Below are 448275 nucleotides of genomic sequence, written 5' to 3'. Positions count from 1 at the left end.
TTATTTTCGGTACAGGTCGCTGGCCACGTAAACCCGGCGCAGCTGCCGCGCGCCGACCAGCAGCACGGCGCACGTCGGCAGCGCCAGCAGCACGCCAAAGAAGCCGAACAGCTGGCCGAAGGCAAGCAGCGCGAAGATCACCACCAGCGGGTGCAGCCCGATGCGCTCGCCCACCAGGCGCGGCGTCAGGTAGAAGCTCTCGATGAACTGGCCGAAGCCGTACACCACCGCCACCGCACCCAGCCCATACCAGTTGCCGAACTGCAGCATCGCCGCCAGGATCGCCATGACCAGCCCGACACCGAAGCCGATATACGGGATAAAGACCGCCAGCCCGGTGAAGACCCCGACCGGCACGCCGATATCGAAGCCGGCAATGGTCAGCCCGATCGAGTAGATCGCCGCCAGGATCACCATCACCAGGATCTGGCCGCGCAGGTATTGCGACAGCAGGGCATCGGTCTCGTTGGTCAGCTCGCGCACCTTGGGCACCCAGCGGCGCGGCACCACGCCCTCGATGCGGCGCATCACCATGTGCCAGTCCATCATCAGGTAGAACATGACGATGGGCACGATAAAGATGATGCCCGCCACCTCGATCAGTGCCGAACCCGACATCTTGACGTAGTTCAGCAACACCACCAGCAGGTCTTCCGGGCTGGCCGAGAAGCGGTCCGACAGCATGCTGCGCAGCCCCGGGAAGTCAAAGCGCACGCGCACGCCGAACTCCGCCAGCCGCGGCGCCACCACGGAATTGAGCTTTTTCAGCAGGATCGGCAACTGCTCGCGCACCTGCGGGATCTCGCGCTGGAGCACCGCGATCAGCAGCAGCACCAGCATCACGCAGATCACCGTCAGCAGCAGGATCATCAGCGTCACGCCGATGGCGCGCGGCACCCGGCGCCGTTGCAGCCAGTCCACACCCGGGTTCAGGATATAGGCGAAGATGAACGCGAACAGGAACGGCGTCAGCACCGGCGCCAGCGCGATGATCGCGGCGAACAGCGCGGCGGCCACTGCGATCCAGAGCAGGATGCGTTTGGTCTCGTGGTTCAGCAGCGGGGCGTTCATCAAATAATCTGGGCAAGAGGCGGCAGGGCGGGTTTTCGGCATAGTTGGCCGGAAACTGGAAGCCGGGGGCCTCTATCCGTTAAAATTGCGATTCTACTGGACTCGCGCCCGCCTTCCGATGCCAAGCGGCGGAAGCTGCAACGGAAGCCCCGACTGCGCGAGCGCCGGATTTGTCACTTTAGTTCCTCCCTTTATTCCTCCAGGACAAGCAGGTTCCCATGAGCGCATCCCCGACCGACGGCCAGGCCGGCCTTTCCTACCGCGACGCCGGTGTTGACATCGATGCCGGCGACGCGCTGGTCGACCGCATCAAGCCGTTTGCCAAGCGCACCATGCGCGAAGGCGTGATGGCCGGCATCGGCGGGTTCGGTGCGCTGTTCGAGCTGTCGAAGAAATTCCAGGAGCCCGTGCTGGTGTCGGGCACCGACGGCGTGGGCACCAAGCTCAAGCTGGCGTTCCAGCTGAACCGCCACGACACCGTCGGCCAGGACCTGGTCGCGATGAGCGTCAACGACATCCTGGTGCAGGGCGCCGAGCCGCTGTTCTTCCTGGACTACTTCGCCTGCGGCAAGCTGGACGTCGACACCGCCGCCACCGTGATCCAGGGCATCGCCCGCGGCTGCGAACTGGCCGGCTGCGCGCTGATCGGCGGCGAGACCGCTGAAATGCCGAGCATGTACCCGGACGGCGAATACGACCTGGCCGGCTTTGCCGTCGGCGCGGTCGAGAAGAAGAAGATCATCGACGGCAGCACCATCACCCCGGGCGACGTGGTGCTGGGCCTGGCGTCGTCGGGCGCGCATTCCAACGGCTATTCGCTGGTGCGCAAGATCATCGAGGTGGCCAAGCCGGACCTGAATGCCGACTTCCACGGCCAGCGCCTGCAGGACGCCATCATGGCGCCGACGCGCATCTACGTGAAGCCGCTGCTGTCTCTGATCGAGACCCTTCCGGTCAAGGGCATGGCCCACATCACCGGCGGCGGCCTGACCGAGAACGTGCCGCGCGTGCTGGCGCAGAACGTGACTGCCGTGCTGCATCGTGATGCCTGGGCCCTGCCGCCGCTGTTCCAGTGGCTGCAGGCGCAGGGCCGCGTGGCCGACGACGAAATGCACCGCGTCTTCAACTGCGGCATCGGCATGGTGGTGATCGTGGCCAAGGAAGACGCCGAACGCGCCATCCGCCACCTGCAGGCCGCCGGCGAAGCCGTGTGGGAGATTGGTGAGATCCGCGAACGTGCCGAGGGCGAGGCCCAGACCATCGTGATCTGACGCGACCCCAGCGTTTCACACATACAGAAAACGGCGCTTGCCTTCGGGCATGCGCCGTTTTTTTTCGTCCGTGCCCTGGCGGATATGGTGGTTAGGTGTTTACCCGAACCCGCTGCCACCATTTGTGGCAGATATCGCTTTAGTGCATTGCACCAAATTCCAGCATGCATATGCACCATATCTGACAAACAATATTTTGCTTGATTGTATGGCGGTTTATGTCCTAATGTACTGAGCAAAGGCGAGGCGCATGCATGCCCCGTCGGAGACAACCCCGCGCGCAACCGGCGACCGATGCGCAGCGGGCAGGCCAGGGACCATTGGAGGAACACCATGCAAGCAGTCAGCATCGACGCCGCGGGAAAAGGCGCGTCGGCCAAGAAACAGTCAGTCGCGCGCGTCGCCGGGGCCAGCCTGGCCGGCACTACGCTGGAGTTCTACGACCACTTCATCTACGGATCGGCCGCGGCGCTGGTCTTCCCCAAGCTGTTCTTCCCGCAGAGCGATCCGCTGACCGCGACGCTGCTGTCCTTCGCCAGCTATGGCGTGGCATTCGTGGCGCGGCCGCTGGGCGCGGCCATCTTCGGCCACTTCGGCGACAAGATGGGCCGCAAGTCGATCCTGATCATCACGCTGCTGATGATGGGCCTGGCCACCTTCGGCATCGGCCTGCTGCCGACCTATGCCGCGGCTGGCGCGCTGGCGCCGCTGCTGCTGGTGCTGCTGCGCGTGGTGCAGGGCCTGGCGCTGGGCGGCGAGTGGGGCGGGGCCGCGATCATGATCAACGAGCTTGATCCCGAAGGTAAGCGGCGCGGCATCCTCGGCAGCCTGGTGCAGCTGGCGGCGCCGATCGGCTTGCTGCTGGCCAACGGCATCTTTGCGCTGGTGACGTGGCAGGTGTCCGAAGAAGCCTTCCTCAGCTGGGGCTGGCGCGTGCCGTTCCTGCTGTCGGCGCTGCTGGTCGGGGTCGGGCTCTATATCCGCTCCAACGTGCGGGAATCCGGCATGTTCGAGAAGCTGGAGGAATCGCATGCCGAAGCGCGCGCGCCCATCATGGAAGTGCTGCGCAACTACAAGAAGCAGCTGTTGATCGCCTTCGGCGCGCGGCTGGGCGGCGACATCGCCTTCTATGTGTTCACGCTGTTCCTGCTGTACTTCGTGCCGACCAAGCTGGGCCTGCCCAAGAGCATCGCGCTTAACGCCGTGCTGCTGGGCGCGGTGGCGCAGATCCTGTTCATCCCGATCGCTGGGCTGCTGGCTGACCGCATCGGGCGCCGCCCGGTGCTGATGATCGGCGGTATCGGCGGCGCGGTGTGGGCCTTTGTCTTCTTTGCCATGGTCAAGACCGGCAGCCCTGCGCTGATTATGCTGGCCTCGTTCGTCGGCATGGTGCTGGTGTCGTTCATGTTCTCGCCGCTGGCCTCGTTCCTGCCCGAGCTGTTCGCCACCCGGGTGCGCGTCACCGGTGCCTCGCTTGGCTTCCAGTTCGCCGGCGTGTTCGGCGGCGCGCTGGCCCCGCTGATCGCGATCGGCCTGCTCGACCGCTTCGGCAGCACCGCGCCGGTGGCGATCTACCTGGCGGTGGTGTGCGCGCTGATCGCGGTCGCCGCGGCCGCCGCACGCGAAACCGCGCGGATGCACCTGTCCGACGCAGACCGTTGAAGACAACCTCGGGGGCGCCCGGCGCGCCCCTTCTTTTCCTTACGTGACGAACATCGTGAAACAGTTTGACCTGATCATCCGCAACGGCACCGTGGTGACTGCCAGCGACACCATGCAATGCGACATCGCCGTCAGGGACGGCCGGATCGTGCAGCTCGGCCTTGACCTGGGCGAAGCCACGGAGGTCATCGACGCCAGCGGCAAGCTGGTGCTGCCGGGCGGCGTCGATGCGCACTGCCACCTGGACCAGCCCATGCCGGACGGCCTCAGGATGGCCGACGACTTCCGCACCGGCTCGGTCTCGGCCGCGTGCGGCGGCACTACCACCGTGATCCCTTTCGCCGCGCAGGAGAAGGGCCATTCGCTGCGCGCGGCGGTGGACGACTACCATCGCCGCGCCGGCGGCAAGTCGGTGGTCGACTATGCCTTCCACCTGATCGTTGCCGACCCGACCCATGCCGTGTTGCAGGACGAACTGCCGGGGCTGATCCGCGAGGGCTATTCGTCGTTCAAGATCTACATGACCTACGACGACCTCAAGCTTAACGACCGCGAGATCCTCGAGGTGCTGTCGGTGGCGCGCCAGGAAGGCGCGCTGGTGATGGTGCATGCCGAGAATTCCGACTGCATCGCGTGGCTGACCGACAAGCTCGAGGCCGCTGGCAACACCGCGCCGCGCTTCCATGCGCTGGCCCGGCCGATGGCGATCGAGCGCGAGGCCACGCACCGCGCCATCACCTTCTCCGAGCTGGTCGATGTGCCGATCCTGATCGTCCACGTCTCCGGCAAGGAAGCGGTGGAGCAGATCCGCTGGGCGCGCAACCGCGGCATGAAGATCTTTGCCGAGACCTGCCCGCAGTACCTGTTCCTGACCGCCGACGACCTGGACCAGCCCGACTACCACGGCGCCAAGTGCGTCTGCAGCCCGCCGCCGCGCGACCGCGGCAACCAGGAGGTGATCTGGGACGGGCTTGCCGACGGCCTGTTCACCATCTTCTCGTCCGACCACGCGCCGTTCCGCTACGACGATCCCGAGGGCAAGAAGCCCGGCGGGAAGGAAGTGCCGTTCCAGTACATCCCCAACGGTATCCCGGGCCTCGAGACGCGCCTGCCGCTGCTGTTCTCGGCGGGCGTCAACGGCGGCCGCATCTCGGTGAACCAGTTCGTGGCGCTGACCTCGACCAATCCCGCCAAGCTGTACGGCCTGCACCCGCGCAAGGGCACCATCGCCATCGGCGCCGACGCCGACCTGGTGCTGTGGGATCCGAAGCGCGAAGTGCAGATCCGCAATGCCGACCTGCACCACGCCGTCGACTACACGCCGTATGAAGGACAGCGCGTGACCGGCTGGCCGGTGACCACGCTGGTGCGCGGCAAGGTCATCGCGCATGAAGGCGAAGTGCGCGCCGAGGCCGGCCATGGCGAGTTCCTGCCGTGCGCGCTGCCGGAGATGGCGCGGCCGCGCTACCGCACCTCGGGCGGCAGCCTGTGAATGCGGTGGTTTTTTCGATGATCTGACCGACACTGCCGATATGGAACTGACCAACAGCCTGGACGCCGCCACCATCGCCGGGCGCGTGGCCGCCGGCCGCCTCGATCCCGCCGAGGTGGTGGCCGCGTTCCAGGCCCGCATCGCGGCGCGCAACGACCAGCTCAACGCCGTCTTCGAACAACGCCAGGAGCTGGTCGACGCCGACCTGGCGCAGCTGCGCGCACGGCTGGCGCAGGGCGAGCGCCCGCTGCTGGCGGGCGTGCCGGTGATCGTCAAGGACGTGATCTGGAGCCAGGGCCGCCGCGTCACGCAGGGCTCGCAGCTGTACCGCGACTTTATCGCGCCGGCCGATGCGATCGCGGTCGAGCGCCTGCGCCGCGCCGGCGCGATCGTGCTCGGCATGGGCAATACCTCGGAGTTCGCCTGCAAGGGCCTGACCACCAACAAGGTCTACGGCCTGACGCGCCATCCGCTCGACGCCACGCTGACCGCCGGCGGGTCGTCCGGCGGCTGCGCGGTGGCGGTGGCTGCCGGCATGGCGCCGCTGGCGCTGGGCACCGACGGCGGCGGCTCCAGCCGGCGCCCGCCCGCACATGCCGGCGTGGTCGGCTTCAAGCCGTCCTATGGCGCGATTCCCGATTCGATCGGCTTTGCCCACGCCTTCAACGGCATCCAGGTGATCGCGCCGATCACGCGCACCGTGTCCGATGCGGCGCTGATGTTCGAGGCGCTGGCCGGCGCCGATGCACGCGATCCGGATACGCTGGGCTTCAGCCTGGCGGCAGAGCGCCCGCTGCATACGCTCAGGATCGCGCTGAGCCCGCGGCTGGGCTTCGATACGCCGGTCGACGATGACGTCGCCGAAGCCTGCGCGCAGGCAGTGGCGCGGCTGCAGGCGGCAGGCCTGAGCATCGAGATGGCCGACCCGGCCTGGCCCCGGGGCGCCGACGAGGCAGCACTGATGCCGCTGCAGCACGTGGGGCTGGCCAATCTCTACGGCGACGCCTGGCGCCGCGATCCCGATGTATTCGATCCGGATGTCGCGCGCCAGATCGAGCGCGGGCTGGCGTGGACCGGCGCCGACGTGGCGCGTGCGCGCGAAGCCAGCCACCAGATCGCGCTGGCCATGGCGGAGTTCTTTACCCGCTACGACTTGCTGCTGTGCCCGACCACGCCGTGCGTGGCGTGGCGTAACGACCGGCTCGGGCCCGAACGGATCGGCGGCGTTGCCGTCGAGCCGCGCGCCCATGCGGTCTTCACCCCTTTCTTCAACCATGCGCTGGCACCGGCGATCTCGGTGCCTTGCGGCAGCGGCCGCGACGGCCTGCCGGTGGGCCTGCAGATCGCCGGCCCGCGCGGCGCCGACCGCACCGTGCTGGCCGCGGCCAGGCTTGCCGAACGCGTGCTCGCGGCGCGGCCCGGCGCTAACGGATAACTACGGATAACAAAGATATGCGAATTCTTGTCCTCAATCCCAATACCAGCGAAGGCATCACCGCGCGGCTGATGGCCGCGGCCACGCCGGTGGCATCGCCCGGCACCGAGCTGGTGCCGCTGACCGCCAGCCGTGGCGTGCCGTATATCGCCACGCGCGCCGAGGCGCAGATCGGCGGCGCCATTGCGCTGGAGATGCTGGCGGAACGCCACACGGAATTCGACGCCGCGATCATCGCCGCCTTTGGCGATCCCGGCCTGATGGGCGCGCGCGAGCTGTTCGACCTGCCGGTGGTAGGCATGGCCGAGGCGGCCATGCTGTCGGCCTGCATGCTGGGCCGGCGCTTTTCGATCGTCACTTTCGCGCGCGCCCTCGGCCCCTGGTACGAGGAATGCGTGGACATGCACGGCCTGCGCGGCCGGCTGGCCGGCATCCGCATGCTCGACGGCAGCTTTGCCTCGGTCTCGGACGTGCAGGAAGAAAAGGAAGCGGTGCTGGTGGAACTGGCCAACCGCGCCGTGGTGGAAGACGAGGCCGACGTGGTGATCCTGGCCGGCGCGCCGCTGGCGGGCCTGGCCGCGCGCGTGCGCGATCGCATCCCGGTGCCGGTGGTCGACCAGATGGCTGCCGCGGTCAAGCAGGCCGAGGCGCTGGTCGCGTTGCAGCCGCGCAAGGCCAGCGCGGGCACGTTCCGGCGTCCGGATGCCAAACCGACGATCGGCCTGGCGCAGGCGCTGGCGGCGCGCATCGAGCACCGCTGAACACTGTCTGTCCAACACCGCGTCATTTCCGCGCGCAGCGGGAATGACGCCGGCCTTACACCGCGGCGAACACCGCTTCCAGGTCCACTTTCTCTTCAGCCGGCAATTCCAGCCGCAGTGTGCTCTCGACATGCTCGAGGTGCTCGTCCATCAGCTGCGCCACGCGCTCGCCATCGCCGGCTTCCAGCGCATCGACGATATCGTCATGCTCGTGATGCGGGCACGACGGCACGCCCGGCGCGTCGTACAGCGCGATGATCAGGCATGTCAGCGAGCACAGCTCGCGCATGTACTTGCCCAGGTACTGGTTGCCGGTCAGCTCGGCCAGCCTGCAGTGGAATTCGCCTGACAGCCGGATGATGGCGCGCCGGTCGTTGCTGTCGCGCGCCTGCGCTTCCTCGCGCGTGGTCGCGCGCAGCGCTTTCAGCCCGGCCGCATCGATCGCGCCGGCAAGGTCGCGCACCAGCGCCGGTTCGAGCAGGCGGCGCGAATGCAGCACCTGCCTGGCTTCGGCCACGCTCGGGCTCGACACGAAGGTGCCGCGGTTCGGGTGCACCGTCAGCACGCCTTCATGGGCCAGCTTGCCGAAGGCGAGCCGCACCTTGGTGCGGCTGACGCCGAATACGCTGCCCAGTTTTTCCTCGACCAGCTTGGTGCCGGGCGGCAGCCGGTGTTCCCAGATCGCGGTCAGGATACGGTCGGCGATTTCCTCCACCGACGCACCGCGCGCGTTGTCCGCATCGTTTTCGTTGGCATTGCCCAGGGCAGGCGCGGGCTGGTCGGTTCTGGTTCGTGGCATGGCGGGTCGGCGCGGGTGGTCCGAAAAAGACATTCGGTGCCGTCATTGTATGGCGGCTTGCCATCAAGTGTATAACACCGGCGGTGGACCGGTTGCCAGCGCCGGCGGATTTACTTCGCCTTGCCCAGCCTGGCCAGCGCGTCGCCGGTGACGCGGCAAATGCGCCAGTCGGGCAGCACTTCGGCGCCCATGGCCTGGTAGAAGTCGATCGACGGCTGGTTCCAGTCCAGCACCGACCACTCGAAGCGGCCGCAGCCACGCTCGACCGCCAGCGCGGCGAGGTGCTGCAGCAACGCCTTGCCCAGGCCGTGGCCACGCCAGGCCGGGTCGACGTAAAGGTCTTCCAGGTACAGGCCGGGTTTGGCGAGGAAGGTGGAGAAGTTGTGGAAGAACAGGGCGAAGCCGACCGCCTTGGGCGCGCCATTGGCGTCAACTTCAACCAGCACCGCTTCGGCGTGCGGCGTGGCGCCGAACAGCGCTTCCTCGATCTTTTGCGGCGTGGCTTCGACGATATGCGTCAGCTTTTCGTATTCGGCCAGCGCCAGGATCAGGTTGAACAGGGTTTCGCTGTCGGCAGCGGTGGCGGGGCGCAGGGTGAAGGCGGATCTGGACATGTCCGTGAGTAGGCAAGAACAGGATCCGCGATTATCGCCTGTGCATCACATTGCCGTCAGTGGCCAAAGTCCGCCAGCTTGCGCACCTCGTCAACATAGCCCGGCGCCAGGCAGTCCACCACCAGCCGCTCCGGCGTGCTGCGCAGCCAGGTCAGCTGGCGCTTGCACAGCTGGCGCGTGGCAGCGATGCCGCGCTCGCGCATGGTGTCGAAATCGCACTCGCCGTCGAGGTATTCCCACACCTGCCGGTAGCCGACGCAGCGGATCGACGGCAGCCCCGGATGCAGGTCCTCGCGTGTGCGCAGGCGGCGGACTTCGTCAATAAAGCCGTTGGCCAGCATGGCGTCGTAGCGCTGCGCGATGCGCGCATGCAGCGCCAGCCGGTCCGAGGGCTCGAGCGCGATCACGCGGTAGCGCTGGTCTGCGGCACCGGCAAAGGTGCGGCCCTCGGCCTGGCGGGCCAGCAGCGCCGACATCGGCTGGCCCGAAAGCCGGTGGATTTCGAGCGCGCGCTGGATGCGCTGCGCATCGTTGGGCGCCAGGCGCGCCGCGGTGACGGGGTCGACCTGCGCCAGCATCGCATGCAGCGCCGGCCAGCCGCGCTCGGCGGCGAGCTGGTCCAGCTCGGCGCGCACCGCGGGGTCGGCCTGCGGCAAGTCGTTCAGCCCCTGCGTCAGCGCCTTGTAGTAGAGCATGGTGCCGCCCACGATCAGCGGTACGTTGCCGCGCGCGCGGATCTCGCCGATCAGCCGCCCGGCATCGGTGACGAACTGCGCCGCGGAATAGCTCTCGACCGGATCGATGATGTCGATCAGGTGGTGCGGCGCCGCGGCCAGTTCTGCGGGCGTGGGTTTGGCCGTGCCGATGTCCATTTCGCGGTACACCAGCGCTGAGTCCAGGCTGATGATCTCCACCGGCGCATCGGCCGCCAGCGCCAGCGCGGCGGCGGTCTTGCCCGAGGCGGTGGGCCCGAGCAGGCAGACCACGGGTGCAGGCGTGGCGGAATCGTCAGGTACGGCGGACATCGTCGGCAGAGTCGTAAAGAGGCGGTGGCGCTTACTGGCCGCGCAGGAACAGGCGGTCCAGCTCGGTCACGGTCAGTTGCACCCAGGTCGGGCGGCCGTGGTTGCACTGGTCGGCGCGCTCGGTCTGCTCCATCTGGCGCAGCAGCGCGTTCATTTCCTCGACGGTGAGCTTGCGGTTGGCGCGCACCGCGCTGTGGCAGGCCAGCGTGGCCAGCAGCTCGTTGCGGCGCTCGGCCAGCACGCGCGAGCCGCCGTAGGCGTGCAGGTCGCGCAGCACGTCGCGCGCCAGCGCTTCGGCGTCGGCCTGTTGCAGCAGCGCGGGCACCGCGCGCACCGCCAGCGTGGTCGGCGATACCGGCGTGATGTCGAAGCCGAGCAGCGCCAGCGTTTCCTGGTGCTCCTCTGCCGAGCCGATTTCCACCGGGCTGGCGGGCAGCGTGACCGGGATCAGCAGCGGCTGCACGGCCAGGTCGCGCGCGTCCAGGCCGGCCTTGATCTGCTCGTAGAGGATGCGTTCGTGCGCGGCGTGCATGTCCACCAGCACCAGCCCGCGCGCATTCTGCGCCAGCACATAGATGCCGTGCAGCTGGGCGATGGCATAGCCGAGGGGGTGGTCGTCGGTGGTGTCTGCCGCGTCGGCGGAGGCCGGCGGCAGGCGGTCGAGCAGGCCCGGCGGCTCGTCGGCGCGCGCGGCCTGCGCATCGGCCAGCCAGGCGGGCGGCTGCGCCGAAGCGCCGGGAAAATTGCCACCTGGAGCGCCATACGGGCGCGGCGTCGGCGCGGTCGCGTCGCGCACCATGCCGAGGTAGGCCTGGCGCGGCTGCGCAATGCCGAGCTCGGTCTGCCGCGCCGCGGAGTAGTTGACCCACTGGCTGCCACCACCGCCGCTGCCGCCGCCAAATGACGGTCGGGCGCCCGCAGGCGCCGCAGCCGGCAGCCGGATCTCGCCGTCCTCATCGGTATGCAGGCTGTCGCCGTTCTCGCCGGCCTGGCGTGCCAGGCTGCGCTGCACCGCGTGATAGATGAACTGGTGCACCGCGCGCGATTCGCGGAAGCGCACTTCGATCTTGGAAGGGTGCACGTTGACGTCGACCATCTCCGGCGGCAGGTCCAGGCACAGCACGTACGACGGGAAACGGTCGCCGTGCAGCACGTCCTGGTAGGCGCTGCGCACCGCGTGGTTGAGCAGCTTGTCGCGCACGAAGCGGCCGTTGACGAAGAAGTACTGCTGGTCGGGCCGCCCCCGCGACGCGGTGGGCAGGCCGGCAAAGCCGTACACGTGCAGCGTGTCGGCCTGTTCGTCCAGCGGCAACCGCGCCCGCGCGAAGTCGGCGCCCAGCACCTGCGCGGTGCGGTTGGCGACGTCGCCGGCGTTCCAGTGCTCCAGCGGCTTGCCGTTGTGGTGGACCGAGATGGCCACGTCCGGCCGTGCCAGCGCCACCCGGCGCACCATCTCCAGGCAATGCCCGAGTTCGGTCTGCTCCGATTTCAGGAACTTTCGGCGCGCCGGCGTGTTGAAGTAGAGATGCTGCACGTCGACCGTGGTGCCGACTCCGCCAGACGCCGGCTGCACGGTGCCGGTATCGGCACTGACCTGCGTGGCATGGGCGTCGGCAGCGGTGCGGCTGGTCAGCGCAAGCTGGGAGACGGAAGCGATCGAGGCCAGCGCCTCGCCGCGGAAGCCCAGCGTCAGCACCGATTCCAGTTCGTCGAGCGACGCAATCTTGCTGGTGGCGTGGCGCATCAGCGCCACCGGCAGCTCGGCGGCGGGGATGCCGCAGCCGTTGTCGGAGATGACGATGCGCCGCACGCCGCCTTCTTCCAGCCGGATGCCCAGCTGCGTGGCACCGGCGTCCAGCGCGTTTTCCAGCAGCTCCTTGACCACCGACGCCGGGCGCTCCACCACTTCGCCGGCGGCGATCTGGCTGATGAGCTGGTCCGGCAGCGGACGGATCGGACGCGGCAGCTGGGAGGTGCGAAGGGTGGCGCGAAGGGTGGTGCGAACGGGGCTCTGGCTGGCGGAATCGGGCATCCGGCGATTATACGTGGCCGTCCACGCAGAGTCGGCGCCACCGGCCCGCGACAAGTGGCGGAAGGGCACGCCGGCTCTTGTATGATTCATGCCAGGGCGGCACGCGCCGCGTGGACTTGTGCAGTCAACCAAACCATATCGGGGAACGACTTGGAATTCGCTTTGCAGCTCATCGACATGCTGGTCCATGTCGACAAATACCTCGGCACCGTCATCGACCAGTATGGCCACTGGGTCTATGCCATCCTGTTCCTGATCGTGTTCGCCGAAACCGGGCTGGTGGTCCTGCCGTTCCTGCCGGGCGACTCGCTACTGTTTATCGCCGGCGCCTTCTGCGCTACCGGCGCCATGAACGAATGGGCGCTGGTGGGCCTGCTGCTGGTGGCGGCCGTCACTGGCAATACCGTCAACTACTGGGTGGGCAGCTGGATCGGGCCCAAGGTGTTCGACCACCAGTGGCGCTTCCTGGACCAGGATGCGCTGCGCCGCACCCATGATTTCTACGAGCGGCATGGCGGCAAGACCCTGGTGATGGCGCGTTTCGTGCCGATCGTGCGCACCTTTGCGCCGTTCGTCGCCGGCGTGTCGCAGATGACCTTCGCGCGCTTCCAGATGTTCAACGTGCTGGGCGCGCTTGCCTGGGTGGTCGGGCTGGTCTTTGCCGGTTACTTCTTCGGCAACCTGCCGTTCATCAAGCAGTACCTGAACCTGATCGTGCTGGCGGGGATCGGCGCGGCGGTGGTGCCGCTGGTGCTGGGCGGACTGTGGAAGCTGGTGCGCGGCAATCGCCGCCGGCCCTCGCGCGTGGAGCGCTGAAGCGCCTGTAATATCTGACGCAGCCCCGTCAGTTGAGGCTGCGGCTCATCATGCGCAGTGCCGGCATGCGCTCGCGGATCTGGCCGATATCGGCGGCATCGGGGCGTGCCTGCACATAGGCTTCCAGGTCGGCCAGCGCCGGTCGGAAGCACTCCAGGTTGGCATACGCCAGCCCGCGGTCGCGCACTTCCTCGATCGAACCCGGCAGCAGGATCACCAGGCGGTTCTGCACCGCCAGCAGCCGCTGCCAGCGTGACTCCTGCAGGTAGATCGCCTTCAGGTTGCGCAGCATGCGCGCGACGATCTCGCGATGGCTGGCCGCGCGCAGGAACAGGCCCAGCGGCACCTGCCCGGAATCGGTGATGCCTTCGCGCTCCAGGTACGGATCCAGCATTTCCTGCAACTGCTCCTTCGAGAGCGTTTCGCCGGTCAGCGGGTCCAGGATCACCTCGCCCGCCGGGATGGTCATGCGCAACAGGAAATGGTTGGGGAACGACACCCCCTTGAGGGGCAGGCCGATCTGTTGGCCCAGTTCCATGAACAGCACCGCCAGCGAGATGGGGATGCCGCGCCGCTGCCGCACCACCACGTTCAGGTACGAGTTGTCCGGATCGTAGTAGTCGTTGGCGTTCGGGCCAAAGCCAAGGTCGCGATAGAAGAAATGATTCAGCAGCCGCAGCCGCTGGATTGCCGGCGTGCCTTCGGCGATCCGGCGCTTCAGGCGCAGCGCCAGCACGTCCAGTGCGGCCAGCTCGGCCTGCAGGTCCAGGTCCGGATAGGCATCCTGCGCGATGGACAGTGCGGTCTCGGTCAGCGGGATGCCGTTTTCGTCAGCCACGAGGCTGGCGAAGTAATCCAGGACTTTGGTGGATGTCATATCGGATTCCCGGTGCCGCCAGGGGCGCCGCGCGCAGCGTGGGTCACCACGCCTAGGCGGCGCGCCGCTTGAAGGCGGAATAGCGCAGTCCCATGAGCCACAGTGTACCGAAGTAGACCACCGCTGCAAGTACCAGGCACGACGCGAGCAGCGCGATGCGCAGCAGCGGCGTGGCGCCCAGGCCGATCCAGTCGAAATTGCGCGCGAACCAGAGCAGCATGCCCGACAACAGCAGCACCGAGGTGCCCAGCCGCGCCAGGAACAGCCACCAGCCCGGCGCCGGCTTGTACAGGCCGCGCCGGCGCAGGCCGAAGAACAGCAGCAGCGCATTGATGGTGGCGCCGGCACTGATCGACAGCGCCAGGCCCGCATGCCCGAGCCACGGCACGAACACGACGTTGCATGCCTGCGTGATCACCAGCACCAGCAGCGCGATCTTGACCGGCGTGCGGATGTCCTGGCGCGCATAGAAGCCGGGGGCCAGGATCTTGATGGCGATCAGCCCCAGCAGGCCGGTGCCGTACGACACCAGCGCCTGGCGCGTCATCTCGACGGCGTGGGCGTCGAACTTGCCGTAGTGGAACAGCACCGCGGTCAGCGGTGCGCCGAACACGAACAGCCCCACCGCGCAGGGCACCGCCAGCAGGAAGGTCAGCCGCAGGCCCCAGTCGAGCAGGCCGGAGTACTCCGCATGGTCTTCCTTGGCGCTCGCCTTCGACAGGCTCGGCAGCAGGATCGTGCCGAGCGCCACGCCCAGCAGCGCGGTCGGAAATTCCATCAGCCGGTCGGCATAGGTCAGGTACGAGACGCTGCCCGCGGCCAGGTGCGAGGCGATGTTGGTATTGATGATCAGGCTGATTTGCGCCACCGACACCGCCAGCAGCGCCGGCCCCATCTGGCGCAGGATGCGGCGCACGCCGGGATCGGACCAGGCAGTGCGCACATTGAAGCCCAGGCGCGGCATCACGCCCAGGCGGCGCAGCGCCGGCACCTGGATCGCCAGCTGCAGCACGCCGCCGACCAGCACGCCCCACGCCTGCGCATAGATCGGCTGGTCCATGTGCGGGCCGACGAACAGGGCGGCCACGATCAGGCACAGGTTCAGCAGTACCGGCGTAAACGCCGGCACGGCAAACTTGCGCCATGTGTTCAGGATGCCCGAGGCCAGCGCCACCAGCGAGATCAGGCCGATGTACGGGAACATCACCCGCGTCATGAAGACAGCGGCGGTATAAGTCTCGCTCTGCCCGCGGAAGCCGGTCGCCACCGCCGTCATCACCAGCGGCGCGCCGATCACGCCCAGCAGCGACACGCCCATCAGCACCCAGGTCATTACCGTGGCGACGGCGTCGATCAGCGCCTTGGTCTGCTCCTCGCCACGCTTGCTGTGGTATTCGCCGAGGATGGGCACAAACGCCTGCGAGAACGCGCCCTCGCCGAAGATGCGGCGCAGCAGGTTGGGGATGCGGAAGGCGACGTTGAACGCATCGGTCATCTCCGACGCGCCGAACGCGCGGGCGATCAGGATCTCGCGCACGAGGCCGGTGATGCGCGACAGCATCGTCAGGCTGCTGATGGTGGCGAGCGCTTTGAGCAGGTTCAAGGTGTGGATCGGAGCGGGACGGTGGATCGGTGCGGGCGCGGGCCGCGGGGCGGCGTGTGCCGGACGTGGCGCCCGGGACGCCTTTCAGACGTGGGCAACGCGGTAAAGTTGCCGGCTCGCCACGCGCACCGGCGCGATGTGGCGCATATTATACGGATCGCCTGTGACAGGCCCCGCACGCGTCGGCAAAGTCCCAGCAGTCTTGCGCCGTGTGTCGGCATCTGTGTATAATTGCCGATTCACAAGGACAGTTGCGTTCCGGATTCGTGTGTCAGTGCATCCCGGGTCGCTCGATATGACTTAATTGTTGTGTCCCCCGCGGCACGCATCTGAATTCAGGATATTTTCGAAATGGCAAATTCCGCACAAGCTCGCAAGCGCGCCCGCCAGGCCGTCGCCCAGAACGCTCACAACTCCAGCCTGCGCTCGCGTCTGCGCACCGCCGTCAAGGCCGTCCGCAAGGCCATCGACGCCGGCGACAAGGCTGCTGCCGCTGAAGTGTTCAAGAACTCGCAAGCTGTGATCGACAGCATTGCCGACAAGAAGATCGTGCACAAGAACAAGGCTGCACGTCACAAGTCGCGCCTGTCGGCCGCCATCAAGGCCATGGCTGCTGCCTGATTGTTGTGTGGGTCGCCCCGGCGGCCCGGCAGCGGCGGAACTTCGGTTCCGCCAGACAAAAAAGCTCGTCATCCGACGAGCTTTTTGCTTTTGCGGCGCCTGTAGTTTGGCGACCTACCGCGATGTCATTCCAGCGAGCAGGCCTCGACCAGTTGCAGGTTGTTGTCGCGCGCAAAGTTCAGCACGAAATCCAGCGCCTTCGGTTCGATATCGCGCAGCCGCACATCCACCACCACGCATTTGACGTTGCCGGCGAAGATGGGGCGCACGTAGGGGGAATAGGTCAGCCGGGGATCGCCGGTGTCGCCTTCGGGGCGGAACTGCGCCATCACGCCGCACAGCCGCTCGGCCCAGTCGCTCGGGCGGAAGGTCTTGCCTTCCTTGGTAATGCCTTGGATAAAGTATTCGCGAACGTTGGGGTTCATGAGGCTGGACACTGCGGGTGAGGCGACGACTCGACGGTTAAGCCCGCGGAAACGTGCGCCCGTTTGACGCGGCTGGTGCGCGTTTGGTTCGCGCTTTTTCCGGCCGGGAAGGCGGGGCGTCGGTGTCTGCGGGGGCACTTTTGATGCCGGCGGCGCGCAGCGGCAAGGGTATGCCGGGGCCCCGCGTGAATCAGCCAGTATTATATCTTATATAAGACTTGCGCATAAGGGCGGAATCCTGTCGGGAACCTGTCAACGCGCTCGGCGCGGCGCCCGTCACGGGTTGTCCCGGGCTGGGCAAAGCAGAAATAATCCCTTATGATTCCTGCAGTTAAATTGCGTATGCGACGCGAAAGGCGGCTCCGCGGCGCGCTCAGGTCATGGCACTTCATGACGGCGCGTCCCCACCGAGCCGCCTTCTTTGTTTTATGAGCCCAACCCCGATCAAGCATTACCTCCAGTTCAGCGACTTCACTCCCGACGAGTACGAGTACCTGCTGGACCGCGCGCGGATCCTGAAGGCCAAGTTCAAGAACTACGAGACCTGGCACCCGCTGCACGACCGCACGCTGGCCATGATCTTCGAGAAGAATTCCACGCGTACGCGCCTGTCGTTCGAAGCCGGCATCCACCAGCTGGGCGGCCATGCGGTGTTCCTGAACACCCGCGATTCGCAGCTGGGCCGCGGCGAGCCGATCGAGGATGCGGCGCAGGTGATCTCGCGCATGGTCGACATCATCATGATCCGCACCTTCGGCCAGGACATCATCGACCGCTTTGCCGCGCACTCGCGCGTGCCGGTGATCAACGGGCTGACCAACGAATACCACCCGTGCCAGGTGCTGGCCGATATCTTCACCTACATCGAGCAGCGCGGCAGCATCCGCGGCAAGACGGTGGCGTGGATCGGCGATGCCAACAACATGGCCTATACCTGGATCCAGGCTGCCGAGCGGCTGGGCTTCAATTTCCATTTCTCGGCGCCGCCGGGATACCAGCTCGATCCCGCCATGGTGCCGGCGACCGCCGCCAGCCTGGTCAAGGTCTTCGAGGATCCCCTCGCCGCCTGCCAGGGCGCCAGTTTGGTCACCACCGACGTTTGGACCAGCATGGGCTTCGAGGCCGAGAACGAAGCCCGCAAGCGCGCCTTCAAGGACTGGATGGTCACCACCGCGATGATGGACCGCGCCGAGCCCGACGCGCTGTTCATGCACTGCCTGCCGGCGCACCGCGGCGAGGAAGTCGAGGCCGCCGTGATCGACGGTCCCAAGAGCGTGGTCTGGGACGAGGCGGAAAACCGCCTGCACGTGCAGAAGGCGCTGATGGAATACCTGCTCTGCGGCCGCTACTGAGCGCGCGCGGAGTGAACAGGGGAGGGGCCGCGATGGCCCCTCTTTTTACGTCTGATTCAAGACAGTGAAGGAGATGGAAGTGAGCCAGTTCGACAACGTATCGGTCGTCAAGAAAGCCAACCTGTATTTCGACGGCAAGTGCGTGAGCCACACCGTGCTGTTCCCGGACGGTACCCGCAAGACGCTGGGCGTGATTTTCCCGGCTTCGCTGACGTTCAACACCGGCGCGCCGGAAATCATGGAAATCAACGGCGGCAGCTGCCGCGTGCGCCTGGCCGGCGCGGAAGACTGGCAGACCTACGGCGCTGGCCAGCAGTTCGACGTGCCGGGCAACAGCAGCTTCGACATCGAGGTGCTGGAGACGCTGGACTACGTCTGCCACTTCGGGTGATCGCCGGGCCAGCAGGCGCTACAGGCGCTACAGCACTACCGGCTCGGGCTCGATCCGCACGCCGAAGCGCGCTTCGACGGTATCCGCGATGCGGTTGGCCAGCGCCAGGAGCATCGCGCCGGTTCCGCCGCCGCGGTGCACCAGCACCAGTGCCTGCTTGCCATAGACACCCACCGGGCCGTCGCTGACGCCCTTGAACCCGCAGCGGTCGATCAGCCAGCCCGCGGCGAGCTTGTAGCTGCCGTCCGGCTGGGGATAGCTCACCAGGTCGGGATTGGCCTGCAGCAGCGTATCGCGCTGCGCGGCGCTGACCAGCGGGTTCTTGAAAAAGCTGCCGGCGTTGCCGATCTGCGCGGGGTCGGGCAGCTTGCGCGTGCGGATCGCCACCACCGCGTCGCGGACCGTGGCGGCGTCCGGCGCGAGATTGCCGGACAGCTCGCGCGCCAGTTCGCCGTAAGACAGGACCGGTTGCCATGCCTTGGGCAAGCGCAGCGTCACCGCGGTAATGATGTAGCGGCCCGCGCCGGCCTGCTTGAACAGGCTGTCGCGGTAGCCGAACCCGCATGCGCGTAAATCAAGCCAGACGAACAAGTCGGCATGGCGGTCATAGGCGCGCACGCCTTCGAAGCGGTCACGCAGTTCCACCCCATAGGCGCCGATATTCTGGATCGGCGCGGCGCCCGCAGTGCCGGGAATCAGCGCCAGGTTCTCGAGGCCCGGCTTGCCGTCGGCAATGGTGCGGTCGACCAGCGCATTCCAGTTCTCGCCCGCGCCCGCGGTGACCAGCCAGGCGTCATCGGCATCCTCGACCTGGTAGCCCGGGATCTCCATCAGCAGCACCAGCGCGTCGAGGTCGCGCGTCAGCACCACGTTGCTGCCGCCGCCCAGCACTACCAGCGGCAGGCCATTGGCGCGCGGGTCCGCGAGTGCCTCGGTCAGGTCGGCTTCGCTGCGCACATGCACGGCGAAGCGCGCGCGCGCATCGAATCCGAATGTATTGTGGCGGCGCAGGGGATAAAATTCGTGGAAATCTGCCATGCAAGGGGATAGGTGACGCGGCCGCCGCTGGTGGTAAGCGTTGCGGCCCCTGGCTGCGAGGTAGGCCTGAATTATACGGAAGGCGTCGCCAACGGCCGCCTTCCGGGCATATGGATCACAAGGAGAATGCAATGCCGTCGTTTGACGTAGTGTGCGAAGCGAACATGGTCGAGGTGAAGAACGCCGTCGAGCAATCCAACAAGGAAATCTCGACCCGCTTCGATTTCAAGGGCTCGGACGCCCGGGTCGAGCAGAAGGAAAACGAACTGACCGCCTTTGCCGACGACGATTTCAAGCTGGACCAGGTGAAGGACGTGCTGATCAACAAGATGGCCAAGCGCAATGTCGACGTGCGCTTCCTGGACTACGGCAAGACCGACAAGATCAGCGGCGACAAGGTCAAGCAGGTCATCACCATCAAGAAGGGGGTGACGGGCGACCTGGCCAAGAAGATCGTGCGCATGATCAAGGACAGCAAGATCAAGGTGCAGGCCAGCATCCAGGGCGATGCGGTGCGCGTCTCGGGAACCAAGCGCGACGACCTGCAGAACGTGATCGCCATGCTGCGCAAGGACGTCTCGGAAGCGCCGCTGGACTTCAACAACTTCCGCGACTAAGCCGGATTCTCCCGGTGCCGGCGACCATGCCGGCACCGCATGCCGCCGCGGCGCGTCAGCGCGCCTGCGGCAGCCCGCCGATCTTCGCGCCGGCGCGAATGCCCTTCTGCGTGAACCAGCCCTGGTTCATTTCCAGCGCATAGCGGATCGCCGTCTTCGGGCAGTGGTTGCTCTCGGTACGCGGTGCCATGTCCTCGATATTGACGATGGTCCCGTCGTCGGCAAGAAAAGCGATCGACAGCGGCAGCTCGGTATTGCGCATCCAGAAGCAATGACCGGCCTTTTGCTCGAACACGAACAGCATGCCGCTGTTGACCGGCATGCTCTTGCGGTACATCAGCCCCTGTTCGCGCGCCGCCGGCGTGGCGGCAACCTCGGCGTGGATCGCGTACATGCCCGCGGTCAACGGCACTACCGGCAGCGCGGCTTGCGCCTGGGCCTGGCCGGCGGCGAGCACGGCGAGCGCCGCGGCAATCTGGAAGCAGCGTGACAACGGCGTCTTGAGCAGGAAGGACATGGTGTTCGGTCTGGAAGGGCGCGGACGGCAGCCGCAAGCATAGCGCAGGTGCCGCGCCGATGGATGGCGGCGGCCAAAACGAAAAAGGCAGGCGCCTGGTGGCAGCCTGCCTCTTTCTTCGCCGGCGCGTGGCCGGCACGGCGGCTTACTGCGCGGCCGGGGCCGAAGCCGTGGCGGCCTTCTTGTGGGTGGTCTTCTTGTGGCTGGTCTTCTTCTTTGCGGGCTTCGGGGCTTCCTTGGTGGCCGCGGGCGCTGCAGCGTCGGCAGGGGCCGAAGCCTGGGCGAAGGCGCCGGTGGCGAACAGGCCGACAACCAGAGCAGCGATCAGTTTTTTCATGGCGATTACCTCGAAGGATAAGAACAGTCGGAAGTTGTGACGCGTGATTGGACGTGTCACCGACAAGAACGAGGCGTCCGGACGGCGCGTTGACGCGCCATTTGTTAGCTTTTGTAACGAGAACGCCGCTTGGCGTCGTTCGCCTGTCTGGTCTTTGAGACATGGGTGGCCGGCGCGCGTGTCGCCGTCAAGCCCAGTACATCGGGCTCGACCTCGCACGATTCCCCAGGGGCGAGACCGAGCGTGCGCAGGTCGAGCGGCCCGATGCCCACGCGGACCAGCCGCAGCGTGGGGAAGCCGACGGCAGCGGTCATGCGCCGCACCTGCCGGTTCTTGCCTTCGCGAATCTTCAGCTCCAGCCATGACGTCGGGATCGCGGCGCGATAACGCACCGGCGGATGGCGCGGCCAGAGCCAGTCGGGCTCACCGATCGCACGCGCCCGCGCCGGCTGCGTGACGAAGTCGCCAAGGTCGACTCCGGCGCGCAGCCGCGCCAGCGCGGCCGCATCGGGAATGCCCTCGACCTGGGCGAGGTAAGTCTTTTCCAGCTTGTGGCGCGGGTCGGCAATGCGCGCCTGGAGCGCGCCGTCGTCGGTCAGCAGCAGCAAACCTTCACTGTCCGCATCGAGCCGGCCGGCCGGGTACACGCCCGGCACGTCCACGCAAGCGGCCAGCGTGGGGCGCGTGGGATGTTCCGAGAACTGGCTCATGGTGCCGTACGGCTTGTTCAGGGCGATCAGGGTCATGGGGCGCAAGTATGCCCCAGCCGCGCGCCGCGGTTGGCGGATGATGAAAGATTGCTGCATAATACGAAATCAGTCTTGTGTCTTATATAAGACTAAGACTTGCCTGAATGTACGCCAAGGTGGTGCAATGCAGTGCTGGGCGGGCCGCGATGCCCGCTACAATGCCAGCGCCACCTCGCGAATCTCGCCGTCGGCCAAGCCCCGGCGGCCGTCTAAACCGTTCCGTACTGGAGACGTCATGTATCAACACATCAAGGTTCCGGCCGGCGAAAAGATCACGGTCAACCAGGATTTTTCGCTGAATGTCCCGGACAACCCCATCATTCCTTATATCGAAGGCGACGGTACGGGCGTCGATATCACGCCGGTGATGATCAAGGTGGTCGACGCGGCCGTGGCCAAGGCCTACGGCGGCAAGCGCAAGATCTCCTGGATGGAGATCTACGCCGGCGAGAAGTCGACCAAGGTCTACGGCCCGGACGTGTGGCTGCCGGACGAAACCCTGGATGTGCTCAAGGAATACGTGGTCTCGATCAAGGGCCCGCTGACCACGCCCGTGGGCGGCGGCATCCGCTCGCTGAACGTGGCGCTGCGCCAGCAGCTGGACCTGTATGTCTGCCTGCGCCCGGTGCGATACTTCAAGGGCGTGCCTTCGCCGGTGCGCGAGCCGGAAAAGACCGACATGGTGATCTTCCGCGAGAACTCGGAGGACATCTACGCCGGCATCGAATGGGCCGCGGAAAGCGAGCAGGCGAAGAAACTCATCAAGTTCCTGCAGGACGAGATGGGCGTGAAGAAGATCCGCTTCCCGGCCACCTCGGGCATCGGCGTCAAGCCGGTTTCGCGCGAAGGCACCGAGCGCCTGGTGCGCAAGGCGATCCAGTACGCCATCGACAACGACAAGCCGTCGGTGACGCTGGTGCACAAGGGCAACATCATGAAGTTCACCGAGGGTGGCTTCCGTGACTGGGGCTACGAGTTGGCGCAGAAGGAATTCGGCGCCGAGCTGGTTGATGGCGGCCCGTGGTGCAAGTTCAAGAACCCGAAGACCGGCAAGGACATCGTTGTCAAGGACGCGATTGCCGACGCCTTCCTGCAGCAGATCCTGCTGCGTCCGGCCGAATACTCGGTGATCGCCACGCTGAACCTGAACGGCGACTACGTTTCGGACGCCCTGGCCGCGCAGGTCGGTGGCATCGGCATTGCCCCGGGCGCCAACATGTCCGACTCCGTCGCCATGTTCGAGGCCACCCATGGCACCGCGCCCAAGTACGCCGGCAAGGACTATGTCAACCCGGGCTCGGAAATCCTGTCGGCGGAAATGATGCTGCGCCACATGGGCTGGACCGAGGCCGCGGACCTGATCATCGCGTCGATGGAAAAGTCGATCCTGTCCAAAAAGGTCACGTACGATTTCGCCCGCCTGCTGGAAGGCGCGACCCAGGTTTCGTGCTCGGGCTTTGGCCAGGTGATGATCGAAAATATGTAAGCACGGACTCCCGCTGTAGCGGGCGACCTGCCTTGGAAGAACCCCGCTGCCGTGCCCCGGCTGCGGGGTTTTTTCTTGCGCCGGCCAGCGCCGTTGCCTAGAACTTCAGGGATTGCAACGGACGGGCGGGCTGGCCCGGGGAGACTGCCATGGACGATCCTTTCCGCCGCACCGCCTTCGGCGCGGCCGTCTTTTACAAGGACCCGCTGGCCGCGCTGGACTGGCTCGAACGCGCCTTCGGCTTCCAGCGGGTGATGGTGATCCGGGACCAGCAGGACCAGCTGGTGCACTCGGAAATGCGCTTCGGCGATAGCTACCTGATGGTCGGCAGCGAGTGGGCTGACTTTACAGCCAGCCCGGCGTCGATCGGCGGCAAGAATACGCAGACGGTGCATGTGCACCTGCGGGATGGGATCGACCAGCACTGCGAGCGGGCCCGTGCCGCGGGCGCGGTGATCGTGCGCGAGCCGCAGGACGAGTTCTATGGCGACCGCTCCTACACTGCCAGGGACCCGGAAGGTCATGTCTGGACCTTCGGCCAGACTGTGCGGCAGGTCACAAAGGAAGAGGCCGAGCAGGCCAGCGGGTTGAAGATCGACGGCTGGGCCTGAGCTGGCCAGCCCCCATGGCCGGCCCGCGCAAAGCAGAAAGCCCGGCACGAGGCCGGGCTTTCCGTCGGATGCGGTGCGTGCAGCTGATATGCGCCACAACCTGCCCGGCTGCCTGAGACAGCGTGGCCGGCACTGGCGCCGATCCCGTCCCGGGGGAGCTCCCCCCGCACCCTCGTAGACCGCTCCACGGCTCTGCCGGCCGGGATACGGTCGCGGCGCAGCTTAGCTGGCGTCCTGGATATTGGTGGCTTGCTTGCCCTTGGGGCCCTGGACCACCTCGAACGAGACGCGTTGACCTTCCTTCAGCGTCTTGAAGCCCGACATCTGGATAGCCGAAAAGTGCGCAAACAGTTCTTCTTCGCCCTCGTCCGGCTTGATAAACCCGAAGCCCTTGGCGTCATTGAACCATTTGACGATACCGCTTGCCATATACTCCCCCAACGAAATAGCAGATTTCAAAGCGGGGAAGCCGATGCCGGCCGGATGGCTCGGACTGCAGCGCACGCACTGCGACGCCATGACCGGCCGCGTCCCGAGGTGCGGCCGGCGATGACGCGCGGCGAGGTGCAATCGCGTGGCGGCCAGTCTGGATGCTGACTCGCCGCCGCCAGGCCGTGGGCCTCCCTGCTCACGGATCACCCGCTCATTGGCCTTTTGCTTTGGCTCGCGGCTTCAGGCGGGTGTGCGAACGATTCTTCTGTCAAACATACATACTGTCAAGCTGGCGGAATCCCCACTGCGGGCAGGGTGTGGCGGGAAACGGACGGCGCGGGATGGTACCTTGGCGGCAAGCATCGGGTATTGTCCGGATCAGTCCTGCGGTCTCCCGTCACGTGCATTGCAATGCCTCTGGCGTGCGGTTCCGCGCTTTTTCATAACCGGAAGCAGGTAGCCCGGCCCTTGAATCCGGCGCCTTTTCCCCAAATTGCAGAGTTGCGAGTAAGGGTTAGAATAAAGCCATGGCTACACGGCTTGCGAATGTCCCACAACGCGAAGCGGGCACCATCCTGGAGCGTAAAGAGCAGGCGCTAAAACCGCCTGCCATGTTCAAGGTGGTGCTGCTTAACGACGACTACACTCCGATGGAGTTTGTCGTGATGATCCTGCAGCAGTATTTCAGCAGGGACCGGGAAACGGCGACGCAGATCATGCTGACCGTGCACCGGGAAGGAAAGGGCGTCTGCGGTATCTACACCAGAGATATCGCGGCGACAAAAGTCGAGCTGGTGTCAACGCACGCGCGGCAGGCGGGGCACCCCTTGCAGTGCGTGATGGAGGAAGCATGATTGCGCAAGAATTGGAAGTGAGCCTGCATATGGCTTTTGTCGAAGCCCGGCAGGCACGCCACGAGTTCATTACCGTGGAGCATCTGCTGCTGGCATTGCTCGACAATCCCACGGCAGCTGAAGTCTTGCGCGCCTGCGCGGCCAATATCGAGGACCTGCGCACCAGCCTTAAGAACTTCATCGCGGATAACACGCCGGTGGTGCCGGGGACCGACGAGGTCGATACCCAGCCCACGCTCGGCTTCCAGCGCGTGATCCAGCGCGCGATCATGCACGTACAGTCCACTTCCAATGGCAAGAAGGAAGTGACCGGTGCCAACGTGCTGGTCGCCATCTTTGGCGAGAAGGATTCGCACGCGGTCTACTACCTGCAGCAGCAGGGCGTGACGCGCCTTGACGTGGTCAATTTCATCAGCCACGGCATCCGCAAGGACCAGTCCGAGCCCGCCAAGCATGGCGACAATGCCGGCGAAGGCGAGGGCGGCGACGGCAAGGAAAGCCCGCTCGAGCAATACACCCAGAACCTGAACGCGCTGGCCAAGGCCGGCAAGATCGATCCGCTGATCGGCCGCGAAAGCGAAGTCGAGCGCGTGGTGCAGGTGCTGTGCCGCCGGCGCAAGAACAACCCGCTGCTGGTGGGCGAGGCCGGCGTCGGCAAGACCGCCATTGCGGAGGGGCTGGCCTGGCGCATCACCAAGAACGAAGTCCCGGACATCCTGGAAAAGGCCACCGTCTACTCGCTCGACATGGGCGCGCTGCTGGCCGGCACCAAGTACCGCGGCGACTTCGAGCAGCGCCTGAAGGGCGTGCTGAAGTCGCTCAAGGACAACCCGAACGCGATCCTGTTCATCGACGAGATCCACACGCTGATCGGCGCGGGCGCCGCATCGGGCGGGACACTGGACGCCAGCAACCTGCTCAAGCCGGCGCTGTCATCGGGCCAGCTCAAGTGCATCGGCGCGACCACCTTCACGGAATACCGCGGCATCTTCGAGAAGGACGCGGCGCTGTCGCGGCGCTTCCAGAAGATCGACGTGGTCGAGCCGTCGGTCGACCAGACCGTGCAGATCCTGCGCGGCCTGAAGTCGCGCTTCGAGGAGCACCATGGCGTCAAGTACGCGGCTTCGGCGCTGACCGCCGCGGCCGAGCTGTCGGCCCGCTTCATCACCGACCGGCACCTGCCGGACAAGGCGATCGACGTGATCGACGAAGCCGGCGCGGCGCAGCGCATCCTGCCGAAGTCCAAGCAGAAGAAGACCATCGGCAAGGGCGAGATCGAGGACATCGTCTCGCGCATCGCGCGCATCCCGCCGCAGAGCGTGAACCAGGACGACCGCAGCAAGCTGCAGACGCTGGAACGCGACCTGAAGTCGGTGGTGTTCGGCCAGGATCCCGCGATCGAGGCGCTGGCCTCGGCGATCAAGATGTCGCGCGCCGGCCTGGGCAAGACCGACAAGCCGATCGGCTCGTTCCTGTTCTCGGGTCCCACCGGCGTGGGCAAGACCGAGGTCGCCAAGCAGCTGGCCTTCATCATGGGCATCGAGCTGCTGCGCTTCGACATGTCCGAATACATGGAGCGCCACGCGGTGAGCCGACTGATCGGCGCGCCGCCGGGATACGTCGGCTTCGACCAGGGCGGCCTGCTGACCGAGGCCGTCACCAAGAAGCCGCACTGCGTGCTGCTGCTGGATGAAATCGAGAAAGCGCATCCGGATATCTTCAATATCCTGCTGCAGGTGATGGACCATGGCTCGCTGACCGACAACAACGGCCGGCGCGCCGACTTCCGCAACGTGATCATCATCATGACCACCAACGCGGGAGCGGAGACCATGAACCGCGCCACCATCGGCTTCACCAGCACGCGCGAGCAGGGCGACGAGATGGCCGACATCAAGCGCATGTTCACGCCGGAGTTCCGCAACAGGCTGGATGCCACCATCAGCTTCCGCTCGCTGGACGAGGAAATCATCCTGCGCGTGGTCGACAAGTTCCTGATGCAGCTGGAAGAGCAGCTGCACGAGAAGAAGGTGGAAGCCAGCTTCAGCGAGAAGCTGCGCAAGTTCCTGGCGCACAAGGGCTTCGACCCGCTGATGGGCGCGCGTCCGATGCAACGCCTGATCCAGGACATGATCCGCAAGGCGCTGGCCGACGAGCTGCTGTTCGGCAGGCTGGTATCCGGCGGCAAGGTCGTGGTCGACCTGGACGACCAGGACCAGATCAAGCTCGATTTCTCCGAGATCGAGCCGGAACCGCCCGAAGCGCCGGAAGAGCAGCGCGCCGAGGCCTGAGCGGCGACCGTCGCTCCGGCCTGAAAGGGCCGGAGACGGCCGAAAATCGCACCGGATCGTGGCGATCCGGGCGCGGTTCGGCGGGGGTCGCCTGCAACGCGGCCGATCATCGGGCAAAATACAGGGGGCGGCAGTGATGCCGCCCCTTCTTTTTTGTCCCGGCGGCCGCCGGCATTGCGGTCGCCAACGCCCGAATACCCGATGTCCTCTGCCGAACGCACGCGGCGCCGCCGCCTGCTGCTCAAGATCCTGCCGCTGGGCGCCATGCCTGTCCCGATGATGCACGCCGCCGCCGAGGCGCCGGCCGGCAACCGTCCGCTCGCGCTGGTGCTGCCGTTCCCGCCCGGCGGCAGTGTCGATATCGTCGCGCGCCAGCTGCAGCCGGGGCTGAAGGCGGCGCTGGGGCAGACCGTGGTGGTCGACAACAAGCCGGGCGCCGGCGGCCTGATCGCGTCCAGCACCGTGGCGCGCGCCAGGCCTGACGGCAGCACGTTGCTGATGGCCTTCGATACGCACGCCATCAACCCGTTTGCCTACAAGCAGCTGCCCTACGACACCTTCCACGATTTCACGCCGATCTCGCAGCTGGTGCGCTTTCCGCTGGTCATCGCCGCCAATCCCTCGCTGCCGGCCGCCAATGTGCGCGAACTGGTGGCATTGGCCAAGGCCAAGCCCGACAGCGTGCGCTATGCCTCGTCCGGCATCGGCAGCCTGAACCAGCTTGCAGCCGAGGCGCTGGCGACCGAAGCCGGCATGCACATGCTCCACGTGCCCTACAAGGGCGGCGGCCCGGCCGTGCAGGCGGTGCTGGCCAATGAGGTCGATATCTTTTTCAGCAGCTATGCCGCGGTACAGGCGCACGTGGCCGCGCGCACCATCAAGGTGCTGGGCGTGACCGGCACCAGCCGCCTGCGCCAGTTGCCGCAGGTGCCGACCGTGGCCGAGCAGGGGCTCAAGGGTTTTGAAGCTTATTCCTGGATCGGCGTGTTCGGGCCCGCCAACCTGGCCGCGGCAACGGTCACGCGGATCCACCAGGCGCTGGTCGAGTCGCTGCGCCAGCCGCGGGTGGTCGATGCGCTGGCCGCGCAGGGCTTCGAGATCGTCGGCGGCAGCCCGGCCGACCTCGGCAAGCTGGTGCGCCAGGAGCACGACAAGTGGCAGGCCGTGGCGCGCAAGGCCAATATCCAGTTCGAATGACGGCGGCCGGCGCAGGCGCGCCCGCCGCACAGACCGAGGTGATGTCAATGGCAAGCCAAGCGGAAATGTTTGACCATGCGGTGGTGGTGTGTCCCGACCTCGATGCGGGGGCGCAGGCCTGGCAACGGCTCGGCTTTACGCTGACGCCGCGCGGCTACCACACGCTGGGTTCGCAGAACCATTGCATCATGTTGGGGCACGACTACGTCGAGCTGCTGCACGTCACAGCGCCCACCCCCAGCCGCCAGTACTACTGGGACGCGCAGGCGCGCGGCGGCGGCTGCGCGGCAATGTCGTGCAAGAGCGACGACGCCTTCGGCGCCGCCGCACGGCTGCGTGCGTCGGGCTGGTACACCTCGGATCCGATCGAGTTCTCGCGCCCGGTGCGGCTGGACGACGGCAGCGAACATTCCGCCACCTTCCGCGTGACCGCGCTCGACGATGCCCCGGGCGCGCGCTATTTCGTCTGCGAGCACCGCACGCCCGAGCTGCTGTGGCGGCCGGAATGGATGTCACACGCCAACGGCGCCGACAGCATCGCGACCATGTTCCTGGTGGTGGCGCCCGCGCTGGTCGATGCCGCGGCGCGGGCCTATGCGGAACTGACCGGCGGCGAGCTGACGCAGCTGAGCGAGCACGTCAGCAGCCTGGCGCTGGATGACGCCGCGCTGGTGGTCAGCACGCCGCAGGCGCTGGCCTCGGCGACCGGCACGGCGCATGTGCACAGGGAGGTGCCGGGATACGCCGCGATGCGCCTGCGTACCGGCGACCTGGCCGCGGCGCGCGCGCTCTGGCGCAACGCCGGTGTGCCGACCCTCGACCTCGGCCCGCGCGAAACGCTGGTGCCGGCCGAGGCGGCCGGCGGCGTGGCGTTGCTGTTCGAACAGCGCAGCTGAAATGCAAACTGGCGCCACAGGGCGCCAGTCTTCCTTTGCCAGCGTGAATGAGCGTCAGGCCTTGGCGTGATGCACCCCGGTCGAGCCGAAGCCACCGGCGCCGCGCTCGCTGTCTTCGCTGAACTCGTCCACCGTCGTGAAGACCGGCCGCAGCACTGGCACGAACATCATCTGCGCGATGCGCTCGCCCGGCTGGATCACGATCGGCTCGGTGCCCGGCGCGTTGCGGTTCCACACGCTGACCATGATCTGGCCCTGGTAGTCGGCATCGATCACGCCGATCGAGTTGCCCAGCACCAGGCCTTTCTTGTGGCCGAGGCCCGAGCGCGGCACGATGGTCGCGGCCATGTAGGGGTTGCCCATGTGCACGGCGATGCCGGCCGGCACTAATTGCGCGGGCGTGCCCGGGGCGATCGACACCGGCGTGTCGACGCAGGCATGCAGGTCGATGGCGGCGGCCATTTCGCTCTGGTAGGCAGGCAGGCCCCATTCGTTCAGGCGGGCATCGAGCACCTTGATTTCGACGGTGGGGTTCAGAGGCTGGGTCATAGACAATCTCGGGGAAATTCGTTTCAACAATCAGGGACGCGGCCGCCCGGGCAGGCGTTGGCCGATGGCGGCAACGAGCTGGCGCGCCAGCGACAGCTTGTCGGCGCGCGGCAGCCGCGTCATGCCGGCGGCATCGAACAGCACGATCTCGTTGTCGTCCAGGCCAAAGGTATGGTGGCCGATATTGCCGACCAGCAGCGGCACGCCCTTGCGCTGGCGCTTCTGTTCGCCGTACTGCTCCAGGTTTTCGCTTTCGGCCGCGAAACCGACGCAGTAGGGCGCATCCGTGCGCGCCGCCACGGTGGCGAGGATGTCCGGGTTCTGCACGAACTGCAGCGTGGGCGTGTCGGTGTCGTTGGCCTTCTTCAGCTTCTGCCGGGCCACTTCGGCGGGGCGCCAGTCGGCCACCGCGGCCACCGCGACGAAGACGTCAGCGCCGGGCAGCTGTGCCAGCACTGCATCATGCATCTGCTGCGCGCTGCGCACATCGGTGCGCACCACGCCGCGCGGCGTCGGCAGGCTGGTCGGCCCGGCCACCAGCAGCACTTCGGCGCCGGCCTCGCGCGCCGCGCGCGCGATCGAGAAGCCCATCTTGCCCGACGACAGGTTGGTGATGCCGCGCACCGGGTCGATTGCCTCGAAGGTCGGCCCGGCGGTGATCAGCACGCGCTTGCCTTGCAGCGGCTTGGGCTGGAAGAAGGCGATGATGTCGTCGAGCAGTTCTTCGGGCTCGAGCATGCGGCCGTCGCCGACCTCGCCGCAGGCCTGGTCGCCGCTGCCCGGCCCCAGGATGGTCACGCCGTCGGCGCGCAGCTGCGCGGCATTGCGCTGGGTTGCCGGCGCTGCCCACATCTGGCGGTTCATCGCCGGCGCCACCAGCAGCGGGCAGTCGCGCGCGATGCACAGCGTGCTCAGCAGGTCGTCGCACAGGCCGTTGGCCAGGCGCGCCATGAAGTCGGTGGAAGCGGGTGCGATGACAATGGCGTCGGCCTCGCGCGAGAGGTCGATATGCGCCATGTTGTTGTCGATGCGGGCGTCCCACTGCGACAGGAACACCGGGCGGCCGGACAGCGCCTGCATAGTCACCGGGGTAATGAAGTGGGTCGCCGCCTCGGTCATGGCCACCTGCACGGTGGCGCCGGCCTTGGTCAGCAGGCGGACCAGCTCGGCCGACTTGTAGCAGGCGATGCCGCCGGTCAGGCCGAGAACGATGTGCTTGCCGCGCAAATCCATGGTGGGGAACCTGGCTGGGGGGAAAGGGAAATGATACCGGGGAAGCCGGCTGGAGGTTTGCTTCCCAAGATGGTTTGCTCCCCTCTCCCGCCCGGCGGGAGAGGGGAACACAATCCGGCAGTTCAGTGCTTCCGCACCCGCCGCAACTCATCCACGATCAGCAGCACCGCGCCGACCGTGATCGCGCAGTCCGCGACATTGAAGGCCGGCCAGTGATACCGGCCCGCGTAGAAATCCAGGAAGTCGACCACGTGCCCGTAGACCACGCGATCGATCACGTTGCCGACCGCGCCGCCCAGGATCAGCGACACGGCGAAGCAGAACAACCGCTGCCCGGTATGCCGATACAGCAGCCACACGATGAACGCCCCGACCACGAGGCCCAGTCCGGTAAAGAACCAGCGCTGCCAGCCGCCGGCGTCGGCCAGGAAGCTGAATGCCGCGCCCTTGTTGTAGACCAGCACCAGGTTGAAGAAGCTCGTGACCGGGCGCGACTCACCGTAAGTGAAGCTGCGCACGATGACGATCTTGAAGAACTGGTCAAGCAGCACCACCAGCAGTGCGAACGCCAGCCACAGCAGCGGCGTGGTGTTGCCCGCGGCCTTGCTGCCGCGGCGCGCCGGCCGGGCGGATCGGGACGTGGTCGATGCCATCAGGCGTGGCTCCTGTGTTCACCGGCGCCGAACAGGTTGCTGTCGCAGCGGCCGCAGAGGGTGGGGTGGTCCGGGTTGTGGCCGACATCGGCGCGGTAGTGCCAGCAGCGCTCGCACTTGGCATGTGCCGACGGCGTTACCGTCACCAGCAGGTCGCCGGCTTCGGGCGCGGCGGTGACCTTGGCCGACGATGTCAGCAGCACGAAGCGCAGGTCGTCGCCCAGGCTCTGCAGCGCCTGCAGCACCGGGCCGCCGGCCTGGATGGTCAGCTCCGCCTGCAGCGACGAGCCGATCTCGCCTTCGACGCGCACCGCTTCCAGTTGCTTGGTGACTTCGGCGCGCACTTCGCGCAGCGTATGCCATTTCTGCAGCAGGTCGTCGGCGTCGTCCATTTCCGGCACCGGGTAGTAGGTGCTGGTGAAGATGGTGTCGGTGTGCTCGGTGCCGTGGACAAAGACCTGCCACGCTTCCTCGGCGGTGAACGACAGGAACGGCGCCATCCAGTGCAGCATCGCCTGGGTGATGTGGTACAGCGCGTTCTGCGCCGCGCGGCGGGCCTTGGAGTCCGCCGCCGTGGTGTAGAGGCGGTCCTTCAGCACGTCAAGGTAGAAGCCGCCCAGGTCTTCCGAGCAGAAGGTCTGCAGCTTGGCCACCACCGGGTGGAATTCGTAGGCCTCGTAGTGCGACAGCACTTCCTTCTGCAGCCGGTCGGTCAGCGCGACGGCGTAGCGGTCGATCTCCAGCCATTCCGACGCCGGCAGCGCGTGCTTGCCGTGGTCGTAGTCGGACAGGTTCGACAGCAGGAAGCGCAGCGTGTTGCGGATGCGGCGATAGCTTTCCACCACGCGCTTGAGGATCTCGTCCGAGATTGACAGCTCGCCCGAGTAGTCGGTCGAGGCCACCCACAGCCGGATGATCTCGGCGCCCATCTTGTTGGAGATGTCCTGCGGCGACACGGTGTTGCCGACCGACTTGGACATCTTGCGGCCCTCGCCGTCGACGGTGAAGCCGTGCGTCAGCAGCGCCTTGTACGGCGGCTTGCCGTACAGCATCGACGCGGTCAGCAGCGACGAATGGAACCAGCCGCGGTGCTGGTCGGAGCCTTCCAGGTAGAGGTCGGCAAGGCGGCCTTCGGCTGTGTCGGCGGCCGGGTCGTACAGGTCGTCGCGGTGCGAGCCGCGGACCACGGTCCAGTGCGTGGTGCCGGAGTCGAACCAGACGTCGAGCGTGTCGCGGTTCTTTTCGTACTGGCTGGCTTCGTCGCCCAGCAGTTCGGCCGGATCCAGCGTCTGCCAGGCTTCGATGCCTTGCTGCTCGACGCGTTTGGCGATGGCTTCCAGCAGTTCAGGCGTGCGCGGATGCAGCGCGCCGGTTTCCTTGTGCACGAAGAAGGCCATCGGCACGCCCCACTGGCGCTGGCGCGACAGCGTCCAGTCCGGCCGGTTGGCGATCATGTTGTGCAGGCGCTGCTTGCCCCACGCCGGGTAGAACTCGGTGGCATCGATGCCGGCCAGCGCGGTCTCGCGCAGGGTCGGCACGGGCTTGCCGTTCTCCTCGGTCGGATCCACGTCCATGCCCGCAAACCACTGCGAGGTGGCGCGGTAGATGATCGGCGTCTTGTGACGCCAGCAGTGCATGTAGCTGTGGGTGTACTTGTGCGAGTTGAACAGGTTGCCCGATTCCTGCAACGCGTCGACGATCTTGGGGTTGGCATCCCAGATCGACAGCCCGCCGAACAGCGGCAGCGTGCCGGCGTAGACGCCGTTGCCCATCACCGGGCTGATGATGTCGCTGTCGGGCATCCCGTGCGCCTTGCACGACTGGAAGTCTTCCACGCCATAGGCGGGCGCCGAGTGGACGATGCCCGAGCCGGTGTCGGTGGTGACGTAGTCGCCCAGGTAGACCGGCGACAGGCGGTCATATCCCGCGTCCATCTTGGCCAGCGGGTGGTGGAAGCGGATTTCCGACAGCGCGGCGCCGGTTGCGGTGGCGATGACCTTGCCTTCCAGCGCGTAGACCTTCAGCTGCTCCTCGACGCGCTCGGTGGCCAGGATCAGGTAGCCGCGCGGCGTGTCGACCAGCGCGTATTCCACTTCGGGGTGCACGTTCAGCGCCTGGTTGCTCGGGATGGTCCACGGCGTGGTGGTCCAGATCACGATCCAGCCGGGCTTGGCGTTGATCTGGTCGAACGGCACCTTGAAGGCGTGCGCCAGCTTGTCGGCCTCGGCAAACGGGAAGCCCACGTCGATCGACAGGTCGACCTTGTCCTTGTACTCGACTTCGGCCTCGGCCAGCGCCGAGCCGCAGTCGAAGCACCAGTTCACCGGCTTCAGGCCGCGGAACACGTAGCCCTTTTCCATGATCTTGCCGAGCGCGCGCAATTCGTCCGCCTCGTTGCTGTAGTTCATGGTCAGGTAGGGGTGGTCCCAGTCGCCCAGCACGCCCAGGCGCTCGAAGTCCACCATCTGGCGCTTGATCTGCTCGGTGGCGTACGCGCGCGCCTTGGCCTGGACTTCCTGCACCGGCAGGCCCTTGCCGAATTTCTTCTCGATCTGGATCTCGATCGGCATGCCATGGCAGTCCCAGCCCGGCACGTAGACGGCGTCGAGCCCGCTCAGGCCGCGCGCCTTGATGATCATGTCCTTGAGCACCTTGTTCACGGCGTGGCCGATGTGGATATCGCCGTTGGCATACGGCGGGCCGTCATGCAGCACGAACTTCTTCGCGCCCTTGCGCGCCGCGCGGATCTTCTTGTAGAGCTGCTTCTCCTGCCACTGCTTGACCCACTGCGGCTCGCGCTTGGGCAGGTCGCCACGCATGGGGAAGGGCGTGTCGAGCAGGTTGACGGGATACTTGTTTTTCTGGTTCTGATCGGACTTGGCGCGTTTGTCGTCGGACATTTCGATTCTCGGAGCAATTCGTTTGGCGCGCGGCCGGCAGCAGGCCGGGGCGCGCGCGGGAAGACTGGGCGGGGCATGCGAACCGGGCCCGCGCACACTGGCGGGCGCCGGCCGCTAGCTAATTCGGTCGGTGGCGGAGGTAGCGAAGTCGCGGCCGCCGGTGCCCTCGGCAGCGCCGGGCGCGGTCAGGCCGAAGAACCCGCGCGCGTCGGCGCTGTCCTTGGCGATCGCGGCGGTCAGGTCTTCCAGGTTGTCGAAGCGCGCCTCGTCGCGCAGCTTCTTCATGAATTCGACCCGTACCAGCTTGCCGTACAGGCTTTCATTGAAGTCAAAGAGGTGGACTTCCAGCAGCACGCGGCCGGCGTCCTCGATGGTCGGGCGCACGCCGATGCTGGCCACGCCGGGCAGCGGGTGGTCGGCAATGCCATGCACCTGCACCACGAAGATGCCGTTGACCGCCGGGCGCTTGTGCGAGATGCGCAGGTTCAGCGTCGGGAAGCCCAGGTCGCGGCCCAGCTTGCGGCCGTGGATCACGTGGCCGCTGATGGCATAGCCGTGGCCCAGCAGGCGCCGCGCGTGCTCGAGGTCGCCATCGGCCAGGGCCTGGCGCACCGCCGAGCTGGAAATGCGGATGCCGCCCTCGGAGACCGAGCCCATCTGCTCGACGTCGAAGCCGAACCGGTGCCCGGCGTCCTGCAGGTAGGCGAAGTCGCCCGCGCGCCTGGCGCCGAAGCGGAAGTCGTCGCCGACCAGCAGCCAGCGCGTGTGCAGGCCGTGCCACAGCACGTTTTCAACGAATTCCTGCGGGGACTGGCTGGCAAAGTGGGCGTTGAAGTGCTCGACCACGACGCGGTCCACGCCGTTGCGGCGCAGGCTTTCCAGCTTGTCGCGCAGCAGCGCGATGCGGGTGGGCGCCTTGTCCGGGGTGAAGAACTCGCGCGGATGCGGCTCGAACGTCATCACGCACAGCGGCAGGCCGCGCGCGTCCGCCGCCGCGCGCGCGCGCGCAAGCAGCGACTGGTGGCCGCGATGCACACCGTCGAAATTGCCGATGGTGAGCGCGCAGGGCGCCCGGCTCTCGGCGTTGGGCAGGCCGCGGAAGACTTTCACGGGGACGGCGGGAAATGTTTCGGGTAAAGCGGGCATTATAAGGCGAATGGGTCGGCTTGCCGCTGCCTGCGCCCCCATGTGCGCTAAGCTGCTGTTTTTGTGCTGCATCCGCCTACCCCGGCATGGCGCGATACGGCAAAAGGCGGCATGATATGCACCACTTGTGTGTCACGCCGACGTCACATGCAGCCAAAACGCGCGCGACACGACATTTCTTGCCGCTTTTTCTCGCCTTGCGCCTGCCATCTCAAGCCAGCCACATTTGAACGCGCTGCCCAACCGGTTCCTGTCCCGGCTTCTCCCCCGGCTTCGGCCCCATATACTGCCGCAATCGAGCGGTGAGCTTGACGTCGAGACCCGCGCCAAGCTGATGGCCATCGTGCACAAGAATGCGCCGACCGCCATCGTCGCTTCCGTGCTGCTGCCGGCGCTGACCACGCTGGGATTCTGGGGCGAAGTCAGCCACGCCGCACTGCTGGGTTGGTGCGCGATCATGCTGCTGCTGACCGCGGGCGGCCTGTGGTTCCATGTCGGCTACCAGCGCGACGGGGCCTCGATGAGCCGTTCCGCGCATACGCGCAGGTGGTGGAACAACATGCGCGTGCTGGCGCTGCTGACCGGGGTAACCTGGGGCAGCTCGGCACTGCTGCATTTGTATACGGACTCGGTGGTCTTCTCCAGCGTGCTGTACCTGCTGACGCTGGGCGTGCTGGCCGGCGGCGCGGTATCGCAGGCCCCGGTGCCGTCCAACCTGGTGTACGCCGGCGTGCCGATCCTGGTGCCCAGCATCCTGATGGCGGAGTTCGCCTTCCCCGGCCATGGCGCTTATGTACAGGGCCTGCTGGTGATCTACGCGCTGATGCTGTCGCGCCATGCCTTCAACCTGCAGCTCACGCTGGTCCGCGCGATCCAGCTCGAGGGTGACAGCCGCCGGCTGGCCAAGCAGTTCCAGGAAGAAAAGGAGCGCGCGCTGCATGCCAGCGAAGAAAAATCGCGCTTCCTCGCCGCCGCCAGCCATGACCTGCGCCAGCCGGTGCATGCGCTGGTGATGCTGGTTGAAGCGCTGCGCGCGCGCAACCAGTCGTCGTCGCTGCATCCGCTGGTGGAGCAGGTGGCGGCGGGCACGCAGACCATCGACCTGCTGTTCCGCTCGCTGCTGGACCTGTCCAAGCTGGAAGGGCGCAAGGTCCTGCCGACGCTGGAGCCGTGCGAGCTGGGCGCGCTGATCCGCGACGTGATGAGCCAGTTTGCCGCCGACGCCCGCGAAAGCGGCCTGATGCTGACGCCGCGCGTGCCCGACGAACTGTACGCGATGGCCGAGCCGGTGCTGCTGCGCCGCGCGCTGTTCAACCTGGTGCAGAACGCGTTGCGCTATACCCAGCGCGGCGGCGTGCTGGTGACCGCGCGCCAGCGCCGCAAGCACGTGCGGCTGGAGGTGTGGGACACCGGCGCCGGCGTCACGCCCGAGCACCTGCCCGATATCTTCTCGCCGTACTACCAGGTCAACAACCCGCAGCGCGACCCGTCTCAGGGCCTCGGCCTCGGCCTGGCGATCTTCAAGGAGTGCGTGCGGCTGATGCGCGGCACCTATGGCGTGCGCTCGGTGCCGGGCAAGGGCTCGGTGTTCTGGTTCGCCCTGGCCCCGGTGCCGGCCGAGACCGTCGCCAGCGTGCGCGAGATGCGTGCCATGGCGCAGGCCCAGGAAGCCAAGCCCGACCGGCTGCAGGGCACGGTGCTGGTGGTCGACGACGACAGCCAGATCCGCAAGGCGTGGATCGCGCTGATGGAGGCGTGGGGCATCCACGTGGCCTGCGCCGCGCACGGCGCCGAGGCCGACAAGCTGTTTGCCAAGGGCCTGCGCCCGGACATCATCTTCTGCGACCTGCGGCTGCCGGGCAGTGAGAACGGCCTGGACCTGCTGGAGCGCTGGCAGAACACGCAACCGCAGGCGCGCAGCGCGCTGCTGACCGGCGACCTGAAATCGGCCGCGCTGGCGGCGGCGGAAGAGGCGGGGTATTTCGTGCTGCCCAAGCCGGTGGACCCGGCGTCGCTGCGGATGCTGCTGCGGCGATGGCTGCGCCCGGCTTAGGCTGGGGAGGGCAAGTGCGGCGCCTTACTGGCGCAGGCGGAACCGTTCCATCCGCGACATCACCTGCATCCGGGTACGCACGCCCAGGCGTTGCAGGATCGCCGACACGTGCTCCTTGACCGTGTTCTCGGTCAGCCCGAGCCGGCGCGCGATCACCTTGTTCGGCAGGCCTTCGAGCACCAGGGCCAGCACGGACCCCTGGCGCGGCGTCAGGCCCAGCTCGGCCGGCGTAACCGGGATGCCGTGCGCGGGGCCAAACGACTGGGCCCGCCCGTTCAGGGCTTCATCGGTAGGGAAGGAGGTGTCACCCGCCAGCACCTTGCGCACCGCGGCGGTGAAGGCATTGGCATCGAGATGCTTGCCGACGAAGCCGCATGCCGACAGCGCACGGGCGCGGCCGACGATTTCGGGCGTGGCTTCTGCGGACATGAAGATAAAGCGCGCCCCGGGGATCACGGTCTTGAACGACTGCATGGCATCGAAGCCGGTGCCGTCGTTCAGCCAGATATCGAGCAGCACAATATCCGGGCGCAGCCCCTGCTGCAGGCTCGCCAGGGCTTCTCGGGCACTGCCGGCGGCGTGTACCGCGACATCCGGCATGACTTCGGCAAGGAAGGCCGTGGTGCCTGACAAGGCCATAGGATGATCATCGACCACCAACAACGTCGGTGCAGCGTTCGACATGCGAGTTCCCGTCTAATTTCCCGTTTTGTCCTTGTTGTCACCCGCTCGCTTGGAGCACTGTGTCGTGAAAAACCTGCACAGGATTGGCGCGTGGACGTAGCGCCCACTCTAGCAGAGGGGGCGAAGCGTCACAATCCATCAATCGGGGGTATGCGGCGCCATCGTCACATGTTAGGGGCATTGCACTTGTCCGGATCTGCTGAATTAAGTACCTAATGGGTTCGCTTTACCGGAGTTTAGTGCCTCGCCTTGGTAGAATTGCGCGATGAAAAAAATTGTCATCTTGATTTCCGGGCGTGGCTCCAACATGGAAGCCATCGTCCGTGCCTGCGCGGGCGGCGGTTGGCCGGCGCGCGTGGCAGCGGTGCTGTCGAACCGGCCCGATGCCGCCGGGCTGCAGTTCGCGCAGCAGCAAGGCATTGCCACCGGCGTGGTCGACCATCGCCAGTTCCCCGACCGCGCCTCGTTTGATGCCGCGATGGCCGAGGCCATCGATGCCCACGCCCCCGACCTGGTGGTGCTGGCCGGCTTCATGCGCATCCTGACGCCGGGTTTTGTCGACCGCTATGCGGGCCGGCTGCTGAATATCCACCCGTCGCTGCTGCCGTGCTTCCCGGGGCTGAACACCCACAAGCAAGCGCTGGACGCCGGCGTCAAGCTGCACGGCGCCACCGTGCACTTCGTTACCCCGGAACTCGACCACGGTCCGATCGTGATCCAGGCCGCACTTGATGTGCTGCCCACCGACACGCCCGAAAGCCTGGCCGAGCGCCTGCTCGACTGCGAGCACCAGATCTATCCCCGCGCCGTCCGCTGGTTCGTCGAGGACCGCCTGCGACTGCAGGACGGCGTGGTCAACGTTATCAACCCGGCCGAGCCGCAACTGCTGATGGCCATCTCCGCCCATACCCGGGCGGCAGGAGTCGAGGCATGAGCCGCAACCAGGCAGGAACCCGTCCCACCCGTAGCGAGGGCCACGCGCCGCCGCGCGGCAAGAGCAAGGGCAAGGGCAAGGGCAGCCCCATCCGCAAGCCCGCCAACGGCAATGCCGTCCGCGACGGCGCGCCGCGCATGCACGGCGGGCTGCACGCCTCGCATATCCAGCATATCGACCGCCTGCTTGGCAAGGTCATGCTGTTCGCCCGCCCGGCCGATGCCGTGGTGAGCTATTACTTCCGCGAGAACAGCAAGCTGGGCCATCGCGAGCGCGGCATCATCGCCGAGGCCATCTATGCGGTGCTGCGCCGGCGCGTGGAGTTCGCGCAGTTTGCGGAAAGCGGCACCGGCGCCAGCTCGCGCCGCCTGGCGCTGCTGGGCCTGGCGGCCACGCTCGGACGCGACGTGCTGACGCCGTTCCTGCACCCCGAAGAGGCCGAATGGCTGGACCGCCTGACCACGATCGAGCGTTCCAGCCTGGCCCCGCGCGTGCGCACCAATCTGCCCGAATGGCTGTACGACGAGCTGGTGCGCCGCCATGGCGAAGAATTTACCGCGGCACTGGGCGATGCCTGGCTGCGCCCGGCGCCGCTTGACCTGCGCGTCAACCTGGGCAAGACCAGCCGCGATGCGGCGCTGGCCGAGCTGCAATCCGCCGGCCTGGGCGCCGAGCCGACGCCGATGGCGCCCGCCGGCATCCGCATGACCGGCAAGCCCGCGCTGAACCAGCTGCCAATCTTTGTCAACGGCCTGGTCGAGGTGCAGGACGAAGGCAGCCAGCTGCTGTGCAACCTGGTGGCGCCAAAGCGTGGCGAGATGGTGGTCGACTTCTGTGCCGGCGCGGGTGGCAAGACCTTGGCGCTGGGCGCCGCGATGCGCTCCACCGGCCGGTTGTACGCCTTCGACGTGTCGGAAAAGCGCCTGGCCAACCTGAAGCCCCGCCTGGCGCGCAGCGGCCTGTCCAACGTCCATCCGGTCCTGATCGACTCCGAACGCGACGCCAAGATCAAGCGCCTGGCCGGCAAGGTCGACCGGGTGCTGGTGGACGCGCCGTGCAGCGGGCTGGGAACGCTGCGGCGCAACCCCGACCTGAAGTGGCGCCAGACGCCGGAATCGGTGCTGGAGCTGACTGCCAAGCAGAGCGCTATCCTTGAGTCGGCGGCGCGCCTGGTCAAGGGCGGCGGCCGCGTGGTCTACGCCACGTGCTCCGTGCTCGAAGCCGAAAACGAGGCCATCGTGCGCGATTTCCTCGCCGCGCACCCCAACTTCCGCCTGGTTCCGGCCAGCGAGGTGCTGGCCGACCAGAAGATCGAAGTGCCCGCGTTGCCTCAGGATAGCGGCATGTTCGCGCTGTATCCGCATCTGCACCAGACCGACGGCTTCTTTGCCGCGGTGCTGGAACGCACCAGCTGACGCCTGTGGCCGCCGCCCGTCTGCAGCGGACGGCGGCCCTCAACCTGAGTCTCCCCGATGAACGGTGAAACCCTGTCCGGCCTCGGCGGCGAGCTGACGGCCTCCCATTCGATGTTCGGCAAGATGCTGGACGACCTGATCCGCGATGCCGGCGGCCCGGGGTTCTTCTGGCAGCTGCTGGTGCTGGCCGGCTGCCTCGCGGTGGCGTGGCCGCTGGGGCGCTATGTGGTGCACCGGCTCGAGGCGCGCTACGCCAGTTCCAGCTTCTCGCTGCGCTTTGCAGCCGCCAGCCTGGAGCGGGCCATGTTCCCGCTGGCAGGTTGGGTGCTGGTGATGGTCGCGCGCTTCGCGCTGGAGCCATTGATCCCGATCAGCGTGCTGCGGCTGGCGCTGGTGCCGCTGTTCGGTATCACCTCGCTCAATGTCGTCTTCTATATCCTGCGGCGGGTCATGTCCGGCAGCGGGCAGTTGCACGGCATGCTGCTGCTGGTGGAGAAGGTGCTGACCACGCTGGTGTGGATCGGCATGGCGCTTTATGTGCTTGGCGTGCTGTCGGAGGTGGTCGCGTGGATGCAGGACGTGCGCTTCTCGATCGGCGGCAAGCAGAAGATCAGCCTCGCCGACACGCTGATGGCGGGGGTCTGGATCCTGCTGACGGTGCTGGTGGCGATGTGGTTCGGGTCCTGGCTGGAGGAGCGGCTGATGCGCTCGGCCAACCTCGACGTCAACCTGAAGGTGGTGCTGACCCGCATCTCCAAGGCCTTGCTGCTGCTGGTGTCGCTGCTGCTGAGCCTGTCGCTGGTCGGGATCGACCTGACCGTGCTGTCGGTGTTCGGCGGTGCGCTGGGCGTGGGCCTGGGCCTGGGCTTGCAGAAGATCGCGAGCAACTACATCTCGGGCTTCATTATCCTGCTGGACCGCTCGGTCAAGCTGGGCGACCAGATCACGGTGGACAAGTACACCGGCATCGTGTCGCAGATCCGCACCCGCTACACCGTGGTGCGCAACGGCGACGGCGAGACGCTGGTGCCGAACGAGCAATTGGTGGCGCAGTCGGTGCAGAACCATTCATTCTCGAACACCAATGTGCGCGTGGCGACGCGTGTCCAGGCCGACTACAGCGCTGACCCGGAGACCGTGATCGCACTGCTGACCGAATGCGTGCGCGAACTGCCGCGCGTGCTGAAAGACCCGGAGCCGGCGGCCTTCCTGGTGCTGTTTGCGGACAGCGGCATCGAGTACGAAGTCGCGGCCTACATTGCCGATCCACAGAACGGAAAGCTAGGGGTGCAATCCGCGATGAACCGCGCCATCTGGCGCACGCTGCGCGAGCACGGCATTTCGATTCCCTATCCCCAGCGTGAGCTGCGTGTGATGCACGAGACGCCGATGCCCGGACCAGGCGCCCCCAAGGCAAGTACCTTGCCGGAAGCCGCCAACGCCACCTAGACTGTCACCTGAGCGTCACAGGACCGTGCAGATGCCAGCCAGGCGGCGAGTTCGGCACCCCACGGAACGAAAACCGTTGCACCCCGTCCAAATCCGGGAAATAGCGTATGCTTGCGCCCTCGCCAATCCGGTAGAATGCCGGGTTGTCGCGGGTTGAGACATCCCGCTCCCACATCAGACAGCCGCCAGATTGCAGCGGCTCGTACCTTGTCCCGCCTGCCACGGCCGGCGCCAGACTCGCGTGCCAGGGAGCCCGGAGCGACTTCGGGTCCCGAGGCAAGCGCCAGACAGCTATCGCAATCAATAGATTCGCAGCTATTTTTTCTGCGCGTTGTGTGCACCGGCCAGCCGGCCTGCACGGGAAAGTCCTGTTTAACCGACGGAGAACAGTTTGTTCGACACTATTCTTGACTGGGCCGCCAACGGCCTTGCCAATTGGGCCTGGTGGGAGATCGTCATCTACACCCTGGTGATGACGCATATCACCATCGCTGGCGTCACCATCTTCCTGCACCGCTGCATGGCGCACCGGTCGCTGGACCTGCACCCGATCGCCCAGCATTTCTTCCGCTTCTGGCTGTGGCTGACCACCGGCATGGTCACCAGGGAGTGGACCGCGATCCATCGCAAGCACCACGCCAAGTGCGAGACCGAGGACGATCCGCACAGCCCGCAGACCCGCGGCATCCGCAAGGTGCTGCTGGAAGGGGCTGAACTCTATCGCGCCGAGGCCAAGAACAAGGAAACCATCGCCAAGTTCAGCCATGGCTGCCCGAATGACTGGATCGAGCGCAACCTGTACTCGCGCTTCACCTGGCAGGGCGTTGGCCTGATGCTGATCATCGACCTGGCGCTGTTCGGCGTGATCGGCATGTCGGTGTGGGCAGTGCAGATGCTGTGGATCCCGATCCATGCCGCCGGCATCATCAATGGCCTGGGCCACTGGTGGGGCTACCGCAATTACGATTGCGAAGACGCGTCAACCAATGTGTCGCCGTGGGGCCTGATCATTGGCGGTGAGGAACTGCACAACAACCACCACACCTACCCGACCTCGGCCAAGTTTTCGATCAAGTGGTATGAGTTCGACGTGGGCTGGGGCTATATCCGCGCGATGCAGGCGGTCGGCCTGGCCAAGGTCAAGAAGACCCCGCCCAAGGCGCGCCTGGTGGAAGCCCGTCCGGTCGATCACAACACGCTGGAAGCCATCATCGCCAACCGCTATGACGTGATGGCGCGCTACGCCAAGGCCGTCAAGGGTGCGTTCCGCCAGGAACTGGACAAGCTCAAGGAAGGCGGCGTGGCCGAGTACCGCAGCTTCAAGCCCGCCAGCAAGTGGTTCCACCGCGAGGAAACCAAGCTGGCCGCACAGCAGCGCGAGCAGCTGGCGAGCATCGTCGAGCAGAACAAGGCGCTGCAGACCTTCGTCGAAATGCGCCGTGAACTGGCCGCCATCTGGGGCCGTTCCAACCTGACGCGCGAGCAGCTGCTGCAGCAGCTGCAGGCCTGGTGCCACCGTGCCGAGGCCAGCGGCATCCAGGCGTTGCACGATTTCTCGCTGCGCCTGCGCCGCTACGCCTGATACAATTCGGCCGCGCCGTATGGTTTGACAAAGCCCCGCCCATGGCGGGGCTTTTGTTTTAGATAAACTCCCCCATGTTCTGGCCGGCCGCACCCTGTTGGCGGAGGTCTAGAGGAGTACCCGGAGATGACCCCACAATCGATCAAGACCGTCGAGTTCGAGAAGCCGAACCTGGCGGATGCCGAAAACGCCACTGGCGGCAGCTGCGTGGCCCATGCCTGGGCCAAGGTGCCGCCGGTGCTGTCGCCCGATGAGCGGCAGTCGCTGAAGGCGCGTATCCGCCGCTTGCTGAAGGAACGTAATGCGGTGCTGGTGGCGCACTACTACGTCGACGCCGACCTGCAGGACCTCGCCGAAGAAACCGGCGGCTGCGTCTCCGACTCCCTCGAAATGGCCCGCTTCGGCCGCGACCACGAAGCCAAGACCCTGGTGGTGGCCGGCGTGCGCTTCATGGGCGAGACCGCCAAGATCCTCAGCCCCGAGAAGACCGTGCTGATGCCGGACCTGGATGCGACCTGCTCGCTCGACCTGGGTTGCCCGGCCGACGAATTCGCCGCCTTCTGCGATGCGCACCCGGACCGCACCGTGGTGGTGTACGCCAATACCAGCGCGGCGGTGAAGGCGCGCGCGGACTGGATGGTCACGTCGAGCATCGGGCTGAAGATCGTCGAGCACCTGCACGCGCAGGGCAAGAAGATCCTGTGGGCACCCGACAAGCACCTGGGCAGCTATATCCAGAAGCAGACCGGCGCCGACATGCTGCTGTGGCAGGGCTCGTGCCTGGTGCACGACGAGTTCAAGGGCATCGAGCTGGACCTGCTGCGCCGCGAATTCCCCAACGCCAAGATCCTGGTGCACCCGGAATCGCCCGAAAACGTGGTGGCGCAGGCCGATGTGGTCGGCTCCACCTCGCAGCTGATCGAAGCGGCGCAGAAGCTGGACGCGACCGAGTTTATCGTTGCCACCGACAACGGCATCCTGCACAAGATGCGCATGGCCGCGCCTGGCAAGCACTTCATCGAGGCGCCGACGGCCGGCAACAGCGCGACCTGCAAAAGCTGCGCGCACTGCCCGTGGATGGCGATGAATGCGCTGACCAACCTGGCCGAGGTGCTGGAGACCGGGCGCAACGAGATCCACGTCGACCCGGCCATCGGCGTCAAGGCGGTGACCTGCATCAACCGCATGCTCGATTTCGCCGCGGCGCAGAAGCGCAATGTGCGTCCGTCGTCCGACCTGGCGAAGGAACAGGCGCTGTTCCAGGGGATCGGCCCGGCATGAGCGTGAATCCGATTTTCGACAGCTACGGCGCAGCGCTGCACGCAGCGCTGCAAGCCAATGTGCAGGCCGCCATCGCCGAGGATGTCGGCAGCGGCGACCTGACCGGCCTGCTGGTGCCCGCTGGCAAGCCCGCGCACGCGCGCGTGATCGTGCGCGAAGCGGCGGTGCTGTGCGGACAGCCGTGGTTCGATGCCTGCATGCGCGCGGTCGACCCGGCGCTGGAAGTGCGCTGGCTGCAGGAAGAGGGCGCGCGGATGGCGGCGGATTCCGTGGTGTGCGAGATCACCGGCCCGGCGCGCTCGCTGCTGACTGCCGAACGCCCGTCGCTGAACTTCCTGCAACTGCTGTCCGGCGTGGCCACCGTGACGCGCCGCTATGCCGACCTGATCGCCGGCACCCGCGCGCGCGTGCTGGATACCCGCAAGACGCTGCCGGGCCTGCGCCTGGCGCAGAAGTACGCGGTCCGCATCGGCGGTGGCGAGAACCAGCGGCTGGCGCTGTACGACGGCATCCTGATCAAGGAAAACCATATCGCCGCGGCAGGCAGCATCACCGCCGCGCTGCAGGCGGCGCAGGCGCTCGATACCGATGCGTCGGTGCAGGTCGAGGTCGAGTCGCTGGCGGAGCTGGAAGAAGCCCTGGCAGCAGGCGCGAAGTCGGTGCTGATCGATAACTTCACCGTGCCGATGATGCAGGACGCGGTGAAGATCAACCAGGGCAGGGCGCTACTTGAGGTGTCGGGCGGCGTCAATGCCGAGACCATCCGCACTTTCGCCGAGACCGGCGTGGACCGGATCTCGGTGGGCGCATTGACCAAGGACGTGCGCGCGACGGATTACTCGCTGCGTATCATCGGCTGACGCATCGCCAGCCCGAAGCCAAAACGGGGTGGAGCCATCAGGCTCGCACCCCGTTTTTTATTGCTGCGCGGCGCTCAGCGCTTGCGCACGGCAGGCGGTTGCATCACCGTAGGCAGGGCCTTCGGCAGCGAATCCGGATAGTCCCGGCTGAAATGCAGTCCGCGGCTTTCATGCCGCGAGTACGCGCTGTCAACGATCAGCGAGGCCACCTCCACCAGGTTGCGCAGCTCCAGCAGGTCGCGCGTGACGCGGAAATTCGCGTAGTACTCGGCGATTTCCTCGCGCAGCAGGCCGATGCGGTGCTGCGCGCGTTCCAGCCGCTTGCTGGTGCGCACGATGCCGACGTAGTTCCACATCATGCGGCGCAGTTCATCCCAGTTGTGGGACACCACGACTTCCTCGTCGGCATCGGACACGCGGCTTTCGTCCCACGCCGGCAGCGTGATATTGGGTGCGCCGGCCTTGTCCTTCGAGGCGATGTCTTCCGCCGCGGCGCGGCCGATCACCATGCATTCGAGCAGCGAGTTGGAGGCCAGCCGGTTGGCGCCGTGCAGGCCGGTGCAGGCAGACTCGCCCACTGCATACAGGTTGCCGATATCGGTGCGGCCCGCGGTATCGGTGACAACGCCGCCGCAGGTGTAGTGCGCGGCCGGCACCACCGGGATCGGCTCGCGCGTGATGTCGATGCCCAGTTCCAGGCAGCGCGCGTAGATCGTCGGGAAGTGTTCCTTCAGGAAGGCTTCGGGCTGGTGGCTGATGTCCAGGTAGACGCAGTCCAGGCCGCGCTTCTTCATCTCGAAGTCAATGGCGCGCGCGACCACGTCGCGCGGCGCCAGCTCGGCACGCTCATCGTGCTCGGGCATGAAGCGGGTGCCGTCGGGCAGCTTGAGCAGCCCGCCTTCGCCGCGCACCGCCTCGGAAATCAGGAACGACTTGGCATAGGGGTGGTACAGGCAGGTCGGGTGGAACTGGATGAATTCCATGTTCGACACCCGGCAGCCCGCGCGCCACGCCATGGCGATGCCATCGCCGGTGGCGGTGTCGGGGTTGGTGGTGTACAGGTAGACCTTGCCCGCGCCGCCCGCGGCCAGCACCGTATGCGTGGCGGTGAGGGTGTGTACCGCGCCGGTATTGTCGTCGAGCACGTAAAGGCCATAGCACCGGTTGCCCGGGAGTCCCAGCTTGCGTGACGTGATCAGGTCGATCGCGAAATGGTCTTCCAGGATGGTGATGTTCGGATGCTGCGTGGCCTGCTGCAGCAGCGTGCTGACCACCGCGTGTCCGGTGGCATCGGCCGCATGGATGATGCGCCGGCGGCTGTGGCCGCCTTCGCGGGTCAGGTGGAAGCCCAGTTCGGCCTGCTCGTCGCGCGTGAATGGCACGCCGCGGTCGATCAGCCACTGGATCGCCTCGCGCCCGTGCTCCACGATAAAGCGGGTTGCCTCTTCGTCGCACAGTCCTGCGCCGGCAACGAGCGTGTCCTGCGTGTGCTCGTCATGGCTGTCGCCGGAATCCAGCACGGCGGCGATGCCGCCTTGTGCCCAGTCGCTGGCGCCCTGTGTCATGGCGCGCTTGCTGAGAATGACAACCCGGTGGGTGTCGGCCAGTTGCAGCGCGACCGTAAGGCCGGCCAGACCGCTGCCGACGATGGCGACATCAAAATTCATGGTGCGGAGAGAGCGCCGCAGGGCGCCAGGCGGATGGGGGAAACGGCAAAGTCTACACCGTGCGCGCCATACCGTGCATCAGTGCACCGGGCGGGATTGGGCGGTGATCGCGCCGGAAGGGCGCGGCACCGGCCGCGGTGTGCCGAACGGCGCGCTTCCTGCCTTCTGCGGGCGCCAACGTCGCGCGTGGAGCGCCGTAAGCAGAACGAGTGGGCAACAAAAAGCCCCGCAACCGGGCGGGGCTTCTTGTCGGGATACCGGATCAATTACTTGATCTTGGTTTCCTTGTAAGCGACGTGCTTGCGAGCGACGGGATCGAACTTCATGATCTCCATCTTCTCCGGCATGGTGCGCTTGTTCTTGGTCGTGGTGTAGAAGTGACCCGTGCCTGCGGTCGATTCCAGCTTGATCTTGTCGCGGCCGCCCTTGCTTGCCATGATGTGCTCCTAATTAGACTTCGCCGCGTGCGCGCAGGTCTGCGAGCACGGAGTCGATGCCTTTCTTGTCGATCAGGCGCAGGCCGGCGTTCGAGACGCGCAGGCTCACCCAGCGGTTTTCGGATTCAACGAAGAAACGACGATTCTGCAGGTTGGGCAGAAAACGGCGCTTGGTCTTGTTGTTTGCGTGGGAAACGTTGTTGCCGACCATCGGCGCTTTCCCGGTCACTTGACAGACGCGTGCCATGAAGCACTCCTAAATCTTATTCGTGGACAATGTTCGCAACAGATCAACAAAAGGCGCGCGGGCCCGGACTGCAGCGGTTGGGACTTCAGTGAAACGTAAATTATAGACCGGAATCCTCCGGCGAATCAATGCCTGCCGTACGATGACGGCAGCATGTGTTGTGTCTCGTCCAGCACTGTGCCGCAGGCGTCACAGTCCCGGCAGGCATTCGCAACCGTCAGCCAGCGAACGGATTTCCTGGCCGGCCACGATGAAATGGTCGAGCAGATGCACGTCGATGAGTTCGAGCGTCCTTGCCAGCTCGCGAGTCAGGTGCACGTCGCTCTGGCTGGGCGCGGTGGTGCCGGAAGGATGGTTGTGCGCCACGATCACGCCCGCCGCATTATGCACCAGCGCCTGGCGCGCGACCTCGCGCGGATACACCGCAGTGCGCGTCAGGGTGCCCCGGAACAGTTCTTCGCAGGCAATCATGCGGTTGCGCGGATCGAGGAACAGGCACAGGAAGACTTCGTGCGGCAGCGATGCCAGCGTCAGGCGCAGGTAGTTGTGCACCGCCGCGCGCGAGTCGAAGCCGGTCGGCAGCCTTAGGGATTCGGCCAGCGCGCGGCGCGCCAGTTCGGGGATGGCCTGCAGCTGTGCGTATTTGGCAACGCCCATGCCCTTGATGCCAGCCAGCGCGCCGGGTTCGGACGCGAACAGGGCGGTCAGCGAGCCGAAGCGGTGCAACAGCTCGCGGGCGAGGTCGACGGCACTTTTGCCAGCCGCGCCGATGCGCAGGAACACCGCCAGCAGTTCGGCGTCTGACAGGGCGGCGGCGCCGCATTCCAGCAGTTTTTCGCGCGGCCGCTCGCAGGCGGGCCAATTGGCTATGGTCATGGGCGTTCAGGGTTTGGACCGCCGGCCGGAGACTGGAAGGGTAGAAGGGGTATACGCTTCGGCACGGCGAGCGATGGGCCAGTCGAATACAATACGGGTTGTTCGTGCGACACGCACACTCGTGTCCGTCCGCGTCGCGTTAGACGCATCGACCCTGGGAGAGTACTCCCACATGCTAGTGAAACGAAGCCCACCATAGCTTACGCCGCTAGCGCCTGCTCACTTTTCAGAGTTATCTGAGAAGCGTTGCTTGCAGTACTGGCTTGCCAGCCAGTGCCCGCCCAAAGGCGCGAACCACGCCCTCGGGTGTGGCGTTGTCCACTCTCCAAGAGGGGACAATGGCTTTACATGCCGAAGTTTGGCATCAAGTTTGAACGTGGCCACGTTGGCCACCAAACGCCAAGTGGGCGAATGTCATCTGCCCACAAGGCGGAGCATTTGCATTTCCGGTCCAGTCGGACCGGCAGGTAGGGTTCAGGCGGAGCGAAAGCTCTGCACGCTATGGTTCGGTCAGACACGTCCGTGAGGGCGCTTTGATAGAGAACCTGCTATGCGACTAGCAGTAGCCTAGGGAGACATGCGTCACTGGTAACGGTGGGGTATGAAGCTCTCCTGACAATGTAGCCCCCGTAAGGGTGCCAGAGGACCGTGAGGTCTTCTGGTAGAGACTCCGAGCAGCCATGGGGTCGAGGAGCTAGGCTGACTGGTATGGGTAACGGAAGTGAACTGCTGATAAACGTCGTGAGTATTGCGGTGCCAAAGCTGCTGACAGGCACTAACCAAAACGGTATTTGGTCGGTTGCTCCGCTGGACATTCGGAGCACGTCGTCACTAGACCATCGGCGAAGAGGCAGACCCTAACCCGGTCTTGTAGCGTGCAGGGAACGTGGTAAGCCCGTATGGCTGCCCGAGCGCAGTGTGGCTCAGGCAGGCGGACCGTAAGGAACGCTGTTGGCTGTGCGGGTATGGGAGGTTGGAGAAAGCGAACGCCGGGTTGTAATGATTCGGATAGGGGTTGAAACATCACCTCACGCGAAAGCGGGCAGACTTCCAACTGGTCTTTCGTCGCAGGACGACTGGCTAACCCGCTTGAAACCGAAATTTCTTCCCCTGAGGGGCAATATGCCCCTCAGGGGGCATGTTGTCTCTGCGTTTTGGGGGAAGACCTCAAGATAGGAGAGCAGCATGGAAGCATTTATCCGTGAGGATAAATCTGCGCTCTCCGGCGCACCGCAACGCTGGGATGCCATCAATTGGCGCCAAGTGGAACGGAACGTCCGGGCAATGCAGATTCGAATTGCGAAGGCAACACAGGAAGGGGACTGGCGCAGGGTGAAAGCCTTGCAACGGTCTCTGACCCGCTCGTTTTCCGCCAAGGCATTGGCGGTAAAGCGAGTGACGGAGAACCAAGGTAAGCGAACGGCAGGCGTCGATCGCGAACTGTGGGACTCGCCTGAAGTCCGGTGGGAAGCCATCGGACGGTTAAAGCGCCGAGGGTACAGGCCATTGCCATTGCGGCGGGTCTTTATTCCTAAGGCCAACGGGAAGGAGCGCCCACTAGGCATTCCGACCATGTTGGATCGAGCCATGCAGGCCTTGCACCTGCTGGCGCTGGAGCCGGTGTCCGAAGGGACGAGCGATCCGAATTCTTATGGGTTCCGGATCAATCGTTCCACGGCGGATGCCATGTCACAGCTGTTCGTCAACCTGTCCAGAGGGCACTCAGCCCAATGGATACTGGAGGCGGATATCAAAGGTTGCTTTGACCATATCAGTCACGACTGGCTGGAGCGCAATGTCCCGATGGACAGAGTCATCCTCCGCAAGTGGCTGAAGGCTGGCGTGGTATTTCAGGGCCAGTTTCAGGCGACCGAAGCCGGAACACCGCAGGGAGGAATCATCTCCCCGACTCTGGCAAACGTGGCGCTGAACGGGTTGGAACGACAACTGGTTGCTTCCTTCGAGAAGAATCTGGGGGTCGCCAAAACGCGGAAGCTGAAGGTGAATGTTGTGCGCTATGCGGACGACTTCGTGATCACAGGCACTACGCCTGAGATCCTACAAAACGAGGTGAAGCCGTGGGTGGAGCAGTTCCTAGCGGTACGAGGGCTGACGCTATCAACGGAGAAAACGCGGATCGTCAACATAGCCGACGGCTTTGACTTTCTTGGGTGGAACTTCCGGAAGTACTCCGGAACACTGCTCATCAAGCCGAGCAGGAAGAACGTGCAGACGTTCTATCGCAAGGTGAAGGATGTCATCAGTGCCAACAAGACGGTGAAGCAGTCAGAGCTGATTCGACTGCTGAACCCGATGCTAAGAGGTTGGGCGCAGTACCACCGCGCCGTAGTGGCGAAGGCGGCTTTCAACCGTTTGGGGCACGACATCTTTCGTGCCCTATGGCGGTGGGCCAAGCGGCGACATCCAGGCAAGAAGGCGGATTGGGTGCGGAAGAAGTACTTCGGCTTAGTCGGTCAGCGCAGCTGGGTGTTTGGCACCACAGTAGTGAAAGATGTCGATAGTGAGGTATGGGTTGAGTTGTACTCGCTCGCGAGCACGCCCATCCAAAGGCACAAGAAGGTCAGAGGGGATTACAACCCTTTTGATCCGGCGCAGGAGGTGTATGGTGAAACATTGCGACAGGAGCGGCTGCTTGACAGCATGGCGCACCGAAAGCAGTGGATCAAGCTGTACATGTCCCAGCGGGGCTTGTGTGCTCTGTGTCAGTGCAAGATGACCAAGGACACTGGGTGGCATGACCACCACATCGAGTACCGCGTACGCGGTGGCTCCGATGGTCTGAGGAACCGCGTGCTGCTGCATCCGAGCTGTCACGTCCAAGTGCATAAACACGGGCTTTCTGTTGTAAAGCCGGTGCCATCGATTTGATGGTATTTTGTGAAGGCTTGAGCCGTATGCGGGGAAACCCGCACGTACGGTTCTTAGGGGGGAGTGGGCCAGCAATGGCTTGCTCCTACCCTCCCTCGGTTGATCACCCATGAATTTGCAAACTTTCGCGTCGGAAGCCGACGGCGGCACGGCTGGCCGCAAGACTGTCCTGGCCGACTCTTTCCTGACCCTGCACTACAGCATCTCGCTAGAGAACGGCACCGAGGTCGTCAGCACCTTCGACGACAAGCCCGCCACGCTGCTGCTCGGCCAGGGCCAGCTCGCGCCCACGCTGGAGCAGGCGCTGCTGGGCATGCCGGAAGGCGAGCGCATGACTTACCGTCTCGCTCCGGAGCACGCGTTCGGGCCGCGCAATCCCGAACTGCTGCAGTGGGTGTCGCTGGCCACGCTGCGCGAGAACAGCTCGTTCGAGGAAGACTACAGCCCGGGCGACCTGGTCGAGTTCAACGCGCCCGGCGGCGGCAAGTACGCGGGCGTGCTGAAGGAAATCGGCGAGACCGCGGCGCTGTTCGACTTCAACCATCCGCTGGCCGGGCAGACCATCCTGTTCGACGTGCAGCTGATCGGCATCCTCTGATTGCGCCAACGTGCCGACTCCTGTCCAGATACGCAGCATGCCTGACCTGACCACCGCACCCGACGCCGAGATCCTGATGGCCCAGCCGCGCGGCTTCTGCGCAGGCGTGGATCGTGCCATCGAGATCGTCGAGCGCGCGCTCGCGCGCTTCGGCGCGCCGATCTACGTGCGCCATGAAATCGTGCACAACGCCTACGTGGTGGCGGACCTGCGCAGCAAGGGCGCGGTGTTCGTGCGCGAGCTGGACGAGGTGCCCGCCGGCGCCACCGTCATCTTCAGTGCGCACGGCGTGTCGCGCGAAGTGCGCGAGGACGCCGCCAAGCGCGGCCTGCACGTGTTCGACGCAACCTGCCCGCTGGTGACCAAGGTGCATGTCGAAGTCAGCAAGATGCGCGCGGAAGGCTGCGAGATCGTAATGATCGGCCATCGCGGCCACCCGGAGGTCGAAGGCACCATGGGCCAGGCCAACAGCGGCATGGTGCTGGTCGAGACGGCCGACGACGTCGCCAGGCTGCAGATCGCGGACCCGGCGCGGCTTGCCTTCGTGACCCAGACCACGCTGTCGGTGGACGAGACCCGCGAGATCGTCGCCGCGCTGAAGGCGCGCTATCCGCAGATCCGAGAGCCGAAGAAGCAGGATATCTGCTATGCCACGCAGAACCGCCAGGACGCGGTCAAGTTCATGGCGCCGCAGGTCGAGGTGGTGATCGTGGTCGGCAGCCCCAACAGCTCCAACTCCAACCGCCTGCGCGAACTGGCGCAGCGCCTGGGCGTGCCGGCCTATATGGTCGATGCGCCGGAGCAGGTGCGCCCGGAATGGATCGCCGGCAAGCGCCGCATCGGCCTGACCGCCGGGGCCTCGGCGCCCGAGGCGCTGGCGCAGTCGATCGTCGATCGCCTGCGCGCGCTCGGTGCGCGCCAGGTGCGGGCACTGGAGGGCATCGAGGAAAACATGGCGTTCCCGCTGCCGCGCGGCTTGATGCCGGCCAGCGTCGCCGCCTGAACGGCAGCGGGCCGGCCCGCATCTCGATACGCCGATGACAAAAGCGCCGCGCAATGCGGCGCTTTTTTTTTTGCGCTTGCCTGCGCGGTCGCGATTCATGGGCTTATGACGCGCAATGCACATTATCGGTGCAATGCGATCGGTGCATGTATAACCCGCGTGTTTGGCGAACAGACAAATAGGGGTAATCCCCGTAACTGGGGTTTTCCCTATTATGGTGCGGCGCTACATTCTGCACATTAGAGATTGGTGCGCCGCATTTGAAATGAAATGCCTAATTAATTAAGGCCTATTATAGTGGCGCAGCCCGCGCCTAATGCCGCCCGCCAGGCGGTGCAGGCACGATTCTTGTAAGTATGTGGGACGGCCCCGCCATGTGAGTGGGAATTGCCCCAATTTGTGCATTGGGGAAATTCCCTAGCTCATTTGCAGGGTAAATCGGTCGACTTGTTGCGTCGCGTATTGCATCTGCAAAGAAAGGGGATACAATGCGCGCGTTTCAAATTGAAACTAAACAAAGGCGGTCCAGGGAAACGTCCGGGAGGCGTTGCAAATCCCTGTTTTTGTGAATCCTAGGAGATCACTCATGCAAATCACGTTTGCCAAGATTCTGCCGATCGCGGCCGCAGTGGCGCTGGTAGCAGCTTGCGGCAAGAAGGAAGAGAAGCCGGCGGATGCGGCCTCTTCGGCGCCGGCCGCAGCAGCCCCTGCCGCGGGCGGTGGCGAGACCGTCGTCAAGATCGGCCACGCGGCCCCGCTGACCGGCGGTATCGCGCACCTTGGCAAGGACAACGAAAACGGCGCCCGCCTGGCCGTGGAAGAAGTCAACAAGGCCGGCCTCGAGGTCGGTGGCAAGAAGATCAAGCTGGAACTGGTCGGCGAAGACGATGCCGCCGATCCGAAGACTGGCACCTCGGTGGCACAGAAGCTGGTCGACGCCAAGGTCGTGGCCGTGGTCGGCCACCTGAACTCGGGCACGTCGATCCCGGCCTCCAAGATCTATAGCGATGCCGGCATCGTGCAGATCTCGCCGTCGTCCACCAACCCGGACTACACCAAGCAGGGCTTCAAGACCACCTATCGCGTGGTGGCCACCGACGCACAGCAGGGCCCGGCACTGGCCAACTATGCCAGCAAGACCCTCCATGCCAAGAGCGTGGCGATCGTCGACGACGCCACCGCCTACGGCAAGGGCCTGGCCGACGAGTTCGAGAAGACCGCCAAGGCGGCCGGCGTGAACGTGGTGGCACGCGAGGCCACCAACGACAAGGCTACCGACTTCAAGGCCATTCTCACCAAGATCAAGGGCAAGAAGCCTGACGTGATCATGTACGGCGGCATGGACGCCACCGGCGGCCCGTTCGCCAAGCAAGCCAAGGAACTGGGCATCGGCGCCAAGATCGTCGGCGGCGACGGCGTCTGTACCGACAAGGTGGCCGAGCTGGCCGGCGATGCCGTGACCAACATCATCTGCTCCGAGGCCGGCCTGGCCCTGTCGAAGATGGAGCAGGGCGCGGACTTCTCCAAGCGCTACCAGGCACGCTTCAACGCGCCGGTGCAGATCTACGCGCCGTTCACCTATGACGCGGTGATGGTCATCGTCGACGCCATGAAGCGCGCCAACTCGACCGAACCGGCTGCCATCCTGGCCGAAATGCCCAAGACCAACTACAAGGGCGTGATCGGCAACATCGCCTTCGACGAGAAGGGCGACATGAAGGAAGGCACCATCACGCTGTACGAGTACAAGGACAAGAAGAAGTCCGTCCTTGATGTCGTGAAGATGTAATCAGGGCTTACCGGCCCATCCGAACGGCACCGTGAGTATTTTGCGGTGCCGTTCTTTTTAGCCTCGCCTAATGTAGAAGCATCCTTACCCTGGATGGAGCATGGCGGGCCGCTTACCAGCAACGCAACCTCGGCAACCTTACCCATCACCACATCAATGTCCCTCCCCCGGCATCCACACCATGCCGTCAGGTAAGGGACTGAAGCAGGAGTTTTCATGGATATCCTTATCCAGCAGATCGTGAACGGTCTGGTGCTCGGCAGCATCTATGCGCTGATCGCACTGGGCTACACCATGGTCTACGGCATTCTGGGGATCATCAACTTCGCCCACGGCGATGTCCTGATGATCGGCGCGCTGACCGCCCTGTCAGCGATTCTTGGCCTGCAGAAGTTCGCCCCCGGCTTGCCCGAATGGCTGACGCTGGTCATTGCGACCCTGGTCGCGATGCCGGTCTGCGCAATACTGTCTTACTCGATCGAGCGAATCGCTTACCGGCCCTTGCGCAATGCGCCACGGCTGGCCCCGCTGATTACCGCGATCGGCGTGTCCATCATCCTGCAGACGATGGGCATGCTGATCTGGTCGCGCAACCCGCTGACCTTCCCGCAACTGCTGCCGTCGGAGCCGATTGATATCGGTGGAACCGGCGCCACCATCACCGGAAAGGAAATGGTCATCATCGGCCTGGCCGTGATGGTGATGTCGGGCCTGCTGGCACTGGTGAACCGCACCAAGCTCGGCCGCGCCATGCGCGCCACCGCCGAGAACCAGAAGGTGGCCGGCCTGATGGGCGTGAACCCCAATTTTGTCATCTCCGCCACCTTCATGATCGGCGCCACGCTGGCGGCGCTGGCCGGCGTGATGATGGCCACCAACTACGGCAACGCCCACTTCTACATGGGCTTCATCCCGGGCCTGAAGGCGTTCACCGCCGCGGTGCTGGGCGGCATCGGCAACCTTGCCGGCGCGATGGTCGGCGGCATGCTGCTGGGCCTGATCGAGGCGCTGGGTGCCGGCTATATCGGCGACCTGACCGGTGGTGTGTTCGGCTCGAACTACCAGGACGTCTTCGCCTTCATCGTACTGATCACTGTGCTCGTCTTCCGTCCGTCCGGCATCATGGGCGAACGCGTGGCGGACCGCGCCTGAGGAGAGCGAATCCATGAATACCCCGATTCCATCCACGGCCGCCGTCGCGGCTCCGACGAAGGTGCCGGCCAAGACCCTGGCCGCGCTGATCGGCTTCCTGGTGGTCGCGCTGTGCGCACCGTTCATCGTCCAGACCCTGGGCGGCAACTACTGGGTCCGCGTGCTGGACTTTGCGCTGCTGTACATCATGCTGGCGCTGGGCCTGAACATCGTGGTGGGCTTTGCCGGCCTGCTTGACCTGGGCTATATCGCGTTCTACGCGGTCGGCGCCTACCTGATGGCTTTGCTCGGCTCGCCGCACCTGGCGAACCAGTTCGAGTGGATCCACCAGCTGTTCCCTACCGGCATCCATTTGTCGATGTGGTTCGTGTTGCCGATCGCGATCCTGGTGGCCGCCACGTTCGGCGTGCTGCTGGGGGCGCCGACGCTGAAACTGCGCGGCGACTACCTCGCCATCGTGACGCTGGGCTTCGGCGAAATCATCCGCATCTTCATGAACAACCTGGACCGTCCGGTGAACATCACCAACGGGCCCAAGGGCATCACCGCGGTGGACCCGGTCCATATCTTCGGCTTCGACTTCTCCAAGTCGCACGAGATCTTCGGGCTGAAGTTCACGCCGGTGTTCATGTACTACTACCTGCTGGTGTTCCTGGTCATCGTGATCGTGTTCGTGTGCCTGCGTTTGCAGACCTCGCGCATCGGCCGGGCCTTCGTCGCTATCCGCGAGGACGAGATCGCCGCCAAGGCAATGGGCATCAACACCCGCAATATCAAGCTGCTGGCCTTTGCCATGGGCGCGTCGTTCGGCGGCGCCTCTGGCGCGGTGTTCGGCGCGTTCCAGGGCTTCGTGTCGCCGGAATCGTTCACGCTGTGGGAATCGATCTACGTGCTGGCCATCGTGGTGCTCGGCGGCATGGGCCATATCCCGGGCGTGATCCTGGGCGGCGTCCTGCTGGTGGGCTTCCAGGAGCTGCTGCGCGTGGTGGCGGAGCCGATGCAGACCGGCTTGTTCGGCCATGTGATTGTGGATGCCGAAGTCCTGCGCCAGCTGCTGTTCGGCCTGGCCCTGGTTGGCGTCATGCTGTACCGCCCGGCAGGCATCTGGCCGTCGCCGCGCAAGGAAGACCGCCCGGTGGTGCGCCGTGCGGGCAGCGTGGGCCGTTTCTGACCAGGAGGACAACATGAGCAACAACGATTTCCTCCTGTCGGTACAGGGGGTCAACAAGCGATTCGGCGGCCTGCAGGCACTGTCCGAGGTGGGCCTGCAGATCAAGCCGGGCGAGATCTATGGCCTGATCGGCCCCAACGGCGCCGGCAAGACCACCTTCTTCAACGTGATTACCGGGCTGTACACGCCGGATTCGGGCGAGTTCGTGCTGGGCGGCAAGCCCTACCAGCCGACCGCCGTGCATGAGGTGGCCAAGGCCGGCATCGCGCGCACGTTCCAGAACATCCGCCTGTTCGGCGAGATGACCGCGCTGGAAAACGTGATGGTGGGGCGGCACGTGCGCTCCAAGGCCGGGCTGTTCGGTGCGATCTTCCGGCCGCCTTCGGTGCGCCGCGAGGAAGAGGGCATCGAGGACATGGCGCATGACCTGCTCGACTACGTTGGCATCGGCAAGTACGCCAACTTCACCGCGCGCAACCTGTCGTACGGCCACCAGCGCCGGCTGGAGATCGCCCGCGCGCTGGCGACCGAGCCCAAGCTGCTGGCGCTGGACGAGCCGGCCGCGGGCATGAACGCGACCGAGAAGGTAGAGCTGCGTGGCCTGCTCGACAAGATCAAGAACGACGGCAAGACCATCCTGCTGATCGAGCACGACGTGAAGCTGGTGATGGGCCTGTGCAACCGCCTGACCGTGCTGGACTATGGCAAGGTGATTGCCCAGGGCCTGCCGCACGAGGTGCAGAACAACCCCGCGGTGATCGAGGCATACCTCGGCACCTCGGCGCACTGATGGCGGGAGGGAAAGCAATGACACAGCCAGCAATGAAACAGACAGTACTGAAGATCTCCGGCCTGAAGGTCGCGTACGGCGGCATCCAGGCCGTCAAGGGCATCGACCTGGAAATCCAGGACGGCGAACTGGTCACGCTGATCGGCGCCAACGGCGCCGGCAAGACCACCACCATGAAGGCCATCACCGGCCTGCAGGGCTGGGCCGGCGGCGACGTGGAGTACATGGGCAAGTCGATCAAGGGCGTGCCCAGCTACACGCTGCTCAAGCAGGGGCTGGCGATGGTGCCGGAAGGCCGCGGCGTGTTCGCGCGCATGACCATCACCGAGAACCTGCAGATGGGCGCCTACACGCGCAACGACGAGGCCGGCATCAAGGCCGACGTCGACCGCATGTTCGGCATCTTCCCGCGCCTGAAGGAACGCGCCAACCAGTTGGCGGGCACCATGTCCGGCGGTGAGCAGCAGATGCTGGCGATGGCGCGCGCGCTGATGAGCCAGCCCAAGGTGCTGCTGCTGGACGAGCCGTCGATGGGCTTGTCGCCGATCATGGTCGACAAGATCTTCGAGGTCGTGCGCGATATCTCGGCGCAGGGCGTGACCGTGCTGCTGGTCGAGCAGAACGCGCGCCTGGCGCTGCAGGCAGCGCACCGCGGCTACGTGATGGAGTCCGGGCTGATCACCATGAGCGGTGACGCCAAGCAGATGCTGGACGATCCCAAGGTGCGGGCCGCCTACCTGGGCGAGTAAAGGCGTCGGCAAGGTCGAGTGGTTTTGGGTGCTCCCAAGCCGCTCGAACTGGCCTAAACAAGGTGTTCCCCCTCATGGGGAGAGGGTTGGGGTGAGGGGCGGGCTAGCAAGGCACCACGCCGAGCGAAGCCAACGGTTCTAAACCCGCGAGCATCAGCTTTTGACGCTCCTGCCCTCACCCCCGGCCCCTCTCCCGCAAGCGGGAGAGGGGAGCAAACCTGCCAGTGTGCAAGGTTTGCAGCAGCCCTCACGCCTCGCTTACGCGAGGCTTTTTTGTCAGGCCAGCTTCTTCAGCAGCGTGCGCAGCATGCCGATCATCTGGTCGATCTCTTCGCGCGTGACGTTCAGCGCCGGCATGAAGCGCAGCAGGTTGGCGCGCGGCGCGTTCAGCAGCAGGCCTTGCGGATCCATGTCGCGGGCTTCTTCCACCAGTTGCGGGCCGATGTCCTTGTCCAGCAGCAGGGCGCGCAGCAGGCCTTCGCCACGCTCGCCGCCCAGGCCGAACTCGGCCGACAGCGCCAGCAGCTGCTCCTTCAGGTATTCGCCCTTGGCCTTGACGTCATCCAGGAAACCCGGCGCGGTCAGCTGCTCGATCACTGCGCTGCCCACCGCGGTCATCAGCGGGTTGCCGTTGTAGGTGCCGCCCTGGTCGCCGGCCTCGAAGCTGGCGACTTCGGCCTTGCACAGCAGCGCAGACAGCGGCACGCCGCCGCCGATGCCCTTGCCCAGCGTCATGATGTCCGGCTCGACGCCCGACAGCTCGTACGCGAACAGCGTGCCGCAGCGGCCGCAGCCGGCCTGCACTTCATCGACGATGAACAGCAGCCTGTGCTTGTCGGCCAGTGCGCGCAGGCCCTGCATGAACTCGCGCGTGGCGGGGATCACGCCGCCTTCGCCCTGCACCGGTTCCAGCATGATGCCGACGGTCTTGTCGGTGATCAGCTTCTCGACCGAGGCCAGGTCGTTCAGCTCGGCCTTGGGGAAGCCCGGCACCTGCGGCGCGAAGATGGTGTCCCAGCCGGCCTTGCCCGACGCGCTCATGGTGGCGAGCGTGCGGCCATGGAAGCTGTGGTCCATGGTGATGATCTCGTAGGCGCCGTTCTTGTGCTTGCGGCCCCATTTGCGCGCCAGCTTGATCGCACCTTCGTTGGCTTCGGCGCCGCTGTTGGCGAAGAAGACTTTGTCGAAGCAGCTGTTATCGGTCAGCTGTTTGGCCAGGCGCAGCATCGGCTCGTTGTAGAAGGCCGGGCTCGGGTTGATGATCTTCTTCGACTGCTCGACCAGCGCGTCGATCATGCCCTGGTTGGAGTGGCCCAGGCAGTTGACCGCCCAGCCCTGCACAAAGTCCAGGTATCGCTTGCCGTTGTGGTCCGTCAGCCAGGAGCCCTTGCCTTCGGTGAAGACGAGCTCGGGCCGGTTGGTGATGTACATCAGGGATTGGACGGGAAACTCAGCAAATGCCATGGCGGACTCCAGGGGTCGGCTTTAAACGATGGACGGACAAGCAGGAAAAAAGCGGAAAAGCGCGGAAAAACAAAAAGCCACGGGGGTTGCCCGTGGCTCGTTGACCTGAACAGACGCAGTCGACGGTCAGCCGCGTGGCACCCCAGCGGGGAGCGACGTACGGAAGCTGCGGCGTCGGTTGAAGGTCGTATGCATGCGGGCAAATATAAGGCGCATGGGCCCGGGTGTCAAAACCAATTTTGGCGGACCCGGGCATTGTTGCGCTGGCGGAACGGCGTGCCGGCCCGGGCGGGTCAGGCAGCGGGTGCTGCCGGCGTGGCCGGGTGCATGTCGGCCTCGGAGGTGAACGAGTCGGCGAAGAACGCGTCTTCGTGCAGCTTGCACTGGCGGGTGAAGTCGCCGCGCGCGGCGTTGATCATCACCGGCGCGCCGCAGGCGTAGACCTCGTGGCCCGACATGTCGGGATGGTCGGCGATCACCGCCTGGTGGACGAAGCCCGTGCGGCCCTGCCAATTGTCTTCGGGCAGCGCGTCGGATACCACCGGCACGTACCTGAAGTTGGGCAGGTCGCGCGCCCATTGCTCGGCCAGCGCGTGCATGTACAGGTCCTTGGGCCGGCGGCCGCCCCAGTACAGCGTCATCGGGCGCGTGATGCCGGTGTAGGCGGCATGCTCGACGATGGCCTTGATCGGGGCGAAGCCGGTGCCGGAAGCCAGCAGGATGATCGGGGCGGTCGATTCCTCGCGCAGGAAGAAGCTGCCCAGCGGGCCTTCGAAGCGCAGGATGTCGCGTTCCTTCATCGCCGGGGCACCTTCCTTGGCGCCGAAGACATAGTCGGTGAAGGCGCCGCCCGGCATATGGCGGATATGCAGTTCGATCGGACCGTCCTCGTGCGGCGGCGTGGCGATCGAATAGCTGCGGCGCTTGCCGTCGCGCAGCAGAAATTCCACGTACTGGCCGGCCAGGTACTGCATGCGCTCGGTCGCGGGCAGCTGCAGCTTGATGGCGATCACGTCATCGGCCAGCCGCTCCAGCGAGGTCACGCGGCACGGCACCTTCTTGATCGGGATGTCGCCGGCGCCGTGGACTTCGCGGCATTCGATGGTAATGTCGGACGACGCGTTGGCGCAGCAGAACAGCGCGCGGCCCTCGGTCTTTTCCTGCGCGGTCAGCGCGGCCGGGGCGTGGTCGCCCTGCACGATGGTGCCTTCCAGCACGCGGCCCTTGCACGAGCCGCAGGCGCCGTTCTTGCAGCCGTAGGGCAGGCCGATGCTGTGGCGCAGGGCCGCGCCGAGGATGGTTTCGTCCGCGGCCACTTCGAACTTGTGGCCACTGGGCATGACGGTTACTTGATAAGCCATAATCGGTCTATGAGCCAAATTCAGTCGATGCTGCAGCCCTCGCGCCTCCCGCTCCTGCCGGCTTTACCAGTTTTGCCGGTCCCCAGCCGCCGGCTGGGTCGTCCGCGCCTGTTGATCGTCGGGTGCGGGGATGTGGGGACGCGCTGCCTGCGAATCCTGTCGTCGCGCATGCGCGTGTTTGCCGTCACGTCGCAGCCGGCGCGCCGCGCCGAACTGCGCGCCGCCGGTGCGGTGCCGCTGGTGGCGGACCTGGACCGGCCGGTGACGCTGGCGCGGCTGCGCGGGCTGGCCACGCAGGTGCTGGACCTGGCGCCGCCGCCCGGTCAGGGCGAGGGCGATCCGCGTACGCGTGCCTTGCTCGCCGCCTTGCGCCGCAAGGCCTGGCGGCAGGGCGGCACGCCTGGCGGCGAGCCCGCCATTCTACCCGACCGGGGCCTTCGCCGCCGTGCCTTTGTCTACGCCAGCACCTCGGGCGTCTACGGCGACCGGCAGGGCGCGCGGGTGTCGGAATTTCATGCCGTGCGGCCGCAGACGGCGCGCGCGCGCCGCCGCGTGGCCGCCGAGGGGGCGGTGCGCGCCTTTGGCCGCGATGCCGGCTGGCGCACCAGCATCGTGCGCATCCCGGGCATCTATGCCGCCGAGCGGCTGCCGGTGGCCCGGCTCAAGCGGGGCACGCCCGCGCTGGTGCCGCAGGACGACGTCTACACCAGCCATATCCATGCCGACGACCTGGCTCGCATCATGGTTGCCGCGCTGGTCCGCGGCCGGCCGCAGCGGGTGGTCCATGCCAGCGACGATACCGAGCTGCGTATGGCCGACTACTTCGACCTCGTTGCCGATCGGCGCGGCCTGCCGCGGCCCCCGCGTATTACGCGCGGCCAGGCGCGTGAAGTGATTGAGCCGACGCTGCTGAGCTTCATGAGCGAGTCGCGCCGGCTCGACAACCGCCGCCTGAAGCGCGAGTTGCGGCTGCGGCTGCGCTTTCCCACGGTCGCTTCCTTCTTCGACGCCTGAGCGCGCCCGCGGTCGCGCCCCGTGCCCCTGGCACGGGGTTTGCTCATCCTGGCGTCACTTCAATCCTGTCTATACAGCAACACTTCTGGCGTGCCAACGTGGTGCTTTCCGCACCTACGGCAAGCCGCAGCACCGTTGTGGTGGTTGATGCCTCCGCGCCGTCCAGCCGATTTCCGCGGTGATGTGACGTCTAACCCCTCGGGGGAAGCCCTACATTGACTTGTATATACAGGCATTGTTTAATGCCCGAAAACGAGCGCGCCACAAGCATGGCCTGCCGTCGACGGACACACCAAAGGAGCGTTTCGATGAGGATGGAAAGCCGCATGCAGGGCAGGATTCAAGGCAGGATTCGTGGCCGCAAGGCAATGCAGGCCGCGCTGTTTGCCGCGGCAGTCACCATGGCAGGCGCCGGCCACGCGCAGACCACCAAGGTCACGCTCGGCATGAGCGGCTGGACCGGCTTCGCGCCGCTGACGCTGGCCGACAAGGCAGGCATCTTCAAGAAGAACGGTGTCGAGGTCGACATCAAGATGATCCCGCAGAAGGACCGCCACCTGGCGCTGGCCGCCGGTGCGATCCAGTGCGCGGCGACCACGGTCGAGACCCATGTGGCCTGGAACGCCAACGGCGTACCGATCACCCAGATCGTGCAGCTCGACAAGTCCTACGGCGCCGACGGCCTGGCCGTGCGCGGCGACGTCAAGACCTTTGCCGACCTGAAGGGCAAGACCATTGGCGTCGATGCGCCGGGCACCGCGCCGTACTTCGGCCTGGCCTGGATGCTGAAGAAGAACGGCATGTCGCTGAAGGACGTCAAGACCACGACGCTGTCGCCGCAGGCGGCGGCGCAGGCGTTCGTGGCCGGCCAGAACGACGGCGCCATGACCTACGAGCCCTACCTGTCCACCGTCCGCCAGAACCCGGACAAGGGCAAGATCCTGGCGACCACGCTGGATTACCCGATGGTGACCGACACGCTGGGCTGCGCGCCCAAGTGGCTCAAGGAGAACCCCAAGGCGGCGCAGGCGCTGGTCGACAGCTACTTCGAGGCGCTCGAGATGATCCAGAAGGAGCCGGCGAAGGCTAACGAAATCATGGGTGCCGCAGTCAAGCAGACCGGCGAGCAGTTCGCCAAGTCGGCCGCCTACCTGCGCTGGCAGGATCGCGAGGCCAACAAGAAGTTCTTCTCCGGCGAACTCGCCAGCTTCAGCAAGGAAGCGGCGGGCGTGCTGATGGAAATCGGCGTGATCCGCCAGGTGCCCGACGTGACGGCGTTGTATGACGCGCGTTTCCTCAAGTAAGCAGAGCAGTCGCAAGGAGGCGTGAACGTCATGACGCAAGCCCGAATCGGTTCCCACGCGCCCGCAGCGGTGTCCGCCCCCCCGGCGGCACCGGCGCGCCGGCGCCATCCCTGGCTGGCACCGCTGGTGCCGGTGCAGCCCAATACCCGCTGGATGCTGGGCCTGTCTTTCTTCGTGCTGTTCTTCGGCGTGTGGGCCGTGGTGACGCTGGGCGGCTTCGTGCCGCGCACGTTCCTGGCCGATCCGCTGACGATGGCCAAAGAGGGTCTGATCCTGTTCACCGAGCACAACTTCATCGGCGACATCGGCATGACGGTGTGGCGCGTTGTAGGCGGCTTCGTGCTGGCGGCGGTGCTGGCGGTGCCGCTGGGCATCTTCATGGGCGCGTACAAGGCGGCCGAGGCGTTCTTCGAGCCCTTTGTTTCGTTCTGCCGCTACCTGCCGGCGTCGGCCTTCATCCCGCTGCTGATCCTGTGGGCCGGCATCGGCGAGACCCAGAAGCTGCTGGTGATCTTTATCGGCTCGTTCTTCCAGATCGTGCTGATGGTGGCGGTGGCGGTCGGCGGCGCGCGCAAGGACCTGGTCGAGGCCGCCTACACGCTCGGCGCCAACAGCGCCGGCATCGTGCGCCGCGTGCTGATCCCGGGCGCCGCGCCGGAAATCGCCGAGATCCTGCGGCTGGTGCTGGGCTGGGCCTGGACCTACGTGATCGTGGCCGAGCTGATCGGCTCGTCGTCGGGCATCGGGCACATGATCACCGACAGCCAGGCGCTGCTCAATACCGGGCAGATCATCTTCGGCATCATCGTGATCGGCTGCATCGGCCTGGTCTCCGACCTTGTCTTCAAGCGCGCCAACCAGCGCCTGTTCCCGTGGAGTTCGATCCAATGAGCGCACTGTCCATCCAGCAGGTCTCGCGTACCTTCTCCAACCCGCGCGGCGGGAAGACGCTGGCGCTGCAGCCGGTCGATTTCGAAGTGCGCGATAACGACTTCGTCACCATCCTGGGCCCGTCGGGCTGCGGCAAGTCCACGCTGCTGCGCATCGTGGCCGGGCTGGACACGCCTTCCACCGGCCGCGTGCTGCTCGACGGCCAGCCGGTCTCCGACCCGGGCGCCGACCGCGGCATGGTGTTCCAGTCGTACACGCTGTTCCCGTGGCTGACGATCGAGCAGAACGTGCGCTTCGGCCTGCGCGAGCGCGGCATGAGCGCGGCGGAGCAGAAGGAGCGCAGCGACTTCTTTATCCAGCGCGTGGGGCTGCGCGGATTCGAGCACCATTACCCGAAGCAGCTGTCGGGGGGCATGCAGCAGCGCACCGCGATCGCGCGGGCGCTGGCCAACGATCCCAAGATCCTGCTGCTCGACGAACCGTTCGGCGCGCTCGACAACCAGACCCGCGTGCTGATGCAGGAGTTATTGCTCGGCATATGGGAAGCGTCGCGCAAGACGGTATTATTCGTGACCCATGATATCGACGAGGCCATTTTCATGGCCAACCGGGTGGCGGTGTTTTCCGCCAGGCCGGGCCGGATCAAGAGCGATATCGCGGTCGATTTTCCGCATCCGCGCCATTACACGATCAAGACCTCTCCGGAGTTTTCCGCGCTCAAGGCGCGGCTGACCGAGGAAATCCGCGCCGAGGCCATTGCCGCGGCCGAGCACTGAAACGCCATGAACCACGCCGTCGGCTCCGCCACCCCAGCTTCCTCTCCCACCGCGCTCTACCAGCAGGTGAAGGAGTACATCGCCCGCCAGATCCAGAGTGGCGCGTGGCAGCCGGGCGACCGGGTGCCGTCGGAGCAGGAACTGGTGAACCGCTTCGGCGTCTCGCGCATGACCGTCAACCGGGCCCTGCGCGAGCTGTCGGAGCAGGGGCGGGTGGTGCGCGTCGCCGGCGTCGGCACCTTCGTCGCCGAGCACAAGCCGCAGTCCACGCTGCTGTCGGTGGTCAACCTGCAGGACGAGATCCGCATGCGCGGGCATGACTATGCCTGCGACGTGATCCTGGTCGAGCGGGTGTCGGCGTCGATCGAGGTGGCGGCCGCGCTGGAGCTGCACACCGGAGAGTCCGTGTTCCATTCGGTCTGCGTGCATCGCGAAGATGGCGTGCCGGTGCAGCTGGAAGACCGCTACGTGAACCCGCGCGTGGCGCCGGACTTCATCGGCCAGGACTTCAGCGCGACCCAGCCCGGCGAATACCTGTTGCGCCACGTGCCCTACGATCAGGTAGAGCACGTGGTCGATGCCATTGCCGCCACGCCGGAGCAGGCCGCGCAACTGGAAATGCCGCCAACGCAACCTTGCCTGATGCTGACCCGCCGCACCTGGACCAATGGCGTGCCAGTGACATTCGTTCGTTGCCTGCACCCGGGCAACCGTTACCGCCTCGGCAGCCGATTCCGCGCCGACGGCAATCCCGCTTTCGGCTGATCCGCGCGAGGGTCAGCCATTGCTTCAATTTTTATCCTAAGCTGTATAGACAGGAACATACAAATGACTGCGAGCCAACACGACCAAGCCTCCCGCCCGCTGCTGACCTTGCAGCCGGGCCAAGTCACCCTGGCCGACCTGCGCCGCATCTACCGCGGCGAAGTGCGCGTGGCCATGGCCGATTCCGCCTGGCCCGGCGTGCGCGCCGCGCAGGCCACCGTGCAGGACATCATCGACGCCGACGCCGTGGTCTACGGCATCAATACCGGCTTCGGCAAGCTGGCGCAGACCCGTATCCCCAACGACAAACTGGCGCAGCTGCAGCGCAACCTGGTGCTGTCGCACAGCGTCGGCACCGGCCCGGACCTGGCCGAGGATACGGTGCGCCTGATCCTGGCCACCAAGGCGGTCAGCCTGGCGCGCGGCCATTCCGGCGTGCGTCCGGAATTGATCGAGGCATTGCTGGCGCTGGTCAACCACGGCGTGACGCCGTGCATCCCGGCCAAGGGTTCGGTCGGTGCCTCGGGCGACCTGGCGCCGCTGGCGCATATGTCGTGCACGCTGATCGGCGTGGGCGACGTGCTGGTCGACGGCAAGCGCGTGCCGGCAGCCGAGGGCCTGGCCCGTGCCGGCCTGAAGGCGTTCGAGCTGGGCCCGAAGGAAGGCCTGGCGCTGCTCAACGGCACGCAGGTGTCGACCGCGCTGGCACTGGCCGGCTTGTTTGCCGCCGAAGACACCTTTGCCGCCGGCCTGGTGGCGGGCGCCCTGTCGCTGGAAGCGATCAAGGGCTCGGTCAAGCCGTTCGACGCCCGCATCCATGAAGCCCGCGGCCAGGCCGGCCAGATCGCCGTGGCCGGCGCCGTGCGCGCGATGCTGGATGGCAGCGAGATCGTCGATTCGCACAAAACCTGCGGCCGCGTGCAGGACCCGTATTCGATCCGTTGCCAGCCGCAGGTGATGGGCGCTTGCCTGGACAACCTGCAGCACGCCGCGCGCATCCTGCAGATCGAGGCCAATGCCGCGTCGGACAACCCGCTGGTGTTTTCCGAGCAGGGCGACGTGGTCTCCGGCGGCAACTTCCACGCCGAGCCGGTGGCCTTTGCCGCCGACATCATTGCGCTGGCGATCGCCGAGATCGGTGCGATTTCCGAGCGCCGGCTGGCGCTGCTGCTCGATACCGGCCTGTCGGGCCTGCCGCCGTTCCTGGTGCGCGACGGCGGCCTGAACTCGGGCTTCATGATCGCGCAGGTGACCGCGGCCGCGCTGGCCTCGGAGAACAAGTCGCTGGCGCATCCGTCCAGCGTGGACAGCCTGCCGACCTCGGCCAACCAGGAGGACCATGTGTCGATGGCCACCTACGGCGCGCGCCGGCTGGGCGACATGGCGGCCAACACCGCGGTAGTGGTCGGCATCGAGGCGATGGCAGCGGCGCAGGGTATCGAGTTCCACCGCCCGTTGAAGTCATCGCCGCTGGTGGAGCAGGAACTGGCACGTATCCGTGCGCGGGTGGATTTTGTGGAAGGCGACCGCTACCTGGCGCCGGATATCGAAGCGATGAAGCAGTGGGTGGTGCAGGGGGATGCGGGGGCGGGGTGGCCGCAGGCGGTTCGGGAAATCTTGCCGACCAACGCTGGTTGATTGGAGCGCGTCACAAGCGCCAACGAAGGAGAACAAGCACATGAACGCCAACGAAAGCCAATTCATCCAGCGCGGCCAGCGCGAAATCCGCGCCCCGCATGGCACCCAGCTGCACTGCAAGAACTGGCTGATCGAAGCTGCCTACCGCATGATCCAGAACAACCTGGACCCCGACGTGGCCGAGCGCCCGCAGGACCTGGTGGTGTACGGCGGCATCGGCAAGGCCGCGCGCAACTGGGAATGCTTTGACGCCATCCTCGACAGCCTGCGCCGCCTGGGCGAGGACGAATCGCTGCTGGTGCAGTCGGGCAAGCCGGTCGGCGTGTTCCGCACGCACCCCGACGCGCCGCGCGTGCTGATCGCCAACTCCAACCTGGTGCCGCACTGGGCCACCTGGGACAAGTTCAATGAACTGGACCGCGCCGGCCTGATGATGTATGGCCAGATGACCGCGGGCTCGTGGATCTACATCGGCACGCAGGGCATCGTGCAGGGCACGTATGAGACCTTTGTCGAAGCCGGCCGCCAGCACTACGACGGCGACCTGTCGGGCAAGTGGATCCTGACCGCGGGCCTGGGCGGCATGGGCGGCGCGCAGCCGCTGGCCGGCGTGCTGGCGGGTGCCTGCGTGCTGGCGATCGAGTGCCAGGAATCGCGCATCGACTTCCGCATCCGCACGCGCTACCTCGACAAGAAGGCCACCACGCTGGACGAGGCGCTGGCGATGATCGCCGAGGCCACGGCAAAGAAAGAAGCCATCTCGGTCGGCCTGCTCGGCAACGCCGCCGACATCGTGCCGGAACTGGCCAAACGGGCGCAGGCCGGCGGCATGCGTCCGCATATCGTTACCGACCAGACCTCGGCGCACGACCTGGTCAACGGCTACCTGCCGCAAGGCTGGACGGTAGAGCAGTGGGAAGACGCACGCAAGCGCGATCCCAAGTCGGTGGAAGCCGCCGCGCGCCCGTCGATTGTCAAGCACGTGCAGGCCATGCTCGACTTCCAGAAGATGGGCGTGCCGACGGTCGACTACGGCAACAACATCCGCCAGGTGGCGTTCGATGAGGGCGTGCACAATGCCTTCGATTTCCCGGGCTTCGTGCCGGCCTATATCCGCCCGCTGTTCTGCCGCGGCAAGGGCCCGTTCCGCTGGGTCGCGCTGTCGGGCGATCCCGAGGATATCTACAAGACCGACGCCAAGATGAAGGAGCTGTTCCCCGAGGACAAGCACCTGCACCGCTGGCTCGACATGGCGCACGACCGCATCGCCTTCCAGGGCCTGCCGGCGCGTATCTGCTGGGTTGGCCTGGACGAGCGCCACCGCGCCGGCCTGGCCTTCAACGAGATGGTGAAGTCCGGCGAGCTGAAGGCGCCGGTGGTGATCGGCCGCGACCATCTGGACTGCGGCTCGGTGGCGTCGCCCAACCGCGAGACCGAAGCGATGCGCGACGGTTCCGACGCCGTGTCCGACTGGCCGCTGCTGAACGCGCTGCTCAATACCGCCGGCGGCGCCACCTGGGTCAGCCTGCACCATGGAGGTGGCGTGGGCATGGGTTTCTCGCAACACTCCGGCGTGGTGATCGTCTGCGATGGCACCGATGCAGCAGCCAAACGCATCGAGCGCGTGCTGTGGAACGACCCGGCCACCGGCGTGATGCGCCATGCCGATGCGGGATACGACATCGCCATCGCATGCGCGCAGGAAAAGGGCCTGAACCTGCCGATGGTGAAGGGCGTATGAGGACGTTCACGCTCGCGGCCATCGACCCGACGCGCTGGAAGAATGGCGGCGGCAACACGCGCGAGATCGCGGTGTGGCCGCCGGGTGCCGGCATGGATGACTTCGTTTGGCGCCTGAGCGTGGCCGATATCGAAGCCGACGGCCCGTTCTCCGCCTTTCCCGGCATCGATCGGCAGATCGTGCTGCTCGACGGCGCCGGCGTGATGCTGCGCGCCGACGATGGCAGCTTTAACCATCGGATGGTCCAGCCGGGCGCGCCCTTTGCATTCTCGGGCGACACCGGCCTGCAGGCTGCGCTGCTCGATGGCGCCACGCGCGACTTCAACGTGATGACGCGGCGTGGCCGCTGCCGCGCGCGCGTCGACGCCTTTCGCCAGGGGTTTGCCATCAGCACCGGCGCCGATACCGTTTGCCTGCTTGCCGTGTCCGGCACCTGGCTGGCGCAGGACGCGCAGCCGGCCGTAGCGCTGGACGCGGGGCAGGGCGTGCTGTATCCCGCCGGCGAACCCGCTGGCCGGCAAGCCTTCGCGCCAGGCGCCGGCGACGCGCTGTGCCTGTGTGTCACGCTGGAAATGGAGTCCGATCAATGACGCTGCCTTCCGTACCTGGCACCGCCAGTGCAGCCAATGCTGCCAGCGCCGACGGTGTCTGGCACAACTGCCACCTGTTGCCCGACGCCGACCCGGCGCGCGCCATCCGCGATGCCGCGCTCGTGGTCGAGCAAGGCCGCATTGCCTGGCTTGGCGCCGCGGCAGAATTGCCGCAGTCCTACCGCGACCTGCCGCGCCACGACGCCAACGGCGCGTGGATCACGCCGGGACTGGTCGATTGCCACACGCACCTGGTCTACGGCGGCCAGCGCGCCGACGAGTTCGCGATGCGGCTCGCCGGTGCCGGCTATGAAGAAATCGCGCGCGCCGGCGGCGGCATCGTCTCGACCGTGCGCGCCACCCGCGACGCCGACGAAGACACGCTGTTCGCGCAGGCCGCCGCGCGCCTGCAACCGCTGCTCGCCGAAGGCGTGACCGCCATCGAGATCAAGTCCGGCTATGGCCTCAGCCTGGAAGCCGAGCGCAAGCAGCTGCGCGTGGCGCGTCGCCTGGGCGAGCAGTTCGGCGTCGCGGTGCGTACCACCTTCCTCGGCGCGCACGCGCTGCCGCCCGAGTACGCGGGGCGCGCCGACGACTACATCGACCTGGTGTGCGGCAGCATGCTGCCGGCGCTGGCCGAAGAAGGGCTGGTCGACGCCGTCGATGCCTTCTGCGAATCGATCGGCTTCTCGATCGCGCAGACCGAACGCGTTTTCGATGCCGCTGCGCGCCACGGCCTGCGCGTCAAGCTGCACGCCGAGCAGCTCAGCAATCTCGGCGGCGCGGCGCTGGCCGCACGCCATCGCGCGCTGTCGGCGGACCACCTCGAGCATCTCGACGAGGCCGGCGTCGCCGCGATGGCAGATGCGGGCACGGTCGCGGTGCTGCTGCCCGGCGCCTACTATTTCCTGCGCGACACCAACCTGCCGCCGATCACGCTGCTGCGCCAGTACGGCGTGCCGATGGCGATCTCTACCGACCACAATCCCGGCACGTCGCCGGTGACGTCGCTGCTGCTGATGATGAATATGGCCTGCACGCTGTTCCGCCTGACGGTGCCCGAAGCGTTGGCCGGCGTGACGCTGCATGCGGCGCGCGCGCTGGGCGCATCGGATCGCCATGGCAAGCTGGAAGCGGGGCGAGAGGCCGACTTCGTGCTATGGCGCGTCGATTCGCCGGCGGAGCTGGCGTACTGGTTCGGCCGCAATCCTGCTGCCGCGGTCGTGCGGCAAGGGCGCGTATATCCGGCGCAAGCGGGGGCACAGCCATGAGCGCATCGCAGCTGTTCGCAGACTGGGCCCTGCTGCCCGAAGGCTGGGCGCGCGATGTGCTGCTCGCCTGGGACGAGCAGGGCCGCCTGACCACCGTGCAGGCCGGTGCCGCCGCAAATGCCGGCGTGCCGCGCGCCGCGGGCCCGGTGCTGCCGGGCATGCCCAACCTGCATTCGCACGCATTCCAGCGTGGCTTTGCCGGCCTGACCGAATACCGCAGCCGCCCGCAGGGCGACAATCCCGCCGGCGCCGATTCGTTCTGGAGCTGGCGCACGCTGATGTACCGCTTCGCGCAGCGGATCTCGCCCGACACGCTGGAAGCCATCGCCACCCAGCTCTACATCGAGATGCTGCGCGCAGGCTATACCAGCGTGTGCGAGTTCCACTACGTCCACCACGACGCCGACGGCAAGCCCTACGCCGATGCCGCCGAGATGTCGCTGCGGCTGCTGCGCGCGGCGCAGCGCACCGGCATCGGCATGACGCTGCTGCCGGTGCTGTACCAGACCGCCGGCTTCGGCGGCAAGCCGCCGCTCGCCGAACAGCGCCGCTTCCTGCACAACACCGACGCCATGCTGCGCCTGCTGGAGCGGCTGTCGCCCGTGTGCGCGCAGGCCGGCGCGCGTCTCGGCCTGGCGCCGCATTCGCTGCGCGCTGTGCCCGAAGACAGCCTGCTGCATGCGCTGGCGGGGCTGAAGGCGATCGACGCGCAGGCGCCGGTCCATATCCATATCGCCGAGCAGCAGCGCGAAGTCGACGACTGCATCGCGTGGTCCGGCACGCGCCCGGTGACATGGCTGTTCGATCATGTCGACGTCGACGCGCGCTGGTGCCTGGTGCACGCCACGCACATGGACTGGGACGAGCGCCGGCGCCTCGCGCATAGCGGCGCCGTGGCCGGCATCTGCGCGACCACCGAAGCGAACCTCGGCGATGGCGTGTTCGAGGCGGCGCCTTACCTCGCGCAGCACGGCGCGTGGGGTATCGGCTCGGACAGCCATGCCAGCGTCAGCGTGGCCGAGGAACTGCGCCTGTTCGAATACGGCCAGCGGCTGGGCCTGCAGCAGCGCAACGTGCTGGCCTCGGATACCCACCTGCAGGTGGCCGACCGCCTCTATCTGGAAGCCGTGGCGGGCGGCGCACGCGCCAGTGGCCGCGGCGTGGCCGGGCTGGCGCCTGGCCAGCAGGCGGACTTCGTGGTGCTGGACGGTGCGCACCCGACGCTGACCGGCCTCGACGGCGCCCAGGCGCTGGCCACCCACGTGTTTGCGAACCACGGTCATGAGACACTAGCGGAGGTTCGCACCGCCGGCCGCAGCCGCGTGCAGCATGGCGCGCATGCGCTGCAGTCCGAAGCGGCCCGGCAGTTCATCGCCGCCCGCGCCAGCCTGCTGGCCGACTGATACGCGACAAGTACGCGACAAATACGGGCACCGCCCAACGCATTGCAAAGAACATGTCCTTCTCCACCGATACCCCCGCCTTCACCCTGCATCGCGGCACGCGCCCGCTGCTGGTATCGATGCCGCACGTCGGCACGCACCTGCCGGCTTCGGTCTCTCAGCGCCTTACCGCCGAGGCGCGCACCGTGCCCGATACCGACTGGCACCTGGAACGGCTCTACGGCTTTGCCCGCGAGCTGGGCGCCTCGGTGCTGGTCGCCACGCATTCGCGCTATGTGGTCGACCTGAACCGCCCGCCCGACAATGCCAACTTGTATCCCGGCCAGGACACCACCGGCCTGTGCCCGGTCGACACCTTCGACAAGACGGCGCTTTATGCCGATGGCAGCAACGGCCCCGACGACGCGGAAATCGCCGCACGCCGCGACGCGATCTGGCGCCCATACCATGAAGCGCTGGCTGCGGAACTGGCGCGCCTGAAGGCCGAGCACGGCACCGTCGCCCTGTGGGACGCGCATTCGATCCGCTCGTTGCTGCCGCGCTTCTTCGAAGGCAAGCTGCCGGATTTCAACCTCGGCACGGCCAATGGCGAGAGCTGCGACGCGGGGCTCGCGAACCAGCTGCTCGAGCTGGCGAGCGCGGTGCCCGGCCATACCGCGGTGCTCAACGGCCGCTTCAAGGGCGGCTATATCACGCGCCAGTACGGCAAGCCGCAGGATGGCGTGCACGCGGTGCAGCTCGAGCTGTCGCAGTGTGCGTATATGAGCGAGACATACCCGTTCGCCTACGATGAGGCGCGGTCGGCGGCGCTGCAGCCGGCGCTGCAAGGCATGCTGGCCACGGTGCTCGCGTTCGTCGAATCGCGGTAAGGCGCCAGGCGGGGCGCGTCAGGCAGCGCGCTCAGCGCCCGCCAGCCAGGCGATCTTCGATATGCTTGGCGCGCTCCAGCGAGCCGGGGTGCGTGCCGAGCATGCTCGACTTCCCGCCGTCAAGCTGCGACATCTTGCGGAACGCCGACGCCAGCGCCTGCCGGTTGGCGCCGTTCTTGGTCAGCAAGTTGAAGGAGTAGTCGTCCGCAGCGGTTTCCTGGCGCTGCGAGAACTGTGCATTGACGAACGTCTCCGCCAGATCCCCGATCTGTGAGGACGACAGCGCGGTCAGCGAAGCAATGCCGGTAGATCCCAGCAGGCCGCGCGCAGCGGCGGTGGAGTAGGCCACCTGCATCGCCGCCTTGGTATGGCCCAGCGCCACATGGCCGATCTCGTGTCCGACCACGCCGCGCACCTCGTCGTCGCTGAGGAAGTCCATCAGCCCGCTGTACACGCGCACGCATCCATTGGCCATGGCCCATGCGTTGATGTCCTTGGTCACGTAGACCTTGGCATTGAGCGGCAGCCCGGTATTGCCAAGCCCGTTCATCACATTCGCGAGCCGCCTGGCGTAGGTGCTGTCGGGCGGGGCAATGGTGTTCTTCTGGTCCATTTCCGCGCACGACTGGTCGGACAGCGTCTTGACGTTGGTGTCCGACAGCGTGGCGGCGGTGAACAGGCTGCCGCCTGCCTGGGTCAGGTTTTCCACATTTGCGCCGGCGCAGCCGGCGAGCAGGGCGGCGCAGGCGAGGGCGGGTAGGGTCGGTCGGTTCATGGTGGCTCCTGTTGACGGGATGGCAATGCCATAGGATAGGAAGCCAGGCGCAGGGGCACCAGTGGGCGCTGTCCGACACCTTTCAAGGCTTTAGCCGAAAGGAGTCGCGGGTATAAGTGACGTGATTGGCTGGTGATGCAGAGCTAATTTCGTACGTACAAAAACACTGTTGTCTGACAAGCTCGTCAAGCGAGGGCGCGGCCGTCCGCGCGGTACCACGAAGACAGCCACCACGGTGCGACTCGATGACGATGTCCTGGAAGCCCTGAAGGCGAGCGGGCCACGTTGGCAAACACGGCTCAACGTATTGGTTCGCGATTGGCTGAAAACGCACAAGCTCGACGAAATCGAGGTTTGAGCATGAGCCCCGGGCCGCCCATCATGTGGACGACTGATTGCTTTGGAGGGAAATGTGGTGCCCGGGGTCGGACTCGAACCGACACGCCTTGCGGCGGGGGATTTTGAGTCCCCTGCGTCTACCTGTTTCACCACCCGGGCAGGTGTGACGGCATCGGAACCGATGCCGGGCTGAGCCGGCGATTATGCCGCAATTCCCCCCGGCCGACAACCGGCCGCCGTGGCGATGGTAATGGCCCCGATAACTTGTGCATCGCGATTGCGGTTAGCATCGCCGTCACCGCGTGCATCACCGACGCCGCGCCAAACCAGTCCCGACCCCGCACCCACCGACCGCCATGACCGACCAAGCCTCGCTGGCGAGCCTCGCCAGCCTGCCCTCGCAGGACCCCGTCTTCTACGACCGCGAATACAACAACCGAGCCAATGTGCCGGACAACCCGGCGCATATGGCGCGCTGGGGTGAATGGTCGGCGCGGGTGCGCGAGCGCGGTGGCTTTATCGCGGACCTGGGCTATGCCGATGCAGGCTCGCGGCATCCGCAGGATCAGACGCTGGACTATTTCCCGGCGACGGCGCCAGCGGATGACGGCGCGGCGCCGCCGCTGCTGGTGTTCGTCCACGGCGGCTACTACCGCGCGCTCGACAAGCGCGACCACAGTTTCGTCGCCAGCGTGCTGCCGGCGCTCGGCGTGTCGGTGGCCGTGGTCAATTATTCGCTGGTGCCGTCGGTGACGGTGCCCGACATCGTGCGGCAGGTGCTGCGCAGCGTGGCGTGGCTGTACCGGCAATCCGGCGTGCTGGGACATGACCCGCAACGGCTGTTCGCCGCCGGGCATTCCGTCGGCGGCCACCTGGTGGCGATGCTGATGGCGGCACGCTGGCCGCAATTGGCGCCAGACCTGCCCGCGGACCTGGTCCGGGGCGGGCTCTCGGTCAGCGGGCTGTACGACATGGAGCCGCTGCGCCGCGCCGCGTTCCTGCAATGCGACCTGCGGCTATCGGAAGACGATGTGACGCGGTTGTCGCCGGCGTACATGGCGCCAGCCACCGCCGCGCCGCTGGCGCTCGCCGTGGGCGAGCTGGAAGCGGCCGAATACCACCGCCAGCATGCGCTGATGCGGGCGGCGTGGCCCGCCAATGTCGGCAGTCCGGCAGCGAGCGATCTCGTGCTGCCGGGCTGCCATCACTTCAATGTGCTCGACGGCTTCAATGATGCCGACAGCGCGCTGGTACGCGCCGTCCTGCGCCTGACAGGCACCTGAGCGGGCACCTGAGCGGCCCTCAGCCCTCCAGCACGCGCAGCAGCGACGAGGTATCGTCCTTGCCCCAGCCGTTGGCCATCAGCGTGCGCAGCTGCGCCGAGGTGGCCTGCATCGCCGGCAGGTCCAGGCCGATTTCCTCGGCGATAGCGCGCGCCAGCCCGAAGTCCTTGTCGTGCAGCCGCGCCTCGATGCCGGCGGCGAAATTGCGCGACACCATCTTGGGCCCCATCAGGTCGAGCATGCGGCTGCCCGCCATGCCCGTCGACATGGCCTGCAGCACGCGGCCGGTATCGACGTTCTGCGCCGAGGCAAAGCGCATGGCTTCGGCGATGCCTTCGATATTGACCACCTGCGCGATCTGGTTGCACAGCTTGGCGACCTGGCCGGCGCCGTTGTCGCCGATATGCGTGATGGTCGTGCCCAGCAGCTCCAGCAGCGGCAGCACGCGTTCCAGAACGTCGAGCTTGCCGCCGACCATGATGGTCAGCTTGCCGGACGCGGCGGCCATGGTGCCGCCGGAGACCGGGCAGTCGAGCGCCTCGAGGCCGCGCTCGGCCAGTGCCGCGGCGATCTCGCGCGTGACCACCGGCGAGATGGTGCTGTGGTCGACGCATACCGTGCCGGGGGCCGCGCCGTGGATCACGCCTTGCTCGCCCAGCAGCACTTCGCGCACGTCTTCGGACGAGGTCACGTTGGTGAAGACGACGCTGGCGCCGCGCGCGGCCTCGGCGGGCGTGAAGAACGGCTCCGCACCCATGGCGCGCGCCGCTTCGGCGGCCTCGGCGCGGCGCACGAAGGCGCGCACGGTGTGGCCGGCGGCCAGCAGGTGGCGGACCATGTGCGAGCCCATGGCGCCCAGGCCGATGAAGGCAACGGTGGCGGAAGGAGTGGAAGTGGTGGTCATGATGCGATGCTTCCTTTCAGAAGGCCGGGTTCGGCGGGCGCTGGGCTACTTGTCGCCCGCATAGGCGAACTTGCCGTTGCGGATCACCCCCATCACGCGCGAACGCTGGTCGAAGCCCTGGTGGTCCTTCGCGTTCAGGTTCAGCACGCCGTTGGGGATGGTGAGATTGGTGGTGGATTCGAGCGCGTCGCGCATGGCGGCGCGGAATTCGCGCGTGCCGGGCTGGGCGCCGGTCCTGAGCGCGCGGCGCGCGGCATCGTCCAGCAGCAGCCACGCGCCCCAGGCGTCGCCGGCAAACTGCGTCACGCTGTCGGCGCCGTACTTGCCCTCGTAGCGGTTGACGAAGTCCAGCGCGACCTTGCGCACGGGGTGGTTCTCGGGCAGCTGGCGCGCGACCACGACCGGGCCGGTCGGGAACAGCGTGCCTTCCACGTCCTTGCCGCCCATGCGCAGGAATTCCCAGGTGGCGATGCCGTGGGTCTGGTAGACCTTGCCCTTGTAGCCGCGCTCGCCCAGCGTCTTCTGCGGCAGTACCGAGGGCGTGCCGGCGCCGGCGATCAGCACGGCGTCGGGGTTTGCCGCCATCAGCTTGAGCACCTGGCCGGTCACCGAAGTATCGTTGCGCGAGAAGCGCTCGTTGGCGACGACCTTGATCTTGCGCACTTCGGCCAGCCTGGAGAACTCGCGCCACCAGCTTTCGCCATAGGCATCGGCAAAGCCGATGAAGCCGACCGTCCTGATGCCGTGGTTGCTCATGTACTCCGTCAGCACGGTCGCCATGTGCGAGTCGTTCTGCGGCATCTTGAAGGCCCAGCGGCGCTTGGCGTCGGTCTGCGGCTCGACGATCGACGCCGACGCGGCCAGCGCCACCATCGGCGTCTCGCCCTCGGACACGGCGTCGAGCGCGGCCAGCGCAGTCGGCGTGATATTGGGGCCGACGATCACGTCGACCTTTTCCTCGGAAATCAGCTTGCGCACATTGCGCACCGCCGCGGCCGGGTCGGAGCCGTCGTCCAGGATCACGTAGTGCGCCTTCAGGCCGCCCAGCGTCTGCGGCCACATCAGCACGGTGTTCTTGGAGGGGATGCCGATCGAGGCCGCCGGTCCGGTGGTGGACACGTCGATGCCGACGCGGATATCGGCCAGCGCGGCGGCGCTGGCGCCAAGCAGGGTGGAAAGTACGATGGCGGGCAGCAGGCGGGGCAACTTCGGCATTTGTCTCCTCCAGTCTTATTTGTGACGGGAAGGATAGCCGAACTCCGCCTGCAAGGGCACGCGCGTCAGCGCACGCCCAGGCGCCACAGCGAAGTCACCTCGGCCGAGCGCGCCGCATGCAGCGGATCGCTGGGGTCCGCGGCGCGCGGATGACGCGGGTGGATATCGGAGCGGCCCAGCACCTTCAGCCCGGCGGCCTCGATCCAGCCTTCGAGCTGCTCGCGCGGGCGCAGGCCCAGGTGCTCCGCCAGGTCGGATAGCAAGAGCCAGCCTTCGCCGCCGGGTTCCAGGTGGGCGGCCAGCCCATCGAGGAAGCCGTGCAGCATGGCGCTGTCCGGATCGTAGACGGCGCGCTCGACCGGCGAGCTGGGCCGGGCCGGCACCCACGGCGGGTTGCACACCACCAGCGGCGCACGGCCTTCCGGGAACAGGTCGGCCTGCACGATCTCGACGGCGCCGGCATAGCCGAGCTGGCCGATGTTCTCGCGTGCGCAGGCCAGCGCACGCGGGTCCTGGTCGGTGGCGACGACGCGCTGCACGCCGCGCCGGGCCAGCACCGCGGCCAGCACGCCGGTGCCGGTGCCGATGTCGAAGGCCAGCGTTTTCGACGGCAGCGGCTCGGCGGCGACCAGGTCGACATACTCGCCTCGCACCGGCGAGAACACGCCGTACCAGGGATGGATGCGGTCTTCCAGCGCCGGGATTTCCACGCCTTTCCTGCGCCATTCATAGGCGCCGATCATGCCCAGCAGCTCTCGCAGCGACGCCACATAGGGCTCGCCCGCCGGACCGTAGACCTGCTCGCAAGCTTCGCGGACATCGGGCGCGCGGCGCAGCGGCACGCTGTGGTCGGCCTCGAACGGCAGCAGCAGCATGCCCAGCGTGCGGGCGCGCTGCGACTGCGCCAGCCGGTGCAGGTGGAACGCCTCGGTGGCGGAGCCGGGCGCGCCCTTGGCCTTCTGGCCTGGCCGGCTGGCCTTCTTGGGCTTGCGCTCGGTGCGCCGCGCCATGGCGTTGAGCAGCTGGCGCGCGTTCTGGAAGTCGCCGCGCCACAGCAGGGCAGTGCCCTCGCAGGCTAGCCGGTAGGCGGTGTCGGCGCTGGTGGTGTCGTCGGCGACCACCACGCGGCGCGGCGGCGGGTTGCCGGCCTCGGAGCGCCAGGCGGCGCTGCGCTCGGTGCCGTCCTCGGTCCAGTGGATGCGGGGCAGTTCGCTGGTGGCTTCGCTCATGGGTTCGCTCATGGGTTTGCTCACAGCGCCTCCGGCCGGCGCGGCGTGACGGATTGGGAATGCATATTGGGTTCTGCTTCTTATATAGAGAGAGGCGGCGGGCTGCCGCGCTCAGAGTTCGTAGGCTTCGTGCTCGCCCGACATGGCCTGTTCGACCAGCTTGCGGTTCAGCGTCGGCGAGAACAGCTCGATAAAGGTGTAGACAAAGCTGCGCAGGTAGGCCCCCTGCTTGACCGCCAGGTGCGTCACATTGCTGCCGAACAGGTGCCCGGCCGAAATCCCGCGCAGGTTTCGGTCGCGCTCGGCATCATAGGCCACGCCGGCGACGATGCCCACGCCCAGGCCGATCTCCACGTAGGTCTTGATCACGTCGGCGTCGATCGCCTCGAGCACGATGTCCGGCTTCAGGTGGCGCAGCTCGAAGGCCTTGTCGATCTTGGGCCGGCCGGCAAAGTTGGGATCGTAGGTGATCAGCGGGTAGCCCATCAGGTCTTCCAGCGCCAGGTGCTTCTTGTCCAGCAGCGGATGATCGGGTGGCGTAATCACCATATGTGTCCACTGGTAACCCGGCAGCGACACCAGGTTCTTGTCGTCGGTGATGCCTTCCGTGGCGATCCCGATATCGGCCTGGTCATGCAGCAGCATGTCGGCGATCTGCGCCGGGTTGCCCTGCTGGATCGACAGCCGCACCTTGGGGTAGCGCTTGGTGAACTCGCCGATCACCCGCGGCAGCGCGTAGCGCGCCTGGGTATGGGTGGTGGCAATGGTGAAGTTGCCCTGGTCCTGCGCAGCATAGTCCATGCCGACCCGCTTCAGGCTCTCGACCTCCTGCAGGATCTTCTCGACCGAGGTCAGGATCCGCCGCCCGGGCTCGGTCAGGCTGCGGATGCGCTTGCCATGGCGCGTGAAGATATCGACACCCAGCTCTTCTTCCAGCTCGATGATGGCCTTGGACACGCCGGGTTGTGACGTATAGAGCGCTTTAGCGGCTTCGGTCAGGTTGTAGTTCTGCCGGACGGCCTCGCGCACGAAGCGAAACTGGTGCAGGTTCATATAACTCGGGTCGTATAAACAAACAACTTCTTATTAGTTTGAGGTATGAGGCCAGTTTATTACGATTCTCGAACTTTGTTAATGAACGTCCTGCCCTCAGTGCGTCCGCTCGCAGCCCCCGGATTGTGATGCGAGCCTCACGGGCCAGGGCCCACCGAGTCCCTCATGTCGCTGGCCTATACCGTTTCCGGTCTGTTTGTAGGCGTCCTCGTCGGTCTGACCGGCGTGGGTGGGGGCTCGTTGATGACGCCGCTGCTGACGCTGCTGTTCGGCTTTTCGCCGGCGACCGCTGTCGGCACCGACCTGGCCTTCGCGGCCATCACCAAGGGTTTCGGCACTATCGCGCACCGTGCCCACGGCCATGTGCAGTGGCAGGTAGTGCGGCGCCTGTGCATCGGCAGCCTGCCGGCGGCGGTCGTGGCGATCCTGGTGCTCAAGAGCGCCGGCGAGCTCAACGCCCAGTGGCTGCACGCGATCCGCGTGACCATCGGCGTGTCGGTGCTGCTGACCGTATTGTCGCTGCTGTTCCGCAAGCAGATGCTGGCCTGGCTCGAGCGCAACCCGCGCTTCCAGCTGCACGGCCGCACCCAGGTCATCGCCACCATCGTGGTCGGCGCGGTCATCGGCGTGCTTGTGACGGTGTCGTCGATCGGCGCCGGCGCGGTTGGCGCCACGCTGATCCTGCTGCTGTATCCCCATATGAAGCCGGCCGAAGTCGCCGGCACTGATATCGCCTACGCCGTCCCGCTGACGGCGCTGGCCGGGCTGGGCCACGTGTGGCTCGGCACCGTCAACTGGAATTTGCTGCTGGCGCTGCTGGTGGGTTCGATCCCCGGCATCTGGCTGGGCGCGCAACTGTCGCGGGCGCTGCCCGAACGGCTGGTGCGTGCCGCCCTGGCGACCACGCTGACGCTGGTCGCCATCAAGCTCGTTTCCTGAATTCAACGAATACTGAACGGACCCCGCCATGTATCAGTACGACCAATACGACCAGCGCATCGTCAACGAGCGCGTCGCCCAGTTCCGTGACCAGGTGCGCCGCCGCCTGTCGGACGAGCTGACCGAGGAAGAATTCCTGCCGCTGCGCCTGCAGAACGGCCTGTACATGCAGCGCCATGCCTACATGCTGCGCGTGGCGATCCCGTACGGCCTGCTGTCGTCGACGCAGCTGCGCAAGCTGGCTCACATCGCGCGCGAATACGACCGCGGCTATGGCCACTTCTCCACCCGCCAGAACATCCAGTACAACTGGATGGAGCTGGAGCGCGTGCCCGACGTGCTGGCCGAGCTGGCCAGCGTCGAGATGCACGGCATCCAGACCTCGGGCAACTGCGTGCGCAACATCACTACCGACCACTTCGCCGGCGTTGCGCCGGACGAGTCGGTGGACCCGCGCGTGCTGGCCGAACTGCTGCGCCAGTGGAGCACGTTCCAGCCGGAATTCGCCTTCCTGCCGCGCAAGTTCAAGATCGCGATCTCGGCCTCGAAGGATGACCGCGCCGTGGTGCAGATGCATGACATCGGCATCTACGCCTACAAGAATGCCGACGGCGAAACGCGCCTGCGCATCCTGGCCGGTGGCGGCCTGGGCCGCACCCCGATCCTGGGCTCGGTGATCAAGGAAGACCTGCCGTGGCAGCACATGCTGACCTACGTCGAGTCGGCCATCCGCGTGTACAACCGCTATGGCCGCCGCGACAACAAGTACAAGGCCCGCATCAAGATCCTGGTGAAGGCCATCGGCGTGGAGAAGTTCGCGCAGGAAGTCGAGGAAGAATGGCAGCACAGCAAGGACGGCCCCGCCACGCTGACGCAGGTCGAGTTCGACCGCGTGGCCCAGTACTTCACGCCGCCCGCGTATGAAAAGCTGGCCGACACCGACGCCTCGTACGAAAACCACCTGCTGGAAGACAAGGCGTTCGCGCGCTGGGTCAGCCGCAGCGTGCACGGCCACAAGGTGCCGGGCTACGCCGCGGTGACGCTGTCGACCAAGCCGGGCCTGGCCTCGCCCCCGGGAGATGCCACCGACGCGCAGATGGAAGCCGTGGCGGACTTCGCCGACCAGTTCGGCTTCGGCGAGCTGCGCGTGGCGCACGAGCAGAACCTGGTGCTGCCGGACGTGAAGAAGCAGGACCTGTACGCACTGTGGCAACTGGCGAAGAAGGCTGGCCTGGCCACGCCGAACATCGGCCTGCTGACCGACATCATTGCCTGCCCGGGCGGCGACTTCTGCTCGCTGGCCAACGCCAAGTCGATCCCCATCGCGCAGGCGATCCAGGACCGTTTCGATGACCTCGACTACGTCTACGACCTGGGCGAGATCTCGCTGAACATCTCGGGCTGCATCAACGCCTGCGGCCACCACCACGTCGGCAATATCGGCGTGCTGGGCGTCGACAAGGATGGTTCGGAGTGGTACCAAGTCACGCTGGGCGGCGCGCAGGGCAACCAGACCGCGCTGGGCAAGGTGATCGGCCCGTCGTTCAGCGCCGAGGAAATGCCCGAGGTCGTGACCCGCATCATCGACACCTTCGTGGCCAACCGCATCGAAGACGAACGCTTTATCGAAACCCTGTCCCGCATCGGCATCGCCCCGTTCAAGGAGCGCGTCTATGCCGACAAGCAGCCGCGCGAGCGCGCCGAAGCCTGAGGACCGGAGAGACTGAACATGGCAAAGATCATTCAACTGCAACGCCAGGATGCAACGGGCAGTGCGAACGTCACCCCGGTGATCGTCGAAGACAACTGGACCGTGCTACGCGCCACTGAAGAGCAACCGCTGACCGAAGAGCGCATCGCCGCCGCAGTGCAAAGCCAGGACGCCGTGCTGTTCCCGCTGTCGGTGTGGAAGGCCAATGAAGCGCTGCTGGCCGGCCGCGACGCGGCCCGCACCGGCGTGTGGCTGGCGCCGGAAGACGAGCCGGGCGATGCCGCCGCGTACTTCGACCGCGTGTCGCTGGTAGCGGTGGACTTCCCGGTGTTCCGCGACGGCCGCGGCTTCTCCACGGCCTACCTGCTGCGCACCCGCTACAAGTGGGAAGGCCAGCTGCGCGCCGTCGGCGACGTGCTGCGCGACCAGCTCAACTTCATGAAGCGCTGCGGCTTCGATGCCTTCGCGGTCCGCGCCGACAAGAACATCGACGACGCCATCAAGGGCTTCACCGAGTTCACCGTGACCTACCAGGCTTCGGTCGACGAGCCGCTGCCGCTGTTCCGCCGTGCCCGCACCGAAGGCGGCGCCGTGCAGCCGAAGGCGACGGCATGAGCACGGTGCTGAGCGATATCGCGGTGGTCGATGCCAGTGCGGTGTCGGGACTGCGGCCGCCCGCGCTGTGGGTGGCGCCGGAATACACCGGCAGCATCGAAGCGCTGGAACAGAAGGAGCGCGAGCTGGGCGAGCGCCTGGCCGGCATCGCCGCGCGTTTCTACCGCGCGCGCTTTGCCTCCAGCCTGGCTGCCGAAGACATGGTGCTGACCGATGCCATCCTGCGCGGCACCCCCGCCGTGCGAGCCGGCATCCGCGTCTTCACGCTGCAGACCGGGCGCCTGCACGCCGAGACGCTGGCGGTGCTCGACAAGGTGCAGTCGCACTACGGCTACAGCATCGAGCAATACACGCCGGACGCCGAGGCGGTCGAGAACTACCTGAAGAAGCACGGCCTGAACGCCTTCTACGACAGCATCGACCTGCGCAAGGAATGCTGCGGCATCCGCAAGGTCGAGCCGCTCAACCGCGCGCTGTCGCACGCCGACGCCTGGCTGACCGGCCAGCGCCGCGAGCAGGCCGTGACGCGCGCCGAGCTGCCGTTCGAGGAAATGGACGACGCCCGCGGCATCCCCAAGTTCAATCCGCTGGCGGACTGGAGCGAGGCCGAGGTGTGGGCCTACCTGAAGCGCCACGACGTGCCGGTCAACGACCTGCACGCCAAGGGCTATCCCAGCATCGGCTGCGAACCCTGTACGCGTGCGGTACGCGCGGGCGAGGATGTGCGCGCGGGACGCTGGTGGTGGGAGAGCAAGGACTCGAAAGAGTGCGGGCTCCACGAACAGAACATCAAGCATTGAGGCCGGTACAAAAATGGGCATCATGAACGACATCGCAGAAGCCACCTCCAGTGTGGCGCACCTGTTGCAGGTACAGAACGACCATCTCGACCGCCTCGAAGCGGAATCGATCTACATCATCCGCGAGGTGGTGGCCGAGTGCCGCAACCCGGCGCTGCTGTTCTCCGGCGGCAAGGACTCGATCGTGATGCTGCACCTGGCGCTGAAGGCCTTCCGCCTGGGCGACCGCAAGATCGAGCTGCCGTTCCCGCTGGTGCATATCGACACCGGCCACAACTACCCGGAAGTGATCGAGTTCCGCGACCAGCGCGTGGCCGAACTGGGTGCGCGCCTGGTGGTGGGCCATGTGGAAGACTCGATCAAGCGTGGCACCGTGCGCCTGCGCAAGGAAACCGATTCGCGCAACGCGGCGCAGGCCGTGACGCTGCTGGAAACCATCGAGGCGCACAAGTTCGACGCGCTGATGGGCGGCGCCCGCCGCGACGAAGAGAAGGCCCGCGCCAAGGAACGCATCTTCTCGTTCCGCGACGAGTTCGGCCAGTGGGACCCGAAGGCCCAGCGCCCCGAGCTGTGGAGCCTGTACAACGCCCGCATGGCGCAGGGCGAGCAGATGCGCGTGTTCCCGATCTCGAACTGGACCGAGCTGGACGTGTGGCAGTACATCGCCCGCGAAAACCTGGCGCTGCCGCCGATCTACTACGCGCACCAGCGCGAAGTGGTGCGCAAGAACGGCCTGCTGGTGCCGGTCACGCCGATCACGCCCAAGCAGGACGGCGACGTCAGCGAAGTGCTGTCGGTGCGCTTCCGCACCGTCGGCGACATCAGCTGCACCTGCCCGGTGGCCAGCGTTGCCGATTCGCCGGAAGCGATCATCGCCGAGACCGCGGTGACCGAGATCACCGAGCGCGGCGCCACCCGCATGGACGACCAGACGAGCGAAGCCTCGATGGAGCGCCGCAAGAAGGAAGGCTACTTCTAAGCCGCAGCAAAGGATTCAGACATGACTCACCAAGCAACTCATCAAGGCCTGCTGCGCTTCATCACCGCCGGCTCCGTCGACGACGGCAAGAGCACGCTGATCGGCCGCCTGCTGTACGACAGCAAGGCTGTGCTGTCCGACCAGCTGACCGCGCTGGCCAACGCCAAGAACAAGCGCACCGCGGGCGAGCAGATCGACTTCTCGCTGCTGACCGACGGCCTGGAAGCCGAGCGCGAGCAGGGCATCACCATCGACGTGGCCTACCGCTACTTCTCGACCGCGCGCCGCAAGTTCATCATCGCGGATACGCCGGGCCACGAGCAGTACACCCGCAACATGGTCACCGGCGCCTCCACCGCGCATGCGGCCATCGTGCTGGTCGATGCCACGCGCGTCACCGTCAATGACGGCCGCGCCGAACTGCTGGCGCAGACCAAGCGCCACTCGGCGATCCTGAAGCTGCTGGAAATCCAGCACGTGATCGTCGCCGTCAACAAGATGGACCTGGTTGATTACAGCGAGCAGCGCTTCAACGAGATCCGCACCGCCTATACCGAACTGGCCGAGCAACTGGGCCTGAAGGACGTGCGCTATGTGCCGGTCTCCGCGCTGCGCGGCGACAACATCGTGCACGAGAGCGACGCCATGCCGTGGTACCAGGGCGAGCCGCTGCTGCCGCTGCTGGAAGAGCTGCCGGTGGAAGAAGCCGCGCCCGAGGATGACGCCGCGCTGCGCTTCCCGGTGCAGCTGGTGATCCGCCAGGACGGTTCGCAATCGGACGATTTCCGCGGCTATGCCGGCCGCGTGGAAGCCGGCACCGTGCGCGTCGGCCAGAGGCTGCGCGTGCTGCCCGCCAACCGCGAAGCGGTGGTGGCCGAAGTGCTGACACCGAATGGCGCCGCTGAATCGGCCAACGTCGGCGACACCGTCACCGTGCGCCTGGCCGAGGACGTCGATGTATCACGCGGTGACATGTTCGTTGCCGCCGACGCGACCGCGGCGTCGGCCAAGAAGCTGCAGGCCGACCTGTGCTGGTTCGACGACGAGTCGCTGAACCCGTCGCGCAAGTACGTGCTCAAGCACACCACGGCCAGCGTGTTCGCGCGCGTGTCGGCGGTGGACCGCGTGCTGGACGTGCACACGCTGTCGCACGAGACCGGCCGCCACGACATCCGCCTGAACGATATCGGTTCGGTGCAGATCTCGCTGCAGAAGCCGATCGTGTGCGATGCCTACGGCGATAATCCGGCAACGGGCGCCTTCGTGCTGATCGACGAGGCGACCAACCACACGGTGGCCGCAGGCATGATCCGTGCGTTCTCCTGATCGGTAATCAACAGGAACACGGCGGACGAGGGGCTGGAGATGGGCAAGCAGGCACGGAAGACTTACGGCAAGGTGTACCTCATCGGGGCAGGCCCCGGTGCGGCAGACCTCATTACGGTGCGTGGTGCACGGCTTTTGGGCGAAGCCCAGGTGGTGCTGCACGATGCACTGGTGTCACCGGAGATGCTGGCCTGGTGTCCGCAGGCGGAACTGGTCGAAGTCGGCAAGCGCTGCGGCCAGCGCTCCACCGCGCAGCTGTTCATCAACCGGCAGATCGTCGACCTGGCCGGCAAGTACGAGCGCGTGGTGCGCCTGAAGGGCGGCGACCCGATGCTGTTCGGCCGCGCCGACGAGGAACTGCAGGCGCTGGAAGCGGCCGGCATCGAATATGAGGTGGTGCCCGGCATCACCGCGGCGCTGGCGGCCGCGTCGGCCATCGGCAAGCCGCTGACCAGGCGCGGCGTGTCGCGCAGCGTGGCGTTTGCCACGCAGGCCAAGGCGGCGGACGGCGAGGGTTCGCCCGATATCGAAGCCGCGGTCAGGGCCGACACGCTGGTCTACTACATGGGCCGCGACCAGGCCGCCTCGATCGCCGCGCAACTGATCGCGCACGGCAAGCCCGCATCGACGCCGGCATGGGTGGTGGAAGCCGCCACCACGCCGCGCCAGCGCAGCCGCGAGTTCACGCTCGGCCAGATGGCGGCCGGGGAAGCGGCGGCATGGATTGACCCGGTGCAACCCAGCTTGCTGATGATCGGCGCCGCGCTGGCCGCGCGCGCGACGGAGGCGCCGCGGGAGGACGTGGGCGTGACTGAAGTGCGCACGCCGCGCGCTGCCTGAGCCACAAGCGCACGCCAGAATGACAAAGCCCCGTGCCGGTATGCCGGCACGGGGCTTTTTTCATTGTTTCGAGGCAAGGTGCCGCTCAGGGCTGTGCGCGATCCGCGCCCGGCAGCGACGCCATGCAGTAAGCCGCGATCGCATCCAGCACCGCATCGGACTCGCCGACCGCGGCCGCGCAGTGAAGCTGCAGGCCAGGATGGGCCTGCCGGCACTGGTCGAGAAGGGCAGGCAGGTCGCGCCGGATATGGCCGCCCTGGCCAAAGAACACCGGCACCACGGTGACCTCGGCCACGCCGCCCGCGGCAAGTTCCGCCAGCGTATCCGGCAGCAGGGGCGACATCAGTTCCAGGAACGACAGCCGCACTTCGCAGCCGGGCAGGGCGGCAACCAGCTTCTGCTGCAGCCGCTCGAACGGCTCGCGCCAGCGCGCATCGCGCGCGCCGTGTGCGAACAGGACCAGGGCACGACCGGAAGCTGCCATGGCCGTCCTCAGTGCCGGTCGACCCAGCGCAGCGCCAGCAGCGCCACCGTCAGGTAAAGCGTGCCTGGCACCAGCGCGGAGATGATCGGCGGCCAGGTATGCAGCAGGCCGACGTGCGAGAACAGCGTATTCGACAGGTGGAACGACAGCCCCAGCATGATGCCGCCGAACACCTTCACGCCCACCGCCCCGGCACGCGCGTGCAGGTAGGCAAAGGGCAGGGCCAGCGCCACCATCACGAACAGCGTCAGCGGGTAGATCACCTTTTTCCAGAACGCGATCTCGTAGCGCTGCGTGTCCTGCTTGTTGTCGCGCAGGTGGCGGATATAGCGGAACAGGTCCAGCGTCGACATCCGCTCCGGCGTCACCAGCAGCACCGACAGGATCTGCGGTGTCAGCTCCGAGTGCATCGCCACGCGCGGGAATTTGAGCTGCTCGGCGCGGAAATCCGGCGCCAGTGCATCACGCGGCGGCGCGGGCTTGGCCGGATCGGCCTGCGGCATCAGCTCGGTAAAGCGCGTCTCGCTGACCCCTTGCAGTTCCCACGCCTGGCCGCCCTGGTAGCGGCCTTCGTTGGCCACGCGGATCACGCGCAGGCGGTATTGCGGGTCGAATTCGTAGATGGTGATGCCGGTGATGGTCTGGTCCGGGCGCAGCCCCGCCACGTTGACGAAGCGGGTGATCTCGCCGCCGCCGGCCGGATCCTGGTCGCGGTCCTTGACCCAGACGCCGGAACGGAAGCCCGCCGATACCGTCGCGCCGATCGCCTCGAGCTTGAGCTTCTGCGCATACTGCTCCGCGCGCGGGCCGATGAACTCGCCGAAGAGAAAGGTCACGATCGCCAGCGGCACCGCCAGCTTGAACAGCGAGAACAGCGCCTGCCGCGTATTCAGGCCGGCGACACGGAAGATGGTGAACTCGGACTGGCTGGCCAGCTGCGAGAACACGTAGATCGCACTGATCAGCACCGCGATCGGCAGCACCTCGTAGACCCGGGTAGGGGCCTGCAGCAGCACGTGGAACAGCGCCACCAGCGAGGTGTACTGGGCGTTGACGTTCTCCAGCTCGTTGAGCATGTCGAAGAACACGAACAGCGACAGCACCGCGAACAGGATGAAGGCGAACACGCTATAGACCAGCCGCCCGAAGTAGCGTTCATAGACGCGCAGGATCCTCATGCCTGGCTCCCGCTGGTGGCGGCATTGCGCCGTTTCAGGCCGAACACGGCGCGCCAGCCGCCCAGGCTGCGGTTCTGCCGGTAGCGGAACAGCATCAGCGCCCCCAGGAACACCGTCAGGTGGATCGGCCACCAGGCCAGCCAGAACGGCACCGAGCCGTTGCGCACCCAGGACTGCGTCAGGTTGACCAGGTTGCTGTAGGTCAGGTAGATCAGCACCGCGAACACCAGCGGGGTATAGCGGCCCAGGCGCGGGTTCACATAGGCCAGGGGGATCGCGATCATCACGAAGTTAAACGCCAGGATCGGCAGCGAGATACGCCAGATCAGCTCGCCCAGGTTCTCGCGCGTGGGGTTGCGGATCAGCTCGATGGTGTCGCGGCTCTTGGGCGGCAACTTGGCCTCGGACTCGGGCGGCTTGCTGTCCACCTTGACCGCGTAGCGTTCGAACTCGACGATGCGGTAGTCGATCTGGCCGGGCGTGCCGGAATAGCGGCGGCCGTTCTCCATCACAACCAGGCGGTCGCCATTGGGCATGGTCTCGAACTTGCCCTGGTGCGCCAGCGCCACGCCGATCTTGTCGGCCTCGGCATTGGCGACGAAGACATTGCGCGCGAACTTCATGCCGGGGTCCATGCCCTCGATGAACAGCACGTAGTTGGCCTTGGCCGGCTCGATGAAGCGGCCGGCGGCGATCATCGACATCACCCCGCGCTGCTCGAAGCGGTCGCGGAACAGCGCGCTCTGCTGGTTGGCCCACGGCCACGCGAACATGCCCAGCAGCAGCGCCAGCACGATGAACGGCGCGGCGAACTGCAGCACCGGCTTGACCAGGTCGCGCAGCGAGATGCCGGCCGAGAACCACACCACCATCTCCGAATCCTTGTACCAGCGCGTGAGCACGATCAGGGTCGAGATAAACAGGGTGGCCGACAGCAGGATGGACAGGTAGCCGATGGTGGCCAGGCCGATCAGCATCAGCACGTCGTTGGGACTGGCCTTGCCGTTGGCGGCCAATCCCAGGATGCGGATCACGAGCGACGTGAGCATGAAGGTCAGCATCACCAGGAACACCGCCCCGGCGGTGTAGGCGAGCTCGCGTCGCAGGGCTTGTTGAAGGATCATGCGGGTTCGGTTCCGGGCTGCCGGCCGGAGCGGGCGATGTGCCGTGCGAGGTGCCTGGCAGAACAGCGGGCTGGCAGCACAACTGGCTGTCAGCGTGGCCGGGGCGTATCAGCGGCGGCAGGTCGCGGGGTAAAAATCGCGGATAATGGAGGCTTTCGTGTCTAACGAGCCCCTGGAAGGAAGCGCGATGGAATTTAGCACAAAAGCCCTTGATTTGAGCAAAGCCGGCCAAAATGGTTTCCTGGCGACCAAGACCGACTGCCTCGTGGTCGGCCTGTTCGAGGGCCAGAACCTGGCCGGCGTGGCCAAGGCGCTGGATACGGCCACCAAGGGCTTGGTGGCGCGGCTGGTCAAGCAGGGCGACTTCGAAGGCAAGCGCGGCACCCACCTGATGCTGCACGAAGTGGCCGGCGTCGGCGCCGCGCGCGTGCTGCTGGTGGGCCTGGGCAAGGAAGCCGAGTTCTCGGACAAGGCCTTTGCCGACGCCGTGCGCACCGCGGTGCGTGCCTTGTCGTCCACGCGCGCCACCACCGCGCTGTGGTGCCTGGCGCAGCAGGCGCCGCAGCAGCGCGACGTTTCGTGGGCCATCATCAGCACCATCACGCTGGTGCGCGACGCCGGCTACCGGTTGCTCGAGCGCCACCCCGGCCTGAAGCGCGCCAATGCCAACGGCAAGCCCAACGGCGCCGACAAGTCGTCGCTGCGCAAGGTCGTGATCGCGGTCGACAGCAGCGACGCCCGCGCCGCCACCCAGGCCGCTGTGCGCGGCACCGCCATCGCCAACGGCATGGAAGTGACGCGTGACCTGGGCAACCTGCCGTCCAATATCTGCACCCCGACCTACCTGGCCAATGCCGCGCGCAGCATCGCCAAGCGCCACAAGCTCAAGGCCGAAGTGCTGGGCCGCAAGCAGATCGAGGCGCTCAACATGGGCGCCTTCCTGGCCGTGACCAAGGGCAGCGAGGAGCCGCCGCAGTTCATCGTGCTGCGCTATGACGGCGCCGGTGCCAAGCAGGCGCCGGTGGTGCTGGTGGGCAAGGGCATCACCTTCGACACCGGCGGCATCTCGCTCAAGCCGGGCGAGGGCATGGACGAGATGAAGTACGACATGTGCGGCGCCGCCTCGGTGCTGGGCACCATCCAGGCCGTGGCCGAGATGGGCCTGAAGCTCAACGTCGTGGCCGTGGTGCCGACCTGCGAGAACATGCCCAGCGGCGTCGCCACCAAGCCGGGCGATGTCGTCACCAGCATGTCGGGCCAGACCATCGAGATCCTGAACACCGACGCCGAGGGCCGCCTGATCCTCTGCGACGCGCTGACCTACGTCGAGCGCTTCAAGCCGGCCGCGGTGATCGACGTGGCCACGCTGACCGGCGCCTGCATCATCGCGCTGGGCCACCAGAACAGCGGCCTGTACTCGCGCTCCGACATGCTGGCCGACCAGCTGCTGCAGGCCGGCCGCCATGCCATGGATACCGCCTGGCGCATGCCGCTCGATGACGAGTACCAGGACCAGCTCAAGTCCAACTTCGCCGACATGGCCAATATCGGCGGGCGCCCGGCGGGCAGCGTGACCGCGGCCTGCTTCCTGTCGCGCTTTACCGAGAAGTACGACTGGGCCCACCTGGACATCGCCGGCACCGCCTGGAAGAGCGGTGCGGCCAAGGGCGCCACTGGCCGCCCGGTGCCGCTGCTGACGCAGTTCCTGATGGACCGCGCGGCCTGACGGCAGCAGTCAGCCACCCCGGCAACGCAAGCAGCAAACGCCCATGACGCGCATCGACTTCCACAGCAACGTGCCGGACCTGCTCGGCTATGTCTGCCGGCTGGTCCGCAAGGCCTACGGCGCCGGCCAGAAGGTAGTGATCCACGGCACGCCGGCGCAGCTGGCGGACCTGGATGCGCGCCTGTGGACCTTTTCGGCGCTGGATTTCCTGCCGCATTGCGGGCTTGAACACCCCAATGCGGCGGTCACGCCGATCCTGCTGGCCGCCACCACCGAAGGCGTGCCGCACCACCAGCTGCTGATCAACGTGTCCGACCAGCCGCCGGCGCAATTCGCCAGTTTCGAACGCCTGATTGAAGTGGTGGGGTCCGGCGACGCCGCCCGCGAAGCCGGCCGCCAGCGCTACCGCTTCTACCGCGAACGCGGCTATCCGCTGACTCATCACGATATCGGCCAGCCCAAGGGAGACGCAGCATGAGCGAACGCACCACATCGCGGGTGATTCCGCGGCCGGGGCCCAACGACAGCATTCCGCTGCTGACGGAGGTGGTCGAACTGCCGGATGCGGAATCGGCGGCGCAGCCGCAGGCCGCTACGCAGGAGGGCGTCATCGATACCTTCGGCATGGCCGAATCCGGCATGGTCATGCATGTGGGCGATACTGGCGATAGCGCGGAGCCGCAGGCCGAAGCAGCGGCGCCGCAAGCCCCGGCAGGGGCGACCGATCCCGGCGAGGACGACCTGCGCGCCATGCGCAGCGAGCTGCTGTCGCGCGTGATGCTGCGCTTTCGCACCGAGTGGCCGCAGGTGGTCGAGGCCCATACCGAAGCCACGCTGCAGGCGCGGCTGGCGCCGCTGACGGCGCAGCTCGCCAGCGAGCTGACGCAGTCGCTGGAGGCCCGGCTGGTGGAGTGGCTGGACGCCACGCTGGAGGAGATCGAGCGGACGCCGGGCGGGGATTGAAGCGAGCCGTCGCCCCCCTTGGCGCGGCCGGCATGCAAGACGCCTCAGCCAACAAAAAAGCCCGCGGGATTGCGGTAATGCCGTTCAGTTAAGTCTGAACGGCATTTTTCTTTGCAGGGGTTGTAAACAAGGTGTCGAGCTGTTAACTTGCCGTTCCGATGCTATCGGAACAAGTCCACGCCACCCTTGAGCTTAGTGAGCCGGCCAGTTTTGCCCGGCTCAGCGAGCACCTGCCGATGGCTTGGATTGAGCAAGCGCTGGCAGCCTCGGGGACAGCGTCCGTTCGCCGGCGCCGACTGCCAGCAGAGCAGGTGGTCTGGCTGGTCATCGCGCTGGCGCTCTATCGGCACCAATCGATTCCCGATGTGCTGGAGACGCTGGACCTGGCACTGCCCAACGATGCCAACGCCTGTGTCAGCAAGAGCGGGATCGCCCAAGCCCGCGAGCGGCTTGGAGACAAGCCTCTGTTGTGGCTGTTCGAGCAGACCGCACGGGCGTGGGTGGCTCAGGATGCTGCGCACTACAAATGGAAGGGCTTGGCGCTTTACGCCATGGATGGGACCACCTTCCGCACTGCCGATAGCCCTGAGAATCGCCTCCACTTTGGCGCGCAGAGCTACGCCAGCGGCAAGGTCGCCAGCTATCCACAAGTCCGCGGGGTCTCGGTCACGGCTGTTCCCACCCATCTTGTTGCCGATATCGCCTTTGGCTGTTACGGGCGCAACGAGATGCTCTATGCCAAGGAGCTCATTGAGCGGATCCCGGATCATTCGTTGACGATCTTTGACAAGGGCTTTCTGGCCGCAGAGATCCTGTGGGGCTTGCGCATGGGCGGCAGCGAGCGCCACTTCCTGATCCCCGCTAAGAAGAATCTGCAGTGGGAGTTGCTCTCAGGCAACGAGGGCGATGGCATCGTCCAGATGAAGGTCTCGCCTCAGGCTCGCCGCAAGAATCCTGCCTTGCCAGAGACTTGGACAGCTCGCGCGATCCGGGACGAGGACTCAGACCGCGTCCTGTTGACCTCGTTGACAGACCGTCGGCGCTTCAAGGCAGCCGACATCATTGGGTGCTACAAGCGCCGTTGGGAAATCGAAACCAGCTATCGAGAACTGAAGCAGACGATGCTCGGGGCCGAACTGACCTTGCGCAGCCGCCAGCCTGAGGGCGTGCATCAGGAAATCTGGGGGGCACTGATTGCGTACAACCTGGTGCGTCTGGAGATGGCCAAGGCTGCGCTCGAGGCCCGCGCCGAGCCCACCGACTTGAGCTTTGTGCTGGCCTTGCGCCTGATACAGGGCGAGTTGATCTGGGCAGCCGGCATGGCCCCAGGCAAGCTGCCGGCCCACCTGCAGCGCATGCGCGCCAAACTTCAGTTGGCGATCGTCCAAAAGCGACGGGGGCGTAAGTGCCCCCGTGAAGTCAAAGCCCTGCCTAAGCGCTACACCGTCCGGTTCCTCAGAAAGGACCTTAACTGAACGGCATTACCGCCTCGGCGGGGTTTTCTCATCCGGCAAGTGCGCCTCAATCCGTCACTGCACCCTTGCTGGCCGTCGACGCCAGCTTCGAAAACTTCGCCAGCACCCCACGCGTATAGCGCGGCCCCGGCGCCTTCCAGTCGGCACGCCGCTTCGCCAGCTCTTCCTCCGGCACGTTCAGCTGCAGCAGCAGCTTGTGCGCGTCGATGGTGATCGAGTCCCCTTCCTGCACCAGCGCGATCGTGCCGCCCACCGCCGCCTCAGGCGCGACGTGGCCGACCACCATGCCCCAGGTACCACCCGAAAAGCGGCCATCGGTGATAAACCCGACCGACTCGCCCAGTCCCTTGCCGATGATGGCCGAGGTCGGCGCCAGCATTTCCGGCATGCCCGGGCCGCCCTTGGGGCCGAGGTAGCGCAGCACCAGCACGTCGCCGGCGTTGATCTTGTCGGCCAGGATGGCTTCCATCGCGCTCTGCTCGTCCTCGAACACGCGCGCCGGGCCGGTGATGACCGGGTTCTTGAGCCCGGTGATCTTGGCGACGGCGCCTTCCTCGGCCAGGTTGCCCTTCAGGATGGCAAGGTGGCCTTCCTTGTAGAGCGCTTTTTCGATCGGCAGGATCACATCCTGGTCGGCACGCGGGGTGTCTGGCACGTGTTCGAGTTCTTCGGCCAGCGTGCGGCCGGTAATGGTCAGGCAGTCGCCATGCAGCAGGCCGGCCTTGAGCAGGATCTTCATGACCTGCGGGATGCCGCCCGCCTTGTGCAGGTCGGTGGCCACGTATTGCCCCGAAGGCTTCAGGTTGCAGATCACCGGCACCTTGCGGCGGATGCGCTCGAAGTCCTCGATGGTCCATTCGACTTCCGCCGAATGCGCGATGGCGAGGTAGTGCAGCACCGCGTTGGTCGAGCCGCCGGTGGCCATGATCAGCGCCACGGCATTCTCGATCGACTGGCGCGTGATGATGTCACGCGGCTTGATGTCCTTCTTGATCGCCTCTACCAGCACGCGCGCAGATTCCGCCGCGCTGTCGACCTTCTCCTGGTCCGGGTTGGCCATGGTCGACGAGTACAGCAGCGACATGCCCAGCGCCTCGAACGACGAACTCATCGTGTTTGCGGTGTACATGCCGCCGCACGAGCCGGTAGACGGGCAGGCGTGCTGTTCGACGCCCTCGAAGTCTTCCTGGCTCATGCGGCCGGCGGTGAATTCGCCTACGGCTTCGAACGACGACACGATGGTCAGGTCCTTGCCCTTCCAGTTGCCCGGCTTGATGGTGCCGCCATAGACATAGATGCCCGGCACGTTGGTGCGTGCCAGCGCGATCATGCCGCCGGGCATGTTCTTGTCGCAGCCGCCGATCACGACCACGCCGTCCATCCACTGGCCCTGCGCCGCGGTCTCGATGCAGTCGGCGATGACCTCGCGCGAGATCAGGGAGTACTTCATCCCCTCGGTGCCCATCGACATGCCGTCCGAGATGGTCGGCGTGCCGAACACCTGCGGGTTGGCGCCGGACGCCTTGACCGCGTCGATCGCCGCGTCGGCCAGGCGCTGCAGGCCGGCATTGCACGGCGTGATCGTCGAGTGACCGTTGGCGATGCCCACCATCGGCTTGTCGAAGTCTTCCTTCTTGTAGCCGAGGGCGTAGTACATCGAGCGGTTGGGGGAACGCGCCACGCCTTGGGTGATGTTCTGCGAGCGTTTGTTGAATGCCATGGTGGGTCTCCGGGGGATGTCCGGCGCCGCGGAGTTGTGCGCTGTCACGCGGGCAGCCGATGTTGTGCCGGAAAGCATGCCCCTTGCATTTTGGAGTGTCAAATATATTATTTTCCCTCTATTGAGTCGAAAAAAATATCAGGAGGCGTCTTGGACCTGCGTCAGCTGCGTTACTTCGTCACCGTGGCGGAAGAGCTGCATTTCGGCCGGGCCGCGCAACGGCTATCGATGACACAGCCGCCGCTGTCGCAGCAGATCCAGGCGCTGGAGGAGGAACTTGGCGTGCCGCTGTTCGTGCGCACGCGGCGCTCCGTGGCGCTGACACCGGCCGGCGCGCAGTGGCTGCCCGAGGTGCGGCGGGTGTTGGCCGATGCCGCGGCCCTGCCCGGGCTGGCGCAGCGGCTGGCGCGGGGCGAGCTGGGTTCGCTGTCGCTGGCCTTCGTCAGCACCGCCGACTATGGCATCCTGCCTGACCTGCTGCGGCGGTTCCGGGCGCGTCATCCGGAGGTGCAACTGCAGTTGCGCGAGGCCACCAGCGACGTCCAGCTCGAAGCGCTGCTGGAAGGCGCGATCGACGCGGGCCTGGTGATCCGGCCACAGCTGCCTGCGATGCCGCCCGGACTGGCCTACCTGCCGCTGGTCAGCGAACCGCTGGTGCTGGCAGTCGCCGACGGCTGGCGGCCGGCAGGCGGGCTCGCGCAGGACGGCAAGGTATCGCTGCGCGAGGCAGCATCCGAACCGCTGATCATCTTCCCGCGCCGAAGCGCGCCGGCGTTTTATGACATCATTACGGGCTACTATGCGCGCGAGGGCCTGGTGCCGGCGATCGCGCAGGAAGCCATCCAGATGCAGACCATTGTCAGCCTGGTGTCGGCTGGCATGGGCGTGGCGCTGGTGCCGGCATCGCTGTGCAACCTCCGGCGCACCGGCGTCGCGCCGGTGCTGCGGTCGTTCATCGAGATTGCCGGCGCACTGGCCACCGAGGCCACCTTAGCCGCCGCGGCGCCGCGCTGAGCGCGCGGCCGGCCCATACCGATAACTTCATTCACGCCAACATGCTGATCCATCCCCAGTTCGACCCGGTTGCCATCCACCTGGGCCCGCTTGCCATCCGCTGGTACGGGCTGATGTACCTGGCCGGGTTCATCATGTTCCTGTGGTTCGGCCGCCTGCGCATCCGCCAGCCGCACATGGCGGCCAAGGGCTGGACCACGCGCGACCTCGACGACATGCTGTTCTTCGGCGTGCTGGGCGTGATCCTGGGCGGGCGGCTGGGCTATGTGCTGTTCTACAAGCCGACGTACTACCTGTCGCACCCGATGGAAATCTTCAAGGTGTGGGAGGGCGGCATGGCCTTCCACGGCGGCTTTCTCGGCGTGATCGTGGCCATGTGGCTGTTCGGCAGGCTGCGCCGCCGCCACTGGATGGAGGTGACCGACTTCATCGCACCGATGATCCCGTGCGGGCTGGCCGCCGGCCGCATCGGCAATTTCATCAACGGCGAGCTGTGGGGCCGCGCGACCGACCTGCCCTGGGGCATGATCTTCCCGCAGGCGGGCGACAACATCCCGCGCCATCCGTCGCAGCTGTACCAGTTCGCCGGCGAAGGCGTGGCGCTGTTCATCATCCTGTGGCTGTTCGCGCGCAAGCCGCGGCCGATGGGCGCGGTCTCGGGCGTGTTCCTGATCGGCTATGGCGCGTTCCGCTTTGCCGCCGAATTCGCGCGCGAGCCGGACAGCTTCCTGGGCCTGCTGGCGCTGAAGATGTCGATGGGGCAGTGGCTGAGCCTGCCGATGATCCTGGCCGGCATCGCGATGGTGATCTGGGCCTACCGGCGCCAGCCGGGCGCGGGCGCGCCGCAGCCGGCGGCCTGAGCCAAGGCGCCGCGGGCGGTTACTTTCCGGCGCGGCGCAGTGCGTCGATGCGCGCCTGCGTATGCGGGTGCGTCGACAGGAAGTCCTGGCCGCGCTCCGGTGCGGTCTCCGGTGCCGACGATGCCGACGATGGCGCGCCGGCGCCCGCACGATGTTCCAGCTTGACCAGCACATCGGCTAGCGCCGCGGGCGGCAGGCCATTGCGCTGCATGACCTCGATGGCAAAGTCGTCGGCCTCGCGCTCGTGGTCGCGCGAGTAGCGCAGCGTCAGCATGGCGGCCGGCACGCCCGCCAGTACGGTCGAGATATCGCCGAACAGGTAGGCCGACAGCGCACCCAGCGCCGAGGCCTGGATGACCTGCTGCAGGCCGTGGCGGCGCGCCACGTGGCCGGCTTCGTGCGCCAGCACCCCCATCATTCCGGCGCCGGTGCCGGCCAGGCCGACCAGTTCGTCGGTGACTACGATGGTGCCGCCGGGCAGCGCCAGGGCATTGGCGCCGATTTCACCGCCCTGGCGGAACAGGATCTGGTAGTCGTGCCCCGCGTCGGGCGGCCGCCTGAGCGCGGCAAAGCCCTGGCGGATGCGTTCCTGCTCGGCCTGCGGCAGCTGCGTCGGCTTGACCACGCCGTTGTCCAGGCTCGCCAGCGTCAGCCTGCCCAGATGGGCCTCCACTTCCGCCGGCACCGTGCGCGCCATCACGCCCGCGCCCCACGGCAGCAGCACGTAGTAGCCCAGCACCAGCACCGCCACCAGCGCCGCCACCGCCATCCCCGCCAGGCGCCAGCTGTTCTGCGCGCGAGACACCAGCCCTTCGCGATGGCCGGTGGCGGCCAGCATGTGGTCGAAGGCGGCGTGGTCGTTGATTTCGCAGAAGGCGCCGTCGGCGAACGTGACCAGCCGCGGCGCGCGCCGTACGCGTTCGGATACGCGCACATCGGACAGCGCCGCGCGGCGCAGTTCGGCGCCGCTGTCGTCGCGCAGCACCGCCTGCTGCGCTTCCACGGCCAGGGTTGCCGGATGCGCACGCGAGGTGCGGCCATCGAAGAAGGTGACTGGGATCATGGTGCTGACGCTACCGGGCGCTGCAGTCAGAGCGCGATGTCGATGTCGTACCAGTCTACTGCTGCATCGCCGAGCGCACCGACCTGCTGCACCTCGCCGGCGACAAAGCTGTCGAGCGGGCCGGCGGCCAGCATGGTCACGCTTTCGACCCGGTAACGCGTAGCGCGCACCCGCGCGAAAGGCAGGTACAGGCCCAGCGTGAGCGCGATGGCGATCAGGTTGGTGACGAAGATAAAGATCATGCGGCCCGCGCCGACCTGGCAGCGGAACGCGTGCTGGGCGAGCGTGGTGTGGCTCCATACGACGTTCTGCAGGCGCGCCATCAGGTAGGGGCTGACCGCCAGCAGGCCCAGGTAGAAACCGGCAATCGCGAAGCCGAGGATCGCCGCGGCGGCGAGGCCCTTGGTCCCCGGTGCCACCACCGCGCCCAGGACAAAGCTGAGCACGATGCCGGCGACAGCCGTTGCCAGCACCACGCCGAACGCCCGCAGGTAGACGCCGTAGAACTCGCCGGCGCCGGCGGCAAAGCCGAATGGCGCCGTGCCGAAGCGCGTGTTGCGGTGCTGGTACTGCTTGAAACGCTGGTGCGCCAGCGGCCCGAGCAGCCCCAGCGTGAACACCGCCGCCAGCGGCCACAGCACGAATACCTTGTAGGCCTCGGCATCCCCGCCGGTAAAGGCAAAGCGCAGGCCGCGGTAGCTGGAATTGGCCATGCGGAAGCGCAGCGAGCGCACCAGCAGCAGCGGGAACACCGCCAGCAGCGCCACCAGCATCGCCAGCGCGAGGAAGGGCGATACGTTCGAGGCCAGCTGGAACGCAAGGGCGAGGCCGAACACGATGGCGCGGCCCTTCAGGATCGCCGAGGGCTTGCCGTGGTAATCGAAGCTGGCCCCGTCGAGCCGGGTATTGCGATAGAAGTACTGCAGCGTGCGCACCTTGGCCCATGCGGAATAGATGCCGAAGGTGACGATGGTCAGCAGTACATTAACAATCCAGATACGGAAATATTCCGATCCGGACCCGGTGAAAGACAGGCGCAGAGGTTGCGGTGACGCCGGCTCCGTGTCAAAGGCCGCGGACGAAGAGAACGTGAAATCGCTGCTGCCGGCGTGCATGAGGGAAGCTCCCGGGAAAATGGAAATGCGGATTGGCCAATGGAACGCGGCAAAAGACCCTGCGCGCTTGTATCAGATATGCAACCATTTGAAATCAGGCCATTGCGATGCGCGCGGCACATTCTCGCATCGATAAATTAAGACCGCGGCACATTTTGCATATGCAATTGCCGACAGTCGGGTTTGCCTGGTTGGCGCCATGGGAAAACCCTCGTAACAATCGAGAAACATCCTGTTACACTGATTGTAATCTGTAACAAGTTTCGGATGCGTGCCATCAATAAATTCAAGGACTTAGATCCACTGGCACGGTAATCGCTAACGATGCTGTTACAAGATGAGCGGCAAGCCACAGTCGCCACGGAAGCGTTCAGGGAGGGTCCACACGGACCACTGGGGGCGGATGCTTCACGCCACAGAACAGGGCAACGGGAAAATCCGCGCGCAAGCGCGTTTCGAGGGGGGCGCCGGGCCAGCGCCAGGTTTGAATGATGACCCACGCAGCGGATACGAACCTATTCGCAGGCGATGCAAGCAGTTCAGTAGTCCTTTCAGGCGCGGGCGTTTCTTTGCAGGGAGGCATGGAAACGCCCGCCGCACCTCCTTCTCGCCACGCCGGCGCCATTCACGCGCTTTCTCGCGCGCTTCCTCGCACGCTTTCTCCGACGCCTGATTCCGTATTGATCCCGTATTCTGCAGTGCAACATCGAAACCGCTTGTATCGTTGCCGCCCTAATCCATAATTATGAATTATGGCAACCGGGACGCATGGTTCCGGCCACGGATTCCTCAACCGGGGGTGGCAATGCGCATCGTCCAGCAGGCGCTGTACCTCGAAGTCGCAGACCGGCTGCGCGCAATGATCGATGCCCATACGCTGACCCCCGGCGCCTGGATCGATGAAAGCGCGATGGCCGAGTCGCTCGGCATCTCGCGCACGCCGCTGCGCGAAGCGCTGAAGGTGCTGGCTGCCGAAGGGCTGGTCCGGCTCGAGCCGCGCCGCGGCTGCTTTGTCAATAAATTGTCCGAGCAGGACCTGGACGAGATCTTCCCGCTGATGGCGCTGCTCGAAGGCCGCTGCGCCTACGAGGCCGCGCGCAACGCCACGCGGGCCGACCTGGACGCGCTGGACGGCCTGCACGCCGACCTGGCCCGCTATGCGCAGGCTGGCGATATCGATGCCTATTACGAAACCAACGCGCAGATCCATGAGGCGATCCAGCGCCTGGCCGGCAACCGCTGGCTGTCGGGGCTGATCAGCGACCTGCGCAAGGTGCTGCGGTTGTCGCGCCACAAGAGCCTGAAGTTGCCCGGCCGCATCCACGAGTCCTGCGCCGAGCATCTGTCGGTGTTCGCCGCGCTCAAGGCGCGCGACCCTGAAGGCGCCGAGGCGATGATGAAGACCCATCTGCTGCGCCAGCGCGCGGCCCTGCAGGCGCTCGACCATGCCGCCGGCGCGGCCCAGCCGACCCGGGCGCCGCCGCCACTGCGCGTGGCCGGCGGCGACGACTAGCGGCCCGCGCCCCACGCTTTACGCCGCAGCATGGCAAGTCCTTTACGTTCCGATCGATGCACAAGGCAGGTACCGCATGAACTCCTTCGACACGGGTGACCGGAAAATCAGCGCGCCGCTGGGCGAGAGCGAGCCGGCCGGCAGTAATTTCCTGTCGCGGCTGGGCCGCTGGTGGGGCCGCAAGGGCGAGGCCGAGGCCGCGACCAAGGCAGCCAACGGCGTGGCGCACGCCGACGGCGAGGTGCCGTTGCCAACGCGCGTGGCGCGGCGACAGCGTGAGCAGTTGCGGCTGTGCTTCGATGCCCGCCTGACCGACGGTGCCGCCAATGCCGCTGCGCAGGCGTGGCAGGCCGAGTACGAGGCCGCGGGCGAGGCCACCCGGCGCGCCATGCTGGAGTTGCTTGCGGAGGTCGCCGGCAGCAGCGGCGAAAAGGCCGCCGACGCCAAGGGCGAGGGCAAGGGTGACACAAAGGGTGAAGCCAGGGGTGACACAAAGCCCGACGGCAAGGCAGGCCATTCCGGACTGACCCACGCCCTGTCCAGCGCCCGCATCCGCTTCTTCAAGCGTTTGGCCGCGCTCCACGGCCAGCGCGGCAGCAGCGCCTGCGGGCTGCACTTCCTGATCCAGCTGCGCGCCGACATGCTGCGCTGGCAGCGCCGGGTGCCGGGGCTGCGCGTGCTCGACGACGACCTCGAGGCGCTGTTCTCCAACTGGTTCGACGTGGGCCTGCTGGAACTGCAGCCGATCACCTGGGACTCGCCCGCCTCGCTGCTGGAAAAGCTGATCCGTTATGAGGCCGTACACGAGATCGCCTCGTGGACCGACCTGCGCAACCGGCTCGACTCCGATCGCCGCTGCTACGCCTTCTTCCATCCGCGCATCCCGCGCGAGCCGCTGATCTTCGTCGAGGTCGCGTTCGTCCCCGAGATGGCCGCCAATGTCCAGACATTGCTCGACGAGGCCGCCCCGCTGGAAGACCTGCGCCGCGTAAAGTGGGCCATCTTCTACTCGATCAGCAACACGCAGGCCGGCCTGCGCGGCGTCAGCTTCGGCAATTTCCTGCTCAAGCGCGTGATCGAGGAACTGCAGCGCGAATTTCCCAAGGTCAAGCAGTTCGCCACGCTGTCGCCGATTCCCGGGTTTGCCGACTGGCTGCGCAAGCAGGACGCCGAGGCGGTCTCTCGCGCGCTCGGCGACAAGCGCCTGGCGCGCTGGCGCGAGCGCCACGGCGAGGCGCCGGCCGACGGGGCAGGGTGGCTGGCGGCGCTGTCGCCCGAAGCGCCCGCCGATGCCGACCCGTTGACGCGCGATACCGCGATGGCGCTGGCCGCGCATTACCTGGTGCGCGAGCGCCACCAGGCGCTGCCGGCGGACCCGGTGGCACGCTTCCATCTCGGCAACGGCGCCTGTGTCGAGCGGCTCAACTGGGCCGCCGACCTGTCGCGCAAAGGCCGAAGCCAGAGCTGCGGCATGATGGTGAATTACCTTTACGTGCCCGAGGCGCTGGATGACAATCTGGCACGCCTGGGTGCAGGCAACCCGCGCATCGGCCGTAGCGTCGGGAAGCTGCTGTGACCCTGGTCCGGTCACGGGGATGGCCCAGCACAGCGCGGCGCCGTGCGCCGCGTTTCCTTGTCGGGACCTTGCAGTAGAGCCGTGCCACAGCGCCTGCGCGTGGCAATTCAGATCGACTTTCCGCAGAAAAGAGAGAGAGGAGACAGCAACATGAATCGTCGTCAGTTCAGCCTGGCCGCCTGCGCGCGCGCAGCGGGCATGGCACTTGGCGTGGCCGGCATCGGCGCCGCCACGCTGTTCGCGGCACCCGCCGCCCATGCCGATGCCTGGCCGTCCAAGCCCGTCACCGTGATCGTGCCGTTCCCGGCCGGCGGCGGCACCGATGCCTTTGCGCGCCCGCTGACCGCGCAGCTGTCCAAGCAGCTGGGCAAGCAGTTCGTGATCGACAACCGCGGCGGCGCGGGCGGCACGGTCGGGGCCAGCATCGCGGCCAAGGCCGCGCCGGACGGCTACACCGTGTTCATCGGCGGTGCGCACCATGCGATCGCGCCGTCGTTCTACAAGAAGCTGGACTACGACATCGAGAAGGATTTCATCCCGGTGACGGTGATCGCCCAGCCGCCGCAGGTGATAGTGGTCAATCCCAACCGCGTCAAGGCCAATACGCTGCAGGAGCTGATTGCCTACGCCAAGGCCAATCCCGGCAAGCTCAACTACGGCTCGGCCGGCAACGGTTCGGCCCACCACCTGGCGGGCGAGCTGTTCAAGATCCAGACCAAGACCTTCATCACCCATATCCCGTACAAGGGCGCCGGCCCCGCATTGTCCGACCTGATCGCGGGCCAGGTCGACCTGATGTTCGACGGCCTGGGCTCGTCGGCGCAGCATATCCGTGCCGGCCGCATCAAGGCGCTGGCGGTGGCATCGAGCAAGCGCTCGGCGGCCTTCCCCAATGTGCCGACCGCGGCCGAGGCCGGGGTGCCTAACTACGAGGTCTCGACCTGGTATGCGATGTGGGTGCCCAAGGGTACGCCCAAGGACATCGTCGACCGCCTGTACGCCGAGACCGAGAAGGCGCTGAACACGCCGGAAATGAAGCAGGTCTGGCTCAACAACGGCTCCGAGACACCGGTCTTCACGCAGGAGCAGTTCGCGCAGTTCCAGCGTGCCGAGATCCGCCGCTGGGCGCAGGTGGTGCAGCAGTCCGGCGCCAAGATGGATTGACGCGTCATCATGTCGAAGTCCGATCCATGCAACGGAGCGGGGCGATGAGCGGTACCGTCGTCTTTGCCTCCCAGGGCACCACTGCCACCGTCACGCTGTCGCACGCCGGCAAGCTCAACGCCATCTCCGCGCAGATGTGGCGCGAGCTGGCGGCAGGCTTCACCCGCCTGGCGGCCGACTCCGCGCTGCGCTGCGTGGTGGTGCGCGGCGCCGACGGCAACTTTGCCGCCGGCGCCGACATCGCCGAGTTTCCCGCCGAACGCGGCGACGAGGCTGCGGTGCGGCACTACCACATGGCCACCATCGCGCCGGCGCTGGCCGCCGTGGCGCAATGCCCGCACCCGACCGTGGCGAAGATCGAGGGCGTATGCGTAGGCGGCGGCCTGGAGATCGCATGCCATTGCGACCTGCGCATCGCCGCCTCGGACAGCCGCTTCGGGGTGCCGATCAACCGGCTCGGCTTCCCGATGGCGCCGGGCGAGCTGCAAGGCCTGCTGGCGCTGGCGGGGCGCGCCGCAACGCTCGAGATCCTGCTGGAAGGCCGTGTCTTCGACGCCGCCGAGGCGCATGCCAAGGGCCTGTTGACGCGCGTGGTGGAGCCAGGCGCGCTGGCCGCCGAAGTCGATGCCGCGGTGCGCCGCATTGCCGCCGGCGCACCCGCCGCGGCGCGCATCAACAAGGCCACCATCCACCGCCTGGCGCCGATGCCGGCGCCGCTGTCGCCGGCCGAGCTCGACGCGCACTTCGCCTATGCGGAAGGCGCCGACCATGCCGAGGGCGTGGCCGCCTTCCTGGCGCGCCGGCCGCCGCAGTTCCGGGGAGAGTAGTCCGGCAAATCTGCCAGAATGCGGGATTGCCATGCCCGCACCATCTGGCATCGGGGGCCATGCCCCTGCGTGACCCATACCGTTCCAAGCCTTTCGTTCGATCCACACCATGAACGCCAACCTGTTCGCCCTGTTCGAAACCCGCTTTCCCGCGGACCGCACCGCCTGCTGCATCGAGACCCACGACGGCCTGTACTACAGCTGGGACGACCTCGACCGCGCCACCGCCAAGCTGGCCAACCTGCTGGGCTCGCTGAACCTGCCCGAAGGCGCGCGCGTGGCCGTGCAGGTCGAGAAGTCGCCCGAGGCGCTGTTCCTGTATCTGGCCACGCTGCGCGCGGGCTACGTCTACCTGCCGCTGAATACCGCTTACCAGGAGGCGGAGATCGACTATTTCGTCGGCAACGCCGAGCCGTCGGTGGTGGTGTGCAGCAGCAAGAATTTCGCCTGGGTGTCCAAGGTGGCTTTCCGCCACGGCGTCAACCACGTCTTTACGCTGGACGATGACCGCAGCGGCTCGCTGCTGGCACGTGCGGCCGGCAAGGACGACACCTTTGCCACCGTCGCGCGCGCGGACGACGACCTCGCCGCCATCCTCTACACCTCGGGCACCACCGGCCGCAGCAAGGGCGCGATGCTGACGCACCGCAACCTCGCCTCCAACGCGCAGACGCTGCACGAATACTGGGGCTGGCGCAGCGACGACGTGCTGCTGCACATGCTGCCGATCTTCCACGTGCACGGCCTGTTCGTGGCCTCGCACGGCGCGCTGCTGGCCGGCGCCAAGATGATCTGGGCGCCCCGGCTCGACATGGCGCAGGTGCTGAAATTCCTGCCGCGCTCGACCGTGATGATGGGCGTGCCGACCTACTACGTGCGCATGCTGCAGGAGCCGCGCTTCGACGACGACACCTGCCGCCGCATGCGGCTGTTCGTGTCGGGCTCGGCGCCGCTGCTGCTGGAAACCTTCGACGCCTTCCGCGAGCGCACCGGCCATACCATCCTGGAGCGCTACGGCATGAGCGAGACGGTGATGCTGGTGTCCAACCCGTATGACTCCGCGCTGGGCGAACGCATCGGCGGCACCGTCGGGATGCCGCTGCCGGGCGTGTCGGTGCGCGTGGTCGATGGCGATGGCAACCCTTGCGCGCCGGGCGAGATCGGCAATGTCGAGGTCAAGGGCCCGAACGTATTCCATGGCTACTGGCGCATGCCGGAGAAGACCAGGGAAGAGTTCACCGGGGACGGCTGGTTCAAGACCGGCGACGTCGGCCGCTTTGGCGGCGCCATTGTCAGCCAGGCTGGCGAGCGCCAGGTGCCGGACAGCTACCTGACCATTGTCGGCCGCAGCAAGGACCTGATCATCTCGGGCGGCTACAACGTCTACCCGAAGGAAATCGAAAGCTTTATCGACGAGATGCCGGGCGTGGCCGAGAGCGCGGTGATCGGCGTGCCGCACTCGGACTTCGGCGAGGCAGTGGTGGCGGTGGTGGTGACGAAGCCGGGCGCGGAGATCGATGAGTCGGCGATGATCGGCACGCTGAAGGGACGCATCGCCAATTTCAAGGTGCCCAAGCGCGTGCACGTGGTGGACGAACTGCCGCGCAATACGATGGGGAAGGTGCAGAAGAACGTGTTGCGGCAGCAGTTTGCAACGCTCTGACGTTCCAGGGCATGCTGCCTCTCCCGCTTGCGGGAGAGGCAGCATGCAAGCGGTGGCTCACCGGCTTACTTCAGCATCTGCACCGACCCGTTCACCGATACCGTCACCTGCGTCTTGCCGCCTTCCACCGGCACCGGCACCGCGGCATCGGCCATCATCGCCTTGGCTGCGCCATACATGCGCGGCATCGGCGGCACCACGCCGCTTTCGCTCACGTTGACCTCCCGGATGGTGTAGCTGTTGTAGCCGAACAGCTTGGTGCTCGACTGCGCCTTGTTGCGGAACGTTGCCGCCGCCTGTTCGGCCAGCCTGGCCTCGGCCGCTTCGCGCGCTTCGCGCGACAGCGAGAAGGCGATGTTCTGCACCTGCATCTGGCTGGCCAGCTCGCCTGCCAGCTTCGATACCGCCGGGAAATCGCGCGACTTCAGGATGACCTCGGAGCGCCCGCGCCACGTGCTGATGCGGCCGTTGCGGTCGGTGCTCGGGTGGATGGTGAAGCCGCCCGATTCCGCGGTCACGCCCTGCGTGCGCTTTGCCTGTGCCAGCACGGCCTGGGTGCGCGTGGACAGCGCCGTCGAGATCGCCGTGGGCTCCGCGCCTTCCTGTTCGGCGGCCAGCGTCAGTTGCACGATGTCGGTCGGCACTTCGCTCATTGCCTGTGCTGACAGCGACAGCACGCCGGACGGCGTCTCGGCCGGCCCGCCATGCGCCGAAGCGACGATGGCGGTGGTGCCCAGCAGGGTGGCGGCAAGCCATTGTTTCATCTTGTTCTCCCGAAAAAACGTAGTGGCTGTCAGACGGAACCGGCGCCTGAAACGTTCCGCGAGATTGCAAACGAATGTTGCGGACCCGGTGCCCTCAGAACGCCTGCCAGGCCTTCCACAGCATGTAGGACGCCAGGCACAGCAGCAGCACCGCAAAGGCCTTGCGCAGCTGCCCGACATCCATCTGGTGCGCGGTGCGCGCCCCCAGCGGCGCGGTCAGCATGCTGGCCGCGACAATGACGAGCATCGCCGGCAGGTAGATGTAGCCGATCGATCCCGGCGGCAGTCCCGGCATCTGCCAGCCGCTCCAGACATAGCCCGCCACGCTGGCGGCAGCGATCGGGAAGCCCAGTGCGGCCGACGTCGCCACCGCGTTGTGGATCGGCACGTTGCACCAGGTCATGAACGGTACCGAGACAAAGGCGCCGCCCGCGCCGACCAGGCTCGACAGGAACCCGATCACGCCGCCCGTGCCCAGCATGCCCGCCGCGCCCGGCAGTTGCCGGCTCGGGGCGGGTCGGCGGCTGCGCAGCATCTGCAGCGCGGAAAACCCGACAAACACGGCAAAGGCAAGCGACAGCCAGCTGGTCTTGAGCGCGGCAAAGACCTTGCCGCCCCCGATCATGCCGCCGAGCACGATGCCCGGTGCCAGCGCCAGCACCACCGGCCAGCGCACCGCGCCGCGCTTGTGGTGCGCGCGCACCGACGACAGCGACGTGAACAGGATGGTGCCCATCGAGGTGGCGATCGCCATATGGACAATGGCTTCCGTGGGAAAGCCCAGCGCGCTGAACAGCAGCGTCAGGAACGGCACCATCATCATGCCGCCGCCGACGCCGAGCAGCCCGGCGCAGAAGCCGGTAAAGGCGCCAAGGGCCAGCAGCGCAGGGACCAGCACCGGCAGGGTAGCAAGCTGCATGGGTCAGCGCGCCGGTGTCAGCGCATCAGCTTGCCGGTAATGAAGCGCCATTCCGCCGGCGTGACCGGCGTGATCGAGAGCCGGTTGCCACGGCGCAGCACCACCATGTCGGCCAGTTCTTCATGCTCGCGCAGCGCGGCCAGCGAAATCAGCTCGCTCTTGCGCTCGAAGCGCACGTCGACCAGCAGCCAGCGCGGCGTATCGGGCGTCGACGCGGCGTCGTAGTACGGGCTCTTGGCATCGAACTGGGTCGGGTCGGGGTAGGGCGTGGAGCAGACCTCGGCCAGGCCGGCAATGCCGGGCTCGGGACACGACGAGTGGTAGAACAGCACGCCGTCGCCGATCTGCATGGTGTCGCGCATGAAGTTGCGCGCCTGGTAGTTGCGCACGCCGGTCCACGGCAGCGTCCCCTCGCGGGCGAGGTCGTCGATGCTGGCCTCGTCCGGTTCCGATTTCATCAGCCAATACTGGCGGGCGCGTTTGTTCGGGGTCGGGCTCACGGCGCGGTTCGAGGATGAAGGAGTCGGAGTGCGCGGGCGAGGCCCGCGCGCGTGCGCAAAGAAAAAAGGCGATGGTTCAGAAAACCACCGCCTTTTTAGGGGGTCCCCGCCTCGGCCGCTGGGTCGGCATCCTGAACCCAAGTGAGGTTCAGAGTGGCTGCGGAAGTCGCATTTCGGGTACATCATCCACTCAGGGAGTCCAAGCCAGGCCCGGACTATGAATGCGACGACGCGCTCGCCCACGCGACATGATCCCGCACCATGCAATGCATATCGGTTCAAGGAGTTTATGACCCTCACGAACCAGGCAGGGAAACTGTCAAACGTCTGACGCTACAACCGCTTCGACCGGCCGGGTAGGTGACCTGCCTGCGGGATGTCAGACGTTTGCCGTTTCTAACTAGGATGGGATGAAAACGGCGGCCGGGCGCGATAACCTGGCCAGTCAGCTGCACTTTTGTGGTGCCTCGTGCAGTCTGGCTACACTATACACCGCGTCGCAGGCCTTACCAAGTCCACACGCGCGTATCGTTACATTTTGCGCGACAGCGCGGCATCCGCTGCACATCCCTCCATTTTCACGGTATATAAGGCTGCCCGGCTGGGTTTCAACCGGCCCGTTCAGCCCCGCGTGCCGGTACCCACGTGCGCGTATTGCCGCAACGCTTCGTCGGCGCGTTCGTTCAGTTCGCGGATGCGCGCGTGGATGGCCTCGACCGGGATCGTGCCTTCGGCCTGCTGCTTGCGCTGCAGGGCCAGCAGATCGGACGCGATCGAAATCGCGGCCATCACCGCCACGCGCTCGACGCCCTTGGCGGCAATGCCGTTGCGCAGCTTGTTCATCTGCGTGTCGACCAGTGCCACGGCCTCGAGCAGCGCGGCCTCGTTCTCGGGCGCGATGGCAAAGCGGTACGGCTGGCCGGCGATATTGACTTCGACTTGCTTGTTGCTCATGCGTGTTCTCCGGAGGCCTTGTGCGGCTCTGCCGCGGCGCCCTCGCCCAGCAGGTCGAGCTGGCGCGTGTCGCTGGCGGTCGGCAGCTTGTCAAGGATGGACTGGATGCGCAGCTGCGCTTCCTCGATCTTGATGTTGAGCAACTCGCGGTCGGCTGCCATGGCCTCGCGCTCGCTGCGCAACTGCGCGGCTTCACCCTCCAGCCGGGCGATCTCGTCGCGCAGCCGCTGGTTTTCCGCCGCCAGGGTGTCCGCATGGTGCAGCACGCGCCCGATCTTCGCGGCCAGTTGTTCGAGTTCGTTGAGCATAGGGCCTGTCATGATGGGATAAAGGTCAGGTAACGCGATTCTAGCCGATGCGCCGCCGCGCACAATGCGAAGGAAAGCGTTTGTGACCGGGTACCTGCATGGAAGTTGCAGCCTTCTGCACCCAAAACCACGGCAGAGTTGTGACAAAACACTACGGGCGCCGCGTTGACTCGGGTAGCGAAACTCCCTACACTCGCGCACGTTCCAGGTGCTCGCCCTTTTCGTCCCTGGCGAAAGGGCAGTTCAACGGGAAACAGGGAGCCTTGCCGGCCGCGCGCCGGACGGGCCAACCTGTGCTGCCCCCGCAACGGTAAGCGACCGCGTGCGCATCCGCCAGCGCCAGCCACTTCCGCAGCCAGCTGCCGGAAGGGCCGCCGGCAACGACCGGGATCCGATCCCGGCCACATGTCCACGCAGGACCGGCCGCACGCCACTGAACCTCGGGTTCGGGAAGGCGCCGGTTCCGAGTCGCCAGCCCGGATACCGGCCTGAACGCGGGCTGCCGCCCGTGCGCGGCACGCCTCATCGCCATATGGTCCGCGGGGGAACGGGCCCGGCCGTTCCTACCTAGTCCTGCATCATGCGTTCATCGCTCCACAGGTCGACCCGCCCGGCAGCAGCCCCGGCGGTGCGTCCGCTCGTGCCCGCAACCTCGTCTGCGATTGCGGCAGCCATTGCCTCGTTCACCCTGGTCCCGGCCACCTCGTTCGCGCAAGCCGCCGACAGCGGCACCGCCCAGCAACTGGCCCCGGTGGTGGTGACCTCCACCCGCACCGCGCAATCCATTACCGAGGCACTGCCGCACACGACGGTGGTGACGCAGCAAGATATCGTCAACTCGCAGGCGCCCGACCTGCGCACGCTGCTGCGCAACCAGGCCGGCGTGGAGCTCACCGCCAATGGCGGCATGGGCACCAACACCTCGCTGTTCATGCGCGGCGCCAACTCCAACCAGACGCTGATCCTGATCGATGGCGTGCGCGTGTCGTCGGCCAGCAGCGGCACCGCGCAGCTGGCCAATATCCTGCCCGACCAGATCGACCGGATCGAGGTGGTACGCGGCAACGTGTCGGCGCTGTACGGCTCGGACGCGATCGGCGGCGTGGTGCAGATCTTTACCAAGAGCGGTGCGGGCCAGGCCCCGGCGGCCAATGCGTCGGTGGAGTACGGCAGCAACAACACGCGCCAGGGCACGGTCGGCTACGGCGGGCAGGTGGGCGATACCTCGTTCAACCTGACCGGATCGGCGTTCAAGACCGATGGCTTCTCGTCGATCAATACGCAACAGGCGCCGCGCGCCAACCCCAACGACAACCCCTACGAGAACCAGAGCGTGTCGGGCCAGGTGAAGCACCGCTTCACGCCCGACTGGGATGCGGGCTTCAGCGGCTACTACTCGAAGAGCAAGCTGTCGTTCGACAGCGCCTTCGGCCGCCCGACCGACGACAACCGCACCAACAGCGAGCTGTACACGCTGTCGGCCTTCGTCAACGGCAAGGTCGGCGCCGACTGGACCACGCACTTCAAGCTGTCGCAGAGCGCGGACAACAGCGACACCTTCCTGAACGGGCGTCCCAACGGCACCTTCAACACCCGCAACCGCCAGTTCAACTGGCAGAACGAGTACGCGGTCGCCGCCAACCACACGCTGCTGTTCGGCACCGACTACCTGCAGCAGGAACTGGTCTCGAGCGCCTACGGCGCGCCCACGCGCAACGTGTTCTCGGTGTTCGGCGGCTACGACGGGCGCATCGGCAAGCACCAGCTGCAGCTCAACGCGCGCAACGACCATTATTCCGACTTCGGCAACCAGGGCAGCTTCTTCGCCGGCTACGGCTATAACGTGACCGATGCGTTCAAGCTGATCGCCAGCGTCAGCAACGCCTTCCGCGCGCCGACCTTCAACGAGCTGTACTTCCCCAACTTCGGCCAGCCCAACCTGCAGCCGGAGCGCGCCAAGTCGGTCGAGGCGGGCGTGCAATACACCACCGCCACGGCGGGCCTGCTGCGCGTGACCGCGTTCGAGACCCGTTACGACGACCTGATCGTGTCGGCGCTGCAGCCCAACGGCATGTTCCTGGCAGAGAACGTCAACAAGGCCAAGGTGCAGGGCATCGAGGCGTCGTGGCGCGCCACCGTGTACGGCACCGACGTTGGCGCCAGCGTGACCTTCCAGAACCCGGTCGACGAGCAGAACGACACCCAGCTGCTGCGCCGCGCGCGCCGCCACGCCGCGCTGGACGTGGGCCGCAACTTCGGCAACTGGCGCTTCGGCGGCGAATGGCTGGTATCGTCGTCGCGCATGGACGCCGGTTCGCGCCGCCTGGGCGGATACGGTATCGTCAACCTCAACGCCCGCTACAACATCGACAAGCAATGGTTCGTTGCCGCCCGCGTCGAAAACCTGTTCGACAAGGACTACCAGCTCGCTTACCCCTACAACACGCAGGGGCGCGCGGGCTTCATCACGCTGGGCTGGCGCCAGCGATGAGCGCTCGGGCGCGCCATGTCTGAGTTCCGGCGCGCCCTGGCGGTGTGGCTGGCGCTTGCCGTTGCGTCAGCCGCAGTCTTCGCGGCCTCGCTCGCGCTGGGCAGCGTATCGCTCGATGCGCGCGAGCTGTGGCAGGCGCTCAGCGGTGCCGACACTGGTACCGCGGGCGCCATCGTGCGCGAGCTGCGCCTGCCGCGCGCGGCCGCGGCCTTTGCCTGCGGCGGCCTGCTGGCGCTGTCCGGCGCGCTGATGCAGGTGCTGCTGCGCAACCCGCTGGCCGAGCCCTATGTGCTGGGCGTCTCCGGCGGCGCGTCGGTCGGCGCCTTGCTGGCGATGCTGGTGCTGTCGCCGTGGTGGGGCGTGCAGACGGCCGCCGCCGTCGGCGCGCTGGGCTCGATGCTGCTGGTGGCAACGCTGGCACGGCGCGACCTGCTGCACCCGCAGGTGCAGGGCGGCCATCGCGAGGCCGGCGCGCGCCTGCTGCTGACTGGCGTGATCATGGCCGCGGGGTGGGGCGCGGTGATCACGCTGATCCTTGCCGTCGCGCCGGAATCGCGGCTGCGCGGCATGCTGTTCTGGCTGACCGGCGACCTGGGCGGCACCGCCAGCTACGGCGGCGCGCTGGCGACGATGATCGTCGCGCTGCTGCTGGCCATGCCGATGGCGCGCGCGCTCAACGTGATGCTGCTGGGCGAGACCGTGGCGCAGTCGCTGGGCGTGCGCGTGGGCCGGGTGCGGCTGCTGACCTTCCTGCTGGCTTCCGTGTGCATTGCCGTGGCCATTACCACGGCCGGATCGATCGGCTTTATCGGCCTGGTCGTGCCGCACCTGGTGCGGCTGGCATGGGGCAACGACCAGCGCCTGCTGCTGCCGGCGGCGGTGTTGCTGGGCGGTGCGCTGCTGATGGCGGCCGACCTGGTCGCCCGCACCGTGATCGCACCGGCGCAGCTGCCGGTGGGCGTGATCACGGCACTGCTGGGTGTGCCGACCTTTCTCTACCTGCTGCTGCGGAGGCCGCGATGAACGCGAGCGCCGACTGGTCGCTGCCGCTAGCCGCCTGCCCGGTGCTGGCGCTGCGCGACGTGCGGCTGCGCACCGGCCAGCGCGTGCTGGTCGATGACCTGACGCTGGACATCGGCCCCGGCCAGCTGTGGTGCATCGCCGGGCCCAACGGCGCCGGCAAGTCCACGCTGATGACCGCGTTGGCGGGCCTGCGCCACGTGGACGGCGGCACTGTCGAGATCGACGGCAAGCCTGCCGTGCAGGTGGCGCCGTCGGCGCTGGCACGCCAGCGTGCCTACCTGCCGCAGGCGGTGCACGATACGTTCTCCATGTCGGTGCTCGATGCGGTGCGCGTAGGCCGCCACCCGCACCTGTCCGGCTGGGGCTGGACCGGGCGCGAGGACGACCGTGTGGTGCACGACACCATCCGCGCCATGGATATCGAGGCACTGGCGGCCCGCGACGTGCTGACGCTGTCCGGCGGCGAGCGGCAGCGCGCCTCGCTCGCCGCGGCGCTGGCGCAGCAGGCGCCGCTGCTGCTGCTCGACGAGCCGGTCTCGCACCTCGACCTGCGCCACCAGATCCTGGTGCTGGAGCAGCTTGCCGCGCTGGCCCGCGCCGGTCGCCACGCCATCGTGGTGATCCTGCACGACCTGACGCTGGCGCTGCGCTACGCCACCCACGCGTTGCTGATGGCCGAAGACGGCACCGCGCTGCATGGCCCGGCGGCACAGGTACTGACTCCCGAACATTGCTCACGCGCGCTGCGCACCCGCATCGTCAGCGTCAGCGACGGCGTGCATACTGCACTGATTCCCGATGGCGCCACGGCGCCGCGATTCTTTACGCAAGGCCCGAGTAAATGACCGATTCTCACAATCCCGCCACCGACGACCCGGAGCGCGACGCACGCCACAAGGCGCGCATGGTGCGCAAGAAAGAAGTGATCGACGCCAAGATCGCCGCCGCGCAGGACGAGCGCGGCGTGATCGTGATCACGACCGGCAACGGCAAGGGCAAATCCAGCTCCGGCTTCGGCATGGTGGTGCGCGCGCTCGGACACGGCATGCGCACCGGCGTGGTCCAGTTCATCAAGGGCGCGCAGCCGACCGGCGAAGAGATGTTCCTGCGCCGCTTCCCCGAGGAATGTGCTTTTCACGTGATGGGCGAGGGCTATACCTGGGACACCCAGGACCGCGCGCGCGACGTGGCCAAGGCCGAAGCCGCGTGGGAAGTGGCCCGCGGCATGCTGCGCGACCCGGCCGTCGGGCTGGTGCTGCTCGATGAACTCAACATCGCGCTCAAGCTGCACTATCTTGATGTGGATCGGGTCATTGCCGACCTGCGCGCACGCCCGCCGATGCAGCACGTGGTCATCACCGGCCGCGGCGCGCCGCCGGCGCTGGTGGAGGCGGCCGATACCGTCACCGACATGACGCCGGTCAAGCACGCCTTCCAGCAGGGCATCAAGGCGCAGCGCGGCGTGGAAATGTAGCCCCGAGTGTTTCCCACGATCCAGACCTCAAGAACCACAGCATCATGCAGTTTCCCGAAATCGCTCCCCTCGACAACACACTGCGTCCCGTGCTGCAGGCCGCCATCGACGACAAGACCAAGCCGCTCGGCGCGCTCGGCCGGCTCGAGTCGCTGGCGCTGCAGCTGGGGCTGATCCTCGGCACGCAGCGCCCCGTGCTGCAGCGGCCGACGGTGATCGTCTTTGCCGCGGATCACGGCGTGGCCGACGCGGGCGTCAGCGCCTATCCGGCCGAGGTCACCGCGCAGATGGTCAGGAATTTCCTGGCCGGCGGCGCGGCGATCAATGTGTTCTCGCGCCAGCACGGTATTGCGCTGGAAATCGTCGACGCCGGCGTGCGCGTGCCGCTGCCGGCGGCACCCGGGCTGGTCAACTGCCGCATCGCCGACGGCACCCGCAACTTCGCGCAGGAACCGGCGATGACGCCGGAACAGGCCGCGGCGGCGATGACCGCCGGCATGGCGCGCGTGCTGCGACATGCCCAGCAGGGCTGCAATGTGATCGGCTTCGGCGAGATGGGCATTGCCAATACCTCGGCCGCCGCGTGCCTGATGCAGCGGCTGACCGGGCTGCCGCTGGCGGACTGCATCGGCCGCGGCACCGGGCTGGACGATGCCGGGCTGGCGCGCAAGCGCGAGGTGCTGGAAGGCGCCCTCGCGCTGCACCCTGATGCGCAGGCGCCGCTCGATGTGCTGGCGACGTTCGGCGGCTTCGAGATCGCGATGATGGCTGGCGCCTTTCTCGCCGCCGCGGCCAGCCGCATGGTGATCCTGGTCGATGGCTTTATCGCCACGGCCGCGCTGCTGGTGGCGCAGCGCATCGACCCCAACGTGCTGCAGTACTGCGTGTTCACGCATTGCTCGCACGAGCGCGGCCACCGCGCGCTGCTGGACCACTTTGGCGCCGAACCGCTGCTGGCGCTGGACCTGCGCCTGGGCGAGGGCACCGGCGCGGCGCTGGCGTGGCCGCTGCTCGCGTCCGCGGTCGCGTTCCTCAACGAGATGGCGACCTTCAGCGGCGCCGGCGTCAGCACGGCCTCGGCATGAGTGTGCCGTCCGACCCCGCGCCCGCGCCGGCCGGCTTCGGCGGCGAGCTGCGCTATTTCTTTACCGCGCTGGGCTATTTCACGCGTGTGCCGCTGCCTGGCTGGCTGGCGCGATGGGTCGGATTCGAGCCGCATTACCTGCATGCCGCGGCGCGTTATTTCCCGCTGGTGGGCCTGCTGGTCGGCGGCGCCGGTGCGCTGGTTACATGGGGCGCGCTGCAGTGGTGGCCGGTCGGCGTGGCGGTGCTGCTGGGAATGGCGGCCACGCTGCTGCTGACCGGCGCCTTCCATGAGGACGGCCTGGCGGACTGCGTCGATGCCTTCGGCGGCGCATGGCAGCGCGAAGACGTACTGCGCATCATGCATGACTCGCGCATCGGTGCGTTCGGCGCCATCGCGCTGGTGGTGGCGCTGCTGCTCAAGTGGCAACTGCTGGTGGCGATCGGCACGCAGCACGGTGCGGCGGTATTGCTGGCGGTGCTGGTGGCAGCGCACGCCGCCAGCCGCGCGATGGCGGTCAGCTATCTCGCCACGCTGCAGTACGTGCGCCCGGAAGGCAAGGCCAAGCCTGTGGCGCAGCGGCTCGCCGGCGCGGGGCTGGGGTTCGCGCTGTTGTGCGGGGTGGTACCGCTGTGGCTGGTATCGCCATCGTTCTTTGCGGGCGCCGTGGCTGCGCTGCTAGTGTTGCGCGTGCTGCTCGGCCGCTACTTCGTGCGCCGCATCGGCGGCTATACCGGCGATTGCCTCGGCATGGCCCAGCAGTGCGCGGAGACCCTGATCTACCTGGTGGCATCGGCATGGACCTGGTCCTGATCCGCCATGCGCAGCCCGCGGTGGCTGCGGGCACCTGCTACGGCTGCCTCGACCTGCCGCTGGTGTCGCCACTGATGCCGGTTGCCGCGCAGATCGTGGCGGGCCTGCCGGCGCCCGCGCGCATCGTCAGCAGCCCGCTGGCGCGTGCGCTCGGGACCGCGCAGGCGCTGGTGCAGACCTTGCCGGCCGGCGTGCCGGCTATTCCGGCTATTGCCACCGAACCGCTGTTGCGCGAGCTGGACTTCGGCAGCTGGGAAGGCGTACCGTGGGACGAGATCGACCGCGCCGCGCTCGACCAGTGGGCCGCGGACCTGCTGCATGCGCGCCCGCATGGCGGCGAGTCGCCGGCGCAGGCGATGGCGCGCGTGGCCGGCTGGGCCGACGCGCTCGATGTGCGGGACGATTGCTGCGTATGGGTGGTCGGCCATGCCGGGCCGATGCGCATGCTGGCCGCGCACTGGCTCGGCGTGCCGCTGGCGGTGACGGTCAACTGGGCGCTGGGCTTCGGCGCGAGCTGCCGCTTCCGGCTGGGTGCGGATGGGGCGCGGCTCGAATGGTGGAACCGGACTTAAAACCGCGGTGGCTGATCAGCGCGCCGGGCGCCGGCTGCGCGCCACGTCGAGGTCCTTGCAGATCTGCTCGATGCCTTGCACCACGCGCGGACCGGCGCGGTTGACCAGGTCGCCGTCGATCACGAACAGGTTGTTGCGCGCCACCGCGGTGATTTGCTTCCAGCGCTGCCACATCGCGTAGTCGGGCAGCGGCTGGTCCGAGCGCGTGGCGCCCATGCCCGCGGTCAGCATTGCTTCCGGATTGCCCGCCACCACCGCCTCGACCGATACCGTCGGCACCAGTGGCGTCTCGGCCCCGAACAGGTTGCGACCGCCGCACAGCGCCAGCATGTCGCTGACCAGGTGCTGGCCGTTGAGCGTCATCAGCGGCTGCTGCCAGACCTGGTAGAACACGGTCACCGGCGGCCGTGCCGCGTAGGTCTTGCGCAGCGTCTCCACCTGCTGGCGGAAGCTGTCGGCGGCGCGCCGCGCGGTGGCTTCCGTGCCCAGCAGGGTGCCCAGCTTCTCCACGTTTTCCGGGATCGATGCCAGCTTGCGCGGCTCGCTGTAGAACAGCGGCAGGCCCAGGGCGCGCAGGCGGTCGGTCTGCTTCTGAGCATTGCCATGGCGCCAGACCACGATCAGGTCCGGCTTGAGCGCGGCGATGCGCTCCAGGTCCAGCGCCTTGTTGTCGCCCACGCGCGGGATGTCGCGCGCCTGTGGCGGGTAGTCGCTGTAGTGGACCGTGCCGACGATGCGGTCGCCGCCGCCGGCGGCAAAGATCATCTCGGTCACGTGCGGCGCCAGCGAGATCACGCGGCGTGCCGGCTGCGCCAGCGTGATGGTCTGGCCGGCATCGTCGACCACCGATACGGCGGCCTGCGCCGCGGGTGCGGCAAGCAGGGCGGTGGCGGCCAGCATCGGGGCAATGGCGAATTTCAATGCGTACATGGCGAGGTTTCAGGCGGTCACCGCGGCCAGCGCGGCATCGAGCCGCTGCCAGCAGGCCGGCCGGTCGGGCGGCAGGCCCAGGCGCAGGCTCGGCAGGCAGCCGCCTGCGGCGTCGAAATATCGGGTCCAGACGCCATGGCGCGCCAGCGCTTCGTGCAGCGCCAGCGCCTCGGCATGCGGTACCCAGCAAAACAACGGGTGCACGACAGCGGTCAGTCCGTGGCGCGCCAGCAGCGTGCCGAGCCGCGCGCCGGACAGGCCCAGTTGCGCACGGTTGGCTTCCTGCCACTGGCGGTCCGCCAGCGCATGCCGGGCGACGGCGCGCGCCGGCCCCGAGACGGTCCAGTGGCCCAGCCGCTCATGAAGCGCATCGAGCAACGGCCGGCGCGCCAGCACGAAGCCGCAGCGGATACCGGCGAGACCGTAGAACTTGCCGACCGAGCGCAGCACTACCAATCCTTCAGTGCCGCTGTGGGCGGCGACCGATGCCGCGGGCAGGCAATCGATGAAGGCTTCATCGACCAGCAGCGTGCCGCCGCGACGTGCCAGCGCGGCATGCCAATGGAGCAGCATTGCCGCCGGCAGCAGCCGGGCGGTGGGGTTGTTGGGATTGACGACGACCAGATGGTCGAGCGTATCGGCAAGGTCCGCGCGAGTGAAGTCCGCTTCGTCCAGCAGCACCACTGTATGTCCGGCTGCGGCGAACGCGGGCGCGTACTCGCTGTAGCCGAGCGCGGCAATGCCGACGCGCCCCGGCCGCAGCAGGCCTGGCAGCGTGCGGATCGCGGCCTGCGAGCCGGCCACCGGCAACGCCTGCGGCGCGCCGAAGGCGTGTGCGGCCAGCTCGGCAAGCCCATCCCCGTCCTGCGGCAGCCGCTGCCACGCGGAAGCGGGCAGCGCCGGCACGGGGTAGCCGTCGGGATGGATGCCGGTGGACAAGTCGAGCCAGTCGGCTTCGGCACGGCCGTAGCGGCGTACCGCGGCCAGCAGGTTGCCGCCATGGCGGATCGGGGGAAGGGCAGGGCTCACGTCGGTGCGGACACGGCAAGAACGGCCAGCGCGCTGGCGCCCGCAAGCGCCAGCCACAGCCACAAGGTACGTTGCACCAGCCGCAGGCACGCCATCACGTGCTCGGCCTGCGGTGCGCTGCCGGCACCCAGCGGCGGACGTTGTTCCAGCTCGCCGTGATAGCGCGCCGGTCCGCCAAGCTGCACGCCGACCGCGCCGGCGCCCGCCGCCATCACCGGTCCGGCATTGGGGCTGGACCATGCCGGCGCCTGCGTGCGCCAGCAGCGCAGCGCCTGTGTGGTGGCGCCCAGCAGCGCGTACGACAGCGCGGTCAGCCGCGCGGGAAGCAGGTTGAGCGCATCGTCGAGGCGCGCCGCCGCCCAGCCGAAATATTGCAGCCGCGGCGTGCGGTAGCCCCACATCGCATCGAGGGTATTGGCCAGCCGGAACACGATCACCGCGGGCGCGCCGCCAAGCAGGAACCAGAACAGCGCGCCGAAGACCGCGTCGTTGCCGTTCTCCAGCGCCGATTCGCAGGCGGCGCGCGCCAGCGCTTCGGCATCGGCATCGGCGGTATCGCGCGAGACGATGCGTGCGGTGAGCGTCCGTGCGGCTGGCAGGTCGGACGCAGCGAGGGCGCCGGCAATCGGGGCGATATGCTGGTGCAGGCTGCGCGCGCCGAGCGCGGCGTACAGCGCGATGGCATGCAGCACCAGTGCCGCGAGCGAATGCCAGCGTGCCGCCGCATCGACCAGCCACCATGCGAGCGCAGCCGGCGCCAGCACCAGCACGCACCAGCCGGCAAGGCCCGCCAGGCGCTGCCGCCATGGCGCGCCGCGGCGTTGGGGATCGTTGCAGCGTCGTTCGAGGGCTGAAGCGAGGCGGCCAAAGCCGACCAGCGGATGGAAGCGGCGCGGCTCGCCCAGCCACCGGTCAAGCAGAACGCCGGCCAGCGCCGCGGCCACGCAAGCCGGCCAGGCCTGCATCAGCATGCGGGATCGGCGCCCTTGACCGGGACCGGGATGCCCGCCACCAGCAGCCGCACGCGGTCCGCGGCGGCGGCCAGCTTCTGGTTCAGGCGTCCCAGTTCATCGACGTAGAAGCGGGTGATCGCGCCCATCGGCACCACGCCGAAGCCGATCTCGTTGGAGACCAGTATCACGTGGCCGGGCAGCGTGGGCAGCGCGGTCAGCAGCGACTCGATCTCTTCGGTGAAGGCATCGGGCGGCGTGATCACGCCATGATCGGGATAGCTGCGGCCGTCGGGGAAGAGCAGGTTGTTCATCCACAGCGTCATGCAGTCCACCAGGATGCAGCCGTCGTGGCGCGCATTGGCATAGAGCGCATCGGCCAGCCGCACCGGCTCTTCCACCAGGCGCCAGTCGACGGGACGGCGGGCGCGGTGCAGCGCGATGCGGACTTCGAGTTCCTGGTCGGCCCGTGCGGGATCCTGGCGCGCGGTGGCGATATACGTGACCGGCCCGCCGGTGATGCCGGCGTGGTCGCTCGCCAGCTGTTCGGCGTAGTGGCTCTTGCCGGAGCGCGCGCCGCCCAGCACCAGCGTCAGCTGCCGCGCGCCGGATGTGCCGGCCGCAAGCGGCTTCTCCGCACTGGCGGTAGCGGGTTCAGGGGCGATGGCCGGGGTTTCCATCCGCGTATTGTAGCCGCCGCATCCGACCCTCGCATCCCGCCATCGCATGAAGGCCGATGCGATAATCCGCCGATGTATACCGATTCCCCGCTTTCCTTGCCGCCGGGTGCCCTGCGCGGCACGCTGATGGTCCAGGGCACCACCTCCGATGCCGGCAAGAGCACCGTGGTCGCGGGGCTGTGCCGCGTGCTGGCGCGCGCCGGCACGCGCGTGGCGCCGTTCAAGCCGCAGAACATGGCGCTGAACAGCGCGGTGACCGCGGACGGCGGCGAAATCGGCCGCGCGCAGGCGCTGCAGGCGCAGGCCGCGCGGCTGGCGCCCCATACCGACATGAACCCGGTGCTGCTCAAGCCCAGCAGCGACACCGGCGCGCAGGTGATCATCCATGGCCGCGCGCGGCTCGACCTCGATGCCCGCGCCTACCACGCCTACAAGCCCGAGGCGATGAAGGCGGTGCTCGCCTCGCACGCGCGGCTGGAACAGGCCTATGACGTGGTGCTGGTGGAAGGCGCCGGCAGCCCCGCCGAGATCAACCTGCGCGAGCGCGATATCGCCAACATGGGCTTCGCCGAGCGGGTCGATTGCCCGGTGGTGCTGGTCGCCGATATCGATCGCGGCGGCGTGTTCGCGCACCTGGTCGGCACGCTCGATTGCCTGTCTGACAGCGAACGCGCGCGCGTGACCGGCTTCCTCATCAACCGCTTCCGCGGCGATATCAGCCTGCTCGAGCCGGGTCTCGACTGGCTCACCGCACGCACCGGCAAGCCAGTGTTCGGCGTGCTGCCGTACCTGCACGGCCTGCACCTGGATGCGGAGGACGCCATCATCGGCACCCAGGCCACCAGGTCCGGGGCGCAGCGGCTGCGCGTGATCGTGCCGGTGCTGCCGCGCATCGCCAACCATACCGACTTCGACGCGCTGCGCGCCCATCCGCAGGTAGACCTGCAGTTCATCGGGCCCGGCATGCCGGTCCCGCCTGCCGACCTGGTGGTGCTACCCGGCAGCAAGAGCGTGCGTGCCGACCTGGCGTTCCTGCGCGCCAACGGCTGGGAGGCGGCGCTGCAGCGGCACCTGCGCTACGGCGGCAAGCTGGTCGGCATCTGCGGCGGCATGCAGATGCTGGGCCGGCAAGTGCATGACCCCGACGGCCGCGAAGGCCCTGCCGGCAGCAGCGCGGGCCTGGGCTGGCTCGACTACGAGACCACGCTCGCCGCCGAGAAGCAGCTGCGCCAGGTCAGCGGGCGGCTGGCGGATGCGGACGCGCCAGTGCGGGGCTACGAGATCCATCTGGGCGTTACCACCGGCGCCGGGCTGGAGCGGCCCGCGCTGTGGCTCGACCGCGGCGACGGCACCATGCGCCCCGACGGCGCCTGCTCGGCCGATGGCCAGGTCATGGCGACTTATGTCCACGGCCTGTTCGACGATCCGGCCGGCTGCCAGGCGCTGCTGCACTGGGCAGGACTGGATGGCGCGCAGGCAGTGGACCTCGATGCGCTGCGCGAAGGGTCGATCGAGCGGCTTGCCGACACCCTGGCGGCGCACCTCGACCTGGGGGCAATGTTCGCGCCGCTGCAACGCTGAGCAGTCGTTGCGGATCCGCCATTGCGCGGATCGTGCCGTCTCCGCGCAACTTCTCCCTGTTAGAATCGCGAATCTTTCGCATTTGCATTCCGTCGCGATATGGCTTTCGGGTCATATCGAGCACGCTGCAGCGTCTCAAATACACAACACAAGCCATGGTCACCGGCCGCCTGCGCGTCGTCCTCGTCAAGCTGCATCTCTATATCGGGCTGAGCCTCGGCCTGCTTTTTGTCGTGTTGGGCCTGACCGGCATGGCCATCGCGTGGCGCGATGAGCTCGATGCCTGGCTCAACCCGGACCTGCTGGTTGCGTCGGCGCCCGCCAGTGGAATCGTTACGCCGGCTACCGTCCAGGCCGTGACCGAGCGCCTGGCCGCGCCGCCGTATGGCCGGCCCAACCTGCTGATGCTGCCGACCCACGACGAAGGCGTCTTCATCGCCTGGTATCCGGTCAAGGGGCCGGAGGGCGTGGTACCGGGCCGCTCGCGGCAGGTGATGGTCGATCCGGTGACGCTGGCGGTGAAGGGCGAGCGCGTGTGGGGCGAGCCCGGCGTCTCGCGCCGGCTGCTGCTGCCCACGCTGTTCCACCTGCACCGTTACCTGCTCAGCGGCGAGACCGGCAAGACCATCACCGGCGTGGCGGGCATGCTGTTGCTGCTGACCACGCTGGTGGGCGTGGCGGTGTGGTGGCCCAAGACGAAACTGCGCGCATGGGCGCAGGCGTTCCGGATCAGCCATGGCGGCTCGTGGCCGCGCTTCAACTATTCGCTGCACCGGGCCGGCGGCATCCTGGCGGCGCCGGTGCTGGCCATCCTTGCCTTTTCGGGCTGGTACCTGAACCTGCCGAAATGGGTGACGCCGATCGTGGCGGGGGTGATGACGGTGACACCGCCGGCCAAGCATGTCTCGGCCCCGCATGCGCCCGATGCCCGCCCGCTCGACGCAGGCCAGATCATGGCGGCGGCGCAGTCCCAGTATCCCGACGCGCGCATCACCCGCATCAGCTTCCCGCGCAAGCCGGGCGACGCCTTCGAAGTGCGGCTGCGCCAGCCGGACGAGGTGCGCAAGGACAGCGGCGCGACCCGGCTCTGGCTCGACGCCTGGACCGGGACGCGGCTGGGCGCGAAGGACCCGCACGACGCGCCCGCCGGCGACACGCTGCTGAACTGGCTGTTCCCGCTGCATACCGGCGAGGCGTTCGGCCTGCCGGGGCGGATCTTCATCACGCTGTTCGGGCTGGCGCCACTGGCCTTTGCCCTGACCGGCGTGCTGATCTGGTGGAAGCGGCGGCGCGGGCACCGCCGCCATGTCGTGAAGACGGCGCAGCGCTCAGCCATGCGCCGGGCATGAAAAAAGCAGGCCGGCGGCCTAGGCCGGCGGCCTGCTTTTTTTGCGAAACCCGCTAACCCGCGCCCGCGCTCAGATTTCCAGGTTGTCGATCAGGCGGGTCGCGCCCAGCTTGGCTGCGGTCAGTACCACGAGCGGCTCGCCGGCAACAAATTCCTCGTGCGTCGGCGCCTGCAGGTTGCTGCGCTTGCGGATCGACACGTAGTCCGGCTTCCAGCCGCGCTTGGCCAGCGCTGCCACGGCATTGGCCTCCACCGCCAGCAGGTCGGCGCCGGCGCGGTCGCTGCCCAGCACCGTGTCGCGCACCTCATGCAGCGTGCGGTACAGCACCGGCGCCTCGGCGCGCTCGTCCGGGCTCAGGTAGCGGTTGCGCGACGACAGCGCCAGGCCGTCTTCGTCGCGAATGGTCTCGGCCGGGATGATGTCGATCGGCAGCGCGAATTGCTGCACCATGCGGCGCACGATCATCAGCTGCTGGTAATCCTTCTTGCCGAACACCGCCACGCGCGGCTGCGCGCACGAGAACAGCTTCATCACCACCGTGCATACGCCCTTGAAGAAGCCGGGGCGGAACTCGCCTTCCAGGATGTCGCCCAGGTCGTGCGGCGGCTCGACGCGGTATTCCTGCGGCACCGGGTACATATCGCGCTCGGAGGGCGCAAACAGCACATAGACGCCTTCCTTCTGCAGCTTCTCGATATCGTCCTGCAGCGTGCGCGGATACTTGTCGAAATCCTCGTTGGGGCCGAACTGCAGGCGGTTCACGAAAATCGACGCCACCACCGGGTCGCCGTGCTGCCGCGCCAGGCGCATCAGCGACAGGTGGCCTTCGTGCAGGTTGCCCATGGTGGGGACGAAGGCAGCGCGGTTCTGGCCGCGCAGCTGGTCCCGCAGCTCTTGGATGGAGGAAATGACTTTCATCTGGCTAGGTGTGCTGTCGTGAGGGTGTGACCCGTGGCGCCGGTCTCCGGGGGGCGGCGCCGTGACATGCCGGGCCTTCGGGGCGTTTTGCCTTCCTGGCGCTTTTTGGGCCTATTGTGCCGGCTGTCGGCGGATTGTAGATCAAGTGGGACGGGGGCGGACCCTGCCGCAAGGGTGGGTCAGGAAGGGCTGTACGCCAATCGCACATAAATTGGCGCGAACGGCTCGGCCTGGGTGATCTCGACCAGCGACTCGCGCGACAGCTCCAGCATGGCGATAAAGTTGACCACCACCACCGGCACGCCCTTGCCCGAGCGGATCGCGTCCTCGAACAGTTCCGAGAACTCCATGAAGCGCGCATGCTGCAGCCGGCGCAGGATCTGGCTCATGTGCTCGCGCACCGATAGCTCCTCGCGCGAGATCTTGTGGTGCTGGTTCAGCTTGGCGCGCTTGAGCACGTCGGCCCAGGCGGCCTGCAGGTCGATGGTCTCGACTTCGGGGAAGCGCGGCGCCAGGCTCTGCTCGATATAGACCTGCGAGCGCAGGAAGTCGCGGCCAAGCTGCGGCACCGTGTCCAGGCGCTGCGCGGCCAGCTTCATCTGCTCGTACTCCAGCAGGCGGCGCACCAGTTCGGCGCGCGGGTCCTCGGCGTCTTCGTCGCTGTCGGCCTTCTTGACCGGCAGCAGCATGCGCGACTTGATCTCGATCAGCATGGCCGCCATCAGCAGGTATTCCGCCGCCAGCTCCAGGTTGGTCTTGCGGATCTGCTCGATATACGACAGGTACTGTCGCGTGACCTGCGACATCGGGATGTCGAGGACGTTGAAGTTCTGCTTGCGGATCAGGTACAGCAGCAGGTCCAGCGGGCCTTCGAACGCTTCCAGGAAGATTTCGAGCGCATCGGGCGGGATGTATAGGTCCTGCGGCAGCTTGAACAGCGGCTCGCCGTACAGGCGCGCGAACGCCATCCCGTCGACCATGTCGGCGGGACCCGCGGGCCCGGCAAGGTTGTCGGCAGCGCCGGCGACCGCGGCGGGCAGCGGCAGCTTGTCCTGGTCGGCTGTGCTCATCGCCGGTGGCAGGGCGCGCTGGCGGGGATCAGTTGTCCTGGGAGTAGACGTATGGCTTCTGGGCCACGCGCGACGCCTGGGCGCGGGCGCGCTCTTCCAGGTCGATCGGCGCCTTGTCCCACAGCAGGGCGCGGCCGTCGCGCTGCTCGGCTTCGAGCGTCGGGCGCTCTTGCTTGAGCTGCTTCAGGAACTGGGTGATCTCGGATTCGTACATGGCCATGGTGAAACCGTATGCGCCGCTTGGGGCGTGTAATGGATGCAGTGGGGCAGGATTTTACAGTATCGGCCCGGCGCGGGGTCGCATTTGGCCCCCGGCCTGCTTTCCGGGGGTAGGAAGATTCCGGACGCAGCGCGGTGTGTGGTCAAATACCGACTTCGTATGTGTGGACAAACGGCGATGCCGCGAGACACCGCTATCACCGCTAAACCTGCTGACACCGCGTCCGGGGCGCCCGGCGACTTCAACGGATGACGATCGACCGCACCGGGGGGACGGATACGGCACATCCCGCGCCGCTGCCCTGGCGGGCGCGCGCGGCCGCGTTCGCGCTCGCCGCGCTGCTGATGATGCTGCTGCCGGCCGGTGCCGCGCTCGGCGCCTACAAGGTCGAGGTCGAAGCCCCCAAGCCGATCAAGGAGATGCTCGAAGAGCACCTGGACCTGTCGCGCTACAAGGACCGCACCGACCTGTCGCAGGACCAGTTCGACTACATGGTCGAGACCGTGGGCGAGCAGGTGCGCCAGTTCACCTCGACCGAAGGCTATTTCGATCCGACCACCACCACCCGCGTGGAGGGCGAGGGCGACAAGCGCGTGGTCCACGTCACGGTCGACCCTGGCGCGCGCACGCTGATCCGCAATGTCGATGTCCAGGTGACCGGCCCGGCGGCGACGCGCTCGCCCGAGCAGGTGGCCGAGATGCAGGCCAAGTGGGGCCTGCCGGCGGGCGACCCGTTCCGCCAGGCCGACTGGGACAAGGCCAAGGAAGACGCGCTGATGACGCTGCAGAGCCACAACTACTACGGTGCGCGGCTGGCAGCGTCGCAGGCGCGGGTGGAGCCCGACGAGCTGCGCGCCGACCTGTCCGCGCACTACGCCAGCGGGCCGGCCTACCTGCTGGGGCCGCTCAAGGTCCGCGGCAACCGCCGTTACCCGGAAGAGATCGTCTACAACGTCAACCCGCTCAGCGAGGGCGAGCCGTACCGCGTCGAGCGGCTGCTCGAGCTGCAGCGCGCGATCCAGAACCAGCCGTATTTCTCCAACGTCCAGGTCGACCTGGAGCCGCCGCCGGATGCCGACAAGGCGCCCGACGGCGTGGTCACCGCGCCGGTGTCGGTGCGCGTGCGCGAATACCCGGTGCACCGGCTCAACAGCGGCGTCGGCTTTACCACCGATACCGGCGCACAGGTGGAAGGGCGCTATTCCTACTACAACCTGTTCAACCGCGCCTGGACCTTCGACTCGCAAGCGCGGATCGAACAGAAGCGGTCCTACCTGTTCGCCGAGGCGGCGATGCCGCCGTCCCGCGGCGCCTACCGCAACAGCGTGTACAGCAGCTACGAGCGCACCATCGATCTCGAGAACACCGATACCACCAGCCTGCGCGCGGGCCTGAAGCGCTCGCGCTCGCGCGAGAAGTACGACGTCACCACGTCGCTCGACTTCTACTATGACAAGCTGCTGCCCGAGGGCCAGGCGGCCCAGATCAGCAAGGCGCTGGTGCCGGCCTTCGCCTGGACCCGGCGCGATGTCGACAACCCGGTGTTCCCGCGCCGCGGCAACGTGATCAGCACCCAGGTCGGCGTGGCCGCGCGGGGTTTCCTCAGCGATGCCACCTTCCTGCGCCTGTATGGCCGTATCCGCCAGTACATCCCGGTGGGCAAGCGCGACCTGGTGGTGGCGCGGCTGGAACTGGGCGCCGACCTGACCGGCGACAGTTCGAGCCAGATCCCGGCAACGCTGCGCTTCCGCGCCGGCGGCACCGATTCGATCCGCGGCTACACCTACCAGTCGATCGGCACCCCCAGCGGCTCCAGCATCCTGCCGGCCAAGTATCTCGGCACCGGTAGCCTGGAGTACCAGTACTGGTTCAAGCCGGACTGGGGCGTGGCGGTGTTCTGGGACCTGGGCACGGCCGCCGACAACCTGCGCGGCGTGACGATCTACAACGGCGTGGGCGTCGGCGTGCGCTGGCGCACGCCGGTGGGCCCGCTGCAGCTGGACGTCGGCTACGGCATCCAGGAACAGCAGTTCCGGCCGCATATCTCGCTGGGGGTGGCGTTCTGATGGCCGCCCGCGCGCCTGGGATGCCGGCATGAGCGCCCACGACCTGCCCGACGTGCCCGGCGAGGGCACGCCCACTGAGCCGAACCCGCCCGCACCGCGCAAGCGCCGGCGCGTATGGCGCGCGCTCGCCTGGCTGGTCGGCGTGCTGGTGTTGCTGGTGGTGGCGCTGGTCGGCGCGGGCGTGGCGGCACTGGGCACCGAGGCCGGCACGCGCCACCTGTGGACGCTGGCGACTCGGCTGTCGGCCGGCATGCTCAGCGGCCGGCTCGAAGGCGGCACGGTGGCGCATGGCCTGCGGCTGCGCGACGTGGTCTTTGCCAGCGGCCAGACCCGCGTGACGGTGGACCGCGTCGATGGCAGCTGGGCCATGACCTGGCAGCCGCGCCGCCTGCACTTGGACTACCTGCGCATCGGCAAGGCCGAGGTCCGGCTGGGCCCGTCAGAGCCGAGCACCGAGCCGGCGCAGATGCCGAAGTCGCTGGAACTGCCGCTGGCGATCGACGTCGACGCGCTGACCCTGGAGCGGCTGGCGCTGCTGCAGGGCACGTCACCCGCCGCCGAGCCGATGGTGTTCGCCAACCTGTCCGGCGCGCTGCACAGCGACGGCCAGCACCACCGCGTCAGCGTGGACAAGCTGGAGACGCCGTACGGCAAGCTTGCAACCAACGCCCAGATCGGCGCACGCGCGCCATTCCCGCTCAGCGCCGAGGCGCTGCTGGAGGCGAGCTGGCAGAAGGAGTCCTTTGCCGTCAACGCCACCGCCAGGGGCACGCTCGAAGCCTTGCGCGCCGAGCTGCAGGCCAACGGCGACCGCATCCATGCGCGCGCCGGCGCCGACCTGACGCCGTTCGGCAAGGTGCCGTTTACAAACCTGCTGGTCGATGGCGAGCGCATCAACCCGCGGCTGTTCAGCCCCACCGCGCCGCAGGCCGACCTGACGGTGCATGCCGAGCTGCGGCCGGTGGATGGCGCGGCGGCGACCCCGGCGCCGCCTGCCGCATCCGCACCCTCCGCATCCGCACCCGCCGCGGTGCCGCCGCCCGCGCCGCTTGCCGTCGCAGGCGACATCGAGATCCGCAACCTTGAAGCCGGCCTGCTCGACAAGGAGCGCCTGCCCGTGCATTCGGTGCGCGCCCACGTCGAACTGAGCGAAATGGCGCAGGCCATCAGCAACCTGCGCGTGGCGCTGACCGGCAAGGCCGAAATCACCGGCGGCGGCTCGCTGCGCGATGGGCGCGGCGGCTTCGACCTTGACGTGCACCGGCTCGACCCCGCGGCGCTGCATGGCTCGCTCACCAGCGCCAGCCTGTCCGGCCCGGTGGTGCTGCGCATGGAGCCCGGCCGGCAGAGCGTGGCGCTGGACCTGTCCGGCGCTGCGCTCAAGCTGTTCGCCGACGCCAGCATGGACGCCGACACCGTCACGCTGGGCGCGCTGCGCGCGACCGTCGGCCCCGGCGTGCTGAGCGCGGAAGGCAAGCTCGGCCTGAAGGACAGGCAGCCGTTCAGCTTCAAGGGCAAGCTGGCGTCGTTCGATCCGTCGCGGCTGGCCAAGGTGGCCGCGGGCCGCATCAACGCTGACTTCAGCGCCAGCGGCGAGATTGCCCCGGTGCTTGGCGTGGCGCTGGATTTTGCCGTGCACGAGAGCGAATACGCCGGCCTGCCGATGACCGGCGGCGGCAAGGTGCGGCTCGCCGGCGAGCGGCTGCTGCCAAGCGAAGCGGCGCTCAATATGGCCGGCAACCAGGCCAACCTGCGCGGCAGCTTCGGCGCGCGCGGCGACCAGCTCAGGCTGGCGGTCGACGCGCCGCAGCTGGCGCGGCTCAAGTTCGGCGTGGCCGGCAAGCTCAAGCTCGATGCCACCATCACCGGCACGCTGAAGAAGCCCGAGGTGGTGGCCGACTACAACGCGCAGGCACTGGAAGTGGGACCGCACAAGGTGGCCAGCGCCAGCGGCCGCGCCGAGGTGCGTGGCGGGCTGGACGGACCGCTGTCGGTGCAGCTGGCCGCGCGCGACTACCGCGGGCCGCAGGCCAGCCTCAGCACGCTCGACGCGACCCTCAACGGCACCCAGGCAAACCACGCCTTCGACGTCAAGGCCGCCGGCACCCTGAACCGCCGGCCGCTGCAGCTGGCGCTGGCGGGGCAGGGCGCATGGAAAGGCAAGGAGGGCTGGAACGGCACCATCCGCACGCTGGAAGAGCGCAGCACCGTCAACCTGCGGCTGGCCGCGCCGACACAGCTGCTGGTCGCCGACCAGCGCGTGCGCCTGGGCGCCACGCGGCTGCTGATGGACAACGCCACGCTCGCCATCGACAGCTTCGACTGGGACCATGGCCGCATCCGCAGCCAGGGCACGCTGAACGGCCTGCAGGTCGGCCACGTGCTCGAACTGATGGAAACCATCACCGGCGAGAAACCGCCGGTGCGCTCCGACCTGGTCATCGACGGCCGCTGGAACCTGGCGCTGGCCGAGACCGCGAGCGGGTTTGCCGAAGTACGCCGGCGCAGCGGCGACCTGTCGGTCAATGCCGGCCGCGGCTTTACCACCATGGGCCTGGGCGAAACCAGCCTGCGCGCCGAGGCGGGCGGCAACCGCATCGCGCTGCGCGGCGGCATGGTGTCGGGGCGCATCGGCAAGGTGGTGGTCGATGCCTCGGCCGGGCTGGTGCAGGAACAGGGCCTGCAGACGGTGGGGCCGGCATCGACGCTGGCGGGCACCGTCACGGTCGATGTGCCGCGCCTGAAGTCGCTCGAGGCGCTGACCGGGCCGCAGTATGCCTTCGACGGGCGCCTGGCCGCGGCGCTGCGGCTGGGCGGCACGGTCGGCGCGCCGCTGCTGGCCGGCACCATCGATGGCGACAATCTCGCCGTCACGCTGTATGACATCGGCCTGCGCCTGACCGACGGCACCGTGCGCGTGGCGCTGGACCAGAACACGGTGGAACTGAAGCACGTCGAGTTCCACGGCGGCGACGGCAAGATCACCGCCACCGGCAACGTCAAGCTGGGGGAGGCCGATCCCAACCTGACCGGCAAGATCGTCGCCGACAAGCTGCAGCTGTTCGCCAGCCCGGAACGCACGCTGGTGGTGTCGGGCGATGCCAGCATCGCCAACGAAAACAAGCAGGTCGTGATCCGCGGCAAGTTCCGCGTCGACCGCGGCCTGTTCGACCTGCCCAAGGCCGGCGCGCCGGTGCTGGGCGACGACGTGGTGGTGATCCGCCGCAAGGACCAGCGCGCGGTCAAGACCGCCGCGACGCCGGTGGTGCCCGAGACCAAGCCGGCGAGCAAGTTCAGCCCGGTGATCGACCTGACCGTCGACCTGGGCAACGACTTCCGCTTCCGCGGCGCGGGCGCCGACCTGCTGCTGGCCGGCCAGCTCGGGGTCAAGAGCGAACCGCTGGTGCCGCTGAAGGCCATCGGCACGGTGCGCGTGACGGATGGCACCTACGAGGCCTTCGGCCGCAAGCTGGACATCGAGCGCGGTATCATCAACTTCAACGGCCCGATCGACAACCCGAACATGAACATCCGCGCCATGCGCCGCAACCAGGAAGTGGAGGCGGGCGTCGAGGTGACCGGCACGGTGCGGCTGCCGCGCGTGCGGCTGGTGTCGGAGCCCAACGTGCCCGACGAAGACAAGCTGTCGTGGCTGATGTTCGGCTACGGCGCCGAAAGCGCCGGCGCGGGCCAGCAGCGGGCGCTTGGCGGCGCCGCGCTGGGTGGGGCGGCGCTTGGCATGATAGGCGGCAAGGCGGGCAAGGGCATCGTCTCGCATTTCGGCATCGACGAATTCTCGATCGGGCCCAGCACCGCGGGCCTGAACGACCAGCAGGTGGTCAGCATGGGCAAGGCCATTACCGACCAGATCGCGGTGGGCTACGAACAGAGCCTGACCTCGGCCTCGAACGTGGTGAAGCTGACCTGGCAGTTCTCGCGGCGCTGGTCGCTGATTGCCAAGGGCGGCTCCATCAACGGATTGTCGGTCTTGTTCAACCGCCGCTTCGACAGCTGGGCGATCCTGTTCTCGGGCGCCTCGAACCGCCGCGGCACCAGCAGGAGCCAGGATGACGGCCAGATACTCGATCCGGAAAGCGCGGCCGCGGCCGCTTCGGCAGTCATTGCCGAGCCCGTGCGCCGCTGAAGCAAGCGCCACCCACCTACGCCCCGCCAACTACGCGTCGCCGCGACGCCTTGCCGCCATGGGACTGATTGCCTCTGTGCTTGCGCTGTTCGGCTGCGACCAGCGCAAGGTCGATGAAGCGATGAACAAGGCGGGCGAAACCGCGCGCAACACCTGGAACGCGATCAAGCCCGACAGCCAGCTGTTCAAGGGCATCGTGCCCGGCCAGTCCACCGAGGAAGAGCTGCGGCGCCAGGCCGGCAAGCCCGAGATCGTCTGGGAAGAGGCAGACGGCGGCCGCCGGCTGGAATACCCGCGCGGCCCCGAGGGCACCACCACGTGGATGGTCACCATCGGCGCGGACGGCAAGGTCGCGCGCATCGAGCAGGTGCTGACGCCGGAGAATTTCGCGCGCGTGCGCGCCGGCATGAGCAAGGACGATATCCGCCGCCTGCTGGGCAAGCCGACCAAGGTCGAGGCCTTCGCGCTGAAGAAGGAAGAAGTGTGGGGCTACCGCTGGATGGAGACCTCGACCGACAAGGCCTTCTTCAATGTGCATTTCAACAGCGATGGCACCGTGACGACGACTTCGCGCAGCGACGATCCGTCGAAGATGCAGGGCGGCTGACACCACCTCGGTGCAAAAAAAAAAGCGGCCGCCCGAAGGCCGCCGCCGCTTCCTGCGCGCGATCCGCTTCAGCGAATCCGCATGCCCGGCACCGCTCCGCTGTGCGGCTCCAGGATGTACAGGCCCGGCGCGGCCTTCTCATCAGCCGCCGATGCCGCCAGCACCATGCCCTCGGACATCCCGAACTTCATCTTGCGCGGTGCCAGGTTGGCCACCACCACGGTCAGCTTGCCGACCAGCTGCTCGGGCGCGTAGGCCGACTGGATGCCCGAGAACACGTTGCGGGTCTTGCCTTCGCCCAGGTCCAGCGTCAGCTGCAGCAGCTTGTTCGAGCCTTCGACCTTCTGGCATTCCACAATCCTGGCCACGCGCAGGTCCACCTTGGCGAAATCGTCGATGGTGATGGTCTCGGCCACCGGCTCGATCGACGCTGCCGCGGCAGCGGGCGCCGCCGTGGCCTGCAGCGATTCGCGGTTGGCCGCCAGCAGTGCGTCGACCTGCTTGGCATCGACGCGCGTCATCAGGTGCTGGTAGGCCTGCACCGGGTTGGCCGCGGACAGCTGCTTGTCGATGGCGCGCCAGTCAAGCGGCTCGACGTTCAGGAAGCGTTCGACGCCGGCGGCCACGTTCGGCACCACCGGCTTCAGGTACACCGTCAGCAGGCGGAAGGCTTCCAGCGACACCGAGCAGGCGGCGTGCAGCGCGGCGCGCTTGCTTTCGTCCTTGGCCAGTTCCCACGGCTTCTCGGTGTCGACGAAGGCGTTGACCGTGTCGGTCAGTTCCATCACCTGGCGCAGCGCCTTGCTGTACTCGCGTGCTTCATACAGCTGCGCGATCTGCGGCGCGGCCTGGCGCAGCTGCTCCAGCAGCGGGTGCGCCAGCGCGGCCTCGTCGACCTTGCCTTCGAAGCGCTTGACCAGGAAGCCAGCCGCGCGGCTGGCGATATTCACGTACTTGCCGATCAGGTCGCTGTTGACCCGGGCGATGAAGTCGTCCAGGTTCAGGTCCAGGTCTTCCATGCTCGCATTGAGCTTGGCGGCGAAGTAGTAGCGCAGCCATTCCGGGTTCATGCCGGTGTCGATGTAGCTCTGCGCGGTGATGAAGGTGCCGCGCGACTTGCTCATCTTGGCGCCGTCCACCGTCAGGAAGCCGTGTGCGAACACATTGGTCGGCGTGCGGTAGCCCGAGAAGCGCAGCATTGCCGGCCAGAACAGCGTGTGAAAGTACAGGATGTCCTTGCCGATGAAGTGGTACTGCTCGGCGGTGGAGTGCGGGCCGACCCAGGCGTCGAAGTCGATGCCGCGCTGCTGCGCCAGGTTCCTGAAGCTGGCGTAGTAACCGATCGGCGCGTCCAGCCACACATAGAAATACTTGCCGGGAGCGCCGGGGATCTCGAAGCCGAAGTAGGGCGCATCGCGCGAGATGTCCCAGTCCGACAGGGTCGAGGCCTCGCCTTCGCCGCCCAGCCATTCCTGCATCTTGTTGGCGGCCTCGGGCTGCGCCAGGTCGGCCACCCATTCGCGCAGGAAGGTCTCGCAGCGCGGATCGGACAGCTTGAAGAAGAAGTGCGTCGACGACTTGCGCACCGGCGTGGCGCCCGAGACCACCGAGTAAGGGTTCTTCAGGTCGGTCGGCACATAGGTAGTGCCGCAAACCTCACACGAGTCGCCGTACTGGTCCTTGGCCCCGCACTTGGGGCATTCGCCCTTGATGAAGCGGTCCGGCAGGAACATGTTCTTGACGGGGTCGAAGAACTGCTCGACATCGCGCTCGGCGATCAGGTCCTCGGCCTTCAGGGCCAGGTAAATCTTCTCGCACAGCTCGCGGTTTTCATCCGCGTCGGTGCTGTAGTAGTTGTCGAATGACACCAGGAAGCTGTCGAAATCGCGCTTGTGCTCGGTCCAGACGCGGTCGATCAGCTGCTTGGGGGTGATGCCTTCCTTCTCGGCGCGCAGCATCACCGGGGTGCCGTGCGTGTCGTCGGCGCCGACGTAGTAGACCTCGTTGCCCATCATGCGCTGGAAACGCACCCAGATATCGGTCTGGATGTATTCCACCAGGTGGCCGATATGGATCTGGCCGTTGGCATAAGGCAGGGCGGATGTGACGAGGATGCGACGTGCGGTCATAGACGAAGAGCCGGTCAGGGGCGGGGAATATCAGTGGCGACGGCGCTGCGCGCGAGGCGGACGCGTGCCGGGGAGGGGCTATTTTAGCAACGTAGTGCCGCGGATGCGCCGGTTCCGCATGGCGGAATCCGCTGAAATGGCACAGGCCATTCCCTGCAAACGGCCAAAAAAAAGCGCCGGTCAGTGCCGGCGCAGCTTTCCACAACGGAAAAGGAGGAGAAATCAGGTACCGCCCGGGAGGTCAGCCACCCATCGCGAGCCAGCAACGGTGGCAAGCGGTACCTGTTTCTATGACTGGGTCACCCTTGAATTGGTTTCAAAAAAATTTCGACACGGCGATTTTGTTGCCGGCCAGCCTCGGTGGCATTGTCCGCAACGGGCTGGGCCTGGCCCCGGCCCTCGGCCGTCAGGCGGTTCCGTGCGACGCCGCGGTCACCCAGGTAGCTCGCCACGCTCTGGGCCCGGCGCTGCGACAGCTGCATGTTGTAGCTGGGATTGCCGGTGCTGTCGGTATGGCCCACGACATTGGCACTGACATCCTGGTGCTGGCCCAGCGTCTGGGCGACCTGGTCGAGCACGGAGCGGAACGACGGCTTGATGCTGGCGCTGTCGGTATCGAAGGTCACCTGGCTGGGGATGTTCACCTTCAGCGAGCCGTCCGGCTGCTCGGTGATCTGGGTGCCGGTGCCGGCGGTGTCCTTGTTCAGCTTGCCGCGGATGGCATTCCAGTTGTAGCCGGTCGCACCGCCGACGGCTCCGCCCACGGCCGCGCCGACCAGCGTGCCGGTGGTATTGCCGCCGATCAGGTTGCCAAGCCCCGCGCCCACCGCGGCGCCTACGCCGGTACCGACGGCCGTATGGGTCTGCTGTTCGGTGGCGCAACCCGCGGCCAGCAGGGTGGCAGCGGCGAGCGAGACAGTGACGAGCTTGATCTTCATGCTTTCTCCTTCTGATATTCCCGTAATGTTCCTGGTACCGCATGCGGATGGTAACCGCAAGGCGATACCGCAGATAACCCTTTGTGCGCGTTGGCGGCGGCGCGGCCGGCGCGATGGCCAATGCCCGGGTGCCTGTCCGCCCAACCGCACTACAATATGGATATGGCGGCGCGCGCACAAGTGCAAGGTTGTGAGATTTGTAAATGTCTGTAATCCCACACCTGGCACAGGGGAGTTGGCCGCTCTTCTCGGACTCCCATTGACCATTGCCTCAGATTCGCTACTTTCACTCCCAGCCTTTCATGGCGGGAAGTGAAAGGAGCGGCGTCGCCAGGTGGCATTCCAACGTTAGAATGAGCGGCATGATTCTCGTCTACCGCTACCGGGTCAAGTCGCTCAACGGCCTGCTCAACAGGCAGAGCCGAGCGGTGAACTTCGTCTGGAACTTCTGCAATGACACGCAGAAGCACGCGCTCAAATGGGGTAAGAAGTGGCCGAGCGGGTTCGATCTGAATGTGCTGACCACTGGCAGCAGCAAGGAACTCTGTATCCATTCCGGCACCGTCAATGCGACGTGCGAGCAGTACGCTAAATCGCGCAGCCAGCATCGCCGTACTTATCTGCGATACCGCGGCAGGAAGTGCCTGGGCTGGGTGCCCCTGAAGGGCCGCGATCTGAAACGAGAAGGCGAGGCGTTTCGCTTTGCCGGCAATACCTTTCGCGTGTTCAACAGCCGCCCGTTGCCCGAAGGCAAGATCAAGGACGGCACAAACTTTGCGCGGGATTCGCGCGGGAACTGGTTTCTCAACATTGTGATCGAGATTCCGGATGTGCCGGCACGCCCGATTCAAGCTGGCGTCGGCATCGACCTTGGCTTGAAGGACTTCGCGACGCTCTCGACCGGCGAGAAGTTTTTCAATGACCGGTTTGGCCGGCATGCTGCCGAACGACTGGCCAAGGCGCAGCGTGCGCGAAAGCACAAGCGGCATATCGCCAAGCTGCATGTCAAGGTGGCGAATTCCCGCGCCGACTTCCAGCACAAGCTTGCGCTCGACCTCGTCCGCCGCTTCGATTACATCGCAGTTGGCAACGTGTCGGCTGTGAAACTCGCCAGGACCAAGATGGCGAAAAGCGTCTACGACGCATCCTGGTCGTCCTTCCGGGACAAGCTCCGCTACAAAGCGATTGCGCACGGGGCCACCTTTGAGGAAGTGAACGAAAGCGGTTCTACCCAGTCCTGTTCGGCGTGCGGTTCGAATGACAGCACGACGCGGCCGAAAGGTATCGCAGGACTGCGAATAAGAGAGTGGACCTGTAGTCGCTGTGGTGTCGTGCATGACCGTGATACCAATGCTGCGCTGAACATTCTCCGATGCGGACGTGCATCGCCAGGTGTGGGAATCCCCTTCCTTAGGCAGGGGAAGACGTCAAACTTTGATACATTAGGTGCCAGTCCAGCAGATGGCGCCGGCCGTACGGGCCATCCCCCACAGTCAGAAAAACCAAGCGGAGTTTGTCTTGAGCGTCAGCACTGAGCAGGTCACCGAAGCCCTGCGCACCGTCATCGACCCCAACACGGGCAAGGACCTGGTGTCCACGCGCTCGGCCCGGAACATCCGGGTCGACGGCGGCGAGGTTTCGCTGGAAGTCGAACTCGGCTATCCCGCCAAGAGCCAGCTGGACCCGATCCGCAAGCTGGTGGTTGCCGCGGTGCGGCAAGTGCCGGGCGTCACCAACGTCAGCGTGGCCGTGACCATGAAGATCGTCGCTCACGCGGTGCAACGCGGCGTCAAGCTGCTGCCGGGCGTGAAGAACGTGATTGCCGTCGCCTCGGGCAAGGGCGGGGTGGGCAAGTCCACCACCGCGGTCAACCTGGCGCTGGCGCTGGCCGCCGAGGGCGCGCGCGTGGGCATGCTCGATGCCGATATCTACGGCCCCAGCCTGCCGATGATGCTCGGCATCGACGGCCGCCCCGAATCCGCCGACGGCCAGACCATGGAGCCACTGGAGGGCCATGGCGTGCAGGCCAACTCGATCGGCTTCCTGATCGAGCAGGACAACCCGATGGTGTGGCGCGGGCCGATGGTCACCTCGGCGCTGGAGCAGTTGCTGCGCCAGACCAACTGGCACGACCTCGACTACCTGATCGTCGACATGCCGCCGGGCACCGGCGATATCCAGCTGACGCTGTCGCAGAAGGTGCCGGTCACCGGCGCGGTGATCGTCACCACGCCGCAGGACATCGCGCTGCTCGACGCCAAGAAGGGCCTGAAGATGTTCGAGAAGGTGGGCATCCCCATCCTCGGCATCGTCGAGAACATGGCGGTGTACTGCTGCCCGAACTGCGGCCACGTCGAGCATATCTTCGGCCAGGGCGGCGGCGAGAAGATGTGCGCCGACTATGGCGTGGAGCTGCTGGGCAGCCTGCCGCTGAACCTGCAGATCCGCGAGCAGGCCGATTCGGGCCGTCCCACCGTGGTGGCCGAACCGGACAGCCCCGTGGCCGAGCTGTACCGCGGCATCGCGCGCAAGGTGGCGATCAAGGTCGCCGACAAGGCGCGCGACATGACCAGCAAGTTCCCGAGCATCGTCGTGCAGAACACCTGAGCGCGCGGCTTGCCGCGCCAGCAGCCATGGAAGCCGAAACCACGCCCTTGCCACAGTCGCCGCCACCCGGCGCCCGTCCCGCCGTCACCATGGCGGTGGTGATGCGCAAGGTGGCGCTGGCCAACCGCTGGCAGCCATGGAAATGGCAGCTCGACGCGGTGCTGCCGGACCTGGGCGAGTTCGGCACGCACGCGGTCTGCCTGGAACACGACGAACACGGCGCGCGCTGGCTGTATCCCGGCTTCGAGGTCGAGCTGTTCCGCGACCAGGGCGAGGGCTATTACCTGAACCTGACCTCGACCACGCCATGCTGGTTCGTGCTGTGGCGCATGCCCGAGGACGAGGACGGCGGCGGCACCGGTGAAGACGCCCACCCCGTGCCGATGACGGTCACGCTGTCGTACAACGAAGCCGGCCGCTGGCTCGACGCCGGCGAGATCGTCGAGAACGTGCCGCTGGCACCGGAGCAGCGCGACTGGCTGCAGGCCTACGTCAACGAGCATTACCGGCCCGAGCCGAAGCAGCGGCGCCGGCCCGAATCCTTCAAGGCGCCGCAGGACCGCGCGCGCTACTGACCTTGCTGTTTCGCATACGCCGATGAGCGATTCGTCCTTCCTGTCACGCTGGTCGCGCCGCAAGGCCGCGGTGCGGGAGGGCGTGGCCGTGCCGGCGGAGCCGCTGCCGCCTGCCGAGGCATCACCGTTGCCCGTGCCACCGCAGGCTGCGACCGGGGTGCCGGAGGCCGGCCCGGAAGTCCCCCTGCCGACCCTGGCCGACGTGGCGGCGCTGCGTCCCGGCGACAATATCGCCCGCTTCGTCGCGCGCGGCGTCGATGAATCGGTCAAGCGCGCCGCGCTCAAGACGCTGTTTGCCGATCCGCATTTCAATGTGATGGACGGCCTCGACACCTACATCGACGACTACGGCAAGCCCGACCCGGTCCCGCCGGGGATCCTGCGCCAGCTGCGCCAGGCCGAGTCGCTGGGGCTGTTCGAGCCGACCGACGAGGAGCGCGCTGCGGCCCAGGCGGCCGCAGCCGCCGCACAGCCGGACGCACAAGTCGCCGCACAACCGGACGCACAAGTCGCCGCACAACCGGACGATGTACCGCCGGCGGCGCCCGCAGTGGCCAGCGACCCGGCTGGCGCTACGGACATACCCGCATCCTCCGAAACGCCGCCGCCGGTGGCCAGTCAAAGCGCAAAACAGGGCCCGCAAGGCCCGCAAGGTCCGCAAGATCCGGATAAGTGCGCGTAGCCCCACCGGGCAGCGCAGCCTACAATAGGCTTCCCCACAATCCGCCGGGCCGCAGACCCTCGCAAGAAGGACGTCCGGTCCGGTCAGCACGCATTCGCCATGCCGACGCTGATCTGCAATTGCAACGACACCATGCCGCTTGACGGGGCGGCGCTGTCGGAAGCCAGCCAGGGCCCGCAGCAAGGCCAGCAACAAGACAAGCAACAAGGTCCGCTCAAGGTCCACCACCTGCTGTGCCGGCGCGAAATCGGCGCCTTCACCGCCGCACTGGACGGCACCGACGATGTCATCGTGGCCTGCACGCAGGAGCGCGCGCTGTTTACCGAAGTTGCCGCGCAGACCGCCCAGGGCCAGGATGGCCGCCCGATGGTGACCGCCCCGGTCCGCTTCGTCAATATCCGCGAGACCGGCGGCTGGTCGCAGGGCGCGCGGCGCGATCCCCGGACCGCCAATGCCAAGATCGGCGCGCTGCTGGCGGTGGCCGCGTTGCCCGAGCCGGAGCCGGTGCCCGTGGTCGACTACCGCTCCGACGGCTCGGTGCTGGTGCTGGGCCCAGGGCAGCGCGCGCTGCCCTGGGCGGAACGGCTCGCGGCCATGCAGCTCGAGGTCACGGTGCTGCTGACGGGCAGCGCGCCGGGCGAGGGCGCTGCCGCACAGCCTTTCGGACGTACCTATCCGGTACATAGTGGACGGCTGTCCGCGCTTGCCGGCTGGCTCGGCGCCTTCGAGGCCAGCTGGGAAACCGGCGCGGGACGCAGCAACCCGATCGACCTGGACCTGTGCACCCGCTGCAATGCCTGCATCGATGCCTGCCCGGAAGACGCGATCGATTTCAGCTATCAGATCGACCTGTCGCGCTGCCGCTCGCACCGCGACTGCGTGCGCGCCTGCGGCGCTGCCGCGGCCATCGACTTCGACCGGCCGCAAGGCACCATGGAAGGCCGCTTCGACCTGGTCTTCGACCTGTGCGACCAACCCGCCTTCACCATGCACCAGCCCCCGCAAGGCTACCTGCATGCCGGCGCCGACCCGGCGCGGCAGCAGGCGCTGGCGCTGACGCTGGCGGGCCTGGTAGGCGAGTTCGAGAAGCCGAAATTCTTCCGCTACAAGGACAGCCTGTGCGCGCATGGCCGCAACCAGACCACCGGCTGCACGGCTTGTATCGACATTTGCTCGACCCGGGCGATCCAGTCGCGCTGGCATGACGGCAAGGGCCGCATCGAGGTCACGCCCAACCTGTGCATGGGCTGCGGGGCGTGCACCACGGTGTGCCCCAGCGGTGCCATCAGCTACGGCTATCCCGGCCCGGAGGCGACCGGCACTCGCCTGCGTACGCTGCTGGCCGCCTACCGGCAGGCCGGCGCGCGCGACCCGGTCGTGCTGCTGCACGGCGAGGAATATGGCACGCCCGCCTTGCTGGCGCTGGGCCGCGCCGCGCGCGCGGGCCGTGCCGCCGGCGTGCCCGCCAATGTGATGCCGCTGTCGCTGTTCCACCCGGCCGCGGCCGGGCTGGAGCTGTGGCTGGCTGCGCTGTGCTGGGGTGCCAGCCGCGTGGCGGTGCTGCTCACCGGCGATGAGGCGCCGCAGTACCGCACCGCGCTGCGCGAGCAGATGGAAGTCGCCCGCGCATTGCTGGCGGGACTGGGTTATGACGCCGACGTGCTGTCCCTGGTCGAGGCGGCAAATACGCCCACGCTGGATGCCGGCCTGTCCGCGTTGCGTCCGGGCCGCAATGCGCTGCCGCCGGCGCCGTTCGGCGCCGTTGCGGCCAAGCGTGAGATGCTGGACTTCGTGTTCGACCACCTGGTGCGCCACGCGCCGGTGCCCGCCGACATCGTGCCGCTGCCGGCGGCCGCGCCGATTGGCGCGATTGCTGTCGATACCGGCAAGTGCACCTTGTGCATGGCGTGCGTCGGCGCCTGCCCGTCGCAGGCACTGCGCGACAACCCCGAGCGCCCCGTGCTGAGCCTGATCGAACGCAATTGCGTGCAGTGCGGCCTGTGCGAAAAGACCTGCCCGGAAGATGCGATTACGCTGGTGCCGCGCCTGCTGGCCGGCGAAGCCGCGCGCCGCCCGGTCACGCTCAACGAGTCCCAGCCGTTCCATTGCGTGCGCTGCGCCAAGCCGTTCGGCACGGCGCAGATGGTGGAATCGATGCTGGTCCGGCTGGCCGGCCACCCGGCATTTTCCGGCGCCGCCGCCGAGCGGCTGAAGATGTGCCCGGATTGCCGCGTGATCGACATGATGGAGCACGAGAGCGGGACCATGAGCGGGACCATGAGCGGCACTGTGAGCGGCACTGTGAGCGGCACCACGCTGCGCTGAGCCTCCATCGACACAATTCATCACGACATGACAGATTTCCAGCCGATCCAGCTCACCGCGGCACCGCACGCCGACGATGCCGAGGACACCGCCCGCGCCGACCTGTACGGCCTGCTGGCCACGCTGTTCTATCGTGCGCCCGATGCCGCGCTGCTGCACCACATCGCGGCCAACCGCGCCGTCGGCGAAGATGCCGATACGGTACTGGGCAAGGCGTGGAATGCGTTGTGCGCTGCAGCAGCCGAGACCACGGCGGCGGAGGTTGAAGAGGAATACCGGCAGCTATTCGTCGGCGTGGGCCGGCAGGATGTGTTCCTGTATGGCTCGTTCTACCTGACCGGCTTTCTCAACGAGCGTCCGCTGGTGGCGCTGCGCGAAGACCTGGCCCGCTATGGCCTGGAGCGCCACGACGGCGTCAGCGAGACCGAGGACCACATCGCCACGTTGTGCGAGGTGATGCGCTTCCTGGTGGCTGGCGAGGACCTGTCGGTGTCCAACCTCGGCGAGCAGCAGCGCTTCTACGCGCAGCACCTGCAGCCCTGGGTCGAGAAATTGTGCGATGCGGTGATCGCGCACCCGCAGGCGCGTTTCTATCGCGGCGCCGCCGGGTTGCTGGCCGCGTTCGCCAGTGTCGAGGCGCTGGCGCTGGAGATGAACTAAGGACCGCAGGTCAGGAAAAACCCTTGCATATCATGGTCTTTCCTGCAAGATGCTTCTAGAATATGCATAACAACGCATAACGGCGAAAACCATCGGGCTTTGACAGCCGAGGAGCCCCCCCACATGAGAGAGAAGCCAACCCGGGTCGCGCGCCGCTCATTTCTCGCGGGCGCTGGAGTTGTGGCTGCCGCAACGGGTGCGGCAGCGCTGACAGCGCGTGGGCCGGCACTACCGGACCAGGCCGCCGCTCTGCCGGAACCCGCCGACACCCCGTCGGACAGCAAGGGCTACCGGGTCTCAGAACACATTCGCAAGTACTACCGGACCACACTGGTGTAAGTGCCAGGGCGGCGTGGTTCGCCGCGCCGCCAGCAAACGGACGGCTCTCGTCCGCATCTGAGGTGAGACATGATCTTGACCCGCAAACGCGCGGCGCAGGGCGCATCCGCCCGCCTCGCTGACGGCCTCGCCAACCGGCACGATCCTGCCGGCGCGCAAGCCGGAACCGGACGCCTCTCACAGCGGCTCGCCGCAAGCCTGGCCGGCGCCATGCCGACCATGGACCGCCGCAGCTTCCTCAAGCGCTCGGGCATCGGCGTCGGTGCCGGCCTGGCGGCGTCGCAACTGACGCTGCTGCGCAAGGCCGATGCCGCCGACGACAAGAAGGGCGCCGCCGATGGCAAGAGCGGCATCGTCGTGCGCCGCACCGTATGCGGCCACTGCTCGGTCGGCTGCGCGGTCGACGCGGTGGTGCAGAACGGCGTGTGGATTCGCCAGGAACCGGTGTTCGATTCGCCCATCAACCTGGGCGCGCACTGCGCCAAGGGCGCTGCGCTGCGCGAGCACGGCCACGGGGAATACCGGCTGAAGTACCCGATGAAGCTGGTCAACGGCAAGTACCAGCGTATCAGTTGGGACCAGGCGCTCGACGAGATCACCGCGAAGATGAAGGAGATCCGCCAGCAGACTGGCCCGGACTCGCTGTTCTTCGTCGGCTCGTCCAAGCACAGCAACGAGCAGGCGTACCTGCTGCGCAAGTGGGTTTCGTTCTTCGGCACCAACAACACCGACCACCAGGCGCGCATCTGCCACTCCACCACGGTGGCGGGCGTCGCCAATACCTGGGGCTACGGTGCGATGACGAACTCGTACAACGATATGCAGAACTCGAAGGCAGCGCTGTATATCGGTTCGAACGCGGCCGAGGCGCATCCCGTGTCGATGCTGCACCTGCTGCACGCCAAGGAAAACGGCTGCAAGGTGATCGTGGTCGACCCGCGCTACACGCGCACCGCGGCCAAGGCGCATCACTATGTGCGCATTCGCTCGGGTACCGACATCGCCTTCCTGTTCGGCATGCTGTACCACATCTTCAAGAACGGCTGGGAAGACCAGAAGTACCTGCACGACCGCGTCTACGGCATGGACAAGGTCAAGGAAGAGGTGCTGGCCAAGTGGACGCCCGACAAGGTCGAGGAAGTGACCGGCGTGCCCGAGGCGCAGGTCTACCTGGTTGCCGAGACCATGGCCAAGAACCGCCCCAGCACGCTGGTGTGGTGCATGGGCCAGACCCAGCACACCATCGGCAACGCGATCGTGCGCGCGTCGTGCCTGGTGCAGCTGGCGCTGGGCAATATCGGCGTGGCGGGCGGCGGCGCCAACATCTTCCGCGGCCATGACAATGTGCAGGGCGCCACCGACGTCGGGCCCAACCCCGACTCGCTGCCTGGCTACTACGGCCTGGCCACCGGGGCATGGAAGCACTACGCGGCGGTGTGGGGCGTGGACTATGAATGGATCAAGAAGCAGTTCGCCTCGCAGACGATGATGGAGAAGTCCGGCACCACGGTGTCGCGCTGGATCGATATCGTCACCGAGAAGAACGAGCTGATCGACCAGGACAACAACGTGCGCGGCGTGTTCTTCTGGGGCCATGCCCCGAACTCGCAGACGCGCGGCCTGGAGATGAAGAAGGCGCTGGACAAGCTCGACCTGCTGGTGGTGATCGACCCGTATCCGTCAGCGACCGCGGCCATGGCAAACATGCCGCCGGCCGAGGGCGACAAGGTCAACCCGAACCGCGCCGTGTACCTGCTGCCGGCGGCCACGCAGTTCGAGACCTCGGGCACGTGCACGGCCTCCAACCGCTCGCTGCAATGGCGCGAGAAGGTGATCGAGCCGCTGTTCGAATCGATGCCCGACCAAACCATCATGCAGGCGTTCGCCGACAAGCTTGGCTTTGGCAAGGAGCTGTCGAAGAACATGAAGCTGATCGAGGTCAAGCGCGCCGGCCGCACCTGGATGGAGCCGGAGCCGGAATCGATCCTGCGCGAAATCAACGCCAGCAACTGGACCATCGGCTACACCGGCCAGTCGCCCGAACGGCTGAAAGCGCATATGCGCAATATGCAGATGTTCGACGTCAAGACGCTGCGCTGCAAGCAAGGGAAGGACCCCGTCACGGGCTACGACCTGACCGGCGACTACTTTGGCCTGCCGTGGCCGTGCTACGGCACGCCGGAGCTGAAGCACCCGGGTTCGCCCAACCTGTATGACACCAGCAAGCACGTGATGGACGGCGGCGGCAACTTCCGCGCCAACTTCGGCGTGGAGCGCGACGGCGTCAACCTGCTGGCCGAGGACGGTTCGTACTCGCTGGGCGCGGAGATCACCACCGGCTATCCCGAGTTCGACCACGTGCTGCTGAAGAAGCTGGGCTGGTGGGACGAGCTGACCGATGCCGAGAAGGCCAAGGCCGAGGGCAAGAACTGGAAGACCGACCTGTCTGGCGGCATCCAGCGCGTGGTGCTGAAGAACCATGGCTGCCACCCATTCGGCAATGCCAAGGCGCGGGCAGTGGTGTGGAACTTCCCGGACCCGATCCCGCAGCACCGCGAGCCGCTGTACTCCACGCGGCCCGACATGGTCGCCAAGTACCCGACCCACGACGACAAGATGGCGTTCTGGCGGCTGCCGACGCTGTACAAGTCGGTGCAGCAGCGCAATATCGAGAACAAGGTCTACGAGAAGTTCCCGATCATCCTGACCTCCGGGCGGCTGGTCGAGTACGAGGGCGGCGGCGAGGAAACCCGCTCCAACCCGTGGCTGGCCGAGCTGCAGCAGGAGAACTTTGTCGAGATCAACCCGCGCGCGGCTTCCGATCGCGGCATCCGCAATGGCGACTTCTGCTGGGTCAGGACGCCGACCGGCGCCGCGCTGAAGGTGCGTGCGCTGGTGACCGAGCGGGTCGGGCCGGATACCGCCTTCATCCCGTTCCACTTCTCGGGCTGGTGGCAGGGCAAGGACCTGAAGGACTACTACCCGGAAGGCGCGATGCCGGTGGTGCGGGGCGAAGCCGTCAACACCGCCACCACGTATGGCTATGACTCGGTGACGATGATGCAGGAGACCAAGACCACCGTTTGCCAGATCGAGCGGTTTGCATAAGCCACAGGACAGAGCAGAGGAACATCATGGCACGCATGAAATTCATCTGTGACGCCGAGCGCTGCATCGAGTGCAACAGCTGCGTCACGGCCTGCAAGAACGAGCACGAGGTGCCCTGGGGTGTGAACCGGCGCCGCGTGGTGACCGTCAACGACGGCGTGGTCGGCGCCGAGAAGTCGATCTCGGTGGCCTGCATGCATTGCTCCGACGCACCGTGCATGGCGGTGTGCCCGGTCGACTGCTTCTACCGCACCGACGACGGCGTGGTGCTGCACGACAAGGACGTCTGCATCGGCTGCGGCTACTGCTCGTATGCCTGCCCGTTCGGTGCGCCGCAGTTCCCGTCGACCGGCACCTTCGGCGTGCGCGGCAAGATGGACAAGTGCACGTTCTGCGCCGGCGGCCCGGAGAAGAATGGCAGCGAGGCCGAATTCGAGAAGTACGGACGCAACCGGCTGGCCGAAGGCAAGCTGCCCTTGTGCGCGGAGATGTGCTCGACCAAGGCGCTGCTGGGCGGCGATGGCGATGTGATTGCCGACATCCTGCGCAACCGCGTGATCAAGCGCGGTACCGGCGGCGACGTGTTCGGCTGGGGCACCGCCTATGGCGTGCCCAAGGCCGCGCCAGGGGCGCCGGCAGCGCCGGCTGGTCCCGCCGCGCCGGATGCGCCCGGGGCCCGCTCCACGCCAGCCGCACCGGCTGCACCGGCTACCCCCGCCGCAACCGGCGTTCAGGGAGGGCAGACATCATGAGCCGCGCCTGCGCCATCGTCCTGCTGACACTGTGCGGCGCGCTGCTGGCCGCGTGCGGCGAAAAGCCGCAGACCATCAACCAGTCGCACCGCAAGGCCGACGCCCAGGCGTACCAGGGCGCGCCCGACGACCCCTTCGTGGCCAAGGGCTGGACCGCGGGCGACAAGACCAGCTGGCATAACCAGATCCGCCAGCGCAACCAGTACCAGAACGAGTACAACCGCGTGCAATGAATGCGCCGCAGTGGGCAGGCGCCGCGATCCGCGCGCATGCTCCCGATGACCTGAAGGAGGGCGTATGACGCCGTCGCACAATGCATGCCGCAGCGGGCAGGGCGCCGGGTGGCGCCGCTGGCTGGCGGCCGGCGCGCTGGCACTGATGGCCGTGGCCGGAAGCGCCGCGGCCCAGGCTCCCGCACCGGGGCCGTCGACCGGCCCGGCCACCGCCTCGGGCAGCGCCGATGCCAACAACCCGGCCACGCATCCGGCCCAGCCACTGGCCGGCATCGCATCGGAAAACATCTTCAACGTGCCGCGCCACGACATCGCCGCCGAGGCCCAGTCGCAGCAGCAACGCACCGTCACGCAGCCCGGCAACAACGCGCCGGTCTGGCGCGAGGTCAACTCCGACCAGCGTCACTACAGCAGCCTGCCCGACAAGGAAGCCGGCGTGCTGATCCAGCGCACCGGCCAGCAATGGCGCCTGTTCCGCAACGGCGTGATCACCGTCTGGGGCGGCTGGCTGCTGCTGGTGGTGCCGCTGGCCATCCTGGGCTTCTACCTGTGGCGCGGCACCATCCCGCTGCGCGAGCCGCGCACCGGCCGCATGATCGAACGCTTCACGCCGCTGGAGCGCATCGTCCACTGGACCATGGCGATCTCGTTCGTGGTGCTGGCGGTGTCGGGCATCATCATGCTGCTGGGCAAGCATTTCCTGCTGCCGCTGATGGGGCACATGCTGTTCGGCTGGCTCAGCTACATCCTGAAGAACCTGCACAACGTGGTCGGGCCCATCTTCACGCTGTCGGTGATCGTCGCCTTCGTGGTGTTCGTGCGCGATAACCTGCCGGGCCGCGACGACGTGCGCTGGGTCACCAGCCTGGGCGGACTGGCATCCGGCAAGCACGTGCCGAGCGGGCGCTTCAACGCCGGCGAGAAGATGTGGTTCTGGGTCGGCGTGTTTATCTTCGGCATCGTGCTGTCGGCCTCGGGCTGGGTGCTCGACATGATCGTGCCGGGCATGGACTACTACCGCGCGACCATGCAGATCGCCAACGTGATCCACGGCATTTCCGCCGTGCTGATGATCGCGATGGCGTGCGGCCATATCTACATGGGCACGGTCGGCATGGAAGGCGCGTACCGCGCCATGCGCGACGGCTGGGTCGACGAAGCCTGGGCCAAGGAGCATCACGAGCTTTGGTACGACGACATCCAGTCCGGCAAGATTCCCGCGCAGCGTTCGACCGGTCCCGCCAGTCCGGATGCGGCGGCCGGGCGGGCCGCGCGGCATACCCCCGGCGAAGCTTGATCACGCAGGACACCAATACTTCGGGAAGCATCGACCATGACACGCACCCTGACGCTGATCGCCCTGGCCGCCGGGGCCACTTTGAGTGCCGGCGCGCTGGCCAAGCTGCCGCCACCCAGCGAAGCCCAGCAGGCCAAGGCCGCGGAGACCAAGGCCCGCGCCGCGTGGTCGGACAAGGTCGCTGCCTTCCAGCTGTGCCGTGCGCAGGACAAGATCGCGACACGCTACTACGCCGAACGCCAGGCACAGGGCAAGGACGCGCGCGCGGCGGTGCAGACCCCGCCGTGTACCGATCCGGGACCGTTCGTTGCGCCCGTGGCGGCGTCGCCCCCAGCGGTGCCGGCGCCCGCGGTCGCAAGCACCGGTGCCGACGCCAAACCGGTTGCGCCCGGCGCAGTACAATCTCCCGCAAAGGCACCATAACCGCAGCCCCGATGCTCGCCTGGACGGCACGGGGCACCTTCCAGCAGCCCTGAGCCTTCCTGTCATGACCCTGCGTCCCGAGCTTACCCAGGCAGCCGTTCCGCTGATCGAAGAGGTCGAAGTCGTCGACGAGCAGGGCCGCGTGCGCGCGGCCTACCTGCCGGGCGAGCGCCCGCTGACGGTCTACCTGGACAAGCGCGAACTGGTCACGCTGATGACGCTGGGCGGCGCGCCCGAGCACCTCGTGCTGGGCTACCTGCGCAACCAGCGGCTGGTCGAATCGATCGAGGACATCGCCGCGGTACAGGTCGACTGGGAAACCGAATCCGCCGCCGTCACCACCCGCACCGGCGTCGACCGCATCGAGGAGCGCACCGCGCGCCGCGTGGTGACCACCGGCTGCGGGCAGGGGACGGTGTTCGGCTCGCTGCTGGACGAGGTCGACAGCATCCGCCTGCCGGTCGATACGATCCTCGACCAGGACACCCTGTACGGCATCATCGACACTATCCGGCTGCAGCAGTCGGTGTACAAGCAGGCCGGCTCGGTCCATGGCTGCGCGCTGTTCAAGGGGACCGAGCTGTTGATGTTTGTCGAGGACGTCGGCCGCCACAACGCGGTCGATGCCATTGCCGGCCGCATGTGGCTGGAAGACATGAGCGGCGCCGACAAGATCTTCTACACCACCGGCCGCCTGACCTCGGAAATGGTCATCAAGGGCGCGCAGATGGGCATCCCGTTCCTGCTGTCGCGCTCGGGCGTGACGCAGATGGGATACCAGATGGCCACACGGGTCAACCTGACCCTGTTCGCGCGCTGCACCGGCAAGCATTTTCTGCTCTACACCGGGCGCGAACGGTTCCGTCATCGGATTCCCGAGGACGCCGTAGCTTGATTGTGGCTCAAGGGCCACTTCATCGCCTGTCGACGGATGCGGCGTTGTCTCAACGGAACGCGGGCGGAATGGTTGTACAATGCGGCGCACTCCGAGCCAGTGTGTCTACCTCCCAACCTCTATGAGCATCAAATCCGACAAATGGATCCGCCGCATGGCGGAGCAGCACGGCATGATCGAGCCGTTCGAGCCAGGCCAGGTCCGGGAGGCCGACGGGCGCAAGATCGTGTCGTACGGTACCTCGAGCTACGGCTACGACATCCGCTGCGCCGATGAATTCAAGATATTCACCAATATCAACAGCACCATCGTCGACCCGAAGAACTTCGACGAGAAGTCCTTCGTGGACTTCAAGGGTGATGTCTGCATCATTCCGCCGAATTCCTTCGCGCTGGCGCGGACGATGGAATATTTCCGCATCCCGCGCAGCGTGCTGACCATCTGCCTGGGCAAGAGCACCTACGCGCGCTGCGGCATTATCGTCAATGTGACCCCGTTCGAGCCGGAATGGGAAGGCTATGTGACGCTGGAGTTCTCCAACACCACGCCGCTGCCCGCCAAGATCTACGCCGGCGAAGGCTGCGCCCAGGTGCTGTTCTTCGAGAGCGACGAAGTCTGCGAAACCTCGTACGCCGACCGGGGCGGCAAGTACCAGGGCCAGCATGGTGTCACACTGCCGAAGACCTGATCGCATTACAATGCCGGCGTTTGCCGGAACGGCCGCTCCGCGATAGCCGCGCGGGGTGCCAAGACCTGACGTGAGAGCCACATGTCGCCGTCGCAGGGGAACCCCTGCCGGCCATGTGGCTCAAGTCCTTTATGTCCTGCTTTCCATCAAGGATGCCCGATGAAATTCCGCTTCCCCGTCATCATCATTGACGAAGACTTCCGCTCCGAGAACATCTCCGGCTCGGGCATCCGCGCGCTGGCCGAGGCGATCGAGAAAGAGGGCATGGAGGTCATGGGGCTGACCAGCTACGGCGACCTGACGTCGTTCGCGCAGCAGTCCAGCCGCGCCTCGACCTTTATCGTGTCGATCGACGACGATGAGTTCGTGAGCAGCGACGATCAGCCGGAAGCTGCCGCGATCGAAAAGCTGCGCGCCTTCGTTGCCGAAGTGCGCCGCCGCAACTCGGACCTGCCGATCTTCCTGTACGGCGAAACCCGCACCTCGCGCCATATCCCCAACGATATCCTGCGCGAGCTGCACGGCTTCATCCACATGTTCGAGGACACCCCCGAGTTCGTGGCGCGCCACATCATCCGCGAAGCCAAGGTGTACCTCGATACGCTGGCGCCGCCGTTCTTCAAGGCGCTGATCGACTACGCGCAGGACAGCTCGTATTCGTGGCACTGCCCCGGCCACTCGGGCGGCGTGGCGTTCCTGAAAAGCCCGGTGGGCCAGGTGTTCCACCAGTTCTTCGGCGAGAACATGCTGCGCGCCGACGTCTGCAATGCGGTGGACGAACTCGGCCAGCTGCTCGACCACACCGGTCCGGTGGCCGCGTCCGAGCGCAATGCCGCGCGTATCTTCAACTCGGACCACATGTTCTTCGTCACCAACGGCACCTCGACGTCGAACAAGATGGTGTGGCACGCCAACGTGGCGCCGGGCGACATCGTGGTGGTGGACCGCAACTGCCACAAGTCGATCCTGCACGCGATCATGATGACGGGCGCGATCCCCGTGTTCCTGATGCCGACGCGCAACCACTACGGCATCATCGGCCCGATCCCGAAAAGCGAGTTCGATCCGGAAACGATCCGGCGCAAGATCGCCGCGCACCCCTTCGCCAGCAAGGCCAAGAACCAGAAGCCGCGCATCCTGACGATCACGCAGGGCACCTACGACGGCGTGCTGTACAACGCCGAGCAGATCAAGGATATGCTGGCGGCCGAGATCGACACGCTGCATTTCGACGAAGCCTGGCTGCCGCACGCGGCGTTCCACGACTTCTATCACAACATGCACGCGATCGGTCGCGATCGCCCGCGCAGCAAGGACGCCCTGGTGTTCGCCACGCAGTCCACGCACAAGCTGCTGGCGGGCCTGTCGCAGGCTTCGCAGATCCTCGTGCAAGACTCCGAGACGCGCAAGCTGGACCGCTACCGCTTCAACGAGGCGTACCTGATGCACACCTCGACCAGCCCGCAGTACTCGATCATCGCCTCGTGCGACGTGGCGGCGGCGATGATGGAAGCACCGGGCGGCACCGCGCTGGTGGAAGAGAGCATCCAGGAGGCGATGGACTTCCGCCGCGCCATGCGCAAGGTCGAGGGCGACTACGATGCCGGCAACAACGGCGACTGGTGGTTCAAGGTGTGGGGCCCGGAGGCCCTGATCGAAGACGGCATCGGCGACCGCGAAGAGTGGATGCTCAAGGCCAACGAGCGCTGGCACGGCTTCGGCGACCTGGCCGATGGCTTCAACCTGCTCGACCCGATCAAGGCCACCATCATCACCCCGGGCCTGGACGTTGATGGCGAGTTCAGCGAGCGCGGCATCCCGGCGGCCATCGTCACCAAGTACCTGGCCGAGCACGGCATCATCATCGAGAAGACGGGCCTGTACTCGTTCTTCATCATGTTCACCATCGGCATCACCAAGGGCCGCTGGAACTCGCTGGTGACCGAGCTGCAGCAGTTCAAGGACGACTACGACCAGAACCAGCCGCTGTGGCGCGTGCTGCCGGAGTTCGTCGGCAAGTATCCGCAGTACGAGCGCATGGGCCTGCGTGACCTGTGCGATGCGATCCACAGCGTGTACAAGGCCAACGACGTGGCGCGCGTGACCACCGAGATGTACCTGTCGGACATGGAACCGGCGATGAAGCCGTCGGATGCGTGGGCCATGATGGCGCACCGCGAGATCGAGCGCGTGCCGGTCGATGACCTCGAAGGCCGCGTCACCGCGATCCTGCTGACGCCGTACCCGCCGGGCATCCCGCTGCTGATCCCGGGCGAGCGCTTCAACCGCACCATCGTGCAGTACCTGAAGTTCGCACGCGAGTTCAACAAGCTGTTCCCGGGGTTCGAAACCGATATCCACGGTCTGGTGGAGGACGAGGTGGACGGCAAGAAGGCTTACTTCGTCGACTGCGTGAAGCAGGTGGCCTGAAGCAAGCGAGTCCGGCACAGGAATGAGCCCCGCGCATGCGGGGCGTTTTCTTTCTAGCTGAACGGATTCAGCAACTCCACCCCCGTCCCGCTGAAATCCCCCACATTCCGCGTGACGATCGTCAGGTCATGGATCAGCGCCGTCGCGGCAATGAACTTGTCCAGCGCATGCTCCGGGCGCGGCACGCGTAGCCGCCCCCATATCTGGGCGACATCGGCATCGACCGGCAACACATGCCGGCCGAAATCCTGCAGCACGGCCGTCAGCCATTGCTCCAGCGCCTCGGCCTGCGCCGTGTCGCCGCGATGGCGGATCAGCGCAATGCCGCGCCGCAACTCCCCCACGGTCAGCGCGGACAGGTAGAGCGTCGAACCATCGCGCGCCGCCTGCCGGAAGAACGCGCGCACGCCGGGATTGGCGCGTTCGCGCTTGCGTGCCTCGCTGACGACATTGGTATCAATCAAATACACGCGGCGCCTCGCCAGAATCCTGAGCGCGTTGGAAATCGGCATCCTCGCCGACGTCCGGTATGCTGGCCAGCACATCGGCAAAGCTGCGCCGGCGCGTGCCGCCCAGTGCCAGCGCCAGGATGGCCCGGTGCTCGGCCTCGGCGCTGCGGCCATTGGCGGCGGCCTGCTCGCGCAGGCGCTGGACCAGGGATTCATCGATGCCACGAACGATCAGGGTTGCCATCTTGCGCTCCTTATCACGGGATGCGCTGATGCTAGCATTGATAGCGTCGTGCCGCTCGATAAGGAACGATTGAAGGCGTCGCCGGCTGGCGGCGGGGTGCGGCAAGGCAATGGTGTCCATGGGCACGGCTCCCTTGCAGGTGGGTGGAGGTGAGAGCAGTCTGCGCCGTGCCGGCATGCTGGTCGATAAGCCGATTCGCAATGCGCGAAAGAAAAAAGCCCCGCAGCGCTTGCGGGGCTTTTGGGCCTTGCGGATCCGAACGATGCCGGCTCTAGTTCTTCTTTTTCTCGAACTCGAACTGGGGCGCCGACGGCTCGCTCTCCGTAGCTGGCTGGGCCGGCAACTCCAGACCTTCGCCGCCGCCCGCTTGCCCGGCCGGGGCCGGCACCGACAGGCTCGGCGCCGATGGCCTGGGGCTGGCGCTGTCCAGGTCGATGGAAAGGTCACGCGTCACGCTGCGGTCCTGGGCCTTGTGGCCGCCGGTGGTGACCAGGCCCGGGAAGACGATGATCAACGCCACCATGATCAACTGGATGACCACGAACGGCACCGCGCCCCAGTAGATATCGGCGGTCTTTACCTCGCGCGGCGCCACCGACCGCAGGTAGAACAGCGAAAAGCCGAACGGCGGGTGCATGAACGAAGTCTGCATGTTCACCGCCAGCAGCACGCCGAACCAGATCAGGTCGATGCCAAGCTTGTCCGCCACAGGGCCAACCAGGGGCACGAGGATAAAAGCCAGTTCGAAGAAGTCGAGGAAGAACGCCAGCAGGAAGAACAGTACGTTCACCGCAACCAGGAAGCCGGCCTGGCCGCCGGGCAAGGCGGTCAGCAGGTGCTCCACCCAGACATGGCCGTCCACGCCGTAGAAGGTCAGCGAGAACACCCGCGCACCGATCAGGATAAAGATCACGAAGGCCGACAGTTTCAGCGTCGCCTCCATTGCCTGTCGTGTCAGCCCGAGGTCCAGGCGGCGCTTGAGCAGGGCGAGGATCAGCGCACCCAGTGCGCCCATGCCGCCGCCTTCGGTCGGCGTAGCGACGCCGATGAAGATCGTGCCGAGCACCAGGAAGATCAGCGCCAGCGGCGGAATCAGCACGAAGGTGACCTTTTCCGCCATCTGTGACAGCAGGTTCAGCTTGAGCGCCTTGTTGATGACCGCGAGCACGAAGGCGAACAGGATCGCAGCGCCCACCGAGATCACCAGGCGCTCGTCCAGCGGTGCCTCGGGCTTGTACAGCATGTCAACGGCCACGCCCACCGCGACGGACAGTGCGGTCAGCACCAGTACCGAAGCCGCGCCGCTCTTGCCGCTGGGCTCGCGGAAGGTGCGGGCCTCGATCGGCAGCGCGGGCACTGCGGCCGGCTTGATCAGCGAGATCAGCAGCACATAGCCCATGTACAGGCCGGTCAGCACCAGTCCCGGTACGAAGGCGCCCTTGTACATGTCGCCGACCGAGCGGCCCAGCTGGTCGGCCAGCACGATCAGCACCAGCGACGGCGGGATGATCTGCGCCAGCGTGCCCGACGCGGCGATCACGCCCGAGGCCAGCCGCTTGTCGTATTTGTACTTGAGCATCAGCGGCAGCGAGATCAGGCCCATCGAGATCACCGAAGCAGCCACCACGCCGGTGGTTGCCGCCAGCAGCGCACCGACGAAGATCACCGCATAGGCGAGACCGCCGCGGATCGGGCCGAACAGCTGGCCGATGGTGTCGAGCAGGTCCTCGGCCATGCCTGAGCGTTCCAGGATCAGGCCCATGAAGGTGAAGAACGGGATCGCCAGCAGCGTATCGTTCTCGATGATGCCGAACAGTCGACTGGGCAGCGCCTGCAGCAGTTCGGGAGGCAGCATGCCCAGCTCGATGCCGATGAAGGCGAAGAGCAGGCCATTGGCGGCAAGCGCGAACGCGATCGGGAAGCCCGACAGCAGGAATACGACCAGGGAGGCGAACATGATCGGGGCCATGTTCGCGATCAGGAATTGCGTCATCGTGCGCGCCTCTTATTGTTTTTCAGACGGGCCGGTCTGGTTGGCTTGCGCGATTGCGGCGATCTCCAGCGCCGGATCGACCGCGTGCTTGCGGAAGGCGGAGAACGGCAGTTCGCCCTTCAGGTAGGCAAAGCGCTTGATCAGCTCGGACAGACCCTGCAGGATCAGCAGGAAAAAGCCCGCTACGATGAGGAACTTGGCGGGCCAGCGGATCAGCCCGCCGGCGTTGCCGGACATCTCATGCCCGGCATACGACAGCCAGAAGTAAGGGATCGACAGCCACAGGATGATCAGTGAGATCGGCAGCAGGAACAGCAGGAAGCCGAAAATGTCGATCCAGACCTGAGTGCGTTCGGAGAAGCGACCGGCGATGACGTCGATGCGCACATGCTCGTCGCGCATCAGCGTGTAAGGGGCACCCAGCAGGAACACCCCCGCGAACATGTACCACTGCAGTTCAAGCCATGCATTGGAGCTGACGCTGAAGGTGTAGCGAATGATGGCGTTGCCTGCACAGACCAGTACGGCAAGCAGGATCAGCCATTTCGCCCAATGCCCGAAGAATTCGTTCACGGCGTCGATAAGCCGCGAGATCCTCATAAGGAAAGACATGTGATCGTCCTAGGGATTTTTGGGATACAGGGGTGGCGCGATAGTCTACGGCGCTACCCGCCCTACATCTTTAGGGTGAATCCCCAGTGGATCACATTTTTCGATGTTTTTGCACCAATAATGTGCAAAAATGGGCCGAATTCGCTCTTTGCGGCACTTATCGAACGTCGCCTGTTTTCCGCGGCTTTGCGCAATAAACAACAGAAGTCGGTGCGTTGGTGCACGCAAACGAAAAACGGGAGCCTGTGCTCCCGTCTCGGCTTGCCGGTGTCCCCGCCGAAGTGGGGTCTGTGGGGTCAGCCGTTCAGCGCCGTACGTGCGTCGGCAATGGCAGCGCGCACTTGGTCCGGCGCGGTGCCGCCGACATGGTTGCGCGCGGCGACCGAGCCCTCGAGCGTCAGCACGGCATGCACATCGTCGCCGATCAGCGCGGCCTTGTCGCCCAGGCCCGACACGTCGCGCAGCTCGGCCACGGTCAGGTCGGCCAGGTCGCACTGGCGGCTGTCGCAGGCACGCACGGCGTGGGCCACGGCTTCGTGGGCGTCGCGGAAGGGCAGGCCCTTCTTGACCAGGTAGTCGGCCAGGTCGGTGGCGGTGGCGTAGCCCTGCAGCGCGGCGGCGCGCATCGCTTCCGGCTTGACGGTGATGCCCGGCACCATGTCGGCGAAGATGCGCAGCGTGTCCACCACGGTGTCGACCGTGTCGAACAGCGGCTCCTTGTCTTCCTGGTTGTCCTTGTTGTAAGCCAGCGGCTGGCCCTTCATCAGCGTCAGCAGGCCGATCAGGTGGCCATTGACGCGGCCGGTCTTGCCGCGCGCCAGCTCGGGCACGTCGGGGTTCTTCTTCTGCGGCATGATCGAGCTGCCGGTGCAGAAGCGGTCGGCGATGTCGATAAAGCCCACGCGCGGGCTCATCCACAGCACCAGTTCTTCCGAGAAGCGCGACACGTGCGTCATCACCAGCGCGGCGGCGGCGCAGAATTCGATGGCGAAGTCGCGGTCCGACACGGCGTCCAGCGAATTGCGGCAGACGCCGTCAAAGCCCAGCTGCTGCGCCACGAACTCGCGGTCGATCGGGTAGCTGGTGCCGGCCAGCGCGGCGGCGCCCAGCGGCAGGCGGTTGACGCGCTTGCGGCAGTCGGCCATGCGCTCGGCATCGCGGGTGAACATTTCCACGTAGGCCAGCAGGTGGTGGCCGAAGGTGACCGGCTGCGCCACCTGCAGGTGGGTGAAGCCCGGCAGGATGGTGTCGGCGTTCTTGTCTGCCAGGTCCAGCAGCGACACGCGCAGCGCGCCGAGCAGCGCGATGATGTTGTCGATCTCGCTGCGCAGCCACAGGCGGATGTCGGTCGCGACCTGGTCATTGCGCGAGCGGCCGGTGTGCAGGCGCTTGCCGGCATCGCCGACCAGCGCGGTCAGGCGCGCCTCGATATTCAGGTGGACGTCTTCCAGGTCCAGCTTCCATTCGAAGCTGCCGGCCTCGATCTCGCCCTTGATCTGGGCCATGCCGCGCTCGATCTCGGCGCGGTCGGCCTCGGCGATGATGCCCTGCTTGGCCAGCATGGCCGCGTGGGCCAGCGAACCCTGGATGTCGAACAGGGCCAGGCGCTTGTCGAAGAACACCGAGGCGGTGTAGCGCTTCACCAGGTCGGACATCGGTTCGGAGAAGCGGGCGGACCAGGCTTCGCCTTTCTTGGCAAGTTGGGAGGTGGACATGGACGTCGGCTGCATTTGGCTCGCGGCTGGCGGGCGCCGGGGCGCGAGGCAGTTGGAGAATTTGGGAAAAACGGGATTATATCGTCCGCCAGGGGCATGGCGGCGCCGGCCGGCCGCCGGTTACAGCGGGCTGTGGAGCACAGGCCCCTTGAACACCACCGGGCCGCTCGGCCCGTCGGCATTGGGCGAGCCGCCAGTCGGCTCGATGCTGACCGCCAGGGCCGGCACTGCGGCGGGGGGGGCTGCCATCGCCAGGCGGACCTGCGGCGCCCGGCCGATCACGCCGAGCGAGCGCGGCTTGCCGCCGGCGGGCAGGGCCCACAATTGCAGCACCTGTTGCTCGCTCAGCTTTACGTGATCCAGGCGCCTCACGATCAGGCTGCGCGCGCCCGCATCCCAGGACACCAGCATGGCGGGCTGGGCCTGGTCGTCGTTGAGCACGGCGATGACCGCGGCCGGCGGGGCCTCGCGCTGTTGCGCCACCTGCATGCCGATCCCGATCGACAGCACTGTCACCACGGCCATTGCCGCCGCGGCGCCGCGCCAGAACACCGGAGCCGACCACAGCCGCTGCCACCAGCCGGCCGCCGCGACTTCAGCGGGCCTGGCAGGCTTGAGGGCCTCAACGGGCGGCTTCCAGCCCAGCCGGGCTTCGATGCCGCACCAGACCTTGTCGACCGGTTCCGCTGTGGCCTGCAACTCGGACACGCCGGCCAGCCGGTCCTGCCAGCGCAGGATGGCGGCGTGCACCGCCGGCTCTTCACGCGCGAGGTGTTCCATGCGCCGGCGCGCGCCACCGCGCAGCACGCCAAGCGCGTACTGGGCGGCAAGGCGATCGAGCAGCTCGGGATGGGCGGCCAGTTTCATGTCGCCGCCTCCAGGCAGTGGCGCAGCCGCTCCAGGCCGCGGCGCACCCAGGACTTGACTGTGCCCAGCGGCACGCGCAGCCGTGCCGCCAGCTCGGCATGGCTCAGATCGTGCAGGTACGCGAGCACGATCGCCTGCCGCTGCGCCTGCTCCAGCCGTTGCAGGCAGCGGTTCAGCGCGCGCGCCTGCTGGCTGGCATCGGCCAGCTCGGCGGGGCCGGCGGCGTCATCGGCCAGCCACTCGCCCAGGTCTTCTTCCAGCTCGACGGTCTGCGCAACGCGCGCGGCGGCGGCGCGGCGCAGGCTGTCGAGCGCCCGGTTGCGCACGATCGCTGTCATCCAGGTCATCGGCGCGGCCAGATGCGGCCGATAGTCGCCGGCGTGGTGCCAGATGCTGACAAAGCTTTCCTGCACGACATCCTCCGCCCAATCGCGCCTGCCAGTGATACGCAGCGCGAGGCCAAACAGTTTCGTTGCGGTGAGGTCATAGAGGCCGCGCAGTGCCTGGCGGTCGCCCACGGCCACGGCCTGCAGCAGCGCCTCCAGCCGGTCGGGACCGGCGGGCGCGGCATAAGACGGCTGGGGGGAGGACGGCACCGGGACGGGTCCTTGCAAGGGAGCTTTGCCGGATTATAGGTAGCGCCGCATCCAAACGCGCGGCGCGTGCGTAGAAGTGACAGGCGCAAGCCAGGCACCCCGGCCAACGGGGCGCCACGTTGTCATCCGTCACAGGAGAACACCATGGACCGCATGTCACAGAAACCCGCGCGCGAGGCCGGGACCATCGTCACGCTGCCGGATGCGCGCCGGCGGGGCTTGCTCAAGGCGCCCGGCCTGTTCGCGCTCGGCTCGCTGGCCGTCATCACGCTCGGCGAGTCGATGCCGGCGTGGGCGCAGACGCAGTCGGGCAGCACCAAGGACGACATCAATATCCTGAATACCGCTCTGGGGCTGGAGTACCAGGCGATTGCCGCCTACCAGGTCGGCGCCGAGAGCGGGCTGCTGCAGAAGCCGGTGCTCGCCACCGCGGTCAAGTTCCAGGACCACCACAAGGCCCATGCGCAGGTGCTGACCGGGACGGTGTCGAAGCTGGGTGGCACGCCGGTGATGGCGAAGAAGGCGTCGGAATACAAGTTCCCGACCGAGAGCCTGAAGAACCAGGCCGATGTGCTGCGCTTTGCAGCGGGGCTGGAGAAGGGCGCGACCGCCGCCTACCTGGGCGTGCTGCCGAACTTCCACAACCGCGAGCTGACCAGGGCCGCTGGCAGCATCCTCGGGGACGAGGCAATGCACTGGGCGGTGCTGCTGCATGCGCTGGGTGAGGATCCGGTGCCGGGGGCGTTTGTCGGCTGAAGCGACAAGGACTTGCCGATTGTTTGCTCCCCTCTCCCAAATGGGAGAGGGGAGCAAACCGGCGGTCCCACGATTGGCGTCAGCCCGTATTGCGCAACCCCGCCGCTACCCCGTTGATAGTCAGGTGAATCCCCCGTCGTACGCGGATATCATCCCCGTCCTTGCCGGCCCGGTAGCGCTTGAGCAGTTCCACCTGCAAGTGGTTCAGCGGATCCAGGTAGGCAAAGCGGTTCTTGATCGACCGTGCCAGCAGCGGGTTGTCCGCCAGCCTCTCCTGGTGCCCGGTGATCAGCGCCAGCATCTCGCTGGTCAGGTGCCATTCCTTGCTGATGCGGTTGAACACATTGCGGCGCAGCGCCGCGTCGTCGCACAGCTGCGCGTAGCGCGAAGCCACCGCCAGGTCGGTCTTGGCCAGCACCATGTCCATGTTGGACAGCAGCGTGGAGAAGAACGGCCAGGTCTTGACCATGCGGCGCAGCGTGGTGACGGCGGACTTGCGGGCCTTGTCGTCCGGCGCGCGGTCCAGCAGCGACTTCACCGCGCTGCCAAAGCCGTACCAGCCCGGCAGCAGCAGCCGGCACTGGCCCCACGAGAAGCCCCACGGGATCGCGCGCAGGTCTTCGATGCGGCGGTGCTTCTTGTCCATCAGCTTGCGCGACGCCGGGCGCGAACCCAGGTTCAGGTCGGCGATCTCGGTGATCGGCGTGGTGGCGAAGAAGTAGTCCTTGAAGCCCGGGGTCTCGTAGACCAGGTCGCGGTAGGCCGTGAAGGCGCGGTCGGACAGCTGCTGCATCACCGCCTCGAACATGTCGAGGTCCCTGGGCGCGTTCTGCTGCGGCAGCAGCGATGCTTCCAGCGTGGCCGCGACCACCGTCTCCAGGTTGCGCCGGCCGATCTCGGCGTTGGCGAACTTGCTGTTGATGATCTCGCCCTGCTCGGTCAGGCGGATCTGGCCGTTGACCGTGCCCGGCGGCTGCGACAGGATGGCGTCGTAGGTCGGGCCGCCGCCGCGGCCGACGGTGCCGCCGCGGCCGTGGAACAGGCGCAGCTTGACCTGGCGCTCTTCAAAGAGCTGCACCAGCGCCAGCTCGGCCTTGTACAGCTCCCAGTTGGAGGTCAGGAAGCCGCCGTCCTTGTTGGAGTCCGAGTAGCCGAGCATCACTTCCTGCTCGACGCCATGGTGCGCAATCACCGAATCGAAGCCGGGCAGGTCCAGCAGCGACTGCATGATGCCGGCGGCGTTGCGCAAGTCCTCGATGGTCTCGAACAGCGGGATCACCATCAGTTCCATGCGCGCCGGATCGGTCTTGCTGCCCAGCGTGCCTTGCAGCATGCCGGATTCCTTCTGCAGCAGCATGACCTCGACCAGGTCGGACAGCGTCTCGGTGTGCGAGATGATGTAGTTGCGCGCGATGCGCTTGCCGTAGCGCTTGCGCAGCTCGCGCGCGGCGGCAAAGATCGCCAGTTCCTTGCGGGTCTGCTCGGAGTACTCGTGCCAAGGCAGCGTCAGCAGGCGCGGCTGGCGCAGCTCGGCCAGCAGCAGCTCCAGCTTGCGCTGCTCGGGCAGCGCGGCGTAGTCGGGGGCGATGCCGGCGGCGGCGAACAGCTCGGCGATGACGGCTTCGTGCACGTCCGACACCTGGCGCATGTCGACTGACGCCAGGTGGAAGCCGAACACGCCGATGGCACGCGCCAGCGCGTCGATGCGCGCACCTGCGAGCGCCTGGCCGTGGTTCTCGCGCAGCGAGTCGATCACCACCTGCACGTCGGCGGCGAAGGCTTCGGCGCTGTCATAGGGCTCGGCCGGCGCCACCGGGCGGCGCGGCGCGGCGTGGCCGGTCAGCGTCTTGCAGGTGGCGGCCAGGCGCGCGTAGATGCCGATCAGCGCGCGGCGATACGGTTCATCGGCGCGATGCTCGGAAATATCGGGCGAGCGCTCGGCCAGCGCCAGCAGTTCGGGGCTGGCATCGACCATCAGCGTCGACATCGACAGCTCGGCGCCCAGCGCATGGACTTCATCCAGGTACCAGTCCAGGATCATCTGGGCCTGCTGGCTGGAGGCGTGTTCCAGGGTCTCGGCGGTCACGTTGGGATTGCCGTCGCGGTCGCCACCGATCCACGAGCCCATCTGCAGGAACGGCGCCAGCGGCGTGGGCTGCGTGCCCGGGGTGCCCTTGCGCTTGCGCGTGGTCGGGAACACTGCGGCGATGTCTTCTTCCAGCTCCGTCATCAGCTGCGGGATGCCGCGCAGGAAGCAGGTGCGGTAGTAAGACAGCGCGTTGTCGATCTCGTCGCCCACCGTCAGGCGCGCGTCGCGCAGCATGCGGGTCTGCCACAGCGTGGTGACCTTGGCGCGCAGCTGGGCGGTGTTGTGCTCGCGCTCGCGCGCGGTCGTCGGCAGGTCGCGCTCGGCCAGCAGGCGGGCGATCTCGCGCTCGGCGTCCAGGATGCTCTTGCGCTGGACTTCGGTCGGGTGCGCGGTCAGCACCGGCACGATCAGCGCCTCGTCCAGGAACTTGCGCAGCTGCTTGCCGGTGACGCCGGCGGCGTCGATCTTTTCCAGCGCGTGCTGCAGGCTGCCGGCCTGCGGCGGCGAGCCGGCCAGCGCATGCACGCGGCGGCGACGGTTGTGGTGCTGGTCCTCGGCGATGTTGGCCAGGTGCGAGAAATAGCTGAACGCGCGCACCACCTGGTTGGTCTGGTCGCGCGACAGGCGCTTGAGCAGGCGGTCCAGCTCGGCGCCGGCGGCACGGTCGTTCTCGCGGCGGAAGCGCACCGCGGTCTGGCGGATGGTTTCGACCACCTCGAAGGCGGCGTCGCCCTCCTGTTCGCGCAGGCAATCGCCCAGCAGGCGGCCCAGGAAGCGGATGTCCTCGCGCAGCGGCAGGTCTTTGTCAGCGGTGCGGCGGCCGGGGGCGGCGGCGATGGTGGTTCCGTTGCTCGACACGATGGAAAGCTGGGGTTTGGAGACGCGCTTCGCGGTGCGCGAGGTGGCGCCGCTGCTGCCTTCGGTGCCGCTGCGGCGGGCCGCGCGGGTCGGTTTGGTGGCGGATGCGCCGTTTGCTTCACCCAAGCCGGCGGCCGGATCCTTCGCGGCCGAAGCGCCGGCGGATGTGCCCGAAGCGCCCGAAGCGGCGGTCTTGCGGCCAGTGGGGCGCGCAGCGTGCTGCGTCATGCAATCTCCTCGTCTGCTTATCTATATTGGTGCGGAGCGGCTATTGGGTCGCGTGCTAACATTCACGGATGCAAGCATCCGCCATCCCGTCTTCCTCTACCGCTGTCGTGTCTAGCAACCTTCCGCAAAAGCTCGTCATTGCCTCCCGCGAGAGCCGTCTGGCCATGTGGCAGGCTGAACATGTGCGTGCTGCATTGCAACAATACTATCCCGCGTGTGACGTGTCCATTCTTGGCATGACCACGCGCGGAGACCAGATTCTAGACCGTACGCTGTCGAAAGTCGGCGGCAAGGGTCTGTTTGTCAAAGAACTGGAGTTCGCGATGGACGAAGGCCGCGCGGACCTGGCGGTGCATTCGCTCAAGGATGTGCCGATGGAACTGCCTCCCGGCTTCGCGCTGACCGCGGTGATGGAGCGCGAGGACCCGCGCGACGCACTGGTTTCGAACAGCTTTGCCTCGCTCGACGAGATGCCGCCCGGCACCGTGGTCGGCACCTCCAGCCTGCGCCGCGAGGCCTTGCTGCGCACCCGCTATCCGCACCTGGTGGTCAAGCCGCTGCGCGGCAACCTCGACACGCGGCTCGGCAAGCTTGACCGGGGCGAATATGGCGCCATCATTCTGGCCGCCGCGGGGCTCAAGCGCCTGGGCCTGAATGACCGCATCCGCGCGGTGATCCCCGTTGAGTCGTCGCTGCCCGCGGCCGGGCAGGGCGCGCTTGGCATCGAGATCCCGTCCAACCGCCCCGAGCTGGCCGCCTGGCTGGCTCCGCTCAACCACCAGCCGACGCTGCTGGCCGTGGCCGCTGAGCGCGCCGTGGCGCGCATGCTGAACGGTTCGTGCCAGGTACCGCTGGCGGCCCACGCATACTGGGACGGCGACCAGCTCAGGCTCGACGCCTTTGTCGGCATGCCCGACGGCACGCGCGGCCTGCGCGCCGCCGTTGCCGGCCCGGCCACCGACCTGGGCGCCGCGGAAGCCCTTGGCCAGGCCTGCGCGCGCGACCTGCTGGCGCAGGGCGCCGAAGCGATCCTCGCCGCGCTCGCCGATCCCGCCGCCGCCTCGCCCGGCACGCCCGGCACGCAACCTCCCGCCTGAGGCTGACCGATGCCCCGCCCGACCGTCGTTGTCACACGACCCGCCGGGCAGTCCCGGCAACTGACCGAGGCGCTGCAGGCCGCGGGTCTGGACGTGCTCAGCTTTCCGCTGCTGGCGATCGGCCCGGCCGCCGACGACGCGCCGCTGCGCGCGGCCCTGGCGCGGCTCGATCAGTTTGCGCTGGTGGTCTTTGTCAGTCCCAACGCCATTGCCCATGCGCTGGATGCGCTGGCCGGCGTGCAGGGTGCCGCCACGGCGCAATGGCCGGCGCAGGTGCCGGCCGCCGTGGTTGGTCCGGCCAGCGTGGCCGCATTGGCCGAGCGTGGCATCGCGCCGCCCACCTGCCGGGTGATCGCGCCGGCCGGCGCCGCAGGGAACGGGCAGGGCGCCGATGACGCCAGCGAAAGCAGCCATCACAACCACGACCCGAACCACGACGCCGAAGGCCCGCGCTTCGATTCCGAGGCGCTGTGGGCCCAGCTCGATCCCGCCACGCTCGCCGGCAAGCCCGTCCTGATCGTCCGCGGCAACGGCGGCCGCGACTGGCTCGGCGACCGCCTGCGCGAAGCCGGTGCCCAGGTCGAGGCCGTCGAGGCCTACCGGCGCACGCTGCCGGAGCCCGGCGCGATGCAATGGCAGGCCGTGCGCGACAGCGTGCAGGCCGGCGCGCCGCCCCATGTATGGCTGCTGACCAGCTCAGAGGCCGTGCGTAACCTCGACACGCTCGCGCGTCAACACCTTTCGCCGCAGGAAAATGCCGGCCTGCGGCAGGTGCAGTGCATCGCGCCGCATGCGAGAATCGCCGAACAAGCGCTGGCACTGGGCTTCAGCCATATCCTGCGTGCCGCGCCGGGCGATGCTGGCCTGCTCGCGGCGTGCCTGCAATGGGCCGATGCCCACGCCGGTCCGGTGCCGGTGGCGGCTGCGCCGGAAGCTGCCGGTGTATCGGGTGCATCCGGCCGCGCTGGCGCGATAACAGACACCAGCCCGGTGCGCGCCGGGGCACCGGCGCCAGCGCCGGCTGTCGCAGTCCCCGCAACGTCAACGAAGGTCGAACGCGTGACGCAAGAAACCACGTCCTCCTCCGCTACACCGCCGCCCGCTGCGGCCTCGGCGGCCTCCGCGCCCGCTCCGGGCCCCGGCGCCCCCGCTTCCTCCGCCGGCCAGCACGCTGCCGCGCGCAAGCCCGCGGCGCTGTGGGCCCTGGTGGCCGTGCTGGTGGTTGCCACCGCCGGCGGCTTCTGGTGGCTGCAGCAGCGCGTGGACCACCTGACCGGCGAACTGGCCCGGCGCCAGCAAAGCAACGACGCGCTGGTGCAGGAGTCGCGCGTGCTGACGCGCAATGCGCAGGACACTGTCAAGGAGCTGCAGGCCAAGGTCGGCGCGCTCGAAAACCAGGTCGGCGAGACCCGCGACAAGCAGGTGGCGCTGGAGCAGGTCTACCAGGATCTGATGCGCAACCGCGACGACTGGGAAATCGCCGAGATCCAGCAACTGCTGACCAACGCCGGCCAGCAGTTGCAGCTGACCGGTAACGTGCAGGTTGCGCTGGCCGCGCTGCAAAGCGCCGACGCGCGCCTGGCGCGCACCGACAAGCCGCAGTACAACCTGCTGCGCCGAGCCATTGCCCGCGACATCGCGCGCATGAAGGCCGTGCCCGACACCGACCTGACCGGCGCCGCGATCAAGCTGGACGAAGCCATCAACCAGGTCGACGCGCTGCCGCTGCTGTCCAGCGAACGCATGCTCGAACGCACCGAGGCCGATGCCCGCAAGGAGGGCGCGGCCGGCAAGGGCGGCGCCAGCGCCCCGGCGGCGGCTGCCACCAACGGCTGGTTCTCCCGCCTGTGGACCTACCTGCGCGACGAAATGGCGCAGGTAGTCCGCATCCGCAAGGTCGACGATGCGGAAGCGCTGCTGCTGTCCGGCGACCAGGGCTGGTTCCTGCGCGAGAACGTCAAGCTGCGCCTGCTCAATGCGCGGCTGGCACTGCTGTCGCGCAACGAGCCGGTGTTCCGCAACGACCTGGCTGCGGCGCAGGCGATGATCGGGCGCTATTTCGACACCAAGTCGCGCCGCGTGCAGGGCGTGCTGACCCTGCTCAGGCAGGCCCAGGCAGGCGCGGTGACGGTGCAGTTGCCGACCATGTCCGAGAGCCTGGGCGCGTTGAACGCCCTGAAGAAGGAGTAAGCCCAATGCGCCTTCTGTTCTGGGTTGCGGTCCTGTTCGGCGGCGCCGTCGGGCTGGCGCTCTTCACGCAGTTCAACCACAGCAATGTGGTGCTGTTCTATCCGCCGTACCGCGTCGAGCTGTCGCTGAACCTGGCGCTGGCCTTGCTGCTGCTGCTGTTCTTCGTGGTCTGGACGGTGATGTCCACCATCCGACATCTGTCCGAAATGCCGCGCCGCGCCGCCGCCTACCGCGAGCGCAGCCGCATGAACAAGGCGCAGGCGGCGCTGCGCGAGTCGATCGAGAACCTGTTCGCCGGCCGCTTCGCCCGCGCCGAGCGCTGCGCGCGCGAGGCCCAGTCCTGGGAAGACCAGGCCCAGACCGCCGCGCTGATCGGCGCGCGCGCCGCGCACCGCATGCAGGAGACCGAGCGGCGCGATGCCTGGATGTCGCAGGTTACCGATCCCGAGCGCGAGCAGGCACGCCTGGTGTCGATGGCCGAACTGCTGGTCGATGCCCGCGACGCCGACGGCGCGCTGGAAACCATCGCCCAGCTGCAGGCCCAGGGCGCGCGCCAGATCCATGTGCAGCGCATCGCGCTGCGCGCGCACCAGCACCTGAAGAACTGGTCCGAAGTACTGCGCCTGGCGCGCTCGCTGGAGAAGCGCAACGCGCTGCACCCGGTGCTGGCGCTGCGGCTCAAGCAGATGGCGGTCGAGGCCATGCTCGACGAGCGCCGCCACGATGCCGACGCCCTCGGCGAATTCTGGCGATCGCTGTCCGCCGACGAGCGCCGCGCCACGCGCATCGCCGAACCCGCCGCGCGCTACTTTGCCGCGCTGGGCCGTCAGAACGAAGCCCGCCGCATCATCGAGGACGCGCTCAAGTTCAACTGGGACAGCCGCCTGGTGCTGCGCTACGCCGACTGCGCGGTGCCCGGCCATGCGCTGCCGCAGATCCAGCAGGCCGAGAAATGGCTGGCCGGGCATCCCGCCGATGCCGACCTCTACTACACGCTGGGCGTGCTGTGCCTGGGCGAGAAGCTGTGGGGCAAGGCCCAGTCCAGCTTCGAGCGAGCGCTGAAGTATGCCGATATCGACCAGCAGCGCCGGCTGCGCGTGCGCACGCACCTGGCGCTGGCGCGGCTGTTCGAGGAAACCGAGCGTTTCGAGGACGCGCAGCGGCACTATCGCGAAAGCGCGATGCTGGCGGCCTGAGCGGTCGCCTCCGGCGTTCACTCGTCCGGGTCGTCCTGTTCCATGCCGGCGGCGCTGCGCTTGCCGCCTTCCTTCACCACCCCATACCGCGCCAGCGTTTCCTTGCGCGCCACGTCATGCTGCACCAGCGGGCGCGGGTAGTCCTCGCCCAGTCGCACGCCGGCATTCGCCAGCACATGGTCGGGGGCGGTCCACGGCGCATGCAGGTACTTGTCGGGCAACGCCGCCAGCTGTGGCAGGTACTTGCGGATAAAGCGCCCCTGCGGGTCAAACTTCTCCGACTGAGTCACCGGGTTGAAGATGCGGAACCACGGCTGCGCGTCGCAGCCGGTCGACGCCGCCCATTGCCAGCCGCCGTTGTTGGCGGACAAGTCGAAATCATTGAGCAGGTCGGCAAAGTACTGCTCCCCGCGGTGCCAGTCCACGCCCAGGTCCTTGACCAGGAAGCTGGCCGTGACCATGCGCAGCCGGTTGTGCATATAGCCGCTCTGCCGGATTTGCAGCATGGCGGCATCGACCAGCGGATAGCCGGTGGCGGCATCGCACCAGGCGTGGAAATAGCGCTCGCCGGTTTCGCCGTCCTGCCAGCGGATTTGGTCGTAGGCCGGGTGGAAGGCCGCGCCGCCGGCCACGCGCGGATGATGGTGCAGGATCATGAAGTAAAAATCGCGCCAGATCAGCTCGGACAGCCACGCCGTCGCGCCCGCGCTGTCCGCGCCGCCGCGCAGCACCGCTTCATGCGCGGTACGCGCCAGCGTGCGGATCGAGATGGTGCCGAAGCGCAGGTGCACCGACAGGTAGCTGGGACCGCGCAGGGCAGGGTAGTCGCGGCGGCGGCCGTAGTCGCCGATGCGCCCGGTGAATTCCTCGAACAGCGCTTGCGCACCGGCGGCGCCGGTCGGCATGGCGATCCCGGCGAGGTTGCTGGTGCGGAAGCCAAGCTGTTCGAGCGTCGGCAACGGCTGGCGATATGCTGCCGGCGCGGGCGCCAGCGCATGCAGGTACGGGTCGATCGGATACGGGCGCAGGTCAAACGGCTGCACGGTCCGCAGCCAGGCATTCTTGTAGGGCGTGAACACCGAGAAGGGCTTGCGCTGCCCGTTCAGGATCTCGTCGCGCTCGAAGATGGCCTGGTCCTTGAACGTGAACAGCGCGCGCGCCTGCGCCGCCAGCGCCTGGCGCACGCTGTCATCGCGTGCCATGGCGGCAGGCTCGTAGTCGTGGTTGGCAAAGACCGCCTGGACGTCCAATGCTTGCGCCAGCGCGGGAACGGCGTCGACGGCGCGATCGTCCAGCACGATCAGCCCGCCGCCAGCCGCTGTCAGCGTCTCGGCCAGTTCCCGCAATGACTCGAGGATGAATTCGATGCGCCGGTCGGCCTGCAGGCCGCGCGCCAGAAGCGGGTCGAGGATGTCGCGGTCGAATACGAAGACGCACCACACCCGGGCACAATGCCTGAGGGCATAATGCAGCGCCGCGTGGTCGCTGGCGCGCAGGTCGCGCCGGAACCAGACCAGCCCGCGCTCGAAATCCTGGCCGATACGGTAATGTCTGCGGCCCGATGCCGGAGGGTCTGCTGGCTGCATGCGCGCTGCCTGACGGAGTCGAAGGAATGCGCGCAATGATGCCGGCAAATGGCTTGTCGCGGAGATGCGTCGCGCCAATACCCTAACATAGCGGTTCGGCACCGATCTGCCACCCAAACAACGATTACAGCAACAAAGCACATGACACTCGACCGTATTCTCCAATCCCAGGGCTTCGGCACCCGCCGCTACTGCGGCGACCTGGTCGCCGCCGGGCTGGTCGAAGTCAACGGCGCGCTGTGCGAGGATCCGCGCGCCCAGTTCGAGGTGGACGGCCTGCGCCTGACCGTCGATGGCGAGGAGTGGATCGCCTGCACCAAGGCCTACCTGATGCTGAACAAGCCCGCCGGCTATGAGTGCTCGCAGCGACCGCGCCACCATCCCAGCGTGTACAACCTGCTGCCGGTGCCGCTGCGCCAGCGCGAGGTCCAGGCCGTGGGGCGGCTCGACCACGACACCACCGGCCTGCTGCTGCTGACCGATGACGGCCAGTTCATCCACGCCCAGACCTCGCCCAAGCGCAAGGTGCCCAAGGTCTATGAAGTGACGACTGCTGAGCCGGTCACGCCGGAACAGGCCCAGGCACTGGTCACAGGCGTGCAGCTGCTGGACGAACCCGCGCCGATCGCCGCAGAAGCCTGCGAGATCACCGGCGAACGCAGCCTGCGCCTGACCCTCCTGCAGGGCAAGTACCATCAGGTCAAACGCATGGTGGCCGCCGCGGGCAACCACGTCAGCGCCCTGCATCGCAGCGCGCTCGGCAGCCTGCAACTGGATCCGGAACTGGCGCAAGGGGAATGGCGCTGGCTGACGGCGGACGAACTCGCGGCGCTGACCCGCAAGGCATGACCAAAGGGCCGTATCATCGGTCCGCAATTCCCGGCAAGCGGCCCTGCGCGGGCGCCCATTGCTGCACTGCAACGCCCGCCAATCTTTTCCGGAAGACCCCCGGCGATTTGATAAAATGCAAGGCATGGCGAAGCCCGAAGCACCCATCAATCTGACCAATCAGTTCCTGATTGCCATGCCTGGCATGGCCGATCCGACCTTTTCGGGTTCCGTCGTCTATATCTGCGAACACAACGAGCGTGGCGCGCTCGGGCTGGTGATCAACCGGCCCATCGACATCGACATGGCCACGCTGTTCGACAAGATCGACCTCAAGCTTGAAATCCAGCCAGTGGCGCACCAGCCGGTCTATTTCGGCGGCCCGGTGCAGACCGAGCGCGGCTTCGTGCTGCACGACCCGGTCGGCGTCTATGTCTCGTCGCTGGCGGTGCCGGGCGGGCTGGAAATGACCACCTCCAAGGATGTGCTGGAAGCCGTGGCGAACGGCAGCGGCCCGCACCGCTTCCTGCTGACGCTGGGCTATTCCGGCTGGGGTGCCGGCCAGCTGGAAGAAGAACTCAGCCGCAACGGCTGGCTGACCGTCCAGGCCGATCCCGAGATCATCTTCAGCGTGCCGCCCGAAGGGCGCTTTGCCGCGGCCATCGGCCTGCTGGGCGTCGACGTCAACATGCTGTCGGGCGAGGCCGGGCATGCCTGACGCCGTGGGGCGCGAACTGCCCCGCGACGGCACGGTCCTGGCATTCGACTACGGCGAGAAAAAGATCGGCGTCGCGCTGGGCAACTTCATCACGCGCGAGGCGCGTGCGCTGACCATCCTGCCCAATATCACCGTTGAAGGCCGCTTCGAGGCCGTGGGCGCGCTGATCCAGGAATGGAGCCCGGTGCAGCTGATCGTCGGCATGCCGGTCAACCCGGACGGCGAAGAGCAGCCGATGATGCGGTTGGCGCGGCGCTTCGGCAACCAGCTCAACGGGCGCTTCAACCTGCCGGTGGAATGGGTGGACGAGCGCTATTCCTCGCGCGCCGCCTCGATGGCCGGCGCGCGCCGCGGCGAACTCGACGCCGAAGCCGCGCGCATCATCCTGCAACAGTATTTCGACCAATTCCCGCTATGACGCAGATTTCCGCACCCGACGCCGAGGCGCTGTACCGCAAGCTGCTGGACCAGGCCCGCGCCCTGATCCCCGACGCCGAGCGTGAACGCTGGTCGGTGGCAGGCATCCATTCCGGCGGCGCATGGATCGCCGCGCGCCTGGCCAGCGACCTGAACCTGCCCGAGCATGGCGTGATCAACGTCGCCTTCCATCGCGACGACTACGCCAAGAAGGGCCTGCACAGCCAGGCCCAGCCGACCACGCTGCCGTTTGCCGTGGAAGACCGCAACATCCTGCTGATCGACGACGTGCTGGCCACCGGCCGCACCATCCGCGCCGCCGTCAACGAACTGTTCGACTACGGCCGTCCGGCGCGCGTTGCGCTGGGCGTGCTGGCCGACCGCGGCGGGCGCCAGCTGCCGATCGCCGCCGACCTGGTGGCCGCCGAGATCGAACTGCCGCGCGGCAAGACGCTGGTGCTGTCGCGCCAGGGCGAGGGCGCCGACGCGCGCTTTGCCTTCGCCACCGAACCTACCGACACTGCCGCCGGCTGAGCCGGCGTTTGCCTGCCAGGCGCTGCATTGCACTGTAGCGCGCCTGGCGCCTGCCACGAGACCAGACCACCCCGTTTTTTGCCCGCGCCCGACCTGCCATGACCAAGACGTTCCGCAACCCGCAGCTCACCAAGAACGGCGAACTGAAGCATTTGCTGTCGATCGAGGGGTTGTCGCGTGACATGATCACGCACATCCTCGATACCGCCAGCCAGTTCGTATCGCTGTCCGACTCAGACCGCGATGTCAAGAAGGTGCCGCTGCTGCGCGGCAAGAGCGTGTTCAACCTGTTCTTCGAGAACTCCACCCGCACCCGCACCACCTTCGAAATCGCGGCCAAGCGGCTGTCGGCGGACGTACTCAACCTGAACATCAATGCGTCGTCGACCAGCAAGGGCGAGTCGCTGCTCGACACCATCAACAACCTGTCGGCCATGTCCGCAGACATGTTCGTGGTGCGCCATGCCAGTTCCGGCGCGCCCTACCTGATCGCCGAGCACGTCGCGCCGCATGTGCACGTGATCAACGCCGGCGACGGCCGCCATGCGCACCCGACGCAGGGTCTGCTGGATATGTTCACGATCCGGCACTTCAAGAAGGACTTCACCAACCTGACCGTTGCCATCGTCGGCGACATCCTGCACTCGCGCGTGGCGCGTTCGGATATCCACGCGCTGACCACGCTGGGCGTGCCCGAAGTGCGCGCCATCGGCCCGCGCACGCTGCTGCCGTCTGCCCTGGAGCAGATGGGCGTGCGCGTCTTCCACAACATGGAAGAGGGGCTCAAGGGCGTCGACGTGGTCATCATGCTGCGGCTGCAGAACGAACGCATGAGCGGCGCGCTGCTGCCGTCCGCGCAGGAATACTTCAAGGCGTACGGCCTGACACCGGAACGCCTGGCGCTGGCCAAGCCCGATGCCATCGTGATGCACCCGGGCCCGATGAACCGCGGCGTGGAGATCGACTCCGCCGTGGCCGACGGCCCGCAATCGGTGATCCTGAACCAGGTGACCTTCGGCATCGCCGTGCGCATGGCCGTAATGGGCATCGTGGCAGGGAACAACGACTGATGACGATGCGGTATAGCCAAGACCTACCGAACACGCCAAGCGACACGACCGATACGACAAGCCAAGCTATGAAGATTCACATCCAGGGCGGCCGCCTGATCGACCCGGCCAGCAACACCGATGCCGTGCAGGACCTCTACCTCGCCGCCGGCAAGATCGTCGGCGTCGGCAACGCCCCGGCGGACTTCACCGCCAACAAGGTGATCGACGCCAAGGGCCTGATCGTGTGCCCCGGCCTGGTCGACCTGTCCGCGCGCCTGCGCGAGCCCGGCTACGAATACAAGGCCACCCTCGAATCCGAAGTCGCCGCGGCCGCCGCCGGCGGCGTCACCAGCCTGATCTGTCCGCCCGATACCGACCCCGTGCTGGACGAGCCGGGCCTGGTCGAGATGCTCAAGTTCCGCGCCCGCACGCTCAACCAGACCCACGTCTACCCGCTGGGCGCGCTGACACTGGGGCTGAAAGGCGAAGTCCTGACCGAAATGAACCAGCTGACCGAGGCCGGCTGCGTCGGCTTCAGCCAGGCCGAGCAGCCGGTGCGCAACACCCAGGTGCTGCTGCGCGCGCTGCAATATGCGCAGACCTTCGGCTTCACCGTCTGGCTGCGCCCGGAAGACCCGTTCCTGGGCGGCGGCGTCGCCGCCAGCGGCCCGGTGGCGTCGCGCCTCGGCCTGTCCGGCGTATCCGTGATCGCCGAGACCGTGCGGCTGCACACTATCTTCGAACTGATGCGCTCCACCGGCGCCCGCGTGCACCTGTGCCGCCTGTCCTCCGCCGCCGGGCTGGAGCTGGTGCGCCAGGCCAAGCGCGAAGGCCTGCCGGTCAGCTGCGACGTCAATATCCACCACGTCTCGCTGACCGACATGGATATCGGCTACTTCAATTCGCAAATGCGCTTCTCGCCGCCGCTGCGCAGCACCCGCGACCGCGACGCCATCGTCGCCGCGCTGGCCGACGGCACCATCGACGCCCTGTGCTCCGACCACACCCCGGTGGACGACGACGAGAAACTGCTGCCCTTCGCCGAAGCCACTCCCGGCGCCACCGGCCTGGAACTGCTGCTGCCGCTGACCCTGCGCTGGGCCGCCGAACACAAGGTGCCGCTGGCACAGGCGCTGGCCCGCATCACCTCCGAGCCCGCGCGCCTGAGCGGCCTGAAGGCCGGCACGCTGGCCGCCGGCGCCCCCGCCGATGTCTGCGTGTTCGATCCGAAGCAGGTCTGGAAGGTCGATCGCCGCTCGCTCAAGAGCCAGGGCAAGAACACGCCGTGGCTCGGCTACGAGATGGAAGGCAAGGTGCGGATGACGCTGGTCGGCGGCCAGATCGTCTACGGCAACGGCGGCGGCAACGGTAACGGCAACCACGCCAACGCATGATCTGGCTGCGCAAGACCGCGCTGGTGCTGCACCTGCTGCGCGGGCTGCTGACCTGCGCGGTGCTGTTCCCGTGGCTGGGCGCGCGTTCGCGCGCCTGGCACATCCGGCGCTGGTCGCGGCGCTTGCTGCGCATCTGCGGGGTAGAGGTCGAAGTCGTCGATGTCCGCGGCGCGGCCCCGCATGGCGCCGCGCGCCAGGGTGCGCTGGTGGTGTCCAACCATATCTCGTGGCTGGACATCTATGTGATCCATAGCTGGCAACCGGTACGGTTCGTTGCCAAGTCCGAGATCCGGAGCTGGCCACTGATCGGCTGGCTGTGTGACAAGACCGGCACCATCTTCATCGAACGCGCGCGCAAGCGCGACGCCCACCGGGTCCTGCACGACATCACCGACGTCATGCTGCAGGGCGACCTCGTCGGCGTGTTCCCCGAAGGGACCACCACCGACGGTACCGGGGTGCTGCCGTTTCACGCCAACCTGATGCAAGCCCCGATCTCCGGGGGCCTGCCGGTGCAGCCGGTCGGACTGAACTACCTGGACGCGGCCACCGGCCAGCCGACGCTGGCGGCTGCCTACATCGACGACACCACGCTGCTGCAGTCGCTGAACGCCGTCCTGCGCGCCCCGCGCATCAAGGCGCGGGTGGTCATTGGCCCGCCGCTGGCACCGGCGTCCGCCGACCGCCGCGAGCTGGCAGGCGCCGCCCGCGAGGTCGTGCAGCATCTCGCGCAAGGGGCCGGTGACGAGGCAGTGGCAACGGCCGAGCGCCTGAACCAGCCGACCCAGCCTGCCGCCGAGCCCGTCGCAGCCTCCGCTGCCATCAGCTAGCGCGATTGCCCTCCCCGCCAAGGCGGGATTGCGCCTCAGGCCAGCGGATCACAATATTGCGGGCAATCGACCTGGACCACGGTCCGCTCGGCCGGATCCGCCGCCATGCGCGCCGCCGTCAGCTTGCCGCCCCAGACGCAGCCGGTATCCAGCGCCATCAGGTCCGGCCGCATCACCAGGCCCAGCGTCGACCAGTGCCCGCAAACCACGGTCACATCCCCGGTGCGCCGTCCCGGCACATCGAACCACGGCATAAAGCCGTCCGGCGCCTTGCCGAGCCCTTCCTTGGTCTTGAAGTCCATCACGCCATCGACGGTGCAATAGCGCAGTCGGGTAAGTGCATTGACCACCACGCGATGTCGTTCGATGCCGCGCAGGCCGTCGTGCCAGCGGTCTGGGGTATTGCCGAAGATGTCGGCTAGGAAGTCTTGCCAATTGGGGCCCTGGAGTTGGGCTTCGACTTCGTGGGCGAGGTCGATGACCTGGGGGGCGGTCCATTGGGGGAGGACGCCGGCGTGGACTAGGAGGAAGTTGTTTTCCAGCAGGGCCAAGGGGCGGTGGCGGAGCCAGGTGAGCAAGTCATCACAATCGGAGGCGGCAAGGATATCGTCGAGGGTGTCGGATTTGCCTTTCTTGCGGACGCCGGCGGCTACGGCAAGGAGGTGGATGTCGTGGTTGCCGAGGACGATCTCGGCGCGGGGAGCCATGGCATGGATGGTGCGAAGGGTCTGGAGGGAGGCGGGGCCGCGGTTGACGATGTCGCCGACGAAGCGGAGGGTGGGCTGCTCTCCGAGCCTTGGAAGCAGGGCGGACAAGGATGGCGCGCAGCCTTGGAGGTCGCCCACGGCGAAATGTGGTGTAAAGGATACGTTGGGTTTGGTCATCAAGGATCTGAGCAACTATTTCGCTTCTATTTGTAGTTTTGTGACCGATATACCGTGGCTTGGTTACATGAGGCTACAAAAAGAGGGGGTAGGGGCGTAAGTTAGGGCATTCAGTCAGATAGAATACCGCCACTTCTGCAGGCACTTAACGCCCCGCCGTCCTGGAAGAGGACAAGGTGGGCGCTCGGCTTTTGTCGGGTCATCGAAACATATCGACGCAAGGAGCAAGTTTTGTCCCATATTTTGGTCACAGGCGGCGCCGGGTTCATTGGCGCCAATTTCGTTCTGGCATGGCTGGGCGACAAGTCGGCGGACGGGGTCATCAACGTCGACAAGCTCACCTATGCAGGCAATCGGAAGACGCTGGCGTCGGTTGAGGATGATCCCCGCCACGTGTTCTCGCAAACGGATATCTGCGACCGCTCCGCCCTGGACGAGCTTTTCGCTACCTACAAGCCGCGCGCGGTAGTGCACTTTGCGGCGGAGAGCCATGTCGACCGCTCCATTCACGGCCCGGGCGAATTTATCCAGACGAATATCGTCGGTACCTTTACGCTGCTGGAAGCTGCGCGCGCCTATTGGGGTAGCCTGGAAGAACCGGCCAAGTCCGGATTCCGCTTCCTCCACGTCTCCACTGACGAGGTGTTCGGCTCGCTGAGCGAAACCGATCCCCAGTTCTCCGAGACGACGCCATACGCGCCCAACAGCCCATATTCCGCGTCCAAGGCAGCCTCGGACCACCTCGTCCGCGCCTACCACCACACCTACGGCCTGCCGGTCCTGACGACAAACTGTTCAAACAACTACGGCCCGTACCACTTCCCGGAAAAGCTGATCCCGTTGATCATCGCCAATGCGCTCGGCGGCAAGCCGCTGCCGATCTATGGCGACGGGCAGAACGTGCGCGACTGGTTGTACGTGCGGGACCATTGCTCCGCCATCCGTGAAGTGCTGGCACGCGGCCGCCTGGGTGAAACCTACAACGTCGGCGGCTGGAACGAGAAGACCAACCTCGACGTGGTGCACACCCTGTGCGACTTGCTAGACGAACTGTCTCCCAAGGCAACCGGCTCGTACCGCGACCAGATCACCTTCGTGAAGGACCGTCCTGGCCACGATCGCCGTTACGCGATCGATGCCCGCAAGCTGGAGCGCGAGCTTGGCTGGAAGCCGGCGGAGACGTTTGAGTCCGGCCTGCGCAAGACTGTGCAGTGGTACCTGGAAAACCAGGCATGGGTGCAGGACGTGATGTCCGGAGAGTATCGGAACTGGGTGGCGAAGCAGTATGCCGCTTGAGTACGGCATGTTTCCCACCATCCTCCTCACGGGTTGCAATGGCCAGCTTGGATTTGAGCTGACACGCAGCCTGTCCCTGCATGGAAACGTTGTTGCGATGGACCGTCGCCAATGCGACTTGTCCGATGCAGAGAGCGTGAAGCGCGTGGTCCGGACCACGCGGCCGGACATCATCGTCAACGCGGGCGCCTACACCGCGGTCGATCTTGCCGAAAAGGAGATCGACCTTGCAAACGCCGTCAATGTGGTCGCCCCCGGGATATTGGCGGAAGAGGCGGCTGCTCTTGGGGCGCTGATCGTCCACTATTCGACTGACTACGTATTCGATGGCGAAAAAGCCGGGGCCTACGTCGAAAGCGACATCCCCAATCCGCTGTCCGCATATGGAAAGTCGAAGCTTGGCGGCGAGCGCCTGGTGGAGGCTGCGACCGCAAACCACCTGATATTCCGTACGAGCTGGGTCTACGGTCTGCACGGTGGCAACTTCCTGAAAAGCATCGTTCGCGCCGCTAAGGTGCGGCAATCGCTGAACGTCGTTTCGGACCAGTGGGGCGCGCCGACTCCCGCATCGCTGGTTGCAGACATCACGGCTTTCGCCATCGCCCGGTACCTGAACCGCGCGGAACAGCAGTTCGTGCCAGGTATTTATCACCTCACCGCACTGGGGGGCACCAACTGGTGCGAGTACGCAAGGCTGATCGTCCGCTATCTAGCCGACAATGGCGTGCCGCTGGCGCTTGGCCCAGCCAATATACACGCCATCACGGCGAAGGAATATGGCAGCCCGGCGCCAAGGCCGGCAAACTCGCGCCTCGACACGTCTAAGCTGAGGAATGCCTTCGGTATTGCTATTTCCCAATGGCATCGGGATGTGGAAAGGACGCTGCGCGAATTCATTGATATCGCCGAGTTCGCGCTAGTGACAGACGCCAACAGGACTTCTGAAGATAGAAAATGAAACGCAAAGGCATCATTCTGGCCGGTGGCTCTGGCACCCGCCTGTACCCCATCACGCGCTCGGTCTCGAAGCAGCTTCTTCCTGTTTACGACAAGCCGATGATCTATTACCCGCTTAGTACGCTGATGCTGGCGGGTATTCGTGACATCCTTGTAATTTCAACGCCACAGGACACCCCGCGCTTCACCGAGATGCTCGGCGATGGCAGCCAGTGGGGCCTGAATCTCCAATATGCCGTACAGCCGTCCCCGGATGGGCTCGCACAGGCCTTTATCATCGGCAAGTCCTTCGTCGGCAACGACCCCTCCGCACTGATTCTCGGCGACAACATTTTTCATGGCCACGACCTGGCCAAGCAATTGCAGCGCGCCGCTTCGCGGGAGAATGGGGCCACCGTGTTCGCGTACCATGTACACGATCCGGAGCGCTATGGTGTGGTCGAGTTCGACGAAAATTTCCGCGCCTTGTCGCTGGAAGAAAAGCCAAAGGTGCCTCGTTCCAACTATGCGGTGACCGGCCTGTATTTCTATGACAACCAGGTCTGCGATATCGCCGCGGATATCCGGCCTTCGGCCCGGGGCGAACTCGAAATTACCGATGTGAACAAGCGCTACCTCGAAGCCACCCAGCTTGAGGTCGAGATCATGGGGCGGGGCTACGCCTGGCTGGATACCGGCACCCATGATTCGCTGCAGGAGGCCGCCACATTCATCGCGACGTTGCAGAAGCGTCAGGGCTTGATGGTGGCGTGCCCGGAAGAGATTGCGTTCCGCAATCACTGGATTTCAGCTGAAACGATGCAGAGAGTGGCCTCGGAGCTGTCCAAGAACGGTTATGGCCAATACCTGCAACAGGTTTTGAAGGAGTCGATTGCATGAGCATGAATATTGTCAAAACGGCCTTGCCCGAGGTGCTGATCATGGAGCCCAAGGTCTTTGGCGATGACCGCGGCTTCTTCTTTGAAAGCTTCAATGCGCGCCAGTTCGAGGATGCCACGGGCCTGAAACGAAATTTCGTGCAGGACAATCACTCGCGCTCGGCCAGGAATGTCCTGCGTGGTCTGCACTACCAGATTCAGCAACCGCAAGGAAAGCTGGTACGGGTGGTGTCCGGTACGGTATTCGATGTTGCAGTGGATATTCGCCGCAGCTCGCCGAACTTCGGTAAGTGGGTTGGTGTGGAGCTGTCGGCGGAAAACAAGCGCCAGCTCTGGGTGCCGGAAGGTTTTGCGCATGGCTTCGTGGTCTTGTCCGATAGCGCTGAGTTTCTCTACAAAACCACGGACTACTATGCCCCCCAGTTCGAGCGATCGCTGCGATGGGACGATCCGGTACTGGGCATCAACTGGCCGATCGAAGTAGCGCCCGTTCTCTCGAAGAAGGACGAAGACGCACCAGCTTTGGCGGTTGCAGAATTGTTTGAGTGATTAATTAGATATCCGAATTCCCTGGGAGAGAAAAATGGCAATCCAATTGTTCGTACCGAATTTCCGTGTTCAAGAATGCCTGAAAGAAATCCAGGAGTGCCTGGAGAAGGGCTGGACCGGTCTCGGCTTCAAGACCAACGCTATGGAAGAGGCCTGGAAGTCTTACACCGGGCTGCCCCACGCGCACTTCCTGGGCTCCAATACCGTTGGCCTGCATCTCGCCTTTGAACTGTTCAAGACCAAGTACGGCTGGGCCGATGGCGATGAGGTCATCACCACGCCCCTGACTTTCGTTTCCACGAACCACGCCATTCTGTATTCTGGCCTGACGCCCGTCTTCGCTGATGTCGACGATTCCCTGTGCCTGGACCCGGACAGCATCGCCGATCGCATCACCGACCGCACCCGCGCCGTGATCTTCGTGGGCCTGGGTGGCAACGTCGGCCAGTACGACAAGGTGGTTGCGCTGTGCAAGGAGAAGGGCATCAAGCTGGTGCTCGACGCCGCCCATATGTCCGGCACGCGCTACAAGGGCCGCCACGTGGGCCACGATGCCGACGTGACCGTGTTCAGCTTCCAGGCCGTGAAGAACCTGCCGACCGCCGACTCGGGCATGATCTGCTTCCAGGAAGCCGAAGACGACGAGCGTGTTCGCAAGATGACGTGGCTGGGCATCAACAAGGACACGTTTGCCCGCACCACCACGCAGGGCGCCTACAAGTGGATGTACGACGTGGAAGAGGTCGGCTACAAGTACCATGGAAACTCGATCATGGCGGCCATCGGTCTGGTTCAGCTCAAGTACCTGGACAATGACAATGCGTACCGTCGCCAGCTGGCAAACTGGTATGAGGAACTGTTGTCGGACCACGACAATATCCGGCTGACGACCATCACCGAAGGCTGCGATTCGTCGCGCCACCTGTTCCAGATTCGCGTGAAGAATCGCGACGAACTGATGCTCGCCCTGCACGAGCACGAGGTTTATCCGGGCGTTCATTATCGCGACAATACCGAATACCGCATGTACGCCAGCGGCAAGGGCAAGTGCCCGCGCGCGCATGCAGCCAGCAATGAAGTGCTGTCGCTACCCATGCACATGGGTATCAGCCGCAAGGACGTTGAATTCGTCTGCGAACTGGTTCGCAAGTACGCTGCATGAAGCCGATCTTCGAGCCATTCGAAGCCAAGGGAGTGCGTCTACGCCCCCTTGCGACGGAACACCTTCCGTTGACGCTGGCCTGGCGCAACCGCGAGGGCGTCAGGCAACAGTTCATTTTCTCCGACATTCTGACTCTGGAAAGCCACGAGGGCTGGTTTCAAAAGTATTCCGAGAAGTCCGACGATTTCGTGTTCGTAGTGCAGGACCCGGAGACCGGCGTGCTGGTTGGGCAGGTTGCGATCTACGACGTAAACAACTCGACCGGCCGCGCCGAGATTGGCCGCTTTGTCGTGTCGCCGGAGGCCGCCGGGCAAGGGAAGATGCGCCGTGCGATCGAGGCGTTGCTGGTGTTCGCGCGCGACAGGCTTGGTTTGTCTAAGGCTTACCTTGAAGTACTGGAAACGAACCTCCATGCTGCTCGCATTTACGAGAACCTGGGCTTCGTGGAAACAGGCCGCCAGGAAGGGCGGGTCGCAATGGAGCGTGTACTAGATGACAGTCTATAACAGCAGCCGCAAGCATCCGCTGACGGAGTATGCTGCTGCGGCCAAACTGTGGCGTGTGTGGCTCCATATGGGAGTGCAGGACGTCAAGGGGCGGTTTCGCAATTCAATTTTGGGGCCGCTTTGGATTCTTATTAATCTTTCGGCCACTATGGCGGCGGTCGGGATTATCTTCGGCAAGCTGTTTCATCAGCCGATGGATGAGTTCCTGCCCTTTCTGACGTTGGGGCTCGCTATTTGGGGTTTCATGACATCAGCATTGACAGAGGGTGGCTCCGCTTTTGTCAATGCCGAGGGTTATATCAAGCAATTTTCCTTCCCAAAGGTCACCTACCTGTATAGGGCCATGGTGCCCTACATCGTGGTGTTCGGTGTCGGCATGCTGGTGTTCCTGGCGGTAGCCCTTGCCTATGGCCGGAAGTTCGAAGTCGGTGCGCTGTGGTTTTTCCCCGGCTTCCTGCTGTTTATCGTCATCAATTTCTTTCACTTGGTTATCGTTTCGCATCTTGGTGCCAGGTACCGCGATTTACCGCACCTGTTGAGTGGATTGATCCAGATCGGTTTCTACGTGACGCCTGTGATGTACACCGTCACCATGCTGAAGGATCGCGGGCTCGGTTTTATCTATCAATACAATCCGCTTTATTACCTGATCGAAATCGTCAGGTATCCGCTGCTCAATAACGCTTCGCCCCCCGATGAGGTATGGATGGTCGCCATCGGCTACGCCATTCTGATCGGCGTTGTCGCGTTTGCAGTAATGAAGCGCATGTCTCATCGCATCGTCTACGTTCTATGATCCCCGAGTTGAAGATCAGTTTGCGCGATGTACGCGTTCGCTTTGATGTATCCATGCGCCAGGACAGCCTGAAGGGTGCATTGCTCAATGCTTTCCGTCCCAAGGCCAAGGAACGTGTCGAATACGTGGATGCATTGAAGGGGATTAACCTTGAGATTGCTCACGGGGAGAGAGTGGGGCTGGTTGGTCTGAATGGTGCCGGCAAAAGTACCATCCTCAAGGTGATGGCTGGCATTTACCCGCCGACTTCGGGTGAGACAGAGATCGTCGGGCATGTTTCGCCGATGTTCGAATTGGCGACGGGTTTTGAGATGACTCAAACCGGCTGGGATAACATCCGAATCCGGGCAATGCTGTTGGGGCTTGCTCCGGATGAAGTCGAGGCACGCATTCACAGCATCGCAGAATTTTCTGAGTTGGGTCATTTTCTGGATTATCCGGTAAAGACATACTCAGCGGGCATGTTCATCCGGCTTGCATTCTCTGTATCGACTGCCATTAATCCGGAAATCTTATTGCTGGATGAAGTCATGGGGGCGGGAGATTTGGTGTTCGCTGACAAGGCAAAGCGCCGGATGTACGAGTTCATGGACCAAGGCAAGATTCTGGTTTTTTCAAGCCATAGCCTGCCTCTGGTTGAGGACTTCTGTGAACGGGTGATCTGGTTGCGCAAGGGAGAGGTAGCAATGGATGGACCTACCGCTGAAGTTCTTGCTGAATATACACGGCGTGGCGGGCAGTAGTCTTCAACTGAGATTTGATATAAGCGGAAATTAAGATGCGTGTTTTGGCAATCAGCCCGACAGCCGGCTTGGCGGGTATCGATCAGACGTTTCGGGCGCTTTGCCTTGGTCTCGCGGAAAAGGGACATCACCTGGTAGCGGTGCTGCCGCCCGAGGCAAAAATTGCCCCGCAGCTTAATTTTGGTGGCGTACAGGTTACCCGCTCAAGTTATTTGAGATGGTGGTTTAATCCAGGGTTTTCGGACGACAATATTAGTTACTGTCTGGATCGCTCGCGCGAGAGTATCGATTTTCTGGTGCGGTTGATCAGGCGTACCAACCCTGACGTGATTGTGAGTAACACCAGCGTGTTTCTGGATGGTTACTTTGCGGCGCGAATTACGGGTCGTCCCCACGTTGCTCATATTCATGCCTTGTTCGTCGACAACATCTATACCGCGATGTCCGGCGAGTTCAAGGAATCGATCTATCGCTTGCTTGCGAGCGGTGGTGGTCACATTGTCGTTCCCGCGCAGTCATTACGTGAATCACTGAGTGAGCTGGGTTTGGGTGGCAGCATATCGGTGGTCCATAATGGCGTTGATATCAAGCGGTTCTCGCCGTCGGTTGCCCGTCGTGGTGCGGACGGAATGTTCCGCATCTTACAATTGGGGCATTTCAACGACAACAAGAATCAAATGATGCTGCCAGATGTGGCTATGGACATGCTACGTCGGGGTTGTGCAGGCTTTCAGTTCGCTTTGGTCGGACCCAGCGAACCTCAGTATTATGATGCTCTGCATGAGAAAATCATGCGGAACGATCTTGCGAAGTATTTTGATTTGCGCAAGCAGGTGGATGATCCGCTGGATTGTCTTGGCTCGTCAGACATTTATGTGAACACCTCGACAACGGAGACCTTTCCGGTCTCGCTGCTTGAGGCACAGGCTTGTGGCCTCCCGGTGGTGGCAACGCCGACCATCGGTGCGCGAGAGATCATCCGCGATGGGGAAGATGGATGTCTCGTATCGAGTGCCAGCGAAATGGCGGCGAAGCTCTGCGAGTTGATGTCGGACGCCCCCAAACTTGCAGAAATGGGTAAGCGCGCTAGAGCCAACATTGAAGCGCGCTTTTCCAGTCGAGTATATGTGGATGAATTCGAGAAGGTTTTGGAGCGGGCGGCCACGCAAAGCCAACAACCGGACGATCGGTGGATGAGGGAGGTCTTCTTCCGTGTGCCGTCCCGTCGCGAGCGGGTAAGGGTTGCGGTTATTGTCCCTGACCGTTCGCAGACGTCTTTTGCGTTGCTGGTGGAAAAGCCGTTCGACCAGTTGAGGCGCGAGGACAAAGGCTTTGAATACACTGTATATGACCTTTCCGAGCTTCATAAGATCAAGCTCGAAGAGGTTGAGTTGGTGTACGTGTTGCGCATCTACACCGCTCCGGTCATCGAGATTGTTCGCGGTGCCAAAGCTCTCGGTATCCCCGTGGCTTTCGAGACCGATGACAATTATTTCGCGCTTCAGTTTCACAACGGCGAACCAAGTCATGGCCAGTTTGAGAACCAGGATCTCGCTGACCTGATCTCTCTGGCCGATCGGACGGCAGTGTACTCGGCGGCGATGCGAGATGCCGCCGTGGAGCACAGCGATCGTGTGGAGGTCTTCCGGCCCTATCAGCTGCTACCGGCGGAAAAGCCCAGGTACAAGGCGACCTCGGTAATCGGCTTCATGGGCAGTCTGAAGAAGGACGTGGATTTCGAGTTTGTGATCCCTGCACTGCAGAGGATCTTGGCAGAAGATACCAATGTCTCGCTCGAGTTCTTTGGCTTCGTGCCGGCGGAATTCGAGCGAAATGAGCGCGTGGTGTCGCATCCATTTAATCCGGACTATGATCAGTTCATCTCGTTTTTCCGCTCTAGGCAGTGGGCCGTGGCACTGGCACCGCTCGCGGATACCGAGTTCAATCGTAGTAAGACGAATAATAAATATCGGGAATACGCGGCGGCGGGATTTCCGGGCGTTTACTCGGATGTTGAGACCTATCGCAACTATGTCAAGCATGAGGTGACTGGTTGCCTGGCTCCCAACGATGAGGAAGGCTGGTATCGCGCTATCCGGACGCTTCTCTACAAGGAAGATCTTGCGACGCGGATCGTGTCTGCTGCCTATGAGGACATTGCGCGCAGCTTCTCGTTCGAGGACCATTGCATAAACAAGAAGGGATTGATCTACCAGCTTGTGGATGACCGGCGGGCGCGTGCAGATATCCGCTCCATGAGCCAGAAGACGGTGTGGAGTGTTCCAACGCCGCTCAACCTTCGCTCGAGCCTGGACCTGAATGGGAAGGATTTTGTGGCTGCTGCGTTCAGTGGCTTGGCGGGTATGGTGGCAGGTGTGTCGACCATTCCCATGATGGATTTCGCAGATGGCGATGGCGTGATCGGTGCGGAGATCGTTGTTAATAATGAGATTGCGGCACAATCCGTTATTCCGCTCAATCACGTTAAAAATAGATCGTTCCTCCGACTCAGCTTTGGGAAGCGCATCGAGGTCGAGGGCACCGACAATGTCGAAATACGCATCTTTACGCGTGGTGCGACTAGCCATATTTCGCTGGCTGGAGCCGCTCGCCTTAGCGGCATCCGCCGCCGTATAGTGCCAGCTATCGGCCTTGAGTTGTCTGATGAATGCTGAATCGGCGTATGCGGGCGCGACTCTTTATGCCAATGTCGGGCAAGGTCTGTATGAGCGATAACGGTAGCCTTGACCCGGCCCATGGTGCTGCCGGAGCGGCGCCAATGCTACAGGCCCGTCTTGTTATTGAGGGCGAGATTCCGACTACTCATATTATCGGCCGACTTATTAGCGAGGCGGCCGGTAATGCGGCGGGGGTCTGCAAGTTACTCGTATCCAACTTCCTGCCTGGTCGGATGCAGAGTAACGCTATTCCATTGCTTATCCGCGTTGGCGATCCCTCCGCCGCGCCGATGGTGAAATGGATGCTGCGTCGCAAGATCTCATATCTGTACTACATCGATGATAACTTTTGGGAGCTGCAGGGCGAAGGGCCGCTGATTGACTATTATCAGGCTAAGGAAGTGCGCGAGACCCTAGAACTTGTGGTTCGCAACGCCCATACGGTTATCGTCAACTCGCCCCATCTTGAGAAATACTTGCGGGATCGTTTTGGGGCGTCGGTCATCGTCTTGCCTGCGCCATTCGACTTCAGCCTCTTGTCAGGGCTGGAGCCGCCGCCTGCGCACGAGCATGAGGTCCGGATCGGATTTGCGGGTAGCGCGACGCGTGAAAAGGACTTCATCGCTATTCTTCCTGCGCTGGAGCGAGTGTTGGCTGAAAGGCCGCAGGTGACGATGCATTTCTTTGGTTATTGTCCCCCGTCGCTACACGGCAAGGACCGTGTCGTCTATCACGCCCACATAGGAAGTTACGAGGACTTCATCAGGTTCAAGCATGCCAGCGCCCTGGATATTGGGCTAGCTCCAATGGCGGATACGGAGTCAAACCGATACAAGACCAACAACAAGTACCGTGAGTACGGCGCCCTGCGCATCGCCGGCGTATATGCTGACAGTCCGCCTTACCGTGACTCCGTGGCGAACGGTGTGACTGGCCTGCTCGTGCGGCAAGATGCCGAGGCGTGGTATCGGGCAATCGTCGAGTTGGTGGACAACCCGCAGCAGCGTGCAGCAATGGCAGCGGCCGCGTACGAGGATGTTCGACGGCACTATGCACAGGATGTGGTGGCCATGCACTGGCGGAGCTTGCTGGAGGAATTCCAGCGCTCCGTACGGATGCCACGCTTGAGTCGTGCGGCAATAGGCGCCGATACATGCTGGATACGCGGGGCTGGCTGGCTGGCGCGGCAGAAACTGAGGGTACATTTGCGCTATGTTCGCGCTAGGTCCATGCTTGCCCACATGGTCCGCACTGTTCACAGTCGGATGAAGAGGGTGGCATGAGCGAAGCTCAACTTGCCATGCCAAACGGCGCTGCGTCCGTTGAAGCCTGTAGCACCGCTGCCGTCGTCGTTACATTCAATCCCGACGAGCCTGTTTTCCGGCGGCTGTTGCAGGCCACCCTGCAGCAGGTCGGGACTGTTGTGGTCGTCGACAACGGATCGGCGCGAATCGACGTCGCCGCTATCTGCTTCTCTGAAGATGCGGGGGCTGGACGTATTCGTTACGTTCCCCTAGGGATCAACCTCGGCATCGCGGCGGCTCAAAACCGCGGTATCGAAGCCGCAAAAGCCGCCGGTGCCGAATACGTTCTCTTGCTGGACCACGACAGTGTGCCGGCCGACAACATGGTCGCCGCGCTGCGGCAAGCGGACCGGCAGCTGCGCGACGCCGGTGTCGAGGTTGGCGCGGTGGGCGCGGTGGCACACGACCGCCGCACCGGCACGACATCCAAGGTGGTGCGCATGGTGCGCGGCCGGGTGCAGCGGCTCGCCAGCCTGACCTCAGAGCCTTATATCGAGGCCGATTTCCTGATCGCCTCCGGCACCTTGATTGCCATCTCGGTGCTGGAGCGACACGGCATGATGAACGAGGGCTACTTTATTGATCACGTCGACACGGAATGGTGCCTGCGCGTGAAGGCGCGGGGCATGCGGCTCTTTGCGGTGCCGGGCGCGCGGCTCGAGCATGCGCTGGGCGACCATGTCGTGCGCGTCTGGCTGGGCCGCTGGCGCGAGGTGCCGGTGCACTCGCCGGTGCGCGACTACTACATGTTCCGGAATACGGTGCGCATGCTGCTGACGACGCCGATGAGCATTGCTTGGAGGATCACGCATCTGTACCGCCTGTCGCAGTTTGCGGTGTTTTTCGGTCTCGGCATGTCGCCGCGCTTCAGGCGGATCCGATTGATGACCAAAGGCATCATCGACGGCGTAAAAGGCCGTGGCGGCGCACTGGTGGAAGCGAGGCAAGGCCGTGGAACCGACCGCTAAATTGCTGACGATTTCCCTGGTCAGCCATGGGCAGTGGGAACTGATGCGCCCGCTGATCGGGCAATTGTCCGCTATTGCCGGGGAACTGCCGCTTCAGGTGATAGTCACCGAGAATCTGCGCGAGCAACGCGGCGCCGATGACGGGCTCGCTGGCCTGGATGTCAGGTATATCCAGAACACCGAACCAAAGGGCTTTGGCGCCAATCACAATGCCGCGTTCGCTTACTGCAACACGCCATATTTCTGTGTCGTCAATCCCGACGTCCGGCTGATCAAAAATCCCTTTCCTGCACTCCTGGCGCAAGTGCGGGCAAGGCCTGGCGTTGTAGCGCCGCGCGTCGTGGCGGAGGATGGAACCCTCGAAGACAGCGCGCGGAAAGTGCCGCGGCCTTCCATCCTCCTTCAGCGTGCGCTTGCCAGACTGATGAAAAGGCGCTTGCCTCCGGACTACACAAGTGAAGGGACGATTCCGGTGGACTGGGCTGCAGGCATGTTTCTTCTGTTCGATGCGCAGGTATTCAAGCGACTGGGTGGCTTCGACGACCGATATCATCTCTATTGTGAGGATGTGGACGTGTGCCTTCGAACTTGGCTGAATGGCGGAACCGTCTCTTGGGCGAACGAGGCAATAGTGATGCATGATGCGCGCCGCGACAGTCATCGCAGGTTCCGCTACCTGCGATGGCATTTGGCCAGCATGCTGAGGCTGTTCACATCCAGCGCATACTGGCGATTCCGCTTCGGCAATGTCGCCGCCCGGCAAATGAACAATTATTAGAACGAATCCATGTTCGACTTTTTCTGGGTCCCGTCCTTTGCCTTTCTGGTCTCGGCGCTGGGTGTCCTGCTCCTGCGCCCGGTGGCAATGGTTGGCGGGCTGCTGGACCGCCCCGACAACCGCAAGCGTCACCATGGCGCAGTGCCGCTGGTCGGCGGCATTGCCGTAACGCTGGCTATATGGGCGGGTTGCCTGCTGTTCATGCGCAACCAGGGCTATTACGTGGCATTGCTGGGTGGTCTGACGTTGCTCGCCTTCGTCGGGCTGATCGATGACATGCAAGGCATGTCGCCGGTGGCCAAGCTTGCCGCACAGCTGTTTGCAGGCATCTTGATGACGTCATGGGGCGGCGTCTACCTGACGTCGCTGGGCGATATTTTTGGCAGGCGTGAAGTCGAACTGGCAAACTGGGCCATCCCGCTCACGCTATTTGCCGTGGTCGCCGTGATCAACGCCATGAACATGAGCGACGGGCTCGATGGCCTGGCTGGCGGCCTGTCCCTCATTGTCTTTGGCTGGTTCAGTTACCTTGCCGGTGAGCTCGAGAACCTGGCCGCCCAGCGTGTGTGCGTGATTTTCTGCGGCGCAATTCTCGGCTTTCTGATCTTCAATATGCGCAATCCTTTCAGGGGGAGCCTACGCGTGTTTCTTGGTGACGCCGGCAGCCTGATGCTCGGATATGGCATCGTCTGGTTCGCGGTGGAACTGTCCCAGAAGCCATATAACAATGGTCTGCGTGTACCCCCTGTCGTGATGCTCTGGGTGCTCGGATTCGTACTGATCGACCTGCTGGTAGTGGTCATCCGCCGGGCAATGAAGCGTCGCAATCCCTTGTCCGCAGACCGGACACACTTGCACCATGTGCTGCTTCGCCTCGGCCTGAGTCCCGACGCGATCGTGTGGGTCATTCTTGTCAGCAATGGGTTGCTGGGCTTTATCGGCGTATACGGCTGGAAGCAGGGGATCTCGGAGCAGGTGCTGTTCCTTGCGTTCCTGGGCGTCACCGCACTTCACTTGCTGCTGATGCGCAACGCATGGCGTTGCCTCCGGGTCGGTCGTCGCATTGTCCTGCGCGGCAAGCGTGGGCCCAGCGTTCCGGACAACACTGAGTAAGACCCATGCCGCGGATTCCGGCCGGGTTCAAGCCGAGACCGTCGCGGCGGCGGTGGTGCGGCTGGTACGCAGCAACAGGACCAGGCCAAAGATGACGGCGACGGCGTTGGCAACGGCGTAGCCGAGGACCGCGCCACGGGCGCCAAGACGCGGGACCGCGACCATGTCGACGACGACCGTGGTCGCCAGGACAAGCCCCCACTTGATTGCCACCCAGCGTGGTTTGCGCAGGTAGACGGGCAGCAAACTCAGGCCAACGTCGGCAAAGATCAGTGTGGACGCCAGCGCCGCCAGTCGCAACAGCACCACGGTTTCCCCGAAAGCCTGGCCGTAGAGCAGCCGCACCACGGGCCCGGCGCAGAGCGCAAGAATGACGGCACCGGTTACGCCGATGATCGACATGCCCGTTGCCACGCGCAGTACGTTGCGACGCGCAGCGGCGGCGGATTGCTGCGCGAACACATACATCGGCGCCACGCCCGCGGCCAGGATGGTGGCGATGGTGGTGAAGTTGTCGAGCACCTGCATGGTGGCCGCATAAGTTCCAAGTTCGGCCAGTGGCACGGCCGGCTTCAGGATCAACTGGTCGGCGCGGCGCGCGGCGACCATCAGCATAAAGCTGATCCAGAACAGCGAGCCGTCGCGCACCAGCTCGCGGGTGAGCGTCGGTTCGTGCGAGGGGACGACCCGGGGGGCGCGGGACAAGTAGTACCAGGCGAGCAGCACAGCCGCGATCAGTGGCTCGATGGCGAATGCGGTGGCATAGGCAGGTACCAGTTCCACACCGGCAAAGAACAGCGTTGCGATCAATCCAGCCTTTGCCGCGAGGGCGACCAGGTTGAACACGACGTTGGGCCGGTTGTGGGTGCGCGCCTGCATCCACGCGATGACGACGCCGAAAGGTTCGCGCATCATGACGGCAGTACCGAGGATGGCGGCAGGAATCCAGGTGTCGGCGGGCTGCTGCGTGATCGCCAGCCACAGGCACATCAGCGTGTAGCCGGCTATACCGGCGGTCACCCGGATCGCGAAGGCGTGTGCGACCAGAACATGCCTGGCCTCCGTCGTGGCCATTGCCACCAGCCGGGGCACCACCACCTCCGCCGAGCATAGCAGCGGTACCGACGCCGCGATGAACACCAGCGACTGCGCGTATTGAAAGTGCCCGAAGCCCTCGGCGCCAAGGGCGCGTGCCAGCATGGCGACGACGCCGATCCCCACGGCCACCTGTAGGCCCCGGTCGGCCAGCATCCAGAGCAGATTGCCTGCGACTCTGCGGCGCATCAGTGTTTTTCCTTCAGTTCCTGGTACCGCGCCAGCCATTGCCGGGCCACGGCTGCCACATCGAAGCGGCTGACGATCTGCTGCCGGCGGCGGTCTCGTTCAGCCTGCGTGCCTGGCAGCCGGGCGATCGCTTCGCGCAGGGCGCGCCCCAGCGCATGCGCGTCCCCGACCGGCGTCAGCGTGGCGGTGCCGCCCGCAAGTTCCGATACGCCCGCTGCAGCCGTGGAGACCACAGGCAGGCCACTGGCCAGCGCTTCGCCCACCGCAAGTGGCATGCCTTCGATTCGCGACGACAGCACGAAGACGTCGGCCGCCCGCAACAGCTCGGGGATGTCGCTTCTTGCGCCAGCCAGCAGGACGGAGTCGTTCAGCCCGTGCTGCGCGATCCTGGCAGCCAGGTCTGACCGCAGCGGTCCATCACCGGCAATCATCAGCCTTGTGCAAGGAATCAGCGCGGCCACTTCGCGGAATGCCTCGATCAACATGGCCTGGTCTTTATCGGGGACCAGCCTGCCGACGTTCAGCAGGAGCACATGCCCAGGGCTCAGGCCGAGTTCGCGGCGTGCGCGCTCGCGCGAGGCGTCGTCTGGCCGGAAGCGGCCCGTATCAATGCCGTTGGGGATCACCGTGACGCGTCGGGCAGACACCGCACCGCTGGCGATCATGGCGTCCCTGCCCGCAGCGCTGACATGCGTGGTCAGCGTGCACCACTGGTCAGTCACGCGATAGGCCATTGCTCGCAGCCTGCCGCCTTCCCTTGCGCTGTGCGCTGAGCATATCAATGGCGGAGTGCGGCCCAGCCGAGTCAGCGCCCGGGCAAACAGGTTGCTGTGGACCATGTGCGCATGGATGACGTCGGGCTGCCATCCAAGCACAATCTGTCTGGCCCTGCGCAGTGCCGCAAGCATCGACAGCGGCGTCTTGCGCATTCCAAGTTCGGTGACGGCGATATCGGGCGGCAGTTCGATTTCCCGGCCCGCGGTCAGGCTCAGAATGGCAACCTCGTTGCCAAGCTCGATGAAGGCGCGGGCAAGCGCCGCGACTTGCTGCTCGGCGCCGCCGAGTTTGAGCCCCGTGGTAATGAGCAGGATACGCAAGGGCTGCTGTTCGGAGCGTCTGCCAACGGCAGACATCACCGCGCCCCGTATCCGGTTACCAACGTCCGCAACGTCTTCACCCCAATCAGCAAATCCAGCGCCAGCGAGCAATGCTTAACGTAATACAGGTCATAGCTGAGCTTGGTCACGGTCTCTGCATGGCTGCCGGCATAGCCCTGTTGGACCTGCGCCCACCCGGACAGGCCGGGCCGCACTAGGTGCCGGTAAGGGTAGTACGGGATCGATGCCGAGAATTGGTCGACCATTGGCGCCTGTTCTGGCCGCGGGCCAATCAGGCTCATGTGGCCGACCAACACATTCCAGAGTTGCGGAATTTCATCAAGGCGGTATTTGCGGATAACGCGCCCGACACGCGTAACGCGCGGATCTCGTCGCACGGCGAACTGGGCCGGCGCGCTGGAGTCGACGCCCATGCTGCGGAATTTGAGCATGATGAACGGCTTGCCGAAGAGGCCGACGCGTTCCTGCCGGAAGATGGCGCCGCCGGGCGTTTCCAAGCGGATGGCTAGCGCCAGGGCAAGACCCACGGGCACGGCAATCGGTGCCAGGCACAGTACTGCCACGATATCGACCACACGTTTCAGATAGCCATACAGATAGTGGGCGGCATAGTCGTCCAAAAAATTCTCATCAATATGCGCTAACCCCACCCGCCCGGTCAGCATCTCCCCAACCCGCTCGACCGAATACATCCGCACATGACTCATCTTGTAATGGGCAAGCATCCGGGTGCGCTCAGGATCGCCAGTCACGCTTCGATCCACCATCAGCCCATCAAAATGCCTGGCATCTTCCAGCGATCCAACCGGTTCCAACCGCATGCGCGCCGCCGGCGCGGCGCCTGGCATGGCGAGAATGCCTTCGAGCTGGGCCAGGGTATGCGGGTCGGTGTATCCGAACAACGGCACGTAGTTATGCACATAGCGGCGATACCCCGCCCAGATCCACCCGAGCGTAATGAGATACGACAGCAGCAGGGCGCCCCGCGAATACTCAATATGGAAGGCCGCAAAGCCAAACAGCAAACCAGCAAAAGGCAGCGTCACGGCCAGCCCGACCAGGCTGTTGCCCTCCATCGCCGGGAGGTGCAGCGAGCGGTGGAGCAGCATGAACGCCGCCAGGTACGGCGCCACGGACCACAACAGCGTGCGGGTGAAGACATAGGTAACCAGGCCGGCGCGGTGCGCGGCTTCGGCAAAGACCGCGCTGAGCGCGAACAGCGATAGCCCGAGCACAGCCCAGGCCAGCATCCGGCTGACCCGGCGCATGGTCTCGGAGCCGCCGATGCGGCCACGCAAGGCGTGGCGGCGCAGGTTGTCGGTCTTGGCGTTCATCATGTCGGCACCCGCGCGGTGGCGGGGAGTCTGGCCAAGGCATCGCGATAGACTTGCCACGTTGCCTCGGTCATGCGTTCCAACCCATAGCATTGTTCCCACCGGCGGCGCGCGGCGACGCCGAGTTCGGCCCGCAGTGCGCCGTCGCCCGCAATACGCGCCAGCGCAGCGGAAAACGCGTCGGCGTCGTTGCCGGCGACCAGCAGGCCATGTCGTGGGCCCTGGATCTGCTCCCGGATGCCAGGCAGGTCCGACGCGATCACCGGCAGCCCGGCCCGCATCGCCTCTAGCACCGACAACGGAAAGCCTTCGTGGTCCGAAACCAGCACGAACACCTGTGCCGATGCCAGCAAGCCCGCGATGTCCGCGACATTGCCTGGAAATGCCACGCGTCCGGGCGCGAGTTGCGCGGCGAGTGCCTCCATGGTGGCGCGTTGCGGTCCGTCCCCGGCAAGCACTAGCTCGCAGCCGGGGAGGTTCGCGTGTGCGAAGGCGCGGATCAGGATGTCTGGCCGCTTGGGCGCCGCGAAGCGGGCGACCATGACGATGCGGCGCATCGGGTCGGCAGGCGAGGCGCGAGCTGCGGTGTCGGCAATCCCGTTGGGAATGACGGCGATACGGCGGGCAGGAATCGGGAGTGCCTGCGCCAGCCGCCTCTCGGCTTCGGCCACGCAGATCAGCCGGCTGGTCAGCGGTGCGAGCACCCATTCCGCAACGCGCGCCGCCAGTCGCTGACGTGTAGGAGCCTGTGGCTTGAAGGCAAATCCATGCACGGTGTACACCACCGGAATGCCAAGGAGCGCCCCCGCAATCCGCCCCAGCGCACCCGCCTTGGCGCTATGCGCATGGATGAGGTCCGGGCGCGCCTCCTTCAGGGCCTGCAGCAGTTCCCGCAATGCACCCACCGCGCGTAAGGGCGAGAGCGCGTTGTCCAGCCGCGCCAGCCGGATGACTTGCGCGCCGGCGCGCCTGGCGATGTCAAACAGCGGTCCATCGCCGCCAGCCAGCAGGATGAGGTCGGCATCGGCCGGCGCCGCCTGCACCAGGTCGGCAACATGCGACTGCGCTCCGCCGATCTCCGAGTTGGTGATCAGATAGGCAATGCGCAGGCGCGGCGAGGACTGTGCGGCGGTCGTCAAGTTTGCTTACGAAATTTGTCATGCCGCAACCGCCACAGGACCCAAATATGCCGATGACTTATGGCAAATTCAGAGTGGTCGGGCGATCGCTTCCGTGGCCGATGGGCCCGGAGGGCGCAAGGCGCGGCCGGGCGGGCGGCAATGTGTAGCCTCAGGTGTAGGACAGATGCTGAAAATTGCGCTTGTCCGGTATATTGCCGCGATTATACCGCCCGCCAGCCGCGCAATCCGGCAAAATACCCCCCTTTGGTTCTTTCCAAGAGCCCTATCCGGTATCGCCGGCACACCGTTGTGGTGTGCGGCGTGCCCGACAAGACTGACAGGAAGCCACATGCAAATCGATCCCTCTATCTTCAAAGCCTATGACATCCGCGGCATCGTGGGCAAAACGCTCACTCGCGAGGTTGCGCGCCAGATCGGACTGTCGTTCGGCTCGGCGGCCGTAGAGCTGGGTGAGAAGTCGATCGTGGTCGGCCGCGACGGGCGGCTTTCGGGACCTGACCTGATCGGTGGACTGGTAGAAGGCCTGCGCGCCGCCGGCCTGGACGTGATCGACCTCGGCATGGTCGCCACCCCCATGGTCTACTTCGGTACCAACATCGAGCTCAATGGCGTCCGTGCCACCTCCGGCATCATGGTCACCGGCAGCCACAACCCCCCTGACTACAACGGCTTCAAGATGGTCCTCGCCGGCCAGGCCATCTATGGCGAGCAGATCCAGGGCCTGCGCCTGCGCATCGAGGCGGGCGACTTCACCAGCGGTGCAGGCATCTACCAGAAGGTCGATGTGCGCCAGAAGTACCTCGACCGCATCATCAGCGACGTCAAGCTCGCCCGCCCGATGAAGATCGCGCTCGATGCCGGCAATGGCGTGGCCGGCGCGTTCGTCGGCGACCTGTTCCGCGGCCTGGGCTGCGAAGTGACCGAGCTGTTCTGCGACGTCGACGGCAATTTCCCCAACCACCACCCCGATCCGGCGCATATCGAGAACCTGCAGGACCTGATGAAGACCCTGCGCGAGACCGATTGCGAGCTGGGCCTGGCCTTCGACGGCGACGGCGACCGGCTGGGCGTGGTGACCAAGGATGGCCAGGTCATCTTCCCGGACCGCCAGCTGATGCTGTTTGCCGAGGAAATCCTGTCGCGCAATCCGGGTGCGCAGGTGATCTACGACGTGAAGTGCACCGGCAAGCTGGCCCCGTGGATCCGCGAGCACGGTGGCGAGCCGCTGATGTGGAAGACCGGCCATTCGCTGGTCAAGGCCAAGCTGAAGGAGACCGGCGCGCCGATCGCCGGCGAGATGAGTGGCCACGTGTTTTTCAAGGACCGCTGGTATGGCTTTGACGACGGCCTGTACACCGGCGCGCGCCTGCTGGAGATCCTGTCGCGCCACGCCGACCCGAGCGCGGTGCTGAACGCGCTGCCGAACGCCAACAATACGCCGGAGCTGCAGCTCAAGTGCGCGGAAGGCGAGCCCTTCACGCTGCTCGACAAGATCAAGGCGAACGCCACGTTCGAGGGCGCGCGCGAGGTGAACAAGATCGATGGCGTGCGCGTGGAATACGCCGATGGCTTCGGCCTGGCGCGTCCGTCGAACACCACGCCGGTGGTGGTGATGCGTTTCGAAGCGGATAACGACGCCGCGCTGGCGCGCATCCAGGCCGAGTTCAAGCGTGTGATCCTGGCCGAGAAACCGGATGCTCAACTCCCGTTCTGAGCGCACGGCGGTGCCGCCGGCATCGCCACCTTCGCCCGATGCAGTCGGCGCGGCCGGCGTGGTGCAGCCCATGCCGGCCGCAGTGCCGTTCACGCTGCCAGAGCGGCCGCGCATCCTGCTGGTCAAGGTGTCGTCGCTCGGCGACGTGGTGCACAACATGCCGCTGGTGCACGACCTGCGCGCGCGCTGGCCCGGTGCCGAGATCGACTGGGTGGTGGAAGAGGGCTATGTGGAGCTGGTGCGCCTGTTGCCTGAGGTGCGGCGGGTGATTCCGTTCGCGCTGCGGCGCTGGCGCAAGCGCATCCTGCAGGGCGCGACCTGGCAGGAGATCGGTGCCGTGCGCAATGCCTTGCGCCGGGAGCGCTACGACGCCGTGATCGAAAGCCAGGGTCTGCTCAAGACCGCGGTGGTGGCGCGTGTGGCGACGCGTGCGCAGGGTGCGCCGATCATCGGGCTGGGCAATGCGACGCAGGGTTCGGGCTATGAGCCTGCGGCGCGCCTGTTGTACACGGACTCGGTGCGCGTGCCGCGCCAGACCCATTCGGTGCAGCGCTCGCGCCTTCTGGGCGCGGCGCTGACGGGGATCGCGCCAGTGGAGCCGCCACGGTTTTTCGGGCTGGCGGCGCAGTCATTGCATGTCGACGACCCGCTATGGGCGGACTTGCCGGCGCGCTATGCCGTCTGCTTCCACGCGACGGCGGGAGCGCGCAAGAAATGGGCGGTGCAGAACTGGCACGCGCTGGGCAACCGCCTGGCCGCCGAAGGCCTGACCATGCTGCTGCCGTGGGGCAACGACAAGGAGCGCCAGGCCGCCGAAGAGATTGCCGCGGGCGTGCCGCAGGCACGCGTGCTGCCGAAGTTCTCGGTTATGCAGGGCTTTGGCCTGATCAACCGTGCCGAAGTGGTGATCGGAGTCGATACGGGCCTGGTCCATATCGCGGCGGCGCTGTGCCGGCCGACGGTGGAAATCTATACCGCGACATGGCGCTGGAAGACGGAAGGGTATTGGTCCGACCGCATCGCCAACGTCGGCGACGACGGCGTGGTGCCATCGGTCGATGAAGTCTACGAGGCCGCCTGCCGCGTGCGCGGGGTCGCTGCCTGATGCTGCGCCTGATCTATAGCTTGTTGTGGGTGGCGGTGCTGCCGCTGGCGCTGTTGCGGCTGGCATGGCGCGCGCGCAAGGAGCCCGGCTACCTGCACCATGTCGGCGAGCGGCTGGGTATCTATGGCAGCCTGCCGAACCAGGGGCCGTGGCTGTGGGTCCACGCCGTGTCCGTGGGCGAGACCCGTGCCGCGCAGCCGCTGATCGAGTCCTTGCTCGGCGCCTATCCGCGCCATCGGCTGCTGCTGACGCATATGACGCCGACCGGCCGCCAGACCGGCGCGCAGCTGTTCGGCAACGAGCCGCGCATCCTGCAGTGCTACCTGCCATACGACTTGCCATGGCTGGTGCGGCGGTTCTTGCGGCATTTCCGGCCCGAGGCGGGGATGCTGATGGAAACCGAGGTGTGGCCGAATGTGGTGCACGGCGCGCGCAAGGCGGGCGTGCCGTTGTACCTGGTCAATGCGCGCCTGTCGCCCCGCAGCTTCCGGCGCACGGCGCGCTTCGGGCGCGCGGCTTCGGCGATGTACCGCGACTTCGCGGGCGTGCTGGCGCAGACCGCCGGCGATGCTGAGCGCTTTCGCCAGCTGGGCGTGCCGGCCGTGCAAATCACGGGCAACCTCAAGTTCGACATGCAGCCGGCGCCGGCGGGCATGGCGCTGGGCGAGCGGCTGCGCAAAACCTTCAGCGGCCGCCAGGTGCTGGCCGCCGCCAGCACCCGCGAAGGCGAGGAGCCGCTGTTGCTCGATGCTTTCTCGCGCTGGCAGGCGCTGGCCGGCGACGTGCCGCGCCCGTTGCTGCTGCTGATCCCGCGGCATCCGCAGCGCTTCGATGAAGTGGCGGCGCTGGCGGCGCGCACGGGATTCTCGGTGGCGCGCCGCAGTGCGCTGGATCTCGATGCCGAGACGGCGCCCGTGGACGCGGATATCCTGCTGGGCGATTCGATGGGCGAGATGGCGATGTACTTCGCCGCATCGGACCTCGCCTTTATCGGCGGCAGCCTGTTGCCGCTGGGCGGGCAGAACCTGATCGAGGCGTGCGCGGTCGGCACGCCGGTGCTGATCGGCCCGCACACCTTCAACTTTGCGCAGGCGACCGAAGACGCCATTGCCGCGGGCGCGTGCCTGCGCGTGGACAATGCGGATGAGCTGGTGCGCACCGCCGGCAGCGTGCTGGCGGACCGCGCGCGGCTGGCGGATATGCGGGCGCATGCACAGACTTTTGCCGGGCTGCATCGCGGCGCTACCGTACGTACGCTGGCGGCGCTGGCGCCAGCCCTGGAACACTAAGCGGCAGGTCAGGGCTCCGCAGGAGCCTTGACCAGTGCATCCCACTGCAGCGCGATCCGTTCGAGCGCAAAGCCGGCTGCCTTGCGACGCCCGGCGTCTGCGAGCCGGGTGGCGGTCGCCGGTTCGCCGATCACGGTCAGCAGCGCTTGCGCCAGCGCATCCGCATTGCCTGTCGCGACCACCAGCGCGTCTTGCCCGGGCGTCAGCAGTTCGCGTGGGCCGGTCTCGCAATCGGTCGAGACGATGGGCAGGCCAAACGCCATGGCTTCGATCAGCACCAGCCCGAAGCCTTCGTATCGCGAACTCAGGCAGAACACCGACGCGCGCCCGTACGCTTGCTCCGGATCGTGGCAGATGCCCGGCAGGCTGACGCTGTCCTGCAAGCCCAGTTCAACGGTCAGCGCGGTCAGCGCCGGGCGCTCCTCGCCCTCGCCGTGAATCAGCAAATGCCATCCCGGCGCCTGCGCGGCGACTTGCTGCCAGGCATGCAGCAGCACATCGAAGCCCTTGGCCGCAACCAGACGGCCCATGGCGAGCACCGTCTTCTGCGCGCGCGGCGCAGGTTCGGGTGGCATCGGGAACGGCAGGGGGTTTGGCAGGCAGACGATATCGCTGCGTGGCCGCAGCGCTTCGCGCCAGCGCTGGCGGTCGCGCTCCGTCAGGACCACGACCTGCCGGCAGAAGCGTGCATCCAGGCGCCGCGCCAGCTTGCGCGCCGGCTTGCCGAGGTCCTCGTCGAAGTGGCAATGCTCCCAGGCGATATGGTGCAGGCCCAGACCGGCGGTGGCGGGCAGCACGAACAGCGCGAGCATGGTGTCGACCTGCACCAGCACGTCGGTCCGGTGCGCACGGCAATGGCGGTGGATGCCGGCCACGGTGGCCAGGTAAGCCCGCTTGAACGAAGGCCGCTGCGCAAACAGCGCTTCATGCCGGATACGCGGATCCAGCGCGAACTGGCTGGCCGGGTCCCACAGGCTCAGAATGGTCACGTTATGGCCGAGCGCGGCCAGCGCATTGGCGACTGTCGCCGTCATGCGCTCGGCGCCGGCCATGGCGTTCAGCGTGCCGGTCAGGAAGCAGATGTTGCGGCCGGAAGGCGAGGGATGCGTGGTGGTGGGCAAGGCGTTCTGGGCGATCCGAGGTGTTCTAAGGCACCCGGAGACACGAAAGGCCGCGACCGGCATCCGGCCGCGGCGAGACATGGGGCGCACGTTACACTAGACGGCAGCATTGTGCAGCCGGCAATGCTGAAACTTGCATGAATCCGCCACGCTCTAAGCCAGCATGAAGCGCGGACGCTGCCATGCGATCGTCAATCGCTTGCACAGCGGCGTTCCCGCCCAAGTTACAGGAGCTTACTGAGATGCAGACACCCCTTCGCGGCACCTGCCGGAGCATCGGCCTGCGCAGCGCGGCCATTGCGCTTGCCACCGCAGCCGCCACACTCGCCGCCTGCACCACCGCGCCGGCACCAGGGCTGCCCAGCGCCGGCGCCAATCTCAACCAGGCGCAGCCGTCCGGTCCCAGCCGTTGGGAACTGGTGCGCTGGCAGCTGGCCGACGGCACGCTGCGCGACATCCCGCATGGCGACAACGGCGAGCCCATCATCTTCGAGTTCAGCGATGGCATCGATGCCGCGCAGGGCACGGTCAGCGGCACCAGCGGCTGCAACCGCTTTACTGGCAGCTATGGCAAGACCGACACCGGGGTGCGCTTTGACCGCGTGGCTGGCACGCGCATGGCTTGCCCGCCACCGCGCATGGAACTGGAGTCGGCGTTGCTCAAGGCGATGCAGGCATCGTTCACCACCGTCGGCACGCAGCCGTCGGCGGCCAGCACCGGGCGGCAGATTGTCTGGAAAACCGCCAGCGGCGACCTGCTGCAGTTTGCCGAGCGCGAAGGCGTGGGCAGGCGCGGCGCGAGTGCCGCGGCGGGTGGCGTGGAGAAGATCGTTTATATCGATTCGCAGCGCGTGGAATGTTCGGGCGTCGGCAAGATGATGTGCTATCGCTGGCGCGAGTCGCCGGACGCGCCGTGGCAGCTCTGGTACGGGCCGATCGAAGGGCTGGATTTCGAGCAGGGGGTGGCGTACAAGCTGCGCGTGCGCGAATACCAGGTGCCGAACCCGCCGGCCGATGCGTCGTCGATACGGTGGGAGTTGCTGAAGGTGGAGTCGCGGACGCGGGCGCAATAGCTGCTGGTTTGCTCCCCTCTACCGCGTGCGGGAGAGGGGAGCAAACCAGCGCATCTCCGGCATCACCAAGGAAAAAAGGGCCGCAGTTGCGGCCCGTTTGCATCGTGTCAGTGGGATCAGGAGCGCGGCGTCCCGCCATCGCGCCGCACACCGCGGCGATCCGCGGTGGCAGCCTTTGCCGCCGCCTTGCCGCCAGCCTGCCCCGGCACCGGCAGCTTGTACATCGACCCCGGCACCGAAGTCAGCAGCGTATTGATCTGCACCACATCCTCTTCCTGCAGCACGCCGGTCGACGCCTTCAGCCGCAAGCCGTTCATGATGGTGTCATAGCGCGCCTTGGCCAGGTCGCGCCGCGTGGAGAACAGCTGCGCCTCGGCGTTCAGCACATCGATATTGATGCGCACGCCGACCTCATAGCCGAGCTGGTTCGATTCCACCGCGCTCTGCGCCGAACGCTCCGCAGCCTCCAGCGCCTTGACCTGCGCCAGCCCGTTGGAGACGCCGGAGTAGGTCTGCCGCGCCGTCTGCGCCGCCGTGCGGCGCGCGAATTCGAGGTCGCTCGCGGCCTTGTCCGCCAGCGCGATGGTCTCGCGCACGCGCGACTGGATCTGGCCGCCGGAGAAGATCGGCATGGTCAGCTGCACGCCGATCTGCGACGCGTTGTAGTGGGTCGAGATGACCTGCGTGGCGCTGCCGGTCTGGTTGTTGAAGCCGTACGACGCCACCAGGTCGACCGAGGGCAGGTGCCCGGCCTTGGCCTTGTTGGTCTCGCGCTGCGCGGTTTCCAGGTTGTAGCCGGCCAGGTTGACCTGCGGGTTGCTGGTTTCGGCCTGCGCTGCCCAGGCGTTCACGTCCGGCGGTTGCGGTCCGGGAATCAACGCCTCGGAGCGCAGGCCCATCAGTTCGTCGACCGGCTTGCCGGTGATCTGCTGCAAGGTGGCGCGCCGGATTTCCAGGTCGTTTTGCGAGGCGATCTCGGTCGAGGTGGCCAGGTCGAAGCGCGCCTGCGCGTCGTTGGCGTCGACGATGGTGGCGGTGCCGACCTCGAAGTTGCGCTTGGCCTGTTCCAGCTGCTCGCCGATGGCCTTTTTCTGCGCGCGCGCCAGGTACAGGTTGTCCTGCGCGGCGAGCACGTCGAAGTAGGCCTGCGCGCTGCGCGTGATCAGGTCGAGCTCGGCCTGGTGGAAGGTGACTTCACCGGCCAGCGCGGCCAGTTCGCCCTGCTTGTAGGTTTCCCAGCGGTCCCAGCGGAACAGCGGCTGGCTCAGCTGCAACTGCCAGTTGTTGTTGTTGAAGAAACGCGTGCCCGAGGCGCTGGGCGAGCCGCCGATCGGCAGCGAGGCAGTCTGGTCGAGCTTGGTGCGGTTGGCGCCGGCGGTGCCGACGACCTGCGGCAGCAGTCCGGCGCGGCCTTGCGGCAGCCGCTCGCGCGTGGCGAGCAGTTGCGAGCGGGCGCTGGCGAACTGGGCGTCATTGGATTGCGCATCGCGATAGACCTGCAGCAGGTCGGCCGCGCCTGCCGGTGCCGCGGGCAGCATGGCAAGCAGCGGGGCGAGCAGGGTAGCCGCGATCGCCAGGCGTGTCCGGATCGCTCCGGGCAGGGCGTTGGGCGCAAACTTCATGACAGCTCCAGTTTGCCGGGCGCGGGGCCGCGGCCTGTGGTTGTTTCTTCTTCGGAATGCTGCTTGCGGCGCGAACGAAAGCGGCCGGCCCGCGCGGCCAGGCCGTGCCTCGCTTCAGTACTTCGGCATGGCCGGGTCCACTTCGCTGGCCCAGGCGTCGACGCCGCCGGTCAGGTTGTAGACCCTGGCGTAGCCCTGGCGCTCCAGGAACGCCGCCACCTGCATGCTGCGCATGCCGTGGTGGCAGATGCAGACGATGTCTGCGTCCTCATCCAGTTCGGCGGCGCGCGCCGGGATGTCGCGCATCGGGATATGGGTGATGCCGGGCATGGCGCAGGTCTGCACCTCCCAGCCTTCGCGCACATCCAGCAGGACCGGCCTGGCGCGGCTGGCATCGGCCAGCCACTGGGCCAGTTCGGTCGGCTTGATCACCTGCATGATTGGACTGTCCTCAGAACTGGAACTGCGACGGACGGGCCGCGCCCTGCAGGGGCTTGACCGCGGTCTCGAACAGGTTGACGACCTGGTACTCGGTTTCGGACACGCGCGTGATCAGGCGCGCTTCCATCACCGGCAGTTCGCCCACGATGGCGGCGATGCGGCCGCCCACCTTGACCTGCGACAGGATCGACTGCGGCAGCGCCGGCAGCGAGCCGGAGATGCAGATCACATCGTACGGCGCCGCGGCGGCCCAGCCGTCGGCGGCATTGCCTTCGGCGACGTCGACATTGGTGATGCCGGCGTTGGCCAGGTTGGTGCGGGCCAGCTCGACCAGCTCGGGCACGATGTCCACGGTCAGCACGTGGCGTGCGCGGTTGGCCAGCAGGGCGGCCATGTAGCCGGAGCCGGCGCCGATTTCCAGCACGTTTTCATGCTTGCGCACGGCCAGGTCCTGCAGGATGCGGGCTTCGACCCGCGGCGGCAGCATATTCTGCCCGGCGGGCAGCGGGATCTCCATGTCGACGAACGCCAGCGAGGCGTACGCGGCCGGGACGAACTGCTCCCGCTTGACCACCGCCAGCAGGTCCAGGATTTCCTGGTCCAGCACGTCCCACGGGCGGATTTGCTGTTCGATCATGTTGAATCGGGCTTTTTCGAGATCCATCTTGCCATTCCTTACCAAGGCCAACCGCTGTCGTTCTGTGCGCCGGCCGCGCGGTGCCCACGGCCGGACAGTCTTGTCTAACCCGCTATTTTAACCTTGCGGGCGCCGTCGGGTTCATTCCGCGCTGGCCTCCGTGGGCCCCGGCAATTCCTGCGTGGCCGGACGGGCGGGCGCGGCCGCGGCGTGGCTTGGTGACGGCGCGGCCGCCTTGCGTTGCCACAGCCGGCGCAACCACGCCCCGAAATCATCAAGATACGTATAGATCACAGGCACCACCACCAGCGTCAGGATCGACGAGGTAATGATCCCGCCGATCACCGTCTGGCCCATCGGCGCGCGCTGCTCGGCGCCTTCGCCCAGGCTGAAGGCCAGCGGCACCATGCCGAAGATCATCGCCAGCGTGGTCATCAGGATCGGGCGCAGGCGCACGCGCGCCGCTTCCACCAGCGCGGCCTCGCGCGACAACGGCTGGCGGCCCTCGCTGCCGTCAGGTCCATCGACGTGACCCTGCCGCGCCTGGTTGGCAAAGTCCACCAGCAAGATCGCATTCTTGGTCACCAGCCCCATCAGCATGATGAAGCCGATGATCGAGAACATATTCAGCGTCGAGCGGAACAGCAGCAGTGCCGCGAACACGCCGACCAGCGTGAGCGGCAGCGAGGTCATGATCGCGATCGGCTGGAAGAAGCTGGCGAACTGCGACGCCAGGATCATGTAGATGAAGATCACCGCCAGCGCCAGCGCCGACACGGCGTAGCCGAAGGACTCGTTCATCGACTTGGTCGAGCCGCCGAAACGGTACTTGTAGCCCGCCGGCCAGTTCATGCCGTCCAGCGTGGCCTTGACGTCGCGCGCCACCTCGCCGGCCGAGCGGCCGGCGACGTTGGCGGTCAGCTCGACCTCGCGGTTCAGGTCGCGCCGGCTGATCTGGTTGGCGCCGGTGGTCGGCACCAGCTCGGCGATCTGGCGCAGCGGCACCATCCTCGGCGAGCCGTCGGCGTTGGCCTGGCTGCTGGCGATCATCAGCGCGCTCAGGTCGGCCATGCCGGTGCGGGCGTCCCGGGGCAGGCGCACGCGCACGTCGTAGTTCTCGTCATCGGGGGCGCGCCACGAGCTGATGGCATCGCCCGCCAGCAGCGGGCGCAGGGCGTTGCCGATCTGCGCCACGCCTACGCCGAGGTCCGAGGCCAGTTCGCGGCGGATGCGGACCTCGATGGTGGGGCGGTCGTCCTTCATGCTCGAATCCAGGTCGGCCAGGCCGGGGATCGCCCGCATGCGCTTGCCGGCTTCCTGCGACAGCCGGCGCAGTTCGTTGAGGTCGTCGCCCTGGATCGAAACCTGGATCGCCTTCTGGCCGCCCGCGCCGTCGGGCATGCCGACCATGGTCAGCGTGATGCCCGCGATGCCGGCCAGCCGCTCGCGGATCAGCGGGTTGAGCTGCGCGGTCGAGAGCTTGCGTGCGCGCCGCTCGGTCAGGCGCACCGAGACCAGCGCGTTGTTGCGGCCCGAGGCGTTGCCCGAGTTGATGGTGGCGTAGGTGTAGGCGACTTCCGGGAAGGATTTCAGCGCGGTTTCCACCTGCCGCACCTTGGCCTCGGTGATTTCGATTGACGTGCCCACCGGCGTGGTGAACCCGACCTGCGTCTCGCCCAGGTCCGCGTTGGGCACGAATTCCGTGCCGATCAGCGGCACCAGCGCAAAGCTGCCGAAGAACGTCACCGCCGCGATGATCGCGGTCGCCATCCGGTGCTTCAGCGCCCAGCCCAGCATCGCGGCATAGCCGTCGCCAAGCCGGTCCATGCGCGCCGAGAACCAGTCCAGCATCCGGCCGATGGTGCGTCCGTACCAGCTCTTCTTGTTGCCGGTGCCGTGCAGGTCGGGATCGTGCCAGACCGACGACAGCATCGGGTCCAGCGTGAACGAGACGAACATCGAGATCAGCACGGCAGCCACCACCGTAATGCCGAACTGGTGGAAGAAGCGCCCGATGATCCCGCCCATGAAGCCCACCGGCAGGAACACCGCCACGATCGAGAAGGTGGTGGCCAGCACCGCCAGCCCGATCTCGTTGGTGCCGTCCAGCGCCGCGCTGCGGTGGTCCTTGCCCATCAGGTTGTGGCGCACGATGTTCTCGCGCACCACGATGGCATCGTCGATCAGCAGGCCCACGCACAGCGACAGCGCCATCAGCGTGATCACATTGAGCGTGAAGCCGCACATGTACATCACGCCGAAAGTGCCGATCAGCGCGATCGGCAGCGTCAGGCCGGTGATGACCGTGCTGCGCCAAGAGCCGAGGAACAGGAACACGATCGCCACCGTCAGGAACGCGCCTTCCAGCAGCGTGGAGCGCACCTCCTTCACGCTGCTGCGGATGCCGCGCGCGGTGTCGTTGACCACGTTGAGCTGCACGTCGGCAGGCACCAGCTTGCGCACCTCATCGGTCATGCGCACCAGGCCGTCGACGGTATCGACGGTGTTCTGGCCCTGCGCCTTCACCACCGACAGGAAGAGGGCGCGCTTGCCATCGAGCAGCGCCAGGCTTTCCTGTTCTTCCTGCCCGTCGCGCACGTCGGCGATCTCGCCCAGCGTGACCGGCTGGCCGGCGCGGCGCGCCACGATGATCTTGCGGAAGGCGTCGGGCGTGGGCACGCGGCCCTTGATCTGCACCACGGTCTCGGTGGACGAGGACCGCAACTCGCCCGCGGGCAGCTCCTGGTTCTCGTTGCGGATCGCGTTCATTACCTGGTCGACGCCGATACCCAGCGCTTCCAGCTGCGCGGGACGGATGCGGATCTCGACCTCGCGCTTGGTGCCGCCGACGAGATTGATCGCACCCACGCCGCGCACCGTTTCCAGCCGCTTGCGCACGATCTGGTCTGCGATGGTGGTCAGCTCGCGCTGGCTGCGGTTGGCGCCCGGGGCATTGGACACCGACAGGTAGAAGATCGGCGCGTCGGACGGGTCGTAGCGCAGCACGCGCGGGTCCTTGACCTCGTCGCGGAACTGCGGCCGGATCAGCGCGATCTTGTCGCGCACGTCCTGCGCGGCCTGGCCGACATCGACGCTGAGGTCGAACTTGATGACGACGACCGAGGTGCCCTGGTACGAGTGCGAGAAGATCTCGTCGATGCCGGAGATGGTGTTGACGATCTCCTCGACCTTGCGGGTGACGTCGGATTCCACCGATTCCGGCGCGGCGCCCGGGTATTCGGTCTGTACCACCACCACCGGGAAGGTGATATCGGGGAACTGGTCGACCGGCAGGCGCTGGTAGGAGAACAGCCCGACCACGATGAAGGCCATCATCATCATGGTGGCCAGCACCGGGTTGCGGATGGACAGGCGAGTGAACCACATGGGGCGCGTTCCGGTTCGTGGCTAAGCGTCAGGCCTTCACGCTTTCACGTCATTCACGCGCCGCACCTGGCTGCCGCTGCGCAGCGTGCCGAGGTTGGTGCGCACGATCTCGGTGCCGGCGTCGAGACCGGAGACGATCTCCACCATCCCGCTGCCTTCGTCGCGCACGCCCAGCTGCACCGGGCGCTCGGCCAGCACGTCCTTGTCGATGGCATAGACGAAGGCACGCTCGCCTTCCATGCGCAGGGCCGAGGCCGGCACCGCCACCACGCCGGACCGCTGCCCCAGCACCAGCGCGCCGCGCGCGAACATGCCGGCGCGCAGCTTCGCGTTGGCATTCTCCACGCGCACGTAGACCATGATGCTGCGGGTGCCCTGCATGACGGCCGGGTTGATCCGCACTAGCTTGCCGGTAAAGCGCCCGGCGCCTTCCACGTCGAGTTCGACCGCCTGGCCGGCGCTGGCGCGCGCCACGTCGGCCATCGGCACCGGCGCCTCCAGTTCCAGCACGCGCAGGTCGACCACATCGACCAGGCGCGTATCCGGCGACACCTTCTCGCCCGGCTGCACCGCGCGCGCGGCGACCATGCCGTCGAGCGGGGCCTTGACCACGGTGTCGGCCAGCGCCTTCTGCGCCACCGCCAGGCCGCCCTGGGCGGCATCGAGATTAGCGCGGGCCACGTCGAGGTCGGACTGGAACTTGTCGAACGCGGTCTTCGAGATAAAGCCCTTGCCGACCAGTTCGCGGTTGCGCTCCCAGGTCTGGCGCGAGTTCTGGAACTGCCCTTGCATGGCCAGCATCTGCCCGCGCGCCTGCGCCACCCTGGCCTCGTACTCGGTCGGGTCGATGCGCGCGATCACCTGTCCGGCGCGCACCGGCTCGCCTTCGCGCACCAGCACCTGCTGCACCTCGCCCGAGACCTTGGCCTTGACCGATGCCTGGTTCAGCGCGCGCAGGCTGCCCGACAGCGGCAGCGACACCTGCAGGTTCTGGCGGCCCACGTTGAAGAGGTCGGCCTGCAGGAACTCCACCACGTTCGCGGCGGCTTGTACTGGCGCTTGCGGCTGGCGCGCGCTGCCGGCCTTGCGCACGGCGGCCACGGCGCTCAGCACCACGATGACGCAGGCTACAGCGATGAGCAGGGTCTTTCGTTTCATGTCGGCTTTCGCGGGCGCGTGCCCGGGTCGTTGGCGGCATCGCCGTCCGCACTGCCGTCAGCACCGTCAGCACCGCCGTCCGTATCCCCGCCGCTTTGCGCCAGCATCTCGTCGCGGATGCGCTCCCACACGTAGGGGCCTTGCTGCGGCGGCAGCGGGCGCTCGCGCGCCTCGCCGGTGGTCAAGCCGAACAGCAGCGTGTCGAGCAGATGGTCGAGGAAGACCTCGGGGTCGATGTCCTTTTCAGAGGTGGCGCGCAGCGCGCGCTGCCACAGCATCAGGAACACCAGCGGGGCGCAGATCAGCGTGGTGGTGGGGTTGGCCGGCACCGGGCGGAACTCGCCGCGCGCCACGCCGCGCGCCAGCACCCTGGCGAACAGCTCGTCGCCCGGCATCATCACCTCTTTGTTATAGAAGCGGGCGATGTCGGGGAAGTTGGCCGACTCGGCCATGATCAGCTTCGTGATCCCGGCCACCCGCGTGGCGCCGATCAGGCCCCACCAGCCGCGCAGCAGCTCGCGCAGCAGTTCCGGGGTGCTGCCCTCGTAGCGGTCGACCAGCTCGGTACCGCGCGACAGGGCCGGGACCAGGTTCTCACGCACCACGGACTTGAACAGTTCTTCCTTGTTGGCGAAGTACAGGTAGACCGTGCCCTTGGACACCCCGGCGGCCGCCGCCACGTCTTCCAGGCGCGTGGCCGCGTAGCCGCGCTCCACGAACAGGTCGAGCGCCGCCGCGACCAGCTCCTGCGGGCGCGCGGCCTTGCGCCGGCTCCAGCGCGGCGCATCGGCATCCTTGTGCGGTTCGACGGGTGTTTTCACGGGTGTCTTGCGAGGACTGCGGGGCACGGTGGGGCGGGGTGGGATGTTAATAACTTGTGGGTCAGTAATGTAGAGTAGCGCCATGTGAGGGTCAAGCGCGGCCGGGGCGGGCCTAGGGTACGCACCGAGGCGAATCCGAGACATGTGATGCCGGGGGCGCGCATGGCGGCCCTTACGGGGCCAGCCGGTTCGATCGCGCACATGGCGTTTTCCTTTTCTTACAGGAGGATGGCGGCGCTTCGGGCACAATGGCGCCTTGATGTCAGCCGCCTGGCTTGCCATGCCCTGCCGCGGCCTCCCTGAACCATTGCGATGAGTTGCCGGTCACACCTTTCCTGCCGCGCTGGCTGCGGCGCCTGTTGCATTGCCCCGTCGATTGCCTCGGCCCTGCCGGGCATGCCCGAGGGCAAGCCAGCGGGCGTGCCGTGCGCGCAGTTGCTGCCCGACATGCGCTGCGCGGTGTTCGGCCGCCCTGACCGGCCGGCGTTCTGCGCCGGCCTGAAGCCCGCGGCGGAAATGTGCGGCGACTCGCGCGAAGCCGCGCTGCGCTGGCTGACCCGACTCGAAATCCTGACCGCGCCACAGGCCACGCCTGCACGGCCCGGCTCGCGCGGGTGACGCCTGCCATAGTGCCGGCACGCCCGCCCAACTCCTGAACTCGGAGGCAACATGATCCGGACTTCCCGACGGCGCTGGCTGGCCGTCGCTGGCGCCACCGCGCTGGCCGCCGGCCTCGCCGCCTGCGGCGCGTTCCGCAACGAGTACACGTTCTCGCAAAGCCAGCTGCAGGCCGCGCTGGAGCGCAAGTTCCCGTTTAACAAGCGCTATATGGAGCTGTTCGACATCCAGCTCACCAATCCGCAACTGACGCTGGACCCGGTGCGCAACCGCGTCAACGTGCAATTCGACGCCGTCATCGACAACAAGCTGTTCTTCCGCCAGGCGCTGACGGGGCGCTTCGCGCTGGACAGCGGGCTGCGCTATGACGCGCCGACGCGCTCGGTGGTACTGCAGGACCCTGAAGTGCGGCGTTTCGACGTGCAGGGCATGCCGGCGCAGTTCTCGCGCCAGCTCAATGCGCTGGGTGGCATCCTGGCCGAGCAGCTGCTGCAGGACTATCCGCTCTATACGTTCCGGGAAGACCAGCTGCGCGTTGCCGGCACGCAGGTCGAGCCCGGTACAATCACCGTTTTGCCTGACGGCATCAACGTCAAGGTCAACCGCCCCTGATCGCCCTCGGGTAGCCGGGCGCTCGAACAACAAACCAGGCGGTCCGGCGCATGCCGGGCAACGCCGATGACAACGTTTCTCCGTTCCGCATGGAAATCGCACTTGCCCTGAAAGCCGTGATCCTCGGCATTGTCGAAGGACTGACCGAGTTCCTTCCCATCTCGAGTACCGGCCACCTGATCCTGGCGGGCCAATTGCTCGACTTCAACGACGAAAAGGGCAAGATCTTCGAGATCGTGATCCAGTTCGGCGCCATCCTGGCAGTCTGCTGGGAATTCCGTGCCCGCATCGGCAGCGTGGTGCGCGGGCTGGGCTCGGAGCCGAAGGCGCAGCGCTTTGCCATCAACGTGGTGATCGCGACCGCGCCGGCGATCATCCTGGCCTTTATCTTCGGCAAATGGATCAAGGCCCACCTGTTCAACCCGATCTCGGTGGCGCTGGCCTTTATCGTCGGCGGCGTGGTGATCCTGCTGGCCGAATGGCGCGACGCGCGCCGCGGCACGGTCTCGCATCCGCAGGGCAATGCGCTGCTGGAGGCGGCCAAGGCGGGCGCGCCGCGCATCGAATCGGTCGACGACCTGAACTGGGGCGATGCCCTCAAGGTGGGCCTGGCGCAGTGCTTCGCGCTGGTGCCGGGCACCTCGCGCTCGGGTGCCACCATCATCGGTGGCATGCTGTTCGGGCTGTCGCGGCAGGTGGCGACGGAGTTTTCGTTCTTCCTCGCGATCCCGGTGATCTTTGGCGCGACGGTCTATGAGCTGTACAAGGCGCGTGCGCTGCTGGACGCGGACGACCTCGGCGTCTTCGCGGTCGGCTTTGTCTTCGCCTTCCTGTCTGCGTTCCTGTGCGTGCGCTGGCTGCTGCGTTTTGTCGCCACGCACGATTTCAAGCCGTTTGCGTGGTATCGCATTGCGTTCGGCATCGTGGTGCTGTTCACCGCCTACTCCGGCCTGGTGTCCTGGCACGCGTAAGCGGGGCGAACATCCGGACAACAAAAAAGCGTGGCACTTGCCACGCTTTTTGTTTGTGCCTTGCGGCTGCGCTCAGGCCCGCTCAGGCCCGCTTAGGCCCGCTTAGGCCCGCTTGCGGAACACCACGTCCCACACCCCGTGCCCGAGCCGCACGCCGCGGCGCTCGAACTTGGTCACCGGACGGTAGTCCGGCCGCTCGGAAAAGCCATCCGCCGCGCTGGAGGTGTTCTCCAGCAGCGGTTCACCCGCCAGCACCTCGACCATCTGGTGCGCGTACTCTTCCCAGTCGGTCGCGCAGTGGATATAGCCACCGGGCTTCAGCCGCGCCGCCAGCAGCTTCACCAGCGGCGGCTGCACCAGCCGGCGCTTGTTGTGGCGCTTCTTGTGCCACGGGTCCGGGAAATAGATATGCACGCCGTCCAGGCTGTCGTCGGTCAGCATATGGGCGATGACCTCGACCGCGTCGTGCTGCAGGATGCGGATGTTCTCCAGCTCGCGCTCGTCGATCAGCTTGAGCAGGGCGCCCACGCCGGGCTCATGCACCTCGCAGCCCAGGAAATTGTCCTGCGGGCGCAACCCGGCGATATGCGCGGTGGTCTCGCCCATGCCGAAGCCGATCTCCAGGATCGACGGCGCCTTGCGGCCGAACGTGGCTTCCCAGTCCAGCGGCTGCGGCGCGTACGGCACCAGCATGCGCGGCCCGACCTCGTCGATGGCGCGCTGCTGACCGGTCGACGTCCGCCCGGCACGGCGCACGAACGAGCGGATGCGGCGCGGATGCGCAACGCCTTCGGGGTCGGCAGGGGAAGGGGCGGACGGCTGCTGGGCGTTGTCCACCGGCGTGGCGTCATCGGCCGGCGTCGGTCCGGTGCTGGGATCTTGGGGAAGCATGGCAACAAAAAAGCCGCCGGGCAGATCACCGTAACAGTGTTAACGGTGGCAATGGCGGCTTGTCTCGACTTGAGGTGGAGCGGGCGATGGGAATCGAACCCACGTCTTTAGCTTGGGAAGCTAAGGTAATGGCCATTATACGACGCCCGCGGAGCCGTGATTCTATGCGGGATCAGCAAGGGAGCGCAAGTCGGCGGCATGCCGGGCTGGAATCAAGGTGTCTTTTGTGCCACTCCCGCTTTGGGCGGTGCGTGGCGCCCGCGGCGGCGTATAGTGGCTGGCACGCTGGCCTGCCGCCATACGGCCTTCGATGACTACCACTCGCAACGTCAGGACGCCCCCACCTTGACCACGGACTTTTACGGCCGCTTTGAAGCGGAATGCCTGCCCCGCATCGTCGATGCCATCGGCAAGCAGCACCGGCGCGTGCAGCTGCATGCCTTGCCCGCCGAGGCCCCGAACCGCCCGCCGCGTCTGCGCATGACGGGCGACGGGCCGGCTGAATTGCGGCGCCATGCGCATCCGCTCGACGTCACGCTGGCGTGGGATGGGCTGGAGGTGCAGCGGCTGTTTGGCGCCGGAGGCGAGGCGCGCTTTGCCGGCTACCTGGCGGCGCTGCCGGGCAAGCTGCGCGCATGGCAGGAGCCGCGCGGCATCGATTTTGGCTCGCTGTCGCAGACGGATCCGGCCATCCTGATCGGCGGGCTGGATTTCGAGCGCTGAGCTGCCGCCCGGGCGTTACGGCGTTACGGCTCAGCCAGTCACGCGCAGGCGGCACACGGCGCTTTCAGACTGGCCCGGTGCCAGCCAGCGCAGCCCCTGGCCGTGGTGGATCGCATCGGGCAATCCCGCCCACGGTTCCACGCAATAAAAGTCAGACTGTTCGCTTTCGGACCACGTCGTAACGGCGTGCCAGCGCACGCTGCCAGCAACCTCGAGTTCGAAGGCGATGGTGCGCGCCGGCATCGACAGCATGGCGCCGGCAGCGCCGCGGAAGACGTGGTAGGTGTCCTGCAGGCGCGGGTCGTCGAGCCGGTAGGCCGGCTCGCCCGCGTCGGCCGGGCCCGGCGCGCCGTCGGGCAACTGGCGCACGCGATCGGCGGGCGGCAAGGCCAGCTTCGACGCGGCACGCTGCGCATGCGGCAGCGCAAAGTAGAAGTGGTGGCCGGGATAGCAGGGCAGCGGCTGGTCCCCGGTGTTGGTGGTGCGCAGCGTCACCTCCAGCCCGTCGGGCAGCAGCGCGTACACCGCGTCGAACACGAAGGCATAGGGGTAGCCTTGCCGCGTCTGCGCGCTGTCGCGCAGCGTCATGGTGATCGACCCGGCTGCATCGGTGGCGCCGGCTTCGAATGGCAGGTCGCGCGCAAAGCCATGCTGCGCCAGCGCGTGCACGGTGCCTTGCCGGTCGCGCCACTGCCCGGCGACGCCGTCCACGAAGTGCCGGCCGATAAACGGGAACAGCAGCGGATTGCCCCCGCGCACCTTGGCCGGGCGGCTCCAGTCGGCGTTGTCGGGCCAGTAGAGAATGTCCTCGCCGCGGTGCACCCAGCGCACCAGGCGCCCGCCGTATTGCGGGGCGAGCAGCAGGAAGTTGTCGGCATCGCCGACCCGGACCAGCGTCTGGCCCTGGAAGTCTTGTGTCTGGAGCAATGGCATGGTGTTCCTGGGCGCCGTGGCGGCGCGAGCAGCCGCCATGATAAGCCAGCGCGATGCCAGGCCGTGAGCAGGGGCAAGGCTCAGCCACTCGTGTAGATGGTATTGCGCACCAGCGGGTACACCTGCGTTTCCCAGCGCTTGCCGTTGAACACGCCATAGTGGCCGACCCCGGTTTGCACGTGATGCATCCGCATGTAAGGCCGCAGGCTCGGGCAGAGGTCCTGCGCCGCCATGGTCTGGCCGATGGCGCAGATGTCGTCGCGCTCGCCCTCGACCGTGAGCAGCGCGGTGCGGCGGATGGCGCGCGTGCACACGCGGCGTCCGGCGACGTCGAGCAGCCCCTGCGCCAGCAGGAAGCGCTGGAATACCAGGCTGACGGTCTCCAGGTAGAACTCCGCCGTCAGGTCCATGGTGGCGAAGTATTCGACATAGAAGTCGCGGATGGCGTCGGCCTTGTCGTGCTCGCCGCGCTCGCGATAGGCGTAGAGGTCGCGCAACGCCTGCTCATGACGCTCCAGGTTCATGCTCATGAACGCCAGCAGCTGCACATGGCCAGGGTAGACGCGCCGCATGCCGCCGGCGAAGCGTAGCGGCACCATGCCGATCAGCGTGCGCTCGAACCAGTCGAGCGGCTGGCTGATGGCCAGTTCGTTGACCTTGGTCGGGTTGACGCGCGCGTCGATCGGGCCGGCCATCAGCGTCAGGCTGGGCGGCTGGGCGGGATCGCCGTCCTCGGCCATGATGGCCGCCGCCGCCAGTGCGGCCACGGTAGGCTGGCACACCGCCACGACGTGCGTGCCGCCGCCGAGCGCCTGCAGGAAGTGGATCAGGTGCTGCACGAATTCATCGAAGCCGAAGCGCCCGGCCACCAGCGGGATATCGCGCGGATTGTGCCAGTCGGTGATATAGACGTCGTGGTCGGCCAGCATGGTCTGCGCGGTGCCGCGCAACAAGGTGGCAAAGTGGCCGGACATCGGCGCCACCAGCAGCACGCGCGGCTGGCCGCCGATGCCCTGGCGGCGGAAGTGCAGCAGGGAGCAGAACGGCGTGCGCAGCACCACTTCCTCGGTGACCGGCACCGGCCGGCCGGCGACCATCGCGCTGTCGATGCCGAAGGCCGGGCGATGGTGGGTCAGGCGCCCGAGCGCGATGATCTCGCAGGCGGCGCGCAGCGTGCGTACGGTATCGAAGCCGCTCGTCCTGGGTTGGGCGGCCAGCGTTGCCGCGGCCAGTTCCGCCAGCGTGCATGCCGGCAGTATGATGTCCGCGTAGGTCTGGTACGCGTAATACAGCATGACTGGGCCCCCGTGGTTCTGGTGTCCCCAACCCGCAATATATATGCCATTTGCGCGCGCTTGGCATGCGCTTTGCGCGGTGCCACGCGCAAGGCAGCGATGCCTGCGCAAAGTTGTGCAAGCTGCGCCCGCCGCAGCGGCCAAGCATCGTTTCATGATGGTTGCCGGGGGCGCAGGCATCAGACTGGTGCCCAATGGTACGAACGGTACGAACGGTGCCGCACCAGTGCACCGTCCAAGTGCGCCGCTAAGGAGGCGTGATGAGCAAGACCACACTCACTATCAGCAGCAAGACCTATTCGTCGTGGTCGCTGCGCGGCTGGCTGCTGGCCCGCTTTGCCGGCCTGGAGTTCGAGGAAGTGCTGGTCCCGCCGGACGATGCCGCCGCCCGCGCCGAAATCCTGCTGCTGTCGCCGTCGATCCTGGTGCCCTGCCTGCGCCACCAGGGTGTGACGGTCTGGGACACGCTCGCCATCGCCGAATACCTGAACGAGATCCGTCCCAAGGCCGGCCTGCTGCCCGAGGACCGCGCCGCGCGCGCGCACTGCCGCGCCATCTGCGGCGAGATGCACTCCGGGTTTGCGGCGATGCGCTCGGCGCTGCCGATGAACCTGAAGGGGAATTTCCCGGGGATGAAGGTGTGGTCGCGCGCGCAGGCGGACATCGACCGCATCACGGCCATCTGGACCGAGTGCCTGACGCGCTATGGCGGGCCTTACCTGTTTGGCTCGCGCACCATGGCCGATGCCATGTACGCGCCGGTGGTGACGCGCTTTGTGACCTACGGCGTGATGCTCGACCCGGAGCCGGTTTCCTACTGCAAGCAGATCCTGGCGATGCCGGAGCTGCAGGAGTGGATTGCGGCGGCGCGCGCGGAACCCGACGAGATCAGCGAGCTGGACGTCGAGTTCTAGCCGCCGCCGCTGCCTACGCCGTGGCGGACTCGGCTTGCCGCGCCTGCAGGAAACGCGCGGCGTAGTCGAAGTACCAGTCGAGCGTATCCGGGTTGGCCATGGCATCGCGGTTGGCGATGCTGGCCGGCGCGTGGCCGAGCAGCAGCTTCTTGATCGGCACTTCCATCTTCTTGCCCGACAGCGTGCGCGGCACGCCCGGCACCTGCACGATCTCGTTGGGCACGTGGCGCGACGAAAGTGCCTCGCGGATGCGCGCGCGCAGGGTGTCGCGCAGTGCGTCGTCGAGCATCAGCCCTTCGCGCAGTACCACGAACAGCGGCATGTAGGACTCGCGGCCCAGGTATTCCAGGTCGACCACCATGCTGTCGAGCACTTCCGGCAGGTCTTCCACCACGCGGTACAGCTCGCTGGTGCCCATGCGGATGCCGTGGCGGTTGATGGTGGCGTCCGAACGCCCGTAGATCACCGCGCCGCCGCGCGGCGTGATCCTGATCCAGTCGCCATGCCGCCAGGCGCCGGGATAGGTGTCGAAATAGCTGTCGCGGTAGCGCTTGCCGTCGGCATCGCCCCACAGGAACAGCGGCATCGACGGCATCGGCTCGGTGCAGACCAGCTCGCCGACCTGGTCAGTCAGCGCCTGCCCGTTGTCGTCGAACGCCTGCACCTTGGCGCCCAGGCAGCGGCACTGCATCTCGCCCGAATAGACCGGCAGCAGCGGGCAGCCCGCCACGAACGAGCCGGCAAAGTCGGTGCCGCCCGACATCGGCACCAGCCAGATGTCTTCGCGCACGTGGCGGTAGATCCAGTCGTAGGCCTCGACCGGCAGCGGCGAGCCGGTCGAGCCCAGGCCGTGCAGCCGCGACAGGTCGGCGATGCGCGCCGGCTCGATGCCCGCCTTCATGCAGCTGGTGAAGAACGCCGCGCCGGCCCCGAACATGGTCACGCCGGCATCGTCGACAAAGCGCCACAGCACGCCGGCGTCGGGCCAGGCCGGGTTGCCGTCATAGAGTGCGATGGTGGTGCCGAGCAGCAGGCCGGCGACCTGCGCGTTCCACATGATCCAGCCGCTGCTGCTGTACCAGTGAAAGACGTCGTCCGGGCCGAGGTTGTTGTGGAACGCCATCAGCTTGAGCTGCTCGATGACGATGCCGCCGTGGCCATGCACGATCGGCTTGGGCATGCCGGTGGTGCCGGAGGAGTAGACGATCCACAGCGGATGGTCGAAGGGCACCGGCTCGATAGTCAGCGGCACGTCGTGCGCGAGCACGTCCGGCCACGCATGGGTGCGTATGCCGGACGGCGCGGGTACGCTCGCGCCGACTTGCGGCACCAGCACCAGGTCGGTCAGCGAGGGCAGGGCGGCTACCAGTTCCGCCAGCACCGGCCCGCGCTCGTAGAGCTTGCCGCCATAGCGGTAGCCGTCGACGGCGATCAGCACCTTCGGCCCTATCTGGCGGAAGCGGTCGATCACCGCCACCTGGCCCATGTCGGGCGCGCAGCCGGACCAGACCGCGCCCAGGCTGGCGGTGGCCAGGAAGGCGACGATGGTGGCGGGGATATTGGGCAGGTAGCCGGCAATGCGGTCGCCGCGCTGCACGCCCATCTGGCGCAGCGAATGCGCCAGCGAGGCGACCTGGGCTTCGAGGGTAGCCCAGCTGATATCCGTCAGTGGCTGCGCTTCGCCGGCATAGCGGATGGCGGTGCGCTCGCGGGCAGCGCCTGTGCCTGCGTGGCGGAACACCTGCTGCACATAGTTCAGCGTGGCGCCCTCGAACCAGCGCGCGCCCGGCATGGTGCGCCGGTCCAGCACCTGCGCCGCGGGCGTGTCGAAATGGACGTCGAAGTAGGCGCGCACCGCGTCCCAGAAGGCTTCCAGCTCGGTGACGGACCACTGCCACAGGCTGTCGTAGTCGTCAAAGGCGAGACCGCGCTCGGCGCGCAGCCAGCGCATGAAGGCGGCGATCTGGCTGCTGTCGCGGAACGCCCCGGACGGCGTCCACATCAGGTTCCCTTCGGTCAAAGGGGCAGTGCTGCTCATGTCTCCTCCTTGGGCCCGTCTGTCGCGGGTATCGGATGGTGGGTGATGGGGATCCCGGGCGCCTGTGGCGGCACCCGGGCATCAGCGTGACATGATAGCCGGGGATGGAGACGGTTGCCGGTCAGGTGCCCGCCGGCCGGTCGAACAGGCTTTCCCACATGGTGTCGACCCTGGCCTTGACCGCCGCCTCCATGGAGATCGGCGTACCCCATTCGCGCGTGGTCTCGCCGGGCCACTTGTCGGTGGCGTCGATGCCCATCTTGGAACCCAGGCCCGACACCGGGGAGGCGAAGTCCAGGTAGTCGATCGGCGTGTTGTCGACCAGCACCGTGTCGCGGCTGGGGTCGACGCGCGTGGTGATGGCCCAGATCACTTCCTTCCAGTCGCGCACGTCGACATCGTCGTCGACCACGACGATGAATTTCGTATACATGAACTGGCGCAGGAAGCTCCATACCCCGAACATCACGCGCTTGGCATGGCCGGCGTACTGCTTCTTCATGCGCACCAGCGCCATGCGGTAGCTGCAGCCTTCCGGCGGCAGGTAGAAGTCGGTGATTTCCGGGAACTGCTTTTGCAGCAGCGGCACGAACACCTCGTTCAGCGCCACGCCCAGCACGGCGGGCTCGTCGGGCGGCTTGCCGGTGTAGGTGGAGTGGTAGATCGGGTCGCGCCGCATGGTGATGCGGTCGATGGTGAACACCGGGAACCAGTCCTGCTCGTTGTAGTAGCCGGTGTGGTCGCCGAACGGGCCTTCCAGCGCATGCTGGTAGCCGGACGGGTGGTTCGGGTCCGGCTGGATATGGCCTTCCAGCACGATCTCGGCCGACGCCGGCACGCTTAGTTCGGACAGGGTCGGCGTCACGCAGCCGGCCAGCGCGGTGCGGCTGCCGCGCAGCAGGCCGGCGAACTGGTACTCGGACAGCGTATCGGGCACCGGCGTCACCGCGCCCAGGATGGTGGCGGGGTCGGCGCCCAGCGCCACCGCGATCGGGAACGGCTTGCCGGGGTTGGCCAACGCATGCTCGCGGAAGTCGAGCGCGCCGCCGCGGTGTGCCAGCCAGCGCATGATGACCTGGTTGCGGCCGATCACCTGCTGGCGGTAGATGCCCAGGTTCTGGCGCTTCTTGTGCGGTCCCTTGGTGACGACCAGGCCCCAGGTGATCAGCGGCGCGGCGTCGCCGGGCCAGCAGGTCTGGATCGGCAGGCGCGCCAGGTCGACGTCATTGCCTTCCCAGACCACCTCCTGGCAGGCCGGGCTGCTGACGCGCTTTGGTGCCATATCCCACACAGATTTGGCGAGTGTAAACAGCTTGCCCGCTTCGCGCAGTCCGCGCGGCGGCTCGGGTTCCTTCAGGGCTGACAGCACGCGGCCGATGTCGCGCAGGTCTTCCATCGATTCGGCACCCATGCCGAGTGCGACCCTGTGTGTCGTACCGAACAGATTGGCCAGTACCGGGACGCTATAGATACCGTCACCGGCCGCCGCGCCGGCGGGCCGTTCGAACAGCACGGCGGGGCCGCCGGCACGCAGCAGCCGGTCGCAGACCTCGGTCATTTCCAGGTTGGGCGAGACCGGGCGGGAGATGCGGCGAAGTTCGCCCATCTGCTCGAGTTGGCCGATAAAGTCGCGCAAGTCTTTGTATTGCATAGTGAATTCGGTTTGGCGCGGGCCGTGTGCGGCCGGCGCAAGGCGGCATCCAAGTCGGTGACGATACACATACACCGGCGCCCCGGCAAAAAAATCAGCAAATCGGGGTGGGGGAAATTGTAAGTTTTTTGTCGTCGCAGCCGTGGCGTCAAGGTCTGCGAGGCTAGGCCAGGACTATGTTTGCGGGTCCAAGAGTGATGCGGGCGCGACAAGATAAGGCTTGTTACAAATAACCAAAAGTAGTGTGAATCGTTATTCTTATGCTTGACGAGGTATAACACCGTTCCTACAATCCGGTCTTGCTGATGGAGTGTTGCGTTGCAACATAAATTTCACCCTTGTGTCAAGGGGTGCACATAGAAAAAGTGCGGGGGGATCGCACGATTCGCTCCAGTCAGATCGAACAGACCGAGGTTACCGGCCCGATGCAATAGCGGGCCGAGGCGGTTGCCTCCGGCAGGGAGCCGGAGCGTTTTACGGTTGTCGAGATAAGTCGTGGCAGGGTGGGCTCCCCCAGAGTCGACCCTGTTTCCAGTTGGGCGCATGGGGAGCGCCTGCCAACAGATGCTTGGCTGTCACTGCTAGACGGCGCGGCATCCTTACTTGAGTACGTTGAGATCGGGCGTATGCCGCAGTCTGGCATGCGAAGCGGGCAACGGATGGAGGTAAGCATGAGCGGTTGGAAAACCCTTCATCTTCCCGGCATCGGACGCGCCTTGCAGGTTCGCCTCCGACAGCCGGTACCCGGAGTGAGTCGGGCATTGCAGGTCCGTCTCGCGCATCCGGTCGCGGGCCGCGCCTTGCGCGGTGGCCGCACAACGCTGAAGTACGCGCTGAACAGCCTTGGCGTGGTTGCGGTCGTCTCGGCCGTGTCGCTGTGGCTGAGCCAGGAATGGCGCACCACGCTGGCGGCGCTGCTGGCTGGCGATGAGGCACCGGCGGTGCTGGTCGCCGCCGCCATGCCGACGGCGGAAGTGGCGCCGGCCGTGGCCAGCGCAGCCGTGCCGGCCCTGTCGGCCGACGCCGCTGCCGCCCGTCTGGCACGCGGCAAGGGCGGCCTGCCGACGGTTTCGGGCGTGGACGAATGGGGCCTGGCGGCGAACGCCAAGGTGCCGTCGGTCGCGCACCTGGCCGAGCGGATCCCGGTCACGCGCGTGGCGGCGGACGCCCGCAATACCGCCACGCTCGGCACCGCGCGCGAGCAGGCGGCCGTGGCCGACTACATCGCCCGCAAGTACCGCGTGGCGGCGCAGGCCACCGCGCAACTGGTCAAGGCAGCCTACCTGACCGGCCGCGAGGTCGGCATCGACCCGCTGCTGATCCTGGGCGTGATCGCGATCGAGTCCAGCTTCAACCCGTACGCCGAGAGCGGCGTGGGCGCGCAGGGCCTGATGCAGGTCATGACCAAGGTCCACCAGGACAAGTACGAGGCCGTGGGCGGCGTCGCCGCGGCGCTGAACCCGTACGCCAATATCAAGATCGGTGCGCTGGTGCTGAAGGACTGCATCGCCCGCGCCGGCTCGATCGAAGGCGGCCTGAAGTACTACGTCGGCGCCACCACGGCGACCGATGGCGGCTACGGCGCCAAGGTGCTGGCCGAGCGTGCCCGCCTGCGCCAGCTGATTGGCGTGCGCGCGGCGCCGGCTGACAACGGCAAGGCGGGTGGAAGCGGCAAGGCACCAGCCGAGCATGCCGCGCCGACCGAGAAGCTGGAAGCCAGCAACGGCTCGAACAACGCCTGAGGCTTTTGCGCCGGCTCTCCTAACAGAAAAAGCACCCCGCGGGGTGCTTTTTCTGTTTCCGGGGCCGCTGCGCTGTGCTGTCGGCTCAGCCGCGGAACAGCTTCGCCAGCCGTGCCATTGCCTCTTCGATGTTCTCGCGCGAGGTCGCATACGAGATGCGGATGTAGTCGCTTGCGGTATGCGGCCCGAAATCCTGCCCCGGCACCATCACCACGCCCGCATCGTGCAGCATCGCCTGCGTCAGCCGGTCGGCATCGCCGGCCGCCGGGTGGTTGACGCCGCGGCAGTCGGCATAGACGTAGAAGGCGCCGTCCGGGCGCACCGGCACGCGCAGGCCCAGCGCCTCCAGCGCCGGCACGACCAGGTCGCGGCGGCGGCGGAACTCGGCCTTGCGTTCGTCGTAGATTGCCAGCGCCTCGGGGGTGAAGCAGGCGAGCGCCGCATATTGCGCCACTGCGGAGGCGCAGATAAAGAGGTTCTGGGCGACCTTTTCGAAGGCCTCGACCAGCGCATCCGGCACCACCAGCCAGCCCAGCCGCCAGCCGGTCATGTTGAAGTACTTGGAGAAGCTGTTCACAGTGACCACGTTGTCGTCCAGGCTCAGCGCCGAGACCGGCGCGGCGTCGTACGACAGGCCCTGGTAGATCTCGTCGACGATGGCGAAGCCGTTGCGGGCACGCACCGCCTGCAGGATGCGGCCGAGCTCGTCGGGCAGGATCGAGGTGCCGGTCGGGTTGGATGGCGTGGCCAGCAGCACGCCGCAGGTCTGCTCGCGCCAGTTGGCCTCGACCTGTGCTGCGGTGAGCTGGAAGCGCTCCGCCGGGCCGCTCGGGATCATGCGCGCCGCGCCGTCGAAGGCGGCGACGAAGTGGCGGTTGCACGGGTAGCTGGGATCGGGCATCAGCACTTCGGCGCCAATCTCGACCAGCACCGCGCACGCCAGCAGCAGCGCGCCGGAAGCGCCCGCCGTGACGATCACGCGGCGTGCCGGGATGTCCAGGCCGTAGGCCGTCTTGTAGTAGCCGGCGATGGCCTCGCGCAGCGGATGGATGCCAAGCGCACCGGTGTATTGCGTGACGCCGCGGCGCATCGCCGCCTCGGCCGCGCGCACCACCGGCTCGGCGGCGGTGAAGTCCGGCTCGCCGATGCCCATGTGCACGATATGGCGGCCGGCGCGCTCGAGTTCGGCGGCCTGCTTGGCCAGTTCCATGACGTGGAAGGCATTGATGTTGGCGACGCGGGCGGCGGTGGCAAGACGTTGCATGTCCATGGCGATGGGGAGAGAGGCGGGCGGAGCCCGTTCAGCAAAAAGAATACGTATAAACGAAAACACCCGCCGCGGCGGGTGTTTCGTCAGGTCCTGGTGCCGGCGCAAGCGCCAGCCGGATGACCGCTCAACGGCGCGCCGCGACCTCGGCCGCGCGCACCTGGGCGGCGAGCTTGTCCAGCACGCCGTTGACGTACTTGTAGCCTTCGACGCCGCCAAAGGTCTTGGTCAGCTCAACCGCTTCGTTGATCACGACCTTGTATGGGATGTCGAGGCAGTGCACCAGCTCGTAGCTGCCGACCAGCAGCGCGGCGCGCTCCACCGGCGACAGCTCGTCCACGGTGCGGTCCAGGAACGGCTCGAACGCGGCGGTCAGGCGGGCCTCTTCACGCACGGTGCCGTTGAGCAGCGCGTCGAAGTGCTCGCGGTCGGCCTTGTTGAAGCCCTGGGCGTCATGCAGGTGGGCCTGGATCGCGCCGATGTCGTTGCGGTTCAGCAGCCATTGGTACAGGCCCTGCAGCGCCAGCTCGCGCGAGCGGCGGCGCGCGCTCTTGGGCGGTGCCTTGGCTTCGGTGCGGGCCGCGGGCTTGTTGCCGGCGGGCTTGCCGGCGTCATTGCCGCCCGCGTTCTCGGGGGCGTTGGACGTATTACTCATCATCGTCCTCATCGTCTTCCTGGCCGCGCAGCGAGTCCAGCGCATCGACCAGGTTGGCCATCTCCACCGCGGCGCGGGCGCAGTCGCGGCCCTTTTCGCGGGTGCGGGCATGGGCCTGCTCGTCAGTGTCGACGGTCAGGATGCCGTTGGCGACCGGCACGTTGAAATCCAGGCCGACGCGGGTGATGCCGGCGCCGGATTCGTTCGAGACCAGCTCGAAGTGGTAGGTCTCGCCGCGCACCACGGCGCCGAGCGCGACCAGCGCGTCGAACTGGCCGCTCTCGGCCATCTTCTGCAGTGCCAGCGGCACTTCCAGCGCGCCGGGGACGGTCACCACCAGGGTGTCCTCGCCTTCGACGCCGAGCTTTTCCAGCTCGGCCACGCAGGCTTCGAGCAGCTCGGCGCAGACCGGCTCGTTGAAGCGCGCCTGCACGATGCCGATACGCAGGCCTTCACCGTCGAGGTTGCTGGGGTAGAAGCCGTGATCCATTGTTCAAGTTCTCCAGTTTTTCGGGGCGGCCGCGGCGGCTTGGCGCCGCGGCCGGGGTGTATTGGGGGAGGCTCAGGGGAAGCTTAGTCCGGGAAGGCTCAGTCGGCCTGGCCGTTCATGGGCTGGTAGCCGGTCACTTCCAGGTCGAAGCCGGTCATGCTGGGCATGCGCTGCCGGGCAGCCAGCACGCGCATCTTGCCGACGCCGACATCCTTCAGGATCTGCGCGCCCATGCCGTAGGTGCGCAGGTCCGGCTTGCGGCGGGGGCGGGTCTGCGGTGCGTCGAGTGCGGTGAACTGCGTGAACAGCTGCTCGACGGTGTCGCCGCAGTTCAGCAGCACGATCACGCCGCTGTCGGCCTGGTCGATGGCCTGCATCGCCGCCGGGATGCTCCACGAATGCGTGGTCGACTTCACTTCCAGCAAGTCCAGCACGGAGAAGGGCTCGTGCACGCGCACCAGCGTTTCCTTGTCCGGCGTCGGCGCGCCGCGCACCAGTGCCAGGTGTGCCTGGCCGGTCGGCTTGTCGCGGTAGGCGATGCTGCGGAAGGTGCCGTACGGCGTCTGCATGTCGCGTTCGCCGACGCGCTCGATGATGCTCTCGGTGCGGCTGCGGTAGTGGATCAGGTCGGCAATGGTGCCGATCTTCAGGTCGTGTTCCCGGGCGAATTCGATCAGGTCGGGCAGGCGCGCCATGGTGCCGTCGTCCTTCATGATCTCGCAGATCACGGCGGCGGGCGTCAGGCCGGCCAGGGCGCCCAGGTCGCAACCGGCCTCGGTATGGCCGGCGCGGATCAGCACGCCGCCGGGCTGGGCCGTCAGCGGGAAGATATGGCCGGGCTGGACCAGGTCGGCCGGCCTGGCGTCGCGGGCCACCGCGGCCTGCACGGTGCGGGCACGGTCGGCGGCCGAGATGCCGGTGGTCACGCCTTCGGCGGCCTCGATCGACACCGTGAAGTTGGTGCCGTGCTGGGTGCCGTTGCGGGTGACCATCGGGTGCAGGTCCAGCTGGCGGCAGCGCTCGGCGGTCAGCGTCAGGCAGATCAGGCCGCGGCCGTGCTTGGCCATGAAGTTGATCGCCTCGGGAGTGACGAAGTCGGCAGCCAGCACCAGGTCGCCTTCATTCTCGCGGTCTTCCTCGTCAACAAGGATGACCATGCGGCCGGCACGGATGTCGGCAATGATGTCTTCGGTACGGGCGATTGTCATGGCGTGCAGGACGGCAAATTGAGGCGAAACGAGCGAAATGCCGCGAATAAGGCGGACGGGAACGGTGGCCGCGTCGGGAGGCGGCCGGACTGAGGCGGGGCGTCGGGCCTGGCCCGCCAGGGCATATACGCCCGGCAGGATGCCCAGTCAAGCCGGGTATTGTACGCCAAGGCAGGCGGCGCGGGCGGCCGCGCCGCGGGAAAGTGCGGCGGCGGCACGGGCCTACTTGCCGGTGTCAGTGGCCGACAGCATCCGCTCCACGTAGCGCGCGATCAGGTCGATTTCCAGGTTCACGCGGGCGCCGGGCTTGAGCTCCTGCAGCGTGGTCACCTCGACCGTGTGCGGGATCAGGTTGATCGAGAACACGCAGCCGTCGGCTTCGTCGCTGACGCGGTTGACCGTCAGCGAGACGCCATTGACCACCACCGAGCCCTTGTAGGCCAGGTAGCGGGCCAGCTCGCGCGGCGCGCGGATGCGCAGTTCATGCGATTCGCCGACGGGCGCGAAATGCACCACTTCGCCCAGTCCGTCGACGTGCCCGGAGACCAGGTGGCCGCCGAGGCGATCGGCCAGCCGCAGCGCCTTCTCCAGGTTGACGCGGCCGGCGCTCTCCAGGCCGACGGTCTTGTCGAGCGACTCGCGCGAGACCTCGACGTCGAAGCTGTCCTCGCCCATGGCGATCACCGTCATGCAGGCGCCCTGGATCGCGATGCTGTCGCCGACGATCACATCGGACAGGTCCAGGCCGCCGGCGGCGACATGCAGGCGCACGCCGGCATCGGCGGCACCCAGCGGGGTTACGGTTTCGATGCGGCCGACGGCCGCGACAATGCCTGTGAACATGGTGGTGTCTTCTGTCTTGGTCAATCTGGGATTGGGCGATTAGGCGATTAGGCGATTAGGCGATCATGCGATCAGGCGTCGTTGCGGCGCGCGATCAGCCGCAGGTCGTCGCCGATCTGCCGGATTTCATGCCAGCGGAACTGCGCGGCATCCTGCAGCCGCGCCAGCGGCGGCAGGTTGAACATGCCCTGCGCGTCGCCAAGCAGCTTGGGCGCCAGGTAGATCAGCAGCTCGTCGGCGCAGTGTTCGCGCACCAGCGAGCCATTGAGCTTGAAGCCCGCTTCGACGTGCAATTCGTTGATGCCGCGCCGGCCCAGCTCCTGCAGCATCCGGGGCAGCTCGACCTTTCCGTGCGGGTTGGGCAGGACCACCACTTCGGCGCCGCGCGCTTCCAGCGCCCGCTGGCGTTCGCGGTCTTCCACCGCGCAGAACACCAGCACCGGCTTGGCGAACTCGCCGGCGTCCGGCGCCAGGATCTTTGCGTCGAGCGGCACTTCCAGCCGCGAGTCGACCAAAACCCGCTGCGGCTGGCGTGGGGTGGCGAGCGCGCGCACGGTCAGCGCCGGGTCGTCGTCGCGGACCGTGCCGATGCCGGTCAGGATCGCGCAGGCGCGCGCGCGCCAGGCATGGCCGTCGTCGCGCGCCGCCTGGCCGGTGATCCACTGGCTGGTGCCGTCATGCAGCGCGGTGCCGCCGTCCATCGACGCCGCCACCTTGACCCGCACCCACGGCAGCCCGCGCGTCATGCGCGACACGAAACCGATGTTGAGATCGCGCGCTTCCTTTTCCAGCAGGCCGCAGCGGACGTCGATGCCGGCATCGCGCAGGCGCTGCAGGCCGCGTCCGGAGACCGAGGGGTTGGGGTCTTCCATTGCCGCTACCACCCGCGCCACGCCGGCGCGCACCAGCGCATCGGCGCATGGCGGCGTGCGGCCGAAGTGGCTGCACGGCTCGAGCGTGACGTAGGCGGTGGCGCCGTCCGGATCCAGCCCGCGCGACAGCGCGTCTTTTATCGCCTGGATTTCGGCATGGTCCTGTCCGGCCGGCTGGGTGTAACCCTGGCCGATGACCTGGCCGTCCTTGACCAGCACGCAGCCGACGCGCGGATTGGGCGTGGTGGTGAACATGCCCCGCGCGGCGAGCGCGAGGGCCTGTTGCATGGCGGCGTGGTCGGTATCGGAAAACATGGCGCCTGTAGCTCGTGGCCGGTTTGCTGTGGATGGGAGGAGAGTCTGTCCGGGGTTCCAGGGTTACAGCGGCTCGGGCCCGTCCGCTGCATCGCAATCGCTGTCGCGGCCCGGCGTGCAGAGCCGGATGCGGCCCTGGGCGCCAAGGCGCACCTGGCGCTGCGCGCCGCGGCAGCTGAGCGCGAAGGTGGCGGCCTGGAAGCCGCCTTGTTCAGACCGAGAGTATCCCACAGCTGTGAATCGCACCGTATGGCTGTCGCGGCCGGTCTGCCGCAGCGCCACGCGCAGGCAGGACGCGGCGGGCTCGACCACCGCCAGCGGCGTCGTAGCCGGGCCGGGTCCGGCCAGCAGTTGCCAGCCGCGGTCGAGGCCGGGCTGTCCGTCCAGAGGCTGTAGCGTCACTTCGATGCGGCGCGCCATCGCAGTGGAGCGCGCCAGCGCCAGCGACGCGGCAAGCCGGTCGGCGGCCTGGTCCACCGCCTGGCGCGCCAGCAGTGCGCTGAAGGATGGCCAGGCCGTGGCGGCCAGCACCGCCAGGATGGCGAGGCAGGCCAGCAGCTCGGCCAGGCTCACGCCGGCGCAGCGAGGAACGCGTGGCATCTCAGCACTCTGCCGGCAACGGGCCCGGCCGGTCCGCGTTCTCCGGCCAGGACAGCCACTGGCCGGTGCTGCGCAGGATCAGGACGCCGCACTGCTGGTCGGGCTGGCGCGGCGTGGCGCGCAGTTCGACGCAGGTGTCCAGGCTCGCCGCCGGGCAGGGCGCTGCCGAAATGACATGCCGTGCCAGGCCGGTTGCCGGCACCGGGCGCGGCCAGTCGCCGGCCACGGTGTCGCCTCCGGGCTGCGTGGCGAAGCTCATGGCTCCCGCGGCGTGCCGTTCCAGCTCCAGCAAGGCAGAGGCCAGTTCGGCGCGTGCCTGGGCGCGCCAGCCGCGCCGGAGATGCTCGTGCCAGGCGGGCACGGCAAGCGAAGCCAGCAGCGCGGCGATCACCACCACGGCCATGAGCTCGATCAGGGAAAAGCCGCGCGGACTCATGGTGCCGTCTCCTTGGCCGGACCCGCCAGTTCGCGCCATGCCAGCCGGCCGGTGCGACGGCTTGCCACCACGTGTGCAAGGCGCGTTGCCACGCCGTTCTCCACTGCCCATAGCGCCAGCGCGTGGACCTCGCGGCCGGCACTGCCGGCCTGGGGTGTCATCCCCGGCAGGGTTTCACGGGTGAAGATCGGCGGGCCTTCGCTGACTTGCCCGGTGACAAAGGGAAGCACCGGCGCGCCGTCCGTCTTGCGGCCGACTGACTCGCCAGTGGCACCCAGCACGAGGTAGCTCCGCTGCCTGCCGTCCGGCAGCCGTGTCACGACGACGAGGTAGCCCGGCGAGGCCAAGCTGACGCGCTCGATCTGTTCGTCGGCATCGGGCAGGACAAGGTGCCAGCCAACCGTTTGCGCCGACGGCCTCTGGCCCGGTGCGGCCTGGAGGACAAAGCCGGCGCCTTGTGCTCGCACTTCGATGCTGGCGGGCTGGCTGGCGGCATGGGTGCCATCGGCTACGGCGGCCAGTTCGTTGCCGGCCGCATAGACCACCAGCGGTTGCGCCGGCGTGCCCAGCACCACCGGCGGGGCCGGCTCGGCAAGGCCGACCCCGCCGCGCAGGCGATACAGGCAGGTGGCCGGCGGCGCAGGCTGCTGCCGCAGGACATCGCCCAGCGCAAAACGCCACAGCTGGCCGTCAGCATCGGTGGCGTACGCAGCCAGCGCAGTGCCGTCGAACGCCTTTGCCACGGTCACGGCGCGCAGCGCGGCCGCCGATGGCGTGCCGTCGCAGCCTTGCCCGGCCACGCGCAGCATGCGCCATGGCGCCGCTGGCGTGTCGAGCGGCAGCAGCGCAAGCCCGGGCTCCGCCGGTGGTGCCAGCAGTGCGATGGCATGCCAGCGCGGCGCCTGGCTGTCGCTTAGCGCGGCCACGCGAACCGGCCCGATGCCGGCAAGCGGCAAGGCCGGCGTGGCCGCCTGTTCCCACAGCAACCGCAATGGCAGCGCGGCGTCTGGTTCGGTGATGTCTAGTGCAAACACCCCGGCAATGTCCTCCGGCCCGCCGCGGAACGCGCACAGCAGCAGCGTGCGCCAGGCACCGCCGACGACGGCGTCGGTGCTTTCGGGGCGGGGGCAGGGATTGGGCGCGACCGGGGCCCTGGACTCGGCCATGGCGGCGGCCAGCGGCAGCAACGTGCGGGGCAGGTAGACGGCACGCTCCTCGCCGTTGACGGCATCGAAGCCGTGCAGCTGGCCATCGACGGTGCCGAGCCATGCCATGTGTGGCCGCTGTGCATGGCGCACGCGGAAGGGAGCATGGCCAGGCTGTCCCGGCTGCCACGCCGGCGGCGCGACCACCAGCACGCGCGCGCCGCGCGCGCTGGCCAGCCGCGTCTCGCGCGGGCGCAGCGCGGGATTGGCATTGTCGCCGCGCAGCCAGGCCAGTTGCTGGACGTCGAGTCGCTCGCGCGTGGCATCGTCCAGGTCGGGCCATTGGAGCGCCACCAGCCGCTCCGGCTGGAGCATGGACGCCGGCAGCGAGGTGTAGATCCTGCGCGATGGGAGTTGCCTGGCATCCAGCAAGGCACCCGCTTCCCACAGGCCCGACAGTGGCTGGCGATCGTCGGTGCCGACGAGCGACGCTTGCCAGCCGACTGCGCGCAACCGGCCAGTCCAGGATTTTGCGCCGGGTTCGATCTGGTAAGCGAGCGGGAGCTGGCCGGCAGTGCTGTCATTGCCGGCCGCAACCGCCAGGACAGGCAGCAGCGGGAGCACGCAGGCAAGCATAAGGGCGGCGCGTAGGTTCATGGCTGCACGATGCTCTGCACGACGGCCCGTACCGCGGGCGAGCGGCCGAAGCCGACGGCGGTGATGCGCAGCCGCGGCAAGGCCGGCCGGCCTTCGTCAGGCATGGGGCCGTAGTCGAGCAGCTCGGCAACGTAACGCGGCGCCGTAAAAGAACCTGCAAAGGCTTCCGGCACGATGGCAACGCCGCTTGCCGGCACGCCAATCGCCAGGTCCGTAGCCAGGCCATGCAGCCACGGCTGCCATACCGGCGTGCGCGCGTGCGCAGTGTTGCACAGCGCCGCCTGCGCGCCGCGACCGCATTCGCCCGCGGCGGGCCACTGGCCGAAGCGGTCGTCACTGCCACCGGCGGCGGCGAGCAGTTCCGCCTCCGCCTCGAGCAGGGCGGCTTCTGCTGCCCGGAACGCGATCTCGCGATCGCGGCCGGCGGCCGCCAGTTGCCGGCCTGCCAAAAGCATTTGCAGCATGGCCGCCGCGGTGGCGGCGACCAGCAGCAGCATCGTCGCCGCGAACAGCAGCGTGATGCCGCCGGCCTGCGTCATCGCGTGCGGCCTCAGCATAGTGTCTCCTCGCAGCGCAGGGCGTTGCGCAGGCGGACCGTCGTGGCGAACACGCGCCGGTTGGCGCGGTGCGTGTCGACCGGCGCTGCCTGCAGGTCGGCCAGGGCATCGTCAGCGCGCGCGCTCACGGCAGCGTCACGGGCAGCGCCGCGCTGCTCGCCCTGCAGCGCAAGCGCGATCTGCACCGCCAGTACGCGCTGCCATGCGTGCGCCCCCATGGCCTGGACCCGTGCCGCTGGCAGGAACGCATCTGGCTGACGGTCGCCATCCATGTCCACCCCGAAGCGCAGTTGCAGCGAGGCGACGCCACGGACCAGTGCCCCCGAAGTCCAGCCCTGTCCGTCGACCTGGCCATTGCGGCGGGACGGATAGCGGCACAGCAGTTGCGGCTCGCCGTCCGTGGCGGCGGCTATATAGAGCATGTTCGCCGCGACAAAACCCGTGGCGCCTTCGGCCCCCGCCATCCGTGCCGCCAGCGGATACCCGCTGCAATCGATCATCGTCTCGTCAGGCTGGCTCGGATCGCCGGGCTGGCCCTGGCCGCTGAACCGCACCAGCAGCACATCGCTGTTCGCGACGCCGTGGCGGGTGCACGTCGGCACTTCGGCGATGCCCGGCTGCCCGCAGTCGTCGGCGCCGCTGACGGCGGGCGGCGCCGACGCGTCGAGTGTGCCGGCATGCCAGCCGGCCTGGCGCAGCAGCGCGCTCAGGATGGCGAGCGCGCGCTGGCCGCGTTCTTCCAGCAGTACGCGCTCCGCCGCGCTGCGGTAGGCGGACAGTGCCACCTGCCACGCCGCCGTGGCGACGGCGGCGACAATGAGCCCGAGCGCCAGGCCGACCATGGCTTCGGTCAGCGAAAAGCCCTGGCCATGGCGGCGCATCGGAAGCGTTCGTATCGGAAGCGCTCTCATGGCAGCCCCGCGCCGGCACGGTTCAGAGGCAGTCCGGCCGGCCATGGCGCCAGTTCGGCCGACTCTGCCGTCCTGCGCGTGTCATGGCTAGCCTGATCCAGCGCTCGCTGCCAGCCGAGTCCCGTCGGCCCCAGGATTGCGAGCGATGCCAGGCCGGCGGTGAAGATCGCCAGCCCGCAGAGCGATTCGAACAGGATGTATCCGCGGATGGCGCCACGTGGAGGCAGGCAACGAGGAAGACAACGAAGCAGGCAACGAAGCAGGCGGCAGGGCAGGGCGAAGAGATGGTGCATGGCGCGCGGCGTCAGGGCATTTCGGGACCTCCACCGTATCCCGCCGCTGCCGTGCGCTTTGTAGACGCCTGATATGAATGCGCAAAATTTGGTAAGACCGCGATGAACCGGTCGCCAGCGCGACCACGGGCGATGTCATCAGCGTGATGGAAAAGGGCAATATCTGGGTTCCGTAGCCGCCGCGTCCGGACCATGGGCGGCATGACGCTGATCGGGCTGATGGTCGCGGTATCGATCCTCGGCATCCTCGCCGCGATCGCCATCCCCAACTGCACCGAGCATGTGCGGCGTCGCTACCGCACCGATGCGCGCGGCATGATGACCGAGGCGGCGCAGCAGCTGGAGCGCTTCCGCTCGGTCAACGGGCGCGATGACCAGGATACGGCCGGGGCGGCGTTTGCCTTGCCGGCAGCGTTGCGCACCTCGCCGCGCGACAGCAACCGGGTGCGCTACAACATCTCGCTGGTGGCCAGTTCGCTGACGGCGAACGGCTATGTGTGCAGGCCGTGCCAGTCAATGCGGCGGATGCCTGCGGCACCTCCTTGCCGGACCAGGCGGGCACGCGGCTGAACGCGGTCGGCGCGAATCCCGCCGCGTATCTGCAAGACTGCTGGGAACGTTGACGGTGGAGCAGGGCGCTCAGCGCTTGCTGTTGCCCGCGGTCACTTCGGCGAGCACATCGGAGAATTCGGAAACATCCTCGAAACTCCGGTACACCGACGCAAACCGGATATACGCGATCTTGTCGAGCTTGCGCAGCTCGCGCATCACCAGCTCGCCGACCTGGCTGCTGGGGATTTCCTTCTCGCCCAGCGACAGCAGTCTTTCCTCGATGCGGGTGATGGCTTCATCGATGGCCTCGGCCGAGACCGGGCGCTTGCGCAGCGCCAGGCGCATCGAATCCTTCAGCTTGGCGCGCGCGTAGTCGACGCGCGAACCGTTTTTCTTGACGATGGCGGGAAAGAACAGCTCGATCCGCTCATAGGTGGTGAAGCGGCGGTCGCAGGACTCGCAGCGCCGGCGCCGGCGCACGGCATCGCCGTCTTCCGACATGCGCGTGTCGAGCACCTGGGTATTGGAATGACCGCAAAAGGGGCATTTCATGCCGGACCACCTTCAGTTGAATTCCGTCGCCTGTTCCGCATGGATGTCCTGCGCAGGCGGGCGGGTTGGCGAGGCCCGCAAGCCGGACCGCCTGCGTGTGGCAGGGCGCGGCTTGCGGGGCTGCCGGCCACCCTCGCGGGTGGCCTGGAAGCATCAGCCGTAGACCGGGAAACGCTTGGTCAGGGCAGCCACCTGCTCGCGCACGCTGGCGATGTTGGCGGCGTCGTGCGGGTTCTCCAGCACGTCGGCGATCAGGTTGCCGACGATGCGGGCTTCTTCTTCCTTGAAGCCGCGCGTGGTCATGGCCGGCGAGCCCAGGCGCACGCCCGAGGTCACGAACGGCTTTTCCGGATCGTTCGGGATGGCGTTCTTGTTGACGGTGATGTGCGCCTCGCCCAGGATGCGTTCGGCGTCCTTGCCGGTGATGTGCTTGGCGCGCAGGTCGACCAGCATCACGTGGCTTTCGGTACGGCCAGAGACGATGCGCAGGCCGCGCGCGATCAGGGTCTCGGCCAGCACGGCGGCGTTCTTCACCACTTGCTGCTGGTATTCCTTGAACTCGGGGGTCAGTGCTTCCTTGAACGCCACCGCCTTGCCGGCGATCACGTGCATCAGCGGGCCGCCCTGGATGCCGGGGAAGATCGCCGAGTTGATGGCCTTCTCATGCTCGGCCTTCATCAGGATCACGCCGCCGCGCGGGCCGCGCAGGCTCTTGTGCGTGGTGGTGGTGACGAAGTCGGCGTGCGGCACCGGGTTCGGGTAGACGCCCGCGGCGATCAGGCCAGCGTAGTGGGCCATGTCGACCATGAAGTAGGCACCGATCGACTTGGCGACCTTGCTGATGCGCTCGAAGTCGATGCGCAGCGCGAAGGCCGAGGCGCCGGCGATGATCAGCTTGGGCTTCTTCTCTTGCGCGAGCTTTTCCAGCGCGTCGTAGTCGATGTCTTCCTGGGCGTTCAGGCCGTAGCTGACCACGTTGAACCACTTGCCGCTCATGTTGAGCGCCATGCCGTGGGTGAGGTGGCCGCCTTCGGCCAGGCTCATGCCCATGATGGTGTCGCCCGGCTTGAGCATGGCGAAGTACACGCCCTGGTTGGCCTGCGAGCCCGAGTTGGGCTGCACGTTGGCGGCCTCGGCGCCGAACAGCTGCTTGACGCGGTCGATGGCCAGCTGCTCGACCATGTCGACAAACTCGCAGCCACCGTAGTAGCGCTTGCCGGGATAGCCCTCGGCATACTTGTTGGTCAGTTGCGAACCCTGCGCGGCCATCACGGCCGGCGAGGTGTAGTTTTCGGAGGCGATCAGCTCGATGTGGTCTTCCTGGCGCTGGTTTTCCTTCTGGATGGCGGCAAAGACCTCAGGGTCGATCTGGTCGATCGTGAAACGGCTGCGTTCGAACATGGCGAGACTCGTCTGAAAAAAGGGAATCCGATTCAAGCATCGGGGGCATCGGTTAGGGCGCGCGGGGAAGGCTAGCGGCGACCGGCGCCGGCGGCACTTTGCAGCCGTCGGCGCAGGGCGCACCCTGCTTCCCATTCGCTGCCCAGGCGAGCGGCAGGCGTGTGAAACAACACGCCAGAGAACTTGCGCTTCCTCGTGGTAGTGCCCACTGACTTCGCCAGTCGCGCAAGATGGAATGGTTGCGCGCAGTGTAGCGCGTAGAGTGCGCCCGCCGCAAGCCGTCAACCCGCCAGCCAAGGCTGGTCAAGGGCTGGCCAGCAACTTGCTGTTGCAAACTCGTACTGCGGGTTTACACGAAACCGCGTTCGCTCTCCGTTACAATCGCGGCCATGACAAACTTTGTCTGGACCCTGCGGGTGTACTGGGAAGACACCGACGCGGGCGGCGTAGTGTTCTACGCCAACTACCTCAAGTTCTTCGAACGGGCCCGCACCGAGTGGCTGCGTTCGCTCGGTATCGAGCAGCAGGCGCTGGCCGACGAGGCCGGCGTGGTCTTCATCGTCCGTAGCACGGCGGTGGACTACAATGCGCCCGCCCGCCTCGATGACCAGCTCGAGATCCGCACGCGCATCGACCGGGTCGGCCCGGCCTCGGTCCAGTTCACGCAGGAAGCCTGGCGTGACGAGCTGATGCTTGCATCCGGCGCCATCCGCGTCGGATGTGTTGATCGAAGCACTTTTCGTCCCGCCCCGATTCCGGCCCCCGTCCTAGCTACCATCAAGTCCGCCCGATGAATCCCGTGACCGTCACGCAAGACATGTCGATCGTAACGCTGGTGCTCCACGCCAGCCTGCTGGCACAGGCCGTCATGGCGCTGTTGCTCGTCATGTCGCTGTTTTCGTGGACCTATATCTTCCGCAAGCACCTGGCATTGCGCTCGGCGCGCACCCAGACCGAAGGGTTCGAGCGCGACTTCTGGGCCGGCGGCGACCTGCAGGCGCTCTATAACAGTGCCGTCAACAACCGCCACAACACCGGCGCGCTCGAGCGGATCTTTGAATCCGGCATGGGCGAGTTCCTGAAGGCGCGCGAGCGCGGCAACGATTCCGGCGCGCTGCTCGACGCGGCCCGCCGCGCCATGCGTGCCGCCTACCAGCGCGAGATGGACGTGCTCGAGTCGCACCTGCCGTTCCTGGCCTCGGTGGGCTCGGTCAGCCCGTATATCGGCCTGTTCGGCACCGTGTGGGGGATCATGAACGCATTCCGCGGCCTGTCGAATGTGCAGCAGGCCACGCTGGCATCGGTGGCCCCCGGCATTGCCGAAGCGCTGGTGGCCACCGCGATCGGCCTGTTCGCGGCGATCCCGGCGGTGATCGCGTATAACCGCTATGCCACCGAAATCGACCGCCTGGCGATCCGTTTCGAAAGCTTCATGGAAGAGTTCCTGAACATCCTGCAACGGCAGGCGCGCTAACCGAATCCAAGACGGGGAGTCCGGGTGAGCGGCCCGGGCTCCCGTCGTTTCCAGGAGTCCTGCAATGGCAGCCATTCAGCGCCGCGGCGGTTCGCGCCGCCGGGCAAGCGCCGACATCAACGTCGTGCCCTATATCGACGTCATGCTCGTGCTGCTGGTCATCTTCATGGTGGCAGCGCCGATCGTGAGCCCCGCCACCGTGGACCTGCCCACCGTGGCCAACGCCACGCCGCAGCAGAAGGCGCCGCCGATCGTCGTCACCGTGCACGAGAACGGCGACCTGACCGCGCGCGGCAAGGACAACGCCGGCAATGCCTTCGAGCGCAAGCTCGACAAGCAGGGCCTGCTCGATTTCGTGCACCAGCGCCAGAACGAGAACCCGGACCAGCCGGTGGTGATCGCCGCCGACCGTTCGGTGAAGTACGAAGCCGTGCTCGATGTCATGTCGGTCCTGAAGGCCGACGGCATCAAGCGCGTGGGCCTGATGGTCAAGTCCAAGACTTCCTGACGCGTTGAACCCGCGTTGAACCCGCGTTGAACCCGTATTGAAGCCGCATTGATGCGCCCGACTGACAGCCATTGCGATTGCCGTTGCGCCCGATGAATACCGTCGCCGCCTATCCCTACCAGCCGGTGAAAGAGCGGGGAACCATGCGTTCCTTCGTGCTCGCGCTCGTCATGCACCTGCTGCTGGGCATCGTGCTGTATTACGGCGTGCACTGGCAGAGCAGCACGCCGGTCGGCGCCGAGGCCGAGCTGTGGGAAGAGGTTCCCGCCGCCACCGCGCCGCCACCGCCGCCGCGCGAACCTGAGCCCGAGCCGGTGGTGCAGCAGCGCCCGGTGCCGGCACCGCCGGCGCCGCAGGTGAAGAGCAAGGTCGAGGAAGACGCCGACATCGCGCTCGAGAAGAAGAAGCGGCAGGCCGAGGCCGCAGCGCGCGAGGAAGCCGAGCGCAAGGAAACGGCCCGCAAGGAGGCCGAACGCAAGGAAGCGGCGCGCAAGGAAGAAGCCCGGAAGGAAGAAGCGCGGAAGGAAGAAGCGCGGAAGGACGCGGCGCGCAAGGAAGCCGAGCGCAAGGAGGCTGAGCGCAAGGAAGCGCAGCGCAAGGAAGACGCGAAGAAAAAGGCCGCGCAGCAGGAGCAGGATCGCAAGGAACAGGCCGAGCGCGAGCGCAAGGAAGCCGCCGACGCCAAGGCCAGGGCCCAGGCGGACGCCAAGGCGAAAGCCCAGGCCGAGGCGAAGGCCAAGGCACAGGCCGATGCCAAGGCCAAGGCACAGTCCGAGGCGGCCGCCAATGCACAGCGCAAGAGCGAACTGGCGCGCCTGCAGGCGCTGGCCGGCGGCGGCGCCGGCGGTGGTGGCGTTGGCAGCACGACCGGCGCGGGCGCCGGCGGCGGCGGCAAGGCCTCGCCGGGCTATGCCGACCGCGTGCGCCGCCGGGTGAAGCCCAACATCGTGTTCACCGAAGACGTACCGGGCAACCCCAGCGCGGTGGTATCGGTGCGGCTGGCGCCGGATGGCTCGCTGATGTCGGCGCGGCTGTCCAAGTCCAGCGGCAATTCGTCGTGGGACAATGCCGTGCTGCGCGCGGTCGAACGTTCCGATCCGCTGCCGCGCGACGAGGACGGCAAGGCGCCGTCCAGCTTCACCATCACCTTCCGGCCGAAGGACTGAGTGACCGGCGCGCCATGATTTGCAACATAATGCAACCTTCATCGCCGGCTTTCAGTCCCATCGCTACGATGGCAGGTTGCCTGACGCAGCCGGCAGTGTGCAGACCGCACGCACAACGGGGATGCGCCATGCGCGGTCCTGCCCGTGTTGCCGTCTGCCTGATTCCTGCCGTGCCCGACGAATCTTGAAATCGACTGAGGAGCAGCATGCGAAAGCTTTGGGCCCCCAACTGGCTGTCCGAGAGGCGGCACCATGCAAACCAACGAGCCGCCCGCCGGGCGGGACGCCGCGCGCTGATGGCGTGGCTGGCCGCGGCACTGACCGTGGCCGCCGGCGCCGCGCACGCGCAGCTTAACGTTGAGATCTCCGGGGTTGGCTCGAGCCAGATCCCGGTTGCCACCGCCAATTTCCAGGGCGAGGCCCAGGCCCCGCAGAACCTGACCGCGATCATCCGCGCCGACCTGGCGCGCAGCGGCCGCCTGCGCAATGTCGACCCCGGCGGCGCCACGGTCGCGGAATCCGCCAATGTCGACCTGGGCAGCTGGAAGTCGCGCGGCGCCGACGCCTTCGTGGCCGGCAGCGTGACCCCCGCCGCGGGTGGCCAGTACGAGGTGCGTTTCCGCCTGTACGACACGGTCAAGGGCCAGAGCCTGGGCGGGCTGGCCTTCACGGTCAACCAGGGCCAGCTGCGCGTGACCGCTCACAAGATCGCCGACTACATCTACGAGAAGCTGCTGGGCGAGCGCGGCGTGTTTGCCACGCGCCTGTCGTACGTGTCCAAGGTGGGCGGCAAGTACCAGCTGCTGATCTCGGACTCGGACGGCCAGAACTCGCAGGTGGCGCTGACCAGCAACGAGCCGATCATCTCGCCGTCGTGGTCGCCGGACGGCCGCCGCGTGGCCTATGTCTCGTTCGAAGCCAAGAAGCCGGTGGTGTACGTGCACGACCTGGCCAGCGGCAAGCGCACGCTGGTATCGAACCAGAAGGGCAACAACAGCGCGCCGTCGTGGTCGCCTGACGGCCAGCGCCTGGCACTGGCGCTGTCGCGCGACGGCAATACCCAGATCTACCAGGTGAACGCCGACGGTTCAGGCATCCGCCGCCTGTCGCGCAGCAGCGCCATCGACACCGAGCCGCAGTACTCGCCCGACGGCCGCAGCATCTACTTCACCAGCGACCGCGGCGGTGCGCCGCAGGTCTATCGCATGCCCGCCGGCGGCGAAGAGGCCGGCGCGGCGCAGCGTGTCACCTTCAAGGGCAGCTACAACGTAAGCCCGCGCATCTCGCCGGACGGCAAGTACCTGGCGTACATCTCGCGCGCGGGCGGCTTCAAGCTGCAACTGCAGGACCTGAGCAACGGCGACGTGACGTCGCTGACGGATACGGCCAACGATGAGGCCCCGAGCTTCGCCGCCAACGGCAAGTACATTCTCTATGCCACCCGTGTGGGCGGTCGCGCGGTGCTGGCGGCCGTGTCCACTGACGGGCGTACCCGGCAGGTTCTGTCCCTCCAGTCCGGCGATGTTCGCGAGCCGTCCTGGGGTCCTTTCATGCAATAACAGGAGTCATTCACCATGCCTCAACTGATGACCAAAACCCTTGCCGTCGCTGCACTGCTGGCCCTGGGCGCCTGCAGCTCCGGCGTCAAGCTGGACGACACCGCCAACGGCGCCGGCAAGGCCGGCACGGGGGCGGACCCGCGCGCCGTCACGCCGGTGACCGCCGCCGATCCGCTGAACGACCCGAACAGCCCGCTGGCCAAGCGCAGCGTGTACTTCGACTTCGACAGCTACACGGTCAAGTCCGACTACCAGGGCATGCTGACCGAGCACGCCAAGTACCTGGGCAGCAACAAGGGCCGCAAGATCCTGATCCAGGGCAACACCGACGAGCGTGGCACCAGCGAGTACAACCTGGCGCTGGGCCAGAAGCGCGCGGAAGCCGTGCGCCGTTCGCTGGCCTCGATGGGCGTACCCGACGGCCAGATGGAAGCCGTGAGCCTGGGCAAGGAAAAGCCCAAGGCCACCGGCCACGATGAAGCCTCGTGGGCGGAAAACCGCCGCGCGGACATCAACTACTGATCTGCGGACTGACCCTCCATGAAAGCACGCGTTTCCACCCTGTTGTGGCTTGCCGCCGTCGCCGGCGGCGGCATGCTGCCGCTCACGCAGGCGCATGCCGGTGTGTTCGACGATGACGAGGCACGCAAGGCGGTCATCGGCCTGCGCGACCAGTTCAACGGTTTCCAGGCGACCGCCACGCAGCGCATCGAGCAGAACAGCCGCACCACGCTCGAGATGCAGAACCAGCTCGAGGGCATGCGCCAGGAAGTGGCGCGGCTGCGCGGCCAGAATGAAGTGCTGCAGAACACGGTGGACACGCTGCAGAAGCAGCAGAAGGACTACTACGCCGACCTCGATGCGCGCCTGAAGAAATTCGAGCCGCAACAGGTCACGGTCGAGGGCCGCGAAGGCGTGTCGCAGCCGGGCGAAAAGCCCGAATACGATGCCGCGCTCAAGCAGTTCCAGGCGGGCGACTTCAAGAGCGCCGGGAATTCGTTCTCGGCGTTCGTGAAGAAGTACCCGCAGAGCCCGTACCTGCCGCTGGCGCAGTACTGGCTCGGTAACTCGCTGTATGCGCAGCGCGACTACAAGGGGTCCACCTTCGTGCTGCAGAACATGGTCAACGCCAACCCGACGCACCCCAAGGTGCCGGACGCGATGATCGCCATTGCCAACAACCAGCTCGAGTCCGGCCAGAAGGCGGCCGCGCGCAAGACGCTGGAGCAGGTGGTGGCAAAGTACCCGGGCACCGAAGGCGCGCAGGCGGCGAACAACCGGCTGAAGACGCTCAAGTAAGCGTCGTCGGCGGCGCGCCGACCGCTGCTGCAAGGCTCGCCAAGGTTCGCTCTGGCGGGCCTTTTTCGTTTGTCGCGCTAGAATATGCGATTCGCCTGAATGTTCTTGCGCGCCGCCCCCGGTGCGCCCCCGCACCATGACCAAACGCGCCATCGTCCTGCTTTCCGGCGGACTCGACTCCGCCACCGTACTTGCCATGGCCCGCGCCCAGGGTTTCGAGACCTATGCGCTGTCGATGCGCTATGGCCAGCGCCATTCTTCCGAGCTGGAGGCCGCGAAGCGCGTGGCCGCGGCGCTGGGCGCTACCCGCCACGAAATCGTCGACCTCGACCTGCGCCGCTTCGGCGGTTCGGCGCTGACCGACGACGCGCTGGAAGTGCCGACCGACGGCGCCACCGGCGGCATCCCCGTCACCTATGTGCCGGCGCGCAATACCATCATGCTGTCGCTGGCGCTCGGCTGGGCCGAGGCCGTGGGCGGGCGCGACCTGTTCTTCGGCGCCAATGCGGTGGACTACTCCGGCTATCCCGATTGCCGGCCCGAGTACGTCGCCGCCTACGAAACCCTGGCCAACCTTGCCACCAAGGCGGGCGTCGAGGGCGACCGCTTCCGCGTGCACGCACCCATCATCGACATGACCAAGGCCGAGATCATCCGCGCCGGCATCGGCCTGGGCGTCGACTACAGCCTGACGGTGTCGTGCTACCAGGCCGACGACGACGGCCGGGCCTGCGGCGTGTGCGACTCGTGCCGCATTCGCCGCGCCGGCTTCGAGGCCGCCGGCGTGCCCGACCCGACCCGCTACCAGGGCGCCACCTGAACATTCCGACCCGAACGCCGCCAGAAGCCGTCCCCTCCCAACGACATGCCTGAAATCGACCTTGCCGCGCTCTCGCGCACCGTGCTGCTGAGCACGTTCGTCCTGACCTTCCTGTTCGGCGCGGTGCTGCAGCGCACGCACTTCTGCACCATGGGCGCGGTCTCCGACGTGGTCAACATGGGCGACTGGACCCGCGCGCGCATGTGGGGCCTGGCGATCGGCGTGGCCATGATCGGCACGGGCGTGCTGGCCTGGACCGGCGCGGTCGATCCGACCAAGACCATCTATGCCGCCAGCAAGCTGGGCTGGCTGTCGGCGCTGGCGGGCGGGCTGATGTTCGGCTTCGGCATGGTGCTGGCATCGGGCTGCGGCAGCAAGACGCTGGTGCGCATCGGCGCGGGCAACCTCAAGTCGCTGGTGGTGTTCGTGTTCCTTGGGCTGTCGGCGTACATGACGCTGCGCGGCCTGTTCGGCGTGGTGCGCGTCAATACCGTCGACGCGGTGGCGCTCACGCTGCCGACCACGCAGGACCTGCCGTCGGTGCTGGCGCAGGGCACAGGCGTGGCGCGCGGCGCGCTGCAGCTTGGGCTCGGGCTGCTGCTGGGCGGCGTGCTGGTGGTGTGGGCGCTGGCGGGCCGCGGCTTCCGCTCGTTTGACAACCTGCTCGGCGGCATCGGCGTCGGCCTGATCATCGTGGCAATGTGGTACGTGTCCGGCCAACTGGGCTACGTCGCCGAGGATGCGAATACGCTCGAAGAACTGTTTGTGTCGACCAACTCTGGCCGCATGGAAAGCCTGAGCTTCGTCGCGCCTTACGCCTATACGCTCGACTGGCTGATGATGTTCAGCGACAAGAGCAAGGTGCTGACCATCGGCATCGTCAGCGTGTTCGGCGTGATCGCCGGCGCGGCGGTCTATGCACTGGCCACGCGCACGTTCCGCTGGGAAGGCTTCGGCGATGCCGAAGACGTGGCCAACCATATGGTCGGCGGCATTCTGATGGGCGCGGGCGGCGTGACTGCGCTGGGCTGCACGGTGGGGCAGGGGCTGTCGGGGGTGTCGACGCTGGCAATCGGGTCTTTTATCGCGCTGGCCGGGATCCTTCTGGGTGCGGTGCTGGCGTTCCGCTACCAGATGTGGCGGCTGGAACGCATGGTTTGAATCGCGAACGCTTGACAGTTTGTAATCTGCCTCACTATAATCGCGGTTCTGTTTTTTCGGGTCGTTAGCTCAGTCGGTAGAGCAGCGGACTTTTAATCCGTTGGTCGCGTGTTCGAGTCACGCACGACCCACCAGCATTCGATGACCACAAAGGCCTGCGCATTGCGTAGGCCTTTGTCGTTTTCGGGGCGCAAAACGCATCCTCCAGCTCGCCATGCCGCCGCAGCCGTCGGTGCGCAGAGCCCAGCGCAAAAACCCGGCGACACCATTGGTTTAACCAGATCGAGTTAGAGACTTGTTGTCTTATCCACACGACAATGAGCGGCGGGGACACAGGATGAACCAAGCCGGGCCAGCACCCGGCAGGATTCGATATGCGGCAAGCGGGTGAGTCGTTACCGGCCAGCGCACACGTGCTGCGCATCATCTGGCCGTTCGCATCTGCTGCGCTATGGCGAGGACCGCAACCCCGAAGATTTCGCTTTCTATCTCGCTGCCATTGCCATCCCGCTGGGGGACCAGCGCGCCCGGCTGGAACTCGACCGCGGCAAGCCGGATCTCGAGCGCGTGCGCGAAGGACTGCTCGCCGGCGGCAACCACCCGGACGATATCCCGCGGAGGGTCCGGCTGTACCGCAATTTCCGCCATATCCACGAGGTTGATGCCGCGATTCGCGTGTGGGCCGCCGGCGACGAGGAGATCGCCGCGTTGCACGAGCAGGCGCTGGCACTGCGCCGGCTGGTCGAACGGCCGGGCTGCGACGACGATTGCGTGGCGCCCGTGCTGCGCCGGATCGCCCAGATCGATTCGCGGCTGACCCCGCTGGAACGGGCCTTTTCGGAACACCTTGGGCAGGCGTCGCGCCGGGTGACGCGGCTGCTGACCACCGGCAGCGCGGTGGTGGCGACCTTGCTGCTGATGTCGGCGATCCTGCGGTCGCACGGGCCGCTGCGGCGCGAGCGGCGGCTGCGCGAGGCGCTGTCCCAGCGCGAGGAGCAGCTGCAACTGGCGGTGGAGGGCAGCAACGACGGCCTGTGGGACTGGCATCTCGGCAGCGGCGAGCTGTATTTTTCCGCGCGATGCGCGCAGATGCTGGGCTACGGCGCCAGCGAGCTGCCGCATGCGCGCGAGACCGTGCTCGGCCTGCTGCATCCGTCGGACCTGGAAGCCTTCGAAGCCAAGCTTGCGCGGCACCTGCGCAGCGGCGAGCCGTATGACGCCGAGTTCCGGCTGCGCAAGCGCGACGGCGACTACCTGTGGGTGCTCGCACGCGGCCGGCTGGTGCGCCCCGCCGCGCGGCGGCGCGCGCGCATGGCAGGCTCGCTGACGGATATCTCGGACAACAAGCGCTACGAGGCGCAGTTGTTTGCGGAAAAGGAGCGGGCCCAGGTCACGCTGCAGGCAATCGGCGACGCGGTGGTGACCACCGACGTATGGGGCCGCGTGCAGTCGCGCATGCGCAAGGCGTCTCCCATACGCTGATGTACCTGGACCTCGACCAGTTCAAGGTGGTCAACGACACCTGCGGCCACGCGGCCGGCGACGAGCTGATCCGCCAGATGGCCGAGGTCATGGGCAGCCAGCTGCGCCGCAGCGATACGCTGGCCATCTGCTTCGAGATCACGGAAACGGCGGCGATCGCCAACCTCGCGCAGGCGGGATCATTCATCCAGCAGTTGCAGCAGCTCGGCTGCAGTTTCGCATTGGACGATTTCGGCGCAGGCATGTCGTCGTTCGCGTACCTCAAACACTTGCCGGCGGCGTACCTGAAGATCGACGGCAGCTTCGTGCGCGAGATGCTGGCCGACCCGGTCAACCTGGTGATGGTGGAGGTGATCCAGCGCATCGGCCATGCCATGGGCAAGAAGACCATCGCCGAATTCGTCGAGAGCGAGGCCATGCTGGGGCGGTTGCGCGAGCTCGGCGTTGACCTGGTGCAGGGATTCCATATCGGCCCGCCGCAGCCGTTCGCCCCATCCGGCCTGGCCGCGATGGAGCCGTCCGCGGCGGCGCGGACGGCCTGAGCGCAAACGCGAGGTTCAGGGAACGAGCGGGTCGCGGAAGCCGGTGTCGGTGGGAGGCGCGCCCGGCGTGGCGGCCGCGCCGGTGTCCGGCACGGAGGCAGGTGCGGGGGTAGGTGCGGTGGCAGGAGGGATGGCCTGCTGCTTGGCCTCACGCCAGGTGTTGTAGGCCCAGTACGCCGCGCCGGCCGCCAGGCCGACCTTGGACAGCTTCCAGGTCCAGCGCAGCACCGGCGTGCGCCGCAGCAGCGGCAGCGCCAGCGTGACGGCGGTGCTCAGCAGCGGATATTCCTTGGTGATGCCCGCAACCTTCATCCACGAGCCGGGCCGCGCGATACGCGGCAGCCAGCTGGCAATGCTGCCCAGCCGGCGCGCGCCGCCGCGTACCTGGTGCAGTGCCTGCAAGCAGTCGTGGCGTTCCAGCGCCGCGCGCGTGAGCAGCAACTCCTTGCGCACGTCGAGCGGCAAACGGACTTCCTGCGTGAAGCGGACGGGCCGCGCGTGCTCGCGGCGGTTGCGCTCGGTCGCGCCTTCGTCGGGTTCCAGGGTGGTCATCGGCGCAGGATCTCCCGGTCTTTGTCGATTTCGGCGAGCGTGGCCTCGAACATCGGCGGGGCGTTGCGCACCAGGTTGCGCGCGTACGCCAGGCAGCCGGCGCACAGCAGCAGGTAGACGACCACCAGCACGCCCAGCGCCTGCCAGCCGTAGCTGTTCCAGAACAGGATGGCGACGAGCGCGGTAAAGGTGACCAGCGCGATGCCGAAGAACACCAGCCCGAAGCAGGCCAGCAGTGCGACCTTCATCAGGCGCGTGCGTTCCTCGGCGAATTCGACGCTGGCAAGCTCCAGGCGGGTCTGGACCATCGCAACCACCGAGTTGAGGAGATTGCGCACGGATTCCAGCAGTTTGGGAGAGGGGGTGGGTTCGCTCATGGATTCGCTCGGCGGCTCCGGCGTGAAAGCGGCACGCCGGCCTGGCCGGGCGTGCCTTTCTGCGGACGGGGCCGGGCGCCGCTGTGCGGGCCCCCGGGCCACTGGCAACCCGTGCCTCGCGCGGGTTGCCGCTCTGGTGCGGCGCCTGGGGCCGCACCGGGACTTCAGCCGCTTACTTGCGGTTCAGCAGCAGACCGATCAGCAGGCCCACGCCGGCCGCCACGCCCACGGCGCGCCACGGGTGGTCGTGCACGTAGTCGTCGGTGGCGCGAGCGGCTGCCTTGCTCTTGGTCACGACGGCATCCTGCAGGTCCTGGGCCTTTTCTTTGGCTTGCTTGAGCAGACCCATGCCGCGCTCGCGCAGTTCGGCGGCTTTTTCGCCGGTGGTCGAAGCGGCTTGCTTCAGCAGCTCCTCGGCGTCGGACAGTACGGTCTTGACATCGCTCATCAGTTTCTCCTGTTTGCGGGCGGTTGGTTCGGTTTGTGCGGATTCTGACATTTTCTACGCTCCGAGGCTAACGGCATTGTCTGTCTGATACTTAGCATATGTGGCGGGCGGCGGTGGTTTCAAGGCCACGTGCCTCGACGCCGGTATCGGCGGGGCCATTGCCAGCATGCCCGAAAGCGCGCGAAAAGACTGTCAGAAAATGTCTATATGACTACGAGTGATTTTGTAGTGACTTTATATTCGTTTGGGTTGGATATCAATCGGGATACTCTGGTTCCACTTCGAAATCAGGAGATCTGAACATGGCATTGCGTCTCGGCGATATCGCCCCGGACTTCGAGCAGGATTCGAGCGAAGGCCGCATCCGCTTCCATGAGTGGCTCGGCGACGGCTGGGGCGTGCTGTTCTCGCACCCGGCCGACTACACGCCGGTGTGCACCACCGAACTGGGCCTGACGGCAAAGCTGAAGGACGAATTTGCGCGCCGCGGCGTCAAGGCGATCGCGCTGTCGGTCGATGGCGTGGAATCGCACCACGGCTGGATCCGCGACATCAACGAGACCCAGTCGACCACGGTCAATTTCCCGATCCTGGCCGACGGCGACCGCAAGGTTTCGCAGCTGTACGACATGATCCATCCGAACGCCAATGAGACCCTGACGGTGCGTTCGCTGTTCATCATCGATCCGAAGAAGAAGGTGCGCCTGATCATCACCTACCCGGCCAGCACGGGGCGCAACTTCAACGAGATCCTGCGCGTCATCGATTCGCTGCAGCTGACCGACAACCATAGCGTGGCCACGCCCGGCAACTGGCAGGACGGCGACGATGTGGTGATCGTGCCCTCGCTGAAGGACGAGGCCGTGATCCGCGAGAAATTCCCGAAGGGCTATACGGCCGTGCGGCCATACCTGCGGCTGACGCCGCAACCCGGCAAGGCATGACGATCCAATGAACGCGGCCCCGCATGTTGCGGGGCCGGCGTCCAGGACAGGTGTTTTATCGACGGGGGCAGCCTCGTCGTCTCCTTGGTAGTGTGCTTGGCCCGGCTTTGCAGCCGGGCCTTTTTCATTCCGGGAGATCCTGTCCGTAAGGGCCTGGTTCCGGCTTCAGAAGAACGCCTGGAGGCCGGTCTGGGCGCGGCCCAGGATCAGCGCGTGGATGTCGTGCGTGCCTTCATAGGTGTTGACCACTTCCAGGTTCACCACGTGGCGGATCACGCCGAACTCGTCCGAGATGCCGTTGCCGCCCAGCATGTCGCGCGCCACGCGGGCGATGTCCAGCGACTTGCCGCACGAGTTGCGCTTCATGATCGAGGTGATTTCCACCGCGGCGGTGCCTTCGTCCTTCATGCGGCCCAGGCGCAGGCAGCCTTGCAGGCCCAGCGTGATCTCGGTCTGCATGTCGGCCAGCTTCTTCTGGACCAGTTGCGTCTGGGCCAGCGGACGGCCGAACTGCTTGCGGTCCAGCGTGTACTGGCGGGCGGTATGCCAGCAGAATTCGGCGGCGCCCAGCGCGCCCCAGGCGATGCCGTAGCGGGCCGAGTTCAGGCAGGTGAACGGACCCTTCAGGCCCTTTACGCCCGGCATGATGTTCTCTTCCGGCACGAACACCTGGTCCAGCACGATTTCGCCGGTGATCGAGGTGCGCAGGCCGACCTTGCCATGGATGGCCGGTGCCGACAGGCCCTTCCAGCCCTTCTCCAGGATAAAGCCGCGGATGTCTTCCTTGCCGTCTTCGCCTTGCAGCTTGGCCCAGACCACAAATACGTCGGCGATCGGCGAGTTGGTGATCCACATCTTGGCGCCGGTCAGCTCATAGCCGCCGTCGACCTTCTTGGCGCGGGTGACCATCGAGCCCGGGTCGGAGCCGTGGTTCGGCTCGGTCAGGCCAAAGCAGCCGATCCACTCGCCGGTGGCCAGCTTGGGCAGGTACTTCTGCTTCTGCGCTTCGGTGCCGAATTCATAGATCGGCACCATCACCAGCGACGACTGCACGCTCATCATCGAGCGGTAGCCCGAATCGACGCGCTCGACTTCACGGGCGATCAGGCCGTAGCTGACGTAGTTCAGGCCGGGGCCACCGTATTGCTCGGGGATGGTCGGGCCGAGCAGGCCCAGTTCGCCCATCTCGCGGAAGATCTCGACGTCGGTCTTCTCGTTGCGGAACGACTGCAGCACGCGCGGCATCAGCTTGTCCTGGCAGTACGCCGCGGAGGCGTCACGCACGGCGCGTTCGTCGGCGGTCAGTTGCTGGTCGAGCAGCAGGGGATCGGCCCAGTGGAATTCGGCGTTGGCAGCCATGCAGGTCTCCTTCGGTGGCGCGGTGGAAGCGGGGCGACTGGCGCGGTGCTTCCGGAGTATCGGGTTCGGTGGGGTTCGTGCGGAGGATTTTTGGTTCCGCATTGCGGAACTGTGTTCCGTTGAATTAGTATATCGCAATGGGTTTGCCGTGCAACCGGCAAAACCCCAAGCCACCGATCCCTTGTGCGATGAGCGGACAACCGCCGAACAGAGAGGAGCACATCTTGAACAGTCCGTCACTTTCGAACGACGCACCGACGCCGGACACGCCGGTGCGTGAGAGCGATCCCAATTTCGTCACCGCGTTGGCGCGCGGGCTGGAGCTGCTGCGCTGCTTCCGTACTGGCGAAGCGATGCTTGGCAACCAGGATTTCGTACGCCGCACCGGGTTTCCCAAGGCCACGGTCAGCCGCCTGGCCGGCACCCTGGTGCAGTTGGGTTACCTGCGCTATGACGACAGCCTGGGCAAGTACGCGCTCGATGCCGGGGTGCTGGCGCTGGGGTACGCGTACTTGTCGGCATCAGACGTGGTGGCGCTGGCGCGGCCGCATATGCTGGCGTTCGCGCAGTCGTACGGCGTGTCGGTGTCGCTCGGAAAGCGTGAGCGGATGGAGGTGATCTACCTCGAGTCGATCCGTAACGACGCCGGCGTGATGCTGGGGCTTGGGGTGGGGTCGCGGCTGTCGCTGGTGTCCAGTTCGATGGGACGGGCATATCTGGCGGCGCTGCCTGCGGCGCGGCGGGATCGGGTGCTGGCTGAGTTCAGCCAGGCGTTTCCAGAGCAGTGGAAGCAGCAGGAGGCGGCGACGCGGGTGGCGTTGGCTGATGCGCAGCAGCGCGGGTATGCGTCGTCATTCCGGGATTGGCATCCGGCGATTCATGCCTGCGCGGTGGCGTTTCGGCCCGTTGGGGAGAAGGATCTGCACATGCTGAGTTGCAGCGCTTCTTATGGGGCCGTGGAGGAAGAGGTTTTCCACCGGACGCTGGCGCCGGCGCTGGTGGCGCTGGCTGGGAGGTTGTCAGATGGGGTTTGAGGGCGGTCGAACGACTGGCTCTACTTCATGGTGGCGCCGGCCCTCACCCTCGGCCCCCCTCCCGAAAGCGGGAGAGGGGAGCAAACGGGCGAGCAGGGAGGGGCTTCAAAGATCCGTCCTCAACCTCCACAGTTCCGGAAACAACACCACATCCAGCATCTTCCGCAAATAGCTGACGCCCTCGGTGCCGCCCGTGCCACGCTTGAACCCGATTACGCGTTCAACCGTCGTCACATGCCGGAACCGCCATTGCCGGAACGAATCCTCCAGGTCGACGAACTTTTCGCCAAGTTCATACAGCTCCCAGTGCGCGGAAGGATTGCGATAAACCTCAAGCCAGGCCGCCTCGACCGAAGCGTTGTAGCCAGCGGGCTGCGTCCAGTCGCGCTCGACGCATTCCGCATCGATCGCAAACCCGCGCCGCGCCATCAGGCGGATGGCTTCGTCATAAAGAGAGGGCGTCTTCAACGCGGTCTCAACCAGCGCCAGATGCTCGGCCCGATGCGCATGCGGCTTCAGCATGGCCGCATTCTTGTTGCCGAGGATGAATTCGATTTCCCGATACTGGTACGACTGGAATCCGGAGGACATCCCCAGGTAAGGCCGCATCGCCGAATACTCCGGCGGCGTCATCGTCGCCAGCACGTTCCAAGCCTGCACCAGCTGGTCCATGATGCGCGACACGCGCGTCAGCATCTTGAATGCCGGCGGCAGGCTGTCGGCCTTGACCGATTCCCGCGCCGCGCGCAGCTCATGCAGCATCAGCTTCATCCACAGCTCGGTGGTCTGGTGCTGCACGATAAACAGCATTTCGTTGTGGTCCGGCGACAGCGGGTGCTGCGCGCTCAGGATCTGGTCCAGGCCCAGATAATCGCCATAGCTCATGTCCTTGGCGAAATCCATCTGCGCGCCATGCCAGCCGTCGCGCTGCGATGCCGTTTGCGATGCGCTCGCCGCGCCCGAGAACGGGCATCCCTTGATTTCACTCATGATGTAACTCCCGATCAGGTCACCTGGCCGCGCACCTGAAAGCGCGCATCGCGATACGTGCCGCTATCCAGCACATCGCGCAGGATTTCCACTGCATCCCAGACTTCGGTGAAGCTGGTGTACAGCGGCGTAAAGCCGAAGCGGGCGATGCGCGGCTCTCGGTAGTCGCCGATGACGCCGCGCTCGATGAGCGCCTGGACCACGGCATAGCCTTCCGGATGTTCCCAGCTCACCTGGCTGCCGCGGCGCGCATGCTCGCGCGGCGTGACCAGCGTCAGCGGATGCTGGCCGCAGCGTGCTTCCACGAGCTCGATAAAGAGATCGGTCAGGAGCAGCGACTTGGCGCGCAGCACTTGCATGCTGGTCTGGGCATAGATGTCCAGCCCGCACTCGACCATCGCCAGGGACGTGACCGGCTGCGTGCCGCACAGGAAACGGCGCACGCCGTCCACCGGGCGATATTGCGGTTCCATCGCGAACGGCGCGGCATGGCCCCACCAGCCCGACAGCGGTTGCCAGAACGCATCGCGCAGCGCCGGCGCGACCCACACGAACGCGGGCGAGCCCGGGCCGCCGTTCAGGTACTTGTAGGTGCAGCCGATGGCGTAGTCGGCGCCGGACGCCTTCAGGTTGACCGGCACGGCGCCGGCGGAGTGGCACAGGTCCCAGACGGTCAGCGCGCCGCGGGCATGGGCCAGTTCGGTCAGCGCGGCCATGTCGAGCATCTCGCCGCTCTTGTAGTTGACGTGCGTCAGCATCAGTACCGCGGTGTCGGCGCCGACGGCGGCGTCGATCTCGGCCGGCGAGTCGACCAGGCGCAGCGAGTAACCCTGCTGGAGCAGGTCGGCCAGGCCCTGGGCGATATAGAGGTCGGTCGGGAAGTTGCTGGATTCCGAGACGATCACCTTGCGCGCCGGATCGCGCGTCTGCTGCACGCGCAGCGCGGCGGCCAGCACCTTGAACAGGTTGATCGAGGTAGTGTCGGTCACCACCACTTCGTCCTCGCCGGCGCCGACCAGCGGGGCGAGCTTGTTGCCCAGCCGCTGCGGCAGTTCGAACCAGCCGGCGGTGTTCCAGCTGCGGATCAGGCCATCGCCCCATTCCTCGGCCACCACCTGGGCGGCGCGCGCGGCGGCGGCGCGCGGGCGGGCACCGAGCGAGTTGCCGTCGAGGTAGATCACGCCCTCGGGCAGGGCGAACTGGTCGCGCAAGGGGCGCAGCGGGTCTTGCTGGTCGAGCCGTAGACAGTGCTCGCGGTCAATGGTCGTCATGTCTTGATGGTGGGTATGCGTGAAGTTTTGATGTGTTCAATCCAGGCTGCGCAGCACGGCGCGCACCGGGCTGGCATCGAGCCCGGCAAAGCGCAGCGGCAGCGCGATCAGCTCGTAGTCGCCTTCGTCGACGTCATCCAGCACGATGCCTTCCAGGATTGCCAGTCCATGCCGGCGCACGGCGTTGTGCGCGTCCATGGTCTTGGATTCCTGCGGGTCGAGCGAAGGCGTGTCGATGCCGACCAGCTGCACGCCATGCGATGCGAGCAGCGCGATGGTCTCGGCGGCGACAGCGCAGAAAGCGGGGTCCCATTGCGCCAGTGGCGCCTGCCGGTAGGTGCGCAGCAGCACGCGCGGCGGCAGGTCCCGCAGCGCGTGCTCGACATGGCGCGGTTCCACCACCGGCGATGCGCCGATGCAGTGGATCACCCGGCAGGTGCCGAGGTACGGCGTCAGCGGCACGTCGCCGATCGGCGCGCCGTCGGCCGCATAGTGCAGCGGCGCGTCGGCGTGGGCCCCGGTGTGTGGCGACAGCGTGATGCGGCCGACATTCACCGGGCAGTGTTCGTCCATCTGCCACGCGGGCGCTTGCTGGAACGGTGTGTCGCCGGGCCACACCGGGGTGGCCGGGGACAGCGGCGGGCTGATGTCCCACAGCCGGCGTGGGTCTTGTCTGGGGGCGGTCATGGAATGGGGCGGCGATGCCGTCTTTGTCTGCCTCGATGTCGGCATATTAGACAAATTCCCCGGGAAGAGGCTTGCGAAATGAGCGGTCCGGCACGTCATCTTTCGCATAAAATTCGAATATCTACATATTCATCGCAGGAAATTCGAATGACCCTCGATCCCATCGATCTGCGCATTCTCGCGTGCCTGCAGGAGAACGGCCGCATCAGCAACCAGGACCTGGCCGACCGGGTGGCGCTGTCGCCTTCGGCATGCCTGCGTCGCGTACGGTTGCTGGAAGAGTCAGGAGTGATCGGCGGCTACCGCGCCTGGTTCGATGCCGAGCAGCTCGGGCTGGAGCTGGAGGCCATCGTGCAGGTGTCGATGCGCCATGACGTGGAGGGCTGGCACGACACCTTTATCGCCGCGGTCCAGTCCTGGCCCGAAGTGCTGTCGGCGTACATCATCACCGGCGACAGCAACTACATCCTGCGCGTGCAGGCGCGCAACCTGAAGCACTACTCGGATTTCATCGTGAACCGGCTGTACCGCACCAAGGGCGTGATGGATATCCGCTCGAACATCGTGCTGCAGCGGATCAAGACCGACAGCTCGCCGCTGGCGATCCTGAAGGCGGCAGGGGAAGACGCCTAGCGCTGCGTGTGCAGCGCGATCAGCTGGCGCAGCGTTTCCTTGAGCTGCGCCCCTTGCTCGGGGCCGAAATCGTTCAGCACCGCGTGCTCATGCTGGGCGGCGCGTTCCAGCAGCGGCCTGGCCAGCGCCAGCCCGCGCGGCGTGATCGAGATCAGCGCATGGCGGCGGTCGGTGGTGCCGGCGGTGCGCTTGACCAGCCCCTCGGCGGCCATGCGGTCGACCAGCTTGGTCAGCGTGGGCTGCTTGGTCAGCGTGATTTCGGCCAGCGCGCCGATGGTGCAGTCGGCGCGGTCGGCCAGCGTCGCCAGCACGCGCCATTCCGGCACAGACAGGCCGCGGGCTTCGACCTCGCGGTGGAATTCGCCGGAAATCAGATGGCTGGCGCGGGCCAGCAGGTAGGCCAGGTAGCCGTCGACGAAAGGCTGGTCCGCCATGATGGAGCCGCAGGCGCTCAGGGTTCGAGCGGACTGGTGGTGGAGAACTGGCCGCCCTGGAACACCAGCGGGCCATCGGGGCCTTCGAGCACGCCGCAGCGCTCGACCTCGCCGACGAAGATCACATGGTCGCCCTCGTCGTAGCGGCTGCGGTTATGGCATTCGAACCACGCCAGCGCATTGGCCAGGATCGGCAGGCCGGTGGCCGACAGCCGGTAGTCGACGCCCGCGAAACGGTCGCCCTTCAGCGTGGCGAAGCGCTGGCACAAGTCCAGTTGCGACGCTGACAGCACATTGATGATGTAGTGGGTGCCGTCGCGGAACATCGGCAGGCTGTTGGCGCGCGTGGCCATGCTCCACAGCACCAGCGGCGGATCCAGCGACACCGAGTTGAACGAACTGGCGGTGATGCCGATGAACGGCGGCGCGCCGGCCGCGACCGATTCGGCGCTGGCGCGGGTGGTGATCACCGTCACGCCGGTCGCGAACTGCGACAGCGTGCGGCGGAAATGCTGCGCATCGAAGTCCGGTGCGGCGGCGACGTTGGCGATCCGTGGCTGGGCCTCAGGCACGCCCATTGGGGCTCCACTGGAGTTCATGAAATTTCATATATATTATTCGCGCCAGGGACTTCAACCAAGTCCGCCGACACGCCGCCCTGCAGCGGGTGCCGGCCAGGATACAAAAAACAGCGCGGCGCATGCCGCCAAGAAAACACGCAGGAGACAAGACATGCTCATCGAGCAGATCGAACACCGATGGCTGGCGGCATTCCGGCGCACCCTGGAACTCTGTGCCCTGCAGGGCGCGGAAGTTGTTGGAATTGTAACGGAGTCGCAATCCCGCCCTGTCAACGTGGCCTTGGCCGAGCTGGCGGTGCAGTCGCTGGGCGCCACGCCCGTCCGGATCCAGGTGCCGACACCGGCGCTCAGTGCGCCGGCGCCGGTACGCTCGACCGGCGCCAGCGATGCCCTGCAACACCTCGCCCCGGTCGTGGCCGCACTGTCCCGCTGCCACCTGGTGCTCGACTGCACCGTCGAAGGCCTGTTGCATGCCCCCGAGTTGCCGCTGATCCTGCGCGGCGCCGACGGCGTGGTGCCGCGCATGCTGATGGTCAGCAACGAACATCCCGAGATCCTGGAGCGCTGCCAGCCTGACCCGGCGCTGGAAGGCACGGTGCGCGCCGCGATGAAGCGCCTGCGCGGCGCGAAAGAAATGCGCGTGCATTCGGCCGCCGGCACCGAGCTGCGCATCGGCCTGGCCGACGCTCGCGTGGGCGGCGTCTGGGGCTTTTGCAACAAGCCGGGGCAGGTCTCGCACTGGCCGGGCGGCCTGTGCCTGGCGTTTCCGGCCAGCCGCCAGGTCAACGGCACGCTGGTGCTGGCGCCGGGCGATGTCAACCTGACCTTCAAGACCTACCTGCGCGACACCGTGGTCTGCCATATCGAGGACGACTACATCGTCGCCGTCGAAGGGCAGGGCGTCGACGCCGACATGATGCGCGGCTATTACCAGGCATGGGCCGACCGCGAAGGCACGCGCGACGCGTACGCGGTCTCGCACGTCGGCTGGGGCCTGAACCGGACGGCGCGCTGGGATGCGCTGGCCTTCTACGACAAGCGCGACTGTAACGGCACCGAACTGCGCGCGTTCGGCGGCAACTTCCTGTTCTCCACGGGCGCCAACGAGGTGGCGGGCCGCCATACGCTGGGCCATTTCGACCTGCCGCTGCGCAACTGCACGGTCTCGCTCGACGGCCGCAATGAGGTGGAGGCAGGCCAGCTCGTGGAGATGCAGGCATGAGCGCTCCCAACCTCCGCAGGCACGCCAACGGCATCGCCACGCTGGAATGGGGTGACGGCGAGGGCCCGGTCGCTGTCGTGATGCTGCACGGGATCGGCGGCGGCAAGGCCGCGTGGCCGGCGCAGGGCGAGGCGCTGGCGCAGGCGGGCTACCGCGCGCTGGCGTGGGACATGCCCGGCTATGGCGACAGCGCCATGATCGACCCCTACGATTTCGACGGCCTGGCCGGCGCGCTGGCGCCGCTGCTGCAGGCCGAGCGCGATGCCGGCCGGCGCGTGGTGCTGCTCGGCCACAGCATGGGCGGCATGGTGGCGCAGCAGGCGTATGCCGCCACGCCGGCGCTGGTCGACGGCATGGTGCTGTCCGGCACGTCGCCCGCATTCGGCAAGGGCGACGGGCCGTGGCAGCGCGAGTTCATCGCCGCGCGCACCGCGCCGCTGGACGCCGGCAAGAGCATGGCCGAGATGGCGGCGGGGCTGGTGCGCACGATGGTGGCGCCGGACGCCGACGCGCCCGCGGTGGCCTTCGCCACGAGCGTGATGGCCGCCGTGCCCGCACCCGCCTACCGCGCCGCGCTGGGGGCGCTGGTGCGCTTCAACCAGCGCGACGCGCTGCCGCACATCGCCGTGCCGGTGCTGGCGCTGGCCGGCCAGCACGACACCAATGCCTCGCCCGAGGTGATGCAGCGCATGGCGCAGCGCATCCCCGGTGCCGAGTACCTCTGCCTGCCCGATGTCGGCCACCTGGCCTGCATGGAGCGGCCGGCGGCCTTCAACGCGCCCGTACTCGCTTTCCTCCAGCGGCATTTCCCGGTGCGCTGAAACGCGCGCCGGTCCCGAAGTCCCTGAAAACCAGATCAACGGCGCAGGTCCATATCGGCCCGCGCCAAGGAGACCGCGACATGCCTTCCGGCCAGCTCGACTTCATTCCTGCCGTTGGTACGGCGGATTTCACCCCGCGCCAGGCGCGCCTGCTGGCGCTGGCCAACCGCCTGGGCCGCGAACGCTTTGCCGCGCGCGCTGGCACCTGGGACCGCGAGGCCAGCTTTCCGTTCGCCAACTACGACGACCTGCGCGAAGCCGGGCTGCTGGCCCTGTGCGTGCCGGAAGCCTTCGGCGGCGAGGGCGCGGACTTTGCCACCTATTGCATGGTGGGCGCCGAGATCGGCCGCTTCTGCGGCGCCACGGCGCTGACGTACAACATGCATATCTGCTCGACCATGTGGACCGGCACGCTGTCCGATGGCATCGAGATGACGCCCGGACAGCGCGCCGAGCACGAGGCCCGCCGCGCGCTGCATTTCGCACGCGTGGTGCGCGACGGCGCGGTCTACGCGCAGCCGTTCTCCGAAGGCTCGGCGGCGGCCGCCGGCAAGGCGCCGTTCGGCACCACCGCGCGCAAGGTCGAAGGCGGCTGGGTGCTGAATGGCCGCAAGATCTTCGCCTCGCTGTCGGGCGCGGCCGACTACTACGGCATTCTCTGCACCGAGGACCGCGGCGACCAGCATCCCGACATGCGCGATACCCTCTATATCGCCGTGCCGGGCAAGGCCGACGGCCTCACCGTCACCGGCGAATGGGATCCGATGGGCATGCGCGGCACGGTCTCGCGCACGCTGCTGCTCAAGGACGTGTTCGTGCCAGACCAGGAGCAGCTGATGCCGCGCGGGGTCTACTACCGCGCCGCGCAGACCTGGCCGGCCATGTTCTTCACGCTGTCGCCGACCTACCTCGGCGTGGCGCAGGCCGCCTACGACTTCACCGTGCAGTACCTGCGTGGCGAGGTGCCGGGCCAGCCGCCGGTCAAGCGCCGCATGTACCCGACCAAGCAGATCGCGGTGGCGCAGATGCGCATCCAGCTGGAGAGCATGCGCTCGATCTTCTGGCGCGTGATCCATGAAGCGAAGCCGAACCCTTCCAAGGACGAGCGCCTGCGCCTCTACGCCGCGCACTACACCGTGATGGAAGGCGCCAACGATATCGCACGGCTGGCGATCCGAACCTGCGGCGGGCAGTCGATGCTCAAGGACCTGCCGCTGGAGCGCCTGTACCGCGATTCGCGCTGCGGCGCGCTGATGCTGCCCTGGACCGCCGAACTGATCCTGGACCGCATGGGCCGCGAAACGCTGTACGAATCCGGCGAGCGCGACGAATGAGCGGCGCCCGCCCTGGCCCTGGCCCCTCCCGTCCCGGTGCCGCCGGACTCGGCGCGCTGCCGGCCATGCTGTGGGCGCATGCCGAGGCGGCGCCGCAGCGGCCCGCACTGCATTACCTCGGCCGCACCTTCAGCTACGGCGAGCTGTGGCGCCGCGTGGAGCGCGCCAGCGCCCACCTGGCGGCGACATGGGCCATCCGCCCCGGCGACCGGGTCGGCACGCTGTGCCTGAACCATGAATTGCAGCTGGTGCTGCTGTTCGCCTGCGCGCGGGTCGGAGCGATGTTCGTGCCGCTGAACTACCGGCTCGCCGCGGCCGAGCTGCATGCCATCGCCGGCCATGCGCAGCTGGCGCTGCTGTTCCACGATGACGCGCATGCCGCGCTGGCGCCGGAGGCCGGCGCCAGCCAGTGCCGGCTGGCGCATCTGGAACGCATCATCGATCACCCGGCGCCGGCCGTCGCCAGCTTCCCGCACGTTGCCGGCGACGCGCCGCTGCTGCTGGCCTACACCTCGGGCACTACCGGCAAGCCCAAGGGCGCGGTGCATACGCAGGCCGGGCTGCTGGCCAATGCGCGCGCCAGCTGGTGGGCGCACGGCATGACGCCGGACGATCACGTGCTGTCGGTACTGCCGGCCTTCCATGTCGGCGGCCTGTGCATCCAGACGCTGCCGGCGCTGCTGGCCGGTGCGCAGGTGACGCTGCATGACCGTTTCGCGCCCGGCGCGTGGCTGGCGTCGGTCGCGCAAGCGCGCCCGAGCCTGGCGCTGATGGTGCCGGCCACGCTGCGCGCGGTGCTGGAGCATCCCGGCTGGGACGGCGCCGACCTGTCGCCGCTGCGCGGGGTGATGGCCGGCTCCTCGACCATCCCACGGTCGTATATCGACGCGTTCCACGCGCGCGGCGTGCCGCTCGGCCAGGTCTATGGCGCGACCGAGACCGGACCGGTGTCGGTGGTGCTGAAGCTGGAAGACGCGATGGCGCGGCCCGGCTATGCCGGCTGGCCGGTGCCGGAGGTGACGGTGCGGCTGGCTGGCGCGGATGGTCCCTGCGGCGCCGAGGTAGCGCAGGGCGAAGTCGGCGAATTGTGGGTGCGCGGCGCCAACGTCATGGCCGGATACTGGAACCAGCCCGCCGATGGCCTGCCCGGCGGCTGGTTCCGCTCCGGCGACCTGGCCCACCGCGATGCCGACGGCTGCATCGAGGTGGTCGGCCGCAGCAAGGACATGATCATTTCCGGCGGCGAGAACATCTATCCGGCCGAGATCGAGAATGTGCTGCTCGGCCTGCCCGGCGTGCAGGAGTGCGCAGTGGTGGGGGTGGCCGACGCGCGCTGGGGCGAGGTGCCGGTGGCGGTGATCGTGCCGGCGCCGGGCGCCGACCGCGCGCCGCTGGCCCCGGCGCCGGTGCGCGAGGCGCTGGCCGCCCGTATCGCCCGCTTCAAGCTGCCGCGCGAGGTGGTGCTGCTAGACGACCTGCCGCGCAGCGCGCTGGGCAAGGTGATGAAGCCCCAGTTGCGGGCGCTGCTGGAATCGCAACGCCAAGGCGACCACGCCGGCTGACACGGCAGTCCAGCCGCATGGCCGATGCGCGCACGCCCGTCTGCGCTTATGCTTGAGGTCCGTGACACCGGACAACCATAGACATAGACCAGCCAAGGGAGCGGCGCACATGGAACAACGATTTGATACGGCCACGCTGGGGGGCGGGTGCTTCTGGTGCCTGGAGGCGGTCTACCAGCAGGTCAAGGGGGTAGTCGCGGTGGAGTCGGGCTATACCGGCGGCCATGTGGATCATCCGACCTACCAGCAGGTGTGCGAGGGCGATACCGGCCACGCCGAAGTGGTGCGCGTCACTTTCGACCCGTCCGTGATCACTTTCCGCGAGATCGTCGAGATCTTCTTTGCCATCCACGACCCGACCACGCCGGACCGGCAGGGCAACGACGTCGGGCCGCAATACCGCTCGGTCATTTTCACGCACTCGGAAGCGCAGCGCGCCGTCGCCGAGTACGTAATGCGTGAACTGGCCACGGCCAAGGTCTTCGATGCCCCGATCGTCACCCAGGTCGAGCCCGAGCAGCCGTACTGGCGCGCGGAAGAGGGCCACCAGAACTACTTCCAGGACCACCCGAGCCAGGGCTACTGCGCCTTCGTGATCTCGCCCAAGCTGGCCAAGTTCCGCAAGCAGTTCGCCGCCAAGCTGCGGGTGTAGCGGACGCTTACAGCCGTGCGGCGATGGCCTCGGCCAGCCGCACGATGCTCAGCGGCGCGCAGCCTTCGGCATTGTTGCTGACGATGACGATGGCGAGCTGGCCGGCGCGCAGGGTGCCCGCCACGACGTCGGCGATGGCATCGCGCGTGCCGGGATCGTCGTCGACGATGCGGTCGAAGGGCGCGTACAGCTTCTCGGCATACGCGTAGGGCCTGCCCGCATGCAGCATCCAGCGCAGCAGCAGCGGCCCGGGGCCGGCTTCATCCATCAAGGCCTGCGCTGCGGCCTGGCGCGGCACCGCCGGCAGGCGGTCGCGCGCCGACAGGCAGAAGCGCGCGCCGTGGCGGCGCAGCAGCTTGATATAGCGCGGCGTCAGCAGCGCCGGGTCGCGCAGCTCGACGGCATAGCAGGCATGCGGCGTGATGGACGGGTCCAGCGGCGGCAGCGCGCCCAGGAACGCGTCGAGCCGCTCCAGGAATACGCCGCTGTCCGCCAGGCTGCCCATCGGCGACAGCTGGAACAGCAGCGGCCCGCATTTGCCGCCGAGGCCGGCGCTCGCCGGGGCGATGAAGTCGCGCACCGCGATCTCCGCGTCCAGGAACGCCGCGTTGGCGAGCCGGCCGGCGCCGTCCGAGCCGCGCAGCCAGGCGTCGCAGACGCTGGCTGGCGCCTTGACCACGAAGCGGAAGCCGTCCGGCACTTGCGCCGCGTAGGAAAGGTAGTCGGCCAGCGGGATCGGCCCGTAGAAGCCGCGATCGATCCCCGCCGCGCGCAGCAGCGGATGGCGCGAGTATGCGGCCAGTCCCTTGCGCGACAGCATGCTGTCGCCGTACTCGCCGTCGTAGACCAGCTGGTTCCAGCCGGGGTATGCCCACGACGAGGTGCCGAAGTAAAGGCTGGCGGGCAGGCGCGCCGACAGCGCGCGCAGTGCCTCGTCCATCGGCGCGGGTTGCACGCCCTGGGCACGGACGGACTTTGCGGGAGGGGCGGGAGCTTGTTGCGGGGCGGGCACGGGCAGCCCGCCAAAGAGGTCTTCAGTCAATCGCTTCGGTTTCGGGTTCGGTATCGTTCAGTCGTTGCGCCCGATGGGCTGCTCATAAATATAGCGGCGCGACCAAGGCACCGTGCCCGACGACATCCCGGCCTTGTGGCAGACCACCTGGTAGATCGACATCTTGTCGGTCTCGAAGGCATGCGAGCAGCCGGCCAGGTACACGCGCCAGATGCGGTACTTCTTCTCGCCGACCATATCGCGGATGGTTTCGCCCTTTGCCTCGAAATTATCGGCCCAGTGGCGCAAAGTCTGCGCGTAGTGGCGGCGCAGCAGTTCCACGTCGATCGCCTCCAGGCCGCCTTGCTCCAGCGTCTTCAGCACCAGCCCGATGTGCGGCAGTTCTCCTTGCGGGAACACGTAGCGGTCCATGAACTCGGCGCCGTCCATCGGCGTCTGGCCGTTGTCGGGATCGGGCGAGGTGATGCCGTGGTTCATCGCGTAGCCGTCATCGGCCAGCAGTTCGCGCATGCGGCGGAAATATCCAGGCAGGTTGTCCTTGCCCACGTGCTCGAACATGCCGACGCTGGTGATACGGTCGAAGGTGCCGGTGGTGTCGCGGTAATCCTGCAGCCGGATCTCGATGCGGTCGGACAGTCCTGCCGCCCTGACGCGCTCGGCGGCCAGGTCAAACTGGTTCTGCGACAGCGTGATGCCCACGCAGCGCGCCCCGTACTTCTGCGCGGCGCGCAGCACCAGCGCACCCCAGCCGCAGCCGATGTCCAGCAGCGTCTGCCCGGGCTGCAGCCGGATCTTGGTCAGGATATGGTCGATCTTCTTCAGCTGCGCGGTGGCAAGGTCCTCGTCGCCGTTCTCGAAATAGGCGCACGAATACACCATGTTGGGATCGAGCCAGAGCTTGTAGAAGTCGTTGGAAACGTCGTAGTGGTACTGGATCGATTCCCGGTCTTCCTGCCTGGTGTGCGAGAAATGCTGCGCCACCCGGGCCAGCGCGCCGCCGGCGCGCCGCGTGGCAGCCGCCGACATGCCATAGCCGACCTTGATGATGTCGGCCAGCCGGCCGTCAAAGTCGATCTTGCCCTGCACGTAGGCCTCGCCCAGGTTGTCCAGGCTTGGCGTCAGCAGCAGCGGCAGTGCCGCGGCCTCGCGCACGGTCAGCGTGACCTGCGGCTTGTCGAAATGGCCCAGGGCATATTCGGTGCCATTCCACAGGCGCAAGCAGACCGGCAGGTTGGCATTGTCACGCAGGTCGGCGATCCAGTTGTCGAGTTGCTTTTCCAGGGCTTGCTTGAAAAACATGCGCTTTACCTCCCGATGGTTGCGGCACGCGCTCGACCGGTCCTCCGGACAAGGCAGGTACTGCCCCGAGCCTTGACCCGAGTCCGTCGCGAGCGCTTGCGTAAAAATCACCAAGCGACGCCAGTCCCACTTTAGTCGAATTCCGCGGGCAGTGCAGCGCACCCTCGGGAAGCCCCCGGGACAGACCCGTCCGGACCTCCGTGGCCAGCGCGTCAGGGCGAAAGGCGCACGATCTGCCAGGCACCGCCCGGCTGGACGCGATAGGCGATGCGGTCATGCAGGCGCGAAGGGCGCCCCTGCCAGAATTCCATCGCGGTCGGCACCAGCCTGTAGCCGCCCCAGTGCGGCGGGCGCGGCGGGTTGTCGCCGAACTTGCTGCGGTATTCCAGCTCGCGCTGCTCAAGCACGTCGCGGCCGGGCACTTCGCGGCTTTGTTCGGAAGCCCACGCGCCCACGCGCGAGCCGAGGGGGCGCGAGGCGAAATAGGCGTCGCTCTCGTCGTCGGCAACTTTTTCGACGATGCCTTCCACGCGCACCTGGCGCTCCAGCTGTACCCAGTGGAACAGCAGCGCGGCGCGCGGGTTTGCCGCCAGGTCCAGCCCCTTGCGGCTCTCGTAGTTGGTGAAGAAGGTGAAGCCACGGTCGTCGATGCCCTTGAGCAGCACGATGCGCGCGGAAGGCTGGCCATCGGCGCCGACAGTGGCCAGCGTCATGGCATTGGGTTCGGGCAGCTTGGCCGTGACCGCCTCGTCGAACCAGCGCTTGAACTGGCTCATCGGGTCGGGGGCCACGTCGGTTTCGGACAGCGAGCCCAGGACATAGGTACGGCGGAGGTCGGCGAGTTGAGTCATGTCGCAATCATCGGAGAATCGGTCGGGATGCGCGGCGGGCCCCGGGGGCGAGGGCGCAGGTCCGGCTGATTCGAGTATAGCGAATGCTTCGCGGGCCGCATTTGCGCGCCGGCAAGGCGTGCGGGCGGCGTCACAGCGGACAGGGCGCGCGCCGGGGCTCAAGCCGGCGGCAGCGCCCGGCGTCCCTGGCGCCGCGAGTAGTAACCGGCCACGCCCATGGCTCCGGCCATCGACAGGAAGATTGGCAGCATGCCAAGCGCCGTGCCGACCACGCCGAAGGTCAGCGGCCACACTACCTGGCTGGTATTGAGCACCGCGGAGCGCAGGCCCAGCGCCTCGCCCGCGCGCCCGTGCGGCGACACCGTGTGCAGGATGTTCATGACATTGGGCTGCGCGCTGCCCAGCGCCAGCCCGAGCACGAAGGCCAGCCCGCACATCAGCCAGAAATGCGTGACGAACGGGTAGGCCAGGTAGGCCAGAGCGCCCACCAGCAGCGCGGTGCGGATGATCTTCCACTCCGACAGGCGGCGCGACACCACCGGCATCGCCACGCGGATAATCAGCGTGGCAATGGCGAAGGCGCCCAGCACCCAGCCGATCGACGACGGCGACAGCCCGATGCGCGAGCCCTGGATCGGGATCAGGAAGGCATGCAGGTCCCAGGCCGCCGACAGCACCGCGCTGGCGACAAAGACGGCGCGCAGCTCGGGATACTGCAGCAGGTCCAGCGTGGAGCGGCGGCTGCCGTCCTCGATGGCGATGCGGCCGGCATTGCCGCCCTGCGCCGGCAGCCGCGGGCGCACCCACTGCAGGCCGGCCTGGCCGACCAGCGCCACCCCGACCAGCACGGCAAAAGCGGGGCGGAATCCGGCATGCTCGATGACGTAGCCCATCACCACCGGCCCCAGCGTGCCCGACACCGACAGCCCGAGCGCGTGCCAGGTGTAATTGCGCAGCCGCGTCTCGTTGGTCGAGACCTGGCCGATCAGCAACTGCATTGCCACCTGGACCAGCATGAAGCCCACGCCGATCAGCGCGCACGACAGGTACAGCGCATCCAGTTCATGCCACAGCGCCGGCAGCAGCGTGCCGGCCACTAGCATCAGCGAGCCGGCGGTCATCGGCTTGCGTGGACCGATCTCGTCGATGCGCTTGCCGGCGCGGATCGCGAGCAGCATCGGCAGCAGCGCATACAGCGACATCAGCACGCCGAGCGTGACTGTGGAAGCCTTGAGGGAAATCGCGAAGAGCGACACCACCACGCGGCTGGCGTTGAATGCCACGTGGTTGCACACCGTCAGCGCGATCAGCCAGGTGATCGGCGGGACGGCGGTGTGCGGCAGCGACATGGGGGCGGGCGAGTGGCGTCGTGGGGCCGCGCTCGTGGGCGGCCGGCGGCCGTGCCGAGGCGGACAACAAAAAACGAAAACAAGCGGAAACAAAGGGCGGCCGCAGCCGCGCCTTCCGAAGAATGCGAACGGGCGAACCCGCCTCGCATCCGATGCTTGCCATGCTTAAACTTCTTGTAAATGGCCGTTTAATTATGCGCCGCATGTGGGCGAGTTACAACGGCAATCTGCGACGGGATGTCGCAGCCGGCGGAAGTGTTGCTGTTTCGCTTCAGACAACTGCAGACATGTCGCCACGCGGCGACATTCCCGGCAAGGCGCCGGGGTGTCCATTGGCTCAGCCGCCCTTGTATAGCGCCGCGTCGTTGTCCGGGCGCAATGGCTTGCGCGCTTCGCGCTCTGGCGGGGGCGACCGGTGTGCAGGGCGGCCGGCCTGCGCCTCGGCCTGTGCGGCGGTGCCGGGCGTTTCCGGCGGGATCGGCTTGCCTGCGGTCATGCCCGCGGTACCGCCGGCCTTTGGATCCTTATAGGTCTTGCCGGGAGGCGGCGCGAGCGGGCGCTTGCGCAGGTCGGCCAGCAGTGTGGCGCACTTGCTGCTGTCGCCGCCGGGCGACAGGTCCACCAGCGGCAGTACCGCGGTGGCGACCGGCGCCACCAGGGCGAGCGACAGCGCCCCGCCGGCGCGCAGCGCCAGCACGCCGATGTCGGGGCTGACGGTCGGCTTCTTCATGGTTCCGCCCACGTACAGCGGCGAGCGCAGGGAAAAGATGCGCAGGCCCTTGGAGTCCGGATGGATCGTCAGCGCCAGCCGCTCGCTGCGCAGGTCGATGCCGCCGGTGGTCACGATGACGGCATCGTCGGTATCGAGCACGAAGGTGCGCGCGCGTGCGATGCCATTGGTAAAGGCAAAGTCACTGACGCCGCAGTTGATCTGCACCGGCCGGTCGCCGAACAGCTTGTTGATCACCAGGCTGCCCACGTTCAGGCCGATCGCTTCCAGGATGAACTTGCTGACGGTGCCGTTCTCTACCAGCAGCTTGGCCTCGCCGTTGGATGTTCCCAGCAGTGTCCCGACCGAATTGCCGGTGGCGGACAGCCTGGCGCTGCCATTGAGTTCGCCGATGCTGGCGCGCATCAGGTCGATGGTGGGAAACAGCTGCTTGAGCTTCATGTGGCGCGCGGTCATGTCGACCATCGCGCCCATTGGCTCGCGCTTGCCGTCCAGGCGCACGTTCGACACGAGGTTGCCGCCGGCCACGCCGAAGTTGAGCGGATCGAGCAGCAGCACGCCATCCTGCAGCTTCAGGTGAGTGACCAGGTTGGTGATGGGCAGGTCCGCGTCGCGGATGATGCGCTTGCCAGTGAAGTGCACGTCGGCATCGATCTTGTCCCAGCGCTCGGTACGGAACGGCGCCACCGGCAGGGCCTTGTCGGGCGGCTGCCGCACCGGGCTGTCCTTGGCCGGTTGCCCGGGCTTGGCGTCGGCGCCGATCAGCGGCGCCAGGTCGACGAAGCGCAGCTGGTTCGACTGCAGGGTGCCGGCCAGCAGCGGGCGCGGCTCGCGCTTGGTGAAGGTCAGCGTGCCGGACAGGTCGCTGCCGCCGACACGGCCGGTGAACTTCTGGTACTCGTAGATCGAGCCTTCCTTGCGCAGCGTGGCCATCAGCCGGCCGCGGGTTTCATAGGGTGGGGTCGACGGCAGCACCACGCCGGTGAGCGCATATAGCTTGGCCATGCTGTCGCCGGCCAGCGTCAGGTGGACGTCGACCGCGGCCAGGTGGGCGGGATTGGTCACGGTGCCTTCGATGAGCGCGCGCGTGGTGCCCACGCGCACATCGGCCAGGAACGGGAACGGCACATCGGTATTGCGCAGGCTCAGCACGGTGCCTGCCTTGCCGCTGGCATTGATGGTGGCATCGTTGTAGCGGCCGGTGGCTTTCCAGCGCAAGCCGTAGCGGTCGTTGCCGGCGGTGGCCGAGGCGGGCGGACCCGATGCAGACGGCGCCGAGGCGGACGGCGGGGACGTTGCCGACGGCGCGGATGCCGCCGCACCGCTGGCGGGCGGCCCGGGCGGCACGGCGGAAGCCTGCGGCCCGACCAGCGCGCCGTCGCGCGCCTTGTCATAGAGCGGGTTGTCGCCGATGGTGTCGAGCTGGGCCTGCAACTCGATCTTCTTGAACTGGTCGGCCAGCGCCAGGTTGCCGCGCGCCAGCACTACTTCGCCAATATCCAGCTCCCATTTTGACGGGCCTTTCTTGGGGCCGAACTCGAGCGTCCAGTTGTTGCGCGAATCGGCCAGCCGCTCCAGCCAGACCGCGGGGCTGTCGACGACGATGGTGGGCACGGCGATCTGGTGCGCCAGCAGCGGGATCGGGCGCAGTACGAAGATCAGTTCGCGCACGGTGGCGAGGTGGGGCTGGCTGGCCCAGTCGGTATTGGCGATGGTGATGTCTCGAGCCGACAACCGCGGCCACGGCACCAGCGTATGCCAGCCGGTCTCGCCCTCGCCGCGGCGCCAGGTCACGGTAAGGTCGCCGTTGATGGCAAAGGGACGGCCGATGGCCTCGGAAACCTTGTCGTTGAGCCAGGGTTTGACGCGGTTCCAGTCGAAGGTCAGGAACAGGATGACCAGCAGCGCGATCAGCGCGATCGGTGTCAGCACACTCCACAGGACGACCTTGCGGCGCATGGGCATGAGGGGGGCTCCTCTATGGCGGGGCAGGTCCGCTGGTACCGGCCGGCCCGAAAGGCCTGGTGGGGGCTTGCCGGGCCTTGCGTAGGGCGGCGAACGGACCACTGCAGGTCTATTGTATAGTTGCGCGCTTTCCGTCTTTGTCGGGGATTGGCTGACATCGCCGCCGGATAATGCCGGTTTTTTCTGCCGGCGCGGCCCCGGCCGCGGCCGCCTCGTCCCCACTCCGAGCCCTCAGCATGAACGATGCCGCACACCCCTTGCCTGGCGAGCTTTCCGGAGACCTCCCCGGTCATCTGCCTGGCCTGCCCGAGCCGCTGACCCACGAAAGCCCGGCCGACGACGACTACCACCGCCGCTTCGGCGGCGTCGCGCGGCTGTATGGCGCTGCCGGGCTGGCACGGCTTGAGGCGGCCCATGTGTGCGTGGTCGGCATCGGCGGCGTGGGCAGCTGGGCCGCCGAGGCGCTGGCGCGCAACGCGGTCGGCCGCATCACGCTGATCGACCTCGACCATATCGCGCTGTCCAACACCAACCGGCAGGTCCACGCGCTGGGCGATGCCTACGGGCGCGCCAAGGTCGAGGCCATGGCCGAGCGCATCGTCGCCATCAACCCGCGCTGCCGGGTGACGCAGGTCGACGACTTCGTCACCACCGACAACGTGCCCGTGCTGCTCGGCGCCGGCTATGACTACGTGATCGACGCCATCGACGCCGTGCGCGTCAAGACTGAAATGCTCGGCTGGGCGCGGCGCCAGGGCGTGCCGGTGATCACCTGCGGCGGCGCCGGCGGCCAGCTCGATCCCACGCGCGTGCGCATCGACGACCTGGCGCGCACGATCCAGGACCCGCTGCTGTCCAAGGTGCGCGCGGGGCTGCGCAAGCAGTGGGGTTTCACGCGCGACCCCAAGAAGAAGTTCGGCATTGCCGCGGTCTATTCCGACGAGCCGCTGCAGTATCCGGAGCCTGAGCAGCAGGCCTGCGAGATCGACGAGGCGCCGCCGCACGATGGGCACGCCGGCCATCCGGTTGCGAGCGGGCCGCAGGGGCTGGCCTGCGCGGGCTTCGGCTCGTCGGTGGCGGTGACGGCCGTGTTCGGCTTCGTGGCGGCGTCGGCGGCGATCGGCGCGATCGTGCGCGGCTAAGGCCGCACAGCGTCAGCCGCCGCACAACGTTCAGGCGCTCAACGCGCGCAGCAGGCCGTCGACCTCGGCCTCGCCCGGCGCCAGGTTGTCGAAGAAGATCAGTTCGGGATATTCGTCCGCGGCCGGCATGAAGCGCCGCGTGCGGTACGCGTCCCAGTGCTGCAGCTTGTAGGCGTCGTTAGGGTTGCCGCGCCGGATGATGCGCGCGTGCGCTTCGTCTTCCGGCAGGTGCACCCAGACGATGCGGACGGTGGTTCCTTGCGGCACCTGCAGCCATTCCGGATCGTTCAGCAGGTGGGCGCGAATCTCGCGCGACAGCGGGCCGATCACCAGTACGCTGATGCCCAGCGCCAGGTTTTCCCGCGCGGTATCGAGCAGGCCCTGGTATTCGGGGTCGCGCAGGTTGTCGAGGTAGGCCGGGCTGTCGCGGTCGTTGGGGTCGCCGGTGATCGCGGCCATGGCAGCGGCGCTGTAGCGGCCGTACAGCGTGTCCTTGTCGAGCAGGCAGAAGGGCTCGCCGGTGGCCTGCATCAGCGGGCCGATCAGGCGGTGGGCAAGGCTGGTCTTGCCGGTGCCGGCATGGCCGCAGAAGAAGATCAGTCGTGGCATGTGCGATAAAGGTGGCGGGCGGGGCGCATACCCCACAGCATACCCGCCCGGCTTGCGCAAGATCAGATGCGGGCCGCGGCGATTCGGTATCCTTGCCGTTTCCCACACGATTTCCCCACGATTGCCGCCGCTCCCCATGGACGCCAAAGACCAGCTTTCCTCCGCCGGCCTGCCCGAAGACCTCCATCTCGGCGAACCGGTCACCGATGCCACCCACGCCGAGTTCGTGCAATTGCTGGCCGCGGTGGCCAGTGCCGACGATGCCGGCTTCCTGGCCGCGATGGACGAGTGGATCGACCATACGCGCCACCATTTCGCGCAGGAAGAACAGTGGATGGAGGCGATGGGTTTCGGCCCGCGCCATTGCCACGCGGGCGAGCACAAGCAGGTGCTGGCCGTGGCCGTCGCCGTGCGCGACAAGGTCCGGACCGACGGCGAATTCGGGCTGGGCCGCCGGCTGGTGTCCGAGCTGTCAGGCTGGTTCGACCATCACGTCAAGTCGATGGACACGATGATGGTCGAGCATATGCGCGAGAACGGCTTCACGCTGGTGGAAGGGCCGGCTGAGGCGGCCTGAATCCCCCGAAGCCGGCCGAAGCCAGGTCAGGCAGGCCGCGCCGCGTCGCGGTCGATCACCACGAAATACTTGCGCACCGGCTCCAGCACCTGGAACAGGCCGGTGAAGCCCGCCGGGATCACACAGGCGTCGCCCGGGCCGAACTCGCTGGCCTGGCCGGACTCGTCGCTGATGCGGATGCGGCCGCTGATCACATGGAAGAACTCTTCCTTGCCCGCCGGGAAGGCGATGCGCCACGCGCCGGGCTCGCAGGCCCAGATACCGCAATCGAAATCGCCGTGTTCGGCGCTGTAGTGCGTCCAGGTGGTGCGGTCGGGGTTGCCCGACACCAGGCGGTCGGGCCGCGGGCGGTCGTGGGTCGGGGCGGGTTCGGTCCTGAAATCGATCAGGCGGGGCGTGGACATGGCGCCTGGCTCCCGCTCAGTTCAGCGACGTGCTCAGCTGGCGGCGCCAGCGCGACACCACTTCGGGCCGGTCGGCCAGCATCTCGAATACCGACAGCATGGTCTTGCGGCCGATATCGTCCTCGAAGCCGCGGTCGGTGCGCACGATCGCCAGCAGCTGCTCCAGCGCCGGCTCGTATTGCTGGCGCGCGATCATCAGCCGCGCCAGGTCCAGCCGGGCCGCCAGGTCGCGCGGATCGGCGGCGATGCGGCCGGTGAGGGTGGCCTCATCGGGCAGGCCGGCGGCGTTTTCCATGGCTTCGATGCGCGTGCGCAGGGCGCCGTAGCCATCTTCATGCTCGGCGCGCGGCGAGAGCGCCGCGAATTCCGCCCTGGCCCGGTCGACGGCGTTGCCGTCCAGCAGGAAGCCGATATAGGCCAGCCGCGGGGCGTCGGATTCCGGGTCCGCGGCAATCGCGTCGGCGAACAGGGTCTCGGCGCCGTCGCGGTTGCCGGCGGCGGCCAGTTCCTGCGCCTCGGCCAGCGGCGACCTGGCCTGGCCCGGCGCCAGCCGGCCCAGGAACTCGCGCAGCCCCGATTCCGGCAGCACGCCGGTGAACTGGTCCACGGCCTGGCCGTCGGCGATCGCCACCACATGGGGGATGCTGCGCACGCCGAAATGCGCGGCCAGCTCCTGGTTCTCGTCGACATTGACCTTGACCAGTTTCCAGCTGCCTTCGGCTTCTGCCTCCAGCCGTTCCAGCATCGGGCCCAGCGTGCGGCAGGGGCCGCACCAGGGCGCCCAGAAATCGACCAGCACCGGCGCCTGGTGCGAGGCGTCGATCACTTCGGTCTCGAAATTCTGCAGGTTGACGTCGCTCATGAACAATCCTGGAAAGAGGCGGAGATCCCTCTATTGTGAGGGCGAAGGCGCCAAATACAACGGCTGCCCGTTGTGTTCGGCCGTAGCCGCTCGCCGGCGTCCGGGAAAGTCACCGGTTGAAAATAGAACGATCGTTCAGTTATAGTCCTTGACCATACCGACAGACCCGGTCCGAAGACCGACGCACAGGAGACGTTTCATGCAGAACCCAGCTCGCCCGCATTTCCAGTTCTGGCCAAGGCGCCTGCCGACCGCCATCGTGCTGCCCGAGACGTCGCTCTGGTACAACCTGGAAGTGTCCGCGCTGCGCTATGCCGACAAGGCGGCGATCCGCTATTTCGGCAACGCCATCACCTTCCGCGAACTGGAAGCGCAGGCCACCGCGCTGGCCGGATGGCTGCAGCAGAAGGCGGGTGTGAAGAAGGGCGAGCGGGTGCTGCTGTACATGCAGAACTGCCCGCAGTTCATCATCAGCTACTACGCGATCCTGCGCGCTGACGCCGTGGTGGTGCCGGTCAACCCGATGAACCGCGCCGAGGAGTTCAAGCACTACGTCACCGATGCGCAGGCGCGCGTGGCGATCTGCACCGCCGACCTGGCCGCCGGCGTGGACCAGGCCGTGGCGGAACTGGCGCCGGCCGAGCGCCTGCAGCACCTGCTGGTGACGCAGTACGCCGACGCGCTGCCGCCCACGCACGAGCACCCCGAAGACGCGCCGCCCGCGTGGCTGACCACGCCGCACGCGCTGCCCGCCGGCGCGACCGCATGGGCCGAGGCGCTGGCCGCAGGCCTGCAGCCGGGGCCGCATACTGCCGGGCCCGACGACATGGCGGTGATGCCGTACACCTCCGGCACCACCGGCTTTCCCAAGGGCTGCATCCATACGCACCGCTCGGTCATGCACAACATTGTCGGCGGCGCGACCTGGTCGGGTTCGGGCGCCGAGTCGGTGATCCTGTCGGTGCTGCCGCTGTTCCACGTCACCGGCATGCAGTACGGCATGAACGGCCCGATCTACAGCGGCGCCACCGTGGTGATGCTGCCGCGCTGGGACCGCGAGGTGGCCGGCCGCCTGATCTCGCGCTACCAGGTCACGCACTGGACCAATATCCCGACCATGGTGATCGACTTCCTGGCCAGCCCCAACCTGGCGCAGTTCGACCTGTCGAGCCTGCGCTATATCGGCGGCGGCGGCGCGGCCATGCCGCAGGCCGTGGCCGAGCGCCTGCGCGAGCAGTTCGGGCTGCACTACCTGGAAGGCTACGGCCTGTCCGAGACCATGGCGCCGACGCACAGCAACCCGTCGGACCGGCCCAAGCTGCAGTGCCTGGGCGTGCCGACCTTCAACACCGACGCCCGCGTGATCGACCCGGTCACGCTCAGGGAACTGCCGCCCAACGAGATCGGCGAGATCATCGTCAGCGGCCCGCAGGTGTTCAAGGGCTACTGGGGCAAGGAAGACGCCACGCGCGAGTCCTTCATCGAGTTCGAGGGCAAGACCTTCTTCCGCACCGGCGACCTCGGGCGCATGGACGAGGAGGGCTACTACTTCATCACCGACCGCCTCAAGCGCATGATCAACGCGTCGGGCTTCAAGGTATGGCCGGCCGAGGTGGAGAACCTGCTGTACAAGCATCCCGACGTGCAGGAGGCCTGCATCATCGGCACCCGCGACCCGTACCGCGGCGAGACCGTCAAGGCGGTGGTGGTGCTGCGCGCCCATGCCAAGGGCAAGACCACGCCGGACGAGATCATCGATTGGGCCAAGGAGAACATGGCCGCGTACAAGTATCCGCGGGTGGTGGAGTTCGTGGACGCGCTGCCCAAGTCGGGGACCGGCAAGGTGATGTGGCGGCAACTGCAGGAGAGCGAGAACGCGCGAGCCGTGGCAGAGCAGAAGCCCGCGGCGGCCTGATCTGCGCCGCCAGCCTATGCCCGGGGCGGGTTCCCATTGCTGGCGAACCGCCACGGGGCGAGGCTCAATGCCCCCGCACTCGCATCAGCATCTTCACCATCGTCTTGTATCCCCGCTCGCGGGCATGGCGGGTCGGCGTCACGCCTTCGCGGTCGGCCAGGTTGGCGTCGGCGCCGGCATCCAGCAGCAACTGCACTGTTTCCTCGTAGCGCGTGCTGCCATCGCCCAGCACCACCGCTTCAAGCAGAGCCGTCCAGCCCAGGTTGTTGACGTGGTCGACGGCAATGCCCGCTTTCAGCAGCAGCTTCACCACTTCCACATGGCCCTGCTGGCTCGCGCCGATCAGTGCGGTGCCGTCGTAGCGGTCGGTGCTGGCCAGGTCCGCGCCATGCGCCAGCGCCAGCCGGACGATCTCGGCCTGGCCACTGGTGGCGGCCAGCAGGAACGGGCTGTTGGCGTCGGCGTCCTTGTGGTTCACGTCCGCGCCGGCCAGCATCAGCATCCGCGCGACTTCGACGTGGCGGCTCTGCACGGCGGCCAGCAGCGCGCTGCGCCCGCGTTCGTCGGCAGCGCGCGCGGTGGCGCCCGCGGCCAGCAGGCGCGCCACCATGTCCTGGTCGCCGATGCTGGCGGCGGTGATCAAATTGCGGTCGAGTGCGCTCAGGCCGTCGCTGCGCAGCGGTGCGCGCGCCGTGCCGCGCGGCTGCGCGGCGCCGGGCTGGCTGGCGCCGCCGGCCCCGGGCCGTGCCGCCAGGGTCTGGCCGCCCTGCGCCGCCAGCAGGCTGCCCCCCACCAGCAAGCCCATCAGGCCCAGCATCTCGTTGAGTACCTGTCTGCGGCTGCGGGCGGCGGGGCGCGTCATGGCGGGAACTCCTCGGCTCAGACGGTTTCGCGAGGCCGGTCCGGCAAGGGCGGGACGTCGTCCGTGCGGGTGCCGGCCGCGCCAGCCTGGGCGGCGGCGCTTTCGGCATCGGCCGCATCGTCCGCCTGGAGCTGGCGCCACAGCCGCCCCAGATAGGGGTCATCGACGCCGTTGGTGGCCAGCCCCAGCAGGGTTTGCTGCAGGTATTCGCGCGCCGGGCCGTACAGTCCGGCGGCGTGGCGAAGCCGCTCGACCACGCTGGTGTCCGGCAGCCGGCCGGCGTAGGACTCGTGCGTGCGGTTCATGACGAAGGCCAGGGCGCGTTGCCCGGGGCCCTGATCGCCATCGGCGCCGGTGCGGATGCGCAGCCAGCGCGGGTGGTACGCGCCGGTCAGCATCTCGCGGCGCCACAGCACGCGGAATTCCTGCTCGACCACGTGGCTGGGGATGCGGAACACCATGCCGTGGCAGCAGCCACCGCGATCCAGGCCCAGTACCAGCCCCGGATTGTCCCAGGTGCCGCGGTTGATGCGGGAGTAGAGGTAGAAGCCGCGGTGGTAGCCATGCACGGTCGCGCGCCGGCGCTCGGTGTGCACCACCATCGGGTTCCAGATCAGGGAGCCATAGCCGAACACCCAGACATCGCCGCCGAGCGCGGGGTCTTCGGGCTTGCATGCCAGCGCGTCGCAGAGGGACTGCTCCAGCACGTGCTCGGGCAACAGCGAGGACGCGACCGGGGTACTGCACAGCGAGGTGCGCAGCCGGTCGGATTCGAGGTCCTGTCGCGTAATGGCCATGCTGCAAGCATAAATCAAAGCTGCGTCCCGGGCAGGTGGGGAAAATGACATAACTGCCAGTTTTTCCCGGAAATGCCTGAGCCGGCGGCAGCGTTGTGGGCGCTGGACAACGGTCGCGGCCGCGTGGCGGCCTTGCTACCCGGCGTGATGCCGGATCGATGCATGCACGCGCACGCTTGTCCGCCGTCAGCCCGGAGCGTTTTGCTGGCCCGCGGTGGCGGGCAGTCTTTACAATGGGAGCCTCAATCCGACCAGGAGGAACCTGCGATGGCGCGTACGCTTACGGTGGTGTTCGGCAGCGGCAAGGAGTATGACTTCACGATCGGCGCGGACGAGCTGGCCGCGGTCGGCGAGGATGCGGCGTGGCGCTGGTTCGACCGGGAGTACACCGAACTCGATTGCCAGGCGTCGAGCCCGGTCGGCAAGGTGCTGGTGATCGACAAGATCCTGAACGTCGCCAAGTTTTCCGGAGAAGCGCGCTTCTCCGGCGATCCTGCCTGGGCGCAGGACTATGCGCGCCATGCGGCGCGTCTGCTGGACCGCGACAAGGTCCGCGTCGATGTCGGCAATGCCGCCATCGGTTTCTGAGTCCGCTGAGTCCGCTAACGAGGCGCGCGGCGCGCGCCCGTTTTGTCGCTCCCGCCCGCGCGGGAGCGACGTGGCGGCGATCAGACCGCCAGCAGTTCCACTTCAAACAGCAGCGTCGCGTTCGGCGGAATCACGCCGCCAGCGCCGCGCGCACCGTAGCCGAGGTCGGCCGGGATCACCAGGCGGCGCACGCCGCCGACCTTCATGCCCTGCACGCCTTCGTCCCAGCCGCGGATCACGTGGCCGGCGCCCAGCGGGAACACGAACGGGTCATTGCGGTCCTTGCTCGAATCGAACTTGCGGCCGGCCTGGCCGTTCTCGTACAGCCAGCCGGTGTAGTGCACGGTGACGTGCTTGCCGGCGGTGGCTTCGGCGCCAGAGCCGACGGTGGTGTCTTCGTATTGCAGGCCAGAGGGCGTGGTTTGCATGGTGATTTCCTTCCGATGAAAACTGGCAGGGACCAGTCGAGGTGAATCGGGAGCGCGGCGGTGGCCGCCTCGTTCAATCCTGGGCGCGCTGCAGCACGTCCAGTCGCAGTTGCACGTTGCGGTCGTCGTCGGCGACCCAGATATCGCCGTCCTGGATCGTCACCGACAGGCGCATCGCGCGCTGCGCCAGCGCGGCGAGCGCGTCGACCGCTTCTGTCGGGACATTGTAGACGGTGACGTTGCGCAGCTTGCCGGCCTTGCCCGCCATGCCCTTCCACCACTCGCGCGCGCTGGCGCCGCTGTAGGTGTACACGGTCACGCGCTCGGCGCGGGCGGCGGCGCGCTTCAGGCGCGCTTCGTCGGGCTGGCCCAGCTCGACCCAGTGGGCGATATCGCCGGTCAGGCGCTTGTCCCACAGGTCGGGCTCGTCGGGCTCATCCAGGCCGCGGGTGAAGGCCAGCGACTCGGTGGCTTCGCAGGCGAAGGCGAGCACGCGCACCATCATGCGCGCGTCATTCTCGGACGGATGCTGGGCGATGGTGAGGCTGTGGCTGCCGTAGTAGGGCCGGTCCATGTCGGAGACGGCCAGCTCGGCTTTGAAGATGGTGGACTTGAGCGCCATGAAGTGAGGTGTGCGGCTGCGTCCGGGCGCGGTGGCGCGGTACGCGAAAGGCCGCATCATACGCGATTCGGCGGCGCCGCCGTATGCGCGTGGGCAGGGCAAGGTGGGCCAGCCGGCACAAATGGCCGGCCAGGGACGCGGCTGGGGAACGACCTCAGCGCTTGCGGTATTCCTTCAGGTAGAAGCGCAGCAGCGCCGACAGCAGCAGCGTGGCCAGGAAGCCGGCTGCCACCACCAGCGCCTGGCCGGCATCGGTATCGAGCTGGCCGGCCACACCGAGGCGGAACAGCCAGGTGCCGACCATCATCGCCAGGAACGGCATCAGCAGGGCGCCGCGGCCGTAGGTGCGCACCGCCCACAGCGGGAAGCGGCGCAGGAATTCGCCCGGAATGCTGCACAGCAGGCAGGCGCCAGCGGCGGCCAGGGCGGCTGCGACGATGTCGCCGGAATGGATCTCGAACATGGTCTCTGTCTCGCGTTGCCGCACACGCGGCGGCGTGGCAGGGATTGAGCAAAGCGCTGATTCTACAAGAGAAAACTGCGCCGGAGGTGACGCGTTGGGCTAGCGCGCGGGGCTGGCCGCCGGCGATGCCTCTATCGCCACCTGAAGCGTCACGATGTCGCCCGCATCGGGCAGGAAGCGGGTCATGCCGAAGGCACTGCGCGGGACTTCGGCGCGGAAGTCGCCGCCGCACACCTGCCGCGCCACGCCGAACATCGTGACCTCGCCGCAGCGGAAGCGCTCGGCCTGCAGCCGCACCGGGTGGGTGACGCCGTGCAGGCTCAACTCGCCCTCGACCGCCACAAGCCGGCCGCCGTCGCTGATAAAGCGATCGGCACGCAGCCGCGCCACGGGAAACTGCGCGATATCGAAGAACTGTGCCGAGCGCAGCACGCCGTCGAGCGTGCGGTTGCCGGTGTCGACCGAGGCCAGGTCGACGGTCACGTCGACCGCGCCTGCACCGCTGTCGGCATCATAGACGATGCGGCCGTCGATCTTGCCGAAGCGCCCGCGCACCGAGCTGCGCTCGAAATGGCTGGCGCCGAAATAGACGGTGGTGTGGACCGGGTCGAGCGTGTATTCCACCGGTGCAGCGCCGGCGCCGGCGCTGCACAGCATGGCGATCGCAACGGCTGCCAGCAGGCGAACGGCTGCCGACATGGCTAGTGCACGAACACCGGCAGCAGGAAAATCCCCACCACCGACAGGTACCCGATGGTCCAGCATAGCGTGCGCAGCGTGGCCCGGTCGGTCAGGTAGCACACGGTGTAGAGGATGCGGGTGAGGATGAAGACCATCGACAGTTCGTCGATGCGCGCCTGCGGCGCTTGCAGGAAGCTGGCGGTGAGCACCGCCGCGGCAAAGAAGGGGAAGGCCTCGAAATGGTTGCGGTGCGCCAGGTCGGCGCGCCGCGCGCGCCCGGTCTGCTTGTCGAGCCAGCCGCGCGGGTCATGGTTGTCGAAGCCGGGCGCGCTGGCCTTGGCGATGGCTACCGTGGCGAGCGGCAGCACGCCGGCCAGCAAAACGCACCAGAACGCGATCGGCATGGTTTCGGTCCTTTCCGTTGCAGGGCCGCAGCCGCAGCAGCCGGGGCGGCCGCTGCGGCCGGTAGCGCGGTCAGGCGGCGACCACGCGGATCTCGATGCCCGCCAGGCCCACCACCTGCCCGGCGCGAATCTTCGCAGTCTTGCGCGATTCGGGCGCGCCGTCCACCGAGACTTCGCCGGAGGCGACCAGCGCCTTGCCGGCGCCGCCGCTGTCGCACACGCCAGCCAGCTTGAGCAGGTCGTTAAGGGCGATGAACTCGCCCTCGAGCGGGAAGGTGATGGTCTGCACCGGAGTTGCCTTGCCCATCACTTGCCCCAGCTGTCCTTCAACCCGACGATGCGGTTGAAGACCGGCTTGCCCGGCTGAGAATCATTGCGGTCGGCAACGAAGTAGCCGTGGCGCTCGAACTGGAACCGGTCTTCCGGCTGCGCCTCGCGCAGGCCCGGCTCCAGGTAGGCTGTGACCACCTTCTTGGAATCGGGATTGAGCGCGTCCAGGAAGTTCTTGCCGCCGGCGTCCGGGTTGGGGTCGTTGAACAGGCGGTCATACAGGCGCACCTCGGCCTCGTAGCCGTGCGCGGCGCTGACCCAGTGGATCACGCCCTTGACCTTGACGCTGTCGGCGCCCGGCGTGCCGCTCTTGGTATCGGGCAGGTAGTTGGCATGCACGGCGACGACGTTGCCGTCGGCGTCCTTGTCCACGCCGGTGCACTCGACCACGTAACCGTATTTCAGGCGCACCTTGTTGCCCGGGAACAGGCGGAAATAGCCCTTGGGCGGGGTCTCGTTGAAGTCCTCGCGCTCGATCCACAGTTCGCGCGACAGCGGGAACACGCGCTTGCCCAGTTCCGGCTTCTTCGGATGGACCGGGGCCGAGCATTCCTCGCTCTGGCCTTCGGGGTAGTTGTCGATGACCAGCTTGAGCGGGTCCAGCACGGCCACGCCGCGCGCGGCCCGGCCGTCCAGGTCGTCGCGCACCGCGCCTTCGAGCGTGCTCATGTCGATCCAGCTGTCGGCCTTGGCCACGCCGACGCGGTCGCAGAACAGCTGGATCGATTCCGGCGTATAGCCGCGGCGGCGCACGCCGACCAGCGTGGGCATGCGCGGGTCGTCCCAGCCGTCGACACGGTTCTCGTCGACCAGCTGCTTGAGCCTGCGCTTGCTGGTGATGGCGTAGGTCAGGTTCAGGCGCGCGAACTCATACTGGTGCGGCAGCGGGTCGCGGAACACGCCGGCGTCACGCAGGTGCTCCAGCACCCAGTCATACAGCGGGCGGTTGTTCTCGAACTCCAGCGTGCACAGCGAGTGCGAGATATTCTCCAGCGCGTCCGAGATGCAGTGGGTGAAGTCGTACATCGGATAGATGCACCACTTGTCGCCCGTGCGGTGGTGATGCGCGTGGCGGATGCGGTAGAGCACCGGGTCGCGCATCACGATGTTGGGCGCGGTCATGTCGATCTTGGCGCGCAGCACGTGCTCGCCGTCGCCGTACTTGTCGGCGCGCATGTCGCGGAACAGCTGCAGGTTTTCCTCGACGGTGCGGTCGCGGTAGGGCGAGGGCTTGCCCGGCTCGGAGAAGTTGCCGCGGCTGGCGGCGATCTGTTCGGCCGACTGGCTGTCCACGTAGGCGGCGCCGCGCTCGATCAGCGTCTCGGCAAAGGCGTAGAGCTGGTCGAAGTAGTCGCTGGCGTAGTACAGGTGCGGCTGCTTCTGGCCGTCCTTGCCTTCGCTGTCCCAGGAGAAGCCGAGCCAGTGCACGGCGTCGATGATCGAATCGACGTATTCGGTGTCTTCCTTGACCGGGTTGGTGTCGTCGAAGCGCAGGTGGCAGCGGCCGCCATAGTCGCGCGCCAGCCCGAAGTTCAGGCAGATGCTCTTGGCATGGCCGATATGCAGATAGCCGTTGGGCTCCGGCGGAAAGCGGGTGATGACGGTCGGCAGCGGCTCGCCTTGCTTGTCCTGGCGGCCGGCATAGGTGCCGGCGGCGAGGTCCTGGTCGATGATGCTCCGCAGGAAGTTGGAGGCGGCTGGGGTGCTGTCGGTAGGCTTGTTGTCGTGGCTCATGGTGGCGCCGGTTGGCCGGCCGGATGGATCGACGGGTTGGATCGATACGGTGGCCGGTCGGGTCGTCAGATTGCGTGGCGGAATGCCAATACCGGGATTTTACCGTGCCGGCGGCGCCGCACGCGGTGAGCATCGGCTCATTTATGGTTTGTCGGTTGCCGGCGCCGGTTGGCCGCACCGAAAGTGACGCGTCGGAGTAGCATGGAGACCCGTGCCGGCCGGCCACGGCCGCCAGTCCTTCACCGCAGCAGGAACGCCCATGAACGCCCACACCGATGCGGCACAAGTGCCGCCCATGCCCCACGATGTCGTTGCCGCGCTGTGGCGCGATGCCGGCCTGCCCGCGGAGGCGCTGGCCCATCTGCGCCTGGACGGCGCCGAGCCGGTGCTGCCTTCAAGCTTTGCCGTGGGGACCGCGGCGCAGGCCAGCCTGGCCGCGTCGGCGCTGGCCGCCGCCACGCTGTGGCAGGGCCGCAGCGGCCGCTGGCAGGACGTCAGCGTCGACATGCGCCACGCGATCACCGAGTTCCGCAGCGAGCGCTACCTGCGCGTCGACGGCGGTCCCGCGCCGGAGCTGTGGGACAAGATTGCCGGCACCTACCGCTGCGGCGACGGCCGCTGGGTCCGGCTGCACACCAATTTCCCGCATCACCGCGATGGCGTGCTGCGCCTGCTGGGCTGCGCCTATGACAAGGCGGCGGTGCAGGCGGCGCTGGAAAAGTGGGAAGCCGAAACGTTCGAAACCGCCGCGTCCGACGCCGGCCTGGTGGTCGCTGCGCTGCGCAGCTTCGACGAATGGGACCGCCATCCGCAGGCCGCGGCGCTGCGCGGCCTGCCGCCGGTGACGCTCGAGCGCATCGGCGATGCGCCGCCACAGCCATGGCCGGCGCCAACGTCTGCCGATGCGCGGCCGCTGTCGGGGGTGCGCGTGCTCGACTTCACCCGCATCATCGCCGGCCCGGTCGCCGGGCGCACGCTGGCCGCGCATGGCGCGGACGTGCTGCTGGTAACCTCCGCGCACCTGCCGTCGATCGCGCCGCTGGTGATCGACACCGGCCGCGGCAAGCGCAGCTGCCAGCTCGACCTGCGCGACCCTGATGACAAGCGCACGCTGCACAAGCTGCTCCACGGTGCCGACGTGATGGTGCAGGGCTACCGGCCCGGCGGCCTGGCCGAGCTGGGCGTGGGCGCGGAAGCCGCGGCGCGGGCGCGGCCGGGCATCGTCTACGTGTCGCTGAGCGCGTATGGCCACGTGGGGCCGTGGGCGCACAAGCGCGGCTTCGATTCGCTGGTGCAGACCGCCACCGGCTTCAACCACGCCGAGGCCGAAGCGGCCGGCAGCGACACGCCGCGGCCATTGCCGGCGCAGGTGCTGGATCATGCCGCGGGCTACCTGCTGGCATTCGGCGCGATGGCCGCGCTGCACCGGCGCGCGCTGGAAGGCGGCAGCTGGCACGTGCGCGTGTCGCTGGCCCAGGTGGGGCAGTGGCTGCGCGGGCTGGGGCGGGTGCCGCAGGGGCTGAAGGCGCCCGAGCAGAAGATCGACGATGTCGCCGACCTGCTCGAAGCGGTGCCGTCCGGCTTCGGCATGCTGACCGTGGTGCGCCACGCGGCGCTGCTGTCCGGGACGCCGGCGCGCTGGACGCTGCCGTCCGAGCCGCTCGGCACGCACGCGCCGGAGTGGCTGCCGCGCTAGTACAGAGTATTACGCTGCCGTTCGGGCAGCTCGCGGTCATAGGCGGCGCCGTCGATGGCGTTCTCGCTCAGCGTGGCCAGGATCTTGCCGTTGCTCGGCAGCGTCTGCCGTGCGACCTGCGCGTCCGCGGACCACAGGCGCGAGCGGATCAGCGCGCGGGCGCACTGGAAGAACACCGACTGCACCGTGATCACGAGCACCGTGGTCGGTGCCTTGCCGTCGACCACGCAGCGCGCGATCAACGCCGGGTCGACGCTGATCTGCGCGGTGCCGTTGACACGGATGGTCTCGTTGACGCCGGGGATTACGAACAGCAGGCCGACGCGCGGATCGGCCACGATATTGCGCAGGCTGTCGATGCGGTTGTTGCCGCGCCGGTCGGGCAGCAGCAGCGTGCGCTCGTCCAGCACCTGCACGAAACCGGGCATGTCGCCGCGCGGCGAGCATTCGGCCCAGTCGTCGGCGACGGTCGACAGCAGGCAGAACGGTGCGGCCTCGATAAAGGCGCGGTATGCGGGTGCAGGTAGTCAACTTCCTTGGACAGCGAAGGTGCCGCGGGCTGGGCGTAGAGCGCTTCCAGTTCGGCCAGGGAGGTGATGGCGTGCGAGGTCATGGCGGGGCGGTTGGCGGGGCAAGCGACAATGTAGCGCAGCCGGCGGCGCTGCGCAGGGCGGTCAGAGTGTCACGGTGCCGCGGCCAATCTCCAGCACGCGGCCGCCCACGCGGATCGCGCCGTCCGTGCCGACCGACAAGCGCAGCCGGCACGGGCGGCCGACGGCCTCGCCCTGGTCGATGATGTATTCCGCCGGCAGCGCGCGGCTGGTGGCGAGCAGCCAGCCACCGAGGTTGGCGCAGGCCGAGCCCGTGCCCGGATCCTCGGCCACGCCGCCGCCCTGCTTGGCGAAGAAATAGCGCGACAGCACGCGGCCAGGCTGTTCGGGATCGAAGGCGAACACGTACGCGGTCTTGCGGCCCAGGCTGCTCTGCGGCCAGATGTCGAGCCGCGCGCTGTCGGGATTGGCGCGTCCCACGGCATCGGTGCTGTTCACGGCCACCAGCAACTGGTCGGCGCCGGTGTCGACCCACATCGGCGACACCAGCAGGTCGCTCTCCTGCAGGCCGAGCAGGCTTGCCATCCCGGCATCGGGCAGGCCGGCCGGGGCGGTCTTCGGCATGCCGCTGTGCGGTGCGGTGAAAGTCCACACATCGCCCTGCGCCGTCACCGGGACCACGCCGGCGAGGAACTCGAGCGTCAGCGTGTCGCCGGTGCCGGCCAATTCGCGCACCACGTGCGCGGTGCCCAGCGTGGGGTGACCGGCGAAACGCATCTCATGGCCGGGCGTGAAGATGCGCACACGCGCGCTGGCATTGTCCGACGGCAGAATAAAGGTGGTTTCCGACAGGTTGAACTGCAGCGCAAGCGCCTGCATGGTGGCCTCGTCCAGGCCGCGCGCGTCTTCGAACACGCACAGGGGATTGCCGCCGAAGGTAGATTCGGCGAAGACGTTGAGCAGGCGGAAGGCGTAGGTGGGCATGGTGCGGGCTCCGGAAGCATCCGAGCAGTGTACGGAGGCGGAGTCGGTGCGCCATGCACAGTTGGCGGGGTTGTGGGCGGGCCAGTTGCGGGGTTTGCTCCCCTCTCCCGCGTGCGGGAGAGGGAGAACACCTTGCTTAGGCTAGCTCGGGCGGCTTGGGTGCACCCAAAACCGTTGGCTTCGTTGGTGGCTCAGAACCCCACCGCCTGCCCGTCGCGCCGGCTGTCGCTGGCGGCCACGTACCCTTGCTCCGGATCGTCCGACAGGCGCCAGATAAACTGGCCCGAGCCAAAGTCCATGTACGGGTCTTCCACCGACTTCAACTGGTGCCCGCGCGCCTTCAGCCCTGCGACCGTGGCCGGGTCCATGGTGCCTTCCACGTCCAGCGTGAAATCGCGGTTGACCTTCCAGCGGGGCGCGCAGCATGCGGCCTGCGGCTGCTGGTTGTAGTCCAGCATGCGCACCACCGTCTGCAGGTGGCCCTGCGGCTGCATGTCGCCGCCCATCACGCCGAAGCTCATCACCGGATGGCCGTTTTTCGTCAGGAAGGCCGGGATGATGGTGTGGAACGGGCGCTTGCCGCCGGCCACGGCGTTGGCGGACCTGGGATCCATCGAGAAGCCCACGCCGCGGTTCTGCAGGCTGATGCCGGTGCCCGGCACCACCACGCCAGAGCCGAAGCCCATGTAGTTCGACTGGATGAACGAGACCATCATGCCGCTCTCGTCGGCGGCGGTCAGGTAGATGGTGCCGCCCACCTTGGGCATGCCGAAGTTGAAATGCGTGGCGCGCTGCATGTCGATCAGCCTGGCGCGCGATTTCAGGTACGCGTCATCCAGCATCTGTTCCGGCGTGACTTCCATGCTGCGCGGGTCGGCCACGTAGCGGTACAGGTCGGCGAAGGCCAGCTTCATCGCTTCGATCTGCAGGTGCTGCGAATCGACGGAGTCGACCGGGATCGAGGCCATGTCGAACTGGCTGAGGATGCCCAGCGCCACCAGCGCGGCAATGCCCTGGCCGTTGGGCGGGATCTCGTGCAGTTCGTAGCCGCGGTAGGCCTTGCTGATCGGCTTGACCCAGTCGGGGCGATAGTTGCGCAGGTCGTCAAGCGTCATCGCGCCGCCGCACTGCTTGCTGAAGGCGGCGATCTTCTCGGCGATCTCGCCTTCGTAGTAGGCGCGGCCGCGGGTCTCGCCAATCTTGCGCAGCGTCTCGGCGGCAGCCTTCATGGTGAACTTCTCGCCGACCAGCGGCGCGCGGCCATTGGGCATGAAGGTCTCGGCGTAGCCCGGCTGGTCCTTCAGCTCGGGCACAGCGGCGGCCCACTTGTGCGCCACCACGGGCGGCACGGCGTAGCCACGCTCGGCGATCTCGATCGCCGGCTCCATCAGGTCGGCGAACGGCAGCTTGCCGAAGCGCTCGTGCATCGCCGCCCAGCCGGCGATCACGCCGGGCACGGTGACCGAGTCCCAGCCGCGGATCGGGCGGTTGGCCAGGCCGTTGGCGTCGGTGCCGTACTTGTTCCTGAAGTACTCCGGGTTCCAGGCGGCCGGGGCCACGCCGGAGGAGTTCAGGCCATGCAGCTCCTTGCCGTCCCACAGGATGGCGAAGGCATCGCTGCCCAGGCCGCACGATACCGGCTCGACGATGGTGATCGCGGCCGCCGCGGCGATGGCCGCATCGACGGCATTGCCGCCCTTGAGCAGCATGCGCAGGCCGGCCTGCGCAGCCAGCGGGTGCGAGGTGGACACCACGTTGCGCGCAAACAGCGGGATGCGCACGGAGGGGTAGGGGTTGGTCCAGTTGAAGTTCTGCATGGCTTTGTCTGTCGTTTCAGGAAGCGGCCGGGCCGTGGTGGGCGCCGGCAGCGTTGGCACTCGCGGTGCCGTTATTCTGCCGTGATCTTGCGATCCCTGATCAGCTTGCCCCAGCGGGCGCTGTCCTTCTTCACCATGGCGGCAAACTGCGCCGGCGTGCCGCCGACCGGCTCGGCGCCCAGCTTGCCCAGTCGTTCCCTGACCTCGGGCGACTGGATGGCGTTGTTGAACTCGGCATTCAGGCGATTGACGATGTCCGCCGGCATCCCCTTGGGCCCGTAGATGCCGAACCACGTATCCGACTCAAAGCCGGGCAGCCCCGACTCGCTGGCCGTGGGGATCTCCGGTGCCAGCGGCGAGCGCCTGGCGCTGGTCACCGCCAGCGCCTTGAGCTTGCCGTCCTTCACATGCGGCAGCCCCGAGACGATGCTGTCGAACAGCACCTGCACTTTGCCCGAGATCAGGTCGGGCACGGCCAGCGCGGTGCCGCGGTAGGGGATATGGGTGATGAACACGCCGGCCTGCGCCTTGAACGCCTCGGCGGTCAGGTGCACCACGGTGCCATTGCCGCTGGAGGCGTAGTTGAGTTCGCCGGGATGCTTCTTGGCGTAGTCGACCAGTTCGCGCACGTTCTTCACCGGCAGGCTGTTCGGCACCACCAGCACGTTGGTGGCGATCGCCACCTGGCCGATGGGGGTGAAGTCGGTCTCGGTGTTGTACGGCAGGCGGGTGTTGATGTACGGGCCGATCGAGTGCGTGCTGGTGGTCGCGATCAGCAGCGTGTAGCCGTCCGGCGCGGCCTTGGCCGCCATGTCGGAACCGATCGCGCCGCCGGCGCCCGGGCGGTTGTCCACCACGATCTGCTGGCCGATGTCGGTGCCTACCTTCTGGGCGATGGCGCGCGCCAGCAGGTCGGTCGCGCCGCTTGCCGGGAAGGGCACGATCAGGCGGATCGGCTTGCCGGGATAGTTGTCGGCCAGTGCGGGCGTCGTGGCCAGGCACATGCCACAGGCAGCGGCGATGCCGGCGAGGCGCAGCCAGGATTTCATGCTTGTCTCCGGAGTCAGGCTTGGGGCGGGCATACAGCGGGCAAGGATTGATGAGCCCGCTTAATTATTCCGTGCCGCCGGTCACAAAGAAAGCTAATATTTCTTTCCAATGTCACAAGGAAAATTTAAGTATCGACGCAGCTTTGCAGCATCGCGCACGGGCACCGATGAGCACTATCCGATTCCTTCGTACCTTCGTTTCCGTAGCCGACCAGGGCTCCTTTGCCGCAGCCGCCGGCCAGGTGGCCCTGACCCAGGCCGCTGTCAGCCTGCAGATGCGCGCGCTCGAAAGCGAACTGCGGCGTGAATTGTTCGACCGCAACGGCCGCGTCGCGGTGCTCAATGCCGATGGCCGCGCGCTGTTGCCGCAGGCGCGGCGCCTGCTCGCCCTGTACGAAGAGATGCGGCTGCCGCTGGCATCGGACCAGGCCATGGCCGGTGCCGTGGCCGTGGGCGCGGTGGTGTCGGTGATGGGCGGCCTGTCGCACGCGGTGGCCCGCATGAAGCGCACCTACCCGGCGCTCGACGTGCGCCTGGTCGGCGCCAAGTCGATCGAGCTGGCGGCACAGGTCGAGGCCGGCGAGCTCGACGCGGCGATCCTGGTGGAAGGCGCCACGCGGATTCCCGGCACGCTGCGCTGGACGCCGCTGTACCAGGAGCCGCTGGTGGCGATCGCCGCACGCGGCAGCCCCGGCCGCGATGCGCGCGAGGCGCTTGCCGGGAATCCTTACCTGCGCTTCGACCGCAGCCAGCGCACCGGCGTGCTGGTCGAGCGCGCGCTGCGCCGCGCGCACCTGAAGGTCAACGAGTTCCTCGAGCTGAACGCCATCGAGGCGCTGGTCGAGCTGGTGCGCCAGGAGGTGGGCGTGACCGTAGTGCCGCTGCTGCGGCGCGCGCGCTGGCACGACGACGAGGCGCTGCGCATCCTGCCTCTGCTGGTCAACGGCGAGCCGGTCATGCGCCACATCGGCATGCTCGAGCGGCGCGACCACGGGCGCGGGCAGGTAACGGCGGCGGTGCGGGCGGCATGCAGCGAACTGTTTGGCGCCTGAGTGGCACCAGAAGCCGGTCGCCATGGCGCCATAAGCGCGGTCTATCGGCCAGATAGACAGAATCGCATTCTCCTCGGGCCGAGCTGTGCATATATTTTGGTTGCGGACAGCCGCTGCGGAAGTCAGACAGCGCGGCTTCGCCCTGCGCGCGCCCCGATCGTCACGCCGGTGCGCGCCCGCGCGCGTCCGCGCACCGGCGGCAACCAGCCGGCTTGCGTTGCAAGAACGTCCGGCGAGTCGTGCCGGAGCGGGAATCTTCGAAGTCAGACAGCTATTCGGGCAATAACAGCAATCGAGCGACCGCTGACGCCATCGCGGCAGGCGTATGCAGTACGTCCCCCTAAGGAGAGAACGTATGTCTAACGAAGCAAAGTGTCCCTTCACGCATACCGCCGGCGGCGGTACGACCAATCGCGAGTGGTGGCCAAAGCAATTGCGGCTGGACCTGCTCAGCCAGCATTCCGGCAAGTCCAACCCGCTGGGCCCGGACTTCAACTACCGTAAAGCGTTCAAGGACCTGGACCTGGCCGCGGTGAAGAAGGACCTGGCGGCGCTGATGACCGACTCGCAGGACTGGTGGCCGGCGGACTTCGGCCACTATGGCCCGCTGTTCATCCGCATGGCCTGGCACGCCGCCGGCACCTATCGCATCGGCGACGGCCGGGGCGGCGCAGGGCGCGGCCAGCAGCGTTTCGCGCCGCTCAACAGCTGGCCGGACAACGTCAGCCTGGACAAGGCGCGCCGGCTGCTATGGCCGATCAAGCAGAAGTACGGCCAGAACATCTCGTGGGCCGACCTGCTGGTGCTGACCGGCAACGTCGCGCTGGAGACCATGGGCTTCAAGACCTTCGGTTTCGGCGGTGGCCGCGAAGATACCTGGGAGCCTGACGGCGACGTGTACTGGGGCGACGAAAAGACCTGGCTCGGCGGCGACCTCCGCTACGGCAAGGGTGCCGCGGGTAAGTACGACGACGCCGGCGTGCTGGTTGCCGACGAGGACATGCATGGCGCCGAGGCCAGCCGCACCGACCACGGCCGCCACCTGGAAAACCCGCTGGCAGCCGTGCAGATGGGCCTGATCTACGTGAACCCGGAAGGGCCGGAAGGCAACCCGGACCCGCTTGCCGCGGCGCACGATATCCGCGAGACTTTCGCGCGCATGGCCATGAACGACGAGGAAACCGTTGCGCTGATCGCCGGCGGGCATGCCTTCGGCAAGACGCACGGTGCCGGACCGGCGGACAACGTCGGCGCTGAACCGGAAGGCGCGGATCTCGAGCTCCAGGGCCTGGGCTGGTCGAGCAGCTTCCGCACCGGCAGGGGCGCCGATACCATCACCAGCGGGCTGGAGGTGACCTGGAGCAAGACGCCGACGCAATGGGGCAACAGCTACCTGGAAAACCTGTTCGGCCATGACTGGGAACTGACCAAGAGCCCTGCCGGCGCCAACCAGTGGGTGGCCAAGAATGGCGGCGAGACCATCCCGCATGCGTACGATCCGTCCAAGAAGCTGCGGCCGACGATGCTGACCACCGACCTGTCGCTGCGCTTCGACCCCGAGTACGAGAAGATCTCGCGGCGCTTCCTGGAGCATCCCGACCAGCTTGCCGACGCCTTCGCCCGCGCGTGGTTCAAGCTGACCCATCGCGACATGGGTCCGCGCGCGCGTTACCTGGGCCCGGAAGTCCCGCAGGAAGATCTGCTCTGGCAGGACCCGGTGCCGAAGGTTGACCATCCGCTGGTCAACGACCAGGATGTCGCCGCGCTCAAGCAGAAGGTGCTGGCTTCGGGCCTGCCGCTGTCGCAACTGGTGCAGACCGCGTGGGCGTCGGCATCGAGCTTCCGCGGTTCGGACAAGCGGGGCGGCGCCAATGGTGCGCGCATCCGGCTGGCGCCGCAGAAGGACTGGGCCGTGAATGAGCCCGGACAACTGGGCAAGGTGCTCAAGGTCCTCGAAGGGATCCAGGCCGAATTCAATGGCGCGCAATCCGGCGGCAAGAAGATCTCGCTGGCCGACCTGATCGTGCTGGCCGGCGGCGCGGCCATCGAGCAGGCGGCGCAGAAGGCGGGGCACAAGGTCACCGTGCCGTTCTCGCCGGGCCGCACCGATGCGTCGCAGGAACAGACCGACGTGGATGTAATGGCCGCGCTCGAGCCGAAGGCGGACGGGTTCCGCAACTTCGTCAAGGCGAAATACAGCATCCCGCCGGAGCACCTGCTGGTCGACAAGGCGCAGCTGCTGACGCTGACCGTGCCCGAGATGACGGTGCTGATCGGCGGCCTGCGCGTGCTGAACGTGCATACCGGATCCGATGCGCATGGCGTCCTGACTGACCGCCCGGAAACGCTGACCAACGACTTCTTCCGCAACCTGCTCGACATGCGTCTGGAATGGAAGCCGCTGTCGGACGAGCGCGAGTTGTTCGAAGGGCGCGACCGCAAGACCGGCGACAAGAAGTGGACCGGCACGCGTGTCGACCTGGTGTTCGGCTCGAACTCGCAGTTGCGCGCGCTCAGCGAGGTCTATGCCAGCGAGGATGCGCAGGAAAAATTCGTCAGGGATTTCGTCGCGGCCTGGGCCAAGGTGATGAACCTCGACCGCTTCGACCTGCTGGATTGACGCCTGCCGTTTGAGCGGCAGCTCGGCCCCCGTCACGGTGTCATGCCGTGCCGGGGGCCGGGCATGCGCGTCGTCACCAACAGCGGCGCGCAAAAAAACGGCCGGCACGCGCCGGCCGCCAGATTGCTGACGTATGGCTTTGCCCTACATCATCCTGTGCGCGAAGTGCCCGCGCTTTGCATCGGCCATCAGTTCCATGAACTGGTCGGTGCTCATGTGCACCAGTTCCTGGTGGTCGCCCGCTTCGAAATAGACGTCGGCGTGCGTCAGCAGGCTGTCGTCCAGCCAGGTCTGCGTGCCATACGCCATGCCGACCGGCGGGATCGCGCCGTGGTCGCAGTCCCTGAAGACTTCGCGCACGCCATCCTCGTGCGCCAGCGACAGGTTGCGTCCGGTCTGCTCGCGGATCTCGGCAAGTTTCAAATGGTGCGTGGAAGGAATCACCGCGGCGACATAGCCGCTGTCGTCTTCCAGCAGGACGGTCTTGGCCAGGCGGTCTCCGGGAATGTGTGCAGCGTGTGCAGTGGCCATGCTGCTCAGGCTGTAGGGGTGCCGAACGGTGTCGAACTGGCTGTGCTTGGTGCTCAGGCATTTCGCCAGCGTATTAGCCATGGTCATGATCTCAAACCTCCGACGCGCTCATCGCGACAGTTGTCCGGGTGCTAATACTATAGGTCGCTGCGGGCCTGGTGGAGGCGTGTCACCGCGTCAATTCCCGGCAACAAAAAAAGGCACCTCGCGGTGCCCCCAGTGTTGCATTGCGAGCCGGCCCGCAGGCCGGCGGCAAGTCCTGCTTATTCTTCCTGGAACGCTTCTTCGCGCTTGGCCTTGATCGACGGCAGCGCCACGATCACCACCAGCACCGCCGCGGCGATCAGCAGGCCCATCGACAGCGGACGCGTCACGAACACGCTGAAGTCACCACGCGACAGCAGCAGCGAGCGGCGGAAGTTTTCTTCCATCATCGGCCCCAGCACGAAGCCGAGCAGCAGCGGAGCGGGTTCGCAGCGCAGCTTGATGAACAGGTAGCCGATCACGCCGAAAGCCGCGGTCTGGAACACATCGAACGTGGTGTTCTGGACCGAGTACACGCCGATGCAGCAGAACGTCAGGATGGCCGGGTACAGGTAGCGGTAAGGCACCTTCAGCAGCTTCACCCAGATGCCGATCAGCGGCAGGTTCAGCACGATCAGCATCAGGTTGCCGATCCACATCGAGGCGATCAGGCCCCAGAACAGCGCCGGGTTGCTGGTCATCACCTGCGGGCCGGGCTGGATGTTGTGGATGGTCATCGCACCCACCATCAGTGCCATCACTGCGTTGGGCGGAATGCCCAGCGTCAGCAGCGGGATGAAGGAGGTCTGCGAAGCCGCGTTGTTGGCCGATTCCGGACCGGCCACGCCTTCGATCGCGCCCTTGCCGAATTCCTGCGGGTACTTGGAGGTCTTCTTCTCCAGCGAGTACGCCGCGAACGAAGCCAGCGAGGCACCGCCGCCCGGCAGGATGCCCAGCGCTGAGCCCAGCGCCGTGCCGCGCAGCACGGCCGGAATCATGCGCTTGAAGTCTTCCTTGGTCGGGAACAGGTTGGTGATGTGGTCGGTGAAGGTCTCGCGCTGCTCCTTCTGCTCCAGGTTGGCGATGATTTCAGCAAAGCCGAAGATACCCATTGCCACCGAGACGAAGTTCAGGCCGTCGGTCAGTTCCGGCACGTCGAACGAGAAGCGCGCTGCGCCCGAGTTCACGTCGGTACCCACCAGGCCCAGCAGCAGGCCCAGAACGATCATGGCGATCGCCTTGACCAGCGAGCCCGAGGCCAGCACCACGGCGCCGATCAGGCCCAGCACCATCAGCGAGAAGTACTCGGCGGGGCCGAACTTGAAGGCCAGTTCCGACAGCGGCGCGGCGAACGCGGCCAGGATCATGGTGGCCACGCAGCCGGCGAAGAACGAGCCCAGGCCGGCGGTGGCAAGCGCCACCCCCGCTCGCCCTCGTCTTGCCATCTGGTAGCCGTCGATGGTTGTCACCACCGAGGACGATTCACCCGGCAGGTTCACCAGGATGGCCGTGGTCGAGCCGCCGTACTGGGCGCCGTAGTAGATGCCGGCCAGCATGATCAGCGCGGCCACCGGCGGCAGCGTGTAGGTCACCGGCAGCAGCATGGCGATGGTGGCCAGCGGCCCCAGGCCCGGCAGCACGCCGATCAGGGTGCCCAGCACGCAGCCCAGGAAGGCGTACGCCAGGTTCTGGAAGGTCAGGGCGGTGGAGAAGCCCAGGCCCAGGTTAGTGAGTAGTTCCATGTTGGCGGCCTCCTTAGCTTGCCAGGAAAGCCGGCCACACCGGCATCTGCAGGTTGATGCCGTACACGAACGCGCCCAGGCTGATCAGCACCAGGATGATGGCGTTCAGGATGGCACCCTTCCAGCTGAATTCGTGGCTGGCCATCGACGACACCAGCACCAGCACCAGCACCGACAGCACCATGCCCAGCGGCTTGAGCAGCAGGCCGAACAGCACCACCGAGCCCAGAATCCACAGCAGCGTCTTGATATCCCAGCGGGCCAGCTGGTCTTCCTCAGCCTTGGAAGACAGCGAGCCCCACAGCACCAGCACGCCCAGCAGGGCAAGCACGATGCCGAGCCAGAACGGGAAGTATCCGGGTCCCATTTTTGCGGCGGTTCCCATGGAATAGCCGCGTGCGACCCAGGAAAAGCCGAATCCGACCAGGATGAACATCAGGCCGGAGGCGAAGTCCTTTTGGCTACGTATGCGCAAAGTGAATCTCCTCGAAAAGACGCTTGAAATCTGCGGTTGACCCTTTGTTGCCCTGCATCAATGCGGTCTGCAACGAAGGGCCCTCCTGCGGGCAGGGTGGAAGTTAAGGGGGCGACCTTTCAGCTACCTTTCAGATGTCTGCAAACAGGGTCATGGTTCGGGTATCCCCTAGTGAGATGGCGCTTAAAAGGCGCCTGGCCGGTCCGCAAAGCCAGTCTGGACGCGGGCTGGCGGGTGGGGCGGCGAGAGGCGCTGCGCTATCATCCCGGGCATCTGTACTGCAGTCTCCGGGGGCGCCGGCCTGAAAGCCCTGTAAGGTTTGAAAGGTTCCGGCAAGGACCCATACGTGACGCAAGGAGCAGCTTGGAGAGCATCGACCACGTCATCCTGATCGGTGGCATCGTGATGTCGCTGGGCATCGTGCTGGGAGCGTTCTCGGCACGCTTCGGCGTGCCGTTCCTGCTGGTGTTCCTGGCAGTCGGCATGCTGGCCGGCGTGGACGGACCCGGCGGCATCCGCTTCAACGACACCTGGCTCAGCTTCCTGGTCGGCAACCTGGCGCTGGCGGTGATCCTGCTCGACGGCGGCCTGCGCACGCGCTTCGCCACCTTCCGGGTTGCGCTCAAGCCGTCGCTGTCGCTGGCGACCGTGGGCGTGCTGGTGACAGCCGGGCTGGTGGGCGTGTTCGCGGCGTGGCTGCTCGGTATCGACTGGCGGCTCGGGCTGCTGCTCGGCGCCATCGTCGGCTCGACCGATGCGGCGGCGGTTTTCTCGATGCTTCACAGCAGCGGCATCCGCCTCAAGGACCGGGTCGCGAGCGTGCTGGAGATCGAGTCGGGCATCAACGACCCGATGGCGATTTTCCTGACCCTGACGCTGATCGAATGGGTCACCGCACCCGGCGGGCTGACGCCGCTGGGGTTGGTGATGAGCCTGCTGGTGCAGTTCGGCGTGGGCGGTGTGCTTGGGCTGGCGCTGGGATACTGCCTGGCCCGTGTGCTGGAGCGCATCCACGTGGCCGAAGGCCTGCAGGCGATCCTGCTGTGCGCAGGCGGGGCCATGGTGTTCGCGCTGGTGCAGACCGCCGGCGGCAGCGGCTTCCTGGCGGTGTACCTGACCGGCATGCTGATCGGCAACCGCGAGCGCGCGGTCACCGCCGACGTCATGCGCGCGATGGACGGCATGGCCTGGCTGGCGCAGTCGGCAATGTTCCTGCTGCTGGGCCTGCTGGTGGCGCCGCATCGGATCCTGGAAGTGGCCGGGCCCGCGGTGGCGGTCGCCGCGTTCCTGATGCTGGTGGCGCGCCCGGTGGCGGTGTGGGTGGCGCTGCTGCCGTTCCGCTTCAATGCGCGCGAGAAGGGCTTTATCGCGTGGATGGGCCTGCGCGGCGCGGTGCCGATCGTGCTGGCGCTGTTCCCGCTGCTGCGCCAGGCGCCCGAGGCCGGCTTGCTGTTCCGCATCGCCTTTGCCGTGGTGCTGGCCAGCCTGCTGTTCCAGGGCACCACCGTATCGGTCGCGGCGCGGCTGGCGCGCGTGCGCCGGCCCGGCTATCCGGAGCCGGTGGCGCGTTCGCGGCTGCGCGGCACGCGCGCGCCGATCCTGGAGGTGATGCAGTTCTGCGTGGGGCCCAACGCGCCGGTGGAAAACGTGCGCGCCGACCAGCTCGAACTGCCGCCGCGCAGCCGCCTGCTGACGGTGGCGCGCGACGACGCGCTGGCCGAACCGAATCAGACCGTACTGCGCGCTGGCGATGCGGTTAGCGTGCTGGCACCGGCGACAACGCTGCCGAGGCTCTCGCTGTTGTTCCAGAGCCCTGGGCGCGCGCCCACCTGGGAGGAGGTCTCGCACGATTTCCTGCTGTCCGGCGATGCGCCGTTGGGCGACGTGGCGGCCATTTACGGCACGCGCGCGCTGACGCCGGAGGAAGAAGCGTTATCGCTGGAAGCGGCGATGCTGCGGGTGTTCACCTCGCCGCCGGTGGAGGGCGACAGCGTCGAGATCGCGGGGGTGCCACTGACGGTGACGCGGATGGAGGGGGCGAAGATCCTGCAGGTGGGATTGCTGCTGCCGCGGCTGGAGGGGGATTCCGGCGGGAAGCTGTGGGTGAGGCGGCGCAGGGAGGAAGCGGGCCGCGAGCGCGCTTGATTTGCGTTGGTTTGCTCCCCCCTCCCGCCTGCGGGAGAGGGAGAACACCTTGCTTGGGCTAGCTCGCGCGGCTTGGGAGCACCCAAAGCCGTTGGTCCTGCGATGGTTTGGACTTCAGTCCACCTTCGCCCCCGACACCTTGACGATCTGCGCATACTTCTTCAGTTCCTTCTGCACCAACGCCCCAAACTGCTCGGGCGTGGTCGGCGCCGGCTGTGCGCCGATCCGGGCCAGGCGCGCCTTCATGTCGTCCGTCTTCAGGATCGCTACGATCTCGTGGTTCAGCTTGTCCACGATTTCTCGCGGCGTATTGGCCGGAGCGAACACGCCGAACCACGTCGAGATATCGAAGCCTTCCAGCCCCAGCCCCTTGCCGGCCTCGGCAATGGTCGGCAGTTCGGGGAACGCCGCCGCGCGGCTGGCGGTGGTCACGGCGAAGGCCTTGAGCTTGCCCGCCTTGATATTGGCCGATGCCGAAGCCAGGTTGTCGAAGATCAGGTCGGTCTGGCCCGACAGCACCGACAGCTGCGCGGGCGACGCGCCGTTGTAGGGGATATGGACCATGCTGATCTTCGCCATGCTCTTGAACAGCTCGCCCGACAGGTGCCCGGCGCTGCCGTTGCCACCCGAGGCGTAGTCCAGCTTGCCCGGGTTCTTGCGCGCGTAGGCGACCAGGTCGCGCACGTTGTTGATGTGCAGGTCGGCGGCCTTGCCGGGGTGCATCACCAGCACGTTGGGCACGTCGGCGACCAGCGTGATCGGCGCGAAGTCCTTGACCGGGTCGTACGGCATCTTGCTGAACAGCGTCGGGTTGATGGCATGCGTGGCCACCGCGCCCATGACGATGGTGTAGCCGTCGGCCGGCTGCTTGGCGACGTAGTCCGCGCCCAGGTTGCCGCCGGCGCCCGGCTTGTTCTCCACCACCACGGGCTGGCCCAGGCTGTCGCGCAGCTTGTCGCCGATGGCGCGCGCCACGGTGTCGAGCGGGCCGCCGGCGGGATAGGGCACCACGAAGCGGACGGGCTTGGCGGGGTAGGCGGTGGTGGCCGCGGCGGCGGCGGCGGGCATCAGCGCCGCGGTCAGCGCGGCGGCAAACAGTTTCTTCAGCATGTTGCGGATGACAGAGGGATTGGGATTCTTAGCGGGCCCCGATGCCGCGCGCCATCATCACGGCGCACAGCGGCAGCAGGATCACCAGGTGCGATTCGATCATGACCCAGCGCCGCGCCGCCTTGATCTCGGACGGCGGCGGCACGTAATCGGGCAGCCTGCGCGCCTGCTTGCGCCAGCGCGCGATGGCAAAGGTCGGCGGCAGCGAGCACAGCGCGATCAGCACGAACACGCCCATCTTGGCGTGGAACCACGGATTGTGCAGGTAGAAGTCGACGCCCTTGGCGCCGTAGAACAGGCGCAGCAGGCCGGTCCCCAGCGCCAGCATCGCCGACAGGAAATAGAACAGGTCATACAGCGACAGGCGCCGCACGGTGGCCGGGGTCAGGTCCGGGCGCAGTGCCACGGCCTCGGCGGCCATCAGCGTGATCAGGACAAAGATCGCAAGGAAATGCAGGAAGGCCAGGATGGCGTCGGTCAGCATGGGTTCTCCTTTGCTTTGCGCAGGCCCGCGCGGGGGGCGCGGGCCCGTGGAAAGTACTTCAGTGGGAACTGAACTTCCGGAAAGCACCTGCGGCAGGGCAGGCCTGGCCTGCCGCGGTCAGGAGGAGAATCTTACAGCACACCTTTTGCGCGAAGTGCGGCGATCTGCCCGGCGCTGTAGCCCAGGGTCTCGCCCAGCACCGTGTCGGTGTGCTCGCCCAGCAGCGGCGGGTGGCGCAGCGCCTGCGGTGGCGTCACGCTCATCTTGATCGGGCTGCCGACCAGCTTGACCTCGCCCGCGCTGGGGTGGGGCAGGTCCACGCGCAGGCCGCGCGCCTTGACCTGGTCGTCCTCGAACACGTCGTCGAGCGTGTTGATCGGGCCGCACGGCACGCCCGCGGCTTCCAGGTCGCGGATCCACTGCGCGCGGGTGCGCGGGCGCACCATCTCGGCCAGGATCGGCACCAGCACGTCGCGGTTGGCCACGCGCTGCGGGTTTTTGGCAAAGCGCGGGTCGTCGGCCAGCTCTGGCCGGCCGCCGTCGGTGACGAACTTGCGGAACTGCCCGTCGTTGCCCACCGCGACGATGATCCAGCCGTCGGCGGCCTGGAAGGTCTGGTAGGGGACGATGTTGGGGTGCGCATTGCCCCAGCGGCGCGGCGCCTCGCCGCTGGCCAGGTAGTTGGTGTTCATGTTGGCGAGCATGGCCACCTGCACGTCGAGCAGCGCCATGTCGATGTACTGGCCCTCGCCGGTGCGGTCGCGGTGGGCGAGTGCCGCCAGCACCGCGATGGTGGCGTACTGGCCCGTCATCAGGTCGGAAATCGCCACGCCGGCCTTCTGCGGGCCGCCGCCGGGCAGGTCGTCGCGCTCGCCGGTCAGGCTCATGAAGCCGCCCATGCCCTGGATGATGAAGTCATAGCCGGGGCGCGCGGCGTACGGGCCGGTCTGGCCGAAGCCGGTGACAGAGCAGTAGATCAGGTCGGGCTTGACCTGCTTCAGGGAGTCGTAGTCCAGGCCATATTTCTTCAACTGGCCGACCTTGTAGTTCTCCAGCACCACGTCGCTCTGCGCGGCGAGGTCGCGCACGATCTGCTGGCCCTCGGGCGTGCTGATGTCGCAGGTGACCGAGCGCTTGTTGCGGTTGGCGGCCAGGTAGTAGGCGGCCTCGGCGGTGTCGCGGCCGTCTTCGTCCTTGAGCCAGGGCGGGCCCCAGGTGCGGGTGTCGTCGCCGGCGCCGGGGCGCTCGATCTTGATCACATCGGCGCCGAAGTCGGCAAGGTTCTGGGCGCACCAGGGACCGGCGAGGACGCGGGTCAGGTCGAGGACGCGGAGATGGCTTAAGGCTCCCATGGCGGTAGAAGAAATTCTGAGGTGATGCGGGGAAGGATCGGAAAACCGGCTGCCGGCGCCGCGGCGCGCAATGGCCGGCGCGGGGTGCCTGCACTGTATCACCCGGGCCCGGCGAGGCAAGCCATAAAGTGATGCAATCGGCTCTCCGTGGTATTTGATTTGGGCGATAGCCGGCCGGTCCCGGGGCGCGGTGCCTGGTCTGCCTGCCATGCCCCCGCCATGCCCCCGCCATGCCCTTTTGGGGCTGGCTTGCCCGTATAATCAACGGTTTGCAAATCCAAAACTGACTCGTCGCGCCCGGCCCAGCCGCAGCAGCGTCCGCCATCCCATGAAAGTCTCAGACATTCGCAGCAAGTTCCTGCAGTTCTTCGAATCGAAGGGCCATACCGTGGTCCGCTCGTCCAGCCTGGTGCCGGCGAACGACCCGACGCTGCTGTTCACCAACTCCGGCATGGTGCAGTTCAAGGACGTGTTCCTGGGCACCGACAAGCGGCCGTACACCCGCGCGACCTCGTCGCAGCGTTCGGTGCGCGCCGGCGGCAAGCACAACGACCTGGAGAACGTGGGCTACACCGCCCGCCACCATACGTTCTTCGAGATGCTGGGCAACTTCTCGTTTGGCGACTACTTCAAGCGCGATGCCATCCTGTACGCGTGGGAACTGCTGACCAGGACCTACCAGCTGCCGGCCGAAAAGCTGTGGGTGACAGTCTACGCGGAAGACGACGAGGCATACGACATCTGGGCCAAGGAAGTGGGCGTGCCGACCGAGCGCATCGTGCGCATCGGCGACAACAAGGGCGCGCGCTACGCCTCGGACAACTTCTGGCAGATGGCCGACACCGGCCCGTGCGGCCCGTGCTCGGAAATCTTCTACGACCACGGCCCGGAGGTGTGGGGCGGCCCGCCGGGATCGCCGGAGGAAGACGGCGACCGCTACATCGAGATCTGGAACCTGGTGTTCATGCAGTTCAACCGCGACGAGCAGGGCAACATGACGCCGCTGCCCAAGCCGTGCGTGGATACCGGCATGGGCCTGGAGCGCATCGCCGCGGTGCTGCAGCACGTGCACAGCAACTATGAGATCGACCTGTTCCAGGCACTGATCAAGGCCGCCGCGCGCGAGACCCATATCGACAACCTGAACCAGAACTCGCTGAAGGTCATCGCCGACCATATCCGCGCGTGCTCGTTCCTGATCGTCGACGGCGTGATCCCGGGCAACGAAGGCCGCGGCTACGTGCTGCGCCGCATCGTGCGCCGCGCCATCCGCCACGGCTACAAGCTGGGCCAGAAGACCCCGTTCTTCCACAAGCTGGTGCCGGACCTGGTCGCGCAGATGGGCGAGGCCTATCCGGAACTGGCCGAAGCCCAGTCGCGCGTGACCGAAGTGCTGAAGGCCGAGGAAGAGCGCTTCTTCGAGACCATCGAGAACGGCATGTCGATCCTGGACGCCGCGCTGGCCGAGCTGAAGCTCAAGGGCGGCAAGACGCTGGACGGCGAACTGGCCTTCAAGCTGCACGACACCTTCGGCTTTCCGCTGGACCTGACGCAGGACGTGTGCCGCGAGCAGGAAATCGCCGTGGACGAGGCCGCGTTCGATGCCGCGATGAGCCGCCAGCGCGAGCAGGCGCGCGCCGCCGGCAAGTTCAAGATGGCTGCCGGCCTGGAGTACACGGGCGACAAGACCGTGTTCCATGGCTACGAAAAGCTGGAACTGCCGCGGGCGTTGGTCACCGCGCTGTATGTGGATGGCGCCTCGGTCGACACCATGCAGCCGGGCCAGACCGGCGTGGTGGTGCTCGATAACACCCCGTTCTACGCCGAGTCCGGCGGCCAGGCCGGCGACCAGGGCGTGCTGAAGGCTGGCAACGCTGTATTTGCTGTCGCCGACACCACCAAGGTCCAGGCCGACGTGTTCGGCCACCAGGGCACGCTGGCAGGCGGCGCGCTGAAGGTGGGCGACGCCGTCTCGGCGCAGGTCGACGCGCTGCGCCGCGCGCGCACCGTGCGCAACCACTCGGCCACCCACCTGATGCACAAGGCCCTGCGCGAAGTGCTGGGCACGCACGTGCAGCAGAAGGGCTCGCTGGTGGATGCGGACAAGACCCGCTTCGACTTCTCGCACAACGCCGCGCTGACCGAAGAGCAGATCCGCAAGGTGGAAGAGATCGTCAACGCCGAGATCCTGCGCAACGACGATACGCACGCCGAGATCATGCCGTTCGACGATGCCGTCAAGAGCGGCGCGATGGCGCTGTTCGGCGAGAAGTACGCCGACGACGTGCGCGTGCTGTCGATCGGCACCTCGAAGGAACTGTGCGGCGGCACCCACGTGCATCGCACCGGCGATATCGGCCTGTTCAAGATCGTGGTGGAAGGCGGCGTCGCTGCCGGCATCCGCCGCGTGGAAGCGATCACCGGCGACAACGCGCTGCACTACCTGCAGAACCTGGATGCCAGGCTCAACGAAGCCGCTGCCGTGCTGAAGGCGCAGCCGTCGGAACTCGTGCCGCGCATTGGCCAGGTGCAGGACCAGGTGCGCGCGCTGGAGAAGGAGCTGGAGCGCCTGAAGAGCAAGCTGGCGGCTTCGCAGGGCGACGAGCTGGCGGCGCAGGCCATCGACGTGAAGGGCCTGAAGGTGCTGGCTGCCCAGCTCGACGGCGCCGACGTGAAGACGCTGCGCGAGACCATGGACAAGCTCAAGGACAAGCTGCAGAGCGCGGCGATCGTGCTGGCGGCCGTGGCCGACGGCAAGGTCAGCCTGATCGCCGGCGTCACCGCCGATGCCACCGGCAAGGTCAAGGCCGGCGAGCTGGTCAACTTTGTCGCCCAGCAGGTGGGTGGCAAGGGCGGCGGCCGTCCGGACATGGCGCAGGCTGGTGGCACCGAGCCGGCCAAGCTGCCGCAGGCGCTGGCGGGTGTCAGCGAGTGGGTGGCGGCCAAGGTCTGATGGCCTGACCATTCCGCAAGCCGATTCGCAAGCAGATGAAGAAGGGGCGCCAGTGGCGCCCCTTCTGCTTTCCTACTTCTCGGTGTTGCCCATGGCACTCCGCAGCGTCGTCAATAAATCCATCGGCAACGGAAACACGATCGTCGAACTCTTGTCCCCGGCGATCTGCGTCAGCGTCTGCATATAGCGCAGCTGCATCGCCTGCGGCTGCCGCGCCAGCATCTGCGCCGCTTCCAGCAGCTTCTCGGATGCCTGCAGCTCGCCCTCGGCGTGGATCACCTTGGCGCGCCGCTCGCGCTCGGCCTCGGCCTGCCGCGCAATCGCGCGCACCATCGACTCGTTCAGGTCGACGTGCTTGATCTCGACGTTCGAGACCTTGATCCCCCACGCATCGGTCTGCGCGTCCAGCACCTTCTGGATATCGAGGTTGAGCTTTTCCCGTTCGGCCAGCATCTCGTCCAGTTCATGCTTGCCGAGCACCGCTCGCAGCGTGGTCTGCGCGAGCTGGCTGGTGGCCTCGAGGAAGTTCGCTACCTGGATAATCGCCAGCTCAGGATCGACCACGCGGAAATACACAACCGCGTTCACCTTGACCGACACGTTGTCGTGCGAGATCACGTCCTGCGGCGGCACGTCCATCACCACCGTGCGCAGGTCCACCCGCACCATCTGCTGCACGGCGGGAATGATCAGCACCAGGCCCGGACCCTTCACCTTCCAGAAGCGCCCAAGCATGAAGACCACGCCGCGCTCGTACTCGCGCAGCACGCGGAACGACGTGATGATGAGCAGCGCCACCAGGAAGATCAATCCGCCGAAGCTGAATCCGAATGCCATGTTCACGCTCCCTTTTTTGGAGTCGGTTGAGCAGCAGAGGGCGCGGCGACCACTTCGAGCACCAGCCCGTGCCGCGCGGTCACCACCACCGGCGTGCCGCGCGCCAGCGGACTCGCGCTGCGCACGCGCCAGCGTTCGCCGCGCACCGAGGCCCAGCCTTCCTGGCCGGGTGCGTCAGGCACGTCGTCGAGCAGTTCGCCGCGGCTGCCGACCAGCGTGTCGGCGCCGCTGACCACCGGCCGCCTGCGCGAGCGCAGCAGCAGCGCCGACATGCCGAATACAAAGAACGCCGACATCGCCGACAGCGCCGCCACCATCGGCAGCGGCACGCCGAAACCCGGCACGTCGGTGTCGATCAGCATCACCGCGCCGAAGGCAAAGGCAATGATGCCGCCCACGCCCAGCGCGCCGAAGGTCGGCAGGAACAGCTCGGCGACCATGCAGCCGATGCCGAGCACCACCAGCGCCAGCCCGGCATAGTTGACCGGCAGCATATGCAGCGCGAACAGCGCCAGCAGCAGGCAGATCGCGCCAACGATGCCGGGCACCACCATGCCTGGCGTGGAGAACTCGAAAATCAGCGCGTAGATGCCGATCATCATCAGCATCAGCGCCACGCTGGGCTCGGTGATGACGGCCAGGAAGCGGTTGCGCCAGTCAGGTTCCAGCGTCACCACCGGGGCATCGCGCGTGCGCAGTTCGCTGGTTTTGCCGCCCGCGGTGACCAGCTTGCGGCCTTCGACCTGGCGCAGCAGTGCGGGCAGGTCGGGCGCGACCACGTCGATCACCTTCTGCGCCAGGGCTTCGTCGGCCGACAGGCTGACGGCTTCGCGCACGGCGCGCTCGGCCCATTCGACATTGCGCCCGCGCAGCTGGGCCAGGCCGCGGATATAGGCCGAGGCATCGTGCATCTGCTTGCGCGCCATGGTGTCTGCCGCGGCAGGTTCGCTTGACGGCGCCGAGGCCGGCGTTGAGCCCGGCAGGGCGTCCGGCTTCTGCGGCCCGCCGATGCCGATCTGCACCGGGCTGGCCGCGCCCAGGTTGGTGCCCGGCGCCATGGCCGCGACATGGCTGGCGTAGAGGATGTAGGTGCCCGCGCTGGCCGCGCGTGCGCCGCCCGGATAGACATAGCTGGCCACCGGCACCGGTGACGCCAGGATTGCCTGGATGATCTCGCGCATCGAGGCATCGAGCCCGCCCGGCGTGTCCATTTCCAGCACCACCAGCTGCGCACCGCCTTCGCGGGCGCGCGCAATGCCGCGCAGGATAAAGCTGGCGCTCGCCGGGCTGACCGCGCCTTTGAGCGGGATCACGTAGACCGGCGGGGTGGCCGTGGCGGCAGGCGCGGAGGCGGGTGCGGCGCGCGCATGCAGGTTGGCGAAGCTGACGGCCAGTGCAGCGCTGCATGCCAGCACCAGGCCGGCCAGCAGCCGAATCGCCCGCATAAACGCGGTGGCAGGTTTCATCGCAAGGGCGGGGCACGCAGGGTGCCGGGGTGGCGCCACTTTCAGTGTAGGCCACCGGGCACATCTTGCATGGCGGCAATGTGCCGACAGCCGGTCGCCGCGAGGGCGCTCAGGCTGCGACGAGCTCGGCCTCGCCTTGCGGTCCGGGTGCGTGCTTGCGCAGCATATCGACCAGCGCATGCAGCGCGGCGCCCGCCATGGCCGGATGCCAGGCCAGCATGGTGCGCACGCGGCCCGCAGGCCCCAGGCCGTGCTGGCTGATGGCGGGCAGGTCCCGGTACAGGGCCAGCACCGATCGCGGCACGATCGCGGCGCCGATGCCGGCCGCCGCGCAGGCGACGATGGCATGGTAGGAGCCCAGCTCCAGTACGCGTGGCGGCGGGGCCGAGTCGCCGCCGGCATACCAGGCCTCGACGCGCGCGCGGTAGTTGCACCCGGACTCGAACGCCAGCAGCGTCGGCACTTCCAGGTCGGCGGAGGAGCGGATCGGGCGATGCCCGGCACGCGCGATTACCACCAGCTCCTCCTCGAAGGCGGGAACGGCCGCCAGCCCCGGCTCGGAAAGCGGCTCGGCGACAAAGGCGCAATCGACCTCGAAGCGCGCCAGCGCATCAAGCGCCTGCCGCGTCGCCAGCGTCACCAGTTCCAGCTGGACCTCGGGCCACGCCTGGTGGTACGCCGCCAGCACATTGGGCAAGCGGCTGGCCGCGGTGCTTTCCATCGAGGCGATGCGCAGGCGGCCGCTGGGACGTGCCGGCAGCACCGCCTGGCGCGCTTCCTCGGTCAGCTGCAGGATGCGGCAGGCGTAGTCGAACAGGGTCTGTCCCGCCGGCGTCAGCACCATGCGCCGGCCATCGCGCACGAACAGCTCGACCCCGAGCGACTGCTCCAGCTGGCGGATGCGAGTGGTCACGTTGGATTGCACCCGGTGCAGCCGCTCGGCCGCACGGGTGATGCCGCCGGCTTCGACGACGGCACGGAAGATTTCAAGCTCGGCAAGGTCCATGGCCATGGTCTCCGGAACGGGAATCCGAAATCCATCTCGACTAATGATGCATTACATCTGGATAATTCATTTTTCGGGATGGCATTCACAGCGTAGCATACAGGGACTGCAATGCAACCGCTGCGCCCACAGCCAGAGCCATGTCCAAGCTCCACAGCCTCGATCCCGACCAGGTCGCCGCCGCCAGCCCCACCACTTCGATACCGGCCGCGCCGTTGCGTCACGCCGGTCCGGTGGCGGTGGCGATGGCCGGCCTGGTGTCGCTGGCGGTGGTGATGGGAATCGGCCGTTTCGCCTTTACGCCCTTGCTGCCGATGATGCTGCACGACCGCATCGTCGACCTGCATCAGGGCGGCTGGCTGGCGACGGTCAACTACATCGGTTATTTCCTCGGTGCCGCGCTGTGCATGTTTATCCGCCCCGACGCCCTGCGCATGGTGCGCTGGGGCCTGGTGGCGACGGTGCTGCTGACGCTGGGCATGGCGCTGCCGGGGGGCATGCCGGCGTGGTCGCTGTGGCGCTTCGCCGCCGGCGTGGCCAGCGCGGTGGTGCTGGTCTATACCGCCGGCTGGTGCCTGCAGCGGCTGGCCGAACTGGGCAAGCCGCAACTGGGCGGGCTGATCTTCTGTGGGCCGGGGCTTGGCATCGTCGCCACGGGCCTGGGCGCCTCCGGCATGGTCGGCGCGGGCTGGCATGCCGACCATGGCTGGCTGGCCTTCACCGTCTTGGCCGCGGTGCTTGTGGCTCTGGTGTGGCGCATTTTCGTGGCGCCGCCGATCGCCGCGGACGCCGGCCAGGCGCGCGCCACTGGCGCCGCGCAGCCGGCCGGCGCCGCCGCGCGGCTCGACGCCCAGACCTGGACCCTGACGCTGGCCTACGGCCTGGCCGGCTTCGGCTACATCATCACCGCCACCTTCCTGCCTGTGATCGCGCGCGAGGCGCTGCCGGGCACGGTCTGGGCCGACCTGTTCTGGCCGATCTTCGGCGCCGGCGTAGCGGTCGGCGCCGTGCTGGCGACGCGGGTGAGCATGGCGCACGACAGCCGCAAGCTGCTGACGATTTCCTACGGCATGCAGGCGCTGGGCGTCGCGATTGCGGTGCTGTGGCCGACGGTGGCGGGGTTTGCGCTGAGCAGCCTGCTGGCCGGCCTGCCGTTCACCGCGCTGGTCGCCTTCGCCATGCGCGAGGCCCGGCGCCTGTGGGGCCCGCACGCGCCGCGGCTGATGGGGTTGATGACCGCGTCGTACGGCCTCGGCCAGATCGCCGGACCGCCACTGGCAACCGCGCTGGTGGCGCGCACTGGCGGCTTCGCCAGCTCGCTGGCCTGCGCGGCGGCGTCGCTGCTGGTGGGTGCGCTGGTGTTCGCCTGGATGCGCCGCGCCTGGCCGCTGGCGCCCGCACGGAGCGGATCGTGAAGGTGCGCTACAGTATCGCCTTTGCCGCCTGACGCGCCACGCATCGCGGCTGCCGCGCCTGCGCCGCAGCACAAGGCCGGGGCCGACCCCGGCACGCGAGACCGGGCGGCGCAGGAGCGAGCCCCATGTCTTTTGCCTTGCAGCCCGCGCGTGCCGCGGGCGCCTCCCCGCAGCCTGTCTCCGCCGAAGAGCAGCGCGTGCGCCTCGACCTTGCCGCCGCCTACCGGCTGGCCGCGCGCGAGGGCTGGGATGACCTGATCTACACCCATATCTCGGCCACCGTGCCCGGCGAGCCGGACCATTTCCTGATCAACCCGTTCGGCTTTGCCTTCGACGAGATCCGCGCCAGCGACCTGGTCAAGATCAATGGCCGCGGCGAGGTCGTCGGCGAGACTGTCCACCCGGTCAACGTCACCGGCTTCGCGCTGCACGCCGCCGTGCACGCGGCCCGGCCCGACGCGATGTGCGTGATGCACCTGCATAACACCGCCGGCATCGCGGTGTCGGCGCAGGCAGCCGGCCTGCTGCCGCTGTCGCAGCACGCGATGCGCTTTTACGGCCGCATCGCTTATCACGACTACGAAGGGCTGGCCTTCAGCCCGGCCGAAGGCGGGCGGCTGACCGCTTCGTTGGGCGAGCACCCCGCCATGCTGCTGCGCAACCACGGCACGCTGACCGTGGGCCGCACCGTGGCCGAGGCCTATGTGCTGATGGCGACGCTGATCAAGGCCTGCGAGATCCAGATCGCTGCGCAGGCGGGCGGCGCGCTGGTGCAGCCGGATCACGGCGTCGCCCACAAGACCTCCGGGCAACTGTTCGACAACGGCGCCATCGAGGGCGTGATGGAGTGGCCCGCGCTGCTGCGCAAACTCGATAGAATCGATCCTTCCTACCGGGACTGATTGCCACGTCCCGTGGCGACTACCTAGAACACCAATCATCACAAGGAGCATTGCATGCCGACTTTCCACGTCGAAATGTTTGAAGGCCGTACCATCGATCAGAAGCGCAAGTTCGTCGAGGAAGTGACGCGCGTCACCTGCGAGACGCTGGGCTGCTCGGCCTCGGCCGTCGACATCATCATCACCGACGTCAAGCGCGAGAACTGGGCCACCGGCGGCGAGCTGTGGGCCGACAAGAAGTAAGGCACTGAACGGCCTGGACACCATGCAGCACTTCGCCTCCGACAACTACGCCGGCTTCTGCCCGGAATCGCTCAAGTATTTCCTGGAAGCCAATGCCAGCGGCCACGAGCAGGCCTATGGCGACGACACCTGGACGCAGAAGGTCTGCGACCGCATCCGCGACCTGTTCCAGACCGATTGCGAAGTGTTCTTCGTGTTCAACGGCACGGCGGCCAACTCGCTGGCGCTGTCGGCGCTGTGCCAGTCGTACCACTCGGTGATCTGCCACGAACTGGCGCATATCGAGACCGATGAGTGCGGCGGCCCGGAGTTTTTCTCCAACGGCTCCAAGCTGCTGACCGCGCCGGGCGAGGACGGCAAGCTCACGCCCGATGCGATCGAGGCGCTGGTCACGCGCCGCTCGGACATCCACTACCCCAAGCCCAAGGTGGTGTCGCTGACGCAGTCGACCGAGGTCGGCACGGTGTACAGCGTGGAAGAGGTGCGCGCGATCGCGGCCATCGCCAAGCGCCGGCAGCTGCGCGTGCATATGGACGGCGCGCGCTTTGCCAATGCGGTGGCGTCGCTGGGCGTGCATCCGTCCGAGATCACCTGGCGCGCCGGCGTCGACGTGCTGTGCTTCGGCGGCACCAAGAACGGCTTGCCGGTGGGCGAGGCGGTGGTATTCTTCGACCGCCGCCTGGCCGAGGATTTTGCCTATCGCGTCAAGCAGGCCGGGCAGCTGGCGTCGAAGATGCGGTTTATCTCGGCGCCATGGCTGGGGCTGCTCGAGAACGATGTGTGGCTGGCCAACGCGCGCCATGCCAACGCCATGGCGCAACTGCTGCAGCAGCGCATTGCCGACATCCCCGGCGTGCGCATCATGTTCCCGACGCAGTCCAACGCCGTCTTCGCCGAGCTGCCGCTGCCGGCGATCGAGGCGCTGCGCGCCAGGGGCTGGCGCTTCTATACCTTCATCGGCGCCGGCGGCTGCCGCTTCATGTGTTCGTGGGACCTGCAGCCGCAGACGGTGGAGGCGCTCGCCGCCGACATGCGCGCGGCATGTGGCGCCTCAAGGGGTGCCTGAGCAGGTGCTTGAACGAGGCGGCGCGATCATTCTGATAACGAGACACCTACAGGAGCCCCCCAATGCAATACCGATTCTGCCCGCAGTGCGGCGCGCCGCTCGAGGTGCTGCCGCTGTCCGGGCGCGAACGCCATGCCTGCGTGCAGCATGAATGCGGCTTCGTGCACTGGAACAACCCGCTGCCGGTGCTGGCGGCGGTGGTGGAGTACCAGGACAAGCTGCTGCTGGCGCGCAACGCCGCCTGGCCGGAGAAGATGTTTGCGCTGGTGACGGGGTTCCTGGAGCGCGACGAGCCGCCCGAGCTGGGCGTGGCGCGCGAGCTGAAGGAAGAGACCAACCTCGATACCGAGTCGGTCTCGCTGATCGGCGTCTACGAGTTCATGCGCAAGAACGAGCTGATCATCGCCTACCACGTCAAGGCGACCGGCACCGTCCAGCTGTCCGAGGAACTGGCCGAATACAAGCTGGTGGCGCCCGAGGACGTGCGCGTGTGGTCGGCAGGTACCGGCTTCGCCGTGGCCGACTGGCTGGCCGCGCGCGGTTACCCGGTGCGCTTCTTCGACCGGCAGACCGGCGCGGATATTCCGGACCCGCGCCGCCCGCATGACTTCAGCCAGGTCGGGGCTTCGCTACAATATCGCTGGTGAGAGTCCCCCGAATAGCCTCAGAACCCGAAGGAAGAGACGAATGGAGTTCCAGAAAGAAGTGGATGCGCGCGGCCTGAACTGCCCGCTGCCGATCCTGCGCACCAAGAAGGCGCTGGCCGACATGGCCAGCGGCGAAGTGCTGAAAGTGCTGGCGACCGATCCCGGCGCGACGCGCGATTTCCAGGCCTTCGCCAAGCAGACCGGCAACGAGCTGCTGTCGCATTCGGAAGTCGACAAGGTGTTCGTGTTCTACATGCGCCGCCGCTGATCGATCTCGAAGAGAGACAAAGAAAAAGCCGCTTCAAGCGGCTTTTTCATTTGGTGAACGAGGCGAACGTTCAGCTGTTCGGCCGCGTCAGGTGCTCGCGCGATTCCAGATAGGCGCTGAATTCGGCGCCGACTTCCGGGTGCTTCAGCGCAAACTCGACCGTCGCCTTCAGGTAGCCCAGCTTGCTGCCGCAGTCATAGCGGCGCCCCTGGTATCGGTAGGCCAGCACCTGCTCCTGGCCCAGCAGCGACTGGATCGCGTCGGTCAGCTGGAACTCGCCGCCGGCGCCAGGCTTCAGCTCGCGCAGGTGGTCGAAGATGCGCGGCGTCAGGATGTAGCGGCCGACCACGCCCAGGTTCGACGGGGCGTCTTCCGGGGCAGGCTTTTCCACGATGCCCGATACCTTGATCACGCCTTCATCCCACTCGCGGCCATCGATCACGCCGTAGGAGCGGCTCTGCTCCGGCGAGATTTCCTCGACGCCCAGCACCGAGCAGTTGTAGTGGTTGAAGGTATCCACCATCTGCTTCATCACCGGCGGGTTGCCGTCGATCAGGTCGTCGGCCAGCATGATCGCGAACGGGGTGTCGCCGACCAGCTTGGCGGCGCACAGCACCGCGTGGCCCAGGCCCAGCGCCTCGGGCTGGCGCACGTAGTAGCACTCCACGTTGGCGGGCTTGATCGAGCGCACCACGTCCAGCAGCGCCTGCTTGTTCTTGGCTTCCAGCTCGACTTCCAGCTCGAAGGCCTTGTCGAAATGGTCCTCGATGGCGCGCTTGGAGCGGCCGGTGACGAAAATCATCTCGGTAATGCCGGCGGCCATGGCTTCTTCCACGGCGTACTGGATCAGCGGCTTGTCCACTACCGGAAGCATTTCCTTCGGGCTGGCCTTGGTGGCTGGCAGGAAGCGGGTGCCCAGGCCTGCGACCGGGAAGACGGCCTTGGTGACGCGATTTTCCATATCAGGTGTACCTCTCAGATGCTGGTTCATAACCCTGCCAGCCATTACCGGCGCCGTCTGTCCGGTTCCGTCCGACGCCGCTGGACGGAAACCAGACTGGCAGGGGCGTCATCGGCTGCCGGTCAGGCCGGCAGCCGTTGCAGCTGACCCTGCAGCTTGGCCAGCGTTTGCTCGAAATCAGCGAGTCGTTGCGTCTCTTGCGCCACCACGGCGGGCGGCGCCTTGGCGACAAAGCTTTCATTGGAGAGCTTGCCGCGGCACTTGCCGATCTCTGCAGCGATGCGTTCGACCTCTTTCGACAGGCGCGCGCGCTCGGCGGCGACGTCGATTTCGATCTTCAGCAGCAGGTGGTTGCCGCCGGCAATGGCTACCGGCGCACCTGCGCCTTCGGCCTGCAGGGTGCTCTCGTCTTCGAAGACGCGCACCTCGGAAAGTTTCGCCAGCGCCTGAATATGTGCGCTGGCCGCCTTCAGGAATTCGCTGTCGCCTTCGGCATAGAGCGGGATGCGCTGCGCCGGCGAGATGCTCATTTCGCCACGCAGGTTGCGGCAGGCATCGACCACTTCCTTCAGGCGCGCCACCCATTGCTCGGCGTCCTCGTCGATCTTGGCGACAGCCGGCAGCGGGTAGGACTGCAGCGAGATGGTCTCGCTGCCGTCGCCCTTGGCGCGGCCGGCAAGCGGGGCCACCTTCTGCCACAGCTCTTCGGTGATGAAGGGAATGATGGGGTGCGCCAGGCGCAGCACGGTCTCGAGCACGCGCAGCAGCGTGCGGCGGGTGGCGCGCTGCTGGGCTTCGGTGCCGGTCTGGATCTGCACCTTGGCCAATTCCAGGTACCAGTCGCAGTACTCGTCCCAGACGAACTTGTAGATCGCGTTGGCGATATTGTCGAAGCGGTACTCGGCAAAGCCCTTCTCGACCTCGGCTTCCACGCGCTGCAGCAGCGACACGATCCAGCGGTCGGCCTGCGAGAAGTGCAGGTAGCCGTCCGGGCCGCAGTCATTGTTGCACGGGCCCATGCCGCAGTCATGGCCTTCGGTGTTCATCAGCACGAAGCGGGTCGCGTTCCACAGCTTGTTGCAGAAGTTGCGGTAGCCCTCGCAGCGGCCGGTGTCGAAATTGATGTTGCGGCCCAGCGTCGCCAGCGAGGCGAAGGTAAAGCGCAGCGCATCGGCGCCGAAGGCGGGAATGCCCTCGGGGAATTCCTTCTTCGTCTTCTTCTCGATCTTGGGCGCGTCCTTGGGGCGGCGCAGGCCGGTGGTGCGCTTCTTCAGCAGCGTGTCGAGGTCGATGCCGTCGATCAGGTCCACCGGGTCGAGCGTGTTGCCCTCGGACTTGCTCATCTTCTTGCCTTCCGAATCGCGCACCAGGCCGTGCACGTAGACGGTATGGAAGGGCACCTTGCCGACGAAGTGCTTGGTCATCATGACCATGCGCGCCACCCAGAAGAAGATGATGTCGTAGCCGGTGACCAGCACCGACGACGGCAGGAAGTGCTTCATCTCCGGGGTTTCCGCCGGCCAGCCCAGCGAGGAGAAGGGCACCAGCGCCGACGAGAACCAGGTGTCGAGCACGTCTTCCTCGCGGCGCAGCGCGCCGGTGCTGCCGGCGGCGCGGGCCTTGGCGAGCGCTTCCTCTTCGGTGCGGCCGACGAAGCAGTTGCCGGCATCGTCGTACCACGCCGGGATCTGGTGGCCCCACCACAGCTGGCGCGAAATGCACCAGTCCTGGATGTTGCCCAGCCACTGGTTGTAGGTGCTGATCCAGTTTTCCGGCACCAGCTTGATCTCGCCGCTCTGTACGGCTTCGAGCGCCACCTCGGCGATCGAGCGGCCCGGGTTGAAGGTGCCTTCCGGCGCCGGCTTGCTCATGGCGACGAACCACTGGTCGGTCAGCATCGGCTCGATCGCGCTGCCGGTGCGCTCGCTGCGCGGGGTCATCAGCTTGTGCTTCTTGACCTCTTCCAGCAGGCCTCGCTTGTCGAGGTCCTCGACGATAGCCTTGCGCGCGTCGAAGCGGTCCAGGCCGGCGTAGGCGGCCGGCGCGTCGGCAACGACCTTTGCTTCCAGCGTCAGGATCGACAGCTGCGGCAGGTTGTGGCGCTGGCCGACGGCATAGTCATTGAAGTCGTGGCCCGGGGTCACCTTGACCACGCCGGTGCCGAACTCGCGGTCGACGTATTCGTCGGCGATCACCGGAATCTGGCGGCCGGTCAGCGGCAGGTGCACCGATTTGCCGATCAGGTGCGCGTAGCGCTCGTCTTCCGGGTGGACCATCACGGCCACGTCGCCCAGCATGGTTTCCGGACGCGTGGTGGCCACGGTCAGGTGGGTCAGGCCGCGCTTGGCGTCAGCCTCGACCAGCGGATAGCGGATATGCCACAGCGAGCCTTCTTCCTCGACGCTGTCGACTTCCAGGTCCGACACGGCGGTGCCCAGCACCGGATCCCAGTTGACCAGGCGCTTGCCGCGGTAGATCAGGCCCTGCTCGTACAGGCGCACGAACGCTTCGGTCACCGCCTTCGACATCTCCGGCGACATGGTGAAGTACTCGCGGCTCCAGTCGATCGACGCACCCATGCGGCGCACCTGGCGGGTGATGGTCGAGCCCGACTCTTCCTTCCAGGCCCACACCTTCTCGGTGAACTTCTCGCGGCCGAGGTCATGGCGCGACACGCCCTCGCCCTCGAGCTGGCGTTCCACCACGATCTGGGTGGCAATGCCGGCGTGGTCGGTGCCCGGCACCCACAGCGTGTTGGCGCCCAGCATGCGCGCGTGGCGCGCCAGGCCGTCCATGATGGTCTGGTTGAAGGCATGGCCCATGTGCAGCGTGCCGGTCACATTCGGCGGCGGCAGTTGGATCGCGAAGTCCGGGCGGGCAGGGTCGAAGGTCGGCTTGGCGATGCCGCGGCTCTCCCACTCGGGGGCCCATTTCGCCTCGATGGCGGCGGGTTCGAAGCTCTTGGCAAGCGATTGGTCTTGGGCGGTCATGCTGGGATGTCGAGGTTGGCGTCTGGATGCGTCGCAGGGCTGTAGCGGGGTGCGGCGGCCTGCGCCTGGCGGCCTTGCGCCAGTGAAACCCCAAATTATACGGGGGCGGGCCGGTCGCTGCCTATTTTGCGGACAGCGGCCCCGGGCGGGAAAGGCTGGCTAAGGCAGGTGCGCGCCTGCATGCAGGGCAGTTTTCGCCGCTCGGATGTGACGGATCGGACAGGGCCGACCGGTATAATTGGCGCCATTCCACAAGGCCCCTCCGATGTCCGACCTGCTCGCCAACCTCAATGCCGAACAACTTGCCGCCGTCACACTGCCTGACGAGCCGGCGCTGATCCTGGCGGGCGCGGGCAGCGGCAAGACCCGCGTGCTGACCACGCGCATCGCCTGGCTGCTGCAGAACGGCCGGGTCTCGCCGGCGGGCATCCTGGCGGTGACCTTCACCAACAAGGCCTCGAAGGAAATGCAGACGCGGCTGCAGTCGATGCTGCCGATCAACACCCGCGGCATGTGGATCGGCACCTTCCACGGCCTGTGCAACCGCATGCTGCGCGCGCATTTCCGCGACGCCGGCTTGCCGCAGACCTTTGCCATCCTGGACAGCCAGGACCAGCTTTCGGCGCTCAAGCGGCTGCTTAAGTCGCTCAACGTCGACGACGAGAAGTACCCGGCCAAGAACCTGCAGTACTTCATCAACAACGCCAAGGAGCAGGGCCTGCGCCCGGCCGACGTCGAGGCCAACGACGACTTCAACAAGCGCTTCGTCGACCTCTACGCCGCCTACGACATGCAGTGCCAGCGCGAGGGCGTGGTCGACTTTGCCGAGCTGCTGCTGCGCTGCTACGAACTGCTGCGCTATAACGACGCGATCCGCCAGCACTACCAGCACCGCTTCCGCCATGTGCTGATCGACGAGTTCCAGGACACCAACGTGCTGCAGTACCAGTGGCTCAAGCTGCTGGCCGGCCACGGCACGCAGAACCCGGCCGCGGTCTTTGCCGTGGGCGACGACGACCAGAGCATCTACGCCTTCCGCGGTGCCAACGTCGGCAATATGCGCGACTTCGAGCATGAGTTCCGCGTGCGCCGGCTGATCAAGCTGGAGCAGAACTACCGCTCGCACGGGCATATCCTGGATTCTGCCAACCACCTGATCTCGCACAACGCGCGCCGCCTGGGCAAGAACCTGCGCACCGACGCCGGCCATGGCGAGCCGGTGCGCGTGTACCAGGCCGGCACCGACGGCCAGGAAGCGGGCTGGATCATCGAGGAAATCCGCGACCAGATCGCGCAGGGCGCCAGCCGCGCCGAGATTGCCATCCTGTACCGCAGCAACGCCCAGTCGCGCGTGATCGAACACGCGCTGTTCTCCGCCGGCATCCCGTACCGCGTCTATGGCGGCCTGCGCTTCTTCGAGCGCGCCGAAATCAAGCACGCGCTGGCGTATATGCAGCTGCTGGAAAATCCGCGCAACGATGCCGCCTTCGGCCGCGTGGTCAACTTCCCGGCGCGCGGCATCGGCGCGCGTTCGCTCGAGGTGCTGCAGGACATGGCGCGGCAGTACGATTGCGCGCTGTCCGAGGCCGTGGCCTACGTGCCCGGCGCGGCCGGCAGCAAGCTTGCCGCGTTCACGCGCCTGATCGACAAAATGCGCGACGACACCCGCCGCATGACGCTGGCCGAGACCGTCGAGTACATGATCAACACCAGCGGCCTGATTACCCACTACCAGGGCGAGAAGGAAGGCCAGGACCGCATCGAGAACTTGCAGGAACTGGTGACTGCCGCGCAGGCCTTCGTGGTGGAAGAGGGCTACGGGCTGGATGCGCTCGCTGCGGTGATTCCCGCGGATCGTGCGCCCGCCATGCCGGTGCTGGCCGACGGCGACCAGTCCCAGCAGGTGCTCGACCCCGAGGCGCTGCCGGTGGTGATGACACCGCTGGTCGCGTTCCTGACGCATGCCTCGCTGGAGGCCGGCGACAACCAGGCCCAGGCCGGCCAGGACGCGGTGCAGATGATGACGGTGCACGCGGCCAAGGGGCTGGAGTTCGATGTGGTCTTCATCACCGGGCTGGAAGAAGGGCTGTTCCCGCACGAGAACAGCATGATGGACCCCGACGGGCTGGAAGAAGAACGCCGCCTGATGTACGTGGCGATCACGCGCGCGCGCGAGCGCCTGTTCCTGTCGTTCGCGCAGAGCCGCGTGCTGCATGGCCAGACCAAGTACCACGTGCGCTCGCGCTTCTTCGAGGAACTGCCCGAGGAAGCGCTCAAGTGGCTGACGCCCGCGGTGCAGGGCTACGGCGGCGTACGCCGCCAGGAACGCGACAATGCCTGGGGCCGCGACTGGTTCCGCAAGCCGGAGGATGTTCCCTACACCGGCACGCGCCCGACCGGCGGCATGGACAAGGGCAACGGCTATGCCGACGCCAAGCGCGAGGCGGGCACCGGCTTGCGCGTGGGCCAGTCGGTGTTCCACAACAAGTTTGGCGAAGGCGTGATCACCGCGCTGGAGGGCGAAGGCAACGACGCCCGCGCCAATATCAAGTTCAAGCGCCACGGCGCCAAGTGGCTGGCGCTGTCGGTGGCGAAGCTGGACGCGATCGACTGAGCGGCGCCGGCCTTCCCGCCGCCGCTCACCGGGCTCAGGACAGGGCGTGCCGCACTTCGCCGGCCTTCGGGTCGGGAGTGTCCACGGTCAGCAACGGATTGATGAACAGCGACGCCACCGCGCCAACGCCCAGCAACGCCCCCGAGATCATGAACGGCAGGTCATAGCTGCCGGTCCGCTCGATCAGGTAGCCGAACACCACCGGCGACACCATGCCGGCCAGCCCGAAGCCGGTGTTCATCATGCCGCCGGCGGTGCCGGCGTACTTGCCGGCAATGTCCAGCGGCAGGCTCCACAGCACGGCATTGGTCAGCTCCAGGAAGAAGAACGACAGCGACAGCAGGATCACCGCGTTGACGGCATCGGCCGTGAAGGTCATCGGCGCGATGAACATCAGCGAGCCGGCCAGCCCGACGAACAGGATCGCGCCGCGCGCCAGGCGCAGGTTGCCGGTGCGCCGGTAGATGCGGTCCGACAGCACGCCGCCGAGGGTGTCGCCGACCACCCCCGCCATCAGCGGCAGCGCGGTGAACAGCGCCAGCTGCTTCAGGTCGAAGCCGCGCGCTTCCTTCAGGTACGACGGCAGCCAGGTCAGGTAGACCCACAGCGACCAGCCGTAGCAGAAGTCGACGAAGGTCACCAGCCACATGCGGCGGAACAGCCGGCGCCACGGCGTGGGTGCCTTGGCCGCCTGCTGCGAATCGCCGCGCCGGTAGCCGATCTCCTGCAGTTCTTCCGGCGTGACCCGCTTGTGCTTGTCGGGCGAGTCCTTGAACGTCAGCGCGTACAGCACGGTCCAGCCCAGGCTCACCGCACCCAGCACGACGAAGGCCTCGCGCCATCCCGCCGCGGCGACGATGGCCAGCACGATCGGCGGCGTGATCGCACCGCCCAGCCGCGCGAAGCTGTGCGTAATGCCTTGCGCGAAGCCGCGTTCGGCCACCGGCATCCAGTAGGTGAAAGCGCGCGTGGCGGTCGGAAACGCGCCGCCTTCGCCGATGCCCAGCACGAAGCGCAGCGCCACCAGCATCATCACGCTGCCGGCAAAGCCGGTCAGCACCGTGGCCACGCCCCAGATCAGCGACAGCACGATCAGCACCTTTTTGGGCCCGAACTTGTCGGACATCCAGCCGCCCAGGATCTGCATGGCGGCATAGGGATAGGCAAAGGCCGAGAACACCAGCCCCAGCTGCGAGGACGTCAGCCCCATCTCCTCGCGGATCAGCGGGGCGGCAACCGAGATGTTGACGCGGTCGATATAGGCGATGAAGTACATCAAACACATGACGCCGAGGATCATGTGCCGGGTCTTGATGCGTTGCTGCATAACCACCTCCTATGCGCGGCGGGCGCGCGTGGCGTTGACGGGGCGGCGGCCGGCGCGTGGTCCATTGCCATGCGCTTGCGGCTCGCCGGAGCGCGCCAGCGATAAGTCCTGGCTGCGCTGCCCCGTCCTTGAGCAAACAGCTGTGTGTCTCTGTGCGTGTCTCCGGATGTCGTGGTAGCGGGGTGAGCGGGCTCCTTGGCGAAAGTTGGGGGAAGGGATGGGGTGTCAGCTCATGCAGGGTCCAGCAGCTTCAGCCGCTGCACCTTGCCGGAGGGCCCGCGCGGCAATTCCGCGATGAAGCGGAATTCCCGGGGCGTCTTGTAGCGGCCCAGCTCGCGCAGGCAGTGCGCGCGCAGCGCCGCGTCGTCGCAGGCCACGGCTTCGCGCCTGACGATGAAGGCGACGATCTCCTGCCCGTAGGCCGGGTCGGGCACGCCCACCGCCGCCGCTTCCAGCACGCCCGGATGGCGCAGCAGCGCTTCGTCGATCTCGCGCGGGGCGATGTTCTCGCCGCCCTTGATGATCAGTTCCTTGGCGCGGCCGGTGATGTAGAAGTAGCCCTCCGCATCGCGGTAGCCGAGGTCGCCGGTGCGCAGCCAACCGTCGGGCGTGAAGGCTTCGCGCGTGACCTCGGGCGCCTTGTAGTAGCCCGCCATCACGCTCTCGCCTTGCAGCACGATCTCGCCGATCTCGCCGTCGGGCAGCGGTCGCCCGTCGTGCCCCAGCACGCGAGCCTGCGTGCCGGAGGGCCGGCCGATGCTGCCGATGCGCCGCTGCTGCGGATCGAGCGGATTGCTGAACGCCGGCGCCGCGGTCTCGGTCATGCCCATGGTCTCGATCACGCCGATGCCGAAGCGCTGCTCGAACGCGCGGTGGTGCTCCGGCGGCAACGCGGCGGAAGCGGAGCGGCAGAAGCGCACGCCGGCCGGCGCACGGCCATCGGGATCGTTGAGCAGGTAGGCGATGATGGTCGGAACCACGTTGAGCCAGGTGCAGCCGTGGCGGGCAATGTCGTGCCAGAACGCACTGGCCGAGAAGCGCATCGGCATCACCACTGAGCCGCCATGTGCCAGCGGCGCGATCGCGGTCACCACCAGCCCATTGATGTGATACAGCGGCAGCGTGGCCAGCACGCGATCGCCCGCGCCGAGCGCATGCTCGCGGCTGACGCTGGCGCCGTTGGCGGCGAGGTTGCGGTGGGTCAGCAACACGCCCTTGGGTGTGCCCGTGGTGCCGGACGTGTACATCAGCAGCGCCGGGTGATGCGGCTGCGGTGGCGGAAGCGGAGCGGCACCGGGCTGCACTACCGGCAGCGCGGGCAGGGCGGTGTCGTCGGGCGCGGTGACCACCACTGGCACTTCCACGCCGGCTTCGGCCAGCGCCGTGCGGATCGCGGCTTCGCCTTCGGAGGAAGTGAAGACCAGCCGCGTGTCCGCGTGCCCGAGGATGTAGCGCAGCTGCGCGGGCTGGCACAGCAGGTTGATCGGATTGGCCACCAGCCCGCAGGCCATGGTGCCGAGCAGCAGCCGCGCGGTCTGCTCGCCGTTGGGCAGGTACACCGACACCGTCTGGCCGCTGCCGAGGCCGGCCTCGGCGTAGCGGCGGCCGAGCGCATCCGCGTCGGCGGCCAGGTCGCCGAAGCTGAGCGCGCGGCCGCTGTCGGGAGACAGCAGGTAGGCCTTGTCGGAAGCTTGCGCGGCACGGGCGGCCAGCAGCGTGGCCACGGTGTCGAGCACTTCGGGGCGGATGCGCGCGTTCATTGGCCGACCCTCGCGAAGTAGTCGCCCAGCAGCTCGCGCTCGTCGGGCACGCATTCGGCGATCGGTTCGGCGATGCGGGTGATGTTGAGGTATTGCCGCCAGCCGAGGTTGTCCGAAAAGTTGTTGCCGCCCCAGGTGCCGCAGCCCATCGACAGCGAGAACGGCAGGCCGTTGTCGAAATTGCCGCCGGTGGCGAAACAGTGCGCCTGGTTCACGATCACGCGCGCCACCGGCAGTTCCTGCCCGAGTTGCAGCGCCTGCCGCGGATCGGCCGTATGCAGCCCGACCGAGTGGCCCGCGCCCATGTAGTCGTAGAGGCTCGCCACGCGCGCCACGGCGGCGTTGTAATCGGCGGCGCGATAGAGCGTGAGCACCGGCGAGAGCTTTTCGCCGGAGAAGGGATAGTCGCTGCCGACGCCGGTCTCAGGCACCAGCAGCATGGTCGGCTGCAGCGCACGCACGCGCGCCAGGCCCGCCAGCTCGGCAATGCGCGGCGCGCTCTGGCCGGTCATGTCGCCGGCGAGCTTGCCGTGCCGCCACATCAGCGCCTGCAGCCGCGCCTTTTCCTCGGCGCTGAGCAGCACGCCGCCGACGGCGGCAAGCGCTTCGAGCATGGGCTGGTAGACCGCGTCGAGGATCACCAGGCTGTTCTCCGACGAGCAGCTGGTGGCGTTGTCGAAGGTCTTGGAGCGGACGATCTTTGCGGCCGCATCGCCCAACGCCGCGCTGGCATCGACGATGGCGGCCACGTTGCCCGCGCCGACGCCGAACGCCGGCGTGCCGCAGGTGTAGGCCATGCGCACGTTCGCCTGCGAGCCGGTGGCCACCACCAGGTCGGCCTGGCGCATCAGTTCGGCGGTCGAGGCCTTCGACACCGGCGCGGGCAGCATCTGCACCAGGTCGGCGGGCAGGCCGGCGCGCGCGAACTCGGCGTGGATGAACGACAGCAGCAGCTCGCATGTGCCCTGTCCCTTGGGAGAGGGCGCGACCACCACGCTGTTGCCGCACTTGAGCGCGTTGATAATCTTGTTGGCCGGCGTTGCCCCGGGGTTGGTCGACGGCGTGATCGCGGCGACCACGCCGACCGGCCGCGCGATCTCGGTGATGCCGGTGGCGGCGTCACGCGCGATCACGCCGACGGTCTTGCGTCCGTGCAGGTCGCGCAGCAGGCCCAGCGTCTTGCGATGGTTCTTGCGGATCTTGTCGTCGACGTTGCCAAGGCCGGTGTCGGCCACGGCCCGCTCGGCCAGTTGGCGGTTGCGCGCGGGCTCCATGATGGCCCACGCGGCGGCGGCCGCGGCGGTGTCGACGATGGCCTGGCCGGCACGCGCGAACGCGCGCTGCGCCTGCCGGGCGCGCGCCACGATCGCATCGACCTGGTCTTCCGGCACGGGCACATCGGTGGAATGGGACTGCTGGCGCTGCAGTATCTGCACACTCATGGATCGGCTCCGGGGTTGGGTCAGGTAGGTCCGCCGCGGCGGCCCCGAGTCGAATCTAGTGAACCCAAACCGGCATGCCGTCCCAATTTGTGCGCTTTCGCGAGCACGGCTGCGGGTTGCATCCGGTAGTGCAGATTTCGGGACGCCAACGCGTCCCGGAATCCGCTAAATTGCATCCATGAGTAATCACTCGAACGCCGCCGCGGTGCGCGCCTTCCGCATCCTGGAGATCCTGTCCGCCGCCGACGGGCCCATGCCGCTGTGCGCCATCGTTGAGGAAATCGGACTGCCCAAGCAGACCGTGCACCGCATCCTCAAGCAGCTGGAAAGCACCTGGCTGGTGTCGCGCACGGCGGGCAGCCCCGGCTATGAATGTTCGTCACGCGTGCGCCAGCTCGCGGTCAATGTGCTGATGCAGGCGGGGCCGGCCGCGGCGCGGCACGCGATCCTGCAGCAACTGGTCGACAAGGTCGGCGAGACCTGCAACCTGACCATGCTGTCGGGCGACGACGTGGTTTATCTGGACCGGGTCGAAACGCAATGGCCGCTGCGCATGCACCTGCAGCCGGGCTCGCGTGTGCCGCTGCATTGCACCGCCAGCGGGAAGCTGCTGCTGGCCTTTCTGCCGAGCGCGCAGCGCGAACGCCTGGTGGCCAACCTGCCGCTGCGCGCGCATTCGGCGCGTACCATCACCGACGCCGCGGCACTGCACGCGGAGCTGGCCGAGACGCGGCGGCGGCGCCTGGGCATCAACAACCAGGAAAACCTAGAGGGGATGATTGCGGTGGCGGTGCCGGTGATGCGCAACCGCAGCCGCGCCTGCGCGGCGATCGCGGTGCAGGCGCCGCTGGCGCGGATGACGATGGACCGGCTGATGGGATTCGTGCCCGACCTGCGCATGGCGGCGGACGCGATGGTGAAGACGTTTGGGGAGTAGACCGCGCTGCGGTGGTTTGCTCCCCTCTCACGCTTGCGGGAGAGGGAGAACACCTTGCTCAGGCTTGCTCGGGCTGCTTGGGAGCACCCAAAACCGCTCGCTCTTGCTTGGGTTTCAAACCGCCGGCGCCGTCGGCTCGACGCCCGGCGGCGTCACGTTGAAGCAACCGCGGTACGTCGCATAGAACGAGCAATACAAGATCGCCAGCATCAGCAGCGAATACGGCGTCACCAGGAACGACAGCACCGTCTCCGCCCCGAACGCGCTGAATACCGCCTCCAGGATAAACGGGATCGCCACCAGCAGCATCGCGAACAGCACGATATAGGTGAAGAACGCCCCGCGATTGCGCCAGCACGCGGTCCAGCTGAAGAACAGCGCCTTGACCGGTGGTACCCCGTGCCAGGCCGCCAGCAGCGGCGCGAACCAGAACATCATCGCGATCGGCGTGTACAGCAGCGCGCCGATCATCATTGCGTAGTAGAGCTGCCGCACCGCTTCGGCCGAGGGCGCTTCTTCCTTCAGCACGATCGGCACCAGCGCGCTCATGTCGACCACCGCGCCGGCGATCAGCCCCAGCATGAACACCAGCCCGGCGTAGATGCCGCCCAGAACCAGCAGGTTGCGCGTGGCTTCCTTGCCGTTGGCGCGAAAGCCCGCCAGCAGCACGGTGGGCAGCACGCGCTTGTTCTGGATCACGTCGCGGCACGCGGTCATTACGCCGACCGACAGGCCCGGCGTGACCACCAGCAGCGCGATGATGCCGATCAGCGGCACCACGATGGCCAGCTGCGCGGCGATCAGGTAGACGAACAGCAGCATCAGGAAAGTCAGCGGATTCTTGCGGAACAGCCAGATACCCTGGCGGAACCAGACGTAGCCTTCCTTGGCAGGAACTTCCAGTAGTTGCATGACGGATCAGATCCAGGGGAGCGGGCGCGCGGGACTGGTGTCCAGGCGCCGGCGCAGGATGCGTTCGAAATGAGTGGGATCGTGCGGCTGCAGCATGTCGGCCTCGCGCGGCAGGTAGAAGTCCCACAGCCGCGACACCCAGAAGCGCAGCGCGCCCGCGCGCAGCATGTCCTGCCAGTGCGCGGCCTCGGTGTCGCTCAGCGGCCTGACCGCATGATAAGCGCGCAGCATTGCCTGCGCCCGCGCGTGGTCGAGTTCGCCGCTGGCCAGGTCGATGCACCAGTCGTTGACGGTGACCGCCAGGTCGAACAGCCACTTGTCGTTGCCGGCGAAATAGAAGTCGAAGAAGCCGCCCAGACGGTGGCGTCCGCTGCCGTCTTCCTCGAACAGCACGTTGTCGCGGAACAGGTCGCAATGGCACGGGCCTTCGCCCAGGCTGGCGTAGTCGGCGCTGGCGAAGAACGCCGCCTGGTGCGCGATTTCCTGTTGCAGCAGGGTACGCTGGCCGGCGTCGAGGAAAGGCAGGATCTCGGGCTCGGTCTGCTGCCACCAGGCCAGGCTGCGCAGGTTGGGCTGGCGGCGCGGGTAGTCCTGGCCGGCCAGGTGCATGCGCGCCAGCATGTCGCCGACTTCGGCGCAGTGCTGCGCGTCCGGCGCCAGCTGCGAGGCGCCGGGCAGGCGCGTGACGATGGTGGCGGGCTTGCCCTTGAGCGGGCGCAGGATCTCGCCGTCGCGCGCCGGGATCGGCGCCGGCACGCGGATGCCGCGCTCGGCCAGGTGCGCCATCAGGTGCAGGTAATAGGGCAGCTGCGCGAACGACAGGCGCTCGAAGATGGTCAGCACGTACTGGCGTGCCTGGCCATCCTGCTCCATGGTAAGGAAGAAATTGCTGTTCTCGATGCCCGAGGCGATGCCGCGCAGTTCGCGCACTTCGCCAAGGTCGAAATCAAGCAGCCAGCTGGCGATCTCGTCCTGCGAGACCGTGGTGAATACGGCCATACTCGTTGTGTGAAGCGAATCGGAAAGCGGCGGCAAAACCAGGGCCGCCGCCGCGGCATGACTGCCGGAGGGCCGGCGCGGCCCGCTTACGCCGGGCCGTGGGTCAGCGTCCCGCCGCCGCTGCGGCAGGGCGCTTGCGTGGTCAGAATTTCAGGTTGACCGATGGTACGCGGTTGACATCGTGCTCGCGGATGCGCGGCGAGCTGTCTTCCGGCTTGCTCATCTCGTACTTGGTGCCGAAGCCGGACTTGACCTGGATATCGGTGGCGCGGCCCTTGTCGCGGTACTCGCGCACCTGCGTGCCGTCGCGCTCGTTGAGCTGGAAGCTCGGCTGGCGCGGCTGGTTCAGCTGCGTCTTGGCTGCCGGCGCGATCGGCTGGTTGTTGATCTGGTTCAGTTCCTGCTGCGACAGTGCGCTGCTTTCCTGGTTGCCCTGGGCCAGCACGGGCGCCGCCAGCGCAAATGTGGCGGCAGCCGCGGCCAGCAGGCGCAGGCCCGCGGGCAGGGGGTCGTCGGACCGGGCAGAACGGCACGACCGGGTGGAACGGGAGGTCATCAGGGGCTCCTGTGCGGCGTCGCGGCGCCCCAAGGGCAATAAGGGGCGGCGGGCGACGCCGCGGCATGCGGCGGTTGGCTGCAACCCGGCGGCGCCGGGCTTGGCAGAACGGACAGGTTCCATTCTAGCAATTCTGCCGTGCCCGGAGGCCGGGCCGTGCCCCGCGGCGCACCCGCGCAACGGCAGGAGTGCCTGACGCGTGGCTTGCGGCGCAAGCCGGCCGGGCCCAGGCCCGGCGGCGCGCTTACAGGTAGAACATCTCTTCCTTGGGCGGGATCGGCTTGTCGCCGCCACGGCGCTCGTAGTAGTCGTAGACCGCTTCGAGTACTTCATGCGGCTCGTCGACGATCTTCATCAGGTCGAGGTCGTGCTCGGCGATCAGGCCCATCGGCAGCAGCGTGAAGCGGAACCAGTCGAGCAGGCCCTTCCAGAAGCGGCTGCCGAACATGACCACCGGCACCGAGCGCGACTTGCCGGTCTGCACCAGCGTCAGCACCTCGGCCAGCTCGTCCAGCGTGCCGAAGCCGCCCGGCATCACGATAAAGGCGTCGGAGTTCTTGACGAAGGTGACCTTGCGCGTGAAGAAGTGGCGGAAGCGCATGGCAATGTCCTGGTACGGATTGCCCTGCTGCTCGTGCGGCAGTTCGATGTTCAGGCCCACGCTGGCAGACTTGCCGGCGTGCGCGCCCTTGTTGGCCGCTTCCATGATGCCGGGGCCGCCGCCCGAGATGACGGCGAAGCCGGCATCGGAGAACAGCCGCGCGATCTCGATGGTGCGCTGGTAGTAGGGCGAATCCTCGCGCAGGCGCGCGCTGCCGTAGATCGACACGGCCGGGCGGATCTCCGAGAGGTACTCGGTCGCCTCGATGAACTCTGCCATAATCGTGAACATTTGCCACGATGCGCGCGCCTTCTTCGCGGTCGCGCGGTCTTCGTCGGCCAGCGCACGCAGGCTGGGGATCATCTTGCGCGGATTGGCACGCGCCGCGGCGGCGGCGGCTTTTTCTGCGGCCACTTCAGGCGGATGGCCAGCGGCGGCGGCATCGGCCGCGGCGGCTACGGCTGCGGCGTGTTCGGACGCTGCCTCCGGCGGGGGTTGTACGGTATCGCCGGAGATATCGGATACATCCGGATCAGCAAGGGGGGCGGTCGAAGCACCGCCCGCAGCGGCACCAGTCAATTTTGAGTCCATGGGAATGTCGGATAGTCCAAAAACACTCTTGCTCGTCGACGGATCGAGCTATCTGTATCGCGCTTATCACGCTCTGCCGGACCTGAGGAATGGAGAGGGCCTGCCCACAGGGGCAATCTACGGCATGATCAACATGCTGCGCAAGCTGCGCAACGATTACCCGGCAGAGTATAGCGCCTGCGTGTTCGACGCAAAGGGCAAGACCTTCCGCGACGACATGTATCCGGCCTACAAGGAACACCGCCCGTCCATGCCGGAAGACCTGGCCCGCCAGATCGAGCCGATCCACGAGGCCGTGCGCGCGCTGGGCTGGCCGATCGTGGTGGTCGACGGCGTCGAGGCCGACGACGTGATCGGCACGCTGTCGCGCCAGGCCACCGAGCAGGGCGTGCGTACGGTTGTATCCACCGGCGACAAGGACCTGGCGCAGCTGGTCAACGACCAGGTCACGCTGGTCAACACCATGAGCGGCGAAGTGCTCGATCCCCCGGGCGTGGCGGCCAAGTTCGGCGTGCCGCCGGAGCGCATCATCGACTACCTGTCGCTGATCGGCGATGCGGTCGACAACGTCCCCGGCGTGCCCAAGGTCGGCCCCAAGACCGCGGTCAAATGGCTGTCCGAGCATGGCTCGCTCGACGGCGTGATGGCCGCCGCGCCGGGCATGAAGGGCGTGGTCGGCGAAAACCTGCGCAATACGCTCGACTGGCTGCCAATGGCGCGCAAGCTGGTCACGGTCAAGACCGACTGCGACCTGAGCAAGGCGGTGGCGGATTTCCACGCGCTGCGCGAGACCGGCGAGGACAAGGACAAGCTGGTCGAATTCTTCCAGCGCTACGGTTTCAAGACCTGGCTGCGCGAAGCCACGGGAGAACGCTTACCTGACGCGCGCGCGCAGGCCCGCGCCCGCGCGGCCGCGGCGCCGGCGCCGGCGCAGGGCGGCCTGTTCGATGCGCCGGCGGCGGCCACCGGCAATGTGGTCCAGGCAACGGAAGAGAGCGCGCCCACCGAGATCCGCCACGAGACGGTCACCACGCAGGGCATGCTGGAAGACTGGATGCGGCGCATCGAGGCCGCGCCGCTGGTGGCGATCGATACCGAGACCGATTCGCTCGATCCCATGCAGGCGCAGCTGGTGGGCATCTCGTTGTCGGCGACGCCGGGCGAAGCCTGCTACATCCCCGTGGCGCACCGCGGCCCGGACGTGGCCGGCCTGCCCGAGCACGGGCAGCTCTCGCGTGAATTCGTGCTGGAGCGCATGCGCGCCTGGCTCGAGGACGCCAGCCGCCCCAAGCTCGGCCAGAACCTGAAATACGACATCCACGTCTTCGCCAACCACGGCGTGACGCTGCGCGGCGTGGCGCACGACACCATGCTGCAGAGCTACGTGCTGGCCTCGCACCGCAACCACGGCATGGACAGCCTGGCCGAGCGGCTGCTCAACCTGAAGACCATCACCTACGAAGAGGTGTGTGGCAAGGGCGCCGGCCAGATCGGCTTCGACCAGATCGACCTGGCGCGCGCCACCGAGTACGCCGCCGAAGACGCCGACGTGACGCTGCGCCTGCATCGCAAGATGTTTCCGCAGGTGGAAGCGGCCGCAGGGTTGCGCCGCGTGTATGAAGAGATCGAGATGCCGGTCTCGGTGGTGCTGCAGAAGATCGAGCGCAACGGCGTGCTGATCGACGCCGAACGCCTGGCCGCGCAGAGCGCCGAGCTGGGCCAGCGCATGCTGGCGCTGGAGCAGTCCGCGTACGAGGCCGCGGGCCAGCCGTTCAACCTGGGCTCGCCCAAGCAGATCGGCGAGATCCTGTTCAACCAGATGAAGCTGCCGGTGGTGAAGAAGACCGCCAGCGGCGCGCCGTCGACCGACGAAGAGGTGCTGCAGAAGCTGGCCGAGGACTACCCCCTGCCCAAGCTGCTGCTCGACTACCGCGGCCTGGCCAAGCTCAAGTCCACCTACACCGACAAGCTGCCCAGGATGGTCAATGCGCGCACCGGCCGCGTGCACACCAGCTACGGGCAGGCCACCGCGGTGACGGGCCGGCTGGCATCGACCGAGCCCAACCTGCAGAACATCCCGGTGCGCACCGAGGAAGGCCGCCGCATCCGCGAAGCCTTTATCGCCGAGCCGGGCAGCGTGATCGTGTCGGCCGACTATTCGCAGATCGAGCTGCGCATCATGGCCCATATCTCCGGCGACGAGAACCTGCTGCGCGCCTTCGCTAACGGCGAGGACATCCATCGTGCCACCGCCGCCGAGATCTTCGGCGTGGAGCGCGACGCGGTCGGCAGCGAGCAGCGCCGCTATGCCAAGGTCATCAACTTTGGCCTGATCTATGGCATGAGCGCGTTCGGGCTGGCCAGCAACCTGGGCATCGAACGCGACGCGGCCAAGCACTATATCGACCGCTACTTCATGCGCTACCCCGGCGTGGCGCACTACATGGAAGAAACCCGGCAGACCGCGCGCGAGCAGGGCTATGTCGAGACCGTGTTCGGCCGCCGGCTGTGGCTGCCCGATATCAACGGCGGCAGTGGCCCGCGCCGCCAGGCCGCCGAGCGCGCCGCCATCAATGCGCCGATGCAGGGCACGGCCGCCGACCTGATCAAGCTGTCGATGATCGCGGTACAGGGCTGGCTGGAGCGCGACGGGCTGCAGACGCGCCAGATCATGCAGGTGCACGATGAACTGGTGCTGGAAGTGCCCGAGCATGAGCTGGAACTGGTGAAGGCGCGCCTGCCAGAGCTGATGTGCACGGTGGCGCAGTTGCGCGTGCCGCTGGTGGCCGAGGTGGGCAGCGGCGCCAACTGGGAAGAAGCGCACTGAAAGCGCAATGAAGTTGAGCTGACAACCCTCCCCCGCGTTTGCATGGCGGTATCGATTGAAGCGACTGCTGAGTCGTGTTATGCGGCTTGCCATGCATGCTGCAATGCAGCAGACTGTGGCCATGCCTCAGGCACGGATTTCACAATACGCACGGGTAGACCATGACAGAAGCAAAGGCGCACCGCATCGTTGTCGTCGGCGGCGGGGCAGGAGGGCTGGAACTGGTAACCAGGCTCGGCGACAAGCTTGGCAGGAAGGGAACGGCGCAGGTGGTCCTGGTGGACCGCTTGCCTACCCACATCTGGAAACCGCTGCTGCATGAAGTTGCCGCCGGCAGCATGGATCCCAACACGCACCAGCTCGAATACGCGGCGCAGGCGCGCTGGCACCATTTCGAGTTCCAGCAGGGCGAGCTGACCGGCATCGACCGCGCGCGCAAGACCATCGCCGTATCTGCCTGCAATGACCAGGACGGCGCCGAGCTGCTGCCCGCGCGCGAGTTGCCGTATGACACGCTGGTGCTGGCGATCGGCTGCGTCACGCATTTCTTCGGCGTGCCGGGCGCCGCCGAGAACGCCATCGCGCTCGATACCGTGGCGCAGGCCGAACGCTTCCGCAAGCGCCTGATCGCCGCCTGCGTGCGTGCGCAGAACGGGCGCGGGCGCATCGGCGAGGACGGCCGTCCGCGCGTTGACGTGGCCATCATCGGGGCCGGCGCCACCGGCGTCGAACTGTCGGCGGAGCTGCGCAACACCGCGCACGTGCTCAGCGCCTATGGCCTGCACCGCCTCGACCCGCGCCGCGACGTGCGCATCCACGTGGTCGAGGCCGGCCCGCGCATCCTGCCGGCGCTGTCGGAGCGCGTCTCGGCCGAGACCGCCAAGCTGCTGAAGAAGCTCGATGTCGATGTCTTTACCAGCGAGCGCGTGACCGAGGTCACGCCGCAGGCCGTGCTGACCGCCAGCGGCAAGACCATCGATGCCGACCTGACGGTGTGGGCCGCGGGCATTACCGCGCCGCAGGTGCTGGCCACGCTGGGCCTGCCGACCAGCCGCCAGGGGCAGATCGTGGTCGGCCCGACGCTGCAGAGCGAGGGCGATCCCGACATCTTTGCCTTCGGCGACTGCGCCAGCTGCCCGTGGCCGGAGAAGCAGACCTCGGTGCCGCCGCGCGCGCAGGCGGCGCACCAGCAGGCGACCTTCCTCTACCAGGCGCTGTGCGCGCGGCTCGAAGGCAAGCCGCTGCCGTCGTTCGCTTTCAAGGATTTTGGCTCGCTGGTGTCGCTGGGGCACTTCAGCGCGGTGGGCAGCCTGATGGGCGGGCTGATCGGCGGCTCGATGTTTATCGAAGGACTGATGGCGCGCGTCATGTACACCTCGCTGTACCGGATGCACGTGATGGCGCTGCACGGCGCGGTCGGCATGGCGCTGGACACCGTGTCGCACTGGCTGCGCAGCAAGACCAGCCCGCGGGTGAAGCTGCACTGAGGCAGCACTGGGAACATCGTGCAGGCATGAGCACGAAGCGTCATGTCTGTTTAGAATCGGTGGCTGGCGATTTTTGGCGCGCCAGCCACCCATGTTCCTGGAGACACGCATGCTCAAACCCGAAGTGGAAAGCCTCGTCCCCGGCCAGACCTTCGACCGCCGCGGCTTCGTCAAGACCGCGCTCGGTTCCGCCTTTGCCGCGGCTGCCTTGCCGGTGATGGCCCAGCAAGCCATCAAGACCGATTTCGCCGGCCTGACCGCGGGCGAGGTCACGATCCCGTCCGGCGGCTTCAGCATGCCCGCCTACCGGGCCCAGCCGGAAGGCAAGAAAAACCTGCCGGTGGTGCTGGTCGTCAGCGAGATCTTCGGCGTGCACGAATACGTCGCCGATATCTGCCGGCGCTTCGCCAAGCTCGGCTACCTGGCGATCGCGCCCGAACTGTTCGCGCGCCAGGGCGACCCGCAGAGCTTCGGTTCCATCCAGGAACTGCAGCGCGAGGTGATCGCCAAGGTCTCGGACGCCCAGGTCATGGGCGACCTCGACGCCGCGGTGGCCTGGGCGGGCGCCAATGGCGGCGACCGGTCGCGGCTCGGCATCACCGGCTTCTGCTGGGGCGGCCGCATCACCTGGCTGTTCGCGGCGCACAGCCGGCAGCTCAAGGCCGCCGTGGCCTGGTACGGCCAGCTGTCGCCAGAGCCCGCGCCGCTGAAGCCCAAGAACCCGATCGACCTTGTCGGCCAGCTGCATGCGCCGGTGCTCGGCCTGTACGGCGGCAAGGACACCGGCATCCCGCTGGAGCATGTGGAGAAGATGAAGGCGGCGCTGGCGGCTTCATCCGACCGGGACGCCAAAGGCTCGCGCTTCGTGGTCTATCCCGAGTCCGGCCATGCTTTCCATGCCGACTACCGGCCCAGTTACCGCGAAGCGGACGCCAGGGACGGCTGGCAGAAGGCGCTGGCCTGGTTCAAGCAGCACGGCGTAGCGTGATCCGTTCGGGGTGACTCGGTCGAGAGCAGGATTGCAAAGTCCCGGCGGATACGTACAATGCGGCCTTTGAGTTATTGCAACATTGTTGCGTTAGCCGCCCGGCGCAATGCGGGCGGAACGGCGGAGCTGCTTGCTGGATGGCTGAAAGGCCGCCAGCGTCGCCACCTGGGAGCCCATCATCCATTCGACGCTTTTGTATATCCTGCTCGCCGCCACGATCTCGGGCGTGGGCAGCATCTTCGGGGCGGCGCTGCTGTCGCTGACGGTGGCGTCCCGCGTGGTCGAGCGCATGGTGAGCTTCTCGGTGGGCGTACTGCTCGCCACGGCGCTGCTGCATTCGCTGCCGGAGGCGTTCGAGTCCGGCGCCGACCCGCGCGCGCTGTTCGGCACGCTGCTGGCGGGGCTGCTGGGCTTCTTCCTGCTGGAGAAGATCTCGCTGCTGCGCCACTCGCACCACCACGAGGGCGACGGGCACCACCACCATCACGGCCATGACCGCGAAGAGGCGGGGCGCAGCGGCCTGACCATCCTGGTGGGCGATACCTTCCACAACTTTGCCGACGGCATCGTGATCGCGGCGGCCTTCCTGGCTGACCCGCATATCGGCGTGGTCACCGCGCTGGCCATTGCCGCGCACGAAATCCCGCAGGAAGTGGGCGACTTCATCGTGCTGCTCAACGCGGGGTTCTCCAAGGCGCGCGCCTTCGCCTTCAACCTGCTGTCGAGCGTGGCGGCCATCGCCGGCGGCCTGGTCGGGTACTTCCTGCTCGACGAGATGAGCGGCTGGATCCCCTACGTGCTGGTGATCGCCGCCAGCAGCTTCCTCTATATCGCCGTCAGCGACCTGATGCCGCAGATGCAGCGCAAGCCGCGCTGGCGCGAGTCGGCGATCCAGGTAGTGCTGGTGGCGGCGGGGATTTCGGCGATCGTCTTTATCACCAACGGCGTGCACGAGCGGCACGGCCACGCGCACGGCAGCGCCGCGCCGGTGGCCACTTCGCACTGAGCTGCCGCTCGCGTCAGGCGGCGCCGGTCGCCACCGGGCGCGCCGGATCAGCGCACCATTCGCTCCACGAGCCCGGGTAGAGCGCCGCGCCGCCCAGGCCGGCTGCTTCCAGCGCCAGCAGGTTGTGGCAGGCCGTCACGCCGGAGCCGCACTGCATCACCGCCTGAGCGGGCGCGCGCTGGCCCAGCACCGCGCCAAACTCGGCGCGCAGCGTTTCCGGGGACTTGAAGCGACCTTGGGCGTCGAGGTTGTCCTTGAAGAAGCGGTTGACCGCCCCGGGGATACGGCCGCCGACCGGATCCAGCGTTTCGTTCTCGCCGCGGAAGCGGTCGGGCGCGCGTGCGTCGACCACCAGCAGCGCGGCGCGGCCGAGGTTGTCGAGCAGGTCGGCGGCGTCCACCGTCGGCACCAGCGACTCGCGGCGCGAAATCTTGCCGGGAAACTCCGGCTCCGGGGTGGCCTCATGCTCCAGCGGCATGCCTGCCTTGATCCAGGCATCCTTGCCGCCATCCAGCACCGCGACCTCGTCATGGCCGATCCAGCGCAGCAGCCACCACAGCCGCGCGGCGAACATGCCGCCCTGCGCGTCGTAAGCCACTACCGGGGTGTCGTCTTCCACGCCCAGCGCCTGCAGCCGCGCGACGAAGTCGTCGGCATCGGGCAGGGGGTGCCGGCCGTTGCTGCCGGTCTTGCGGCCCGACAGTTCGTTGTCCAGGTGCAGGTAGAACGCGCCCGGCAGGTGGCCGACGTGGTACGCCTCGCGCCCGGCGGCGGGGTTGGCCAGGTCGAAGCTGCAGTCGATCACGACGCAGCGGCCGTTGCCGGCCAGCAGCGCCTGCAGTGCGGTGACGGAAATCAGCGGTTTCTGCATGGGAATCCTGTAGCGAGCGAAGGGAACGAAAGCTTAACGGATGCTACACCTCGGGATGCACTTCCGCCTCGGGCGACTTGACCGGCGTGGCCGGTGTCGGCTTGGCGTCGGTGCCCTGGCGCGCGCGCATCAGCGTGGTGGCAATGCCGCTGGCAATGATCAGCCCCATGCCCAGCCACGACAGCCAGTTGAGCTTGTCGGACCAGATCAGCATGCCCCACACACTGGAAAAGACGATGCCGGCATATTGCAGGTTGGCGGTCAGAAGGGTGTTGCCGCGCTTGTAGGCGCGCGTCATCGCGGTCTGGCCCAGCGTCGCCAGGATGCCGATGGCCAGCAGCAGGCCAACGCCATACCAGGTATGCGGGCTGACGCCGGAAATCAGCATCCAGGCCAGGCCGGCGATCATGCCGACCAGCGAGAAATAGAACACGATGCGGCCCTCGGGCTCGCCCAGCTGGCCGAGTTGGCGTACCTCGACGTAGGCCAGCGCGGTGAAGACCCCGGAGATCAGGCCGACCAGGCCGCCGGTGAGCTGGTCCTTGCCGACCGAGGGCTGCAGCAGGCAGATCACGCCGGCGAAGGACAGCAGGATCGCCAGCACCAGGCGCCGGTCGGCATTGCCGGCGGTGCCGGCCAGGGCGGCGCTGGCGCCGAGGATCAGCGCGATCCACACCGGCGACATGTAGTTCAGCGTCATCGCCGTCGCCAGCGGCAGCAGCGTGATCGAGGTGAACCACAGCATCAGCGCGGTCACGCCGAACACGCTGCGCTTGATATGCGACAGCATGTAGGGCGTGCGCACCGGCACGCCGCGCGACGACAGCAGCACCCACATGATGACCACGCTGATCAGCCCGCGGTAGAACACGATCTCGCCGGTGGTGTAAAGGTCGGATGCCAGCTTGACGCCCACCCCCATCAACGAGAACGAGAAGGCGGCGAACAGCATCCAGAGCGATTGCATGGCGGGGGCGGAGCGTGGAGTGGCGTGGTGTTGCGGGGGACTTGCGAAAGGCGCGGGCGGCGACGCCGCCGGCATTGCGGAGCAATGATTCTATCAGCGCACATCGCGCCCTAAAGCAAAACGGACCGCCGTGGCGGTCCGTGATGGCGCAAGCCGTGCGGTTATCGCACTAGCCCTGGTATGACATGGCGCGGCGATACCACTCGTGGAAGTGCTGCATGCCGTCTTCCATCGGCGACTGGTACGGCCCGACCTCGCTGGTGCCGCGCTTCAGCAGCGCCAGCCGGCCGGCATCCATGCGCTCGGCGATCTCGTCGTCCTCGACGCAGGTTTCCATATAGGCGGCGCGCTCGGCCTCGACAAACTCGCGCTCGAACAGCGCGATTTCCTCGGGATAGTAGAACTCCACCACATTGCGGGTCTTGCGCGGGCCCAGCGGGTGCAGCGTCGAGATCACCAGCACGTTCGGGTACCACTCCACCATGATGTTGGGGTAGTAGGTCAGCCAGATCGCGCCGTGCTTGGGCAGCACGCCGTTGTTGAAGCGCAGCACCGCGTCGTGCCATTTCTGGTACGTCGGGCTGCCGGGGCGCTTCAGGCCCGCGTGCAGGCCCACGGTCTGCACGCTGTGCCATTCGCCGAACTCCCACTTCAGGTCGTCGCACGAGACAAAGCTGCCGAGCCCCGGGTGGAACGGCACGACGTGGTAATCCTCCAGGTAGACCTCGATAAAGGTCTTCCAGTTGTAGTCACAGTCATGCACTTCGACGTGGTCGAGCATGTAGCCGTCGAATTTCAGGTCCTGCGCCACGCCCAGCCTGGCCAGGTCGGCGCGCACGTCGCGCTTGCCGTCGAACAGCAGACCGTTCCAGTTCTTCAGCGGCGAGCGCTTCAGGTGCAGGCATGGCTGCTGGTCGAAATGCGGCGCGCCGAGCAGTTCGCCCTTGAGGTCGTAGGTCCAGCGGTGCAGGGGGCAGACGATGTTCTGCTTGTTGCCGCGGCCATTGAGCATGATGGCCTGGCGGTGGCGGCACACGTTGGACATCAGTTCCACGCCGGCGGCATTGCGCACCAGCATGCGGCCCTCGTCCTCGGCCTTGAGCGTGTGGTAGTCGCCGACCTCGGGAACCATCAGTTCGTGGCCGACGTAGCCGGGACCTTGCCTGAACAGCAGTTCCAGTTCTTGTTGGTGCAGCGTTTCGTCGAAGTAGACGCCGACGGGCAGTTGCGTATCAGCCGGCGCCAGCTTAAGCGCGGTGCTGAGATTGGACATTATCCCCACTCCCAGATGAACAGGTGAAAGCAGTGAACAACCCAACCATCGAAAATTGAATCGATTTGGGAAAGACAGCCGCGGGTTGGCGAGGATGCGTCAGACCCTCGCGGCGAACGGGGGATTGTACCCGAGCCAAAAAGTTAAGGGACTGATTTTTTTGCCTTTTTAGCGAAAAAGTCGACCCGGGTCGTCATCGGGGTGCCGTACCGGCCGCATTCGGAAAGACGACCCAAGCGCACAAGTCACATACGCCCCGGCTGCACTCCGTCGGCACGCGGTTGGCGTCCACTCCCGCATGCTCAAGGATGGGGCAAGCGCCGGCTTTGGCGTAAAATCCGGGCTTCATCATCCGGGTTTTGCCCCCGGCGCCATATTCTCAGGGCCCTACATGCCAAAGACGACGACCGCTGCGGTCCAGACCGAAGACACCACCACGGCCTCCGTGCCGCCCGCTTCCTATGAAGCGGCGATGGCCGAACTCGAGACCCTGGTGGCCAGCATGGAGAGCGGCGAACTGCCGCTCGAGGCCTCGCTGGCGGCCTACCGCCGCGGCGCCGAGCTGGTGCGCTACTGCCAGCAGAAGCTGGAGCGCGTCGAGCAGCAGGTCAGGGTGCTGGAGGGCGAGGTACTGAAGCCGCTCGCCGGCGAAGGCAACGGCGGCAACGGGATCAATGGCGCGCAGGGGGCGGACGAGGCATGACCGATTTCGCCCAGTGGATGCAGGGGCAAAGCGCCCGTACCGAAGCCGCACTGCAAGCAGCGTTGCCAGATGCCAACACCGTGCCGCATACGCTGCACGAAGCGATGCGCTATGCTGCACTGAGCGGCGGCAAGCGCGTGCGGCCGCTGTTAGTGCACGCTGCCGGCGAGGTCAGCGGGGCCGACCCCGCCGCCTGCGATGCCGCGGCCTGCGCGCTGGAGATGATCCACGCCTACTCGCTGGTCCACGACGACATGCCGTGCATGGACGACGATGACCTGCGCCGTGGCCGGCCTACCGTGCACAAGGCCTACGACGAGGCCACTGCGCTGCTGGTGGGCGACGCGCTGCAGACCCAGGCCTTCATCGTGCTGGCCGGCGCCGAGGTTCTGACACCCGCGGCACGGCTGAAGCTGGTGGCGGAGCTGGCGCAGGCGTCGGGCTCGACCGGCATGGCCGGCGGCCAGGCGATCGACCTGCAGAACGTGGGCCGCGCGATGACGCGCGACGCGCTCGAGGCCATGCACCGGATGAAGACCGGTGCGCTGCTGCGCGCCAGCGTGCGCATGGGCGCGTTGTGTGGCGAAATCGACGCCGGCGGGCTGGCCGAGCTGGACAAGTATGCGGCGGCGGTGGGATTGGCGTTCCAGGTGGTTGACGATATTCTGGACGTCACCGCGGATACCGCCACGCTGGGCAAGACCGCCGGCAAGGACGCCGCGCACGACAAGCCGACCTACGTGTCGCTGATGGGGCTGGCAGCGGCGCGCGACCTGGCCGGGGCGTTGCGCACCGAGGCGCATGCAGCGCTGGCCGGCTTCGGCAGCCGCGCAGCCCGCCTGGCCGACCTGGCGGACCTGATCGTGCTGCGCACACACTGAAATGACGAGCCGGACGAAAGAAACCGGTGGCCGAACGGAAATCATGACCTACGCACTCCTCAAGAAGATTGACGCCCCCGCAGACCTGCGCAAGCTCGACCGCCGCGAACTCCAGACGCTTGCGGATGAACTGCGCGCCTACGTGCTGGAGTCGGTCTCGCAGACCGGCGGCCACCTGTCTTCGAACCTCGGCACGGTCGAGCTGACCATCGCGCTGCACTACGTCTTCAACACCCCCGATGACCGGCTGGTGTGGGACGTGGGCCACCAGAGCTACCCGCACAAGATCCTGACCGGGCGCCGCGAGCGCATGGGCACGCTGCGCCAGTGGGGCGGCATCTCGGGCTTCCCGCGCCGCAGCGAGAGCGAGTACGACACCTTCGGCACCGCGCATTCGTCGACGTCGATCTCGGCAGCGCTGGGCATGGCGCTGGGCGCGCGCACGCTGGGCGAAAAGCGCGTCTCGGTGGCGGTGATAGGCGACGGCGCCATGACCGCGGGCATGGCCTTCGAGGCGCTGAACAACGCCGGCGTGTACAAGGACCTGCCGCTGGTGGTGGTGCTCAACGACAACGACATGTCGATCTCGCCGCCGGTGGGCGCACTCAACCGGCACCTGGCCCGGCTGCTGAGCGGCCAGTTCTATGCCGCCACCAAGAAGGGCATCGAGAAGGTGCTGTCGGTGGCGCCGCCGGTGCTGGAATTCGCCAAGCGCTTCGAGGAACACGCCAAGGGCATGATGGTGCCGGCGACGCTGTTCGAGGAATTCGGCTTCAACTACATCGGCCCGATCGACGGCCACGACCTGAACTCGCTGGTGCCGACGCTGCAGAACATCCGCGAGCGCGCGCTGGAAGGCGCGGGCCCGCAGTTCCTGCACGTCGTGACCAAGAAGGGCCAGGGCTACAAGCTGGCCGAGGCCGACCCGATCCTGTACCACGGCCCGGGCAAGTTCAACCCCGCGGAGGGCATCCGCCCGGCCGCCAAGCCGGCGCGCAAGACGTATACGCAGGTGTTCGGCGACTGGCTGTGCGACATGGCCGCCGCCGACAAGCGGCTGGTCGGCATCACCCCGGCGATGCGCGAAGGCTCGGGCATGGTCGAGTTCGAGAGGCGCTTCCCGGACCGCTACTACGACGTCGGCATCGCCGAGCAGCACGCGGTGACCTTCGCCGGCGGCCTGGCCTGCGAGGGCCTGAAGCCAGTGGTGGCGATCTACTCCACCTTCCTGCAGCGCGGCTATGACCAACTGATCCACGACGTGGCGCTGCAAGGCCTGCCGGTGGTGTTCGCGCTGGACCGCGCCGGTCTGGTCGGCGCAGACGGCGCCACCCATGCGGGTGCCTACGATATCGCCTACCTGCGCTGCATCCCCAACATGATGGTGATGACGCCGTCGGACGAAAACGAGTGCCGCCAGCTGCTGACCACGGCGTTCCACCAGGATTGCCCGACCGCGGTGCGCTATCCGCGCGGCACCGGCCCGGGCGCGGCAATTGCCGCCGAACTCGCCGGCGTACCGGTCGGCAAGGGCGTGGTGCGCCGCGAAGGCGCTGCGCGCGCCGGCCAGCGCGTCGGCTTCCTGGCCTTCGGCTCGATGCTGCATCCGGCCCTGGGCGCCGCCGAGGCGCTGGATGCGACCGTTGCCGACATGCGCTTCGTCAAGCCGCTCGACGTGGAACTGGTCAAGCGCCTGGCCGCCGGGAACGACTTCCTGGTCACGGTGGAAGAGGGCAGCGTGATGGGCGGTGCGGGCAGCGCCGTGCTTGAGGCGCTGGCCGAAGCCGGCATCGATATCCCGGTGCTGGTGCTGGGCCTGCCCGACCGCTTCGTCGACCATGGCGACCCGGCCTACCTGCTGCAGCAGTGCGGGCTCGACGCGGCCGGCATCGAGCGCTCGGTGCGGCAGCGCTTCGGCCTGGACCAGCCCAAGGTCTCGGTCGCTTCGCGCGTGGCCTGACCGCTGCCGGAGTGATCCCCGGCGGCTGGCCGGGATTACCTGTGCCGGCCAGGGGGATTTGGCCCTCGGCAACGAGTGCGTCCAAATTCCCTTAAACTCCCCCTTTTTGTGTTCGCAGCTGCGGGTCGGCGCGCCCTGTGCCGGGTCCCGTGGTTTCACACTCGTTGCGCGGCATGGATGGACTGCGAAAATGCCGCGACCGTAAGGACCTGTGCCAAGCGCTCAAATGCTCAAACGCTCAAACGCTGGTGCAGCCCTGGAGGAAACCGTAGATGAATGACATCAATCCCGCCTTCGTGATGCCCGACGTCCAGTCGAGCCTCGACACCCGCCAGATCCCCATCCAGCGCGTCGGTGTCAAGGGCGTGCGATATCCAGTGACCCTGAAGACCCCGGCCGGCATCATGCCGAGCGTGGGTACCTTCAACCTCGACGTGCACCTGCCGGCGGACCAGAAGGGCACGCATATGTCGCGCTTCGTCGCGCTGCTGGAAGAAGAGCGCGCGCCGCTGGAGCTGGCCAGCTTCCGCCTGCTGCTCGGCAAGATGCTGGAAAAGCTGGAAGCCGAGGCGGGCCGCATCGAGGTCACATTCCCGTACTTCATCAGCAAGATCGCGCCGGTGTCGGGCGTGGAGTCGCTGCTGGACTATGAGGTCACGCTGACCGGCGAAGTGCGCAACGGCCAGACGCGCGTGTTCCTGAAGGCGATGGTGCCGGTGACCAGCCTGTGCCCGTGCTCGAAGAAGATCTCGCAGTACGGCGCGCATAACCAGCGCTCGCATATCACGATGGACGTGGAACTGGCTGCGGAACTGCCGGTGGAAGCGCTGGTGCGGATGGCCGAGGAAGAGGCGTCGTGCGAACTGTGGGGGCTGCTCAAACGCCCGGACGAGAAGTTCGTCACCGAGCGCGCGTACGAGAACCCCAAGTTCGTCGAAGACCTGGTGCGCGATATCGCGATGCGGCTGAATGCGGATGAGCGCATCGTGGCCTATGTGCTGGAAGCGGAGAACTTCGAGTCGATCCACAACCACAGCGCGTATGCGGTGATCGAGCGGGACAAGCGGGTGAACTGATCCCCCAAGTTGCTGAAACGAAGAAGCCACCGCACGCGGTGGCTTCTTCCTTTGGCGAGGGAACCGTCAGGCCGCGGACGGCAGCCGGATATCCGCCAGGTCCCACCTCGGCGTCACGCCATAGCCGTACTCGCGCCGCGCCAGTTCCGGCGCCGCCTGCAGGCGCATCGCGCCGGCAAATGCAATCATCGCGCCGTTATCGGTGCAGAACGCCAGGTCCGGGTAATACACGTCGACCTTGCGCTGCCTGCCGAGCAGGTCCAGCCGCTCGCGCAGCTGCCGGTTGGCGCCGACGCCGCCGGCCACCACCAGCCGCTTGTGGCCGGTCTGCTTCAGCGCCGCGAACGACTTCGCCGCCAGCACATCGACGATCGCATCGACAAAGGCGCGCGCCAGGTTGGCGCGGTCCTGCTCGCAGGTATTGGACAGCTTGCGGGTTTGCGTCAGCACCGCGGTCTTCAGCCCCGCGAAGGAAAAATCGAGATTGCCCGAATGCAGCATCGGCCGGGGCAGCGCGAACGCGCCGGGCGTGCCGAACTCGGCCATTCGTGATACTTCCGGCCCGCCGGGGTAGCCCAGGCCGAGCAGCTTGGCGGTCTTGTCGAAGGCCTCGCCGGCGGCATCGTCCAGCGTCTCGCCCAGCAGCGTGTAATCGCCGACGCCGCGCACGTCCATCAGCTGGGTATGCCCGCCGGACACCAGCAGCGCCACGAACGGGAACGGCGGCGGCTCGCGCGTCAGCAGCGGCGACAGCAGGTGGCCTTCGAGATGGTGCACGCCGACCATCGGCACGTTCAGCGCAAAGCCCAGCGCATTGGCGACCGAGGCGCCGACCAGCAGCGCGCCGGCAAGACCCGGCCCCTGGGTAAAGGCGATGGCGTCGATGTCCCGGCGGGTGCGGCCGGCATGGGCCAGCACCTGTTCGAGCAGCGGCAGCACACGGCGGATATGGTCGCGCGAGGCAAGTTCGGGGACCACGCCACCATAGTCGCGGTGCATGGCGATCTGCGAATGCAGTGCATGCGCCAGCAGGCCGGCCTCGGTGTCGTAGAGGGCCAGCCCGGTTTCGTCGCAGGAAGATTCGATGCCGAGGACAAGCATGAGGAAGAAGCCAAAGGCCGCAGCGAAAGGCGAAACGGCCGTCGAAACAACAGGTTGCAGGAAGCGCGCAGGGTAGCACAGCGGCGGGCAGCGTGCTTTTCGCTACAATCTGCCCTTTCTTGAGCGGTGGCAACAGATGGATTGGCGAGGCGAGCAATGAGCGGGGCGACGGGAACCCGGACGGGCCGGTATGACGTGGCCGTGCTGGGCGCGGGCGCGGCCGGCATGATGTGCGCCGCCGTCGCCGGCCAGAACGGCGCCAGCGTGGTGCTGGTCGATCACGCGACCAAACTGGCCGAGAAGATCCGCATCTCCGGCGGCGGCCGCTGCAATTTCACCAACCTGCAGGCGGGGCCGGCCAACTACCTGTCGTCCAATCCGCACTTCTGCCGCTCCGCGCTGGCGCGCTATACCCCGCAGGACTTCCTCGACCTGATGCGCCGCCACGGCATCGCCTGGCATGAGAAACATCGCGGCCAGCTGTTCTGCAATGACAGCGCCGAGGACGTGATCGCCATGCTGCGCGCGGAATGCGACACCGGCCGCGTACGCTGGCAGACCGGCTGTGCGGTAGCGGAAGTCCGCCGCGAGGGCGATGACTTCGTGTTGCTGACCTCCGCCGGCACGATCCGCGCCGGCGCCCTGGTGGTGGCAACCGGCGGGCTGTCGATCCCCAAGATCGGCGCCACCGACTTCGGCTACCGCATCGCGCGCCAGTTCGGGCTGGGCATCGTCGAAACCCGGCCGGCGCTGGTGCCGCTGACTTTCGACGGCAAGGACTGGACCCCGTTCGCGCCGCTGGCCGGCGTGTCTCTGGAGGTGGATGTCGCCACCGGCAACGGCAAGACGGCGGGCGCGTTCCGCGAAGACCTGCTGTGGACGCACCGCGGGTTGTCCGGGCCGGCGGTGCTGCAGATCTCGAGCTACTGGAAGCCGGGCACGCCGATTGCCATCGACCTGTTCGACGGAGAAGACGCCGCGGCCTGGCTGCTGGAGCAGAAGGGCGGCAGCCGCAAGCACCTCGGCAACCTGCTGGCGCAGCGGCTGCCGGCGCGGCTGGCCGACGCATGGTGCGCCGCCGCTGGCGTAGATGCCGCCATGCCGCTGCACGATGTCACGGACAAGGGACTGCGCAAGCTTGGCGCATCGCTCAACGGCTGGCGCATTGTGCCGTCGGGCACCGAAGGCTATCGCAAGGCTGAGGTGACGATCGGCGGCGTCGATACGCGCGCGCTGTCCTCGGCCACGATGATGGCGCGCGAGGTGCCGGGGCTCTACTTCATTGGCGAGGTGGTCGATGTGACGGGCTGGCTGGGCGGCTACAACTTCCAATGGGCCTGGGCGTCCGCCGTCGCGGCAGGCAAGGCGGTGGCGGAGGCCAGCCGCAGCGCTGCCGCGGGACAGTCAGTGGCCTGACCGCCGATCCTGTTTGTGCTCAGGGCCCGCTTTTTCCGTGCCCGTTGCGCGCCACTTCCGTGCTCGGGGCTTGGTGCTACAATCCAGAACTTCGTAAAGCCGCTATCCCGAAAATCGAAGCTGTTCTGAACCGGGCCTCGCGCTTGCACCAACCCGCTGTGGCGCCACGCTTCGGCGGGTTTTTGCGTTATGGGCCTTGCAGTGGGCGGCTCTCGCCGCCACCTGTGAGTGTCCGCACACTTTCTGGAAGATCACGATGTCCCTCAAAGCCCGTATCAGCGAAGATATGAAGACCGCCATGCGCGCCCGCGAAACCGAGCGCCTCGGCACCATCCGCCTGCTTCTGGCCGCGATCAAGCAGCGCGAGGTCGACGAGCGCACGGAACTTGACGATACCGCCGTGCTGGCCGTGGTCGAGAAGCTGATCAAGCAGCGCAAGGATTCAATCTCCCAGTTCCAGCAGGCCGGCCGCAACGACCTGGCCGACAAGGAACTTGCCGAAGTCGAGGTGCTGAAGGTCTACATGCCCGCCGCGCTGTCCGAGGCCGAAGTCGCCGCCGAAGTCCAGCAAGCGGTCGCCGCCACCGGGGCTGCCGGCCCGCAGGACATGGGCAAGGTCATGGGCGTACTCAAGGGCAAGCTCGCCGGCCGTGCCGACATGACGGCCGTGTCGGCGCTGGTCAAGGCAGCGCTGGCTCCGAAGTAAGTGCTGATTTAATCAGATATAGGCGTGATGCACGCCGGATCGTCGGGATTCGGCGTAAATGCACGGAGTTGATAAACATTGCGGGCGGCCTGAGCGCGCTGCACTACAATATTCCGATAGCAACCGGGCGCCGCACCGGTCACGCATTCCTAGAAATTGCCTCCCGTCGCGGGACGGCCAAGCCTCAGGACGGTCAGTCGGGTGATTCCGCAAGCCTTTATTCAGGACCTGCTCAACCGTGTCGACATTGTCGATGTGGTGGGCAAGTATGTGCAGCTGAAGAAGGGCGGCGCGAATTTCATGGGGCTGTGCCCCTTCCATAACGAGAAATCGCCGTCGTTCACGGTTTCGCCGACCAAGCAGTTCTACCACTGCTTCGGCTGCGGCGCCCATGGCTCGGCCATCGGTTTCCTGATGGAGTACTCCGGCCAGTCCTACCCGGAGGCGGTGCGCGAGCTGGCGCAGTCGGTCGGCATGACCGTGCCGGAAGAGCGCGACCGGCTGCCGCCGGGGCAACGCGCCGAACAGCAGGCCCGCTCGGTGGCGCTGTCCGACGCCATGACCCGCGCGACCGACTTCTACCGCCGCCAGCTGCGCACCGCGCCGCAGGCGATCCAGTACCTGAAGGGGCGCGGGCTGACCGGCGAGATCGCCGCGCAGTTCGGCCTGGGCTATGCGCCGGACGACTGGCAGGGGCTGGAAGCGGTGTTCGGCAGCTATCGCGACGACAATATCGCCGCGCCGCTGGCCGAATCGGGCCTGCTGATCGAAAGCGACAAGCGCGACCCCGACGGCAAGCCGCGGCGCTATGACCGCTTTCGCGACCGGATCATGTTCCCCATCCGCAACACCAAGGGAGCCGTGATCGGCTTCGGCGGCCGCGTAATGGGCCAGGGCGAGCCCAAGTACCTGAACTCGCCGGAAACCCCGCTGTTCAGCAAGGGGACCGAACTATACGGCCTGTTCGAGGCGCGCCATGCCATCCGGGAAACCGGATACGTATTGGTGGTCGAAGGGTATATGGACGTCGTGGCACTGGCCCAGCTCGGTTTTGCCAATGCCGTCGCTACCCTCGGCACGGCGTGCACCCCCGTGCACGTGCAGAAGTTGCTGCGCCAGACCGACGCGGTGGTGTTCTCGTTCGACGGCGATGCCGCCGGCCGCCGTGCGGCGCGAAGGGCACTCGAAGCCTGCCTGCCGCATGTGGCCGACAACAAGACCATCCGCTTCCTGTTCCTGCCGGCCGAGCACGATCCCGACAGCTATGTGCGCGAAGAGGGCACCGAAGCCTTTGCCACGCAGGTGCGCAATGCCATGCCGCTGTCGCGCTTCCTGCTGCAGTCGGTGACCGAGGAGCTTGACCTGCGCCAGCCCGAGGGCCGGGCCCGCGCCCAGTACGAGGCCAAGCCGCTGCTACAGGCGATGCCCGCCGGCGGCCTGCGGCTACAGATTGTGCGCGAACTTGCCGATGCCACTGGTACGACACCTGCCGAGATCGAGGCCATCTGCGGCTTGCGCAGCGATCCGGCCCGCGTGGGCCGTTTCGAGAAGCCGCGCCCGCGGGCAAGGCGGCAGGCGCCGACCGGCCTGGAGCAGCGCGTGATCCAGTTGCTGATGTGCTATCCGGCACTGTCCGCCCGGCTCGACGAAGACGCGCGCGCCTTGCTGCTGGATGGCGAGGGCGGCACAGGCGGAGAGAGCGAAGTGCTGACGCACCTGGTGTCGACATGCGATGGCCTGCAGGGCGAGGTGAATTTTGCGGCATTCAGCGAGCGGCTGGCCCAGTCGCCATATGCCGAACTGTACGCGGCTGCGCGCACCGCCGTGCTGAAGGAAGAGATCGAAGAGGCGCCTGCGACGCAGGAGTTCGATGCCGCCATCACCAAGCTGCTGGCAGAGCCGTTGCGGCGCGAACTCGACATGCTGCAGGCCGAAGTCGTGGCAGGGACCGCCGATGAGGCGGCCAAGCAACGCATGCGCTGGCTGGTGGGCGAGATCCACCGGCGGCGTCAACTTGGCTGAAGCGCGGCGGCGCGACGGCTATCAACCGGGAGGCAGGTTCAGGCGTTGGATGAGGGACTAGGCCGGCACCGCCGAGCTTAAGCCTTGATTTTTCAGGTGAAAACCTCACCTGACAGGAAGCTGGCTATCCGTGGCGTGCTACAATAGCCGGTTTGGATTGCGAAATCTTTCTTCCCAGTTCTGGTGAAAGTGAGCGTGCCAATGGCAAAGGCCAAAGCAACCGAAAAGGTTACAACGAAGGCTCCCCAATCAGGGAGCGGCAAGGCGTCTGCGAAAACGACGGCGGCGAAGACATCGACCGCGCCAGTCAGGACACCAGCCCGGTCTGCGCCATCCAAGTCCGTGCGTAGCGCGCAAGCGCCCGCCGTGACCACTCCTGCCAGGACTCGCACATCCAAGGAAACACAGGCCTCGACTTCGGCACGCGAGGGCGCCAGTACGAGCGGCAAGGTTGCCGTGTCTGCACCAGTGAAAGGCAAGAGTATCACCGTGGCGAAACAGCAGAATACCGAAGTCGAGAGCAAGCGAGCGGCAGCAGCCGGCGCCAAGAGCGGGGCCGCCAAGGCGGACAGCACCGCGACGGCATCCAAGGCGCGCACCGCGACCCCTGCATCCGTTGCATCCGAGCGTCCCGCTGCCCCGGCAATCAAGCCGGAGCCGAAAAAGCGCGGCCGCAAGCCCAAGGCCGAGATGCAGCACGACGACAGCACAACAGACGACGTGACTGAAGAGTTTTACGAGAACGACGTGCGCGCCGCGACGCCCGCAGCCGCGCCGAAGACCGAAAAGCAGAAGGCCAAGGACCGCAAGGCCAAGGAAAAGGCGCTGCTCAAGGAGTTCGCCTCGACCCAGCAGGGGACGGAAGAGGAGCTCGAGCTGCGTCGCCAGAAGCTCAAGGCGCTGATCAAGCTGGGCAAGTCGCGCGGCTACCTGACCTACGCGGAGATCAACGATCACCTGCCGGACGACATGGTCGATTCGGAAACGATCGACACGCTGGTCGCAACGCTGAACGACATCGGCATCGCCGTCTACGAACAGGCGCCGGATGCCGAGACGCTGCTGCTCAATGACAACGCGCCGTCCGCCACCAGCGAGGAAGAAGCCGAGGAAGAGGCCGAGGCGGCCCTGTCCACGGTTGACTCCGAGTTCGGCCGCACCACCGACCCGGTGCGCATGTACATGCGTGAAATGGGCACGGTCGAGCTGCTGACCCGCGAGGGCGAAATCGAAATCGCCAAGCGCATCGAAGCCGGCCTGAAGGACATGGTGATGGCGATCTCGGCATGCCCGGTCACCATCTCCGAGATCCTGGCCCACGCCGAGCGCGTGGCCAACGACGAGATCAAGATCGACGAGTTCGTCGACGGCCTGATCGACCCGAACGCCGATGAAGCCCCGGAAGCCCCCTCGGCCCCGGCGGCGGCGTCCGAAGACGAGGAGGAAGGCGACGAGAACGACGACGAGGAAGGCGACGAGGAAGACGACGACGAAGGCGGCGCCGGCGCCGGTGCCTCCGCGCGCCAGCTGGAAGAGCTGAAGCAGAACGCGCTGGAAAAATTCCGCGTGATCGCCGAGCAGTTCGACAAGATGCGCCGTGCCTTCGAGAAGGAGGGCTACAAGTCCAAGCCTTACGTCAAGGCCCAGGAAGCCATCCAGGCCGAACTGATGGGCATCCGCTTCACCGCCCGCAATGTCGAGCGCCTGTGCGACACGCTGCGCGGCCAGGTGGACGAAGTGCGCAAGCTCGAGCGCTCGATCCTGAATATCGTGGTCGACAAGTGCGGCATGCCGCGCTCGGAATTCGTCGCCCGTTTCCCGGGCAACGAGACCAACCTCGAGTGGATCAACACCGTGGTGGCCGACGGCAAGGGCTACAGCGCCATCGTCGAGCGCAACGTGCCGGCAGTGCATGAGCTGCAGCAGAAGCTGATCGACCTGCAGTCGCGCGTGGTGCTGCCGCTGAAGGAACTGAAGGGCGTCAACCGCAAGATGGCCGAGGGCGAGCGTCGTGCCCGCGAAGCCAAGCGCGAGATGACCGAGGCCAACCTGCGCCTGGTGATCTCGATCGCCAAGAAGTACACCAATCGCGGCCTGCAGTTCCTCGACCTGATCCAGGAAGGCAACATCGGCCTGATGAAGGCGGTGGACAAGTTCGAATACCGCCGCGGCTACAAGTTCTCGACGTATGCCACGTGGTGGATCCGCCAGGCCATCACGCGCTCGATCGCCGACCAGGCGCGCACCATTCGTATTCCGGTGCACATGATCGAGACGATCAACAAGATGAACCGCATCTCGCGCCAGATCCTGCAGGAAACCGGCAATGAACCGGATCCGGCAACGCTGGCCGAGAAGATGGAGATGCCGGAAGACAAGATCCGCAAGATCATGAAGATCGCCAAGGAACCGATCTCCATGGAAACGCCGATCGGTGACGACGACGACTCCCATCTGGGGGACTTCATCGAGGACACCAACACGCTGGCCCCGGCCGAAGCGGCGCTGCACGGCTCCATGCGCGACGTCGTCAAGGACGTGCTGGACTCGCTGACGCCGCGCGAAGCCAAGGTGCTGCGCATGCGCTTCGGCATCGAAATGAGCAGCGACCACACGCTGGAAGAGGTCGGCAAGCAGTTCGACGTCACGCGCGAACGGATCCGCCAGATCGAGGCCAAGGCCCTGCGCAAGCTGCGCCACCCGAGCCGCTCCGACAAGCTGAAGAGTTTCCTGGAAGGCAACTAAACGCTTCCAAGGGCCTCTAGCTCATGCCTGGTTAGAGCAGCGGACTCATAATCCGTTGGTGCCGTGTTCGACTCACGGGAGGCCCACCAATGCTGTGAAAGAAGGGGTTACGGTGAATGCCGTAACCCCTTCTTTGCTTTGTCGCCAGTGACTTCCAGAAGCCCGCATGTGGCAACGCCGCTTCCAATGGCCAGCACACCACACGTTGAGGTGCAGGGCGCGATCCCTGGAGGAACCTCTGCCCGTGTAGCGATGGACTAAGGTAGTCGGATGCAACCCGTTCGCACCCGTTCAACCCGAAGAGGAGTCAAATCCATGTCCTATATCGACGGATTCTTGCTGGCCGTGCCGCAGGCCAATCGCGAAACCTACCGCCAGGTGGCGCAGAAGGCCGCAGCGGTGTTCAAGGAGCACGGCGCGCTGAAGGTGGTGGAATGCTGGGGCGATGACGTGCCGGAGGGAAAGGTGACGTCCTTCACCATGGCGGTCAAGCGCAAGGACGATGAAGCGGTGGTGTTCTCCTGGATCGTGTGGCCGTCAAAGGAGAAGCGCGACACCGGCATGAAGGCGGCGATGGAAGACCCGCGCCTGAAGGAAGGGATGGACCCGATGCCGTTCGACGGTCAGCGGATGATCTACGGCGGCTTCGAGGTGATTGTCGACGAGTAAGGTCGCAGGGCGCCGTCGTAACGAGCACCGCGCCGGCGTGGCAGCGCCGGCGCCAGGCATGCCGGTTCAGATCAGGTGGAAGACCATGCCCAGGGCGATCGCGCCGCCCAGGGTTTCCACTGCTGCGAGGGCGAGAAGGTTCTTCAGTACGAATGCGTCTTCTTTTTTCGTCACCATGGTCTGTCTCCCGGTCATTGGAATCGTCTTGGTGCTCCATTGACTGCGGCGATGTGCCGCCTTGGCTGTGCCATATCAATGTGATACCAGTAGACCCCATGCGCGGCGCGACCGGAAGCTGGCGGAAACCCGCTCGGAGAAAACCCCGATTCCTGGCTGGGCGAGTGCGAGTGATGATTGACAGGCTTTACAGGTGACGCCAGGCGCGCGCCGCCCGGCGCTCTGTTGTCGGCCGTACGACCCGCATTTGGGTGATGTGGGCCTTGGCGCGATCGGACAAGATCACCGCGTGGGTAATCGGAAGGTTGCCCCGCTACCACTTGAGCCCCGCTGCCCTCCCCGGCACCGGGGCTTTTTCCTTGCCAGGCGGCCAGCTGGGCCCGTGGCAGGCCTCATGTGCGGCGGCTACACGAAGTGGGGCAAGATGATCCAGGACAACGGCATCCGCGGCGACCGAGTCACCTGGACGCCGCGCCGGTGGTGGACGGATCTCCCTGTCAGGCCGCCTGCTGTGCAGGCTGGGCCGGCTGACTCGCCGGCCGCGCCGGCAAGGGCAGGACGGTGGCCAGGCCTAGGAACTGGCTCGAAGTGCGCAGGAACTGCTGGCAGGTCTGGCGGAATTGCTCGAAGTCCATATTGGTCTCGGTGGTCGGAAGGTGGCGTCCGCGCGGCCGGTTCTGGCTCGCCTTGTCAACGGTGCCGCCGGCATCATCCATTGCCGATGTGACAGTTTCTTGAAATCGCCCCGGCGGGGGCCGCGCAGTGTCGCGGCGCGCCTGCACACCCGCCCCATGCTGGTCACTCTAGCGGCAGAAATGCTAAAATTTAAGTCTTTGATTCTCTTGGCCAAAAGCTGCAAGCCCTGTGCAAGCGGCATGGCCGCGCCGGCGCCTCCCCGGTGTCAGCCGAGAGCCAGGGCGAGATGAGTTCCAGACGCGTATCCGTTTGTGCCGGGTTCGCCTCCCGCCAGACACCGATACCCATGACCACTACGACCGCACCAGAACCCACCACCGCCGGGCAGACCGCGGTGCAGACCTTCGAAAGCTTTGGCCTGGACGCGCGCATCCTGCGTGCCTTGTCCGACCAGGGCTACACCACGCCCACGCCGATCCAGGCACAGGCCATTCCCGTCGTGCTGCTCGGCAAGGACGTGATGGGCGCCGCGCAGACCGGCACCGGCAAGACCGCCGGCTTCGCGCTGCCGATCATCCAGCGCCTGTTGCCGCTGGCCAATGCCAGCGCCTCGCCGGCGCGCCATCCGGTGCGCGCGCTGATGCTGACGCCCACGCGCGAACTGGCCGACCAGGTCTACGACAACGTCGCCCGCTACGCCAAGCACACCGACCTGCGTAGCACGGTGGTGTTCGGCGGCGTTGACATGAATCCGCAGACCGACGCCCTGCGCCGCGGCGTCGAGATCCTGGTGGCCACGCCGGGCCGCCTGCTCGACCACGTGCAGCAGAAGTCGGTCAACCTGTCGCAGGTGCAGATGCTGGTGCTGGACGAAGCCGACCGCATGCTCGACATGGGCTTCCTGCCGGACCTGCAGCGCATCATCAACCTGCTGCCGGCACAGCGCCAGACGCTGCTGTTCTCGGCCACGTTCTCGCCGGAAATCAAGCGGCTGGCCGCCAGCTACCTGAAGCAGCCGGTCACCATCGAAGTGGCGCGCAGCAACTCGACCAACGAGAACGTGCGCCAGGCGGTGTACCAGGTCGAGGACGGCCACAAGCAGGCCGCGGTGGTGCACCTGCTCAAGCAGCGCGCCGAGCAGTCGCAGTCGCGCCAGTGCATCGTCTTCGTCAACAGCAAGATCGGCTGCTCGCGGCTGGCGCGGCACCTGGAGCGCGAGGGCATCAACGCCGCCGCGATCCATGGTGACAAGACCCAGACCGAGCGCATGCAGACGCTGGACGGCTTCAAGAGCGGCACCATCGATGCGCTGGTCGCCACCGACGTGGCGGCGCGCGGGCTCGATATCCCCGACATGCCATGCGTGATCAACTTCGACCTGCCGTTCAGCGCCGAGGACTACGTGCACCGTATCGGCCGCACCGGCCGTGCCGGCGCCAGCGGCGATGCGCTGTCGATCTACGTGCCGGGCAACGATGAGCGCCTGTTGTCCGATATCGAGAAGCTGATCAAGCGCAGCATTCCGCGCGGCAAGCTGGAGGGCTTTGACCCGACCGGCGAGAAGTCGCGCCAGGACGAGGCAGAGCGCCGCCGCCAGCGCAGCGACCTGCGCCGTGCGCGCGGCAGCGGCGACGAGGAGCGGCCGCGCCGCCACGAGCACAGCGGCAGCCGCCAGGTGTTCCGCCCTTCCGACGATCCGTTCTTCTCGCGCCCGTACGAGCCCAGCGCAAGCAGCTCGCAGGTCAAGCCGTCGGAGGAAATCGCCGCCGCGCTGAGCCGTGGCCGCCAGGCGCCCAAGCGCCCGGTCGCGGCGCTGCTGGGCGGCGTGCCGCGCAAGTCCTGAATCCTAAGTTTTAGGTCCTAAGTCCTGATTGGGCGACCCGCCCGAGGCGGCCTGCGGGTCAGGCCGCCGCCATTCGCTGGCGCCAGTCCTCCGTGGCGCGCGCCAGCCAGTCCCGCACATTGCCTTCGTGGTTCGCCAGTCCCAGGTTCATGCCGGCCTGGCGCAGCGCCTCCAGAGGAGCGCCGGTGTCGATCGCCTGCGCGCCGCTCTGCTTGCTCAGCTTTTCCCCGATCTCGTTGACCACCACCGGCACGTGCAGGTAGCTCGGCGTGGGCAGGTCCAGCAGGTGCTGCAGGTGGATCTGCCGCGGCGTCGAGTCAAGCAGGTCGGCGCCACGCACGATATGCGTGATGCCCTGCAGGCCATCATCCACCACCACCGCCAGCTGGTAGGCCCACAGCCCGTCGGCACGGCGCAGCACGAAGTCCCCCAGCTCGGTCTCGAGGTCCTGGCACTGGCGCCCCTGCCAGCGGTCGTCAAAGCAGATCGTGGCGGCCGGGCCGTCCGGCACGCGCACGCGCCACGCGCGCGGCAGCTTGCCGTTCAGGCCATGACGGCAAGTGCCGGGGTAGCCCAGCGTCTGGTGCCGCTCGCGCACGTGCACCAGCGAATCGGCGATTTCCTTGCGTGAGCAGCCGCAGGGGTAGAGCTGCCCGGCGGCATCGAGCCGGCGCAGCGCCTCGGCGTAGTGCGCCTCGCGCCGGCTCTGCCACACGGGCGGCTCGTCCGGCGTCATGCCCAGGCGCGCCAGCGTCTGCAGGATGTCCTGGTCGGCGCCGCGCACGCAGCGCGGCATGTCGATGTCCTCGATACGCACCAGCCACTGGCCGCCGTGCGCGCGCGCATCCAGCCAGCTGGCCAGCGCGGTGACCAGCGAGCCCATATGCAGCGGGCCGGTCGGCGAGGGGGCAAAGCGGCCGCGGTAGCCGGCCGCCGAGGCAAACATTGCAGCCGTCACTGCCATGCGGACACCCTCAGCCGGCGAGTTCGGGTTGCAACAGCAGTGCCTGCGCCAAGCGCGGGTCTTCCAGCTTGCCGGCCCACCACTGCAGTGCCTTGCCGCGGTTGCTGGTGCGCCACGCCACCTTGAAGTTGCCCGGGGCGCGCACCTCGACGGTCTCGCGCGCCTGCAGCACGCCGCTCTCGATATGCGGCTGCGCCATCGGCGCCGGCAGCCAGCCGCAGCCCAGGCCCCGGATCTGCGCTTCCAGCTTGTCGCGCATGGTCGGCACCACCAGCACGTCCTGGCCGGCCAGCACGCCATGGGTGCGCGCGGGCAGGTTGCGCGAGGTATCGCCCACCGCGACGATGCGGTGCCTGGCGATCTGGATGGTGGTGAGCGGGCCTTCCTCGGTGGCCAGCGGATGGTGCGCCGCCACCGCGAACACGAACGGCATCGTACCCAGCGGGCGGATCTGGAAGCCCTGCGTGCTGGGCGCGTCGTAGGCGCCGCCGATCACCAGGTCGGCACGGTTGCTGACCAGCGCGTCCCAGGCGCCGCCCAGCACTTCCTTGGCAAAGCGCAGCCGCGTGGCAGTGTTCTCTGCATAGAAGTCGTGGACCACCGGCAGCAGCGCGCGGAAATTGATCAGGTCGTCCACCACGATGGTCAGCGTGGCTTCCCAGCCGGTGGCCAGCCGCTTGACGCGGCGCGCCAGGTCGTCGGCGGCGTGCAGCAGGTGGCGGCCTTCGTCGAGCAGTGCGCGTCCGGCCGGGGTCAGCTCGGCGCGGTGCCGGCGCCGGTCGAACAGCAGCACGTCCAGGTCTTCTTCCAGCTTGCGCACCACATAGGTCAGCGCGGAGGGCACCTTGCCCATCTCGTGGGCGGCGGCGGCGAAGCTGCCCTTGCGCTCGATGGCGTCCAGGACTTCGAGGGATTCGAGTGAGAGTGGCATATTCAGAAAAACTGAATGAGTGCTTCTAAGGCGGTCCCCGTAAATATACGCGTCGGGGCCTAAACTTCCTAGCATCAACAACGCAATACATGCCATCCAGCGGTCCCAGGCAGTTCGGATGCCGGTGGCGACACGGATACAGGCCAAGGAGGGCCATCAAAATGATTGAAATCAGAAAGTCTGCAGAGCGCGGTTATGCGGATCACGGCTGGCTGAAGTCCTATCATTCGTTCTCGTTTGCCGACTACTACGATCCGCAGCATGTGCAGTTCGGGCCGCTGCGCGTGATCAACGAGGACCGCGTCGCGCCGGGCATGGGCTTCGGCACGCACGGCCACCGCGACATGGAGATCATCAGCTACGTGCTCGAAGGCGAACTGGCGCACAAGGACAGCATGGGCAACGGCAGCGTGATCCGTCCGGGCGACGTGCAGCGCATGAGCGCCGGCACCGGTGTGCGGCACTCGGAGTACAACCACGCCGCGCACGATACGACCCACTTCCTGCAGATCTGGATCATGCCTGCGCAGAATGGCATCGAGCCGGGCTACGAGGAAAAGCACTTCGAGGCGGCCGACAAGCGCGGCAAGCTGCGCCTGGTGGCCAGCCAGGACGGCGCCGACGGCTCGGTGGTGGTGCACCAGGACGTGCGCCTGTACGCCGGGCTGCTCGATGGCGAGGAGGCCGCCACGCTGGCCCTCGCGCCGGGTCGCCGCGCCTATGTCCATGTCGCGCGTGGCCGCGTGCTGGTCAACGGCAAGGCGCTGGAAGCGGGCGATGCGGCCAAGCTGGAGTCGGTCGGCGAGGTCGCGCTGTCTGGTGGCGATGACGCCGAGGTGCTGGTGTTCGACCTGCCCTGACCATCACGCGTAGATTCGCTTGAAAATCCTGCCCGCCAACCGGCGGGCTTTTGCTTTTTGTGTCGCAACGGGTAGGGTCAGGTACCGCTGTGCTATCTTCTCGCTATGCATTGCGCTTGCGCCGGCACATCGGGCGGGGCGCCCCCCTTGGAACACCCGTACCAAGATGACCTTTGTTTCTATTCTCCTGGCGCTGATCGCCGAGCAGTTCCGCGCCCTGGGCCGCAACAACCCGATCCACGAGATCGTGCGCGCGCTGGGCGACCGCGCCGAGCATGCCTTCGATACCGGCCGCCCCCGCGATGCGGCGCTGGCGTGGTTCACCGTGGTGCTGCCGCTGACGCTGGCAGTGGTCGTGGTGCACTACCTGCTCGCATCGATCAGCGTGGCGCTGACGCTCGCCTGGAACGTGCTGGTGCTCTACATGACGCTGGGCTTCCGCCAGTTCAGCCACTACTTCACCGATATCCATGAGGCGCTGAACCGCGACGACGTCCATACCGCGCGCACGCTGCTGCATGAGTGGACCGGCATCGACACAGTCGATATGCCTGTCACCGAGATCGTGCGGCACACGCTGGAAGCGGCGATCATCGCCGTGCACCGGCATGTGTTCGGCGTGTTCTTCTGGTTCCTGGTGCCGATCGGACCCGGCGGCGTGGTGCTGTACCGCGTCGCGGAATACCTCGGCCGCCACTGGAACGAGCCGTCGACCGAACGCAGCCCCGCGCTGGGCCGCTTTGCCGCGCGCGCGTTCTACTTGCTCGACTGGATCCCCTCGCGCCTGACCGCAATCGGCTTTGCCATCGTGGGCAATTTCGAGGATGCGGTGTATGCGTGGCGCAACCATGCGCGCAAGTGGAACGATGCGGTCAACGGCATCCTGCTCGCCAGCGGCGGCGGGGCGCTGGGCGTGCGCCTGGGCACGCCGCTGGCCGAGGACGATTCCACCGTGGTGCTGCGTACCAGCGCGGTCGGCCCGGCGGTGGACTATGCGCCGGGCATGGAAGAGGACAACGGTCCTGAGCCGTCGGCGCCGGAGTTCGGCGCCGAGCCAGGCGTGCGCACGCTGCAGTCGGCTGTCGGGCTGGTATGGCGTGCGGTGGTGCTGTGGATGCTGCTGCTCGCCATGGTGTCGCTGGCGCTGTGGGTGGGCTGATACCGGCGTCGTATATGAAAGGGCCGCCCGGCGCTAGTCGCGCGCCGCGCCGCAGCGCCAGCAGGCGCCAAATTGCGCCTCATGCCATTCGTGGCAGTGGCGGCATTGCCAGCTTGGCCCTGGCACCGGGTTCGCGGCGGCATTGAGGGCTGCCCACGCCTGCGCTTCCATGTCGTCATCGAGCAGCCAGACCTGCGGCGCACTTTCCCGGAATGGGATCTCGCCGGTGGCGCCACCCAGCCAGGTGTTGCGTAGTTCCGCCCGGATGCCGGCGGCCCGCAGCACATTCTGGCAATGGGCGGCGTGAACCAGCGAGGTGGCGTACAGCAGCAGTTTCATGGCGACTCACCGGTTACCCAGGCGCATTCACCTTACCACGGCTTCTGCTGGCTGGACTCGTGCAGCAGCTGCGCGTAGAGCTGGTGGCGGCGCTCGGCGATCGCTCCCGACGCCACTGCCGCCAGCACGCCGCAGCCGGGTTCGTTGGTGTGGTGGCAGTTGTAGAAGCGGCACTCCGTCAGCAGCGGACGGAACTCGGGGAAGGCGCGTTCCAGCATGCCTTCGCTCAGGTGGTACAGGCCGAATTCCTGGAAACCGGGCGAGTCGATCAGCGCACCATGGCGCCCGTCGATCATGCCCCAGTCCGCCGGCAGGTGATACAGCCGCGTGAAGGTGGTGGTGTGCTTGCCGGAATCAAGCTTGGCCGAGATCTCGCGCGTCTGCGCATCCACCCCGGGAATCAGCAGGTTCAGCAGCGACGACTTGCCCATGCCCGACTGGCCGATCAGGATGCTGGACAGCCCCGCCAGCCGCGGTTGCAGCGCCGCCAGCGCCTGTTCCGGGTTGGCGCGCACCGACAGTTCCAGCGTCTCATAGCCCAGCTCGCGGTACAGCGCCAGGCGCCGGCGCGCCTCGTCCAGCCGCTCGGGCAGGTCGGTCTTGTTGAGCACGATCAGGGGCCGGATCTCCAGCGCCTCGGCCGATACCAGCGCACGTCCCAGCAAGTCTTCGGAAAAGCCCGGCTCGGTCGCCAGCACGATGATGACCTGGTCGATATTGGCCGCCAGCAGCTTGGACTTGAACTGGTCGGAACGGTGCAGCAGGTTCTTGCGCGCCTGGACCCTGGTGATCACGCACTGGTCCGCCGCGGCGCGCTCGACGCTGACATGGTCGCCCACGGCGCTGTCGCTCTTCTTGCCGCGCGGGAAGGCATGCATGCGCGTGCCGTCGGCCAGCTCGACGACGTAGTGCCGGCCGTGCGCGGCGATGATCAGTGCGGGCTCGGCGCTTGTGCCTGCATTTGTGCCTGCATTTGCGCGTGCATTCGCGCCGGCATTATTGGCGCCGCCGGCGCCGCGGTGTCGGGAGGTACGGCTCATGCGTGCGCCAGCAACCGGTCGATCCGCTGCGCGGCGGGCGGATGCGAGTAGTAGAAGGCGCTGTAGAGCGGATCGGGCGTGAGGGTCGAAGCGTTGTCCTTGTACAGCTTCACCAGTGCCGACACCAGGTGGCCGGCGTTGGTCTGGTCGGCGGCGAAGGCGTCGGCCTCGAATTCATGGCGGCGCGACGACTGGCTCGACAGCGGCCCCAGCAGGAAGGTGAACACCGGCAGCGTCAGGAAGAACAGCACCAGTGCCAGCGCATGGTTGGATACGCCCAGGTTGGGCGCCACGCCGAGGCCCGTGTAGAACCACGTGCGCGTTGCCAGCCAGCCCAACAGCGCCAGGAATACCAGGCTCAGCGCAAAGGTGACGGCGATGCGCTTGGCCACGTGGCGGCGCTTGAAGTGGCCGAGTTCGTGCGCCAGCACCGCCTCGATCTCGTCGCCCGACAGGCGCGCCAGCAGCGTGTCGAAGAAGACGATGCGCTTGGCCGCGCCGAAGCCGGTGAAGTAGGCGTTGCCGTGCGCGCTGCGCTTGCTGCCGTCCATCACGAACAGGCCCTTGCTGGCAAAGCCGCAGCGCTGCATCAGGCCCTCGATGCGCTGGCGCAGCGATTCGTCGGCCAGCGGCTCGAACTTGTTGAACAGCGGCGCGATAAAGGTCGGGAACACCACCAGCAGGAACAGGTTGAAGCCCATCCATACCAGCCACGTCCACAGCCACCACAGCGAGCCGGCGCGTTCCATCAGCCACAGCACCGCCAGCAGCAGCGGCAGGCCCAGCACGCTGGCGACCGCCAGCATCTTGACCATGTCGGCCAGCCACAGGCCGAAGGTCATCTTGTTGAAGCCAAAGCGCTCCTCGATGCCGAACTGGCCATAGAGCGCGAAGGGCAGGTCGACCAGCCCCCCGATCACCGCCACGCTGGCGACCAGCGCCACGCCATACGCATAGCCCGGGCCGAAGGTCTCCAGCCAGAACTGGTTGAGCCACTGCAGCCCGCCCAGCATGGTGAAGCCGATCAGCACCGCGGCGCCTGCCAGCACTTCAAGCATCGACAGCCGGGTGCGGGCGACGGTGTAGTCGGCCGCCTTCTGGTGCGAGGCGAGCGAGATGGTGTCGGCAAACCGCGCCGGCACCGCGTTGCGGTGCTGTGCCACATGGCGCACCTGGCGCGCGGCCAGCCAGAGCTTGGTCAGCACCATCAGCACCAGCGCGGCGAGGAAGACAAAGGTGAACATCGGCAAGAGCCTTGGAACGGATATGCGAGAATTATAAGTTGTTCGCGTCCGCCTCCGCCGCCGACGCTTCCCCAAATCCCTTTCTCAGCAGTCCCGATGACCACCCACGCCACCGCCAAATCCGTCAAGAGCGAACACAACCTGATCTGGCTCGATATGGAAATGACCGGCTTGCAGCCGGATACCGACCGCATTATCGAAGTGGCGATCGTCATTACCGACTCCGAGCTCAATATCCTGGCCGAAGGCCCGGTGCTGGTGATCCACCAGAGCGACGCCGTGCTCGACGGCATGGACAACTGGAACAAGGGCACCCACGGCCGCTCCGGCCTGATTGACAAGGTCAAGGCGTCCACGCTGACCGAGGAGCAGGCCGAGGCCGAGCTGCTGGCCTTCCTCAAGCGCTGGGTGCCGGCCGGCAAGTCGCCGATGTGCGGCAACTCGATCTGCCAGGACCGCCGCTTCATGGCGCGCTACATGCCCAAGCTGGAGGCGTTCTTCCACTACCGCAACCTGGACGTGTCCACGCTCAAGGAGCTGTGCAAGCGCTGGGAGCCGGTCATCCACAAGGGCTTCGTCAAGCGCCAGCTGCACACGGCGCTGGCCGACATCCTGGAATCGGTGGAAGAGCTGCGCTACTACCGCACGCACTTTATCCGTCACACGCCGCCGGGCGCACCGGCCGCCGCTACTCCGGCTGCTGATACTCCGGCTGCCGACACCCCGGCGCAATAAGCCGACGCTAATAAGCCGGCGCTAATAAGCCGGCTTCGCGGCCTCCGACAACAACAACCAACCACCACCGACGGGGCGCGCGCTGCCCTCCCGGGCACCTCCCGTCGAGCCTGCCATGTTCGAGCGCATCGTATCCATCATCACGCCGGTCATCCTGATCATCCTGGTCGGGTGGCTGTACGGGCGCAAGGCCCACCCGGACATGGCCGGGATCAATCGCGCCACCCTCGATGTGATCGCGCCGCTGCTGGTGGTGTCGGCTTTTGTCAGCAAGGACTTCGTGCTGGCAGACCAGCTGGCGCTGCTGGTCTGTGCGGTGGCGGTGGTGCTCGGTTCGGGCGTGCTGGCGTGGGCGGTGGCGCGGCTGCTCAAGGTCGATCCGCGTACCTTCGTGCCGCCGATGATGTTCAACAACTGCGGCAACATGGGCTTGCCGCTGTCGGTCTTTGCCTTCGGCCACGCCGGGCTGGCTCCGGCGGTGGCGCTGTTCGCGGCGTCGAACCTGATGCACTTCACCCTCGGCCTGAAGATCGTCAACCGGCATGCGTCGATGGCACAGATCGCGCGCAACCCGATGGTGCTGGCCACGGTGGCCGGTGTCGGGCTGTCGCTGGCGCGGCCCTGGTTCACCATGCCGGACCCGGTCTACCAGTCGGTCAAGCTGCTGGGCGATGCCACTGTGCCGCTGATGCTGTTCGCGCTGGGCGTGCGCATGAAGGACGTGAGCCTGCGCAACTGGGGCATGGGCGTGGTGGGCGCGGTGGCGTGCCCGCTGACCGGCGTCGCGGTGGCGCTGCTGCTGGCGCAGTGGGTGCCGCTGACGGAACTGCAGCGCGGGCTGCTGTTCGTTTTCGCGGCGCTGCCGCCGGCGGTGCTGAACTTCCTGATCGCCGACCATTTCCGGCAGGAGCCCGACCAGGTCGCGTCGATCGTGCTGCTCGGCAATATTGCCGCGGTGGTGTTCGTGCCGCTGGGGTTGTACCTGGGATTGCGCTGAGGCGCGGGATGGCTGCCGCCGGCAGGCGCCGGCGGCGCGGTTGGGGTGTGACTTACGCAGCAGGCTTGGCGCGCACCGCGTTCTTCGGCCGCCAGGCCTTGACCACGGCCTCGTCGGTTTCCATGTAAGGCCCGCCGATCAGGTCGATGCAATACGGCACCGCGGCAAAGATGCCTTGCACCACCGGCTTGCCGTCGGCATCGCGCAGGCCTTCCAGCGTCTCGCGGATGGCGCGCGGCTGGCCGGGCAGGTTGATGATCAGCGCGGCGCGGCTGGCGGTCTCGCGGATCACCGCCACCTGGCGCGACAGGATCGCGGTCGGCACGAAGTGCAGGCTTACTTGCCGCATCTGCTCGCCGAAGCCCGGCATTTCCTTGGTCGCCACGGCCAGCGTGGCCTCCGGCGTGACATCGCGCCGCGCCGGGCCGGTGCCGCCGGTGGTCAGCACCAGGTCGCAGCCGGCCACATCCACCAGCTCGATCAGCGTGCGCGAGATCTGCGCCTGCTCGTCCGGAATCAGCCGCTCCACCGCCTGCCACGGCGAGGTCATCGTGCGGCCGAACCACTCGCGCAGCGCCGGGATGCCTTCATCCTGGTAGGTGCCGGCCGAGGCGCGGTCCGAGACCGAGACAAAGCCGACGACGAGTTCGTCGGGATGGTTGCGGGATACCGGCTGCGTCGACTGCGTGGTCTGGGTCATGCCTCGGGCTCCGGTGAAGGGGCTGCGTCGGTGGAGGCAGCGCCGTCCTTGGCGTCGAGCGCTGCCTTGATGGCCTGGAACAGTTCGCGGAAGTAGCGCGGCGGCTTGGCCTGCTCCTTCTCCTTGCGTGCGTTGCGGATGATGTTGCGCAGCGACTGCACGTCGGCGACCGGGTGCTCGCCGAGGAAGCGCGTCAGCGCCGCGTCGTCGGCCAGCAGCAGCTCGCGCCAGCGCTCGATCAGGTGCATGCGGGCGGTCTCGGCCTTGCTGGTGCCCTTGAAGCCTTCCAGCGCGGCGCGGATCGCATCGACCTCGTCGTCGTCCAGGCCGCGCATGACCTTGCCCACGAACTGCATCTGGCGGCGCTTGCCTTCATGGCTGGTGATGCGGCGGGCCTCGTGGATGGCGTCGGCCAGCGACTCGGGCATGGGCACGCGCGCCAGCCGGTCCTTGGGCAGCGCTTCCAGCTCGGCGCCAAGGTCCTGCAGGGCGGTCATGTCGCGCTTGCGCTGCGACTTGCTTTTCGGTTCGTCGTCTTCGGGCTCCGGCGAAAACGCGCCGGGGAAGCGCGAGCCTTGGGAATTACGGGAATTTCGCGTCATGACCGGCATTTTATCTTGCTATGATTCCCGCTTGGACTTTTGATGACCCCCAGGCACGGATCCCCCATGGACCAGATCGCAGAACAGACCGCGCATTTCACCTACACCCAGGCCCAGCTTAGCGAGATGGCCGCCGATGTGCTGCGTGTGGCACGCGAGCTGGGCGCAACGGACGCCGCCACGGAGATCTCCGAAGGCAGCGGCCTGTCCGTATCGGTGCGCAAGGGGCAGGTGGAAACGATCGAGCAGAACCGCGACAAGGTGGTCGGCGTCACGGTCATGATCGGCAAGCGCCGCGGCAATGCCAGCACCTCGGACTTCTCGCCGGCCGCGCTGCGCGCCACTGCCGAGGCAGCCTACAACATCGCCCGCTTCACCGCGGAAGACGAGTGTGCGGGCCTGGCCGAGGAAGAGCTGCTGGAGCGCTCGCCGCAGGACCTGGACCTGTTCCATCCGTGGACCATCGATGCCGAGGCCGCCATCGACATCGCCACCCGCGCCGAGGCCGCCGCCTTCGCGGTGTCGCCGCGTATCCGCAACAGCGACGGCGCCAGCGTGTCGGCGCAGCATTCGCAGTTCGTGCTGGCGACCACGCGCGGTTTCTCGGGCGGCTATCCGTATTCGCGCCATTTCATCTCGTGCGCGCCGATCGCCGGCAGCGGCAGCGGCATGCAGCGCGATGACTGGTACTCGTCCAAGCGCGCGCCGCTGGCACTGGCCAACCCCGAGGACATCGGCCGCTACGCCGCCGAGCGCGCGCTGGCGCGGCTGCAGGCGCGCAAGCTGTCCACGCGCCGCTGCCCGGTGCTGTTCGAGGCGCCGCTGGCCGCCGGCCTGCTGGGCGCCTTCGTGCAGGCGGTGTCGGGCGGGGCGCTGTACCGCAAGTCCACCTTCCTGTGCGATACGCTGGGCAAGGCCGTGTTCGCGCCGCACGTGCAGATCCACGAGCAGCCGCACACCCCGGGCGCGATGGGCAGCGCCCCGTTCGATGAGGAAGGCGTGCGCACGCGCGAGCGCGACGTGGTGCGCGACGGCGTGGTGCAGGGCTACTTCCTGTCGACCTATTCTGCGCGCAAGCTCGGCATGAAGACCACCGGCAACGCCGGCGGCTCGCACAACCTGACGCTGCACAGCAACCTGACCGAGCCTGGCGACGACTTCCCGGCGATGCTGCGCAAGCTCGGCACCGGCCTGCTGGTGACCGAACTGATGGGGCAGGGCGTCAACTACGTCACCGGCGATTATTCGCGCGGCGCGTCGGGCTACTGGGTCGAGAACGGCGTGATCCAGTACCCGGTGGAAGAAATCACCATTGCCGGCAATATGGCCGAGATGTTCCAGCAGATCGTTGCGATCGGCGCCGATTCGCTGATCCGCGGCACCAAGGAAACCGGCTCGATCCTGATCGAGCAGATGACCATCGCCGGCAACTGATCGGCACTGACCGACTGGCGAGCCGCCTGCGGGCGGCTCGCTTGCGTTTACGCGAGGAACATGCGGTACGCCGGGTTGTCGCTGACTTCCTGCCACGGATAGCCCAGCGTGGCCAGCCGCTCGCGGAAAGCCTGCACCTGGCCGTCGGTCACCTCGTCGGTCACCTGAATGCCGGCCAGCACCGATCCCGTATCGCCGCCCTGGTTGCGGTAGTGGAACAGGCTGATGTTCCAGTCCGGCGCCAGCGCCGACAGGAAGGCCATCAATGCCCCCGGCTTCTCGGGGAATTCAAAGCGGAACAGGCGCTCGCCGCGCGCCAGCGGCGAGCGGCCGCCGATCATATGCCGCACGTGCTCCTTGGCCACCTCGTCGGCGGTCAGGTCGATCGCCGGGAAGCCGTCGGCGTGCAGCGTGTCGAGGATCTCCGTCGCCTCGCCGGCCGTGCGCAGTTGCATGCCGACAAAGACGTGCGCGGTCTGCGCATCGGCAATCCGGTAGGTGAACTCGCTGATCTGCCTGTGGCCCACGCGGGCGCACAGGCGCCGGAACGCGCCGCAGGTTTCGGGCAGCGTCACGCCGAACATGGCTTCGCGCGCATTGCCCAGTTCGGCGCGATCCGCGACGAAACGCATGCGCTCGAAGTTGATATTGGCCCCGGAGGTCACCGCCACCAGCGTCTGGTTGCGCAGGCCCTCGCGCATCGCATACTGCTTGGCCGCTGCCACCGCCAGCGCGCCGGCGGGTTCCAGCACGCTGCGGGTGTCCTCGAACACATCCTTGATCGCCGCGCACAGCGCGTCGGTGTCGACGGTGACGATCTCGTCCAGATAGCGCCGGCACAGCCTGAAGGTCTCTTCGCCGACCAGCTTGACCGCGGTGCCGTCCGAGAACAGTCCCACTTCCTCCAGCTCGACGCGCCGCCCTGCGCGCACCGATTGCGCCATCGCGCACGAGTCGTCCGTCTGCACGCCGATGACCCTGATCTCCGGCCGCACCGCCTTGACGTAGGTGGCCACGCCCGCGGCGAGGCTGCCGCCGCCGATCGGCACGAAGATCGCGTGGATCGGGCCGCGGTGCGCGTTGAGGATTTCCGCCGCGACGGTTCCCTGGCCGGCGATGACATCGGGGTCATCGAATGCCGGGATGAAAGTCAGTCCGTGCTCGGCCTGCAGCTGCATCGCATGACGGTAGGCGTCGGTATAGGAGTCGCCGGCCTGCACCACCTCGACGGTGGGCCCGCCGTGCGCGCGCGCTGCGTCGACCTTGACCTGCGGCGCCGTGGTCGGCACTACGATCAGCGCGCGCACGCCGAGCCGCGCCGCGGACAGCGCCACGCCTTGCGCATGGTTGCCGGCCGAGGCGGTGATGACGCCGCGCCGCAGCGCTTCCGGGCTGAGGTGCGCCATCTTGTTGTAGGCGCCGCGCAGCTTGAACGAGAACACCGGCTGGGTGTCTTCGCGCTTGAGGTAGACCTGGTTGTGCAGCCGCGCGGACAGGTGCCTGGCAAAGTCCAGCTCCGTCTCGCGCGCCACATCGTAGACGCGCGCGGTCAGGATGCGCTTCAGGTAGGCGTGATGGTCGGATGCGGCGGAGGTGGCGACTTCGGTGGCGACTTCGGTGGTCGCTTCGGCAGTGGCTTGCATGGAGTGGCTCCGGGATTCGTTGTCGATTGCCCTGGAGCCGGAAAACAAAACACCCGCCTGCAGGGCGGGTGTTTGCGGAAATCTGGTTCTGGACGCGCGCTAACCCACCATTCGGAGAATGGTGCGAATAATTCGCGCGATGGGGAGGTGACGGCGGTCCATGGGGCAGACTTTGGGCGATGCGGCGGGATTTGTCAATGCCGCCGGCATCGGCTCAGGACTCTTCCGAAGGCGGCCGATCGTAGGTGACGAACGCATAGTCGAAGCCGTTGGCCTCGGAATGATGCGTCTCGCGCGCGGTTTCCAGCCATTGCGTGCGGTCGATCGGCGGGAAGAAGGCGTCGCCTTCCACGTCGGCATCGATCTCGGTCACGACCAGCCGGTCGGCGCAAGGCATCGCTTCGGCATACAGCTGCGCGCCGCCGATCAGGAAAATCTGGTCGACGCCCACGCACAGGCGCTGCGCGTCTTCCAGCGACGTTGCCACCTCGGCGCCTTCGATGCGCAGGTCCGGGTTGCGGCTGACCACGATATTGCGCCGGCCCGGCAGCGGGCGGCCGATCGAGTCCCAGGTCTTGCGGCCCATGATCACGGGCGCGCCCATGGTGGTGCGCTTGAAATGCGCCAGGTCTTCGGGCAGGCGCCACGGCAGCGTGTTGTCGCGGCCGATGGTGCCGTTGCGGGCCTTGGCGACTACCAGCGTCAGGATCGTCATACGGCCACCGGTGCCTTGATGGCGGCATGCGACTGGTAGCCGTCCAGTTCGAAGTCTTCGTAGCGGTAGTCGAAGATGCTGTCGGGCTTGCGCACGATCTTCAGTCGCGGCAGCGGCAGTGGCTCACGCGCCAGCTGGGTCTGCACCTGCTCGAAGTGGTTGTTGTAGATGTGGCAGTCGCCGCCGGTCCAGATAAAGTCGCCCACTTCCAGCCCGGCCTGCTGCGCGATCATGTGCGTCAGCAGCGCATAGCTTGCGATATTGAAGGGCACGCCCAGGAAAATATCGGCGCTGCGCTGGTACAGCTGGCACGACAGCTTGCCGTCGGCCACGTAGAACTGGAAGAACGCGTGGCAGGGCGGCAGCTTCATGCGCGGGATATCGGCCACGTTCCAGGCCGACACGATCAGCCGGCGCGAGTCCGGGTTGGCGCGGATCTGCGCCATCAGGTCGGTGATCTGGTCGATATGGCGGCCATCCGGCGCCGGCCACGAGCGCCACTGCGAGCCGTACACCGGGCCCAGTTCGCCGTTCTCGTCGGCCCATTCGTCCCAGATGCTGACGCCGTTTTCCTGCAGCCAGCGCACGTTGGTCGAGCCCTGCAGGAACCACAGCAGTTCCAGGATGATGGACTTCAGGTGCAGCTTCTTGGTGGTCACCACCGGGAAGCCTTCGCGCAGGTCGAAGCGCATCTGGTAGCCGAACACCGAGCGCGTGCCGGTGCCGGTGCGGTCGGCCTTGTCGGTGCCATGCTCGTACACATGGCGCATGAAGTCGAGATACTGTTTCATCGGCGCGGGGCAGGGGATGTGACGCGGGCGCTGGACCCGCAAAGCAGGCATTTTAAAGCAAGAAGGGCCACCCTTCCGGGCGGCCCTTCCGTCAGCGGGCCGGGGCGGCTGCCCCGGCACGGCGGCAAGCCTTAGTGGCTGCCAGCCGGTTCCTGCTGGTCGCGGCGCTTCTGCACCAGGTAGCCGGCACCCAGCACGCCGCCGATGATCAGCACGTACAGGCCCCAGTTGACTACCGGGTTGGCCTCGAAGAAGGCCTTGACCAGCGGCTCGTGCACGATCATCTTGACCGCCGTGAACGCCAGCACGCCCGCGCCCACGTAGATGATGGCCGGGAAGCGCGACATCAGCTTGAGCACCAGGCTCGAGCCCCACACCACGATGGGGATGCTGATCAGCAGGCCCAGCACCACCAGCAGGAAGCTGCCGTGCGCGGCGCCGGCCACGGCCAGCACGTTGTCCACGCCCATCACCGCATCGGCGATGATGATGGTCTTCATCGCGCCCCACAGGGTCGCGGCGCCCGAGCCGTGCCCTTCTTCACCGCCTTCGTCGGAGAGCAGCTTGTAGGCGATCCACACCAGCGCCAGGCCACCGACCAGCAGCAGCCCGGGGATCTTCAGCAGCCAGACCACGCCGATCGTCATGGCCGAACGCACCACCACGGCACCGATGGTGCCCCAGATGATGGCCTTCTTTTGCAGGTGCGGGGGCAGGTTGCGTGCCGCCAGTGCGATCACGATGGCATTGTCGCCGGCCAGCACCAGGTCAATGACGACAATCGACAGCAGCGCCGTCAGGAACTGCATCGTGAACAGATCGGTAAACCACTCCATGAACTCTCCTCAGGGTACAAAACAGCGCAAACGCGCACGCTTAACGTTGGTTCGCCTGGATTCGCGGAGCACGGGGCATGGGGGCGCCTTTGCAAACCATGAAGTCCAGGTTGCAAAGGTCTTGCTCGACCACAAGCGCGGTATGCGCACCGGTGGTCAGCACAACCGGAGACGAAGTCCCGGAATGACGATTGTGCTAAGGGCATCAGCCCCGGAGCTACTCCCCTTTGAGGGTCGCGGGCCACGGAGGCCGCGCTGGGCGGCATTATAAACGAACTGTTGCCGGTGTGGCGCATTAGGGGAGATACCGACTCAAGTTGCGGTGGGTGCTGCATCGTGCCCCTCCCGGCATGCAACGGTGCGCAATCCGCCGGATGCACCTATCCTTGAAGCTCGGTTCCGCCCGATGCGCGCCGGACAGCACAGGAGCGGGTTGCGGAGACCGGCGCGCACGACATGCACAGCGCGACCTTGGGGAATACGCAGTGAAGCAGTGACCATTCGCGACCACACAAGGAAACGTCATGCCGGCTGTCCCGAACCCGCCGAACGCCCCTTCCCAGCACACCCAGCAGACCACTCCCCGCAACCACCACAACGGCCATGCCGTCTCGCCGGCGCCCGGCGCCCAGCCCGCGCTGGTCGCCCTGGCCGACGGCCACGCCCACCGCCCGCCGCCACAGCCCGAGTTCGTGCAGCAGTATTGCGAGGACAGCGGCGCCCTGCGCCGGCAAGTGCTGGCCGGGCTGTGCGCCGAGCCGGCCGCGATCAGTCCCAAGTTCTTCTACGACGTGCTGGGCTCGCGCCTGTTCGAGGCGATCACCGACCTGCCCGAGTACTATCCGACACGCACCGAGGCAGCGATCTTTGCCAGCGCCGCCCCCGCCATCGCGGCACGCGCCGGCAGCGGCTGCGTGCTGGTGGACCTGGGCGCCGGCAATTGCGAGAAGGCCGCGCGCCTGTTCGGCAGCCTGCGGCCGGCACAGTACGTGGCCCTCGATATCTCGGTCGATTTCCTGCGCACGACGCTGTCGGCGCTGCAGCAGCAACATCCCGCCATCCCGATGCTGGGGCTGGGCGCCGACCTGTGCTCGCCGTTCGACCTGCCGCGCAATGTCAGGCGCGGCAGGCGGCTGTTTTTCTACCCGGGCTCGAGCATCGGCAATTTCTCCCCGATGGAAGCGCTGGCGCTATTGCAGCGGCTGCGCGGCGCGGCAGGGCGCGGCGATGGCGTGCTCATCGGCGTCGACCTGCACAAGGATGAGGCGGCGCTGGTGTCCGCCTACGACGATGCGCTGGGCGTCACCGCTGCCTTCAACCGCAATATGCTGCGCAACGTGAACCGGATCGTCGGCACCGACTTCGTGCTGGCAGACTGGCGCCACGTGGCCAGCTTCGACCGCGAGGCGTCGCGCATCCAGATGCACCTGGCGGCATGCCGCGACGTGCGCGTGCAGTGGGAGGGCGGCGCGCGCGAGTTCGGCGCGGGCGAGCGCATCCACACCGAGGATTCGTACAAGTACAAGCCTGACGATTTCGCGCTGCTGCTCGAAGCGGCCGGGTTTGAGGACCCGGTCTGCTGGACCGATCCGCGCGGCTGGTTCGCGGTGTTCCACGCGCGCGGCTGAGCCTGCCGGCCCTGCCCCGGGTTGCCGCCGGGCTGCTCCGGGCAGGGCCGGCAGGTGGTGTCATAATGGCCGCACCGGCGTGCGCTGCAGGCTGCACGCCGGTGCGGCCATTGCCTCCCCACTCCATCTAACTGCGAACTGCGCGGAATTGTCGATGAGCGGCTTTCCCATGCTTCCCGATCTCTATTTCACCGGCGGCAAGGCGGCCTGGTCCGACCCGCGCCGGCTGCCGCGCGAAGGCCTGGCGCAGGCGCTGGTCGAGACGCGCAACCGCACGCTGGCATGGCTGGCACCGTTCGGCCAGACCCGCCGCGCCTGGGACGTGCCGCGCCAGTATGACGCCGACCCGCCGCTATGGACACTGGGCCATGTTGCCTGGCATGCGGAGTGGTGGTGCCTGCGCGGCGTGCGCCAGGTAGACCGCGGCGGCGTGCCGGTGCCGGTGGCGTCCGAGCCCTCGCTGCTCGACGGCGCCGACGAATGGTTCGATCCCGACCGTATCGGCCCGGACGAGCGCTGGGAAGTCACGCTGCCCGACGTGGCCGTGGTCAAGCGCTATGCCGCCGATGTGCTCGACGGCTTGCTGCGCCGGGTGGCATTGCTGCCCGGCGACAGCGACCTGACCCTGTACCCGTACCGCCGCGCGCTGTTCCATGAAGATGGGCAGGGCGAGGGGCTGGCCGCGCTGCTGCAGGCGCTGGGCATGGCGCCCGCGGAATCGGCGCCCGCCACGGGCCTTGCCCGGCCAGCCGGGCAGGGCGGCACGCTGCAGTTCCCGGGCGGGCGCTTCACGCTGGGCTGGAGCGAGGCGGACGGCTTTGCGTGGCCCGACGAACTGCCGCCGCAACCGACCTATGTGCCGGCCTTCGAGATGGATGTCGCGCCGGTCAGCAACGCGCAGTTCCTGGAATTCATCGAAGACGGCGGCTACGAGCGGCCCGCGTGGTGGTCGGCGTCGGGCCGCCAGTGGCTGATGACGCAGGAGCGCTCGTCCCCGCGCTACTGGTCACGCCATCCGGACTCGCGCCAATGGATGGTGGAGCGCTTCGGCACGCTGCGCACGCTCAATCCCGACGAAGCGGTGCGCCACGTGACGCTGTTCGAAGCACAGGCGTGGTGTGTGTGGGCCGGCCGGCGCCTGCCGGCGGAATCGGAATGGGAGCTGGCAGCCACGCAGAACCGCGGGCTGCAATGGGGCGCGTTGCGCGAGTGGACGGCGACGCCGTACGAGCCTTACGCGGGCTTCAACGCGGCGCCGTCGGACGGCGAGTTTGTCGGCCGCTTCAGCACGCACCAGGCGGTGCGCGGCGTATCGTTCGCCAGCCCGTCGCGGCTGCGCCATGCGCGGGCGCGCTGGGCGCTGCTGCCGGAGGATGACCTGGCGTTCGTCGGCTTCCGGACCTGCGCGCTGTAGCGTCTTTCGCGCGCATGCAAAAAGGGCACCCTCGGGTGCCCTTTTTGCTGCCGGTGGCAAGGTGCGCTCAGCGCACCGGCCCATCAACGCTCGTAGCGCGAGCGGCTGTTGCGGTTGCCGCCATTGCCACCGTTGCCACCATAACCGCCGCCAAAGCCGCGGTTGCCGTCACGGTTGCCGAAGCTGCGGCCTTCGCCGTTGCCGCGGTAGCCGCCGCCGTTGCGGTTGTCGTCGCCGAAGCTGCGGGCGCCATCGCGGTTGCCGAAGCCGCCGCGGTTGTCATCGCCGAAGCTGCGGCCGCCTTCGCGGTTGCCGAAGCCACGGGCGCCGTCGTTGCCGCCGCGGTAGCCACCATTGCCGCCCTGGCCACGGTAGCCGCCTTCACGGTTGCCGAAGCCGCCGCGGTTGTCGTCGCCGAACGGGCGCGCGCCTTCCGTGCGGTTGCCGAAGCCGCGGCTTTCGCCGCCGAACTTGCGGTCGCCAAAGCTGCGCTCGCCGCCGTTGCCGCCGAACTTGCGGTCACCGAAGCTGCGTTCGCCGCCACGGTAGCCGCCGCCATTGCCACGGAAATCACCACGGCCGCCCGGCTTGCCGCCGAAGTTCGAGCGCGGCTTGGGCTGGCGGCGCGGCTCCAGGCCTTCGATCACCGAAGCGTCGACGCGCTGGTTGGTAAAGCGCTCGATGCGGCGCCACTGGAACACGTCGCCGTGGTTGACCAGGTTGATGGCGATGCCCGAGCGGCCCGCGCGGCCGGTGCGGCCGATGCGGTGCACGTAGTCCTCGGCCTGCTTGGGCAGGTCGAAGTTCACCACGTGGGTGATGTCGGGCACGTCGATGCCGCGTGCGGCCACGTCGGTGGCCACCAGGATGCGCAGGTTGCCGCGGCGCAGGGCCGTCAGCGTGCGGTTGCGCGCGCCCTGGGTCATGTCGCCGTGCAGCGCGCCGGCGGCAAAGCCGGTGTCGGACAGGCGCTCGGCCAGCGAGTCGGCATCGCGCTTGGTCGCGGTGAAGACGATGGCCTGCTTCAGGCCGACATCGCGCAGCAGGTGGTCAAGCAGGCGCTCCTTGTGCGACATGTCGTCGGTGTAGTGCAGGCGCTGCTCGATATGGCTCTGGTCGGCGCGGGCCGCGGCGATCTCGATGCGTTGCGGATCCTTCAGCTGGCGCGAGGCGAGCTGGGCGATGCGCGCATCCAGCGTGGCCGAGAACATCAGCGTCTGGCGAGAAGCCGGCGTGGCGTTGACGATGGCGTCGATGTCGTCGGCAAAGCCCATGTCGAGCATGCGGTCGGCCTCGTCGAACACCAGCATCTGCAGTGCCGACAGGTCGATGCGGCCGGCGTCGATATGGTCGAGCAGGCGGCCCGGCGTCGCCACCAGGATGTCAGGCATCTTGGACAGCGCGGCCAGCTGCTTGGGGTAGGGCATGCCGCCCAGGATGCTGGCGCAGACGATGCGGCGCAGGTTGCGGCCGTACTTGGCGGCGGCTTCGGTCACCTGCAGCGCCAGTTCGCGCGTCGGGGTCAGCACCAGCAGCGCGGGCTGGGCCGGCGACGGACGGGGGCGCTTGCCCTTCATGCGCTTGGCGGGTTCAGTCGAGCGCTGCGGCGCCGGCATTTCACTGATGCGCTGGATCGCCGGCAGCATGAATGCGGCGGTCTTGCCCGAGCCGGTCTGGCTCGACACCAGCAGGTCGCGGCCGGCCAGGAAGGCGGGAATGGCCTGGGCCTGCACCGGAGTCGGCGTGTTGTAGTTCAGTTCGGAAAGCGCGCGCAGGATGGCCGCGTCGAGGCCAAGCTTGGCAAAGCCGCTTTCGGTCGCAGCGGTTTCAGTGGCGGCCTGGGCTTCGGCTGCCGGGCTGCCGTTGAGCATGGCGTCGAGCTTGTCGAGCGGGCTCTCGATAATCTGGGCAGCGTCGGAAGTGATCGAAGCGTCGGTCGCGGAGGCAATAGCTTGCTCCGCACGAATGTCGTGCTGGGTCATGTCGTAATGATCAAATAAATGCATGGCACCCCGAACGCAGAATGGGGTGGGCGCAGTGCAAAGTCTTAAAAAGGCTTCGGCGCCAATCGGTGAGGCCGTTACGACAGACACAGCTGGCAGTACGGCGGCAGGCAGGGCGTTGGCTGGTTCCGCTGGGCGGTCCGGCCATGTCCCTGGCAGGCAAACAGCTCAGGTTTCAGGCTGTTCAACAGGATCGGAGACGAGGCGACGTCAGGTGAGCGGTGCGTTCTGCTGGGCGGCTGGCGCAAACAACAACTAGGCGTCCGGCAGCGAGGAAACAGAGCTTGGGAGGGCAGCGGATTCGCCGCGGCATTGAGGTGAAGCCGGTGCCGGGCGGTTGGCGGATCTCACAGTTGCGAAACTCACGGCGCGGATTATAGCAGAGTGAGAAAATTTTGTTGCACTGCGAAAACGTAACCAGATATGTCAGCCTGGCGTCACCTGCATGCGCCGCTGGCGACACCCTGGCGCGCCGCAGGCGCCGGCCGGGTTGAAAGGCCGCGGCCCCTGCCTATACTGGAGGCGCGAGCACACAGGATGCCCGCACGGGGCGGACGAAAAACGTTCCCGCTTTGACCTCCTCCAGCGGCATTGCGCCACTGCTAGCGGCAAGCATTGCGGTCATTGCCCCAAGCGCCAGTCTTCCTGCGACTCTCCGGGTGGTCCGGATGGGCGTCCGCTTCATGGGCGGAATCATGGGAAGCCTGCCTGGCAAAGAATGACCGAACTGTTGACCGCGTGACCGAGAAGGTCCGGGCCCGTCCGCAACCAAGCCCGCCAGTGACTGGCGGGCTTTTCATTTGATCGACCGCTTCTCTCTACCCGTTGCCGCCCGCGCTTAGCCGCCCGTCCCCTTGTCTGCAGGTTTTCGGGGCAACCGGCCCAGCGGGACTTCCCGCGGCATCACGTGGCGATTGCCGGGCAGGCCGCCCGGGTAATCGACGATGCGCGCCGGTCCGCTGCGCCGCAGCCCATGCCATCCCTGGCCGCCGGCGGTGCGCCCGCCGCCCAGGATGGCGGTCATGGCCTGCCGGTCGAGATCCACGCTGTCGGACAAATCCTTGATGACGATTACTGCCATGGCTGTCTCCGGTAATGCGGCGCCACGGCCATGCGGCCGCGGGACCGCTTCAGTATAGGCGGCGGCCCGCGGTGCACTCGCGGGCCGGCCGCCGCTCCCCGTATTACCCAGGCGCTCAGACCGCGGCGAAGTTGCCGGCCCATTGCGACGGGTTGACATCGACGCTCACAGGGCCTGCGCCGTGGCCGACGAAGCTGTTGTTGAGCGTGTTGACATTGATGCTCTGCAGCTGGGCGATGTTCTGGTTGACGTTGACGGTCACGTTGGCCAGCGGGCCGACGTTGCCGACACCGCGGGTGAGCCAGGAATTGCCGCCGCGCACGGCGCGCAGCGAGGCACGGTCGAGGTCTTTGCTGACGGCGAGGTCGCGAACGATGATGGATGACATGATGGCGCTCCTTCAGGTGATTCGATGAGGGTTCCGGAGCGGCTGGCGCGGGGCTTGCATATGGCCACCGCGCGCCGCGGCCGTGGCTGGATCAGCCGTAGATGTTGTTGGTGGCGTTCTGGTTGGTGTGCACGTTCGACTTGACGTGATCCAGGAAGGCCGAGCCGTTGCCGTTCAGGTTGGTAACGGTCTGCATCTGTGCGATCGACTGCTTGGCGTCGATGCTGCCGTCGAACGCCAGCTTGATCGGCGCGTAGACGGCGGCGAAGGGCAGGTAGGCGAGGCCGCCGCGCACGGCGTGCATGCGCTTGCTGTCGAGGGTTTCGGCGGCGGACAGGTCTTTGATGGTCAGCGTGGTCATGATGGTCTCCGGGTCTCGGTATGTGTGAGTGGGCAGCTATGGCGCGGGGCTCAGCCGTAGATGTTGTTGGTGGCGTTCTGGTTGGTGTGCACGTTCGACTTGACGTGGTCCAGGAACGCGGAGCCGTTGCCGTTCAGGTTGGTGACAGACTGCATTTGCGCGATTTCCTGCGTGGCGGTGATGCTCTTGTCGATCGACAGCTTCAGCGGCATGTACACCGCGGCGAACGGCATGTAGGTCATGCCGCCGCGCACGGCTTGCATGCCCTTGCGGTCCAGGGTTTCGGCGGAGGACAGGTCCTTGATGGTCAGCGTGGTCATGATGGTCTCCAGTGGCGGAAGGTATTGCGTTTGGGTTTGGATTCGAGCATCGGGTTGGTGTCGCGCTCGGTTGGGATATCGCAGGGAGCGTGCCAGCGCCGCAGCCGGCTGCGCGCGCCGCGCGCAAATGCCTGAAAACAAGGGGTTTTTGACGGGCATGTCGGCTTTCCGGCACCGGTCGTGTGCGCCATTGCGGGCCACTGGATGGCGGTGCCCGGCCAACATGTGTGGCGCCGGTGTTGGCCCCGCAGTGACAGTCGGCGCCGATCGCGGCCGACGAATGCCGGCGCCGCACGCGCACGGCGTTGCGTGCCGGCAGCGCAGCGCAAGCGCACGGATTGCGCATGCCATGGGTGCGCACTAGTATCCATCGAAGACAGGGCAATTTCGCACTGCACACAGCGCGGGCAACCCTGCCCGAAAACCATGTCAGGGCGAGCCGTGGCCAGTCTTAAAGACCTGATCCGAAAGTTCCAGAGCGGCGGACTGTCCGACGACGAATTCGTTGCGTCGTTCGAGACTGCGCTGGCCCAGGACCCCACTTCGCCCAGCCAGGCGGCGCGCGTGGTCATCGAGGAAAACACCCGATTCCCGTTCCCGCCCGCGGTCTATGCCGAAGTGATGCGGCGCATCGAGCGCCGCAGTGCGACCCAGTACGAGGGCGTTACCGAAGCCACGCGCATGGCCACCGGGCCGCAGACAGGTTCGCTCTACGCGACCTCACCCGAGGCCGGCACCTTGCCGCCGGCGGCACATGCCAAGGGCGTGGGCGATACGCTGAACGGCCGCTTCGTGCTGGAAGAGTGCCTGGGCGTGGGCGGCATGGGCACGGTGTACAAGGCGCTCGACCTGCGCAAGCTGGAGGCGTCCGACCGCAAGCCCTATATCGCCATCAAGGTGCTGAACCTGCAGTTCAGCGGCCATCCCAAGTCGCTGATCGCGCTGCAGCGCGAGGCGCGCAAGGCGCAGACGCTGGCGCACCGGAATATCGTTACCGTTTACGACTTCGACCGCGACGGGCCGGTGGTCTTCCTGACCATGGAATACCTGTCGGGCAATTCGCTCAACCACGTGCTGAAGGCGCCCGGCTTCAGCGGCATGCCGATGGCGCGCGCCATGCCCATCATCAACGGCATGGGCAATGCACTGGCCTATGCGCACGAGCGCGGCTTCGTGCACTGCGACTTCAAGCCTGCCAACGTGTTTCTGACCGACAGCGGCGAGGTCAAGGTGATCGACTTCGGCATCGCGCGCGGCTTCCTGCCGCCGGCTGACGAGTCCGACCGCACCGTGTTCGATCCCGGCTCGCTGGGCGGCATGACGCCGGCGTATGCGAGCCCGGAGATGTTCGAGCACCGCGAGCCAGACCCGCGCGACGATATCTACGCGCTGGCCTGCGTGACCTACGAACTGATCACAGGCAAGCACCCGTACCAGCGCATGTCGGCCAACCAGGCGCGCGAGGCGGGCGTCAAGCCGCCGCAGCCCCCGCAGCTCAGCCGCACGCAGTGGAAAACGATGCGCGAGGCACTGTCGCTGAATCGCGCCACGCGCACGCCAACCGTCGCGCGTTTCCTGCATGGCATGAGCGCGGTGCCGATGACCACGCCGTCGCAGCGTTCGCCGATGATGATCGGCGGTGTCGCCGCCGTGCTCGCCGGGGTGTCGGCGATCGGCTACTACGCCTGGCATGCGCAGCGGCAGCCCGCCACGGCGCCGGCCGAGACGCGTGCGGAGGCGCCCCCCACGCAGCCTGTCACACCTCCCGCGCCGCCAGAAGCGCCAGCGCCGGCGCGCCCAGCGGTGTTTTCCATGGCCGAGGTTACCAAGGCGCTCGCCGCCGTGCCGTGTTCGCTGCTCAACGCCAGCGAAAAGGCCCATACGCTGCGCGTGCGCGGCTTCCTGGCCGAAAGCGTGGGGCCGGCGCGCCTGCGCGAGCAGTTGGCGAAGTTGCCCGGCGTGAAGGGCGTGACCGTCGAGACGCAGCCGCTTGCGGATGATAAGTGCGAGGTGGCGAAACTGGTCGCGCCGTACTGGTCAGGCAATCGCGAAGGCGGCACCGCCTCGTCGTTGCGGTTGCGTGGCAAGAGCTCGCAGCTGACCGATGGCTCGCCGCTGGTGCTGGAGCTGCGTACGCCGGCGCAGGAGTCCTATGTCTACGTCGATTACTTCGCGGCCGACGGCAAGGTCGCGCACATGGTGCCCAGCTCGCGGGTGTCCGCCCACCAGGCTCCGGCAGGGCACCAGGCGACGATCGGCGAAGGTGGCGCCTGGGTTGTGTCGGCCCCCTTCGGCACCGAGCTGGTGGTGCTGCTGACGACGCCGGTGCCGCTGTTCGAAGGGCGCCGCACGGAGGTGGAAGGGCAGCAGGATTACCTGCGCGCGCTGGAAAAGCCGCTGGCGCAGATGGCGCGCACTTATGGCAACGACCGCATCAGCGCGGACGTAGTGCAGATCTCGACGCGTGCGCGCTGACGGGCGCACGCGTTGGCTTGCGCTTCACCGACGGGCTTCGTGCGCGCACGCTATTTCATGTCGCGCGCCACGCGGAAGCCGTTCTGCGACTGCCGCACGCTCGGGCTGTACTTGAAGCGCGTGGAAGACACCATGTAGCCGGCCCCTTCGCGCCACGAGCCGCCGCGGATCACGCGCGAGCCGCACGCGTTCTCGTTCCAGGCGCGCCCGTCCGCGGGAGCGCCCTTGTACGAGCTGTGCCAGCAGTCGGCCACCCATTCCCACACGCTGCCGTTGACGTCATGCAGGCCCCACGGGTTGGCGGCGAACGAGCCCACCGGCGCCGGCGCATCGTTGCTCCACGGATCGCCGCAGTCCTTGCAGTTGGCGTTGCCCTTGCGCATCTGGTCGCCCCACCAGAACGCGCTGGCGGTGCCGCCGCGCGCCGCGTATTCCCATTCCGCTTCCGTCGGCAGGCGGTAGGCCTTGCCGGTGGTCTTGCTCAGCCACTCCACGTACTGTTGCGCATCGTCCCAGCTGACATCGCGGACCGGTGAGTTCTTCGCGCTTTCAGCAATGGTCGGCACGCGCTGGCAGCCGCCGGCGTCGACGCAGGCATTCCACTGCTCGACCGTGACTTCGAAGCGGCCGATCGCGAACGGCTGGCCGATGGTGACGTGATGCGGCGGCTTCTCCGCCGGGTCGCTGGCACTGCTGCCCATGGTGAAGCTGCCCGCGGGCAGCGGGATCAGCACCGGGCATGTCGGGCAATCGCGAATTTCGCCGGCGCGGGCTGGCGGTGGCGCAACGCTGATCGAGCCACCGGCCGCGGCGCCGGCCTTGGGTGCTGCCGCTGAGGGCGGAGCAGGGGCCGGCTCGGAACGGGCAGCGGCAGGTGCCGACGCGGCCGGCGCTCGCGAAACCTGCCCGCCCGAGGAAGTGCCGGACCGGGGCGGCGGCGCGGCCTGCTTCTGTGCCTTAGGCGCGGGCGCAGGTGCCGGCGCCGATGCCGAAGCACGCAGCCGCTCGAGCCGTGACTTGGCCAGCACCGCGAAGCGCCCGTTGGGATATTGCTTCAGGTACGCCTCGTAGTCGGCGGCATAGTTGCTGTTCTTGATCGATTCCCAGAAGCTGAGCTCATACTGCTCGTCGGTGTTCTTGGGCAGGATGCCGGCCAGCAGCAGCGTGTCCGTGGACGCAGCGGACGCCGCACCCATGGAAAGTGCGGTGGAGGCGAGAATCCCGGCCATCGCGGCCAGATGCACGACTGGTAGATTGCGCCACATCTTCACACCTCGTCGGACGGCAGCGAACCCGATTGCATGCCGGCACATGCGTTGCGGACGCTTTGTGGTGTTGCCGAGACCTAGACCGGCTTGCTTCAAGATAGCACAGCGCCTGTGTCCCGGGCCAAGCATTGCAAAGCCGCCCCGCTTCGCCGGGGTCGCATTTTCCGGGCTTGCGTCCTAACCTGAATGACGAATCGCCGAGCGCTGGCCAACAAGCAACAAGAATGGGCTGACGGGACAACGTGATCGGGTTTCGGGCAGATCTCCGGGGAGGGCGTATGTCCAGACGATTCCTGTTCCGCCTGGCGGCGGCCGCCGTGTTCGCGGCCGCGCCATCGCTGTCGCTGTCGACAGCCGCGCCACCCAACGCCGAGGCCTACATCATCTGGCCGCACGACGGCACGGTGATCACCGGCGGCAAGTTCTGGGTGCGCATGGGGCTGCGCAACATGGGTGTGTGCCCCAAAGGCATCGAGCTGCCACGCTGCGGCCACCACCACCTGTTGATCGACGTCGAGCTGCCGCCGCTGGATAAGGAGATCCCGAACGACCGGAACCACCTGCACTTCGGCGCGGGCGAGACCGATGCGCGCATCGAACTGCCGCCGGGCAAGCACACTTTGCAACTGCTGATGGGCGACGCCAAGCACATACCGTTCGAGCCGCCGATCTATTCGAAGAAGATCACGATCACCGTGCGCTAGCGTTGCGTGCGGCGTGGCATCGCACGGCCACCACGGGAGAGGGTTATGTCCAGATCCAGACTACTTGCTGCCGCTGCGCTCGCTGCCAGCGTGCTGGTGTCGTTCGCAGCCCAGGGCGGATCCACGCCGGCGCCGCCGAATGCCTATCTCTATATCGGCTGGCCCAATGACGGGCAGGTGATGCCTGCCGGCAAGCCGTTCAAGGTATGGTTTGGATTGCGCAACATGGGGGTGGCGCCAAAGGATGTGAAGTATGCCAACACCGGGCACCACCACTTGCTGATCGACGTCGAGCTGCCGCCAATGGACAAGGAAATCCCGAACGACCGGAACCACCTGCATTTCGGCGCGGGAGAGACTGAAACCATGCTGGAACTGCCGCCCGGCAAGCATACGCTGCAGCTGATCATGGGGGATGACAAGCACATCCCCACAAATCCGCCCGTGTATTCAAAGCGAATCACAATCTACGTAAAGTAAAACGCCCCCCATGTGACCGGCGCGCAGCGCAGCCGAAGGCGTTCCTGCGTTGCCGTCAGCAGCAGGGTACCGGCCCTGCTGTCACAGCACACCCAACACACACCCTCAACGTGTTGGGTCGAACCCACCAGCCAGTGCCCTTCAAAAGCAGCGGCAACCTGAGCCTGAAGGGCAAGGTCGAATAAAAAATCCCTTATTTTCAGGCGTTTACAAAACGCCAACCCCCAGCCGCACCCTCCTGGCACGCTCCCTGCGATATCCCAACCGAGCGCGACACCAACCCGATGCTCGAACCCCAACCCAGGCAACACCATCCTCACCAGGAGCCCATCATGACCACGCTGACCATCAACGACCTGACCACCATCGACACCCTGGACCAGAAGCGCATGCACGCCGTCCGCGGCGGCTTCGCCTATGTCCCGTTCGTCGCCGCCTACATGCCGCTGAAGCTGTCGATCGACAAGAGCATCACCGCCACGCAGGAAATCGCGCAACTGCAGAACGTCACCAACATGAACGGCAACGGTTCGGCGTTCCTGGACCACGTCAAGTCGAACGTGCACACCAACCAGAACGCCACCAACAACATCTACGGCTGAGCCCCGCGCCATAGCTGCCCACGCACCCACGCACACATCGATACCCGGAGAACGATCATGCTGACCATCAAAGACCTGGCCGCCACCGAAACCCTCGACAGCAAGCGCATGCAAGCCGTGCGCGGCGGTCTCGCCTACATGCCCTTCGCGGCGGTCTACGCCCCGATCAAGTTCAAGCTAGACAGCAGCATCACCGCCACGCAGGAAATCGCGCAGATGCAGACCGTCACCAACCTGAATGGCAACGGCTCGGCCTTCCTTGACCATGTCCGTTCGCATGTGGATACCAACCAGAACGCCAGCAACAATATCTATCGTTGAGAAGCTTGTTGAGATGGAGCCGCGCCGCGAGGGTGTCCTCGCGGCGCGCTTCATGTGCCCATCCATGGCCGACTGCATCGGATTTCGCCTGATGCAGATCGGGGTTGGAGCGCGCGCCCGCGCGCACCACAATACAGACAGACCTCCGCGGCCACGGCACGCCAGTGCGTTCCCCGCCGCGCACGCACGCAGGATCGCACCGTGCCCGTATCCCTTACTGCCGCTCCCCGGGTCATGCCGACCCAAGCCTCGCGCCGCCTGGCCTGGCTCGCTTCCGCCGCATGCGCCGCGCTGCTGGCCGGCTGCGCCGATTTCCGGCCGCCGGTGTACCAGCGTCCGGAAACGCCGGCCAAGGCCGAATGGTCGCGCCAGGATTCGATCACGGTGTCGCCAAAGGACGCGGTGCAGCCCAACTGGTGGCACAACTTTAACGACCCGTACCTCGACGGCCTGATCGACCAGGCGCTGGCCGGCAACTACGACATCAAGGTGCTGGCCGCGCGCATCCGCGTGGCGAATGCGCAGATCGGCGAAGCACGTGCCGGCGGGCTGCCGGTGATCGATATCGGCGCCGGTGCGAGCTTCGAGAAAAGCACCGGGCAGAAATCCACCTGGACCTACAACGCGGGCGCGCAGCTGAACTGGGATATCGATATCTGGGGCAAGGTCGAGAAGGGCGTGCAGGCGCAGACCGCCGAGTTCCGCGCCACCGAGGCCGACTGGCGCGCCGGCTACCTGACGCTGGTGTCCAATGTATCGACCACTTACTTCACGATCCTGCAGTTCGACGAGCAGATCGAGCAGCAGACGCGCACCGTCGCCAAGAACGGGCAGATCCTCACCACTTACCAGGCCATGTACCAGAATGGCCTGGCGCCCAAGATCCGCGTCATGCAGCAGCAGGCTGAAATCAACCGGCTCAACAAGGATTTGCTGGAGCTGCGCCGTTCGCGCGATGTGGCGGAAAACGCGCTGGCCACGCTGGTGGGCGTGCCCGCGGGCAACCTCAAGGTACCGGCGGGACGCCTGCAGGACCGCGTGCAGCCGCCCAGCGTGCCGGCCGGCCTGCCGTCGCAGTTGCTGGCGCGCCGGCCCGACATCGTCGCGGCCGAATATCGCGTGCTGGCGGCCTACAACATCGTCGGCCAGGCGCGGCTGGCGCAGCTGCCCAGCATCAGCCTGACCGCGCGCGGCGGCACCGCCAGCTTTGCGCTGAGCGACCTGCTCAAGTCCTTCACCTTCGGCTTTATGCCGAGCATCAACCTGCCCATGCTCGATCCCAGCGTGCGTGCGCGCGTGAAGACCACCGAAGCGCAGGTGGGCGTGGCGGAAAACGAATATGGCCGCGCCGTGATGACGGCGTTCGAAGAGGTGGAGAGTGCACTGGTCAACGTCGATGCGCACAAGAAGCAGCGCGTAGAGCTGCAGCAGCAGGTGGAGCAGCTGCGCGTGGTGTCGGCGCAGATCGAGGCGCAGCTCAGGGAAGGCGTGGTTTCGCAGCTCGAAGTGTTCGAGACCGAGCGCTCGCTGCTGAACGCACAGCTGCAATTGTTGGCGGTCCACCAACAGATTCTGGCCGACACTGTCACGCTGTACAAGGCGCTTGGCGGCGGCTGGCCCGACACCGAAGTGCGCAACACGGCGGCCAGCCAGCCGCAATAGTGCGCTCGCTGCCGCGCGGCGCGGGCCGGTGCCTGCGGTACCTGCCACGACCTTCACGCGCGGCGTGACGCATGCGTACGCAACGCGTTGCGCAATGCCTTGCGCCACGCGTGCAGCCCTTGCCTCTTTCCCTGCCCGACTCAGTGAAAACACGCGCCTGCACGCGTGCCGCAGCCGATTGACTAGCCTAAGCCGTCGCCTACTATGTTCTTAGTCGCTTCACCCCCCTTGGCCGGCCGCCGCGGCAGCCGCGCTGTTGGCTCCCTGGAAACATGGCTCCTGACGAAGCACTGATCATGGAAATGCCGGTGAAAATGGCCCAGGGGATCGCTCGGGAGTCGAGCCAGGAACTGGCAAGGGAATTCGATGTGTTCCTGACGCCGGTCTCGCGGCCGGACCTGGGCGAGATCCGCATCGACGAAGACCTGTTCCCGGTCGGCCGCACCGAGCTGCCATTCGCCGCCTATCCCGAAGACCTCGCGGCGCCGCTGTCGCGGCGCCATGCGCGCATCTTTGCCGAGCAAGGCGCGGTCTATGTTGCCGACCTGGGCAGCAAGAACGGCACGCGCGTGAACGGCGCGGCGGTGGCGCGGCAGCCGGCGCAACTGCGCGATGGCGACGAGCTGGCATTCGGCCCGGCGCTGTCGTTCCGCGTGCGGCTGTCGCCGCGGGCACCGCAGCCGGAGCCGCCGCGGGTCGCGCTGACGCTGCTGCCGGAACGCGACGATGTCGGGCTGCAGCCGATTCATGTCGACGGCTTCCCGTACCTGATCAGCAAGGCCGACGATGCCTTTGCGCGCTATCGCGACAACTATCCGCAGCAGGTCAACTACCTGTCGCGCCGGCACGCGCACGTGTACCTGAAGGGCGGCGTGCCGTTCCTGGAAGACCTGGGCAGCACCAACGGCACCTTCGTCAACGGCAGGCGCCTGGCGGACCACGGCGTGCCGCTGGACAACGGCGACCGCATTGCGTTCGGCGGCAGCCATTTCGTCTACAAGGCCGAGGTCCGCCGCGCCGGCGACGACGATGCCACCGCGACGCGGACCACGCTGGAGCCCGCCGTACCGGCGCAGGTGCCGGCTGAACCGGCCGCACACGACGCCGCACACGACGAAGATGACCGCACCACCTTTGTCGGCGCCGCCGATTCCTTCCTGGACATCTTCTGCGTCGACTACGCCTCGCACCAGGAAGACGAAGTCAACGCCGACGCCGAAGCCCAGGCCGCTGCCGCGACCGCCGCGCCAGACCGCGCGCATCCGCCGCGCAAGCGCGGACGCATTGCGCTGCTGCTGGCGGAGGCGGCGCGCAGCTTCGGCCTCGACGACGGCGCACGCCTGCGGCGCGCCGCGCGCTGGGGCGGCGCGCTGTTGCTGCTGGCCGTGCTGGCCGGCGCGGCGCTTTACTGGCGCGGCGCCGACGAGCGCGCGGTGCAGACCCTGCATGCGGCGGGCGACTACGCCGGCGCGGCGAAGGCGGCCGACCGCTATCTCGCACGCCATCCCGGCGATGCAGAGGTGCAGGCGCTCGGCACCGAAGCGCTGCTGCGCGCCTACGTGCCCGGCTGGGTCGCGAAGCTCAAGGCCGGCGACTTCGGCGGTGCCGATGCCGCGCTCGCGCAGATGCGGCAGCTCGGCGCGAATAACGCCGACGCCCGGCCGCTGGTGGCCGAACTCGAATGGATCGGCCGGCTCGAACGCTATGCCGCGCAGCGGGGTGCCGATGCGCCGATCCGCCTCTACGCCGATGAGGCGCCGATCCGCGAGCTGCTGGCGCACTGGAACCAGGACACCATCGCGCACCAGCGCGCGCTGGGCCGCATTGCCGCCGACGTGCCGGCATTCCGCGACCTCTATGCCGATGCGCTCAGCGACGTGCGCCGGCTGCAGAACGATGCGTCTGTCTACCTGGCGGCGATCGGGCGGCTCGACACCAGCATCGCCACCGAACTCGGCCGCGATCGGCCGGAAGCGCTGCAGCCGGTGATCGCCGACTATCGCGAGAAATACCCGCGGCTGGCGGGCCTGGACCAGGTGCAGGCGGACCTGGACCGCTACACCGCGCTGCTGCAGGCCTTGCGCGCGCGCCGCCCCGGCACGCTGGTGGCGCGGCTGGCGGACAGCCGCTTCGCCACGCCGCCGTTCCAGGCGCAGTTCGCGCAACTGTCGCCGCGGCTGCCGCCGCCGGAGATGGCAACGCAGTACGCCAGTGCGGCCAGCGCGTGGCAGCAGGGCGACAGCAACACCGCGCTAGCGGGATTCAGGCGCATCCAGGGCGGCGCATGGAGCGACGATCTCGCGCGCGACCTCGCGCACAAGCAGAAGGTGGCGGCGCAGTTTGCCGAGCTGCAGGCCGCGCGCGGCAGCAAGGGCTATGAAGACCGCCTGCTCGGCTTCTACGCCATGCTCGACGCCGACGAAGACAAGTTCTTCGCCAGCGCGGTGGAAGCCGATGTCAACGGCGTGCGCGACAGCGCGCTGCGGCGCGCGCGCGAACTGATGGGCAGCGCCGTGGCCGCGTGGAAGCAATACCGCAGCAACGGCGTGATCGGCAGCGAGCAGCGGCTCGAACCCGGCATCTCGCCCAGGTTCCGCGCGCAGGCCCGGCTGCTGTCGCAGGCGCAGGACGATGCGCGCCAGGGCATGCGCATCTTTACGCAGCTGCGCGCCGGCGAAAGTGCGGACCTGGCGCAGCTGGCCAAGGTCGAGGAAGAGATCCGCGCCGAGGCCGACCAGCAGCGCCATGCGCTGCGTGAATTGCGCACCGTGCTCGATCCCGCCGTCCTCAAGACCAAGCTCGAGCTGATCGGCGGCGAAGACAGCGGCAAGGTGCCCGCGGATGCCGCCCCGAGTGACGCGGCCAACGCGGCCAACGCGGCGAACCCCGCGCCGCAGCAGCCAGCGAGGCAGCCATGAAAGACGATTCCCGCCAGGCCGGCCTGAAGCCGCTGTCCGAAGCGCTCGAAGACCACAGCGCCGAGGGTATCGGCCTGCTTACCGCCGAACCGTCGCGGCTGGGCATGCTGACCATCGTCACCACGTTTGCGCTGGTGGTATGCGGGCTGGTGTGGTCCTTCGTCGGCCATGCCGATGTCATCGTCACCGCGCAAGGCACGCTGGCACCCGAATCGGAAGTGCGGCGCTTCTATGCCCCTGTCGACGGCGAGCTGGCCGACCTGTACGTCGCCGAAGGCCAGCCGGTGTCCAAGGATGACGTGCTGGCGCGGCTGAACGCGCGCGGCGCGATCGAGGCCGCCGCCAATGCGCTGGAAGCGCAGCTCAAGCTGGAGGATTCCGAGCGCGAATGGAAGCAGTTCCCGGAGAAAAAGGCGCTGATGGAACGCCGCGCCAACGCGCTCAAGCAGCAGATCGACGTGGCCACGCGCCAGCACGAGAACCGCCTTGCCCAGGGCACCACGCGGCTGGCCGAGGAACAGCGCGCGCAGCTGCAGGAGGCGCGCAGCAACCTGGAAAACGCCCGGCGCGCGCGCGAGTTTGCGCGCCAGGAGCAGGACCGCTATGCGCGCCTGCTGGCGCTGCCCGGCGGCGGCGGCGTGTCGCAGTCGCAGCTCGATGCCAAGCGCGCCGCGGCGCAGGACGCCGAGAACAACCTGCGCGTGGCGCAGTCGCGGCTGAGCGAGCTTGATGCCCGGCTGTCCCGCGAGATGACCCAGGCCAGCGCGCTGCTCGAAAGCAGCGGGCAGGACCTGGCCGGGCTGCGCGTGCAGTACGACGCGGCGCTGCGCGAGATCGCCAGCACCGAAGACAAGCTGCGGCTGCAGGTACAGACCGCGCGGCTGGTGGCGGACGCCGCCGCGCGCATCCGCTTCGAGAATATCGACAAGGACAATTTCCTGCTGATCCTGGCGCCGGTGTCGGGCGTGATCACCGATGTCACCTCCACCCAGCGCGGCGACAAGGTGCAGGCCAACACGCCGCTGGGCGGGATCGCGCCCAAGGATGCGCGCCCGGTGGTCAAGATCGTCATTGCCGAGCGCGACCGCGCCTTCCTGCGCGAGGGGCTGCTGGTCAAGCTCAAGTTCAGCGCCTTCCCGTACCAGCGCTACGGGATCATCGAAGGCACGCTGGAATTCATTTCGCCCGCGACCAAGCCGGGCCCCGACAAGCAGCCGGTCTACGAGGGCAGGGTGCGCCTGGCGCGCGACTACTACACCGTGGCCGACAACAAGTATCCGTTGCGCTATGGCATGACCGCCACGGCGGAGATCGTGGTGCGCGAGCGCCGCCTGATCGACCTGGGGCTCGACCCCTTCCGCGAGGTGGCGGGGTAACCGCCGGCAGCACCGGCAGCAGCCGGGGGAATACAGGAACAGCCAATCCGGATGCCCGTGCTAACGCATAGGGCCGTCAAAAGGAGCCTAGACATGACTGGCATTGTCCGTATCGACGACGAGGTGCTCGGCGTCGAGGAATTCGTTCGGCTGCTCAAGCTGACCGGGCAGTTCGAAGGTCTGGTCGAGCAGATGGTGCGCGACAAGCTGACGGTGCACGCCGCGAAGCGTCAGGGCATGGTGGTCACGCCCGAAGAAATCCAGGAGCGCGCCGACCAGTTCCGCCGCGTGCAGGGGCTGCACCGCGCCGCCGACATGAACCACTACCTCGATGCGCTCAATGTCAGCCTCGACGAGTTCGAGGCGTTCATCACCGACAACCTGTACCAGGAGCGGATGATGGAGCAGGTCTGCAGCGACGCCGCGGTGCAGGAGTACTTTGCGCTGAACTCGCCGCGCTTCGACAGCATCGAGGTCAGCCATATCGTGGTCGACAGCGAAGGCAAGGCCAAGGAGCTGATCTCTTACCTGCAGGACGATCCGGACGCGTTCGCCGACATGGCGCGCGAGCATTCGATCGCCGACACGCGCGAGCACGGCGGCGCGATCGGCAAGGTGCTGCGCGGCTCGCTCAAGACCGATATCGAGGCCAAGGTATTCAACGCGGAGCCGGGCGACCTGCTGGGGCCGTTCCCAGCGCCGGACCGCTCTTTCTTCGAAGTCTTCCTGGTGCGCGCCAAGCATCCCGCCACGCTCGACACCGAGGTTGCGGTGGAAGTGCGGCGCCTGCTGCGCGAAGACTGGCTGATGGGCAGGGCGCAGGAACATGTCATCGAAGCCCGCTAGCGAGTCTGGCGAAGGCGCCGCCGCTGCCGCTGCGCCGGCCGCACCGACAGCGCCGACAGCACCGGAACGGCCCGAGGGCGGATCCGCGCTGGCCACGTTCCTGGCCGGCGTCGAAATCCTGTCGGTGCTGACGCCGGAGGAAGTGTCGCGCCTGGCCGAGGCCGCGCAGGTGCTGACCTTCGGCTTTGGCGATACCGTCTGCAATGCCGGCGATGCGGCGCCCGGCCTGTTTATCGTCAAGTCGGGATCCGTGCGCGTGTTCAACGAGGAACACGGCAAGGAAATCAGCATGGGCGTGCGCAAGGTTGGCGAGGTCTTTGCCGATATCGCGCTGCTGCGCGAGTACCGGCACGAGTCGTCGGTGCGCGCCTCGGGAAAGACCGAGCTGCTGATGATCCCGCGCAGCGTGGCCGAGCCGGTGGTCGCGGGCAACCCGGCCGCGCTGGCCTTTGTCACCAGCTATGTCGCGATCAGTTCCGCCGGCGGCTTTGTCGCGCGGCTGTTCGACCTGCGCGGCAAGCTCGACAAGCAGGAACTGGCCGACGCCGTGCGCAGCGTGGGCGTCAAGCGCGTCAGCGCCGGCAAGGAAATCCTGAAGCAGGACGGGCGCGAGGACCGGCGCCTGTACGTGGTGCGCCAGGGCACCGTGCGCGTGGTGCGCAGCGAAGAAGGCAGCGAGTTCCCCCTGGCGACACTTGGGCAGGGCGACATCTTCGGCGAGCGCGCCTGCGTGATGCGGCAGGAGCAGCTGGCAGCGGCCGTCGCCGAGACCGACGTGCGCCTGCTGGTCATTCCCGAGAAGACCGTGCAGCTGATCCTGGAGCGCAACCCGCGCCTGCGCGAGGTGCTGGAGGAGCGCATCCGCGCGCTCGACCGCGAGCTGCATCGGCAGAAGAAGCTGGCCGAGCGGCGCAAGCGTCCCGTGCTGCTGGACCTGCATTCCAGGCCCGAACTGGGCGAGAAGCTGATCCGCCGCTTCGGCCTGGTCGAGCAGGCCGAGGAAATGGACTGCGGCGCGGCCTGCCTGGCAATGATCTGCCGGCACTACGGCATCCCGATGACGCTGGGCAAGCTGCGCGAACTGGCCAACGTGACCACGCAGGGCGCCACGCTCGACAGCCTGGCGCGCGCCGGTGAATCGCTCGGCTTCACCACGCGCGGCGTGCAATGCACGCGCGACTCGCTGATGGGCTTCGAGCTGCCGTTCATCGTGCACTGGGAGGGCTACCACTACGTGGTGGTGTACGGCATCTCGTCGCGCTGGGTGTGGGTGGCCGATCCCGCCATCGGCTTCCGCAAGATGAGCGCGGAGGAGTTCGAGCGCGGCTGGAGCGGCACCTGCCTGCTGTTCTCGCCGGGCGAGAGCATGACGCAGCTGTCGGTGCAGCGCTCGCCGTGGCTGCGCTTCATCGGCTACCTGGCGCCGTACAAGAAGATCCTGGCGCACCTGTTCCTGGCGACCTTCGTGATCCAGATGCTGGGCGTGGTGCCGCCGCTGATCATCCAGAACATCCTCGACGGCGTGGTGGTGCACCAGAACGTGGGGCTGCTGCACCTGCTGATCGTGGGGCTGATCATCTCCAACGTGTTCTCGCAGCTGATGTCGACGATCCGCGCGTACCTGGCCAACTTCATGGTGCGCAACATGGACTTCGCCATGATGTCGCACTTCTTCAAGCACACGCTGTCGCTGCCGCTGTCGTTCTTCGCCAAGCGCAAGACCGGCGACATCTTCGCGCGCTTCCAGGAGAACCAGACCATCCGCGCCTTCCTGACCGAGTCGACGGTGACCACGGCGCTGAACCTGCTGATGGTGTTTATCTACTTCACCATCATGTTCCTCTACAACGTCAAGCTGACGCTGCTGCTGATCGCCTTCGTGATCCCGATCGCGGCGCTGACGGTGGTGGTGACGCCCAGGGTCAAGACCTATGCGCGCGAGGTCTTTGCCGCGTCGACCGATGCCAAGGCCTACCTGATGGAAACGCTGGGCGGCGCGGAGACCGTCAAGGGCATGGGCATCGAACGGCCGGTGCGGCTGCGCTGGGAACGCAAGTACACCAAGGCGCTGGAAGCGCAATACAAGGCGCAGGCTTTCCATATCCTGGTGGGGCTGGCGAGCCAGCTGCTCAATGCCGCGACCACCATCGCGGTGCTGTGGGTGGGGGCGACGCTGGTGCTCGAGCGCGAGCTGACCATCGGCCAGCTGATCGCCTTCAACGCCTTCATGGGCAGCGTGCTGGCGCCGCTGATGGGACTGGTGGCGCTGTGGGGCCAGCTCAACGATGCCGGCGTGGCGATGGAGCGGCTCGGCGACGTGCTCGACCTGGAGCCGGAGCAGAAGCCGCAGGACGTGCTGTCGCGCGTGATGCTGCCCGACCTGCAGGGCGAGATCGTGATGAAGGATCTGTACTTCCGCTATGGCGGCGAGGACACGCCCTACGTGCTGGAGAACATCAGCTTTACCATCCGGCCGGGCGAGATGGTCGCCATCGTCGGGCGCAGCGGCTCGGGCAAGACCACGCTGGCCAAGCTGCTGGTGGGCTTCTACAAGCCGACCGAGGGCTCGATGTCGGTGGACGGCTACGACCTCAACGTGATCGACGCGGCGTTCTACCGCGCGCAGGTCGGCTATGTGATGCAGTCCAACCTGCTGTTCTCGGGCACCATCGCCGAGAACATCGCCTGCGGCGACGACAGCCCGGACCGGCGCCGCATCGAGGAAGTGGCGCGCATGGCCGATGCCCACGCCTTTATCAGCAAGCTGCCGCTCGGCTACGAGCAGGTGGTGGGCGAGCGCGGCATGGGGTTGTCGGGCGGGCAGATCCAGCGGCTGTGCATCGCGCGCGCGCTGTACCACGACCCGCGGCTGCTGGTGTTCGATGAAGCGACCTCGGCGCTCGACACGCAGTCCGAGAGCAACATCCTGGCGAACATGCAGGAGATCCTGCGCGGGCGCACCGCGGTCATCATCGCGCACCGCCTCAGCACCATCATGCAGGCCGACAAGATCCTGGTGCTGTATGAAGGCGCGATCGTCGAGCAGGGCCGGCATGAAGAGCTGCTGGAACGCAAGGGCATGTATTACCAACTGGTGCAGAAGCAACTGAGCGCAGCATGAAGCTATACAACCAGGGTGCCACCCCCGCCTCGGTCACCTCGCCGGTTTCGTTCGCCGGCCTGATCGAGAAGATCGAGATCCTGCGCTCGACGCTGCGCTGGGCGTCGCGCCTCGACCGGCCCGAGATCGAGAAGCTGCTCAAGCAGGCCACCACGCTGCGCGACGAGGTCATGGGGCTGTCGCACAAGGAACGCTTCGTGCAGGCAGCGTCTTCTGCCGAAACCGGGGCCGACAGCGCGGCCAAGAACGCGCCGCCGCAGCAGGAGGTCGAACGCATGCCGCGCGAGCGGCGCCAAGCGCTGATGGAGCGAAGCTTTATCTTCGAGGGGACCTTCGGCGACAACCCCAAGCTGCTCGAAGCGCTGGAAATCGCCGAGAAAGCCGCGCCGACCGACCTGCCGGTGCTGATCGACGGCGAGAGCGGCACCGGCAAGGAACTGATGGCCAAGGTGATCCACGCCAACGGTTCGCGCACCGACAAGCCGTTCATCTCGGTCAACTGCGGCGCGATCCCCGACAGCCTGCTCGAGTCCGAGCTGTTCGGCCACAAGAAGGGCGCGTTCACCGGCGCCAGCAACGACCGGCGCGGCAAGTTCGAAAGCGCGCATACGGGCACCATCTTCCTCGACGAGATTGGCGAGCTGCCGCTGACGGGGCAGGTCAAGCTGCTGCGCGTGCTGGAAGCGCACGAGATCCAGCGCGTGGGCTCGGACGAGATCATCTCGGTCGATGCGCGCATCGTCGCCGCCACCAACAAGGACCTGCGCAAGATGAGCGAGGCCGGCACCTTCCGCGAAGACCTGTTCTACCGCCTGAGCGTGATCCATGTCAGCCTGCCCGCGCTGCGCGAGCGGCACGACGAGATCCCGCTGCTGGTGTCCTACTTCAGCGACGAGGCCGCCAGCATGCTCAAGCGCGCGCCGGTCAGGCTGACGCCGCGGCTACGCGACTTCCTGCTGCACTATGACTACCCGGGCAATATCCGCGAGCTGCGCAACCTGATGTACCGGCTTTCCTGCCTGGCTGGCGACACCGCCGACCTGGCGCAGCTGCCGCAGGACATCCGGCCCAGGCCGGCGGCGCTGGCGGTGGTGGGGACGGCAACAGCAGGGGGAGCGGGGGCCGACATCGCCATGCCCACCTCGCTCAGCGAGGCCAAGCGCGCGGCCAGCGACGAAGCCGAGCGCGCCTTCCTGGAGCGCGGGCTGCAGGAAGTCGGCGGCACCGTCGCCGAGCTGGCGCGGCGCTTCGACATGAACCGCTCGCACGTGCAGATGCTGCTGAAGAAGCACGGCATCCATTCCAAGGATTTCCGCGCCAGCCGGCAGGCTGACGGCAGCAAGGGGTAGCAAGGGGTAGTAAGGAGTAGGGGCGCTGCTCAGGTGTCCAGCTCGGGATTGACCAGCGTCTTGTCCGAGCCGTACGGATCGGCAGCGCGGATCACCACCACCGAGATGTTGTCGCGCCCGCCGGCATCGAGCGCCATCTGCAGCAGCGTCTGCGCGGCTTGCGGCGGATCCTGTTGCGCCAGCACCGCGGCGATGTCGGGGTCGTCGACCTCATTGCTCAGGCCGTCGCTGCACAGCAGGAAGACGTCGCCATCGGCAACTTCGGTCAGCAGCTGCTCCGGCGCCAGCGTCGCCGCGGCGCCGACGGCGCGCGTGATGGTGTTCTGCGCGGGATGGTGGCGCGCCTGCTCGGGCGTGATCAGTCCGCGCGCCAGCAGGCGCTCGACCTGGTTGTGGTCGCGCGTCAGCCGCACCAGCTCGCCGCCGCGCAGCCGGTACAGCCGGCTGTCGCCCGCCCACAGGCAGCCGCAGCGCCGGTCGCCGGCCAGCAGCACCACCACCGTGCTGCCGATGCAGCGCACCCCCAGCCGCGCGGCTTCGTCGACCAGCGCCAGGTTGACCCCCTGCATCGCCGCGCGCGTGGCTTCCATCCGGTCTTCCAGCAGCGGCTGCGGCGGCAGCGCGGCCAGCGCCTTGACCACGGCCTGGCTGGCGAAGTCGCCGACGGCGTGACCTCCCATGCCGTCGGCGACCGCCCACAGCTGCTGCGCGGGCAGGTCCAGGCACGCATCCTCGTTGCGTTCGCGTACGCGGCCGACGTCGGTACAGGCCGCCGAGGTCCACTGGAAGTGCGAATCGAAACCCAAATCTAGCCTCCGCTCCGCATCGCGCGCCCCTTTATTGCCCCATTCTTGCCCCGTCGCGCCGGGGCGTGCCACGACGCTCGCTCAGACCAGGCGGCCGTCGTTCCTTGCGCCCTGGTCGCCCTGGACGCTGATATTGGAGTTGGGCGCGTTGTTGCGGATATCGATGTTCTGGAACTGGTTGTTCATCTGATCAGCATAGAAGCTGTAATTGATCTCGTAAAAGTTGAACACCGCGCCGGCCGGCAATGGCGATGAAGGCACGAACGGGCGGATCCACCCGAACACCCACTGCCCGCCGGCACCGCGCACGCGGGCCATGGTGTCGGAAGCAAGTTCGCGGCAGCTGGCAAGATCGTGGATAGCGAGGGTGGCCATATTTCTGTCTCCAGTTAGTGGCGGCTTGGTGCCGGGGCGGTACCGGAATACAGCAAGGCGCGTGCCAGCGCTCGCGGCCGTTGCCCGGGTCGGCGCCAGGGCGCCGTGCGGCGCGGGTTGGCGGCTGGCGGCACGGCGACGCGCCATCAGCGGATCGTCGCTATGCGTTGGGCTGGCACCGACACCGGCGCGACCAGCTGTCGGAAATTCCCCGTCACTGTTCTGCACCCCGGCATAACCCCGCTGCAGCCGTAATTTTCCTCCTCTGTCCTCTGATATGTGCCGCGGACCACCGATGCAGCATCTGCGCCGCAGCGGTGTCGGCTGACTCCCGGCAAGAGGATTTTGATATACTCCCCTCCTGCTTCAGGGTCCCCTCGCCGTAGTTCAATGGATAGAACGAGCGCCTCCTAAGCGCTAGATACAGGTTCGATTCCTGTCGGCGGGACCACAGAATAGTTCACGGCAGTTCGCCAACGTCCTCCCCTCCCAAGTAATTCAAGGCTTCCAGCCGAAACGGCGTTCGCCACAGTTCGCCTTTGACCGTTGGCATCCGTCACTTTTTGGGGCATTCTTAGGGGCATCTCCGAATGCCCTTATTTTCAGTGCCCCTAACGCGATGCCCCGCACGGTCGAGCCCTTAACCGATACCAAAATTCGAAACGCCAAGCCGCGCGAGAAGGCCTACAAGGTTTTCGACGGGGGAGGTCTCTACATCGAGATAATGCCCGATGGCCGGAAGCTGTGGCGCTTCAAGTACGTGCGCCCGTCCGGCAGCGAGAGCAGGCTCGGCTTCGGTGTGTACCCGGGCGTGACCCTGGCGCAGGCCCGGTCGCAGCGCGAGACCGCGCGCGCCATCGTCGCCGACGGGCGAGACCCTGGCTCAGTGAAGCAGGAAGAGCGCCGCGCCGCGCGCATCGCTGCCGGGAACTCGTTCGAGGCCGTGGCCAGGGACTGGCATGCCACCCAAAAGAGCAGCTGGAACGACGTCTACGCCGGCAAGGTGCTGGCCTCACTCGAGAACGACGTCTTCCCGGTGCTGGGCGGCACGCCTATCGCCGACATCAAGGCGCCGGCCGTCCTGGACGTTCTCAGGAAGGTCGAGGCCCGCGGCGTGCGCGACACGACGAAGCGCATCCTGCAGCGCATGCGCGCGGTGTTCCAGTACGGGATCATCTACGGCATGTGCGACCGCAACCCGGCTGCCGACATCGACAGCGCCGCGGCGCTGAAGTCAGAGCCGGTCCAGCACCAGGCACGCGTGTCGCCGTACGAACTGCCGCAGCTGCTGCGCGACATCGATGGCTACGAGGGCGACGCAGTGACGCGCCTGGCGCTGCAGTTCATGACGCTCACCTTCGTGCGCACCACGGAGATGATCCAGGCGCGCTGGGGCGAGATCGACGAGGCCAAGGCCGAATGGCGCATTCCAGCCGAACGGATGAAGATGCGCGACCCGCACATCGTGCCGTTGTCTACCCAAGCCTTGGCCGTCCTTGGAGAGCTCCGCGAGATCACCGGGCACCGCGACTTCCTCTTCTACAGCCCACGCGGCAAGACCGGCCACATCAGCAACAACACGATGCTCTACGCGCTGTACCGGATGGGGTACCACTCGCGAATGACCGGCCACGGCTTTCGCGGCGTGGCCTCAACCGCTCTGAACGAGCTGGGGTTTCGTCCTGACGTCATTGAGCGGCAGCTCGCGCACGTGGAGCGGAATAAAGTACGCGCGGCCTACAACCATGCCCAGTACCTGCCCGAACGCAGGCAGATGATGCAGGCGTGGGCCGAGCATCTCATTTCGCTTCGTCAAAGCCCAATTTTCAGTTCCTGAAGCCCGGAATTTTCGATGCCTCCATATACACAAGAAATCTCGGCATTCATCGGCAGTGTCGTGGCCTATGGCGGCGGCGGCGCCGCGATCGCTTATCTACTATTCCAATTCCTCGGGAAAAGATGGATCGAAAATAAGTTTCAAGAGCGACTCGACGCGTTGAAGCACGAACAGGCGAAAGAAGTGCAGCGGCTTCGGATCGAAATCGACTCAATGCTCGGCGGCGTACTGAAGCTGCAGGAGCGCGAGTTTGACATTCTTCCTGAGGCATGGCGTCTGCTCGATACCGCAAAAGGTCTCGTCACCTGGCTCGTTTCCCCATCGCAAGAGTTTCCCGACTTAGATGGCATGGACGAGGAACGCTTCGAAGCGTTTATTGAGCAGTGCGATCTGAACGCGATGGAGAGAGCGGAGGTGAGGGAAGCTGAGGGCCGGACTGACGAGTACATCAAACGCATTTTTTGGTATCGCCTTGCTCGTGTGCGACAGGCGAGCAGCGCCCTCGAAAACTACATCGCCTGCAATGCGATTTTTCTTCCTGCCGAGATGCAAATCCGCTATGAGCAGATTTGTGCATCAATGAATTCGGCCATCGTTGCAAAAAAAATCGGGCACTCCTACGAAGACTACAAGCTTCAGGCGCAAGGTTGGGAAAAGGTACGAGTAGAGATCGAACCGCTATACAAAGAGATTGAGAGGGAAAGTCGCGCGCGACTCAGGGCCCACGCTGTTAGCGCGGGCCACTCTATTCTTGGCTAGGTACTGGCCCGCAGACCGAGGATGCTATCTTCGCCGAACGAACTGCTTACAGCCTATCCCCTGTATCAACTAAATACAGGCTTTTTCCTGTGGGTTTAGGCGACCCGTCGAAATTCGACTACCCACACCCACGGATTCTCTTCCCACGCACCGGCGCCGTTGATTTCTGTCCAGAGCGATGCGTAGGACGCGATCGGGTTATCGACGTAGCTGCTGCATCCCCCGTCGTGATAGCGCTTCCAGTGGCCTGAAGACTGAAAATCGGTGAATGGCTCAATGCCCTCGGCGATCGCGTCTGCCTCGCTGCAGTCGTTCAACCGCTCTACGCGCTCGCCAGTGATCTCCAGCAGGATGCGGCTATCCGCGCGCCGCATGTGGATGGACGGATACCAGCGCCCCTGAATAGGAGCGTCAGGATTCGTTGCGCGGTAGAAGACGTTAGGTGCGTAGGCATCGCCGCCAAAGCCGTGAGTCTCGCGCACCCACAGGCGGTCGCCGGGCTTTCCGTAGGGGCAGGCCACATGCTTGATGGTTTCCTCGACGTCGTAGCCGGGGCCAGGGCCATGGAGCCACGACAATTCGGCAACCCCGTCCTCGTAACCCACGCTTAGGCTCTGGCCGGTCGCCTGTTTCAGCACGCGGCGAGTCTGCGTCTTCCTGCCGTCCAGGATGGCGCGCACCATGGCGCCGGAGAAAAGGATAGGGCGTTCACGCACGGCGACTCTCCAAAACGCGGTACTCGATGTGATAGCCACCACCGTCATGCGGCACGTGTTTGACGTGGATGCCGTGCTCTTCACCTTCCCTCTGGCAAAGGGATGCATGGAAGAAGTGCCCAAGCGCGTCCTTCCAGTCTTGCGGGATCGCGGCGCGCACCATGCTCTCCGTTGACATGGCTGGGCCTGACAGGATCACCGCGGCGATAGCGGCCTTGTACTCCGGGCTCTGCGCTAGCGCTGATTGAGCCGTCTCGCACGCGGTGAGGCCAGGGAATGGCCAGTCCTGGAACCGGGCCACGTCGAGACGTGGTGCCGGCTGAACAAGCATCAAGTCGGCTTGTCGCATTACGCGGCCTCCGCATGTTGAGCCACCGAAAGCGCCACGGCCACCGGCCGCACCCACACTGGTGTGGCCGACAGCATGAACGTCTCGCCGGACTCGGCCAGCAGTAGGGTGGTGCCCATCACCTCGGCAATCGCCTGGGCCGCGTCTGGCGGTACCGCGTTGCCGATGCGCTCGCGCCAGGCCTGATCGCTCAGGCCGTCCAGCTCGAGGTATTCCTCGGGCTCGATCAGCGATTGGATGGCCGCCAGCTCCAGCGTGGTGAAGGGTCGGTGCCAGGTGCCATCGAGCGCGCGGATGATGGCCACGAGCTTGTCGTTCGCCGCCGGCAGGCGTGGATCGGCAACCGACCAGCGGCCGTTGTCATGGCCGGCAGCTGCCGACACCGCGCCGCTGGGCTGATCCCAGCCCACCACGCCGTAGTGCCCGCCGGTCAGGTAGTGGTCGCCGCGCTCGCGCCGCATGCCCGGACGAGGATCGGCCACGGCGTAGGCGCCCTGGCCGGTGTCGCTGCGCGCGATGACAGTGCCGGCCGGCTCGTCGTAGCCGGTGATGCGGTACTTGCCGGCACCCTCGAATCCCGTCGACGCGCGCGGATCTTGCACGCACTGGCCGGTGCCGTGCGCACTGGTGACCGCGCCGGCGGCCTGCTGCCACGGCACGATCCTGAACTCGTTGTTGTGCTTGGCCGGGCCGGCGTGGCGCGGGTCGGCCACGCTGAAGGTGCCCTGGCCAGGGTTCGTGCCCGCAGTGATGGTCCCCGACGCCTCGCCCCAGCGCAGTACGCCGTACTGTTGGTACTGCGCGGCGTTGGCCGGCGCGCGCACGTCCGCCACGGAGAACGCACCATTCGTCGGCCCGCTTCGCCCTGCGATGGTTCCGGCCGGCTCATCCCAGCGGTTCACGCCCATGTAGCCGTCCCGATATTCCGGCATGATCAGGTAGTCGCGCAGGTGGCCGTCGACCACCTCGAGCCGGTTCAGGCTGCGCCAGTCACTGCCAGCCTCAACGAAGGCCAGCCGCACCCAGGTCTTCCACTGCAGCGACGGCACGCGGTGCATCGGCCCGCCGGCGGCGTCGCCAGGCTGCGGCATGCGGCCCAGCACGGTACCGACGCCCTGCAGGCGCTTCAGCTGCGGCTCGTAGAGGAACGCGGGCACCTTTTCCATGTGGCGCGCCACCAGGAGGAAGCGCTTACGGCTCTGCGCCAGGCCGCCGAGCTCGCCGCAGTCGTGCGTGGTCTCGTTCACGGCGTAGCCGTAGTGGCGCAGGATCTGGTTGATCTGGTCCAGCAGGTGCCGGCCGCGCGTGGCCAGCCGCGGCACGTTCTCGAACACGATCAGCTCGACGGGGTCATCCTTCCAGGCCTCGCACATCAGCCAGACGCATCGCAACGTGAGCTCGTTCAGCGCCTGGTACTTCGGCGTGCGGCTCAGCGCCTCCGATAACAGGCCGCTGGCGCCCTTGCACGGCGACGAGATGAACACGCAGTTCGGCCGTTCATTGCCAGCAGCGCGTCGGATGTCGACGGGTAGGGCCTCGCGCCAGCCCGCCGGCGGTTCCTTGCCGTGGAAGGCCGTGTACTGCTGGCGCGTGAACAGGTCCATGACCGTGCACGGCACGCCCACCAGCGTCTCGAAGTCGCGCGCGGCGGCCGGGTCGACGTCGATGCCGCCGATGCAGCGCCATTTCGCCACCAGCTTGCCGACGCGGGACGCTGCCTTCTTGAAACCCTTGGCGCCGCCGCCCAGGCCGCAGCAGAAGCCGAACGTCTTGTACTCGCGAACGATCATGCTTGCTCCTTGGCGCCATTTGGCTTCGCTACCCCAGCGCAAGGGGCGGACTCGAAGACGACGACGTGCCCCGGCAGCGGCGAGTGCTTCGGCTTCGCGGCCTGCTTGGCGCGAATCTGTTCAACCTTTGTCCAGATGCGAGCCAGTTCCGTCTCACCGGCTGCGTGCATGTCGAGCCCTTGCGCCAGGCACAGCGCCGCGAGCGTGACCATCACACCACCGGCTTCCTGGTGCTTGTCGCCGACGGGCCGACCGTAGACGTAGTCCACGAGCTGGTGTGCCTCGCTGGCCGTTGCGCCGCACGCCTGCACCAGCTCCAGCGCCTCTTCCAGAAAGCGGTGGTTGCGGTCCTGCTGGTCGGCTGCGATCTCGGCGCCGAAGCATTCCATCATCCACGGCTGAACGCGCGCCTGGAACGCCACCGGCTCGGCGCTCCGGCCCACCATTTCGGTGGTAGCGCCAGAATGCTCGGCAGCGCGCTTTGCCACGCGCATGCATAGCTCGAAGTCGTCTCGGGACAAGGTGCGGCCAGCTTCCTGGTGAATGATTGCCAGCATCGCAGCGTGCGTATTCTTGAGGTTCATGCCTGATCCTTGATCGTTGCGAGAAAGGCCGCCATCGGCCCGAACTTCACCCAGCGCGACAGCGGCTGGTGAGGGTGCTTCGCCGCGGCGTTCTTGATCTCGCGAGCCAGGCGTTCGAGCTGAGCGACACGCGAGGCCAGGGCGACGTTGGTCTCGCGAGCGACGGCCAGCAGCGATTCAGCTTCGGCGATGGTTCGCATCAGTGGCCCCCGCGCGTGGCGATGATTTGCTCGTCCACCCACTTCTGGACTTCTTCCTCGATCCAGCCGCTGGCGCGCCCCAGCTTGATGGGTGCGGGGAACGTGTGTTCCTTGATCCGTTCGTAAATGGCGGTCTTGCCCAGGCCGACGCGCTGGCTGACCTCGGGCAGCCGGATGATCCGGCGCTGCGATTCGGTGTTCATGCAGCCTCCCTGATGGTTCCGACCTGGTGGCCCTCGATCCAGTAGGCGGTGATGGAATCCGGCAGGGCCCCCGGCGGCGCCTTCAGGCTCATGAAGACCAGCGCGGTGTCGATCTCGCCCGCGGCAGCCAGGTCATCCAGCCACCAGAAGAGCCGGTCGCGCTCGGCACCGATCAGTACGTCGGCCCGGTCCAGCACCAGCAGGCGCATGCCGGTCAGGCGCGAGATTGCCTCGGCCAGCAGCGCGTCGGCGCGCCACTTCTCCGATTCGGAGAACAGGGCATATGGCCGGCCGCCGTCGCCGGTGATCGCCATGTCGGCGCCGATGCCGATGCGCATCCATTCCGACTCGACCGCCGCGGCGGCCAGGCGCTCGTTGATGGGGTCCAGCGCCTCGGACAGCAGCTCGGCTGGGATGCCGCTGGGGCCGAAGGCATCGGCCAGCGCTTCCCACGCAACCACGTCGGCATGGTGCTGGGCTGCCTTGGTGGTGAGCTCGGCGGCCTGGGCGATGGCGCGCCGCGCCGCGCGCGCGGCCTTGAGCTCTTCGCTGACCTTGCCGATGGCGTCCTGCAGGATCTTCAACTCGCTCTCGATCTTGGGGCGCAGCTCGCCATCCTCGCCGGCCGCATCAGCCGCGGCATCCTTGAGCAGCAACTGGACCTGCTTGGCCGCGGCGTCGGCCGCGTCGCGCTCGGCCGTGCGGCTCTTGAGGGCGTTCTCCAGCACCTTCAGGCTGCGCTCATACTCGGGCAGGCGGGCGGCAGCTTCCGGATCGGCCTGGGTCGGCTCGTATTTCGCCAGCTGGCCAGCCAGGAACAGCAGCATGGCGCCGCACTCAGGGCACGTGCAGGGCATGCCGGCAACCTTTCCGCCGGCGGCCGCGCGCAGCGCTTCCACCTTCGGAAGGAAGTCGTCGATCTCGGCCTGCGCGCGCGCGACGGATTCCTGCGCCTTGGGCAACTGGTCAGCCTTGGCCGCAAGGTCGGCAATCTGGCGATCGCGGTGCGCGCGCTGACGCGCGGCGGCATCAATCTCGCCCAGCTGGCGCTGCAGGTCGCCGGCGGCGCCGCTGGCCTCGGCAATGTCGGCCTCGCATTCGGCGATGGTCGCGGCCAGGTCTTCGGCGGCCGGGCCGCCGGCTGGCACCGGCGCGACCCAGTCGGCAGCCTTGACGCTGCCGTAGGTCTCGTTGGTGATGGCCCGCCACGCGCCCTTGGCGGCGGTGGCCTTCATCTGCGCTTCCTTCGCGGCCGCCTCGAAGCCGGCACGCACCATCGGCAGCACCGCTTCGGCCTTCTTCGTGTCGCAGCCGCGCGCCGCCAGGCGCTCGCGCACCTGGTCGGTACCGATCTTGATGCCCATCAGGTCGAACAGGAACGAACGGCGTTCCTTGACGTCCAGGTGCGCGAAGCGCTGGGCGTCCAGCACATACGGCAGCCGCGGGTCGGCCTGGAAGCCTTGGGTCACCTTGCCCGAGGGCAGGGCGACGCTGTTCGATTGCGGCCCCACAGAGACCACAATCGAGCCTGATTCGGTTCCGTCGTGCAGCAGCTGGCCGTATTCCTTCTTGAGGCTGACGCGCACGCTTTCGCCGGCTAGCGCCATGCGCACGGCTTCCTGGATGCTGGACTTGCCGGCTCCGTTCGGGCCGCAAATCAGGGTTACAGGCGTGGCCGGGCTGATGTCGGCCGCCCGGATGCCGAGGAAGTTGCGGGCGTGGATATGGGTGAGCTTCATGCCGCTTCTCCCTCGGCGTGCTTCTCGTGCCAGGTCTTCCAGCCCTTCACCCACTGGATGCACAGCGGGCCGGCCATCACCGGGCAGTCGCTTTCCGGCTTGCCCTCGGCCGCGGCGTCATAGCCCGCCTGGAACGCCGCGTCGAGCTCTTCCTGCAGCGGCTGGTGCTCAATGCCAATGACATTGGCCTCGGCGTCGATCACGCCATCGTCATCGCCCGATGCGTCGGGCATGCCGTCGCCGTCCTCGTCGGTGTATTCCTTGCCGAGGTCCAGGCCGCGCTGGTCGGATTCGCCGCGCACTTCGTCCATGCCGCCGGTGTACGCATCGGCGTTGACGCTCAGCACCAGCAGCACGGCCTGGCCTTGGGCTTCGGCCAGCTCATGCAGCGCGGAGACCGACTTGCCGATCTTGATGAGCGCCTGGGCGCCGTCCTTGATGGTGATCTTGTCGAGGTCGCCCTGGACGACGGTGCGGCCGTTCGCGGCGATCAGATGCGTGGCCATCTTCACCGACGCATCGACGCGGCTGCGCAGGCGGTCGATGATGTCGTCCTGTTTCTTCTGCGACAGCTTCACCCACGTGTCGGGCAGCATCTTCAACTCGAGCACCAGCGCGGACAGCAGATCCTTGCCGACGGTGGTGGCGGTCATGTTCAGGGTTTCGCGCATTTCGGGGGAGTGGCTCATTTCGGTGTCCTTGGATGGTTTGCTTGCGGGCCGCGCCTCAGCATTCGGCGGTGCGGCGCTGTTCTTCCTCCCGCGCTACGGCCGTCCGCGCTGGCAGTTCTCTCTCACAGGTGTTCAGTCAGCGTTGATCGGCGCGCGCGCGCGGCGCTGCGGTTGAGCAGCGGGCTCGTCCGCCGGAGCCAGCTCGCGCATGCGGCGCGCGGCAACCTGGTTGAGCGTCGCCTTCTGCTTCTCGTCCGGGACCTGCTTGATGAGGCTGCGGGCATAGTCCAGATCCTCGAGAGAGGTGGCCTGCAGCAGCTCGCGGTTCACGTCCTGGAAGGTGGGACCCTCGGAGGTGCCGGCGTCGGCGCCCGGTTGCTGCTCGCCGTCCTGCGGGTCTGCAGCTCCGACTTCCGCTTTTTCGACTTCGGATGAGGCGGTCTGCGCCGGCGCGGCCTGGCGCTCAACGACCTCGGCCGGCTGTGTGGGCTGGGCGGCAGCTGCGCGCGCGCCGCTGCGCAGTTCGTCGACCGACGTGCTGGCCACGGTGTACGAGCCATCCGGGTGCAGATCGATGATGTCCTGCGCCTCTTCGACGGACTGCAGGCCCATCAGCAGCTCGGGCGCGTAGAGCTTCCCGAAGAAGCTGGCGGTGCGGTAGCGCAGCATGACCTCGTCCATGGTTTGCCACTTGCTGCCGTTCTTCGTGTACCAGCCTTCCTTTACTGCCATCTCGATCGATACGGACGGCGACTCCAGGCGCTCACCGGTTTCCTTCTCGATGGCCCAGGCGGTGCAGACCTTGTCAACGATGGTCACCTTTTTCGTGACGACGCTGCGGTTGCCGTTCTCCCACACGGTGTCCACGCGCTCGACCGTCTTCTCGCCCAGTACCTTGATGTCGAAGCGCAGCGGCGAGAAGCGGCCGCAGCCGTTCACCGCGGCGATGATCCACTGCGACGACCAGGACGGGCGGCCTTCGACGATGTACAGGTTCTGCATCACCATCAGCGGGTCGGCACCCATGCGCTGCGCCATGTTCAGCGCCACGACGGCGTTGGCCAGCGCGTTCGGGTTCTCGCGCGATTCCTTGACGTTGCCGTACTTGTCCAGCTTCTCGATCACCTTGCGGTAGGCGGCCGGCACGAGCGTCGACGACGCCAGCAGATTGGCGGCGCGCTGCATCAATTCGAAGGATTGCAGGCTGCCGAAGCCCATGGTCACGACGGGCGCCTGGGAGGCTTCGCGCACGGCGGGCGCGCGCATTTGTTCGAGGGTTGCGGTTGCGGTCATGGTGGTGGTCTCGCTCAGGACTTGTAGGGGCAGGTGGCGTGCCGCGGGCAGTACTTCGCCGAGCACAGGACGGATTTGCCGTTGCCATAGAAGGCGCCGGAATGGATGAGGCGGGAGGCGTGCTGCAGCAGGCCTGGCTGTTCCTCGGTGCCCAGCAGCGCCGCACGCGGCGATTCGATTTCGCCGGTACCGACGCGCTGCGCAGCTGGCGTCTTGCTGGTGTTCAGCCCAACGATTTGCGCCGGCGCGGTGATGGGGATACCCAGGGCATGCTCGGCCAGCAGCTCGTACACACCGAGCTGCGGCCCGTGGCCGGCGGTCACCGCGGTGCCGTCGGTGCCCACGGCGCGCCCGCCGGTCTTCAGGTCGGAGATCCCCGCGCCGGCTGCGGTGGTGCGCACTCGGTCGGTGGTGCCAGTCAGGGCGAGCCCGAGCTCGGGAATCTCCAGGCGCTCGCAGGCGACCTCGACCCCCACGTAGTGCTGGCGCGGCGCGATTTCGGCGCAGTAGCGGGCGTGCAGGGCCAGGCCAATGCGCTCGGCGTCGGCAGGGTTGGTCTCATCCCAGTCCACCTCGGCGTTCTTGTCGCGGATCGTGTCGACGAGCGCGCCGGCGGCGTCGTCGGCGGTGATCGGCGCGCCGTCGAGCGTGGCCTGGTCAAACATGCCGGTGCTGGCGTGCACTGCGGTTCCCAGGTGCGCGGCGGCGCCCGACGGCATGCGCATGCCGAGAAGGTTCTTCGCTTCCCAGCGCGCCGGGCAGTCGAAGAGTTCGGCCAGCGAGCTGGCGCGGATGGTGATGATGTTCATGGTGCGGCCTCAGTGGATGCGGATCAGCTCGGGTTCACCGCTGGCGAGCCAGCGGCCGGTGGGGCGGAAGCCCGCGGCGCGCTGCAGCCGCAACCAGGCCTCCCAGGTGATTTCGGGGTTCATGTGGTCTTCCGGAACGAGGTGGGATGGACCAGCACCGGCTCGTCTGTCGCTGCGGCGTAGACGCAGAACAGCGCGGCCAGGGCGGCGGTGGAAACCAGCCAGAGGCAGATCAGCTGGCCAATGGCGCGCGCGAGGGTGGGGCGGCGCTTCATTGCGACACCGCCATGCTGATGAACGTCGCAGCAAGCACCACCAGCGGCGGCGCCACGCAGATGACCAAGGCGGTCAGGAAAAAGTCGCGCTTCACGATTGCGCCCCCATGGCTCTCGCGATCGCGGCCTCGCGTTCGTTGGCGCCGGTAATCCCCTCGCCGTCGACGCAGTCGCGGGCGTTGCGCTCGCCCCAGACCATCTGCTGGCAGGGCGACATGAGGTTCAGGGCATTGCGGATGATGAGGTGGGCGGCTTTGAGCTCGCGCAGCAGCTCGGCACGAGCGCTGTCAGCGACGGCCTGGCGGATTGCAGCTTGAGTCGGGGTCATGGCGCGCCTCAGTCCAGGTTGAAAGCGCGAACCACCACGACGTAGTCGATGCCGTCCCGGTAGCGGGCGACCACAGCTGGCGAGCGGTACGGGTCGATCAGGTTCTTTCGATCGAGCGCGGCGGCGTAGACCGCGTCCTCGTCGGTGCCGCGGAATTCGAAGTGCGGATTGCCGTACATCGTGCGGCTTGTCTCGCGCACGGCCGGCGCAGGCACGGGCATGGCGTGGCCGCCGACGCGTTGCTGCGCTTCGTATGCGCACTGATAGGCGGCTGCAGGGGGAAGGGCGTTGGGCATCTCTGTCTCCAGCGAACCGCTGCGAACGTCAGCGGCGTGGAGAAATACTAGCAACGCTAGTTCTTCGAATCAATAGCGGAGCTAGTCAAATGCCATCATTAATTTTAATAGCTTAGCTAGTGTTGATAGTGGGGGCGAAAAAAAGCCGCCTCAAGGGCGGCGCAGGTGTGTGGCGCGGGCAACAAAAAGCCCGCTCGCAGCGGGCGATTTTTTTGAGGCCTATTGCTTCGGATTTTGTGGCGATGCCGGGGGTGTAGCCTTTTCTGGTGCTGGCGCAGATGGGACGTTGATGGTGATGTACTGGCTAAACTTACCAATCACAAATCCCACAACAGAGAACAGCATCCCCAGTACTACTACCCCGCCGATAATCTTATGCTTCCAGCCAACAAGATCGTCAACTTTCGTCTTGACGGATGAGATAGACGTGTTGAGGTTTTCGAAGCCGACTTTCAGTTCTCCCATAGAGCCTTTGAGCTCCATGATGGCTTGCAGAGTGAAGCTGTGATCGTGTGAGCCGTACCCCATCTGTGAGGATGGCGGCGGAGTCTGTGGAATCGACGGAGCCACGCTGTCCGTCAGCTGCGATACGGACGATTTCGACGAACGTGGCTGGCGCGTGCCGTTCATGACTCGATCCGAGTTTTGAGCCATTCCCACATGTCACTGGGGCCGCGGCCATAGTATCCGGTGATCGGAATGACTAGCACCGATCCGACAGGCGAAGGTATTCCCTTTTCTTGACCGGTGATTTCGAGACGGTTGGATAGTTCAACAGTCGTCCCATCAAACTTGATCAGCCAGCCTCGATCATCTTGAAGTTGGTATCGATCCGTTTCTGGAATATGGCGAACCACCGCATTGTTCAACGCGGTAGTGTCACGTCGTAGCGGGTTGGCAAGGTACAGAGGCATGATGGCACGAAGTCTAGCATTAATCCGGCCGCCAGGCCGATGACTTCACGATTCCGGCGACATACTGCAGTCGCTCGATCTGGTCCTGCGGGATGCGCACCATGCCGTGTCGCTCATTGACTGAGGAGAGGTGCACCACGCCGTCGCGCACGTAGGCCAGCTCCTTGACCATCACCCGACCGTCCTGCGACTTCACCAGAACTTCGTCGCCGTTGGTAACCGCGTGGTTCGGCTCGACCACCACGAACTCGTTGTGCTTCACTCGGGGCCGCATGGAGTCACCGTTGCATCGCAGGCCGTAGGCGTCCGGGTCCATGGTAGGGAACACCAGGAAGCCATCGCCGTGGCCGACCGGATATTCGATATCGGAGAAGTGCCCGTTGTCGCCGAGCTGTGCCATGCCAACCACTGGAATGCGCCTGTAGCTGTTCGTTGGGATAGGGACGACGTCGAAAGGCAGGCTGGGCTCGTCCAGCTCGGCCTCTTGAAGGTTCGATAGGCGAGGATTTCCCTTGCCGTTGATCAACCAGGCAGGGTTGTACCCAAAGGCCTCCTGCAGCTTTACCGCGTGGTGCAGCTGCAGCTTGTCGCCGTCGGGCTCAAGCCACGCGCGAACCACCGCTGTCTCCACACCCAAGAGCTCCGCCACGCCGGTGATTTCCAGGTGCTGCTCTGCCATGACGATGCGGAGGCGGTCGGCCGGCTTCGCACCAGTTTCCCTCCCTGGCTGCACCGTTGGAACCGTGTCCGTGACAGTGCTGGACGCTCGGCGTATCTCTTCAGCCAGGCGAGGGCTGAACGCATCAACCTCGACGCCGAGGCCACGCGCAAAGCCCGTCGCGGCCTTGATGTTCAGTGGCCGATGGGCGTTCAGATACTGCCAGACCATGCCCTGGCTGCCGATTTCGAACCGGCTGCCGAACTCTTCCTGGCTCATCTTGCCTTTGCGCTCGCCATAGAGCGCTTTCAGACGCGCAGCGTCTTCAGCTTGCCAGGCTTCGAGGGTTTTGCTTGGTCGCGACATGCGCGCGAGTGTAGCAATGCTATTTGAGTCTGCAATGAGCATAGCTATTGATCTATTTACTAGCTGTGCTAGTATTTGTGGCATGAAACTCGCCGACTACCTCGAATCGACGAAGACCAGCCAAGCGGCTTTCGCAGAGCAGCTGGGGGTCTCCCAAGGGCTCATCCATCAATGGATCTCGGGCAAGCGACCTGTTTCGGCCGAACAGTGCCCGGTCATCGAGCGCATCACTGGCGGCAAGGTGACCTGCGAAGAGCTAAACGACAAGGTCGATTGGGGTTTCGTGCGCTCCTCTCGCGACGCGCCGCCTGAGCGCGGCGCGCGGAAGGGCGGAAAGCCGAAGGCTGACGCCGACGAATCTCATCCTGAGGCGGCCTGAAGGCGGCACAGGCAACAAGACCATTGGCGCGCCGCTTGGCACGCCGGGCACGAATAACGGGCGACAGCCCAACCGGGGGAACAGCCATGCTGCGCAGTCCGCAGAGGACGACATCTGGCCGAAGCCGGCGCGGCAGCGCGCGGCGTGCTGCTTGCCGTCGCGGCAAGCGGTGGAGGCATCCATTTCCCATTTTCTTTTTCTCGCCGGCCTGGCCGCCGGCTGTCCTGTTTCGTTGGGTGAATCGTATGAACCTCTTTGAGCACTTGGGAGCATCGCATGCCTAGCCTGGAATCCATGGTGCTGAACCGCGTTGCTCCGCTTACCCAGAAGAAGGTGGCCGAGCGCATCGGCGTCGAGCCGACCAACTTCTCCCGGTTCCTGAACAACAGCGGCCACCGGCTCACGTTCGCCGAGATGTGCTTGCTGTTCGAGGTGCTCGAGCTGGACGTCGTCGCGCCCGGCGACGACAGCATGGTTTGCCTGCCGCGCGAGGAATACCAGGCGCTGCGCACGCTGGCCCGGAAAGGCCTGGAGGTGGCGTGATGGACGAGCTGATTACCGTGGGGGCCGCGGTGCTGATGTTCGCGTCGGTGATCGGCTCGATCGCGTGGGGGTTCATGACATGAAGGTCGACCACTGCTACCAAGGCGACTGCCGAGCCGTCATGCGCGACCTGATCGCCGCTGGCGTGCGCGTGCAGTGCATCGTGACCAGCCCGCCCTACTGGGGGCTGCGCGACTACGGGCACCCTGGTCAGCTTGGCCAGGAGCCGACCTTGCGCGACTTCCTTGAAAACATGGTCGAGGTGTTCTACTTGTGCCGGGAACTACTGGCTGACGACGGCACGCTGTGGCTGAACATGGGCGACAGCTATGCCGGCAGCCGGGCAGCCGCAGGCGACAGCAGCTCGAGCAACAAGGGAAACACCGCCTCGAAGGGCATCCCCGCAGGGATGGTGGCCAGCCGCCGGCGCGACGATGCGCCGATCCCGCGCAGCGACGTGCGTGTCGAGGGTCTGAAGCCTAAAGACCTGGTCGGTCAGCCTTGGCGGCTCGCGTTTGCACTGCAGGATGCCGGCTGGTGGCTGCGCCAGGACATCGTCTGGCACAAGCCAAATCCGATGCCGGAAAGCGTGCGCGACCGCTGCACCAAGGCGCACGAATACCTGTTCCTGATGACGCGAAGCGAGCGCTACTACTTCGACGCGGACGCCATTAAGGAGCCTGCAACGTACGGGCCAACACCGACAGGCGTCGGGTTCGGCCACGGCTTCGACGCCGAGTTTCGTGACCGCGGCCGCATTCGTGTGCCGGGCAACGTGAGCCCCGCCAAGGGCCAGGCCGCCTATGAGGCTGGTGACGAATACCACCGAACGAAGTCAGGCCTCCACGCGCACGCACAGAAGGTGCGCGAGAGCGTCAAGCGCGGCGATTTCAATGGCAAGACAAACGACTTGGCCGGCCGGGAGGCCTTCAGAGCGATCACGGAGATGCGCAACAAGCGCAGCGTCTGGACCATCGCCACCCAGCCGTACGCCGGCGCGCACTTCGCCACCTTCCCGGAAACGCTGGTCGAGCCGTGCATCTTGGCTGGCAGCCGCCCGGGCGACATCGTCTTCGACCCGTTCATGGGCTCCGGTACGGTGGCGAGCGTCGCGCAGCGTCTCGGCCGCCGCTGGCTGGGCGCGGAACTGAACCCGGCCTACATCGCCCTCCAGGCCGAGCGCACGCGCCAGCCCGGCCTGACGCTCGAGGTAGCAGCATGAGCAAGAAGAACGACACCTGGATGCCGCTCTACATCGGCGACTACCTCGCCGACACGTCGCGGCTGACAACCGAGCAGCACGGCGCCTATCTGCTGATCCTGATGGACTACTGGCGCAACGGGCCGCCGCTGGACGACGACGAAGAGCTGGCCACGATCGCGAAGCTGTCCCTGGCGCAATGGCGCAAGCACGCGCCCAAGATACGCACGCTGTTCCATTCGGAGGACGGGCGCCTTGTGCAGAAGCGCGCCGAGGAAGAGCGCTCGAAGGCAGGCCTGATCAGTAACAAGCGGCGCGAGGCCGGCAAGCAAGGCGCTGCCAAGCGCTGGGGCAAAGAGGGTGGCAAATCTGATGACAAACCGATAGCAAATGCCATGGCAAATGGCATAGCAAATGGTATGGCAGACCCACCGTCCGAGCCATGGCAAAACGATAGACCGTCACAATCACAGTCACATAAAGACAAAAGCTATAGCGGCGGCGTAGGTGATTCACAGGGTGTAGGCCCTGTGGATAACTCCGATTCGCCGCCGCTTTCCGCTGACGCGATCGGGGAACAGCTGGTGCTGCTCGAGTCCGAGCGGGGCAGGGCGTTGCGGCTGTCCTCGCGCGCGCACGAGGCGTTGCTCCGGCTTGAGGCCCGGCACGTCGCGATGCCGGTGTTGCTCCGGGCTCATGCCCTCGCGTGCGCGCGAAGGGTTGCTGACGGCGACCCATCGCCGGTGAACCCGGGCTTCCTCGAGTCGTTCGTTGACGAGGCCATGACCGAGGGCCAGCCCGGCGGGCCGCCGGCGGCGGATTGGGACCAAACCACCGAAGGCGTCCAGGCCAAGGCCGCCGAGCTGGGCATCCCGCCCCAGCAGGACGACGAGGTCTGGCTCTGGTTCCGGCTGCGGGTCATCCGCGAATCCGGCGAGCAGCAGCGCATCGAGCGCGAGGTCAGCAAGGCCGAGCGCATGAACCCCAACGAGTTCCAGCGGGTGTACCGCTTCATGTACGGCGTGACGCCGGGCCAGGTGACAGCATGAATTTCCAGAATTCCAGTACCCGTCGCATGCAGGCTCTCGGGCGCCTGAAGACGGGCGAGATGAACAATACCGAGAAAGCGTATGAGGCATTTCTCGAAGCTCGGCGTCAGGCCGGGACCGTTGCCTGGTTCAAGTTCGAGGGCGTCAAGCTGCGGTTGGCCGACAACACGTTCTATTCCCCTGACTTCGCCGTGATGCTGGCGAGCGGCGCGATGGAGATGCATGAAGTGAAGGGCCACTGGCAAGACGACGCGCGGGTCAAGATCAAAGTCGCGGCCGAGCTCTACCCGTTCCGGTTCATCGCCGTCAGGCCTCGGTTGAAGCGGGAAGGCGGTGGATGGCAGCAGGAAGTTTTCGAATGAATTTGACGGGGGAAAACACGATGGAAGAACGCCTCTTCGACAGTTCGCACGCGGCGCTGGTGTTCGCTTTCAACTACTCGGGCCAGCAGTACCAGGCCTCGGCGATGAACAAGGCGATGACGCCGGCTATCGGCTCAGGAAAAGGTCTCATTGGTGTCGACGGCGCCGCGCAGGCCGGCATGATTCGCAACGAGCTGAGCATGCTGCCAGAGCTGCACCAGGCAGTGCTCACCGCGCGCTGCGCGCCGCGGGACATCATCTGCGACTGCGGCCGGCCATGCTGCGCCGCTCGGCGTCCGAACCCGGAATGGGAAGCGGCCATCGTCTGGCTGACCGACCGCGCCATGCAGCAGCTGTCCGGCTCGTTCTCGCACTATCGCGTGCGGCGGTCCATCCTGGAGAAGATCTTCGGCGTCCGGATCGACCTGCAGCAGATCGCGGAAGACTGCGGCTCGCACCGCAACACCGTCAGCGCCCACAACACCAAGCTGAAGGTCTGGATCGAGGGCGAGAAGAAGCGCGGACTGATGGCCGCGCCCGGAGTTGAGTCGGTCGCCTGGACCGCCATCGACATCCGCCTGAAGGCCGCCGCGATGGTGAAAATCGAAGAGGTGGCTTGACATTGTGCATTTCATGCACAAAAATCCGCTCAATTCGATACACCTCCGAACTACGTCCAGAGCCCGCGCAAGCGGGCTTTTGCGTTTCTGGCGCACCACTGCTTGTCTCCTCCACCCACTCCCTGTGGTGGTTTGCCCGGTATCCGTTCCGGGCGTTTTTCATTCCCGTCCCCGCATTTCTACCGCGTATGAAAAAGGCCGACCAGCTCGCCATCCGCTACCGCGCGGCGAGCGACCTGGTGCGGTACGAGCGGAATGCGAGGACGCACAGCGCTGCTCAGATCGAGCAGATCAAGGCGTCGCTGCGTCAGTTCGGCTGGACCAACCCGGCGCTGACCGCGGGCGACGAGCTGCTGGCCGGCCACGGCCGGCTGGAAGCGGCGACGCAGCTGTGGGCCGCAGGCGAAACCATCGCAAACTGCCCGACGCCGGGCGAGGTGCCTACGGTCGACCTGTCGCACCTGTCGGCGGACGAGCGGCGCGCCTACATCCTGGCGGACAACAAGCTGGCCGAGAACGCCGGCTGGGACGTTGACCTGCTGGCCGGCGAGCTGTTGGACCTGCGCGACGCAGGCTTCGACTTGTCGCTGACCGGCTTCGACGCCGGCGAGCTTGCCGAGCTGCTGGACCCGCCGCAACCCGGGCCCGGCGGTGGTGGTGGCCAGTCGCTGGCCGAGCGCTTCATGGTGCCGCCGTTCAGCACGCTCAACGCGCGCGACGCCGCGTGGCAGGACCGCAAGAAGGCCTGGCTGGCGCTGGGCATCCAGTCCGAGCTGGGCCGCGACGCGCCGGCGTACGCCTCGGCGTCCGACCACCAGAAGGCCGGCGGGCCAGCCACGCAGCACCGCACTAGCGTCTTTGACCCGGTGCTGTGCGAGCTGGCCTACCGCTGGTTCTGCCCGGCGGGCGGGCTGGTGCTGGACCCGTTCGCCGGCGGCAGCGTGCGCGGCATCGTCGCGGCGCGGCTGGGGCGGCAGTACGTGGGCATGGAGCTGCGGCCTGAGCAGGTTGAGGCCAACCGCGGCCAGCTCGGGCTGCTGCAGCCGGAAGACCCGGCACCCGTCTGGCACGTGGGCGACAGTCGGCAGATAGGGCGGCGCCTCGCTGATGTCGAGGCCGATTTCGTGTTCTCCTGCCCGCCGTACGTGGACCTGGAACGCTACTCGGATGACCCGGCCGACCTGTCCACGATGGACTATCCGGCCTTCCTGACGGCCTACCGGGAGGTGATCTCGGGGGCTGTGGGGCAGCTCAAGCCCGACCGCTTTGCGTGCTTCGTGGTCGGCGACGTGCGCGAGAAGCGCGGCACCGGCGTGTACCGCAACTTCGTGGCCGACACCATCGAGGCATTCCTCGACGCCGGCGCGCAGCTGTACAACGAGGCCATCCTGCTGACCGCCTTCGGCAGCCTGCCCATCCGGGCCGGCAAGCAGTTCGCGGCCAGCCGGAAGCTTGGCAAGACGCACCAGAACGTGCTGGTGTTCGTGAAGGGTGACTGGAAGCGGGCGGTGGCCGCCTGCGGCGATGTGGACGTTTCCGACGACCTGTTCCCGGAAGCCGAGGACTGAGAATTTCACCATGGCCGGACGCAAACCATTCCAGCCGACCGACGAAGACCGCCGCGTGGTCACGTCACTCGCAGGCTTCGGCGCGCCGCATGAGTACATCGCCAGCCAGGTGATCAACCCGCAGACCGGCAAGCCGCTGACGGCCAAGACGCTGCGCGCGCATTTCCGCACCGAGCTGGACAGCGCGGTCGGCAAAACGAACGCCCTGGTGGCGCAGGCCCTGTTCAAGCAAGCCACCGGCACCGGCAAGGGTGCTGTGCCAGCGGCCATCTTCTGGATGAAGGTGCGGGCGGGATGGAAAGAGCCGGCCCAAGGGATTGAGCTGACAGGCAAGGACGGCGGGCCGGTCGAGCAACGAACCACCGTCGTCGATGAAAAACAGGTCGCAGCCGCCGTCGCCAAGCTCGAGGACGAGTATTGACCCTGCCATCGAGCGGGCCGTCCTGAAGGCGAAGTGCGAGCGCGACCACCTGTTCTTCAGCCGGTACTTCTTCAAGCACCGCCAGGGCATCAAGTTCCTGGTGAACTGGCACCACGTCCTGATCTCGGACACCGTCGAGCGCGTTATCGCCGGCGAGCTGAAGAACGTCGTCATCAACGTGCCGCCGGGCTCGTCGAAAACCGAGCTGGTGGCGATCAACCTGATCGCCCGTGGGCTGGCGCGCAACCCGCGCGCGCGGTTCCTGCACATCTCCTACTCGGATGACCTGGCGCTGCTGAACAGCGAGACGGCGCGCGAGATCGTCGCGTCGGACGAATACCAGGCACTGTGGCCGCTGACGATCGCGGACGACGCCAAGTCGAAGAAGCGCTGGAACGTCGTCTCGGAAGGGAAGAAGGCCGGCGGCGTGTACGCCGTGTCGCTGGGCGGCCAGATCACCGGTTTCCGGGCCGGCCACATGGCGCCGGGCTGGCAGGGGGCCATCATCATCGATGACCCGCTGAAGGTCGAGGACGCCTACAGCAAGACGAACCGCGACAAGGCGAACCGCAAGCTGCTGTCCACGGTGAAGAGCCGGAAGGCCAACCCGGACACGCCGATCATCGTGATCATGCAGCGGCTGGCCGAGGAAGACCCGACGGGCTTCATCAAGGCCGGGAAGGTGCCTGGCGACTGGGAGTTCATCGAGATCCCGGCGCTGATCACCGACGCATACGTTGCGGCGCTGCCCGAGCGCGTGCGCGAGCTGGTCGAGCGCGGCGAGCAGGACCAGGACGGCCGGTACAGCTACTGGCCGTACAAGGAGCCGCTGCACGACATGCTGGAGATGGAGCGGGCTGACCGATACGTCTTCAGCGGCCAGTACATGCAGCGCCCCAGCCCGCTGGGCGGCGGCATCATCAAGAGCGCCAACTTCGGCCGCTACTCGGTGGTGCCCGAGCTGTACAAGCGCGTCATCTACGCCGACACCGCGCAGAAGACCGCCGAGCGGAACGACTACAGCGTGCTGCAGTGCTGGGGGCATGGCAAGAACGGCCGCATCTACCTGCTGGACCAGATTCGGGGGAAGTGGCCGGCGCCGGAGCTGCGGCAGAAGGCCATCGACTTCTGGAACAAGCACCTGCCGTACGACTTCCACTTCGGCGCGCCGCTGGTGCGCATGATGATCGAGGACAAGGCCAGCGGCACCGGCCTGATCCAGGACATCCACGCGTCGGGCAGCATCCCGGTCGAGGGCATCGAACGCAACCGCGACAAGCTCACACGCGTCATGGACGTGGTGAGCTACATCGACGCTGGCCTGGTGATGATCCCCGAGGCGGCCGAATGGGTAAGCGACTTCACGCAGGAATGCGACGCCTTCACCCCTGACGACACGCACGCACACGATGACCAGATCGACCCGATGGTCGACGCGATCAACGACATGCTGGCCGGCGGCCGCTCGATGGACATCTGGACCAAACTCGGACAGCAATGAACCGCAACCAACGAAAGGCGCTACAACGGGCGCACAAGGCCAACGTGGCCGCGTCCGCGAACGCCAAGCGCTGGGTCAGCGGCGACAGCTTCCAGAACTTCGAAGCGCGCGTCGGCCTGGGCACGAATAACCAGGCCAGCCAGTACAGCTACGGCTTCGACTTCATCAGCCGCAACCGCGTGCAGTTGGAGGCGATGTATCGGTCCAGCTGGGTAGTCGGCCAGGCGGTAGACGTCGTGGCCGAGGACATGACGCGCGCGGGCGTGGATCTCGACGCCGACATGGACCCGGCAGAACGCGACAAGCTGACGGCGGGGTTCGAGCGCATGGCGCTGTGGGACCGCATCAACGACACGATCAAGTGGGCCCGGCTCTACGGTGGCGCGATTGCGGTGATGCTGATCGACGGACAGGATTCGTCGACGCCGCTGCGGCCTGATGCGGTCAGCCGCGACCAATTCAAGGGGCTGTTCGTTCTGGACCGTTGGCTGGTGCAGCCGTCGCTGACCGACCTGGTCACGGAACTGGGCCCAGACATGGGCATGCCGCGGTTCTACGACGTGGTCGACGACAGCATTGCCCTGCGGCGCCAGCGCATCCACTACAGCCGCGTGCTGCGGATCGACGGCGTCGAGCTGCCGTACTGGCAGAAGATCAGCGAGAACCTGTGGGGGCAATCGGTCATCGAGCGGCTGATCGACCGTCTGGTCGCCTTCGACAGCACCACCGTCGGCGCGGCGCAGCTGGTCTACAAGGCACACCTGCGCACGCTCAAGGTGGAGAAGCTGCGCGAGATCATCGCCATGGGCGGACCCGCGCTCGAGGCGCTGATCAAGAACGTGGACATGATTCGCCGGTTCCAGTCGAACGAAGGCTTGACGCTCGTTGACGCCGCCGACGACATGCAGACGGACACCTACCAGTTCTCAGGGTTGGACAACGTGCTGATGCAGTTCGGCCAGCAGCTGTCGGGCGCGCTGCAGATCCCGCTGGTGCGCCTCTTTGGACAGTCGCCAGCAGGCCTTAGCGCCACTGGCGAGTCTGACCTGCGGACATACTACGACAACATCAAGCAGCAGCAGGAGCGCCGGCTACGCGCGCCGCTGACGCGGCTGTTCGAAGTGCTGGTCCGGTCGGAACTGGGCAAGGCGCCGCCGGAAGGCTTCGCCTACCAGTTCACGTCGCTGTGGCAGCTGTCCGACACCGAGAAGGCCAACAACGCCAAGACGGTGACCGAGGCGGTGACGACGGCGCTGGACGCCGGCCTGGTCGACACCGCCACCGGCATGAAGGAACTGCGGGCGTCCAGCCACGCGACCGGCATCTTCACCAGCATCACCGACGAGCAGATCACGGAAGCGGAGAACGCACCGCCGCCCGAACCGGAGTTGAGCCTTGACCCTGACAACCGACCGCAAGAAGGGCCGGAAGAACCCGGTCAAGCTCAGCGGGCCGGAAAGGCAGTACAGGACGCAGCTCCGCCAGGTCGCGCACCAGGTGGGCGCGTTGGTCAATGGCTTTCCGCCTGGAGATCCCGCCGCGGCGCCGACGATTGAGCAGCTGCTGCGCCGCTACGCCGAGGCCCTGACACCCTGGGCCGAGGCCACCGCGGCGCGCATGCTGTCCGAGGTCAACCGCCGCGACGAGGCGGCCTGGATGGAACAGGCCAAGGAACTGTCGCGCGCGCTGCGGCTGGAGATCCGGACGGCGCCCACCGGCGCCACGATGCGCGCGCTGATGGCCGAACAGGTCGGGCTGATCAAGTCCATCCCGCTGGAGGCCGCTGAGCGAGTGCACCGCCTGACGATCGAGGGGCTGGAAGACAGCACCAGGGCGTCGGAGATCTCGAAAGCCATCCAGGCGTCGGGCGAAGTGGCGAAGAGCCGCGCCGACCTGATCGCCCGAACGGAGGTGGCTCGCACTGCGTCGACGCTGACCGAGGCCCGCGCATTGCACGTCGGCTCGCCGGGTTACTTCTGGCGGACGTCCGGCGACTCGGATGTGCGCGACTCGCACCGCAAGATGAACGGCCAGTTCGTGGCCTGGAACGACCCGCCGACGCTGGACGGCATGACCGGGCACGCCGGGCAGTTCCCGAACTGCCGCTGCTATCCCGAACCTGTGATTCCCGAGGACTGACATGCGCTTCTACACCGTGCAGAAGCTGGGCCCGAAGCGCTCACTGACGCCCGAGGGCTTCCTCCTGTGCGAGGAAGTGCCCGTGGCGCGCACCGGGGAGATGCTGTACGGCCCGGGCGAGGTGCCCGTCGAGCCCGGACCCGACGGGCTAATCCGCATTAGCCGGACGCCTGACGAGGTCTTCCGCCCCGAGACGCTGGCCAGCTGCATCGGCAAGCCGGTGACGCTGGACCACCCCGACGACTTCGTCACGCCGGCCAACTTCGCCGCGCTGGGGAAGGGCGCCATGCTCAACCTGCGCCGCGGCAGCGGCATCGAGGATGACCTGCTGATCGCGGACCTGCTGGTCACTGACCAGGTCGCGATCGAGGCGATCCAGAAGGACGGCATCGAAGAGGTCAGCCTTGGCTATGAGGCTGACTACGAACAGGTATCACCCGGCCGCGGGGTACAGCGGAACATCGTTGTCAACCACGTAGCCCTCGTCGAGCGCGGCCGGTGCGGCCCGCGCTGCGCGATTGGCGATAAGGAACCCCAAATGGCAAAGAAGAAGCCCACTTTCCTCGACAAGCTGCGCGCCCTGATGAAGGACGCCGAGTCCGAGATGGAAGAAGAGAAGAAGACCGGCGACGAAGCGCCGGACGACGAGGACGAGGATGACGATCCGCCGGCAAAGACCGGCGACGCTCAATCCGTGCTGCTCAAGAAGATCCTGAAGCGCATGGACGCCCAGGATGCCGCCATCGCGGCGCTGGGCAAGCGTCGCGCCACGGACTCGGAGAAGGAAAAAACCGACGACGAGGACGAGGACGGCCCGGAAAAGAAGAAGACCGGCGACGACGGCGACCTGACCGAGGCCGAGACCGCCGGCACGCTCAGCCAGTCCGAGGTCGACCTGTACACCGGCGACGCCGCGGCCAGCATCCCCTCGCGCGCCGAGATCCTGGCGCCCGGCATCAAGCTGCCGACCCTGGACTCGAAGATGGCGACCAAGGACCGCGCCGCAGCACTGTGCAAGTGCCAGCGCAAGGCGCTCGACTTGGCCTACCAGACCGACGCAGGCAAGAAGGCCATTGGCCCGTTCCTGGGCGGCCTGACGGCGGACTTCGAGAAGCTGCCCGCCGCGCTGGTGCACGCCGCGTTCATGGGCGCCAGCGAGCTGGTGAAGGCGCAGAACAACGCCGGCAACAGCCGCAGCGTCGCGCCGACGCGCGACTTCGGTAAGGCCCGCACCGTGGCCGACATCAACGCCGCCAACCGCAAGTACTGGGCCGACCGGTCCGCCAACTAAGGAGTCCCGAACATGGGCAACGCAATTCTGTATCGCATGGCCTCGGGCATCCCGGGGGACATCTCCCGCCAGTCGCAGGCGACCGTCGAAGCGCAGATCCTGAACTCGGCCCTGCCGTTCCCCGGCTATGGCCTGTTCGGCAAGATCGCTGCCGGCAAGTTTGTGCCGATCGCCGCCGGCGACACCGCGGCGGCGGTCTACGGCCTGCTGGTCCGGCCGTATCCGACCACCGGCGGCGCCGGCTCGGAACCGCTGGGCACGGCCACGCCGCCCACCACCGGCGTTGCTGACGTCCTGCGCCGCGGCTACATGACCGTCAAGAACAACGCCGGCACGCCCGCCATCGGCGGCCCGGTGTACGTCCGGGTGGCCACGCCCGCCGCAGGCAAGCCGATCGGTGGCATCGAGGCAGCGGCTGATGGCGCCAACACCATTGCCGTCACCGGCGCCACGTTCATGAACGCGGGCGACGCCAATGGCAACGTCGAAATCGCCTACAACATCTAAGGGGTCACCCAGAATGAGCAAAATCATCCTCCCGCGCATGGCCGCGGCGGCTGCCATCGCCATGGTCAACGCCCCGGCGATCATCCGCGCCCGCACGCGCGACAACATGCTGACGTTCGACAGCCGCACGATCGACAGCACCGGCTCCTTCCTGATCGGCGAACTCGAGCGCCTGGACCAGACGCTGCACGGCCCGCTGGCCTCGGTGACCTGGTCGCGCGACATCGACCTGCGCGAGGACGTCTCGATCGCGGACGAGACCTCGTCGTTCACCAATTCCAGCTTCGCGGCCGCCGGCGGCGCTTCGCCCAACGGCAAGTCGTGGATCGGCAAGGACGCTTCGGCCATCGCTGGCATCGCGCTGGACATCGGCAAGACCGCGAACCCGCTGACCCTGTGGGGCATGCAGATCGGCTGGACCATCCCCGAGCTGGAATCGGCTCAGAAACTGGGCCGCCCGGTCGACCAGCAGAAGTTCGCCGGTATGCAGCTGAAGCACAACATGGACGTCGACGAGCAGGTCTACATCGGCGACACCGTGCTGGGCGTCACCGGCCTGGTGAACAACGTCGCCGTGACCAACCTGTCGAACGCCGTCACGGGCAACTGGAATACGGCCACGCCTGACCAGATCCTGGCCGACGTGAACGAGCTGCTCACCAGCGTTTGGGCCGCGTCCGCCTATGCCTACTGCCCGGCGGAGCTGCGCCTGCCGCCCGCCAAGTTCGGCATCCTCGTCAGCCGCAAGGTCAGCGACGCCGGCAACATCAGCGTGCTCGAGTACCTGAAGCAGAACACGATCTCGAACTCGATCAACGGCCGGCCGCTGAACATCCAGCCGCTGAAGTGGCTGTTCCAGCGCGGCACGGCGAATGCCGACCGCATGATGGCGTACACCAAGGAGCAGGACAAAGTCCGCTTCCCGATGGTGCCGCTGCAGCGCACGCCGCTCGAGTATCGCGACATCCGCCAGCTCACCACCTACTTTGGCCGCCTGGGCGTGGTCGAGGTGGTGTATCCCGAGCTGATCGGCTACCGCGACGGCATCTGAGGGGAGAGCGACATGCCGAAGATCTACGTCAAGAAGTCCTTCACGCTGCAGCACGAGGGCGAGAAGCACGAGTTCGCCGTGGGCAACCACGACGTGCCGGCGGCGATCGCCGCGCACTGGTTCGTGAAGGCGCACACCGGCGAGGAACCGGCGGCCGGCAACGAGGCCGAGCAGGGTGAGCTGGCTGAACAGCGCGCCGCGCTGGAATCTGCCGCCCAGTTGCTGGAGGGGCGGGCCGAGCAGCTTCAGCAGCTCCAGGACCAGCTGGCCGAGCGGCAGAAGGCCATCGCCGACCGCGAGCAGGCCGCCGACCAGCGCGACGCAGACCTAGCCAAGCGCGAGGCGGCCGTGGCGGAACGCGAGCAGGCCGCCGACAAGGCAGCTGCCGACGCGGCCAAGGCGGCGAAGCAGTCGAAATGAGGGGTATGATGCCTCGCAAGGGGCATCGCCCATCCGCCTATGACACCCAGCCAGTTCCGACAGGACTTTCCCGAGTTCGACGACGAGACCAAGTACCCCGACGCATCAGTCCAGATCTGGCTGACGGTGTCGGCGTCGCTCGTCAACGAGTGTCGATGGGGCGTACTGACCGACCAGGGCATCGAGCTCTGTACGGCCCACCACCTGGTGCTGGCCGCCCGGGACGAGCAGGCAGCTGCCGTAGGCGGCATCCCGGGCCAGATGACCGGCCCGCTCTCTTCGAAGGCCGTCGACAAGGTCAGCGCCAGCTACGACACCGGCGCCGCGACCATCGACGACGGCGGATTCTGGAACCTGACCACCTACGGCGTGCGGTACCTGACCCTCGCCAGGATGATGGGCGCCGGCGGCATCCAGCTGTAGCGCAGCCGCCCATCGGGAGATCCCCATGGGCGTGATCAAAGTCGACCGGCTGAAGGAAGTCCTGCAGTCGATCAACGGCCTGGTGCAGAAGGAAGTGCTGGTCGGCATCCCCGACAGTGCACCGGAGCGCAAGGACGACGAGCCGCTCGGCAATGCCACCATCGGTTACATCCAGGAGACCGGTTCCCCGGTCAACAACCTTCCCCCGCGACCGTTTCTGGTGCCCGGCGTTGCCGCGGCAGAGGGAAAGGTTTCGCCGCAACTGCAGAAAGCGGTGGAGGCGGCGCTCGACGGGGACCTGACAGGCGCCGAGCGCCGCATGGGCGCCGCGGGCCTGACCGCTCAGAACTCAGTGCGCGCGCGGATCAACAGCGGCATCGATCCGGCGCTGAAGGAATCCACACTGGCCGACCGCCGGCGGCGCGGCCGCACCGGCACCGTGCCGCTGATCGACACTGGTCAGCTGCGCAACTCGATCACCTACGTGATCCGCAAGAGGAAGTAACCCATGGCGCTGCTCGATGTCACCGACGTCCTGCTGGACCCGGATTTCATGGACACCGGTCTGGTATGCCACCGGATGACGCAAGCGGTGGACAGCCACGGCCGCGCGAGCAACACGGTTACTGCCACGCCGTTCGCGGCGGTGGTGACCAGCGACAAGGGCGACATGCTGCACCGGAACGCCGACGGCAGCCGGATCATCGGCTCGATCACTGTTCACACCCCATTCCGCCTCTCGGACGGCAGCGCCGGCCAGGACGCCGACGAGATCGTCTGGCAGGGCCGCACCTACACCGTGGTCAACGTCAACGATTACAGCCACTTCGGGCGCGGCTTCGTCTGCGCCACCTGTGACATCAAGCCTCTCTCGGGGTAACCCATGAACGACAGCTCGACCGGCGGATACCTGGCGCCAGCCGTCGCGGCGCCGCCGGCCGAGGATGACGCGCTCGACAACCTGCTGCAGGAGCTGGTGACGGGCGTGACTGGCTTGCCCGGTAGCCTTGTGCGGCCGCGATGGCAGCCGACCGTGCCGAAGCAGCCGGAACCGTCCGTGAACTGGTGCGCGCTCGGCATCAGCGTCCAGACCAACGACGCCGGCCCGGCCATCTTGCACGACCCGGCGGGTGACGGCCATGACGAATACCAGCGGCACGAGGACATCGAGGCGCTGTGCACCTTCTACGGGCCGGCCGCGAAGGGGTATGCCCAGCGGCTGGCCGATGGCCTGGCCATCCCGCAGAACCGAGAGCAGCTCCGCCTGAACGACATGGCTTTCGTCTCGGCCGGCGAGATCCGCGGGGCGCCGGACTTCGTCAACCAGCAATGGGTGCGGCGCTACGACCTGACGTTGCTTCTGCGCCGCAAGATCACCCGGACCTACCCGGTCCTCAACCTTCTGTCCGCTCAGGCGAGCACGGAAACCGACTCGGTACCGCCGATGGCGAGCACCAACAACATCGACCAGTAGAGGATGACCATGTCCAACGGATTGCCGGTTTCGCGGCTGATCGACGTCACCATCAACATGTCGCCGCTGGCGGCGCAGGGGGCGAATCTCAATACGGCGCTGATCCTCGGCGCGTCGGCGGTGATCGACACCGCGGAGCGGATGCGCTCGTACGGCACGATCGACGCTGTCGCGGCCGACTACGGTACCGCCGCGCCGGAATACCAGGCCGCGGTGCTGTACTTCCAGCAAACGCCCCAGCCGTCGCAGCTGTATCTGGGTCGCTGGGCAAAGACCGCTACGTCTGGCTCGCTGCGCGGCGCTGCTCTGACGGCCGCACAGAAGGACATCGCCGTGTGGCAGGCAGTCACCGCCGGCTCGTTCAAGGTCACGATCGACGCCACGGTCAAGACGCTGTCGGCGCTCAACTTCGCCACGGCCACGAACCTGAACAACGTCGCGAGCATCATCACTACGGCGCTGGCCGGCGCGACTTGCGTGTGGAACGGCACCCAGTTCGTGATCACGTCGCCTACCACCGGGCCTGCGTCGAAGGTCAGCTACGCCACCCCCACCGGCGCGGGCACCGATATCTCGGCCATGCTGGGGCTGACCAGTGGCCTGGCCTCGGCGCCGGTGGACGGCATCGTTGCCGAGACCCCTGATGCGGCGGTGGCCATCTTCCTGAACCGCTTCGCGAACAGATTCCTCGGCCTCATGTTCGCCGACACGACGCTGACGAACGCGCAGCACACAGCGGTGGCTAACCTGATCGAGGCGGACCAGCGTCACATCTACGGCGCGACCTCGCAGGAGCCGCAGGCGCTGGATTCGACCAGCACCGCAGACCTGGCGTCGACGCTGAAGGCACTGGGCCTGAAGTACTCGTTCGTGCAGTACTCCGGCAGCAGCCCGTATGCTGCGGCGTCGATGTTCGGCCGGCTGCTGACGACCGACTTCAACGCCAACAACAGCACCATCACGCTGATGTACAAGCAGGAGCCCGGCATCGTGCCGGAGAGCCTGACCAGCAGCCAGGCCGACACCCTGCAGGCCAAGCGCTGCAACGTGTTTGTGGGCTACAACAACGACACGGCGATCATCCAGTACGGCGTGACGCCCAGCGGCATCTTCATCGACTCGGTCTACAACTCGATCTGGTTCCAGAACCGGATCCAGACCGATGTGTACAACCTGCTTTACCAGAGCCCGACGAAGATCCCGCAGACCGACGCTGGCAATGCCCTGATCGCGGCGACGATCGAAGCGGCGTGCGACGCCGCGGTAAACAACGGCTACCTGGCACCGGGCGTCTGGAACTCAGGTGGCTTTGGCGCGCTGAAGCAGGGCGACACGCTGGCGAAGGGCTACTACGTCTACGCGCCGCCGATCGCGCTGCAGTCGCAGGCAGACCGCGAGACCCGCAAGTCGGTGTCCTTCCAGGTGGCAGCGAAGGAAGCCGGCGCCATCCATTCCGTTGACATCCTGGTCAACGTCAACCGCTGATAGGGGAAACCATGTCCGGAACGTATTCGTTCATCGATGTGCAGGCCTCGCTGGTTGGCCCCGGCGGCGCATTCTCGCTGGGCTACGGCGAGGCCACGGCCGAGGAAGGCATCACCATTGCCGCGGCCAACGACAAGAACACCATGACCGTCGGCTCGGACGGCAAGGTGATGCACAGCCTGCGCGCCGACGGCTCGGGCCAGATCACGCTGCGCTACCTGAAGACCGCGCCGGTCAATTCCCGGCTGATGGCGCTGTACAACGCGCAGAAGCTCGACAGCCGGTTGTGGGGCAAGAACGTCATCACGGTCAGCCAGTCGGTGGCCGGCGACATTGCCACCGGCATCCAGTGCGCCTTTAAGAAGGTGCCGGACCTGACCTATGCCACCGAGGGCGGAACGGTTGAATGGGTGTTCGACGCCGGCCGCATCGAGGAAATGCTGGGGACCTACTGACCATGGCTCACGAAATCGATCTGGCGGGCAACCGCTACTCGCTGGGGCGCCTGAACGCGATGCAGCAGTTCCATGTGTCGCGGCGCATCGCGCCCATCGTGCCGACGCTGATCCCGGTCTTCCTGCGCGTGCGCGCCAGCGGGAAGCCGTTGACCGACGATCTGGAGGGCCTGGCTGCCGCGCTGCAGCCGCTGGCCGACGGCCTGGCCGCGCTGAAGGACGAGGACGCGGAGTACGTGTTTGGCACCTGCCTGTCCGTGGTGCAGCGCCAGCAGCCGACAGGCTGGGCGCGCGTCTGGAGCGGCTCGCAGACCATGTTCGAGGACATGGACCTCGCCGTGACGCTGCCGCTGGTGGTGCAGGTCATCACGGCGAACCTCGGCCCTTTTATCAACGGGCTGCTTACCAGCCAAGCGAGCAGCCCGGCGGCCGCGGCATCGCCGGCTGGCTAAGGCACCTTCCCGGCGGCGAGGACTGGCTACTGGCGCCGGTGGCCGAGGGCTGGTGCAAGTACGAGTCGCTGCTGGATGGCTCGTTGGGGCTGGAAGACATCGCCCTGATGAACGACGCCATCACGGTGCGCGGTGACAACCTCGCGGCGGCCCGCCGCATGCTGGAAGAGAAGAATGGCCGATAGCACCGTCATCCGCGAGTTCCTGGTCGCGCTCGGCTTCAAGGTCGACGAGAAGGGGCTGAAGAACTTCACGACCGGGGTGGATCAGGCCACGAAAGGCGTGGTGCGGCTGGTGAGCACCATCCAGGGCGCGGCGCTGTCGATCGGCGCCGGCGTTTCCGCCTTTGCCTCGAAGCTGGAAGGTCTGTACTTCGTCTCCCAGCGCACCGGCGCCGCGGCAACCAGCCTGAAGGCGCTGGAGTACGCCGCGCGCAACCTGGGCGTCTCGTCCGAGGCGGCGTTCGGCACTGTCGAGAACCTGGCTCGCTTCCTGCGCAATAACCCGGCGGGCGAGGGCTACCTCGCTACCATCGGCGTGCAGACGCGCAACGCCAACGGCGAGCTGCGCGACACCGTTGACATCCTGGCCGACCTCGGCAAGGAGCTGGCACAGAAGCCAACCTGGCTGGCGAGCCAGTATGGCAACGTCCTGGGCATCGACGAGAACCTGCTGCTGGCCATGCGCAATGGCGACTTCGCCAGGTTCATGGCGCAGTATCGGGTCATGGCTCGCAATAACGGGCTGGACAAGGCGGCGGAAGACTCGCACGCGCTCATGATCGCCCTGCGCGACCTGGGCACCACGTTCGAGAACTTCGCCATCCGGGTGCAAGGTGCGCTGCTGCGCAAGATCGGCCCGCAGTTGGAGCGGTTCAAACGGTGGTTCGACGAGAGCTCGCCGGCCATCGCGGACCGGGTGGCGAGCATCGCCAGCGCGGTCCTCGCCGCAGCGGCTGCCATGGGCCCACCGCTGCAGTGGGTGGTCGACAAATTCATCGAGCTCGACAAGGCAACCGACGGCTGGTCCACCCAGCTTCTGCTGCTGGTCGGGGTATTCAAGGTGCTGGGCGGCTTCCAGATCATTGCAGGCATCTGGAAGATGGTCGCCGCAGTGCGCGCGCTGGGCGCGGCCAACGCGGCTGCAGCAGCTGCCGGTGGCGCGGCTGGTGCTGGCGGGGCGGCAGGAGCTGCTGGCGCCGGCGCGGCCGCGGGCTGGCTGTCGCGCTTCCTGCCATGGCTGGCTAAGGCCGGCGGCGCGGCAGCGCTGCTGCTGCACAGCGGCGGCCTGAACGAAGGCGAGGAAGCCGAGCTGGAACGCCGGCGTGCCGCGGCCGGACAGCCGTCCGGTTCTGAGCAGGCGGCTGGTCGGGCCGGCGCCGGGCAGCAGCCGGCTGGGGGACCGCGGGCCGCCATCGATGCCGTGGGCTTCTTCCAGCGCATGGGCTGGACGCACGATCAGGCCGCCGGCATCGTGGCCAACCTGCGCCACGAGAGCGATCTCAACCCGCGCGCCGTGGGCGACAGCGGCCAGGCGTATGGCGTGGCCCAGTGGCATCCGGACCGCCAGGCCAACTTCGCGCGTTGGGCTGGCAAGGACATCCGGGATTCATCCCTGATGGAGCAGCTGCAGTTCGTGAACTACGAGCTGACGCAGGGCGCCGAGCGGCGCGCCGGCCAGCTGCTGAGGGCGGCACAGAACGCCCAGCAGGCGGGCGAGATCGTGTCGCGCTACTACGAGCGGCCGGCCCGGGCCGACATGGAGGCGGCGCGCCGCGGCTCTACCGCCGTCGACCTGAAGCAGGAAACCAACATCCATATTCATGGGGTGTCGGATCCTGTCGCGGCCGGGCGGGCGACCGCCGGCGAGCAGGGGCGCCTGAACGGTGACCTGATTCGCAACCTGCAAGGAGCGGTGTCGTGATTTTCGACATGATCACCCTGGTGCCAAAGAGCATCGGCAGCATCACGATCCCGGTGTTGATCGAGGAAGCCCACCAGGACGAGCTGCAGATCACCGAGCACCCGGTGGAGAAGGGCGCGGAAATCAACGACCACGCCTTCAAGCGGCAACCCGAGGTGGTGATCAAGTGCGGATGGAGCAATTCCGACATCGCCGCGCTGGCGGGTCTGGCGCAGGCCATCTTCTCGGGCGGGGGCTTGCCATCTGCCGACTACATCAGCACGGTGTATTCGCAGTTGCTGGCCCTGCAGGAGCTGCGCGAGCCGTTTGAGGTGGTCACGTCGCTGCGGATGTACGACAGCATGCTCTTTAAAGGGCTGGCCGTACTGAAGGACCAGAAGACGGGTGCCGCGCTGTCGGTAACCGCCACGCTGAAGCAGCTGCGCATTGTTGAGACGCAGGTGACCACGCTGCCGCCGCGCGAGAATCAGGCGGACCCGGCTGCCACTGCTGAGACGCAGAACACCGGCGTCAAGGCTGCGACGCCAGCCACGCCGGCGCCAGGCGGTTCCGTACCACCCACGAGCATGTGATGCCCAACTTCTTCGAGATCCCGCTGTCGCCGCTGCCGCAGCGCTTCACGATCACGCTGGGCGGTGTGGACTATCGCCTGACGGTCCAGTACCGGAAAGCTGGTGGTGCCGGCTGGGTGCTGGACATCGCCGACGCCAACAACGCGCCGCTGGTGTCCGGCATCCCCCTGGTGACCGGCGCGGACCTGCTGGCGCAGTACCAGCACCTCGGCTTCGCCGGTCGCCTCTGGGTTCAGGGCGCGGCGGATGCCGACGACGTGCCGACTTACGAGGATCTGGGCATCGGCTCGCATCTCTACTGGGTGACGGACGCATGAGCACGCCGCAATTCGGCCGCAAGGTCTCGCTGATCATCGGCCAGGACAGTGGCGACGCCCTGGACCTCTCGGAGCTCCGTTTCCGGTTCGACGTGCGGCGAGGCGACTTGCAGACGCCGAACTCGGCGCGCGTGCGGGTGTACAACGTGTCGGCGGACACGGCCCGCCGGGCCCAGCGCGAGTTCACGCGCCTGGTGCTGCAGGCCGGCTACCCCGGCAACTTCGGGATCATCTTCGACGGCACCATCAAACAGGTGCGACGCGGGCGCGAGAGCCAGACGGACACCTACGTGGACATCACCGCGGCGGACGGTGATTCCGCCTACAACTTTGCCGTGGTGAATACCACCCTTGCGGCGGGGTCCACGCCGGCGGACCATGTTGCGGCCGCCTGTACCGCCATGAACCCGTACGGGGTAACGCAAGGCTACCTACCGGAACTGCCGTCCAATCCGCTGCCGCGCGGCAAGGTGATGTTCGGCATGGCCCGGGACTTCATGCGCTGGACGGCCAGGACCTGCCAGACGGTCTGGAGCATCCAGGATGGCAAGGCCATCATGGTGCCGGAGACGTCCTACATGCCGGGAGACATTCCGGTCGTTACGGCGGAAACCGGCATGGTCGGGCTGCCTGAGCAGACCCAGAATGGCATTACGGTCAAGATGCTGCTGAACCCGAGTGTCAAGATTGGGCGGCTGATCAAGATCGACAACGCCAGCGTGCAGCGCTACGAGTACAGCCTGAACACAGGACAGCAGGCCCAGAACGAGCGGATCGAGCAGCAGGCGAAGCTGCAGGACGATGGCTTTTACTACGTGATGATTGCCGAGCACTACGGCGACACGCGGGGGAACGACTTCTACACGGATGTGATCTGTCTGGCGGCGGACGTGACAGTGCTGCCGGACACCTTCCAGACCAAGGCCGCAGTGCCGCCGGATTTCGTGATCAAGAAGTACGGCTAGCGCAGGGAGTCGTGATAGGACCGCACGTTCTTTATGAACTCTTCCTGGGACATGGCCGGCTTGACGTACTGCGCCGATCCGTCGCGCTGGATCTTGGCTTCGACGTAGGCGGTGAGAGAGTCCTGACGCGCGTCACCGTACGTGGAAACGATGACGACTCGGTCCTTTGTCGGGCTGACCAGGTTGCCCCAGCATCCCGGCACCAGGGCGCGGCCGTGGAGAGTCTCGGCCGCGCGCATGTCCTTGGCGTTGACGATCGAGAGCCGGCACGGTGTGTCGCGATAGAGAACCGTGACCATTGATCCCCTAGCGATGGTTTCGTCGACGGCTTTGCTGAAGATGAACGCGACCCGACCGGCAGTGGCCGGATCGAAGGATTTCATCCTGATCCGGGCGTCTTCCGCTTCCTGCGCCACCTTCCATTGAGGCTTCACCGCTTGTTCGGCAGCAAGAGCCCGGTTCTTCTCGGTGAGGGCGTCGGCGGCCATGGCAAAGCTGGATGCGCCGATCAGGATTGCTGCAAGAACCTTCTTCATAGCGAACACCATGGATAGACGAGAGCGGGTTGACGATCCCGAGGTAGCGCTTCGGGAGGCGTTCGACGGGCTGCGCGCGGGCATCTGGACGGCGATGCCGGGGATCATCCAGGCATTCCAGAGCGCGGCGGACCGGCCGCCGACCTGTACCGTGCAGCCGGCCATCAAGATCCCGGTGCGCCGGCTCGACGGCACCATCGAGAGCGTCGCGCTGCCGCTGCTGGTGGACTGCCCGGTGCAGTTCCCATCTGGCGGGAATTGTAGTCTGACGTTCCCGGTTGCTCCAGGCGACGAGTGCCTGGTGGTCTTCGCCAGCCGGTGCATCGACAGCTGGTGGCAGTCCGGCGGCGTCCAGGAACAGGCCGAGCTGCGCATGCACGACCTGTCGGACGGGTTCGTGCTGCTGGGTTTCCGGTCCAAGCCGCGAGCGCTGGCCGGCGTCAGCGCCAGCGCGGCACAGCTGCGGACAGATGACGGGCAGGCCTTTGTCGAGGTGAATGCGGCAACCCACGCAATCAGTATCCAGACGACAGCGCCGGTCAACGTGACTTCGACAGCCTCTGCAAGCGTGACTGCACCAAGCATCACCCTGGGCGCCGCCGGCCAGTCGCTGCTGGCCTTCGTGACATCGGCGTTCCAGGCGCTGTTCAACAGCCATACCCACACGTCCGCCGGTTCCGGTTCGCCAACGAGCGCACCGAACCAGGCAATGGGCAGCAGTCATATGACGAGCACCGTCAAGGGCGGATGACATGCGGTATCGAAAACTCGCCGCCGACGGCGACTACGTCTTCGGCGGGCAGCAGGCCGACTTCTACAAGGACAGCCCGGATGCCGTCGGCCAGGCCGTGCTGACGCGGCTGCGGCTCGCGCGCGGCGAATGGTTCCTCGACATCACCGAAGGCATGCCGTGGGACCAGGTGCTGGGCAAGTACACGGCCGGCACTTATGACGCAGCGATCCGGCAGCGAATTCTCGGCACGCAGGGCGTACGCGAGCTGGCCGCCTATTCGAGCACCCTGAACAGCGAAACGCGCACGCTGAGCGTGATGGCGACGATCAACACCATATACGGCACCACCACCGTGCAGGCGACATTCTGATGGCCATCACCACGACCGCACCGACGATCGATGCCAACGGCATCACGGCACCGTCCTACGCCGAAGTGCTCGAATATCTCAAAGACCAATACCGTGCAATCTACGGGCCCGACGTGTACCTCGAGGCGGACAGCCAAGATGGCCAGTTGCTGGCGGTGTTCGCCTCGTCGATCAACGACGCCAACGCGGTGGCCATTGCCATCTACAACTCGTTCAGCCCCGCGACGGCCCAAGGCGCCGCCCTTTCGAGCAACGTCAAGATCAACGGCATCGCGCGGCACGCCTCGTCCTACTCGACGGTGGACCTGCTTCTGGTCGGCCAGGCCGGCACGACGATCACCAACGGGATTGCCAAGGACGCCAACGGTGTGAAGTGGGCGCTGCCAGCGTCGGTGACCATTCCGCCTGCTGGTCAGATCACCGTGACCGCAACTTGCCAGACCATCGGTGCAGTGTCGGCGCCGGCGGGGAGCATTACGCAGATCGGAACGCCGACGCTGGGCTGGCAGACGGTGACGAACCCCTCAGTTGCCGCCGAGGGCGCGCCGGTCGAGACCGACGCAGCGCTGCGGCAGCGACAGACCGTTTCGACCGCATTGCCGTCGCTGACTGTGCTCGACGGCATCATCGGCGCGGTGGCCAGCCTGCCTGGTGTGACGCGATGGGCTGCTTACGAAAACGACACGGCGGCCACCGATGCCAATGGCATCCCCGAGCACTCGATTTCGCTGGTGGTGGAGGGGGGCGATGCAACGGCCATTGCCAACGCCATCGCCGCCAAGAAGACGCCAGGGTCAGGCACGTACGGCACGACGTCGGTGGTGGTGCTGGACGTCTACGGCCGGCCGATCACGATCCGGTTCTTCCGCCCCTCCAACGCCCCAATCACCGGTACCGTGAACGTGAAGGCGTTGACCAGCTACAGCACGCAGACGGGCGATGCCATCAAGCAGGCCGTCGCCGACTACATCAACGCGGTGGCCATTGGGGGCGGGCTGTCTGGCAGCGTGGAGTGGGCCGACGCCATTACCGCGGCGAACGGCGTGGGTGGCGGCGTGACGTTCAAGCTGACGGGGTTGACGCTGAGCGGGCCGGGCGGTGCTGGATCGCCCGACGTGGCGCTCGCATTCAACCAGGCGGCCTCGTGCACGCCGGCAAGCATCACCCTCAATGTGACCTGACATGGCAGACCTTATCGACTACACCGGCCTGATCACGTCCGAGCACAACCAGCGTCCGAAGTTCATGGCGGTGGTCGAGGCGCTGACCAAGCCGATGGTGGCGCTGCAGAACCTGCTCGAGGGCATGCCGGGCGCCTTCGACCTTGACGAGGCCGTCGGCGTGCAACTCGACGCCGTCGGGCTGTGGGTCGGCATTGGCCGCCGCGTGGCCACGCCGCTGACTGGCGTCTACTTCTCGTTCGACACCGCGGGCGTCGGATTCGATCAAGGCAACTGGAAGGGGCCGTTCGACCCGGATACCGGTCTGACGCTGCTGGACGACGACACCTACCGACTGGTGCTGCGCGCGAAGATCGGTGCGAACCACTGGGACGGCACGCTGGAATCATCGGCGGCTATCCTGAACAGCATCTTCTCGCCTGGCGACGGGCCGGTGGCGGTCCATGCGGATGCCGAGCCGTTAGGGGCTGGCGACGGGGCCACGACGCAGTTCCAACTGCTGTACCACGGCCAGCCGGTCTACCAGGTCGACAGTGCTGCGCTGTACCGGAACGACTGGCAGGGCAACCAGTTGATGTACCAGACGCCGCGCACCAATTTGGTTCAGTATTCTGAGGCCGTAGGGGAGGCCCCGGGGTGGTCATTGTCACGGATTACCGTCACCGCCAACGCAAGGGTGGGGCCTGACGGCGCTACCGGTATGTCCCTGTTCACCCAGAACGCCGCGGGAACCGCGTTCGGCTACATCGCTGCCGGATATCGCCCTGTGGTAACCCCCGGGGCGGATCACTGTGTTTCCGCATACTTCGCCAAAGGTACGTCAGACCGAATAGCTGTTCGCATTTATGAACACACCATCGTGACCATGATCGCGGCGGTGCTGATTCAGTTTGATGCTAATGGTGTGCCCAGTGTCACTTTGACGCAGGGGTCGGCCTCCAATGCAGTCATTACTGCAGCCCCCAACGGCACCTATAGGTTGGACTACAAGTTCAACACGGGCATTCACACCCAGATAGCCCTGCTGTTCTACCCCGATACTACCAACCAAGGAACCCTAACGGCATATTTCGACAAGGCCCAGATCACAGCCGGGGGCACCCCATCGTCGTACATACCTACTGCTGCCGGCCAAGTAACCCAAACTGATTACACCCTCACCACCACTGGCGGCGTTTCTTTCGCGCAGGCCCCTTTCGGCGGCGCCGCCCTCACGTGGACCGGCTACGGCGAGATATACCCCTCCGGCACCTACGTCTTCATCCAAGACAACCAGGACATGTCGATGACGATCGGCGTGGCCGGCAAGGTGCCATCGGCGGTGTTCCTCGCGCTGTTGGAAGGCGGCTACATCCCGCTGAAGCCCGAGGGGGTGCGGGTCAACTACGTGATCGTCACGTCGGTCGACGGCGTGCCGATGTTCGGCTTCGACGTCGCCAACCAATTCGTCATGGGCTTCGATGCTGGAGCCTGGGGCACACCACTGTAAGGACCATCAATGGCAACGAACGATTTTCTGGTGTTCGGCGGCGGCGCTGGCGCCAACGTCATTACGCAGGTTACCTATTCGGGCCTCGCCGCGCGCTCGAGCGGATTCCAGTCCGGCGTCGCGCAGTCTGCGCAGCTCAACAAGGTGTGGCGACAGTCGAGCATCATGGCAGCCGTGCTCGCCCAATTCATTGCGGACATTAGCGGCCAGGACGTGCTGGATGATGGCTCGACCGCGGCGATCTTGGCGAACCTGAAGACCGCGTCGCGTGCGCAGTCCATCGGTGTCGTGGGGGCTATCCGCAATGCGAGGATGAGCGTAGCGGCCGCTTCTGCGACTTCGACGTTCTCCGCTGACGAAGTGGTAGTGGAAACTGCCCTGGGGGGCCTGGTGTATCGCCTGCCAAGTTTCAGCAAGACCGTCAACTTGACGACCGTCGGCGCGGGCGGGATGGATACCGGCTCGGCCCCGGCGAACGGTTACGTTGCGTTGTATGCCATCTATAACCCGACCTCTGGTGCCAGCGCATTGCTTGCGAAGGATGCAACAAGCGCAATTCAGCCAGAGGTTTATAGCGGTGCCAACATGCCAGCCGGTTATACGGCCTCGGCGCTCGTGTCCGTGTGGCGCACCGCGGGCAGCCAGTTTGTAATTGGCCATCAGCAAGATCGCTCGATTTATTTCGGCGCCAGTACGATTCTAAGCACGTCCACGACGTCAGCTGGTTTTACGGCCATCTCCGTGAGCGGTGTTTTGCCTCTCAATGCTCGGGCTGCGATGGGCGGTGCAATGCAGGCCGGCTCAAGCGCCACCTCCACGGTGGCTTTGTCTGTTAGCGGTTCATCTATCGGGCTGGGTGCGGTGTCGGCCTCATTTGCAACTAATAGCGCACAGGCTTATACCGTCCCAATGGGTCGCCTGCCTATAACACTTGCTCAAACTCTCTACTACTCGGCTACAAATACAGCAGGAACGCCGACATACGTCGTGAATATTGCGGGATACGAGATCTGATATGGAAACGTTGAACGTTCAATTTGAAGACGAGACGGCCCAGGTAATAGTTTCTTTTTTTTCTTGCCCTCAGGATCCTGAGGTTTGGCCTAATCAAGGCGTTGTAACCGCAAGCGATCCGGCGTGGGGCTGCTATTACAATAGCCTTCCAGAGATTCTGAAGCAGTACCTGCCTATCCCGACTGACTCTCAGTAAGAAAATAAAAAAGGGCGGCATATCAGCCGCCCTCTCTTCATTTATCGTAGGCGAGTTGCATGAATGGCGTTGGTTGCATGAATTTCATGCCGAGCCATTTACGGTTGATGAATTCGTAAACGTACACCGGCGTAGTTGATTTTACGAAGAGTCGTATCGCCCAGGACTCACCGTGTTTGATGTGTACATTGGAAAGCTCGAACCGGACTGGCTCGTCCAATTTCAGTGATTTCAGGTCAAGGATGCGGTGGTCTTTAATCTCGTTACCCGGGGTCACAATCTCGACCCCAATTTGCCCACGCTGCACAGCGTCTACCGACAGTGCAAACAGGACGGCCTCCAGTTTTCCAGGGGCGGGGTTGATGACGTATTCGCGATATGGGGTCTCGTGCAGCGAATCGCTGAGTTCCAAAGATGAGCCCGACCGGCGCCACCCGTTCTTCTCGCTTGATTTTTTCAGCAAGTAGAAATTTGGTGACACCGATTCCCACAAATCAGTGCTCTTGCGCAATAACCTGTGGCGCCATGAATAGCGCATCATCCTTCGATATTCAGCTAGTTGTGTCGCCTGGCTGTCGATTGGTGCCGCGCTCTCTTCGATAGAAGGCAATCCCGTAGTTTGCCTGAACCAGGCGGCTAGACCATGCAGGCGCCGAGCCTGATCAGCCCAACTCATCTCACCGCCATGCTGCTTCAGCATATTGCGAATTGACGTGACGTTCTCCGCCCCCGAGAAATTTGCTGCGCAAAACTCCTGGTTTCGGCGCTTTATCTCGTCGAGATTGTACTTTCCGCCGAGCAGCCCGTTGAAAGTCCTATACCAAGAAATCGGTTTCAGCGACTCCGTAACGACGACAGCGTTACCGAATTCTGCGATCTGGTCATAAGGCTGGCCGTCAGGCATAACCGCGACAGTGTCAAGAAGTCGCGCCGCGACCATGGGGTGTAGCGTCTTGTATGCGTTGTTCTTCGTATCGCTTGGCGCATGAACCATGAAGTCGGGCCGGAAGCGCGCAAACCGGCGCATTGCGAAGAGATAGCCGGTCTCGAAGGGAAGGGCGGTTATTCGCAAATTGTCCGGGAGAACTTTCAGGCTCTCATCATAGAGCAGAGCTTCGGATTCCGGCGCGACCAAATGAATCATTGCGCCCTCTTCGGCAAGCCGCTTTAGAGCCGGAACAACGATTTCCCATAGCCCTCGCGCGCGGTGAGATCCGCCCGCGAATACAATAGTCACCTCGCCCTTGGTCTTGGGCTCAAAGTGGTCGACACTGACTGGATTTTGGTCAGCGAACGAGACTGGGAAGTAAGAAGGATTTCGGTGGAGGAGGTTATCCTCGAAGTAGGCGACCAGCGCCTGGCTCGTCAGCAAGACCCCATCAAACAGCCTGACGTCTTCGCGGAACTTGACCAGCCGATAGTCTTCGTATGGAACCGTCATTTCACCCTGCTCGACGAGCAGGGGAAGGTTGTCGTCCATGTACAGATACATCGGGACGCCAAGCGCCTTTCCGGCATCGATCCACGGCCTAAAGGCATTGATGTGTCGAATGAATATCACGCACGTTGCACGCGCCATCTCTTCGACGCCGAACCAACTGTTGTACGTGATGACCCGGACTCGTCGCGCCACCTCCGGCGGGAGCATGTCGAAGCAGAGATAGGTCGAAGCGTCGTAATGGAGAGTTACGACGAGAATGCAGCCTTCCTCATTGGCGTTGCCATGACGATCTGGCAATGCCCATCCGCGCATAGTCGCGTGCTTTCTTGCTGTTGACTCGATGACCGCCTGGGTGTTTAGGCTGCACGACGCATCACCAGCCAGGACATCGTATTCGCCAAAATTGGCCGGCTTCAGTTGCTCGTTTCGGGGGATGCGCATCCATTCAGCGACGGCCCAGCTGTCGAGCGCGTAGGTGTTTCCGAGGCTGTCGTTCGTCAAAGGGCCATCTTCACGGCCTACGGCAACATCGACAAAACGAATTTCATAGCGCTCCGCCACGCGGCACCACAAATCCCAGTCGCAGACGCGGGCGATGATGGCATGTGGGTCATAGAAACCTACGTCCTCAATGATTTTTCGAGGCAGCAGCACGCCGTTGTTAGGTATTGCGTTCCCCGTGCGGAGCAGCCCCTGTGATCGGTTGGAGCCGAGGCGCATGGTGACAATCTCGCCTGTCTTCGGCTCCTTATACGACCACTCGATGTGGCCGTAGATCATCGCGTGGGGTGTCTTCTCTGATTCCTCGGCGAGTTTTTCTAGCGCGTCCTCATTGAAGAACGTGTCATCGAACGCGAACGCAATCCTATCGGCGCGGGCCCGCAAGAATCCCTCGTATTCCGAGATCGCAGGCAGACCGATATTCTTTGGATGACGCAAGCAGCTGACCCGTCCGTCCCTTTCTTGGAACTCGGCGATTTGGTCGGCTGTTCCATCTGTGCTCGCATCATCGATGATGATCAGTTCAAGGTCTTCGAGCGTTTGCGAAAGTATCGAATCCACACAGCGTCTGAACAAACCGCTCTTGCCGCGGCGAAACGTCGGCAGCAGCACCGAGATTCGAGGTCTTACGCTCGCATCGTAAGTTGAGCCTGGTAGCCATACTGTCTCCCGAACCAAGTCCTTTACGCGCATTCAGGTGCCTTTTCGTAGAATTTTTAAGGTCGCGCCGAGTATAACAAAACGCCATGTTCGGCTTTGATTCGCGGGCGCGGGGTTGAATTCGACAGCTCACCAGCCGCTACGGCGCCGAGCGTCCATTGCGTTGCCCGCCCACGAGCGGGCTTTTTCACATCTGGGGTCTTACATGTCTGAACCAATTAGCGGCAGCGCCGCGGCCGGCGCGGCGGGCGCAGCTGCATTCAAAGCCTTTGGTGGGCCGGCGGCAGTTGCTGCTGGCGCATCGGGCCTTGCCGCACTCGTTGTGATGATGATGATGACACCACGAAGCCCAAGGGAATGGGCGGTAGGGCTGATCTCTACCGTCGTATCGAGCGTCGCCGGCGGCGCGTTTGTTGTGCAGAAGTTCGACCTGCAGGCTTGGACGCACGACTACATCGGACTGGTTGCCTTGTTCGGCGTTGTCTTCGCCTGCGGGCTTCCGGGCTGGGCGATCGTCCGGTGGCTGTTCAATTTCATCGAGAAGCGGAAGGACGCGAGCCTCGACGACGTTGTCGCGGACGTCCGCAAGGGGCTGGGCCAATGATCACCGTGAAGATACTGCGCGAGATCATGCCCGGCGCGGGCCGTCGGGCCGACACCTTCCTGGTGCCGCTGACGGACGCGATGGCGCGCTCCGACATCGACACGCCGGCGCGCGCGGCCGCTTTTCTCGCGCAGGTCGCGCACGAATCCGGTCAACTGGTCTACGTGCGTGAGGTCTGGGGCCCAACAGCGGCCCAGCAGCGATATGAGGGCCGGATGGATCTCGGCAACATGCAACCGGGCGACGGCAAGCGGTTCATGGGCCGGGGACTGATCCAGATTACCGGCCGCCGAAACTATCTTCTTTGCGGGCGCGGTCTTGACCTTGACCTGGTGACGATGCCAGAGCTGCTCGAGCAGCCGATGGCCGCGGCGGCGTCAGCCGGCTGGTACTGGCAGTTCAACAATTTGAGCCGGTTCGCCGACTCCGGCGACTTCAAGGCGCTGAGCATCGCTATCAACGGCCGGAACAAGGCCACCGGCCTGCCGAACGGGTGGGATGACCGGCTGAAGTATTGGACGCGCGCGAAGGTCGCGCTGGGGGTTACTGCATGATCTCGATCCCGGCAAACATCCCGTGGCGCATGATTGGCGCGGCTGCGCTGGCCACCGCCCTGTTCGCCGCCGGGTGGGCGGTCAACGGCTGGCGCTTAGTCGGGCAGATCCAGCAGCTAAGGGCCGCTCAGGCTGAGCAGCGGGAAGGGCAGGCCAGCGCCCTGGCTGCGGCGTCCGAAGCGGCGCGCGCCGAAGAACAACGCAGGACCGCAGAACAGAGGGGGATTGCCAATGCTGCAGCGATGGAACGTGACCAAGCCTTGGCTGATGCTAGCGCCGCTGGCGCTCTTGCTGAGCAGCTGCGCGTGCGAGTTGCCCAGCTTGCCGCGGCTGCCCGCGCCACCAACCATCCCGCCGCTGGCGGCGGAGGCACGGCAGCCGGAGATCCCCTCGATGTGCTTACCGACGTGCTCGGCCGGGCTGACAAGAGAGCGGGTGAACTGGCTGAATACGCCGATCGCACCAGGGTCGCAGGGCTTGCCTGTGAACGAAGCTATGACGCGCTGACTCCGGCGCGCTAGCGCCTGAAGCGCTCCGGCGACACGGCCCAGGGGCGCTTTACAGGCCGGCCATGGCCGCTACCCAACGAAGTCCGCCGGATTGGCTTCCTCTGCGCGCAGCCGCACGCCGCCGGCCAGCGGCTGGATGTGCAGCTCGATGTGGTCGCGCCGAGCGCGAGCCCAGCCTGCGCTTATCGCGTCTTCAAGCGTAGGGAACATCTGACGCGGCTCGGACGTGCCGTCTATGTCAAGCGCCCAGCCCTGTTCGGCAGGCACAACGCTGATACTCTTTCCTGGCATCGATAGCTCCAAAGAGGTCGCGGGCGATCCTGCGACGACAGATGCCACCCCGTGCTGAAATCGTATCAGCCCTTGATGTTCGGCGAGTCGTCCTCGAAGCTTCGTCGTTCCTTAATCTCGCCGTCGAGGCCGTGAATCAGCAAATCGACGTGTTCGCGCTTTGCCAGCGCGGTGCCGACGCAAACGGCTTCTTCCTGGCCCGGGAACGTAGTTCCGTCCCCTCCGCCGGCGTGCTGTACAGTCCAGCCGAACTCCGACGCTACCACATGGATGTTGTGCACGGCGGGCTCCTGAGGTTAATGCAACCAGTGTGCTCGCTCGGTACGCGGAGTGCTGTCAGGCGCCGTCCGACAGCCCAAATCCTCTACCGCAATTACCAGCCGGTCTATTTCTCGGTCAATGGGCTATCGATTCCTCTACTGGATGCCGGTCGTCGCGTGCTGGCGCCGGGCAAACACTATCGTGCTTGGCCCGACCTCCGCCCAGCGACTCACTGCGTGCCGCCGCACCTGACCAGCGGCCTGGAAAGAGACGTAGTCCGGCGTCCAGCGCAGCGCGCGGATGTGGCGCACATCGAGGCCATGGACGACGATCCTGTCTCGCTTCTCAATAACGCCTTCGCATTCCAGCTGATGCTCGACCTGGTCGTCAGCAAAGAACTGAGCCTCGAGGAATACAGCAGACGTCGCGCGCAGTTTAGTGGACATGCTTCCATGCCTCCACGATGATGCTGAAGGTCACCGCCACCGCGCCGGCTCCGCCAAAATCAGCGAGCTCGTCGTTCTTCGGATACCCCATGATCGGCGACGCGCGCATCATGCGCAGGATGCCGGGGTTCACCTTTCTGGTCGCCTCAACGGCGGCTACAACCTCGTCTTCGAGCTGATGCAACAGGCACCAGGTCAGGTGCCCGGCGGCTCGGTGACGGGCTACGATGGCCGGGGCGGCCTCGCGGATAGCGGTTTCGGCTGCGTGGATAAGGTCCATGGTCGTCAGTGGTGAGTACTGTATGGATATACAGTGTACCCAAGGGCCAAAACTACCAGCAAACTATTTTCGGGGCATTGGAAGGGGCACCGAAAAACTCAAATAGCTGCCATCCCGCGCTGGTAAAGGATTTATGGAATTTTTATGAATCCTGTCGGCGGGACCATCCACGCTTCAGCTTTCTTCCCATCCCCAAACAAGCAGGCGGGCGGCCGGAGTCCCAGGGCCCTGGCAGGGCAGGGTCAGCGCCGTCTCGGGCCCGAACAGCCTGGTACGGCGATTGCGCCGTTAGCGGTGGTGCGAGGTGGAGCAGTTCTATTTGGCTTGGCGGTTTTGGCCGCAATGTCATTTATGACATTGCCACGTTTCTGCCCCGCGGCACGCGGGTTGCGCGGAAGCGCACTGACATCGTCGGGGTTGACCAGGTCTGGAACCGTCCAGCCGGTCAGGTCGTAGTCATCCATTGCCGAACGGGCGAAAGCCTTCATCTGGTCCAGGTTGCCCGTGTTCTGCGCCGCCGACAGGTTGGTCAACCGCGTGGCGTCGTTGCCGCCGATGTAATTGATCTCGTAAAGTTCATGACGTGCGCCGAACTCGGTGCCGATGGCATCCCACAGCAGCTTCATGACCTTGACGCGTTCCTCGGCCGGCGCGCCGCCGGAACCGCGCAGGTACTTGTCGAGATAGGCTCGTATCTCGGGCACGCTGAAGTCGATCGCATGTGAGTTCAGGTAAATCAGGCCGCTGGCTACGACCTGCTCGATGATATTGCGCACGCGCGGCAATGCCTCCTGGTTCAGTACGCGGTAGGCGCCGGCAAAGTGCGGATCGGGATGGACGTGGCCATGCCAGGGCACTTCGCTCTTGGCCATCGCATCAGACAAGGCCCAGAAAGCGTTGCGCCATGCGATCACCTCGCCGAGGTGCACCTGAACGCCATACAGGCCGCGGGTGCCGGTGATCTCCAGCGCGCGGGCCAATAGTCCGATGATAAAGTCGAGCTTGACCGCGACACGCGTACAGCCGTGGAGCGATGCGCGCTCCAGGTATCCGGAGCCGGATTGTATGGCGTCCGCCTGCGGGACCTCTCCGTGCATGAAGACGTTCTCCCACGGCACGAAAACATTGTCCATCACGAGAATGGCGTCGTTCTCGTCCAGGCGCGATGACAGGGGATAGTCGAACGGGCTGCCGAGTACCGCGGCCCGATATTCGTTCGAGACCCGGCACAGAAGCTTCAATCCCGGGGCGTTGGTGGGTACGATGAACTTGGGCCCTCGCGCTGGCGTGGCGTCGACATTGGCAACATAGGTGTAGTGAGTCAGCGCCGCGCCGGTGGCAACGACCTTGGCCCCGCTCACGTAGATGCCGCCATCGTCTTCATGGACCACACGCACAAATACGTCCGATGTGGCCGACGGCGGCAGATCGCGATCCACCGGGGGATTGACTATGGCGTGGCCCAGGTACCAGGTCCGCTCCTGAGCCTTGCGATACCAATGTCGGGCGTTTTCCTCGTAGCCCTTGTAGAACGCCGGGTTGGCCCCCAGCGTGGCCAGGAACGAGCCCTTGTAGTCCGGAGACCGTCCCATCCAGCCCCATGCGCACTTCTGCCAGCCAGCAATCGCATCGCGCTGCGCCACCTGCTCGGCCGCATCGCGCGGGGCGCGAAAAAAGCGCTGGGTAAAGCCGCCCCATTCGGTCGGAACGCAGAGTTCGGTGTGGCGTTCCGGATCGTGCAGCGCCTGGTACATCCGGGCAATCATGCGCGCCATGTTGCGAAAGGCCGGATGCTCGGCGACATTGCGTACACGCTCTCCGTAGATCCACACTTCGCGCCCATCGTCCAGGCTTTGCAGGAATTCCTTGCCGGTGAACGGCACATAGACGCGGTCGTAGGTATTGCGCAGGTCGTCGAACATATCGCTTGGCTTCTCGCGGAAAGAGTATGTGCCGTACCGCAAGGCGGGCACGCCAGAGCTTCGGTGCGCAAACGCGCAGGCCGAAGCTGCATTGACGATACATTGTTATGCCATGGCAATGACGCGGCGTTTGTGTCCGGGGCCGCTTTCGCTATGTCTGAATGTGAATCCGGCCAGATGCAGATTCGATTCTTGGCGACAGCCTCAGGCAAATTCCCCCATCCCGATTCGATCACCAGGGGGCCAATTGCGCCTTGCTTGCCTATACTTCCGCAAAGGCAAAGGTTGCGTTCCCGACACCTGCCGGCAGCGGCCTTGCCCTACAGGGAGATCGCCATGGTACGCGTCGGACTTCTCGTACGTTCACTAGTGTTGTTGCCGCTTCTCGGGCTCGCCAGTTGCATCTCGGTGCAACGCACCGTTTCCGATCCGCCGCCGAGCGGCCGTACCATCATCGTGCCGCCGGGTTCCACCGTGACATGTACGCCCGGGCCGTGCGAGGTGCGGTAAATCGTTCGGCTGCCAGCAGGCCAAGCGGCGTTGCATCCTGCAGTCTGGGCATGGCGTTGTTCAGTGCGCGCTGGACTTGGAAAAAAGCTGAATCACCGCGACGCCGGCAATGATCAGGCCGATCCCCAGGCAAGCGGCCAGATCCGGGATCTGCCGGTACAGCACCACCGCGATCAGCGTCACCAGCACGATCCCGGCCCCGCTCCAGATTGCATACGCAATCCCTACCGGCACGGTCCGCATCACCATCATCAGCAGCCAGAACGCCGCCACGTAGCCGCCCACCACCAGCACGCTGGGCACCAGCCGCGTGAATCCTTGCGAGGCCTTCAGGCTGCTGGTGGCGATGACTTCGGCGACGATGGCGAGGGCGAGGAGCAGGTATCCGTTCATGGTTGGGGCTGGAAAGAGGGGCGGCAACGCAGCCAGACCGGCATCTTAGCGCCGCCGCCATGTTGCGCCAAAGCCGCGTCCCTCCGTCGTGGTGGTTGTGCGAAGCGGCATTGCGGTTTTCAATGAAACAAAATACAGAACTAGGCACGCCCCGCGGGCGTGCATTACCAGGCAGTCGCGGTATTGCGGCCTGACCAAGCCGGCACGAACCTTACGATGCCGGCGGCTGGCTTTTGGGTAAGGGGAGCGGTATGAATCACACCGGCATCGAAGACGCGGCCGTCTGGCCAACGACGCAGTCCGGGGAGAAGGCGCTGGAGGCGGACACGACGCCATGGCAGGACACCATCGCCGCGGCGGACCATGCGTTGGAAGAAGCCACGCGCATCCAGCGGGGCGTGCAGCACAACCTCAAGCTGATGCAGGAGGTCCGGTCGCTGCGCGAAGAACTGCGCAAGGCCCATGCGGAAATCGACCGCTACCGGGGCATGCACGCGCGGGTGGTGGTCGGTATGCGCCAGCTGGAAGACGACCACACGGGGACGATGAGCCGGTTCAAGGCAGAAAACGAAATGCTGCTGGTGCGCCACCGGGTCTACAAGCTGATGGCCGAGCACTACGCCCGCATGGCGTTGCGGCTGGACCCGCAGACCTTCGCCACGCACCGCGACCGCGTGCTGCAGCACATCCTGTTCCAGCGCCGCAAGGGCGTGCCGCCGGATGCGGTCAGCGCCGCCGACGTTGCCTTCATGATGCTGTAGCGGCGCCTGGGGGGGGGACGCTCAGGGTCGTTCAGGGCGCGCGCGGGCGCCTCAGCTTGTCGAACCTCCGGTCATGCCGGTGGCCGCCATCACCAGCGCGGCCATCAGGAAGGTCCATGCGGCGCGCCTTCCCCTGGCCTGGCTACGTCAGTCCGACACCTTGTCGCTCGGGAACTTGAACGAGTCGCGCAGCAGGTAGCTCATCGGGATATCGAGCCGGATGCCGTGCGGCGGAATCGGCGCCTGGAACCACTTGCGGTACAGCCGCTGCGTGTCCTGGTCATAGATCGACGCCACCAGCGTCTTGTCGACCAGCTGCTTGAAGGCCGCGTCGTGGCGCGACAGCATGATGGCGTAGGGCTCGATGGTGAGCAGGTCGCCGGTGACGCGGTAGTCGTCCGGGCGCGCCGCGTTGGCGCGCAGGCCATAGAGCAGCACGTCATCCATCACGAAGGCATCGGCCTTGCCGGCCTCGACCATGGCAAAGGCCTGGGCGTGGTCCCTGGCCTCGACCAGCCGCAGCTGCAGCGCGCCGGACTCATCCATCTTGCGCAGCGTGGCCAGCGGCGTCGTGCCGGTGGTCGAGACTACGGTCTTGCCGCGCAGGTCCGGCCACCGGTTGATGCCCGACGCCGCCTTGACCAGCATGCGGCTGCCGGCGATGTAATGCGGGATGGTGAAGGCGACCTGCTCGCGCCGCTCGCGGTTGTTGGTGGTGGAGCCGCATTCCAGGTCGGCCTTGCCCTCGACGATGGCCGGGATGCGGCTGGCCGGCGTGACCGGCACCCAGTCCACGCGCAGCGACGGCAGCTTCAGCGCGCCGCGCACGGCGTCGGCAACCTTCAGGCACAGGTCGACGGCATAGCCGACCGGCTTGCCGTCGGCGACGAAGGAGAACGGCACCGAGCTTTCGCGGTGGGCGATGCGGATGGCGCCGGTCTGCCTGATCCGGCGCAGCACCGGCGCGACGTCGGACGGCGCCGCGGCGGCAGGGTCGGTGGCAGTGGTGGATGCGCTGGCGGCGGCGGATGGTGCCGGCATGGCCGCAGCCAGCAGCGCCACTGCCAGCGCGGCCAGGGCAGGGCATGACAAGACGGGCGCGCGCTTCCCGCAGGAAGGCAGGCGCCCCGGACCCGGATCGAACATGTAACCCCCGTACAAAAATGACTGGAACCGGCGCGGGCAGCGGCCGGAGGCCAACCACCCGTTCCGTCTTCTGGCCGGCTGTGGCGCCGGCTCTGCGTTGTCTTGCCTGTCGTCTTGCGTGTCGTCTTGCCTGTCGTGCCGGCACCCCGGGTGTGCAGGACAAGCCATTGTTCCACGCGGCACCGGGTCCGGACAACTGGCGGCGCGGCAAGCGTGCCCGGCGAGCAACGCCGGGTTGACGGGACTTTCCCTTACGGATTTGTCCGACTGGAGCGGGACCGGGCCCATTGATACTCTGTTTGCGTGCCTTGCGAGCAGGGCACCGAGGAGAGACTCTTGGGCCCGCAGTGCGCGGGCCCTTCTTTTTTGGGCCGCCTGCCCGGGGGCCGCGTGTCTGGGGCCGCCTGCGGCCGGGGTCGTCTACAATGCGGGCTGCCGCGCCATGCCCGGCAACCATCCCCGTCCGATCCGGCTCCGTCTTTCCATTCGTCGTCTTTTCCCATGGCCCTGTTTTCCATTACCGACGCCCAGCTCGCCTTCGGGCACGTGGCTTTGCTCGACCACGCCGATTTTTCGCTGGAGTCCGGCGAACGCGTGGGCCTGATCGGGCGCAACGGCTCGGGCAAGTCCTCGCTGCTGAAGATCGTGGCCGGGCTGTCGGCGCCTGACGATGGCCTGATCGCACGCCAGAGCGGTGTGACCAGTGCCTACGTGCCGCAGGAGCCGCAGTTCGAGCCGGGCATCACCGTGTTCGACGCGGTGTCGCAGGGCATGGGCGATGCGCATGACCTGCTGGTGCGCTACGAGGCCGCGGCCGATCGCGTTGCCGAGCACCACGACGACGAAGCCGCGCTGGCCGAACTGCACCGGCTGCAGTCCGAGCTGGACGCCGCCGGCGCCTGGCAGCTGCGCACCCGCGTGGAAACCACGCTGGCCCGGCTGGGGCTCGATTCGCACACCCGCGTCGACGCGCTCTCCGGCGGCCTGCAAAAGCGCGTGGCGCTGGCGCAGGCGCTGGTCGCCGAACCCGACATCCTGCTGCTGGACGAGCCGACCAACCACCTCGACGTGGAGGCGATCCGCTGGCTGGAAGACCTGCTGCTCGCCTTCCGCGGCAGCGTGCTGCTGATTACCCATGACCGCGCCTTCCTGGACCGCGTGGCCACTCGCATCGTCGAGCTGGACCGCGGCCGGCTGGTGTCCTTCCCCGGCAACTTTGCCGCCTACCAGGCGCGCAAGGAAGAAATGCTGGCCGCCGAGCAGGTCGAGCAGGCCAAGTTCGACAAGCTGCTGGCGCAGGAAGAAGTGTGGATCCGCAAGGGCGTGGAGGCGCGCCGCACGCGCAGCGTATCTCGCATCCAGCGCCTGGTGGCGATGCGCACCGAGCGCGCCGCGCGCCGCGAGGTGCAGGGCAACGTCAAGCTGGAGGTATCGCAGGCGGACCGCTCCGGCAAGATCGTGTCCGAGCTGACCGACGTGAACAAGGCCTATGGCGACAAGGTGGTGGTGCGCGATTTCACCGCCACCATCACGCGCGGCGACAAGGTTGGCCTGATCGGCCCCAATGGCGCCGGCAAGACCACGCTGCTGCGGCTGATCCTGGGCGAGCTGGCGCCGGACAGCGGCACGGTGCGCAACGGCAGCAACCTGCAGGTGGCGTACTTCGACCAGATGCGCACCGCGCTTGACCTGGAAAAATCGCTGGCCGACACCATCAGCCCGGGCAGCGACTGGGTCGAGGTCAACGGGCAGCGCAAGCACGTGATGAGCTACCTGGGCGATTTCCTGTTCGCGCCGGAGCGCGCGCGTTCGCCGGTCAAGTCGCTGTCGGGCGGCGAGCGCAACCGCTTGCTGCTGGCGCGGCTGTTCGCGCGGCCGGCCAACGTGCTGGTGCTGGACGAGCCGACCAACGACCTCGATATCGATACGCTGGAGCTGCTGGAAGAACTGCTGCAGGACTACAGCGGCACGGTGTTCCTGGTCTCTCACGACCGCGCGTTCCTGGACAACGTGGTGACCTCCACCATCGCCGCCGAGGGTGAAGGCGTGTGGCGCGAGTCGGTGGGCGGCTATTCCGACTGGGTCGAGCAATCGGCCCGCGCCGCGGCGATCCAGGCGGCGCGCAAGCCGGAGCAGAAGGCGGCCGAGCCGGCCAGGGGCAAGGATTCGCGCGAGGCGCGCGGCGCCAATCGTTCGGTCAAGCTGTCATACAAGGAGCAGCGCGAGCTGGATGGCCTGCCGGAGCGCATCGCCGCGCTGGAGACCGAGCAGAAGACGATTTCGGCGCAGTTGGAGGATGGCTCGCTCTATGTCAGCGACGCGGCCAAGGCGGCGCAGCTCGCAACGCGGCATGATGAGATCGAGATGGAATTGCTGGAGGCGTTGGAGCGGTGGGAGGTGTTGGAGGGGAAGGTGAAGGGGGAGGGGATATAAGGAGCGACAGGCTCTCGGCTTGTTCAAGCGCCGGTGTCGCTGTTGGTGACATGCTGTCGGCTGTTTATGCGTCCGCTGTCGCTGCTTATGACATGCTGTCGGCCGTTGAGCCGCCTGGTTCCGCCCTCCTGGGCGGGTCACTTTTTGTCCGAGCGACAAAAAGTAACCAAAAAGCGCGTTTACTGCCCTGCGGGCGGTCACTCTTATCGTAGTGGGCTTGGGCTTTCGTACGGGGCTTTGCTTCGTTGCAGAGCAGGACTGCCTGACGCCTTGGTGCGCCAAGGTGGCCTGCGATTAAAGCGATGTTTGAACGAGCCCAGAGCTGTGGCGGGCCCCTGCTGCCGACCGCAACGTAGGAACGCCTACGGCTGCTGCGCTGCGCGCCGGCCCTAAGGTGGCAGGGCTGCGCCCACGTCCTGATCCGGGCCTCGGGCCCGGCGTCCTTCACGACCGCGCTGTGCGAGCGCAGCGATGCACTCCGTGCCCAAGCCCCCGACCTACGATACTGAGCGCGCGCAGCGCAGCCGTAGGCGTCCCCGCGTTGACGCCGGCAGCAGGCGGCCTGCGCCCGGCATGGGGATCGTCCAATAGTGGGTCGACGCAGCCACTATCCCAAACTCACCTGGCGTAGCAGGTTTGAGCCACCAGCCACATCGAACGGAAATCACCACCGCCCGACCCACCCACGCCGCCAAATTGATAGCCAGCCGCTCAGGCGACGCGTTTTTTGGTTACTTTTTGTCGCTCGGACAAAAAGTGACCCGCCCAGCAGGGCGGAACCAGGCGGTTCAACGGCCGACAGCATGTCATAAGCAGCGACAGCAACGCTTCAACGGCCGACAGCTTGTCACAAACAGCGAAAGCGGCGATTCCACGGGCCTGCCCAACCTCACCCGCACCAAGCCAGCACCATATTCGTCAGATCAACCACAAACGAAGGCCGCAGATACCCCACGAAGCCAAGCGCCAGCACCCCGCCCAGCACCGCCAGCCCGGCTGCCTTCGCCATGCGCGCGCGGCCCGCAACCATCACGCCGCCACCGGCTGACCACGCACCAGCGCCTGCTCGCGAATCGGCAGGTTAACCAGCGCCGCCAGCACTCCCAGCCCGATCGAAATCAGCCACACCGTGTTGTACCCACCGGTACGGTCATAGAGATAGCCCCCCAGCCACGCCCCAAGGAAGCTGCCGATCTGGTGCGAGAAAAACACCACCCCCGACAGCATCGACAGGTACTTCACCCCGAACACCTGCGCGATGATGCCGTTGGTCAGCGGCACCGTCGACAGCCACAGGAACCCCATCAGCGCCGCGAATACCCAGGTGCTCGCCACCGTCAGCGGCAACAGCAGGTAGCCGGCGATCACCACGGCGCGCGCCAGGTAGATAAACGCGAGCAGGTAGCGCTTGGGCAGCCGCTGGCCCATGGCGCCGGCGGTATAGGTGCCGAACACATTGAACAGACCGATCAGCGCCAGCGCCACGACGGCCACCTTCGGGTCGGTCAGGCCCTGGTCCTTCAGGTACGGCGCAAGGTGCACGCCGATAAACACCACCTGGAAGCCACACACGAAGTAGCCCAGCGTCAGCAGCTGGTAGTTGCGGTTGCCGAAGGCCTCGCGGATCGCCTGGCCGATGGTCTGGTGCTGGCCGGCGCCGTGCGCCATCTCGCTCGGTTCGCGCAGGGTCAGCGCCAGCGGGAGCATCACGCAGGCCATCAGCGCCATCACATAGAGCGCGTTCTGCCAGCCCAGGCCGGAAATCAGCCCCTGCTCCACCGGGATCATCAGGAACTGCCCGAACGATCCCGCCGCGGCGGCGATGCCCATCGCCCACACGCGCTTCTCGGGGCTGGCCACGCGGCCGATCACGCCGTAGACGATGCTGTAGGTGGTGCCGGACTGGGCGATACCGATCATCACCCCGGCGCCGGTGGCAAAGGCCGTGCCGCTGGTCGCCAGCGCCATCACCACCAGGCCCGCCACATACAGCGCCACGCCGACCAGCATGATGCGCAGCGCGCCGAACTTGTCGGCCAGCGCGCCGGCGAAGGGCTGGCTGGCGCCCCACATCAGGTTCTGCAGTGCCAGCGCGAAGGCGAAGGTCTCGCGGTTCCAGCCGTGCGCCTGCGTGATCGGCAGGTTGAACAGGCCGAAGCCGTGGCGGATGCCCATCGATAGCGTGACGAGCAGGCCCCCGCACACCAGCACGGTGGTCAGGGAAAGTTGTCGGTTTTGCATGTCTTGGCTCGGTGTGCGGCTGGCCGCGCGGTGGCGCGGCGCCGGCATGGATTGTCTGTGCTTGTTGTGAACCGTGCCGGGACGGCAATCTGGCTTGCCGTGGGCGGGGTGGTGGCGAGTTTACCCCGGACGCGGAAAACGCGTACGCCACCCGCTTGATGCCGGCGGCGCGGCAGAAAGTGGCGGCGCCGCGGCAAATGCGGCGCGGGCCCCGGCGGCAGCCGCAAGCGTTTTTCAGCGGGAATACCGCCCCGCGCATCCATTACAATGCAGTGCCCGGTGCCCCGGCGCGTGCACAGTTGTACGCCCGCGGCAGCCGGGACATCCACTTTCGTAGCGACTCCATGGCGAGCAAAACCAGTCAGTACAGCGAATCTTCCATCCGGGTCCTGAAGGGCCTGGAGCCGGTCAAGCAGCGCCCCGGCATGTACACCCGGACCGACAACCCCCTGCATATCGTGCAGGAGGTGATCGACAACGCCTCGGACGAGGCCCTGGGCGGCCACGGCTCCGAGATCCTGGTGACCCTGCACCGCGACGGCAGCGTCAGCGTGGAGGACGACGGCCGCGGCATCCCGGTGGGCATCCACCCGGAAGAAGGCGTGCCGGTGGTCGAGATCGTCTTTACCCGGCTGCACGCCGGCGGCAAGTTCGACAAGGGCAAGGGCGGCGCCTATGCCTTCTCGGGCGGCCTGCACGGCGTGGGCGTGTCGGTGACCAACGCGCTGTCGACGCAGCTGGACGTGACCGTCTGGCGCGACGGCATGAACTCGACGCTGACGTTCTCCGGCGGCGACGTGACCTCGCCGCTGGCCTCGCGCAAGCTCGAGCGCGGCGAGAAGAAGAACGGCACGCGCGTGCAGGTGTGGCCGGACGCCAGGTATTTCGATTCGGCCGCGATCCCGCAGGCCGAGTTGCAGCGGCTGCTGCGCAGCAAGGCCGTGCTGCTGCCGGGCGTCAAGGTGACGCTGGTGCTCGAGAAGAGCGGCGAAACCCAGACCTGGCAGTACGACCAGGGCCTGAAGGGCTACCTGGTCGAAGCGCTGGCGCAAGGCAGCGGCTCGGAGCTGGTGATACCGATGTTCGAGGGCGAGCATTTCGCCGATCCCGACGCCAACCCCGGCGAGGAAGGCTTTGCCGACGGCGAAGGCGCCTCATGGGTGGTGGCCTGGACCGAGGACGGCGCGCCGGTGCGCGAGTCCTACGTCAACCTGATCCCCACGCCGGCCGGCGGCACGCACGAGTCCGGCCTGCGCGAAGGCCTGTTCCAGGCGGTCAAGAGCTTTATCGAGATGCACGCGCTGCAGCCCAAGGGCGTCAAGCTGATGAGCGAAGACGTGTTCGCGCGCGCCTCGTTCGTGCTCTCGGCCAAGGTGCTCGACCCGCAGTTCCAGGGCCAGATCAAGGAACGCCTGAACAGCCGCGACGCGGTGCGGCTGGTCTCCACCTTCAGCCGCCCGGCGCTGGAGCTGTGGCTGAACCACCATGTCGAGTACGGCAAGAAGCTGGCCGAGCTGGTGATCCGCCAGGCGCAGGCGCGCACGCGCGCGGCGCAGAAGGTCGAGAAGAAGAAGGGCTCCGGCGTGGCCGTGCTGCCCGGCAAGCTGACCGACTGCGAATCCACCGACGTGACCCGCAACGAGCTGTTCCTGGTCGAGGGCGATTCCGCCGGCGGCTCGGCCAAGATGGGCCGCGACAAGGAATTCCAGGCCATCCTGCCGCTGCGCGGCAAGGTGCTCAACACCTGGGAGACCGAGCGCGACCGGCTGTTCGCCAACAACGAGGTGCACGACATCGCGGTGGCGATCGGCGTGGATCCGCACGGCGCCAACGACGAGCCCGACCTGTCCAACCTGCGCTACGGCAAGATCAGCATCCTGTCGGACGCGGACGTGGACGGCGCGCATATCCAGGTGCTGCTGCTGACGCTGTTCTTCCGCCACTTCCCCAAGCTCATCGAGGCCGGCAACGTCTATGTGGCGCGCCCGCCGCTGTTCCGCGTCGATGCTCCCGCGCGCGGCAAGAAGCCGGCGCAGAAGCTGTACGCGCTGGATGAAGGCGAGCTGGTGGCCATCCAGGACAAGCTGGTCAAGGACGGCGTCAAGGATGGCAGCTGGCAGATCTCGCGCTTCAAGGGCCTGGGCGAAATGAGCGCCGAGCAGCTGTGGGAAACCACCATGAACCCCGACACGCGCCGCTTGCTGCCCGTGACGCTGGGCGAATACGACCTGCCGCAGACCGTGGAGATGATGAACATGCTCATGGGCAAGGGCGAGGCCGCGCAGCGCCGCAGCTGGCTGGAAGAGAAGGGCAACGAGGTCGAGGCCGATATCTGACCACTGGAGCGCCGGCCCGCGATTGGGGGGATAATCCCCCAGTCCGCAGACCAGCAGGAACGCACGATGACGACGAGACCCCCCGGCAATCCATGGCGCAGGACGGCAGCCGCCGTGCTGGCGCTGGCCGGGCTCGCCTGCGCGCCGGCGGCCCATGCCGAGCTGTGGGGCTATATCGATGCCGACGGCATCGCGCACTTTGCCGACCAGAAGCTCGACTCGCGCTACAAGCTGTTCATGAAGGACGGCGGCAAGCTCGACAGCGCGCGGCTGGCAGCGATCCAGCGCGGCAGGGCGCCAGCCGGCGCGGACGGCGCTGACGATATCGACCTCGAACAGCACAA

At 66.7% G+C, this 448275-nt stretch carries 416 protein-coding genes, 5 tRNA genes, 1 other RNA gene, 5 pseudogenes and 1 riboswitch (1 of these 428 only partly in view); of the genes and pseudogenes, 237 read left to right on the top strand and 190 right to left on the bottom strand.

All coding sequences use genetic code 11. From position 1 onward, the window contains the following. Positions 1–1071: an AI-2E family transporter gene (locus AC5WJ1_RS13850; protein WP_133092252.1), complete on the bottom strand. Its 1071-nt coding sequence runs from the start codon at positions 1069–1071 to the stop codon at positions 1–3. 218 nt (positions 1072–1289) lie between these two features. Here AC5WJ1_RS13850 and purM point away from each other — a divergent pair, with 218 nt between their 5' ends. The 5 genes from purM to AC5WJ1_RS13825 all read left to right on the top strand — a co-directional run bounded on the left by purM (position 1290) and on the right by AC5WJ1_RS13825 (position 7692). Continuing rightward, positions 1290–2342, top strand: a complete 1053-nt coding sequence (gene purM, locus AC5WJ1_RS13845) for a phosphoribosylformylglycinamidine cyclo-ligase (protein WP_133092251.1) — start codon at positions 1290–1292, stop codon at positions 2340–2342. Between the two features lie 333 nt (positions 2343–2675). Further along, positions 2676–4004, top strand: a complete 1329-nt coding sequence (locus AC5WJ1_RS13840) for an MFS transporter (protein WP_494476165.1) — start codon at positions 2676–2678, stop codon at positions 4002–4004. Between the two features lie 55 nt (positions 4005–4059). Further along, the gene (gene hydA / locus AC5WJ1_RS13835; RefSeq protein ID WP_195431931.1) at positions 4060–5496 is read left to right on the top strand and encodes a dihydropyrimidinase; all 1437 of its coding nucleotides are present in this window, start codon (positions 4060–4062) and stop codon (positions 5494–5496) included. A 40-nt stretch (positions 5497–5536) separates the two neighbouring features. Further along, complete coding sequence (locus AC5WJ1_RS13830) at positions 5537–6931, top strand: amidase (protein WP_195431930.1); 1395 nt, start codon at positions 5537–5539, stop codon at positions 6929–6931. Between the two features lie 17 nt (positions 6932–6948). After that, positions 6949–7692, top strand: coding sequence for an aspartate/glutamate racemase family protein (locus AC5WJ1_RS13825; protein ID WP_133092247.1), 744 nt, complete (start codon positions 6949–6951; stop codon positions 7690–7692). 55 nt (positions 7693–7747) lie between these two features. Here the strand turns inward: AC5WJ1_RS13825 and AC5WJ1_RS13820 are convergent, their stop codons facing one another. The 4 genes from AC5WJ1_RS13820 to mutL form a co-directional block, all read right to left on the bottom strand. Further along, positions 7748–8491 carry a GntR family transcriptional regulator gene (locus AC5WJ1_RS13820; RefSeq protein ID WP_135705883.1) on the bottom strand — a complete coding sequence of 248 codons (744 nt, stop codon included), beginning with the start codon at positions 8489–8491 and terminating at the stop codon, positions 7748–7750. 110 nt (positions 8492–8601) lie between these two features. Further along, positions 8602–9105 (bottom strand): GNAT family N-acetyltransferase, encoded by a 504-nt coding sequence (locus AC5WJ1_RS13815; RefSeq protein WP_135705882.1) that lies wholly within the window; start codon positions 9103–9105, stop codon positions 8602–8604. Between the two features lie 56 nt (positions 9106–9161). After that, a complete protein-coding gene (gene miaA / locus AC5WJ1_RS13810) occupies positions 9162–10130 on the bottom strand; it encodes a tRNA (adenosine(37)-N6)-dimethylallyltransferase MiaA (protein WP_135705881.1) in 969 nt (322 codons plus the stop codon). 31 nt (positions 10131–10161) lie between these two features. Beyond that, positions 10162–12162 carry a DNA mismatch repair endonuclease MutL gene (gene mutL / locus AC5WJ1_RS13805; RefSeq protein ID WP_195431929.1) on the bottom strand — a complete coding sequence of 667 codons (2001 nt, stop codon included), beginning with the start codon at positions 12160–12162 and terminating at the stop codon, positions 10162–10164. A 162-nt stretch (positions 12163–12324) separates the two neighbouring features. Between mutL and AC5WJ1_RS13800 the strand changes: the two genes are divergently transcribed. Further along, a complete protein-coding gene (locus tag AC5WJ1_RS13800) occupies positions 12325–12978 on the top strand; it encodes a VTT domain-containing protein (protein WP_133092380.1) in 654 nt (217 codons plus the stop codon). A gap of 28 nt (positions 12979–13006) precedes the next feature. Here the strand turns inward: AC5WJ1_RS13800 and AC5WJ1_RS13795 are convergent, their stop codons facing one another. Beyond that, complete coding sequence (locus AC5WJ1_RS13795) at positions 13007–13855, bottom strand: SirB1 family protein (protein WP_133092242.1); 849 nt, start codon at positions 13853–13855, stop codon at positions 13007–13009. A 52-nt stretch (positions 13856–13907) separates the two neighbouring features. Continuing rightward, a complete protein-coding gene (gene murJ, locus AC5WJ1_RS13790) occupies positions 13908–15458 on the bottom strand; it encodes a murein biosynthesis integral membrane protein MurJ (protein WP_133092241.1) in 1551 nt (516 codons plus the stop codon). A gap of 351 nt (positions 15459–15809) precedes the next feature. Between murJ and rpsT the strand changes: the two genes are divergently transcribed. Next, positions 15810–16079, top strand: a complete 270-nt coding sequence (gene rpsT / locus AC5WJ1_RS13785) for a 30S ribosomal protein S20 (protein WP_063240209.1) — start codon at positions 15810–15812, stop codon at positions 16077–16079. Between the two features lie 125 nt (positions 16080–16204). On the opposite strand, the gene AC5WJ1_RS13780 is transcribed toward rpsT, so the two are convergent. After that, positions 16205–16504 carry a DUF3579 domain-containing protein gene (locus AC5WJ1_RS13780; protein ID WP_063240208.1) on the bottom strand — a complete coding sequence of 100 codons (300 nt, stop codon included), beginning with the start codon at positions 16502–16504 and terminating at the stop codon, positions 16205–16207. A gap of 428 nt (positions 16505–16932) precedes the next feature. Between AC5WJ1_RS13780 and argF the strand changes: the two genes are divergently transcribed. Both argF and ppnP read left to right on the top strand, forming a co-directional pair. Beyond that, positions 16933–17856 (top strand): ornithine carbamoyltransferase, encoded by a 924-nt coding sequence (gene argF / locus AC5WJ1_RS13775; RefSeq protein WP_133092240.1) that lies wholly within the window; start codon positions 16933–16935, stop codon positions 17854–17856. A 79-nt stretch (positions 17857–17935) separates the two neighbouring features. Beyond that, positions 17936–18247, top strand: a complete 312-nt coding sequence (gene ppnP, locus AC5WJ1_RS13770) for a pyrimidine/purine nucleoside phosphorylase (protein WP_133092239.1) — start codon at positions 17936–17938, stop codon at positions 18245–18247. A 27-nt stretch (positions 18248–18274) separates the two neighbouring features. Here the strand turns inward: ppnP and murB are convergent, their stop codons facing one another. After that, entirely contained in the window at positions 18275–19285 is a 1011-nt protein-coding gene (murB, locus tag AC5WJ1_RS13765; protein ID WP_135705878.1) for a UDP-N-acetylmuramate dehydrogenase, read from the bottom strand. A gap of 131 nt (positions 19286–19416) precedes the next feature. On the opposite strand from murB, the gene AC5WJ1_RS13760 reads away from it, so the two are divergent. Further along, complete coding sequence (locus tag AC5WJ1_RS13760; RefSeq protein ID WP_063240205.1) at positions 19417–19902, top strand: YajQ family cyclic di-GMP-binding protein; 486 nt, start codon at positions 19417–19419, stop codon at positions 19900–19902. Between the two features lie 55 nt (positions 19903–19957). Here AC5WJ1_RS13760 and AC5WJ1_RS13755 read toward each other — a convergent pair whose 3' ends face one another. The 3 genes from AC5WJ1_RS13755 to AC5WJ1_RS13745 all read right to left on the bottom strand — a co-directional run bounded on the left by AC5WJ1_RS13755 (position 19958) and on the right by AC5WJ1_RS13745 (position 21502). After that, positions 19958–20419, bottom strand: a complete 462-nt coding sequence (locus tag AC5WJ1_RS13755; RefSeq protein WP_135705877.1) for a DUF192 domain-containing protein — start codon at positions 20417–20419, stop codon at positions 19958–19960. A 145-nt stretch (positions 20420–20564) separates the two neighbouring features. Then, complete coding sequence (locus AC5WJ1_RS13750) at positions 20565–20756, bottom strand: hypothetical protein (protein ID WP_133092236.1); 192 nt, start codon at positions 20754–20756, stop codon at positions 20565–20567. A gap of 104 nt (positions 20757–20860) precedes the next feature. After that, positions 20861–21502, bottom strand: coding sequence for a pseudouridine synthase (locus AC5WJ1_RS13745; protein ID WP_133092235.1), 642 nt, complete (start codon positions 21500–21502; stop codon positions 20861–20863). A 238-nt stretch (positions 21503–21740) separates the two neighbouring features. Here AC5WJ1_RS13745 and icd point away from each other — a divergent pair, with 238 nt between their 5' ends. Beyond that, positions 21741–22991, top strand: a complete 1251-nt coding sequence (icd, locus tag AC5WJ1_RS13740) for an NADP-dependent isocitrate dehydrogenase (protein WP_133092234.1) — start codon at positions 21741–21743, stop codon at positions 22989–22991. Positions 22992–23140: 149 nt separating this feature from the next. Further along, a complete protein-coding gene (locus AC5WJ1_RS13735) occupies positions 23141–23602 on the top strand; it encodes a VOC family protein (RefSeq protein WP_135705876.1) in 462 nt (153 codons plus the stop codon). Positions 23603–23824: 222 nt separating this feature from the next. On the opposite strand, the gene AC5WJ1_RS13730 is transcribed toward AC5WJ1_RS13735, so the two are convergent. Then, positions 23825–24031, bottom strand: a complete 207-nt coding sequence (locus AC5WJ1_RS13730) for a cold-shock protein (RefSeq protein ID WP_010814999.1) — start codon at positions 24029–24031, stop codon at positions 23825–23827. Between the two features lie 530 nt (positions 24032–24561). Between AC5WJ1_RS13730 and clpS the strand changes: the two genes are divergently transcribed. From clpS to AC5WJ1_RS13710, 4 genes are all read left to right on the top strand, one after another. Continuing rightward, positions 24562–24888, top strand: a complete 327-nt coding sequence (gene clpS / locus AC5WJ1_RS13725) for an ATP-dependent Clp protease adapter ClpS (protein ID WP_010814998.1) — start codon at positions 24562–24564, stop codon at positions 24886–24888. Next, positions 24885–27179: an ATP-dependent Clp protease ATP-binding subunit ClpA gene (clpA, locus tag AC5WJ1_RS13720; RefSeq protein WP_195431928.1), complete on the top strand. Its 2295-nt coding sequence runs from the start codon at positions 24885–24887 to the stop codon at positions 27177–27179. Before clpS ends, clpA begins: the two co-directional genes overlap by 4 nt. Before the next feature lie 201 nt (positions 27180–27380). Continuing rightward, positions 27381–28376 carry a tripartite tricarboxylate transporter substrate binding protein gene (locus AC5WJ1_RS13715; protein ID WP_135705875.1) on the top strand — a complete coding sequence of 332 codons (996 nt, stop codon included), beginning with the start codon at positions 27381–27383 and terminating at the stop codon, positions 28374–28376. Positions 28377–28423: 47 nt separating this feature from the next. Further along, a complete protein-coding gene (locus AC5WJ1_RS13710; RefSeq protein ID WP_135705874.1) occupies positions 28424–29272 on the top strand; it encodes a VOC family protein in 849 nt (282 codons plus the stop codon). A gap of 54 nt (positions 29273–29326) precedes the next feature. On the opposite strand, the gene dut is transcribed toward AC5WJ1_RS13710, so the two are convergent. The 5 genes from dut to AC5WJ1_RS13685 form a co-directional block, all read right to left on the bottom strand. Next, positions 29327–29821 (bottom strand): dUTP diphosphatase, encoded by a 495-nt coding sequence (gene dut, locus AC5WJ1_RS13705; protein WP_133092229.1) that lies wholly within the window; start codon positions 29819–29821, stop codon positions 29327–29329. A gap of 30 nt (positions 29822–29851) precedes the next feature. After that, entirely contained in the window at positions 29852–31054 is a 1203-nt protein-coding gene (coaBC, locus tag AC5WJ1_RS13700; RefSeq protein ID WP_133092228.1) for a bifunctional phosphopantothenoylcysteine decarboxylase/phosphopantothenate--cysteine ligase CoaBC, read from the bottom strand. Positions 31055–31176: 122 nt separating this feature from the next. After that, positions 31177–31707 carry a signal peptidase II gene (lspA, locus tag AC5WJ1_RS13695; RefSeq protein ID WP_135705873.1) on the bottom strand — a complete coding sequence of 177 codons (531 nt, stop codon included), beginning with the start codon at positions 31705–31707 and terminating at the stop codon, positions 31177–31179. Next, the gene (gene ileS / locus AC5WJ1_RS13690; RefSeq protein WP_133092226.1) at positions 31707–34607 is read right to left on the bottom strand and encodes an isoleucine--tRNA ligase; all 2901 of its coding nucleotides are present in this window, start codon (positions 34605–34607) and stop codon (positions 31707–31709) included. The genes lspA and ileS overlap by 1 nt, the downstream gene beginning before the upstream one ends. Before the next feature lie 114 nt (positions 34608–34721). Next, positions 34722–35717, bottom strand: a complete 996-nt coding sequence (locus AC5WJ1_RS13685; RefSeq protein ID WP_133092225.1) for a bifunctional riboflavin kinase/FAD synthetase — start codon at positions 35715–35717, stop codon at positions 34722–34724. A 286-nt stretch (positions 35718–36003) separates the two neighbouring features. On the opposite strand from AC5WJ1_RS13685, the gene AC5WJ1_RS13680 reads away from it, so the two are divergent. Beyond that, positions 36004–37806 carry a sensor histidine kinase gene (locus tag AC5WJ1_RS13680; protein WP_494476541.1) on the top strand — a complete coding sequence of 601 codons (1803 nt, stop codon included), beginning with the start codon at positions 36004–36006 and terminating at the stop codon, positions 37804–37806. A 24-nt stretch (positions 37807–37830) separates the two neighbouring features. Here the strand turns inward: AC5WJ1_RS13680 and AC5WJ1_RS13675 are convergent, their stop codons facing one another. Further along, positions 37831–38490: a response regulator gene (locus AC5WJ1_RS13675; protein ID WP_133092223.1), complete on the bottom strand. Its 660-nt coding sequence runs from the start codon at positions 38488–38490 to the stop codon at positions 37831–37833. A 265-nt stretch (positions 38491–38755) separates the two neighbouring features. On the opposite strand from AC5WJ1_RS13675, the gene purN reads away from it, so the two are divergent. The 6 genes from purN to nadC all read left to right on the top strand — a co-directional run bounded on the left by purN (position 38756) and on the right by nadC (position 46011). After that, entirely contained in the window at positions 38756–39424 is a 669-nt protein-coding gene (gene purN / locus AC5WJ1_RS13670) for a phosphoribosylglycinamide formyltransferase (RefSeq protein WP_195431920.1), read from the top strand. Beyond that, positions 39421–40839 (top strand): RsmB/NOP family class I SAM-dependent RNA methyltransferase, encoded by a 1419-nt coding sequence (locus tag AC5WJ1_RS13665; protein ID WP_494476164.1) that lies wholly within the window; start codon positions 39421–39423, stop codon positions 40837–40839. Before purN ends, AC5WJ1_RS13665 begins: the two co-directional genes overlap by 4 nt. Before the next feature lie 57 nt (positions 40840–40896). Continuing rightward, positions 40897–42288, top strand: a complete 1392-nt coding sequence (locus tag AC5WJ1_RS13660) for a mechanosensitive ion channel family protein (protein WP_133092220.1) — start codon at positions 40897–40899, stop codon at positions 42286–42288. A gap of 391 nt (positions 42289–42679) precedes the next feature. Beyond that, positions 42680–43870, top strand: a complete 1191-nt coding sequence (locus AC5WJ1_RS13655) for a DesA family fatty acid desaturase (protein ID WP_133092219.1) — start codon at positions 42680–42682, stop codon at positions 43868–43870. A gap of 126 nt (positions 43871–43996) precedes the next feature. Continuing rightward, entirely contained in the window at positions 43997–45151 is a 1155-nt protein-coding gene (gene nadA, locus AC5WJ1_RS13650) for a quinolinate synthase NadA (RefSeq protein ID WP_195431918.1), read from the top strand. After that, entirely contained in the window at positions 45148–46011 is an 864-nt protein-coding gene (gene nadC, locus AC5WJ1_RS13645; protein ID WP_195431916.1) for a carboxylating nicotinate-nucleotide diphosphorylase, read from the top strand. The genes nadA and nadC overlap by 4 nt, the downstream gene beginning before the upstream one ends. Before the next feature lie 74 nt (positions 46012–46085). Here nadC and nadB read toward each other — a convergent pair whose 3' ends face one another. From nadB to radC, 4 genes are all read right to left on the bottom strand, one after another. Further along, positions 46086–47678: an L-aspartate oxidase gene (nadB, locus tag AC5WJ1_RS13640; RefSeq protein WP_135705867.1), complete on the bottom strand. Its 1593-nt coding sequence runs from the start codon at positions 47676–47678 to the stop codon at positions 46086–46088. 266 nt (positions 47679–47944) lie between these two features. Continuing rightward, positions 47945–48115 (bottom strand): 50S ribosomal protein L33, encoded by a 171-nt coding sequence (gene rpmG / locus AC5WJ1_RS13635; RefSeq protein ID WP_010814980.1) that lies wholly within the window; start codon positions 48113–48115, stop codon positions 47945–47947. A 13-nt stretch (positions 48116–48128) separates the two neighbouring features. Continuing rightward, positions 48129–48362 (bottom strand): 50S ribosomal protein L28, encoded by a 234-nt coding sequence (rpmB, locus tag AC5WJ1_RS13630; RefSeq protein WP_006575661.1) that lies wholly within the window; start codon positions 48360–48362, stop codon positions 48129–48131. Between the two features lie 189 nt (positions 48363–48551). Next, positions 48552–49238 carry a RadC family protein gene (gene radC, locus AC5WJ1_RS13625; RefSeq protein ID WP_133092215.1) on the bottom strand — a complete coding sequence of 229 codons (687 nt, stop codon included), beginning with the start codon at positions 49236–49238 and terminating at the stop codon, positions 48552–48554. Between the two features lie 1185 nt (positions 49239–50423). Between radC and ltrA the strand changes: the two genes are divergently transcribed. The 8 genes from ltrA (at position 50424) to AC5WJ1_RS13585 (ending at position 59379) form a co-directional block, all read left to right on the top strand. Beyond that, positions 50424–52127, top strand: coding sequence for a group II intron reverse transcriptase/maturase (gene ltrA / locus AC5WJ1_RS13620; RefSeq protein ID WP_494476163.1), 1704 nt, complete (start codon positions 50424–50426; stop codon positions 52125–52127). Between the two features lie 109 nt (positions 52128–52236). Next, positions 52237–52725 carry an FKBP-type peptidyl-prolyl cis-trans isomerase gene (locus tag AC5WJ1_RS13615; RefSeq protein ID WP_133092214.1) on the top strand — a complete coding sequence of 163 codons (489 nt, stop codon included), beginning with the start codon at positions 52237–52239 and terminating at the stop codon, positions 52723–52725. A gap of 37 nt (positions 52726–52762) precedes the next feature. After that, positions 52763–53728, top strand: coding sequence for a 4-hydroxy-3-methylbut-2-enyl diphosphate reductase (gene ispH, locus AC5WJ1_RS13610; RefSeq protein WP_133092213.1), 966 nt, complete (start codon positions 52763–52765; stop codon positions 53726–53728). A 586-nt stretch (positions 53729–54314) separates the two neighbouring features. After that, positions 54315–55517, top strand: a complete 1203-nt coding sequence (locus AC5WJ1_RS13605; protein WP_133092212.1) for a branched-chain amino acid ABC transporter substrate-binding protein — start codon at positions 54315–54317, stop codon at positions 55515–55517. Positions 55518–55733: 216 nt separating this feature from the next. Then, positions 55734–56669 carry a branched-chain amino acid ABC transporter permease gene (locus AC5WJ1_RS13600; RefSeq protein ID WP_135705865.1) on the top strand — a complete coding sequence of 312 codons (936 nt, stop codon included), beginning with the start codon at positions 55734–55736 and terminating at the stop codon, positions 56667–56669. Between the two features lie 13 nt (positions 56670–56682). Then, positions 56683–57840 carry an ABC transporter permease subunit gene (locus AC5WJ1_RS13595; RefSeq protein ID WP_133092210.1) on the top strand — a complete coding sequence of 386 codons (1158 nt, stop codon included), beginning with the start codon at positions 56683–56685 and terminating at the stop codon, positions 57838–57840. A 13-nt stretch (positions 57841–57853) separates the two neighbouring features. After that, positions 57854–58630: an ABC transporter ATP-binding protein gene (locus AC5WJ1_RS13590; protein ID WP_133092209.1), complete on the top strand. Its 777-nt coding sequence runs from the start codon at positions 57854–57856 to the stop codon at positions 58628–58630. 32 nt (positions 58631–58662) lie between these two features. Continuing rightward, positions 58663–59379, top strand: coding sequence for an ABC transporter ATP-binding protein (locus AC5WJ1_RS13585; RefSeq protein ID WP_195431914.1), 717 nt, complete (start codon positions 58663–58665; stop codon positions 59377–59379). A gap of 276 nt (positions 59380–59655) precedes the next feature. On the opposite strand, the gene AC5WJ1_RS13580 is transcribed toward AC5WJ1_RS13585, so the two are convergent. Beyond that, positions 59656–60843 carry an acetylornithine transaminase gene (locus tag AC5WJ1_RS13580; RefSeq protein WP_133092207.1) on the bottom strand — a complete coding sequence of 396 codons (1188 nt, stop codon included), beginning with the start codon at positions 60841–60843 and terminating at the stop codon, positions 59656–59658. Between the two features lie 293 nt (positions 60844–61136). Then, positions 61137–62204 (bottom strand): CDP-6-deoxy-delta-3,4-glucoseen reductase, encoded by a 1068-nt coding sequence (locus tag AC5WJ1_RS13575; RefSeq protein ID WP_135705864.1) that lies wholly within the window; start codon positions 62202–62204, stop codon positions 61137–61139. Between the two features lie 9 nt (positions 62205–62213). Here AC5WJ1_RS13575 and AC5WJ1_RS13570 point away from each other — a divergent pair, with 9 nt between their 5' ends. The 11 genes from AC5WJ1_RS13570 to hutG all read left to right on the top strand — a co-directional run bounded on the left by AC5WJ1_RS13570 (position 62214) and on the right by hutG (position 74466). Further along, positions 62214–63218, top strand: a complete 1005-nt coding sequence (locus AC5WJ1_RS13570) for an NAD-dependent epimerase/dehydratase family protein (protein WP_195431912.1) — start codon at positions 62214–62216, stop codon at positions 63216–63218. 368 nt (positions 63219–63586) lie between these two features. Further along, on the top strand, positions 63587–64522 hold the full coding sequence (locus tag AC5WJ1_RS13565; RefSeq protein WP_371702380.1) for an ABC transporter substrate-binding protein: 936 nt from the start codon (positions 63587–63589) through the stop codon (positions 64520–64522). A gap of 30 nt (positions 64523–64552) precedes the next feature. Further along, positions 64553–65413 (top strand): ABC transporter permease, encoded by an 861-nt coding sequence (locus AC5WJ1_RS13560; RefSeq protein WP_133092204.1) that lies wholly within the window; start codon positions 64553–64555, stop codon positions 65411–65413. Further along, positions 65410–66189, top strand: coding sequence for an ABC transporter ATP-binding protein (locus AC5WJ1_RS13555; RefSeq protein WP_133092203.1), 780 nt, complete (start codon positions 65410–65412; stop codon positions 66187–66189). Before AC5WJ1_RS13560 ends, AC5WJ1_RS13555 begins: the two co-directional genes overlap by 4 nt. 6 nt (positions 66190–66195) lie before the next feature. Then, on the top strand, positions 66196–66954 hold the full coding sequence (gene hutC, locus AC5WJ1_RS13550; protein ID WP_029046008.1) for a histidine utilization transcriptional repressor HutC: 759 nt from the start codon (positions 66196–66198) through the stop codon (positions 66952–66954). A 63-nt stretch (positions 66955–67017) separates the two neighbouring features. Beyond that, a complete protein-coding gene (hutH, locus tag AC5WJ1_RS13545) occupies positions 67018–68592 on the top strand; it encodes a histidine ammonia-lyase (RefSeq protein ID WP_133092202.1) in 1575 nt (524 codons plus the stop codon). A 40-nt stretch (positions 68593–68632) separates the two neighbouring features. Further along, positions 68633–70333, top strand: a complete 1701-nt coding sequence (gene hutU, locus AC5WJ1_RS13540; RefSeq protein WP_133092201.1) for a urocanate hydratase — start codon at positions 68633–68635, stop codon at positions 70331–70333. Then, positions 70330–70923, top strand: a complete 594-nt coding sequence (locus AC5WJ1_RS13535) for a HutD/Ves family protein (RefSeq protein WP_195431910.1) — start codon at positions 70330–70332, stop codon at positions 70921–70923. The genes hutU and AC5WJ1_RS13535 overlap by 4 nt, the downstream gene beginning before the upstream one ends. Continuing rightward, entirely contained in the window at positions 70920–72194 is a 1275-nt protein-coding gene (gene hutI, locus AC5WJ1_RS13530; protein ID WP_195431908.1) for an imidazolonepropionase, read from the top strand. Before AC5WJ1_RS13535 ends, hutI begins: the two co-directional genes overlap by 4 nt. Then, positions 72191–73597, top strand: coding sequence for a formimidoylglutamate deiminase (locus AC5WJ1_RS13525; protein WP_135705859.1), 1407 nt, complete (start codon positions 72191–72193; stop codon positions 73595–73597). The genes hutI and AC5WJ1_RS13525 overlap by 4 nt, the downstream gene beginning before the upstream one ends. Before the next feature lie 53 nt (positions 73598–73650). Then, complete coding sequence (gene hutG / locus AC5WJ1_RS13520) at positions 73651–74466, top strand: N-formylglutamate deformylase (protein WP_133092197.1); 816 nt, start codon at positions 73651–73653, stop codon at positions 74464–74466. 31 nt (positions 74467–74497) lie between these two features. On the opposite strand, the gene loiP is transcribed toward hutG, so the two are convergent. Next, positions 74498–75241 (bottom strand): metalloprotease LoiP, encoded by a 744-nt coding sequence (gene loiP / locus AC5WJ1_RS13515; RefSeq protein WP_195431907.1) that lies wholly within the window; start codon positions 75239–75241, stop codon positions 74498–74500. A 169-nt stretch (positions 75242–75410) separates the two neighbouring features. Here loiP and AC5WJ1_RS13510 point away from each other — a divergent pair, with 169 nt between their 5' ends. Then, complete coding sequence (locus tag AC5WJ1_RS13510; protein WP_240745897.1) at positions 75411–75599, top strand: BrnA antitoxin family protein; 189 nt, start codon at positions 75411–75413, stop codon at positions 75597–75599. A 55-nt stretch (positions 75600–75654) separates the two neighbouring features. On the opposite strand, the gene AC5WJ1_RS13505 is transcribed toward AC5WJ1_RS13510, so the two are convergent. Continuing rightward, positions 75655–75739: transfer RNA gene (locus AC5WJ1_RS13505), tRNA-Leu, on the bottom strand. Between the two features lie 197 nt (positions 75740–75936). Between AC5WJ1_RS13505 and AC5WJ1_RS13500 the strand changes: the two genes are divergently transcribed. Next, positions 75937–76863 carry an alpha/beta hydrolase gene (locus AC5WJ1_RS13500; protein ID WP_135705858.1) on the top strand — a complete coding sequence of 309 codons (927 nt, stop codon included), beginning with the start codon at positions 75937–75939 and terminating at the stop codon, positions 76861–76863. A gap of 19 nt (positions 76864–76882) precedes the next feature. On the opposite strand, the gene AC5WJ1_RS13495 is transcribed toward AC5WJ1_RS13500, so the two are convergent. The 4 genes from AC5WJ1_RS13495 to AC5WJ1_RS13480 all read right to left on the bottom strand — a co-directional run bounded on the left by AC5WJ1_RS13495 (position 76883) and on the right by AC5WJ1_RS13480 (position 81264). Further along, complete coding sequence (locus AC5WJ1_RS13495) at positions 76883–77767, bottom strand: NAD(P)-dependent oxidoreductase (RefSeq protein ID WP_195431904.1); 885 nt, start codon at positions 77765–77767, stop codon at positions 76883–76885. Between the two features lie 45 nt (positions 77768–77812). Then, positions 77813–78982, bottom strand: a complete 1170-nt coding sequence (locus AC5WJ1_RS13490; protein WP_195431903.1) for an ABC transporter substrate-binding protein — start codon at positions 78980–78982, stop codon at positions 77813–77815. 65 nt (positions 78983–79047) lie between these two features. Then, positions 79048–80211, bottom strand: a complete 1164-nt coding sequence (locus AC5WJ1_RS13485) for a methyltransferase (RefSeq protein WP_195431902.1) — start codon at positions 80209–80211, stop codon at positions 79048–79050. 111 nt (positions 80212–80322) lie between these two features. Then, positions 80323–81264 (bottom strand): CysB family HTH-type transcriptional regulator, encoded by a 942-nt coding sequence (locus AC5WJ1_RS13480; protein WP_135705854.1) that lies wholly within the window; start codon positions 81262–81264, stop codon positions 80323–80325. A gap of 165 nt (positions 81265–81429) precedes the next feature. Here AC5WJ1_RS13480 and AC5WJ1_RS13475 point away from each other — a divergent pair, with 165 nt between their 5' ends. The 7 genes from AC5WJ1_RS13475 to cobA are packed head-to-tail and all read left to right on the top strand — an operon-like array spanning position 81430 to position 88474. Then, positions 81430–82203: a sulfite exporter TauE/SafE family protein gene (locus AC5WJ1_RS13475; protein ID WP_133092189.1), complete on the top strand. Its 774-nt coding sequence runs from the start codon at positions 81430–81432 to the stop codon at positions 82201–82203. 28 nt (positions 82204–82231) lie between these two features. Continuing rightward, positions 82232–83914 carry a nitrite/sulfite reductase gene (locus tag AC5WJ1_RS13470; protein ID WP_133092188.1) on the top strand — a complete coding sequence of 561 codons (1683 nt, stop codon included), beginning with the start codon at positions 82232–82234 and terminating at the stop codon, positions 83912–83914. An 18-nt stretch (positions 83915–83932) separates the two neighbouring features. Beyond that, entirely contained in the window at positions 83933–84529 is a 597-nt protein-coding gene (locus tag AC5WJ1_RS13465; protein WP_133092187.1) for a DUF934 domain-containing protein, read from the top strand. Further along, positions 84526–85329 carry a phosphoadenylyl-sulfate reductase gene (locus AC5WJ1_RS13460; RefSeq protein ID WP_133092186.1) on the top strand — a complete coding sequence of 268 codons (804 nt, stop codon included), beginning with the start codon at positions 84526–84528 and terminating at the stop codon, positions 85327–85329. The genes AC5WJ1_RS13465 and AC5WJ1_RS13460 overlap by 4 nt, the downstream gene beginning before the upstream one ends. Positions 85330–85342: 13 nt before the next feature. After that, positions 85343–86308 carry a sulfate adenylyltransferase subunit CysD gene (cysD, locus tag AC5WJ1_RS13455; protein ID WP_133092185.1) on the top strand — a complete coding sequence of 322 codons (966 nt, stop codon included), beginning with the start codon at positions 85343–85345 and terminating at the stop codon, positions 86306–86308. Between the two features lie 21 nt (positions 86309–86329). Further along, entirely contained in the window at positions 86330–87634 is a 1305-nt protein-coding gene (locus AC5WJ1_RS13450; protein ID WP_195431901.1) for a sulfate adenylyltransferase subunit 1, read from the top strand. A gap of 39 nt (positions 87635–87673) precedes the next feature. Continuing rightward, complete coding sequence (cobA, locus tag AC5WJ1_RS13445) at positions 87674–88474, top strand: uroporphyrinogen-III C-methyltransferase (RefSeq protein WP_133092183.1); 801 nt, start codon at positions 87674–87676, stop codon at positions 88472–88474. A gap of 85 nt (positions 88475–88559) precedes the next feature. On the opposite strand, the gene AC5WJ1_RS13440 is transcribed toward cobA, so the two are convergent. From AC5WJ1_RS13440 to lptF, 3 genes are read right to left on the bottom strand one after another with little or no spacing between them, the layout of a single operon-like run. After that, positions 88560–88958, bottom strand: coding sequence for a sirohydrochlorin chelatase (locus tag AC5WJ1_RS13440; RefSeq protein WP_133092182.1), 399 nt, complete (start codon positions 88956–88958; stop codon positions 88560–88562). Between the two features lie 8 nt (positions 88959–88966). Further along, positions 88967–90136, bottom strand: coding sequence for an LPS export ABC transporter permease LptG (gene lptG / locus AC5WJ1_RS13435; protein ID WP_133092181.1), 1170 nt, complete (start codon positions 90134–90136; stop codon positions 88967–88969). Beyond that, on the bottom strand, positions 90133–91260 hold the full coding sequence (gene lptF, locus AC5WJ1_RS13430) for an LPS export ABC transporter permease LptF (protein ID WP_133092180.1): 1128 nt from the start codon (positions 91258–91260) through the stop codon (positions 90133–90135). The genes lptG and lptF overlap by 4 nt, the downstream gene beginning before the upstream one ends. A 187-nt stretch (positions 91261–91447) precedes the next feature. On the opposite strand from lptF, the gene AC5WJ1_RS13425 reads away from it, so the two are divergent. The 4 genes from AC5WJ1_RS13425 to AC5WJ1_RS13410 all read left to right on the top strand — a co-directional run bounded on the left by AC5WJ1_RS13425 (position 91448) and on the right by AC5WJ1_RS13410 (position 95424). Continuing rightward, entirely contained in the window at positions 91448–92986 is a 1539-nt protein-coding gene (locus AC5WJ1_RS13425; RefSeq protein WP_133092179.1) for a leucyl aminopeptidase, read from the top strand. Positions 92987–93029: 43 nt separating this feature from the next. After that, positions 93030–93464, top strand: coding sequence for a DNA polymerase III subunit chi (locus AC5WJ1_RS13420; protein ID WP_135705848.1), 435 nt, complete (start codon positions 93030–93032; stop codon positions 93462–93464). After that, positions 93461–93949 (top strand): hypothetical protein, encoded by a 489-nt coding sequence (locus tag AC5WJ1_RS13415; protein WP_135705846.1) that lies wholly within the window; start codon positions 93461–93463, stop codon positions 93947–93949. The genes AC5WJ1_RS13420 and AC5WJ1_RS13415 overlap by 4 nt, the downstream gene beginning before the upstream one ends. 158 nt (positions 93950–94107) lie before the next feature. Beyond that, the gene (locus AC5WJ1_RS13410) at positions 94108–95424 is read left to right on the top strand and encodes an IS4 family transposase (protein ID WP_494476162.1); all 1317 of its coding nucleotides are present in this window, start codon (positions 94108–94110) and stop codon (positions 95422–95424) included. A 46-nt stretch (positions 95425–95470) separates the two neighbouring features. On the opposite strand, the gene ilvD is transcribed toward AC5WJ1_RS13410, so the two are convergent. Then, positions 95471–97144, bottom strand: coding sequence for a dihydroxy-acid dehydratase (ilvD, locus tag AC5WJ1_RS13405; RefSeq protein ID WP_195427233.1), 1674 nt, complete (start codon positions 97142–97144; stop codon positions 95471–95473). A gap of 150 nt (positions 97145–97294) precedes the next feature. Between ilvD and AC5WJ1_RS13400 the strand changes: the two genes are divergently transcribed. Both AC5WJ1_RS13400 and lgt read left to right on the top strand, forming a co-directional pair. After that, complete coding sequence (locus AC5WJ1_RS13400) at positions 97295–98158, top strand: LysR family transcriptional regulator (RefSeq protein WP_494476161.1); 864 nt, start codon at positions 97295–97297, stop codon at positions 98156–98158. Between the two features lie 41 nt (positions 98159–98199). After that, on the top strand, positions 98200–99018 hold the full coding sequence (gene lgt, locus AC5WJ1_RS13395; protein WP_135705842.1) for a prolipoprotein diacylglyceryl transferase: 819 nt from the start codon (positions 98200–98202) through the stop codon (positions 99016–99018). A gap of 19 nt (positions 99019–99037) precedes the next feature. Here lgt and AC5WJ1_RS13390 read toward each other — a convergent pair whose 3' ends face one another. Next, positions 99038–100081 (bottom strand): M48 family metallopeptidase, encoded by a 1044-nt coding sequence (locus AC5WJ1_RS13390; RefSeq protein WP_195427235.1) that lies wholly within the window; start codon positions 100079–100081, stop codon positions 99038–99040. Between the two features lie 26 nt (positions 100082–100107). Next, on the bottom strand, positions 100108–101196 hold the full coding sequence (locus AC5WJ1_RS13385; RefSeq protein ID WP_135705839.1) for a YjgN family protein: 1089 nt from the start codon (positions 101194–101196) through the stop codon (positions 100108–100110). Positions 101197–102001: 805 nt separating this feature from the next. On the opposite strand from AC5WJ1_RS13385, the gene AC5WJ1_RS13380 reads away from it, so the two are divergent. The 5 genes from AC5WJ1_RS13380 to AC5WJ1_RS13360 all read left to right on the top strand — a co-directional run bounded on the left by AC5WJ1_RS13380 (position 102002) and on the right by AC5WJ1_RS13360 (position 107939). After that, entirely contained in the window at positions 102002–102709 is a 708-nt protein-coding gene (locus AC5WJ1_RS13380; protein ID WP_133092171.1) for a GntR family transcriptional regulator, read from the top strand. 76 nt (positions 102710–102785) lie between these two features. Beyond that, entirely contained in the window at positions 102786–104285 is a 1500-nt protein-coding gene (locus AC5WJ1_RS13375) for a malonyl-CoA decarboxylase domain-containing protein (RefSeq protein ID WP_133092170.1), read from the top strand. A 150-nt stretch (positions 104286–104435) separates the two neighbouring features. Continuing rightward, entirely contained in the window at positions 104436–105449 is a 1014-nt protein-coding gene (locus AC5WJ1_RS13370) for a Bug family tripartite tricarboxylate transporter substrate binding protein (protein WP_135705835.1), read from the top strand. Positions 105450–105493: 44 nt separating this feature from the next. Beyond that, entirely contained in the window at positions 105494–106276 is a 783-nt protein-coding gene (locus AC5WJ1_RS13365; protein WP_133092168.1) for an enoyl-CoA hydratase/isomerase family protein, read from the top strand. A 109-nt stretch (positions 106277–106385) separates the two neighbouring features. Further along, positions 106386–107939 (top strand): malonate--CoA ligase, encoded by a 1554-nt coding sequence (locus AC5WJ1_RS13360; RefSeq protein ID WP_135705834.1) that lies wholly within the window; start codon positions 106386–106388, stop codon positions 107937–107939. Positions 107940–108004: 65 nt separating this feature from the next. Here AC5WJ1_RS13360 and AC5WJ1_RS13355 read toward each other — a convergent pair whose 3' ends face one another. The 6 genes from AC5WJ1_RS13355 to AC5WJ1_RS13330 all read right to left on the bottom strand — a co-directional run bounded on the left by AC5WJ1_RS13355 (position 108005) and on the right by AC5WJ1_RS13330 (position 111384). Continuing rightward, positions 108005–108703: an SIMPL domain-containing protein gene (locus AC5WJ1_RS13355; RefSeq protein WP_195427236.1), complete on the bottom strand. Its 699-nt coding sequence runs from the start codon at positions 108701–108703 to the stop codon at positions 108005–108007. Between the two features lie 94 nt (positions 108704–108797). Next, positions 108798–109622 (bottom strand): sulfite exporter TauE/SafE family protein, encoded by an 825-nt coding sequence (locus tag AC5WJ1_RS13350; protein WP_135705830.1) that lies wholly within the window; start codon positions 109620–109622, stop codon positions 108798–108800. Positions 109623–109639: 17 nt separating this feature from the next. Beyond that, on the bottom strand, positions 109640–110080 hold the full coding sequence (locus tag AC5WJ1_RS13345; RefSeq protein WP_133092377.1) for an EVE domain-containing protein: 441 nt from the start codon (positions 110078–110080) through the stop codon (positions 109640–109642). 141 nt (positions 110081–110221) lie between these two features. Continuing rightward, a non-coding RNA gene (gene ssrS / locus AC5WJ1_RS13340) (6S RNA) lies at positions 110222–110439 on the bottom strand. Between the two features lie 304 nt (positions 110440–110743). Next, positions 110744–111076, bottom strand: a complete 333-nt coding sequence (locus AC5WJ1_RS13335) for a cell division protein ZapA (RefSeq protein ID WP_029046048.1) — start codon at positions 111074–111076, stop codon at positions 110744–110746. Continuing rightward, entirely contained in the window at positions 111073–111384 is a 312-nt protein-coding gene (locus tag AC5WJ1_RS13330; RefSeq protein WP_133092164.1) for a hypothetical protein, read from the bottom strand. The genes AC5WJ1_RS13335 and AC5WJ1_RS13330 overlap by 4 nt, the downstream gene beginning before the upstream one ends. A gap of 580 nt (positions 111385–111964) precedes the next feature. On the opposite strand from AC5WJ1_RS13330, the gene AC5WJ1_RS13325 reads away from it, so the two are divergent. From AC5WJ1_RS13325 to AC5WJ1_RS13295, 7 genes are read left to right on the top strand one after another with little or no spacing between them, the layout of a single operon-like run. Further along, positions 111965–113875 carry a TonB-dependent receptor domain-containing protein gene (locus tag AC5WJ1_RS13325; RefSeq protein ID WP_135705828.1) on the top strand — a complete coding sequence of 637 codons (1911 nt, stop codon included), beginning with the start codon at positions 111965–111967 and terminating at the stop codon, positions 113873–113875. Positions 113876–113890: 15 nt separating this feature from the next. Next, positions 113891–114898 (top strand): FecCD family ABC transporter permease, encoded by a 1008-nt coding sequence (locus AC5WJ1_RS13320; protein ID WP_135705826.1) that lies wholly within the window; start codon positions 113891–113893, stop codon positions 114896–114898. Continuing rightward, positions 114895–115743 carry an ABC transporter ATP-binding protein gene (locus AC5WJ1_RS13315; protein ID WP_135705824.1) on the top strand — a complete coding sequence of 283 codons (849 nt, stop codon included), beginning with the start codon at positions 114895–114897 and terminating at the stop codon, positions 115741–115743. Before AC5WJ1_RS13320 ends, AC5WJ1_RS13315 begins: the two co-directional genes overlap by 4 nt. Next, on the top strand, positions 115740–116372 hold the full coding sequence (gene cobO / locus AC5WJ1_RS13310; RefSeq protein ID WP_135705823.1) for a cob(I)yrinic acid a,c-diamide adenosyltransferase: 633 nt from the start codon (positions 115740–115742) through the stop codon (positions 116370–116372). The genes AC5WJ1_RS13315 and cobO overlap by 4 nt, the downstream gene beginning before the upstream one ends. A 44-nt stretch (positions 116373–116416) precedes the next feature. Next, the gene (cobT, locus tag AC5WJ1_RS13305; protein ID WP_135705820.1) at positions 116417–117457 is read left to right on the top strand and encodes a nicotinate-nucleotide--dimethylbenzimidazole phosphoribosyltransferase; all 1041 of its coding nucleotides are present in this window, start codon (positions 116417–116419) and stop codon (positions 117455–117457) included. Continuing rightward, positions 117454–118269, top strand: coding sequence for an adenosylcobinamide-GDP ribazoletransferase (locus AC5WJ1_RS13300; protein ID WP_133092158.1), 816 nt, complete (start codon positions 117454–117456; stop codon positions 118267–118269). The genes cobT and AC5WJ1_RS13300 overlap by 4 nt, the downstream gene beginning before the upstream one ends. Next, a complete protein-coding gene (locus AC5WJ1_RS13295) occupies positions 118254–118841 on the top strand; it encodes a histidine phosphatase family protein (RefSeq protein WP_195427238.1) in 588 nt (195 codons plus the stop codon). Before AC5WJ1_RS13300 ends, AC5WJ1_RS13295 begins: the two co-directional genes overlap by 16 nt. A gap of 15 nt (positions 118842–118856) precedes the next feature. Here the strand turns inward: AC5WJ1_RS13295 and AC5WJ1_RS13290 are convergent, their stop codons facing one another. The 4 genes from AC5WJ1_RS13290 to cobU are packed head-to-tail and all read right to left on the bottom strand — an operon-like array spanning position 118857 to position 122430. Continuing rightward, entirely contained in the window at positions 118857–119771 is a 915-nt protein-coding gene (locus AC5WJ1_RS13290; RefSeq protein ID WP_133092156.1) for a cobalamin-binding protein, read from the bottom strand. A gap of 9 nt (positions 119772–119780) precedes the next feature. Further along, on the bottom strand, positions 119781–120800 hold the full coding sequence (gene cobD / locus AC5WJ1_RS13285) for a threonine-phosphate decarboxylase CobD (protein WP_195427239.1): 1020 nt from the start codon (positions 120798–120800) through the stop codon (positions 119781–119783). Further along, the gene (cbiB, locus tag AC5WJ1_RS13280) at positions 120797–121771 is read right to left on the bottom strand and encodes an adenosylcobinamide-phosphate synthase CbiB (RefSeq protein ID WP_195427240.1); all 975 of its coding nucleotides are present in this window, start codon (positions 121769–121771) and stop codon (positions 120797–120799) included. Before cbiB ends, cobD begins: the two co-directional genes overlap by 4 nt. Further along, entirely contained in the window at positions 121765–122430 is a 666-nt protein-coding gene (gene cobU / locus AC5WJ1_RS13275) for a bifunctional adenosylcobinamide kinase/adenosylcobinamide-phosphate guanylyltransferase (RefSeq protein WP_195427241.1), read from the bottom strand. Before cobU ends, cbiB begins: the two co-directional genes overlap by 7 nt. Positions 122431–122502: 72 nt before the next feature. Here cobU and AC5WJ1_RS13270 point away from each other — a divergent pair, with 72 nt between their 5' ends. Together AC5WJ1_RS13270 and AC5WJ1_RS13265 are read left to right on the top strand one after the other, a co-directional pair. Next, positions 122503–124011: a cobyric acid synthase gene (locus AC5WJ1_RS13270; RefSeq protein WP_195427242.1), complete on the top strand. Its 1509-nt coding sequence runs from the start codon at positions 122503–122505 to the stop codon at positions 124009–124011. A gap of 155 nt (positions 124012–124166) precedes the next feature. Then, the gene (locus AC5WJ1_RS13265; RefSeq protein ID WP_195427243.1) at positions 124167–125360 is read left to right on the top strand and encodes a PepSY-associated TM helix domain-containing protein; all 1194 of its coding nucleotides are present in this window, start codon (positions 124167–124169) and stop codon (positions 125358–125360) included. A 69-nt stretch (positions 125361–125429) separates the two neighbouring features. Here the strand turns inward: AC5WJ1_RS13265 and panC are convergent, their stop codons facing one another. The 3 genes from panC to AC5WJ1_RS13250 all read right to left on the bottom strand — a co-directional run bounded on the left by panC (position 125430) and on the right by AC5WJ1_RS13250 (position 127568). After that, positions 125430–126278 carry a pantoate--beta-alanine ligase gene (gene panC, locus AC5WJ1_RS13260; protein ID WP_135705806.1) on the bottom strand — a complete coding sequence of 283 codons (849 nt, stop codon included), beginning with the start codon at positions 126276–126278 and terminating at the stop codon, positions 125430–125432. A 179-nt stretch (positions 126279–126457) separates the two neighbouring features. Further along, on the bottom strand, positions 126458–127348 hold the full coding sequence (locus AC5WJ1_RS13255) for a segregation and condensation protein A (protein WP_133092504.1): 891 nt from the start codon (positions 127346–127348) through the stop codon (positions 126458–126460). 28 nt (positions 127349–127376) lie between these two features. Continuing rightward, entirely contained in the window at positions 127377–127568 is a 192-nt protein-coding gene (locus AC5WJ1_RS13250; RefSeq protein WP_029046065.1) for a DUF3460 family protein, read from the bottom strand. Positions 127569–127816: 248 nt separating this feature from the next. Here AC5WJ1_RS13250 and AC5WJ1_RS13245 point away from each other — a divergent pair, with 248 nt between their 5' ends. From AC5WJ1_RS13245 to bamE, 3 genes are read left to right on the top strand one after another with little or no spacing between them, the layout of a single operon-like run. Continuing rightward, positions 127817–129634 carry an autotransporter assembly complex protein TamA gene (locus AC5WJ1_RS13245; protein ID WP_135705805.1) on the top strand — a complete coding sequence of 606 codons (1818 nt, stop codon included), beginning with the start codon at positions 127817–127819 and terminating at the stop codon, positions 129632–129634. Positions 129635–129662: 28 nt separating this feature from the next. Next, entirely contained in the window at positions 129663–133778 is a 4116-nt protein-coding gene (locus AC5WJ1_RS13240; protein ID WP_195427245.1) for a translocation/assembly module TamB domain-containing protein, read from the top strand. 58 nt (positions 133779–133836) lie between these two features. After that, positions 133837–134385 (top strand): outer membrane protein assembly factor BamE domain-containing protein, encoded by a 549-nt coding sequence (gene bamE / locus AC5WJ1_RS13235; RefSeq protein WP_133092501.1) that lies wholly within the window; start codon positions 133837–133839, stop codon positions 134383–134385. A 68-nt stretch (positions 134386–134453) separates the two neighbouring features. Here bamE and metG read toward each other — a convergent pair whose 3' ends face one another. After that, a complete protein-coding gene (gene metG / locus AC5WJ1_RS13230; protein WP_135705801.1) occupies positions 134454–136514 on the bottom strand; it encodes a methionine--tRNA ligase in 2061 nt (686 codons plus the stop codon). A gap of 299 nt (positions 136515–136813) precedes the next feature. Next, positions 136814–137452 (bottom strand): YiaD family glycine zipper/OmpA-like lipoprotein, encoded by a 639-nt coding sequence (locus AC5WJ1_RS13225; protein WP_133092499.1) that lies wholly within the window; start codon positions 137450–137452, stop codon positions 136814–136816. A gap of 362 nt (positions 137453–137814) precedes the next feature. On the opposite strand from AC5WJ1_RS13225, the gene AC5WJ1_RS13220 reads away from it, so the two are divergent. From AC5WJ1_RS13220 to AC5WJ1_RS13150, 15 genes are all read left to right on the top strand, one after another. After that, a complete protein-coding gene (locus AC5WJ1_RS13220) occupies positions 137815–138987 on the top strand; it encodes an RNA-guided endonuclease InsQ/TnpB family protein (protein WP_255519660.1) in 1173 nt (390 codons plus the stop codon). Then, positions 138971–140059 (top strand): iron-sulfur cluster carrier protein ApbC, encoded by a 1089-nt coding sequence (gene apbC, locus AC5WJ1_RS13215; RefSeq protein ID WP_195427246.1) that lies wholly within the window; start codon positions 138971–138973, stop codon positions 140057–140059. Before AC5WJ1_RS13220 ends, apbC begins: the two co-directional genes overlap by 17 nt. A 26-nt stretch (positions 140060–140085) precedes the next feature. After that, positions 140086–140634 (top strand): DUF3305 domain-containing protein, encoded by a 549-nt coding sequence (locus AC5WJ1_RS13210; protein ID WP_195427247.1) that lies wholly within the window; start codon positions 140086–140088, stop codon positions 140632–140634. A gap of 22 nt (positions 140635–140656) precedes the next feature. Continuing rightward, positions 140657–141316 (top strand): DUF3306 domain-containing protein, encoded by a 660-nt coding sequence (locus AC5WJ1_RS13205; protein WP_195427248.1) that lies wholly within the window; start codon positions 140657–140659, stop codon positions 141314–141316. Positions 141317–141415: 99 nt separating this feature from the next. Next, on the top strand, positions 141416–143641 hold the full coding sequence (locus AC5WJ1_RS13200; RefSeq protein ID WP_195427249.1) for a 4Fe-4S binding protein: 2226 nt from the start codon (positions 141416–141418) through the stop codon (positions 143639–143641). Positions 143642–143668: 27 nt separating this feature from the next. Further along, positions 143669–144301 (top strand): TorD/DmsD family molecular chaperone, encoded by a 633-nt coding sequence (locus AC5WJ1_RS13195; RefSeq protein WP_135705793.1) that lies wholly within the window; start codon positions 143669–143671, stop codon positions 144299–144301. A gap of 123 nt (positions 144302–144424) precedes the next feature. Further along, positions 144425–144640 (top strand): formate dehydrogenase, encoded by a 216-nt coding sequence (locus tag AC5WJ1_RS13190; RefSeq protein ID WP_063240102.1) that lies wholly within the window; start codon positions 144425–144427, stop codon positions 144638–144640. A 69-nt stretch (positions 144641–144709) separates the two neighbouring features. Beyond that, complete coding sequence (locus tag AC5WJ1_RS13185; RefSeq protein ID WP_195427250.1) at positions 144710–147748, top strand: molybdopterin-dependent oxidoreductase; 3039 nt, start codon at positions 144710–144712, stop codon at positions 147746–147748. Between the two features lie 26 nt (positions 147749–147774). Further along, a complete protein-coding gene (fdh3B, locus tag AC5WJ1_RS13180) occupies positions 147775–148500 on the top strand; it encodes a formate dehydrogenase FDH3 subunit beta (protein WP_133092492.1) in 726 nt (241 codons plus the stop codon). Next, positions 148497–148733 carry a hypothetical protein gene (locus tag AC5WJ1_RS13175; RefSeq protein WP_133092491.1) on the top strand — a complete coding sequence of 79 codons (237 nt, stop codon included), beginning with the start codon at positions 148497–148499 and terminating at the stop codon, positions 148731–148733. Before fdh3B ends, AC5WJ1_RS13175 begins: the two co-directional genes overlap by 4 nt. Before the next feature lie 64 nt (positions 148734–148797). Further along, positions 148798–150030 carry a formate dehydrogenase subunit gamma gene (locus AC5WJ1_RS13170; protein WP_494476160.1) on the top strand — a complete coding sequence of 411 codons (1233 nt, stop codon included), beginning with the start codon at positions 148798–148800 and terminating at the stop codon, positions 150028–150030. A 36-nt stretch (positions 150031–150066) separates the two neighbouring features. Continuing rightward, positions 150067–150453 carry a hypothetical protein gene (locus AC5WJ1_RS13165; protein WP_195427251.1) on the top strand — a complete coding sequence of 129 codons (387 nt, stop codon included), beginning with the start codon at positions 150067–150069 and terminating at the stop codon, positions 150451–150453. Between the two features lie 64 nt (positions 150454–150517). Then, a complete protein-coding gene (locus tag AC5WJ1_RS13160) occupies positions 150518–151348 on the top strand; it encodes a formate dehydrogenase accessory sulfurtransferase FdhD (protein WP_195427252.1) in 831 nt (276 codons plus the stop codon). 121 nt (positions 151349–151469) lie between these two features. Then, positions 151470–152036: a dCTP deaminase gene (dcd, locus tag AC5WJ1_RS13155; protein ID WP_029046089.1), complete on the top strand. Its 567-nt coding sequence runs from the start codon at positions 151470–151472 to the stop codon at positions 152034–152036. 159 nt (positions 152037–152195) lie between these two features. Further along, the gene (locus tag AC5WJ1_RS13150; protein ID WP_195427253.1) at positions 152196–154466 is read left to right on the top strand and encodes an arginine/lysine/ornithine decarboxylase; all 2271 of its coding nucleotides are present in this window, start codon (positions 152196–152198) and stop codon (positions 154464–154466) included. A 53-nt stretch (positions 154467–154519) separates the two neighbouring features. Here the strand turns inward: AC5WJ1_RS13150 and AC5WJ1_RS13145 are convergent, their stop codons facing one another. The 7 genes from AC5WJ1_RS13145 to AC5WJ1_RS13115 all read right to left on the bottom strand — a co-directional run bounded on the left by AC5WJ1_RS13145 (position 154520) and on the right by AC5WJ1_RS13115 (position 160942). Beyond that, a complete protein-coding gene (locus AC5WJ1_RS13145; protein WP_195427254.1) occupies positions 154520–154936 on the bottom strand; it encodes a type II toxin-antitoxin system VapC family toxin in 417 nt (138 codons plus the stop codon). Beyond that, complete coding sequence (locus AC5WJ1_RS13140; RefSeq protein WP_195427353.1) at positions 154923–155159, bottom strand: FitA-like ribbon-helix-helix domain-containing protein; 237 nt, start codon at positions 155157–155159, stop codon at positions 154923–154925. Before AC5WJ1_RS13140 ends, AC5WJ1_RS13145 begins: the two co-directional genes overlap by 14 nt. Positions 155160–155430: 271 nt before the next feature. Beyond that, entirely contained in the window at positions 155431–157152 is a 1722-nt protein-coding gene (locus tag AC5WJ1_RS13135) for a TRAP transporter large permease (RefSeq protein WP_195427255.1), read from the bottom strand. A gap of 12 nt (positions 157153–157164) precedes the next feature. Next, positions 157165–157764, bottom strand: a complete 600-nt coding sequence (locus AC5WJ1_RS13130; RefSeq protein ID WP_133092484.1) for a TRAP transporter small permease subunit — start codon at positions 157762–157764, stop codon at positions 157165–157167. A 296-nt stretch (positions 157765–158060) separates the two neighbouring features. Further along, complete coding sequence (gene argH / locus AC5WJ1_RS13125; protein ID WP_195427256.1) at positions 158061–159479, bottom strand: argininosuccinate lyase; 1419 nt, start codon at positions 159477–159479, stop codon at positions 158061–158063. A 120-nt stretch (positions 159480–159599) separates the two neighbouring features. Beyond that, positions 159600–160346 (bottom strand): anti-sigma factor, encoded by a 747-nt coding sequence (locus AC5WJ1_RS13120; RefSeq protein WP_135705777.1) that lies wholly within the window; start codon positions 160344–160346, stop codon positions 159600–159602. Beyond that, entirely contained in the window at positions 160343–160942 is a 600-nt protein-coding gene (locus tag AC5WJ1_RS13115) for an RNA polymerase sigma factor (protein ID WP_133092481.1), read from the bottom strand. Before AC5WJ1_RS13115 ends, AC5WJ1_RS13120 begins: the two co-directional genes overlap by 4 nt. Before the next feature lie 144 nt (positions 160943–161086). Between AC5WJ1_RS13115 and AC5WJ1_RS13110 the strand changes: the two genes are divergently transcribed. Further along, positions 161087–161698: a ferritin-like domain-containing protein gene (locus tag AC5WJ1_RS13110; protein ID WP_195427257.1), complete on the top strand. Its 612-nt coding sequence runs from the start codon at positions 161087–161089 to the stop codon at positions 161696–161698. Positions 161699–161777: 79 nt separating this feature from the next. Here AC5WJ1_RS13110 and ppc read toward each other — a convergent pair whose 3' ends face one another. Further along, on the bottom strand, positions 161778–164873 hold the full coding sequence (ppc, locus tag AC5WJ1_RS13105; RefSeq protein WP_195427258.1) for a phosphoenolpyruvate carboxylase: 3096 nt from the start codon (positions 164871–164873) through the stop codon (positions 161778–161780). Positions 164874–164941: 68 nt separating this feature from the next. Between ppc and hemC the strand changes: the two genes are divergently transcribed. Genes hemC through AC5WJ1_RS13090 form a run of 3 tightly spaced genes read left to right on the top strand, consistent with a single transcriptional unit; the run spans position 164942 to position 169356 of the window. Continuing rightward, positions 164942–165970: a hydroxymethylbilane synthase gene (gene hemC, locus AC5WJ1_RS13100; RefSeq protein ID WP_195427259.1), complete on the top strand. Its 1029-nt coding sequence runs from the start codon at positions 164942–164944 to the stop codon at positions 165968–165970. A 9-nt stretch (positions 165971–165979) separates the two neighbouring features. Beyond that, complete coding sequence (gene hemDX / locus AC5WJ1_RS13095; RefSeq protein ID WP_195427260.1) at positions 165980–168160, top strand: fused uroporphyrinogen-III synthase HemD/membrane protein HemX; 2181 nt, start codon at positions 165980–165982, stop codon at positions 168158–168160. A 5-nt stretch (positions 168161–168165) separates the two neighbouring features. After that, the gene (locus AC5WJ1_RS13090) at positions 168166–169356 is read left to right on the top strand and encodes a heme biosynthesis protein HemY (RefSeq protein ID WP_195427261.1); all 1191 of its coding nucleotides are present in this window, start codon (positions 168166–168168) and stop codon (positions 169354–169356) included. A 17-nt stretch (positions 169357–169373) separates the two neighbouring features. Here the strand turns inward: AC5WJ1_RS13090 and AC5WJ1_RS13085 are convergent, their stop codons facing one another. Beyond that, the gene (locus AC5WJ1_RS13085) at positions 169374–170942 is read right to left on the bottom strand and encodes a cryptochrome/photolyase family protein (protein ID WP_195427262.1); all 1569 of its coding nucleotides are present in this window, start codon (positions 170940–170942) and stop codon (positions 169374–169376) included. 141 nt (positions 170943–171083) lie between these two features. On the opposite strand from AC5WJ1_RS13085, the gene AC5WJ1_RS13080 reads away from it, so the two are divergent. From AC5WJ1_RS13080 to AC5WJ1_RS13050, 7 genes are all read left to right on the top strand, one after another. Then, complete coding sequence (locus tag AC5WJ1_RS13080; protein WP_195427263.1) at positions 171084–171791, top strand: 16S rRNA pseudouridine(516) synthase; 708 nt, start codon at positions 171084–171086, stop codon at positions 171789–171791. Between the two features lie 124 nt (positions 171792–171915). Then, positions 171916–172488 (top strand): YqgE/AlgH family protein, encoded by a 573-nt coding sequence (locus tag AC5WJ1_RS13075; protein ID WP_041681585.1) that lies wholly within the window; start codon positions 171916–171918, stop codon positions 172486–172488. Further along, on the top strand, positions 172481–172906 hold the full coding sequence (ruvX, locus tag AC5WJ1_RS13070; RefSeq protein WP_133092474.1) for a Holliday junction resolvase RuvX: 426 nt from the start codon (positions 172481–172483) through the stop codon (positions 172904–172906). Before AC5WJ1_RS13075 ends, ruvX begins: the two co-directional genes overlap by 8 nt. Beyond that, positions 172903–173439 carry a bifunctional pyr operon transcriptional regulator/uracil phosphoribosyltransferase PyrR gene (gene pyrR / locus AC5WJ1_RS13065; RefSeq protein ID WP_195427264.1) on the top strand — a complete coding sequence of 179 codons (537 nt, stop codon included), beginning with the start codon at positions 172903–172905 and terminating at the stop codon, positions 173437–173439. The genes ruvX and pyrR overlap by 4 nt, the downstream gene beginning before the upstream one ends. 98 nt (positions 173440–173537) lie before the next feature. Continuing rightward, the gene (locus tag AC5WJ1_RS13060; protein WP_195427265.1) at positions 173538–174509 is read left to right on the top strand and encodes an aspartate carbamoyltransferase catalytic subunit; all 972 of its coding nucleotides are present in this window, start codon (positions 173538–173540) and stop codon (positions 174507–174509) included. Between the two features lie 68 nt (positions 174510–174577). Next, entirely contained in the window at positions 174578–175885 is a 1308-nt protein-coding gene (locus tag AC5WJ1_RS13055; protein WP_195427266.1) for a dihydroorotase, read from the top strand. After that, the gene (locus tag AC5WJ1_RS13050) at positions 175882–176715 is read left to right on the top strand and encodes a lysophospholipid acyltransferase family protein (RefSeq protein WP_195427267.1); all 834 of its coding nucleotides are present in this window, start codon (positions 175882–175884) and stop codon (positions 176713–176715) included. The genes AC5WJ1_RS13055 and AC5WJ1_RS13050 overlap by 4 nt, the downstream gene beginning before the upstream one ends. Positions 176716–176750: 35 nt before the next feature. On the opposite strand, the gene AC5WJ1_RS13045 is transcribed toward AC5WJ1_RS13050, so the two are convergent. Then, positions 176751–177599, bottom strand: a complete 849-nt coding sequence (locus AC5WJ1_RS13045; protein WP_195427268.1) for a symmetrical bis(5'-nucleosyl)-tetraphosphatase — start codon at positions 177597–177599, stop codon at positions 176751–176753. 231 nt (positions 177600–177830) lie between these two features. Here AC5WJ1_RS13045 and rfbB point away from each other — a divergent pair, with 231 nt between their 5' ends. The 13 genes from rfbB to AC5WJ1_RS12980 all read left to right on the top strand — a co-directional run bounded on the left by rfbB (position 177831) and on the right by AC5WJ1_RS12980 (position 191327). Further along, the gene (gene rfbB, locus AC5WJ1_RS13040) at positions 177831–178895 is read left to right on the top strand and encodes a dTDP-glucose 4,6-dehydratase (RefSeq protein WP_195427269.1); all 1065 of its coding nucleotides are present in this window, start codon (positions 177831–177833) and stop codon (positions 178893–178895) included. Between the two features lie 7 nt (positions 178896–178902). Then, positions 178903–179853 carry a dTDP-4-dehydrorhamnose reductase gene (rfbD, locus tag AC5WJ1_RS13035; protein ID WP_255519662.1) on the top strand — a complete coding sequence of 317 codons (951 nt, stop codon included), beginning with the start codon at positions 178903–178905 and terminating at the stop codon, positions 179851–179853. After that, positions 179850–180731, top strand: coding sequence for a glucose-1-phosphate thymidylyltransferase RfbA (rfbA, locus tag AC5WJ1_RS13030; RefSeq protein ID WP_195427271.1), 882 nt, complete (start codon positions 179850–179852; stop codon positions 180729–180731). The genes rfbD and rfbA overlap by 4 nt, the downstream gene beginning before the upstream one ends. Next, positions 180728–181279 carry a dTDP-4-dehydrorhamnose 3,5-epimerase gene (gene rfbC, locus AC5WJ1_RS13025; RefSeq protein WP_195427272.1) on the top strand — a complete coding sequence of 184 codons (552 nt, stop codon included), beginning with the start codon at positions 180728–180730 and terminating at the stop codon, positions 181277–181279. Before rfbA ends, rfbC begins: the two co-directional genes overlap by 4 nt. A gap of 34 nt (positions 181280–181313) precedes the next feature. Then, positions 181314–182441 carry a DegT/DnrJ/EryC1/StrS family aminotransferase gene (locus AC5WJ1_RS13020; RefSeq protein ID WP_195427273.1) on the top strand — a complete coding sequence of 376 codons (1128 nt, stop codon included), beginning with the start codon at positions 181314–181316 and terminating at the stop codon, positions 182439–182441. Beyond that, positions 182438–182947: a GNAT family N-acetyltransferase gene (locus AC5WJ1_RS13015; protein WP_195427274.1), complete on the top strand. Its 510-nt coding sequence runs from the start codon at positions 182438–182440 to the stop codon at positions 182945–182947. The genes AC5WJ1_RS13020 and AC5WJ1_RS13015 overlap by 4 nt, the downstream gene beginning before the upstream one ends. Beyond that, the gene (locus tag AC5WJ1_RS13010; protein ID WP_195427275.1) at positions 182934–183743 is read left to right on the top strand and encodes an ABC transporter permease; all 810 of its coding nucleotides are present in this window, start codon (positions 182934–182936) and stop codon (positions 183741–183743) included. Before AC5WJ1_RS13015 ends, AC5WJ1_RS13010 begins: the two co-directional genes overlap by 14 nt. Before the next feature lie 8 nt (positions 183744–183751). Further along, positions 183752–184486, top strand: a complete 735-nt coding sequence (locus AC5WJ1_RS13005) for an ABC transporter ATP-binding protein (RefSeq protein WP_218959474.1) — start codon at positions 183752–183754, stop codon at positions 184484–184486. A gap of 35 nt (positions 184487–184521) precedes the next feature. Continuing rightward, positions 184522–187161 carry a glycosyltransferase family 4 protein gene (locus AC5WJ1_RS13000; protein WP_195427276.1) on the top strand — a complete coding sequence of 880 codons (2640 nt, stop codon included), beginning with the start codon at positions 184522–184524 and terminating at the stop codon, positions 187159–187161. Between the two features lie 104 nt (positions 187162–187265). Continuing rightward, entirely contained in the window at positions 187266–188447 is a 1182-nt protein-coding gene (locus tag AC5WJ1_RS12995) for a glycosyltransferase (protein WP_195427277.1), read from the top strand. Then, on the top strand, positions 188444–189436 hold the full coding sequence (locus AC5WJ1_RS12990; protein ID WP_195427278.1) for a glycosyltransferase family 2 protein: 993 nt from the start codon (positions 188444–188446) through the stop codon (positions 189434–189436). Before AC5WJ1_RS12995 ends, AC5WJ1_RS12990 begins: the two co-directional genes overlap by 4 nt. Further along, a complete protein-coding gene (locus tag AC5WJ1_RS12985) occupies positions 189420–190214 on the top strand; it encodes a glycosyltransferase (protein ID WP_368671103.1) in 795 nt (264 codons plus the stop codon). Before AC5WJ1_RS12990 ends, AC5WJ1_RS12985 begins: the two co-directional genes overlap by 17 nt. A gap of 9 nt (positions 190215–190223) precedes the next feature. Next, positions 190224–191327, top strand: a complete 1104-nt coding sequence (locus AC5WJ1_RS12980) for an MraY family glycosyltransferase (RefSeq protein ID WP_195427279.1) — start codon at positions 190224–190226, stop codon at positions 191325–191327. A gap of 27 nt (positions 191328–191354) precedes the next feature. On the opposite strand, the gene AC5WJ1_RS12975 is transcribed toward AC5WJ1_RS12980, so the two are convergent. From AC5WJ1_RS12975 to AC5WJ1_RS12960, 4 genes are read right to left on the bottom strand one after another with little or no spacing between them, the layout of a single operon-like run. Continuing rightward, complete coding sequence (locus AC5WJ1_RS12975) at positions 191355–192611, bottom strand: lipopolysaccharide biosynthesis protein (protein ID WP_195427280.1); 1257 nt, start codon at positions 192609–192611, stop codon at positions 191355–191357. Continuing rightward, positions 192611–193744, bottom strand: a complete 1134-nt coding sequence (locus AC5WJ1_RS12970) for a glycosyltransferase (RefSeq protein ID WP_195427281.1) — start codon at positions 193742–193744, stop codon at positions 192611–192613. The genes AC5WJ1_RS12975 and AC5WJ1_RS12970 overlap by 1 nt, the downstream gene beginning before the upstream one ends. Beyond that, complete coding sequence (locus AC5WJ1_RS12965) at positions 193744–195063, bottom strand: sugar transferase (protein WP_195427356.1); 1320 nt, start codon at positions 195061–195063, stop codon at positions 193744–193746. The genes AC5WJ1_RS12970 and AC5WJ1_RS12965 overlap by 1 nt, the downstream gene beginning before the upstream one ends. After that, on the bottom strand, positions 195063–196202 hold the full coding sequence (locus tag AC5WJ1_RS12960; protein ID WP_195427282.1) for a glycosyltransferase family 4 protein: 1140 nt from the start codon (positions 196200–196202) through the stop codon (positions 195063–195065). The genes AC5WJ1_RS12965 and AC5WJ1_RS12960 overlap by 1 nt, the downstream gene beginning before the upstream one ends. A gap of 331 nt (positions 196203–196533) precedes the next feature. Here AC5WJ1_RS12960 and AC5WJ1_RS12955 point away from each other — a divergent pair, with 331 nt between their 5' ends. From AC5WJ1_RS12955 to waaA, 3 genes are read left to right on the top strand one after another with little or no spacing between them, the layout of a single operon-like run. Continuing rightward, entirely contained in the window at positions 196534–197919 is a 1386-nt protein-coding gene (locus AC5WJ1_RS12955; protein ID WP_494476159.1) for a phosphomannomutase/phosphoglucomutase, read from the top strand. Continuing rightward, complete coding sequence (waaC, locus tag AC5WJ1_RS12950) at positions 197900–199024, top strand: lipopolysaccharide heptosyltransferase I (RefSeq protein ID WP_494476158.1); 1125 nt, start codon at positions 197900–197902, stop codon at positions 199022–199024. Before AC5WJ1_RS12955 ends, waaC begins: the two co-directional genes overlap by 20 nt. Beyond that, positions 199024–200313, top strand: a complete 1290-nt coding sequence (waaA, locus tag AC5WJ1_RS12945; protein WP_195427285.1) for a lipid IV(A) 3-deoxy-D-manno-octulosonic acid transferase — start codon at positions 199024–199026, stop codon at positions 200311–200313. Before waaC ends, waaA begins: the two co-directional genes overlap by 1 nt. Before the next feature lie 8 nt (positions 200314–200321). On the opposite strand, the gene AC5WJ1_RS12940 is transcribed toward waaA, so the two are convergent. Continuing rightward, the gene (locus AC5WJ1_RS12940) at positions 200322–201365 is read right to left on the bottom strand and encodes a glycosyltransferase family 4 protein (protein WP_135706302.1); all 1044 of its coding nucleotides are present in this window, start codon (positions 201363–201365) and stop codon (positions 200322–200324) included. Positions 201366–201676: 311 nt separating this feature from the next. On the opposite strand from AC5WJ1_RS12940, the gene AC5WJ1_RS12935 reads away from it, so the two are divergent. Then, positions 201677–202507, top strand: coding sequence for an META and DUF4377 domain-containing protein (locus tag AC5WJ1_RS12935; protein ID WP_135705724.1), 831 nt, complete (start codon positions 201677–201679; stop codon positions 202505–202507). Positions 202508–202623: 116 nt separating this feature from the next. On the opposite strand, the gene AC5WJ1_RS12930 is transcribed toward AC5WJ1_RS12935, so the two are convergent. The 6 genes from AC5WJ1_RS12930 to AC5WJ1_RS12905 all read right to left on the bottom strand — a co-directional run bounded on the left by AC5WJ1_RS12930 (position 202624) and on the right by AC5WJ1_RS12905 (position 210600). Then, complete coding sequence (locus AC5WJ1_RS12930) at positions 202624–204129, bottom strand: TolC family outer membrane protein (RefSeq protein ID WP_133092448.1); 1506 nt, start codon at positions 204127–204129, stop codon at positions 202624–202626. A gap of 114 nt (positions 204130–204243) precedes the next feature. Beyond that, complete coding sequence (locus tag AC5WJ1_RS12925; RefSeq protein ID WP_063240539.1) at positions 204244–204567, bottom strand: rhodanese-like domain-containing protein; 324 nt, start codon at positions 204565–204567, stop codon at positions 204244–204246. A gap of 13 nt (positions 204568–204580) precedes the next feature. Then, the gene (locus tag AC5WJ1_RS12920) at positions 204581–205234 is read right to left on the bottom strand and encodes a protein-L-isoaspartate O-methyltransferase family protein (RefSeq protein WP_135705722.1); all 654 of its coding nucleotides are present in this window, start codon (positions 205232–205234) and stop codon (positions 204581–204583) included. Between the two features lie 114 nt (positions 205235–205348). Beyond that, on the bottom strand, positions 205349–208594 hold the full coding sequence (locus tag AC5WJ1_RS12915; protein ID WP_195427286.1) for an efflux RND transporter permease subunit: 3246 nt from the start codon (positions 208592–208594) through the stop codon (positions 205349–205351). A gap of 36 nt (positions 208595–208630) precedes the next feature. After that, positions 208631–209752 (bottom strand): efflux RND transporter periplasmic adaptor subunit, encoded by a 1122-nt coding sequence (locus tag AC5WJ1_RS12910; protein ID WP_195427287.1) that lies wholly within the window; start codon positions 209750–209752, stop codon positions 208631–208633. Next, a complete protein-coding gene (locus AC5WJ1_RS12905; RefSeq protein WP_240745895.1) occupies positions 209749–210600 on the bottom strand; it encodes a TetR/AcrR family transcriptional regulator in 852 nt (283 codons plus the stop codon). Before AC5WJ1_RS12905 ends, AC5WJ1_RS12910 begins: the two co-directional genes overlap by 4 nt. 285 nt (positions 210601–210885) lie before the next feature. On the opposite strand from AC5WJ1_RS12905, the gene AC5WJ1_RS12900 reads away from it, so the two are divergent. The 3 genes from AC5WJ1_RS12900 (at position 210886) to AC5WJ1_RS12890 (ending at position 212774) form a co-directional block, all read left to right on the top strand. Further along, positions 210886–211191, top strand: a complete 306-nt coding sequence (locus AC5WJ1_RS12900; protein ID WP_135705716.1) for a YkgJ family cysteine cluster protein — start codon at positions 210886–210888, stop codon at positions 211189–211191. A gap of 51 nt (positions 211192–211242) precedes the next feature. After that, positions 211243–211803, top strand: coding sequence for a DUF1439 domain-containing protein (locus AC5WJ1_RS12895; RefSeq protein WP_133092442.1), 561 nt, complete (start codon positions 211243–211245; stop codon positions 211801–211803). Positions 211804–211892: 89 nt separating this feature from the next. After that, on the top strand, positions 211893–212774 hold the full coding sequence (locus AC5WJ1_RS12890; protein WP_135706301.1) for an undecaprenyl-diphosphate phosphatase: 882 nt from the start codon (positions 211893–211895) through the stop codon (positions 212772–212774). Positions 212775–212876: 102 nt separating this feature from the next. Here the strand turns inward: AC5WJ1_RS12890 and trmB are convergent, their stop codons facing one another. Together trmB and AC5WJ1_RS12880 are read right to left on the bottom strand one after the other, a co-directional pair. After that, positions 212877–213665 carry a tRNA (guanosine(46)-N7)-methyltransferase TrmB gene (trmB, locus tag AC5WJ1_RS12885; protein WP_135705715.1) on the bottom strand — a complete coding sequence of 263 codons (789 nt, stop codon included), beginning with the start codon at positions 213663–213665 and terminating at the stop codon, positions 212877–212879. Between the two features lie 75 nt (positions 213666–213740). Continuing rightward, a tRNA-Gly gene (locus AC5WJ1_RS12880) sits at positions 213741–213815 on the bottom strand. 195 nt (positions 213816–214010) lie between these two features. Between AC5WJ1_RS12880 and AC5WJ1_RS12875 the strand changes: the two genes are divergently transcribed. Further along, positions 214011–214388, top strand: a complete 378-nt coding sequence (locus AC5WJ1_RS12875) for a DUF5594 family protein (protein ID WP_133092440.1) — start codon at positions 214011–214013, stop codon at positions 214386–214388. Between the two features lie 30 nt (positions 214389–214418). Here AC5WJ1_RS12875 and AC5WJ1_RS12870 read toward each other — a convergent pair whose 3' ends face one another. Continuing rightward, a complete protein-coding gene (locus AC5WJ1_RS12870; RefSeq protein ID WP_195427288.1) occupies positions 214419–215321 on the bottom strand; it encodes an aldose epimerase family protein in 903 nt (300 codons plus the stop codon). 80 nt (positions 215322–215401) lie between these two features. Beyond that, positions 215402–216616, bottom strand: a complete 1215-nt coding sequence (locus AC5WJ1_RS12865) for a polyhydroxyalkanoate depolymerase (RefSeq protein WP_135705711.1) — start codon at positions 216614–216616, stop codon at positions 215402–215404. Between the two features lie 260 nt (positions 216617–216876). On the opposite strand from AC5WJ1_RS12865, the gene AC5WJ1_RS12860 reads away from it, so the two are divergent. Continuing rightward, the gene (locus AC5WJ1_RS12860) at positions 216877–217530 is read left to right on the top strand and encodes a glutathione S-transferase family protein (protein WP_133092437.1); all 654 of its coding nucleotides are present in this window, start codon (positions 216877–216879) and stop codon (positions 217528–217530) included. A gap of 13 nt (positions 217531–217543) precedes the next feature. Here the strand turns inward: AC5WJ1_RS12860 and AC5WJ1_RS12855 are convergent, their stop codons facing one another. After that, positions 217544–219568 carry an acetoacetate--CoA ligase gene (locus AC5WJ1_RS12855; protein WP_195427289.1) on the bottom strand — a complete coding sequence of 675 codons (2025 nt, stop codon included), beginning with the start codon at positions 219566–219568 and terminating at the stop codon, positions 217544–217546. Positions 219569–219689: 121 nt separating this feature from the next. Beyond that, positions 219690–221219 (bottom strand): 4-hydroxy-3-polyprenylbenzoate decarboxylase, encoded by a 1530-nt coding sequence (gene ubiD, locus AC5WJ1_RS12850; RefSeq protein ID WP_135705708.1) that lies wholly within the window; start codon positions 221217–221219, stop codon positions 219690–219692. Between the two features lie 671 nt (positions 221220–221890). Here ubiD and AC5WJ1_RS12845 point away from each other — a divergent pair. Then, positions 221891–222961, top strand: coding sequence for a lytic transglycosylase domain-containing protein (locus tag AC5WJ1_RS12845; RefSeq protein ID WP_195427290.1), 1071 nt, complete (start codon positions 221891–221893; stop codon positions 222959–222961). Between the two features lie 85 nt (positions 222962–223046). Here the strand turns inward: AC5WJ1_RS12845 and AC5WJ1_RS12840 are convergent, their stop codons facing one another. The 11 genes from AC5WJ1_RS12840 to AC5WJ1_RS12790 form a co-directional block, all read right to left on the bottom strand. After that, positions 223047–224231, bottom strand: a complete 1185-nt coding sequence (locus tag AC5WJ1_RS12840) for a pyridoxal phosphate-dependent aminotransferase (protein ID WP_195427291.1) — start codon at positions 224229–224231, stop codon at positions 223047–223049. A gap of 124 nt (positions 224232–224355) precedes the next feature. Further along, positions 224356–224883, bottom strand: a complete 528-nt coding sequence (gene nusB, locus AC5WJ1_RS12835; protein WP_133092509.1) for a transcription antitermination factor NusB — start codon at positions 224881–224883, stop codon at positions 224356–224358. Next, positions 224876–225373: a 6,7-dimethyl-8-ribityllumazine synthase gene (gene ribH / locus AC5WJ1_RS12830; RefSeq protein WP_029045447.1), complete on the bottom strand. Its 498-nt coding sequence runs from the start codon at positions 225371–225373 to the stop codon at positions 224876–224878. Before ribH ends, nusB begins: the two co-directional genes overlap by 8 nt. A gap of 98 nt (positions 225374–225471) precedes the next feature. Continuing rightward, positions 225472–226581, bottom strand: a complete 1110-nt coding sequence (gene ribBA, locus AC5WJ1_RS12825) for a bifunctional 3,4-dihydroxy-2-butanone-4-phosphate synthase/GTP cyclohydrolase II (protein ID WP_133092432.1) — start codon at positions 226579–226581, stop codon at positions 225472–225474. A gap of 222 nt (positions 226582–226803) precedes the next feature. After that, positions 226804–227424, bottom strand: a complete 621-nt coding sequence (locus tag AC5WJ1_RS12820) for a riboflavin synthase (protein ID WP_135705704.1) — start codon at positions 227422–227424, stop codon at positions 226804–226806. A 71-nt stretch (positions 227425–227495) separates the two neighbouring features. Then, entirely contained in the window at positions 227496–228611 is a 1116-nt protein-coding gene (gene ribD / locus AC5WJ1_RS12815) for a bifunctional diaminohydroxyphosphoribosylaminopyrimidine deaminase/5-amino-6-(5-phosphoribosylamino)uracil reductase RibD (protein ID WP_133092430.1), read from the bottom strand. Positions 228612–228674: 63 nt separating this feature from the next. Then, complete coding sequence (locus tag AC5WJ1_RS12810; protein ID WP_135705702.1) at positions 228675–229211, bottom strand: GspH/FimT family pseudopilin; 537 nt, start codon at positions 229209–229211, stop codon at positions 228675–228677. Between the two features lies 1 nt (position 229212). After that, positions 229213–229647, bottom strand: a complete 435-nt coding sequence (locus AC5WJ1_RS12805) for a type IV pilin protein (RefSeq protein WP_195427292.1) — start codon at positions 229645–229647, stop codon at positions 229213–229215. Next, positions 229644–231449 (bottom strand): pilus assembly protein, encoded by a 1806-nt coding sequence (locus tag AC5WJ1_RS12800; protein WP_195427293.1) that lies wholly within the window; start codon positions 231447–231449, stop codon positions 229644–229646. Before AC5WJ1_RS12800 ends, AC5WJ1_RS12805 begins: the two co-directional genes overlap by 4 nt. Then, entirely contained in the window at positions 231446–231988 is a 543-nt protein-coding gene (locus tag AC5WJ1_RS12795; protein WP_240745894.1) for a pilus assembly protein, read from the bottom strand. The genes AC5WJ1_RS12800 and AC5WJ1_RS12795 overlap by 4 nt, the downstream gene beginning before the upstream one ends. 11 nt (positions 231989–231999) lie before the next feature. Then, positions 232000–232887 (bottom strand): PilW family protein, encoded by an 888-nt coding sequence (locus AC5WJ1_RS12790; protein ID WP_133092425.1) that lies wholly within the window; start codon positions 232885–232887, stop codon positions 232000–232002. A 524-nt stretch (positions 232888–233411) separates the two neighbouring features. On the opposite strand from AC5WJ1_RS12790, the gene AC5WJ1_RS12785 reads away from it, so the two are divergent. Then, a complete protein-coding gene (locus AC5WJ1_RS12785) occupies positions 233412–233780 on the top strand; it encodes a type IV pilin protein (RefSeq protein ID WP_195427294.1) in 369 nt (122 codons plus the stop codon). 69 nt (positions 233781–233849) lie between these two features. Here the strand turns inward: AC5WJ1_RS12785 and nrdR are convergent, their stop codons facing one another. Then, positions 233850–234314: a transcriptional regulator NrdR gene (gene nrdR / locus AC5WJ1_RS12780; protein WP_133092423.1), complete on the bottom strand. Its 465-nt coding sequence runs from the start codon at positions 234312–234314 to the stop codon at positions 233850–233852. A gap of 153 nt (positions 234315–234467) precedes the next feature. Then, positions 234468–235715, bottom strand: a complete 1248-nt coding sequence (gene glyA / locus AC5WJ1_RS12775) for a serine hydroxymethyltransferase (RefSeq protein WP_133092422.1) — start codon at positions 235713–235715, stop codon at positions 234468–234470. 133 nt (positions 235716–235848) lie between these two features. Continuing rightward, a riboswitch (ZMP/ZTP riboswitch) is annotated at positions 235849–235950 on the bottom strand. Between the two features lie 154 nt (positions 235951–236104). Here glyA and ybgC point away from each other — a divergent pair. The 11 genes and pseudogenes from ybgC (at position 236105) to AC5WJ1_RS12720 (ending at position 245726) form a co-directional block, all read left to right on the top strand. Further along, on the top strand, positions 236105–236509 hold the full coding sequence (gene ybgC / locus AC5WJ1_RS12770; RefSeq protein WP_029045460.1) for a tol-pal system-associated acyl-CoA thioesterase: 405 nt from the start codon (positions 236105–236107) through the stop codon (positions 236507–236509). Next, the gene (tolQ, locus tag AC5WJ1_RS12765; protein ID WP_195427295.1) at positions 236506–237189 is read left to right on the top strand and encodes a protein TolQ; all 684 of its coding nucleotides are present in this window, start codon (positions 236506–236508) and stop codon (positions 237187–237189) included. Before ybgC ends, tolQ begins: the two co-directional genes overlap by 4 nt. 64 nt (positions 237190–237253) lie before the next feature. Continuing rightward, positions 237254–237697, top strand: a complete 444-nt coding sequence (tolR, locus tag AC5WJ1_RS12760; RefSeq protein ID WP_029045462.1) for a protein TolR — start codon at positions 237254–237256, stop codon at positions 237695–237697. A 92-nt stretch (positions 237698–237789) separates the two neighbouring features. Continuing rightward, positions 237790–238863 (top strand): cell envelope integrity protein TolA, encoded by a 1074-nt coding sequence (gene tolA, locus AC5WJ1_RS12755; RefSeq protein WP_195427296.1) that lies wholly within the window; start codon positions 237790–237792, stop codon positions 238861–238863. Positions 238864–239069: 206 nt separating this feature from the next. Continuing rightward, positions 239070–240422, top strand: coding sequence for a Tol-Pal system beta propeller repeat protein TolB (tolB, locus tag AC5WJ1_RS12750; RefSeq protein ID WP_133092420.1), 1353 nt, complete (start codon positions 239070–239072; stop codon positions 240420–240422). Between the two features lie 15 nt (positions 240423–240437). Further along, positions 240438–240944 (top strand): peptidoglycan-associated lipoprotein Pal, encoded by a 507-nt coding sequence (gene pal / locus AC5WJ1_RS12745; protein WP_135705691.1) that lies wholly within the window; start codon positions 240438–240440, stop codon positions 240942–240944. Between the two features lie 18 nt (positions 240945–240962). After that, entirely contained in the window at positions 240963–241721 is a 759-nt protein-coding gene (gene ybgF / locus AC5WJ1_RS12740; protein ID WP_195427297.1) for a tol-pal system protein YbgF, read from the top strand. A 136-nt stretch (positions 241722–241857) separates the two neighbouring features. After that, positions 241858–242541, top strand: coding sequence for a 7-cyano-7-deazaguanine synthase QueC (queC, locus tag AC5WJ1_RS12735; RefSeq protein WP_133092417.1), 684 nt, complete (start codon positions 241858–241860; stop codon positions 242539–242541). Between the two features lie 45 nt (positions 242542–242586). Beyond that, the gene (locus AC5WJ1_RS12730; RefSeq protein ID WP_195427299.1) at positions 242587–243702 is read left to right on the top strand and encodes a YeeE/YedE family protein; all 1116 of its coding nucleotides are present in this window, start codon (positions 242587–242589) and stop codon (positions 243700–243702) included. Between the two features lie 58 nt (positions 243703–243760). Next, positions 243761–243836: transfer RNA gene (locus AC5WJ1_RS12725), tRNA-Lys, on the top strand. Positions 243837–244076: 240 nt separating this feature from the next. Further along, positions 244077–245726: pseudogene (locus tag AC5WJ1_RS12720) on the top strand (EAL domain-containing protein). 15 nt (positions 245727–245741) lie between these two features. Here the strand turns inward: AC5WJ1_RS12720 and AC5WJ1_RS12715 are convergent. The 3 genes from AC5WJ1_RS12715 to AC5WJ1_RS12705 form a co-directional block, all read right to left on the bottom strand. Then, positions 245742–246278 (bottom strand): DUF3318 domain-containing protein, encoded by a 537-nt coding sequence (locus AC5WJ1_RS12715; RefSeq protein ID WP_133092415.1) that lies wholly within the window; start codon positions 246276–246278, stop codon positions 245742–245744. Next, positions 246275–246655 (bottom strand): phage holin family protein, encoded by a 381-nt coding sequence (locus tag AC5WJ1_RS12710; protein WP_133092414.1) that lies wholly within the window; start codon positions 246653–246655, stop codon positions 246275–246277. Before AC5WJ1_RS12710 ends, AC5WJ1_RS12715 begins: the two co-directional genes overlap by 4 nt. 172 nt (positions 246656–246827) lie before the next feature. Then, positions 246828–247154 (bottom strand): ElaB/YgaM/YqjD family protein, encoded by a 327-nt coding sequence (locus AC5WJ1_RS12705; RefSeq protein ID WP_010813729.1) that lies wholly within the window; start codon positions 247152–247154, stop codon positions 246828–246830. 251 nt (positions 247155–247405) lie between these two features. On the opposite strand from AC5WJ1_RS12705, the gene AC5WJ1_RS12700 reads away from it, so the two are divergent. Continuing rightward, positions 247406–248047, top strand: coding sequence for a peroxiredoxin (locus AC5WJ1_RS12700; protein ID WP_195427320.1), 642 nt, complete (start codon positions 247406–247408; stop codon positions 248045–248047). A gap of 165 nt (positions 248048–248212) precedes the next feature. Here the strand turns inward: AC5WJ1_RS12700 and AC5WJ1_RS12695 are convergent, their stop codons facing one another. Beyond that, on the bottom strand, positions 248213–249406 hold the full coding sequence (locus AC5WJ1_RS12695; RefSeq protein ID WP_063240480.1) for an acyl-CoA dehydrogenase: 1194 nt from the start codon (positions 249404–249406) through the stop codon (positions 248213–248215). 224 nt (positions 249407–249630) lie between these two features. Here AC5WJ1_RS12695 and AC5WJ1_RS12690 point away from each other — a divergent pair, with 224 nt between their 5' ends. Next, positions 249631–250440: an IclR family transcriptional regulator gene (locus AC5WJ1_RS12690; RefSeq protein WP_195427321.1), complete on the top strand. Its 810-nt coding sequence runs from the start codon at positions 249631–249633 to the stop codon at positions 250438–250440. 105 nt (positions 250441–250545) lie between these two features. On the opposite strand, the gene kynA is transcribed toward AC5WJ1_RS12690, so the two are convergent. The 3 genes from kynA to kynB are packed head-to-tail and all read right to left on the bottom strand — an operon-like array spanning position 250546 to position 253388. Then, the gene (gene kynA / locus AC5WJ1_RS12685) at positions 250546–251430 is read right to left on the bottom strand and encodes a tryptophan 2,3-dioxygenase (protein ID WP_195427322.1); all 885 of its coding nucleotides are present in this window, start codon (positions 251428–251430) and stop codon (positions 250546–250548) included. Positions 251431–251444: 14 nt separating this feature from the next. Next, entirely contained in the window at positions 251445–252701 is a 1257-nt protein-coding gene (kynU, locus tag AC5WJ1_RS12680; RefSeq protein WP_195427323.1) for a kynureninase, read from the bottom strand. 36 nt (positions 252702–252737) lie between these two features. After that, positions 252738–253388 (bottom strand): arylformamidase, encoded by a 651-nt coding sequence (kynB, locus tag AC5WJ1_RS12675; RefSeq protein WP_195427324.1) that lies wholly within the window; start codon positions 253386–253388, stop codon positions 252738–252740. A gap of 147 nt (positions 253389–253535) precedes the next feature. Here kynB and AC5WJ1_RS12670 point away from each other — a divergent pair, with 147 nt between their 5' ends. Further along, entirely contained in the window at positions 253536–254021 is a 486-nt protein-coding gene (locus tag AC5WJ1_RS12670; RefSeq protein WP_133092408.1) for an Lrp/AsnC family transcriptional regulator, read from the top strand. Here the strand turns inward: AC5WJ1_RS12670 and AC5WJ1_RS12665 are convergent. Both AC5WJ1_RS12665 and AC5WJ1_RS12660 read right to left on the bottom strand, forming a co-directional pair. Beyond that, positions 254018–254455, bottom strand: a complete 438-nt coding sequence (locus tag AC5WJ1_RS12665) for a MarR family winged helix-turn-helix transcriptional regulator (protein ID WP_133092407.1) — start codon at positions 254453–254455, stop codon at positions 254018–254020. The two genes, AC5WJ1_RS12670 and AC5WJ1_RS12665, sit on opposite strands and share 4 nt — an antisense overlap. 17 nt (positions 254456–254472) lie before the next feature. After that, positions 254473–255033: a flavin reductase family protein gene (locus AC5WJ1_RS12660; protein ID WP_195427358.1), complete on the bottom strand. Its 561-nt coding sequence runs from the start codon at positions 255031–255033 to the stop codon at positions 254473–254475. Positions 255034–255187: 154 nt separating this feature from the next. Between AC5WJ1_RS12660 and AC5WJ1_RS12655 the strand changes: the two genes are divergently transcribed. From AC5WJ1_RS12655 to msrA, 5 genes are all read left to right on the top strand, one after another. Continuing rightward, positions 255188–256258 (top strand): 2,5-dihydroxypyridine 5,6-dioxygenase NicX family protein, encoded by a 1071-nt coding sequence (locus AC5WJ1_RS12655; protein ID WP_195427325.1) that lies wholly within the window; start codon positions 255188–255190, stop codon positions 256256–256258. After that, on the top strand, positions 256255–257079 hold the full coding sequence (locus AC5WJ1_RS12650; protein ID WP_195427326.1) for an alpha/beta fold hydrolase: 825 nt from the start codon (positions 256255–256257) through the stop codon (positions 257077–257079). Before AC5WJ1_RS12655 ends, AC5WJ1_RS12650 begins: the two co-directional genes overlap by 4 nt. Positions 257080–257159: 80 nt before the next feature. Further along, positions 257160–258413: an acyl-CoA dehydrogenase family protein gene (locus AC5WJ1_RS12645; protein ID WP_195427327.1), complete on the top strand. Its 1254-nt coding sequence runs from the start codon at positions 257160–257162 to the stop codon at positions 258411–258413. Beyond that, on the top strand, positions 258410–259975 hold the full coding sequence (locus tag AC5WJ1_RS12640; RefSeq protein WP_195427328.1) for a class I adenylate-forming enzyme family protein: 1566 nt from the start codon (positions 258410–258412) through the stop codon (positions 259973–259975). Before AC5WJ1_RS12645 ends, AC5WJ1_RS12640 begins: the two co-directional genes overlap by 4 nt. 109 nt (positions 259976–260084) lie before the next feature. Beyond that, positions 260085–260627: a peptide-methionine (S)-S-oxide reductase MsrA gene (msrA, locus tag AC5WJ1_RS12635; protein WP_133092401.1), complete on the top strand. Its 543-nt coding sequence runs from the start codon at positions 260085–260087 to the stop codon at positions 260625–260627. 7 nt (positions 260628–260634) lie between these two features. On the opposite strand, the gene AC5WJ1_RS12630 is transcribed toward msrA, so the two are convergent. The 5 genes from AC5WJ1_RS12630 to AC5WJ1_RS12610 form a co-directional block, all read right to left on the bottom strand. Continuing rightward, a complete protein-coding gene (locus AC5WJ1_RS12630) occupies positions 260635–261669 on the bottom strand; it encodes a DUF72 domain-containing protein (RefSeq protein WP_135705680.1) in 1035 nt (344 codons plus the stop codon). A gap of 27 nt (positions 261670–261696) precedes the next feature. Next, a complete protein-coding gene (locus AC5WJ1_RS12625; RefSeq protein ID WP_135705679.1) occupies positions 261697–262938 on the bottom strand; it encodes a class I SAM-dependent methyltransferase in 1242 nt (413 codons plus the stop codon). A gap of 212 nt (positions 262939–263150) precedes the next feature. Then, positions 263151–263789, bottom strand: coding sequence for a pyridoxamine 5'-phosphate oxidase (gene pdxH, locus AC5WJ1_RS12620; protein WP_133092398.1), 639 nt, complete (start codon positions 263787–263789; stop codon positions 263151–263153). Between the two features lie 158 nt (positions 263790–263947). Then, positions 263948–265138 (bottom strand): MFS transporter, encoded by a 1191-nt coding sequence (locus tag AC5WJ1_RS12615; protein ID WP_195427329.1) that lies wholly within the window; start codon positions 265136–265138, stop codon positions 263948–263950. A 337-nt stretch (positions 265139–265475) separates the two neighbouring features. Beyond that, complete coding sequence (locus tag AC5WJ1_RS12610; protein WP_135705676.1) at positions 265476–267833, bottom strand: AsmA family protein; 2358 nt, start codon at positions 267831–267833, stop codon at positions 265476–265478. A gap of 236 nt (positions 267834–268069) precedes the next feature. Here AC5WJ1_RS12610 and tcdA point away from each other — a divergent pair, with 236 nt between their 5' ends. Continuing rightward, complete coding sequence (tcdA, locus tag AC5WJ1_RS12605; protein ID WP_240745892.1) at positions 268070–268975, top strand: tRNA cyclic N6-threonylcarbamoyladenosine(37) synthase TcdA; 906 nt, start codon at positions 268070–268072, stop codon at positions 268973–268975. Between the two features lie 30 nt (positions 268976–269005). Here the strand turns inward: tcdA and AC5WJ1_RS12600 are convergent, their stop codons facing one another. Continuing rightward, complete coding sequence (locus AC5WJ1_RS12600) at positions 269006–269584, bottom strand: P-loop nucleotide/nucleoside kinase family protein (protein WP_135705675.1); 579 nt, start codon at positions 269582–269584, stop codon at positions 269006–269008. Between the two features lie 136 nt (positions 269585–269720). On the opposite strand from AC5WJ1_RS12600, the gene AC5WJ1_RS12595 reads away from it, so the two are divergent. Next, the gene (locus AC5WJ1_RS12595) at positions 269721–270161 is read left to right on the top strand and encodes a bacteriohemerythrin (RefSeq protein WP_133092394.1); all 441 of its coding nucleotides are present in this window, start codon (positions 269721–269723) and stop codon (positions 270159–270161) included. A 26-nt stretch (positions 270162–270187) separates the two neighbouring features. Here the strand turns inward: AC5WJ1_RS12595 and AC5WJ1_RS12590 are convergent, their stop codons facing one another. Continuing rightward, positions 270188–270565 carry a cupin domain-containing protein gene (locus AC5WJ1_RS12590; protein ID WP_133092393.1) on the bottom strand — a complete coding sequence of 126 codons (378 nt, stop codon included), beginning with the start codon at positions 270563–270565 and terminating at the stop codon, positions 270188–270190. Between the two features lie 16 nt (positions 270566–270581). After that, positions 270582–271427, bottom strand: a complete 846-nt coding sequence (gene trxA, locus AC5WJ1_RS12585) for a thioredoxin (RefSeq protein WP_133092392.1) — start codon at positions 271425–271427, stop codon at positions 270582–270584. Positions 271428–271626: 199 nt separating this feature from the next. On the opposite strand from trxA, the gene AC5WJ1_RS12580 reads away from it, so the two are divergent. Further along, a complete protein-coding gene (locus tag AC5WJ1_RS12580; protein WP_135705674.1) occupies positions 271627–273342 on the top strand; it encodes a long-chain fatty acid--CoA ligase in 1716 nt (571 codons plus the stop codon). Between the two features lie 64 nt (positions 273343–273406). Here the strand turns inward: AC5WJ1_RS12580 and AC5WJ1_RS12575 are convergent, their stop codons facing one another. After that, positions 273407–274204: an ankyrin repeat domain-containing protein gene (locus tag AC5WJ1_RS12575; RefSeq protein ID WP_135705673.1), complete on the bottom strand. Its 798-nt coding sequence runs from the start codon at positions 274202–274204 to the stop codon at positions 273407–273409. Positions 274205–274221: 17 nt separating this feature from the next. Then, complete coding sequence (locus tag AC5WJ1_RS12570) at positions 274222–275001, bottom strand: gamma-glutamylcyclotransferase (protein WP_135705672.1); 780 nt, start codon at positions 274999–275001, stop codon at positions 274222–274224. Between the two features lie 267 nt (positions 275002–275268). On the opposite strand from AC5WJ1_RS12570, the gene AC5WJ1_RS12565 reads away from it, so the two are divergent. Beyond that, positions 275269–275589 carry a hypothetical protein gene (locus AC5WJ1_RS12565; RefSeq protein ID WP_133097387.1) on the top strand — a complete coding sequence of 107 codons (321 nt, stop codon included), beginning with the start codon at positions 275269–275271 and terminating at the stop codon, positions 275587–275589. An 80-nt stretch (positions 275590–275669) separates the two neighbouring features. Here the strand turns inward: AC5WJ1_RS12565 and AC5WJ1_RS12560 are convergent, their stop codons facing one another. The 7 genes from AC5WJ1_RS12560 to AC5WJ1_RS12530 all read right to left on the bottom strand — a co-directional run bounded on the left by AC5WJ1_RS12560 (position 275670) and on the right by AC5WJ1_RS12530 (position 280251). Then, positions 275670–276017, bottom strand: coding sequence for an FKBP-type peptidyl-prolyl cis-trans isomerase (locus tag AC5WJ1_RS12560; RefSeq protein ID WP_018008195.1), 348 nt, complete (start codon positions 276015–276017; stop codon positions 275670–275672). A gap of 73 nt (positions 276018–276090) precedes the next feature. Next, the gene (locus tag AC5WJ1_RS12555) at positions 276091–276639 is read right to left on the bottom strand and encodes a YaeQ family protein (protein ID WP_195427359.1); all 549 of its coding nucleotides are present in this window, start codon (positions 276637–276639) and stop codon (positions 276091–276093) included. A 154-nt stretch (positions 276640–276793) separates the two neighbouring features. Next, positions 276794–277102 (bottom strand): hypothetical protein, encoded by a 309-nt coding sequence (locus AC5WJ1_RS12550; protein WP_133097388.1) that lies wholly within the window; start codon positions 277100–277102, stop codon positions 276794–276796. A gap of 99 nt (positions 277103–277201) precedes the next feature. After that, positions 277202–277801, bottom strand: coding sequence for a YceI family protein (locus AC5WJ1_RS12545; protein WP_195427330.1), 600 nt, complete (start codon positions 277799–277801; stop codon positions 277202–277204). 2 nt (positions 277802–277803) lie between these two features. Next, positions 277804–278187 carry an MAPEG family protein gene (locus AC5WJ1_RS12540; RefSeq protein ID WP_133097389.1) on the bottom strand — a complete coding sequence of 128 codons (384 nt, stop codon included), beginning with the start codon at positions 278185–278187 and terminating at the stop codon, positions 277804–277806. Positions 278188–278257: 70 nt separating this feature from the next. Beyond that, positions 278258–278494 carry an RNA-binding S4 domain-containing protein gene (locus AC5WJ1_RS12535; protein ID WP_195427331.1) on the bottom strand — a complete coding sequence of 79 codons (237 nt, stop codon included), beginning with the start codon at positions 278492–278494 and terminating at the stop codon, positions 278258–278260. Beyond that, on the bottom strand, positions 278494–280251 hold the full coding sequence (locus AC5WJ1_RS12530; protein WP_135705670.1) for a glutamine--tRNA ligase/YqeY domain fusion protein: 1758 nt from the start codon (positions 280249–280251) through the stop codon (positions 278494–278496). Before AC5WJ1_RS12530 ends, AC5WJ1_RS12535 begins: the two co-directional genes overlap by 1 nt. 259 nt (positions 280252–280510) lie before the next feature. Between AC5WJ1_RS12530 and AC5WJ1_RS12525 the strand changes: the two genes are divergently transcribed. After that, a complete protein-coding gene (locus tag AC5WJ1_RS12525) occupies positions 280511–281947 on the top strand; it encodes a CoA transferase (protein ID WP_135705668.1) in 1437 nt (478 codons plus the stop codon). Here the strand turns inward: AC5WJ1_RS12525 and AC5WJ1_RS12520 are convergent. The 4 genes and pseudogenes from AC5WJ1_RS12520 to AC5WJ1_RS12505 form a co-directional block, all read right to left on the bottom strand. Further along, positions 281944–282560 (bottom strand): annotated as a pseudogene (locus AC5WJ1_RS12520) (pyridoxamine 5'-phosphate oxidase family protein). The gene AC5WJ1_RS12525 and the pseudogene AC5WJ1_RS12520 sit on opposite strands and share 4 nt — an antisense overlap. 61 nt (positions 282561–282621) lie before the next feature. Then, complete coding sequence (locus AC5WJ1_RS12515) at positions 282622–283482, bottom strand: PhzF family phenazine biosynthesis protein (protein WP_195427332.1); 861 nt, start codon at positions 283480–283482, stop codon at positions 282622–282624. A 191-nt stretch (positions 283483–283673) separates the two neighbouring features. Further along, positions 283674–285299, bottom strand: coding sequence for a gamma-glutamyltransferase (gene ggt / locus AC5WJ1_RS12510; RefSeq protein ID WP_133097394.1), 1626 nt, complete (start codon positions 285297–285299; stop codon positions 283674–283676). A gap of 71 nt (positions 285300–285370) precedes the next feature. Further along, positions 285371–286348 carry a Bug family tripartite tricarboxylate transporter substrate binding protein gene (locus AC5WJ1_RS12505; protein ID WP_195427333.1) on the bottom strand — a complete coding sequence of 326 codons (978 nt, stop codon included), beginning with the start codon at positions 286346–286348 and terminating at the stop codon, positions 285371–285373. A gap of 167 nt (positions 286349–286515) precedes the next feature. Between AC5WJ1_RS12505 and AC5WJ1_RS12500 the strand changes: the two genes are divergently transcribed. Then, positions 286516–287400 carry a LysR substrate-binding domain-containing protein gene (locus AC5WJ1_RS12500; protein ID WP_135705664.1) on the top strand — a complete coding sequence of 295 codons (885 nt, stop codon included), beginning with the start codon at positions 286516–286518 and terminating at the stop codon, positions 287398–287400. 355 nt (positions 287401–287755) lie between these two features. After that, positions 287756–290020: a catalase/peroxidase HPI gene (gene katG / locus AC5WJ1_RS12495; protein ID WP_135705663.1), complete on the top strand. Its 2265-nt coding sequence runs from the start codon at positions 287756–287758 to the stop codon at positions 290018–290020. 144 nt (positions 290021–290164) lie between these two features. On the opposite strand, the gene AC5WJ1_RS12490 is transcribed toward katG, so the two are convergent. The 3 genes from AC5WJ1_RS12490 to AC5WJ1_RS12480 all read right to left on the bottom strand — a co-directional run bounded on the left by AC5WJ1_RS12490 (position 290165) and on the right by AC5WJ1_RS12480 (position 292792). Further along, positions 290165–290638 carry an aminoacyl-tRNA deacylase gene (locus AC5WJ1_RS12490; protein WP_135705662.1) on the bottom strand — a complete coding sequence of 158 codons (474 nt, stop codon included), beginning with the start codon at positions 290636–290638 and terminating at the stop codon, positions 290165–290167. Between the two features lie 176 nt (positions 290639–290814). After that, a complete protein-coding gene (locus AC5WJ1_RS12485) occupies positions 290815–292317 on the bottom strand; it encodes a tripartite tricarboxylate transporter permease (protein ID WP_116320835.1) in 1503 nt (500 codons plus the stop codon). A 13-nt stretch (positions 292318–292330) separates the two neighbouring features. Further along, complete coding sequence (locus tag AC5WJ1_RS12480) at positions 292331–292792, bottom strand: tripartite tricarboxylate transporter TctB family protein (protein WP_029045514.1); 462 nt, start codon at positions 292790–292792, stop codon at positions 292331–292333. 363 nt (positions 292793–293155) lie between these two features. Between AC5WJ1_RS12480 and AC5WJ1_RS12475 the strand changes: the two genes are divergently transcribed. Continuing rightward, positions 293156–294937, top strand: a complete 1782-nt coding sequence (locus AC5WJ1_RS12475; RefSeq protein WP_135705661.1) for a potassium/proton antiporter — start codon at positions 293156–293158, stop codon at positions 294935–294937. Between the two features lie 114 nt (positions 294938–295051). On the opposite strand, the gene AC5WJ1_RS12470 is transcribed toward AC5WJ1_RS12475, so the two are convergent. From AC5WJ1_RS12470 to AC5WJ1_RS12460, 3 genes are all read right to left on the bottom strand, one after another. Further along, the gene (locus AC5WJ1_RS12470) at positions 295052–296047 is read right to left on the bottom strand and encodes a tripartite tricarboxylate transporter substrate binding protein (RefSeq protein ID WP_135705660.1); all 996 of its coding nucleotides are present in this window, start codon (positions 296045–296047) and stop codon (positions 295052–295054) included. Positions 296048–296075: 28 nt separating this feature from the next. Further along, entirely contained in the window at positions 296076–296531 is a 456-nt protein-coding gene (locus AC5WJ1_RS12465) for a DUF2214 family protein (protein WP_133097402.1), read from the bottom strand. A 131-nt stretch (positions 296532–296662) separates the two neighbouring features. Continuing rightward, on the bottom strand, positions 296663–297883 hold the full coding sequence (locus AC5WJ1_RS12460) for a CaiB/BaiF CoA transferase family protein (protein ID WP_135705658.1): 1221 nt from the start codon (positions 297881–297883) through the stop codon (positions 296663–296665). Positions 297884–298211: 328 nt separating this feature from the next. On the opposite strand from AC5WJ1_RS12460, the gene alaS reads away from it, so the two are divergent. Next, positions 298212–300836 (top strand): alanine--tRNA ligase, encoded by a 2625-nt coding sequence (gene alaS / locus AC5WJ1_RS12455; RefSeq protein WP_135705657.1) that lies wholly within the window; start codon positions 298212–298214, stop codon positions 300834–300836. 72 nt (positions 300837–300908) lie between these two features. Here alaS and AC5WJ1_RS12450 read toward each other — a convergent pair whose 3' ends face one another. The 3 genes from AC5WJ1_RS12450 to AC5WJ1_RS12440 form a co-directional block, all read right to left on the bottom strand. Continuing rightward, positions 300909–301673, bottom strand: coding sequence for a slipin family protein (locus AC5WJ1_RS12450; RefSeq protein ID WP_133097405.1), 765 nt, complete (start codon positions 301671–301673; stop codon positions 300909–300911). Between the two features lie 2 nt (positions 301674–301675). Beyond that, positions 301676–303139 (bottom strand): NfeD family protein, encoded by a 1464-nt coding sequence (locus AC5WJ1_RS12445; protein WP_135705655.1) that lies wholly within the window; start codon positions 303137–303139, stop codon positions 301676–301678. A 109-nt stretch (positions 303140–303248) separates the two neighbouring features. After that, entirely contained in the window at positions 303249–304145 is an 897-nt protein-coding gene (locus AC5WJ1_RS12440) for a LysR family transcriptional regulator (RefSeq protein WP_135705654.1), read from the bottom strand. Between the two features lie 140 nt (positions 304146–304285). Between AC5WJ1_RS12440 and AC5WJ1_RS12435 the strand changes: the two genes are divergently transcribed. From AC5WJ1_RS12435 to AC5WJ1_RS12410, 6 genes are all read left to right on the top strand, one after another. Then, on the top strand, positions 304286–305560 hold the full coding sequence (locus AC5WJ1_RS12435; protein WP_135705653.1) for a YbfB/YjiJ family MFS transporter: 1275 nt from the start codon (positions 304286–304288) through the stop codon (positions 305558–305560). 125 nt (positions 305561–305685) lie between these two features. After that, a complete protein-coding gene (locus AC5WJ1_RS12430) occupies positions 305686–306462 on the top strand; it encodes a class II aldolase/adducin family protein (protein WP_135705652.1) in 777 nt (258 codons plus the stop codon). Between the two features lie 54 nt (positions 306463–306516). Continuing rightward, positions 306517–306705 (top strand): 4-oxalocrotonate tautomerase, encoded by a 189-nt coding sequence (locus AC5WJ1_RS12425; RefSeq protein WP_029045525.1) that lies wholly within the window; start codon positions 306517–306519, stop codon positions 306703–306705. Positions 306706–306727: 22 nt separating this feature from the next. After that, complete coding sequence (locus AC5WJ1_RS12420) at positions 306728–307771, top strand: threonine aldolase family protein (RefSeq protein ID WP_135705651.1); 1044 nt, start codon at positions 306728–306730, stop codon at positions 307769–307771. Between the two features lie 62 nt (positions 307772–307833). Continuing rightward, the gene (locus tag AC5WJ1_RS12415) at positions 307834–308418 is read left to right on the top strand and encodes an NUDIX domain-containing protein (protein ID WP_133097410.1); all 585 of its coding nucleotides are present in this window, start codon (positions 307834–307836) and stop codon (positions 308416–308418) included. 40 nt (positions 308419–308458) lie between these two features. After that, complete coding sequence (locus AC5WJ1_RS12410) at positions 308459–308686, top strand: sulfurtransferase TusA family protein (RefSeq protein ID WP_029045528.1); 228 nt, start codon at positions 308459–308461, stop codon at positions 308684–308686. Between the two features lie 70 nt (positions 308687–308756). Here AC5WJ1_RS12410 and galU read toward each other — a convergent pair whose 3' ends face one another. Together galU and AC5WJ1_RS12400 are read right to left on the bottom strand one after the other, a co-directional pair. Beyond that, positions 308757–309647 carry a UTP--glucose-1-phosphate uridylyltransferase GalU gene (gene galU / locus AC5WJ1_RS12405; RefSeq protein ID WP_133097411.1) on the bottom strand — a complete coding sequence of 297 codons (891 nt, stop codon included), beginning with the start codon at positions 309645–309647 and terminating at the stop codon, positions 308757–308759. A 122-nt stretch (positions 309648–309769) separates the two neighbouring features. After that, positions 309770–312637 (bottom strand): valine--tRNA ligase, encoded by a 2868-nt coding sequence (locus AC5WJ1_RS12400; protein ID WP_133097412.1) that lies wholly within the window; start codon positions 312635–312637, stop codon positions 309770–309772. 265 nt (positions 312638–312902) lie between these two features. On the opposite strand from AC5WJ1_RS12400, the gene AC5WJ1_RS12395 reads away from it, so the two are divergent. Continuing rightward, positions 312903–315251, top strand: coding sequence for a UvrD-helicase domain-containing protein (locus AC5WJ1_RS12395; protein ID WP_195427335.1), 2349 nt, complete (start codon positions 312903–312905; stop codon positions 315249–315251). A gap of 34 nt (positions 315252–315285) precedes the next feature. On the opposite strand, the gene AC5WJ1_RS12390 is transcribed toward AC5WJ1_RS12395, so the two are convergent. From AC5WJ1_RS12390 to sauS, 3 genes are all read right to left on the bottom strand, one after another. Continuing rightward, positions 315286–316578, bottom strand: a complete 1293-nt coding sequence (locus AC5WJ1_RS12390) for an MFS transporter (protein WP_135705649.1) — start codon at positions 316576–316578, stop codon at positions 315286–315288. A gap of 230 nt (positions 316579–316808) precedes the next feature. Further along, on the bottom strand, positions 316809–318338 hold the full coding sequence (locus tag AC5WJ1_RS12385; protein ID WP_135705647.1) for an acyl--CoA ligase: 1530 nt from the start codon (positions 318336–318338) through the stop codon (positions 316809–316811). Then, a complete protein-coding gene (gene sauS, locus AC5WJ1_RS12380; RefSeq protein ID WP_195427336.1) occupies positions 318335–319780 on the bottom strand; it encodes an acylating sulfoacetaldehyde dehydrogenase in 1446 nt (481 codons plus the stop codon). The genes AC5WJ1_RS12385 and sauS overlap by 4 nt, the downstream gene beginning before the upstream one ends. A 178-nt stretch (positions 319781–319958) precedes the next feature. Here sauS and AC5WJ1_RS12375 point away from each other — a divergent pair, with 178 nt between their 5' ends. Further along, complete coding sequence (locus tag AC5WJ1_RS12375; RefSeq protein WP_195427337.1) at positions 319959–320717, top strand: IclR family transcriptional regulator; 759 nt, start codon at positions 319959–319961, stop codon at positions 320715–320717. 114 nt (positions 320718–320831) lie between these two features. Here the strand turns inward: AC5WJ1_RS12375 and AC5WJ1_RS12370 are convergent, their stop codons facing one another. The 4 genes from AC5WJ1_RS12370 to AC5WJ1_RS12355 form a co-directional block, all read right to left on the bottom strand. Beyond that, positions 320832–321629: a BPSS1780 family membrane protein gene (locus AC5WJ1_RS12370; RefSeq protein ID WP_133097418.1), complete on the bottom strand. Its 798-nt coding sequence runs from the start codon at positions 321627–321629 to the stop codon at positions 320832–320834. 6 nt (positions 321630–321635) lie between these two features. Then, on the bottom strand, positions 321636–322628 hold the full coding sequence (locus tag AC5WJ1_RS12365; RefSeq protein WP_133097419.1) for a homoserine kinase: 993 nt from the start codon (positions 322626–322628) through the stop codon (positions 321636–321638). A gap of 142 nt (positions 322629–322770) precedes the next feature. Beyond that, positions 322771–323184, bottom strand: a complete 414-nt coding sequence (locus AC5WJ1_RS12360) for a hypothetical protein (protein ID WP_133097420.1) — start codon at positions 323182–323184, stop codon at positions 322771–322773. A 244-nt stretch (positions 323185–323428) separates the two neighbouring features. Then, positions 323429–324376 carry an LOG family protein gene (locus AC5WJ1_RS12355; RefSeq protein WP_232353319.1) on the bottom strand — a complete coding sequence of 316 codons (948 nt, stop codon included), beginning with the start codon at positions 324374–324376 and terminating at the stop codon, positions 323429–323431. Positions 324377–324380: 4 nt separating this feature from the next. On the opposite strand from AC5WJ1_RS12355, the gene polA reads away from it, so the two are divergent. The 4 genes from polA (at position 324381) to AC5WJ1_RS12335 (ending at position 330684) form a co-directional block, all read left to right on the top strand. Beyond that, complete coding sequence (polA, locus tag AC5WJ1_RS12350) at positions 324381–327203, top strand: DNA polymerase I (RefSeq protein ID WP_195427338.1); 2823 nt, start codon at positions 324381–324383, stop codon at positions 327201–327203. Between the two features lie 161 nt (positions 327204–327364). After that, a complete protein-coding gene (locus tag AC5WJ1_RS12345; RefSeq protein WP_135705643.1) occupies positions 327365–328690 on the top strand; it encodes an NAD(P)/FAD-dependent oxidoreductase in 1326 nt (441 codons plus the stop codon). A gap of 109 nt (positions 328691–328799) precedes the next feature. Next, entirely contained in the window at positions 328800–329678 is an 879-nt protein-coding gene (locus AC5WJ1_RS12340; RefSeq protein ID WP_434033514.1) for a dienelactone hydrolase family protein, read from the top strand. 193 nt (positions 329679–329871) lie between these two features. Beyond that, a complete protein-coding gene (locus AC5WJ1_RS12335) occupies positions 329872–330684 on the top strand; it encodes a ZIP family metal transporter (protein WP_218959477.1) in 813 nt (270 codons plus the stop codon). Between the two features lie 13 nt (positions 330685–330697). Here AC5WJ1_RS12335 and AC5WJ1_RS12330 read toward each other — a convergent pair whose 3' ends face one another. From AC5WJ1_RS12330 to AC5WJ1_RS12320, 3 genes are all read right to left on the bottom strand, one after another. Continuing rightward, on the bottom strand, positions 330698–331555 hold the full coding sequence (locus AC5WJ1_RS12330; RefSeq protein ID WP_135705641.1) for a sulfurtransferase: 858 nt from the start codon (positions 331553–331555) through the stop codon (positions 330698–330700). A gap of 43 nt (positions 331556–331598) precedes the next feature. Continuing rightward, on the bottom strand, positions 331599–332522 hold the full coding sequence (locus tag AC5WJ1_RS12325) for a DMT family transporter (RefSeq protein WP_133093092.1): 924 nt from the start codon (positions 332520–332522) through the stop codon (positions 331599–331601). A gap of 169 nt (positions 332523–332691) precedes the next feature. Beyond that, positions 332692–333795, bottom strand: coding sequence for an aromatic ring-hydroxylating oxygenase subunit alpha (locus AC5WJ1_RS12320; protein ID WP_494476157.1), 1104 nt, complete (start codon positions 333793–333795; stop codon positions 332692–332694). A 391-nt stretch (positions 333796–334186) separates the two neighbouring features. Here AC5WJ1_RS12320 and AC5WJ1_RS12315 point away from each other — a divergent pair, with 391 nt between their 5' ends. The 4 genes from AC5WJ1_RS12315 (at position 334187) to folE2 (ending at position 338415) form a co-directional block, all read left to right on the top strand. Next, positions 334187–334498: an exodeoxyribonuclease VII small subunit gene (locus AC5WJ1_RS12315; protein ID WP_133093090.1), complete on the top strand. Its 312-nt coding sequence runs from the start codon at positions 334187–334189 to the stop codon at positions 334496–334498. Further along, positions 334495–335379, top strand: coding sequence for a polyprenyl synthetase family protein (locus tag AC5WJ1_RS12310; RefSeq protein WP_135705637.1), 885 nt, complete (start codon positions 334495–334497; stop codon positions 335377–335379). Before AC5WJ1_RS12315 ends, AC5WJ1_RS12310 begins: the two co-directional genes overlap by 4 nt. Before the next feature lie 43 nt (positions 335380–335422). Continuing rightward, positions 335423–337339, top strand: a complete 1917-nt coding sequence (dxs, locus tag AC5WJ1_RS12305) for a 1-deoxy-D-xylulose-5-phosphate synthase (protein ID WP_133093088.1) — start codon at positions 335423–335425, stop codon at positions 337337–337339. Positions 337340–337611: 272 nt separating this feature from the next. Then, the gene (gene folE2 / locus AC5WJ1_RS12300; RefSeq protein WP_135705635.1) at positions 337612–338415 is read left to right on the top strand and encodes a GTP cyclohydrolase FolE2; all 804 of its coding nucleotides are present in this window, start codon (positions 337612–337614) and stop codon (positions 338413–338415) included. A gap of 66 nt (positions 338416–338481) precedes the next feature. On the opposite strand, the gene tsaD is transcribed toward folE2, so the two are convergent. Beyond that, the gene (gene tsaD, locus AC5WJ1_RS12295; RefSeq protein WP_494476156.1) at positions 338482–339516 is read right to left on the bottom strand and encodes a tRNA (adenosine(37)-N6)-threonylcarbamoyltransferase complex transferase subunit TsaD; all 1035 of its coding nucleotides are present in this window, start codon (positions 339514–339516) and stop codon (positions 338482–338484) included. Between the two features lie 156 nt (positions 339517–339672). On the opposite strand from tsaD, the gene AC5WJ1_RS12290 reads away from it, so the two are divergent. The 6 genes from AC5WJ1_RS12290 to AC5WJ1_RS12265 all read left to right on the top strand — a co-directional run bounded on the left by AC5WJ1_RS12290 (position 339673) and on the right by AC5WJ1_RS12265 (position 347074). Then, positions 339673–340932 carry a BaiN/RdsA family NAD(P)/FAD-dependent oxidoreductase gene (locus AC5WJ1_RS12290; protein ID WP_133093085.1) on the top strand — a complete coding sequence of 420 codons (1260 nt, stop codon included), beginning with the start codon at positions 339673–339675 and terminating at the stop codon, positions 340930–340932. Between the two features lie 256 nt (positions 340933–341188). Next, complete coding sequence (locus AC5WJ1_RS12285; protein ID WP_133093084.1) at positions 341189–341638, top strand: GatB/YqeY domain-containing protein; 450 nt, start codon at positions 341189–341191, stop codon at positions 341636–341638. 201 nt (positions 341639–341839) lie between these two features. Then, positions 341840–343660, top strand: coding sequence for a DNA primase (gene dnaG / locus AC5WJ1_RS12280; protein WP_494476155.1), 1821 nt, complete (start codon positions 341840–341842; stop codon positions 343658–343660). Between the two features lie 201 nt (positions 343661–343861). After that, positions 343862–346405 (top strand): RNA polymerase sigma factor RpoD, encoded by a 2544-nt coding sequence (gene rpoD, locus AC5WJ1_RS12275; RefSeq protein ID WP_494476154.1) that lies wholly within the window; start codon positions 343862–343864, stop codon positions 346403–346405. Positions 346406–346415: 10 nt separating this feature from the next. Next, positions 346416–346494 (top strand) — tRNA-Ile (locus tag AC5WJ1_RS12270). 226 nt (positions 346495–346720) lie between these two features. Then, positions 346721–347074: a DUF1428 domain-containing protein gene (locus AC5WJ1_RS12265; RefSeq protein WP_029045558.1), complete on the top strand. Its 354-nt coding sequence runs from the start codon at positions 346721–346723 to the stop codon at positions 347072–347074. 674 nt (positions 347075–347748) lie between these two features. On the opposite strand, the gene AC5WJ1_RS12260 is transcribed toward AC5WJ1_RS12265, so the two are convergent. Next, a complete protein-coding gene (locus tag AC5WJ1_RS12260) occupies positions 347749–347967 on the bottom strand; it encodes a hypothetical protein (protein WP_133093081.1) in 219 nt (72 codons plus the stop codon). A 266-nt stretch (positions 347968–348233) separates the two neighbouring features. Between AC5WJ1_RS12260 and AC5WJ1_RS12255 the strand changes: the two genes are divergently transcribed. After that, positions 348234–349730 (top strand): DEAD/DEAH box helicase, encoded by a 1497-nt coding sequence (locus tag AC5WJ1_RS12255; RefSeq protein ID WP_195427340.1) that lies wholly within the window; start codon positions 348234–348236, stop codon positions 349728–349730. 58 nt (positions 349731–349788) lie between these two features. Here the strand turns inward: AC5WJ1_RS12255 and gluQRS are convergent, their stop codons facing one another. Beyond that, entirely contained in the window at positions 349789–350694 is a 906-nt protein-coding gene (gene gluQRS, locus AC5WJ1_RS12250) for a tRNA glutamyl-Q(34) synthetase GluQRS (RefSeq protein ID WP_135705620.1), read from the bottom strand. Positions 350695–350704: 10 nt separating this feature from the next. After that, positions 350705–351625, bottom strand: coding sequence for a LysR family transcriptional regulator (locus AC5WJ1_RS12245; protein ID WP_133093078.1), 921 nt, complete (start codon positions 351623–351625; stop codon positions 350705–350707). A 161-nt stretch (positions 351626–351786) separates the two neighbouring features. Between AC5WJ1_RS12245 and AC5WJ1_RS12240 the strand changes: the two genes are divergently transcribed. Both AC5WJ1_RS12240 and AC5WJ1_RS12235 read left to right on the top strand, forming a co-directional pair. Next, the gene (locus tag AC5WJ1_RS12240; RefSeq protein WP_133093077.1) at positions 351787–352485 is read left to right on the top strand and encodes a pirin family protein; all 699 of its coding nucleotides are present in this window, start codon (positions 351787–351789) and stop codon (positions 352483–352485) included. Positions 352486–352651: 166 nt separating this feature from the next. Beyond that, positions 352652–353644, top strand: coding sequence for a CobD/CbiB family protein (locus AC5WJ1_RS12235; protein WP_133093076.1), 993 nt, complete (start codon positions 352652–352654; stop codon positions 353642–353644). A 33-nt stretch (positions 353645–353677) separates the two neighbouring features. Here the strand turns inward: AC5WJ1_RS12235 and AC5WJ1_RS12230 are convergent, their stop codons facing one another. Genes AC5WJ1_RS12230 through AC5WJ1_RS12220 form a run of 3 tightly spaced genes read right to left on the bottom strand, consistent with a single transcriptional unit; the run spans position 353678 to position 356267 of the window. Further along, positions 353678–353983 (bottom strand): putative signal transducing protein, encoded by a 306-nt coding sequence (locus AC5WJ1_RS12230; RefSeq protein ID WP_133093075.1) that lies wholly within the window; start codon positions 353981–353983, stop codon positions 353678–353680. 32 nt (positions 353984–354015) lie between these two features. Further along, complete coding sequence (rsgA, locus tag AC5WJ1_RS12225; protein WP_494476153.1) at positions 354016–355023, bottom strand: ribosome small subunit-dependent GTPase A; 1008 nt, start codon at positions 355021–355023, stop codon at positions 354016–354018. Continuing rightward, a complete protein-coding gene (locus AC5WJ1_RS12220) occupies positions 355020–356267 on the bottom strand; it encodes a M48 family metallopeptidase (protein WP_135705618.1) in 1248 nt (415 codons plus the stop codon). Before AC5WJ1_RS12220 ends, rsgA begins: the two co-directional genes overlap by 4 nt. A 96-nt stretch (positions 356268–356363) precedes the next feature. On the opposite strand from AC5WJ1_RS12220, the gene orn reads away from it, so the two are divergent. Both orn and AC5WJ1_RS12210 read left to right on the top strand, forming a co-directional pair. Then, positions 356364–357002 (top strand): oligoribonuclease, encoded by a 639-nt coding sequence (gene orn / locus AC5WJ1_RS12215; RefSeq protein ID WP_494476152.1) that lies wholly within the window; start codon positions 356364–356366, stop codon positions 357000–357002. 115 nt (positions 357003–357117) lie between these two features. Next, positions 357118–357999 (top strand): AEC family transporter, encoded by an 882-nt coding sequence (locus tag AC5WJ1_RS12210; RefSeq protein ID WP_195427344.1) that lies wholly within the window; start codon positions 357118–357120, stop codon positions 357997–357999. Positions 358000–358051: 52 nt separating this feature from the next. Here AC5WJ1_RS12210 and mog read toward each other — a convergent pair whose 3' ends face one another. Next, the gene (gene mog, locus AC5WJ1_RS12205; protein ID WP_135705615.1) at positions 358052–358699 is read right to left on the bottom strand and encodes a molybdopterin adenylyltransferase; all 648 of its coding nucleotides are present in this window, start codon (positions 358697–358699) and stop codon (positions 358052–358054) included. Beyond that, positions 358696–359301, bottom strand: coding sequence for a ribosome biogenesis factor YjgA (gene yjgA, locus AC5WJ1_RS12200; RefSeq protein WP_276609583.1), 606 nt, complete (start codon positions 359299–359301; stop codon positions 358696–358698). The genes mog and yjgA overlap by 4 nt, the downstream gene beginning before the upstream one ends. Positions 359302–359367: 66 nt before the next feature. Between yjgA and pmbA the strand changes: the two genes are divergently transcribed. Continuing rightward, a complete protein-coding gene (gene pmbA, locus AC5WJ1_RS12195; RefSeq protein ID WP_133093068.1) occupies positions 359368–360735 on the top strand; it encodes a metalloprotease PmbA in 1368 nt (455 codons plus the stop codon). A gap of 47 nt (positions 360736–360782) precedes the next feature. Here pmbA and ilvA read toward each other — a convergent pair whose 3' ends face one another. From ilvA to AC5WJ1_RS12175, 4 genes are all read right to left on the bottom strand, one after another. After that, entirely contained in the window at positions 360783–362378 is a 1596-nt protein-coding gene (gene ilvA, locus AC5WJ1_RS12190) for a threonine ammonia-lyase, biosynthetic (protein ID WP_494476151.1), read from the bottom strand. A gap of 214 nt (positions 362379–362592) precedes the next feature. Then, a complete protein-coding gene (locus tag AC5WJ1_RS12185) occupies positions 362593–363093 on the bottom strand; it encodes a dihydrofolate reductase (RefSeq protein ID WP_116320889.1) in 501 nt (166 codons plus the stop codon). Continuing rightward, positions 363090–363884: a thymidylate synthase gene (locus AC5WJ1_RS12180; RefSeq protein ID WP_133093065.1), complete on the bottom strand. Its 795-nt coding sequence runs from the start codon at positions 363882–363884 to the stop codon at positions 363090–363092. The genes AC5WJ1_RS12185 and AC5WJ1_RS12180 overlap by 4 nt, the downstream gene beginning before the upstream one ends. A gap of 131 nt (positions 363885–364015) precedes the next feature. Beyond that, positions 364016–364720, bottom strand: a complete 705-nt coding sequence (locus tag AC5WJ1_RS12175; RefSeq protein WP_133093064.1) for a TerC family protein — start codon at positions 364718–364720, stop codon at positions 364016–364018. Positions 364721–365244: 524 nt separating this feature from the next. On the opposite strand from AC5WJ1_RS12175, the gene egtD reads away from it, so the two are divergent. Both egtD and AC5WJ1_RS12165 read left to right on the top strand, forming a co-directional pair. Beyond that, entirely contained in the window at positions 365245–366348 is a 1104-nt protein-coding gene (gene egtD / locus AC5WJ1_RS12170) for an L-histidine N(alpha)-methyltransferase (RefSeq protein WP_195427348.1), read from the top strand. Between the two features lie 154 nt (positions 366349–366502). Then, positions 366503–367762, top strand: a complete 1260-nt coding sequence (locus tag AC5WJ1_RS12165; protein ID WP_195427349.1) for an SUMF1/EgtB/PvdO family nonheme iron enzyme — start codon at positions 366503–366505, stop codon at positions 367760–367762. An 83-nt stretch (positions 367763–367845) separates the two neighbouring features. Here AC5WJ1_RS12165 and AC5WJ1_RS12160 read toward each other — a convergent pair whose 3' ends face one another. From AC5WJ1_RS12160 to AC5WJ1_RS12140, 5 genes are all read right to left on the bottom strand, one after another. After that, on the bottom strand, positions 367846–369744 hold the full coding sequence (locus AC5WJ1_RS12160; RefSeq protein WP_494476150.1) for a DEAD/DEAH box helicase: 1899 nt from the start codon (positions 369742–369744) through the stop codon (positions 367846–367848). Positions 369745–370603: 859 nt separating this feature from the next. Then, entirely contained in the window at positions 370604–370846 is a 243-nt protein-coding gene (locus AC5WJ1_RS12155) for a hypothetical protein (protein ID WP_133093060.1), read from the bottom strand. Positions 370847–370961: 115 nt separating this feature from the next. Further along, on the bottom strand, positions 370962–371234 hold the full coding sequence (locus AC5WJ1_RS12150) for a hypothetical protein (RefSeq protein WP_133093059.1): 273 nt from the start codon (positions 371232–371234) through the stop codon (positions 370962–370964). A 91-nt stretch (positions 371235–371325) separates the two neighbouring features. Continuing rightward, a complete protein-coding gene (locus AC5WJ1_RS12145; RefSeq protein ID WP_133093058.1) occupies positions 371326–371595 on the bottom strand; it encodes a hypothetical protein in 270 nt (89 codons plus the stop codon). A gap of 50 nt (positions 371596–371645) precedes the next feature. Next, a complete protein-coding gene (locus tag AC5WJ1_RS12140) occupies positions 371646–371915 on the bottom strand; it encodes a hypothetical protein (protein ID WP_116320898.1) in 270 nt (89 codons plus the stop codon). 426 nt (positions 371916–372341) lie between these two features. Here AC5WJ1_RS12140 and AC5WJ1_RS12135 point away from each other — a divergent pair, with 426 nt between their 5' ends. Beyond that, a complete protein-coding gene (locus AC5WJ1_RS12135) occupies positions 372342–374390 on the top strand; it encodes a protein kinase domain-containing protein (protein ID WP_135705609.1) in 2049 nt (682 codons plus the stop codon). Between the two features lie 50 nt (positions 374391–374440). Here the strand turns inward: AC5WJ1_RS12135 and AC5WJ1_RS12130 are convergent, their stop codons facing one another. Next, positions 374441–375091: a formylglycine-generating enzyme family protein gene (locus AC5WJ1_RS12130; RefSeq protein WP_494476540.1), complete on the bottom strand. Its 651-nt coding sequence runs from the start codon at positions 375089–375091 to the stop codon at positions 374441–374443. Between the two features lie 845 nt (positions 375092–375936). Between AC5WJ1_RS12130 and AC5WJ1_RS12125 the strand changes: the two genes are divergently transcribed. The 10 genes from AC5WJ1_RS12125 to AC5WJ1_RS12080 all read left to right on the top strand — a co-directional run bounded on the left by AC5WJ1_RS12125 (position 375937) and on the right by AC5WJ1_RS12080 (position 389037). Beyond that, positions 375937–376362 carry a DUF4399 domain-containing protein gene (locus tag AC5WJ1_RS12125; protein WP_133093055.1) on the top strand — a complete coding sequence of 142 codons (426 nt, stop codon included), beginning with the start codon at positions 375937–375939 and terminating at the stop codon, positions 376360–376362. A gap of 45 nt (positions 376363–376407) precedes the next feature. Then, positions 376408–376842 carry a DUF4399 domain-containing protein gene (locus AC5WJ1_RS12120; RefSeq protein ID WP_133093054.1) on the top strand — a complete coding sequence of 145 codons (435 nt, stop codon included), beginning with the start codon at positions 376408–376410 and terminating at the stop codon, positions 376840–376842. 332 nt (positions 376843–377174) lie between these two features. Beyond that, positions 377175–377444 (top strand): hypothetical protein, encoded by a 270-nt coding sequence (locus tag AC5WJ1_RS12115; protein WP_133093053.1) that lies wholly within the window; start codon positions 377175–377177, stop codon positions 377442–377444. A gap of 57 nt (positions 377445–377501) precedes the next feature. After that, complete coding sequence (locus AC5WJ1_RS12110) at positions 377502–377765, top strand: hypothetical protein (RefSeq protein ID WP_133093052.1); 264 nt, start codon at positions 377502–377504, stop codon at positions 377763–377765. A gap of 234 nt (positions 377766–377999) precedes the next feature. Further along, on the top strand, positions 378000–379427 hold the full coding sequence (locus AC5WJ1_RS12105; protein WP_165971429.1) for an efflux transporter outer membrane subunit: 1428 nt from the start codon (positions 378000–378002) through the stop codon (positions 379425–379427). A gap of 272 nt (positions 379428–379699) precedes the next feature. Beyond that, entirely contained in the window at positions 379700–382345 is a 2646-nt protein-coding gene (locus tag AC5WJ1_RS12100) for an FHA domain-containing protein (protein ID WP_135705607.1), read from the top strand. Then, positions 382342–383721, top strand: a complete 1380-nt coding sequence (locus tag AC5WJ1_RS12095) for a beta-barrel domain-containing protein (protein WP_133093049.1) — start codon at positions 382342–382344, stop codon at positions 383719–383721. The genes AC5WJ1_RS12100 and AC5WJ1_RS12095 overlap by 4 nt, the downstream gene beginning before the upstream one ends. 93 nt (positions 383722–383814) lie before the next feature. Then, positions 383815–384567: a peptidylprolyl isomerase gene (locus AC5WJ1_RS12090; RefSeq protein WP_133093048.1), complete on the top strand. Its 753-nt coding sequence runs from the start codon at positions 383815–383817 to the stop codon at positions 384565–384567. After that, on the top strand, positions 384548–387688 hold the full coding sequence (locus AC5WJ1_RS12085; protein WP_240745890.1) for a peptidase domain-containing ABC transporter: 3141 nt from the start codon (positions 384548–384550) through the stop codon (positions 387686–387688). Before AC5WJ1_RS12090 ends, AC5WJ1_RS12085 begins: the two co-directional genes overlap by 20 nt. After that, positions 387685–389037 carry a sigma-54 interaction domain-containing protein gene (locus tag AC5WJ1_RS12080; RefSeq protein ID WP_133093047.1) on the top strand — a complete coding sequence of 451 codons (1353 nt, stop codon included), beginning with the start codon at positions 387685–387687 and terminating at the stop codon, positions 389035–389037. Before AC5WJ1_RS12085 ends, AC5WJ1_RS12080 begins: the two co-directional genes overlap by 4 nt. A gap of 29 nt (positions 389038–389066) precedes the next feature. On the opposite strand, the gene AC5WJ1_RS12075 is transcribed toward AC5WJ1_RS12080, so the two are convergent. Next, a complete protein-coding gene (locus tag AC5WJ1_RS12075) occupies positions 389067–389843 on the bottom strand; it encodes a PP2C family protein-serine/threonine phosphatase (protein WP_133093046.1) in 777 nt (258 codons plus the stop codon). Positions 389844–389924: 81 nt separating this feature from the next. After that, positions 389925–390218: a hypothetical protein gene (locus AC5WJ1_RS12070; RefSeq protein WP_133093045.1), complete on the bottom strand. Its 294-nt coding sequence runs from the start codon at positions 390216–390218 to the stop codon at positions 389925–389927. A 376-nt stretch (positions 390219–390594) separates the two neighbouring features. On the opposite strand from AC5WJ1_RS12070, the gene AC5WJ1_RS12065 reads away from it, so the two are divergent. The 3 genes from AC5WJ1_RS12065 to AC5WJ1_RS12055 all read left to right on the top strand — a co-directional run bounded on the left by AC5WJ1_RS12065 (position 390595) and on the right by AC5WJ1_RS12055 (position 392814). Further along, positions 390595–390669 (top strand) — tRNA-Arg (locus AC5WJ1_RS12065). 168 nt (positions 390670–390837) lie between these two features. Beyond that, on the top strand, positions 390838–392055 hold the full coding sequence (locus tag AC5WJ1_RS12060; protein WP_494476149.1) for a tyrosine-type recombinase/integrase: 1218 nt from the start codon (positions 390838–390840) through the stop codon (positions 392053–392055). A gap of 15 nt (positions 392056–392070) precedes the next feature. Beyond that, entirely contained in the window at positions 392071–392814 is a 744-nt protein-coding gene (locus AC5WJ1_RS12055) for a hypothetical protein (protein WP_494476148.1), read from the top strand. A 95-nt stretch (positions 392815–392909) separates the two neighbouring features. Here the strand turns inward: AC5WJ1_RS12055 and AC5WJ1_RS12050 are convergent, their stop codons facing one another. From AC5WJ1_RS12050 to AC5WJ1_RS11975, 16 genes are all read right to left on the bottom strand, one after another. Next, positions 392910–393530 carry an ASCH domain-containing protein gene (locus tag AC5WJ1_RS12050; protein WP_494476147.1) on the bottom strand — a complete coding sequence of 207 codons (621 nt, stop codon included), beginning with the start codon at positions 393528–393530 and terminating at the stop codon, positions 392910–392912. Beyond that, positions 393523–393879 (bottom strand): hypothetical protein, encoded by a 357-nt coding sequence (locus AC5WJ1_RS12045; RefSeq protein ID WP_494476146.1) that lies wholly within the window; start codon positions 393877–393879, stop codon positions 393523–393525. Before AC5WJ1_RS12045 ends, AC5WJ1_RS12050 begins: the two co-directional genes overlap by 8 nt. Beyond that, positions 393879–395669 carry a DNA cytosine methyltransferase gene (locus AC5WJ1_RS12040; protein WP_494476145.1) on the bottom strand — a complete coding sequence of 597 codons (1791 nt, stop codon included), beginning with the start codon at positions 395667–395669 and terminating at the stop codon, positions 393879–393881. The genes AC5WJ1_RS12045 and AC5WJ1_RS12040 overlap by 1 nt, the downstream gene beginning before the upstream one ends. Next, complete coding sequence (locus tag AC5WJ1_RS12035) at positions 395666–396253, bottom strand: hypothetical protein (protein ID WP_494476144.1); 588 nt, start codon at positions 396251–396253, stop codon at positions 395666–395668. The genes AC5WJ1_RS12040 and AC5WJ1_RS12035 overlap by 4 nt, the downstream gene beginning before the upstream one ends. Beyond that, positions 396250–396453, bottom strand: coding sequence for a hypothetical protein (locus AC5WJ1_RS12030; protein WP_494476143.1), 204 nt, complete (start codon positions 396451–396453; stop codon positions 396250–396252). The genes AC5WJ1_RS12035 and AC5WJ1_RS12030 overlap by 4 nt, the downstream gene beginning before the upstream one ends. Next, positions 396453–396656, bottom strand: a complete 204-nt coding sequence (locus tag AC5WJ1_RS12025; protein ID WP_494476142.1) for a helix-turn-helix transcriptional regulator — start codon at positions 396654–396656, stop codon at positions 396453–396455. Before AC5WJ1_RS12025 ends, AC5WJ1_RS12030 begins: the two co-directional genes overlap by 1 nt. Then, positions 396653–398395 carry an AAA family ATPase gene (locus tag AC5WJ1_RS12020; protein ID WP_494476141.1) on the bottom strand — a complete coding sequence of 581 codons (1743 nt, stop codon included), beginning with the start codon at positions 398393–398395 and terminating at the stop codon, positions 396653–396655. Before AC5WJ1_RS12020 ends, AC5WJ1_RS12025 begins: the two co-directional genes overlap by 4 nt. Then, the gene (locus tag AC5WJ1_RS12015; RefSeq protein WP_494476140.1) at positions 398392–399084 is read right to left on the bottom strand and encodes a ribosome modulation factor; all 693 of its coding nucleotides are present in this window, start codon (positions 399082–399084) and stop codon (positions 398392–398394) included. Before AC5WJ1_RS12015 ends, AC5WJ1_RS12020 begins: the two co-directional genes overlap by 4 nt. A gap of 114 nt (positions 399085–399198) precedes the next feature. After that, entirely contained in the window at positions 399199–400359 is a 1161-nt protein-coding gene (locus AC5WJ1_RS12010) for a hypothetical protein (RefSeq protein ID WP_494476139.1), read from the bottom strand. Positions 400360–400373: 14 nt separating this feature from the next. Next, a complete protein-coding gene (locus AC5WJ1_RS12005) occupies positions 400374–401168 on the bottom strand; it encodes a RecB family exonuclease (protein ID WP_494476138.1) in 795 nt (264 codons plus the stop codon). 119 nt (positions 401169–401287) lie between these two features. Further along, the gene (locus AC5WJ1_RS12000; protein WP_492293173.1) at positions 401288–401443 is read right to left on the bottom strand and encodes a hypothetical protein; all 156 of its coding nucleotides are present in this window, start codon (positions 401441–401443) and stop codon (positions 401288–401290) included. A 91-nt stretch (positions 401444–401534) separates the two neighbouring features. Beyond that, positions 401535–401771 carry a hypothetical protein gene (locus tag AC5WJ1_RS11995; RefSeq protein ID WP_494476137.1) on the bottom strand — a complete coding sequence of 79 codons (237 nt, stop codon included), beginning with the start codon at positions 401769–401771 and terminating at the stop codon, positions 401535–401537. Between the two features lie 8 nt (positions 401772–401779). Beyond that, entirely contained in the window at positions 401780–402067 is a 288-nt protein-coding gene (locus tag AC5WJ1_RS11990) for a hypothetical protein (protein WP_494476136.1), read from the bottom strand. 219 nt (positions 402068–402286) lie between these two features. Next, the gene (locus AC5WJ1_RS11985) at positions 402287–402697 is read right to left on the bottom strand and encodes a hypothetical protein (protein WP_494476135.1); all 411 of its coding nucleotides are present in this window, start codon (positions 402695–402697) and stop codon (positions 402287–402289) included. Continuing rightward, on the bottom strand, positions 402694–402981 hold the full coding sequence (locus AC5WJ1_RS11980) for a hypothetical protein (protein WP_494476134.1): 288 nt from the start codon (positions 402979–402981) through the stop codon (positions 402694–402696). Before AC5WJ1_RS11980 ends, AC5WJ1_RS11985 begins: the two co-directional genes overlap by 4 nt. 19 nt (positions 402982–403000) lie before the next feature. After that, positions 403001–404047: a S24 family peptidase gene (locus AC5WJ1_RS11975; RefSeq protein ID WP_494476133.1), complete on the bottom strand. Its 1047-nt coding sequence runs from the start codon at positions 404045–404047 to the stop codon at positions 403001–403003. A gap of 40 nt (positions 404048–404087) precedes the next feature. Between AC5WJ1_RS11975 and AC5WJ1_RS11970 the strand changes: the two genes are divergently transcribed. From AC5WJ1_RS11970 to AC5WJ1_RS11840, 27 genes are all read left to right on the top strand, one after another. Further along, complete coding sequence (locus AC5WJ1_RS11970) at positions 404088–404384, top strand: transcriptional regulator (RefSeq protein ID WP_494476132.1); 297 nt, start codon at positions 404088–404090, stop codon at positions 404382–404384. 276 nt (positions 404385–404660) lie between these two features. Next, a complete protein-coding gene (locus AC5WJ1_RS11965) occupies positions 404661–404927 on the top strand; it encodes a CII family transcriptional regulator (RefSeq protein WP_494476131.1) in 267 nt (88 codons plus the stop codon). 121 nt (positions 404928–405048) lie between these two features. Then, positions 405049–406149, top strand: a complete 1101-nt coding sequence (locus AC5WJ1_RS11960; protein WP_494476130.1) for a DNA-methyltransferase — start codon at positions 405049–405051, stop codon at positions 406147–406149. Further along, complete coding sequence (locus AC5WJ1_RS11955; RefSeq protein WP_494476129.1) at positions 406146–407177, top strand: YdaU family protein; 1032 nt, start codon at positions 406146–406148, stop codon at positions 407175–407177. Before AC5WJ1_RS11960 ends, AC5WJ1_RS11955 begins: the two co-directional genes overlap by 4 nt. Next, positions 407174–407539 (top strand): DUF1064 domain-containing protein, encoded by a 366-nt coding sequence (locus AC5WJ1_RS11950; RefSeq protein ID WP_494476128.1) that lies wholly within the window; start codon positions 407174–407176, stop codon positions 407537–407539. Before AC5WJ1_RS11955 ends, AC5WJ1_RS11950 begins: the two co-directional genes overlap by 4 nt. A 20-nt stretch (positions 407540–407559) precedes the next feature. Continuing rightward, entirely contained in the window at positions 407560–408159 is a 600-nt protein-coding gene (locus AC5WJ1_RS11945; RefSeq protein ID WP_494476127.1) for a DNA-binding protein, read from the top strand. A 188-nt stretch (positions 408160–408347) separates the two neighbouring features. Further along, positions 408348–409727, top strand: coding sequence for a DNA methyltransferase (locus AC5WJ1_RS11940; RefSeq protein WP_494476126.1), 1380 nt, complete (start codon positions 408348–408350; stop codon positions 409725–409727). A 10-nt stretch (positions 409728–409737) separates the two neighbouring features. After that, a complete protein-coding gene (locus AC5WJ1_RS11935) occupies positions 409738–410148 on the top strand; it encodes a hypothetical protein (protein ID WP_494476125.1) in 411 nt (136 codons plus the stop codon). Then, positions 410099–411649, top strand: coding sequence for a phage terminase large subunit (gene terL / locus AC5WJ1_RS11930; protein WP_494476124.1), 1551 nt, complete (start codon positions 410099–410101; stop codon positions 411647–411649). The genes AC5WJ1_RS11935 and terL overlap by 50 nt, the downstream gene beginning before the upstream one ends. Further along, a complete protein-coding gene (locus AC5WJ1_RS11925; protein ID WP_494476123.1) occupies positions 411646–413205 on the top strand; it encodes a DUF1073 domain-containing protein in 1560 nt (519 codons plus the stop codon). The genes terL and AC5WJ1_RS11925 overlap by 4 nt, the downstream gene beginning before the upstream one ends. Then, entirely contained in the window at positions 413156–413788 is a 633-nt protein-coding gene (locus AC5WJ1_RS11920) for a phage head morphogenesis protein (RefSeq protein WP_494476122.1), read from the top strand. The genes AC5WJ1_RS11925 and AC5WJ1_RS11920 overlap by 50 nt, the downstream gene beginning before the upstream one ends. Position 413789: 1 nt before the next feature. Next, positions 413790–415079 carry a DUF2213 domain-containing protein gene (locus AC5WJ1_RS11915; protein WP_494476121.1) on the top strand — a complete coding sequence of 430 codons (1290 nt, stop codon included), beginning with the start codon at positions 413790–413792 and terminating at the stop codon, positions 415077–415079. Between the two features lie 12 nt (positions 415080–415091). Beyond that, a complete protein-coding gene (locus tag AC5WJ1_RS11910) occupies positions 415092–415586 on the top strand; it encodes a structural cement protein Gp24 (protein WP_494476120.1) in 495 nt (164 codons plus the stop codon). 13 nt (positions 415587–415599) lie between these two features. Further along, positions 415600–416637 carry a DUF2184 domain-containing protein gene (locus tag AC5WJ1_RS11905; protein WP_494476119.1) on the top strand — a complete coding sequence of 346 codons (1038 nt, stop codon included), beginning with the start codon at positions 415600–415602 and terminating at the stop codon, positions 416635–416637. A gap of 12 nt (positions 416638–416649) precedes the next feature. Then, the gene (locus tag AC5WJ1_RS11900) at positions 416650–417057 is read left to right on the top strand and encodes an STY1053 family phage-associated protein (protein ID WP_494476118.1); all 408 of its coding nucleotides are present in this window, start codon (positions 416650–416652) and stop codon (positions 417055–417057) included. 39 nt (positions 417058–417096) lie between these two features. Further along, positions 417097–417480 carry a DUF4054 domain-containing protein gene (locus AC5WJ1_RS11895; RefSeq protein ID WP_494476117.1) on the top strand — a complete coding sequence of 128 codons (384 nt, stop codon included), beginning with the start codon at positions 417097–417099 and terminating at the stop codon, positions 417478–417480. 25 nt (positions 417481–417505) lie between these two features. Further along, positions 417506–417985: a phage virion morphogenesis protein gene (locus AC5WJ1_RS11890; RefSeq protein ID WP_494476116.1), complete on the top strand. Its 480-nt coding sequence runs from the start codon at positions 417506–417508 to the stop codon at positions 417983–417985. Positions 417986–417988: 3 nt separating this feature from the next. Further along, complete coding sequence (locus AC5WJ1_RS11885) at positions 417989–418360, top strand: hypothetical protein (protein ID WP_494476115.1); 372 nt, start codon at positions 417989–417991, stop codon at positions 418358–418360. Between the two features lie 3 nt (positions 418361–418363). Next, on the top strand, positions 418364–418954 hold the full coding sequence (locus AC5WJ1_RS11880) for a phage neck terminator protein (protein WP_494476114.1): 591 nt from the start codon (positions 418364–418366) through the stop codon (positions 418952–418954). Positions 418955–418963: 9 nt separating this feature from the next. Next, positions 418964–420439, top strand: coding sequence for a DUF3383 domain-containing protein (locus AC5WJ1_RS11875; RefSeq protein WP_494476113.1), 1476 nt, complete (start codon positions 418964–418966; stop codon positions 420437–420439). Between the two features lie 11 nt (positions 420440–420450). Beyond that, complete coding sequence (locus tag AC5WJ1_RS11870) at positions 420451–420894, top strand: phage structural protein (protein WP_092307225.1); 444 nt, start codon at positions 420451–420453, stop codon at positions 420892–420894. 2 nt (positions 420895–420896) lie between these two features. Next, entirely contained in the window at positions 420897–421346 is a 450-nt protein-coding gene (locus AC5WJ1_RS11865) for a phage tail assembly chaperone (RefSeq protein ID WP_494476112.1), read from the top strand. Between the two features lie 38 nt (positions 421347–421384). Continuing rightward, on the top strand, positions 421385–421531 hold the full coding sequence (locus tag AC5WJ1_RS11860) for a DUF6889 family protein (RefSeq protein ID WP_167355470.1): 147 nt from the start codon (positions 421385–421387) through the stop codon (positions 421529–421531). After that, positions 421521–423269, top strand: coding sequence for a phage tail tip lysozyme (locus AC5WJ1_RS11855; RefSeq protein WP_494476111.1), 1749 nt, complete (start codon positions 421521–421523; stop codon positions 423267–423269). The genes AC5WJ1_RS11860 and AC5WJ1_RS11855 overlap by 11 nt, the downstream gene beginning before the upstream one ends. Next, entirely contained in the window at positions 423266–423841 is a 576-nt protein-coding gene (locus AC5WJ1_RS11850) for a phage baseplate protein (protein WP_494476110.1), read from the top strand. Before AC5WJ1_RS11855 ends, AC5WJ1_RS11850 begins: the two co-directional genes overlap by 4 nt. After that, the gene (locus tag AC5WJ1_RS11845; protein ID WP_494476109.1) at positions 423841–424158 is read left to right on the top strand and encodes a phage baseplate plug family protein; all 318 of its coding nucleotides are present in this window, start codon (positions 423841–423843) and stop codon (positions 424156–424158) included. Before AC5WJ1_RS11850 ends, AC5WJ1_RS11845 begins: the two co-directional genes overlap by 1 nt. Next, positions 424155–425123 carry a phage protein gene (locus tag AC5WJ1_RS11840; RefSeq protein ID WP_494476108.1) on the top strand — a complete coding sequence of 323 codons (969 nt, stop codon included), beginning with the start codon at positions 424155–424157 and terminating at the stop codon, positions 425121–425123. The genes AC5WJ1_RS11845 and AC5WJ1_RS11840 overlap by 4 nt, the downstream gene beginning before the upstream one ends. Here AC5WJ1_RS11840 and AC5WJ1_RS11835 read toward each other — a convergent pair. Then, the gene (locus AC5WJ1_RS11835) at positions 425120–425659 is read right to left on the bottom strand and encodes a hypothetical protein (RefSeq protein ID WP_494476107.1); all 540 of its coding nucleotides are present in this window, start codon (positions 425657–425659) and stop codon (positions 425120–425122) included. The two genes, AC5WJ1_RS11840 and AC5WJ1_RS11835, sit on opposite strands and share 4 nt — an antisense overlap. A gap of 10 nt (positions 425660–425669) precedes the next feature. Between AC5WJ1_RS11835 and AC5WJ1_RS11830 the strand changes: the two genes are divergently transcribed. From AC5WJ1_RS11830 to AC5WJ1_RS11800, 7 genes and pseudogenes are all read left to right on the top strand, one after another. Further along, the gene (locus AC5WJ1_RS11830) at positions 425670–426410 is read left to right on the top strand and encodes a Gp138 family membrane-puncturing spike protein (RefSeq protein WP_494476106.1); all 741 of its coding nucleotides are present in this window, start codon (positions 425670–425672) and stop codon (positions 426408–426410) included. A 1-nt stretch (position 426411) separates the two neighbouring features. Next, positions 426412–426762: a contractile injection system sheath initiator gene (locus tag AC5WJ1_RS11825; RefSeq protein WP_494476105.1), complete on the top strand. Its 351-nt coding sequence runs from the start codon at positions 426412–426414 to the stop codon at positions 426760–426762. Further along, positions 426762–427943: a baseplate J/gp47 family protein gene (locus AC5WJ1_RS11820; protein ID WP_494476104.1), complete on the top strand. Its 1182-nt coding sequence runs from the start codon at positions 426762–426764 to the stop codon at positions 427941–427943. Before AC5WJ1_RS11825 ends, AC5WJ1_RS11820 begins: the two co-directional genes overlap by 1 nt. A 1-nt stretch (position 427944) precedes the next feature. Then, positions 427945–428361, top strand: a pseudogene (locus AC5WJ1_RS11815) (baseplate wedge 1 family protein); the annotation flags it as partial. Positions 428362–428517: 156 nt separating this feature from the next. Beyond that, positions 428518–429027 (top strand): annotated as a pseudogene (locus tag AC5WJ1_RS11810) (phage head spike fiber domain-containing protein); the annotation flags it as partial. 165 nt (positions 429028–429192) lie between these two features. Then, positions 429193–429432: pseudogene (locus tag AC5WJ1_RS11805) on the top strand (baseplate wedge 1 family protein); the annotation flags it as partial. A gap of 9 nt (positions 429433–429441) precedes the next feature. After that, positions 429442–430446 carry a hypothetical protein gene (locus tag AC5WJ1_RS11800; protein WP_494476103.1) on the top strand — a complete coding sequence of 335 codons (1005 nt, stop codon included), beginning with the start codon at positions 429442–429444 and terminating at the stop codon, positions 430444–430446. 233 nt (positions 430447–430679) lie between these two features. On the opposite strand, the gene AC5WJ1_RS11795 is transcribed toward AC5WJ1_RS11800, so the two are convergent. Beyond that, a complete protein-coding gene (locus AC5WJ1_RS11795) occupies positions 430680–433196 on the bottom strand; it encodes a glycosyltransferase (protein WP_494476102.1) in 2517 nt (838 codons plus the stop codon). A 253-nt stretch (positions 433197–433449) separates the two neighbouring features. Between AC5WJ1_RS11795 and AC5WJ1_RS11790 the strand changes: the two genes are divergently transcribed. The 3 genes from AC5WJ1_RS11790 to AC5WJ1_RS11780 are packed head-to-tail and all read left to right on the top strand — an operon-like array spanning position 433450 to position 434923. Next, on the top strand, positions 433450–433848 hold the full coding sequence (locus AC5WJ1_RS11790) for a hypothetical protein (protein WP_494476101.1): 399 nt from the start codon (positions 433450–433452) through the stop codon (positions 433846–433848). Beyond that, positions 433845–434402: a glycoside hydrolase family 19 protein gene (locus tag AC5WJ1_RS11785; RefSeq protein WP_494476100.1), complete on the top strand. Its 558-nt coding sequence runs from the start codon at positions 433845–433847 to the stop codon at positions 434400–434402. The genes AC5WJ1_RS11790 and AC5WJ1_RS11785 overlap by 4 nt, the downstream gene beginning before the upstream one ends. Further along, positions 434399–434923: a DUF2514 family protein gene (locus tag AC5WJ1_RS11780; RefSeq protein WP_494476099.1), complete on the top strand. Its 525-nt coding sequence runs from the start codon at positions 434399–434401 to the stop codon at positions 434921–434923. Before AC5WJ1_RS11785 ends, AC5WJ1_RS11780 begins: the two co-directional genes overlap by 4 nt. Before the next feature lie 57 nt (positions 434924–434980). On the opposite strand, the gene AC5WJ1_RS11775 is transcribed toward AC5WJ1_RS11780, so the two are convergent. The 6 genes from AC5WJ1_RS11775 to AC5WJ1_RS11750 all read right to left on the bottom strand — a co-directional run bounded on the left by AC5WJ1_RS11775 (position 434981) and on the right by AC5WJ1_RS11750 (position 439014). Beyond that, complete coding sequence (locus tag AC5WJ1_RS11775) at positions 434981–435202, bottom strand: DUF2188 domain-containing protein (RefSeq protein ID WP_494476098.1); 222 nt, start codon at positions 435200–435202, stop codon at positions 434981–434983. A 65-nt stretch (positions 435203–435267) separates the two neighbouring features. Next, complete coding sequence (locus tag AC5WJ1_RS11770; RefSeq protein WP_494476097.1) at positions 435268–435483, bottom strand: DUF2188 domain-containing protein; 216 nt, start codon at positions 435481–435483, stop codon at positions 435268–435270. Positions 435484–435618: 135 nt separating this feature from the next. After that, positions 435619–435909 (bottom strand): hypothetical protein, encoded by a 291-nt coding sequence (locus tag AC5WJ1_RS11765; RefSeq protein ID WP_494476096.1) that lies wholly within the window; start codon positions 435907–435909, stop codon positions 435619–435621. Beyond that, the gene (locus tag AC5WJ1_RS11760) at positions 435899–436189 is read right to left on the bottom strand and encodes a DUF2471 family protein (protein WP_494476095.1); all 291 of its coding nucleotides are present in this window, start codon (positions 436187–436189) and stop codon (positions 435899–435901) included. Before AC5WJ1_RS11760 ends, AC5WJ1_RS11765 begins: the two co-directional genes overlap by 11 nt. Before the next feature lie 242 nt (positions 436190–436431). Continuing rightward, positions 436432–438111 (bottom strand): 4-hydroxyphenylacetate 3-hydroxylase N-terminal domain-containing protein, encoded by a 1680-nt coding sequence (locus tag AC5WJ1_RS11755; RefSeq protein WP_195427351.1) that lies wholly within the window; start codon positions 438109–438111, stop codon positions 436432–436434. A gap of 570 nt (positions 438112–438681) precedes the next feature. Continuing rightward, entirely contained in the window at positions 438682–439014 is a 333-nt protein-coding gene (locus AC5WJ1_RS11750; RefSeq protein WP_133093043.1) for a DMT family transporter, read from the bottom strand. Between the two features lie 251 nt (positions 439015–439265). Between AC5WJ1_RS11750 and AC5WJ1_RS11745 the strand changes: the two genes are divergently transcribed. Next, positions 439266–439775 carry a hypothetical protein gene (locus AC5WJ1_RS11745; protein WP_135705604.1) on the top strand — a complete coding sequence of 170 codons (510 nt, stop codon included), beginning with the start codon at positions 439266–439268 and terminating at the stop codon, positions 439773–439775. Positions 439776–439922: 147 nt separating this feature from the next. Here AC5WJ1_RS11745 and AC5WJ1_RS11740 read toward each other — a convergent pair whose 3' ends face one another. Next, positions 439923–440816 (bottom strand): amino acid ABC transporter substrate-binding protein, encoded by an 894-nt coding sequence (locus AC5WJ1_RS11740; RefSeq protein WP_135706296.1) that lies wholly within the window; start codon positions 440814–440816, stop codon positions 439923–439925. Positions 440817–441422: 606 nt separating this feature from the next. Here AC5WJ1_RS11740 and abc-f point away from each other — a divergent pair. Further along, a complete protein-coding gene (abc-f, locus tag AC5WJ1_RS11735; RefSeq protein ID WP_494476094.1) occupies positions 441423–443354 on the top strand; it encodes a ribosomal protection-like ABC-F family protein in 1932 nt (643 codons plus the stop codon). A 1029-nt stretch (positions 443355–444383) separates the two neighbouring features. Here the strand turns inward: abc-f and AC5WJ1_RS11730 are convergent. Next, positions 444384–445595: an MFS transporter gene (locus AC5WJ1_RS11730; RefSeq protein ID WP_195431890.1), complete on the bottom strand. Its 1212-nt coding sequence runs from the start codon at positions 445593–445595 to the stop codon at positions 444384–444386. 344 nt (positions 445596–445939) lie between these two features. Between AC5WJ1_RS11730 and AC5WJ1_RS11725 the strand changes: the two genes are divergently transcribed. Continuing rightward, complete coding sequence (locus AC5WJ1_RS11725) at positions 445940–447931, top strand: DNA topoisomerase IV subunit B (RefSeq protein WP_133093039.1); 1992 nt, start codon at positions 445940–445942, stop codon at positions 447929–447931. A gap of 66 nt (positions 447932–447997) precedes the next feature. Continuing rightward, positions 447998–448275, top strand: the beginning of a protein-coding gene (locus tag AC5WJ1_RS11720; protein ID WP_133093038.1) for a lytic transglycosylase domain-containing protein. Its footprint extends 535 nt past the window's final position; 278 of the gene's 813 nt are visible here — the first part of the coding sequence; it begins with the start codon at positions 447998–448000; its stop codon lies beyond the right edge, outside the window.

The organism is Cupriavidus sp. MEYA8 (assembly GCF_059278825.1).
Note: the sequence above shows the minus strand (reverse complement) of the source record. Positions and strands in the feature narration are given on the sequence as shown.

Excerpts from the sequence above, each read along its gene's own strand:
- AC5WJ1_RS13850 (WP_133092252.1), bottom strand. The coding sequence starts at position 1,071 with ATGAACGCCCCGCTGCTGAACCACGAGACCAAACGCATCCTGCTCTGG.
- purM (WP_133092251.1), top strand. The coding sequence starts at position 1,290 with ATGAGCGCATCCCCGACCGACGGCCAGGCCGGCCTTTCCTACCGCGAC.
- AC5WJ1_RS13840 (WP_494476165.1), top strand. The coding sequence starts at position 2,676 with ATGCAAGCAGTCAGCATCGACGCCGCGGGAAAAGGCGCGTCGGCCAAG.
- AC5WJ1_RS13830 (WP_195431930.1), top strand. The coding sequence starts at position 5,537 with ATGGAACTGACCAACAGCCTGGACGCCGCCACCATCGCCGGGCGCGTG.
- AC5WJ1_RS13825 (WP_133092247.1), top strand. The coding sequence starts at position 6,949 with ATGCGAATTCTTGTCCTCAATCCCAATACCAGCGAAGGCATCACCGCG.
- AC5WJ1_RS13820 (WP_135705883.1), bottom strand. The coding sequence starts at position 8,491 with ATGCCACGAACCAGAACCGACCAGCCCGCGCCTGCCCTGGGCAATGCC.
- AC5WJ1_RS13815 (WP_135705882.1), bottom strand. The coding sequence starts at position 9,105 with ATGTCCAGATCCGCCTTCACCCTGCGCCCCGCCACCGCTGCCGACAGC.
- miaA (WP_135705881.1), bottom strand. The coding sequence starts at position 10,130 with ATGTCCGCCGTACCTGACGATTCCGCCACGCCTGCACCCGTGGTCTGC.
- mutL (WP_195431929.1), bottom strand. The coding sequence starts at position 12,162 with ATGCCCGATTCCGCCAGCCAGAGCCCCGTTCGCACCACCCTTCGCGCC.
- AC5WJ1_RS13795 (WP_133092242.1), bottom strand. The coding sequence starts at position 13,855 with ATGACATCCACCAAAGTCCTGGATTACTTCGCCAGCCTCGTGGCTGAC.
- rpsT (WP_063240209.1), top strand. The coding sequence starts at position 15,810 with ATGGCAAATTCCGCACAAGCTCGCAAGCGCGCCCGCCAGGCCGTCGCC.
- AC5WJ1_RS13780 (WP_063240208.1), bottom strand. The coding sequence starts at position 16,504 with ATGAACCCCAACGTTCGCGAATACTTTATCCAAGGCATTACCAAGGAA.
- argF (WP_133092240.1), top strand. The coding sequence starts at position 16,933 with ATGAGCCCAACCCCGATCAAGCATTACCTCCAGTTCAGCGACTTCACT.
- murB (WP_135705878.1), bottom strand. The coding sequence starts at position 19,285 with ATGGCAGATTTCCACGAATTTTATCCCCTGCGCCGCCACAATACATTC.
- AC5WJ1_RS13760 (WP_063240205.1), top strand. The coding sequence starts at position 19,417 with ATGCCGTCGTTTGACGTAGTGTGCGAAGCGAACATGGTCGAGGTGAAG.
- AC5WJ1_RS13755 (WP_135705877.1), bottom strand. The coding sequence starts at position 20,419 with ATGTCCTTCCTGCTCAAGACGCCGTTGTCACGCTGCTTCCAGATTGCC.
- AC5WJ1_RS13750 (WP_133092236.1), bottom strand. The coding sequence starts at position 20,756 with ATGAAAAAACTGATCGCTGCTCTGGTTGTCGGCCTGTTCGCCACCGGC.
- AC5WJ1_RS13745 (WP_133092235.1), bottom strand. The coding sequence starts at position 21,502 with ATGACCCTGATCGCCCTGAACAAGCCGTACGGCACCATGAGCCAGTTC.
- icd (WP_133092234.1), top strand. The coding sequence starts at position 21,741 with ATGTATCAACACATCAAGGTTCCGGCCGGCGAAAAGATCACGGTCAAC.
- AC5WJ1_RS13735 (WP_135705876.1), top strand. The coding sequence starts at position 23,141 with ATGGACGATCCTTTCCGCCGCACCGCCTTCGGCGCGGCCGTCTTTTAC.
- AC5WJ1_RS13730 (WP_010814999.1), bottom strand. The coding sequence starts at position 24,031 with ATGGCAAGCGGTATCGTCAAATGGTTCAATGACGCCAAGGGCTTCGGG.
- clpS (WP_010814998.1), top strand. The coding sequence starts at position 24,562 with ATGGCTACACGGCTTGCGAATGTCCCACAACGCGAAGCGGGCACCATC.
- clpA (WP_195431928.1), top strand. The coding sequence starts at position 24,885 with ATGATTGCGCAAGAATTGGAAGTGAGCCTGCATATGGCTTTTGTCGAA.
- AC5WJ1_RS13715 (WP_135705875.1), top strand. The coding sequence starts at position 27,381 with ATGTCCTCTGCCGAACGCACGCGGCGCCGCCGCCTGCTGCTCAAGATC.
- AC5WJ1_RS13710 (WP_135705874.1), top strand. The coding sequence starts at position 28,424 with ATGGCAAGCCAAGCGGAAATGTTTGACCATGCGGTGGTGGTGTGTCCC.
- dut (WP_133092229.1), bottom strand. The coding sequence starts at position 29,821 with ATGACCCAGCCTCTGAACCCCACCGTCGAAATCAAGGTGCTCGATGCC.
- coaBC (WP_133092228.1), bottom strand. The coding sequence starts at position 31,054 with ATGGATTTGCGCGGCAAGCACATCGTTCTCGGCCTGACCGGCGGCATC.
- lspA (WP_135705873.1), bottom strand. The coding sequence starts at position 31,707 with ATGGCATCGACCACGTCCCGATCCGCCCGGCCGGCGCGCCGCGGCAGC.
- ileS (WP_133092226.1), bottom strand. The coding sequence starts at position 34,607 with ATGTCCGACGACAAACGCGCCAAGTCCGATCAGAACCAGAAAAACAAG.
- AC5WJ1_RS13675 (WP_133092223.1), bottom strand. The coding sequence starts at position 38,490 with ATGTCGAACGCTGCACCGACGTTGTTGGTGGTCGATGATCATCCTATG.
- purN (WP_195431920.1), top strand. The coding sequence starts at position 38,756 with ATGAAAAAAATTGTCATCTTGATTTCCGGGCGTGGCTCCAACATGGAA.
- AC5WJ1_RS13665 (WP_494476164.1), top strand. The coding sequence starts at position 39,421 with ATGAGCCGCAACCAGGCAGGAACCCGTCCCACCCGTAGCGAGGGCCAC.
- AC5WJ1_RS13660 (WP_133092220.1), top strand. The coding sequence starts at position 40,897 with ATGAACGGTGAAACCCTGTCCGGCCTCGGCGGCGAGCTGACGGCCTCC.
- nadA (WP_195431918.1), top strand. The coding sequence starts at position 43,997 with ATGACCCCACAATCGATCAAGACCGTCGAGTTCGAGAAGCCGAACCTG.
- nadC (WP_195431916.1), top strand. The coding sequence starts at position 45,148 with ATGAGCGTGAATCCGATTTTCGACAGCTACGGCGCAGCGCTGCACGCA.
- nadB (WP_135705867.1), bottom strand. The coding sequence starts at position 47,678 with ATGAATTTTGATGTCGCCATCGTCGGCAGCGGTCTGGCCGGCCTTACG.
- rpmG (WP_010814980.1), bottom strand. The coding sequence starts at position 48,115 with ATGGCAAGCAAGGGCGGCCGCGACAAGATCAAGCTGGAATCGACCGCA.
- rpmB (WP_006575661.1), bottom strand. The coding sequence starts at position 48,362 with ATGGCACGCGTCTGTCAAGTGACCGGGAAAGCGCCGATGGTCGGCAAC.
- radC (WP_133092215.1), bottom strand. The coding sequence starts at position 49,238 with ATGACCATAGCCAATTGGCCCGCCTGCGAGCGGCCGCGCGAAAAACTG.
- ltrA (WP_494476163.1), top strand. The coding sequence starts at position 50,424 with ATGGAAGCATTTATCCGTGAGGATAAATCTGCGCTCTCCGGCGCACCG.
- AC5WJ1_RS13615 (WP_133092214.1), top strand. The coding sequence starts at position 52,237 with ATGAATTTGCAAACTTTCGCGTCGGAAGCCGACGGCGGCACGGCTGGC.
- ispH (WP_133092213.1), top strand. The coding sequence starts at position 52,763 with ATGCCTGACCTGACCACCGCACCCGACGCCGAGATCCTGATGGCCCAG.
- AC5WJ1_RS13605 (WP_133092212.1), top strand. The coding sequence starts at position 54,315 with ATGCAAATCACGTTTGCCAAGATTCTGCCGATCGCGGCCGCAGTGGCG.
- AC5WJ1_RS13600 (WP_135705865.1), top strand. The coding sequence starts at position 55,734 with ATGGATATCCTTATCCAGCAGATCGTGAACGGTCTGGTGCTCGGCAGC.
- AC5WJ1_RS13595 (WP_133092210.1), top strand. The coding sequence starts at position 56,683 with ATGAATACCCCGATTCCATCCACGGCCGCCGTCGCGGCTCCGACGAAG.
- AC5WJ1_RS13590 (WP_133092209.1), top strand. The coding sequence starts at position 57,854 with ATGAGCAACAACGATTTCCTCCTGTCGGTACAGGGGGTCAACAAGCGA.
- AC5WJ1_RS13585 (WP_195431914.1), top strand. The coding sequence starts at position 58,663 with ATGAAACAGACAGTACTGAAGATCTCCGGCCTGAAGGTCGCGTACGGC.
- AC5WJ1_RS13580 (WP_133092207.1), bottom strand. The coding sequence starts at position 60,843 with ATGGCATTTGCTGAGTTTCCCGTCCAATCCCTGATGTACATCACCAAC.
- AC5WJ1_RS13575 (WP_135705864.1), bottom strand. The coding sequence starts at position 62,204 with ATGGCTTATCAAGTAACCGTCATGCCCAGTGGCCACAAGTTCGAAGTG.
- AC5WJ1_RS13570 (WP_195431912.1), top strand. The coding sequence starts at position 62,214 with ATGAGCCAAATTCAGTCGATGCTGCAGCCCTCGCGCCTCCCGCTCCTG.
- AC5WJ1_RS13565 (WP_371702380.1), top strand. The coding sequence starts at position 63,587 with ATGCAGGCCGCGCTGTTTGCCGCGGCAGTCACCATGGCAGGCGCCGGC.
- AC5WJ1_RS13560 (WP_133092204.1), top strand. The coding sequence starts at position 64,553 with ATGACGCAAGCCCGAATCGGTTCCCACGCGCCCGCAGCGGTGTCCGCC.
- AC5WJ1_RS13555 (WP_133092203.1), top strand. The coding sequence starts at position 65,410 with ATGAGCGCACTGTCCATCCAGCAGGTCTCGCGTACCTTCTCCAACCCG.
- hutC (WP_029046008.1), top strand. The coding sequence starts at position 66,196 with ATGAACCACGCCGTCGGCTCCGCCACCCCAGCTTCCTCTCCCACCGCG.
- hutH (WP_133092202.1), top strand. The coding sequence starts at position 67,018 with ATGACTGCGAGCCAACACGACCAAGCCTCCCGCCCGCTGCTGACCTTG.
- hutU (WP_133092201.1), top strand. The coding sequence starts at position 68,633 with ATGAACGCCAACGAAAGCCAATTCATCCAGCGCGGCCAGCGCGAAATC.
- AC5WJ1_RS13535 (WP_195431910.1), top strand. The coding sequence starts at position 70,330 with ATGAGGACGTTCACGCTCGCGGCCATCGACCCGACGCGCTGGAAGAAT.
- hutI (WP_195431908.1), top strand. The coding sequence starts at position 70,920 with ATGACGCTGCCTTCCGTACCTGGCACCGCCAGTGCAGCCAATGCTGCC.
- AC5WJ1_RS13525 (WP_135705859.1), top strand. The coding sequence starts at position 72,191 with ATGAGCGCATCGCAGCTGTTCGCAGACTGGGCCCTGCTGCCCGAAGGC.
- hutG (WP_133092197.1), top strand. The coding sequence starts at position 73,651 with ATGTCCTTCTCCACCGATACCCCCGCCTTCACCCTGCATCGCGGCACG.
- loiP (WP_195431907.1), bottom strand. The coding sequence starts at position 75,241 with ATGAACCGACCGACCCTACCCGCCCTCGCCTGCGCCGCCCTGCTCGCC.
- AC5WJ1_RS13500 (WP_135705858.1), top strand. The coding sequence starts at position 75,937 with ATGACCGACCAAGCCTCGCTGGCGAGCCTCGCCAGCCTGCCCTCGCAG.
- AC5WJ1_RS13495 (WP_195431904.1), bottom strand. The coding sequence starts at position 77,767 with ATGACCACCACTTCCACTCCTTCCGCCACCGTTGCCTTCATCGGCCTG.
- AC5WJ1_RS13490 (WP_195431903.1), bottom strand. The coding sequence starts at position 78,982 with ATGCCGAAGTTGCCCCGCCTGCTGCCCGCCATCGTACTTTCCACCCTG.
- AC5WJ1_RS13485 (WP_195431902.1), bottom strand. The coding sequence starts at position 80,211 with ATGAGCGAAGCCACCAGCGAACTGCCCCGCATCCACTGGACCGAGGAC.
- AC5WJ1_RS13480 (WP_135705854.1), bottom strand. The coding sequence starts at position 81,264 with ATGAACCTGCACCAGTTTCGCTTCGTGCGCGAGGCCGTCCGGCAGAAC.
- AC5WJ1_RS13475 (WP_133092189.1), top strand. The coding sequence starts at position 81,430 with ATGTCGCTGGCCTATACCGTTTCCGGTCTGTTTGTAGGCGTCCTCGTC.
- AC5WJ1_RS13470 (WP_133092188.1), top strand. The coding sequence starts at position 82,232 with ATGTATCAGTACGACCAATACGACCAGCGCATCGTCAACGAGCGCGTC.
- AC5WJ1_RS13465 (WP_133092187.1), top strand. The coding sequence starts at position 83,933 with ATGGCAAAGATCATTCAACTGCAACGCCAGGATGCAACGGGCAGTGCG.
- AC5WJ1_RS13460 (WP_133092186.1), top strand. The coding sequence starts at position 84,526 with ATGAGCACGGTGCTGAGCGATATCGCGGTGGTCGATGCCAGTGCGGTG.
- cysD (WP_133092185.1), top strand. The coding sequence starts at position 85,343 with ATGGGCATCATGAACGACATCGCAGAAGCCACCTCCAGTGTGGCGCAC.
- AC5WJ1_RS13450 (WP_195431901.1), top strand. The coding sequence starts at position 86,330 with ATGACTCACCAAGCAACTCATCAAGGCCTGCTGCGCTTCATCACCGCC.
- cobA (WP_133092183.1), top strand. The coding sequence starts at position 87,674 with ATGGGCAAGCAGGCACGGAAGACTTACGGCAAGGTGTACCTCATCGGG.
- AC5WJ1_RS13440 (WP_133092182.1), bottom strand. The coding sequence starts at position 88,958 with ATGGCAGCTTCCGGTCGTGCCCTGGTCCTGTTCGCACACGGCGCGCGC.
- lptG (WP_133092181.1), bottom strand. The coding sequence starts at position 90,136 with ATGAGGATCCTGCGCGTCTATGAACGCTACTTCGGGCGGCTGGTCTAT.
- lptF (WP_133092180.1), bottom strand. The coding sequence starts at position 91,260 with ATGATCCTTCAACAAGCCCTGCGACGCGAGCTCGCCTACACCGCCGGG.
- AC5WJ1_RS13425 (WP_133092179.1), top strand. The coding sequence starts at position 91,448 with ATGGAATTTAGCACAAAAGCCCTTGATTTGAGCAAAGCCGGCCAAAAT.
- AC5WJ1_RS13420 (WP_135705848.1), top strand. The coding sequence starts at position 93,030 with ATGACGCGCATCGACTTCCACAGCAACGTGCCGGACCTGCTCGGCTAT.
- AC5WJ1_RS13415 (WP_135705846.1), top strand. The coding sequence starts at position 93,461 with ATGAGCGAACGCACCACATCGCGGGTGATTCCGCGGCCGGGGCCCAAC.
- AC5WJ1_RS13410 (WP_494476162.1), top strand. The coding sequence starts at position 94,108 with ATGCTATCGGAACAAGTCCACGCCACCCTTGAGCTTAGTGAGCCGGCC.
- ilvD (WP_195427233.1), bottom strand. The coding sequence starts at position 97,144 with ATGGCATTCAACAAACGCTCGCAGAACATCACCCAAGGCGTGGCGCGT.
- lgt (WP_135705842.1), top strand. The coding sequence starts at position 98,200 with ATGCTGATCCATCCCCAGTTCGACCCGGTTGCCATCCACCTGGGCCCG.
- AC5WJ1_RS13390 (WP_195427235.1), bottom strand. The coding sequence starts at position 100,081 with ATGATCCCAGTCACCTTCTTCGATGGCCGCACCTCGCGTGCGCATCCG.
- AC5WJ1_RS13385 (WP_135705839.1), bottom strand. The coding sequence starts at position 101,196 with ATGCACGCCGGCAGCAGCGATTTCACGTTCTCTTCGTCCGCGGCCTTT.
- AC5WJ1_RS13380 (WP_133092171.1), top strand. The coding sequence starts at position 102,002 with ATGCGCATCGTCCAGCAGGCGCTGTACCTCGAAGTCGCAGACCGGCTG.
- AC5WJ1_RS13375 (WP_133092170.1), top strand. The coding sequence starts at position 102,786 with ATGAACTCCTTCGACACGGGTGACCGGAAAATCAGCGCGCCGCTGGGC.
- AC5WJ1_RS13370 (WP_135705835.1), top strand. The coding sequence starts at position 104,436 with ATGAATCGTCGTCAGTTCAGCCTGGCCGCCTGCGCGCGCGCAGCGGGC.
- AC5WJ1_RS13365 (WP_133092168.1), top strand. The coding sequence starts at position 105,494 with ATGAGCGGTACCGTCGTCTTTGCCTCCCAGGGCACCACTGCCACCGTC.
- AC5WJ1_RS13360 (WP_135705834.1), top strand. The coding sequence starts at position 106,386 with ATGAACGCCAACCTGTTCGCCCTGTTCGAAACCCGCTTTCCCGCGGAC.
- AC5WJ1_RS13355 (WP_195427236.1), bottom strand. The coding sequence starts at position 108,703 with ATGAAACAATGGCTTGCCGCCACCCTGCTGGGCACCACCGCCATCGTC.
- AC5WJ1_RS13350 (WP_135705830.1), bottom strand. The coding sequence starts at position 109,622 with ATGCAGCTTGCTACCCTGCCGGTGCTGGTCCCTGCGCTGCTGGCCCTT.
- AC5WJ1_RS13345 (WP_133092377.1), bottom strand. The coding sequence starts at position 110,080 with ATGAAATCGGAACCGGACGAGGCCAGCATCGACGACCTCGCCCGCGAG.
- AC5WJ1_RS13335 (WP_029046048.1), bottom strand. The coding sequence starts at position 111,076 with ATGAGCAACAAGCAAGTCGAAGTCAATATCGCCGGCCAGCCGTACCGC.
- AC5WJ1_RS13330 (WP_133092164.1), bottom strand. The coding sequence starts at position 111,384 with ATGCTCAACGAACTCGAACAACTGGCCGCGAAGATCGGGCGCGTGCTG.
- AC5WJ1_RS13325 (WP_135705828.1), top strand. The coding sequence starts at position 111,965 with ATGCGTTCATCGCTCCACAGGTCGACCCGCCCGGCAGCAGCCCCGGCG.
- AC5WJ1_RS13320 (WP_135705826.1), top strand. The coding sequence starts at position 113,891 with ATGTCTGAGTTCCGGCGCGCCCTGGCGGTGTGGCTGGCGCTTGCCGTT.
- AC5WJ1_RS13315 (WP_135705824.1), top strand. The coding sequence starts at position 114,895 with ATGAACGCGAGCGCCGACTGGTCGCTGCCGCTAGCCGCCTGCCCGGTG.
- cobO (WP_135705823.1), top strand. The coding sequence starts at position 115,740 with ATGACCGATTCTCACAATCCCGCCACCGACGACCCGGAGCGCGACGCA.
- cobT (WP_135705820.1), top strand. The coding sequence starts at position 116,417 with ATGCAGTTTCCCGAAATCGCTCCCCTCGACAACACACTGCGTCCCGTG.
- AC5WJ1_RS13300 (WP_133092158.1), top strand. The coding sequence starts at position 117,454 with ATGAGTGTGCCGTCCGACCCCGCGCCCGCGCCGGCCGGCTTCGGCGGC.
- AC5WJ1_RS13295 (WP_195427238.1), top strand. The coding sequence starts at position 118,254 with ATGGACCTGGTCCTGATCCGCCATGCGCAGCCCGCGGTGGCTGCGGGC.
- AC5WJ1_RS13290 (WP_133092156.1), bottom strand. The coding sequence starts at position 119,771 with ATGTACGCATTGAAATTCGCCATTGCCCCGATGCTGGCCGCCACCGCC.
- cbiB (WP_195427240.1), bottom strand. The coding sequence starts at position 121,771 with ATGCTGATGCAGGCCTGGCCGGCTTGCGTGGCCGCGGCGCTGGCCGGC.
- cobU (WP_195427241.1), bottom strand. The coding sequence starts at position 122,430 with ATGGAAACCCCGGCCATCGCCCCTGAACCCGCTACCGCCAGTGCGGAG.
- AC5WJ1_RS13270 (WP_195427242.1), top strand. The coding sequence starts at position 122,503 with ATGTATACCGATTCCCCGCTTTCCTTGCCGCCGGGTGCCCTGCGCGGC.
- AC5WJ1_RS13265 (WP_195427243.1), top strand. The coding sequence starts at position 124,167 with ATGGTCACCGGCCGCCTGCGCGTCGTCCTCGTCAAGCTGCATCTCTAT.
- panC (WP_135705806.1), bottom strand. The coding sequence starts at position 126,278 with ATGAAAGTCATTTCCTCCATCCAAGAGCTGCGGGACCAGCTGCGCGGC.
- AC5WJ1_RS13255 (WP_133092504.1), bottom strand. The coding sequence starts at position 127,348 with ATGAGCACAGCCGACCAGGACAAGCTGCCGCTGCCCGCCGCGGTCGCC.
- AC5WJ1_RS13250 (WP_029046065.1), bottom strand. The coding sequence starts at position 127,568 with ATGGCCATGTACGAATCCGAGATCACCCAGTTCCTGAAGCAGCTCAAG.
- AC5WJ1_RS13245 (WP_135705805.1), top strand. The coding sequence starts at position 127,817 with ATGACGATCGACCGCACCGGGGGGACGGATACGGCACATCCCGCGCCG.
- AC5WJ1_RS13240 (WP_195427245.1), top strand. The coding sequence starts at position 129,663 with ATGAGCGCCCACGACCTGCCCGACGTGCCCGGCGAGGGCACGCCCACT.
- bamE (WP_133092501.1), top strand. The coding sequence starts at position 133,837 with ATGGGACTGATTGCCTCTGTGCTTGCGCTGTTCGGCTGCGACCAGCGC.
- metG (WP_135705801.1), bottom strand. The coding sequence starts at position 136,514 with ATGACCGCACGTCGCATCCTCGTCACATCCGCCCTGCCTTATGCCAAC.
- AC5WJ1_RS13225 (WP_133092499.1), bottom strand. The coding sequence starts at position 137,452 with ATGAAGATCAAGCTCGTCACTGTCTCGCTCGCCGCTGCCACCCTGCTG.
- AC5WJ1_RS13220 (WP_255519660.1), top strand. The coding sequence starts at position 137,815 with ATGATTCTCGTCTACCGCTACCGGGTCAAGTCGCTCAACGGCCTGCTC.
- AC5WJ1_RS13210 (WP_195427247.1), top strand. The coding sequence starts at position 140,086 with ATGGAAGCCGAAACCACGCCCTTGCCACAGTCGCCGCCACCCGGCGCC.
- AC5WJ1_RS13205 (WP_195427248.1), top strand. The coding sequence starts at position 140,657 with ATGAGCGATTCGTCCTTCCTGTCACGCTGGTCGCGCCGCAAGGCCGCG.
- AC5WJ1_RS13200 (WP_195427249.1), top strand. The coding sequence starts at position 141,416 with ATGCCGACGCTGATCTGCAATTGCAACGACACCATGCCGCTTGACGGG.
- AC5WJ1_RS13195 (WP_135705793.1), top strand. The coding sequence starts at position 143,669 with ATGACAGATTTCCAGCCGATCCAGCTCACCGCGGCACCGCACGCCGAC.
- AC5WJ1_RS13190 (WP_063240102.1), top strand. The coding sequence starts at position 144,425 with ATGAGAGAGAAGCCAACCCGGGTCGCGCGCCGCTCATTTCTCGCGGGC.
- AC5WJ1_RS13185 (WP_195427250.1), top strand. The coding sequence starts at position 144,710 with ATGATCTTGACCCGCAAACGCGCGGCGCAGGGCGCATCCGCCCGCCTC.
- fdh3B (WP_133092492.1), top strand. The coding sequence starts at position 147,775 with ATGGCACGCATGAAATTCATCTGTGACGCCGAGCGCTGCATCGAGTGC.
- AC5WJ1_RS13175 (WP_133092491.1), top strand. The coding sequence starts at position 148,497 with ATGAGCCGCGCCTGCGCCATCGTCCTGCTGACACTGTGCGGCGCGCTG.
- AC5WJ1_RS13170 (WP_494476160.1), top strand. The coding sequence starts at position 148,798 with ATGACGCCGTCGCACAATGCATGCCGCAGCGGGCAGGGCGCCGGGTGG.
- AC5WJ1_RS13165 (WP_195427251.1), top strand. The coding sequence starts at position 150,067 with ATGACACGCACCCTGACGCTGATCGCCCTGGCCGCCGGGGCCACTTTG.
- AC5WJ1_RS13160 (WP_195427252.1), top strand. The coding sequence starts at position 150,518 with ATGACCCTGCGTCCCGAGCTTACCCAGGCAGCCGTTCCGCTGATCGAA.
- dcd (WP_029046089.1), top strand. The coding sequence starts at position 151,470 with ATGAGCATCAAATCCGACAAATGGATCCGCCGCATGGCGGAGCAGCAC.
- AC5WJ1_RS13150 (WP_195427253.1), top strand. The coding sequence starts at position 152,196 with ATGAAATTCCGCTTCCCCGTCATCATCATTGACGAAGACTTCCGCTCC.
- AC5WJ1_RS13140 (WP_195427353.1), bottom strand. The coding sequence starts at position 155,159 with ATGGCAACCCTGATCGTTCGTGGCATCGATGAATCCCTGGTCCAGCGC.
- AC5WJ1_RS13135 (WP_195427255.1), bottom strand. The coding sequence starts at position 157,152 with ATGACGCAATTCCTGATCGCGAACATGGCCCCGATCATGTTCGCCTCC.
- AC5WJ1_RS13130 (WP_133092484.1), bottom strand. The coding sequence starts at position 157,764 with ATGTCTTTCCTTATGAGGATCTCGCGGCTTATCGACGCCGTGAACGAA.
- argH (WP_195427256.1), bottom strand. The coding sequence starts at position 159,479 with ATGTCCACCTCCCAACTTGCCAAGAAAGGCGAAGCCTGGTCCGCCCGC.
- AC5WJ1_RS13120 (WP_135705777.1), bottom strand. The coding sequence starts at position 160,346 with ATGAAACTGGCCGCCCATCCCGAGCTGCTCGATCGCCTTGCCGCCCAG.
- AC5WJ1_RS13110 (WP_195427257.1), top strand. The coding sequence starts at position 161,087 with ATGGACCGCATGTCACAGAAACCCGCGCGCGAGGCCGGGACCATCGTC.
- ppc (WP_195427258.1), bottom strand. The coding sequence starts at position 164,873 with ATGACGCAGCACGCTGCGCGCCCCACTGGCCGCAAGACCGCCGCTTCG.
- hemC (WP_195427259.1), top strand. The coding sequence starts at position 164,942 with ATGCAAGCATCCGCCATCCCGTCTTCCTCTACCGCTGTCGTGTCTAGC.
- hemDX (WP_195427260.1), top strand. The coding sequence starts at position 165,980 with ATGCCCCGCCCGACCGTCGTTGTCACACGACCCGCCGGGCAGTCCCGG.
- AC5WJ1_RS13090 (WP_195427261.1), top strand. The coding sequence starts at position 168,166 with ATGCGCCTTCTGTTCTGGGTTGCGGTCCTGTTCGGCGGCGCCGTCGGG.
- AC5WJ1_RS13085 (WP_195427262.1), bottom strand. The coding sequence starts at position 170,942 with ATGCAGCCAGCAGACCCTCCGGCATCGGGCCGCAGACATTACCGTATC.
- AC5WJ1_RS13080 (WP_195427263.1), top strand. The coding sequence starts at position 171,084 with ATGACACTCGACCGTATTCTCCAATCCCAGGGCTTCGGCACCCGCCGC.
- AC5WJ1_RS13075 (WP_041681585.1), top strand. The coding sequence starts at position 171,916 with ATGGCGAAGCCCGAAGCACCCATCAATCTGACCAATCAGTTCCTGATT.
- ruvX (WP_133092474.1), top strand. The coding sequence starts at position 172,481 with ATGCCTGACGCCGTGGGGCGCGAACTGCCCCGCGACGGCACGGTCCTG.
- pyrR (WP_195427264.1), top strand. The coding sequence starts at position 172,903 with ATGACGCAGATTTCCGCACCCGACGCCGAGGCGCTGTACCGCAAGCTG.
- AC5WJ1_RS13060 (WP_195427265.1), top strand. The coding sequence starts at position 173,538 with ATGACCAAGACGTTCCGCAACCCGCAGCTCACCAAGAACGGCGAACTG.
- AC5WJ1_RS13055 (WP_195427266.1), top strand. The coding sequence starts at position 174,578 with ATGAAGATTCACATCCAGGGCGGCCGCCTGATCGACCCGGCCAGCAAC.
- AC5WJ1_RS13050 (WP_195427267.1), top strand. The coding sequence starts at position 175,882 with ATGATCTGGCTGCGCAAGACCGCGCTGGTGCTGCACCTGCTGCGCGGG.
- AC5WJ1_RS13045 (WP_195427268.1), bottom strand. The coding sequence starts at position 177,599 with ATGACCAAACCCAACGTATCCTTTACACCACATTTCGCCGTGGGCGAC.
- rfbD (WP_255519662.1), top strand. The coding sequence starts at position 178,903 with ATGTTTCCCACCATCCTCCTCACGGGTTGCAATGGCCAGCTTGGATTT.
- rfbA (WP_195427271.1), top strand. The coding sequence starts at position 179,850 with ATGAAACGCAAAGGCATCATTCTGGCCGGTGGCTCTGGCACCCGCCTG.
- rfbC (WP_195427272.1), top strand. The coding sequence starts at position 180,728 with ATGAGCATGAATATTGTCAAAACGGCCTTGCCCGAGGTGCTGATCATG.
- AC5WJ1_RS13020 (WP_195427273.1), top strand. The coding sequence starts at position 181,314 with ATGGCAATCCAATTGTTCGTACCGAATTTCCGTGTTCAAGAATGCCTG.
- AC5WJ1_RS13015 (WP_195427274.1), top strand. The coding sequence starts at position 182,438 with ATGAAGCCGATCTTCGAGCCATTCGAAGCCAAGGGAGTGCGTCTACGC.
- AC5WJ1_RS13010 (WP_195427275.1), top strand. The coding sequence starts at position 182,934 with ATGACAGTCTATAACAGCAGCCGCAAGCATCCGCTGACGGAGTATGCT.
- AC5WJ1_RS13000 (WP_195427276.1), top strand. The coding sequence starts at position 184,522 with ATGCGTGTTTTGGCAATCAGCCCGACAGCCGGCTTGGCGGGTATCGAT.
- AC5WJ1_RS12995 (WP_195427277.1), top strand. The coding sequence starts at position 187,266 with ATGCTACAGGCCCGTCTTGTTATTGAGGGCGAGATTCCGACTACTCAT.
- AC5WJ1_RS12990 (WP_195427278.1), top strand. The coding sequence starts at position 188,444 with ATGAGCGAAGCTCAACTTGCCATGCCAAACGGCGCTGCGTCCGTTGAA.
- AC5WJ1_RS12980 (WP_195427279.1), top strand. The coding sequence starts at position 190,224 with ATGTTCGACTTTTTCTGGGTCCCGTCCTTTGCCTTTCTGGTCTCGGCG.
- AC5WJ1_RS12975 (WP_195427280.1), bottom strand. The coding sequence starts at position 192,611 with ATGCGCCGCAGAGTCGCAGGCAATCTGCTCTGGATGCTGGCCGACCGG.
- AC5WJ1_RS12970 (WP_195427281.1), bottom strand. The coding sequence starts at position 193,744 with ATGTCTGCCGTTGGCAGACGCTCCGAACAGCAGCCCTTGCGTATCCTG.
- AC5WJ1_RS12965 (WP_195427356.1), bottom strand. The coding sequence starts at position 195,063 with ATGAACGCCAAGACCGACAACCTGCGCCGCCACGCCTTGCGTGGCCGC.
- AC5WJ1_RS12955 (WP_494476159.1), top strand. The coding sequence starts at position 196,534 with ATGCAAATCGATCCCTCTATCTTCAAAGCCTATGACATCCGCGGCATC.
- waaC (WP_494476158.1), top strand. The coding sequence starts at position 197,900 with ATGCTCAACTCCCGTTCTGAGCGCACGGCGGTGCCGCCGGCATCGCCA.
- waaA (WP_195427285.1), top strand. The coding sequence starts at position 199,024 with ATGCTGCGCCTGATCTATAGCTTGTTGTGGGTGGCGGTGCTGCCGCTG.
- AC5WJ1_RS12940 (WP_135706302.1), bottom strand. The coding sequence starts at position 201,365 with ATGGCCGGCGCCGAGCGCATGACGGCGACAGTCGCCAATGCGCTGGCC.
- AC5WJ1_RS12935 (WP_135705724.1), top strand. The coding sequence starts at position 201,677 with ATGCAGACACCCCTTCGCGGCACCTGCCGGAGCATCGGCCTGCGCAGC.
- AC5WJ1_RS12930 (WP_133092448.1), bottom strand. The coding sequence starts at position 204,129 with ATGAAGTTTGCGCCCAACGCCCTGCCCGGAGCGATCCGGACACGCCTG.
- AC5WJ1_RS12925 (WP_063240539.1), bottom strand. The coding sequence starts at position 204,567 with ATGCAGGTGATCAAGCCGACCGAACTGGCCCAGTGGCTGGCCGATGCC.
- AC5WJ1_RS12920 (WP_135705722.1), bottom strand. The coding sequence starts at position 205,234 with ATGGATCTCGAAAAAGCCCGATTCAACATGATCGAACAGCAAATCCGC.
- AC5WJ1_RS12915 (WP_195427286.1), bottom strand. The coding sequence starts at position 208,594 with ATGTGGTTCACTCGCCTGTCCATCCGCAACCCGGTGCTGGCCACCATG.
- AC5WJ1_RS12910 (WP_195427287.1), bottom strand. The coding sequence starts at position 209,752 with ATGAAACGAAAGACCCTGCTCATCGCTGTAGCCTGCGTCATCGTGGTG.
- AC5WJ1_RS12900 (WP_135705716.1), top strand. The coding sequence starts at position 210,886 with ATGAGTTGCCGGTCACACCTTTCCTGCCGCGCTGGCTGCGGCGCCTGT.
- AC5WJ1_RS12895 (WP_133092442.1), top strand. The coding sequence starts at position 211,243 with ATGATCCGGACTTCCCGACGGCGCTGGCTGGCCGTCGCTGGCGCCACC.
- AC5WJ1_RS12890 (WP_135706301.1), top strand. The coding sequence starts at position 211,893 with ATGGAAATCGCACTTGCCCTGAAAGCCGTGATCCTCGGCATTGTCGAA.
- trmB (WP_135705715.1), bottom strand. The coding sequence starts at position 213,665 with ATGCTTCCCCAAGATCCCAGCACCGGACCGACGCCGGCCGATGACGCC.
- AC5WJ1_RS12870 (WP_195427288.1), bottom strand. The coding sequence starts at position 215,321 with ATGCCATTGCTCCAGACACAAGACTTCCAGGGCCAGACGCTGGTCCGG.
- AC5WJ1_RS12865 (WP_135705711.1), bottom strand. The coding sequence starts at position 216,616 with ATGCTGTATTACGCGTACCAGACCTACGCGGACATCATACTGCCGGCA.
- AC5WJ1_RS12860 (WP_133092437.1), top strand. The coding sequence starts at position 216,877 with ATGAGCAAGACCACACTCACTATCAGCAGCAAGACCTATTCGTCGTGG.
- AC5WJ1_RS12855 (WP_195427289.1), bottom strand. The coding sequence starts at position 219,568 with ATGAGCAGCACTGCCCCTTTGACCGAAGGGAACCTGATGTGGACGCCG.
- ubiD (WP_135705708.1), bottom strand. The coding sequence starts at position 221,219 with ATGCAATACAAAGACTTGCGCGACTTTATCGGCCAACTCGAGCAGATG.
- AC5WJ1_RS12845 (WP_195427290.1), top strand. The coding sequence starts at position 221,891 with ATGAGCGGTTGGAAAACCCTTCATCTTCCCGGCATCGGACGCGCCTTG.
- AC5WJ1_RS12840 (WP_195427291.1), bottom strand. The coding sequence starts at position 224,231 with ATGGACATGCAACGTCTTGCCACCGCCGCCCGCGTCGCCAACATCAAT.
- nusB (WP_133092509.1), bottom strand. The coding sequence starts at position 224,883 with ATGAGTAATACGTCCAACGCCCCCGAGAACGCGGGCGGCAATGACGCC.
- ribH (WP_029045447.1), bottom strand. The coding sequence starts at position 225,373 with ATGGATCACGGCTTCTACCCCAGCAACCTCGACGGTGAAGGCCTGCGT.
- ribBA (WP_133092432.1), bottom strand. The coding sequence starts at position 226,581 with ATGACAATCGCCCGTACCGAAGACATCATTGCCGACATCCGTGCCGGC.
- AC5WJ1_RS12820 (WP_135705704.1), bottom strand. The coding sequence starts at position 227,424 with ATGTTCACAGGCATTGTCGCGGCCGTCGGCCGCATCGAAACCGTAACC.
- ribD (WP_133092430.1), bottom strand. The coding sequence starts at position 228,611 with ATGTTTTCCGATACCGACCACGCCGCCATGCAACAGGCCCTCGCGCTC.
- AC5WJ1_RS12810 (WP_135705702.1), bottom strand. The coding sequence starts at position 229,211 with ATGCCACGCGTTCCTCGCTGCGCCGGCGTGAGCCTGGCCGAGCTGCTG.
- AC5WJ1_RS12805 (WP_195427292.1), bottom strand. The coding sequence starts at position 229,647 with ATGAGTCCGCGCGGCTTTTCCCTGATCGAGCTCATGGCCGTGGTGGTG.
- AC5WJ1_RS12800 (WP_195427293.1), bottom strand. The coding sequence starts at position 231,449 with ATGAACCTACGCGCCGCCCTTATGCTTGCCTGCGTGCTCCCGCTGCTG.
- AC5WJ1_RS12795 (WP_240745894.1), bottom strand. The coding sequence starts at position 231,988 with ATGACGCAGGCCGGCGGCATCACGCTGCTGTTCGCGGCGACGATGCTG.
- AC5WJ1_RS12790 (WP_133092425.1), bottom strand. The coding sequence starts at position 232,887 with ATGCGCCGCCATGGCCAGGGCTTTTCGCTGACCGAAGCCATGGTCGGC.
- AC5WJ1_RS12785 (WP_195427294.1), top strand. The coding sequence starts at position 233,412 with ATGACGCTGATCGGGCTGATGGTCGCGGTATCGATCCTCGGCATCCTC.
- nrdR (WP_133092423.1), bottom strand. The coding sequence starts at position 234,314 with ATGAAATGCCCCTTTTGCGGTCATTCCAATACCCAGGTGCTCGACACG.
- glyA (WP_133092422.1), bottom strand. The coding sequence starts at position 235,715 with ATGTTCGAACGCAGCCGTTTCACGATCGACCAGATCGACCCTGAGGTC.
- ybgC (WP_029045460.1), top strand. The coding sequence starts at position 236,105 with ATGACAAACTTTGTCTGGACCCTGCGGGTGTACTGGGAAGACACCGAC.
- tolQ (WP_195427295.1), top strand. The coding sequence starts at position 236,506 with ATGAATCCCGTGACCGTCACGCAAGACATGTCGATCGTAACGCTGGTG.
- tolR (WP_029045462.1), top strand. The coding sequence starts at position 237,254 with ATGGCAGCCATTCAGCGCCGCGGCGGTTCGCGCCGCCGGGCAAGCGCC.
- tolA (WP_195427296.1), top strand. The coding sequence starts at position 237,790 with ATGAATACCGTCGCCGCCTATCCCTACCAGCCGGTGAAAGAGCGGGGA.
- tolB (WP_133092420.1), top strand. The coding sequence starts at position 239,070 with ATGCGAAAGCTTTGGGCCCCCAACTGGCTGTCCGAGAGGCGGCACCAT.
- pal (WP_135705691.1), top strand. The coding sequence starts at position 240,438 with ATGCCTCAACTGATGACCAAAACCCTTGCCGTCGCTGCACTGCTGGCC.
- ybgF (WP_195427297.1), top strand. The coding sequence starts at position 240,963 with ATGAAAGCACGCGTTTCCACCCTGTTGTGGCTTGCCGCCGTCGCCGGC.
- queC (WP_133092417.1), top strand. The coding sequence starts at position 241,858 with ATGACCAAACGCGCCATCGTCCTGCTTTCCGGCGGACTCGACTCCGCC.
- AC5WJ1_RS12730 (WP_195427299.1), top strand. The coding sequence starts at position 242,587 with ATGCCTGAAATCGACCTTGCCGCGCTCTCGCGCACCGTGCTGCTGAGC.
- AC5WJ1_RS12715 (WP_133092415.1), bottom strand. The coding sequence starts at position 246,278 with ATGACCACCCTGGAACCCGACGAAGGCGCGACCGAGCGCAACCGCCGC.
- AC5WJ1_RS12710 (WP_133092414.1), bottom strand. The coding sequence starts at position 246,655 with ATGAGCGAACCCACCCCCTCTCCCAAACTGCTGGAATCCGTGCGCAAT.
- AC5WJ1_RS12705 (WP_010813729.1), bottom strand. The coding sequence starts at position 247,154 with ATGTCAGAATCCGCACAAACCGAACCAACCGCCCGCAAACAGGAGAAA.
- AC5WJ1_RS12700 (WP_195427320.1), top strand. The coding sequence starts at position 247,406 with ATGGCATTGCGTCTCGGCGATATCGCCCCGGACTTCGAGCAGGATTCG.
- AC5WJ1_RS12695 (WP_063240480.1), bottom strand. The coding sequence starts at position 249,406 with ATGGCTGCCAACGCCGAATTCCACTGGGCCGATCCCCTGCTGCTCGAC.
- kynA (WP_195427322.1), bottom strand. The coding sequence starts at position 251,430 with ATGAGTGAAATCAAGGGATGCCCGTTCTCGGGCGCGGCGAGCGCATCG.
- kynU (WP_195427323.1), bottom strand. The coding sequence starts at position 252,701 with ATGACGACCATTGACCGCGAGCACTGTCTACGGCTCGACCAGCAAGAC.
- kynB (WP_195427324.1), bottom strand. The coding sequence starts at position 253,388 with ATGACCGCCCCCAGACAAGACCCACGCCGGCTGTGGGACATCAGCCCG.
- AC5WJ1_RS12670 (WP_133092408.1), top strand. The coding sequence starts at position 253,536 with ATGACCCTCGATCCCATCGATCTGCGCATTCTCGCGTGCCTGCAGGAG.
- AC5WJ1_RS12665 (WP_133092407.1), bottom strand. The coding sequence starts at position 254,455 with ATGGCGGACCAGCCTTTCGTCGACGGCTACCTGGCCTACCTGCTGGCC.
- AC5WJ1_RS12660 (WP_195427358.1), bottom strand. The coding sequence starts at position 255,033 with ATGGGCGTGCCTGAGGCCCAGCCACGGATCGCCAACGTCGCCGCCGCA.
- AC5WJ1_RS12655 (WP_195427325.1), top strand. The coding sequence starts at position 255,188 with ATGCTCATCGAGCAGATCGAACACCGATGGCTGGCGGCATTCCGGCGC.
- AC5WJ1_RS12650 (WP_195427326.1), top strand. The coding sequence starts at position 256,255 with ATGAGCGCTCCCAACCTCCGCAGGCACGCCAACGGCATCGCCACGCTG.
- AC5WJ1_RS12645 (WP_195427327.1), top strand. The coding sequence starts at position 257,160 with ATGCCTTCCGGCCAGCTCGACTTCATTCCTGCCGTTGGTACGGCGGAT.
- AC5WJ1_RS12640 (WP_195427328.1), top strand. The coding sequence starts at position 258,410 with ATGAGCGGCGCCCGCCCTGGCCCTGGCCCCTCCCGTCCCGGTGCCGCC.
- msrA (WP_133092401.1), top strand. The coding sequence starts at position 260,085 with ATGGAACAACGATTTGATACGGCCACGCTGGGGGGCGGGTGCTTCTGG.
- AC5WJ1_RS12625 (WP_135705679.1), bottom strand. The coding sequence starts at position 262,938 with ATGTTTTTCAAGCAAGCCCTGGAAAAGCAACTCGACAACTGGATCGCC.
- pdxH (WP_133092398.1), bottom strand. The coding sequence starts at position 263,789 with ATGACTCAACTCGCCGACCTCCGCCGTACCTATGTCCTGGGCTCGCTG.
- AC5WJ1_RS12615 (WP_195427329.1), bottom strand. The coding sequence starts at position 265,138 with ATGTCGCTGCCGCACACCGCCGTCCCGCCGATCACCTGGCTGATCGCG.
- AC5WJ1_RS12610 (WP_135705676.1), bottom strand. The coding sequence starts at position 267,833 with ATGCCCATGCGCCGCAAGGTCGTCCTGTGGAGTGTGCTGACACCGATC.
- tcdA (WP_240745892.1), top strand. The coding sequence starts at position 268,070 with ATGAACGATGCCGCACACCCCTTGCCTGGCGAGCTTTCCGGAGACCTC.
- AC5WJ1_RS12600 (WP_135705675.1), bottom strand. The coding sequence starts at position 269,584 with ATGCCACGACTGATCTTCTTCTGCGGCCATGCCGGCACCGGCAAGACC.
- AC5WJ1_RS12595 (WP_133092394.1), top strand. The coding sequence starts at position 269,721 with ATGGACGCCAAAGACCAGCTTTCCTCCGCCGGCCTGCCCGAAGACCTC.
- AC5WJ1_RS12590 (WP_133092393.1), bottom strand. The coding sequence starts at position 270,565 with ATGTCCACGCCCCGCCTGATCGATTTCAGGACCGAACCCGCCCCGACC.
- trxA (WP_133092392.1), bottom strand. The coding sequence starts at position 271,427 with ATGAGCGACGTCAACCTGCAGAATTTCGAGACCGAAGTGATCGACGCC.
- AC5WJ1_RS12580 (WP_135705674.1), top strand. The coding sequence starts at position 271,627 with ATGCAGAACCCAGCTCGCCCGCATTTCCAGTTCTGGCCAAGGCGCCTG.
- AC5WJ1_RS12575 (WP_135705673.1), bottom strand. The coding sequence starts at position 274,204 with ATGACGCGCCCCGCCGCCCGCAGCCGCAGACAGGTACTCAACGAGATG.
- AC5WJ1_RS12570 (WP_135705672.1), bottom strand. The coding sequence starts at position 275,001 with ATGGCCATTACGCGACAGGACCTCGAATCCGACCGGCTGCGCACCTCG.
- AC5WJ1_RS12565 (WP_133097387.1), top strand. The coding sequence starts at position 275,269 with ATGGCGCGTACGCTTACGGTGGTGTTCGGCAGCGGCAAGGAGTATGAC.
- AC5WJ1_RS12560 (WP_018008195.1), bottom strand. The coding sequence starts at position 276,017 with ATGCAAACCACGCCCTCTGGCCTGCAATACGAAGACACCACCGTCGGC.
- AC5WJ1_RS12555 (WP_195427359.1), bottom strand. The coding sequence starts at position 276,639 with ATGGCGCTCAAGTCCACCATCTTCAAAGCCGAGCTGGCCGTCTCCGAC.
- AC5WJ1_RS12550 (WP_133097388.1), bottom strand. The coding sequence starts at position 277,102 with ATGTTCGAGATCCATTCCGGCGACATCGTCGCAGCCGCCCTGGCCGCC.
- AC5WJ1_RS12545 (WP_195427330.1), bottom strand. The coding sequence starts at position 277,801 with ATGTCGGCAGCCGTTCGCCTGCTGGCAGCCGTTGCGATCGCCATGCTG.
- AC5WJ1_RS12540 (WP_133097389.1), bottom strand. The coding sequence starts at position 278,187 with ATGCCGATCGCGTTCTGGTGCGTTTTGCTGGCCGGCGTGCTGCCGCTC.
- AC5WJ1_RS12535 (WP_195427331.1), bottom strand. The coding sequence starts at position 278,494 with ATGGGCAAGGCAACTCCGGTGCAGACCATCACCTTCCCGCTCGAGGGC.
- AC5WJ1_RS12530 (WP_135705670.1), bottom strand. The coding sequence starts at position 280,251 with ATGAGCCACGACAACAAGCCTACCGACAGCACCCCAGCCGCCTCCAAC.
- AC5WJ1_RS12525 (WP_135705668.1), top strand. The coding sequence starts at position 280,511 with ATGAACGCCCACACCGATGCGGCACAAGTGCCGCCCATGCCCCACGAT.
- AC5WJ1_RS12515 (WP_195427332.1), bottom strand. The coding sequence starts at position 283,482 with ATGCCCACCTACGCCTTCCGCCTGCTCAACGTCTTCGCCGAATCTACC.
- ggt (WP_133097394.1), bottom strand. The coding sequence starts at position 285,299 with ATGCAGAACTTCAACTGGACCAACCCCTACCCCTCCGTGCGCATCCCG.
- AC5WJ1_RS12505 (WP_195427333.1), bottom strand. The coding sequence starts at position 286,348 with ATGAAATCCTGGCTGCGCCTCGCCGGCATCGCCGCTGCCTGTGGCATG.
- AC5WJ1_RS12500 (WP_135705664.1), top strand. The coding sequence starts at position 286,516 with ATGAGCACTATCCGATTCCTTCGTACCTTCGTTTCCGTAGCCGACCAG.
- katG (WP_135705663.1), top strand. The coding sequence starts at position 287,756 with ATGTCTAACGAAGCAAAGTGTCCCTTCACGCATACCGCCGGCGGCGGT.
- AC5WJ1_RS12490 (WP_135705662.1), bottom strand. The coding sequence starts at position 290,638 with ATGACCATGGCTAATACGCTGGCGAAATGCCTGAGCACCAAGCACAGC.
- AC5WJ1_RS12485 (WP_116320835.1), bottom strand. The coding sequence starts at position 292,317 with ATGGAACTACTCACTAACCTGGGCCTGGGCTTCTCCACCGCCCTGACC.
- AC5WJ1_RS12470 (WP_135705660.1), bottom strand. The coding sequence starts at position 296,047 with ATGCTGAAGAAACTGTTTGCCGCCGCGCTGACCGCGGCGCTGATGCCC.
- AC5WJ1_RS12465 (WP_133097402.1), bottom strand. The coding sequence starts at position 296,531 with ATGCTGACCGACGCCATCCTGGCCTTCCTGCATTTCCTTGCGATCTTT.
- AC5WJ1_RS12460 (WP_135705658.1), bottom strand. The coding sequence starts at position 297,883 with ATGGGAGCCTTAAGCCATCTCCGCGTCCTCGACCTGACCCGCGTCCTC.
- alaS (WP_135705657.1), top strand. The coding sequence starts at position 298,212 with ATGAAAGTCTCAGACATTCGCAGCAAGTTCCTGCAGTTCTTCGAATCG.
- AC5WJ1_RS12450 (WP_133097405.1), bottom strand. The coding sequence starts at position 301,673 with ATGGCATTCGGATTCAGCTTCGGCGGATTGATCTTCCTGGTGGCGCTG.
- AC5WJ1_RS12445 (WP_135705655.1), bottom strand. The coding sequence starts at position 303,139 with ATGAAACCTGCCACCGCGTTTATGCGGGCGATTCGGCTGCTGGCCGGC.
- AC5WJ1_RS12440 (WP_135705654.1), bottom strand. The coding sequence starts at position 304,145 with ATGGACCTTGCCGAGCTTGAAATCTTCCGTGCCGTCGTCGAAGCCGGC.
- AC5WJ1_RS12435 (WP_135705653.1), top strand. The coding sequence starts at position 304,286 with ATGTCCAAGCTCCACAGCCTCGATCCCGACCAGGTCGCCGCCGCCAGC.
- AC5WJ1_RS12430 (WP_135705652.1), top strand. The coding sequence starts at position 305,686 with ATGTCTTTTGCCTTGCAGCCCGCGCGTGCCGCGGGCGCCTCCCCGCAG.
- AC5WJ1_RS12425 (WP_029045525.1), top strand. The coding sequence starts at position 306,517 with ATGCCGACTTTCCACGTCGAAATGTTTGAAGGCCGTACCATCGATCAG.
- AC5WJ1_RS12420 (WP_135705651.1), top strand. The coding sequence starts at position 306,728 with ATGCAGCACTTCGCCTCCGACAACTACGCCGGCTTCTGCCCGGAATCG.
- AC5WJ1_RS12415 (WP_133097410.1), top strand. The coding sequence starts at position 307,834 with ATGCAATACCGATTCTGCCCGCAGTGCGGCGCGCCGCTCGAGGTGCTG.
- AC5WJ1_RS12410 (WP_029045528.1), top strand. The coding sequence starts at position 308,459 with ATGGAGTTCCAGAAAGAAGTGGATGCGCGCGGCCTGAACTGCCCGCTG.
- galU (WP_133097411.1), bottom strand. The coding sequence starts at position 309,647 with ATGGAAAATCGCGTCACCAAGGCCGTCTTCCCGGTCGCAGGCCTGGGC.
- AC5WJ1_RS12400 (WP_133097412.1), bottom strand. The coding sequence starts at position 312,637 with ATGACCGCCCAAGACCAATCGCTTGCCAAGAGCTTCGAACCCGCCGCC.
- AC5WJ1_RS12395 (WP_195427335.1), top strand. The coding sequence starts at position 312,903 with ATGTCCGACCTGCTCGCCAACCTCAATGCCGAACAACTTGCCGCCGTC.
- AC5WJ1_RS12390 (WP_135705649.1), bottom strand. The coding sequence starts at position 316,578 with ATGCAGCAACGCATCAAGACCCGGCACATGATCCTCGGCGTCATGTGT.
- AC5WJ1_RS12385 (WP_135705647.1), bottom strand. The coding sequence starts at position 318,338 with ATGAACGCGCGCATCCGCCCCGAAGTGCTCGACACCGTGGCCACGCTG.
- sauS (WP_195427336.1), bottom strand. The coding sequence starts at position 319,780 with ATGAGTGTGCAGATACTGCAGCGCCAGCAGTCCCATTCCACCGATGTG.
- AC5WJ1_RS12375 (WP_195427337.1), top strand. The coding sequence starts at position 319,959 with ATGAGTAATCACTCGAACGCCGCCGCGGTGCGCGCCTTCCGCATCCTG.
- AC5WJ1_RS12370 (WP_133097418.1), bottom strand. The coding sequence starts at position 321,629 with ATGCAACTACTGGAAGTTCCTGCCAAGGAAGGCTACGTCTGGTTCCGC.
- AC5WJ1_RS12365 (WP_133097419.1), bottom strand. The coding sequence starts at position 322,628 with ATGGCCGTATTCACCACGGTCTCGCAGGACGAGATCGCCAGCTGGCTG.
- AC5WJ1_RS12360 (WP_133097420.1), bottom strand. The coding sequence starts at position 323,184 with ATGACCTCCCGTTCCACCCGGTCGTGCCGTTCTGCCCGGTCCGACGAC.
- AC5WJ1_RS12355 (WP_232353319.1), bottom strand. The coding sequence starts at position 324,376 with ATGGACTCAAAATTGACTGGTGCCGCTGCGGGCGGTGCTTCGACCGCC.
- polA (WP_195427338.1), top strand. The coding sequence starts at position 324,381 with ATGTCGGATAGTCCAAAAACACTCTTGCTCGTCGACGGATCGAGCTAT.
- AC5WJ1_RS12345 (WP_135705643.1), top strand. The coding sequence starts at position 327,365 with ATGACAGAAGCAAAGGCGCACCGCATCGTTGTCGTCGGCGGCGGGGCA.
- AC5WJ1_RS12340 (WP_434033514.1), top strand. The coding sequence starts at position 328,800 with ATGCTCAAACCCGAAGTGGAAAGCCTCGTCCCCGGCCAGACCTTCGAC.
- AC5WJ1_RS12330 (WP_135705641.1), bottom strand. The coding sequence starts at position 331,555 with ATGCAGAAACCGCTGATTTCCGTCACCGCACTGCAGGCGCTGCTGGCC.
- AC5WJ1_RS12325 (WP_133093092.1), bottom strand. The coding sequence starts at position 332,522 with ATGCAATCGCTCTGGATGCTGTTCGCCGCCTTCTCGTTCTCGTTGATG.
- AC5WJ1_RS12320 (WP_494476157.1), bottom strand. The coding sequence starts at position 333,795 with ATGTCCAATCTCAGCACCGCGCTTAAGCTGGCGCCGGCTGATACGCAA.
- AC5WJ1_RS12315 (WP_133093090.1), top strand. The coding sequence starts at position 334,187 with ATGCCAAAGACGACGACCGCTGCGGTCCAGACCGAAGACACCACCACG.
- AC5WJ1_RS12310 (WP_135705637.1), top strand. The coding sequence starts at position 334,495 with ATGACCGATTTCGCCCAGTGGATGCAGGGGCAAAGCGCCCGTACCGAA.
- dxs (WP_133093088.1), top strand. The coding sequence starts at position 335,423 with ATGACCTACGCACTCCTCAAGAAGATTGACGCCCCCGCAGACCTGCGC.
- folE2 (WP_135705635.1), top strand. The coding sequence starts at position 337,612 with ATGAATGACATCAATCCCGCCTTCGTGATGCCCGACGTCCAGTCGAGC.
- tsaD (WP_494476156.1), bottom strand. The coding sequence starts at position 339,516 with ATGCTTGTCCTCGGCATCGAATCTTCCTGCGACGAAACCGGGCTGGCC.
- AC5WJ1_RS12290 (WP_133093085.1), top strand. The coding sequence starts at position 339,673 with ATGAGCGGGGCGACGGGAACCCGGACGGGCCGGTATGACGTGGCCGTG.
- AC5WJ1_RS12285 (WP_133093084.1), top strand. The coding sequence starts at position 341,189 with ATGTCCCTCAAAGCCCGTATCAGCGAAGATATGAAGACCGCCATGCGC.
- rpoD (WP_494476154.1), top strand. The coding sequence starts at position 343,862 with ATGGCAAAGGCCAAAGCAACCGAAAAGGTTACAACGAAGGCTCCCCAA.
- AC5WJ1_RS12265 (WP_029045558.1), top strand. The coding sequence starts at position 346,721 with ATGTCCTATATCGACGGATTCTTGCTGGCCGTGCCGCAGGCCAATCGC.
- AC5WJ1_RS12260 (WP_133093081.1), bottom strand. The coding sequence starts at position 347,967 with ATGGATGATGCCGGCGGCACCGTTGACAAGGCGAGCCAGAACCGGCCG.
- AC5WJ1_RS12255 (WP_195427340.1), top strand. The coding sequence starts at position 348,234 with ATGACCACTACGACCGCACCAGAACCCACCACCGCCGGGCAGACCGCG.
- gluQRS (WP_135705620.1), bottom strand. The coding sequence starts at position 350,694 with ATGGCAGTGACGGCTGCAATGTTTGCCTCGGCGGCCGGCTACCGCGGC.
- AC5WJ1_RS12245 (WP_133093078.1), bottom strand. The coding sequence starts at position 351,625 with ATGCCACTCTCACTCGAATCCCTCGAAGTCCTGGACGCCATCGAGCGC.
- AC5WJ1_RS12240 (WP_133093077.1), top strand. The coding sequence starts at position 351,787 with ATGATTGAAATCAGAAAGTCTGCAGAGCGCGGTTATGCGGATCACGGC.
- AC5WJ1_RS12235 (WP_133093076.1), top strand. The coding sequence starts at position 352,652 with ATGACCTTTGTTTCTATTCTCCTGGCGCTGATCGCCGAGCAGTTCCGC.
- AC5WJ1_RS12230 (WP_133093075.1), bottom strand. The coding sequence starts at position 353,983 with ATGAAACTGCTGCTGTACGCCACCTCGCTGGTTCACGCCGCCCATTGC.
- rsgA (WP_494476153.1), bottom strand. The coding sequence starts at position 355,023 with ATGAGCCGTACCTCCCGACACCGCGGCGCCGGCGGCGCCAATAATGCC.
- AC5WJ1_RS12220 (WP_135705618.1), bottom strand. The coding sequence starts at position 356,267 with ATGTTCACCTTTGTCTTCCTCGCCGCGCTGGTGCTGATGGTGCTGACC.
- orn (WP_494476152.1), top strand. The coding sequence starts at position 356,364 with ATGACCACCCACGCCACCGCCAAATCCGTCAAGAGCGAACACAACCTG.
- AC5WJ1_RS12210 (WP_195427344.1), top strand. The coding sequence starts at position 357,118 with ATGTTCGAGCGCATCGTATCCATCATCACGCCGGTCATCCTGATCATC.
- mog (WP_135705615.1), bottom strand. The coding sequence starts at position 358,699 with ATGACCCAGACCACGCAGTCGACGCAGCCGGTATCCCGCAACCATCCC.
- yjgA (WP_276609583.1), bottom strand. The coding sequence starts at position 359,301 with ATGACGCGAAATTCCCGTAATTCCCAAGGCTCGCGCTTCCCCGGCGCG.
- pmbA (WP_133093068.1), top strand. The coding sequence starts at position 359,368 with ATGGACCAGATCGCAGAACAGACCGCGCATTTCACCTACACCCAGGCC.
- ilvA (WP_494476151.1), bottom strand. The coding sequence starts at position 362,378 with ATGCAAGCCACTGCCGAAGCGACCACCGAAGTCGCCACCGAAGTCGCC.
- AC5WJ1_RS12185 (WP_116320889.1), bottom strand. The coding sequence starts at position 363,093 with ATGACGATCCTGACGCTGGTAGTCGCCAAGGCCCGCAACGGCACCATC.
- AC5WJ1_RS12180 (WP_133093065.1), bottom strand. The coding sequence starts at position 363,884 with ATGAAACAGTATCTCGACTTCATGCGCCATGTGTACGAGCATGGCACC.
- AC5WJ1_RS12175 (WP_133093064.1), bottom strand. The coding sequence starts at position 364,720 with ATGGAGTGGTTTACCGATCTGTTCACGATGCAGTTCCTGACGGCGCTG.
- egtD (WP_195427348.1), top strand. The coding sequence starts at position 365,245 with ATGCCGGCTGTCCCGAACCCGCCGAACGCCCCTTCCCAGCACACCCAG.
- AC5WJ1_RS12165 (WP_195427349.1), top strand. The coding sequence starts at position 366,503 with ATGAGCGGCTTTCCCATGCTTCCCGATCTCTATTTCACCGGCGGCAAG.
- AC5WJ1_RS12160 (WP_494476150.1), bottom strand. The coding sequence starts at position 369,744 with ATGACCCAGCACGACATTCGTGCGGAGCAAGCTATTGCCTCCGCGACC.
- AC5WJ1_RS12155 (WP_133093060.1), bottom strand. The coding sequence starts at position 370,846 with ATGGCAGTAATCGTCATCAAGGATTTGTCCGACAGCGTGGATCTCGAC.
- AC5WJ1_RS12150 (WP_133093059.1), bottom strand. The coding sequence starts at position 371,234 with ATGTCATCCATCATCGTTCGCGACCTCGCCGTCAGCAAAGACCTCGAC.
- AC5WJ1_RS12145 (WP_133093058.1), bottom strand. The coding sequence starts at position 371,595 with ATGACCACGCTGACCATCAAAGACCTGTCCGCCGCCGAAACCCTCGAC.
- AC5WJ1_RS12140 (WP_116320898.1), bottom strand. The coding sequence starts at position 371,915 with ATGACCACGCTGACCATCAAGGACCTGTCCTCCGCCGAAACCCTGGAC.
- AC5WJ1_RS12135 (WP_135705609.1), top strand. The coding sequence starts at position 372,342 with ATGTCAGGGCGAGCCGTGGCCAGTCTTAAAGACCTGATCCGAAAGTTC.
- AC5WJ1_RS12130 (WP_494476540.1), bottom strand. The coding sequence starts at position 375,091 with ATGGGCAGCAGTGCCAGCGACCCGGCGGAGAAGCCGCCGCATCACGTC.
- AC5WJ1_RS12125 (WP_133093055.1), top strand. The coding sequence starts at position 375,937 with ATGTCCAGACGATTCCTGTTCCGCCTGGCGGCGGCCGCCGTGTTCGCG.
- AC5WJ1_RS12120 (WP_133093054.1), top strand. The coding sequence starts at position 376,408 with ATGTCCAGATCCAGACTACTTGCTGCCGCTGCGCTCGCTGCCAGCGTG.
- AC5WJ1_RS12115 (WP_133093053.1), top strand. The coding sequence starts at position 377,175 with ATGACCACGCTGACCATCAACGACCTGACCACCATCGACACCCTGGAC.
- AC5WJ1_RS12110 (WP_133093052.1), top strand. The coding sequence starts at position 377,502 with ATGCTGACCATCAAAGACCTGGCCGCCACCGAAACCCTCGACAGCAAG.
- AC5WJ1_RS12105 (WP_165971429.1), top strand. The coding sequence starts at position 378,000 with ATGCCGACCCAAGCCTCGCGCCGCCTGGCCTGGCTCGCTTCCGCCGCA.
- AC5WJ1_RS12100 (WP_135705607.1), top strand. The coding sequence starts at position 379,700 with ATGGCTCCTGACGAAGCACTGATCATGGAAATGCCGGTGAAAATGGCC.
- AC5WJ1_RS12095 (WP_133093049.1), top strand. The coding sequence starts at position 382,342 with ATGAAAGACGATTCCCGCCAGGCCGGCCTGAAGCCGCTGTCCGAAGCG.
- AC5WJ1_RS12090 (WP_133093048.1), top strand. The coding sequence starts at position 383,815 with ATGACTGGCATTGTCCGTATCGACGACGAGGTGCTCGGCGTCGAGGAA.
- AC5WJ1_RS12085 (WP_240745890.1), top strand. The coding sequence starts at position 384,548 with ATGTCATCGAAGCCCGCTAGCGAGTCTGGCGAAGGCGCCGCCGCTGCC.
- AC5WJ1_RS12080 (WP_133093047.1), top strand. The coding sequence starts at position 387,685 with ATGAAGCTATACAACCAGGGTGCCACCCCCGCCTCGGTCACCTCGCCG.
- AC5WJ1_RS12070 (WP_133093045.1), bottom strand. The coding sequence starts at position 390,218 with ATGGCCACCCTCGCTATCCACGATCTTGCCAGCTGCCGCGAACTTGCT.
- AC5WJ1_RS12060 (WP_494476149.1), top strand. The coding sequence starts at position 390,838 with ATGCCCCGCACGGTCGAGCCCTTAACCGATACCAAAATTCGAAACGCC.
- AC5WJ1_RS12055 (WP_494476148.1), top strand. The coding sequence starts at position 392,071 with ATGCCTCCATATACACAAGAAATCTCGGCATTCATCGGCAGTGTCGTG.
- AC5WJ1_RS12045 (WP_494476146.1), bottom strand. The coding sequence starts at position 393,879 with ATGCGACAAGCCGACTTGATGCTTGTTCAGCCGGCACCACGTCTCGAC.
- AC5WJ1_RS12040 (WP_494476145.1), bottom strand. The coding sequence starts at position 395,669 with ATGATCGTTCGCGAGTACAAGACGTTCGGCTTCTGCTGCGGCCTGGGC.
- AC5WJ1_RS12035 (WP_494476144.1), bottom strand. The coding sequence starts at position 396,253 with ATGAACCTCAAGAATACGCACGCTGCGATGCTGGCAATCATTCACCAG.
- AC5WJ1_RS12030 (WP_494476143.1), bottom strand. The coding sequence starts at position 396,453 with ATGCGAACCATCGCCGAAGCTGAATCGCTGCTGGCCGTCGCTCGCGAG.
- AC5WJ1_RS12025 (WP_494476142.1), bottom strand. The coding sequence starts at position 396,656 with ATGAACACCGAATCGCAGCGCCGGATCATCCGGCTGCCCGAGGTCAGC.
- AC5WJ1_RS12020 (WP_494476141.1), bottom strand. The coding sequence starts at position 398,395 with ATGAAGCTCACCCATATCCACGCCCGCAACTTCCTCGGCATCCGGGCG.
- AC5WJ1_RS12015 (WP_494476140.1), bottom strand. The coding sequence starts at position 399,084 with ATGAGCCACTCCCCCGAAATGCGCGAAACCCTGAACATGACCGCCACC.
- AC5WJ1_RS12010 (WP_494476139.1), bottom strand. The coding sequence starts at position 400,359 with ATGACCGCAACCGCAACCCTCGAACAAATGCGCGCGCCCGCCGTGCGC.
- AC5WJ1_RS12005 (WP_494476138.1), bottom strand. The coding sequence starts at position 401,168 with ATGAACATCATCACCATCCGCGCCAGCTCGCTGGCCGAACTCTTCGAC.
- AC5WJ1_RS12000 (WP_492293173.1), bottom strand. The coding sequence starts at position 401,443 with ATGAAGCGCCGCCCCACCCTCGCGCGCGCCATTGGCCAGCTGATCTGC.
- AC5WJ1_RS11995 (WP_494476137.1), bottom strand. The coding sequence starts at position 401,771 with ATGACCCCGACTCAAGCTGCAATCCGCCAGGCCGTCGCTGACAGCGCT.
- AC5WJ1_RS11990 (WP_494476136.1), bottom strand. The coding sequence starts at position 402,067 with ATGCCCAACGCCCTTCCCCCTGCAGCCGCCTATCAGTGCGCATACGAA.
- AC5WJ1_RS11985 (WP_494476135.1), bottom strand. The coding sequence starts at position 402,697 with ATGAACGGCACGCGCCAGCCACGTTCGTCGAAATCGTCCGTATCGCAG.
- AC5WJ1_RS11980 (WP_494476134.1), bottom strand. The coding sequence starts at position 402,981 with ATGCCTCTGTACCTTGCCAACCCGCTACGACGTGACACTACCGCGTTG.
- AC5WJ1_RS11975 (WP_494476133.1), bottom strand. The coding sequence starts at position 404,047 with ATGCTCATTGCAGACTCAAATAGCATTGCTACACTCGCGCGCATGTCG.
- AC5WJ1_RS11970 (WP_494476132.1), top strand. The coding sequence starts at position 404,088 with ATGAAACTCGCCGACTACCTCGAATCGACGAAGACCAGCCAAGCGGCT.
- AC5WJ1_RS11965 (WP_494476131.1), top strand. The coding sequence starts at position 404,661 with ATGCCTAGCCTGGAATCCATGGTGCTGAACCGCGTTGCTCCGCTTACC.
- AC5WJ1_RS11960 (WP_494476130.1), top strand. The coding sequence starts at position 405,049 with ATGCGCGACCTGATCGCCGCTGGCGTGCGCGTGCAGTGCATCGTGACC.
- AC5WJ1_RS11955 (WP_494476129.1), top strand. The coding sequence starts at position 406,146 with ATGAGCAAGAAGAACGACACCTGGATGCCGCTCTACATCGGCGACTAC.
- AC5WJ1_RS11950 (WP_494476128.1), top strand. The coding sequence starts at position 407,174 with ATGAATTTCCAGAATTCCAGTACCCGTCGCATGCAGGCTCTCGGGCGC.
- AC5WJ1_RS11945 (WP_494476127.1), top strand. The coding sequence starts at position 407,560 with ATGGAAGAACGCCTCTTCGACAGTTCGCACGCGGCGCTGGTGTTCGCT.
- AC5WJ1_RS11940 (WP_494476126.1), top strand. The coding sequence starts at position 408,348 with ATGAAAAAGGCCGACCAGCTCGCCATCCGCTACCGCGCGGCGAGCGAC.
- AC5WJ1_RS11935 (WP_494476125.1), top strand. The coding sequence starts at position 409,738 with ATGGCCGGACGCAAACCATTCCAGCCGACCGACGAAGACCGCCGCGTG.
- terL (WP_494476124.1), top strand. The coding sequence starts at position 410,099 with ATGAAAAACAGGTCGCAGCCGCCGTCGCCAAGCTCGAGGACGAGTATT.
- AC5WJ1_RS11925 (WP_494476123.1), top strand. The coding sequence starts at position 411,646 with ATGAACCGCAACCAACGAAAGGCGCTACAACGGGCGCACAAGGCCAAC.
- AC5WJ1_RS11915 (WP_494476121.1), top strand. The coding sequence starts at position 413,790 with ATGCGCTTCTACACCGTGCAGAAGCTGGGCCCGAAGCGCTCACTGACG.
- AC5WJ1_RS11910 (WP_494476120.1), top strand. The coding sequence starts at position 415,092 with ATGGGCAACGCAATTCTGTATCGCATGGCCTCGGGCATCCCGGGGGAC.
- AC5WJ1_RS11905 (WP_494476119.1), top strand. The coding sequence starts at position 415,600 with ATGAGCAAAATCATCCTCCCGCGCATGGCCGCGGCGGCTGCCATCGCC.
- AC5WJ1_RS11900 (WP_494476118.1), top strand. The coding sequence starts at position 416,650 with ATGCCGAAGATCTACGTCAAGAAGTCCTTCACGCTGCAGCACGAGGGC.
- AC5WJ1_RS11895 (WP_494476117.1), top strand. The coding sequence starts at position 417,097 with ATGACACCCAGCCAGTTCCGACAGGACTTTCCCGAGTTCGACGACGAG.
- AC5WJ1_RS11890 (WP_494476116.1), top strand. The coding sequence starts at position 417,506 with ATGGGCGTGATCAAAGTCGACCGGCTGAAGGAAGTCCTGCAGTCGATC.
- AC5WJ1_RS11885 (WP_494476115.1), top strand. The coding sequence starts at position 417,989 with ATGGCGCTGCTCGATGTCACCGACGTCCTGCTGGACCCGGATTTCATG.
- AC5WJ1_RS11880 (WP_494476114.1), top strand. The coding sequence starts at position 418,364 with ATGAACGACAGCTCGACCGGCGGATACCTGGCGCCAGCCGTCGCGGCG.
- AC5WJ1_RS11875 (WP_494476113.1), top strand. The coding sequence starts at position 418,964 with ATGTCCAACGGATTGCCGGTTTCGCGGCTGATCGACGTCACCATCAAC.
- AC5WJ1_RS11870 (WP_092307225.1), top strand. The coding sequence starts at position 420,451 with ATGTCCGGAACGTATTCGTTCATCGATGTGCAGGCCTCGCTGGTTGGC.
- AC5WJ1_RS11865 (WP_494476112.1), top strand. The coding sequence starts at position 420,897 with ATGGCTCACGAAATCGATCTGGCGGGCAACCGCTACTCGCTGGGGCGC.
- AC5WJ1_RS11855 (WP_494476111.1), top strand. The coding sequence starts at position 421,521 with ATGGCCGATAGCACCGTCATCCGCGAGTTCCTGGTCGCGCTCGGCTTC.
- AC5WJ1_RS11845 (WP_494476109.1), top strand. The coding sequence starts at position 423,841 with ATGCCCAACTTCTTCGAGATCCCGCTGTCGCCGCTGCCGCAGCGCTTC.
- AC5WJ1_RS11840 (WP_494476108.1), top strand. The coding sequence starts at position 424,155 with ATGAGCACGCCGCAATTCGGCCGCAAGGTCTCGCTGATCATCGGCCAG.
- AC5WJ1_RS11835 (WP_494476107.1), bottom strand. The coding sequence starts at position 425,659 with ATGAAGAAGGTTCTTGCAGCAATCCTGATCGGCGCATCCAGCTTTGCC.
- AC5WJ1_RS11830 (WP_494476106.1), top strand. The coding sequence starts at position 425,670 with ATGGATAGACGAGAGCGGGTTGACGATCCCGAGGTAGCGCTTCGGGAG.
- AC5WJ1_RS11825 (WP_494476105.1), top strand. The coding sequence starts at position 426,412 with ATGCGGTATCGAAAACTCGCCGCCGACGGCGACTACGTCTTCGGCGGG.
- AC5WJ1_RS11820 (WP_494476104.1), top strand. The coding sequence starts at position 426,762 with ATGGCCATCACCACGACCGCACCGACGATCGATGCCAACGGCATCACG.
- AC5WJ1_RS11800 (WP_494476103.1), top strand. The coding sequence starts at position 429,442 with ATGGCAACGAACGATTTTCTGGTGTTCGGCGGCGGCGCTGGCGCCAAC.
- AC5WJ1_RS11790 (WP_494476101.1), top strand. The coding sequence starts at position 433,450 with ATGTCTGAACCAATTAGCGGCAGCGCCGCGGCCGGCGCGGCGGGCGCA.
- AC5WJ1_RS11785 (WP_494476100.1), top strand. The coding sequence starts at position 433,845 with ATGATCACCGTGAAGATACTGCGCGAGATCATGCCCGGCGCGGGCCGT.
- AC5WJ1_RS11780 (WP_494476099.1), top strand. The coding sequence starts at position 434,399 with ATGATCTCGATCCCGGCAAACATCCCGTGGCGCATGATTGGCGCGGCT.
- AC5WJ1_RS11775 (WP_494476098.1), bottom strand. The coding sequence starts at position 435,202 with ATGCCAGGAAAGAGTATCAGCGTTGTGCCTGCCGAACAGGGCTGGGCG.
- AC5WJ1_RS11765 (WP_494476096.1), bottom strand. The coding sequence starts at position 435,909 with ATGTCCACTAAACTGCGCGCGACGTCTGCTGTATTCCTCGAGGCTCAG.
- AC5WJ1_RS11760 (WP_494476095.1), bottom strand. The coding sequence starts at position 436,189 with ATGGACCTTATCCACGCAGCCGAAACCGCTATCCGCGAGGCCGCCCCG.
- AC5WJ1_RS11755 (WP_195427351.1), bottom strand. The coding sequence starts at position 438,111 with ATGTTCGACGACCTGCGCAATACCTACGACCGCGTCTATGTGCCGTTC.
- AC5WJ1_RS11750 (WP_133093043.1), bottom strand. The coding sequence starts at position 439,014 with ATGAACGGATACCTGCTCCTCGCCCTCGCCATCGTCGCCGAAGTCATC.
- AC5WJ1_RS11745 (WP_135705604.1), top strand. The coding sequence starts at position 439,266 with ATGAATCACACCGGCATCGAAGACGCGGCCGTCTGGCCAACGACGCAG.
- AC5WJ1_RS11740 (WP_135706296.1), bottom strand. The coding sequence starts at position 440,816 with ATGCCGGCACCATCCGCCGCCGCCAGCGCATCCACCACTGCCACCGAC.
- abc-f (WP_494476094.1), top strand. The coding sequence starts at position 441,423 with ATGGCCCTGTTTTCCATTACCGACGCCCAGCTCGCCTTCGGGCACGTG.
- AC5WJ1_RS11730 (WP_195431890.1), bottom strand. The coding sequence starts at position 445,595 with ATGCAAAACCGACAACTTTCCCTGACCACCGTGCTGGTGTGCGGGGGC.
- AC5WJ1_RS11725 (WP_133093039.1), top strand. The coding sequence starts at position 445,940 with ATGGCGAGCAAAACCAGTCAGTACAGCGAATCTTCCATCCGGGTCCTG.